This is a genomic window from Marinococcus halophilus (assembly GCF_002265875.1).
GTDB classification, from domain to species: Bacteria; Bacillota; Bacilli; order Bacillales; family Marinococcaceae; genus Marinococcus; species Marinococcus halophilus.
The window spans coordinates 1-419713 of record NZ_NPFA01000001.1 but is presented as its reverse complement, the minus strand read 5'-3'; the positions used below and the strand labels follow the sequence as shown (position 1 = coordinate 419713).

408 protein-coding genes, 12 tRNA genes, 1 pseudogene and 6 riboswitches are annotated in these 419713 nt (G+C 48.8%); of the genes and pseudogenes, 324 read left to right on the top strand and 97 right to left on the bottom strand.

The genetic code is table 11. The annotated features are described in order from the left end of the window. The first annotated feature begins 236 nt into the window (after nt 1-236). The 7 genes from CHL76_RS02075 (at nt 237) to CHL76_RS02045 (ending at nt 5362) form a co-directional block, all read left to right on the top strand. Nucleotides 237-1097, top strand: coding sequence for a GAF domain-containing protein (locus CHL76_RS02075; RefSeq protein WP_079474640.1), 861 nt, complete (start codon nt 237-239; stop codon nt 1095-1097). Between the two features lie 49 nt (nt 1098-1146). Further along, nucleotides 1147-1773 (top strand): hypothetical protein, encoded by a 627-nt coding sequence (locus CHL76_RS02070; protein ID WP_079474641.1) that lies wholly within the window; start codon nt 1147-1149, stop codon nt 1771-1773. A gap of 131 nt (nt 1774-1904) precedes the next feature. After that, on the top strand, nt 1905-2261 hold the full coding sequence (locus CHL76_RS02065) for a lmo0954 family membrane protein (protein WP_079474642.1): 357 nt from the start codon (nt 1905-1907) through the stop codon (nt 2259-2261). A gap of 16 nt (nt 2262-2277) precedes the next feature. Continuing rightward, nucleotides 2278-2916: a PspA/IM30 family protein gene (locus CHL76_RS02060; protein WP_094907708.1), complete on the top strand. Its 639-nt coding sequence runs from the start codon at nt 2278-2280 to the stop codon at nt 2914-2916. Between the two features lie 66 nt (nt 2917-2982). Beyond that, complete coding sequence (gene liaF, locus CHL76_RS02055; protein ID WP_079474644.1) at nt 2983-3705, top strand: cell wall-active antibiotics response protein LiaF; 723 nt, start codon at nt 2983-2985, stop codon at nt 3703-3705. Beyond that, nucleotides 3702-4736 carry a sensor histidine kinase gene (locus tag CHL76_RS02050; protein WP_094907707.1) on the top strand — a complete coding sequence of 345 codons (1035 nt, stop codon included), beginning with the start codon at nt 3702-3704 and terminating at the stop codon, nt 4734-4736. The genes liaF and CHL76_RS02050 overlap by 4 nt, the downstream gene beginning before the upstream one ends. Beyond that, nucleotides 4733-5362, top strand: a complete 630-nt coding sequence (locus CHL76_RS02045; RefSeq protein WP_079474646.1) for a response regulator — start codon at nt 4733-4735, stop codon at nt 5360-5362. The genes CHL76_RS02050 and CHL76_RS02045 overlap by 4 nt, the downstream gene beginning before the upstream one ends. A gap of 46 nt (nt 5363-5408) precedes the next feature. Here the strand turns inward: CHL76_RS02045 and CHL76_RS02040 are convergent, their stop codons facing one another. The 6 genes from CHL76_RS02040 to CHL76_RS02015 all read right to left on the bottom strand — a co-directional run bounded on the left by CHL76_RS02040 (nt 5409) and on the right by CHL76_RS02015 (nt 11989). Beyond that, nucleotides 5409-6377, bottom strand: coding sequence for a sugar phosphate isomerase/epimerase family protein (locus tag CHL76_RS02040; RefSeq protein ID WP_079474647.1), 969 nt, complete (start codon nt 6375-6377; stop codon nt 5409-5411). Next, complete coding sequence (locus CHL76_RS02035) at nt 6377-7420, bottom strand: Gfo/Idh/MocA family protein (RefSeq protein ID WP_079474648.1); 1044 nt, start codon at nt 7418-7420, stop codon at nt 6377-6379. The genes CHL76_RS02040 and CHL76_RS02035 overlap by 1 nt, the downstream gene beginning before the upstream one ends. Nucleotides 7421-7451: 31 nt before the next feature. Continuing rightward, on the bottom strand, nt 7452-8273 hold the full coding sequence (locus CHL76_RS02030; RefSeq protein ID WP_079474649.1) for a carbohydrate ABC transporter permease: 822 nt from the start codon (nt 8271-8273) through the stop codon (nt 7452-7454). A 19-nt stretch (nt 8274-8292) separates the two neighbouring features. Further along, nucleotides 8293-9618: a carbohydrate ABC transporter permease gene (locus CHL76_RS02025; RefSeq protein ID WP_079474650.1), complete on the bottom strand. Its 1326-nt coding sequence runs from the start codon at nt 9616-9618 to the stop codon at nt 8293-8295. Between the two features lie 24 nt (nt 9619-9642). Further along, complete coding sequence (locus tag CHL76_RS02020) at nt 9643-10902, bottom strand: ABC transporter substrate-binding protein (RefSeq protein WP_079474651.1); 1260 nt, start codon at nt 10900-10902, stop codon at nt 9643-9645. Between the two features lie 76 nt (nt 10903-10978). Next, on the bottom strand, nt 10979-11989 hold the full coding sequence (locus CHL76_RS02015; protein ID WP_094907706.1) for a LacI family DNA-binding transcriptional regulator: 1011 nt from the start codon (nt 11987-11989) through the stop codon (nt 10979-10981). A 182-nt stretch (nt 11990-12171) separates the two neighbouring features. Here CHL76_RS02015 and CHL76_RS02010 point away from each other — a divergent pair, with 182 nt between their 5' ends. The 4 genes from CHL76_RS02010 to CHL76_RS16905 all read left to right on the top strand — a co-directional run bounded on the left by CHL76_RS02010 (nt 12172) and on the right by CHL76_RS16905 (nt 15680). Next, complete coding sequence (locus CHL76_RS02010) at nt 12172-12474, top strand: metal-sensitive transcriptional regulator (RefSeq protein ID WP_371862273.1); 303 nt, start codon at nt 12172-12174, stop codon at nt 12472-12474. Nucleotides 12475-12532: 58 nt separating this feature from the next. Further along, nucleotides 12533-12745 (top strand): copper chaperone CopZ, encoded by a 213-nt coding sequence (gene copZ / locus CHL76_RS02005; protein ID WP_022793956.1) that lies wholly within the window; start codon nt 12533-12535, stop codon nt 12743-12745. Nucleotides 12746-12861: 116 nt separating this feature from the next. Beyond that, nucleotides 12862-15279 carry a heavy metal translocating P-type ATPase gene (locus CHL76_RS02000; protein ID WP_269845142.1) on the top strand — a complete coding sequence of 806 codons (2418 nt, stop codon included), beginning with the start codon at nt 12862-12864 and terminating at the stop codon, nt 15277-15279. A 218-nt stretch (nt 15280-15497) separates the two neighbouring features. After that, nucleotides 15498-15680, top strand: coding sequence for a hypothetical protein (locus CHL76_RS16905; RefSeq protein WP_079474654.1), 183 nt, complete (start codon nt 15498-15500; stop codon nt 15678-15680). 76 nt (nt 15681-15756) lie between these two features. Here the strand turns inward: CHL76_RS16905 and CHL76_RS01990 are convergent, their stop codons facing one another. Continuing rightward, a complete protein-coding gene (locus CHL76_RS01990) occupies nt 15757-16023 on the bottom strand; it encodes a hypothetical protein (RefSeq protein ID WP_079474655.1) in 267 nt (88 codons plus the stop codon). Nucleotides 16024-16192: 169 nt separating this feature from the next. Between CHL76_RS01990 and CHL76_RS01985 the strand changes: the two genes are divergently transcribed. Then, on the top strand, nt 16193-16615 hold the full coding sequence (locus tag CHL76_RS01985; protein WP_079474656.1) for a hypothetical protein: 423 nt from the start codon (nt 16193-16195) through the stop codon (nt 16613-16615). A gap of 120 nt (nt 16616-16735) precedes the next feature. Beyond that, nucleotides 16736-17122, top strand: a complete 387-nt coding sequence (locus CHL76_RS01980; RefSeq protein ID WP_079474657.1) for a DoxX family protein — start codon at nt 16736-16738, stop codon at nt 17120-17122. A 48-nt stretch (nt 17123-17170) separates the two neighbouring features. On the opposite strand, the gene CHL76_RS01975 is transcribed toward CHL76_RS01980, so the two are convergent. Both CHL76_RS01975 and CHL76_RS01970 read right to left on the bottom strand, forming a co-directional pair. Beyond that, complete coding sequence (locus tag CHL76_RS01975; protein ID WP_079474658.1) at nt 17171-18217, bottom strand: SEC-C metal-binding domain-containing protein; 1047 nt, start codon at nt 18215-18217, stop codon at nt 17171-17173. Nucleotides 18218-18381: 164 nt separating this feature from the next. Then, a complete protein-coding gene (locus tag CHL76_RS01970; RefSeq protein ID WP_079474659.1) occupies nt 18382-19344 on the bottom strand; it encodes an L-lactate dehydrogenase in 963 nt (320 codons plus the stop codon). A 183-nt stretch (nt 19345-19527) separates the two neighbouring features. Here CHL76_RS01970 and CHL76_RS01965 point away from each other — a divergent pair, with 183 nt between their 5' ends. The 3 genes from CHL76_RS01965 (at nt 19528) to CHL76_RS01955 (ending at nt 22148) form a co-directional block, all read left to right on the top strand. Continuing rightward, the gene (locus CHL76_RS01965) at nt 19528-19710 is read left to right on the top strand and encodes a hypothetical protein (RefSeq protein WP_079474660.1); all 183 of its coding nucleotides are present in this window, start codon (nt 19528-19530) and stop codon (nt 19708-19710) included. 64 nt (nt 19711-19774) lie between these two features. After that, nucleotides 19775-21211, top strand: coding sequence for an NAD-dependent epimerase/dehydratase family protein (locus CHL76_RS01960; protein WP_094907705.1), 1437 nt, complete (start codon nt 19775-19777; stop codon nt 21209-21211). An 82-nt stretch (nt 21212-21293) separates the two neighbouring features. Next, on the top strand, nt 21294-22148 hold the full coding sequence (locus CHL76_RS01955; protein WP_158219031.1) for an STAS domain-containing protein: 855 nt from the start codon (nt 21294-21296) through the stop codon (nt 22146-22148). A gap of 45 nt (nt 22149-22193) precedes the next feature. On the opposite strand, the gene CHL76_RS01950 is transcribed toward CHL76_RS01955, so the two are convergent. Then, nucleotides 22194-22433 (bottom strand): hypothetical protein, encoded by a 240-nt coding sequence (locus CHL76_RS01950; RefSeq protein WP_022794616.1) that lies wholly within the window; start codon nt 22431-22433, stop codon nt 22194-22196. A 75-nt stretch (nt 22434-22508) separates the two neighbouring features. Next, the gene (locus CHL76_RS01945; RefSeq protein ID WP_079474663.1) at nt 22509-23492 is read right to left on the bottom strand and encodes an aldo/keto reductase; all 984 of its coding nucleotides are present in this window, start codon (nt 23490-23492) and stop codon (nt 22509-22511) included. Nucleotides 23493-23632: 140 nt separating this feature from the next. Here CHL76_RS01945 and CHL76_RS01940 point away from each other — a divergent pair, with 140 nt between their 5' ends. From CHL76_RS01940 to argS, 9 genes are all read left to right on the top strand, one after another. Next, on the top strand, nt 23633-24619 hold the full coding sequence (locus CHL76_RS01940; RefSeq protein WP_079474664.1) for a cyclodeaminase: 987 nt from the start codon (nt 23633-23635) through the stop codon (nt 24617-24619). A gap of 126 nt (nt 24620-24745) precedes the next feature. Continuing rightward, nucleotides 24746-25735: a substrate-binding domain-containing protein gene (locus CHL76_RS01935; protein WP_079474665.1), complete on the top strand. Its 990-nt coding sequence runs from the start codon at nt 24746-24748 to the stop codon at nt 25733-25735. Then, nucleotides 25732-27177: a sensor histidine kinase gene (locus CHL76_RS01930; RefSeq protein ID WP_079474666.1), complete on the top strand. Its 1446-nt coding sequence runs from the start codon at nt 25732-25734 to the stop codon at nt 27175-27177. The genes CHL76_RS01935 and CHL76_RS01930 overlap by 4 nt, the downstream gene beginning before the upstream one ends. Beyond that, the gene (locus CHL76_RS01925; RefSeq protein WP_158219030.1) at nt 27174-28550 is read left to right on the top strand and encodes a response regulator; all 1377 of its coding nucleotides are present in this window, start codon (nt 27174-27176) and stop codon (nt 28548-28550) included. Before CHL76_RS01930 ends, CHL76_RS01925 begins: the two co-directional genes overlap by 4 nt. Before the next feature lie 141 nt (nt 28551-28691). Further along, nucleotides 28692-30008: an ABC transporter substrate-binding protein gene (locus tag CHL76_RS01920; RefSeq protein WP_079474668.1), complete on the top strand. Its 1317-nt coding sequence runs from the start codon at nt 28692-28694 to the stop codon at nt 30006-30008. Between the two features lie 74 nt (nt 30009-30082). Further along, a complete protein-coding gene (locus CHL76_RS01915) occupies nt 30083-31042 on the top strand; it encodes a carbohydrate ABC transporter permease (RefSeq protein ID WP_079474669.1) in 960 nt (319 codons plus the stop codon). Continuing rightward, nucleotides 31042-31860, top strand: coding sequence for a carbohydrate ABC transporter permease (locus CHL76_RS01910; RefSeq protein WP_079474670.1), 819 nt, complete (start codon nt 31042-31044; stop codon nt 31858-31860). The genes CHL76_RS01915 and CHL76_RS01910 overlap by 1 nt, the downstream gene beginning before the upstream one ends. A 159-nt stretch (nt 31861-32019) precedes the next feature. Beyond that, nucleotides 32020-32457, top strand: a complete 438-nt coding sequence (locus tag CHL76_RS01905; RefSeq protein ID WP_079474671.1) for a YwiB family protein — start codon at nt 32020-32022, stop codon at nt 32455-32457. 4 nt (nt 32458-32461) lie between these two features. After that, a complete protein-coding gene (argS, locus tag CHL76_RS01900) occupies nt 32462-34132 on the top strand; it encodes an arginine--tRNA ligase (RefSeq protein ID WP_079474672.1) in 1671 nt (556 codons plus the stop codon). 37 nt (nt 34133-34169) lie between these two features. Here argS and CHL76_RS01895 read toward each other — a convergent pair whose 3' ends face one another. Further along, nucleotides 34170-35630: a carbon starvation CstA family protein gene (locus CHL76_RS01895; protein ID WP_094907703.1), complete on the bottom strand. Its 1461-nt coding sequence runs from the start codon at nt 35628-35630 to the stop codon at nt 34170-34172. Nucleotides 35631-35811: 181 nt separating this feature from the next. On the opposite strand from CHL76_RS01895, the gene CHL76_RS01890 reads away from it, so the two are divergent. Both CHL76_RS01890 and CHL76_RS01885 read left to right on the top strand, forming a co-directional pair. Continuing rightward, nucleotides 35812-36297 (top strand): GNAT family N-acetyltransferase, encoded by a 486-nt coding sequence (locus CHL76_RS01890; protein ID WP_079474674.1) that lies wholly within the window; start codon nt 35812-35814, stop codon nt 36295-36297. 54 nt (nt 36298-36351) lie between these two features. After that, nucleotides 36352-37578 carry a cation:proton antiporter gene (locus CHL76_RS01885; protein WP_233133190.1) on the top strand — a complete coding sequence of 409 codons (1227 nt, stop codon included), beginning with the start codon at nt 36352-36354 and terminating at the stop codon, nt 37576-37578. Nucleotides 37579-37781: 203 nt separating this feature from the next. Here CHL76_RS01885 and CHL76_RS01880 read toward each other — a convergent pair whose 3' ends face one another. Then, nucleotides 37782-37973, bottom strand: a complete 192-nt coding sequence (locus CHL76_RS01880; RefSeq protein ID WP_022794603.1) for a hypothetical protein — start codon at nt 37971-37973, stop codon at nt 37782-37784. 191 nt (nt 37974-38164) lie between these two features. Here CHL76_RS01880 and CHL76_RS01875 point away from each other — a divergent pair, with 191 nt between their 5' ends. The 5 genes from CHL76_RS01875 to CHL76_RS01860 all read left to right on the top strand — a co-directional run bounded on the left by CHL76_RS01875 (nt 38165) and on the right by CHL76_RS01860 (nt 42554). Beyond that, the gene (locus CHL76_RS01875; protein WP_233133189.1) at nt 38165-38440 is read left to right on the top strand and encodes a YhdT family protein; all 276 of its coding nucleotides are present in this window, start codon (nt 38165-38167) and stop codon (nt 38438-38440) included. Beyond that, nucleotides 38437-39888, top strand: a complete 1452-nt coding sequence (gene panF / locus CHL76_RS01870; protein WP_079474675.1) for a sodium/pantothenate symporter — start codon at nt 38437-38439, stop codon at nt 39886-39888. Before CHL76_RS01875 ends, panF begins: the two co-directional genes overlap by 4 nt. After that, on the top strand, nt 39881-40018 hold the full coding sequence (locus CHL76_RS16900) for a hypothetical protein (RefSeq protein ID WP_158219029.1): 138 nt from the start codon (nt 39881-39883) through the stop codon (nt 40016-40018). Before panF ends, CHL76_RS16900 begins: the two co-directional genes overlap by 8 nt. Before the next feature lie 31 nt (nt 40019-40049). Further along, nucleotides 40050-40583, top strand: a complete 534-nt coding sequence (gene rpoE, locus CHL76_RS01865; protein ID WP_158219028.1) for a DNA-directed RNA polymerase subunit delta — start codon at nt 40050-40052, stop codon at nt 40581-40583. 369 nt (nt 40584-40952) lie between these two features. Next, nucleotides 40953-42554, top strand: a complete 1602-nt coding sequence (locus tag CHL76_RS01860) for a CTP synthase (RefSeq protein ID WP_079474677.1) — start codon at nt 40953-40955, stop codon at nt 42552-42554. Between the two features lie 63 nt (nt 42555-42617). Here the strand turns inward: CHL76_RS01860 and CHL76_RS01855 are convergent, their stop codons facing one another. Beyond that, nucleotides 42618-43139: a DUF2529 family protein gene (locus tag CHL76_RS01855; protein WP_094907701.1), complete on the bottom strand. Its 522-nt coding sequence runs from the start codon at nt 43137-43139 to the stop codon at nt 42618-42620. Nucleotides 43140-43253: 114 nt separating this feature from the next. Between CHL76_RS01855 and CHL76_RS01850 the strand changes: the two genes are divergently transcribed. From CHL76_RS01850 to CHL76_RS01815, 8 genes are all read left to right on the top strand, one after another. After that, nucleotides 43254-43622, top strand: coding sequence for a response regulator (locus CHL76_RS01850; protein ID WP_094907700.1), 369 nt, complete (start codon nt 43254-43256; stop codon nt 43620-43622). Nucleotides 43623-43871: 249 nt separating this feature from the next. Beyond that, the gene (gene fba, locus CHL76_RS01845) at nt 43872-44735 is read left to right on the top strand and encodes a class II fructose-1,6-bisphosphate aldolase (RefSeq protein WP_079474680.1); all 864 of its coding nucleotides are present in this window, start codon (nt 43872-43874) and stop codon (nt 44733-44735) included. Between the two features lie 143 nt (nt 44736-44878). After that, on the top strand, nt 44879-45523 hold the full coding sequence (gene fsa / locus CHL76_RS01840) for a fructose-6-phosphate aldolase (RefSeq protein ID WP_079474681.1): 645 nt from the start codon (nt 44879-44881) through the stop codon (nt 45521-45523). 249 nt (nt 45524-45772) lie between these two features. Then, nucleotides 45773-47059, top strand: coding sequence for a UDP-N-acetylglucosamine 1-carboxyvinyltransferase (locus CHL76_RS01835; protein WP_079474682.1), 1287 nt, complete (start codon nt 45773-45775; stop codon nt 47057-47059). A gap of 18 nt (nt 47060-47077) precedes the next feature. Then, entirely contained in the window at nt 47078-48049 is a 972-nt protein-coding gene (glpX, locus tag CHL76_RS01830) for a class II fructose-bisphosphatase (RefSeq protein ID WP_094907699.1), read from the top strand. A gap of 384 nt (nt 48050-48433) precedes the next feature. Next, nucleotides 48434-49711 carry a transcription termination factor Rho gene (gene rho / locus CHL76_RS01825; RefSeq protein WP_079474684.1) on the top strand — a complete coding sequence of 426 codons (1278 nt, stop codon included), beginning with the start codon at nt 48434-48436 and terminating at the stop codon, nt 49709-49711. Nucleotides 49712-49799: 88 nt separating this feature from the next. Then, the gene (locus CHL76_RS01820) at nt 49800-50042 is read left to right on the top strand and encodes a type B 50S ribosomal protein L31 (protein ID WP_022794589.1); all 243 of its coding nucleotides are present in this window, start codon (nt 49800-49802) and stop codon (nt 50040-50042) included. An 84-nt stretch (nt 50043-50126) separates the two neighbouring features. Then, complete coding sequence (locus CHL76_RS01815) at nt 50127-50705, top strand: thymidine kinase (protein WP_079474685.1); 579 nt, start codon at nt 50127-50129, stop codon at nt 50703-50705. 59 nt (nt 50706-50764) lie between these two features. On the opposite strand, the gene CHL76_RS01810 is transcribed toward CHL76_RS01815, so the two are convergent. Further along, nucleotides 50765-52093: an FAD-dependent oxidoreductase gene (locus CHL76_RS01810; RefSeq protein ID WP_079474686.1), complete on the bottom strand. Its 1329-nt coding sequence runs from the start codon at nt 52091-52093 to the stop codon at nt 50765-50767. Between the two features lie 209 nt (nt 52094-52302). Here CHL76_RS01810 and prfA point away from each other — a divergent pair, with 209 nt between their 5' ends. The 26 genes from prfA to CHL76_RS01680 all read left to right on the top strand — a co-directional run bounded on the left by prfA (nt 52303) and on the right by CHL76_RS01680 (nt 73983). Continuing rightward, nucleotides 52303-53376 (top strand): peptide chain release factor 1, encoded by a 1074-nt coding sequence (prfA, locus tag CHL76_RS01805; RefSeq protein ID WP_079474687.1) that lies wholly within the window; start codon nt 52303-52305, stop codon nt 53374-53376. After that, nucleotides 53376-54242, top strand: coding sequence for a peptide chain release factor N(5)-glutamine methyltransferase (gene prmC, locus CHL76_RS01800; RefSeq protein WP_079474688.1), 867 nt, complete (start codon nt 53376-53378; stop codon nt 54240-54242). Before prfA ends, prmC begins: the two co-directional genes overlap by 1 nt. A 223-nt stretch (nt 54243-54465) precedes the next feature. Beyond that, the gene (locus tag CHL76_RS01795) at nt 54466-55518 is read left to right on the top strand and encodes an L-threonylcarbamoyladenylate synthase (protein ID WP_094907697.1); all 1053 of its coding nucleotides are present in this window, start codon (nt 54466-54468) and stop codon (nt 55516-55518) included. A 25-nt stretch (nt 55519-55543) separates the two neighbouring features. After that, nucleotides 55544-55999, top strand: coding sequence for a low molecular weight protein arginine phosphatase (locus CHL76_RS01790; RefSeq protein ID WP_094907696.1), 456 nt, complete (start codon nt 55544-55546; stop codon nt 55997-55999). Nucleotides 56000-56071: 72 nt separating this feature from the next. Next, nucleotides 56072-56509, top strand: a complete 438-nt coding sequence (gene rpiB / locus CHL76_RS01785; protein WP_079474691.1) for a ribose 5-phosphate isomerase B — start codon at nt 56072-56074, stop codon at nt 56507-56509. A gap of 24 nt (nt 56510-56533) precedes the next feature. After that, nucleotides 56534-57079, top strand: coding sequence for a TIGR01440 family protein (locus CHL76_RS01780; RefSeq protein ID WP_094907695.1), 546 nt, complete (start codon nt 56534-56536; stop codon nt 57077-57079). 236 nt (nt 57080-57315) lie between these two features. Beyond that, complete coding sequence (gene glyA, locus CHL76_RS01775) at nt 57316-58575, top strand: serine hydroxymethyltransferase (protein WP_079474693.1); 1260 nt, start codon at nt 57316-57318, stop codon at nt 58573-58575. Between the two features lie 157 nt (nt 58576-58732). After that, on the top strand, nt 58733-59227 hold the full coding sequence (locus CHL76_RS01770) for a peroxiredoxin family protein (protein WP_079474694.1): 495 nt from the start codon (nt 58733-58735) through the stop codon (nt 59225-59227). Nucleotides 59228-59419: 192 nt separating this feature from the next. Further along, nucleotides 59420-60049, top strand: a complete 630-nt coding sequence (gene upp / locus CHL76_RS01765) for a uracil phosphoribosyltransferase (RefSeq protein ID WP_079474695.1) — start codon at nt 59420-59422, stop codon at nt 60047-60049. A gap of 473 nt (nt 60050-60522) precedes the next feature. Further along, entirely contained in the window at nt 60523-60891 is a 369-nt protein-coding gene (locus CHL76_RS01760; RefSeq protein WP_079474696.1) for an ATP synthase subunit I, read from the top strand. 57 nt (nt 60892-60948) lie between these two features. After that, entirely contained in the window at nt 60949-61677 is a 729-nt protein-coding gene (gene atpB, locus CHL76_RS01755) for a F0F1 ATP synthase subunit A (RefSeq protein ID WP_079475056.1), read from the top strand. A gap of 69 nt (nt 61678-61746) precedes the next feature. Then, nucleotides 61747-61959 carry a F0F1 ATP synthase subunit C gene (gene atpE, locus CHL76_RS01750; RefSeq protein WP_022794575.1) on the top strand — a complete coding sequence of 71 codons (213 nt, stop codon included), beginning with the start codon at nt 61747-61749 and terminating at the stop codon, nt 61957-61959. Nucleotides 61960-62050: 91 nt separating this feature from the next. Further along, nucleotides 62051-62542 (top strand): F0F1 ATP synthase subunit B, encoded by a 492-nt coding sequence (gene atpF, locus CHL76_RS01745; RefSeq protein ID WP_094907694.1) that lies wholly within the window; start codon nt 62051-62053, stop codon nt 62540-62542. After that, complete coding sequence (locus CHL76_RS01740) at nt 62539-63087, top strand: F0F1 ATP synthase subunit delta (RefSeq protein ID WP_094907693.1); 549 nt, start codon at nt 62539-62541, stop codon at nt 63085-63087. Before atpF ends, CHL76_RS01740 begins: the two co-directional genes overlap by 4 nt. 15 nt (nt 63088-63102) lie before the next feature. Next, nucleotides 63103-64611 carry a F0F1 ATP synthase subunit alpha gene (gene atpA, locus CHL76_RS01735; RefSeq protein WP_079474699.1) on the top strand — a complete coding sequence of 503 codons (1509 nt, stop codon included), beginning with the start codon at nt 63103-63105 and terminating at the stop codon, nt 64609-64611. A gap of 40 nt (nt 64612-64651) precedes the next feature. Next, complete coding sequence (gene atpG / locus CHL76_RS01730; RefSeq protein WP_079474700.1) at nt 64652-65518, top strand: ATP synthase F1 subunit gamma; 867 nt, start codon at nt 64652-64654, stop codon at nt 65516-65518. 50 nt (nt 65519-65568) lie between these two features. Beyond that, nucleotides 65569-66984 carry a F0F1 ATP synthase subunit beta gene (gene atpD / locus CHL76_RS01725; RefSeq protein WP_094907692.1) on the top strand — a complete coding sequence of 472 codons (1416 nt, stop codon included), beginning with the start codon at nt 65569-65571 and terminating at the stop codon, nt 66982-66984. A 27-nt stretch (nt 66985-67011) separates the two neighbouring features. Further along, nucleotides 67012-67416, top strand: coding sequence for a F0F1 ATP synthase subunit epsilon (locus CHL76_RS01720; RefSeq protein WP_079474702.1), 405 nt, complete (start codon nt 67012-67014; stop codon nt 67414-67416). Nucleotides 67417-67741: 325 nt separating this feature from the next. After that, nucleotides 67742-68008, top strand: a complete 267-nt coding sequence (locus CHL76_RS01715; protein WP_233133188.1) for a DUF1146 family protein — start codon at nt 67742-67744, stop codon at nt 68006-68008. 220 nt (nt 68009-68228) lie between these two features. After that, nucleotides 68229-69530 (top strand): UDP-N-acetylglucosamine 1-carboxyvinyltransferase, encoded by a 1302-nt coding sequence (murA, locus tag CHL76_RS01710; RefSeq protein WP_079474703.1) that lies wholly within the window; start codon nt 68229-68231, stop codon nt 69528-69530. Between the two features lie 229 nt (nt 69531-69759). Next, complete coding sequence (locus CHL76_RS01705) at nt 69760-70548, top strand: flagellar hook-basal body protein (RefSeq protein WP_094907691.1); 789 nt, start codon at nt 69760-69762, stop codon at nt 70546-70548. A gap of 40 nt (nt 70549-70588) precedes the next feature. Continuing rightward, on the top strand, nt 70589-71413 hold the full coding sequence (locus tag CHL76_RS01700; RefSeq protein ID WP_094907690.1) for a flagellar hook-basal body protein: 825 nt from the start codon (nt 70589-70591) through the stop codon (nt 71411-71413). Between the two features lie 33 nt (nt 71414-71446). Then, the gene (locus CHL76_RS01695) at nt 71447-71701 is read left to right on the top strand and encodes a DNA-directed RNA polymerase subunit beta (protein WP_079474706.1); all 255 of its coding nucleotides are present in this window, start codon (nt 71447-71449) and stop codon (nt 71699-71701) included. A gap of 21 nt (nt 71702-71722) precedes the next feature. After that, the gene (fabZ, locus tag CHL76_RS01690; RefSeq protein ID WP_027847263.1) at nt 71723-72145 is read left to right on the top strand and encodes a 3-hydroxyacyl-ACP dehydratase FabZ; all 423 of its coding nucleotides are present in this window, start codon (nt 71723-71725) and stop codon (nt 72143-72145) included. Nucleotides 72146-72541: 396 nt separating this feature from the next. Beyond that, the gene (locus CHL76_RS01685) at nt 72542-73624 is read left to right on the top strand and encodes a glycosyltransferase family 4 protein (protein ID WP_094907689.1); all 1083 of its coding nucleotides are present in this window, start codon (nt 72542-72544) and stop codon (nt 73622-73624) included. 113 nt (nt 73625-73737) lie between these two features. Further along, nucleotides 73738-73983 (top strand): GlsB/YeaQ/YmgE family stress response membrane protein, encoded by a 246-nt coding sequence (locus CHL76_RS01680; RefSeq protein WP_079474714.1) that lies wholly within the window; start codon nt 73738-73740, stop codon nt 73981-73983. A gap of 43 nt (nt 73984-74026) precedes the next feature. Here CHL76_RS01680 and CHL76_RS01675 read toward each other — a convergent pair whose 3' ends face one another. The 3 genes from CHL76_RS01675 to CHL76_RS01665 form a co-directional block, all read right to left on the bottom strand. Then, nucleotides 74027-74884 (bottom strand): alpha/beta fold hydrolase, encoded by an 858-nt coding sequence (locus tag CHL76_RS01675; RefSeq protein WP_094907688.1) that lies wholly within the window; start codon nt 74882-74884, stop codon nt 74027-74029. A gap of 137 nt (nt 74885-75021) precedes the next feature. Then, the gene (locus tag CHL76_RS01670) at nt 75022-76095 is read right to left on the bottom strand and encodes a branched-chain amino acid aminotransferase (RefSeq protein ID WP_079474716.1); all 1074 of its coding nucleotides are present in this window, start codon (nt 76093-76095) and stop codon (nt 75022-75024) included. Between the two features lie 235 nt (nt 76096-76330). Beyond that, a complete protein-coding gene (locus CHL76_RS01665; protein WP_094907687.1) occupies nt 76331-76828 on the bottom strand; it encodes a sigma-70 family RNA polymerase sigma factor in 498 nt (165 codons plus the stop codon). 230 nt (nt 76829-77058) lie between these two features. Here CHL76_RS01665 and CHL76_RS01660 point away from each other — a divergent pair, with 230 nt between their 5' ends. From CHL76_RS01660 to CHL76_RS01635, 6 genes are all read left to right on the top strand, one after another. Beyond that, a complete protein-coding gene (locus tag CHL76_RS01660) occupies nt 77059-77451 on the top strand; it encodes an ArsR/SmtB family transcription factor (protein ID WP_094907686.1) in 393 nt (130 codons plus the stop codon). 260 nt (nt 77452-77711) lie between these two features. After that, entirely contained in the window at nt 77712-78629 is a 918-nt protein-coding gene (locus CHL76_RS01655; protein ID WP_094907726.1) for a thiamine pyrophosphate-dependent dehydrogenase E1 component subunit alpha, read from the top strand. 21 nt (nt 78630-78650) lie between these two features. Further along, on the top strand, nt 78651-79676 hold the full coding sequence (locus CHL76_RS01650) for an alpha-ketoacid dehydrogenase subunit beta (protein WP_094907685.1): 1026 nt from the start codon (nt 78651-78653) through the stop codon (nt 79674-79676). A 15-nt stretch (nt 79677-79691) separates the two neighbouring features. Then, entirely contained in the window at nt 79692-80996 is a 1305-nt protein-coding gene (locus CHL76_RS01645) for a dihydrolipoamide acetyltransferase family protein (RefSeq protein WP_094907684.1), read from the top strand. 14 nt (nt 80997-81010) lie between these two features. After that, on the top strand, nt 81011-82396 hold the full coding sequence (lpdA, locus tag CHL76_RS01640) for a dihydrolipoyl dehydrogenase (protein WP_094907683.1): 1386 nt from the start codon (nt 81011-81013) through the stop codon (nt 82394-82396). Nucleotides 82397-82476: 80 nt separating this feature from the next. Then, complete coding sequence (locus CHL76_RS01635) at nt 82477-83418, top strand: sugar-binding transcriptional regulator (protein WP_094907682.1); 942 nt, start codon at nt 82477-82479, stop codon at nt 83416-83418. Here CHL76_RS01635 and CHL76_RS01630 read toward each other — a convergent pair. After that, entirely contained in the window at nt 83407-84882 is a 1476-nt protein-coding gene (locus tag CHL76_RS01630; protein WP_233133187.1) for an IS1182 family transposase, read from the bottom strand. The genes CHL76_RS01635 and CHL76_RS01630 overlap by 12 nt on opposite strands. A 308-nt stretch (nt 84883-85190) precedes the next feature. Between CHL76_RS01630 and CHL76_RS01625 the strand changes: the two genes are divergently transcribed. The 6 genes from CHL76_RS01625 (at nt 85191) to CHL76_RS01600 (ending at nt 89420) form a co-directional block, all read left to right on the top strand. Continuing rightward, the gene (locus CHL76_RS01625) at nt 85191-85613 is read left to right on the top strand and encodes a transcriptional regulator GutM (RefSeq protein WP_094907681.1); all 423 of its coding nucleotides are present in this window, start codon (nt 85191-85193) and stop codon (nt 85611-85613) included. Further along, on the top strand, nt 85601-86161 hold the full coding sequence (gene srlA, locus CHL76_RS01620; RefSeq protein WP_094907680.1) for a PTS glucitol/sorbitol transporter subunit IIC: 561 nt from the start codon (nt 85601-85603) through the stop codon (nt 86159-86161). The genes CHL76_RS01625 and srlA overlap by 13 nt, the downstream gene beginning before the upstream one ends. A 34-nt stretch (nt 86162-86195) precedes the next feature. Then, nucleotides 86196-87230: a PTS glucitol/sorbitol transporter subunit IIB gene (srlE, locus tag CHL76_RS01615; RefSeq protein ID WP_094907679.1), complete on the top strand. Its 1035-nt coding sequence runs from the start codon at nt 86196-86198 to the stop codon at nt 87228-87230. 54 nt (nt 87231-87284) lie between these two features. Beyond that, nucleotides 87285-87659, top strand: coding sequence for a PTS glucitol/sorbitol transporter subunit IIA (locus tag CHL76_RS01610; protein ID WP_079474726.1), 375 nt, complete (start codon nt 87285-87287; stop codon nt 87657-87659). Nucleotides 87660-87681: 22 nt separating this feature from the next. After that, nucleotides 87682-88974, top strand: coding sequence for an NAD(P)H-dependent oxidoreductase (locus tag CHL76_RS01605; protein ID WP_079474727.1), 1293 nt, complete (start codon nt 87682-87684; stop codon nt 88972-88974). A 98-nt stretch (nt 88975-89072) separates the two neighbouring features. Further along, on the top strand, nt 89073-89420 hold the full coding sequence (locus CHL76_RS01600) for a hypothetical protein (protein WP_094907678.1): 348 nt from the start codon (nt 89073-89075) through the stop codon (nt 89418-89420). 43 nt (nt 89421-89463) lie between these two features. On the opposite strand, the gene CHL76_RS16795 is transcribed toward CHL76_RS01600, so the two are convergent. Further along, nucleotides 89464-89676, bottom strand: a complete 213-nt coding sequence (locus tag CHL76_RS16795) for a hypothetical protein (RefSeq protein WP_079474729.1) — start codon at nt 89674-89676, stop codon at nt 89464-89466. A 273-nt stretch (nt 89677-89949) separates the two neighbouring features. On the opposite strand from CHL76_RS16795, the gene CHL76_RS01595 reads away from it, so the two are divergent. Further along, nucleotides 89950-90132, top strand: coding sequence for a hypothetical protein (locus tag CHL76_RS01595; RefSeq protein ID WP_079474730.1), 183 nt, complete (start codon nt 89950-89952; stop codon nt 90130-90132). Between the two features lie 53 nt (nt 90133-90185). On the opposite strand, the gene CHL76_RS01590 is transcribed toward CHL76_RS01595, so the two are convergent. Together CHL76_RS01590 and lhgO are read right to left on the bottom strand one after the other, a co-directional pair. After that, nucleotides 90186-90548: a VOC family protein gene (locus tag CHL76_RS01590; RefSeq protein WP_079474731.1), complete on the bottom strand. Its 363-nt coding sequence runs from the start codon at nt 90546-90548 to the stop codon at nt 90186-90188. Nucleotides 90549-90555: 7 nt separating this feature from the next. Then, nucleotides 90556-91740: an L-2-hydroxyglutarate oxidase gene (gene lhgO, locus CHL76_RS01585; RefSeq protein WP_094907677.1), complete on the bottom strand. Its 1185-nt coding sequence runs from the start codon at nt 91738-91740 to the stop codon at nt 90556-90558. 228 nt (nt 91741-91968) lie between these two features. Between lhgO and ytvA the strand changes: the two genes are divergently transcribed. Then, the gene (gene ytvA, locus CHL76_RS01580) at nt 91969-92748 is read left to right on the top strand and encodes a YtvA family blue-light photoreceptor (RefSeq protein ID WP_094907676.1); all 780 of its coding nucleotides are present in this window, start codon (nt 91969-91971) and stop codon (nt 92746-92748) included. A 57-nt stretch (nt 92749-92805) separates the two neighbouring features. Here ytvA and CHL76_RS01575 read toward each other — a convergent pair whose 3' ends face one another. Continuing rightward, entirely contained in the window at nt 92806-92973 is a 168-nt protein-coding gene (locus tag CHL76_RS01575) for a CsbD family protein (RefSeq protein WP_094907675.1), read from the bottom strand. 105 nt (nt 92974-93078) lie between these two features. Here CHL76_RS01575 and CHL76_RS01570 point away from each other — a divergent pair, with 105 nt between their 5' ends. From CHL76_RS01570 to CHL76_RS01535, 8 genes are all read left to right on the top strand, one after another. Beyond that, nucleotides 93079-94071, top strand: coding sequence for a 2-hydroxyacid dehydrogenase (locus CHL76_RS01570; RefSeq protein ID WP_094907674.1), 993 nt, complete (start codon nt 93079-93081; stop codon nt 94069-94071). A gap of 537 nt (nt 94072-94608) precedes the next feature. After that, complete coding sequence (locus CHL76_RS01565) at nt 94609-95568, top strand: 2-hydroxyacid dehydrogenase (protein ID WP_079474736.1); 960 nt, start codon at nt 94609-94611, stop codon at nt 95566-95568. 89 nt (nt 95569-95657) lie between these two features. After that, nucleotides 95658-96869, top strand: coding sequence for an N-acetylglucosamine-6-phosphate deacetylase (nagA, locus tag CHL76_RS01560; RefSeq protein ID WP_094907673.1), 1212 nt, complete (start codon nt 95658-95660; stop codon nt 96867-96869). Continuing rightward, a complete protein-coding gene (gene nagB / locus CHL76_RS01555) occupies nt 96866-97621 on the top strand; it encodes a glucosamine-6-phosphate deaminase (protein ID WP_094907672.1) in 756 nt (251 codons plus the stop codon). Before nagA ends, nagB begins: the two co-directional genes overlap by 4 nt. 26 nt (nt 97622-97647) lie before the next feature. Then, nucleotides 97648-98376 (top strand): GntR family transcriptional regulator, encoded by a 729-nt coding sequence (locus CHL76_RS01550; RefSeq protein ID WP_094907671.1) that lies wholly within the window; start codon nt 97648-97650, stop codon nt 98374-98376. Nucleotides 98377-98469: 93 nt separating this feature from the next. Further along, nucleotides 98470-98928 (top strand): flavin reductase family protein, encoded by a 459-nt coding sequence (locus tag CHL76_RS01545; protein WP_079474739.1) that lies wholly within the window; start codon nt 98470-98472, stop codon nt 98926-98928. A 230-nt stretch (nt 98929-99158) separates the two neighbouring features. After that, a complete protein-coding gene (locus tag CHL76_RS01540) occupies nt 99159-99647 on the top strand; it encodes a VOC family protein (protein ID WP_094907670.1) in 489 nt (162 codons plus the stop codon). A gap of 94 nt (nt 99648-99741) precedes the next feature. Further along, nucleotides 99742-101106, top strand: a complete 1365-nt coding sequence (locus tag CHL76_RS01535) for an MATE family efflux transporter (protein WP_094907669.1) — start codon at nt 99742-99744, stop codon at nt 101104-101106. 12 nt (nt 101107-101118) lie between these two features. Here the strand turns inward: CHL76_RS01535 and CHL76_RS01530 are convergent, their stop codons facing one another. Next, a complete protein-coding gene (locus CHL76_RS01530; protein WP_094907668.1) occupies nt 101119-101847 on the bottom strand; it encodes an SIS domain-containing protein in 729 nt (242 codons plus the stop codon). Between the two features lie 85 nt (nt 101848-101932). Next, a complete protein-coding gene (gene nagE, locus CHL76_RS01525) occupies nt 101933-103315 on the bottom strand; it encodes an N-acetylglucosamine-specific PTS transporter subunit IIBC (RefSeq protein WP_094907725.1) in 1383 nt (460 codons plus the stop codon). A gap of 250 nt (nt 103316-103565) precedes the next feature. Between nagE and CHL76_RS01520 the strand changes: the two genes are divergently transcribed. The 8 genes from CHL76_RS01520 (at nt 103566) to CHL76_RS01485 (ending at nt 113374) form a co-directional block, all read left to right on the top strand. After that, entirely contained in the window at nt 103566-104372 is an 807-nt protein-coding gene (locus tag CHL76_RS01520) for a histidinol-phosphatase (protein WP_094907667.1), read from the top strand. A 304-nt stretch (nt 104373-104676) separates the two neighbouring features. Further along, nucleotides 104677-106005: an ABC transporter substrate-binding protein gene (locus tag CHL76_RS01515; RefSeq protein ID WP_094907666.1), complete on the top strand. Its 1329-nt coding sequence runs from the start codon at nt 104677-104679 to the stop codon at nt 106003-106005. A gap of 154 nt (nt 106006-106159) precedes the next feature. After that, complete coding sequence (locus CHL76_RS01510; protein WP_371862239.1) at nt 106160-106999, top strand: carbohydrate ABC transporter permease; 840 nt, start codon at nt 106160-106162, stop codon at nt 106997-106999. Beyond that, nucleotides 106999-107829, top strand: a complete 831-nt coding sequence (locus CHL76_RS01505; RefSeq protein ID WP_094907664.1) for a carbohydrate ABC transporter permease — start codon at nt 106999-107001, stop codon at nt 107827-107829. The genes CHL76_RS01510 and CHL76_RS01505 overlap by 1 nt, the downstream gene beginning before the upstream one ends. 23 nt (nt 107830-107852) lie before the next feature. Beyond that, on the top strand, nt 107853-110057 hold the full coding sequence (locus CHL76_RS01500; protein WP_094907663.1) for an alpha-galactosidase: 2205 nt from the start codon (nt 107853-107855) through the stop codon (nt 110055-110057). A 329-nt stretch (nt 110058-110386) separates the two neighbouring features. Beyond that, nucleotides 110387-111025, top strand: coding sequence for a hypothetical protein (locus CHL76_RS01495; RefSeq protein WP_094907662.1), 639 nt, complete (start codon nt 110387-110389; stop codon nt 111023-111025). Between the two features lie 390 nt (nt 111026-111415). Further along, entirely contained in the window at nt 111416-112387 is a 972-nt protein-coding gene (locus tag CHL76_RS01490) for a C40 family peptidase (RefSeq protein ID WP_094907661.1), read from the top strand. A 204-nt stretch (nt 112388-112591) separates the two neighbouring features. Beyond that, nucleotides 112592-113374, top strand: coding sequence for a CpsB/CapC family capsule biosynthesis tyrosine phosphatase (locus CHL76_RS01485; RefSeq protein ID WP_094907660.1), 783 nt, complete (start codon nt 112592-112594; stop codon nt 113372-113374). A 37-nt stretch (nt 113375-113411) separates the two neighbouring features. Here CHL76_RS01485 and CHL76_RS01480 read toward each other — a convergent pair whose 3' ends face one another. The 4 genes from CHL76_RS01480 to CHL76_RS01465 form a co-directional block, all read right to left on the bottom strand. Beyond that, nucleotides 113412-114350 carry an LCP family glycopolymer transferase gene (locus CHL76_RS01480; protein ID WP_079474750.1) on the bottom strand — a complete coding sequence of 313 codons (939 nt, stop codon included), beginning with the start codon at nt 114348-114350 and terminating at the stop codon, nt 113412-113414. Nucleotides 114351-114523: 173 nt separating this feature from the next. After that, entirely contained in the window at nt 114524-114889 is a 366-nt protein-coding gene (locus CHL76_RS01475) for a hypothetical protein (protein ID WP_079474751.1), read from the bottom strand. Continuing rightward, on the bottom strand, nt 114873-115424 hold the full coding sequence (locus CHL76_RS01470) for an acyl-CoA thioesterase (protein ID WP_079474752.1): 552 nt from the start codon (nt 115422-115424) through the stop codon (nt 114873-114875). Before CHL76_RS01470 ends, CHL76_RS01475 begins: the two co-directional genes overlap by 17 nt. Nucleotides 115425-115523: 99 nt before the next feature. Then, a complete protein-coding gene (locus tag CHL76_RS01465; RefSeq protein WP_094907659.1) occupies nt 115524-116420 on the bottom strand; it encodes a LysR family transcriptional regulator in 897 nt (298 codons plus the stop codon). Nucleotides 116421-116553: 133 nt separating this feature from the next. Between CHL76_RS01465 and CHL76_RS01460 the strand changes: the two genes are divergently transcribed. The 11 genes from CHL76_RS01460 to CHL76_RS01410 all read left to right on the top strand — a co-directional run bounded on the left by CHL76_RS01460 (nt 116554) and on the right by CHL76_RS01410 (nt 131635). Continuing rightward, the gene (locus CHL76_RS01460) at nt 116554-117723 is read left to right on the top strand and encodes an ROK family transcriptional regulator (protein WP_094907658.1); all 1170 of its coding nucleotides are present in this window, start codon (nt 116554-116556) and stop codon (nt 117721-117723) included. A gap of 93 nt (nt 117724-117816) precedes the next feature. Further along, on the top strand, nt 117817-119121 hold the full coding sequence (locus CHL76_RS01455; RefSeq protein ID WP_094907657.1) for an extracellular solute-binding protein: 1305 nt from the start codon (nt 117817-117819) through the stop codon (nt 119119-119121). Nucleotides 119122-119291: 170 nt separating this feature from the next. Then, on the top strand, nt 119292-120053 hold the full coding sequence (locus CHL76_RS01450) for a carbohydrate ABC transporter permease (RefSeq protein ID WP_233133185.1): 762 nt from the start codon (nt 119292-119294) through the stop codon (nt 120051-120053). After that, complete coding sequence (locus tag CHL76_RS01445) at nt 120054-120899, top strand: carbohydrate ABC transporter permease (protein WP_233133184.1); 846 nt, start codon at nt 120054-120056, stop codon at nt 120897-120899. It abuts the gene before it with no gap. Nucleotides 120900-120929: 30 nt separating this feature from the next. After that, complete coding sequence (locus CHL76_RS01440) at nt 120930-124037, top strand: alpha-mannosidase (RefSeq protein WP_094907656.1); 3108 nt, start codon at nt 120930-120932, stop codon at nt 124035-124037. A 148-nt stretch (nt 124038-124185) separates the two neighbouring features. Further along, nucleotides 124186-124953: a tyrosine-protein phosphatase gene (locus tag CHL76_RS01435; protein WP_094907655.1), complete on the top strand. Its 768-nt coding sequence runs from the start codon at nt 124186-124188 to the stop codon at nt 124951-124953. An 89-nt stretch (nt 124954-125042) separates the two neighbouring features. Beyond that, complete coding sequence (locus tag CHL76_RS01430; protein ID WP_094907654.1) at nt 125043-125963, top strand: glycosyltransferase family 8 protein; 921 nt, start codon at nt 125043-125045, stop codon at nt 125961-125963. A gap of 196 nt (nt 125964-126159) precedes the next feature. After that, nucleotides 126160-127197: an O-antigen ligase family protein gene (locus tag CHL76_RS01425; protein WP_143747430.1), complete on the top strand. Its 1038-nt coding sequence runs from the start codon at nt 126160-126162 to the stop codon at nt 127195-127197. A 62-nt stretch (nt 127198-127259) separates the two neighbouring features. Then, a complete protein-coding gene (locus tag CHL76_RS01420; RefSeq protein WP_158219027.1) occupies nt 127260-128582 on the top strand; it encodes a flippase in 1323 nt (440 codons plus the stop codon). A gap of 43 nt (nt 128583-128625) precedes the next feature. Then, entirely contained in the window at nt 128626-129807 is a 1182-nt protein-coding gene (locus tag CHL76_RS01415; protein ID WP_094907651.1) for a glycosyltransferase family 4 protein, read from the top strand. 37 nt (nt 129808-129844) lie between these two features. Continuing rightward, nucleotides 129845-131635, top strand: a complete 1791-nt coding sequence (locus CHL76_RS01410) for an asparagine synthetase B family protein (RefSeq protein ID WP_094907650.1) — start codon at nt 129845-129847, stop codon at nt 131633-131635. 59 nt (nt 131636-131694) lie between these two features. Here CHL76_RS01410 and CHL76_RS01405 read toward each other — a convergent pair whose 3' ends face one another. Then, on the bottom strand, nt 131695-132591 hold the full coding sequence (locus CHL76_RS01405; protein ID WP_094907649.1) for a glycosyltransferase family 2 protein: 897 nt from the start codon (nt 132589-132591) through the stop codon (nt 131695-131697). A 214-nt stretch (nt 132592-132805) separates the two neighbouring features. Here CHL76_RS01405 and CHL76_RS01400 point away from each other — a divergent pair, with 214 nt between their 5' ends. The 3 genes from CHL76_RS01400 (at nt 132806) to CHL76_RS01390 (ending at nt 136735) form a co-directional block, all read left to right on the top strand. Next, on the top strand, nt 132806-134092 hold the full coding sequence (locus CHL76_RS01400) for a TolB family protein (protein ID WP_094907648.1): 1287 nt from the start codon (nt 132806-132808) through the stop codon (nt 134090-134092). Nucleotides 134093-134158: 66 nt separating this feature from the next. Beyond that, nucleotides 134159-135208, top strand: a complete 1050-nt coding sequence (locus tag CHL76_RS01395) for an NAD-dependent epimerase (protein ID WP_094907647.1) — start codon at nt 134159-134161, stop codon at nt 135206-135208. 168 nt (nt 135209-135376) lie between these two features. After that, nucleotides 135377-136735 (top strand): UDP-N-acetylglucosamine 1-carboxyvinyltransferase, encoded by a 1359-nt coding sequence (locus CHL76_RS01390; protein ID WP_094907646.1) that lies wholly within the window; start codon nt 135377-135379, stop codon nt 136733-136735. Nucleotides 136736-136813: 78 nt separating this feature from the next. On the opposite strand, the gene CHL76_RS01385 is transcribed toward CHL76_RS01390, so the two are convergent. Next, nucleotides 136814-140968: a peptidoglycan-binding protein gene (locus tag CHL76_RS01385; protein WP_094907645.1), complete on the bottom strand. Its 4155-nt coding sequence runs from the start codon at nt 140966-140968 to the stop codon at nt 136814-136816. Between the two features lie 348 nt (nt 140969-141316). On the opposite strand from CHL76_RS01385, the gene CHL76_RS01380 reads away from it, so the two are divergent. From CHL76_RS01380 to CHL76_RS01350, 8 genes are all read left to right on the top strand, one after another. Further along, entirely contained in the window at nt 141317-143995 is a 2679-nt protein-coding gene (locus tag CHL76_RS01380) for an N-acetylmuramoyl-L-alanine amidase (protein ID WP_094907644.1), read from the top strand. Nucleotides 143996-144199: 204 nt separating this feature from the next. Next, on the top strand, nt 144200-145006 hold the full coding sequence (cysQ, locus tag CHL76_RS01375) for a 3'(2'),5'-bisphosphate nucleotidase CysQ (RefSeq protein ID WP_094907643.1): 807 nt from the start codon (nt 144200-144202) through the stop codon (nt 145004-145006). Nucleotides 145007-145117: 111 nt separating this feature from the next. After that, nucleotides 145118-146896: an SLC13 family permease gene (locus tag CHL76_RS01370; RefSeq protein WP_094907642.1), complete on the top strand. Its 1779-nt coding sequence runs from the start codon at nt 145118-145120 to the stop codon at nt 146894-146896. A 128-nt stretch (nt 146897-147024) separates the two neighbouring features. Beyond that, the gene (locus tag CHL76_RS01365) at nt 147025-147855 is read left to right on the top strand and encodes a glycosyltransferase (RefSeq protein WP_094907641.1); all 831 of its coding nucleotides are present in this window, start codon (nt 147025-147027) and stop codon (nt 147853-147855) included. Nucleotides 147856-148073: 218 nt separating this feature from the next. Then, nucleotides 148074-150086 (top strand): acyltransferase family protein, encoded by a 2013-nt coding sequence (locus CHL76_RS01360; protein WP_094907640.1) that lies wholly within the window; start codon nt 148074-148076, stop codon nt 150084-150086. A 185-nt stretch (nt 150087-150271) separates the two neighbouring features. Next, nucleotides 150272-151048 carry a hypothetical protein gene (locus CHL76_RS01355; RefSeq protein WP_094907639.1) on the top strand — a complete coding sequence of 259 codons (777 nt, stop codon included), beginning with the start codon at nt 150272-150274 and terminating at the stop codon, nt 151046-151048. Continuing rightward, nucleotides 151027-151242, top strand: a complete 216-nt coding sequence (locus CHL76_RS16895; RefSeq protein ID WP_158219026.1) for a hypothetical protein — start codon at nt 151027-151029, stop codon at nt 151240-151242. Before CHL76_RS01355 ends, CHL76_RS16895 begins: the two co-directional genes overlap by 22 nt. Further along, nucleotides 151175-151870 (top strand): CpsD/CapB family tyrosine-protein kinase, encoded by a 696-nt coding sequence (locus CHL76_RS01350; RefSeq protein WP_094907638.1) that lies wholly within the window; start codon nt 151175-151177, stop codon nt 151868-151870. Before CHL76_RS16895 ends, CHL76_RS01350 begins: the two co-directional genes overlap by 68 nt. Before the next feature lie 24 nt (nt 151871-151894). On the opposite strand, the gene CHL76_RS01345 is transcribed toward CHL76_RS01350, so the two are convergent. Further along, nucleotides 151895-152566, bottom strand: a complete 672-nt coding sequence (locus CHL76_RS01345) for a response regulator (RefSeq protein WP_094907637.1) — start codon at nt 152564-152566, stop codon at nt 151895-151897. A gap of 67 nt (nt 152567-152633) precedes the next feature. Continuing rightward, complete coding sequence (locus CHL76_RS01340; protein ID WP_094907636.1) at nt 152634-153803, bottom strand: sensor histidine kinase; 1170 nt, start codon at nt 153801-153803, stop codon at nt 152634-152636. Nucleotides 153804-154020: 217 nt separating this feature from the next. Between CHL76_RS01340 and CHL76_RS01335 the strand changes: the two genes are divergently transcribed. The 16 genes from CHL76_RS01335 (at nt 154021) to CHL76_RS01255 (ending at nt 169995) form a co-directional block, all read left to right on the top strand. Further along, nucleotides 154021-154755, top strand: coding sequence for a tyrosine-protein phosphatase (locus CHL76_RS01335; protein WP_094907635.1), 735 nt, complete (start codon nt 154021-154023; stop codon nt 154753-154755). Between the two features lie 57 nt (nt 154756-154812). Further along, nucleotides 154813-155307, top strand: coding sequence for a winged helix-turn-helix domain-containing protein (locus CHL76_RS01330; RefSeq protein ID WP_094907634.1), 495 nt, complete (start codon nt 154813-154815; stop codon nt 155305-155307). A 15-nt stretch (nt 155308-155322) separates the two neighbouring features. Then, on the top strand, nt 155323-156246 hold the full coding sequence (locus CHL76_RS01325; protein WP_094907633.1) for an NAD-dependent epimerase/dehydratase family protein: 924 nt from the start codon (nt 155323-155325) through the stop codon (nt 156244-156246). 43 nt (nt 156247-156289) lie between these two features. Next, entirely contained in the window at nt 156290-157048 is a 759-nt protein-coding gene (locus tag CHL76_RS01320; protein ID WP_094907632.1) for a tyrosine-protein phosphatase, read from the top strand. 42 nt (nt 157049-157090) lie between these two features. Next, the gene (locus CHL76_RS01315; protein ID WP_094907631.1) at nt 157091-158479 is read left to right on the top strand and encodes a sugar phosphate nucleotidyltransferase; all 1389 of its coding nucleotides are present in this window, start codon (nt 157091-157093) and stop codon (nt 158477-158479) included. Between the two features lie 272 nt (nt 158480-158751). Further along, entirely contained in the window at nt 158752-159708 is a 957-nt protein-coding gene (locus CHL76_RS01310; RefSeq protein ID WP_094907630.1) for a GDP-L-fucose synthase family protein, read from the top strand. Next, a complete protein-coding gene (gene gmd / locus CHL76_RS01305) occupies nt 159705-160703 on the top strand; it encodes a GDP-mannose 4,6-dehydratase (protein WP_094907629.1) in 999 nt (332 codons plus the stop codon). Before CHL76_RS01310 ends, gmd begins: the two co-directional genes overlap by 4 nt. Then, nucleotides 160690-161958 carry a lipopolysaccharide biosynthesis protein gene (locus CHL76_RS01300; protein WP_094907628.1) on the top strand — a complete coding sequence of 423 codons (1269 nt, stop codon included), beginning with the start codon at nt 160690-160692 and terminating at the stop codon, nt 161956-161958. The genes gmd and CHL76_RS01300 overlap by 14 nt, the downstream gene beginning before the upstream one ends. Then, entirely contained in the window at nt 161959-162864 is a 906-nt protein-coding gene (locus CHL76_RS01295; protein WP_094907627.1) for a glycosyltransferase family 2 protein, read from the top strand. A 13-nt stretch (nt 162865-162877) separates the two neighbouring features. After that, on the top strand, nt 162878-164314 hold the full coding sequence (locus CHL76_RS01290) for a hypothetical protein (protein WP_094907626.1): 1437 nt from the start codon (nt 162878-162880) through the stop codon (nt 164312-164314). Next, on the top strand, nt 164214-165320 hold the full coding sequence (locus CHL76_RS01285) for a glycosyltransferase family 4 protein (protein WP_094907625.1): 1107 nt from the start codon (nt 164214-164216) through the stop codon (nt 165318-165320). The genes CHL76_RS01290 and CHL76_RS01285 overlap by 101 nt, the downstream gene beginning before the upstream one ends. Then, nucleotides 165317-166600: a glycosyltransferase family 4 protein gene (locus tag CHL76_RS01280; RefSeq protein WP_094907624.1), complete on the top strand. Its 1284-nt coding sequence runs from the start codon at nt 165317-165319 to the stop codon at nt 166598-166600. The genes CHL76_RS01285 and CHL76_RS01280 overlap by 4 nt, the downstream gene beginning before the upstream one ends. A gap of 27 nt (nt 166601-166627) precedes the next feature. Continuing rightward, complete coding sequence (locus CHL76_RS01275) at nt 166628-167305, top strand: sugar transferase (protein ID WP_094907623.1); 678 nt, start codon at nt 166628-166630, stop codon at nt 167303-167305. A 30-nt stretch (nt 167306-167335) separates the two neighbouring features. Next, nucleotides 167336-168502: a glycosyltransferase family 4 protein gene (locus tag CHL76_RS01270; protein WP_094907622.1), complete on the top strand. Its 1167-nt coding sequence runs from the start codon at nt 167336-167338 to the stop codon at nt 168500-168502. After that, the gene (locus tag CHL76_RS01265; RefSeq protein ID WP_094907621.1) at nt 168487-169239 is read left to right on the top strand and encodes a YveK family protein; all 753 of its coding nucleotides are present in this window, start codon (nt 168487-168489) and stop codon (nt 169237-169239) included. Before CHL76_RS01270 ends, CHL76_RS01265 begins: the two co-directional genes overlap by 16 nt. Before the next feature lie 237 nt (nt 169240-169476). After that, on the top strand, nt 169477-169995 hold the full coding sequence (locus tag CHL76_RS01255; protein ID WP_094907619.1) for a winged helix-turn-helix domain-containing protein: 519 nt from the start codon (nt 169477-169479) through the stop codon (nt 169993-169995). 58 nt (nt 169996-170053) lie between these two features. On the opposite strand, the gene CHL76_RS01250 is transcribed toward CHL76_RS01255, so the two are convergent. After that, entirely contained in the window at nt 170054-171100 is a 1047-nt protein-coding gene (locus CHL76_RS01250) for an NAD-dependent epimerase (RefSeq protein ID WP_094907618.1), read from the bottom strand. 241 nt (nt 171101-171341) lie between these two features. Here CHL76_RS01250 and CHL76_RS01245 point away from each other — a divergent pair, with 241 nt between their 5' ends. The 23 genes from CHL76_RS01245 (at nt 171342) to CHL76_RS01140 (ending at nt 200248) form a co-directional block, all read left to right on the top strand. Further along, nucleotides 171342-172424 (top strand): sugar-transfer associated ATP-grasp domain-containing protein, encoded by a 1083-nt coding sequence (locus CHL76_RS01245; RefSeq protein ID WP_158219025.1) that lies wholly within the window; start codon nt 171342-171344, stop codon nt 172422-172424. A 410-nt stretch (nt 172425-172834) separates the two neighbouring features. Continuing rightward, entirely contained in the window at nt 172835-174676 is a 1842-nt protein-coding gene (locus tag CHL76_RS01240; protein WP_094907616.1) for a polysaccharide biosynthesis protein, read from the top strand. A gap of 44 nt (nt 174677-174720) precedes the next feature. Next, nucleotides 174721-175317, top strand: a complete 597-nt coding sequence (locus CHL76_RS01235) for a sugar transferase (protein ID WP_094907723.1) — start codon at nt 174721-174723, stop codon at nt 175315-175317. A gap of 15 nt (nt 175318-175332) precedes the next feature. Beyond that, nucleotides 175333-176202, top strand: a complete 870-nt coding sequence (locus CHL76_RS01230) for an NAD-dependent epimerase/dehydratase family protein (protein WP_094907615.1) — start codon at nt 175333-175335, stop codon at nt 176200-176202. Then, complete coding sequence (locus tag CHL76_RS01225; RefSeq protein ID WP_094907614.1) at nt 176199-177290, top strand: glycosyltransferase family 4 protein; 1092 nt, start codon at nt 176199-176201, stop codon at nt 177288-177290. Before CHL76_RS01230 ends, CHL76_RS01225 begins: the two co-directional genes overlap by 4 nt. Before the next feature lie 5 nt (nt 177291-177295). After that, entirely contained in the window at nt 177296-178192 is an 897-nt protein-coding gene (locus tag CHL76_RS01220; protein ID WP_233133183.1) for an ATP-grasp fold amidoligase family protein, read from the top strand. 16 nt (nt 178193-178208) lie between these two features. Continuing rightward, complete coding sequence (locus CHL76_RS01215; RefSeq protein ID WP_094907613.1) at nt 178209-179324, top strand: glycosyltransferase family 1 protein; 1116 nt, start codon at nt 178209-178211, stop codon at nt 179322-179324. 90 nt (nt 179325-179414) lie between these two features. After that, nucleotides 179415-180761: an ArnT family glycosyltransferase gene (locus CHL76_RS01210; RefSeq protein WP_094907612.1), complete on the top strand. Its 1347-nt coding sequence runs from the start codon at nt 179415-179417 to the stop codon at nt 180759-180761. Between the two features lie 48 nt (nt 180762-180809). Then, complete coding sequence (locus CHL76_RS01205) at nt 180810-182249, top strand: lipopolysaccharide biosynthesis protein (protein WP_094907611.1); 1440 nt, start codon at nt 180810-180812, stop codon at nt 182247-182249. A 40-nt stretch (nt 182250-182289) separates the two neighbouring features. Continuing rightward, nucleotides 182290-183297, top strand: coding sequence for an ATP-grasp domain-containing protein (locus tag CHL76_RS01200; protein WP_094907610.1), 1008 nt, complete (start codon nt 182290-182292; stop codon nt 183295-183297). Between the two features lie 202 nt (nt 183298-183499). Then, on the top strand, nt 183500-184252 hold the full coding sequence (locus CHL76_RS01195) for a YveK family protein (protein WP_233133182.1): 753 nt from the start codon (nt 183500-183502) through the stop codon (nt 184250-184252). A 241-nt stretch (nt 184253-184493) separates the two neighbouring features. Continuing rightward, nucleotides 184494-185825 (top strand): ABC transporter substrate-binding protein, encoded by a 1332-nt coding sequence (locus CHL76_RS01190; protein WP_094907609.1) that lies wholly within the window; start codon nt 184494-184496, stop codon nt 185823-185825. A gap of 59 nt (nt 185826-185884) precedes the next feature. After that, complete coding sequence (locus CHL76_RS01185; RefSeq protein ID WP_094907720.1) at nt 185885-186796, top strand: carbohydrate ABC transporter permease; 912 nt, start codon at nt 185885-185887, stop codon at nt 186794-186796. Next, nucleotides 186793-187641 (top strand): carbohydrate ABC transporter permease, encoded by an 849-nt coding sequence (locus tag CHL76_RS01180; RefSeq protein ID WP_233133181.1) that lies wholly within the window; start codon nt 186793-186795, stop codon nt 187639-187641. Before CHL76_RS01185 ends, CHL76_RS01180 begins: the two co-directional genes overlap by 4 nt. A 46-nt stretch (nt 187642-187687) precedes the next feature. Beyond that, nucleotides 187688-189748 (top strand): beta-galactosidase, encoded by a 2061-nt coding sequence (locus CHL76_RS01175; RefSeq protein WP_233133180.1) that lies wholly within the window; start codon nt 187688-187690, stop codon nt 189746-189748. A gap of 11 nt (nt 189749-189759) precedes the next feature. Further along, on the top strand, nt 189760-192804 hold the full coding sequence (locus tag CHL76_RS01170) for a glycoside hydrolase family 2 TIM barrel-domain containing protein (protein ID WP_094907607.1): 3045 nt from the start codon (nt 189760-189762) through the stop codon (nt 192802-192804). Nucleotides 192805-192889: 85 nt separating this feature from the next. Then, a complete protein-coding gene (locus tag CHL76_RS01165) occupies nt 192890-194089 on the top strand; it encodes an ROK family transcriptional regulator (protein ID WP_094907606.1) in 1200 nt (399 codons plus the stop codon). 85 nt (nt 194090-194174) lie between these two features. Further along, nucleotides 194175-194528: a hypothetical protein gene (locus CHL76_RS01160; RefSeq protein WP_094907605.1), complete on the top strand. Its 354-nt coding sequence runs from the start codon at nt 194175-194177 to the stop codon at nt 194526-194528. A gap of 148 nt (nt 194529-194676) precedes the next feature. Next, on the top strand, nt 194677-195840 hold the full coding sequence (locus CHL76_RS01155; protein ID WP_094907604.1) for an MFS transporter: 1164 nt from the start codon (nt 194677-194679) through the stop codon (nt 195838-195840). Then, entirely contained in the window at nt 195824-195952 is a 129-nt protein-coding gene (locus CHL76_RS17340) for a hypothetical protein (RefSeq protein ID WP_269845141.1), read from the top strand. Before CHL76_RS01155 ends, CHL76_RS17340 begins: the two co-directional genes overlap by 17 nt. Nucleotides 195953-196093: 141 nt before the next feature. After that, nucleotides 196094-197347, top strand: a complete 1254-nt coding sequence (locus CHL76_RS01150; protein WP_094907603.1) for an L-lactate MFS transporter — start codon at nt 196094-196096, stop codon at nt 197345-197347. Nucleotides 197348-197404: 57 nt separating this feature from the next. Next, nucleotides 197405-197761, top strand: coding sequence for a Na-translocating system protein MpsC family protein (locus CHL76_RS01145; protein WP_094907602.1), 357 nt, complete (start codon nt 197405-197407; stop codon nt 197759-197761). A gap of 126 nt (nt 197762-197887) precedes the next feature. Continuing rightward, the gene (locus tag CHL76_RS01140) at nt 197888-200248 is read left to right on the top strand and encodes an FdhF/YdeP family oxidoreductase (protein ID WP_094907601.1); all 2361 of its coding nucleotides are present in this window, start codon (nt 197888-197890) and stop codon (nt 200246-200248) included. A gap of 60 nt (nt 200249-200308) precedes the next feature. Here the strand turns inward: CHL76_RS01140 and CHL76_RS01135 are convergent, their stop codons facing one another. Beyond that, nucleotides 200309-201442 carry a GGDEF domain-containing protein gene (locus tag CHL76_RS01135; RefSeq protein ID WP_094907600.1) on the bottom strand — a complete coding sequence of 378 codons (1134 nt, stop codon included), beginning with the start codon at nt 201440-201442 and terminating at the stop codon, nt 200309-200311. 280 nt (nt 201443-201722) lie between these two features. Here CHL76_RS01135 and CHL76_RS01130 point away from each other — a divergent pair, with 280 nt between their 5' ends. Both CHL76_RS01130 and CHL76_RS01125 read left to right on the top strand, forming a co-directional pair. Further along, nucleotides 201723-204152: a bifunctional diguanylate cyclase/phosphodiesterase gene (locus CHL76_RS01130; protein ID WP_094907599.1), complete on the top strand. Its 2430-nt coding sequence runs from the start codon at nt 201723-201725 to the stop codon at nt 204150-204152. 119 nt (nt 204153-204271) lie between these two features. Further along, entirely contained in the window at nt 204272-205306 is a 1035-nt protein-coding gene (locus tag CHL76_RS01125) for a hypothetical protein (protein WP_094907598.1), read from the top strand. A gap of 73 nt (nt 205307-205379) precedes the next feature. Here CHL76_RS01125 and CHL76_RS01120 read toward each other — a convergent pair whose 3' ends face one another. Further along, nucleotides 205380-205865, bottom strand: coding sequence for a cupin domain-containing protein (locus CHL76_RS01120; protein ID WP_094907597.1), 486 nt, complete (start codon nt 205863-205865; stop codon nt 205380-205382). Between the two features lie 118 nt (nt 205866-205983). Here CHL76_RS01120 and CHL76_RS01115 point away from each other — a divergent pair, with 118 nt between their 5' ends. Together CHL76_RS01115 and CHL76_RS01110 are read left to right on the top strand one after the other, a co-directional pair. After that, entirely contained in the window at nt 205984-207240 is a 1257-nt protein-coding gene (locus CHL76_RS01115) for a cytochrome P450 (protein WP_094907596.1), read from the top strand. A gap of 18 nt (nt 207241-207258) precedes the next feature. Beyond that, a complete protein-coding gene (locus CHL76_RS01110) occupies nt 207259-208419 on the top strand; it encodes a lactate 2-monooxygenase (RefSeq protein WP_094907595.1) in 1161 nt (386 codons plus the stop codon). A gap of 51 nt (nt 208420-208470) precedes the next feature. On the opposite strand, the gene CHL76_RS01105 is transcribed toward CHL76_RS01110, so the two are convergent. Beyond that, nucleotides 208471-210003 carry a DUF2254 domain-containing protein gene (locus CHL76_RS01105; protein ID WP_094907594.1) on the bottom strand — a complete coding sequence of 511 codons (1533 nt, stop codon included), beginning with the start codon at nt 210001-210003 and terminating at the stop codon, nt 208471-208473. A gap of 74 nt (nt 210004-210077) precedes the next feature. On the opposite strand from CHL76_RS01105, the gene CHL76_RS01100 reads away from it, so the two are divergent. The 4 genes from CHL76_RS01100 (at nt 210078) to CHL76_RS01085 (ending at nt 213526) form a co-directional block, all read left to right on the top strand. Next, nucleotides 210078-210866 carry a carbon-nitrogen family hydrolase gene (locus CHL76_RS01100; RefSeq protein ID WP_094907593.1) on the top strand — a complete coding sequence of 263 codons (789 nt, stop codon included), beginning with the start codon at nt 210078-210080 and terminating at the stop codon, nt 210864-210866. A 30-nt stretch (nt 210867-210896) separates the two neighbouring features. Next, nucleotides 210897-211586, top strand: coding sequence for a DUF2848 domain-containing protein (locus tag CHL76_RS01095; protein ID WP_094907592.1), 690 nt, complete (start codon nt 210897-210899; stop codon nt 211584-211586). Nucleotides 211587-211608: 22 nt separating this feature from the next. Beyond that, nucleotides 211609-212826, top strand: a complete 1218-nt coding sequence (locus tag CHL76_RS01090) for an NRAMP family divalent metal transporter (protein ID WP_094907591.1) — start codon at nt 211609-211611, stop codon at nt 212824-212826. 319 nt (nt 212827-213145) lie between these two features. Beyond that, complete coding sequence (locus CHL76_RS01085; protein ID WP_158219023.1) at nt 213146-213526, top strand: DUF488 domain-containing protein; 381 nt, start codon at nt 213146-213148, stop codon at nt 213524-213526. 13 nt (nt 213527-213539) lie between these two features. Here CHL76_RS01085 and CHL76_RS01080 read toward each other — a convergent pair whose 3' ends face one another. The 5 genes from CHL76_RS01080 to CHL76_RS01060 form a co-directional block, all read right to left on the bottom strand. Then, entirely contained in the window at nt 213540-214430 is an 891-nt protein-coding gene (locus CHL76_RS01080) for an alpha/beta hydrolase (RefSeq protein WP_094907589.1), read from the bottom strand. 121 nt (nt 214431-214551) lie between these two features. Further along, the gene (locus CHL76_RS01075; RefSeq protein WP_094907588.1) at nt 214552-215022 is read right to left on the bottom strand and encodes a thioesterase family protein; all 471 of its coding nucleotides are present in this window, start codon (nt 215020-215022) and stop codon (nt 214552-214554) included. After that, a complete protein-coding gene (locus tag CHL76_RS01070; RefSeq protein WP_094907587.1) occupies nt 215012-215983 on the bottom strand; it encodes a 3-hydroxyacyl-CoA dehydrogenase NAD-binding domain-containing protein in 972 nt (323 codons plus the stop codon). The genes CHL76_RS01075 and CHL76_RS01070 overlap by 11 nt, the downstream gene beginning before the upstream one ends. A 17-nt stretch (nt 215984-216000) precedes the next feature. Continuing rightward, on the bottom strand, nt 216001-216882 hold the full coding sequence (locus tag CHL76_RS01065) for a beta-keto acid cleavage family enzyme (RefSeq protein ID WP_094907586.1): 882 nt from the start codon (nt 216880-216882) through the stop codon (nt 216001-216003). Next, on the bottom strand, nt 216882-217457 hold the full coding sequence (locus CHL76_RS01060; protein ID WP_233133179.1) for a GbsR/MarR family transcriptional regulator: 576 nt from the start codon (nt 217455-217457) through the stop codon (nt 216882-216884). Before CHL76_RS01060 ends, CHL76_RS01065 begins: the two co-directional genes overlap by 1 nt. Nucleotides 217458-217730: 273 nt before the next feature. On the opposite strand from CHL76_RS01060, the gene CHL76_RS01055 reads away from it, so the two are divergent. The 5 genes from CHL76_RS01055 to CHL76_RS01035 all read left to right on the top strand — a co-directional run bounded on the left by CHL76_RS01055 (nt 217731) and on the right by CHL76_RS01035 (nt 223283). Continuing rightward, the gene (locus tag CHL76_RS01055; protein WP_094907585.1) at nt 217731-219212 is read left to right on the top strand and encodes a BCCT family transporter; all 1482 of its coding nucleotides are present in this window, start codon (nt 217731-217733) and stop codon (nt 219210-219212) included. A gap of 91 nt (nt 219213-219303) precedes the next feature. After that, nucleotides 219304-220143 carry a YitT family protein gene (locus CHL76_RS01050; protein ID WP_079474844.1) on the top strand — a complete coding sequence of 280 codons (840 nt, stop codon included), beginning with the start codon at nt 219304-219306 and terminating at the stop codon, nt 220141-220143. A gap of 12 nt (nt 220144-220155) precedes the next feature. Then, on the top strand, nt 220156-221712 hold the full coding sequence (locus tag CHL76_RS01045) for a CocE/NonD family hydrolase (RefSeq protein ID WP_094907584.1): 1557 nt from the start codon (nt 220156-220158) through the stop codon (nt 221710-221712). A 73-nt stretch (nt 221713-221785) separates the two neighbouring features. Then, nucleotides 221786-222238, top strand: a complete 453-nt coding sequence (locus tag CHL76_RS01040; RefSeq protein ID WP_079474846.1) for a universal stress protein — start codon at nt 221786-221788, stop codon at nt 222236-222238. Between the two features lie 367 nt (nt 222239-222605). Then, a complete protein-coding gene (locus tag CHL76_RS01035; protein ID WP_186807332.1) occupies nt 222606-223283 on the top strand; it encodes a peptidoglycan-binding protein in 678 nt (225 codons plus the stop codon). A 97-nt stretch (nt 223284-223380) separates the two neighbouring features. On the opposite strand, the gene CHL76_RS01030 is transcribed toward CHL76_RS01035, so the two are convergent. Both CHL76_RS01030 and CHL76_RS01025 read right to left on the bottom strand, forming a co-directional pair. Continuing rightward, the gene (locus CHL76_RS01030; protein ID WP_079474848.1) at nt 223381-223593 is read right to left on the bottom strand and encodes a KTSC domain-containing protein; all 213 of its coding nucleotides are present in this window, start codon (nt 223591-223593) and stop codon (nt 223381-223383) included. A gap of 232 nt (nt 223594-223825) precedes the next feature. Then, entirely contained in the window at nt 223826-224206 is a 381-nt protein-coding gene (locus CHL76_RS01025) for a hypothetical protein (protein ID WP_094907583.1), read from the bottom strand. 211 nt (nt 224207-224417) lie between these two features. On the opposite strand from CHL76_RS01025, the gene CHL76_RS01020 reads away from it, so the two are divergent. Next, nucleotides 224418-225509: a M24 family metallopeptidase gene (locus CHL76_RS01020; protein WP_094907582.1), complete on the top strand. Its 1092-nt coding sequence runs from the start codon at nt 224418-224420 to the stop codon at nt 225507-225509. A gap of 57 nt (nt 225510-225566) precedes the next feature. On the opposite strand, the gene CHL76_RS01015 is transcribed toward CHL76_RS01020, so the two are convergent. Continuing rightward, a complete protein-coding gene (locus CHL76_RS01015) occupies nt 225567-226559 on the bottom strand; it encodes an alpha/beta hydrolase (protein ID WP_158219022.1) in 993 nt (330 codons plus the stop codon). A gap of 184 nt (nt 226560-226743) precedes the next feature. Between CHL76_RS01015 and CHL76_RS01010 the strand changes: the two genes are divergently transcribed. Next, the gene (locus CHL76_RS01010) at nt 226744-227646 is read left to right on the top strand and encodes a cation diffusion facilitator family transporter (protein WP_094907580.1); all 903 of its coding nucleotides are present in this window, start codon (nt 226744-226746) and stop codon (nt 227644-227646) included. 30 nt (nt 227647-227676) lie between these two features. Here CHL76_RS01010 and CHL76_RS01005 read toward each other — a convergent pair whose 3' ends face one another. Together CHL76_RS01005 and CHL76_RS01000 are read right to left on the bottom strand one after the other, a co-directional pair. Beyond that, nucleotides 227677-228567 carry an alpha/beta hydrolase gene (locus tag CHL76_RS01005; RefSeq protein WP_094907579.1) on the bottom strand — a complete coding sequence of 297 codons (891 nt, stop codon included), beginning with the start codon at nt 228565-228567 and terminating at the stop codon, nt 227677-227679. A gap of 94 nt (nt 228568-228661) precedes the next feature. Further along, nucleotides 228662-228964 carry a hypothetical protein gene (locus CHL76_RS01000; protein WP_079474854.1) on the bottom strand — a complete coding sequence of 101 codons (303 nt, stop codon included), beginning with the start codon at nt 228962-228964 and terminating at the stop codon, nt 228662-228664. 322 nt (nt 228965-229286) lie between these two features. Between CHL76_RS01000 and CHL76_RS00995 the strand changes: the two genes are divergently transcribed. The 4 genes from CHL76_RS00995 (at nt 229287) to melA (ending at nt 234501) form a co-directional block, all read left to right on the top strand. Next, nucleotides 229287-230783 (top strand): potassium/proton antiporter, encoded by a 1497-nt coding sequence (locus CHL76_RS00995; RefSeq protein ID WP_094907578.1) that lies wholly within the window; start codon nt 229287-229289, stop codon nt 230781-230783. A gap of 169 nt (nt 230784-230952) precedes the next feature. Next, entirely contained in the window at nt 230953-231906 is a 954-nt protein-coding gene (locus CHL76_RS00990; protein WP_079474856.1) for an AEC family transporter, read from the top strand. Nucleotides 231907-232100: 194 nt separating this feature from the next. After that, the gene (locus CHL76_RS00985; RefSeq protein WP_094907577.1) at nt 232101-233132 is read left to right on the top strand and encodes a LacI family DNA-binding transcriptional regulator; all 1032 of its coding nucleotides are present in this window, start codon (nt 232101-232103) and stop codon (nt 233130-233132) included. Between the two features lie 67 nt (nt 233133-233199). Continuing rightward, the gene (melA, locus tag CHL76_RS00980) at nt 233200-234501 is read left to right on the top strand and encodes an alpha-glucosidase/alpha-galactosidase (protein WP_094907576.1); all 1302 of its coding nucleotides are present in this window, start codon (nt 233200-233202) and stop codon (nt 234499-234501) included. A gap of 50 nt (nt 234502-234551) precedes the next feature. On the opposite strand, the gene CHL76_RS00975 is transcribed toward melA, so the two are convergent. Then, nucleotides 234552-236114, bottom strand: coding sequence for a solute symporter family protein (locus CHL76_RS00975; RefSeq protein ID WP_079474859.1), 1563 nt, complete (start codon nt 236112-236114; stop codon nt 234552-234554). Continuing rightward, nucleotides 236111-236479, bottom strand: a complete 369-nt coding sequence (locus CHL76_RS00970; RefSeq protein WP_079474860.1) for a DUF485 domain-containing protein — start codon at nt 236477-236479, stop codon at nt 236111-236113. Before CHL76_RS00970 ends, CHL76_RS00975 begins: the two co-directional genes overlap by 4 nt. Nucleotides 236480-236772: 293 nt before the next feature. Between CHL76_RS00970 and CHL76_RS00965 the strand changes: the two genes are divergently transcribed. The 6 genes from CHL76_RS00965 to CHL76_RS00940 all read left to right on the top strand — a co-directional run bounded on the left by CHL76_RS00965 (nt 236773) and on the right by CHL76_RS00940 (nt 242537). Beyond that, complete coding sequence (locus CHL76_RS00965; RefSeq protein WP_094907575.1) at nt 236773-237132, top strand: Na-translocating system protein MpsC family protein; 360 nt, start codon at nt 236773-236775, stop codon at nt 237130-237132. Between the two features lie 210 nt (nt 237133-237342). Beyond that, nucleotides 237343-238344: an XdhC family protein gene (locus CHL76_RS00960; RefSeq protein ID WP_158219021.1), complete on the top strand. Its 1002-nt coding sequence runs from the start codon at nt 237343-237345 to the stop codon at nt 238342-238344. Next, on the top strand, nt 238341-238943 hold the full coding sequence (locus CHL76_RS00955) for a nucleotidyltransferase family protein (protein WP_079474863.1): 603 nt from the start codon (nt 238341-238343) through the stop codon (nt 238941-238943). Before CHL76_RS00960 ends, CHL76_RS00955 begins: the two co-directional genes overlap by 4 nt. Next, nucleotides 238919-239785: an FAD binding domain-containing protein gene (locus CHL76_RS00950; RefSeq protein WP_094907573.1), complete on the top strand. Its 867-nt coding sequence runs from the start codon at nt 238919-238921 to the stop codon at nt 239783-239785. Before CHL76_RS00955 ends, CHL76_RS00950 begins: the two co-directional genes overlap by 25 nt. Continuing rightward, complete coding sequence (pucD, locus tag CHL76_RS00945; protein ID WP_094907572.1) at nt 239782-242058, top strand: xanthine dehydrogenase subunit D; 2277 nt, start codon at nt 239782-239784, stop codon at nt 242056-242058. The genes CHL76_RS00950 and pucD overlap by 4 nt, the downstream gene beginning before the upstream one ends. 44 nt (nt 242059-242102) lie before the next feature. Beyond that, entirely contained in the window at nt 242103-242537 is a 435-nt protein-coding gene (locus tag CHL76_RS00940) for a (2Fe-2S)-binding protein (RefSeq protein WP_094907716.1), read from the top strand. Nucleotides 242538-242642: 105 nt separating this feature from the next. On the opposite strand, the gene CHL76_RS00935 is transcribed toward CHL76_RS00940, so the two are convergent. Continuing rightward, nucleotides 242643-242849: a hypothetical protein gene (locus CHL76_RS00935; protein WP_143747429.1), complete on the bottom strand. Its 207-nt coding sequence runs from the start codon at nt 242847-242849 to the stop codon at nt 242643-242645. A 747-nt stretch (nt 242850-243596) separates the two neighbouring features. On the opposite strand from CHL76_RS00935, the gene CHL76_RS00930 reads away from it, so the two are divergent. After that, a complete protein-coding gene (locus tag CHL76_RS00930) occupies nt 243597-244025 on the top strand; it encodes a small multi-drug export protein (RefSeq protein WP_079474867.1) in 429 nt (142 codons plus the stop codon). 58 nt (nt 244026-244083) lie between these two features. On the opposite strand, the gene CHL76_RS00925 is transcribed toward CHL76_RS00930, so the two are convergent. The 3 genes from CHL76_RS00925 to CHL76_RS00915 form a co-directional block, all read right to left on the bottom strand. Further along, the gene (locus tag CHL76_RS00925) at nt 244084-245190 is read right to left on the bottom strand and encodes an AI-2E family transporter (protein ID WP_079474868.1); all 1107 of its coding nucleotides are present in this window, start codon (nt 245188-245190) and stop codon (nt 244084-244086) included. A 170-nt stretch (nt 245191-245360) separates the two neighbouring features. Then, nucleotides 245361-246485, bottom strand: coding sequence for an ABC transporter ATP-binding protein (locus CHL76_RS00920; protein WP_079474869.1), 1125 nt, complete (start codon nt 246483-246485; stop codon nt 245361-245363). 578 nt (nt 246486-247063) lie between these two features. Continuing rightward, the gene (locus CHL76_RS00915) at nt 247064-247798 is read right to left on the bottom strand and encodes an SDR family oxidoreductase (protein WP_079474870.1); all 735 of its coding nucleotides are present in this window, start codon (nt 247796-247798) and stop codon (nt 247064-247066) included. A gap of 143 nt (nt 247799-247941) precedes the next feature. On the opposite strand from CHL76_RS00915, the gene CHL76_RS00910 reads away from it, so the two are divergent. From CHL76_RS00910 to CHL76_RS00890, 5 genes are read left to right on the top strand one after another with little or no spacing between them, the layout of a single operon-like run. Continuing rightward, nucleotides 247942-248616, top strand: coding sequence for a GntR family transcriptional regulator (locus CHL76_RS00910; RefSeq protein WP_158219020.1), 675 nt, complete (start codon nt 247942-247944; stop codon nt 248614-248616). Then, on the top strand, nt 248609-249793 hold the full coding sequence (locus CHL76_RS00905; RefSeq protein WP_158219019.1) for an amidase: 1185 nt from the start codon (nt 248609-248611) through the stop codon (nt 249791-249793). The genes CHL76_RS00910 and CHL76_RS00905 overlap by 8 nt, the downstream gene beginning before the upstream one ends. Before the next feature lie 15 nt (nt 249794-249808). After that, nucleotides 249809-251422: a gamma-glutamyltransferase gene (gene ggt, locus CHL76_RS00900; RefSeq protein ID WP_233133178.1), complete on the top strand. Its 1614-nt coding sequence runs from the start codon at nt 249809-249811 to the stop codon at nt 251420-251422. A gap of 24 nt (nt 251423-251446) precedes the next feature. After that, on the top strand, nt 251447-252004 hold the full coding sequence (locus CHL76_RS00895; RefSeq protein ID WP_094907568.1) for a chromate transporter: 558 nt from the start codon (nt 251447-251449) through the stop codon (nt 252002-252004). Further along, nucleotides 252001-252531, top strand: coding sequence for a chromate transporter (locus tag CHL76_RS00890; RefSeq protein ID WP_079474874.1), 531 nt, complete (start codon nt 252001-252003; stop codon nt 252529-252531). Before CHL76_RS00895 ends, CHL76_RS00890 begins: the two co-directional genes overlap by 4 nt. Here the strand turns inward: CHL76_RS00890 and CHL76_RS00885 are convergent. Both CHL76_RS00885 and manA read right to left on the bottom strand, forming a co-directional pair. Then, nucleotides 252523-253155 (bottom strand): class I SAM-dependent methyltransferase, encoded by a 633-nt coding sequence (locus CHL76_RS00885; RefSeq protein ID WP_094907567.1) that lies wholly within the window; start codon nt 253153-253155, stop codon nt 252523-252525. The two genes, CHL76_RS00890 and CHL76_RS00885, sit on opposite strands and share 9 nt — an antisense overlap. A gap of 48 nt (nt 253156-253203) precedes the next feature. Beyond that, nucleotides 253204-254169 carry a mannose-6-phosphate isomerase, class I gene (gene manA, locus CHL76_RS00880; protein WP_079474876.1) on the bottom strand — a complete coding sequence of 322 codons (966 nt, stop codon included), beginning with the start codon at nt 254167-254169 and terminating at the stop codon, nt 253204-253206. A 373-nt stretch (nt 254170-254542) separates the two neighbouring features. On the opposite strand from manA, the gene CHL76_RS00875 reads away from it, so the two are divergent. From CHL76_RS00875 to CHL76_RS00855, 5 genes are all read left to right on the top strand, one after another. After that, the gene (locus CHL76_RS00875) at nt 254543-255526 is read left to right on the top strand and encodes an ATP-binding cassette domain-containing protein (protein ID WP_186807331.1); all 984 of its coding nucleotides are present in this window, start codon (nt 254543-254545) and stop codon (nt 255524-255526) included. Next, nucleotides 255523-256353, top strand: coding sequence for an ABC transporter permease (locus CHL76_RS00870; RefSeq protein WP_094907566.1), 831 nt, complete (start codon nt 255523-255525; stop codon nt 256351-256353). Before CHL76_RS00875 ends, CHL76_RS00870 begins: the two co-directional genes overlap by 4 nt. 917 nt (nt 256354-257270) lie before the next feature. Further along, nucleotides 257271-257969 (top strand): response regulator transcription factor, encoded by a 699-nt coding sequence (locus CHL76_RS00865; protein WP_079474879.1) that lies wholly within the window; start codon nt 257271-257273, stop codon nt 257967-257969. Beyond that, a complete protein-coding gene (locus CHL76_RS00860) occupies nt 257953-259428 on the top strand; it encodes a HAMP domain-containing sensor histidine kinase (RefSeq protein ID WP_094907565.1) in 1476 nt (491 codons plus the stop codon). The genes CHL76_RS00865 and CHL76_RS00860 overlap by 17 nt, the downstream gene beginning before the upstream one ends. Nucleotides 259429-259513: 85 nt before the next feature. Further along, nucleotides 259514-259942, top strand: a complete 429-nt coding sequence (locus CHL76_RS00855) for a hypothetical protein (RefSeq protein WP_094907564.1) — start codon at nt 259514-259516, stop codon at nt 259940-259942. 43 nt (nt 259943-259985) lie between these two features. Here the strand turns inward: CHL76_RS00855 and CHL76_RS00850 are convergent, their stop codons facing one another. Together CHL76_RS00850 and CHL76_RS00845 are read right to left on the bottom strand one after the other, a co-directional pair. Continuing rightward, entirely contained in the window at nt 259986-260276 is a 291-nt protein-coding gene (locus tag CHL76_RS00850; RefSeq protein WP_094907563.1) for a DUF3892 domain-containing protein, read from the bottom strand. Between the two features lie 191 nt (nt 260277-260467). Further along, nucleotides 260468-261961, bottom strand: a complete 1494-nt coding sequence (locus CHL76_RS00845) for a UDP-N-acetylmuramoyl-L-alanyl-D-glutamate--2,6-diaminopimelate ligase (RefSeq protein WP_094907562.1) — start codon at nt 261959-261961, stop codon at nt 260468-260470. A 175-nt stretch (nt 261962-262136) separates the two neighbouring features. Between CHL76_RS00845 and CHL76_RS00840 the strand changes: the two genes are divergently transcribed. The 6 genes from CHL76_RS00840 to CHL76_RS00815 all read left to right on the top strand — a co-directional run bounded on the left by CHL76_RS00840 (nt 262137) and on the right by CHL76_RS00815 (nt 268417). Beyond that, nucleotides 262137-263738 (top strand): sensor histidine kinase, encoded by a 1602-nt coding sequence (locus CHL76_RS00840; RefSeq protein ID WP_094907561.1) that lies wholly within the window; start codon nt 262137-262139, stop codon nt 263736-263738. Next, a complete protein-coding gene (locus CHL76_RS00835) occupies nt 263731-264411 on the top strand; it encodes a response regulator (protein ID WP_079474885.1) in 681 nt (226 codons plus the stop codon). The genes CHL76_RS00840 and CHL76_RS00835 overlap by 8 nt, the downstream gene beginning before the upstream one ends. Nucleotides 264412-264563: 152 nt before the next feature. Further along, nucleotides 264564-265541 carry a tripartite tricarboxylate transporter substrate binding protein gene (locus CHL76_RS00830; RefSeq protein WP_079474886.1) on the top strand — a complete coding sequence of 326 codons (978 nt, stop codon included), beginning with the start codon at nt 264564-264566 and terminating at the stop codon, nt 265539-265541. Nucleotides 265542-265556: 15 nt separating this feature from the next. After that, nucleotides 265557-266015, top strand: coding sequence for a tripartite tricarboxylate transporter TctB family protein (locus CHL76_RS00825; protein WP_079474887.1), 459 nt, complete (start codon nt 265557-265559; stop codon nt 266013-266015). Between the two features lie 18 nt (nt 266016-266033). Continuing rightward, on the top strand, nt 266034-267527 hold the full coding sequence (locus CHL76_RS00820) for a tripartite tricarboxylate transporter permease (protein ID WP_079474888.1): 1494 nt from the start codon (nt 266034-266036) through the stop codon (nt 267525-267527). 95 nt (nt 267528-267622) lie between these two features. Further along, nucleotides 267623-268417 (top strand): PhzF family phenazine biosynthesis protein, encoded by a 795-nt coding sequence (locus tag CHL76_RS00815; protein WP_094907560.1) that lies wholly within the window; start codon nt 267623-267625, stop codon nt 268415-268417. A 63-nt stretch (nt 268418-268480) separates the two neighbouring features. Here the strand turns inward: CHL76_RS00815 and CHL76_RS00810 are convergent, their stop codons facing one another. Beyond that, nucleotides 268481-269056 carry a non-oxidative hydroxyarylic acid decarboxylases subunit B gene (locus tag CHL76_RS00810; RefSeq protein WP_094907559.1) on the bottom strand — a complete coding sequence of 192 codons (576 nt, stop codon included), beginning with the start codon at nt 269054-269056 and terminating at the stop codon, nt 268481-268483. A 332-nt stretch (nt 269057-269388) separates the two neighbouring features. Here CHL76_RS00810 and CHL76_RS00805 point away from each other — a divergent pair, with 332 nt between their 5' ends. The 8 genes from CHL76_RS00805 (at nt 269389) to CHL76_RS00770 (ending at nt 279164) form a co-directional block, all read left to right on the top strand. Continuing rightward, on the top strand, nt 269389-270783 hold the full coding sequence (locus tag CHL76_RS00805) for an NCS1 family transporter (protein ID WP_094907558.1): 1395 nt from the start codon (nt 269389-269391) through the stop codon (nt 270781-270783). An 89-nt stretch (nt 270784-270872) separates the two neighbouring features. Further along, the gene (locus tag CHL76_RS00800) at nt 270873-271469 is read left to right on the top strand and encodes a transglutaminase-like domain-containing protein (protein WP_094907557.1); all 597 of its coding nucleotides are present in this window, start codon (nt 270873-270875) and stop codon (nt 271467-271469) included. A gap of 148 nt (nt 271470-271617) precedes the next feature. Further along, nucleotides 271618-272895, top strand: coding sequence for a PrsW family glutamic-type intramembrane protease (locus CHL76_RS00795; protein WP_094907556.1), 1278 nt, complete (start codon nt 271618-271620; stop codon nt 272893-272895). Nucleotides 272896-272909: 14 nt separating this feature from the next. Further along, a complete protein-coding gene (nei, locus tag CHL76_RS00790) occupies nt 272910-273731 on the top strand; it encodes an endonuclease VIII (protein WP_094907555.1) in 822 nt (273 codons plus the stop codon). Nucleotides 273732-273857: 126 nt separating this feature from the next. Next, nucleotides 273858-275432, top strand: coding sequence for a DcuS/MalK family sensor histidine kinase (gene dcuS, locus CHL76_RS00785; RefSeq protein WP_233133177.1), 1575 nt, complete (start codon nt 273858-273860; stop codon nt 275430-275432). A gap of 1 nt (nt 275433) precedes the next feature. Further along, nucleotides 275434-276144, top strand: a complete 711-nt coding sequence (locus CHL76_RS00780) for a response regulator (protein WP_079474897.1) — start codon at nt 275434-275436, stop codon at nt 276142-276144. A gap of 134 nt (nt 276145-276278) precedes the next feature. Beyond that, on the top strand, nt 276279-277985 hold the full coding sequence (locus CHL76_RS00775) for an SLC13 family permease (RefSeq protein ID WP_094907553.1): 1707 nt from the start codon (nt 276279-276281) through the stop codon (nt 277983-277985). 12 nt (nt 277986-277997) lie between these two features. Then, entirely contained in the window at nt 277998-279164 is a 1167-nt protein-coding gene (locus CHL76_RS00770) for a mandelate racemase/muconate lactonizing enzyme family protein (protein ID WP_094907552.1), read from the top strand. A 44-nt stretch (nt 279165-279208) separates the two neighbouring features. On the opposite strand, the gene CHL76_RS00765 is transcribed toward CHL76_RS00770, so the two are convergent. From CHL76_RS00765 to CHL76_RS00750, 4 genes are read right to left on the bottom strand one after another with little or no spacing between them, the layout of a single operon-like run. Further along, a complete protein-coding gene (locus tag CHL76_RS00765) occupies nt 279209-280354 on the bottom strand; it encodes a thiolase family protein (protein ID WP_079474900.1) in 1146 nt (381 codons plus the stop codon). A gap of 2 nt (nt 280355-280356) precedes the next feature. Beyond that, a complete protein-coding gene (locus CHL76_RS00760; protein WP_094907551.1) occupies nt 280357-281766 on the bottom strand; it encodes an AMP-binding protein in 1410 nt (469 codons plus the stop codon). Between the two features lie 19 nt (nt 281767-281785). Further along, a complete protein-coding gene (locus CHL76_RS00755; protein WP_094907550.1) occupies nt 281786-282322 on the bottom strand; it encodes a biotin transporter BioY in 537 nt (178 codons plus the stop codon). Nucleotides 282323-282360: 38 nt separating this feature from the next. Next, on the bottom strand, nt 282361-282831 hold the full coding sequence (locus tag CHL76_RS00750; RefSeq protein WP_094907549.1) for a hypothetical protein: 471 nt from the start codon (nt 282829-282831) through the stop codon (nt 282361-282363). Nucleotides 282832-282978: 147 nt separating this feature from the next. Between CHL76_RS00750 and CHL76_RS00745 the strand changes: the two genes are divergently transcribed. The 4 genes from CHL76_RS00745 to CHL76_RS00730 all read left to right on the top strand — a co-directional run bounded on the left by CHL76_RS00745 (nt 282979) and on the right by CHL76_RS00730 (nt 288479). Further along, entirely contained in the window at nt 282979-283974 is a 996-nt protein-coding gene (locus tag CHL76_RS00745; protein ID WP_094907548.1) for a zinc-dependent alcohol dehydrogenase family protein, read from the top strand. 76 nt (nt 283975-284050) lie between these two features. Beyond that, on the top strand, nt 284051-286276 hold the full coding sequence (locus tag CHL76_RS00740; protein ID WP_094907547.1) for an ATP-dependent helicase: 2226 nt from the start codon (nt 284051-284053) through the stop codon (nt 286274-286276). A 116-nt stretch (nt 286277-286392) separates the two neighbouring features. After that, entirely contained in the window at nt 286393-287871 is a 1479-nt protein-coding gene (locus tag CHL76_RS00735; protein WP_094907546.1) for an aldehyde dehydrogenase family protein, read from the top strand. Between the two features lie 89 nt (nt 287872-287960). Continuing rightward, nucleotides 287961-288479, top strand: a complete 519-nt coding sequence (locus CHL76_RS00730; protein ID WP_158219018.1) for a GrpB family protein — start codon at nt 287961-287963, stop codon at nt 288477-288479. A gap of 299 nt (nt 288480-288778) precedes the next feature. Here CHL76_RS00730 and CHL76_RS00725 read toward each other — a convergent pair whose 3' ends face one another. Then, complete coding sequence (locus CHL76_RS00725; RefSeq protein ID WP_158219017.1) at nt 288779-290389, bottom strand: FAD-dependent monooxygenase; 1611 nt, start codon at nt 290387-290389, stop codon at nt 288779-288781. A gap of 109 nt (nt 290390-290498) precedes the next feature. Next, a riboswitch (TPP riboswitch) is annotated at nt 290499-290601 on the top strand. Between the two features lie 69 nt (nt 290602-290670). On the opposite strand from CHL76_RS00725, the gene CHL76_RS00720 reads away from it, so the two are divergent. Next, nucleotides 290671-291939 (top strand): acetylornithine deacetylase, encoded by a 1269-nt coding sequence (locus tag CHL76_RS00720; RefSeq protein WP_094907543.1) that lies wholly within the window; start codon nt 290671-290673, stop codon nt 291937-291939. A gap of 14 nt (nt 291940-291953) precedes the next feature. Further along, the gene (gene tenA / locus CHL76_RS00715) at nt 291954-292625 is read left to right on the top strand and encodes a thiaminase II (protein ID WP_079474910.1); all 672 of its coding nucleotides are present in this window, start codon (nt 291954-291956) and stop codon (nt 292623-292625) included. A gap of 30 nt (nt 292626-292655) precedes the next feature. Here the strand turns inward: tenA and egtD are convergent, their stop codons facing one another. The 4 genes from egtD to CHL76_RS00695 all read right to left on the bottom strand — a co-directional run bounded on the left by egtD (nt 292656) and on the right by CHL76_RS00695 (nt 297935). Further along, nucleotides 292656-293612 carry an L-histidine N(alpha)-methyltransferase gene (egtD, locus tag CHL76_RS00710; RefSeq protein ID WP_094907542.1) on the bottom strand — a complete coding sequence of 319 codons (957 nt, stop codon included), beginning with the start codon at nt 293610-293612 and terminating at the stop codon, nt 292656-292658. A gap of 2 nt (nt 293613-293614) precedes the next feature. Beyond that, entirely contained in the window at nt 293615-294880 is a 1266-nt protein-coding gene (gene egtB, locus CHL76_RS00705) for an ergothioneine biosynthesis protein EgtB (protein WP_261763912.1), read from the bottom strand. 150 nt (nt 294881-295030) lie between these two features. Then, complete coding sequence (locus tag CHL76_RS00700) at nt 295031-295915, bottom strand: SDR family NAD(P)-dependent oxidoreductase (RefSeq protein WP_094907540.1); 885 nt, start codon at nt 295913-295915, stop codon at nt 295031-295033. Nucleotides 295916-295991: 76 nt separating this feature from the next. After that, nucleotides 295992-297935, bottom strand: a complete 1944-nt coding sequence (locus CHL76_RS00695) for an aconitate hydratase (protein WP_079474914.1) — start codon at nt 297933-297935, stop codon at nt 295992-295994. A gap of 224 nt (nt 297936-298159) precedes the next feature. On the opposite strand from CHL76_RS00695, the gene htpX reads away from it, so the two are divergent. From htpX to modB, 6 genes are all read left to right on the top strand, one after another. Further along, nucleotides 298160-299059 (top strand): protease HtpX, encoded by a 900-nt coding sequence (htpX, locus tag CHL76_RS00690; RefSeq protein WP_094907539.1) that lies wholly within the window; start codon nt 298160-298162, stop codon nt 299057-299059. A gap of 185 nt (nt 299060-299244) precedes the next feature. Next, entirely contained in the window at nt 299245-299814 is a 570-nt protein-coding gene (locus CHL76_RS00685; RefSeq protein ID WP_094907538.1) for a copper resistance CopC family protein, read from the top strand. Nucleotides 299815-299936: 122 nt separating this feature from the next. Beyond that, nucleotides 299937-300845 carry an EamA family transporter RarD gene (gene rarD / locus CHL76_RS00680; protein ID WP_094907537.1) on the top strand — a complete coding sequence of 303 codons (909 nt, stop codon included), beginning with the start codon at nt 299937-299939 and terminating at the stop codon, nt 300843-300845. A 17-nt stretch (nt 300846-300862) separates the two neighbouring features. Then, on the top strand, nt 300863-301882 hold the full coding sequence (locus CHL76_RS00675; RefSeq protein WP_094907536.1) for a ThiF family adenylyltransferase: 1020 nt from the start codon (nt 300863-300865) through the stop codon (nt 301880-301882). 36 nt (nt 301883-301918) lie between these two features. Continuing rightward, nucleotides 301919-302692, top strand: a complete 774-nt coding sequence (gene modA / locus CHL76_RS00670; protein ID WP_158219016.1) for a molybdate ABC transporter substrate-binding protein — start codon at nt 301919-301921, stop codon at nt 302690-302692. Nucleotides 302693-302710: 18 nt separating this feature from the next. Then, nucleotides 302711-303364, top strand: coding sequence for a molybdate ABC transporter permease subunit (modB, locus tag CHL76_RS00665; RefSeq protein WP_094907534.1), 654 nt, complete (start codon nt 302711-302713; stop codon nt 303362-303364). A 3-nt stretch (nt 303365-303367) separates the two neighbouring features. Here the strand turns inward: modB and moaC are convergent, their stop codons facing one another. Further along, a complete protein-coding gene (gene moaC, locus CHL76_RS00660; protein WP_079474921.1) occupies nt 303368-303856 on the bottom strand; it encodes a cyclic pyranopterin monophosphate synthase MoaC in 489 nt (162 codons plus the stop codon). Nucleotides 303857-303935: 79 nt separating this feature from the next. Between moaC and CHL76_RS00655 the strand changes: the two genes are divergently transcribed. The 15 genes from CHL76_RS00655 to qoxD all read left to right on the top strand — a co-directional run bounded on the left by CHL76_RS00655 (nt 303936) and on the right by qoxD (nt 315436). Then, nucleotides 303936-305204 (top strand): molybdopterin molybdotransferase MoeA, encoded by a 1269-nt coding sequence (locus tag CHL76_RS00655; protein WP_079474922.1) that lies wholly within the window; start codon nt 303936-303938, stop codon nt 305202-305204. Then, complete coding sequence (gene mobB / locus CHL76_RS00650) at nt 305201-305704, top strand: molybdopterin-guanine dinucleotide biosynthesis protein B (protein ID WP_094907533.1); 504 nt, start codon at nt 305201-305203, stop codon at nt 305702-305704. The genes CHL76_RS00655 and mobB overlap by 4 nt, the downstream gene beginning before the upstream one ends. Then, nucleotides 305683-306147, top strand: coding sequence for a molybdenum cofactor biosynthesis protein MoaE (locus CHL76_RS00645; protein ID WP_079474924.1), 465 nt, complete (start codon nt 305683-305685; stop codon nt 306145-306147). Before mobB ends, CHL76_RS00645 begins: the two co-directional genes overlap by 22 nt. After that, complete coding sequence (locus tag CHL76_RS00640) at nt 306144-306377, top strand: MoaD/ThiS family protein (protein ID WP_079474925.1); 234 nt, start codon at nt 306144-306146, stop codon at nt 306375-306377. The genes CHL76_RS00645 and CHL76_RS00640 overlap by 4 nt, the downstream gene beginning before the upstream one ends. Before the next feature lie 4 nt (nt 306378-306381). After that, nucleotides 306382-306969 (top strand): molybdenum cofactor guanylyltransferase, encoded by a 588-nt coding sequence (locus CHL76_RS00635; protein WP_079474926.1) that lies wholly within the window; start codon nt 306382-306384, stop codon nt 306967-306969. A gap of 14 nt (nt 306970-306983) precedes the next feature. Beyond that, the gene (moaA, locus tag CHL76_RS00630; protein WP_079474927.1) at nt 306984-307994 is read left to right on the top strand and encodes a GTP 3',8-cyclase MoaA; all 1011 of its coding nucleotides are present in this window, start codon (nt 306984-306986) and stop codon (nt 307992-307994) included. Between the two features lie 66 nt (nt 307995-308060). Then, on the top strand, nt 308061-308579 hold the full coding sequence (locus CHL76_RS00625; RefSeq protein WP_094907532.1) for a MogA/MoaB family molybdenum cofactor biosynthesis protein: 519 nt from the start codon (nt 308061-308063) through the stop codon (nt 308577-308579). A gap of 29 nt (nt 308580-308608) precedes the next feature. Next, nucleotides 308609-309325, top strand: a complete 717-nt coding sequence (locus CHL76_RS00620) for a class I SAM-dependent methyltransferase (RefSeq protein WP_079474929.1) — start codon at nt 308609-308611, stop codon at nt 309323-309325. 113 nt (nt 309326-309438) lie between these two features. After that, nucleotides 309439-310566 (top strand): solute:sodium symporter family transporter, encoded by a 1128-nt coding sequence (locus CHL76_RS17420; RefSeq protein WP_307725187.1) that lies wholly within the window; start codon nt 309439-309441, stop codon nt 310564-310566. Nucleotides 310567-310631: 65 nt separating this feature from the next. Then, entirely contained in the window at nt 310632-311228 is a 597-nt protein-coding gene (locus CHL76_RS17415; protein WP_307725186.1) for an SLC5/6 family protein, read from the top strand. Nucleotides 311229-311243: 15 nt separating this feature from the next. Beyond that, entirely contained in the window at nt 311244-311405 is a 162-nt protein-coding gene (locus tag CHL76_RS16890) for a hypothetical protein (protein WP_158219015.1), read from the top strand. A gap of 126 nt (nt 311406-311531) precedes the next feature. Continuing rightward, nucleotides 311532-312470, top strand: coding sequence for a cytochrome aa3 quinol oxidase subunit II (gene qoxA / locus CHL76_RS00610; protein ID WP_371862234.1), 939 nt, complete (start codon nt 311532-311534; stop codon nt 312468-312470). 99 nt (nt 312471-312569) lie between these two features. Continuing rightward, complete coding sequence (gene qoxB, locus CHL76_RS00605) at nt 312570-314459, top strand: cytochrome aa3 quinol oxidase subunit I (protein ID WP_233133191.1); 1890 nt, start codon at nt 312570-312572, stop codon at nt 314457-314459. After that, on the top strand, nt 314456-315064 hold the full coding sequence (gene qoxC, locus CHL76_RS00600) for a cytochrome aa3 quinol oxidase subunit III (protein ID WP_079474931.1): 609 nt from the start codon (nt 314456-314458) through the stop codon (nt 315062-315064). Before qoxB ends, qoxC begins: the two co-directional genes overlap by 4 nt. Next, entirely contained in the window at nt 315065-315436 is a 372-nt protein-coding gene (gene qoxD / locus CHL76_RS00595) for a cytochrome aa3 quinol oxidase subunit IV (protein WP_079474932.1), read from the top strand. 67 nt (nt 315437-315503) lie between these two features. On the opposite strand, the gene CHL76_RS00590 is transcribed toward qoxD, so the two are convergent. After that, the gene (locus CHL76_RS00590; protein WP_079474933.1) at nt 315504-316304 is read right to left on the bottom strand and encodes an SDR family NAD(P)-dependent oxidoreductase; all 801 of its coding nucleotides are present in this window, start codon (nt 316302-316304) and stop codon (nt 315504-315506) included. Nucleotides 316305-316447: 143 nt separating this feature from the next. Here CHL76_RS00590 and CHL76_RS00585 point away from each other — a divergent pair, with 143 nt between their 5' ends. Then, nucleotides 316448-317059, top strand: coding sequence for a flavodoxin family protein (locus CHL76_RS00585; RefSeq protein WP_079474934.1), 612 nt, complete (start codon nt 316448-316450; stop codon nt 317057-317059). A gap of 57 nt (nt 317060-317116) precedes the next feature. Here the strand turns inward: CHL76_RS00585 and rpsN are convergent, their stop codons facing one another. Next, nucleotides 317117-317386, bottom strand: coding sequence for a 30S ribosomal protein S14 (gene rpsN / locus CHL76_RS00580; protein ID WP_022792513.1), 270 nt, complete (start codon nt 317384-317386; stop codon nt 317117-317119). 176 nt (nt 317387-317562) lie between these two features. Here rpsN and CHL76_RS00575 point away from each other — a divergent pair, with 176 nt between their 5' ends. Then, the gene (locus CHL76_RS00575; protein WP_079474935.1) at nt 317563-317838 is read left to right on the top strand and encodes a GNAT family N-acetyltransferase; all 276 of its coding nucleotides are present in this window, start codon (nt 317563-317565) and stop codon (nt 317836-317838) included. A 210-nt stretch (nt 317839-318048) separates the two neighbouring features. Here the strand turns inward: CHL76_RS00575 and CHL76_RS00570 are convergent, their stop codons facing one another. Then, the gene (locus CHL76_RS00570; RefSeq protein ID WP_079474936.1) at nt 318049-319014 is read right to left on the bottom strand and encodes a ring-cleaving dioxygenase; all 966 of its coding nucleotides are present in this window, start codon (nt 319012-319014) and stop codon (nt 318049-318051) included. Further along, nucleotides 319014-319445: a MarR family winged helix-turn-helix transcriptional regulator gene (locus tag CHL76_RS00565; protein ID WP_094907531.1), complete on the bottom strand. Its 432-nt coding sequence runs from the start codon at nt 319443-319445 to the stop codon at nt 319014-319016. The genes CHL76_RS00570 and CHL76_RS00565 overlap by 1 nt, the downstream gene beginning before the upstream one ends. Before the next feature lie 134 nt (nt 319446-319579). Here CHL76_RS00565 and CHL76_RS00560 point away from each other — a divergent pair, with 134 nt between their 5' ends. Then, entirely contained in the window at nt 319580-320449 is an 870-nt protein-coding gene (locus CHL76_RS00560; RefSeq protein WP_094907530.1) for an SMP-30/gluconolactonase/LRE family protein, read from the top strand. A gap of 17 nt (nt 320450-320466) precedes the next feature. Next, complete coding sequence (locus tag CHL76_RS00555; protein ID WP_079474939.1) at nt 320467-321531, top strand: sulfite oxidase; 1065 nt, start codon at nt 320467-320469, stop codon at nt 321529-321531. A gap of 47 nt (nt 321532-321578) precedes the next feature. Here the strand turns inward: CHL76_RS00555 and CHL76_RS00550 are convergent, their stop codons facing one another. Together CHL76_RS00550 and CHL76_RS00545 are read right to left on the bottom strand one after the other, a co-directional pair. Continuing rightward, nucleotides 321579-322445: an SDR family oxidoreductase gene (locus CHL76_RS00550; RefSeq protein WP_079474940.1), complete on the bottom strand. Its 867-nt coding sequence runs from the start codon at nt 322443-322445 to the stop codon at nt 321579-321581. A gap of 135 nt (nt 322446-322580) precedes the next feature. Further along, nucleotides 322581-323744, bottom strand: coding sequence for an acyl-CoA dehydrogenase family protein (locus tag CHL76_RS00545; protein WP_079474941.1), 1164 nt, complete (start codon nt 323742-323744; stop codon nt 322581-322583). A gap of 395 nt (nt 323745-324139) precedes the next feature. On the opposite strand from CHL76_RS00545, the gene CHL76_RS00540 reads away from it, so the two are divergent. From CHL76_RS00540 to CHL76_RS00530, 3 genes are all read left to right on the top strand, one after another. Next, a complete protein-coding gene (locus tag CHL76_RS00540; protein WP_261763910.1) occupies nt 324140-325672 on the top strand; it encodes a BCCT family transporter in 1533 nt (510 codons plus the stop codon). 168 nt (nt 325673-325840) lie between these two features. Then, nucleotides 325841-326464: a cell wall hydrolase gene (locus CHL76_RS00535; protein WP_233133175.1), complete on the top strand. Its 624-nt coding sequence runs from the start codon at nt 325841-325843 to the stop codon at nt 326462-326464. Nucleotides 326465-326578: 114 nt separating this feature from the next. Continuing rightward, on the top strand, nt 326579-327049 hold the full coding sequence (locus tag CHL76_RS00530) for a GNAT family N-acetyltransferase (protein ID WP_158219014.1): 471 nt from the start codon (nt 326579-326581) through the stop codon (nt 327047-327049). Nucleotides 327050-327205: 156 nt separating this feature from the next. Here the strand turns inward: CHL76_RS00530 and CHL76_RS00525 are convergent, their stop codons facing one another. The 8 genes from CHL76_RS00525 to CHL76_RS00490 all read right to left on the bottom strand — a co-directional run bounded on the left by CHL76_RS00525 (nt 327206) and on the right by CHL76_RS00490 (nt 333181). Then, nucleotides 327206-328615 (bottom strand): MBL fold metallo-hydrolase, encoded by a 1410-nt coding sequence (locus CHL76_RS00525; protein WP_079474944.1) that lies wholly within the window; start codon nt 328613-328615, stop codon nt 327206-327208. A 31-nt stretch (nt 328616-328646) separates the two neighbouring features. Further along, nucleotides 328647-328961 carry a rhodanese-like domain-containing protein gene (locus CHL76_RS00520; RefSeq protein WP_079474945.1) on the bottom strand — a complete coding sequence of 105 codons (315 nt, stop codon included), beginning with the start codon at nt 328959-328961 and terminating at the stop codon, nt 328647-328649. 108 nt (nt 328962-329069) lie between these two features. Then, nucleotides 329070-329453 carry a DUF302 domain-containing protein gene (locus tag CHL76_RS00515; protein WP_079474946.1) on the bottom strand — a complete coding sequence of 128 codons (384 nt, stop codon included), beginning with the start codon at nt 329451-329453 and terminating at the stop codon, nt 329070-329072. 63 nt (nt 329454-329516) lie between these two features. Further along, nucleotides 329517-330335 (bottom strand): sulfite exporter TauE/SafE family protein, encoded by an 819-nt coding sequence (locus tag CHL76_RS00510; RefSeq protein ID WP_079474947.1) that lies wholly within the window; start codon nt 330333-330335, stop codon nt 329517-329519. Between the two features lie 27 nt (nt 330336-330362). Further along, nucleotides 330363-330590 carry a sulfurtransferase TusA family protein gene (locus CHL76_RS00505; RefSeq protein WP_079474948.1) on the bottom strand — a complete coding sequence of 76 codons (228 nt, stop codon included), beginning with the start codon at nt 330588-330590 and terminating at the stop codon, nt 330363-330365. A 90-nt stretch (nt 330591-330680) separates the two neighbouring features. After that, on the bottom strand, nt 330681-331160 hold the full coding sequence (locus tag CHL76_RS00500; RefSeq protein WP_079474949.1) for a DsrE/DsrF/DrsH-like family protein: 480 nt from the start codon (nt 331158-331160) through the stop codon (nt 330681-330683). A 263-nt stretch (nt 331161-331423) separates the two neighbouring features. After that, nucleotides 331424-331624 carry a hypothetical protein gene (locus CHL76_RS00495; protein WP_079474950.1) on the bottom strand — a complete coding sequence of 67 codons (201 nt, stop codon included), beginning with the start codon at nt 331622-331624 and terminating at the stop codon, nt 331424-331426. Between the two features lie 105 nt (nt 331625-331729). Beyond that, nucleotides 331730-333181 carry an aldehyde dehydrogenase family protein gene (locus CHL76_RS00490; protein ID WP_094907529.1) on the bottom strand — a complete coding sequence of 484 codons (1452 nt, stop codon included), beginning with the start codon at nt 333179-333181 and terminating at the stop codon, nt 331730-331732. A 199-nt stretch (nt 333182-333380) separates the two neighbouring features. On the opposite strand from CHL76_RS00490, the gene CHL76_RS00485 reads away from it, so the two are divergent. Further along, on the top strand, nt 333381-334334 hold the full coding sequence (locus CHL76_RS00485; RefSeq protein ID WP_079474952.1) for a DMT family transporter: 954 nt from the start codon (nt 333381-333383) through the stop codon (nt 334332-334334). Between the two features lie 43 nt (nt 334335-334377). Next, entirely contained in the window at nt 334378-335016 is a 639-nt protein-coding gene (locus CHL76_RS00480; RefSeq protein ID WP_079474953.1) for an SDR family oxidoreductase, read from the top strand. Nucleotides 335017-335061: 45 nt separating this feature from the next. On the opposite strand, the gene CHL76_RS00475 is transcribed toward CHL76_RS00480, so the two are convergent. Continuing rightward, entirely contained in the window at nt 335062-335487 is a 426-nt protein-coding gene (locus CHL76_RS00475) for a pyridoxamine 5'-phosphate oxidase family protein (protein WP_079474954.1), read from the bottom strand. Nucleotides 335488-335722: 235 nt separating this feature from the next. On the opposite strand from CHL76_RS00475, the gene CHL76_RS00470 reads away from it, so the two are divergent. The 4 genes and pseudogenes from CHL76_RS00470 to CHL76_RS00455 form a co-directional block, all read left to right on the top strand. Next, nucleotides 335723-336643 carry a manganese catalase family protein gene (locus CHL76_RS00470; RefSeq protein ID WP_342351580.1) on the top strand — a complete coding sequence of 307 codons (921 nt, stop codon included), beginning with the start codon at nt 335723-335725 and terminating at the stop codon, nt 336641-336643. Between the two features lie 90 nt (nt 336644-336733). After that, entirely contained in the window at nt 336734-337651 is a 918-nt protein-coding gene (locus CHL76_RS00465) for a nucleoside hydrolase (protein WP_079474956.1), read from the top strand. Nucleotides 337652-337708: 57 nt separating this feature from the next. Continuing rightward, the gene (locus CHL76_RS00460; protein WP_079474957.1) at nt 337709-337951 is read left to right on the top strand and encodes a DUF2584 family protein; all 243 of its coding nucleotides are present in this window, start codon (nt 337709-337711) and stop codon (nt 337949-337951) included. A gap of 257 nt (nt 337952-338208) precedes the next feature. After that, nucleotides 338209-339264: pseudogene (locus CHL76_RS00455) on the top strand (sodium/glutamate symporter); the annotation flags it as partial. A 458-nt stretch (nt 339265-339722) separates the two neighbouring features. On the opposite strand, the gene CHL76_RS00450 reads toward CHL76_RS00455, so the two are convergent. Further along, nucleotides 339723-340529 carry a 2OG-Fe dioxygenase family protein gene (locus tag CHL76_RS00450; RefSeq protein WP_094907528.1) on the bottom strand — a complete coding sequence of 269 codons (807 nt, stop codon included), beginning with the start codon at nt 340527-340529 and terminating at the stop codon, nt 339723-339725. A 202-nt stretch (nt 340530-340731) separates the two neighbouring features. On the opposite strand from CHL76_RS00450, the gene CHL76_RS00445 reads away from it, so the two are divergent. The 17 genes from CHL76_RS00445 (at nt 340732) to CHL76_RS00365 (ending at nt 356541) form a co-directional block, all read left to right on the top strand. Continuing rightward, nucleotides 340732-342888, top strand: a complete 2157-nt coding sequence (locus tag CHL76_RS00445) for a type IA DNA topoisomerase (protein WP_094907527.1) — start codon at nt 340732-340734, stop codon at nt 342886-342888. Between the two features lie 31 nt (nt 342889-342919). Next, nucleotides 342920-343018, top strand: a riboswitch (guanidine-I (ykkC/yxkD leader). Between the two features lie 101 nt (nt 343019-343119). Further along, the gene (locus CHL76_RS00440; RefSeq protein WP_094907526.1) at nt 343120-343461 is read left to right on the top strand and encodes a DMT family transporter; all 342 of its coding nucleotides are present in this window, start codon (nt 343120-343122) and stop codon (nt 343459-343461) included. After that, on the top strand, nt 343461-343778 hold the full coding sequence (locus CHL76_RS00435; RefSeq protein ID WP_079474962.1) for a DMT family transporter: 318 nt from the start codon (nt 343461-343463) through the stop codon (nt 343776-343778). Before CHL76_RS00440 ends, CHL76_RS00435 begins: the two co-directional genes overlap by 1 nt. A gap of 118 nt (nt 343779-343896) precedes the next feature. Beyond that, entirely contained in the window at nt 343897-344235 is a 339-nt protein-coding gene (locus CHL76_RS00430; protein WP_094907525.1) for a DUF1516 family protein, read from the top strand. 177 nt (nt 344236-344412) lie between these two features. Then, nucleotides 344413-345885 (top strand): potassium/proton antiporter, encoded by a 1473-nt coding sequence (locus CHL76_RS00425; protein WP_094907524.1) that lies wholly within the window; start codon nt 344413-344415, stop codon nt 345883-345885. A 57-nt stretch (nt 345886-345942) separates the two neighbouring features. Continuing rightward, on the top strand, nt 345943-346842 hold the full coding sequence (locus CHL76_RS00420) for an AEC family transporter (protein ID WP_094907523.1): 900 nt from the start codon (nt 345943-345945) through the stop codon (nt 346840-346842). A gap of 53 nt (nt 346843-346895) precedes the next feature. Then, a riboswitch (TPP riboswitch) is annotated at nt 346896-346995 on the top strand. 56 nt (nt 346996-347051) lie between these two features. After that, nucleotides 347052-347154: riboswitch (TPP riboswitch) on the top strand. A 42-nt stretch (nt 347155-347196) separates the two neighbouring features. Beyond that, on the top strand, nt 347197-347808 hold the full coding sequence (locus CHL76_RS00415) for a thiamine phosphate synthase (protein WP_094907522.1): 612 nt from the start codon (nt 347197-347199) through the stop codon (nt 347806-347808). Continuing rightward, entirely contained in the window at nt 347798-348922 is a 1125-nt protein-coding gene (thiO, locus tag CHL76_RS00410) for a glycine oxidase ThiO (protein WP_094907521.1), read from the top strand. The genes CHL76_RS00415 and thiO overlap by 11 nt, the downstream gene beginning before the upstream one ends. After that, nucleotides 348906-349106 (top strand): sulfur carrier protein ThiS, encoded by a 201-nt coding sequence (thiS, locus tag CHL76_RS00405; protein ID WP_079474968.1) that lies wholly within the window; start codon nt 348906-348908, stop codon nt 349104-349106. The genes thiO and thiS overlap by 17 nt, the downstream gene beginning before the upstream one ends. A gap of 4 nt (nt 349107-349110) precedes the next feature. After that, the gene (locus CHL76_RS00400) at nt 349111-349875 is read left to right on the top strand and encodes a thiazole synthase (protein ID WP_079474969.1); all 765 of its coding nucleotides are present in this window, start codon (nt 349111-349113) and stop codon (nt 349873-349875) included. Continuing rightward, complete coding sequence (locus tag CHL76_RS00395) at nt 349872-350891, top strand: ThiF family adenylyltransferase (RefSeq protein WP_094907520.1); 1020 nt, start codon at nt 349872-349874, stop codon at nt 350889-350891. Before CHL76_RS00400 ends, CHL76_RS00395 begins: the two co-directional genes overlap by 4 nt. Nucleotides 350892-350951: 60 nt before the next feature. Continuing rightward, entirely contained in the window at nt 350952-351293 is a 342-nt protein-coding gene (locus CHL76_RS00390) for a general stress protein (RefSeq protein WP_158219013.1), read from the top strand. 701 nt (nt 351294-351994) lie between these two features. Continuing rightward, on the top strand, nt 351995-353143 hold the full coding sequence (locus tag CHL76_RS00385) for an NAD-dependent epimerase/dehydratase family protein (protein ID WP_094907519.1): 1149 nt from the start codon (nt 351995-351997) through the stop codon (nt 353141-353143). 19 nt (nt 353144-353162) lie between these two features. Beyond that, nucleotides 353163-354323: a glycosyltransferase family 4 protein gene (locus tag CHL76_RS00380; RefSeq protein ID WP_094907518.1), complete on the top strand. Its 1161-nt coding sequence runs from the start codon at nt 353163-353165 to the stop codon at nt 354321-354323. 31 nt (nt 354324-354354) lie between these two features. Further along, the gene (locus tag CHL76_RS00375; RefSeq protein WP_079474974.1) at nt 354355-354837 is read left to right on the top strand and encodes a GtrA family protein; all 483 of its coding nucleotides are present in this window, start codon (nt 354355-354357) and stop codon (nt 354835-354837) included. 93 nt (nt 354838-354930) lie between these two features. Then, on the top strand, nt 354931-355380 hold the full coding sequence (locus tag CHL76_RS00370) for a hypothetical protein (RefSeq protein WP_079474975.1): 450 nt from the start codon (nt 354931-354933) through the stop codon (nt 355378-355380). A 21-nt stretch (nt 355381-355401) separates the two neighbouring features. Then, nucleotides 355402-356541, top strand: coding sequence for a glycerate kinase (locus CHL76_RS00365; protein ID WP_079474976.1), 1140 nt, complete (start codon nt 355402-355404; stop codon nt 356539-356541). Nucleotides 356542-356588: 47 nt separating this feature from the next. Here CHL76_RS00365 and cls read toward each other — a convergent pair whose 3' ends face one another. Beyond that, nucleotides 356589-358046 carry a cardiolipin synthase gene (cls, locus tag CHL76_RS00360; protein ID WP_094907517.1) on the bottom strand — a complete coding sequence of 486 codons (1458 nt, stop codon included), beginning with the start codon at nt 358044-358046 and terminating at the stop codon, nt 356589-356591. A gap of 244 nt (nt 358047-358290) precedes the next feature. Here cls and coaW point away from each other — a divergent pair, with 244 nt between their 5' ends. The 6 genes from coaW to thiE all read left to right on the top strand — a co-directional run bounded on the left by coaW (nt 358291) and on the right by thiE (nt 365654). After that, nucleotides 358291-359151 carry a type II pantothenate kinase gene (gene coaW, locus CHL76_RS00355; protein ID WP_094907516.1) on the top strand — a complete coding sequence of 287 codons (861 nt, stop codon included), beginning with the start codon at nt 358291-358293 and terminating at the stop codon, nt 359149-359151. Beyond that, complete coding sequence (locus CHL76_RS00350; protein WP_079474979.1) at nt 359148-359615, top strand: MarR family winged helix-turn-helix transcriptional regulator; 468 nt, start codon at nt 359148-359150, stop codon at nt 359613-359615. The genes coaW and CHL76_RS00350 overlap by 4 nt, the downstream gene beginning before the upstream one ends. 131 nt (nt 359616-359746) lie before the next feature. Further along, the gene (locus tag CHL76_RS00345; protein WP_094907515.1) at nt 359747-363121 is read left to right on the top strand and encodes an efflux RND transporter permease subunit; all 3375 of its coding nucleotides are present in this window, start codon (nt 359747-359749) and stop codon (nt 363119-363121) included. Between the two features lie 41 nt (nt 363122-363162). Further along, nucleotides 363163-363262, top strand: a riboswitch (TPP riboswitch). Nucleotides 363263-363358: 96 nt separating this feature from the next. Continuing rightward, the gene (gene thiD / locus CHL76_RS00340; protein ID WP_094907514.1) at nt 363359-364171 is read left to right on the top strand and encodes a bifunctional hydroxymethylpyrimidine kinase/phosphomethylpyrimidine kinase; all 813 of its coding nucleotides are present in this window, start codon (nt 363359-363361) and stop codon (nt 364169-364171) included. 16 nt (nt 364172-364187) lie between these two features. Next, nucleotides 364188-364991 (top strand): hydroxyethylthiazole kinase, encoded by an 804-nt coding sequence (gene thiM / locus CHL76_RS00335; RefSeq protein WP_079474982.1) that lies wholly within the window; start codon nt 364188-364190, stop codon nt 364989-364991. 12 nt (nt 364992-365003) lie between these two features. Then, nucleotides 365004-365654 (top strand): thiamine phosphate synthase, encoded by a 651-nt coding sequence (gene thiE / locus CHL76_RS00330; protein WP_094907513.1) that lies wholly within the window; start codon nt 365004-365006, stop codon nt 365652-365654. A 48-nt stretch (nt 365655-365702) separates the two neighbouring features. Here the strand turns inward: thiE and CHL76_RS00325 are convergent, their stop codons facing one another. After that, nucleotides 365703-367130 carry a four-carbon acid sugar kinase family protein gene (locus CHL76_RS00325; RefSeq protein ID WP_233133172.1) on the bottom strand — a complete coding sequence of 476 codons (1428 nt, stop codon included), beginning with the start codon at nt 367128-367130 and terminating at the stop codon, nt 365703-365705. After that, nucleotides 367127-368020 carry an NAD(P)-binding domain-containing protein gene (locus CHL76_RS00320; RefSeq protein WP_094907512.1) on the bottom strand — a complete coding sequence of 298 codons (894 nt, stop codon included), beginning with the start codon at nt 368018-368020 and terminating at the stop codon, nt 367127-367129. The genes CHL76_RS00325 and CHL76_RS00320 overlap by 4 nt, the downstream gene beginning before the upstream one ends. Before the next feature lie 180 nt (nt 368021-368200). Here CHL76_RS00320 and CHL76_RS00315 point away from each other — a divergent pair, with 180 nt between their 5' ends. Further along, complete coding sequence (locus CHL76_RS00315; protein ID WP_094907511.1) at nt 368201-368803, top strand: GntR family transcriptional regulator; 603 nt, start codon at nt 368201-368203, stop codon at nt 368801-368803. A gap of 42 nt (nt 368804-368845) precedes the next feature. Here the strand turns inward: CHL76_RS00315 and CHL76_RS00310 are convergent, their stop codons facing one another. The 3 genes from CHL76_RS00310 to thiT form a co-directional block, all read right to left on the bottom strand. After that, nucleotides 368846-369325: an alpha/beta hydrolase gene (locus CHL76_RS00310; protein WP_233133171.1), complete on the bottom strand. Its 480-nt coding sequence runs from the start codon at nt 369323-369325 to the stop codon at nt 368846-368848. Between the two features lie 181 nt (nt 369326-369506). Beyond that, nucleotides 369507-370550 (bottom strand): oxidoreductase, encoded by a 1044-nt coding sequence (locus tag CHL76_RS00305; RefSeq protein ID WP_094907509.1) that lies wholly within the window; start codon nt 370548-370550, stop codon nt 369507-369509. Between the two features lie 120 nt (nt 370551-370670). Beyond that, nucleotides 370671-371231 carry an energy-coupled thiamine transporter ThiT gene (thiT, locus tag CHL76_RS00300; RefSeq protein ID WP_233133170.1) on the bottom strand — a complete coding sequence of 187 codons (561 nt, stop codon included), beginning with the start codon at nt 371229-371231 and terminating at the stop codon, nt 370671-370673. A gap of 122 nt (nt 371232-371353) precedes the next feature. Here thiT and CHL76_RS00295 point away from each other — a divergent pair, with 122 nt between their 5' ends. The 7 genes from CHL76_RS00295 to CHL76_RS00265 all read left to right on the top strand — a co-directional run bounded on the left by CHL76_RS00295 (nt 371354) and on the right by CHL76_RS00265 (nt 379019). Then, the gene (locus CHL76_RS00295; protein ID WP_079474988.1) at nt 371354-371809 is read left to right on the top strand and encodes a hypothetical protein; all 456 of its coding nucleotides are present in this window, start codon (nt 371354-371356) and stop codon (nt 371807-371809) included. 13 nt (nt 371810-371822) lie between these two features. Continuing rightward, nucleotides 371823-372173 (top strand): n-acetylglutamate synthase, encoded by a 351-nt coding sequence (locus CHL76_RS00290; protein WP_079474989.1) that lies wholly within the window; start codon nt 371823-371825, stop codon nt 372171-372173. A gap of 60 nt (nt 372174-372233) precedes the next feature. Continuing rightward, a complete protein-coding gene (locus CHL76_RS00285; RefSeq protein ID WP_094907508.1) occupies nt 372234-373220 on the top strand; it encodes an aldo/keto reductase in 987 nt (328 codons plus the stop codon). Between the two features lie 303 nt (nt 373221-373523). Further along, on the top strand, nt 373524-375311 hold the full coding sequence (locus CHL76_RS00280) for a PTS mannitol-specific transporter subunit IIBC (protein ID WP_094907507.1): 1788 nt from the start codon (nt 373524-373526) through the stop codon (nt 375309-375311). 12 nt (nt 375312-375323) lie between these two features. Further along, nucleotides 375324-377417, top strand: a complete 2094-nt coding sequence (locus CHL76_RS00275; protein WP_094907506.1) for a BglG family transcription antiterminator — start codon at nt 375324-375326, stop codon at nt 377415-377417. A gap of 19 nt (nt 377418-377436) precedes the next feature. Continuing rightward, the gene (locus tag CHL76_RS00270; protein WP_094907505.1) at nt 377437-377877 is read left to right on the top strand and encodes a PTS sugar transporter subunit IIA; all 441 of its coding nucleotides are present in this window, start codon (nt 377437-377439) and stop codon (nt 377875-377877) included. After that, a complete protein-coding gene (locus CHL76_RS00265) occupies nt 377874-379019 on the top strand; it encodes a mannitol-1-phosphate 5-dehydrogenase (protein ID WP_094907504.1) in 1146 nt (381 codons plus the stop codon). The genes CHL76_RS00270 and CHL76_RS00265 overlap by 4 nt, the downstream gene beginning before the upstream one ends. Nucleotides 379020-379225: 206 nt before the next feature. Here the strand turns inward: CHL76_RS00265 and CHL76_RS00260 are convergent, their stop codons facing one another. Then, entirely contained in the window at nt 379226-382459 is a 3234-nt protein-coding gene (locus CHL76_RS00260) for a DEAD/DEAH box helicase (protein ID WP_094907503.1), read from the bottom strand. Nucleotides 382460-382619: 160 nt separating this feature from the next. Between CHL76_RS00260 and CHL76_RS00255 the strand changes: the two genes are divergently transcribed. Then, nucleotides 382620-383240: an HD domain-containing protein gene (locus CHL76_RS00255; RefSeq protein ID WP_079474996.1), complete on the top strand. Its 621-nt coding sequence runs from the start codon at nt 382620-382622 to the stop codon at nt 383238-383240. 40 nt (nt 383241-383280) lie between these two features. Here CHL76_RS00255 and CHL76_RS00250 read toward each other — a convergent pair whose 3' ends face one another. Beyond that, nucleotides 383281-383922, bottom strand: coding sequence for an HAD family hydrolase (locus CHL76_RS00250; RefSeq protein WP_079474997.1), 642 nt, complete (start codon nt 383920-383922; stop codon nt 383281-383283). A 275-nt stretch (nt 383923-384197) separates the two neighbouring features. Here CHL76_RS00250 and CHL76_RS00245 point away from each other — a divergent pair, with 275 nt between their 5' ends. Beyond that, nucleotides 384198-385649, top strand: a complete 1452-nt coding sequence (locus CHL76_RS00245) for a SulP family inorganic anion transporter (protein ID WP_233133169.1) — start codon at nt 384198-384200, stop codon at nt 385647-385649. 42 nt (nt 385650-385691) lie between these two features. After that, nucleotides 385692-386111: a universal stress protein gene (locus CHL76_RS00240; protein ID WP_094907502.1), complete on the top strand. Its 420-nt coding sequence runs from the start codon at nt 385692-385694 to the stop codon at nt 386109-386111. Between the two features lie 53 nt (nt 386112-386164). On the opposite strand, the gene CHL76_RS00235 is transcribed toward CHL76_RS00240, so the two are convergent. Next, nucleotides 386165-387055 (bottom strand): Cof-type HAD-IIB family hydrolase, encoded by an 891-nt coding sequence (locus CHL76_RS00235; protein WP_094907501.1) that lies wholly within the window; start codon nt 387053-387055, stop codon nt 386165-386167. A gap of 129 nt (nt 387056-387184) precedes the next feature. Then, a riboswitch (purine riboswitch) is annotated at nt 387185-387282 on the top strand. 60 nt (nt 387283-387342) lie between these two features. On the opposite strand from CHL76_RS00235, the gene CHL76_RS00230 reads away from it, so the two are divergent. From CHL76_RS00230 to CHL76_RS16790, 12 genes are all read left to right on the top strand, one after another. Continuing rightward, on the top strand, nt 387343-388620 hold the full coding sequence (locus CHL76_RS00230; RefSeq protein ID WP_094907500.1) for an NCS2 family permease: 1278 nt from the start codon (nt 387343-387345) through the stop codon (nt 388618-388620). A gap of 188 nt (nt 388621-388808) precedes the next feature. Further along, nucleotides 388809-389372 (top strand): RNA polymerase sigma factor, encoded by a 564-nt coding sequence (locus tag CHL76_RS00225; protein WP_079475001.1) that lies wholly within the window; start codon nt 388809-388811, stop codon nt 389370-389372. Beyond that, the gene (locus CHL76_RS00220; RefSeq protein WP_094907499.1) at nt 389362-390132 is read left to right on the top strand and encodes an anti-sigma factor; all 771 of its coding nucleotides are present in this window, start codon (nt 389362-389364) and stop codon (nt 390130-390132) included. Before CHL76_RS00225 ends, CHL76_RS00220 begins: the two co-directional genes overlap by 11 nt. Before the next feature lie 247 nt (nt 390133-390379). Continuing rightward, nucleotides 390380-390505 carry a hypothetical protein gene (locus tag CHL76_RS17335; RefSeq protein ID WP_269845138.1) on the top strand — a complete coding sequence of 42 codons (126 nt, stop codon included), beginning with the start codon at nt 390380-390382 and terminating at the stop codon, nt 390503-390505. A gap of 162 nt (nt 390506-390667) precedes the next feature. Then, nucleotides 390668-391894 (top strand): ABC transporter substrate-binding protein, encoded by a 1227-nt coding sequence (locus CHL76_RS00215; protein WP_094907709.1) that lies wholly within the window; start codon nt 390668-390670, stop codon nt 391892-391894. Further along, on the top strand, nt 391875-392729 hold the full coding sequence (locus tag CHL76_RS00210; RefSeq protein WP_158219012.1) for an ABC transporter permease: 855 nt from the start codon (nt 391875-391877) through the stop codon (nt 392727-392729). The genes CHL76_RS00215 and CHL76_RS00210 overlap by 20 nt, the downstream gene beginning before the upstream one ends. A 1-nt stretch (nt 392730) precedes the next feature. After that, nucleotides 392731-393519, top strand: coding sequence for an ABC transporter permease (locus tag CHL76_RS00205; protein WP_079475004.1), 789 nt, complete (start codon nt 392731-392733; stop codon nt 393517-393519). Nucleotides 393520-393531: 12 nt separating this feature from the next. After that, complete coding sequence (locus CHL76_RS00200) at nt 393532-394452, top strand: ABC transporter ATP-binding protein (RefSeq protein WP_094907497.1); 921 nt, start codon at nt 393532-393534, stop codon at nt 394450-394452. A gap of 98 nt (nt 394453-394550) precedes the next feature. Beyond that, nucleotides 394551-395156 carry a CDP-alcohol phosphatidyltransferase family protein gene (locus CHL76_RS00195; protein WP_094907496.1) on the top strand — a complete coding sequence of 202 codons (606 nt, stop codon included), beginning with the start codon at nt 394551-394553 and terminating at the stop codon, nt 395154-395156. Then, complete coding sequence (locus tag CHL76_RS00190; RefSeq protein ID WP_158219011.1) at nt 395143-396576, top strand: dihydrolipoyl dehydrogenase family protein; 1434 nt, start codon at nt 395143-395145, stop codon at nt 396574-396576. Before CHL76_RS00195 ends, CHL76_RS00190 begins: the two co-directional genes overlap by 14 nt. A gap of 24 nt (nt 396577-396600) precedes the next feature. Beyond that, nucleotides 396601-397698: an NAD(P)/FAD-dependent oxidoreductase gene (locus CHL76_RS00185; protein WP_158219010.1), complete on the top strand. Its 1098-nt coding sequence runs from the start codon at nt 396601-396603 to the stop codon at nt 397696-397698. Between the two features lie 182 nt (nt 397699-397880). Next, a complete protein-coding gene (locus tag CHL76_RS16790) occupies nt 397881-398258 on the top strand; it encodes a hypothetical protein (RefSeq protein WP_143747428.1) in 378 nt (125 codons plus the stop codon). On the opposite strand, the gene CHL76_RS00180 is transcribed toward CHL76_RS16790, so the two are convergent. After that, nucleotides 398191-399789 (bottom strand): peptide chain release factor 3, encoded by a 1599-nt coding sequence (locus CHL76_RS00180; RefSeq protein WP_094907493.1) that lies wholly within the window; start codon nt 399787-399789, stop codon nt 398191-398193. The two genes, CHL76_RS16790 and CHL76_RS00180, sit on opposite strands and share 68 nt — an antisense overlap. A gap of 293 nt (nt 399790-400082) precedes the next feature. Here CHL76_RS00180 and CHL76_RS00175 point away from each other — a divergent pair, with 293 nt between their 5' ends. Continuing rightward, the gene (locus CHL76_RS00175; RefSeq protein ID WP_079475011.1) at nt 400083-400754 is read left to right on the top strand and encodes a CAP domain-containing protein; all 672 of its coding nucleotides are present in this window, start codon (nt 400083-400085) and stop codon (nt 400752-400754) included. A 98-nt stretch (nt 400755-400852) separates the two neighbouring features. On the opposite strand, the gene CHL76_RS00170 is transcribed toward CHL76_RS00175, so the two are convergent. Beyond that, complete coding sequence (locus CHL76_RS00170; protein WP_079475012.1) at nt 400853-401161, bottom strand: winged helix-turn-helix transcriptional regulator; 309 nt, start codon at nt 401159-401161, stop codon at nt 400853-400855. Between the two features lie 157 nt (nt 401162-401318). Between CHL76_RS00170 and wrbA the strand changes: the two genes are divergently transcribed. Further along, nucleotides 401319-401936, top strand: coding sequence for an NAD(P)H:quinone oxidoreductase (wrbA, locus tag CHL76_RS00165; protein ID WP_079475013.1), 618 nt, complete (start codon nt 401319-401321; stop codon nt 401934-401936). 53 nt (nt 401937-401989) lie between these two features. On the opposite strand, the gene CHL76_RS00160 is transcribed toward wrbA, so the two are convergent. Beyond that, entirely contained in the window at nt 401990-402886 is an 897-nt protein-coding gene (locus CHL76_RS00160; RefSeq protein WP_094907492.1) for a GerMN domain-containing protein, read from the bottom strand. Nucleotides 402887-403249: 363 nt separating this feature from the next. On the opposite strand from CHL76_RS00160, the gene CHL76_RS00155 reads away from it, so the two are divergent. The 3 genes from CHL76_RS00155 to CHL76_RS00145 all read left to right on the top strand — a co-directional run bounded on the left by CHL76_RS00155 (nt 403250) and on the right by CHL76_RS00145 (nt 405391). After that, a complete protein-coding gene (locus tag CHL76_RS00155) occupies nt 403250-403789 on the top strand; it encodes an RNA polymerase sigma factor SigX (RefSeq protein ID WP_079475015.1) in 540 nt (179 codons plus the stop codon). Next, on the top strand, nt 403786-405039 hold the full coding sequence (locus tag CHL76_RS00150) for a hypothetical protein (protein ID WP_079475016.1): 1254 nt from the start codon (nt 403786-403788) through the stop codon (nt 405037-405039). The genes CHL76_RS00155 and CHL76_RS00150 overlap by 4 nt, the downstream gene beginning before the upstream one ends. A 91-nt stretch (nt 405040-405130) precedes the next feature. Beyond that, nucleotides 405131-405391, top strand: a complete 261-nt coding sequence (locus CHL76_RS00145) for a metal-sensitive transcriptional regulator (protein ID WP_079475017.1) — start codon at nt 405131-405133, stop codon at nt 405389-405391. Nucleotides 405392-405745: 354 nt separating this feature from the next. On the opposite strand, the gene CHL76_RS00135 is transcribed toward CHL76_RS00145, so the two are convergent. Next, nucleotides 405746-406528, bottom strand: a complete 783-nt coding sequence (locus tag CHL76_RS00135; protein WP_094907491.1) for a rhomboid family intramembrane serine protease — start codon at nt 406526-406528, stop codon at nt 405746-405748. A gap of 114 nt (nt 406529-406642) precedes the next feature. On the opposite strand from CHL76_RS00135, the gene acpS reads away from it, so the two are divergent. From acpS to CHL76_RS00005, 26 genes are all read left to right on the top strand, one after another. Continuing rightward, a complete protein-coding gene (gene acpS, locus CHL76_RS00130; RefSeq protein WP_094907490.1) occupies nt 406643-407026 on the top strand; it encodes a holo-ACP synthase in 384 nt (127 codons plus the stop codon). Beyond that, nucleotides 407007-408545 carry an NAD(P)H-hydrate dehydratase gene (locus CHL76_RS00125; RefSeq protein WP_158219009.1) on the top strand — a complete coding sequence of 513 codons (1539 nt, stop codon included), beginning with the start codon at nt 407007-407009 and terminating at the stop codon, nt 408543-408545. Before acpS ends, CHL76_RS00125 begins: the two co-directional genes overlap by 20 nt. An 18-nt stretch (nt 408546-408563) precedes the next feature. Beyond that, entirely contained in the window at nt 408564-409715 is a 1152-nt protein-coding gene (gene alr / locus CHL76_RS00120) for an alanine racemase (protein ID WP_079475022.1), read from the top strand. 105 nt (nt 409716-409820) lie between these two features. Next, the gene (locus CHL76_RS00115) at nt 409821-410108 is read left to right on the top strand and encodes a CopG family ribbon-helix-helix protein (protein WP_079475023.1); all 288 of its coding nucleotides are present in this window, start codon (nt 409821-409823) and stop codon (nt 410106-410108) included. Between the two features lie 303 nt (nt 410109-410411). Next, nucleotides 410412-411257: an STAS domain-containing protein gene (locus CHL76_RS00110; protein ID WP_079475024.1), complete on the top strand. Its 846-nt coding sequence runs from the start codon at nt 410412-410414 to the stop codon at nt 411255-411257. Nucleotides 411258-411261: 4 nt separating this feature from the next. Further along, a complete protein-coding gene (locus CHL76_RS00105; RefSeq protein ID WP_022792604.1) occupies nt 411262-411618 on the top strand; it encodes an STAS domain-containing protein in 357 nt (118 codons plus the stop codon). Between the two features lie 2 nt (nt 411619-411620). Beyond that, nucleotides 411621-412034, top strand: a complete 414-nt coding sequence (locus CHL76_RS00100; protein ID WP_094907488.1) for an anti-sigma regulatory factor — start codon at nt 411621-411623, stop codon at nt 412032-412034. A gap of 12 nt (nt 412035-412046) precedes the next feature. Beyond that, a complete protein-coding gene (locus tag CHL76_RS00095; RefSeq protein ID WP_079475025.1) occupies nt 412047-413060 on the top strand; it encodes a PP2C family protein-serine/threonine phosphatase in 1014 nt (337 codons plus the stop codon). Between the two features lie 90 nt (nt 413061-413150). Beyond that, complete coding sequence (locus CHL76_RS00090) at nt 413151-413486, top strand: STAS domain-containing protein (RefSeq protein ID WP_079475026.1); 336 nt, start codon at nt 413151-413153, stop codon at nt 413484-413486. Next, nucleotides 413486-413977: an anti-sigma B factor RsbW gene (gene rsbW / locus CHL76_RS00085; protein WP_079475027.1), complete on the top strand. Its 492-nt coding sequence runs from the start codon at nt 413486-413488 to the stop codon at nt 413975-413977. Before CHL76_RS00090 ends, rsbW begins: the two co-directional genes overlap by 1 nt. After that, nucleotides 413931-414737 (top strand): RNA polymerase sigma factor SigB, encoded by an 807-nt coding sequence (sigB, locus tag CHL76_RS00080; protein ID WP_079475028.1) that lies wholly within the window; start codon nt 413931-413933, stop codon nt 414735-414737. The genes rsbW and sigB overlap by 47 nt, the downstream gene beginning before the upstream one ends. Next, nucleotides 414737-415339 carry a PP2C family serine/threonine-protein phosphatase gene (locus CHL76_RS00075; RefSeq protein WP_094907487.1) on the top strand — a complete coding sequence of 201 codons (603 nt, stop codon included), beginning with the start codon at nt 414737-414739 and terminating at the stop codon, nt 415337-415339. The genes sigB and CHL76_RS00075 overlap by 1 nt, the downstream gene beginning before the upstream one ends. A gap of 167 nt (nt 415340-415506) precedes the next feature. Then, nucleotides 415507-417666, top strand: a complete 2160-nt coding sequence (locus tag CHL76_RS00070; RefSeq protein WP_233133167.1) for a Tex family protein — start codon at nt 415507-415509, stop codon at nt 417664-417666. Between the two features lie 57 nt (nt 417667-417723). Further along, a complete protein-coding gene (locus CHL76_RS00065; RefSeq protein WP_079475031.1) occupies nt 417724-418173 on the top strand; it encodes a SprT family protein in 450 nt (149 codons plus the stop codon). Nucleotides 418174-418342: 169 nt separating this feature from the next. Further along, nucleotides 418343-418417: transfer RNA gene (locus CHL76_RS00060), tRNA-Asn, on the top strand. A 2-nt stretch (nt 418418-418419) separates the two neighbouring features. Next, nucleotides 418420-418510, top strand: a tRNA-Ser gene (locus CHL76_RS00055). An 8-nt stretch (nt 418511-418518) separates the two neighbouring features. Next, nucleotides 418519-418593: transfer RNA gene (locus CHL76_RS00050), tRNA-Glu, on the top strand. 5 nt (nt 418594-418598) lie between these two features. After that, nucleotides 418599-418674 (top strand) — tRNA-Val (locus tag CHL76_RS00045). A gap of 18 nt (nt 418675-418692) precedes the next feature. Continuing rightward, nucleotides 418693-418768: transfer RNA gene (locus CHL76_RS00040), tRNA-Asp, on the top strand. Between the two features lie 16 nt (nt 418769-418784). Then, nucleotides 418785-418859 (top strand) — tRNA-Gln (locus CHL76_RS00035). Between the two features lie 7 nt (nt 418860-418866). Then, a tRNA-Leu gene (locus CHL76_RS00030) sits at nt 418867-418952 on the top strand. A 21-nt stretch (nt 418953-418973) separates the two neighbouring features. Beyond that, nucleotides 418974-419061: transfer RNA gene (locus CHL76_RS00025), tRNA-Leu, on the top strand. A gap of 6 nt (nt 419062-419067) precedes the next feature. Further along, nucleotides 419068-419144: transfer RNA gene (locus CHL76_RS00020), tRNA-Arg, on the top strand. A 27-nt stretch (nt 419145-419171) separates the two neighbouring features. Continuing rightward, nucleotides 419172-419248: transfer RNA gene (locus CHL76_RS00015), tRNA-Pro, on the top strand. Nucleotides 419249-419255: 7 nt separating this feature from the next. Beyond that, nucleotides 419256-419329: transfer RNA gene (locus CHL76_RS00010), tRNA-Gly, on the top strand. Between the two features lie 46 nt (nt 419330-419375). Then, a tRNA-Ile gene (locus tag CHL76_RS00005) sits at nt 419376-419452 on the top strand. Nucleotides 419453-419713: the final 261 nt, after the last annotated feature.

Here is a 419713-nt window from a genome sequence, read left to right as displayed (position 1 = left end):
TTTTGATGCCTACAATCAAAAGTTTTCCACCCGCTGCCACCTGGGCTTCGCCCAGGCCCAACATCAATTGGAAGATATGTTTCAACGGCAGGGTTAACTTCAAGGCTGGAAAAGGACAGCCGTTTACACAAAATTATTGACGGTCCCTTGGTGGCATAATGTGTTTACAAAAAGATTATTCAAAAACAGAAAAGGGAACAAGTAAATATTAGCTTTGTGTAACAGGAGGGGAAAAAGTGAATTTAACATCAGGGCCGTCAAGCAGATACACTTTCTCCATTGAAGAGATGGCTGAAGAAATCATGAGCGTGATCGCTGAGTCCCTTCACGTGGACTCCGTTTATATTGCAAAAAGAGAAGCTGCTTATATGGACGTGTTGAGTGCTTACAATAACCGCGGGGAGGAGCTTGTGTCCCCGGGGATGAAAGTAGAGCATGAAGCCTCGTTTTGCCAGTATGTGTTGAGAAATGACAAACAGGAATACTTTCATTTTTCCGACGCAGTGAATGATGAAGAAACGAAAGAGCTTTTGATGCCGAAAAATTTTAATGTTCATACCTTTTTGGGCGTATACATCAAGAACCAGGAAGGCGGCCCGTTTGGCACGCTCTGCGTATTAAACCGCGAGCCCCGTGAATTTAAGAAAGAAGAAATTTCGTTGATGCAGACGTTCGGTAATTTACTTAGCTATTTGATCCGTGTAGACCAAATGAATGAAAAGATAGATGTGCTCGGGTACCCGATTGTACCGATAGGCGAAGGCATTGCGGTGCTCCCGCTTGTCGGGGCGATGGATGAAAACAGATCGAACCGTTTAATGGAGACAGTACTGCAGGAAGTGTACGGTGGAAAATACGATTATTTTATGATCGATGTCTCGGGTGTCTCAGCCTTTAACGAAACATTTACAATGTATCTTTCCCAGGTTATTCAGGCATTGAAGCTAATGGGCATTGACCCTATTTTAACCGGCGTCCGACCGGATATGGCGGTACAGGACGTCCGCAAGGATATACTTGGAGAAAATATTATAATTGAAAAAAGCCTGGAGACAGCGCTCAAATCGATTGGCTTCCGACTGGTAAGGGACGAATAACAGAAAGCGGTGGATGAATTACATATCAAGTTGGAAAAGGGAGCCTGGTATGCTTACAAAAGCGGAACAAATGGATGAAAGAATAAAAAGTGAAAAAAGAGTCACCGTATCCTCGGTGGAACACATTGTTTTTGACATTTTTGGCATTTCGCTGCGAAGTATAGCAGCCGACCCAAAAGCTCCCGGCGCGCAGAGAACGCACCCTCTTTTCAAGGAATGGGCCGGAGATGAGGGGGGAAAGGCAGGTAAAGAAGAGCTGCTAGCATACGCTTTTGCCCGCTTGCCCGCCGGGTTCTCCGGAGAGATGGTGCGAGAGGTAATTAACGACGTGTACCGGGTGAATCTCAGCGGCATTTCGGCTCTCGAGGCCTCCCTGTTTTCCCTTTTTTCTAAAGGGAAGTGGGTCAAGCAGGACGAGTATGATTTGTTTGTGCTGAACACTGGATCCACAGATACAGAAGTCACCGTTTCGGTCACGGACCACTTTATCCGGCAAACAGGCTCCAGCGTTCTTCCCGCCGGACTTTACAAAGACTTGGAAGCTCTAGGGTATTTTTATGTGCCGGAAAAAAACCAGTTGAAATACTTGAGCCCGTCCGGCTGTCCGGTCGGCGATGCATTTAAAAAACAGACCATCGAAGCTCTTGAAAAAGCAGGGCAGCAAATCCAGATGTAAACACCCATTTCTTCGGAAAGGGTGTTTTTTCATGATAAATACGCCTGGAGGCGTAGGAAAGATAGACCCCGGGCTGCTCCCGGCCGCTGGGTAACCGGCGTAAGATAGAGGTACAGGAAGGGGGAAACACCATGTGGAAAAAAATCGGACTAGCAGCAGTGATTACCGTCGCAGCCATCGTAGTTTTATCTAACCTAGGGTCGCTGCTCTTACTCGCAGCCGGAGTGGCGCTGGCCTATATCGTCTACCGCCAGTTTCAGGAAAGCACGACCACTGCGGCACGGGTTTTCTGGGTAATTACAGGTATTGCCGCGATATCGCTTGCGCTCACTAACATCTATGCAGTGGTTGCACTTCTCGGCCTCTATGCAATGTACTGGAGCGTGAAAAAATGGAATGGGGACGAGGTAGACATCGACCGCCGCGCCAGAACAAAAGATCCGTTCACAGGCTTTGAAGAAGAATGGAAAAAACTAAAGCGCAGATAAAAAGGAGGAATGCATGATGGCAGGCATTTGGCAGCAGTTCAAGCAGGATGTCGAACACGAATGGGAGCGGTGGAATATGAAAAAGGAGCCAGACAATCCGATCACTTCACTGAACCGCTATATTAGGGAAGCAGAGCGTGAAACGGAAAAGGTGCACAGGCTCACAGAGCGCCAGCGCCGGCTGGCCGAAGAATTTCAGTACGAACTGGACGAAGCAGAAAGCATGCTCGATAAACGCAAGCAGCAGGCTGCGGTAGTGAAGCATTACGAGGAAAACGAACTGTATGAGGTTGCCTTAAGAGAGATTGAACAATACGGCGACCGGGCACAAAAGCTTGCTGCGATGAAAAAGGAAGCTGAAGAACAGCTGCAGACAATAGAAGAGCGGCACGAGGAAATGGTCTACAAGCTGAAGGATATGCGTTTGAAACGTATGGAGTGGATGGGGCGGGAAAATATAGCCCGGGCAAACTACAATATTTCCAAGCTGTATCAGAAGGACGGATGCGAGCCCGAAGCCCGTTTCAGGGAAGTGGAGCATCATATAGAAAGCATGGAGCAGTATCATGAGAAGCAGTACGAGCATTCCACCTTCGATGAACGGGTAGCGCGTCTGGAAAAGCGGAAGACAGAGGCGGGACAGGAAAAAGCGTGATAAAATAGAGACGCTGACAGCGGCGTCTCTATTTTAACCTACATAAAACAACAAAGGAGGGTTCCTATGTTTTCCCACATATCAACGAAAATGATCCAATTCGTGTTTTTTACGGGAATCCTTCTGTTCATACTGGAATTTTTTTCGGACGGAGCGGGCCTGCTGCCCGTACTCTTTTTCTTCACCCTGTTTATTTTTATCGGAAAGCGGACGAAAAGGCGGACGCTCGCCACCATTTTCTGGTGGACCGGATGGATCGGCCTGGGCCTTACAGCGGTCACTCTCTGGGCCGTCCAGTTCTGGGTGATTGCCTTTTTTGTACTGCTGCTTCTGCAGATGCGCCGCTCGGGCCGGGAGCCCGTCGAAGAACAGGCAGAGGTGGAGGAGCTGAGCGGCAGAATTGAGAATTACGAACGGGACGAACTGCTTGGCAACCGCCTGTGGGGACGGGAGAAGGTCGGACGGAAGCCATTTCACTGGAAGGATATTAACGTAATCGGCGGCGTTGGCGATAAAATGGTTGATGTGACCAATACGGTGCTGCCGCAGCAAGCGGTGATTATTATCCGCCACGGTTTGGGATCAGTGACTGTCTACGTACCGTACGAAGTGCACGTGGTCATTCGTCACAGCACGCTGTACGGGCGTGTGCGCCTGTTTGGGAAAGAAGAAGCAAAGCGCTGGAACCAGACGGTTACCTTACGTGTTCCAGCGGCAGATAAAGATGTTCCCACGCTTTACATTTTCACCTCGCTGCTCAGTGGGGATCTGGAGGTGGAGCGGCGATGAACAGCTTTATGAAAGCAGCGGGATGGGGGATTGGAGCAGCCTTTCTCATCAGCAGTGCCGCTGTCGTTCCGCTGCTGTTGCTGCTTCCTTTTGATATGTGGGATGTGCTCACAGGACAGACAGCGAGCGGTCTGCCATATGTGTTTTTGCTTGTTGTCCTGATTGTTCTTCTTGGCACCGCCCTTGGTTTATTGGTGCAGCGGGCCTGGAGTGCCCGCTGGCAGCAGATGCAGGCTGTGCTGGAGCGGTTGGGCAGGGGAAGCTCTAAAACAATCTGGCCGGCGGATATGTACCGGGAAGTAGAAGAGCTGCGCACGGAGATTGAAATGGTGGAGCGCCAGCTGCAGGGGCAGGCGGAGCGGGGGCAGAAGCTAGCTAAGGAACGGGCCGAAGACCGGGAGAAAAGCCTGCAGGAAGTGATTTCGCAGGAACGAAACCGGATTGCCCGCGAACTCCACGACTCGGTCAGCCAGCAGCTGTTTGCAGCTTCTATGATGATATCTGCGGTGAATGAAAAATCCGGTGCCAGGGAAGCGTCACGGGAATGGCAGACCATTGAGCGGATGATCAATCAATCCCAGCTTGAAATGCGGGCCCTGCTGCTTCATCTTCGGCCGGCTGCGTTGAATAAACAAACCCTTCAGGAAGGGATAACCGAGCTGCTGAATGACCTGACGACGAAAGTGCCTCTGCAGATTAAACACGTGATCGAGCCTTTTCCTATTGAAAAGGGAGTAGAGGATCAGCTATTCCGGATCAGCCAGGAATCTATCTCCAACACGCTGCGCCACGCAAAGGCAACCGAGCTGAAGGTGTCACTGCTGCAGCGCGAAGAATTTATTATCCTGCGCGTCCAGGATAACGGGGTTGGATTTTATATAGAGGAAGAAAAACCGGACAGCTACGGGTTAAGCACGATGAAGGAACGGGCGGAGGAAATCGGTGGGCATTTTCATTTGGTGAGCCTGCCGGGAGAAGGCAGCCGCATCGATGTCAAAGTACCCTGGTTGTCCAAGGGGGGAGAAAATTGATTACCGTCCTGTTTGCAGATGATCATGAAATGGTACGGATTGGCGTAACGTCATATTTGTCGACACAGCCGGATATGGAGGTGGCTGCGGAAGCTTCAAGCGGCCGGGAAGCGGTTAAATTAGCTCTCGAGCTCAGGCCGGACATCATTCTGATGGATCTTGTGATGGACGATATGAATGGAATTGAAGCGACGGAAAACATTATGGAGGCGTGGCCGGAAGCTAAAATTATTATTGTCACGAGCTTTATCGATGATGAAAAGGTGTATCCGGCACTTGAGGCAGGAGCGGTAAGCTATATTTTAAAGACCTCCCGGGCCGGAGAAATCGCAGCGGCCATCCGGAAAACGCACGAGGGGCAGTCGATCCTGGAACCCGAAGTGGCCGGGAAGCTGATGGTGAATATGAAACGGCGGGACCGGAGGGAGCTGCATGAGGAACTGACCGCGCGCGAGTTTGAGGTGCTGCGGCTGCTTGCGGAAGGAAAAACCAACACCGAAATTGCGGAAGAGCTGTTTATCGCTTTGAAAACGGCGAAAGTACATGTAAGCAGCGTCCTCCATAAGCTGCAGGTCCAGGACCGGACCCAGGCAGTCGTTTATGCGTATAAGCATCATCTATTTTAAAAAGCTGCCCCCTGAATAAGGGAAGCAGCTTTTTTGATACGGAGAGCTATGCCCACCACATGTCGACCGGGCGCTCGGAAATGTTGACTGAGTTTAGGTTTTGCACGGCCCGCTCGAAGCCTTCATCAAGCGACATGATTGGGTCTTCGTGCTCGATGCTGACTACATGGTCATAGCCGAATGTCCGAAGGGCACTGATCATGTCGCTCCATTCCTTCATGCCGTGGCCGAAGCCGACCGAACGGAAGCTCCAGGCCCGGGTCTGAACGCTGCTGTATGGCTGCATGTCGGTGAGGCCGTACATGTTGACGTTATCCTGGTCAATGTACGTATCCTTGGCGTGAAAGTGGTGGATTGCTCCTTCTTTCCCAAGGATTTTAATCGCGGCCACCGGATCAATTCCCTGCCACCACATGTGGCTCGGATCAAGGTTGGCGCCTACGGCTTCATTAGTTGCCTCCCGCAGCTTTAAAACCGTGTACGGCGTATGGACCAAAAACCCGCCGTGCGGCTCGATGCCAACCTTGATGCCGTGCTCTTTAGCATAGCTGCCGACTTCCTTCCAATATGGAATGAGCTTTTGCTCCCACTGCCAGCTGTAAATATCTGAGTATGCACTCGGCCACGGGGCGACCGGCCAGTTTGGATGCCTGGCGCTTTCGTCGCTGCCGGCAACTCCCGAGAACGTATTGACAACCGGGATGTCCAGGAGACTGGCAAGCTGCACGGTTTTTTTGAACGTTTCGTCCGCATCCCTGGCTTCCGCTGGATCTGGGGAAATTGGGTTGGCATGGCAGCTGAGCGCGCTGACGGTTAACTCCCGGGCATCGAGCGCTTCCTGAAACTGCTTGCGAGCGTCTTCACTGTTTAAAAGCTTGTCCACATCTGCGTGGGCGCTGCCGGGGTTGCCGCCGGTACCAAGCTCTACCGCCTGCACTCCGGCACGCTTCACTTTGTCGAGCATGTCTGTAAAAGCCAAATCAGCATAAAGGACGGTAAAAACGCCAATTTTCATTATTCAACACCTTCTTTTCCGATAGTAATAAACTGGCCGCGTTCGCTGGAGGCAAGGGCTGCCAGAATGACAGCAAGAGCCCGCTTTCCATCATTTCCGGATACTGGAGCTTCTGTATTTAAAACAATGCTCTCGGTAAAAGCGTCAATCACCCCGGAGCTCTCCTGGCCGCCGGCATCGTTTGTTTGAATGCCGCCCAGCTCGTAGCGGACCGTGTGGCCGTTTGTATAGTGGGCAGTCAGCGAATGGACCGGGTCATCCTCAAGCCGGAGCGTGCCTTTCTCCCCGTAAATGATCGTGGAGTTATCTTCCTCGGGTACATACGCCCAGCTTGCCGTGAGAGTGCCAATTAAGCCTCCTGCTGTTTTGAGCAGGCAGATAGCGTTATCATCCACCGTAATATTTTCCTTCGCGTTGTTTTCCACGAAAGCCGCCACCTGGGTTACCGGCTCATCGAGCAAAAACTGGATCAGGTCGGATTTGTGTACGCCAAGGTCGCCCATGGCGCCGATAAAGGCTTCTTCCTTGCGGAAAAACCAGCTGTCCTTGCCGTCAATGCTCCACCCTTCCGGCCCTCCGTGGCCAAATGTCGTCCGGAAGCTGAAGATCCTGCCAAGATCGCCGTTTGCAATCAGCTCTCTTGCTTTCACATGGGAAGGAACGAAGCGCTGGTTGTGGGCAATCATTAATTTTTTGCCGCTGCGTTTTTCAGCCTCTATCATTTCTTCGGCTTCCTGTTCGCTTGTTGCCATTGGTTTTTCGCAGAGCACGTGCTTGCCGGCAGCGAGGGCGTCGATGCTGATCCGGGCGTGCATATGGTTGGACGTGCAGACGCTGACGGCATCGATTGAGTCATCCTTTAACAGTTCAAGGTAATCCGTGTAGGCCGCAGCCCCGAGAGGAGCGGCCGTTTCCTCGGCGCGTTCCTTTACGAGGTCGCAGACCGCCCGGATAATAGTATGTGGATTTGCTTCGTATTCGGGAATGTGGCGGTTTCTTGCGATGCTCCCGCATCCAATGACGCCAATGTTTACTGTTTTCATATGAGTCCCACTCCTTTTTGTATATGGTTGACTATTCTTTTACTGACCCGCTCGTTAGCCCGGAAACAATCCGGCGCTGGAAAATCAAAACGAGAATGACAATCGGGATGGTAACGATAACGGTAGCGGCGGAAATGTCTCCCCACGGTACTGTGTATTCACTCTGGTAAAAAGAGATTCCGACTGGAATCGTCCGCCAGGCATCGGCGGTGTTAATCGCCAGGGCGAAAAGGTATTCGTTCCAGGCTGCGATAAAAACGAGAATCGCTGTTGTAAAAATGCCCGGTGTAGCGAGCGGCAGGATGATCTGGCGGTATGTCTGGAACGGCGTAGCGCCGTCCAGCTTGGCCGATTCTTCGAGCTCCCACGGGATTTTTTGAAAGAAGGTAGCCAGAATCCAGATGGCTAGCGGCAGGCTGATGGTAATGTACGGGATCACGAGACCGATGTAGCTGTTGCGAAGTCCCGTGTCGGTCACAAAGTTAAAGATCGGGGACAAAATCGCAATCGGCGGAAACATTGATGAAGCCAGTACCAGGCCTAAAATTAAAGTCTTGCCGCGGATGGGGAGCCTCGTCACCGCATAGGCCGTGAAAGAAGCAATCAAGAGCGATAAAATCGTAGTCAGGCCGGAAACGACGAAGCTGTTGAGCATGTAGCGGAACAGCGGCCGTGTCGTAATCGCCGACGCATAGGAGTCGAGTGTGGCATTGGTCGTGAACCAGGCGAACGATGTCAGCTCATCCTGAGGCTTCAGGGAAGTTAAAAACACCCAGATGAACGGAAACATGACGAGAAACACGAAGATAACCAGGAAGATGTAAAATCGGATGCCGGCTTGTTTTTTAAACATGTGCAGTCACTCCTTCCACTTATTTTTTCACCTTTTCCGGAAACAGGTCCGAGCCGAGCAGCTTAACGAAAATAAAGCTGATGATGGCTACGCAGACAAACACAATGACGGAAAGCGCAGAGCCGGCACCGAAGTTTTGCTGTTCAAACAGGATTTTATAGGCAAAAACAGAAATCGATTCCGTAGCGTTTGCAGGCCCGCCGCCGGTCAGTACGTAAATCAGGTCAAACACGCGGAAGGCATCAAGGGTACGGAACAGCAGTGCAACGAGAATCGCTGATTTTAACAGCGGCAGAGTCACAAAGAAAAATTTCTGTATACTTCCTGCTCCGTCAACTTCAGCCGCTTCATACTGGGTATTTGGTATAGTCTGCAGCCCGGCCAGCAGAAGCAGGGCCATGTAAGGCGTCGTTTTCCAGACGTCTGCGAAAATAATGGAAAACATGGATCCTGACGCCGTCGTTAGAAGCGTACCCGGATCGGAAATCAATCCGATGGCAGCCATGTAGTGGGCGACAATCCCGGATTGGCCGTCGAACAAATAGCTCCACATCATGGCAGCCACTGCTGTTGGAATAGCCCACGGCACAAGGACCGATGCCCGCACAATTCCGCGTCCTTTAAAGGCCCGGTTAATTAACAGGGCAACGCCCAGGCCGATGATCAGTTCGGCACCAACGGAAACAATCGTAAAGAATGTCGTATTCGCTAAAGCGGTCCAGGTCCTGCCATTAAACAGGTAATCGGTATAATTCTGCAGGCCAACAAAATTCGAAGACAGCACCGATCCCTGCAGATTGTCGAGCTGGGCGGCCAGGTAGCCGATTTCTACTGCGATGTCACCTTCCGCCTGCTGCTGTACGGAATTCACGGCTTCAATCTGCTCTCCCATCGCGGCCTCAAACTCACTGCCCCACGACCCGTCGATTGATTGAATGCGCAGGTTATCGTCCTGAATCGGCTCGTAGTTATTGAGCATACTGTTGACTTCCTGATAGCTTGAAGCCATTCCCTCATCAGCTACGAGCTCCTCGTGATGCTCCTGGACGACAGCCCAGGTTTCGTTAAACGTTTCCTCTCCTTCTGGATAGGCTTCGCTTAATTCGTTTATGTTTTGTTCGATAAGGTACCGGTTATCGGCATACTCTTCGAGGTTCAAGCTTTCGGTCATAATACGTTCTGATTTACTGGGATCATTCAGCCGGTAATCAAACAGGCTGTTCCAGCCTGAAAGCAGCACCGGCCATATCACGACCAGAAGAATCAGAATGAGCGCCGGGGCGACCATTGCGTAGCCTAATTGTTTTTCATTTAATTGAAATTTACCTCCAGGTTTTTTAGCCATGCGGGTTCCTCCTTTGAATCCGTATTATTCTTCATTCAAAACGGCGCTCAATTTGCGGTCCATATTAGCGGCTGCTTCTTCAGCCGTAATTTCTCCCGCTGCTGCCCGTGAAAGTTCAATCTGCATAATATCTGATACTTCCGGATAATTTGCTGTTACTGGACGCGGCACAGCATTTTGCAGCGTTTCGACGAACGCTTCGTCCGCAAACAAAGCATTTGCCTCCTGGATTTCTTCATCCTCGTACAAAGATTCAATGGTAGGAGCCCGGCTGCCTTCGAGAGCGCCAATCTTCTGTCCCTGCTTACTGGACATAAACTTCACAAATTCCCATGAAGCTTCGACTTCTTCAGAGTTTTTGTTGATCATGGTAGTCCATCCGCCCAGCGCGGAGGCACTTCCCTCGCTTCCTTCCGGAAGGGTAGTAAAGCTGACGTTGTCAGGAATACTGGAGATTTCCGGGTCGGTTGATGTGGATAGCATATAAGGCCAGTTTCTGGCGAAAACGGTGTTGCCGGTATTGAAAGCATTCTCTGTCTCAATTTCCTGGAAATTTAAAATATTATTAGGCACAAAATCAGACTGGGTGATATCAATCATTTGTTGAATTCCTGCCACAGCTTCAGGGGAATCGACGACCACCTCTTGATTTTCGTTAATGATCTGGCCGCCGTAGGCTCCTATAAACTCAATGGCATTCGTAACGAGGCCTTCATACTGGGAGGCCTGCATGGTGTAGCCGAAGGAAGTGCCTTCTTCGCCCTGAAGACTGGAAGCCTGGGTTTCGAGCTCCTCCCATGTTTCCGGAGGCTCATCTACAATATCCTCCCGGTAAAATAGCAGGCCGGCATCTGTATAAACTGGCATGGCATACTGTCTGCCATTATAAGAAGTAGCTTCAATAGGCGCGGGGAAATGGGCATCTATATCGACATTGTCTCTTTCGATCAGGCGATCGAGCGGGAGGGCATAGCCGGCCTGCGCAAATTCTGCCGGCCAGACGACGTCGGCTGCAAACACGTCAATTTCATCACTGCCGCTGCTCAAAATCGTGACGTACTGATTATGCTGCTCACTGCTGCTTGGTGGCATCTCTCGAACCTCCACATTGATATTTGGATGTTCTTCTTCAAATGCCTTAATCGTTGCGTTCGTCGCGTTGGTCGTATCTACACCGCGGGCGTACGTAATCGTTACTTCGTCCTCAGCGGTGGGGGAGATATCCGCATTGGAACATCCGGCGAGCAGTATAAACGCGCCTGTAACGGCTGCAGCTTTTTTCATACAAATTCCTCCTTATATGAAATCGATTTCAAAAAGTCCGAAACGTTTCGGATAGCAAAGAGAAGAGAGAAGCTTACTAGCTTCCTGGAGGCCCGGTGGATTCCCGCACAGTCAGCGACGCAGGAATTACCAGGCTGGCAGGCGTTTCTTTTCCTTCAATCTTCTCAATAAGTAATTCACAGGCTTTGCGGCCCAGCGTGTACCTGTCCTGATGGACAGTCGTAAGCGGAGGGGAAAAGTACTCCGCCAGCACGAGGTCGTCGAAGCCGATAATCGACAGATCCCGGGGAAGGGTGTAGCCGAGCTGATGAGCTGCCCGCATGACACCATGAGCCATCAAATCACTTACGCAAAAGACGGCCGTAATATGCGGCTGAGCCTGTAGCAGCTCAAGAGCTTCCTGCTCTGCAAGCTTTTCCTCGAAGGCTGCTTCCCGGACGTACTCCTCCCGGAAAGGCAGGCCGAACTCATGGAGCGTTTCTTCATAACCTTTTCGTCGTTCCTTGGAGACGTAGGCGTAGTGGTGGCCGTTGATAAAAGCGATATGTTCATGCCCAAGTTCAATCAAATGCACAATCGCCTGGCGGGCACCGTCTGCGTTATCGGTGGTGACGAAGCTTGCAGACCCGCTTCCCACCGGATTATCAATAAACACGCCCGGAAGCCCGGTAGCTGCAAGCTCTTCAGTGGCGGAGTGGTCGTGGGGAAGGTTCTGGGTGATTACTCCTTCGAGCTGCCGTTCCCGGCACATTTGATAGTACGTGCGACCGCCGGCAGGTCGGGATTGAAACAGAATAAGGTCATAACCGCGCTCACTGGCATATTCATTTACTCCGGCCAGAATATCAAGGGTGAACGTATCCTTTGGATTGGACGGAAAAGATTGGGAGGTTAATAGCCCAATCGTCTTCGAACGATTCATAACGAGGCCGCGGGCGATGTGATTTGGCGTATAGTCGAGCTGTTCAGCGATCTCCTGGATACGTTGGCGGGTCTGTTCATTGACGTCGCTGTATCCATTCAGAGCTCTTGAAACAGTAGTGACAGAAACGCCGGCTGCTTTAGCGATATCTTTTATGGTATTCATGATCAGCCTCCGAAACGTTTTGGAAGAATGATTTCATTATAGAAAACGCTTTCAATTAACGCAACCCTTAATTTGTGTTTTTTCAAAATTAGAACAAAAAAACAGGGCTTTTCTATGAATCATTAAAATTGATTAACGCCGCTCAACCTAGTAAACTAGCGGTAAATAAGCGATAAGAAGGAGTGGACAGTATGGAGCATGCTTCAGGCAACAAAAGGACCGTCCAACCTAACAAACAACAAATGCTGAATAGATTAAAGCGCATTGAAGGACAGGTGCGCGGCGTTCACGATATGGTGGAAAATGACCGTTACTGTGTGGATATTTTAAACCAGATTGCAGCCATTCAGTCTGCGACTAATAAAGTGTCGCTGGCGTTAATGGAAGACCACACCTCGCATTGCGTAGCAAATGCAATTAAAGACGGGGAAGGCGAAGAATCCATTGAAGAGCTGATGGCCGTTATGAGACGGATGATGAAGTGATTTTTGACAATACCCCATAGGTGTATTATACAATGAGGGTACAGAAAGGATGGTTGAGATGAAAAAAGAAACGATCCAGGTTGAAGGCATGAGCTGCGGCCACTGTGTCTCTGCAGTAGAAGGCGGCGTTGGTGAACTGCAGGGCGTTTCTAATGTGAAAGTAAATCTTGATACTGGAGCCGTAGATGTAGAATATGATCCAGAAGTAACCTCGCGAAAAGATATTGATGAAGCGATAGATGATCAGGGATACGATGTGGTATCCGCGTAAATAATAAAGAGGAGCGGATCGTGGCTGCACGGTCCGCTTTTCTATGCAATTTTTATTTGCAAAATACTATACGGGGGTATAATATTAGAAGAAAGCTTGTAAGAAAGTGAGGTGCCATGATGGAAAAGCAGACAGCCAATAACCTTGCTCATTGGAACGCATCCATAGAGGGCATGACCTGCGCAGCCTGCTCCCGAAGGATTGAAAAGCAGGTGGGGAAAATGGAGGGTGTGTCGGAAGCCTCTGTTAATTTAACGACCGAAAAGCTTTCAGTGCAATACGATCCAGACGAAGTATCGCCGCATGACATGGAAGAAAAAGTAGAACGGACCGGATACAGCGTCCGCCGCAGCGAAGCGGTGTTTGACGTTACCGGAATGACCTGTGCGGCCTGTGCCAACCGGGTGGAAAAGAAGCTGAATAAACTGCCCGGAGTGTCAGAAGCTTCTGTCAACCTGGCGATGGAGCGTGCAACGGTGCACTACCTGGACGGGGAAGTTTCTGTAGAAGATATGGAACAGGCAGTAGATAAATTAGGGTACGGGTTAACCGAACGAACCGGGGAAGAGACCGTAGATCCGAGAGAAAAGGAGCAGCGGAAAAAAGGATGGCAGCTGCTGATTTCTGCGCTTTTGACCCTGCCGCTTGTATGGACAATGGTATCCCATTTTGGATTTTTGTCCTTTCTCTGGTCTCCGGAAGTACTGATGAACCCATGGGTTCAGTTAGGCATTGCAACGCCGGTTCAGTTTATCATCGGTTCCACGTTTTACCGGAGCGCCTATAAATCTCTGCGAAGCGGCAGTGCCAATATGGATGTGCTGGTCGCATTGGGAACCTCGGCTGCTTATTTTTACAGTCTGTATTTTGTGCTCACTGGCAACACGTCTGAGGGCCTGTATTTTGAAACATCAGCTGTGATCATTACACTTATTCTTCTTGGCAAATGGTTCGAAGCGAAAGCGAAAGGACGTACTTCGCGCGCCATTAAATCGCTGCTTTCCTTAAAGGCGGAAACCGCACTGGTTGAACGCGGCGGGGAAGTAACAGAAATAAAAAGTGAAGAGGTTCAGGTGGGCGACGTTGTCCATGTGAAACCGGGCGCGAGAGTGCCGGTTGACGGGGAAGTTATGGACGGCCGGTCGTCTGTGGATGAATCAATGCTTACGGGTGAAAGCATTCCGGTGGAAAAAGACAAGGGAGATCCGGTGATTGGTGCAACGGTAAATGGAAATGGACGTATCCGCATGCGCGCCACCCGGGTCGGCAAGGATACGGCGCTGTCGCAAATAGTCCGGGTCGTCGAAGAAGCCCAGGGCGGAAAGGCAGAGATTCAGCGCCTTGCGGACCGCGTGTCCGGAGTGTTTGTACCGATTGTGATTGGCATCGCACTTTTGACCTTTCTCGCCTGGATCATTTTTGTGGAGCCGGGAGCGCTTGAAGCAGCACTTCTGCCTACCATTGCTATCCTCGTTATTGCCTGCCCGTGTGCGCTCGGCCTGGCCACGCCGACGTCCATCATGGCAGGGTCCGGCAGAGCTGCTGAAAACGGTGTGCTTTTTAAAGGCGGCCAGTATTTGGAAAGCACCGGGGCAGTGGAAACGATTCTTCTTGATAAAACCGGCACAATTACGAAAGGAGAGCCGGCAGTGACTGATATTGTACCGGCACTGGACTGGACAGAGCAGGAGCTGCTAAAGCACGCCGCCGGAGCGGAGCAGTCCTCCGAGCACGCGCTGGCTCAGGCGATTGTCCAGGAGGCAGTACAGAAAAATATTACGCTGCAGCGTGCATCTTCGTTTGAAGCAATTCCCGGCAAAGGAGTGCTCGCAGTCACAGGCGCCGGTACCGTAGCAGTTGGAACAAATGCCTGGCTGGCGGAGCGCCGCGTGGAGGGCATTCCCGAAGGATCTGAAAGCGAAAAGATGGAAGCCGAGGGCAAAACAGTTATGGGTGTAGCAGTAAACGACCGCTTTGCCGGCTGGATTGCCGTCGCTGATACTGTGAAGGAGACGTCCAGGCGGGCAGTAGAACGCATGCAGGCAGCGGGGCTTGAAGTCGTCATGATCACTGGTGATAATGAGAAGACTGCCCACGCCATTGCAGCAGAAGTAGGGATCGACCGCGTGATTGCGCGCGTGCTTCCTGAGCAGAAAAGCAGCGAAGTAACGCGTCTGCAGCGTGAAGGGCGGCGCGTCGCCATGGTCGGGGACGGCATCAATGACGCTCCAGCGCTTGCGACAGCGGATATCGGCATGGCTGTAGGCACAGGCACGGATATCGCCATGGAGGCAGCCGATATTACGCTCATGCGCGGGGATCTGAACAGCGCAGCAGACGCCGTACTCATGAGCCGAGCAACGATGAAAAACATTAAAGAAAATTTATTCTTTGCGTTTGTGTATAATTCTGTCGGCATTCCTATTGCCGCTATCGGCCTGCTCGCTCCCTGGGTGGCCGGGGCAGCCATGGCGTTCAGTTCAGTTTCCGTTGTACTGAACGCCCTGCGCCTCCAGCGGATGAAAATTTCATAATACAAACAGGCAGGGCCAGGCGGCTCTGCCTTTTGTAATCGGGCTGGGTGGAAAGTATTATGAATCCTGTTCATTACTATATGACTATTAATTTTCTTTTTTTTAAGCTATAATAAGCAGGTAATCTTAGGTCTAATATAACGGTTTGGGTTTCGTGCACAACATTTTCTTAATGAAAAAGTAACTCAAGGAGGCTGTTTAAAATAGCTGCAAACTGTATGTCCCCGTCTATAGTAAACGCTAAAATTACCAATTCTGACTCTATCGATAAAATCACAAAATGCCTGTATCAAAGCGCTACCACTGAGCTTGGCCGGTTAACTGCTTCTATTAACAGTGCTCAGGCAGAGCTAAATTTATTAATGCAGGAGCTTCAAAAATTTAAAAATAAATCCGTTTGATGGCCGAGCTTTAGCACATCTGACAGAAGGCTTATCTATACAAAAAACAGACAGTGGCGCCTGGCCCTGTCTGTTTTTAGTCTGCCCCCATTTTTTTATCCAGGAGGGCGGCTATAACGAACATAAAAATCATACCGATGCTTACGACGAATAAGTCGGGACCGATCCAGCGGGTGAATACCATGCTTAAAATTAATACAGAGAAAAAGGCGATAAAGGTTACATTCGCCGCTGCGAACCGGTGCCTCCGGCCGTGCTGTTTAATGCGTGCAATGACGTAAATAACGGCATTTAACGCCAGGCCGATAAATAACAGGTAGTACAGGTTTAAGGTCAACTCCATAACTCATCGATCTCCTCAATTACATTCTGGTATGTATGCGCGCCCGGGCGTTTTTCATATCACTTTATATGGTAACATGAACTTGAAACAGGCGGTAGAAAAGATAAACTGTGCTTTCGTATGCTACACTGGCTGTAGAAGTTAGTGAGGGAAGGAAGGAACAACGACAATGCAGATAGAAAAATACGAAGGCATGCCTCCAAGCGAAGTGCTTCAGGGCATCTTATATTTACACGCTCAGCTTTTTGAAAAAATGGAACCGATGCACCAGACCCTTGAGCAGGCGGAAGCGTCTCTTGTGCAGGTAGCCAGAGAGGAAGGGAAAATCCTCGGCTACGATATCAGCTACGCAAAAGACGAGGGCGTATGGTACAGCTGGCTGAACGGCATGGAAGAAGCGTTTGAAGATGATGGATGGAGAAGCCGTCTCGTCGGCAATGTGCTTATTCATGCCCGCGAGCAGGGGTACCAGGTTGTACAGACGAAGCTCGCCCACCAGTACCCGGAATTCATTGACATGCTTCAGGCAGCAGGATTTCAGGTGAAAGAGGAGCTGCCGGATGAACGTATCTGGCTCGAAAAGAAACTGTAGTAAACTAAAAGAGGCCGGCCCGGCCTCTTTTTTCATAGGAAGAAATCACGTTTCTTCTCCCGTTGCTTTTCAAACTCGAAGGTATTCGGCATACTGGTGAGAAAGAAAGGGGGCCAAGGCATGAAAAATATGGAAGTGGGGCTGCTGATCCTTCGGGTGGTGACGGGCATAATATTTTTAGCGCACGGAGCAGATAAATTAATGAATGGGATGAGTGCTTCTGCTGCTTCGTTTGGCAGCATGGGTATGCCGGATGGTACAGCGCCTACTGTGGCAGTCATCGAAGCCGTGGGCGGCGTTTTACTTATTCTGGGAGTGCTGACACGGGTGGTCGCCGGCCTGTTTGCGATAATCATGCTCGGAGCAATCGTGACGGTTAAATGGCAGCAGGGGCTGGTTGGAGGCTTTGAGCTCGACCTGATACTTATGGCTGCTTCTATCCATCTGGTGCTTGCCGGAAGCAGGATGCTTGCCTTAAAGAAACGGAAAAAGAAAAAGGTTTTCTAAAACAGTAAACGACCAGCGGAACGTCACCCCCGCTGGTCGTTTATTTCTTTACGCTTTCTCGTTGGAGGTATAAGGCTCCATCTTTTTCCACTGCGTGCGGATTGTCGACGAAGCGACACCATACCGTTCCGCTATTTCTTTTTGCGTGCCGCCGCCTACGGCGTATTCAAGAGCAGCTGCCTGGGCTTCCGGTTTGCGGATCACTGGATTTTCCTGTTCGCAGAACTGAATCCACAAATCCGAAGCTGCAGCTGCTGCATCCGTGGACAGCCGGGAAGAGCTTTCAAGCGTCTCAATCACTTTCTGCTGATCCTCGTTTAAAGCACCAGTCGATGCCGAAGCGGCTTCTTTTGTTTCGGTTTCGGCACCGTCCTCTGTTTCAGCGGAAGGGGAGGCGCTATCTGCTTCCTGGTATTTATCCTGCAGGTCATCCTTGAGCGTGCGGAGCACGTCCGGCAGATGATGAGTAATCCAGCCTGCTTTATCCGCTTCATCGTCCGGCACAGAGCCGGTAACGCTTTTGATGACATCATCGGCGAAGTCGGGATGGAACGGCAGCAGACCAAGCATCGGGTACCACTTATCCTCTACAGGAACTAAAAAGGCAAGGAATACAATGTTTTCCTGCAGATCGCGGAAAAAGGACAAAGGTTCAATATGGTGAACTTCTTCGCTCAGCAGGTCAGTGACTTCGTACCAGTCGTCGGTCATTTTATTCAGGCGGAACAATGACAGGTTATGTCCGGTCCAGTTGGAATAAAGCCGCTGGAGCCGGGGATGCTGATTATTTTGCTCGATCTGCTGGTGAATATTCATCCATTTCCGGCGTTCGTTGCCGTGCAGTAAAAAGTCGGCAAGCGCCAGGTTTTGGACAAATTTATGCCAGGCGTAAGGAAAATAATTCGGCCGGTAGACGCGGCGGTAATAATGGCTGAAATCCCTCCGGCTGTCTTTGTTGGCAGCGGCGGCAAGATCCAGCTGTATGTTGGTTACTTCTTCGGTCGTATAAGCTGGCTGGTTGGCGGGATCGCCGCAGCATTTTTTGTATTTTTTTCCGCTGCCGCAAGGGCACGGGTCATTTCGTGAAATACTCATACATTCAAGCTCCTTCTCACTAGTATGTTGCTATTCCTTCAAATTCTAACATACATTGCCCCAAAATGGGGAATCACTGCGCTTTAAGGGCCTGCGGACAGAGAAAAACCCTCCACAGCGGAAGGGCTATTCAGGCTTTAAGTTTGTTTTAATAAAGGGATCGCTTAGTTTGTTGTCTGCCCGTTCGCGTTTTCCCATACACGGCGGAGCGTATCTGCGCTGTGACGGAAATTATCCGTTTCTTCTTCGTCCAGCGGTAGTTCGATTACTTCCCGTATACCCTCGCGGTTAATTACAGCCGGAACGCCAATGCACAGATTGTGTTCTCCGTACTGTCCCTCGAGATAGGCACTGACGGTCAGAACGCTGTTTTCGTTCTTTAAGATGGCGTTTGTGATGCGGGTAAGGCCCATAGCAATGCCGTGACTCGTAGCGCCTTTACGTTCAATGATTTCATAAGCAGCTCCGCGCACGTCTTTAATCATCTTTTTTACTTCATCTACGCTTTTCCTTTCCTGCTTCTCTGCTAAATCCAGAACGTTCCGGCCGCCCACGTTAGCCTGGCTCCAGACGGCAAGTGAGGTATCCCCGTGTTCACCAATGATATAGGCGTGAGCATTCTGGGCGGCAGTGTCGAAGTAATCACTCAGCATAAACCGCAGGCGGGCAGTATCAAGAATGGTGCCGCTCCCGATGACTCTTTCACTCGAAAGCCCGCTGAACTGCTGCGTGGCATACGTAAGGATATCCACAGGGTTAGTAGCGATAAGAAATATCCCGTCAAAGCCGCTGCCCATTACCTGTCCGACAATATTTTTAAAAATTGCTGTATTTTTGCCAACAAGGTCGAGACGGCTCTCGCCGGGTTTTTGGTTGGCACCGGCTGTAATACATACAATATCGGCATCCCGGCAGTCTTCATACGTGCCAACCCACGTTTTGGTAGGATGGGGCGCAAAGGCTTTGCCGTGGTTCAGGTCCATCACGTCACCTTCGGCTTTGCGTTCATCCAGATCGATGATCACGAGCTCCTCAACGACAGCCTGATTAATTAACGAAAATGCATATCCGCTGCCGACAGCTCCGGCTCCGACAACAACAACCCGGTGGACGTGATTTCTTTTCATGTATAAAATCCCCTTTCGAATTTAAATCATGTGAATACCTGAGCAATATTTATCTACTTGTATTGTGCACTATTTCACAAAAGGATGCAAGCAGGAAGATTATATAATTGTGAACAAATAATGAAATTAAGTATTGGTTAGGTTTTGCAAAGGGAAGAGTCAGAAAAGAGGAGGAATGTTTCAATGGAAAATACATTAAAATACGCCCTCCCGGCAGCATTGACATGGGCGGTTATTGGACTGCTTGCCGGCCTTAATCTGGAGCGGGGATGGCTGTGGGTGCTAGCTTTTGTAGTTTTTGGTTTCCTTGTCAGCTTTGTTACGATGATAATTGCGCAATGGATTATTTCAAAAATAAATATGTAATTAACTCCGGAATAATTAGGGAAAGGTATACGTAACGATTCTAGACAAAAAGGAGCGTGTGGAGATGGAGAGAACAAACAGCCGGCGGCCAGTCATAGCTATAACTGGAGCGAGCGGTTACATCGGAAGAAATCTGATGACGGAGCTGAAGAAGCATGCAGATATTATTGCCCTGTCGAGAAATATAAGCACAAAAGAAAACGAAGAGCACGTAACGTGGCGCTCGTGTGACTTGTTTTCACTAAAGGACGCAGAGAAAGCACTTGAAGGCGCAGATTACGCGCTGTACTTAGTTCATTCTATGATGCCGACGTCCAAATTAACCCAGGGCCGGTTTGAGGATATGGATGTCATTCTGGCGGATAATTTCGCGCGCGCTGCCGAGCAGCAGCAGGTAAAGCAGGTCGTTTATTTGAGTGGCATCATTCCTAAGGCCGACCGGTTGTCCCGTCATTTAAGCAGCCGCCTGGAAGTCGAAAATATCCTAAAGTCGTACCGTACCCCGGTAACTGCCATACGGGCTGGATTAATCGTAGGTCCGCAGGGATCGTCATTCCCTATTCTGGCAAAGCTGGTGAAACGGCTGCCGGTGATGATTCTTCCGAAATGGACACAAACAAAGACCCATCCGATCGCCCTCTCCGATGTATTGAACAGCCTGCAGAAGAGCATCGGGGAAGAGTCACTCTACAACCGCTCCATTGATGTTGGAGGCCCGGATGTCATGACGTACCGGAAAATGATGGGGGTCACATCACAGGTGATGGGGAAAAAGCGGTACGCAGTTACTGTTCCGTTTTTCACCGTGCGTCTTTCCAGACTGTGGGTAAGTGTGACGACTGGAACGCCGAAAAGCCTTGTCTACCCCTTAATTGAAAGCCTGATCCATCCGATGGTGGCCGATCCAGCCAAAAGTGTAAAAGGGATTAGTGATGGAAAAGTTTCATTCCGGGAGGCGGCAGAAAATTCCCTGCGTGAGAACAGGAAAGATCAGTCCTCCATCCTGGCACGCCTGAAGCCGGCGCCGGTGGAACGGAATGTGCGCTCCGTCCAGCGCGTGACGATTCCAAATGGCAGAGACGCAGACTGGACGGCACGCTACTATATAAAATGGCTGCCGAAGCTTCTGCGCCCGTTTGTAAAAGTGGAAACGACCGACCGTTATCAGTATGGGCTCCGGCCTGCTTTTATGAAAAGAACATTTCTTGAGCTTTCTTATTCCAAGGAGCGCAGTGAAGAAGACCGCGCGCTGTATTATATTACCGGGGGGCTCCTGGCTCAGGTAAACGAAGGAGAGCGGGGCCGGTTGGAATTCCGTAAAATTCCTCATACCAATCAGTGCATTGTAGCGGTCCATGACTACGTCCCGGCTATGCCATGGTATTTTTATCAGTACACCCAGGCATTTATTCACCTTTGGATCATGAACCGCTTTAAAGCCCATCTTGAAAAAGACCAGTGGACGCTAAGAGAATCCTATCCGCTCCAACCGGAGTCATAAATTTTCTTGTTTAATTATAATTTTTTAAAGGAACATGAAACATGATATAAGTAGTTTCCACACAGAAGGGAGACGGTGCCGTATGAGCACCAACCAGTTGATCCGTGATTATTTTGTCAATCACGCAGCGGAGATGGCGAAATCATGGTACGAAACGTTAGAGGAATCAGATAGAGAATCTGTTTACGCAACCACGGATCCAAAAGAAGTCGAGGAGCTGAAGGCCCAGACCTACGAATTTCATTTACACTTTTCAAGCATTTTTGTTGAAGACTGGAATACGTGGGAGAATACCTTAGCAGTATGGATAGATGGCATTATAAGCGATCCTAAGTACTTCCGTACGAAGGACGCGCGGGTTGTCCGGGAAATGATGAGGCACCGGGAGCAGTATACAGCCTATTTGAAGCGTTTTTACGCTGAAGAGCATACCGAGCTTTCCGCCAATATGAAAGAACAGCTTCGGGAGGTCGTCACAAACGGCGTGGACCAGATTATTCTTTCGTATGTGGAAAAATCCAACCGGCTGCTCCTGCAGAAGCTGGAAGCTAAAGAAAGCATCATCAATGAACTGAGTGCACCAATCATTTCGCTGAATAAATCCTCTGCCCTTCTTCCGTTAATAGGAGAAATTGATGAAGAAAGGGCCGCAGTAATACTCGAACACTCGCTTGAGGCGTGTGCGAAAAAACAGGTGTCCGAACTTTTTATTGATCTATCCGGCGTAGCCGGTATTGATACCCATGTTGCCCATCAGATTTTCGGCCTGATCCGTTCGCTGAAGCTGATTGGCGTGAAGCCTGTCCTGGCAGGGATGCGTCCTGAAATTGCCCAGACCTCCGTCAATCTCGGCATTAGCTTTAAAGATGTGCCGATCGCTTCGTCGCTTGCCCAGGCTATGGATCAGGAACACTACAAAGGCCGGCACCCTTTTTAAGGGGCGCCGGCCTTTCTGTGTTTTCAAAACAAATGGACGCTGTTTTTAGACTTTTTCTACAACGTACGTTGGTTTTTCAACGAATTCTTTTCCGCCAAGTTCCTTCGAATGATCGAAATAGCCGCCGAATTTATAGACGACTTTGTACTCGCGGTCAGGTTCTGTAAACAGTTGATTTTCGTTGTTAGAAATAACCGTGACATGATTGTTTTCTACAAAGCTGTCGATTTCACTCGCTTTATAGTTCGTACCTGCGGTTAGTTCGGAAACGGATTGGCTTCCCATATATAATCGCTCCTTTGTTTAATAATTTGTCCACTAGTACAATTACCCGGGATGAAACTGTGTTAATCATACGATTTAATATCCGCCCCGGATGCTTGGCTCCACGTCCTCTAAATAAAACTTCGTCAGCTTCTCCTGCTCCTCCCTGGAGAAGGAAGGCACACTGACTGCTTCGAGGCTGTCAGACACTTGTTTTTCATTCCGGAATCCTGGTATGACGCAGGTAACATCGTCATTATCCAGAATCCAGCGAAGAGCAGCCTGCGCCATCGTACCCCGTTCCTCTTTAATCCACTGGAGGGAGGAACTGAGCTCCACGCCTTTTTGAAACGTAAGGCCGGCAAAAGTTTCCCCGACGTTGAAGGCTTCCCCGTCCCGATTGAAATTGCGGTGGTCATCTTCAGCGAAAGTCGTTTCCTGCGTGTATTTCCCCGTTAATAGTCCGCTGGCAAGCGGTACACGGGTCAGGATGCCGACACCCTGCTTTTTCGCCTGTGGAAACAGTCGTTCTGCCGGCTTTTGGCGGAAAATATTGTAGATCACCTGAAGGGCCTTCACATTCGGATAACGCAGGCATTCCAATCCCTCTTCCACTGTCTCCACGCTGACCCCGTAATGACGGATTTTTCCTTCTTTCTGCAGATCATCAAGCACCTGAAACACCGAGCCGTCTTTTAAAATATCAATCGGCGGGCAGTGAATCTGATAAAGATCCAGGCGTTCGCGTCCAAGATGCTTCAGCGTAGCGTCGAGATAAGCAGTGACGCTTTCCTTCGAATAAGTATTTGGGTCATTGATATCGCCGCCGCGGGCAAACTTGCTGGCAACATGTACTTCCTCTTCCTTCCCTTTCGTTGCTTTTCCGATCAATTCCTCGCTGTGTCCGTCCCCATACACGTCAGCGGTGTCGAAAAAATTCACGCCGGCGTCCATGGCGGCCTCGAGGCCCTTCAGTGCTTCGGTATCATTTGTTGCTCCCCAGGCTCCGCCAATGGCCCACGTGCCAAAACTCAGTTCACTTACGTTCAAATCAGTATCTCCCAATTGCCGATATTTCATATCGTCCACCTGCCTTTTAATCAAAGTATGATACGCTATTCCCGTTCTGCAAATATTTAAGCGTTCTCATGATTGATGGTTTTGATTTGATGCAATGTTTCCTATAATAAAAATAGCTCACTTTAAAGGAGGCGGAGTCCGTGTATTTATTTAAAGAAAAACCGATCAGAAATACGATTGACGTTAATCAACAGGCCCTTGCTCTCATTGAAGACGGCTTCCGGCGCCTGCAGGCAGGAGAGGTAACCATGCCCCCGGTTCTTAGTATGCCAATTGCTGACAAAAACGGTGAAATGGACGCAAAAACGGCGTATGTCAAAGGCATGGATCAGTTTGCCCTGAAAATTTCGACCGGTTTTTTCGACAATCCGGACAAAGGACTTCCAAGCCTTAGCGGCATGATGCTGTTATTTCATTCGGATACCGGCTTCCCGGCAGCGGTACTTCAGGACAACGGATATTTAACCGATGTGCGTACAGGCATCGCCGGTGCTGCAGCAGCAAAGTATCTGGCTAAGGATGAGGCGAAAATTGCAGGTATTGTCGGCACCGGTACGCAGGCGCGCTTTCAGCTTCGGGCGCTGAAAATGGTGCGGCCTTCAATTGAGAAAGTCTACGTGTACGGACGCAAAAAAGAACGGATCGAAGCGTATCAGCGCGAGATGGAGCACGAGCTTGGCGTTACGACAGAAGCAGCCGATCTGGAAACGGTAGTACGAAATTGCGACGTGCTCGTAACAACGACACCGGCGACGGAGCCGTTTATTAAAAAAGAATGGCTGCACCCGGGACTCCACATTACTGCTATGGGCTCGGATGCCGCAGAAAAAAATGAAATCGAGCCGGAGGTGCTGGGGGCGGTGGACATTCTTGCCTGTGATGCTGCTTCGCAGGTGTTTTCCATCGGAGAACACCGGACGGCCAAAGAAGCGGGAGCCATTGATGAAAGCAGCACGGTGGAAATTGGGGCGATCATCAGCGGAGACACGCCCGCCCGGGAAACGATGGAGCAGATAACCTTTTGCGATCTTACGGGCACCGGGGTGCAAGACACAGCTATTGCTGTCTACACGTATGAGCAGCTCAAAGCGGCTGGAGAAGGACTTGAAATAACAGAAGACGAATAAACAGAGAGCGCCGGGGGCCATAGACCCGGCGTCTTTTTTATGCCCTTTGCAGCGGAGGGGGGGTGGCGATTTTTGGGAAAAGTTATATAATTATTTGTAAGCGATTTCAAAAAGGGGGCTGCAGTTATGGGCAAACGGCGAAAGCATTGGATGTTTGCGGTTTTCTTTTTCGCGTGTCTGGCCAGCCTGGTGGCTACCGTTTATTTTGGAACAAAGGCTTTTTACGTGGAACCGGTAAATTCAGAGGAGAACGAAACATACCAGACGAGAGTAGCGCTCATTATGGAAGAGGCGGGAAACCCCTACTGGGAGCAGATTAAAGAGGGAGCCGTCGAAGCCGGCAAGGAATCGGGAATTTACGTTGAAACGCATGGCCCTGCCAAGGCGGATAAAAATGAACAGCTTGAAACGATGAACCGGATGATTGAAAGCAACGTGGATGCCATTATCACCCAGGGCATCGATGATCCGGTTTTTCAGGAGCTGGTGCAGAAGGCGCTCGAAAAAGGCGTGCCGGTTCTTACAGTAGACAGTGATGTACCCGGCAGCGGGCGGCGCGCCTATATCGGCACAGATAATTATGAAGCCGGCATTTTAGCAGGCGAGGAGCTTCTGCAGAAGACAGAAGGAACACAGCAGGTCGGCATTGTTTCGGGAAGTGCGCAGGCAGTTAATCAACAGGAGCGGGTGAAGGGTTTCCGGGACACGGTGGAAGCAAGCGGGCGTGTGGAAATTAAAGATATCGGTTATTCCGGGATATCTGAGATCGGGGCCGCCCAGGCCACGTACAGTTTATTAAAGGAGCATCCTTCCATCACGGCAATGTACGGCACAAGTGCCCTGGATGCTATCGGCATTTCCCAGGGGATTGAAGAGATTGAAGGTGCCGGTGATCTGTATGTGATCGGGTTCGATACGCTGCCTGAAACAGTACAGCTGCTTGAAGAAGGAAAAATTGACGCCGCGGTCCGTCAGCATCCCGGGCGGATGGGAGAGCAGGCAATCTATGACGTGGCCCGGCTGCATCAGCAGCAGCACGTACCGGCAGTGCAGCATACAGAGACAATTATCTGGCGGGCTTCTGAAGCTGCCCGGGAAGGAGAGCTGGAGCAGTGATACGGTCTATTCGCTCGAAAATGGTGTTCTTTTCCTTTGCATTTATTGTGCTCTTTAACGCAGTAGCAATCGGTATCTACTGGAGTTCGGAGCGTATTACCAATGAATACAGCTCAAGCTTTGACCGTTTTGTATTACTTAATTCCATTTCCCGCCAGGCTGAAGAATGGACGGCTGCGACTCAGCAGGTCGCCACCAATCCTTCTCAGGAAACGTGGGCTGCTTATTATCAAGCATCCGGGGAAATGAAAGCTCTGACGAAAAAAATCGCAGAAGAGGAAAATCAGCCGGGATCGGTAGAGATGCAGAGCTACATGCAGCTGCTTGAGTCGCTCGAACAAAACAGCGAAACGACTGCCGGATTCGTGCTCCAGGGAGATATTGAAAAATACGGGGACAAGCTTGCGGAAACCGAGCAGTCGAATACGTATATCCAGGAAAGTACGCTAACCCTCATCGACCAGTCCCTGACAGATTATCAGCAGCTCTATGCCCAGCTGCAGGAGCGAAATACCGCATTCGGCTATTTTATCATTTGCTTGTTTGCCACATCGCTGTTGATTGCGGCTTTTATCGCATTCAAGTTTTCTTCAAGCATTACAAAGCCCGTGCACGAATTGTCCCAGGCGGCAGGGGAGGTCTCACGCGGCCATTTTCAGGGGGAGCCGCTCCGTATTCGTTCTGGAGATGAACTGGAGCTTCTCGGCCACACGTTCAACCGCATGCGTACAGATCTTCATACGTACGTGGGCGAAATGGAAAAAAAGGCCGAGATGGACCAGCTCATGAAGCAGCTCGAGCTGAAGCATCTGCAGAATCAAATCAATCCGCATTTTTTATTCAATACGCTGAATACCATTTCGAAAATGGCTTATTTAGAAGATGCAGAGGAAACGTCGGAATTAATAGGGTCGGTTTCTTCTCTGCTCCGCTACAGTTTGGGGAATATCGAAAAAGAAGTAACGCTTCGGGAGGAAATTGAGGTGATCCAGAGCTATTTTCACATACAGGAAACAAGGTTTCGGAACCGCTTATCTACGCATATTGATATCGAAACATCGGAGCTCGATCTTCCAATCCCGAGGCTAACGCTGCAGCCGGTGATTGAGAATGCCTTTATCCACGGGGTGGAAGGCATGGAGGAAAATGCCGAAGTACGGGTACAGGTGCGCATGGAAGACAACCAGATCGTCGTCCGGATAACAGATAATGGAAAAGGGATGAACGAGCGGCAGCGTCAGCAGCTTCTCGGTGCCGGTAAAGAACCGGAAGCGCATATTGGCCATTCGACCGGCCTCGGCATGCAGAACGTCCGCAGGCGCCTGGAATTGTTTTTTCACGCTGAAGCGCTGGTGGATGTGGCCTCTGTGCCGTCACGCGGCACCACAGTAACACTTCGTATGCCTTTCAGAGAATGGCAGACAGGGGGGCAGGCAGGATGATACGACTACTGATGGCAGAAGACGAATGGCTTGAACGAAAAGCGATGAAAAAACTGATAGCGGCACACTTACCGGAAATAGAAGTGATAGGAGAAGCGGAGAACGGCCTCGAGGCGGTAGAGCAGGCCACCCGGAGCAGGCCGGATATTATGCTGATGGATATTAAAATGCCGGGATGTAACGGCCTTGAAGCCATCCAGCATATCCAGCAGAAAGTTCCTGGTATTCACTTTATTATGGTCACCGCCTATGATTCCTTTGATTACGCCAGGGAGGCACTTAAACTGGGCGTGAAAGAATATCTACTGAAGCCCGGCAAAAAAGATGAGACTATCCAGACACTCGAACGCGTACAGACGGCTGTGCTCCGCAGCAGGCAGGAGCAGAAGCAGTACAGCCACAGACTGCAAAAGCTCCTTTTTCAAAGTGTCTGCCACGGAGAACCGCATGAAAATTATGCAGAGCTCCTGGCGGAAGCAGTGCCCCGTGCTTCGTACGGTTTTGCGGCAGTGATGCGTGAAGAGGAAGCGCCGGAAGATATAGAAGAACGACTGGCGCAGTGGACGAGTGATGTCTTTCTCACAGACCGTCAGCCGAACGGCTGGTTTCGGGCATTTTTCTTCCACACGGGGAAAAGCAGAGGGTCCGAAGAGATTGAACGCCTTCGGCGCCGCATGCATTTTGAGCTCGGGAAAAAAGCAGCGGTCGGCGTCTCTCATAAAGAATACGAAATGAAGCTGCTGTTTCAGGCCTACGTGGAAGCTTTATCCGGACTTGAAAAAAACCAGGCGGCCATGCCGGAGCAGAGCAGCCAGTGGGTTTCCTCCATTGTAAATGCACTGCGGACAGGCGAAGAAAAATCCGCCGTCTACTATTGGAGTGAATGGTGGCACACCCATCCCCAAAAATCATCCCGGAGGCATTTGTGGCTTCAGCTTGAGGAGCTGGTCAAAGAAATGAACGGAACGCTTGAAGAAGATATGCCGTCTGACGCTGCCGAATGGAAACGGCTTCTTCATCTTGTAGGAGCTTACAGAGGTCTTCATTTCCAGGAGCATCACCAGATTGAAAAAGTGAAAGCTTACGTGAAAGAGCACTACGCGAAATCACTTCAGCTCGAGGACATGGCAGGATACGTGCAGTGGAGCCCGGCCTATTTTTCCCATCAGTTTAAGGAAGTCACCGGTGTCTCGTTTGTTGATTATGTCGCGCGTATACGGATGCAGGAAGCCAAAAGGATGCTTCAGGACCGCGAACGGCCATTAAAGGAAATCAGCATCAGCATCGGGTACAAAGACCCGAACTATTTCAGCCGGGTGTTTAAAAAACAGGTGGGGTGCTCTCCAAAACAGTACCAGCAGGGCAGAAAGTAATAGGATAAAGTAACCTAAAGATAATGCAGAAAATCAAAAGATTGTATAGAAAATAATTCCATACAAACATTGCAAGCTAACTTATAATCAAATTTGTAAGCGTTATCATAAAATATATTATTCCTGCAAGGGGGAGGGTTTATGTTGAAAAAAAGTGTTGGTCTGGTAGGGAGTTCACTGCTGTTGTTCGGTTTAGCAGCCTGTGGGGGAGGCGGCTCGGATTCCGGATCCGGTTCGGAAAATGAAGGAAGCTCCGGAGGATCCGGGGAAGGCGGAAGCGACGCTGAAGTTGAAATCTTCAGCTGGTGGACAGGCGCAGGCGAGGAAGACGGCCTGATGGCTTTAATCGACATGTTTGAAGAGGAGCATCCGGATATTTCGGTGGAAAACGCAGCTGTAGCCGGCGGAGCCGGCACAAATGCTAAAGCAGTGCTCGCAACAAGAATGCAGGGCGACGATCCGCCATCCACGTTCCAGGTGCACGGCGGTGCTGAGCTGAATGACAGCTGGGTTGCAGCTGACAAGATGGAGCCGCTCAATGATTTCTACGAAGAAGAGGAGTTAAATGACAAGTTCCCGGAAGAACTGGTCGATATGGTCAGCTCTGACGGCGATATCTATTCGGTCCCGGTTAATATCCACCGCGGCAACGTCATGTTTTACAACATGGAAGTGTTTGAAGAGAACGACATTGAGCCCCCAAGTGATATCGACGAATTTTTTGAAGTCGCAGAAGAGCTTGAAGCAGCAGGGGTGACCCCGCTTGCGATGGGCGATAAAGAATCATGGCCGGCTACACAGATTTACGAAAACCTGCTCCTTGCTAATCTTGGTCCAGAGGACTATGAAGCTCTTTGGGAAGGAGAAGTCGGCTTTGATGATGAGCGCGTAGCAACAGCTACCGAGCAGTTCGGGCAGATGCTTGAATATGTCAACGAAGATCATGCTTCGAGAAACTGGCAGGATTCAGCGCAAATGGTTGCAGATGGCGAAGCTGCCATGATTAATATGGGCGACTGGGCAAAAGGCTACTTTGTGAATGACCTTGGACTCGAAGTAAATGAAGGCTTCGGCTACACGCCGTTCCCTGGCACTTCAGAAGAATTCATGGTTATCACTGATACGTTCGGCCTGCCAAAAGGAGTTGAAAATCCGGAGCAAGTAAAAGAATTCCTGAGTGTCCTCGGTTCGAAGGAAGGCCAGGACACGTTCAATCCGTTAAAAGGGTCGATCCCGGCACGAGTGGACGCGGACGAATCTAAATATGACGAATACGGACAGGACACAATGGAAGATTTCCAGGAAACCTCGCTTACGCCAAGTCTTGCGCACGGTTCAGCTGCCTCTGAGGGCTTTGTGACTAAAGCGAACCAGGCAGTAAATATCTTCGTTACCCAGGGCGATGAAGAAAAACTGATGGAATCGATGCAGACAGCACTGGATGAAGAACAACAATAGGATGGTTAACAGAAAGAAGCCCCGTGCCGGTACAAGCGGTGCCGGGTTTCTTTTGTTCAAAGGAGGGATGGAAGATGGCCGACGAAGTAATAGACAAAGCAGCAGCAAAAGATCGGGTGAAACGTAAAAAGGCAGTCAAGGACCGCTGGTGGGCCGTGGCGTTTATCGCTCCCTCGTTTTTACTGGTCGCTGTATTTGTATACGGATTTATCGGCTGGACGGGGTACGTATCACTTAGTAACTGGAACAGCCTGACGCCCGATTTTTCGTTTGCCGGGCTTGCAAACTATATTTATTTATTCCAGGACTTCCGTTTTCAAGCGGATTTAAGAAACACATTGTTTTTCACTCTATTATTTATCGGATTTGTGATCGTGAGCGGTTTGGGACTGGCCGTGCTTATTGACCAGAAATTAAAAGCAGAAACGCTTTTCCGCAATATTTTTCTTTTTCCAATGGCGCTGTCCTTTGTTGTAACGGGCGTTGTATGGCAGTGGCTGTTAAACCCGTCTACGGGCTACAATACGTTTCTGGCGTTTTTTGGCATACAGCCGCTCTGGTACACCGATACAACGATTCTGGGGGGCTTTCAGTGGGGCAGTATTGAGTTTGGCCTCCCGGTCGCCATCATCGCGCTGGTTATTGCGGCTGTCTGGCAGATGACCGGTTTTTCCCTGGCGATGTATCTGGCCGGCCTGCGGGGCATTCCGGAGGAGCTCCGGGAAGCCGCCCGGGTCGACGGGGCGTCGGAGTGGAAAGTATACATGAAGGTAGTCATTCCGCTGCTTCTGCCGATTACCGTAAGTGTCGTTATCATTATGGCCCACATTTCGTTGAAAATCTTTGACCTTGTGTACGCCATGACTGGTTCGGGTGCGAACTTTGTGACCGATGTTCCGGGTGTGTATATGTTCGAAACAACATTCCGGGCTAACTACTATGCAAACGGGGCGGCCATTGCAATGGTTATGCTCATCCTGGTCGCCGTATTCATCGTACCGTACTTACTCGCCAATCGAAGGAGGGAGGGCTGATGGCCATTCGATTAACGCCGGTGTTCAAATACGCACTCGCCATTTTCATGTCGCTTCTGTTTTTATCGCCTATCTACGTTATCGTAGTAACCAGCCTGAAGCCGCTCGATGAAGTGAGTCTCGCTACGATGTGGGCGTTCCCGACAGCGATTGACTTTTCAAGCTACGCAGAAGCCTTTAGTGCTTTGGCTCCGAATCTGGCCAACAGCCTGTATCTGGTTATTCCAGCAACGATTTTATCCGCGCTGCTCGGGGCAATGAACGGGTACGTATTGTCCAAATGGAAGTTTAAAGGGTCGGAAATTCTCTTTACCGTCCTGCTGTTTGGGATGTTTATTCCGTATCAGAGTATCCTGATTCCACTGATTCAGTTTCTCAGAACCATCGAATTGTACAACTCGATTCCGGGGCTGATTCTCACCCATGTTGTATACGGTCTGCCGATCACCACCCTGATGTTTAGAAACTTCTACGCCAACATTCCCGATACAATGATCGAGGCAGCGAAAATTGATGGTGCTGGTTTTCTGCAGATATTTCGGCGCGTTATCATTCCGCTGTCCATTACAGGGTTTGTAGTGGTAGCCATCTGGCAGTTTACAAACATCTGGAACGAATTTTTGTTTGCAGTAACGATTACAAACGCAGACAGTCAACCGGTTATGGTGGCGCTGCAGAATTTATCCGGCAGCCAGATCGTGCAGTGGAACGTGCAGATGGCTGGTGCTATGCTTGCGGCCCTGCCAACGCTGATTGTCTATATTGTACTCGGAAGATACTTTGTCCGCGGGCTGCTTGCAGGCTCGGTAAAAGGGTAATCAAAGCTTCTCTGCTCCGGCAGGGGAGCTTTTTCGTGCCCGGGCTTTTCAATTGATCAATTTTCCCTTCTCAATGCGCGAAGACGTGTTAAAATAAGACAGTGATTAACCGGAACGTTAAAAGCGAGTACATGCAGGCATAGAGAAAGGTGGCTCATCGTGGCAGACACAGCGAAGACCCCGGTAAAAGTCGCTATGACGACCAACATGCAGCAGGAAGACGAACGTGAAACCATTCAGCTGAACGCAGATGGTGAAATGTATGAAAAACAGGAATGGACGTATGTCCGTTTTGAAGAAGAGCTCGAAGGCATAGGGAAAGTACAGACCACACTGAAAATCGGAAATGCGGAGGTTATGGTACTCCGAAGCGGGGCCGTGGCCATGCGACAGGTATACGCGTACGGTGAACGTACCGAAGGCACCTACGATATGGGCTACGGCCGTCTTCATACAGAAGCGGTAACAGATCATCTGGCTATAACGAAAGCCAATCTCGGCTGGATGATGCATATTGATTTTCATTACCGGCTAGTGTTGCAGGGAACGCCGGTAGGGCGTTACGAAATTTCGATCGTTATTGAGGAGGACGCATGAGCATATGAATATAATGGATCAGGTGAAAGAACAGCTAAAAACAGAAATTGCGGCGGCAATTGAAGCAGCAGGGCTTGCCCGGGAAGAGGAGGTCCCGGAAATTGTACTCGAAACCCCGAAGGAAAAAAGCCACGGGGACTTTGCGTCCAATGCAGCAATGAAGCTCGCAAGCGTGGCAAAAAAAGCGCCAAAGGCCATTGCCGAAGACATCGTAAACCACTTGAACACGGATAAAGCCTCTGTTAAAGAAATTGAAATTGCAGGGCCCGGCTTTATTAACTTTTTCATGGATAACCGTTATTTGATCGATGTAATTCCGGAAGTGCTTAATCAGGGAGCGGACTATGGCCGTTCTGACGTTGGAAATCAGAAGAAGGTTCAGGTGGAATTTGTATCGGCGAACCCGACCGGCAATCTCCATCTTGGCCACGCCCGCGGCGCGGCTGTGGGGGACTCACTCTGCAATATTCTGGACTTCGCCGGCTATGATGTGACGCGTGAATATTACATTAACGATGCCGGCAATCAGATCGTAAATCTGGCAAGATCAGTCGAAAGTCGGTATTTCGAAGCCCTTGGCATGGAAATGGAAATGCCTGAAGGCGGCTATCAGGGGGCAGATGTGCGCCAGTTTGGCGAAGAACTGGCCAGTGAGCAGGGTGACCGGTTCATCCGCGTCGAGGAAGAAGAACGGCTTGAATTTTTCCGTGAGTACGGCCTGAAGCGCGAAATTGAAAAGCTGAAGCAGGACCTTGAAAAATTCAGAGTCCGTTTTGACGTATGGTATTCGGAAACCTCCCTTTACACAAACGGCAATGTTGAAGAAACCCTGCAGTATCTGCACGACCAGGGCGAGACGTACGAAGAGGAGGGGGCGGTATGGTTCCGCTCGAGCCGGTACGGAGACGATAAAGACCGGGTGCTCGTGAAAAACGACGGTACCTACACGTACCTGCTGCCGGATATTTCGTATCACCGGGACAAATTTGATCGCGGGTTTGAAAAAGTTATTAATATCTGGGGAGCGGACCACCACGGCTATATTCCGCGGATGGAGGCAGCAGTGCAGGCGCTCGGTCATGATAAAGAACAGCTTGAAACGCAGATCATTCAGATGGTAAATCTGTTTGAGAACGGCGAGCGCGTGAAAATGAGCAAGCGGACTGGCAAGGCCGTAACGCTGAAGGACCTGATGGAGGAAGTCGGCATCGATGCTACCCGGTATTTCTTTGCAATGAGAAGCCCGGACACACATATGGACTTTGATTTGAGTTTGGCCAAATCGCAGTCGAACGAAAACCCAGTATACTATGTACAGTACGCCCATGCCCGTCTTTGCAGCATTTTCCGTCAGGCGGAGGAGCGCGGCATTATCTTTGACCCCCGGGCAGATTTGACGCCAATTCACAGTGAAAAGGAACTGGACGTGCTGAAGAAAATCGGGGAATTCCCGGAAGAAGTGGCAATTGCAGCGGATAAATACGCTCCGCACCGCATGACCACCTACCTCCATGAGCTGGCTTCTGCTTTTCACAGCTTCTACAACGCAGACCGCGTCATGGACGCGGAAGACGAGCCTAAAACCCAGGCAAGACTCGTGCTGGCGAAGGCAGTCCAGACGACGGTTCAGAACGGCCTGGATCTTATCGGCGTAAATGCGCCGGAAACGATGTAATAAAAAGGCACCACCTGGGGCGGGAGGTGCCTTTTTATTATGCTTTGGCAGGTGCTTTGTCATATGTCGATTCGATCTGCTCGTCGACTGGGAATTTGGTTCCCATGTAGGCGCGGGCCCGTTTAACAAATAGGGCGATCACAACGAGCGTTCCTATGGCTGCAATCATATAGCTTAATTCCATTGGCAGCCCGAAGCCGATGGGGGCGTTTAAAATGTAGGTGAACGTTGCCATAGTCATAAAGGTGGCTGGAATGGAAGCGACCCAGTGATTTTTGCCGGCAAGTACGAGATACATGGCTCCCACCCACAGGGCGATCATAGCGGTCGACTGGTTAGCCCAGGAAAAATACCGCCATAAAATGGTAAAGTCCATGTTTGTTAAAGCAAACGAAGCAACAAACAACGGAAGCGCGATCCACAGCCGGTTTGGCATTTTCTTTTGGTTGATCCGAAAGTAATCGGCAATAATCATCCGGGCACTTCTGAACGAGGTATCACCGGATGTGATTGGAAGCACTATAACCCCGATGACGGCGAGCGTACCGCCGACAGCGCCAAGCATCGTCATCGAAACCTCGCTTACGACCGCTCCCGGTCCACCGGCAGCGATAATTTCATTCAGGTTTACCCCATTGAAAATGCTCATGGCAGCAGCGGCCCAAATCATGGCGATGATGCCTTCGGCAATCATCATGCCATAGAAAATTTTTCTCCCACTGCCTTCATTTTCGGTGGTCCGGGAAATGATTGGCGTCTGGGTGGCATGGAAGCCTGAAATAGCCCCGCAGGAAATTGTTAGAAAGAGCAGCGGGAAAATAGGTGCCTGGTCAGGGTGCATGTTCTGGAACGAAAGCTCCGGAATCGGCTGCCCCTGGACAATGAGCCCGCCACCGATACCGACAGCGCTGAGTAGAAGCAGCGCCCCAAGAATCGGGTAAATTTTCCCGATGATTTTATCTACTGGAAGGATTGTTGCGAGAGTATAATAGGCGAAAATAACTGTAATAATAACAGCAAGGCCGATGCCTGCAGGAAGTATTCCGCTCAGGAGCTCCGCAGGAGCAGTGACGAAAACGGTTCCAACTAACAATAAAAGAAGAACAGAAAATCCATTTACAATATGCTTCATCGACTTTCCAAGAAATTTTCCGGCAAGCTGTGGAAGGTGGGCTCCGCCGTTGCGGATGGAAATCATGCCGGTTAAATAATCATGCACTGCGCCAGCGAAAATAGCGCCAAACACAATCCATAAAAAAGCAACAGGGCCGTAAAGAGCACCCATAATCGGGCCGAAGATTGGGCCGACGCCAGCGATGTTCAGCAGCTGAATCATAGAGTTCCGCTTCGTTCCCATGGGAAGGTAGTCGACGTTGTCCTGTTTAGTGAAGGCGGGGGTCGCCCGCTTATCGTTGGCGGTAAATAATTTTTCAATAAAAGCGCCGTATGTAAAATAGCCGATAATCAGTAACGCTACTGCGATGATAAAAGTAATCATGATGTCATCCTCTCAAAAGTGTTGAATACGCTTACACAATAGTTATACAACTGGTAATGACAAACGTCAAGCAAAAAACGGGGGAGGTCTGTACGGTTTTTATTGTACACAGGAAGGGTAAATAGTGGTAGAACGAGAAGACTACAGGAAGACGTGCTACTATGCAAAAGGAGGAAGCGATATGGCTGTTATTATCCGTCCGATGGAATACAAAGATTTGGACCGAATCCGTGAAGTAGCAAGAGACTGTTGGCATGATGCTTATGAAGGTATTATTCCGCTGCCGGCCCAGGAGATGTATTTAAGCCAGGCTTATAACGATGAGATGTTAATGCGCCGGATCTCGGGGCATACGTCCAAAGTAGCTGAAGTGGATGGGGAAGTCGTAGGATTTTCTGATTTAGGACCGATCGATGATAAACGAAGTTGTAAAATGTCTGCGATGTATTTGCTTCCTGATTATCAAAGCCGGGGAATTGGAAAACAGCTGTTTGACGAGACGCTGATGGAAGAGCCGAATGCTAAAAAGATCCGCGTCTATATAGAAGAAAAAAACACGCGCGGGCAGAAGTTTTACGAAGCGCAGGGATTTGAGAAAAAAGAAAAGCTGCAGGGGGAATTCGGCGGCTATCAGATACCAATGCTGATTATGGAGAAGGAGATGTAATGATGTTCGACTAAAACCGCTACGTCCTGTAGCAACGTCGAACTGACCCGCATCGTGCGGGATCGAAAAGCGGGGGAGGTGTCTTCCATCGAATTGATAACTTTAGGGATTTCGCTAGTATTATTGATTGGTATGATTGCCCAATGGCTTTCATGGAGGTGGGGGATACCTGCTATCGTAGGGATGACCCTGATGGGGTTATTTATTGGCCCGGGAATAAACTTGATTCATCCGGAACAATTGTTTGGGGATTTGCTTGAGCCGATTATTTCTTTAGCCGTTGCGATCATTCTGTTCGAAGGAAGTCTAAGCTTGGATCGAAGGGAAATTTTTCATTTTAAAGGACCGGTCAGGCGGATGTACACGTTAGTGCCGTTAATATCCTGGCTTTTAACAGCGGTCATTGCCAACGTGATAGTTGGCCTGTCCTGGGTGACCGCTTTTGTCATAGGCGGATTGTTTATTGTTACGGGCCCTACGGTTATTACTCCGTTATTAAAGAACGCCAATTTAAAAGAAAGACCTGATAGGATGCTCCGTTGGGAAGGGATTATTGTCGATCCCATGGGCGCCCTGGCGGCTTTATTTGCTCTTCAAATTGGCCTTGCGGCAAGCGGAGTCATAGATTCTGCTGCTCTCGGAGTCTACATTTTGGGAGCATTTACAGCTCTCGTTTTAGGAATAGGGGCTGGGCTTGGGACCAGCTATGCCTTCCGGCGATCTATAATCCCCGTCGATATGCAGGCGCCTATGATGTTTGCACTGGTTATTTTTATCTTTGCGGTCTCGGATTTGATCATGGAAGAGAGTGGATTACTGGCTGTGACAGCCATGGGTATTACCCTGGCCAACAGGGGGTTGAATGTTCCTATCTTAAATAACATACGCCATTTTAAAGAGAACATATCAACGTTGTTTATCAGTGCTGTATTTGTTTTGTTAACTTCTTCTCTTACGCGAACAGAATTAATGGAGCTATGGGATATCCGGATCATCGGGTTCGTACTTCTAATGATGTTGGTTGTGCGGCCATTGTCAGTCTGGATAGGCTTAGCGAACACGAAAGTGAGCCTGGGGGAAAAAGCCTTTATTGGCTGGATCGCCCCGCGTGGTGTTGTTGCTTTGACTGTCAGCGGCTATTTTCAGACAATATTGGTGGAAGCAGGTTTTACGGATGCGGAGCGGATACTCCCAATGACGCTGGCACTTGTGTTTATTACGGTAGTCATCCATGGTTACACATTGACACCCCTGGCAAAAAGGTTGAAATTGACCAAATAACAATTAAAGAAATATAAGTAATGCCCAAAAGCAAGACCGGCTCTGATAGTGAAGGTTATCGTCCTTTAGAGCTTTGAGCCGCCTTTTTATTTTGAGGTCATAAACAAAGACCTCCGAAAATAGATTCCCGGAGACCTTTGGCCAAATTTTAAAGCTGCTCCTCTATTGTGAGAAAGCAGCTTTGCACTTAATAAATGATTATTTTAATGGGTTACTTCATTTTTTAAGAGGACGATGCGGTGGTAAGGAAACTCTTCTTCTTTTCCTACAATTGGGTAATCACTGAATTCCACAATAACTGTGCGTTCAAATTCAGAAATGACTTTCATTTCATACCCCTCGTAATGAACTACCTCTCCGGGTTCGAATTGGTCGAATTGTTTTTCGCCAGCCATTTACATCAACACCTTTAACTTTATTAAAATATAATACCCTTTTTTATAGTAATTAAACGTTGTTTGAAAATACAGGCATATTACGTATATTTTCGTGAAAGAGGAACGATTTGTCAATAAGGTTGCAGCATACTGGTAAATCAGCTAAACTAATTGAAGTTTTTGATAGAACGAAAAAATGGAGGATGGTCATGAGCCTGGAAGAAAAAGAGAGGAAGCTGCAGGAGCTCACAGCGAGGGAAGCGCTTCTTGGTGTTGCTATTGCTGTCGGCCATTTTATCTGGTGGTTTGGTTTTGCATACGGGCTTGGAGGCAGAGACCCGCAGAATTATCAATACATACTTGGCATGCCTGACTGGCTTTTTTACAGCTGTGTGCTTGGACCGGTTCTTTTACTCCTCACTCTATGGTTTGTCGTAAAATATGTACTGCGTGATATTCCTCTTGACCAGGAGGAAGACAAATGAATATAGAAGTGATTATCCCATTAGTCGTATTTTTACTATTTACATTTTTAATCGGTATTTGGTCGGCCAAAAAAAGGTCGGGAGCCGCTTCTTTTCTTCATGACTATTACTTAGGAAGCCGTGAACTCGGCGGCCTGGTGCTTGCGATGACGATGGTCGCGACATATGGCAGTGCTAGCAGCTTTGTCGGGGGCCCCGGAATTGCTTATGACCGCGGGCTTGGCTGGGTGCTTTTATCCATGGCCCAGGTGGTTACCGGCTATTTCACGCTGATGATCCTTGGCAAGCGTTTTGCCGTCATGGCCCGCCGGTACAAGGCTGTGACCCTTGTGGATTTCCTCCGCTCCCGCTACAACAACGGGCTGGTCGTTATTTTAGGGGCGTTCAGCATTGTGATCTTTTTATTTTCTGCCATGGCTGCCCAGTGGGTCGGCGGAGCCAGGCTCATCGAATCGGTGACAGGCATGAGCTATCAGGCGTCCCTGTTCCTTTTTGCTGCGGCCGTGCTGTTTTATGTCATTATTGGAGGCTTCCGGGCGGTGGTAGTCACTGACGCAGTCCAGGGTATTATTATGGTAGTTGGAACATTAATTATTTTCACCGCGACGCTGATAGCCGGCGGTGGCATGAACAATATTATGACTTCCCTGTACCAGGAAAATCCGAATCTCGTTACCCCATTCGGGGCGGACGGGGACTTAACCGCGCTTTACGTTTCTTCCTTCTGGATTTTAGTCGGTGTGGGGGTCGTCGGGCTGCCTCAGGTGGCTGTCCGCGCGATGTCGTATAAAAGCTCGGCTGCTATGCACCGTGCGCTTCTGATCGGAACGGCGGTAGTTGCTTTTATGATGTTTGGCATGCATATGGCCGGAGTTATGGGACGTGTCGTCGTCCCGGGCATTGAAGTTGCTGATACCGTTATGCCGGAGCTTACGATGACCGTCCTTCCCGGATGGCTGGCGGGCATCGTACTAGCAGCGCCAATGGCTGCCATCATGAGCACCGTGGATTCTCTGCTTTTGATGATCAGCTCCTCGGTAGTAAAAGATGTGTACATCAACTACGTAAAACCTGATGCCCGGGAACACAGAATACGTCTGCTGAGCCTGATTGTTACGGCCGCAGTTGGCATTATTGTCGTAGCTATTTCATGGAGTCCGCCGGAATTTTTAATCTGGCTGAATCTGTTTGCTTTTGGAGGGCTTGAAGCAGCGTTTATATGGCCAATCGTTTTAGGGTTATACTGGAAAAAAGCAAACGGCTGGGGAGCGCTGTCTGCAATGGTTACCGGCATTGCCTCTTACATGGTTATTTCGATCTGGCTTCCGGGGTGGCTTGGGATGCATGAAGTAGTGATGCCCGTTCTTTTTTCCCTGGCAGCGTTTGTACTTGTTTCCCTTATCACAAATCAGCGGCAGAACGGCTGGGCTCCGTTGGAGAATGATTAAGCAGGCAGGAAGGAAATTCTGTCAGGAAGAATTGAATAATAATTATGGAATTTTCCTTCAAAATATGTTTATAATTTTAGGTATGAATTTTCGTAGCGATGAAGCGATTAATATAAAGATAGTAGTATAAGGGCATGTTCGTGAAAAGGAGCGATGAAGCTGTGAAAATAAATGAGTTAAGCGAAGAAAAAGTACGGGAAATGTCTTCGATGGAACTGGCGTATATGATTCTTGAAGAAGAGGGCGGAGCATCAGGCTACACAAGAGTCATGGATCGTCTGACAGAGCTAAAAGGGTACACGGAGGAAGAAAGAAAAAGCCGGATGATCAAGTTGTTTACCTCCATGAATCTGGATGGACGGTTTGTGCATCTGGGTGAAAACCACTGGGGACTTCGCGGATGGTATCCTCTTGATCAGTCAGATGAAGAACTGAGCCATACTGTGCAGGGCTCAGATGAACTTGCCGATGAGATCGATCCGGAAGAAGAAACGTATGATGACGACCTGGTAGACATCTCCGATGATCTGGACGCCATCTCTAAAAAAGATGATGCCGATGAAGACACTTTTGATGACAATGATCTCGAAGGCTTCGAGCCAGGCAATGCCGGTGCAGGATACGACGAGGACGAAGAGGAAGACGAAGAAGAAAGTGAAAGCGACAATACAGAAGAAAGTGAAGAAGAGCGGTAATTTTATCGTGGGCATATCTTGACTTTCGAAACACGTATAGGTACAATCATTTTTGGGCTGTGACGTAAAGGTGAAAATGATACCTATATAAGCATGAACGACAAACAAAAGTGTGCCCCCTCCATATGGTGGCAGGGCACCACTTTTGTTTTTTTTATGAATAAAGAAAAGCGAAGGAGCCTTGCTCAACCGCGACAGGTACTTCCCAGACGTGCAGGACAGCCTGCTGCCCGAAACCGGCTGGAAAGTAACCTCGAGTGGTTAGGCTCCGAAGCTGGACATCGAAAAGCGCAGGAAGCCTGTTCAGCAGCGCGGACCCTGGAAACACTATTTTAAAGGACATTTATATAAAGAGAGGCAGATAGGTATATGGCGAGTAAATATATTTTCGTTACTGGCGGCGTTGTATCTTCGTTAGGTAAAGGCATTACAGCAGCTTCCCTTGGAAGACTGCTTAAAAACAGAGGACTTAGTGTTACTATCCAAAAGTTTGACCCGTATATCAACGTGGATCCGGGAACAATGAGCCCGTACCAGCACGGGGAGGTTTTTGTTACAGATGACGGAGCGGAAACTGATCTGGATCTCGGACACTATGAGCGCTTTATCGATATTAACCTCAGCAAAAACAGCAATGTCACCACCGGAAAAGTATACTCATCCGTTATTCGCAAAGAACGGCGCGGTGACTATCTCGGGGGCACCGTGCAGGTGATCCCGCACGTCACAAATGAAATCAAAGAGCGCGTGTACCGCGCCGGGAGAGAAACAGGAGCCGATGTAGTAATTACAGAAATCGGCGGCACGGTCGGGGATATTGAAAGTCTGCCGTTCCTCGAGGCCATTCGCCAGATTAAAAGCGATGTCGGACGCGATAATGTCATGTATGTACACTGTACATTAATTCCTTACTTATCCGCGGCGGGGGAAATGAAATCCAAACCGACGCAGCACAGTGTCAAAGAACTTCGCGGCATCGGTATCCAGCCGAACATCATTGTGCTTCGGACAGAAAAACCGGTACCGGAAAACATGAAAGAAAAAATTGCTTCGTTTTGTGATGTCCCATCAGAATCGGTCATTGAGGCAGGAGACGCAGAAGTGCTGTACCAGATCCCGCTGGAACTGCAGCGCCAGCATATGGATCAGATCGTTTGTGATCACTTGAAGCTCACAGCGCCACCGGCGGAAATGACTGAATGGACTGCGCTTGTCGACCGGGTAAAGAACTTAAGTAAAACCATACGTATCGCGCTTGTCGGGAAATACGTTGCTCTTCCGGATGCGTACCTGTCGGTAGCAGAGTCGCTGAAACATGCCGGCTACCACTTTGATGCAGATATTGAAATCGACTGGGTGCAGTCGGAGGATCTCGATAAAGACAACGTGGCAGAACGCCTGAAGGATGCTGATGGAATTCTCGTGCCTGGAGGCTTTGGAGACCGGGGCATTCAAGGTAAGATTGAAGCCATTACCTACGCCCGGGAGCAGAAAATTCCGTTTCTCGGAATTTGCCTCGGCATGCAGCTTGCAAGCGTGGAGTTTGCAAGAAACGTGGCCGGCATCAACGACGCCGGTTCAGCAGAATTCCATCCTGATGCCAAGAACGCAGTCATTGATCTGCTTCCGGAGCAGAAGGACGTAGAAGACCTTGGCGGCACGCTTCGGCTCGGTCTGTACCCTTGTAAATTAAAAGAAGGGTCCCGGGCAAAAGAAGCTTATGATGATGCAGAGATCGTTTACGAACGTCACCGCCACCGCTATGAATTCAGCAACGCTTACAGAGAGCAGCTTGAAAATAACGGATTTATCTTCAGTGGCACGAGCCCCGACGGCCGTCTGGCGGAAATTATTGAAGTAGCAGACCACCCTTACTTTGTTGCTTCGCAGTTCCACCCGGAATTTGTATCCCGCCCGACCCGCCCGCAGCCTTTGTTCCGCGAATTTATTCGTCACTCTGCAGGGGAATAACACGAAAGCAAGCCTGGATGGTGCATACCATCCAGGCTTTTTTGGGCCGGAAAAACAACTGCGTTATTCGAGTTCATCCGATAATTCTTTAATGTATAAATAGAAAAGCTGGCCGGCGAAAAAGGCTGATAAAGCAAATGGGTTCCCGTAGCGCTCTCCCTTTTCATCGGGAATCACCGGCTCGGTCGAAGGCGCAGAAATATGGCAGTTTAACGGCCCGAGCAGTTCATTTATCCGGGCGTCATCCTGTGAATAAATAATGAGAGGTGTTTCGCTGGCTTCGCACGTTTGGATAAACGAAAGCATTTCCTCCCCCTCATCGGGATGAACGATTAGAAACAGGCGGTCGACCTCGGACAGCGCTTCTGTATCAGGAGACGGCACAATAGCTGTCGTTCCTTCGGGGGCGTCAGGGTGGTCCGCAAGCGCCAGGGCAATCGAATGGGCAGACGGGGAGCCCGCGATCCAGAGCCTGCCCAGTCCCCGTACAGCCTGTACGGCTAAACGCGCTGCATCCTCAAATTCCTCCTCCTGGTCCATGATGCTTTGAAATTTCCCCTGTAGCTGAGTAGAAAAAATTTTCATAAAAATCCTCTTTTCTGCTTTGGAATTGATGCCTGGCTGAAACTTACGTGGTCATAAACCTCATAGTAATATATACTGCAGGGAGAAGAAAGTGGAGAAGGAGGGAATTGTGTCATGGAACGGGTGTTAATTGTAGATGATCAAATGGGGATCCGGCTTCTTTTGAAAGAGGTGCTCGAAGAAGAAGGCTATACCGTCAAAGAAGCCCATAACGGCGAACTTGCTTTACATATGGTGGAGGAGTGGACGCCTGACATTTTTATCATTGATATGAAACTCCCGGGCATCAACGGACTCACTCTGCTTAAAGAGCTCCAAAGTTCTTCGCGTCTTGACGATGCCTATGTAATTATAATGACTGCCTTTGGCGAAAAGGAGCAGGTGGAAGCGGCCAGGCAAAACGGAGCGGACTACTATATCGCCAAGCCTTTTGATATCGAAAACTTAAAGAGCGTCATCGGCAAACTTTCGGAAGAAGGGTGACAACCAGCCTTGATATGCTATAATGAATAAAGAATTTGAGTAAGATCTACATAGCATAGTTGGTTTGTTTTTAAGCAGAAGTATTTGTCAGTAAGAAAGCCCTGATTATACTATTTTCGCGCTTTTATATCCACTATTCGATGCAGCCTGCATAAAAGCTGCAGATACTTTCGTGTGCTTATATATATTTACTATGTATGGGAAGATGCTCAAACATTTTGCTTGAAACGAAGAGGGAGGATATTTTTTATGCCATTGGTATCAATGACGGAAATGCTGAAAACAGCACAAAAAAATCAGTATGCCGTAGGACAGTTCAACTTGAACAACATGGAATTCACCCAGGCCATTCTTCAGGCGGCTGAAGAGGAAAAATCTCCAGTAATCTGCGGCGTTTCTGAAGGCGCGGCCCGCTACATGGGCGGTTTTGAAACAGTCGTTACGCTGGTAAAGGCGTTAATGAAAGAATACAACGTAACAGTGCCTGTAGCCATTCACCTCGACCACGGTTCGAGCTTTGAGAACTGCATGAAAGCCATGAAAGCGGGATTCACTTCTGTGATGATCGACGGATCCCACCACCCGCTCGAATACAACATCGAAATGACTAAGCGCGTCGTAGACGCAGCCCACGCGATCGGCGTATCTGTAGAGGCTGAGCTTGGCCGTGTTGGCGGCCAGGAAGACGACCTGATCGTTTCTGAAGCGGAAGAAGCTTACGCTATTCCGGCAGAGTGTAAAGAGCTTGTAGAACAGACAGGCGTCGACTGCTTTGCAGCAGCGCTTGGTTCCGTGCACGGCCCTTATAAAGGGGAGCCGAATCTCAGCTTCACACGCATGGAAGAAATCCAGCAGCTCGTGGAGGTGCCATTTGTCCTGCACGGCGGCACAGGCATTCCGACCGAAGACGTGAAAAAAGCGATTCGCTACGGTCACGCAAAAGTGAATGTAAACACGGAAAGCCAGATGTCTTCTGCGGCAAAGGTACGTGAAGTATTGGCAGAGCAGCCGGATCAGTATGATCCTCGTAAATACCTCGGCCCGGCACGTGATGCTATTAAAGAAACAGTGAAGTTCAAAATGCAGGAATTTGGTTCTTCCAACCAGGCATAACTAATAAGCATAAAAGCGAAGAAAAGGGGCCCGCTACCGGGCCGCCTTGTTCTCCGCCTTACTTTCTTCTTTTCATAGTAAAATAGTTTGCAAGCGTTTGCTTAGTCCGGATAAAGAGTATCAAATAATAGGAGGGAACATGTATGCAGTTTTTTGTAGATACAGCGAATGTCGATGAAATTAAAGAGGCGAATGCCCTCGGGATTCTTGCGGGCGTTACGACAAACCCGAGCCTGGTCGCTAAAGAAGGCGTCGATTTTCACGAACGGTTAAAGGAAATTACTGCGATTGTCGACGGCTCTGTCAGCGCTGAAGTTATTTCAACTGAAGCGGAAGGCATGATTACGGAAGGCCGGGAGCTAGCAAAAATCGCTCCGAATATTACAGTCAAAGTTCCGATGACGCTTGAAGGCATGAAGGCCGTAAAGGTCTTTACAGAAGAAAATATCCAAACAAACGTTACGCTCGTCTTTTCTTCCGTGCAGGCTCTGATTGCAGCGAGAGCGGGCGCGACATATGTGTCACCTTTCCTTGGACGTCTCGATGATATCGGGCATAACGGACTGGATTTGATCAGTGAGATTTCCGAAATCTTTAACGTTCACGGCATCGAGACGAAAATTATTGCTGCTTCTGTGCGCCATTCCACTCACGTAGCAGAAGCAGCGGCCCGCGGTGCCCATATCGCGACGATTCCGTTTAAAGTGGTTCCTGGCCTTCTGAAGCATCCATTAACAGATCAGGGCATTGAAAAATTCCTGAACGACTGGGAAAACCGCAAGCAGTAAAAACAATAGCACAGGCTTCTGCAGGGTTTCTGCAGAAGCTTTTTTTGTATGAAAATTCAGCCAAATTCTCTTGCTAATAAGTGGAAAAACATCTATGCTAAAAAAAGAAAACACTTTTGTTAATTAGTAGGTCACAAATAGCCGAAAAGAAGCAGCATCTGGCAAGCACTGCTGCAGGATGCAGCTTTTACATACCGGTTCATATAAACTAGCTGTGGATTCCGGAAAATGACTGTAGAGGATGATTACATGCAGAAAATGATCATTGAAGGCGGCAGGCCTTTGGAAGGAAGGGTGTCGATCAGCGGGGCAAAAAACAGTGCGGTGGCCTTAGTGCCGGCTGCTTTAATGGCAAATGGCCACGTCACCCTGGAAAACCTTCCGGACATTGATGACATAGATACCCTGGCAGAGATTTTGCAGGGCGTTGGAGCGAATGTAAAAACAGAAAATCACCGAATGAAAATCAATGCGAAAAACGTTCGTCCGCTGCCGATGCCAAATGGCAAAGTAAAAAAGCTGCGTGCTTCCTACTATCTGATGGGAGCGATGCTCGGCCGGTTCAAAAAAGCGGTCATCGGCATGCCTGGTGGATGCTACCTGGGCCCGCGGCCGATTGATCAGCACATTAAAGGCTTTGAAGCTTTAGGTGCCACGGTCGAAAATGAACACGGTTCGCTCCATATTTACGCTAAAGAGCTGAAAGGGGCCCGTATTTATCTAGACGTAGTGAGTGTCGGCGCGACCATTAATATTATGATGGCAGCGGTGATGGCCAAGGGGCAGACAGTCATCGAAAATGCCGCGAAAGAGCCGGAAATCATCGATGTAGCCACGCTTCTGACGAATATGGGGGCAAATATTAAAGGCGCAGGAACAAACGTGATCCGCATTGACGGTGTAGAAGAATTAAACGGATGCACTCATTCGATTATTCCCGACCGGATCGAGGCAGGAACGTATATGATTGCCGGTGCGGCTATGGGAAGTGAAGTAGTGATAGACAACGTCATCCCGGATCATTTAGAAGCGTTAACGGCAAAACTCCGGGAAACAGGAACGGGCGTTGAATGGTTTGACAATTCAGTCCGGGTTACCGGGGTAGACCGCCTGCAGGCAGTCCAGTTAAAAACACTCGTCTACCCCGGCTTTCCGACCGATCTGCAGCAGCCGTTTACGGCACTTATGACGAGAGCTGAAGGAAAAACAATCGTTCACGACACCATCTATCCGTCCCGGTTCAAGCATGTGGATGAGCTTGCACGAATGGGAGCAGAGGTAACCACAAGTGAAGGAACGGCAATTGTGCGGGGTCCGGCGGACCTTCAGGGCGTTCAGGTAACGGCGAGCGATCTGAGAGCAGGCGCCGCATTAATCGTGGCCGGGTTGATGGCCGACGGCAGGACCGTTATCACCGGGTTTGAACATGTGGCCCGGGGATATGAAAAAATCGAACATAAATTGCGTTATTTAGGCGCTGAGGTCCGTTTGGAAACCATCAGCGAACAGGAAATGCAGGAAATTCAAAATTCATAAGCCTGGGGGAATGTAACAATGGAAAGAAGTTTATCGATGGAGCTGGTACGAGTTACGGAAGCAGCAGCGCAAGCCTCTGCCCGCTGGATGGGCCGGGGCAAGAAGGACGAGGCTGACGACGCTGCAACCAGCGCCATGCGTGACGTATTTGACACAATTCCAATGAAGGGCACCGTCGTAATCGGTGAAGGGGAGATGGATGAAGCCCCGATGCTCTACATTGGAGAAAAACTCGGCACAGGCTTCGGCCCGAGAGTTGATGTAGCGGTAGATCCGCTTGAAGGCACAGAAATTGTTGCCAGCGGCTCATGGAACGCCCTGGCAGTGCTTGCTATTGCTGACCATGGACGGCTTCTTCATGCGCCCGATATGTACATGGATAAAATTGCAGTAGGCCCTGAAGCGATCGGGCAAATAGATATCGATGCACCGGTCGCAGATAACCTGCATGCTGTAGCAAAGGCAAAAGGCAAGGATATCGAAGATGTAGTTGTCACTATTTTAGACAGAGAGCGTCATGCCAAGCTGATTCAGGAGGTCCGCGACACCGGCGCCCGCATTAAACTGATCCCGGCCGGGGACGTGGCCGGGGCGATTAATACGGCCTTTGATGAAACAGGTGTAGACATACTGCTGGGCTCCGGAGGAGCGCCGGAGGGAGTAATCGCCGCTGTCGGTCTCAAGTGCCTGGGCGGGGAAATGCAGGGCAAGCTTCTTCCCCAGAACGACGATGAGCTGGCCCGGTGCACAGAAATGGGCATTGATGATGTCAACCGGCCGCTTCTCATGTCGGACCTGGTGGGCGGAGAGGACTGCATTTTCGCCGCTACCGGGGTAACAGAGGGCGAACTGCTGAAAGGCGTGAATTTCAAAAGCTCCAAGGCTACAACTCAGTCTCTCGTTATGCGGGCAAAATCAGGGACGGTCCGCTTTGTTGACGGCAAGCACAACGTGCAGAAAAAGCCGGATTTTGTCATTAGAGACGAATAGCACGGGGAGAGGCCGGAGAGATCTGGCCTCTTCTTATTTGATGCAGGAAGCATGTTAAACTGATAATTTTGCTTGCAGACAGAGGCATTCAAAGTTAAAATAATGAAGTACAATCTGTATTTATAATATATGTACGGCCATTCAACAGTTCTCCTCTCCTTTATGCAGAGTGAAGGCATATCTGCTTCAACGCTTCATGAACGCAGGGCACCCATTCCTTTTCTTATCTTTCATTTATCCCAACACGCTGTGCAGGAAAACCATAACAGAAATAAAAAAGACAGCTTACATTCGCAAAGTGTAAGTGTTTCTTCACGTTAATAAAACTAATATACACGATTAATTTGTCCGCATTCAGAATAGAAAAAGAAAGTGGTGACGGCATTGGCAGTCAACATCGCAGAGCTCGAAACAATGACGCTGAAAGAATTGTACCGGCTCGCCAAAGAATACAAGGTATCGTATTACAGCAAATTAAACAAACGGGAGCTTGTGTTTGCGATCTTAAAGGGGCAGGCAGAAAAAGACGGCCTGATGTTTATGGAAGGCGTGCTCGAAATTATCCAGACAGAAGGCTATGGTTTTTTGCGCCCAATCAACTACCTGCCCAGTACGGAAGATATTTACATCTCTGCGTCCCAGATCCGCCGTTTTGATCTAAGAAACGGGGATAAGGTTTCCGGCAAAGTACGGCCGCCGAAGGATTCAGAGCGCTACCACGGCCTCCTGCAGGTGGAGGCGGTCAACGGGGAAGATCCGGACTCTTCGAAGGAGCGACCACATTTTCCTGCTTTGACCCCGCTGTACCCGGAGGAGCGTATGCAGATGGAAACCCATCCAAATCGTGCTTCTTCCCGGATTATCGACCTGATTACCCCGGTCGGCTTCGGCCAGCGCGGACTTATTGTAGCTCCACCCAAAGCCGGTAAGACGTCGCTGCTGAAAGAAATAGCCAACAGCATCACCGAAAACCATCCGGAAACCGAACTGATTGTGCTGCTTGTGGACGAGCGCCCGGAGGAAGTAACAGACATTGAGCGTTCTGTCGACGGGGACGTGGCTAGTTCGACGTTTGACGAAGTGCCGGAAAATCATATTAAGGTTTCGGAGCTTGTACTCGAACGGGCAATGCGCCTTGTGGAGCATAAAAAGGATGTCGTCATTCTGCTCGACAGCATTACCCGTCTTGCAAGAGCATATAACCTTGTACTGCCACCGAGCGGACGTACGCTCTCCGGTGGTATTGACCCGGCGGCGCTTCACCGTCCGAAGCGTTTTTTCGGAGCAGCGCGCAATATTGAAGAAGGCGGAAGCCTGACCATTCTAGCGACAGCTCTTGTAGAAACCGGATCGCGGATGGATGATGTGATTTATGAAGAATTTAAAGGCACCGGCAACATGGAACTCCACCTTGACCGCCGATTGGCCGAGCGTCGTATCTTCCCGTCAATCGACATCCGCCGCTCGAGTACCCGGAAGGAAGAACTGCTCGTTTCTAAGGAGCACCTGGATAATTTATGGGCGATCCGCAAAACCATGAACGATTCCCCGGACTTTGTGGATCACTTTATCCGGCGCATCAAACAGACCAAGACGAACGAAGAATTTTTTGAAGAACTTCAAAAAGATAAACAGGGAAAAGTAACGACCGGAAAGAAATAACCGAAATGAACGATTGATAAATTTCGGGGAAGTTGTTATAATCTCGTTATGTGTGAAAAAGAGAAGAATCGAAAGGAAGTGACCAGCTATGAAACAACAGGTGCATCCGGAATATCATAAAGTTGTGTTTATGGATACAAGTACGGGATTCAAGTTCTTGAGCGGTTCGACAGAAAGCTCGTCGGAAACCATCGAATGGGAAGACGGAAACACGTACCCAGTAATCAAAATTGAGGTAAGCTCCGACTCCCACCCGTTCTATACCGGTAAGCAGAAGCAGAATACTGCCGGCGGCCGTGTGGACAAGTTCAAAAGAAAATACAACCGCTAAGCACAATGGTTGGGTAAAGGCGGAAGCTGCGGCTTCCGCCTTTTTTATGTAACAAACAGATGTTGATAAGCAGGGGAGACTAATATGGCGCAATTATTTTTTAAATACGGCACAATGAACAGCGGCAAGTCCATCGAAATTTTAAAGGTGGCCCATAATTATGAAGAGCAGAATAAACCGGTGCTGATCTTCACTTCTGGTCTTGATGACCGGCGCGGTGTCGGGTTTGTAGCGAGCAGAATCGGAGTGGAGCGCGAAGCCGTTCCAATTTTTGAAGAAACAAACATTTACGATATCGTGCGAAAAGAAGCGGAGCGTCCGTTCTGTATTCTCGTGGATGAGGCACAGTTTCTTTCCCAGGAGCACATCATTCAACTGGCAGAAATTGTAGACAACCTCGATATTCCAGTGATGAGCTTTGGGCTGAAAAACGATTTTCAAAATGAGCTGTTTGAAGGCAGCAAGCATTTGCTGCTGTACGCGGACAAAATTGAGGAAATGAAAACCATCTGCTGGTTCTGCCATAAAAAAGCAGTCATGAATTTAAGGCTCGACGGCGAGGGGCGCCCGATTTATACAGGTGAGCAGATTCATATCGGCGGCAATGATTCCTATTATCCAGTATGCCGAAGATGCCATGCCAATCCGCCTATTGCTCTGTAAAAAGAGAACAAGCCAACCGGTGCAATGCTGGTTGGCTTGTTTTGTTCAGTACAATGAAGTTATTTCGCACGCCGGATCACCTGTTGCAGTGGATCCCATACCTTGTTGTACGGAGGGGCATAGCTTAAATCCAGGTCTTCAAATTCAGCGATGGTCATACGGTGAAAGAGAGCGGTTGCTAGAACGTCGAGCCGTTTATCGGTGCCGTCCCCGCCGATAAGCTGGCCTCCGAGGATAATGCCGGTGTCCGGACAGTACGTCACTTTAATATGAAGCTTGCTATTTCCCGGGAAATAGCCGGCATGGCTCGATGTAGTAAGTGTTTGGCTGCGGTAAGGAAAACGCATGTCGGCAGCTTCCGCTTCAGAAATACCGGTTTTGCCGAGCGTTAAACTAAAAAAGCGGAGAATAGACGTCCCGGTCACGCCTTTAAAGGACTTTACGCTTCCGGCCATGTTGAGCCCGGCAACCCGTCCTTGTTTATTGGCATGCGTTCCGAGCGGAAGATAATCATCGATTTCCTTAATCCGGTGGAACTGGGTAGCACAGTCTCCAGCGGCATAAATGCCGGGGACATTGGTCTCCATATAGCGATTCACCTGGAGAGCACCGTTGCCGTGCCGGAACAGACCGCATTTGGACACCATCTCCGTATTCGGGCGAAGGCCAACGCCGACAATTACCGCGTCAGTTTTAACCACCCGCTGCTCCGTATGGACGGCTTCCACCCGGCTGCTGCCTGACAGACGCTGAATGTTTTCCCCGAAAAGCAGTTCAATGCCGTTTGCTTCCGCTTCTTCGGCAATATGCGCTGCCATGTCAGGGTCGAATATGCCCGCAAGCTGGTCGCCGCGCTGCACGAGCGTCACTTTTTTCCCGGCATGAATACAGTTTTCTGCCACTTCAAGGCCGATGTAGCCGCCTCCTACAACAGTAACATGGTCCACGTTAACGAGCTCCGCTTTGATCGTTTCGGCGTCCGGAATCGTTTTTAACGTATGGACGCCCTCGAGCTCCCGGCCCGGCCAGTTGGGCAGGAGCGGACGCCCGCCGGAAGCGATCAGCAGTTTATCATACGAAATTTGAAACGATTCCTCCGTGTCGGTGCGTGTGCCCATCACTTCTTTTTTATCCGCATTGACACCGGTAACCTCGTGATTCACCCGGGCATCGATGCCGTACTTTTCCCGAAACGTATCAACATCGCGGGCAATTAAATTCGAGCTGTCTTCGACTTCACCCCCGAGTATGTATGGAAGTCCGCACTGGGCGTAGGAATACACTTCCCCGGCTTCAAGCGTAACAATCTCTGCGTTCTCATCCTGCCGGTAGATCTGCATGGCTGCACTCATGCCGGCGGCATCTCCGCCAATAATGACGTATTTCATCTTTTTTCCCCCTTCTGCTGGAACAATAGGCACTTACAGAGCGGTTCCCCGCGCCCGGCCTGATCAAACGAAATTTATAGAAGCGACGGTATTTTGACGCCCCTATGCCCCTGTATTATAATTAGTATACTGTAAAAGAGAGCGAGAAACGTGTAAACGTAACGATATGCCCTTGAAACGGATAAAATTTAAAAATAGAGGTGAACGGTGTGTTAGAGCGACTGCAGACGGTAGAAGACCGTTATGAATATTTAAACGAACAGCTGAGCGACCCGGAAATCGCGAACGATCCGAATAAAATTAAGGAGCTGTCCAAAGAACAGGCCCAGATGGAGCGGACAGTAGAGGTTTACCGGGAATATAAAGAAGCCCGGCAGCAGCTTGATGAGGCAAAATCAATGCTTGAAGACGAGCTCGATGCAGAAATGAAAGACATGGTGAAGTCGGAAGTGGAAGAATTGAGTGAGCGTATTGAAAACCAGGAGGAAGAGCTTCGGCGGCTGCTTCTTCCGAAGGATCCAAACGACGACAAAAACGTCATTATTGAAATACGGGGAGCCGCAGGCGGCGAAGAAGCGGCGCTGTTTGCCGCTGATTTATATAAGATGTATTCCCGCTATGCGGAAAAACAAGGATGGAAAGCAGAAATCGTGGAATCGACTGCAAGCGACCTCGGCGGCTTCCGGGAAATCATTTTTATGATAAACGGTGATTCGGCCTATTCGAAAATGAAATACGAGAACGGAGCCCACCGGGTTCAGCGGGTGCCGAGCACAGAGTCGGGTGGACGGGTGCATACGTCCACAGCCACAGTGGCTGTGCTTCCGGAAGCTGAGGAAGTCGAGGTAGATATTCACGATAAGGACATTCGTGTGGATACATTCGCAGCAAGCGGTCCCGGCGGCCAGAGCGTTAACACTACCATGTCGGCGGTGCGGCTCACTCACGTGCCGACAGGCATTGTCGCTTCTTGCCAGGACGGCAAATCCCAGATTAAAAATAAAGAAAAAGCAATGACAATTCTCCGCGCCCGCGTATATGATAAATTCCAGCAGGAGGCCCAGGCAGAGTACGATGAAACCCGGAAATCAGCGGTAGGGACCGGGGACCGTTCCGAACGGATCCGGACATACAATTTTCCGCAGACGCGTGTCACGGACCACCGTATCGGACTGACGCTGCAGAAGCTCGACCAGATTCTCCAGGGAGAGCTGGATCAGGTTATTGAGCCGCTCGTGATGGAAGAGCAGGCCGAACTGATGGAAAAAGCAGGCGAAGCGTAATGAAAGAGGAACCATTTGTATTTGAAGCCCGAAAATGGGCTTCTTCTTTTTTAAGTGAACACGGAAGAGAAGAAACGGCGGCGGATTGGCTTTTGGAGCATCACCTGCAGCTCTCCCGCTCCCAGCTGCTGGCTGCTTCGGGGGAGCCGGTAGCTCGACAGACGTGGGAGCAGTTCCAGCAGGACGTACGTATCCACGCAGCGGGAACCCCGGTTCAGCATTTAACCGGGAGAAGCTCCTTTTATGATCGTGAGTTTCACGTCAACGCCAATGTGCTGATCCCGCGGATGGAAACCGAGGAGCTTGTCTGGTACGTGATTGACTGGGTACAAAAAAATAAAGATCTGAAGGCTCCGCGCATTGTCGATGTAGGTACAGGCAGCGGAATTATCGCCGTTACGCTTGCACTGGAAATTCCGCCGGCCCGGGTGCAGGCTGTGGATATTGATAGCCGGGCGCTTGAAATGGCTAAACAGAACGCGGCACGACTCCAGGCACCGGTCACCTTTCATCAGGAATCATTTCTTGAAGGCATGGTGCTCCGGAAAGAGAAGGCTGATGTGGTTGTATCCAATCCGCCGTATATTCCAAAGAAGGAATGGGAACAGCTTGACCCGCTTGTCCGGGACAAGGAGCCTGCGGTGGCATTGATTGGTGAGGGCGAAGAAGGCATTCACAGCTATGAAGAAATTGTTAAACATGCTGTTGATATTCTCGCTCCCGGTGGCCTGCTCGCTTTTGAAATTGGCTGGCAGCAGGGACACTCCGTGAAGAAAGCGATTGAAAAAGCGTTTCCGGGAAAAATGGTCCAAGTAATAAAAGACTTGAATGGAAATGACCGAATCGTTACAGTTGTGAATAAGTAGGGACGTTATCCCCGAGATGTGGATAAAAAAAGATAAATCATCCTTATATGTGGAAAACATTAATTTTTCGTAAAAAATGTAAATTCAAAGGCTGGATTAACAGGAAAACCCAAAGTTATCCACAGAAAATTAGAGCTTGTTGATAGTGTGAAAAAACAAAAATAAACCAAACTGGACCTTGGTTATGAAAGCATTTTAACTTTTTGGAAGGAAAGAAAGCTGCATGAGTTATAAACAGACAGTTATAAGAAATGTGGATAATATTAGCGGGGAAATTCCAGAGAAGTCGGTATTAAAGGAAATGGGGCTGTGGATAAAGCAGGGTAAGACAGTGGCTCTCCCTACGGAGACCGTATACGGACTGGGGGCAAGCGCCGTATGCACGGAAGCCGTCCGGGCTATTTTTAAAGCCAAAAACCGGCCGCCGGACAATCCGTTGATTGCCCATATCGCTGACCGTGCGCAGCTTGACGCACTCGGGGTTACGTGGACAGAGAACATGAAAAAGCTGATGGACACGTTCTGGCCTGGCCCTTTAACGCTTATATTTCCACTGACGAAAGAAACCCCTCTCTCCTCTCTTGTCACCGCCGGGTTACCTACGGTGGCAGTCCGTATTCCGGAGCATGAGGTGGCGAGAGCACTGCTAACTTACGCTGGGGTTCCAGTAGCGGCACCAAGCGCCAATCGTTCCGGCTCTCCGAGTCCGACAACCGCAGAGCATGTTTACAATGACCTGAGCGGAAAAATTGATGCGGTAATTGACGGCGGCGCGTGCGGCTACGGAGTAGAATCCACCGTCGTGGATTGCACCACAGAGGTTTGCTGGATTCTGCGTCCGGGTGGAGTAACGAAGGAACAGCTCGAGCGGGTGCTCGGCCCGGGGACAGTCCGCTATTCCCACAGCGCGTCCTCCGAAGAATCTCCTGCAGCGCCAGGAATGAAATACCGCCACTATTCCCCCGCAACGCCTCTCTATTTAATGGAAGGACCGGAAGAGATGTGGCAGAACAGGCTGAGGGCATACCAACAGGAAGGGAAAAAAGTTGCGGTGCTTGCTGTGGAGGAAAACAAACCTGCATGGAAGCAGGCGGATGCTTTCTTTAGTTTAGGTTCACGCCGGGCCCCTGAAGAAACGGCAGCAAAATTATACGCAGTACTCCGCGAATTAGATACAATAGATGCAGACGCAGCCTTCTGCGAAGTTTTTGCAAAAGAAGGCATTGGGGCCGCGCTCATGAACCGCCTGGAAAAAGCAGCATCTTCAGAAGCATGAAAATTTCTGCAAGGAGTCGATGACAATGAGTTATCATGTATTGTTTATTTGTACAGGAAACACATGCCGGAGTCCGATGGCAGCTGCGCTGATGAAGCACCACTATCCAGAGGTGGAAGTGGCTTCTGCCGGCGTGATGGCTGCAGGCGGAGAACCGGCAGCGGCCGAAGCCATCCATGCAATGGATGAAAGACAGGTGGAGATTGACCACGAATCCCAGCCGCTCACAAAGGAATTAATCGACTGGGCGGACGTTATCTTTGCAATGACCCAGGGGCATAAAGATATCATGCAGAGGATGTTTCCGGGTGCGGAACAGAAAACCGTGCTGCTGAAGGAATACGCGGGCGCCAGGGGAGACAGGGATATTGGAGACCCTATCGGCGGCGGATCGAAAGTGTACCAGGAAACGGCTGAGGAAATGGAAAAGGCTCTGCAGGCGGCGTGGGAACGGTATACAAAAGAAAAATCGCCGGACTGAGCCTGAAGATTTACAGGCTGCCGAATACGTGAGAAACTAAAAACAGTATAATCAAACGGAGGAGAGGTCGAAATGAAAGTAGCGTTGGGTGCCGATCACGGCGGATATGAATTAAAAGAGGAAATTAAATCTGTACTGGATGAAGCAGGAGTGGAATACGAAGATCTGGGCTGTGACTGCAGTGATTCCGTGGATTACCCGGACTACGCTGTTCCGGTGGCTGAAAAAGTCACGGCCGGAGAAGCTGACCGTGGTATTCTTGTCTGCGGCACAGGTATTGGCATGTCGATTGCTGCAAACAAAGTAAACGGTATCCGCTGCGCGCTTGTCCATGATGTATTCAGCGCGAAAATGACCCGGGCGCATAACGACAGCAATGTGCTGGCCATGGGCGCAAGGGTTATCGGCTCCGGCCTGGCCGGCGAAATCGTCAAGGCATGGCTCAGTACGGAACACGAAGGCGGCCGGCATGCAGACCGTATCCAAAAAGTCGCGGCTATTGAACAATAAGGAACGAAGAAAGGACGGGTTGTCATGGTAAACAAAACAGAATGGCAGCAGCCTTTACGGGAATTGTTGACTTCATTAAAAGACCAGGCACCGCTTCGTTGCGGCCAGGTGCTCGTGATTGGGACGAGTACGAGTGAAGTGCTCGGTGAGCATATTGGCAAGGCCGGCTCCGAGGAAGTCGCTGAAGCACTGTTTGATGTCTTTCAGGAATTTCGCGAAGAAACCGGTGTGCGCCTTGCATTTCAGGGATGTGAGCATATTAACCGCGCCTTGACCGTAGAGAGGGAAACGGCAGATGCTTATGGCCTCGAAGCAGTGAGTGTAGTGCCTCACCCACGGGCAGGCGGTTCAATGAGTTCATATGCATATAAACACATGAGTGAGCCGGTCGTTATCGAATCAGTAAAAGCAGATGCAGGCATCGATATCGGATCCACCCTGATCGGTATGCATTTGAAACCGGTCGCGGTTCCGGTGCGCGGCCCAAAGAAGCAGATCGGTTCTGCTTACGTGACGATGGCAAAAACACGGCCGAAGCTGATCGGCGGCGAGCGTGCACGCTACGAATAGCCCTTCGGTGTACGGAGATGAGCCAGAAAAAGAATCGCATGCCGCGGTTCTTTTTTCTTCACGTCCAGGCGAAGAAAAAAGAAAGAAATCCGAAAAAATTTCGAAAGGTACGGAAATTCGTAAAAAATACGTGTTACAATGAAAAACATGGTGACAAGAGGAGAAAAATAACGAACGAAATATTTTCATTAAAGTCAATCGTTCGTTGTTGTACCGAAGGGAAGGGAGATTTACAGATGGAAACAAAGGTAAATGCAGAAAGTGTACAAACGCAGGATCCGGCCATATTTGAGGCAATGCAGAAGGAACTGGGACGTCAACGCGATAAGATTGAGCTAATCGCTTCGGAAAACTTTACGAGTCGTGCAGTAATGGAAGCGCAAGGTTCCGTTCTTACTAATAAATATGCGGAAGGCTATCCAAACCGCCGCTATTACGGCGGTTGTGAGCACGTGGATACGGTTGAACAGCTCGCGATTGACCGGGCTAAGGAATTATTCGCCGCAGAATATGCAAACGTGCAGCCCCACTCCGGCGCCCAGGCAAACATGGCTGTTTACTATACGGTCTTAAATCACGGTGACACCGTGCTTGGCATGAATCTCTCCCACGGGGGCCACTTAACACACGGCAGTCCCGTTAACTTCAGCGGTGTGCAGTACAATTTCGTGGAATACGGTGTGACCAAAGAAGATCAGGTAATTGATTATGATGAAGTGCTTCGTGTAGCTAAAGAAACACAGCCAAAATTAATCGTTGCCGGCGCAAGTGCTTATCCACGTGAAATCGATTTTAAAAAATTCCGCGAAATCGCCGATGAAGTAGATGCATACTTAATGGTTGATATGGCGCATATTGCCGGACTTGTAGCAGCTGGCGTTCATCAGAATCCGGTCCCTCATTCGCATTTTGTTACGACCACAACCCATAAAACGCTGCGTGGACCGCGCGGAGGGCTGGTGCTGTGTAAGGAAGAATTTGGCAAAAAGATTGATAAAGCAGTATTTCCGGGCCTGCAGGGCGGACCGCTCATGCACGTAATCGCTGCGAAAGCCGTGGCCTTCGGAGAAGCGCTGCAGCAGGATTTCGTAGCGTATTCCGAAAATGTTGTGAAAAACGCCCGCAGCCTAAGCGACTCCTTGCAGAATGAAGGCATTACTGTTGTTTCAGGCGGTACGGACAACCATCTCGTGCTGATGGATACCCGCAGCCTGGAACTGACAGGGAAAATAGCGGAAAAGGCTTTGGATGAAGTTGGCCTTACGGCGAATAAAAACGCCATCCCGTATGACCCGGAAAAGCCATTTGTCACAAGCGGTATCCGTCTTGGCTCTGCAGCTGTTACATCCCGCGGCTTTGGCGAAGAAGAAATGAAAGAAATCGGCTCCATTATCGCCTATACGTTGAAAAACCATGAAGACGCGGAAGCGTTAAAAGAAGCGGCCGGACGTGTAAAAACTTTAACGGGCCGGTTTCCAATTTACGAATATCTGTAATATCCCCAGCTTGCGGTAACAAACGAGCATGCTGAAACAGCTGTTCTCCTATTTAAAGGAGGCAGCTGTTTTTTGGCTTTCAGGAGAGACCTGTATTTTTCGGGGGTGAACACAAGTGTGTTAGGGTATATATAGATTGGGAAAAGGAGGAGTTCAAATGGTTTTTGCAATAAATGAGAAGGCACCAATGTTCACGCTTGCTGACGTTCATGGCGAAGAATTTAAACTCGAAGAAAAAATAGGTAAAGGCTGGCAGCTGCTCGTTTTTTTCCGGGGGTCATGGTGCCCAGTATGTAAAGAAGAGCTTCAAGCCTGGGAAGAGCACCGCAGCTTTTTTGAAAAAAATAACGTAAACATCACCGCTATTTCTACCGATAACCCCGAAGACTTGCGGACCATGGCAGAAGAATACGGGCTCACCTTTCCAGTGCTCGTCGATGAAGCCCTGAAAGTACTCGATGATTACGGCGTCTTTTACCACAGCTCGGAAGCTCCTTATGAAGACCACGGAGCGCACGGGGAACCGGCATACTTTCTGCTCGATGAAGAAGGCAGATTTTTATACCAGCACCGCCAGACAAATCCATTCGGCCGTCCGGGCCCGAAAGAGCTTCGCAAAACCGTAAAGTATATTGAAGACAATTTAAAATAAACGTTCGCAGCAGTGCATGCCGGCGCTGCTGTTATTTATAACCGGGCCTTGGAATTGCGGCATATTTCTGTCATTTCATATTACCTTGAATCCACCACGCTTTTTAGGTAGAATTTTTAAAGAATATGTTCGATAGGGACATGGGTTAATAAGCACCGGCTGGCGCCGGGGAAAAAGGAGCCGACTATACTTATGGGAAATGTACATGTATTGGATCATCCGCTCATTCAACATAAACTTACATTCATCCGGGACGTCTCAACAGGAACGAAGGAATTCCGGGAGCTTGTCGACGAAGTGTCTACCCTAATGGCATTTGAAATCACAAGAAATCTACAGCTGCAGGAAGTAACCGTGGAAACACCGGTAGGGCCGGCAAAATCCTATACGCTTGCAGGCAAAAAACTGGGAGTAGTGCCGATACTGCGTGCAGGGCTTGGCATGACCGACGGTATTATCAAACTGATCCCGGCCGCGAAAGTAGGGCACGTCGGGCTGTACCGGGATCCGGAAACACTGCAGCCGGTCGAGTATTACGTAAAGCTGCCAAGTGATGTCGAGGAGCGGGAATTTATTGTGATTGATCCGATGCTTGCAACAGGCGGTTCTGCTATTGAAGCGTTGACCAGCCTGAAAAAACGCGGAGCCCAGAACCTTAAGCTCATGTGTTTAATTGCTGCGCCTGAAGGAGTGGAGCTCGTACAGGAAGCGCATCCGGATGTGGACATTTACCTGGCTTCAATGGATGAGAAACTAAACGAAAAGGGCTATATTGTCCCGGGACTCGGAGATGCCGGCGACCGTTTATTCGGCACAAAATAAAAGGTGACAAGGGCTTTGTCCGCATGCACGGAGAAGCCCTTTGGTTTGTAAAGGATGTATACATCCCAAACAGTCAGGCAGGGAGATGACGTATATGCATATGAGAAATAACGAATATGCATATGCTTCATTTAGTCTTTTCTTGACGTAAGGATATGAAAATGTCACTTAATAGACACAAAATAAAAAATGCCTGAAACGTGCGCCAATACAGGGTTTTGTTAATTTTCGTCCATTGACATCAAGGGGCGGCTATTGTACGATGATGAAGAACGTATGATAAGGTTTACATATGGGAGAAATTTGGAATTCCTTCATGAACGGCATGATTCACGCATTTGTTTCTTTTTTTTTGCCTAAAACATGTAGGAGGCAGCTATTGTTACGAAAAGTTGTGTAAAAATTTTCTCAATGGATTTCGTAGTGTATTAACGGACTAATCAGTCTGTTTCGGAGGAAAAGGTGGACCGCGCATGAATGATACAAGCTTGTATCTCCGCTCATTATTTATAGGATTGGCTGGAATGCTTGTATTGTACATAGCTCCGGCGCTGATTCCAGCGTTCCGGCAGGAAGCAGTGAGCTTATTTGCAGGAGCATGCGGAGGAGCCTTTAACATCTGGCACGCCCACCGGGAAACAAAACGAATCCAGAAGGCGGTACTCGCGGAAAAAAAGATTTTTCCGTTTGGCATGGCCACGAGGCTCGCAGTAGGAGTAGTCATTGCCATGCTCTATGTCCGGTTTCCGGAACAATTCCGTCTGCTTTACCTGGTGATTGGATTGTTCAGTCCTTATCTGCTGCTTTACGCTTTATCCGTTCACTTCAGCAAAGAAAAATAATTTTTAGCTGCAGCGCACAATTGACTAACATAGTAAAGGGGTGACTGAGACTTGAATATAGAGCACGAATCGCCGTATGTTTATGATTTGTTTGGTATACCCGGCTTCCACATTAATCTTTCCAATGTCATGATGCTGACTATTGCAGCAGTTATTGTGTTCATCATTGGACTGATAAGTGCGCGGACTCTTTCGATGAGACCAACCGGCATGCAGAACGTGTTTGAAATGGTGATTGAATTCGTCCGCAATATGATTGGAAGCACCATGGACTGGAAAACCGGAGAGCGCTTCTTCGGCCTGGGAATTACGATCTTCCTGTTCATTCTGGTAGCGAATCTGCTCGGGATTCCGTTCATGCTGATTAATGATGAAACCCACGTGCTTTGGTGGAAATCACCGACGGCTGATCCGGTGGTGACGATGACGCTGGCTGTAATGGTCATTGTGCTTTCGCACTTCTATGGTATTAAGCTTCGCGGGGCAAAAGAGTACGGAAAGAACTACTTCCGTCCAAAGAAATTTCTCTTTCCGATCAACATTCTTGAAGAGTTCACCAACACACTGACACTCGGGGCACGGCTTTTCGGCAACCTTTATGCCAAGGAGATACTTCTGACGCTTCTGGCGACAGTGGGTACGACTTTTCCAATCGGTACCGCTCTTGGCATTATTCCAATGGTTGCCTGGCAGGGATACAGCCTGTTCATCGGTTTTATCCAGGCGTTTATCTTCCTGGTACTGACCATGGTCTACATTTCGCACAAAGTGGAAACGGATCATTAATTACAGCAGCATCTGCAGAAACAACGAAATAACAATATAGTTTTAAACTAATTTAAGGAGGATTTGCACATGGGTCTTTTAGCAGCTGCAATCGCAGCAGGTTTAGCAGCAATTGGTGCAGGTATTGGCAACGCAATCGTAATCAAAGGGGCGATCGACGGTACTTCCCGTCAGCCGGAGCTTGGCGGCAGATTGCAGACACTTATGTTCATTGGTATCGGTCTTGTTGAGGCAGTTCCGATCATCGCAGTCGTTGTTGGTTTTATCACGCTTTTCCAATAAACATACAGTTTTGGAAAGGGAAGCAAAATGGCGGAGTGGGGGAACTGGCTTCGCCATTCCTTTTGTATATCTAAGAAAGGAGTGAAATCTTTTGCCATCTACATTTGCGTTCGGAGATGTGCTTTTCTCACTTTTTACGTTTTTCATTTTACTGCTGTTGCTTCGCCGGTTCGCCTGGGGTCCAATTGTTAAACAGATGAAAAAACGTGAAAATCACATTTCCAATGAAATAGAGACAGCGGAAAATCACCGTCAGGAAGCGGAAAAATATTTAGAAGAGCAGCGGGTGGAAATGGAGAAAGCGCGCGAAGAAGCGCAATCTATCATTGAAACGTCCCGCAAGACAGCTCAGGAACAGTCCAAGGAAATTATCCGGGAGTCCCACGAAGAAGCCAACCGTATGAAAGACAACGCCCTCGCTGATATTACGAGAGAGCGGGAGCAGGCAGTTGAAGCACTTCGTGCCCAGGTCGGCCAGCTTTCTGTGCTGATTGCTACGAAAATTATTGAAAAAGAATTAGATGAAGAAGAACAGGAAAAACTGATTCAGGAATACGTACAGGAAAGCGGCGGTCGCTTATGAGTAATCCAACCCTCGCGAAACGCTATGCCCGTGCGCTTTTAAAAAGTGCGGAAGAGCACGGGACTCTTGAAGAAACGAAGCAGGAATGGGAAGCTATGCTCGAAGTGTTCCACGCGCATCCGGAGATGTACCAGATTTTTAGATATCCGTCGATCAGCCGTGAAAGAAAGCAGTCTTTCATTGCGAGTACATTCGGCTCCTGGAGCGAACGCAGCCGTTCAATGATGAGTGTGCTGCTTGACCGCAAACGGCTTCATCTGATTGATGAAGTGGCAAAGGAAACAATTGCGCTTATCAATGAACGACTTGGCGTGGCCAATGCAGTTGTTTATACGGTGAAACCATTATCGGATGAAGAAAAACAGGCAGTTTCCCGCAAGTTTGCCCAGCAGGTCGGCAAGCACGAGCTTTATATTGAAAACAGAGTGGACTCTTCTCTCATTGGCGGTATGAAGGTACACATTGGACATACGATTTTTGACGGAAGCATTCAAGGTCAGCTAGACCGCTTGCAGCGTAATATAACGCAAACGAATTTATCATGAATGGGGTGAATCCTGGTGAGTATCAAACCCGATGAAATTAGTTCTTTAATTAAACAGCAGATTGAACAGTTTGAAGCGGAGACAGAGTCCAAAGAAGTCGGCATCGTCATTCAGGTAGGGGACGGTATCGCCCGTGCCTACGGCCTGGACAACGCGATGGCTGGTGAGCTTCTGGAATTCGAAAACGGCGTCATGGGCATGGCTCAAAATCTTGAAGAAGGAAACGTCGGTATTATCATTCTCGGCGCTTACGAAGAAATCCGTGAAGGTGACCAGGTTAAACGGACCGGCCGCATCATGGAAGTGCCGGTCGGCGAAGAGCTGCTCGGACGTGTAGTTAACGCTCTCGGCCAGCCTGTGGATGGACTTGGCTCCACAAACACAACCAAATCCCGCCCAATTGAAAGCGGTGCGCCGGGCATTATGGACCGGCAGTCGGTATCTGAGCCGCTCCAGACCGGTATTAAAGCCGTGGATACGATGATTCCTATTGGGCGCGGCCAGCGTGAGCTTATTATCGGCGACCGCCAGACCGGTAAAACGGCAGTGGCGATCGATACAATTTTGAATCAGAAAGATGAGGACGTTATCTGCATTTATGTAGCCATTGGCCAGAAAGACTCGACCGTGGCAGAGGTTGTGGATACATTCCGCCAGAAAGGCGCGCTTGATTACACGATTGTCGTAAACGCAGGGGCTTCCGAGCCGGCACCAATGCTTTATCTGGCGCCGTATGCCGGAGCTTCCATGGGCGAAGAGTTTATGTACAACGGCAAGCATGTGCTTATTGTATATGATGACTTAACCAAACAGGCAAACGCCTATCGTGAACTTTCTCTCCTTCTTCGCCGCCCGCCGGGCCGTGAAGCCTTCCCAGGGGACGTCTTTTACCTTCACTCCCGCCTGCTCGAACGGGCAGCGAAATTGAGTGACGACAAAGGCGCTGGTTCACTGACAGCTCTTCCAATCATTGAAACCCAGGCAGGGGACGTAGGTGCCTATATTCCAACAAACGTGATTTCCATCACCGACGGCCAGATCTTCCTCCAGGCGAACCTTTTCAACTCCGGCGTCCGTCCGGCCATCAACCCGGGTATTTCCGTATCCCGTGTCGGCGGCTCGGCCCAGACAAAGGCAATGAAAAAAGTATCCGGTACGCTCCGTCTCGACCTGGCCTCGTTCCGTGAACTTGAAGCCTTCTCCCAGTTCGGGTCCGATCTGGACAAATCCACGCAGGATAAACTGGCCCGCGGGGGGAGAACCGTGGAAGTGCTCAAACAGGGGCTGCACCAGCCGCTTCGTATGGAGCTTCAGGTAGCGATTGTGTTTGCCCTGACAAGAGGATTTCTGGACGACATTCCGACAGAAGACATCCGCCGTTACGAAAAGGAACTGCTTGCGTACCTTGAATCAAGCCATTCGGAGTTGCTCGCAGGAATTCGTGACACTGGAAAACTCCCGGACGAAGAAGAGTTCAAACAGGCGATTCAATCGTTTGAGAAGTCATTTAACCCTTCAAAATAAAGCTTGCCGTACGTAAAAAGGTTCAAAAGGTGGTGAACAGATGGCTTCCTTAAAAGAAATTAAAGGCCGTATCCAGTCGACGAAAAAAACGAAGCAGATTACAAGTGCCATGGAAATGGTGTCTGCGTCAAAGTTGAATAAGGCCCAGCAAAATGCTCAGCGATACGAGCCGTACACGAAAAAAATCAAAGACGTTGTCTCCGGCATCGCTGCCGGAAGCAGCGGTATATCTCACCCGATGCTTGAAGAACGGCCTGTAAAGAAGACCGGCTATATTGCCATATTTACAGACCAGGGGCTTGCAGGGGCCTACAACTCGAACATTCTCCGGGACTTAATGCAAACGCTGCGGGAGCGCCACCAGTCAAAGGACGAATACAGCGTCATTGTAATCGGCCGGACCGGGCGGGACCTGTTAAAGCGTTATGGCATTCCGATGTTCGATGAAATCACGGGTCTGCCGGACCAGCCGTCCTTTAACGATATTAAAAACGTCACGCGTCTTGCGGTGGACTTGTACGCAAACGAAGATGTGGACGAATTATATATCTGGTACAACCACTTTATTAACCCGATTCAGCAAAAGGTAACAGAAAAGAAACTGCTGCCGCTGACGGAGGAAGTAAGTGAAGAGAACAGCAAAGGCACGGCGCAGTATGAATACGAGCCTTCGCCTGAGGCAATTTTAAAACAGCTTCTCCCGCAGTATGCAGAAAGCTTAATCTACGGGGCTCTGCTTGATGCCAAAGCAAGTGAGTTCGGGGCCCGGATGACAGCGATGAGTGCAGCAACCGATAACGCAAACAATATGGTCGATGATTTAACCCTTTCCTACAACCGCGCCCGCCAGGCAGCTGTTACGCAGGAAATCACAGAAATCGTCGGCGGTGCAGCTGCGCTTGAATAGAAGAATCATTTCGTCCGGCCCTGCCGGACAGTAAGGAGGGAACGATTACAATGAGTGAAGAAAACGGTCGAATTACCCAGATTACGGGACCGGTTATTGATGTTCAGTTCCCAAGCGGCCAGCTTCCGGAACTAAACAACGCGCTCCGCGTATCACAGCCGGCAACTGAAAATAAAGAAGCCATAGACGTCACCCTGGAAGTTGCCCAGCATTTGGGCGACAATTCTGTGCGTACGATCGCGATGTCTTCGACAGACGGCCTCATTCGCGGAACGGAAGTAACAAACACAGGAGGATCTATTTCGGTACCGGTCGGAAACGATACGCTCAGCCGCGTATTTAACGTTCTCGGGGAGCCGATTGACATGAAAGAGCAGGTGGCAGACAGCATTGAACGTAAGCCGATCCACCGCAAACCTCCGAAGTTTGACGAGCTCGCTGTGGAAACACAGGTGCTTGAAACAGGCATCAAAGTCGTAGATCTGCTCGCCCCTTACGTAAAAGGTGGAAAAATCGGCCTATTTGGCGGTGCAGGCGTAGGGAAAACAGTACTTATTCAGGAGCTCATTAACAACATTGCCCAGGAACACGGTGGGATTTCCGTGTTCGCAGGCGTAGGGGAGCGTACCCGTGAAGGGAACGACCTGTACTTTGAGATGAGCGATTCCGGAGTTATTAACAAAGCAGCCATGGTGTTCGGCCAGATGAACGAGCCGCCGGGTGCCCGGATGCGCGTAGCCCTGACCGGCCTGACCATGGCAGAGCATTTCCGTGATGAAGAAGGGGCCGACGTGCTTCTCTTTATCGATAACATTTACCGTTTCACGCAGGCAGGCTCTGAAGTGTCCGCCCTTCTCGGCCGGATGCCTTCCGCCGTTGGGTATCAGCCGACACTTGCAACAGAAATGGGTCAGTTGCAGGAACGTATTACTTCCACGAAAAAAGGATCGGTTACGTCGATTCAGGCAGTATACGTGCCGGCCGATGACTACACCGACCCGGCACCGGCAACCACGTTTGCCCACCTGGATGCAACAACGAACCTTGAGCGCCGGTTAACGGAAATGGGGATTTATCCAGCAGTGGATCCGCTCGCTTCCACGTCCCGCGCTCTTGCACCAGAGGTTGTTGGGGAAGAGCATTACGATGTCGCCCAGCAGGTAAAACAAACGATTCAGAAATACAATGAACTTCAGGATATTATCGCGATCCTCGGGATGGAAGAGCTTTCCGAAGAAGACAAGCTCACGGTAAACCGTGCCCGCCGTATTCAGTTCTTCCTTTCGCAGAATTTCCACGTGGCAGAACAATTTACCGGCCAGAAAGGCACGTACGTGCCCGTGAAGGAAACGGTCCGTGGGTTCAGGGAAATTCTTGACGGGCAGCATGATGACATTCCGGAAGATGCCTTCCGCCTTGTCGGCCCAATTGAAGATGTAGTGGAAAAAGCAAAAACTATGTCCTAAGGACGACACGGAGGAGGGAGAACACAGATGGCAACGATGCATCTCAGCGTAGTGACTCCGGACGGGTCCGTCTTTGATGGAGAAGTAGAGATGGTCAGTGTTCGTGCGGAAAGTGGCGAAATGGGAATTCTTCCAGGCCACGTTCCGACCGTGGCTCCTCTTAAAATTGATGCAGTCCGCATTAAGCATGAAAACAAAGAGAAATTATTGGCGGTGAGTGAAGGATTCATAGAGGTCCGCTCCGATGCTGTCAATATTTTGGCGGAAGCTGCAGAAACTCCAGGAGAGATCGATCCGGAACGGGCCCGCATTGCCAAAGAGCGTGCGGAAGAACGGCTGGCCCGGATAAATGAAGAGGAAATTGATGTCATGCGGGCACGTCTTGCCTTAAAACGGGCCGACACCCGTCTAAAGGTTTCAGAAGGCGCGTAAAGGCACACGTAAAGAACCGTTTTCCAAAAGGGAAAACGGTTCTTTTTTACATACTCAGCCGACTCCGGGGGAAGGCGGTAGGGAAGGACAGAAAGCTCTGCCTTTTCTAAAGAAGATAGAACTATAGATGTTTGGTTACGAATCCTTTATAATGAAATATGCTTATAGTTATATAAATCATTAAAAAAGAGTAAAAGAATCCTTAATCCCAATTATCTTCGCACATAGTAGCAGAACCTTTGACTCTTGTTTTCCCTGGTACATTTAATTATTCTGAAACGTAGCTTAAAATTTGCAAAGACATTGTACGGCAACAAAGAAAGGCATGAAAGAAAGGCATGATGGCATGAATCCGGACGGTCAGGAAGCACTAATACATATTCTGCTTCATCTCTCTTTTTTTATCTTGACCTGGTGGTGTCTGCAGGCGTTTCGGTTTGACGTTTTTATCCGAAGGCCGGAAAGCCTGAAGGGAAGACTTTTGATTATATTGTTCGCTATTGCAATCAGCTACTCTGTAAGCAGCTTCTTTATTGACTATTTTGATTTTTCTTTGTATCTTCGTTACCTGTTTTTCACACTTTTGGCATAAAAGATTATGAAAATGCGGGAGCGGGTAAAGAATTCTGTATGAAACTCATCGATGGTGCCGGATCTGACAAGGAAAAAAAGGTCTCTTTACCGCTGTAACATTTCAAGACGGGAAGCGACTAATGAAAAGGCTAGACAAAAGGACGAAAACAGTACAGCTTTGCAGGTAAAGCACGCAGCACAAAAAGATAATATGCATAAGTATAGCGGAGGGAATTAAATTGGATAAAATTATTGTACAGGGAGGCAGACGCCTAAAGGGGTCCGTCAAAGCAGAAGGAGCAAAAAATGCGGTTCTGCCTGTTATTGCAGCTACTCTTTTGGCAGAAGAAGGGCAAAGCACGCTTTATGATGTGCCGCCGCTTGCAGATGTAGACACGATTTCTAATGTTCTTCGCCACGTCGGAACAGAAGTCACTTATGAAGATCACCGCTGGATTGCTGACGCTACCGGGGATCTTTCCACAGAAGCCCCGTTTGAATATGTCAGTAAAATGCGGGCATCGTTTCTTGTCATGGGGCCGCTTCTGGCAAGAAAAGGTATTGCCCACATTGCACTTCCGGGGGGATGTGCAATTGGTTCCCGGCCGATTGACCAGCATTTGAAAGGCTTTGAAGCCATGGGCGCGCACGTTGAAATCGGCAATGGCTATATCGAAGCAAAAGTAGAAGAGCGTCTGCAGGGGGCTCGTATCTATCTGGATTTTCCAAGCGTTGGTGCCACCGAAAATATTATGATGGCCGCGGCGCTTGCAGAAGGCACCACAACGCTTGAAAACGTAGCAGAGGAACCGGAAATTGTAGACCTTGCCAACTTTATTAACGCCATGGGAGGCAAAGTGCGCGGCGCCGGCACCGGCACGATTCGTATTGAAGGCGTGGACAAACTAACTGGAGCGGAACACACTATCATTCCGGACCGGATTGAAGCTGGTACCTTCATGATTGCTGCAGCAATCACTGGAGGCGAAGTATTTGTGGAAGGCGCGATGCATGAGCATTTACGTCCTCTTGTAGCGAAGATGCGGGAAATGGGCGTCAAGATTGAAGAAAGCGACGGAGGTATGCTTGTCACCGGCCCGGACATTTTAAAGCCGGTAGATATTAAAACAATGCCGCATCCCGGTTTTCCAACGGATATGCAGGCACAGTTCATGGCGCTCCTTACCCAGGCAAAGGGGACGGGCCTCATCACAGAAACAGTTTTTGAGAACCGCTTTATGCACGTAGAAGAATTCCAGCGCATGAATGCAAGCATCAAAATTGAAGGACGTACGGCGGTTATCAGCGGGCCGAAAAAGCTGCAGGGCGCCGAAGTATCGGCCACGGACCTCCGCGCAGGAGCAGCATTAATTGTTGCCGGTCTCGTAGCCGAAGGAGAAACGACAGTAACAGAGCTCCGTCACCTTGACCGTGGATATGTGGATTTTCATAAAAAGCTGCAGAGTCTCGGCGCGAACGTAAAGCGCGTGAATGCAGACGAAGCTGCAGATACTTCCTTAAAAACAGCTGAGCGCTCCTAAACTTTACTAACGCAAGCCATCACTACACAGTGGTGGCTTTTTTAATACTTTAAAACTAGGTATATAACAATTGTTAAAATAGGATATACATCACTAAATGCCGAATTCCGCTCCTTGAAGCGTGCTCGTGTGGTAAAATAGAACTAATTATCAATAAACAATTCATACGGAAAAGCATGCCCGCTGAGTTGATACTGGGACTACATGCACGGAAACGGGGAATAGGATTATGCTGAGAGGTTTTTATAATGCTGCTTCTGGTATGGCAGCCCAGCAGAGAAAGACAGATATGCTGAATAATAATATTGCCAATGCCAATACCCCGGGATATAAATCCGATCAAAGCGCGATCCGGACGTTCCCGGAACAGCTGCTTCATGCGGAGAATGCAGGGAGGGGGCCGCGCACAATCGGTGCACTCGGTACAGGCGTTTACATGCAGGACCAGGCTCCGTCATTTACTCCGGGAGAGCTGCAGGAAACGAACGCGCCAGCCGACGCCGCTCTGCTTCAGGCAGAGGTGCCGGATGAAAACGGGGCGGTGCTGTTTATGGTCCAGGGAGAAGAAGGAACGGCCTACACCCGGAACGGCAACTGGACAGTGGATGCAGAAGGGTTTTTAACGACGGCAGATGGGCAGTACATACTGAATAACGAAGGCGCCCCTGTGGAAACTGGAAATGAAAGCTTTCAAATCACCGGAAACGGCACCGTGCTACTTGAAAATGGCGGGGAAGCCGGGCAGCTGGGTGTGGCGTACGCTCCCGATACTAATGATTTAGTTAAAACTGAAGCAGGCATGTTCGAAGCAGAGGAAGAGCTCGGTGCTGCGGCGGATAATGAAAACATCCGCTACCAGATCAAGCAGGGCTTTCTCGAACAATCCAATACCGATTCCACTCAGGCGATGACGGAGCTGATGGAAGCATACCGGATGTTTGAATCCAACCAGAAGGTCATGCAGACGTATGACCGCAGCATGGAAAAGGCGGTAAATGAAGTGGGGCGGCTCGGCTAATCTATTAAAAACGTAAAATAGAATTCAGGAGGAAAACAGCATGTATTCGGGATTACGCATACCATTTCAATCCATGGGGGCCGTTCAGCAGCAGATGGATACCATCAGTAACAATCTGTCCAATGCAGAAACGGCAGGGTTTAAATCAAGACAGGCGACCTTCAGCGAAATGATGTATCAGCAGGAAGACAACATGCCAATGCCGGAAAATGGAACGGGTCGGCTTACTCCGCCCGGGATCCGGACAGGCGGGGGGGCAGCAATCGGACAGACCGCGCTTCGCATGGAGCAGGGGGCGCTGAAAGAGAGCGAACGGGAGCTCGATTTTGCTCTTGAAGATAAGGATACTTTTTTTCAAATAGAGGCAGAAGATGGGACGACTGAATATACCAGAGACGGGCAGCTGTATCTTTCAGAAAATCCGGCAGCGCCCGGCAGCTATACGCTCGTTGATCAAAATGGCGGCTTTGTATTAAACGAAGCTGGAGGAAGATTCGATATTCCTGCAGGGACTTCGGAGTTTTCGATGCAGGAAAACGGGGAGCTGACAGGAGTAACGGCAGCCGGAGAGACTGTGAATATTGGTTCATTTGGCATCGTGCAGGTGGAGCGTCCGCAGGCGCTGACGTCTGTCGGGGGCAATCGGTACCGTTTTGAGGATTTAGATGGACTCGGGGCAGCGGAAAATGATATGGTTATAGAAGCTGACCCGTCCAGCGTAAAGCAGGGAATGGTCGAGCAGTCTAATGTGGATTTATCGAACGAATTAGTAAATATGATGAATGCCCAAAGACAATACTCGTTTAATTCCCGTGCGCTGACGCAGGGGGACCAGATGCTTGGATTGATTAACAGCATTCGATAAGTCTTTGTGGTTAAGGGAGCATAGATAGTACATATGAGCAATCAGAATAACCGTACAAGGACTTCGAAGCCGAATAGAAAAGAACAGCTGAAAAGAGGCACACAGAAGGTGCGTGCACGTCTTCAGCAGCTGCTCTGGTGGCATTGGCTGATTATTATTGTAATTCTGGCCTTTATTTGTGCGATTATAGGCCTGATGATCGGCTATGCGGTCGGAGGTGGCAATCCTTTTCAGGCCCTGAACCCATCGACCTGGTGGGAAATTTATCAGTTGATTCGAGGAAACTAGCTTAAAAGCGAGGGAAAGAAGATGCTTTCGATTGAACAAATTAAAGAAATTATCCCCCACCGCTACCCATTTCTGCTCGTCGATAAAATTATTGAGGTAGAACCCGGAGAGCGGGCCGTAGGCATTAAAAATGTCAGCGCCAATGAAGAATTTTTCAATGGGCATTTCCCTGACTATCCGGTAATGCCAGGGGTGCTTATTATTGAAGCGATCGCCCAGGCCGGCGGCGTCGCGCTGATGCAGCAGGAGGACATGAAGGGAAAGCTCGCCTTATTTGCAGGCATTGATGAATGCCGCTTTAAAGGCCAGGTGAAGCCGGGAGACCAGCTCCGCCTCGAAATGGAAGTTACCAAACAGAGACGCTCTATCGTCAAAGGAAAAGGGACGGCTTCCGTGGACGGCAAGGTCGTCGCAGAAGCAGACCTGATGTTTGCGATTCAATAGAAAGGACTGCAGCTCAATCTGGCTGCAGTCCTTTTTTAGGTGCTTTTATTAAAATAATTTACTTTTACCTTTTAATAAAACCAAAATGAATTCTAAAGTGCTAAGATTTCTGTCTTTAAGTTAATTAGAGCTTACTTGAATCTTCTAAAATTTTAATTATATTGTGTTATAATAAATGAAGTAACTTCTAAGGTTAGTATTTATATAGACGGTGTTTAATATATTTTTCATACTATTTAATTTGGTGAAACTATTTATTTTAATTTACGTCTTATTTATTAGAGAGATTATATGGAGTTTTACCTAATTTTAAGAAAAGGTATTGTAAGTTAAGAAAGATAAGCCTACAATAAGATAGGTTTATAAAAGAGCAGACTAAAGTGGGTGAATGATTTAATGAACCTTTGGGAGTACGCGATAGCTTTTGTAATAGCTTTTACTGTCGCATTGCTGACGAATCCCCTTATCATTCGTTACGCTGGTAAATTTGGATTTGTAGATAAACCCGAAGAAAGAAAAGTCCACTTAAAGTCAATGCCCCGAGTAGGGGGACTCTCCATTATTCTTGGAACAATAGCTGGATGTATCTATTTGCAGGTAGACAGTGCGTATCTTCCCCAAATTGGTATTGGTGCAGCTATGATCATAATAATGGGGCTGTTGGATGACCGTTTTACATTAAATGCTAAATTAAAATTTCTGATTCAATTAATAGCTGCGGTAGTCGTAGTTACCTCAGGTTTAACCATTGAATTCATAGAAATCCCATTAATTGGCCGAATAGAAATGGGCTTTTTAAGTTCTGTAATGGCGGTACTCTGGATTATTGGTGTTATGAATTCCATTAATTTGATTGATGGCCTGGATGGGTTAGCTGGAGGAGTAGCCACAATTGCTATCTCAACCATATTAGTAATGGCTATCATAGACCCATTGGCACATGTAGCAGTCATTTCAATCGCTGTAGTATTAATTGCGAGTACATTGGCTTTTCTAATATTTAATTTTCATCCAGCTAAACTTTTTATGGGTGATACAGGGTCATTATTTCTTGGATACTCTATAGCAATAATCTCGCTGATGGGCTTTTTCAAAAGTGTAACATTATTTAGTCTTATCGCTCCTGTATTAATACTTGCAGTGCCAATATTCGATACGCTTTTCGCGATTGTAAGAAGGTTTTTAAACAAGCAAGGTATTATGTCTCCAGACAAAGGTCACTTACACCATTGCTTGTTAGCAATGGGCTTTAGCCATAGAGCAACAGTTTTGATAATTTACACTATAGGAATCTTTTTTGGTGCTTCAGCTTTGTTATTTTCCAATGTTACATTATGGAACTCTGTAGTCATATTTGTCTTCCTGCTTCTTTTAATACAATTGAGTGCAGAAGTAGTAGGTTTAATTGGAGCTAAGAGACAGCCCCTTCTCAATATGATGCGTCGATGCACTGGTGGTTCGCAGGAAATAAAAAAATAACTTTGCCGGCTTTCGAAAAAGAAATGTCGGTTTTTTGCATAAAAAGAGATTGGATTTAAATCATTAAGGGAAGAAAGAGGATTGGACGAGATAACGAAAGGAGAGTCAATGTAATGGGATTTATACTATTTCTTATCGTCGGCGGCCTGATTGGCTGGCTTGCCGGTTTAATTCTCGGCAAGGATATTCCAGGCGGCATTTTGGGTAACATTATTGCAGGCATTATCGGTGCCTGGATCGGTGGCTTGATTTTTGGTTCCTGGGGACCGGTGATCGGCAGTATTGCGATCTTCCCAGCGTTAATCGGCGCAATTATTTTCGTCGTCATTTTAAGCTTTATTTTAAAAGCAATCCGCTAAATACAAAAACGAAGCCGTCCTATTTTTAGGGGCGGCTTCGCTTTTATGAAAGGGCGCGGTTTTTGCTGATCTGCTGCAGGGCTTTGTTGATGCCGAGCACTTCTGTGGCGGTATGGCCCATGCCGGGAAACGTTTCGAGTACAGCCCCGGTAATGTGATTGGCAAGGTAAACGGCATGCCGAAGGGGAATCATCTCATCTTCTTCCCCCGCCCATACATACGCGGGAGTATCGATGTTCTCCAGGTGATAGGCCCATGGCGTCGTGAGCGTCTGAAGGTCACGAAGAAATCCTTCAGCAGAGTGGGCGGATTCCTGAACCGCAAACCTCCATTTATCCAGCACAAACGGGGTCACGTACTGCTGCTCCTCTTTGGAAAGCTGTTCGTAATCTGTCTGGAAAATGTTATCCTCCATATTCGTCTGTTCCCAGCGGCTGCGCAAAAGCTCCGGTGCTTCCTGAATCGTTTGCAGCGGAGCTTTTAAAGAAGTGTCGAGCAGGCGAAACAACTCAGGATCCTCCGTAGGACCGATAGAGCCCACCAAATGAAGCTCGCTGATGCGTCCCTTTAAAAGACTGGTGCTTGTCACTGCATAGGGGCCGCTGCAGCCGACACCAATTAAGGAGCAGCGCTGTATCTCAAAATGATTCATTACTTCGTCGATATCTTTGGAAAATTGGAGAAAAGTGCCGTGAGGATCGGGGATGGACAAGCCGTAGCCCGGGCGGTCAACAGAAATAATACGAAGGGAGTTGGAAGCGGCAGCTTCTTCTCCGATCGCTGCTTCAAGCCGGGAGCTTCCGACCCCATGAACATACAGGACCGGTGTTCCGTCCGGGTCTCCGAACATGGAAATACTCAGCATGCGGCCGTCGCGTAAAGAAAGCGCTAATTGCTTCAATTGTCCCCTCCTCCTCCCGTTTCGTTGTCACTTGTAAAGGACGTGTAGGTATATTCTAGCATACAATGGGAAAAACGGAAGAATTTCATTCAGAAATAAAACGGCCCTCCGTGAAGGAGAGCCGCTGTTGATTCATTTTATACGGTGCGGGTCCAGTGAAGTACATCTTCCTTGTCCCCGGTCTGAATGCCGGTGATCGTGTCATACAGCTGCTTGGCGAGGGGGCCGGTTTCTTCGTCATTGATTTTATAGGTTTGGGCGTCCCACCGCAGCTTGCCTACAGGAGAAATGACTGCCGCTGTCCCGGTACCGAAAATTTCTTCGAGTGTACCTGCTTCATATGCAGTGCGTATTTCTTCCATATCAATTCGGCGTTCCTCCACAGGAATGTCCCAATAATGCAGGAGTTCAATGACAGAGTCGCGGGTAATTCCTTCAAGAATGCTCCCATTCAGAGCAGGCGTTACGACTTTTCCACTGATTTTGAAGAAAATATTCATGCTGCCGACCTCTTCGATATAGCGCTGCTCCACCCCGTCGAGCCAAAGGACCTGATCATACCCGGCACTCCCGGCCTGCTCCTGGGCTTTCAGGCTGGCCGCATAGTTTCCCGCTGTCTTAGTGAAGCCGACGCCGCCGCGGACGCTGCGGACGAATTCGTTCTCTACATAGATGCTGACCGGTTTCATGGCGTCGCCACCGCTTCCGTAATAAGAACCCACAGGAGTTAAAATAATGAGCAGCTTGTAAGAGGAGGACGGCTTCACGCTAAGGCTTGCTTCCGTAGCGATCACAAACGGGCGGATGTACAGTGATTGCCCTTCCCCGCGGGGAATCCAGTCACGCTCAAGTGAAACGAGCTCCTTTAACGAATCAATCAATAGCTGCTCGTCGATCTCCGGAATGCTCATCCGGCGGTTGGACTGGTTCAGCCGTTCAAAGTTTTTTTCCGGGCGGAAAAGCATAATATCGCCGCCGGAATAATAAGCCTTCATTCCTTCAAATACAGCCTGGCCGTAGTGAAACACAAGGCTCGAAGGATCCATGGTAAGCGGCTGGTACGGTACGATTCTTGGATCGATCCAGCCTTCTCCTTCTACATAATCTACAACAAACATATGATCGGTAAAGTTTTTTCCGAAAGCGAGCTGAGAGAAATCCGGCTTCGGTTTCGGGGATTTTGTACGCTCAATGGTCAATGATTCAGCCACAGTAACATCACTCCTATGTATTTATCGTGCCATCCATCTCTCTTTTAATAACAACATTCAAATTGTATCATATATAGAAAAGTTCCATCCACTTGAAAGCCGGCGACAAGCGCTGTCCGCCTTCCGAAAAATAGCTCTTTCATTTTGCAGGAAGGAGACAGCGACCTCGAGCCGGCAGTGGATGGAACTGGACAAATAGAAAAGATTTCTCCACCTGCACATCAGCGGCAAAAGGTTAATCCAGCTTTAGTTCGCTGGTGTGTGCGCGCAGCTTGCGCAATGCGGATTTCCGCCATGATTTAACCGTGGAAGCTGCTACTCCGTGTTTCGCTGCAATGTCGCGTATGGGCAGGGCATGCACGGCGAAATCGGTGAGCCAGGTTCGTTCCCGTTCTGACAGAAGAGGAAAATAGGCCTCGAGCTCAAAGCGGTCCTCCATCTCTGATGGCTGCTCAAAAGGCTGGTGGTCATCAAACAGCTGATGCCGCTCGGAGAACCGCACTTCTTTTCGGAGCATCATTAGCATTTCACCTCGCACGAGGGTAAAAGCATAAGCGGAAAAAGTGCCTTTTTCGGGAGAAAAGGTACTGTAAGCCTTCCATAATCCTACATAGCCGGCCTGCATATATTCTTCCTGTTCCTGATAAATCCGGAGACGGGTAATCATTCGTTTAACGAGCGGAGTATATTGTTCGTATGTTTCTTCAAATGAAGCAGGAATTGTACTGGTCAATGGTCTCTCCTGGCGAAGCCGCGCGGTTCTGATTTATTCCATGGTAGGATCAGCATATACAAAGAGTAAGAATGCCGCCGGAGCACTATGTGCTGATAAATAGGGAGCGCTCTGTTGTATCATAGAAAGGGAAGGGACTGCCAAAGTATAGAAAAAGAAACTCATGCCCAGAGAAAAAATAAAGCAGATCGGTTGAAAGCAAATAAAGATAGCGTACAATTAAAATAGGAATGATTACGATCAGGCAGGTGAATAAAATGCCAAACGAAAACGAAAGCGCGCAGGCAAATGTAGAATGGATCCAGCAGCAAATACAGGAACGCTCGCTCGGCATTATGACGGATATGCTGAAGGGGCTCGCAGACGGCAAGCGGATGCAGATTGCCCAGGCGCTCGCCCTGACACCGGAATTGAGTGTACATAGTATTGCAGAAATCATCGAATCTTCCATTGCTACAGCATCCCATCATCTCAGGTATATGCATAAGCTGGGATTGACGAAGTTTCGAAAGGAAGGAAGAACCGTTTACTATTCTCTTGATGATGAGCATGTCCGGCAGGTGGTGGAACTTGTCGTCAGCCACCAGGCAGAAATTAAAGAGCGGCAGGAAAATGAGGCGTAGCGGCGTCTCTTTTTTTATGCTCAGTAAACAAATGTTTCTGAAAGTTACAATTGAAAAATTCAGCTGAAATTATGAAAACGGAAACAATATTTTGAAATCAAAGATAATTTACAAACGTTTAGTTGACGAACGTATGAAATAAGGCTATTATATTTACAAAGGTCATAATATTGAACAAATGTAAAGGGGGCGTTATTGTGACGCAGGCTGATTGGATTTGGAAAGAACCGAAGGAAAAGCTGGTCGACTGGCTCGAGCAGATGTGGACGGTGCGCTGGTTCGATGAAAAAGTAGACGAGTTTTTTGCCAAAGGCATGATTCACGGCACCACCCACCTGTGTGTAGGGCAGGAAGCTTCAGCTGTGGGTGTCTGTGCAATGCTTGAGGGTAAAGATAAAATTACGAGCACCCACCGCGGCCATGGCCACTGCATTGCTAAAGGAGCGGATCCTGACCGGATGATGGCGGAGCTGTTTGGGCGGGAAACCGGTTATTGCAAAGGCAAAGGCGGCTCCATGCATATCGCGGACGTCGAGAAAGGCAATCTCGGTGCCAACGGGATCGTTGGAGGCGGCATTCCTTTAGCTGTAGGCGCGGCACTCACGTCGAAGATGCGCCAGGAAGGTTATATTACGGTTTGTTTCTTCGGGGACGGAGCTGCAAATGAAGGGAGCTTCCATGAAGCCGTAAACCTTGCCGCTATTTGGGATCTCCCGGTTATCTTTGTCTGCGAGAACAACCAGTACGGCATGTCCGGCCCAGTAAAGGATATGGTGAAAATCGAAAATATTGCCGACCGTGCTTCAGGCTACGGCATCCCGGGGCATGTAGTGGACGGCAACAGTCTTCCGGAAGTGATGACTGTGATGAAAGAAGCCGTGGAGTATACAAGAAACGGCCATGGGCCGGTACTCATAGAGGCGAAAACGTATCGGTGGAAGGGCCACTCCAAAAGCGACGCCAAAAAATACCGGACGAGAGAAGAAGAGAAGGAATGGAAGGACAAGGATCCGATCCGTTTCTTTCAGGACGCTTTAATCGAGCGTGGCATTATCACCCAGGAGGAAGCAGAAACGGTAAAAAAAGAAACGAAAGCCCAGATTGAGCGATCGGTGGAATTTGCAGAGCAAAGCCCCGAGCCTTCCGAGGATACGCTGCTTGAGGATGTATATGCTTAATATAGAAAGGAGTGCCTGACGATGCAGTCGAGCGCAGTAAATTCTTCAAACGATAAAGAAACAGCACGGAGCATTACCTTTGCCGAAGCCGTCCGTGAAGCGCTGTCGCAGGAAATGAGGGAGGACCAGGACGTTTTCATTCTCGGAGAGGATATTGGCGTCTACGGCGGAGCTTTCGGCGTCACCCGCGGAATGATTGAAGAGTTCGGCCCGGAAAGGATAAGAAACACCCCGATTTCTGAAGCGGCTATTACAGGGGCTGCCATTGGATCGGCGCTGACAGGCATGAAGCCGGTTGTGGAGCTGCAATTTTCAGATTTTATCACCATTGCAATGGACCAGCTGGCCAACCAGGCAGCAAAGCTGAGATATATGTACGGCGGAAAAGGCAACGTACCGATGGTGCTTCGTACTCCTTCAGGCTCCGGAACAGGGGCTGCGGCCCAGCATTCGCAGAGCCTGGAAGCATGGGTGGCCCATATCCCTGGATTAAAGGTGGTGCAGCCATCGACCGCCTCAGATGCTAAAGGTTTGTTAAAAGCAGCTATTGCTGATCCGAATCCGGTTATTTTTTACGAGCATAAACTACTGTATAAAACTGAAGGGCATGTACCGGAGGAAGCGTATACCATCCCTCTGGGGCAGGCAGATATAAAGCGTGAGGGCACAGATGTGACGATTGTTGCGACCGCTGTAATGGTGCATAAAGCGCTTGAGGCAGCCGAAAAGCTCGCAGAAGAAGGCATCAATGTGGAAGTAATCGACCCGCGGACACTTGTGCCTCTCGATGAGCAGACGATCGTGGATTCCGTTAAAAAGACCGGAAAGGTGATCGTTGTGCATGAAGCTGTCAAAAGAGGCGGATACGGCGGAGAAATCGCCAGCATGATCGCAGAAAGCGAAGCATTCGACTATCTGGATGCTCCGGTCCGCCGGCTTGGGGCGCTGCCGGTCCCTGTGCCATACAATCCGACACTTGAAAAAGCAACGGTCCCGCAGGTTGATGATATTATGCAGGCGGCGCGCGACAGCGTTCACCGCCGGTAAGGGAGGGCAGAATTCATGGCGAAAGAAGTATTTATGCCCAAATTGAGCAGCACGATGGAAACCGGCACGCTCCTGCAGTGGTTTAAGCAAGAGGGAGAGCCGGTGGAGGTTGGAGAACCGCTGCTCGAAGTGATGACTGATAAAATAAATATTGAAGTGGAAGCATATGAAGAAGGCATCCTGCTGAAGCGCTACTATGATGAAGACGAAGAAGTACCGGTAAATGGTATTGTTGGCTACATTGGCGAGGAGGGCGAGCAGGTGCCGGAGGAAAAACCCGGAGCCGGAAATGACTCGCCAGCACCAGAAAGTACGCCGAAAGCCCCGGTTCCAGAGCCGGCAGGGCAGGAAATAGAAGCTGAGAAAGCAGGAGGCGTGCGTGCCACGCCGGCGGCACGGAAGCTGTCGCGGGAGCATAGTGCAAATCTGTCCCTAATACAGGGCAGCGGAGCGAAAGGGCGTATTCACGCTGCTGATGTTCATGCCGCTGTGGACGGCCAGCAGGTGCGCAGCACGCCGCTGGCAAAAAAAGAAGCAGAAGCAAATAATGTGGATCTGTCCGCTGTGAAAGGAAGCGGCAGCTACGGGAAAATTACGCGCTCAGACGTTTCTGCGCCTCGGGCAGTAGAGGAGCTTCAGTCCGAGCCGCTTCAGGGCGTACGAAAAGTAGTGGCAGAGCGTATGCAAAAAAGCGCGAATGAAGTGCCGCACGTGACGCTTCATACTGAAATTGATATGGAGGTGGCGATGGAGTTACGCACACAGCTTCTGCCGGTGATTGAAAAACAGACCGGCCAGCGGCTGTCGGTGACGGAGCTTTTAATGTTTGTTGGCAGTCGGGCGCTTCGAAAGCATCCGGACGTGCACGCCTCCATGACAGATGACCGGATCACGAAGCAGGCAGCTGTGCATATGGGACTCGCCGTAGCTACAGACCGGGGGCTGCTGGTTCCGGTCATCCGCCATACAGAAGATAAAGGACTCGCAGAATTAGCTGCTGAAACCAAACAGACAGCGGCTGCGGCCCGAAACGGTACGCTTCCCGGCAAAGAGCTTTCAGGCAGCACATTTACGATCAGCAATTTAGGAATGTATGCTGTTGACCACTTCACCCCGATTATCAACCAGCCGGAAGCAGCTATTCTTGGCGTCGGGCGCATACAGGAGAAGCCGGTAGTAAAAAACGGGGAAATCACTGTGGGCCGGATGATGGCTATCAGCCTTTCCTTTGACCACCGTATTATTGACGGCGCACCGGCAGCTGCATTTTTAACAGATTTCAAACAAATGCTTGAACAGCCATATCAGCTGTTTGTCTAGAAGGAGATGGATCGATGGAAACGTTTGATCAGGTGATTGTCGGCGGGGGGCCGGCAGGCTATGTAGCTGCTCTTCGGGCGTCCGGACTCGGGCAGTCCACCGCCCTTGTAGAGAATCGTGAACTCGGGGGTACGTGCTTAAACCGGGGATGCATACCTTCCAAAACGCTTCTCCAGAACGCTGAAGCAGTGAACTATGTGCGAAACGCTTCAAAATACGGTATCCAAGTGGAAGGATTTTACCTGCGTTATAAAGATATGCTTGAACGAAAGGACCGGGTGATTCGGCAGCTCCGGCAGGGAGTAGAGTCACTAATGAAGAAGGGAGACATCGAGGTGTTTGCAGGAAGGGGAAAGGTCCATCCCAACAAAGAGGTTACTGTTATCAGTAAAGACGGGGAGGAAACCGTGCTGGCCGGGAGAGCAGTTATCATTGCATCGGGATCCGTGCCGGCAGTGCCTCCCATTCCAGGGCTTGAGGAGACCGGGTATTACACGAGTGACACCATTTATGAACGCCATTCACTCCCTGAAACGATGACGATCGTTGGCGGAGGTTTTATTGGCTGCGAATATGCCTGCTTGTATCAATCGCTCGGCGTCCGGGTGACGATTGTCGAATCAGCCGGACGGCTGGTTCCCCAGGAGGACGAGGATGCCGCGAACATGCTGGCTGGAGCGCTTGAAGAGGCGGGAGTGGTCATACTTACCAGCGCCACGGTTACTTCTGCAAAGCAGCAGGGAGAAAAGGCGGTCATTGACATGCAGAACGCTTCTGGCAGCCACCAGCAGCTCACTACAGACCTCCTGCTGATTTCCACTGGCCGGACGCCTGTCATCGCGGCGGCTGAAGATCTTCAATTGCGCATGGATGGCCGGTTTGTAGCGGTGGATGGTTCGATGCAGACATCGGTGCCGGGGATTTATGCCGCTGGGGACATTGTCGGCGGATGGCAGCTTGCCCATGCGGCAAGCGCCGAGGGCATTATTGCAGCAGAGCACGCTGCGGGTGCTGCGCTTTCTATGGATCTCTCGCTCGTGCCGCGGTGTGTTTATACTTTTCCGGAAATCGCGTCTGTCGGTCTGTCCGAGCAGGAAGCAAAACAAATGTACAGCGACGTTCAAATAAAGACAGTGCCTCTTAGAGGAAACGCTAAGGCAATGACGATGGGAGAATCCCGGGGCTTCATTAAAGTTATTTCCCGGGAAATGTTCGGCGAAATTCTCGGGGTTGTAATGGCCGGCCCGCATGTCACGGAGATGATCGGGGAGTCTGCTGCCTACATTCATCTCGAAGGCACGACCGAAGAATGGAGCAGCCAGATTCATGCCCACCCGTCGCTTTCGGAGATGCTTTTCGAAGGAGTATCTGCGCTCTCCGGACGTCCAGTGCATCAATAAAAAGCCATGTAAGCGTATATAGTTTCAGCAGGGAGTGATATACTGAGAACAGATGAATTTATGGAATAGAGGGAAGAATTATGCTCAACTGGGAAGAGAAACGAGAAACGGTAAAAGTAGCGAAGCTGTATCATTTTGACGGATGGACCCAGGCCCAGATTGCTAAAAAACAGGGCGTCTCCCGGCCTGTCATTTCTAAAATGCTGCAGCGGGCCCGGGATGAAGGCATCGTTGAAATATATATTAAAGATGAAAGCGTGCATACGGTGGATCTGGAACAGAAGCTTGAAAAAAAATATGGATTAAAGGAAGCGGTCGTCGTTTCAACCACAGGCTTTACTCCCGATCTGGGCAAACGATTGATCGGGAAAGCAGCGGCTTCTTACGTGGCCAAGCGCTCGGAGCAGGTGAAGCGGATCGGCATCTCATGGGGGACAACGCTTCGTTCACTAATTGAAGAATATCCGTATGTGGAACATCGAGACATTCAAATTACACCGCTTATCGGAGGAATGGGCAACAAATACGTGCATCTGCATTCCAATCAGCTGGCCTTTCATTTTGCGCAGAAAATGAATGCTTCCTGTTCGTATTTGTACGCCCCGGCAATGGTCGAAACAGATGACCTGAAGGAGAGACTCGTAGAGTCCAAGGATATTGCCCAGGTACTCGAGGAAGGAAGGAACGTGGAACTCGCCCTCGTTGGCCTCGGCAATCCGCTCCAGCATTCCACCATGGAAACAATGGGCTACCTCCAGGAAGAAGACATCGTGACGCTCCGGAAAGCCGGAGCAGTCGGAGATATCAGCTCGAAATTTTTCGACGCGCTTGGCCAGGGTGTGGACCACCCGATCAACAACAGGGTCATTGGCCTGACCCTGGGGGAAATTAAAAGCATTCCCGAAGTTGTCGGTGTAGCCCAGGGTTCCCATAAGGTGCTCGGCATTGAAGCTGCCCTCAAGGGTGGATACCTGGACGTGCTGATCGTCGACAACCAGATTGCAGAAGCGTTAACCGAATAAGCGAACGTACGGCTCCTTATGAAGGAGCCACAGATTGTAGACAAAGGCCTCCGAAAATGGACTTCGGAGGCCTTTGTTATGCCATCGAGATACAAAAGAAGCCCCCGCGGGGCAAGCACACGTCTGTCGCCACCGCCAGGTGGCGAGTTTTTTGAGATTCATCGCCGCATAAACAAGCATCGCCTGCGCGGTGTTTCGTGCTCCTCCGGCGAGGAGGGTCCAGCGCAAGCCATGCTTTTGTTTGAGATCTGCAAAAACCCGTTCGATGGTTTCTTTTCGTTCCGCATAGGTCTTCCGGTTCCACGGGGTGTGCCGAAGGTGTTCAGCTTCGTCCAGATCTTCCTGCCAGACGTGGCGGAGGATCACCTTCCGGTGATCCCGGCTTTGGGTGCAGGTCTCGAGCAGCGGGCAGGACTGACAAATGACGGGATCCGAGGCATACTCCTGATAGCCCTCCCGATTCGTGGTGCGGTAGCGCAAGGCTTGATGTTCGGGACAAAGATACGCGTCCAGATAGGCATCATACACAAATTCCTGTTTGCGCAAACGCCCCGGCGGGCCCTTGGGCCGGGTATAAGGCATCACCGGGCGAATAGCCTGCTCGCGAAGCAGGTGAGCAATCGCCGGGGTTTTATAGCCGGCATCCACCGCGACGGCGTATGGTCGGCCCGCTCGGGCCGTCACCTGGGCCAATAACTCATGAAAGATCCGGCTGTCATGAACGTTGGCCCCGGTCACGATGGCTCCGAGGATAAACCCGTGCCGATCACATGCGGTGTGCCAGCTGTAGGCAAACATCTTCTCGCGTTCATCTTTCACGTAATAGCCGCTGTCAGGATCCGTCGTGCTTTGTTTGACCTCCCGTCCGCCCGGTTCGCGGCGGGCGGGAGGCAGGGGCTTTTTTCCGTGGACCTCGCGGTCCCGGTGAATTTCGGCATCCAGTTGGGCCTGGTAGGCCCGGGCTTCGGCCGCCAACTGAACCCGATCAAATTTTTTCTTGTTAGCGTTCGCTTTCACGTGGGTGGCATCGATATAAAAGACGGACGGATCCACAAAACCGGCGGCCACTGCTTCCCCCAGCACTCGTTCAAACATCGCTTCGAACAACCCACTGTCCCGAAACCGGCGTGTGTAGTTTTTGCCGAAGGTGGAGAAATGCGGCACGGGCTCCAGGAGGTCCAAACCGAGGAACCATCGGTAGGCCACATTCGTTTCGATCTCCCGAACGGTCTGACGCATGGAGCGAATGCCGAACAAATACTGGAGCAGCACCATTTTCACTAGCCGGACCGGGTCAATACTCGGCCGKCCGATGGGGGCATAGAGGGAYGCRACTTCRTCGTAAATRAAGGAAAAATCCAGCGCKGCCTCRATCTGGCGGACCARGTGGTCCGCRGGCACTAACTGATCCAACTGAATGGTSGCTTCCCGATAACGAGCTTCTTCCGTATCCCGCCTCATCATGCGCCATAACCCCTTTCCAGGTTATTTCTTTTTATCATAGCATAAAAAAACTGCCGACACGCTCTAAAATGAGAGCCATTGTCGACAGTCTGCGGCTCCTTATGAAGGAGCCATTTTTTTATATTTATATGAACAAATGTGTTATTTAAAACAAATGTAAAATAAAAGAAATAATTTACAAATGATCTGGTGACTCTGTGGGAAATTAATTTTTAAAATATCTGAAAAATATATTGACGGCTATGTGAAAACGCTTTAATATAGTTACAAAGGTTACAAGTTGTTACAAATGTAAAGGAGGAGTAATAATGTGGGGTTATTTTATTGCCGCATTCGTCGTAATATGGCTGGCACAATTTTACCTGACATTTCGCCAGATGAAATATTATAACGGCATGATTGCTTCGATGAGCAGCCGGCCGTCAGGATACCTTGGCACAGGCATTGATAAACGCCTGCTTGGTATTGGAACCGTGCTTTTGCTCGTAACCAATGAGGCAGGCACAGTGATTGATGCCAAGATCATGAGAGGAGTGACGGTGTTCGCCAAATTTACTGAAGCGCCGGAACTGATGGATAAAAATATTTACGAATTGAAAAAACAGTGGGAAGCAGAAGGCGCTTCCGGGAAAAAAAAGCATCCAAAGCGGGCTCATCTAATGGCAGCCCAGCAGATTCTCGCAGAACAAAAGCGCAAAAACAAAAAGGGGGATAACAAATGGATTTCTTAGTAACGCTCGCAGAAGGCTTTATCGGAATGTTCCAGGCAGGCGGCGAAACATTTGTCGGACTCGTTACAGGTATTATTCCGACACTTATATGTTTAATTCTCGCTGTAAACGCTATCATTAAATTTATTGGGGAAGAACGAATTTACTCGCTGGCCCAGAAAAGCACAAAATATTTCTTTCTGCGCTATACACTGTTTCCGCTGCTGGCCGTATTTTTCTTAACGAACCCAATGTGCTATACCTTCGGACGCTTCCTGCCGGAACGGCAGAAGCCGGCATTCTATGATTCCGCTGTATCGTTTGTACATCCGATCACCGGACTGTTTCCTCACGCGAATCCGGCAGAACTTTTCGTCTACACTGGTATATCGGCCGGCATTACTACGCTTGGCTTGTCTGCAGGCCCGCTCGCGATTCGCTTTTTCATCGTTGGTCTGATTGTTATTTTGATCCGCGGCATTGTAACCGAATGGATTACCGCTATTATGCTCAGGCGTCAGGCATCTAATGCAGAGAGTGATTCAGGTGAAAAAAGCGCCAGTGCATAAATGAAAATTTAAAAGAAAAAGCGAGGGAAGAATAATGGCTGAATATAAACCGGTAGAGGTAACGAAGGGAAGAGGCGGATGGGGAGGCCCGCTCGTCATTCATCCAGATGACCAGAAAAGGTACATTATGTCGGTAACCGGAGGCGGTATTCATCCGGTTGCCGAACGCCTGGCAGAACTGACAGGCGGAGAGGCGGTTGATGGGTTTAAAGCCTCCTATGATAAAGAAAACATTGCCGTGGCAGTTATTGACTGCGGGGGCACCGCACGCTGCGGAGTCTACCCGAAAATGGGCGTGCTGACGGTCAATATTCACGGTACGTCACCGGCTGGCCCGCTTGCGCAGTATATTAACGAAGAGAATTTTGTCTCGGGTGTAGCTGAAAGAGACATAAAAGCGATCAGCGCGGATGAGGTGCCGGCGGCTGAAGCGGAAGCAGAGGACAAAGCTTCCCCGTATAATTCCCTGATGGACCGGGATGTGGCCAAGCAGGTTAAAGAAGATGCAAAGCTGAAGGCCAAAGGATCCGGGCCGAAAAAAGCAAATATTATCGAACGCATAGGCCGCGCCGTCGGCAACGTTGTAAGCGTATTCTTCCAGGCAGGGCGTGAAACGATTGATACAGTCATCCGGAACATCCTCCCATTCATGGCTTTTGTCAGTACGATTATCGGGATTATCACCTTCACCGGTATTGGGGACCTGATCGCAAATTTTGTATCGCCGCTCGCGAGTAATATTTTCGGACTGCTGCTTTTATCCTTTATATGTGCGATTCCAATTTTATCTCCGCTGCTCGGGCCTGGCGCTGTTATTGCCCAGGTGGTCGGTGTGCTTATCGGAACCCAGATTGGCATGGGAAACATTCCGCCGGCAATGGCGCTTCCAGCTCTTTTTGCCATTAACCCGCAGGTAGGGGCAGACTTTGTGCCGGTTGGTTTGACGCTCGGGGAAGCAAAGCCGGAGACCATTTCCGTCGGGGTACCGGCCGTTCTGTTTTCGAGGGTCATTACTGGCCCGCTTGCCGTTGTGATTGCCTATCTCTTCAGCTTTGGCCTATATTCATAAAAATAAAACAGCGGGCGTATCCTGCCCGCAAAGTATTTCTCAGGAGGAGTGACCATGCAAATGAATACAGAAATATTCACAGCCACTGTAGTCGGTATTGGAGAGGACGCCCAAATGCTGATGGATGATGGCATGATGATTTTATTCAATGAAACAGCACCAAAGGATTTATATGACATCAGCTTTGTGCATAACGCTGAAGGATTGAACGAAGATCTGGCGGCCGGGGACGAATTGGTTATTGACGGTGAAGCATTCTCCCTGACATTCGTTGGCGCTAAAGCAAACGAAACGCTGCGGGATCTCGGGCATGCCACCTTTCAATTTAACGGGGAAACAAGTTCGGACCTTCCGGGCACGGTCTGTGTAGAAGCAAAGCCCCTGCCTGCCATACAGGTGGGAAGCACCATTACATTTCGTAAACAATAAAGCTGGATAGGAGTGGAGACAAATGATAGGGATTAATCGAAAGCTGCAGGCGCTGGAAAAAGAGGGCCGCTATATTAAAGTGGGTCTCATCGGCGCTGGCCAGATGGGGCGCGGCATGATTGCACAGATTGAAAACATGAAAGGCATGCGGGTGGTCGTCACGGCTGACATAAACGAAGATAACGTCATCAATGCTTACAGGCATGCCGGTATCGAGCGGGGAAATATTGTTTCTACTAACAATAAAGAAGAAGCCTCGCAGGCTATTGAGCTGAATAAAGTAGTAGCCTCCACAAAGGCGCTGCTCGTATGTGCGCTCGATGAAGTAGACGTGGTCGTGGATGCGACCGGGGTGCCGAATATCGGCGCAGAGATTGCCTGGAATGCTATTTTGAACCGGAAGCATATTGTTATGCTGAACGTGGAGGCGGACGTGACCGTCGGCCCGCTTTTGAAACGGATGGCAGACGCAAGCGGTGTCGTATACACCGGATCGGCAGGAGATGAGCCGGGAGCGATCATGGAGCTGTATGATTTCGCCGATGCGATTGGCTTTGAAGTAGTCGCTCTCGGTAAAGGGAAAAATAATCCGTTAAATGTGGAAGCAAATCCTGATACTGCGGCAAAAGAAGCGGAGGAAAAAGGATCAAGCCCGAAAATGCTTGCTTCCTTCCAGGATGGAACGAAAACGATGGTAGAGATGAATGCCGTAGCGAACGCCACCGGATTTGTACCGGAAAAACCGGGGATGAATGGCTTTGAAGCCGGAGTTGCTGATCTTCCTGAACTCTTCCAGCTGAGGGACCAGGGAGGCCGGATCGGGAAAAAGCACGTGGTGGAATACATTAACGGTATCGCCCCAGGTGTGTTTGCGATCGTTGCTTCGGACATGGAAGAAGTAAACGCGGAAATGAAATATTTAAAAATGGGAGATGGGCCGAATTACGTACTGTATCGCCCTTACCATTTAACAAGCCTGGAAACTCCCCTTTCAGTAGCCCGGGCGTATCTGGACGGCCAGGCAACTATCGCCCCGGATGCCGGGCATATCGCTGAAACTGCAGCGGTAGCGAAGCGTGATCTCGAAGTGGGCGAGTATCTGGATTCTATTGGCGGCTTTACCATTTACGGAACCGTGATGGAAGCTTCAGAAGCAAAAGATAAAGGAGCGCTCCCGATCGGCCTGGTAGATAAAAACGTAAAAATGTCCCGGACGGTAAAGAAAGGAGAAATCATTACGTATCAGGACGTGGAGCAGACAGTGGAATCCACGATCTGGCGTCTGCGGAAAATGCAGGATCACGACTGGAAATAAAATGAGGAGGAAGCGCTGCTGAATGAGCAGCCGCTTCTTTTTCCGTATCTAAATCGTGGTATAATGAAAGAAGAATCATTAAAGGAGGGGCTGAAGCGATGAAAAAACGTAAGGAGCTTATTTACTTACAGTGTTCTCATTGTAAGGAAGACACGCCCCATAACGTAGAGTATATTAATGGGGACGTGTACAGCATGGAATGCCGGAGGTGCGGCCGGGAGCTGACGTTAAACCGCGATATTATGAAAGAATGGTACAGCGAAGTGTATGACCGTGTAACCACTAAACCGACACGTTTAACAGAAGAATACAGGGAAAGCAGGAAGCCGTTTGTCATAAGAATGCCGTTCCGGATGGCGAGCAAGCCGTACCGGCTGATGCGGGATTTCAATGATACCCAGAAAACCCTGCGTTATTATAAAAATAAACAAAAGAAATCTTCCTGACCACGCGTGAGCGGGGGAGGAAGATTTTTTATGAATGAGTATATTATCCACTGGCCAGCTGCCTGCGGGGGGAGGGGGCAGCCTCGGACACCCGGTTAAACTCCAACAGGGGACAATTTGTGCAGGCTTCTGATACTCCGGTGCATGTAGCGACGGAGTCAAGCACGCCATCTGTATATACGTAGGATAATTCGTGAAGGACCGTCTGTCTCGTTATTGAGCAATAAATGACCTGACGCGACATGGAGTAATCCATCGTATTTCACTCCTTCGGCGTATAATAAATAACATGAATAAGAGCAGTATATATCTATTTACTTAATGACTATGTACCCGGAACTGCCTTGAAGAAAACCATGGGTTGTAAGAAGATAGTCTCAAGCAGCTGATGTTTACACCGGGAGGTATGCGGGGAAATAGTATTTTTGACAGCCAATCAAATCTTAAAACAATTGACTCTGCACTAATGCTAATGAAGCTCGAAGGCATCACGGCTGAATAAGAAAGGAAAGAAAAAGGGGGAGCAGCCATGACACAGAAATACATGCTGATTGCAGTGGACCAGGACGGCCATGAAATTTCGCTGAAGAATTATAAGGGCCGTGAAGCGAAAGAAGAATTGATTTTAGAAGGAAAAGAGTGCGCAACTACAATGTATGAGCAGCTAAAGGAAGAACTTCATCCGAATTCGGTGAAAATGCTCAGCCTGTAAAATGAATATCAGAACCCCCCCCCCCCCCCGGCAGTCGCTGCTGGGGGGTTCTTCTATCTCTCGATCAGCTCGATCCGGTTGCCGAACGGGTCCTCTGTATAAAAGCGCGCAGCTCCATTCAGCGGCTGTTCAGGCTTTACAGGCCAATTGAACTCCTGGAGGCGTTCTCTGGCCAGCTCAAGGCTATGTACGCGAAGCGCGGGATGCGCTTTTAAGGCCGGAGAAAACGGCTCTTCTACGCCGATATGAACCTCAAGTCCGCCGCAGTCAAACCACACGCCGCCGCGGCTGGCTAAATCGTCAGGCTTTTGTATTTCTGGCATACCGAGAATGGTGTGGAAAAAATGCCGGGCTTTTTCTTCACTACCCGGTGGCGCAGCAAGCTGCACATGGTCGATGCCATTAAATAAAGTCATCAGAAAGTCATCCTTTCACTTTTTGGGCTATCGTTTTACCGATTTCAAGAGAAGCTGTTGCTGCGGGAGATGGAGCGTTTAATACATGCAGGCTGCGGCTGCCTGTAATGAAAAAGAAATCATCCAGAAGCGTCCCGTCTTCCTGGATTGCCTGCGCCCGTATGCCTGGTTCTCCAGCCATTAGCTCCTCCGGGAGAAGAGAAGGAATCAACTGCTGCAGCTCTTTGGTGAACGCCTGCTTGGAAAACGAACGTACGTATTCCTGCGCTCCTTTCCTCCAGTACCGGGAAGCCAGTTTCATTAGTCCGGGAGAGCGGAAATGCTCCCAGGCATCGGCCGGATTCATATCCAATTTTCCGTAGCCTTCCCGTCCGAAGCTTAAGACCGCGTTCGGACCAGCCTCTACGCCTCCCCGGCTCATCCGTGTGAAATGAACGCCGAGAAATGGAAAAGCTGGGTCCGGGACCGGATAGATTAGCGAGGAGACCTTATGTTCAGCCTCCGGAGTAAGCGTATAGTATTCGCCGCGGAAAGGCACGATACGGACGTCTGTATGATAGCCGGCTATCCGGGCGATTTTATCGCTGTGAAGCCCGCCGCAGTTAATAAACTTCCGGCCGGTGAACGTCTGATGCCTGGTAGTGACGCTGACAGTCTGGGCTTCTTCCTGAATATGCTGAGCCTGTTGGCCAATTAATATATCGCCGCCGCGCCTGCGGATCTCCCTGGCGAGAGCATCGGCTACCTCTGCGTAGTCGACGATCCCGGTTTCCGGCACTAACAGGGCATGCTGGGCGCTTACATAAGGTTCGCGTTCTGCAAGCTCGTCGAGCGAAAGGTAGCGCGGCTGCAGGCCATTTTGTCTGCCGCGTTCGTAGAGCCTGCGCAGCTGCAGCAGCTCATCTTCGTCCCTGGCTGCGATAATCTTCCCGCAAATAGTGTAATCCACCCCGTGCTGATCGCAAAAAGCTGTGAGTGACTTCCGCCCCTTCTCTGTAAGAACAGCCTTCAGGCTGCCGGGCTGATAATAGATGCCGGAATGAATCACTCCGCTGTTCCGGCCTGTCTGGTGCGAAGCCAGGTGCGATTCTTTTTCTAAAACGACTACCCCGGCGCCGGGTTCTTCCTCGAGCAGTGCGTAGGCCGTAGCGAGCCCAAGGATGCCGCCGCCGATGATGACATAATCGTACATATCGATGCTCCTTTAAACGACAATTTTTTGGCAGAAACTGCTTATGCAAAGCATACCCGTTTTTTTGAAACTTACAACGACAGTAATTTCTTTTAAATGATGTTTTTATTATAATAGATGAGTACACCCGTTAAAGAAAAATAGGAAGTTTACCGCAGAGTGGGAAAAAGGAATAAAAAGAACGAGGTACATAACAACTATTCATATTAGGAAAGGATTGCACGCGCCATGGATGAGTTTAACGATGAGATTTTGACGGATTCGTTAATTTTAAAAGCGCTCGACCATTCAAAGGTGGGGCTGGTTATCACAGACCCCAACAAGGATGACAACCCCATCGTCTATGTAAACCGGGGCTTTACTGATGTGACCGGCTATACGTACGAAGAAAGCGTAGGGTATAACTGCCGGTTTCTCCAGGGGGAAAACAGAGATGAGCAGGCAATAGAAAACATGAAGCGCGCGGTGGCGGCCCGGGAAGAATACGTCCTGGAGCTCGAAAATTTTAAAAAGGACGGCACGCCCTTCTGGAACGAAATTTATATCGAACCTATTTATCTGGAAAACCGCCTTTATTATCTTGGTGTCCAGCGTGATATCACCCGGCAGAAAAAATACGAAGACGATCTAAACAAAAGTGAAAATCAGGTGCACCGGCTATCTACGCCAATTGTGCCGATTACAGAAAAAATATCTGTGCTCCCGGTCGTCGGGGATTTATCATACGAACGGTTCGAAATGATATCTCATAAAATTTCCGAAGCATACGGAAGTGTCCACTACGAAAAACTGATTCTCGATCTTTCCGGAATGGATGAATACGATGAGCAGGTAGCCGACGGGATTATGAATCTGCATCACCTGCTCCGACTGCTCGGTTCAGAGCTGATTGTAACCGGCATCAGACCCGAGCTTTCCATGGCTTTTACGTCGCAAAATATTTCGCTTTCCTATCTGCGAACTGCTGCCACGGTAAAAGAAATGCTGTTGGAGCTCGGGCTGACGTAAAAGCAGCATAAAAATAAAAAGCCGGAATGCACAAGATTCCGGCTTTGAAAGTAGCGCTTATTTTTCCTCGTCCTGCCGTTTGGCGTCGCCGGTTTTGTTCTGCACTTCACCTTTTACTTTGTCTTTCTTGGCATCACGCTGCATTTTTGGGTCATCCTTTGCATTGCCTGCCTGGTCTTTTGCTTCGCCTTTTACTTTATCACTGAGGCCTTTTTTATCCGCCATAAATGAATACCTCCTGTGTTGAATTCTTATCTGGGGTATTCCCGGCGTGGTACGTGGTAAAACAAATGATTCATCTAAAAATACGAATAAAAGGAGCTTGCCTTTATGTCTGTCATTATTGCCTATACGAACCCCCCGGAGCACGTCCGGGAATACCTGGAGGCGGAAGCAGAGATTCATGTAGTCCGTCCGAATAAAGAACGGGATAAATTCATGGAGCTGCTTCCGAAAGCGGACGCGCTGATTGGAGCCGGTCTTCCGGTGGAGCGGGAACTGCTGGATAATGCACCCGGACTCCGGGTAGTGAGCAATGCTTCCGCGGGAGTGGACAACCTTGACCTTGATCTGCTGACAGAGCGGGGCATCACGGTCACAAATACTCCGGCTGCGGTCGTTGATACGATGGCAGACACGATGTTTGGCCTGATGATCGGCGCCTCGAGGCGTCTGATGGAGATGCATGAGCTCGTCAAAAGCGGACAATGGGACCGGAATGCCCCGAAGGAATGGTTCGGGTTGAACGTACATCATAAAAAGCTTGGCATTATTGGAATGGGCGGTATAGGAAAAGAAATCGCACGCCGGGCTAAGGAAGGCTTCCGGATGGAGGTCAGCTACTACAACCGCTCGAGGCATGAAGAAGCGGAAAGGGAAACCGGTGCTGTGTATGAGCAGCTGGACGACCTTCTCGCTTCATCAGATGTGGTCATGGTGCTTTTGCCGCTGACAGAGCAGACGAAGCATATGCTCGGAACAGAGGCCTTCCGGAAAATGAAATCAACAGCGGTCTTTTTAAACGGCGGACGCGGCTCGGTCGTAGATGAGCAGGCACTGATTACGGCTCTTCAGGAAAAAGAGATTTTTGCGGCCGGACTTGATGTGTTTGAAGAAGAACCCCTGCCCGCAGATCATCCGTTTCTTGCTATGCCGGAGGTAACGGTGCTTCCCCATATCGGAACTGGCACCACGGAAACCCGGGAAGCAATGTATATGGAGGCGGCCGCACAGTGCGTAAAGGCTCTGCGGGGAGAAAAGCCCGAAGCGCTCGTCAATAAAAAGGTATGGAATGAAGGCAGCCGGCAGCAGTTTAAGAAATGAAGAAAAGGCGGTTTTAGGCATAAGAAAAACCGCCCTCTGCATACGAGAACGGCTGTCTTTTTCCAGCGTGTATATGAGCGCTCCGTGATTTCAGCGCTTTTGTTTACGGCTTCTCCACCATTTTCTCACATAGGGATAAACAAAAGGTCCAACTTTGACAGCCATTTTAATTAGTTTTCTCATAGTAGATAACGTCCTCCATCTTCAAGTTCTTATTTACCGGATACCCTGTTGAAGGACGTGGTAATCATGAAGTTCAGCTTCAGCTGCTTTTCTGTTTGCGGAATTTCCGCTTGGAGGCCTGCTGTGGTTTTTTAACCTGCTGTTCTCCGTTTTTAATTGCGTCTTCCTGCATACGTTTGCGGGCTTCAATAAATAGCATGAAAATGCCCCTTTCCTTTAATAATGATTGTACAAGGACTATTCCCAGGATAAAACGAAGATAAAACATCGTTTTTAAAGAAAATGAGCGTATAGAGAAGCTATCAGCAAACAAACAGTGAAAATCGCTGAAAATGAGAAGAAAGGAGACTAAGTATGGGTAAACCATTAGTTGTAGCCTACAACCGGGTCAGCAGGGAGGCCCGTGAAAAATTAGCAGAAACGTGCGAGGTCCGTTATTTCGAACAAAGTGAAACACTCGAGGACCCGGAGTTCCGTGAAGCGGTAGCTGGGGCCTCGGCCATTATCGGTGTGGAATATGAAGTCGATGAAGCATTTCTGGAACAGGCCCCCTGCCTCCGCATTGCTGCTAACGTTTCTGTCGGCTACGACAATCTGGATCTGGAAGCTTTAAGCACCCGGGGCGTGTATGCTTCCAATACGCCGGAAGTATTAAACGACACGACCGCAGACGCGATTTTTGGGCTGCTGCTGGCGGCGGCGAGACGCATTCCCGAAACCGACCGCTACGTGAAAGACGGAAAGTGGCAAAACACGCTTCCAGATGATTATTTCGGCGTCGATGTGCATCACCGGACGCTTGGTATTATCGGCATGGGGCGGATAGGGGAAGCAATCGCCAAGCGGGCCCGCTTTGGCTTTGACATGAACATTTTGTATTACAACCGCTCACGAAAACCTGAAGCGGAGGATAAATACGGAGCGTCGTGGACGGAACTTGAGCCGCTGCTTGAACAATCGGATTTTGTCTGTACGATGACGCCGCTTACGAAAGATACCTATCATCTAATGGACGAAGCAGCATTCCGCCGGATGAAAGCCTCTGCTGTATTTATAAACGGGTCCCGGGGAGGCGTAGTAGATGAAGAGGCGCTCGTGAAAGCGATCCAGGAGCGCTGGATATGGAATGCCGGGGTAGATGTATTTTCGGAGGAGCCGGTTCCTTCCGGTCATCCGCTGTTGAAGTTTCCACACGTAGTGACGCTTCCGCATATCGGCTCTTTTACCGAGGAAAATGAGAACAATATGTCGTTGCGGGCAGCGGAAAACGTGCTTCAAGTATTAGATGGAAAGGAGCCTCAGGACCAGCTGTGAAGCAGGAGGGGTCTCCTGTTTTTTTAACAATATTGGTATAGACAACTATATTTTATACTGGTACGATGTAGAAAAGGAGGGGACTCGTAGTGGAAGATATTATTATACACTCAGCAACAATTGTAAACGCGGACCGTACGTCGCCTAATCAGTTTATCTGGATTCGCGGCGGGGCCATTCGCCGGACAGGAAGCATGGACCTCCTGAAGCAGAACGTGCCGGAAGAAATACGCCTTCGGGCGGTCATGGTGGACGGCTCCCGGGGCTTCTTTATACCGGGAATGATTGATATGCATATTCACGGTGTCCAGGGGGCAGATGCGATGGACGGCACGGCGGAGGCGCTGGAGACAATGGCCCGGGTGCTGCCGGCTGAAGGCACGACTGCGTTTCTTCCAACTACGATTACCCAAAAGAGCGAAAACATCACACGGGCGCTGGAGAAGATGGCTGAATACCGGGCGGCGGCGCCGGAGAACGGAACGGCGGAAATTGCTGGAGCGCATGTCGAAGGGCCATTTTTTGAGCCTTCCAAGGCTGGAGCGCAGCCGGCCGAGTTTATAGTCAAGGCTTCTGTTGATTTGTTTGAACGATGGCGCCAGGCTTCGGGAAATGCGGTCCGGATCGTTTCGCTGGCTCCGGAGCATGATCCGGGCTTCGCGCTGACGGCGCACCTGCAGCGTATCGGTGTAACCGCCTCCGCTGCGCATTCCAACGCCTCTAAAGCGCTCGTAGACGAAGCAGTGAAAAAAGGACTTTCCCACGTTACCCATTTGTACAATGGAATGAGCGGACTGCACCACCGGGAGCCGGGCATCGCTGCGGCAGCTCTGTTAAATCCCGCACTTACCGTTGAAATTATCGCAGACGGCGTGCACAGCCACCCGGACATGGTGCAGCTTGCCTATCAGGCGGCAGGGGCCAATCGGCTCTGTGTCATTACCGATTCCCTGCGGGCCAAAAACCTGCCGGACGGGGTGTACGATCTTGGCGGCCAGCAGGTGACGGTGGCAGGAGACAAGCCGTATCTGCCGGACGGAACAATTGCCGGAAGCATGCTTGCCATGGACAAAGGATTTCGTAACATCCAGGCGTTCACAGGCTGCAGCCGCGAAGAAGCAGTGCGTATGACCTCCTTGAACGCCGCGCATGAAATAGGGATTGCGGAGCGAAAAGGGAGCATCGAGGCCGGCAAGGATGCCGATATTGTTTGGATGGATGAAAGTGAGCATGTGCAGAAAGTCTGGTGCCGTGGGCGCCTCGCCGCTACAGCCGAACAGAAAGGAGGAGTGCAGCCATGAAGCTTATTCCTGTTACTGACAGAGAAGCACTGAGCATACGGGCAGCAGAGATGGTCGCGGAAAAAGTACAGGAACAGCCGGACAGTGTGCTCGGTCTTGCCACCGGCGGCACCCCGGAGGGTACGTATCAGCAGCTGAAAAAAATTTACGATCACGGGGAGGCAGATTTCTCCCGAATTACTACATTTAATCTCGATGAATATGCCGGTATGCCAAAAGACCATCCGCAGAGCTACCACACGTACATGCAGCACAAAGTTTTTCAGCCGCTGCAGCTGAAGCCGGAGCAGGTGCATCTGCCTGATGGCAGCGCAGCTGACCTGGAGCAGGAATGCACGCGGTATGAAAAGCGTATTGCGGAAACCGGCGGCATTGACATGCAGCTTCTCGGCCTTGGCGAAAATGGCCATATTGGGTTTAACGAACCCGGTACTTCCTTTTCGAGCCGGACGCATGTGGTACAATTGAAGCCGTCAACGAGAGAAGCCAACGCCAGGTATTTTGACAGTATCGAAGAGGTCCCGCAGCAGGCAGTAACCATGGGGATCGAAACGATTACAGACAGCCGTGCCATTCTGCTGCTCGTATTTGGCAGGCGCAAAAAAGAAGCACTTCTCCGCCTGCTGGAGGGAGAAGTGGATGAGGGCTTTCCAGCCTCCGTGCTGAAAAAGCATTCGAACGTAACGGTGATTGCCGATGAAGAGGCGCTGACAGACGTATCCGCAGAGGTGATGCGGCACTTTACCGGGTGAAAATGTAAAACGGGAGGACGCCGTGAATGAAAATTAATAAAAAATCCCCGCTTCCTATTTATTATCAAATACAAGAAATGATTCGTGAAAAGCTTGAGAACGGCGAATGGCCTCCGGGCTATATGCTCCCGTCCGAGCGCATTTTCGCGGAGGAATTTGATGTGAGCCGCATGACCGTCCGCCAGGCAGTAACAGAGCTTGTAAGCGAACAGCTTCTGACAAGGGAAAAGGGGAAAGGCACATTTGTAGCTGAACCTAAGCTTGAACAGACGCTTCAGGGACTTACGAGCTTTACTGAGGATATGAAAGCCCGGGGCATGAAAGCAAGCAGCGAGCTGCAGCTGTTTCAAATGGAAGAAGCAGATACGGCAACGGCGAGACTGCTCCAGCTGGAGGGCAGGTCCGTTTACCGGATGGAGCGGTTGCGGCTTGCCGATCATAAGCCGATGGCGCTTGAAAATTCCTACCTGAACGCGGATATGTTTCCAGGACTCGGCGAGGAAGCGGCGTCAGGATCTATTTATAACCGGCTTGAACAGGAGTACGGCATTACCATCGGCTCTGCGGATCAGTCCCTGGAGGCATCCCTTGCCTCAGAGCGTGAAGCGGAGCTTCTCGGCATCGTGCCGGGAGCGCCGGTGCTTTTAATATCCCGGACCACCTATACCGCGGCCGGGGCTCCGTTTGAACACGTTATCTCCTCTTATCGCGGAGACCGGTATAAATTCCGTATTCATATGCCCCGGCAGGGCTGACCGGCCGGGAGCGGCTTTCCTGGTTTTCTTGGCTGATTTACGTTAAAATGCTCGCAGGATAACGATTAGCCGATAATGAGGGAGGCCGCAAAAATGGATGATCGATTGTTTAAAGCAGCAATGGGCAAATTTACGACCGGGGTGACGGTGCTTACAACAGAGCTTGAAGGGGAAATCCACGGCATGACGGCGAATGCGTTCATGTCTGTGTCGCTCGAGCCGAAGCTGATCCTGATCTCTGTCGCAAAAACAGCCTCGATGCACGAATACATGCAGCAGACAGACCAGTTCGCTATCAGCGTCCTCGGCAACAACCAGGAAGCAGTGTCACGCTACTTCGCCCGCCAGTCGGAGGACGACGCGGGGGTGAACTTTGAACGGTTTGAAGACCGTCCGGTTATTGAAGGAGCCATCACACAGCTTGCCTGCACGAAATACAATGAAGCCGATGCCGGAGACCATACGCTGTTTATCGGTTCGGTGGAGAATGTGACTGTCCAGGACGAAGCACCGCTCGTTTATTTTGAAGGCAAATACCGCTACATGGAATAATTCATCCGGCTTCTGGCCGGATGTTTTTTTATGCCCTGGCTCTTTTTTCCCGGGAAGGACCGTGCTACATTATATTTAAGATAACGCTTTCAAAAGGAGAGGTGTGAATCTTGAATAAAGCGGAATGGAACCGGTGAGCGCAGACGGGTATACTAGATCGGTTTTAACCCATATAGGATTAAGCCGTTCCCATAATGGGAACGGCTTTTGTATGAAAAAGGAGTGAGATTATGACTGGAATCACCCACATCGGTTTAACCGTTCCGGATATTGACGCTGCTGTCGAATGGTACACACGGGTGCTGGATTTTGAGCTTCTGGCTGGTCCTTTTACGGCGAAAGCTGAGGGGACGGACGACGCCTCCACGAATATGACGATGGATCTTCTCGGCGAAGAAGTAAAAGAGATGCGCAACGCGCATCTGACCACAGGCAATCAGGTAGGTCTCGAGCTGTTTGAATTTGTTGATCCCAAGCCTGAACTGAAGGAAGGCCCGCCGTGGCAGCAACGTTTTTTTCATCTGTGCCTGCTCGTCTCTGGCATTGAAGAAACCGCCGCACGCATAGAAGCGGAGGGAGGAAAAAAGCGGAGCCGGATATGGGCACCAAGAGAGGGAAAACCGTACCGGCTTGTATATATGGAGGATCCATTCGGCAATATAATCGAACTGTATTCTCATAGCACTGAAGTAACCTACGGAAACATGGACAGCCCATAAGCTGTCTGCGTGAATGCAGTGCTTTTTCCTGCTGATCAATGTTATTCTATACAGATGAGTAAGCACGGACGGGAATGTCAGCAGGAGGCAGAGTATGTATCACGCAGAAACAATTAAAGAAAAACTGCGGTTGTTTATGGTTATTTTAGTGCCCATTCTGATTACGCAGCTAAGCTATTTTGGCATGAATTTAATAGATACGATCATGTCCGGGCGGGCCGGCACCGATGACCTGGCTGGCGTTGCGATCGGGGCGAACCTGTGGATGCCGGTGTTTACAGCGGTGAACGGCATCCTGCTCGCCATCACCCCGATTGTTTCGCAGCAGCTTGGAGCCGGGGAAGGAAGGAAAATCGCCGGCACAATTACGCAGGGTCTGTACCTGGGCGTGCTTTTCGGGTTGCTTGTTATGGCGCTCGGAGCAGCGGCTTTAAGCCCGGCTCTTTCTTTTATGTCACTTGAGCCGGGCGTTGAACGGATTGCGGCCCATTATTTGATCGGCCTTGCTTTTGGAATTATTCCGTTCTTCCTGTCGATTGTGCTCCGGAACTTTTTTGATGCCCAGGGACATACACGGATTACGATGGTTATTATGCTTGGCACGCTTCCGTTTAATGCATTTTTTAATTACGTATTAATTTTTGGCAAATTTGGCTTTCCGGAGCTTGGCGGCATCGGGGCGGGCTATGCCACGGCAATTTCCTACTGGATCATTTTTGCGTTCAGCATTATAATGACGTTTCGTATCCCGGCAATGAGACGGTTCCGCATCTTTTTAGATTGGTACAGGCCCTCCTGGCAGGCGTGGAAAGAGCAGCTGCGGATCGGCGTGCCGATGGGCATGTCACTGTTTTTTGAATCAAGTATTTTTTCGGCAGTGAGCCTTCTGATGGCGTCGCTGTTCAGCACTGTGACGGTCGCTGCCCACCAGGTGGCGCTCAGCTTCACGTCCCTGGTATTTATGGTGCCCCTGAGCATCTCTATCGCGCTGACGATAGTGGTTGCCTTTGAAGTTGGCGGCGGTTACCTGGAGGGGGCCAAAGCGTATACGCGCCTCGGGGTAACGGCAGCCATGGGCATATTAGGCGTGGCGTCCATAGGAATATTTCTATTGCGCGAACCGATTGCCTATATTTACACGGCCAATGGAGAAGTAGTGCAGCTGGCGGCTCAGTTTTTCCTGTTTGCGATTGTCTATCAGATTTCAGACGCTGCGCAGGCCTCGCTTCAGGGTGTGCTCCGGGGCTATAAAGACGTAACGGTGCCTTTTTTCACCGCCCTTGTATCCTACTGGGCCCTCGGACTGCCGGCCGGCTATTTGCTTGCTGTTGCGACGCCGCTTGGCCCTTTTGGTCTCTGGCTCGGTATTACTGTCGGACTGACAAGCGCCGCGATCGGTTTTTTCGTACGGTTAAAGATTGTAGTGAAAAGGAAGGAAAAAGTTTACAGCCTCTCTTAATCTTTCTTACTGTTAAAGCCCCAGCCGGTCCCGGTACTTCTCCAGCCACTGTTCGTTTTGGTCGTCCCCGCCATCAGCATTGCCACTCGCAAAGATAGGGGGCATGTTTCCGCGGTCTGTCGTGATCTCAATGGCCCGGGCAATAATTGCCTGCAGCATAGCCGTTCCTATCGCCGTAGAGCTTGAAGCAAAGGGGGCAGTGAGTGCTGGATGCGTAAGCAGGGCATCGCCGGAAGGGGCATGGTTATCGAGAACGATATCAACCACATGCATCAGTTTTAATCCATCCTTATGGCGGGAGGGCTGGGCCGAAGAATAAGCAACCGATGTCAGGCCGGCAACCTTAGCGCCGGCTTTTTTGGCATGAAGGGCGACGTCAACCGGAACAGGATTTCTTCCCGACGTAGAGATAACAATCACCGTGTCCTCCGGCTGAATATGCTCGTCCGCTAAAAACGTTTGGGCGTAATCGTTTGTCCGCTCAAGCTCTGAGGACCGGAGAGCTCCTTCATGGAGCATTAGCGGTTCATGAAGAATGGGATGGATCGGCACGAGCCCGCCGGCCCGGTAGTAGACTTCGAGCGAAAGAAGGTGGGAGTGCCCGCATCCAAACAAATGCACAAGGCCGTCCTGCTCAAGCGTTTTGGCAATGGCTTCTGCGCATGCTTCCATCGGCGCGCTTTCTTTTTCTTCCACAGCATTCAGCTGCTGGTGGATTCGGGAGAAATATTTTTCTATCATAATATATATCATCCTTTCTGCACGGTAAAAGTATACCTGTTTTTTGGCAGAGAAAAAGCCCCCGCCTTTAAAACGGGGGCAATTGTTATTCCACCTTGGAGTCAGGATCCTGGGTACGCATTGCGTCAGCGACAAATTCAACCTCTGTACCAATAATGACTTGCAGATTGGTTTTATCTACCTTCACCACACCCCGTGCTCCGTTCTGCTTCAGTTGGTCTTCATCAACTTCGTCCATATCGTTCATCTGAAGACGCAGTCTCGTTACGCAGTTATCAATCGACTGGATGTTGGAGTAGCCCCCGAGAGCAGCTACATAGTTTTTAGCGAGCGACTCATATTTATCATCGCCGCTGAACGTATTAGCTGTGGTGACCGTTTCTTCATCCTCGCGGCCCGGTGTTTTAATGTTCAGCAGCCGGATCAGCACTGAGAAAACCACGAAGTAAAGAACACCGAATACTAATCCTACCCCTAGCAGCAGCACAGGCTTGGTCGCAATGCCGAAGTTGAGCAAGTAGTCTATAAAGCCGGCGGAAAAACCAAAGGCGTCCAATATTCCCAGCTGGAATGTTACCACCATCGCAAGCCCGGTCATGAGCGCGTGCACGACGTAAAGCAGCGGGGAAAGGAACATAAATGTAAATTCAATCGGTTCCGTAATACCGGTCAGGAAAGAAGTGAGTGCCAGGCTGCCGAGCATACCGGCAACTTCTTTGCGACGCTCCGGCTTTGCAGCCAGAATCATGGCGAGACACGCGCCCGGAAGGCCGAACATCATGATTGGAAAGAATCCGGCAGTATAGGCGCCAGCATCCGGGTCACCATTTAAGAAACGAGTGATCTCACCGTTATAGCCCTGAAAAGAACCAAAATCAAACCAAATGTACACATTAATTATATGATGCAGGCCGGTTGGAATCAGGAGTCGGTTTAAAAATCCGTACAGCCCGGCTCCGGCAGCTCCAGTTCCTGTAATTACATTGGTAACCTGGTCAATACCAGTCTGTACCGGCGGCCACACATAGCCGAAAATAAACGCAAATACGAGCATCGTAACGGCCGTAATAATAGGCACAAACCGCCTGCCCCCGAAGAAGCCGAGGAACTGCGGCAGCTGAATGTTATAAAAGCGGTTATATAATAGTCCGGCCGTAATACCTGCGATTATGCCGCCAAACACTCCCATGTTAATATCTTCGTTTATGCCTTCTAATCCTCCAGTTAAAATTAAATAACCGACAACGCCCGCGAGTGCGGCGGCGCCACTGCCGTCCCTGGAAAAACCAATCGCCAGTCCTACCGCAAACAGCAGTGCCAGGTTATCGAAAATAAACTGGCCGGCGTTGGCGACAAAGGCAATATCGAGCAGATCCTCCTGCCCGAAGCGCAGAATAAGAGCGGCAGCCGGCAGGACTGCGATCGGAAGCATCAATGAACGTCCGAGCTTTTGGAACTTGCCCATGATTTGAATGTTTCCAAGCATAAGTAGATCCCCCTCTAATAGAATGTATGATGAAAATGTACCTTATTTTAGTTATAGATGTCTATACCAATTTTCTTAAAAATTTAAAAACTCTGTCAGAGAATCTGGCAACATCTATAAGGTAACGCTTACAAACATAGTAACACATTATATATAGATGTCTATACCATTTTTAAAATAGATTTTTATGACGGACATGATACGATAAAAAGAAAAAGGAAAGGTGAGAAAAATGAAATTTGATCTTCACAACCATCATGATCGTTGCGGACATGCAGAAGGAACCATTGAGGATTATATCCAGGCAGCGATCCGGGAAAAGCTGGACGTGATCGGTATTTCCGACCATTCCCCGTTCTTTGCAAGTAGCGAAGAACATCCTTATCCCCGCATTACGATGGCTAAAGGAGAATTTCCGGTCTATATTGAAGAAATTCGTCAGCTGAAAGAAAAATACATAAATGATATTGAAGTGCTGATCGGAGTGGAATCCGATTATTTTCCGAACCAGGAGAAGCCGTATCGTCTGCAGTATGACAACTATCCGATGGATTACGTGATCGGTTCGGTCCATTTTGTAAACGGCATAAATATTTTCGACACTTCAAGATGGGACGGTATGGATGATGCAGATATCCGTCAGGTAAAGGAAGAGTATTACCGCCAGATTATGCTCTCTGCCAAAAGCGGAATGTTTGATATTTTAGGCCATATTGATGCCCTGAAGGGTTATTTTCCCTACGCAGCAGAGATCGATACTCCGAAGGTGGACGAAGCTCTCCGGGTGATTGGGCAGGAAGGGACGGCCATTGAGATTAACACATCGGGTAAAACTAAATACTGCGGGGGCTGGTATCCGTCGGACGATCTGCTTGAACGCGCCCTGTACTACAGCGTTCCCGTAACTTTTGGTTCTGATGCCCATGTACCCGAAAGGATTGGGGAAGACCTGGAAGAAGTACAAAAGCGTTTGAAGCAGATTGGCTATCGTTCCTGGAGATTTTTTCGGCAGAGACGCCCGGTGGATGTTTATTTATAAGTGTACAAAAGCTAGCTGTATTGCCTTTTTAAGAAGGAATACAGCTTTTTCATCAATAAATTTACTAAAATATAACTAAAAGCTAATGGTGAATGATTACATTATTAACAGCAGAGAAAGATAAAATAGTTTGGTATATCTTTGTTAATTCATTAAACAAAGGCATTTATCAATAGAATCAGACGAAGCGAAACATAATTAAATTAATTTTCAAACTTTTATTGAAAGCGTTTGCTCAATGTGTTAACTTAATAAAAACGAATAAAAATTTACTAAATAAAAATTCAGGGAAGGATGTTATTTTATGAAAAAAAGGTTGTTGCTTTCGATGCCTGTCGTTACAGCGGTAGTATTGAGCGGATGCGGGGGCGGAGGGGGAGACTCTTCAGGGGAAGATTCTGGCGAAACATTAACACTATATTCTTCTGTAACGAATGAATCGGAAAAAGAAACGTTTGAAGAACTCGTTGCCGACTTTGAAGAAGAGAGCGGCATCCAGGTGAATGTGAACCTCCCAGGAGCGGATTATGAAAGCCAACTCCGCGTGCAGATGGCCTCCAATGAAATGCCGGACGTTTTCGATACCCACGGCTGGGCACAGAATCGGTACGGTGATTATACTGAAGATCTTTCCGGGGAAGAGTGGGCCAGCGATTTAAACGATAACATGAGCTCGCTGTTGTCGGACGAAAACGGAAAACTATATGCATATCCAATCAACGAAGCGCTGGATGGGATCAGCTACAACAAAACGCTTCTTGATGAGCACGGTATTGAAGCGCCGGAAACATACGATGAGCTGCTTGCAGCGATGAGGCAGCTCGAAAAAGAAGCTGGAGATGAAGTGACGCCGATGTTTATGGCTCAGGAAGGTGCCGGAGCAATCGCCCAGTATTTCGATCAGATGGCTACGCCGCTTTTGACCTCTGCTGAAGGTGAAAACAATTATGAAGAAGAATTGAAAGAAGGTACGTTTGACTGGAGTAATTATACATTCCTGCCGGAACAGCTGCAGACTATGCACGAGGAAGGTTTAGTTAACGAAGACGCGGTCAATGCTAACGGTGCCCAGGCTGTAAATCTCATGGCCCAAAACCAGATTGCTTTCATCTTTGCCGGTGGTTCATTCGGCGCTGACGTCACAGAGTTAAATCCGGATGTGGAAGTGGGAATGGTGCCGGTGCCTTCCATTCATGAAGGGGACGACCCGAGCTGGATCGGCGGCGAACGCCATACGCTGGCTGTCTGGAATGATTCTGACATGAAGGAAGAAGCGAAAGAGTTCATCTCCTTTATGGCTGAAGAAGAAAATGCAAAAACAATGGCTGAAGCTACCGCCCTCCCGTCCCCGCTCGAAAGCGTAGATTCGGAGAGCTACTATGAAGATTCCTACGCCAAATATGAGGATATTGAAATTGAGCCATATTTTGACCGGGAATACCTGCCGAGCGGTATGTGGGACGTAATTGGAAGCACTGGTGAAGAGCTTTTGGCCGGTTCAATGACGCCGGAACAGGTGTCCGAGGAAATGGCTACAGAATTCGAGCGTCTCCGCAAAGAGGTCGGCGTCGAAGAAGGCGAAGATATTGAAGAAGCGGAAGAGCCGGCAGTAGACGAAGAAGCGGAAGAGTAATCAGGAGGATTAAATGAAAGGGACTTCTTTCCGGTCAGTCCCTTTCCCTTTATAGGAGTGAGAAAAAATGGAAAAAACCGAAAAATATGAATCAGCAGATTCCGGTGCTAAGAAAAACAAAATCAAAAGCTCAAAAACATCCTCGCTCTGGATTATGTACGTTCCCGCGCTTGCCTTTGTCATTATTTTCATCGTTTATCCGTTTATCAACGGCCTGCGCATTTCTTTTACAGATTGGGATGGTTTCTCGCAGACAAGGAACTTTGTCGGCTTCGAACAGTACACCCGGATGCTTACAGACCCTACTACGTGGCTCGTAGTGCGCAATACGCTGCTTTATGGTGTCGGCAGTACGTTTTTGCAGATGACAGTAGGCCTGCTGTATGCACTGCTGCTCATGCAAAGCCTGAAAATGCGTGCCATTACCAGAACAATCGTATATATGCCGGTTATTATCAGCCCGCTTATTATGGGGTATATCTGGTACTTTATGTTTGCTTACAGTAATGGAGCGTTAAACGATGTTGTCATGCTTTTTGGGCTTGATCGTATTAACTGGCTGAACAATCCTAGCCTGAATCCGTTTTTAATCGTACTGGTCAACACATACCAGTTTGTAGGCATTTCGATGATTGTATTTATTGCCGGACTGCAAAGCGTATCCAAAGAGTATTACGAAGCAGCACGCATCGACGGGGCTTCGCTGTTCCAGCAGTTCAAAAATATCACGATTCCGCTTTTAATGCCGGCAATTACCATCAACGTTGTGCTAAATATTATAGGAGGGTTAAAGCTGTTTGACGTGATTGTTTCCTTGACCGGAGGCGGACCGGGAGATGCCTCGCAGTCCATGTCGACATTCATGTATTCGCTGTACTTTGACCGCCAGGACGCAGGCTACGCAGCCACGCAGGGCGTGCTGATGGTTATCATTATTCTCGTTATTACGCTGGCCTCGGTCATTTACCTGCGCCGCAAGGAGGTAGAAGCATAATGAATCGCTTTACAGGAAAACAGCGTTTAGGATTGAATCTTTTGTGCCTGCTCATATGTCTTTTGCATATTGTTCCCTTTTATATTTTGATTACTACCTCGCTGAAAGCATTGGGCGACTTTAGTTCCATGTGGGTACTGCCGCAGCAGGAATGGAGCTTTGAAAATTTTACTGTGGCCTGGGAACAGGCGCAGCTCGGGACAGCAATGTTTAATTCCGGCTTCATTACGTTTTTCTCCGCCGCCTGCCTGATTCTTGCCGGTTCGCTGGCTGCTTACCCGCTCGCAAGGAGACAGACGAAGCTAAACAAATTTGTATACTTGTTTTTTATCGGTGTTATGATTGTGCCGCCACTGACGGTCCTCGTGCCACTTTACCAGATGGTCGTGGACTGGGGGCTGTTAAATACTCGCGCCGTGGCTATATTTAATAACGTTGCAGCATTTCTTTCAATGACGATTTTTTTGTATGCCGGATTTATTCGCTCTACTGTGCCGAAAGAGCTTGAAGAAGCGGCAAAAATTGACGGTGCAAGTACGATGACCATTTTCTTCCGGATCGTGTTTCCGCTGCTTAAGCCTATTACAGCCACGGTATTAATCATTGCCTGCGTCTATATCTGGAACGACTTCCAGTTTGCGATTTTCTTCCTTCAGGAAGCAAGCGTTCAGACGCTGCCGGTGGCAGTGAACAGCTTCTTCGGAGAAAACTCGGCCAATCTGAACCTGGTGGCTGCCGCTTCTCTTGTAGCGCTGCTGCCGATGACCTTGTTGTTCTTATTTTTACAGCGCTTCTTTATCGAAGGCCTTGCGCAGGGATCGATCAAATAAAATAAAAAGTGGGGAAAAGCGGAATGCCTATTCATTACAGCAGTGCCACTAAAACATTTCATTTGCAGGCAGCAGATACGAGCTACGTATTCGATGTGCTTTCAAATAATCAGCTCGGGCATATCTATTACGGAAAACGCCTGCCGCATCGTGAGGATTTTTCTCATCTGCGCCGGTTTGAAGAACGTTCGAATACGACTTCTGTATTTGAAGAAAATCCTTCATTTTCACTCGAAAGCATACAGCAGGAATATCCGGTTTACGGCACGACTGATTTCCGTGAGCCGGCACTGCACATTCAGCAGCAGGATGGCAGCCGTATTACTAATTTCCAATACGAAAGTCATGCTTTCCTTGAAAACAAGCCTGAGCTTCCAGGGCTGCCGGCCACATACACAGAGCACGGAGATGAAGCTTCTACGCTCGTTGTTACTCTGAAAGACTACCATCTGAACGCGGAATTAACTCTGCAGTATACGCTTTTTGAAGCATCCGGGGTCATTACTCGGAGTGCGGCTGTTTATAACGGCGGAAGTGAATCGTTTCGTCTGCTTGGCATTAAAAGCATGAATGTCGATTTTCCGGACGCAGAGTTTGAGATGCTGCATTTATCCGGTGCCTGGGCGAGAGAGCGTCACGTGAAAACACGAAAGCTTGAAGAGGGAGTACAGCAGATTGCAAGCACCCGAGGCGTCAGTAGTGCCCAGCACAACCCGTTTCTGGCGTTGAAGCGGCCGGGAACAGATGAAAGCCGGGGCGAAGTATTTGGTTTCAGCTTTGTTTACAGCGGTAATTTCGAGGGCCAGGTAGAGGTTGACCACTTTGGGGTTTCGAGAGTGTCGATGGGGCTTCCGGGTTTTGATTTTTCCTGGAAGATGGAGCCTGGCGAAACTTTCCAGACTCCCGAGGTAGTGATGGTGCATTCTACAGAAGGCTTAAACGGCATGAGCCAAAAATTCCACGATCTATACCGCAGCCGCCTTGTTCGTGGACCCTGGAGAGATGAAACACGGCCGGTGCTTTTAAACAACTGGGAAGGCACTTATTTTGATTTCAATGAAGAAAAGATTGTTTCCATGGCGGAAACAGCCAGTCAGTGTGGTATCGAATTGTTCGTCCTGGATGATGGGTGGTTCGGTCGCAGGAACGATGACACGACATCGCTCGGGGACTGGTTTGAAGATGAAAGTAAGCTTCCAAACGGCATCCGGGGGCTGGCGGAAAAAATCACAGGCATGGATATGCGTTTTGGCCTGTGGTTTGAACCGGAAATGATATCAAAACAAAGCGAACTGTTTCAAAAGCATCCGGACTGGATACTTGAAACACCGGGGAGACAGCCCTCACAGGGAAGGAATCAATTTGTGCTGGACTTTTCAAGGCCGGAGGTAGTTGATGAGCTCTACCGTCAGATGTCCCGGCTGCTAAAGGATGCTGCCATCACTTATGTAAAGTGGGACATGAACAGGCCGCTTACAGAAGTTTACTCTAAGGTGTATCCGCCGGACCGGCAGCAGGAAATCATGCACCGTTACGTGCTCGGTGTCTATGATTTGTATGAGCGGCTGACGACAGAATTTCCGCATGTATTGTTTGAGTCCTGTGCAAGCGGGGGGTGCCGGTTTGATCCCGGCATGCTGTACTACGCGCCGCAGACATGGACGAGCGACAATACCGATGCTGTGGAAAGACTCCGTATCCAGTACGGTACGTCGATGGTGTATCCGCTGAAGACAATGGGTGCCCATGTATCTGACGTACCCAATCATCAGGTGCACCGGACTACGAGTCTGCAGACACGGGCGGACGTTTCCTATTTTGGAAATTTTGGCTACGAGCTTGATATTACGAAGGAGCCGGATCTATCAGTGCTGCAAAAGCAGGTGGAATTTTACAAACACTACCGGGAGCTTCTCCAGGAAGGTGACTTTTACCGGATTACGAGCCCGTTTGAGGGTGATGGAAACGTGACTTCCTGGAGCGTGGTTTCGAAGGATAAGAAAACGGCAGTCATTGGCAGGTACCAGGTGCTCGAAGAACCAAATGATGGGTTCAGCCGGGTTTATGGGGTCGGACTCGCTGAAGAGCTGCTTTATGCAGTGGAAGGAACAGACTGGCAACTGTATGGTGCTGAACTAATGTATGCAGGGCTTCCGGTGAATACAGAGGGGGTGAAAAAGCCTGTAGGAGATTATGCCTCCACCGTTATAGTACTGCGGGCAGTATAGAGAACCAGTAAGCCGGAAAAAGCGATATTCGCTTTTTCCGGCTTTTTTCACGTCAGTATAAAAATACTAATAAAGACCGCTATAATTATCGAGAATGAAGACCGATGAAAGTAGTAAAAGAATAACGTACGATAAAAGAATATGTGTGTAATTTATAATTATACAACAAGAAAGTATAGACGCCGGCAGGACAATATGAAAAAATATATTAAGTATAATTCAAATGGCTGCTTATTTTTGCATAAAAACAATTGTTAAATTAATTCTTACACAAGCGCAAAAAATTAATAATATGAAGACCGTCACTGAAGAAAGGAGATTCACCCTTAATGTCAGCAAAATATGAAGAACAGTTACAGGAAATACTGCATGAGGCGGTGCAGGACCATAACTATGACCGCGCCGAACAGGCCGTACATTATATGCGCAGCCTCGAACGAATGAAGGCTTTTATCGCGGGAGAGGATGCCAGTTACCCGGAACGGAATAACGCGGAGGCGGTGCCCTTTGGAGAAAACGGGTTGGTCGACCTGTCCGCTCCTACAGTTCCCTTCAGAGATCCCCATCTGAACGTTACCAGCGCTTCTTCAGCCCAAAACCGGGACACGCTTCTTTTATACTACATTGAAGAAGAGGGGCTGCTGAAATTCAAAAAAGCACCACAGACATACGCTGTAAGCGTTGAATTTTTCAGGACGTTCTTACAGAACCTGGTTTCCTGGGAGAATAAATCTCCTTTCTCTTCAAAGGATTACTTTGAAGCCTTTGGGGATTCACTGAAGGAAAAATCCACCTATCAGGCCTCTACGCTTCGCCAGTTTATCACTCTGCTGTTCCGCTACTGCGTGAAGCTGAATATTCTTGAAAAACCGGAAGTGCATCAGCGCAGCAGGTATATTCTGGCAGAGGATATCAGCGTGGAAGAGGTCATCGACTACATTAAAGAACATAGAATATTACAGATGTGAAAATAACGCATAACTTCTTCCGCCTTTTCGCAGGTGGAGGAAGTTTTTTTATGTTTACTGGGCATATTATACCGTGTGCAAAGTTTTAATTAGGTCTAAAATCACTAATAAAGTTACGAATTTGTGTGCTAAATTACAGTTATGTAACAAAAGTTCCACTTCTATTGAATTAGTTGTGCCTCCAACATATACTACGAGTAGTTAATAAATACGGAAAAAACATACTTAATCACTTAAAAATAAAATAACAGGAGGTGTAATCGTCTTAAACTCTTAATAATAAAAAATATCCCTTTTATTACATATATTTCTATCAGATGAGCTGTTCTGAAACTTTAGATTCACAACATACACACTCCGGATATTAAGAGACCTTACAGACGAAAACATATGAAAAAATTCTTATTCAGCGCTGCGCTTGCAGCAGGACTTTTAGCCACACCCAGCGTTGCAGACGCAGCTCTTGGAGACCAGACATTAAAAGTAGGCCACCGGAACTCTGACGTAAAAGAGCTGCAGGAGTACTTAAAAAGCGAAGGATATCACAGTGGTGCCATTGACGGGGTGTTTGGACCGGTAACAGCGAGCTCCCTGAAATCATTTCAGCGTGCAAAAAGCATTGGAGTGGATGGCGTAGCCGGCCCAATCACATTCAGTAAAATGAATCTTGGCAGCAACAGCTCTTCCTCCAGTGTTTCTTCGAATTCCTCAGGTTCTTCCAGCTCGAGCGTGTCTTCGAGTCTCCGCCGGGGGGACCGCGGAAGCGAAGTGAGCAGTTTGCAGAGCACGCTGAAAAGCAAAGGATTTTATAACAGCTATGTGGACGGCGTATTCGGCCCTGTAACAGATGCAGCAGTAAAAGATTTTCAGCGCGCTGCGGGTATCGGGGTGGACGGCGTCGTCGGTCCGGTTACCAGAAAAGCATTGAGCAGTAATGTGACGGCTTCTTCCGGAAATTCCAGCTCCTCTTCGAGTTCCAATTCCAGTACAGTAGCAGGTGTATCGACCGGCTCGTCCTCAGCGGTAGTGGAAACAGGCAAGCAGTATATGGGGACTCCTTATGTATGGGGGGGCACTACACCGAGCGGCTTTGACTGCAGTGGCTTCGTCCAGTATGTTATGAATCAGCACGGCGTAAAAACGAAGCGTACAGTAGCGCAAATGTGGACCCAGGTATCGAAGGTGTCGAATCCGAGCGTAGGCGATGTCGTATTTTATGAAACAAGAACAGGTCCTTCCCATATGGGATTTTACGTTGGAAACGGCAAGTTTCTCCATGCCGGCGCCTCGACCGGCGTCACCATTTCCGACATGAAAAGCTCCTATTGGAAATCCCGTTACATTGGCGCAGGACGTTTCTAAACATAATAAATAACCGAGAGGCTGAAAAGCAGAGTCATTGCTTTCAGCCTCTTTTTCGTGACAAAAGTTTTACGCGAAAGATGCTGGCAGGCTGAGATATAGTTACTTTGGCGGGGGAGGTTATGTGCTATACTTAAACTGCTTAATCGTTTCCATGCCGAAGGAATAATAAAGGCTGAGGGCCGAACCAAAGGAGTGGAAGAGTTGATTGACATTAACAGCTGCATCTTAAGTGATGAAGACGATACTGCGGAGAAAAAGAATAATGTCAGGCAATGGCTCACAGAATGCCAGGAAACAGGAGTTACAGATATTATTGCTGCCCCAGTGCAGTGGCATGAAAACGATAAACGTCCAGGAGATACAATTCCATTTTTAATAGAGCAGTTTCAAAAGCAGTGGCACAGTGAATTAGGCAACATTCGTATTTATCCCGGCCAGTGCGTTCGGCTGACAGATACACTGATCAATGAATTAAAGACGGAAGAAGCACTAACGCTAAACGGCAGCCGGTACGTTCTTGTAGAGTGGAGCGAAGAGCTTTCCTATCACAACATGCATGCGAATTTACATGAACTGCGTATGGAAGGGTACATGCCCATCCTTGCAGAACCAGAAAAGGCGCCGGGCTTCCAGCAACATCCGGAAGAGCTGTACCGGCTGATTAAAGACGGATCGCTCGCACAGGTGAGTGCAGAAAGCTTCAGCAAAGCCGCTCCGAAGCCGCAAAGGCATCTGGCAGAAAAAATGATTCAGCACCGGTGGGCTAACATGACAGCGAGTATGACCATCGATCCCTCTGAAGAGGGAGCTTCCCTGGAAGGGGCCTTCAACAGTATCGAAAAGCTGGCTGGAAAAGACTATGCAGAAATGCTGAAGGAGAACGCAGCATGCGTGCTGAATAATCGTTATGTGAGTACCGAGGAGCCGCTTCCGTTAAAAGAAAAAAGAAAATGGTTTATGCCAAACCGTTCCAAAGCCAAATAAAAAACGGCGTCCTCGCTGAGGACACCGTTTTTTTTATTTATTCTGCGGGAGCTTCTTCGCCGTTTTCAAGCTCGAGATGCTCACGGAGCGTGTTCGAGATTTCCTGCACCTCGGCCGGATCTTGCTCCATGTAGTAAATTCCATCAATTGTGCGGTCCTGGCCGTTTTCAAAGCTAATGTTTTCAATATCATTCCGGGCGCTGAAGTAATTCGAGCGCAGATCCTTCATGTCATCGAAGGTCATGTTCGTGCGCACATTTTCCTCTACCACATCGAGATAGTCGCCAATGCGAGTGATGGATGTCACGCTCTGTCCTTTATTCGCAATAGCTTCAAGTACCTGACGCTGGCGCTCGTTACGTCCGAGATCCCCGCGTGGATCTTCTTTTCTCATACGAACATAGGTAAGTGCTTTTTCCCCGTCCATTTCGATTTCACCTTCTGGAAAATCATAGCCGTTGTCGCTGAAAGCAAAAGTATTGTTGACGGTTATTCCACCTACCGCATCTACCATATCCTCGAATCCTTCAAAGTTAATAGTAGCGTAATAGTCAATCGGTACGTTCAGGAAGTTTTCCACGGTATTCATTGCCATGTCAGCCCCGCCAAACGCATTTGCATGTGTGATTTTGTCTTTTCCTTCATCTCCCCGTCCGATCATTTCCGTATACGTATCTCTTGGAATACTGACCATTTTGGTTGATTCAGTTTCAGGATTTACAGTAGCCACAATCATGGTGTCGGTCCGGCCTGAGGTGCTTCCATTCCGGGCATCAACGCCCATGAGCAGAATGGAAATCGGCTCGCTTGCATCCATGTCTACATCGGCTTCCCGAAGGTTGCTCTGGCGATCGTTGCCCTCGTTAATATTTTCCGCCGTATCCGCAACCGAGTCGTAAAGGTACCAGGCATAGATGCCGACTGCTATAAGGAGCGCCAAAAACAGCCCGCCAATAATTAATAATGCTTTTTTCATATGTCTCCATTTCTCCTGTCTGCCTGGTTATGTAGTATTGCTTCATTTTATAGTTAATTCAGCAATAGTTCAATAGGCTGTAATTATATGATATCTGCTACAAATAATAGTCGCCTAAACTGCCGGGAAGTTACAAAAAAATCCAGACAATAAAATTGCCTGGATACGTTTAGTTATTTACTTACCCCTTTAATGGATTCCGGGGTGGCGCCGGCGGTCATGGCGCAGAAAGCTTCCTGTTCTTCAGAGGAAAGTGTTTGAATGAGCTGCTGCAGCTGGGCGTCGTCTGTCTGCCTGCGCAGCTTCTGGACTTCTTCTATATAAAGGCTTCGTACAGAAGCCGGCAGCGCCTGAACGTCATCCGGAAGATTCTCTGTCTGTTCGAGCAGCTTGCAGAGGCTCTGATAGCGAAGCTGAAGCTTCCGGGTGAGCTGGACGGCATGCGCCCAGAGCGTATAGAGCTCTTCGTTGTTTTTCATCAGCGTGCTGCGTTCTTCCTCGACGCTTCGAAGTGTTTGAATACTAGTTAATGTGATCATACTGTGCGCCCTCCTCGTGTTCATCCCAAGGTTTTTCCAGTGTTATAAATTTCGCTAGCTCCTTGCTTTTCTGCCGGTGGTGCTTGCGGTCAATTTCGCGGTCTTTGCCGGTTTCAAATAGCGTTTTTTCTTCATCCGTTTCTGGAATAATGCCTGGAACCGGTACCGGTTTGCCGTGATCGCCGAGAGCGACGAACGTTAAAAAAGCGGTAGCTGCTATCCGGCGTTCTCCGCTCATCATGTCTTCAGCGATCACCTTGCAGAAAATTTCCATCGAGCTTGTGCCGGTATAGGATACAAAGGATTCAATGCAGACTGAATCTGTCTGGAAAATCGAACAGAGAAAATCAATGGAATCGGTCGAAGCGGTCACGCACTCCTTCGCCCGGGAGTGCCGGCGGGCCGACAGCGTGGCGCAGCTGTCGAGTTTTTTCATCAAAACGCCGCCAAATAGAGAATTATAATTATTTAAATCGTTCAGCAGTACCTGGTCAGTGTTGACGATACGGCTTTCACGCATTTTCCGTGCCTGCATAGTGAAGTCTCCTTTCATTTATAAGGATACTCTATACAAAATCATAATGAAAATGAATGATTAACATATTTAACATAACCTTTGTCTATGATAAAGACGTTAATGCTCCTGCCCCATTTGGGAAAGCACCGGAATGGAAAAATCGAGCCATTCTTTAGCGATAAAGGAGAGGTAATGCTCGCGATGCCAGATAAGGCCAAGCCTCCAGCGGAGCGTTTCGCCGGAAAGCGGACGAATAATTACCTGCCCGCCCAGCTCCCGGCAAATACTTTCGGGAAGAAGGGTAATGCCGAGACCGCTCGCCACCATTTTCTCAATAAAATCCCATTGTGAGCTTTCTGAAAGAATGTTGGGCATAAACCCGATATCCCGGCAGGCGGCAATTATCTGCTGGCGCAGGGAAAAGTCCTGGTTGAACAGCAGGAATCGCTCCCGGTTCAGCTCGGCAAGCCCGACAGACGACTGCACAGCAAGGGCGTGTCGGGAGGGAAGCACGACCTGAAGCGGCTCATCAATAAAGGGATGGATATGAAAAAACGATTCCTCTGTTGGCAAAACGACGGCGCCGACATCAAGGTCGCCGTGCAGCAGAGCCTCTTCGATTTTTTTTGACCCGTTTTCTTCGAGGTGGAGGGTGATTTCGGGATATTTTTCGTGAAAAGGGGCGATCACGCGAGTGAAAAAGGAAGAACTTAAAATAGGCGGAAGCCCGATGCGGAGCTGTCCTCGCTTTAAGCCGCGGAGAGCGTCAAGCTCGTGCTCAAGGCCATGATAAGCGTGGCGTATCTTTTTGGCCTGCTCAAGCATGACTGCTCCGGCATCTGTAAGGGTCAGCTTCTTGCGAGAGCGGTCAAACAGCGTTACGCTCCATTCCTCCTCAAGCTGGCGCAGCATTTTACTAATCGTCGGCTGGGTAACGTACAGATGTTCAGCGGCGCGGGTAATGCTTTCAAGCCGGGCGGCTTCCATAAAATAAATGAGCTGGCGGTAGTCCATGCGATCACTCCAATAATTAGATGATACCATTGTAATAAATCCATAATAAAAAAGAAAATATTGACACTTCTTTATGAAAGCGTTATCATTTAATTACTTATTAAAACAATTTTAAGAAGTATAGGTGGCTATCATGACGGTAACGAACGCAAACATGTTAAAAACAGCAAACCGACGGCGTGTATTTGAATTGCTGCACCGCAGTGAAGAGCCAATGACCCAGCAGGAAATGGCTAAAACGACAGGCTTAACAGTAGCCTCCGTAGGAAATATTCTGGTTGATCTGGAAAAAGCACGGCTGCTGCAGGAGGCGGGGCAGGCACTGTCCAATGGAGGCAGAAAACCTACGCTGTATACCCTGGATTCCGAGTGGCACTATTTAGTCGGCGTAAGCATTTCCGTAGAAGAAGTGGTGCTTGTGATTACTACGTTAAAGGGGGAGATAATTTACCGGGAAACAGAATCTTTTTCTCTAGCGGAAGAGCCTGAAGCGGTAATAGGGAGAGTGATAAATAGAGTTAAAAAAATTGTAAATGCGCCCAAGTTCCAGTTAAAAAAGATGGTAGGTATCGGTATTAGTTCACCCGGCCCGGTTAATGCGGATAAAGGCACCATTTTATCCCCGCCGCACCTGCCTCTATGGCGAAACATCCAAGTCGTTACATTATTTGAAAAAGCGTTTGATACAGCTGTCTGTCTTGAAAAAGACGCAAACTGCATGCTGCTCGGAGAATGGCATTACGGTCATGCACGGGAGGCAGAAAACGTGCTTTATTTTATGATCGATTTTGGTATAGGGAGCAGTTATATCATCAATGGCCAACTCTTCCGGGGCACGACTCACCTGGCGGGGGAGGTAGGATTCGAAAGCAGGCGGCTGCGTCCGAAAAACAATGTAACAGGAAAGGCTTTATACTCTATTCTTCCCATTTTAGAAGAAACAAAGGGCCGGATACATCGAGGTGATTCAACATCACTGCCAAAAAATTTACATTCCATAGAAGAATTCATCGAAGGCCTGGCAAAAGGGGACCCGCTGGCGCAGGAGATTATTCAGGAAAGCATGGAGGACGTCGGCAGTGCCATTGCCGATAAAGTGAATTTTCTTAATCCGGAATTAGTCGTCATTGGCGGCAGGTTGATTACAGCTGTCCCGGAGTTTCCTGAAGAAGCAGAAAAAATAGTTAGAGAATGTGTTTATCCTGAAACAGCAGGCGCAATGGAGTTTATTTCGTCGAAGTTCGGGCAGGAAGCGGAGGCTATGGGAGCGGCTTCCCTGATTCTAAAACGAGCGCTGCACTAAGAAATTTCTGCAGCCTTTAGCTTTTAAAGACTTATTAAAACTGTTTTAAGAAGTGAAAGGTTAGAAAATAATGCAGATCGGAGGCGGAGCCTCATGAAAAAATCAATATCGATTGGAATGTCTATGCTGGTAATAGCAGGACTGGCAGGCTGCAGTGGTGACAACCCGAGCGCAGAAGAAAAAGAGACGCTCACCTGGTACACGACAGCAGGCTATTCACCTGAAGCCCCATCAGCCGCAACATCAGATTATATTTCAGAAAACATAGAATCCTTTGAAAAAGAACATCCGGATATGAACATTCAACTTAGTCTGCAATCGAGCAACATTGATGAAGCGATGGCCAGACTGCTTGAACAGGCAAATACCGGCCGGGCGCCGGATATGGCTGCGATTGACGGCTATATGCTGGATCGTTACAAGGAATATTTGCAGCCCCTGGATGAACTGATGGAAGAGCGGGGTCTCGATCCAGATGATTACCTTCCTTTTGCGGAGAAGGTATTACGGGGCGATGACGGAAAGATCTATGGCCTGTACATGAGCACGGATACGAGAATGCTTTATTATAACAAGGAAGTCATTGAAGAACCGCCGTCGACCTGGGAGGAAGTGATTGAAGTATCCAATGAGGTACAAAAAGAAGGCTATGAAGGCCTGGTACTTCCGCTGGGCATTGGAGAGGGTACATCGGTGACATCCTTATGGCCGTTATTCTGGTCGCAGGGCGGCAAGCTGGTGGATAAGGAAGGCAACCCGGTTTTCGGCAAAGGAGAGAATAGAGAAGCCATGATTCGTACGTTTGAAACGCTCGACCGTGCCCAGGAGGAAGGAGCTGTTTCCAAGCGCATGGCGAGTTCGGGCCGGGAAAATGATGCAAATGGGGAAGTTGCAGCCGGTGATACGGCCATGTTTTTAGGCGGAAGCTGGCAGGCGGTCACGATAGAAGAAATACTTGGCGACGATTTTGAGAACTGGGAAGTAGCTTCACTTCCGACAATTGAGGAAGACGATCCAACCGTATCAAGCGCTGGCGGCTGGGCCTGGGGGATTTTTACAGATGACCCGGAGAAGAAGGAAGCCGCCTTTGATTTTCTTATGGATTCCTTTATCAGTGAAGAAGGGATGGGCGAATTCACCTCGATTCAGGGCTCGCTGCCGGCCCGGACGTCTGTATATGAATCCGATTCTTACAATCCCGGCGCTTTCAATGACGAGTTTCTGACATCTTTGGAAACAGAGGCCGAAGCCCGTCCGGGGGCTTCAAAATATAACGAAATTTCGGTACAGCTGCAAACGGCTATTTCCCAGGTAATATCCGGGAGCAAGGAGCCGGAACAGGCGGTTGATGATGCATGGGAAATTGTCACCTTCGGAGAAAGCGGTGAGAGCGAATGAGCACATACGATAAAGCATTTCCCCCTCAGCAAACGGAACAAAAGCGGAGGCCGAGAAAAACAATGTGGGACACCCCGTATCCCTGGCTAATCCCTCTTTTGCTGGTATTGGCCGCAGTATTCCTCTACCCAATTCTCCAAATAGTGCGGCTTAGCTTCACAGATGCAAATATGATTCAGGTAGGGTACGACTATACGCTGGAATCATATCTTCGCATGTTTACACTTCCAGGCTTTTTGCCGATGATCGGAACAACAGCGTTCTTCGTATTTTTCAGTGTTGTTTTTCAGCTCTTTGCTGGATTTATCGTTGCACTTCTCATTGTACAGGGGGAGAAAATGAACCTACGGGGCACAGTCGTCGTGCGTACCTCTGTCCTCGTGGCCTGGGCCATTCCAGGTGTTGTCATTGGGGTTATATGGGGCATGCTGTACAACGAAACAGACGCAGGCATTATCAATTATGCTCTGAGTACCATAGGCCTCGGGCCCGTTTCCTTTCTCTCAGACCCGACCATGGCGCTGTTGTCCGTGACGCTCGCCAATATATGGCGCGGCACAGCATTCAGCATGATTTTAATGTATGCAGGATTGAAAACGGTTTCGAAGGATGTGCTCGAAGCAGCGGTTATTGACGGAGCAAGTGCGCTCCAGCGCATGAAAAATGTTATTCTTCCTGCGATCGCTCCTATTATACTGGTGAACCTGATTATTATTTCTATTGATACCTTCAATACGTTCGATATGGTGATGGCTCTTACAGGAGGCGGGCCGGGTAACAGCACAGAAGTTATCGCTTTAAGTATTTATACAGCTATTTTCAGGGAGTTTAACCTCGGAGAAGGTGCTGCGACTGCCGTAGTGCTGTTGGTGGTGAACGTAGTAATGACGCTTGTTTACTTAAAGGTACTCGGCCGAAGGGGGGAAGAATAAATGATGGTAGGTGCGAAAAAACAGCGGTGGATAAAGGTTGGACTTTATATAAGCTACGTGCTTGTTGTACTCAGCTTTTTATTTCCGCTTCTTTGGGTGCTTTCCCTGTCCCTGCAGACAAGGTTTGAAGTGCTTCAGGTGCCCCCAAGTATCATTCCGACAAGCTTTGCGATCGGGAACTACCGGGAAGTGCTGGATTCAGCCCCGGTGCTCCAGTATTTATGGAACTCGTTTCGAATTGTGGCTTCCACAGTTGTATTAACACTGCTCATTGCAATCCCGGCAGCGTTTGCCTTATCAAGGTACCGGATGAAGTTTAAAAGCCAGCTGATGGTCGCTGTGTTAATGACCCAGATGATTTCAGCAGTAGTTATTACCATTCCGCTGTACCGGCTGTTTGCAAGCTGGGGGCTTTTGAACCAGCTGTGGCTGGTCGTTCTTGTATACGTCGCCGTAGTGCTTCCGTTTACCACGTGGTTTTTGAAAAACTACATTGATACCGTGCCGGTGGATATGGATGAAGCGGCAATTATTGACGGGTGCAACAAATGGCAGATGCTGAGTCGCGTTTTGTTTCCGGTCAGCATACCTGGTATCGTTTCCGTAGTAATTATTGTTGCTGTGCAGAGCTGGTCGCAGTTTGTTATTCCATTCATCCTGATCGATGATGCGTCGCTGTACCCGGTTTCGGTCGGCGTGGTAAACCTTCAGTCCACCCAGACCCAGATTACGACCCACCTGCTTGCTGCAGGAAGCATTATGTCCATTATTCCAGTAGTCATTTTATTTGTCCTGCTGCAGCGCTATATTGTTGGAGCATTGACGAGCGGAGCTGTTAAAGGATAGCAGGGATTTACTTCAGAGAGGATGAAAAATATGTTTTGGACAGAGGAAAAATTAGGGCAGCGAATAAGTGAGCTACAGAAATATCGTTATACCAACAAACAGCCGATCGAGCATTTTCAAACGGTGGAAGAACAAACAGGAGAAGAAATCATACAGGCTATGCCGAAGCAGGAAACGACCAAAATGAACATTGGCGACCGCTGGGAAGGGAGGGACCGCTATCTCTGGCTGAAAACAGAAGTAGAGCTGCCGGCACAGTGGCAGGGAGAAAAGGTCGTCGGCGTGTTCGATTTCGGAAAAACAGGCGGCGGCCACAATTCCGGATTTGAATCACTGCTGTACGTCAACGGTGAACCGATGCAGGCCGTCGATGGGAATCACAAAGAGGTATTTTTTCCTGACCGGTTAATCGGGCAGAGAATCACGCTTAAATTCCGGCTCTGGTCGGGTCTCGAAGGAATTAAGGGGAACCGGGAAGTTCAGGAGCATCGGCTGCAGGAGGCTTTTATTTCTTGCCTGCATGAGGCGGCAGATGATCTGTATTACACGGCAGGGGCAGCTTTAGACACGGTCGCCGTACTTGGCGGGCGGGACGCAAAAAGAGCCCTGCTGCTGCAGGCACTGGACCGGGCGTTTAAGCAGATCGACTGGCGCGTGCCGGGGAACGAAGCATTTTACGAGTCGGTGGAAGAAGCGAACGACAAGCTTCATAACGAACTGAAGCCGTTGCAGGAAGAGCATCCGCTGACTGTGCGCGCCGTAGGCCACACCCATATTGACGTTGCCTGGCTCTGGCGCCTCAAGCATACGAGGGAAAAAGCAGGACGTTCCTTTTCCACTGTCCTGAAATTAATGGACCAGTACCCGGAATACCAGTTTCTGCAAACGCAGCCACAGCTGTATGAATATATCAAAGATGACTACCCGGAGATTTACGAACAAATCAAGCAGCGCATAGCTGAAGGCCGCTGGGAGGCCGGGGGCGCCATGTGGCTTGAAGCCGACTGCAATATCCCTTCCGGTGAATCTCTCAGCCGGCAGCTTTTATACGGCCAGCGCTTCCTCGAACACGAGCTTGGCGTGAAGCGGTGCCGGTATCTGTGGCTTCCGGACGTTTTCGGCTACTCGTGGGCGCTGCCGCAAATTTTAAAGCAGGCGGGCATCGATACGTTTATCACCACCAAAATCAGCTGGAACCAGTACAACCGTATGCCGCATGATACATTCACCTGGCGTGGCATCGATGGCACAGAGATTGCTGCTCATTTTATTACGACGCCGGACGGCTCAAGCAAATACACATACAATGGTGAAATTGAAGCGGAAAGCATTCAGGGTATATGGGATCAGTACCGGGACCGCTCCTTTAACAATGAGCTGCTTTTATCCTATGGATACGGAGACGGCGGCGGCGGGGTCAACCGGGATATGCTGGAAAAAATACGCCGGTTCGACGAGATGCCGGGGCTCCCGAATGTGAAAACAGGGAGGGTAGACCAGTATCTCGACGGGCTTCATGAACGCATGGAACAAACCGACCAGTACGTGCACACGTGGGACGGGGAGCTGTATCTGGAGTACCACCGTGGCACCTACACAAGCCAGGCCTACAATAAAAAAATGAACCGCACCGCAGAGCTTCGCTACCGCCGGGCGGAATGGCTCGACACCCTGGCGTATCTCCAGAACGGTTCGTGGCACAGGGGCCGGCAGGAAAAGCTGCAGCAGGGATGGAAAATCATTCTGCGCAACCAGTTTCATGATATTATTCCGGGTTCTTCAATTCGGGAAGTGTATGAAGACAGCACAAAGGAATATGCAAAAGCGCTGGAGCTCGTTGAAGCAAACGAACAGGAAACAAAGACGGAACTGCTGAAGCATGAACAGGCCGGACAGGAACAGACTGTTTTCAACCCGGCCTCCCATTCGCGCGGGGCACTGATCCAGGTGCCGGATGGAGAGACCGGATGGACCAGCCATACGGGTGAGCAGCTGCAGATGCAGACAGAAGAGTCTGGAGAGGTGTTCGTGCACGTGCCGGATCTCCCGGCGCTCGGGTACAAGGTGATTTACGCCGGCGGGGCAGCACAGAAAAAAGAGGAAAAGCTGTTTCAGTACGAGAGCAGGCGCCTGGAAACTCCTTTTTATACGATCGATTTTAATGATCGCGGCCAGCTCGTGAGTGTGTATGATAAAGAGTCCGGACGTGAAGCATTGGACGGGCCGGCGAACGTTCTCGAGGTGTTTGAGGACAAGCCGCTTTCGTACGACGCCTGGGACATCGATATTTTTTACAAAGAGAAACAGTATGCCGTTTCTGATTTGAAAAAAATTCACCTGGCCGAAACCGGGCCGCTTCGTGCGGTCATTGAATTGGAATGGAGCTACCAGTCTTCTTCGGTGTACCAGAAAGTTATTGTGTACAGCCATTCAAGAAGAATCGATTTTAAAACGACGGTCGACTGGCATGAGCACCAGCAGCTGCTGAAAGCAGCGTTTCCAGTAAAGATCCGTGCCACCGAAGCTACCTATGATATTCAATACGGCAATGTCACGCGCCCAACCCACTGGAATACAAGCTGGGATATGGCCATGTTTGAAACCGTCGGCCACCAGTGGGCGGATCTTTCGGAGCGCGACTACGGCATCAGCCTGCTTAATGACTGCAAGTACGGCTATGACATCAAAGACAATGTAATGAAGCTGACGCTGTTAAAATCCGCAATAGAACCGGATCCGACCCAGGACCAGGGCGAACATATTTTCACGTACAGCCTGTTTCCTCATAAGGGAGGCTGGTTTGATGGCGGCACTGTACAGGAAGCAACGGAGCTCAATATTCCGGCGGAAAGCGTGGATGGAGCGATGGAAGCACACGAATACAGTTTTCTGCAGACTGAGGCGGCTAATATTACCGTGGACGCCGTCAAGCAGGCGGAGGATGATGACGGCATTATTGTGCGTTTGCATGAGCACGGAGGCGTGCGCGGGGAAGTAACGTTTGCAAGCGCCCATGCCTTTTCCACCTGCATGGAATGCAGCCTGCTGGAGGAGCCGGTGAAAAAGCTCGAAGCCGGCTCCAGCCTGACGCTCCACTTTAAACCGTATGAACTCAAAACGATCAAGCTGACGATTTGAACAGCACGGAATTACAGTCCGGAAGACTTCGGCTAACGACGTCTTCCGGGCTTTTTTATTGTGGAGTATTCTCCGTAGGTCTTCTGCATAAAATTGCGAAAATATGGTAAGCTGTTGGTGTGGAAAAAATGTAAAGGAGCAAATAATTATGATCGATTTGCATTCACATATACTCCCCGGCATTGATGACGGGGCCGCAACAATTCAGGACAGCATCGAAATGGGAAGAGCCGCACAGGTGAACGGCATACACACCGTGGTTGCCACACCGCATCATAAAAATGGTGCCTGGGACAACAGCGGGCAGGATATTCCCCATCTGGTGGACTACGTGAACGAGTCGCTGAAAAGCGCCCGTATCGACGTGAAGGTGCTGCCGGGCCAGGAGAACCGGATTAACGGGGAACTACTTAACGATTTGAACAAAGGCATCTCCATCGGCCTCAATCACAGCCGCTATGTGTTTGTTGAATTTTCGAGTGCGCAGGTGCCAAGATACGCGAAGCAGCTGATGTTTGAGCTGCAGGTGGAAGGCTACGTGCCGGTCATTGTGCATCCGGAACGGACAAAAGCGTTCCGCGAGCAGCCGGACCTTTTGCATGAATTTGTGAAAAACGGGGCGCTCACCCAGGTCACCGCCCACTGCTTTACCGGTAAAATGAATAAGAGCATCAAGCAGTTTGCTGAAGACATGGTGACCCACAGCTTAACCCATGTCGTGTCGACCGATGCTCATAACATCGATATGCGCCCGTTCGACCTGCGGGAAGCCTATGATTACATTGACCATCATCTGGGAGCAGAATATGTAGACACCTTTTTGGAGAACGCCGAGCGCATTATTGAAAATAAAGACCCGCTGCTTGATGAGCCGCTCAAAATTAAAAATAAGAAAAGATTTCTAGGGTTGTTTTAACTAATATTCCCCATTTACTTTAAGAAGATTTATTATTAGTATGTGTTTGTGTGTGATGAATAATATCAAAGATTCTGAGGAGTATTAGTATGGTGACCATGAATGTAATAACAGTATCGGATGATAATTACGCTCAGCATTTAGGGGTTATGCTTTATTCGTTGTTCGAACATGCTTCGGTTCCTGGTGATATAGAAGTAACAGTATTAGACGGGGGGATATCTGACGAAAACAGAAGAAACCTTAAAGCTGTGGCAAAGGCATGGGGGGGGAATGTTGCATTTATGCATACTGATGCTTCTCTCTATTCGAAATTAGCCACTAAGAGACATATCAGCCATGCTGCTTATTTCAAGCTCTCTATACCTGATCTATTCGCAGAAAAGGCGGAGCGGATACTATTTCTGGACTGCGATATGATCATTAAAGGAGATATCACTGAACTTTGGAATATTGACCTTAACGGATTCTGCCTTGCGGCAGTACACAACCCACTTTTTGAAAGACATGACCAGTTAAAGCTGTCAAAAAGCACAATGACTTTTAATTCAGGCCTTATGCTGATAAATATTCCTCAATGGCGTAAGGAAAATATTTCTGAACAAGCTATGGAATTCTTACAAGAGAATTCTCATAAAATCAAACTGCATGACCAGGATGGCCTGAATGCGGTATTAGCAGGTAATTGTTTATTTCTCCATCCTAAATGGAATCAACAGACGAAGTATTTTGAACTGACTCATCATTTTACTTCTTTTACAAAAAGAGAGTTTGAGTCCGCCAAAAGTAATCCATATGTGATCCATTATACGACTTCTTCAAAGCCATGGCAGCTGGATAATGTACATCCATACAAAGAAGATTACAGGAGCAGGTTGTTAAAGACACCTTGGAAAGAGTATGAATACAACTATACATCGAAATTCAGATTGTATAGAAGTTACTTATACCAAGTATTGCCGAATAAATTAATCGGTTTATTGAAGTATTTCTTGAAGCCGGCTTCTTGAAGGCTTATTGAGAGAAGTCTAGAAAGGACACATAATTAATATGCGAGGGAAAAAAAACAACTTGTTAAATCTTGTGCTCCCATTCTTTTTGTTTTTAACATTTAGCATACCAAGCTTGAAGATCGTTTTTATAAGCAGTGAACTTGTAAATGTTGTTAGTATATTAGGTTTATTTTTTATAGGAGCATTGAGAGCCTTGGATAATAAAAAGCTGCCATTTCTTATAGGTGAAGGGCGGAAGCGTTTACTGTCATTACTATTGTTTTTTTGGCTTGTACTCATCTTGTCAGGACTTATCAGCAGTCACATAGCATTAAGTGTGATAGAACTCTCTCAGTATTTAAGTATTATCATAGCTTTTTCTGCTGTTTTACTATTCGTTGAAGGGAAAGATATAAAAAAATTATTCTTTTTCCAATTTGGCTGGGGAGTTTTTCTTTCAATTTTGTCGATATTAGACTTGATAACTCTAGATAGAAGTGACGGCCAAAATTATTTAGTACTGGGAGTGCCGCTTGCTATTGCGTTACTGTTATCAGTAGCTTTGTTTTTCACAAAAGATTGGTGGCTGTATAGAGCTGCAGGCATTCTTGGGGTCATAATAACGGTGGGAGCATTGTCGCAGTTAGATGGAAGAGCTCCATTACTTTTTCCAATGATTCTAATCGTGGCTTACGTGATTTATTATAACTGGAAAAATGGTAATTTTTATTGGATATTTGGTACTGTGGGAGCTTTTGTCGTATTTGTAGCGGGAGCCTTCTTAATGGCTCCCGAATCAAGGATTGATAGAATGATGAGACTGTTTACAAATATTGATGAAGAGCCAAGAGTCGAAATTTATGCTTATTATCTGAAAAAGTCGTTTGATAACGTCTTGGGATACGGGTTAAAAGCTTGGAGTAATGAATCCGCCGGCGGTTATCCCCATAATTTCTTTTTAGAAGTAATGTTCAGCGCAGGTCTGCTCGGTCTTCTGCTTTCTATTATAATAACCGTACTATTTCTCACTTTTTCCTGGTTTCTCATTCGTAATTGGGGAGATCAATTTTTAGCAGTCGGGAGCGTCTTTTTGGTATTATACCTGTTTATGACCTGGAATGTTTCCTTTGAACTTTCGGGTACTTACATGTTGTTCAGCGCCATTGCGGTAGTAGGAGTTGTTTATTTTGAATTTAAAAATAAACGCCTGAACCACGCTGATTCTTATAATACTATCAACCGTTTAAAGTGACCTGGCTATTACAATGAAACACCTCATCTTATAAATAAGTTCATGAAATGGAAGGAATCCTCATGGGGAAAAAGCAACGCAGTACTCTGTTTGATATAATCACTTCTTTTGGTACTAGAATAGCAGTATTATTTGGCACATTCTTATCCTCTGTCTTAATTGCCCGGATTTTGGGGCCGGAAGGGCAGGGAATCATTGCAGCTGTTTTTGTGCTTCCTAATATGCTTTACTCACTTGCGGATCTGGGCATTCGTCAATCGGCAGCCTATTTCACCGGGCAGAAATTGTACCCAATAGACACCATTCACTCAGCGATTTTAACACTATGGGTTATTTCTTCATCATTAGCAGTGCTTGTGGTAGGTACATATTTTTATTTTTCAATGGGGAATGACTACAGCTGGCTTGTGCTGTTATTTGCCCTGGCTTCGCTGCCTTTGAAGCTTTTCCATGGTTATTATAAAGGTATCTTACACGGTAAAAATCAAATTGGAGCTATTAACATAAGTGAACTGTTAAAGGCAGGCATCTACTTCTTTGGCGTAGTCATTGTAGTGTGGGCGCTGGGATTGGGAGTGCCGGGAGGAGCTTTTGTACAATTTCTGATCCCTCTGGGAATTGCTATTTATTATTTAATAAGAGTAAACCCTTATGTAAACTGGAAGTACGAATTTGATAAAAGCGTAGCTGTGAAGATGCTAATGAAAGGTTTTCCCTATGCGTTAGCATTATTTTTATTGACATTAAACTATAAAATCGACATTATAATTCTTCGTTATTTTGTCCCTGAAGCTCAAATCGGTCTTTATTCAGTTGGCAGTAATATCGCGGAGTTGGTATGGCAGCTGCCGATGGCTATCGGTCTGGTGCTGTTTGCCAAAGGGGCCACCAGCAGAAATTCTCAAGCTACAGTACGGCGTGCTGTGAAAGTGCTCAGAGTTTCTTTTCCAATAATTATAATTATATGTTTGTTTATTATAGCTTTTGCACCAATCTTAATAAGACTGTTGTATGGTGAAGCTTATCTTGGATCGGCTACTGTACTTCAGTTATTAATGGTGGGGGTCATTGCTATATGTATATCAAAGGTTTTACACCCTGATCTGGCCGGTCGCGGTTATCCATTGTACGCTATTAAAGCTTTTATTGTTCCTTTATTTATTAATATAGGGCTTAACTTTATCTTTATTCCGGCGTGGGGGATCAATGGAGCGGCGGCGGCTTCGACTATTAGCTATGTTATTGGTGGTATTACATTTGCGATTTTATATGCTCGAAGAGAGAACTTAATGTTGAAAGATGTTTTATTCATAAACAAAGAAGATTTTGAAGAAATTAAAGCAATAATCGTAAAGAAATACCGCAATTTCAGAAAAAAATCATAAAAAGTGAATAGTAACTTCACGTTAAAGGAGGATATGGACTTTTATGAAAATTGTATTTAAAAATAGACTGTTTAACGGAGGCTCTTCGTATTCGCTGCTCGAGTACGTAAAGCATGCTAAGCGTGCAGGGCACGAAGTGGAAGTTTGGGGGACTTTGACGAAAGAAAAAGCAAGGTATGAAAAAGCAGGTATTAATCAATTAGTTCATTTCCCTCCGTTTGACTATAAGAAGCCATGGAAAAATTTAAAAATTCTTATCAGTTATATTAATAGAATACAAAAAACAAAGCCCGATTTAATAATTGATATTACGTTCCAGAACTCTATATTTACTAAGCTTGCTTCGAAAATGACCGGTGTACCGAGTCTCCATCTCATTCCGGGCATGGCTGTCCCAGGTTTTTATGCAGACGTTATGAGCCCTGACGAATTAATTGTTTTCAGCGAGGAAAACAAAAAAGAACTTACGGCACAGGGCTATAATTCTTCGGTGATTCACGTGTTCCCAAATAGAATTGATTTCTCTTTGTATCCAGAGCCGGATTCCTACGAGCCGCCAAAGGAAAAAAAGCGTTTTTTACTAGTAACCCGCATGGATAATGAAAAAATTAATTCGATCTGGACTACTTTCAGATTAGTGAAGGAAACACAGGAAGCTGCGGGCCAAGAGGTTGAATTGACGATTGCAGGAGCAGGGGCTCTATGGGAAGAAGTAAAGCGTGAAGCCGAAAAGCTTCAGGAAAATCAAAAAATAAAAGTAAATATGCTCGGGTTTATCCGGGATGTGCCGGTAGAAGTGAAAAAGCATGATTTTATTGCAGGTAAAGGCCGAAGCGTCATTGATGGTATGTATTTAAAAAAACCTAGCATTGTGGTGAATGAATCGGATCATTATGCGCTCGTAACAGAGGAAAACGTGCAGGCATTGGCGGATTATAATTTTGCGGGCAGAAATTTATCATCCTCTGACGAAGCCCATGTTTTTTCGGGCGGTGAAGAAATCAATCCCCAGGCTTTAACGAACATAAGAGAATTTATTAAAGATAATTACAGCATTGAACAAATTCACGATAAGTTAAATCAAATAATTGAAAAAAAAGGAAAGCCAAATAATGGTGTGAAATTAAATTACCCCGCCGGTATTGTGTTTTTTATAACTATTTACGGCAAAATCATTAAATACTATGCTTCGAGAAGCCTCAAAGACAAACTAAAACGAAAATAAAAGCCTTTCTTCATTAAACAGGCAAAAGGAGTATTCTATGGCTGATTTTCTGTATTCTTCCTCTCTGGCTGACAAAGAAAAAGTGGAACAGCAGCTGCAAAAGATTGATGTAGAAAACAATAAAACTCTGATCAGTCTTTCTGGAAAATGGGGAGCACTGGCTTTTTTTGAAAATCACTATCCTTACACCAGGCATGTGGAAGATAAAGACTTTGTATTAGTCCTTTTAGGCGGTCCGATTATTAAAAATACGCACATGCCCAGTGCAGGTGAAAATAAATGTCATGTTATTCTGCATGAGTGGTTTTCGAAAAAAAATACTCAGTTTGATCAATATGTTCATGGTCCCTTCTGTATAATCTGTATAGACAAAAGAAATCAACATGTACATATCGTTACAGATTTAATGAACTTTATACCTGTTTACTCCTCCTTGCACAAAAACAGTGCATCTGTGATTGCAGGGACCCACGTAGATAGCGTGGCCCGTCTTTCGGCACGGGGAAAAGATATAGATGAAGTATCGATAGCGGATTCTATATTAAACAAAGCTGTCACCTTTCCTTATACTTCCTACAAGCTGGTCAGCCAGATGAATCCTGCTACTGAGTACATAATTAAAGCTGAAGAAAAATCTATGAAAGCGGGAAGCTTTTATTGGCTGCCCACAGAAGAACCGGAGACAGATTTTGAAGAAGCTGCTCTAAATTTGCGAAAGAACTTTCATACAGTCATAGAGGACCTGAAGCTTGAAAAGCAGGAGGCAGCCGTATTAATGAGTGGAGGAGAAGATTCCAGAGTGCTTCTGAATGCTCTCCCTTTAGAAACAAAAAAGAACGGATTTATATTTCTTGATGCGCCAAATAAGGAACTATCAATTGCCAGGCGCATTGCAAAATTGTATGGAGTGGATCTTCGTGCTGGGTTTCGCAGCCCCACGTATTATCTGGATGCCTTGTATAGCGTATCAGAGATGCTCGGAAGTGATCACAAGTTTTTTCATGCCCATGCCTATGGGTGCCACCGGATTTTCCGCCTCAAAGAGTACACAGCGGTTTTAGGGGGGCTGGGAGCAGATGCATATTACAAGGGAAGAAGAATTAAAAATTTGTATAAGCATAAAGTTAAAGGGATCAAATACAAGCTGGATACGTTAGATAAAGACGAGCAGTCGACGAATAAATATTTATCGAGCTACAGCAAGCAGTATGATTTTGTGAAAAAAGAAATTTATTCTGCTATTTATGACAGACGCAAAGCGCATAAAGAATTTATTAAAACATTCCGTCCCGGCAGTGCGAGTGAATGGATAGAGCTTTGGCCGGCAGCGATGAATCATAACATGGCTAATTTCTTCAGTCACCGCCGTTTATTCAGAAACTATGAGCCGTATTTACACAATGAAGTATTAAAAATAGCTGCAAATGTGCCGCAGGAGTTTAAAATGAACAGGCGTTTGTTTCATGCAGCTTTTCAGCCGGATTTCCGTAAATCAAAGTTCATCTCTCATGCCAATGGGTCTTTTCCTTATTTCAATGCCAAAATTAATTTTCCAATTATGGCAGGAGCGCTTTTGGGTGGGAAGTTAATTAACTACGTTCGTTCCTCAAAGGTAAAGCAGGAATCATGGCCGGATTGGGAAGAAACAACTCAGGCACATAGAGGCTGGATAGCGAAGGAACTGGACGACAATAAAGCAGAAAATATAATGAATTTAATAAGCAGCCGGAATTTATCACTGGAAGAAATTTTAAACGGCTTGGATGGACGAGAGCAGGTTTCGCTTCTTCAGCTGGCGCATAATCTTCATCGGGAAGATCAAAAGTAAGTAATAAAATCATGAAGTAAAAAACACCCATTTTAGGGTGTTTTTTACTGCTGAAAATTTTAAGCCAATCTCCCGATTAATTTGTTTAAAACTGCGGGAGGCAGAAGCAAAGCGAAGAGCTTGACGCGCGGATATTGAATCAGACCTTTGATCGCCCAGGCTATCGCAGTCTTATAGCTCACTCCGTGTGTTTTCCTTGCTACGTAATGGTACCAGTCACTTTTAAGACGCCTTTTCTCGAGCGAAGAAAACGACTCGATTTCCTTATTGTATTTATTAAGAAGATAATGAATGGCTTTTCCGTGCAGGTCGCTGCGGCTGCTTATCTGTCTGCCTTTTTGTTTAGATACTGTGTACCGAACATTGCAGCCTATATCATAGTCAACCTCAGTAACCCGTACAAGCCTTATCCAAAGGTCATAGTCCTGCCTCGCAACTGCAGAAGTATCAAAGCCGCCCACCCGTTCAAACAGGTTTTTTCTGACAGCTACTCCGGATGTAACACCAATGAAATTGTTAAAGAGAATATCCGGCCAGCCGTTACCCCGTTTTTTGGGTTCGATTCTACGCAGTACTGTATCGCGGTCCTCAGCATCAACCACCTTCCGTCCGGTATAAACCAGACCTACCTCCTGATGATGGTCGAAAATAGTTAATTGATCTTCAATTTTTTGAGGCTCCCACGTATCGTCATCATCCAAAAACATGAGTATATCCCCGGTGGCCTTGGCCGCTCCTTCATTTCTTCTTGCAGCTCCGCCAAGGCTTTCTTCGTGATAAAAGTATTGTACAGAAGACAAAAATCCGCTGTCTGATGTTTGGGACAGATCATAGGAGGAGCCGTCATCCATCACGATAATTTCAGCCGCCTGGCGGCTCTGGGCCAGAACGCTTTGAATTGCGGCCTGAAGCTCTTTTTGTCTGTTTTTTGTAGTAATAATTACAGAGGCTTTCACATAGACACCGCCTTAAAATTAATATGTATTATCTGCCATAGTATAACATGGGAAATGAAAAGTAAGGCAGGTGAAAATTAGAAAGCAAAGCTGGAACATCCAATAGGGCTAATTCATCTATCTATCTGGAAGAAAATTCGTTAAAATAATATTTATATCAAAGTTTTTATTTTTTCATTGCTCTTCTAAAATAAACGAAAAGAAAGGAAGAATTATGGCCCAATATAGTTTTATTGAAAAGCGATTAGCAAGATTGATCGAATCCAACCCGAAAATTAAAAAAACTGCTAAATTTCTATACCAACGTGTGCAATATGCTCTTCACCGAAAGAAGAATTTTACATATAAAACGCATCCAGAAGTAAAGCTCGAGAATCCTTATGAACATTTTGGTCTAAAACCCTCCAGTGCTTCATTATTTTTTGGGTATTATGACAGAAAGCCCTGGAATCCTCTGCAGACACGTCTTGCTTATCATCGCTTAAACGAAGCATCCGAGTGGGAAATTGTAGCGATCGACAGAGAAAAGCAGCAGGAAGTTACCGCAGAAACAACAACAGCTTTTAATTTTCAGCAGGGCTCCATGACCTGCTGGCTCGATGAAGACCGTCTTCTATACAATAATTTTGCGGCAGGAAAGCTTGTGGCCCGGCAGTTTAATGTAAAATCCGAACAAGTGGAAGCTACGTACTCCATGCCTCTTCAAACACTTCACCCAGGCGAAAATACCTTTTTGTCTATTAATTTTAAAAACTTAACCCGGCTGAACCCTGAATACGGCTATGAAGGGGAGTCCATGAATCTTCATCCATTTCTTCCAAGGGAGGAAGACGGAATATGGAAAGTGAACATGGCTACGCAGAAAACCGAACTCCTTATTACTATCAAACAATTAATTGAACATAAATTCAGACCAGAGATGGAAGGGGCTGAGCATAAAGTCAATCATGTGATGTACTCTCCTTCCGGGAAACAGTTTATCTTCATGCACCGCTGGATCGGAAAGCAGGGACGATACACAAGGCTATATGCTGCAGCGGCAGACGGGAGCAGCCTGCGTCTGCTTCTGGACGACCGCATGGTCTCTCATTGCTGCTGGTATAACGACGACGAAATCATCGCCTGGGCACGGACAGAAGCTCGCGGAGACCATTACTACTGGTTGAATACAAACACTTCGGATGCTTCTATTTTAGGGGAAGGGGTGCTGGATCAGTTCGGGGACGGACATCCTTCGATATCGCCGGATCAGAACTGGCTGGTCACAGATACGTATCCAGATAAATCGCGGATTCGCCATCTTTTCCTATACAATTTGAACTCCGGGAAACTTGTGGAGGCAGGACAATTTTTCGCCCCATGGGCCTTTGATTTGAGTAAACGAGCGGATCTGCATCCAAGATGGAGTCCGGATGGAAAATACATTTCGATCGACTCTTCACATGAAGGACTAAGAAAATCATATATACTCGACGTGTCTTCGCTTATTGGTAAAAAATGAAAAGAGACTGAATGGAACAATACTACCAGGCAAGCGGGTCTTGCTGATGAATAACGGAGGAGTGTAATGATACTAGTAACCGGAAGCAGTGGTTTTATAGGAATGTATGCAGCAGAAAGGCTGCTTCAGGAAGGAAAAGAAGTCGTTGGTATCGATAACCACAACGACTATTACGATATTAATTTAAAAAAGACAAGGCAGGAGCGGCTGGCTTTATATGAAAATTTCCACTTTCACGAGATTGATTTAGCCGATGCTTCTGCTTTGGAAAAAGTATTTTCTGAGTATGAAATAGAAGTGGTCATTAATTTAGGTGCTCAGGCAGGTGTCCGCTACAGTCTGGATCGTCCCGATAAATACATTCAGTCCAATATTGTCGGCTTCTCCAACATTTTGGAAATGTGCCGGCGCCATCAGGTAAAACATCTGATTTATGCATCTTCAAGCTCCGTGTACGGGGCAAACAAAAAAATGCCGTTCTCCCCGGAGGACGGCGTGAATCATCCCGTCAGCCTTTATGCGGCAACGAAAAAGTCTAACGAGCTGCTTGCACATACGTACAGTCACCTGTACAGTCTTCCTACCACAGGTCTCAGATTTTTCACGGTATATGGGCCGCTTGGCCGTCCGGACATGGCTTATTTTAAATTCGCCAATAAAATCGTGAACGACGAGCCGATCCAGGTGTATAATAACGGGGACATGATGCGGGACTTTACGTATATCGATGATATTGTGGAGGGCATTGTGCGCTTGATCCCGGAGACGCCAGCCGGTGATCCTGAATGGGACGCAGGGAATCCTGACCCCTCGACGAGCTATGCTCCTTATAGAGTATACAATATCGGGAATAATCAGCCGGTGGTTCTGATGGAATTCATCGAAACGCTGGAAAAGCACCTGGGCATGGAAGCCCGGAAGGAATATATGCCGATGCAGCCGGGAGATGTGCAGGCAACTTACGCAAACATTGACAGCCTGCAGCAGGCCGTCGGATTTAAGCCGGTCACTACGCTTGATCAGGGCATTAAAAAATTTGTGGATTGGTACAAAGCCTTTTACCCGGAACACTTTTCTGAGCGCTCTGCCCCTCGTGATGTTGAAAATAAAAGATAGTTTTCGTTTATTATGTAAAACAAAAGTAATAAGTGGAGTATGCAGCGTTCGTTATTAATGTATTAGAAGTTTAAAAATTGCATTTATTTTTCTGTTATAGTTCGGGTATGCTAAGCTAAATGCAATTAATTTTTCTTGTTTTTACTTGTAAAAGGGGTATCGATATATATGAAATCATCAAATTATACAGATGGATTGAAGCAGGAAAAAAGGAGCTCTTCTCCATACTATGAAGTGAATGGCGGGAAGCCGCTCAAAGGTTCTGTTGAAGTGCCAGGGGCTAAGAATGCGGCTCTCCCGGCCCTGGTTGCCGCTTCCCTGACAGAAGAAAAAGTGACCTTGCATCAAGTTCCTACTCATTTGAATGACGTGAAGCTGTTAACTTCTCTTCTTGAAGATATAGGAGTAGAAATCGTGTCACAGGGGGAGGGTACTATTACAGTTCAAAAAAAGGCTTGGAAGGATGCCGGATTGAATCGTGAAAAAGCAAGTAAAATTCGGCACTCCCTGCTGCTTCTTGGAGGAAGTGCCCGCTGGGAGGAGCCTCTTTTTCTCCCAGTACCAGGGGGCTGTAATATAGGAAGCAGAAAACATGATCTTCATACGCTTGCTTTAGGTACGTTAGGGCACCAAGCAGAAGAAACAGATGAAGGAATTGTATTCACACCTTCACCGTCTAAACAAGATGAAGAAATTTCTTTTCATTACCCGACTTTTGGTGGTACGCTTAACGTTATGTTTGCAGCAGCTGTACGTAGTGGTACTCGTACTGTGCTTAAGAACGCGGCTGTTAACCCGGAAGTTATCGATGTCATGAAGTTGATGAATAAGATGGGGGCTAAAATTTCATGGGCTGAAGATGACTTAAATACAATGATCATTGATGGAGTGCAGGACCTTCACGGAGCGTCCCATGACGTTATTGGCGATAGGATCATTGTATCCACGTTGATTTCGGCTGTAGGAGCTGCAAAAGGGAAGGTTAGAATTTACAACGCGAGCACTCAGTTTCTCCAAAATGAAGTCCGTGTATGGCGCGAAGCCGGTTTAAGTATTGAAGACTCTGAAGAGAATTATTTGGATGTAGAGTGGAAGCAGCCGCTAAAAGCTATTTCTATTGAAACTTCCGCTTATCCTGGTTTTCATACAGATATTCAGCCATTGCATGGTGTGATGATGGCCAGAGCAGATGGGGAAACCTCTATCAAAGAAACAATTTTGGATGGTCGTTTTCAATACGTATGGGAACTAAATAAACTAGGAGCCAGTGGTTCGGTAAAAGACGGAGGCTTTCTGTGCGTAAATGGAGCAAAAGGACAGATTGCTTCTTTCATGGGCACTAAAGAATGGCGAGGGTCGGAAGATCTTGTGGCCCGTGATATTCGAGGGGGGGCTGCCGTGGTGATTGGTGCCCTGGCAGCAGAAGGTAAAAGCATTATTACTAACGTCTATCAGGTTGAGCGTGGGTACCAGGATCTCGCGCAGCTTTTCCAGAAAATTGGTGGAGACATTGAAAGAAAAGCATAAGTTCAAAGGTTTTCCCGATATATTACAGTAAAAAAAGGCTGCAGTCCACGTTCGGACTGCAGCCTTTTTTTACTGTATTTAGTTAATTTCTTCGATACTTAAAATATTCGATTTCATCGCGTTTGAATCAACTGCACTCCGGAACTGGTCACCGGTAAGAGTAATTGTTCCTTTTTCCATGATTACCTTGATGCTTTGAAGACGTTCGTTTTTCATCGTTGGCTGAAGGGCAAGAACCTCGCCTTTACTTTCATTTTTGAAATAATCAACAGCTGAGAGCTCTTTTAGTGAAAAGGATTCGGTCCAGCTCACCTGGTTGTACCGGGATGGGTCGTAAGGGTCCGGGACGCCGATCAGGTAGCCGACATTATTTCCCCATACGTCTGCAGCATCCACGGTGTGGCCGCTTGCAGAAGCGGAATAGACACCTTCCACCAGCCGGCCGTTATAGTGAATGGCCTGGCCGCTCGTGGACTGAATGGCATTTAGAATGGTCGGACTGTTATGAGAACCGGTAGGAACACCGTGATAAACCTGTGAACGAGTATCGTTATACACATCGAAGGTGCCGGAGGTTTTCATTTTTGTCATCGCATATGAGCGTGCGGCAACTGCCTGGGCTTTGTATGCATCCGGTTCATTCCAGCTAGTATACATTTCGTATGGAACGACGCCTTCAAGATACGTATCGATACTCACGTGGTTAACAACGTCCATCACCCAGCTGCTTGTATACTTACCTTCTACGAGGCTTTTGGGAAAATGAATTTCACCCTTGTAGGTGACGTCGTTGTATTCGATGGTACCGCTGGTTGAACTTACTGCGTAAATCGGATCGGTGGTCGTTTTTTCCGACCCGTTATTTGTGACGGTATACGTCCCGTTTCCGCCCGAGCCGTATGTGATTGTAGTGGAGCCGGAAACATTTTCGAACAGCGTGTCTCCATTCGTTGTCACAATGCTGTAAGCAGAGGAGCTTTCGATATCAGCAGAGTTTTTCTGAGTGTCTCCGAGAAGTACACGCATCGTTTTATTTTTGTAGCTGTCGCTGTTCACTACATCGATGCCGGTATAATAATGCTTTAGTATTTTCTCATAGCCGTATCCCTGCTGGGCCATGCCGTAGGCACCCCACTGAGTCATGCCGACACCGTGGCCGAATCGCTGTTTGCCAGAGAACACGTAGGTGGTGCCCCGCTTTTCAACGAGCGAGCTCAAGGTCTGGGCGTTCGCCGCTCCACTTGCAGAAAGGCCATTGGCAGACTGATAGGCTTTGACCTGATCAGCAGTCAACTGATCATACGTGCTTGAGGTGTTAGTGCTGTAGCCAGCAGCTTCAAGATACTGTTTCAGCGTGATGACACTGTCTCCGCTGTCTCCTTGACCCAATACGGAAGTGAATGGTGATGGAATAGATGCATTCATTTCACCCTCCAAAGCTTCTTTTAATTTTGAAAGTGTTGCAGGATCCGCTACCCCATTGACGGTTAGCCCATAATCGCGCTGGAAGGCCTTAACGGCCGCTTCCGTTTTTGGGCCGAAGTGTTCATTCGGCTCGGCGATGTCAAGATAGCCCAGGGTGTACAGGTCCTGCTTCACCGCTTTTGCTTCAGGGCTGCGTACACCGTCCTTAAGAACGGTGCTGGAACTATCTTCCGAACTGCTGTCATCGCTGGCGTCGTCCGCCGGCGGGTTCTGCATCACCTCGCGGAGTTTTGCGAGCGTTTTTGGTCCCGCTATCCCGTCGACATACAGGTTATGCTCACGCTGGAAGGCTTTGACGGCGGCTTCCGTTTGCGGGCCGAAATGTTCATTCGGCTCGTCGATGTCAAGATAGCCCAGGGTGTACAGGTCCTGCTTCATCGCTTTTGCTTCGGCGCTGCGTACACCGTCCTTAAGAACGGTGCTGGAACTATCCTCCGAACTGCTGTCATCGCTGGCGTCGTCCGCCGGCGGGTTCTTCATCACCTCGCGGAGTTTTGCGAGCGTTTTTGGTCCCGCTATCCCGTCGACATACAGGTTATGCTCACGCTGGAAGGCTTTGACCGCGGCTTCCGTTTTTGGGCCGAAGTGTTCATTCGGCTCGTCGATGTCAAGGTAGCCCAGGGTGTATAGATCTTCCTTCACGGCTTTCGCTTCAGGGCTGCGTACGCCGTCCTTTAGGACCGTAGCGGTACTGATTGGCTTTTCGTCCGTTTTGTCGGCGGTGTTATTTTGATTCAGTACTTTGGTGATTTCAGCAAGCGTGTTCGGTCCGGCGACGCCGTCCACCACAAGGCCCTGGTCGCGCTGGAACGCTTTAACCGCGGCTTCCGTTTTCGGGCCGAAGCGCTCGTTCGGGTCAGCAATGTCAAGGTAGCCGAGCGTATACAGGTCTGCTTTCATCGCCTGCGCTGCCGGGCTCGTGACGCCGTCCTTGAGGACACGGCTGGAGCTGTCATCCCTGCTGGCGTCGTCTGCCGGCGGGTTCTGCATCACCTCGCGGAGTTTTGCGAGCGTTTTTGGTCCCGCTATCCCGTCGACATACAGGTTATGCTCGCGCTGAAAGGCTTTGACGGCGGCTTCCGTTTTCGGGCCGAAGTGTTCATTCGGCTCGGCGATGTCGAGGTAGCCGAGGGTGTACAGGTCCTGCTTCACCGCTTTCGCTGCGGGACTGCGCACGCCGTCCTTCAGAACCGTATTGGTACTGACTGGCTTCTCGTCTTTATCGACGGCGGTGTTGTTTTGCTTCAGTACTTCATTCAGCTTCGCCAGCGTGTTCGGTCCGGCGACACCGTCCACGACAAGGCCCTGGTCGCGCTGGAAGGCTTTAACGGCGGCTTCCGTTTTCGGGCCGAAGCGCTCGTTCGGGTCAGCAATGTCGAGGTAGCCGAGCGTGTACAGGTTCTGTTTCATCACCTGGGCTGCGGGACTGGTGACGCCGTCCTTCAAGACGGTCTCCGTGCTAACTTTATCAGTCTCCTTCTTGTCGGAGGTATCGTTTTTCTTCAACACTTCACTCAGCTTCGCCAGCGTGTTTGGCCCGGCGACACCGTCCACGACAAGGCCCTGGTCGCGCTGGAAGGCTTTAACGGCGGCTTCTGTCTGCGGGCCGAAGCGCTCGTTCGGGTCAGCAATGTCGAGGTAGCCGAGCGTGTACAGGTTCTGTTTCATCACCTGGGCTGCGGGACTGTTGACACCGTCCTTCAGAACTGTATCGGTACTTATTGGCTTATCGTTCTTTTTGGCAGTGGTGTCGTTTTGCTTCAGCACCTCGTTCAGCTTCGCCAGCGTGTTCGGTCCGGCGACCCCATCCACAACAAGGCCCTGGTCGCGCTGGAAGGCTTTAACGGCGGCTTCCGTCTGCGGACCGAAGCGCTCGTTCGGATCAGCAATGTCGAGGTAGCCCAGGGTATACAGATTTTCTTTCATCGCCTGCGCCGCCGGGCTAGTGACGCCGTCCTTCAGAATTGTGCTGCTGGTTTCTTTCATAATATTTGCCGAAGAAAAGGTTCTAGCCGATAATACAAAAGTTCTTTCTTTTTGTGGCTCAGCCTTATCCTGCTTTTCTGTATCTTTATTTTCACTGCCAGAGTTCTCATCCGCAGAAGTGGAGGTGTTCTCTTGGATTGTATCTTCAGTTGACTGCTTTTCCTGAGTGGTTTCTTCCTCTTTATTATCAGAGCCAGACTGATCTTTAATTTCTGTTTTTTGTGAATCCTCTTCGGAATTTTCCACTGCAGACTCTTCCTCTAATTCCTGATTTTCTCCCTCTTCTGAGGAGCTCTCAATGGAAGATTCATCTATATCATCCTTTAGCTCACTATTTTCCTCTTCAGAAGTATCACCCGAACTGGAGTGGTCAGTGGAGGTGTCTTCCGGCACATCTTCTTCTGAATCTGTGTTAATAGAAGCTTCATTCTCTTCTATGCTTTTCACGTCATCGAGAATACTTTCAAGCAATTCCCGATCAGCTTCTCCGGTCACTTCAAAGCTGTTTTGTTCCTGGTAATCTGAAATATGTATAGACGTATCGCTATCGAATAAAGTGTCTGCTTCTTGAAGGGGATAGCCTAAAACAATCAAAGCTTCTTCGAGTTCCTTTACTTCAGAAGCTTCTGTTCCCTCCGCCATGTATAATTCATTGCTGTTATTTTCTTCATTGGCCTGGGCCGTGTCAGCGGTGGCGAAACTACCTAAAGAAATAGAAACGATAAACGAACTGAAAAATATAATTTTTTTAGATGAAACCATACTCAGCCTCCTAATTAAGTTGTACGTATATATTATCGTCCTAACTAAAAAAAATTACATACAAAAGCATAGTTCAAAAGATTTACATAATTTAAAATGTAAATACGATAAGAAAAAATAATTCTTTAGGACTAATTATAACAAGATGAAAATGAAATTTAGTGTATAAGAATAAAATTAAAAAATAACGATAAAAACAGACTATATTGGGTTTTTTATGAGGGGGGTATATAATCACGATAAATTTTTTTGCATAATAATTACCTATTGATTGATTCTTAAGTCCTAATTAGAATAAATACATGCACAAAATCAATTTATAAAAAGAGGAGTGAGGAAGTAATCAAGATGTCTAAAAACTTCATATGTGTCTTAGCTGGCGTTTTGCTCGCTATTTCGTTTGTATTGTCTACGTCAACTCCAGCCAATGCAGCTTCCAATATCGTTAAATACGGAGACAACAGTTCGCAGGCACAGGAACTGAAAGAGGATCTGTATGAACTTGGTTATTTGGATATAGCGAACCCGACTAAATACTTCGGTAGGCAAACAGAACGAGCGGTGGAAAATTTCCAAAAAGACCATTCGCTGACTGTGGACGGAGTTGCTGGACCAAATACATTCTCCAAGATAAACGAAATCATACATAGCAAATCTTCTGGAGGCAGCAATACAGACAGTAGCGTGCTGAAAGACGGCGTCACCAGCCCGGCGGCGAAGGCAATGAAAAAGGACCTGTATACACTCGGGTACCTCGACATTGCTGAGCCGAATGAACGCTTCGGCCCGCAGACGGAAGCCGCGGTCAAAGCCTTTCAGCGCGACCAGGGTCTTGTGGTGGACGGCGTGGCCGGTCCGAACACGCTGGCTGAAATCGCCAAAGTGCTGAAAGCTTCGTCGAACGACGACAAAAATGACAGTGCAGACAGTGACAGCAGTGTCCTCAAGGACGGCGTGCGCAGCCCTGAAGCGAAAGCGGTGAAGCAGGATCTGTACACGCTCGGATACCTCGACATTGCCGAGCCGAATGAACACTTCGGCCCGCAGACGGAAGCTGCTGTTAAAGCCTTCCAGCGTGAGCATAACCTGTATGTCGACGGTGTAGCGGGACCAAAAACACTCGCGAAACTCCGTGACGTTATGAAGAACCCGCCGGCAGACGACGCCAGCAGTGCAGACAGTGACAGCGGTGTCCTCAAGAACGGCGTCACGAGCCCGGCAGCACAGGCCATGAAAGCAGACCTGTATACACTCGGATATCTCGACATTGCTGACCCGAATGAACGCTTCGGCCCGCAGACGGAAGCCGCGGTCAAAGCCTTCCAGCGCGACCAAGGCCTCGTGGTGGACGGCGTCGCCGGTCCAAACACGCTTGCTGAAATCGCCAAAGTGCTAAAAGCTTCGTCGGGTGACAGCAAGAGTGAAGACGACAGCGCAGACAGCGACAGCAGCACGCTCCTCAAGGACGGCGTAACAAGCCCGGCGGCGCAGGCGATGAAAGCAGACCTGTATACGCTCGGATATCTCGACATTGCTGAGCCAAATGAGCGCTTCGGTCCGCAGACGGAAGCCGCTGTTAAAGCCTTTCAGCGCGACCAGGGCCTCGTGGTGGACGGCGTCGCCGGACCAAACACGCTGGCGAAAATCAGCGAAGTTTTAAAGGATGCATCGAAGGATGACAGTAACGGTGACGCAAGTAAGGACAGCGACAGCACGCTTCTGAAAAACGGAGTGAGCAGCAAAGCAGCCCAATTACTGAAAACCGACCTTTATACACTGGGCTATCTGGACATTTCCGAACCGAATGAACGCTTCGGTCCTCAGACAGAAGCAGCGGTGAAGGATTTCCAGCGTGATCACAGCTTGACTGTCGACGGTGTGGCGGGTCCAAATACTCTGTCTAAGCTTCGGGAAGTACTGAAGACCCCGCCGGCAGAAGACGACAGCAATGACAGTCAACCTGAAAGTGGCTCTGATTCACTTCTGAAAGATGGAGTAACGAGCCCGGCGGCAAAAGCGATGAAAGAAGATCTTTATACACTCGGCTATTTGGATATAGCGAACCCAAACGAGCGCTTTGGCCCTCAGACAGAAGCGGCGGTTAAAGAATTCCAGCGTGACCATGGTTTATACGTAGATGGTGTAGCTGGTCCGAAGACACTCTCGAAAATCAGCGAAGTTCTCAGTACCAAAGGGAGCGACAATGAAGAAAGCGACGTAGGCGATCCAGGAAACTACGGATCGATTTCGATTATGAAGATAGGCACCACTTACGACGGTGTAATTCAGCTGAAGCTTGACCTTGAAGCACTTGGTTTCATGAGTGTAAGCAATCCCTCCAATCAATTCGATTCTGCCACGGATAAGGCTGTAAAAGATTTTCAACGTTCTAAAAATCTTGCAGTCGACGGGGTAGCCGGACCGAATACGATGAAAGCTCTGCGTGCAGCATTAAACGTAGAAGAAACGTATCCATCTGAATCCGCCGTATCCGGCAAAACAATTGTTTTGGACGCCGGGCACGGAGGCAGTGATCCAGGAGCGGTTGCGAATGGATTAAGAGAAAAAGATATTAATCTCGAAACAACAAAATACCTTGCAAGTAAATTGCGTGCAGCTGGTGCCAATGTAGTGATGACACGCGAATCCGATAAGTACTTGACGCTTTCCCAACGCTCTTCTATCGGAAACAGAGCCAATGCAGACGCCTTTATCAGCGTTCACACAAACGCAGGCGGCGGTAATGGTATCGAGACTTACTGGTACAGCAAGTACGAACGTGCTGAAAGTAAAGAACTCGCTGAAGAAATTCAGGCTGGAATGATCCGGGCAACCTCTGGTCGTGATCGTGGTGTGAAACAAGGTAATTTCCACGTGATCCGGGAAACAAAAGTACCATCCGTGTTGGTGGAACTTGGTTTCATCGATAATTCCACAGAAGCTTCCTACCTAAAGCAGAGCTCCTACAGAGAAAAGCTCGCGGAAGGAATCTATCAGGGAACAAATTCTTACTTCAGTAAAAATTAATAGCAAAGAGCTGCCCATGGGGGCGGCTTTTTTTCTTGATAATAAGTAAAAAATTTCTATCCGCACTATCATAAGAGGAAAGCACCTTTTCACTTAATTAGAAGAAGTGTACAATAGAGCAAGTGAAACAAAGTAATTAAATTTAACAACGAATTATAACTGAAATGAACAGCATAAACACATAATTAAAAAGGGAGCATGCATATGCAGGCGGTTATTACCAGCGCACTCATTTCAATTGCAGTGGAAGCAGGCCAGGAAATCATGGAAGTGTACAAGCGGGATTTCACAGTCGAGCATAAAGAGGACGATTCCCCGCTGACAGAAGCGGACAAGCGCGCCCATAATGTAATCGCCAAAGGACTCCACGAAGCAGACCCGGAAACGCCGGTCATCAGTGAAGAGGGAAATACGGTGGAATATGAACAGCGTAGAGACTGGAAGTCGTTTTGGCTCGTGGATCCGCTCGACGGAACGAAAGAGTTTGTGAAGAAAAACGATGAATTCACGGTGAATATCGCAAAAATTGAAGATCAGTATCCAGTTATGGGCGTTATTTACGTGCCAGCGCGTGATGTGCTTTATATTGGCGGAAAATCCTTCGGGGCGTACAAGGTCACCGATGTCAGCTCCAGGCTGCCGCTCAGCGAAGAGCTGCTCCAACAGCATGGCGAAAGGCTGTCGGTTTCCGGGCCTGAAGCGGAAGTGAATGTTGTCGCCAGTCGTTCACATATGTCAGTGGAGACCGAAGCATTTATTAATGAATTAAAAGAAACTTATAATGAAGTCGATGTAGTATCCGCCGGAAGCTCGCTGAAATTCTGTCTGGTGGCAGAAGGAAAAGCACACTTTTACCCCCGCTACGCTCCAACGATGGAATGGGATACAGGCGCCGGCCAGGCACTTGTCGAAGCGGCCGGAGGTACGGTGGCCAGGTATGAAGACAATGAAAGATTCTATTATAATAGAAAAGATCAGACCAACGGCTGGTTTATTGTAAAATCGTTTTAATCATAACTTTATTTTTAAAATACAAACTAACCAAAGGAGACTCGTGTAAAGAGTCTCTTTTGTTGTATAATTAATCAGATAAGGTTACTTGGAAATTGAGGGGATACATAAATGACCATCGAGATGGTTTTTGTCATGATATTAATTGTTGGGATGCTTTTGGCTCTTTTTTTTGAACTGGCCCGGCCGGACATGGTCGTTTTTTCTGTGCTGGTCGTACTGATGCTGACAGGCATACTCTCGACAGAACAGGCATTAAGTGGGTTTTCAAACGAAGGTATGCTGACAATCGCTTTATTATTTATTGTCGCCGGGGCTGTGCAGAAAAGTGGAATTGTCGAGAGGTTCATGACCAGATGGCTGCAGAAAAGCCACGGTCCTGTTTCCTCTATGGTGAGGACCTTTATTCCCATTGCAGGAATGTCGGCTTTTTTAAACAACACACCAATTGTGGTGGCGTTCACTCCAGTTATCAAAAAATGGTGCGAGGAACGGGGATATGCGCCCTCCAAATTTTTAATCCCTCTGTCTTACGCTACGATTATGGGAGGCACGATTACGCTTATCGGAACGTCTACCAACCTGGTGGTCCACGGGATGCTGCTCGATTACGGTGAATCAGGGTTCAGCATGTTCCAGCTTGCAGCGGTAGGTCTGCCCTTAACAGCAGTAGGGCTGTTGTACTTGTTCACAATTGGCTACCGGCTGCTTCCTGCATACGAAAACGGAAAAAAGCAAATGGAAGAAGAAGCGAAGGAATACTTATGTGAAATGAAGGTGGAGCCTGCCTTTCCTTATGTACGGAAAACAGTACAGGAGGCGGGGCTGCGTGATTTGCAGGGCATGTTTTTGATTGAAATTATCCGCAAGGATGAACGTATCTCTCCTGTAAGCTCAAATACTATTGTACAGGCAGGGGACCGTTTAATATTTACCGGCGTACTGGAAAAAATGGCTGACCTGCAGCGATCCCCGGGTCTGACGTTAAAGACTGGGACAGAACTGACACTTGATGACCTCCGGGACAATACGAACCAACTAGTGGAAGCAGTAGTTTCTCACCAGTCCTCCCTGCAGTCTAAGTCCATTAAACAGGCTCAGTTCCGCTCAACTTATGATGCCGGGGTGGTGGCGGTGCATAGAAACAATGAACGAATCCAGAGTAAAATAGGCGATATTCGTCTTCGGCCCGGGGATTCTCTTCTACTGCTGGCGGGTTCAGATTTTTTACAGAAGTATCGCAGTTCTACAGATTTTTATGTCGTTTCTGCACTGAATACTCCTGATACGATCAAGGAACCGCCTGCGAAAGGATGGTTCTCTCTGGCTGTACTGATGGTAATGATTGCAGTAGTAACCATCGGATGGCTCAGTATGTTTCAGGCAATGGCGCTGGCAGTACTTATTTTTTTTATAGGGCGAATTATTACGCCTGAAGAAGCGAAGCGGAATGTCCAGTTTCAGGTGCTGCTGCTTATTGCGAGTGCGTTTGGTGTGGGGAACGCAATGACGGAAACAGGGCTTGCTGCCTGGATGGCCGGGGGACTGCTTTCCTTTGGAGAGCCTCTTGGAATGGTTGCTGTACTGTTTCTTATTTACGCGTTAACCAATATATTCACCGAGCTGATTACTAACAGTGCGGCCGCGGTGCTGATGATCCCTATCGGTTTAAGTATCGCGGACAGCTTAAATGTGGAACCGATGGCCTTTGCGGTAACCATTGCCATTGCGGCTTCAGCAAGCTTTATTACTCCTATCGGCTACCAGACAAATTTAATTGTCTACGGACCGGGAGGCTATAAGTTTTCCGATTATTTGAAAGTCGGCATGCCGCTTACGGTCATTTCAATGCTTGTAACGGTCGGAGTCGTTTCGTATCTTTATTTTTAACTGCTGTATATGAAAGCGGTTTGGAATAGGCTCTCCAAACCGCCAGGCGGTTATGATACACTGAAAAAGGCTGTATTATGGATCGACAGGCATATATAAATGAAAACATATAGTTAGGAGCATAAAAGATGAATCCTTTAGTAACGATTATCATGTCTACTCATAATGCCGAAGGGTACATTGATGAATGCCTGCAAAGTATCGCTGCTCAGAGTTATTCGGATTTTACAGTTTATATGATTGATGATGCTTCGACCGATAGTACTGCGGAGAAAGTAAAAGAATTCATCAAAAACGATGAACGATTTCAGTTAATTGACATACATAAACAAAACCGGGGGCTGACTCCTACACTGAACGAGCTGTGGAAAATGGCAGAAACAAAATATGTGGCGCGAATGGATGCAGACGATGTGATGCATGAAGAACGTCTGGAAAAACAGGTGCAGCTTCTCGAGAAGCACAAGGGCCTTGATGTAGTAGGGTCGTATGCCATGAATATTAATAAAGACAGCGAACCAATAGATATACGGAAGGTGCCTGTTTATCATAAAGATGTTAAAAAGACGCTTCCGCTGGCAAGCCCGGTTATTCATCCTTCGGCGATGATCAGGCGCAGCGCTTTAGAGACAGTAGGCGGCTATAATGAAACGTATCCTGTGGCCCAGGACTATGATTTATGGTTCCGGCTTATGGGTAACGGCAGCGGCTTTCACAATATTCCGGAAACGCTGCTGTACTACCGTATGGAAGCGCATCATGTAAAAAAAAGAAATATACGACACCGGTGGCTTGATGCTAAAACAAGATGGAGAGGCACGAAGCTTATTGGAAGCACAGGGCGAACAAAACTGGTTTCTTTAACCGTGTCTGCAGTGATGCTTGGGATGCCTTCTTTTTTAAAACCGACAATGATGAAGCTGAAAGAACATATCGATCCGAGGTATTCTAAATTTTAAATGAAACAAGTGCAGGCCTCTTTAAAAAAATACCGGTATGCTTCGAGCTGAAAGAATCCTCCCGACAACCAAAGATTGTGCCTGAAATGCTGGTTTTAACTAGCATGCACATTAATGTTACCAAACTGCTGAAGGCCGGATCGATTTTTCGACTACATACAAGCGGAATCAACTTATAATAATTATATATTACTATCGGGAAAAGTAAGGTGAATTACATGGAAAGTGAGCAAAATAATCTCACTCAAAGAAGGTTCCGTCCAGAGATTGAAGGGTTGCGTGCAGTAGCAGCCCTTTTGGTAGCAATATATCATATATGGGTAGGACAGGTTTCTGGCGGAGTGGATGTATTTTTTGTCGTTTCGGGTTTTTTAATTACTACTTCCCTAGTCAATCGCTTAGAAAAAAATGGTTCGATTGATTTTTTTTCGTTTATTTTACGTTTAATGAAACGACTGTTTCCTATGGCATTTCTTGTTTTGCTGGTGACATCTTTGGCATCGATCCTATGGCTCCCTCAAGTTCGTTGGAGCCAAACAATCCAGGAGGTATTTGCTTCAGCATTTTATTATCAAAATTGGCAGCTTGCTATTAATTCAGTTGATTACTTAGCACAAAACAATGAAGCCAGTCCGTTTCAACACTTTTGGGCAATGTCGATACAAGGACAATTTTATTTGCTATGGCCACTGGTTCTGTTTATAGCCTACTTAGCAGCAAAATATATTTTCAAAATTTCAACACGTGTAGCATTGACTGGAGTATTAACAGGATTATTTGCTGTTTCCTTTTCGTATTCCATTTATCGTACAGCGGTAGACCAGCCGTGGGCCTATTTTGATACATTAGCGCGCGTATGGGAATTCAGTCTCGGCGGTCTTTTAGCTATAATGATATCAAAAATAATATTAAATAAATTACTGAGTGCGTTTTTGGGTTGGGCGGGTCTATTCGCTATTATTGTAACAGGAGCAGCCCTTGAAGTATCAACAGAATTTCCGGGTTATGCGGCACTCTGGCCGGTTGTTGGAGGTATTCTTATAGTAGCTACTGGTAATCAAGGAGGGGCGTTAGGAGTCCATCGGTTGCTGAGTTGGGGGCCGTTAACCAAATTCGGGAGCATTTCCTATGCTTTTTATTTATGGCACTGGCCACTGTTAATATTTTATTATATTCTTACTGATACAAAACAAGTACCATTTTTTGATGGCCTGCTGTTGATGGTAGGTGCGGCTTTAATTTCATATGTAAGTACTGTACTTATCGAAAAGCCCATCCGTACAATGAAACTGCCTGCAAAACACTGGCTTTCCTGGGGTACAGTAGTAATTTGTATGCTTCCAACACTTATTGTTGCGTCATGGTGGGCTTACGATGTAGACCAATCGAACGAGGAGCTCGCAAATGCCGTGGAAGATGAAAATTACCCGGGAGCTTTAGCTTTGGCACCTGAAAATGAAAACATGGAGTATAATCAGGATCTTGAAGTGCTGCCGAACCCAGTACAAGCCAGAGAGGATCTTCCCAAAGTATATGATGATGACTGTCATCAATCACAACAGAATGCAGAAGTAATTCAATGTGATTATGGGCAGACGGATGAGTCAAAATACACGGTGGCACTGGTGGGTGGCTCTCATTCTGCACATTGGCTTCCGGCACTCGAACAGGTTGCTGAAAATGAAAGTATCAAAATTGAGAGTTACACAAAAAGCTCTTGTCGTTTTAACGCAGACGGGGGAGAGTACGATTCCTGTGAAACCTGGAATCAGAATTTAGTCGAAGAGTTGGTTGAGGAAAAACCGGATGTAGTATTTACAACGGCAAACACAAGCGATATTGAGCAAAGTAAAGATATCCCTAAAGGTTTCGTAGCTCAGTGGGAGAGGCTGGAGGAAGCAGAAGTGGAGGTTGTGGCTCTTCGGGACAATCCGTGGTTCAGCAAAGATATTCCGTCTTGTGTTGAGGAAAATAAAAACAACCTAGACGAATGTGGAGGCACCAAGGAAGAATTACTGGGAGAACAGGCCCCGTGGGAAGACATGGAAAAAGAGATGCCTGAAAATGTCACATTCACAGATTTTAACGATTATATTTGTGATGACGGTCAATGTGCTCCAGTAGAAGGAAATGTTCTCATTTACCGTGACGCTCATCATCTAACAGCTACTTATTCTCGGACACTTGGACCTTTTGTGCGCAAAAAATTAATGCCGATTTTAGAATCGTGAGATATTCAAAGATAGAATAGAAGAAAAAACTTTAATACAAAGTCTGTTTTTTCATGATTAAACAATATTAAAGATTTTCTGATTAAAAAGCAGTAGAAATAAATTGAATTTTTTGGATTCCTTCTTTACAACCTGGAAGATTTTCGTAATACTTAAGAATGGAATAATGAACGAGGGGAGATCTCATGAAGCGATCAATTGGGTTATTTATCCTCGTCCTGATTACGGCTGTGGTGCTGATCGCAGGATGGCTGTATTACCAGGACCGCATCGATAACACTGGTGGAGCTGATGAAAGCAGCGGCGGCAATGCCTCTTCGGAAGGCGGGTCCGGAAGCGGGATTAATGCCGAAGGGTTGAACGGCGGCCTGCAGAGCCAACTGGAAGAAGCTGAGCAGTCCGGCGGTCCGTTGCGGCTTGTCGTGGCCGGGCCCGGTGCGATAACGTCGGAAGGTGACAACAGCTTTCCGCAGCAGCTGGCTGATCGGATCGAGGAGAACTGGAACGGAGTCAGTACAGAAGTAGAAACGATTACATATGAAGACAGCACGTCGCTTGAGGTGCTAAATAACGGCGGCGTGGAGGAAATGGCCGGGGCTGAGGCAGATCTGTTTATCTTCGTGCCGTTTGCGGTCAGCGATAACGGAACGGTTAGCAGCGATGACACAATTTATGCTATCCGGGAAGTAACAGAAGCGGTGCAGGAAAACGATAGCGCTTATTATATCAGCGCCCCGCAGCCGTGGTACGAAGCGCAGTATTACTTAGAACAGCTTGATGCCGTCGAAGGCTACGCAGACGAGGCCGGCGTCACTTATTTGAATCACTGGAGCGCCTGGCCGGCAGTGGACGACGAAGCATTAATCGATTATGTCGGTGAAGATACACCGGTACCGACCGAGCAGGGACACACGGCCTGGACAGACGGCATCTGGCAGCAGTGGACAGAAAACGGGTCATAAAAAGGTCCTTTATCCTGAAAAAACGAACCGGGATCTGGGCGGATATGCTATACTACGCCTATAATCCACTAAGCACCCAGCCGATACAAGGAGTAGCAGGAAAGAAATCAAAAGGAGTGTGCGCGTTTGGCACGAAAAAAGAAGCAAGAGATGAACACGAATCAGAGGAAGCTCATTACCTGGCTGAACAGTAAATCCCCGGTTTCCGAGCAGTATCGTACGATTCGTACTAATATTCAATATTCATCAGTGGATAAAGAGATGCAGACGATGGTGGTTACATCAGCAGGTCCCGGGGAAGGGAAGTCCACCACGGTGGCGAATCTGGCAGTAACGATGGCCCAGCAGGAAAAAAAGGTGCTTCTCGTAGACGCTGACCTGCGTAAGCCGACCGTGCACTACACGTTTCGCCGCATGAATACCCATGGGCTGATTAACGCCCTCACAAATCACGGTGAATATGCAGCATACGTGCAGGAAACCGAAGTGCCGAATCTCGATATTCTGCCGAGCGGCCCGATTCCGCCGAATCCGTCCGAGATACTCGGAAGCCGTTCGATGGCACATCTGGTGGAGCTTGCCCGCGAGCAGTATGACGTGATTTTGTTTGATGCGCCGCCGGTGCTTGCCGTGACGGACGTCCAGGTCATTTCCCGCCATTGCGATGGAAGCATTCTCGTCGTAAAGGCTGGAGAAACTGAAAACGATGCTGCCCGGAAGGCCAAAGACCTGCTGGAAGTAAGCGGTGTGCCAATCCTCGGCTGCATCCTGAACCAGAAAAAAGGTATGGATCAAAGCTACTACTACTATTACGGTGGATAAATAAAACGAACCGGCTCCTGGCCTTCAGGAGCCGGTTTCTTTATGTCGCTGCTGGAAGTAGGCCATCGCTTCGCGGCGGTTGCGGACGCCGATTTTCCGGTAGATGGCAGTCAGGTAGTTTTTCACCGTGCCGAGCGTTAAAAACAGTGTGTCCGCGATTTCCTGATTGGAGTAGCCGGCAAGAAGCAGATCCACGATCCGGCGGTCCTGCAGAGACAGCGTAGCCGTGTCTTCCGTTTCCTGAAAATGCGGCGCTCCGTCCTTGCGGTCCCTCGCAGCGAGCTGGTCGCTCAGCGTTTCCGACACGGAGGTCGGAAGCACCATCTGCCCGCGGGCGACCTGGCGCACACATCGCACGAGCTCCTCACTTTCCCAATCCTTCAAAAGAAATCCCTTCGCGCCGTTAGTCAGTGCCTGAATGACATTTTCCGCGTCCACATAAGAGCTCAGCATGATGAACTTTGTTTTGGGGGATGTCAGCTGAAAATCGGGCAGCCATTCGATGCCGTTATTGCCTTCAAGATATACATCAAGCATGACCACGTCCGGCTGCTCGTTGGTGAGCATTATTTCTGCCTCGGCGCCGTTTCTCGCAATCCCCGCCACTTCCAGGTCCTCTTCCAGTTCCATAATCATGGCCAGTCCGTCCCGGACAATGGCATGATCATCCACAATCCCTATCCGAACGGTTTCCATCTATGAATCCTCCTTTTCAAGCTTTTCCTGTTGCCGGTGCTGAGTGTTTAAAAAATCACCTCTCTCTTTAAGGGGCGTATGGGCTGGGGTCCCTGACCGGCAGGCGGAGCTCGAGCGCCATGCCGTTTTTTCCTCCCGGAAGAGCTTCAAAGCGAAGCAGGCCGCCGAGCTCTTCCGCCCGGGCGGAAAGCCCGCGGAGGCCAAAGCCGAAGCTGATGTTTTTCGTAACGGTACGCCCGTTGTCCTCGAGGCGGGCGACAAGCTGGCCGGGCACCTGGGTGGACAAGGTGTAGGAAAAATACGTGCATCCCCCGTGACGGAGACCGTTAGTGAGCCCCTCCTGAAGCATCCGGTACAAAAGCATTTCCTGCTCTGCCCGAAGTACGGGAAGCGGCTTGTCAAAGTGCCATTCGATCCGTACATCTGAGGTGTCACGGGTTGAGACGAGAAGCCCTTCAAGCGCTGCTGCCAGGTCAATAAACCCGTCGGTGTGTGCCATGGAATGTGCCGTTTTCCGTATTTCCTTCATCGTCTCCTGCACCTGATGCTTGGACGTCTGCAGCTGGGTACGGGCTTTTTCGACTTCGCCCTTTTCAAGCAGCCGCTTAGCCGTTTCCAGCGCCATCATGGAGGTGGTTAAGTAATGCCCCGCGCTGTCATGAATATCCCTGGAGAGCTTGAGCCGCTCCTGCATGATGGATTTATCCTCTATTTCCCGGTGGTACAGGCGCAGGCGGTCATAGGCCCGCTGCAGCTCGTTTCGCTGCTGGGTGGAGCGCTGGGCCAGGTAGCTGAAGCCCCAGAATAGAATGTATTCAATAAAGCGGGGCAGGACAAAGCTGATACCGGCAAGCCCTGGAAAGCCCTCATGGTAAGCCGTGGCACCCACAAAGGCCGCGTAGGACAAAAGCATAAACGGGAAGCTGAACCGGCGCGGCGCCCGGTAGCCAAGCTCGGCGATCAGGACGAAAAAAAGCGTCTGGGGTACAAAGCCCCCAGCGATTACCTGCACCACACAGGCGGTCAAAAACTGGAGGCCGATCACCGCCACGGAGGAAAAACGGGCGAGCGGCACGGCGAGAAGCACAAGCCGGATAACCTGGATCATACCAAACAACCAGCACAGGGCTGCGGCAAGCCAACGCTCGTCCGGCGACTCCATGTACACGAATAGTCCGGCTGCGATGATGGCGATGAATTGGATCGTATACATGAAGATTCGCTGGCGGCGGTTCATGCAATCCCGCTCCCTTCCGCTCCGTCATCCTTCGTAAAGTTCCTTCGTCCCAGAAAAAGTCATATGACTATTAACATTTGTGTGATTATTAATGACTAGGTAATTACTATTAATAATTATACTGGACTATTAATATAAAAGAAACGGCAACAGGCAAAATATTCTAAAAAATCTAACGTAGGCCATATTTCTTACTTCAAATGAAAGAGGTGAGTACATGATTGAAATGCATGCCCATATCCTTCCCGGATTTGACCATGGGCCAAATACGTTAAAAGAAAGCCTGGATATGGCCAGGCAGGCAGCAGAGGCCGGGGTGAGCATTATTTATGCAACGCCGAGATACCGGTATCCGTCATATGATTTCGGCGCTGTTTTCGTCACGGAAGCAGTAAAATTCCTGAATTTTCAGCTGCTGAAAGCCCGCATCCCGGTCCGTGTCCGATCCGGCCAGGAGGTCACTCTGTACGACGGAATGGAAAGAGATCTGGAGAAAAAGCGAATTCTGCCGCTCGAGCATACCAATTATGTACTCGTTCATATGAATGAGACCCACAGTTTTTTATACGTCCGGCAGATGCTTAAAAAACTGTACAGTTCGGGGTTTATTCCCATTCTTTCATCGCCGGAGCGGCTGCAGATGTTCCACCAGAGGCGCGGCGGTATCGAGACGCTCGTAAACGAAGGAGCAGCCGTGCAGATCAGCGCCGGGGCGCTGCTTGGCCGGGACGGGAGAAGCGACAGGCGCTGGGCAAAATATTTTTTAAAAAAGAAGCTCGTGCATTTTATCGCCTCCAACGCCTGCAGTGCGTACGACCAGCCGTTCTGCCTCGACCAGGTGTACCGGCAGTTCGCAAAAATGCAGCGGCTGGATGAATGGCAACGAATGCAGAAAAACGCGCATCTGCTGCTGAACGGGGTAAGGGTCACACCGCCGGCACTTATATTATAGACAGGCCGGCGCAGCACCAATTTTGTACAGCTGAAAGGAATGGAGGGGGAGATGATCTTGCATCAACTGGTCACATCCAAAACAAGACTGCGTCTCGTAATGAAGTTTTATTTAACCGAGGAGGAAACGTATCTGCGCGAGCTCGTACGCGAATGCAAGGAATCGACGAACGCGATCCGCCTCGAACTGCGGAGACTGTACGACATGAATTTAATTACCGACCGCTGGGTCAAGAACCGCCGCTACTACAAAGTAAATAAAGATTACTATCTGCACGGCCAGATGGAATCGCTGATCAAGCAGTACTTATACTGGGATGAGCTGCATGAGCAGCTGAAAAGAATTCACTGGAAAACGATCTATATTACTCCTGACCCGAAGCGGAGCTCCCCGGTGGAATACGTCATTGAAGTGGAAGAGAACTCGCCGCACTGGGGGAAGCAGTTTTATCTCGGGGAAGGAACGACCGTCACGTTTGCGACGACGTCCATGTTAAACCATATTGAGCAGGTGCTGATCAGCGTGGGCAGAGAGAAAGAAAAAGTATCATAAAAGGAGGGCGCCGGCGTGGATAAACAGGCGAGGATTTACGTAACCAATCATAAGGAACGGGCAGGCAGCGCGATTTATCACTATCTTCTAAAGCATGGATATGAAAACGTGGCCGTACTCGAAAGCACGAGCTCCGGAACAGAAAGCATCCGGGCCGTTAACATGTTCTTCGCGGAGGAAAACATTGATTATGTGTTCATGACCGATGGCTATGAATATGCAGAATCCAGCAGCAGTAAAGGGCTTCTGGAAAGGCGCCGCCAGCAGGCGAACGTGCTTGAAGCCGCTGCCCGCTACAACGTGAAAAAGCTGCTGTACCTCGGTGATATCCATGTGTACCCCAAGTACACTCCGCAGCCGCTGAAGGAAACGTTTCTCCAGCGGGGGATTGTTGACGAGGTGTATGCTGAAAAAACGCAGGTGACGCGGGAGGGCATCGCGCTCTGCCGGGCGTATAACCGGGCTTCCAATACGAATTTTCACGTTGCTGTGGCTCCGCAAATGTACGCGGAACAGGATATGGAAACGTCCACCGGCATTGTGGCTGAGGCAGTCCGGCGATGTATCGAGGCCCGTGACCAGTGGCTGCCGAAGGTGGAAATACCAGAGAAGGAGCCCGCCTTTCAGGAATTTATTTACGGGGAAGACCTGGCGTCCGGCTGTGTGTTTGTCATGAACGACTACCATGAAAAAGGGCCAATCAACATTGGCACGGAGCGGGAAATTACTTCCAAGGAGCTCGTCATGCTGATTAAGCGGGTGACTGGCTATAAGGGCGCTGTATTTTTTACGAGTGCCGGGGCCGGCGGAATACGAAAAAAAACGCTCGACACGTCAAAAATCAACCGGTACGGCTGGTATCCGGAAGTATCGCTTGATAAGGGGCTGCAGGCGCTGTGCCGGTGGGAGGAAGAAAAAAACCGTGCCGGCCGGGCGTGAGGACCCTTCCTTCTTAAAACAATAGAAACCTGGGAGGCGCCGGATGATCGATATACACACGCATATACTACCTGCACTTGACCACGGGCCGGAGGAAATCAACGAAAGCATCATCATCGCCAGGGAGGCCGTGGAAAATAATATCCAGACGGTTTTTGCCACGCCGCATTTCCGGCCCGGCGTGTACGAAAACGAAGGCCTGACCGTTAAAGAAGCCGTGCTGGACTTTAACGTGCGGCTCCGGAATGAAAGCATTCCACTTCACGTCAAAAGCGGCCATGAAATGACGCTCTACCCCGGTATGGTGGAGGACCTGCTTTCCGGCCGGCTCCTGCCGCTTGAAGACACCAACTACGTACTCGTGGAAATCCAGTCCGACGATTCCTTCGCCTTAATCAAAACGCTGTTTTATTCAATGCAGATGGAAGGCTATATCCCGATCATTACGCATCCTGAGCGGCTGGGGGCATACCCTGAAACAGAAGAACCGTTGTATTATTTTGTCTCTCACGGCGCCCTGGCCCAGATGAGTGCTGCAGCGGTGGCCGGGAGAAACGGCCGGAAACGACAACGCTTCGCCCTGAAGCTGCTGCGGAAAAACCTGGCTCATTTTATCGCGTCGCAGGCAGACAGCATCCCTTTTCGCTTAAAGCCTGCCTACGAGCAGACCGCTGCAGTGCTCGGGCTGAAAAAGTCCCGGGACATGCAGGAAAACACCAAACGCCTGCTGGTCGGATCCCCGGCACTCGTGGACCCGCCGGAACCCCTGCACAAGAAACGTGCTTTTTTTAAACGAACGTAAGGTAATTCTGTCCAACATTTCAATAAACAAGGAGGAAGGAACATGCGCTTAGTCCTGTTGTCCGGAGGTTCGGGAAAACGATTGTGGCCGCTGTCGAATGACACGAGATCCAAACAATTTCTCAAGGTGCTCGACGGGCCGGACGGGGAAAAAGAATCCATGGTCCAGCGGGTATGGAGACAGCTTGAAGCCTGCGGGCTTGCTTCCTCGGCGGTGATCGCCACCTCGGAGTCGCAGAAGGACCTGATCAAACGCCAGCTCGGCGAAAATGTTCCGCTTGTTATGGAGCCGGAGCGCCGGGACACATTTGCCGCTGTCGCGCTTGCGGCCAGCTACTTGTTTTCCGTAGAAAAAGCGTCCCCGGAGGAAGTAATTGTAATGCTGCCGGTCGACGCCTTCGTAGACACCAGTTTTTTTGAAAATTTTGAACTTTTGGAGCGGTTGATTCAGGAAGGAACGAGTGATATGGCCCTTATCGGAGTGAAGCCTGTGTATCCGTCCACCAAATACGGCTATATTGTACCCGGAAGCCGGAGAAAGGGCACGAATGCTTTTGCCGTCGAGGCCTTCACGGAAAAGCCCGGGGAAGACAGGGCCCGGGAGCTCATCGAATGCCAGGCGCTCTGGAACTGCGGCGTATTTGGTTTTACGATGGCTTATCTGCTCAGCATTCTCGAAGAGGAGGGGCTGCCGTTTGAATACGAGCTGCTGAAAAGCCAGTACCATACCGTGCCGAAGACAAGCTTTGACTACCGGGTCGTGGAAAAGGCCGAAAAGGTCACTGTTTTACAATACGAAGGCGACTGGAAGGACCTTGGCACGTGGAATACGCTCACCGAAGAGATGGCCGCAAACCAGACCGGGAAAGGCGTCATTTCCGAAAGCTCGGTCAACACGCACCTCGTGAACGAACTCGACATTCCGGTCGCGGTCATCGATGCCAGCGATATGGTGATTGTCTCGAGTCCTGACGGCATCATCGTTGCCAGCAAAGAATCAAGCTCGCAGATTAAAGAGCTGATCAAGGACTTCCGCTACCCGCAAATGTACGAGGAGCGGCTGTGGGGATGGTCACGGGTGCTCGACTACGCCAAGTATCCGGACGGCCAGATGATGATCACAAAGCGCATCCTGCTGGAAAGAGGGAAAAACTCGACGCTTCATTACCACCATAACCGCGATGAGGTATGGACGGTGGTGCGCGGGGAAGGCGAAATTGCAGTCGACAACCATATGTACCGCATCAAAGCGGGCGACGTTGTCCACCTGCCGGCCGGCACCAAGCATGCGCTCCGGGCCACCAGTGATCTGGAAATTGTGGAGGTGCAGACCGGCATGGACATCAGTAACGACGACATTATCCGGATCCATGACACATGGGACGATGTGCTGCGCGCCCACAACGGCTCCGCCGCCAAGTTTATTAAATAGCTTTCCTGAAAATTTTCGGTCATGTCTCCTGCACCGGTATCACGCGGAGGCACTCGGCAGTGCCAAGGGCTTCTGGAAAAGCCTTAGACGTTGATCGTCAACAGCGCTGCGTGAGGGGAGGTTCAATGCCTCCGGTTTACCTGCGGCGGCCGCGCATACAACGCTGCTGCAGATGGAAGAATAAACCATTGGCATTCAGTCTTCAGTCATCTGTTTTGAATAGATGCAGGTATTACAAAACGCCAAAATTTTATTGGAAAAGAGGATCCTAAGTGGAAAAACATGCGTGTATATACGTGGCCGGGCACCGGGGACTGGCAGGCTCTGCGATTGTGCGGAAGCTGCAGAGCGAGGGCTATACGAACCTGGTGTGCCGGACGAGCAGCGAGCTCGACTTACGAAACCAAACCGAGGTAGACGCTTTTTTTCAATCCTCTTCAATAGATTACGTGTTTTTAGCAGCCGCGAAGGTTGGCGGCATTACCGCGAATAATGAGTATCCGGCGGATTTTATCCGCGATAACTTATATATTCAGACAAATGTAATCGATGCGGCCTACAGATACAACGTGAAAAAACTGTTGTTTTTAGGCAGTACGTGTATTTATCCAAAACACGCCCCGCAGCCGATTAAAGAGGATGCGCTTTTAACCGGGGCGCTTGAGGCGACGAACGAACCGTACGCCATCGCAAAGATTGCCGGCCTGAAGATGTGCGAGTCCTACAACCGCCAGTACGGGACCCGTTTTATCGCCGCGATGCCGACGAACCTGTACGGGAAAAATGACAATTTTGACCTGGAAACGTCGCACGTGCTGCCGGCGCTGATGCGAAAGTGTCACGAAGCGAAAGTAAACGGCGTCCCCACAGTCGAAATATGGGGCACGGGCGAGCCGCGCCGGGAATTTATGTACGCGGACGACCTGGCTGATGCGTGCGTCTTTTTGATGAATGAGTACGACGGCACGGACGTGGTGAATGTCGGTACCGGCCAGGACCTTTCCATCCGGGAGCTCGCCGACGCGCTCAAAGCGGTAACCGGCTTCGAGGGCGAATTTGTATTTAATACTAGTAAGCCCGACGGCACGTTCCGAAAGCGCACGGACGTCACCAGACTGAGCAATCTCGGCTGGCAGGCCGGGACACCGCTTGCGGACGGCCTGCAGAAAACGTACGACTGGTACACTGGCCACGCGGCACAACCAAACAAAGGAGCTGCTTCCCTATGACAAAATCAGCACTTATTACCGGCGTGACCGGGCAGGACGGCTCGTACCTGGCGGAATTTCTGCTCGGTAAAGGCTATACCGTCTACGGGCTCCGGCGCCGGACGAGCACCCCAAACTTTGAAAACATCGAACACGTCAAAGATCAGATTGAATGGATCGACGGCGACCTGACCGACCTGTCTTCCTTAATTACCGCCGTGCAGCAGGCGCAGCCGGACGAGGTGTACAACCTGGCGGCTCAGTCGTTTGTGGCCACTTCGTGGCCACAGCCGATCGCCACCAGCCAGATCACCGCCGTCGGCGTCGTCAACATGCTCGAAGCAGTCCGCATCGTGAAGCCGGACGCCCGCTTTTATCAGGCATCAAGCTCCGAGATGTTCGGCAAGGTGCTCGAGACGCCGCAGACCGAAACGACGCCGTTCTGGCCGCGCAGCCCGTACGGAGTGGCAAAAACGTACGGCCACTGGATCACCGTCAATTACCGGGAAAGCTTTGATATGTTTGCCTGCGCCGGCATTTTGTTCAACCATGAGTCGCCGCGGCGCGGCATGGAATTTGTCACCCGGAAGGTAACCGACGCTGCCGCCCGCATCAAGCTCGGGCTCCAGAGCGAGCTGCGGATGGGCAACCTCGACGCTAAACGCGACTGGGGCTTTGCCGGCGATTACGTGAAGGCAATGTGGCTCATGCTGCAGAGCGACGAGCCGGATGACTACGTGATTTCGACCGGCGAGACGCATACGGTCGAAGAGCTGGTGGACATTGCCTTTCAATACGTCGGCCTCAACTGGCGCGACTACGTCGTGACTGATTCGAAATTTGTCCGCCCGGCCGAAGTGGATCTTCTGCTCGGCGACTGCACGAAGGCGAAGGAAAAGCTCGGATGGGAGCTTGAGGTCGGCTTCCGGGAGCTGGTGGAAATGATGGTGGAGAGCGATTTGGACCATTACGGAAGCCATCAGAAAGTACGGACTATCTACCGTGAAACTTCTTAAGAAAGTGCTTGCCGGCAACATTTCCGGCAAAGCGTTCTACACCGTGCTGGACCAGGCGGCGCTGAGCGGCGTGAACTTTACGATCGGCCTCGCGTTTGTATATTTCAGCTCTCCGGAAAATTACGGGTTTTATACGATGTTTATGGGCGTATTCTTTTTATTTTTAAGCGTGCAGAACGCGCTGATTAACACGCCGATGATTGTGCTTTCCCCGAAGCTGGAAGACGGGGAGGCCGTCCTGCTCCGGCGCAGCCTGTTTGCGGTACTGCTGTTGTTTTTAGTTATGGTATTTCTTTCGATGATGATCATCACTTTTTTCAGCGGGGTCACAGGCATCGACAGAGCGTCTCTCTGGGTGCTGCCGCTCGCGGTCTGCCTGCTTCTGCTGCGGGAGTACTTCCGCACGGAAGAGTACGCACAGCTGCTCCCCCAGAAAGCACTTAAGCGGGACAGCATCTATGCCGTAGCGGCGCTTTTGGCAATTGGAGCAGCAGTGTATACCGATATTGTGTACGTTTCGCTTATGTTTTTGATCACCGGCGCGGCGTCGCTGCTCGTGTCAGTCAGGAAAATGCATCAGTTTACAGTGCACCTGCCGCCGAAGCACGTGATCCGGCAGAAGTTCAGCGACACATGGAAGCTGTCGCAGTGGAGCCTGTTCGGGGCAACAAGCAGCTGGCTACAGGGAAACGCCTATCTGCTTCTGCTTTTTCTGATGCTCGGTGTCACCGAAGTTGCCTATATTGCGGCCGCCAAGCTGTTAATGACGCCGATCGTGCTCATTATCACCAGCTGGAGCAACGTGATGCGCCCGCTTCTCAGTAAAGCGATGGTGCGCGAGCAGCCGGGCCGGGCCGAGACATTAATGTATCAGGGGATGGCTGCCTCTGTCGCCATTCTGCTCGTGTATACGCTCGTGCTGATGGCTGCGCTTGCCGTAGTACCTTCCGGAGCGTTTCCGGAAGCGTACCAGGGCATTCAGGAGTACGTGCTTTTATGGATGCTCGTGTTTTTGTTTCAGCTCGTCCGCGTGAACTATTCCAATTATTTTCAGTCGGCGCTGTTTTTTAAAATGCTCGCCAAATCGGGCATGGCCGTTGCCGTCATCACGGTTGGCATGACCGCTGTGACGGTGCAGGTATTCGGCGAAGCGGGAGCGCTCATCGGGCTCATGCTGAGTGAGCTATTGTTCAGCATTATCCTGCTGCTGAAAATGAAAGCAGACATCCCCGTCGTGGAAAAGAGGGAGGAATAAATGAAGCTTGCGGTATGTATTATTACGTATCAACGTCCGGAAGGACTGCAGACGCTTTTAGAGGGCATTGCCGCACAGAAATGGAGCCAGCACCATCCTGAATTAACCGTGGTCGTCGTTGATAACGACGCTGAAGGAAGCGCCGCTGCAACGCTTCCAATAAAATACCCGTACCCCCTCCTCTATGAGGTGGAGGCCAAAAGGGGCATCCCGTCGGCGCGTAACACATCGGTCCGCCTGGCCGGGGACGTAGATTTTGTCGTATTCGTTGATGACGATGAAACGCCGGCGCCCGACTGGCTCGAGCAGCTGCTCGCGGCCCGTGATATGTACGGTGCAGACGTTGTCGAGGGCAAAGTCGTAAGCGTGTTTGAACAAAAGGCCCCCGAGTGGGTCACCCGCGGCGGTTTTTTTGACAGCCTGCAGCGGCGTACCGGCGATCCGATCCGGCGGGCGGCGACCAACAACCTGCTGATGCGGAAAAGCATTTTTCACCGCTACCGGTTTAACGAAGCACTTGCTCTGACCGGCGGCTCCGACACGTTTTTATTTACCGAGCTGGAGCAGGAGGCATACACGATGATCTGCTCCGAAGAAGCGATCGTTTACGACCGGATCCCGGCGACGCGCACGACTAGGCAGTGGGTGCTGCAGCGGGCCTACCGCTCGGGCAACACGCTCGCACTCTGCACCGGCGCAAAAGCGAATGCACGAAGGGCGAAGGCAAGCCGGGCGATCGTCGGAAGCGGGCGCATCGCCCAGGGGCTTTTCCTGTACGTGCCGGCGCTGTTCCGATGGGAGCACGAGCGGGTTAAAGCACTGCAGTACGTGTATATGGGCGCCGGCAATCTGGCCGGCCTGCTCGGGGTCAAGTATTTGGAGTACCAGAAAACCCATGGCAGATAAGTGAGGTACGCCGATGTTTACGAAATATGTTCTCGTATGTGTGCAGATCATCGCGCTGCTGCTTTTGATAAACGGCAATCCGGCAGTCGCGGTGGCATCCAACCTGTTGATTATCGTTCATTTTATTTATCATCTGCGAAGGTTCAAGGCCGTCATGCTCTTAGTGGTATTTATGAGCACGTACTACATGAACTTCGCCTACGTGTACTACGGCGGCTATAAAACGACGTACTACGACGATTACTTTTATCCGATGTATTACGTCAAAACGCTTTTGATTATGTCCCTGTTTCTGCTCGTGCTTTATTTATTTACCCGGAGGCCGGAGGCGCCGGTCTATATCGCTGACCGGCTGGAGCGGAAGTCCAACTGGGCACTGTATCTCGTGAGCCTGGCCGCGATTACGGTCATAATCATGCTCGGGAAATCGGGTGAAAACATTTTGGAGTCGGGTGGGTATGGAATGAATTCCACCGCCACGTTTGGCAGCCTGGCGATTTCGGAATACGTGGTGCTGTTTATTATTCTCGGCTACTACTATTCCAGAAGCATTCAGTACGCGAGTGTCCTGCTGCTCGGGCTGTCGTTTTTGTATATCGCCAAAATGGTACTGTTCGGCGGCCGCATTGAAGCGCTGCAGGTCGGGATGCTGCTGTTTATTCTGTTCTGGGAAAAACGGCTTTCGCTTATGACGATGCTTGCCGGGGGCGGCGTTATTTATTACGTGTTTATGGTGTTTGGCCGCATCCGGGCGGACATTTCGTTTTACCTGCAGAATCCGGAAAATATTAACTTCGGCCTCACCAGCTACTCGGAGGGCAGCTACATGCCGAGTAACGCCGGCGAAGTGCTGTACAATTCCACCCTTTTTTCGGGGCTGCTGCAGGACGGGCTGCTTGGTGCCGGCGACCGGATGGCCGCGGCTGCCGCGTTTGTGATGCGGATCTTTTTGCCCACGGGCCGCATTCCGTTTGAACAGGCCGAGCTCAGCAATTACCTGTCGGATATATCACCGGCCGGGGGCGGAGGATTTATCGCCAGCTACTTTTTCTACTTTTTCGGCTTTGCCGGAGTGGCGGTCATCGCCATGGTGATCGCCGTGCTGTTGAACAAGCTGGCCCGCGCCAGCCACCCGCTGTTTATTTTCACAGGAATCATCATTCTCACGACATTCCCGCGCTGGCTCGCATATGACCCGATTACCATGTTTAAAATGTCGTTTTACATGCTCATTACTGCTGTGCTGTACGCGGTGGTTCATGCATTGATGGCTGAAAGACCCGGAAGGCCGGCCCAACAACGTCCATTTCTTCGTCTGTCATTGGTAAATTCCAGGGAGGTGAGGGCACATGCGCCCAAAAGCAGCGCTCGTCGGCCAGTTTCCCCCGCCGGTGCACGGCTTGTCAAAGGCTCTCTTCAAGATAGCCGACGCAAAAGAGCTTCAGGCTGATTATGAGATGGAAACGATCAACCTAACTGACAACAAGCGAATTGTTTCGACGATCCGGAAGCTTGTTACATCCAACTGCGATTTTTTCTACTTTACGATTGCCCACTCGAAGGGCGGCAACGCCCGGGACCTGCTGCTGCTTGCGATCATGCTCGGGAAAAGGCGCCCGGTTATTATTCATTATCACGGCGGCTACTTTAAACAGCTGCTGAGTAAAATGAATCCGCTGCAGCGAAAACTGAACGAACAGCTGCTTCCGAAAGCAGCCTGCGTGGTCGTACTGAGCGAGAGCTTGAAAGCATTGTTTCAGCCGGTCGTCCCCGACGAAAAGCTCGTGATCTGCGAAAACTTCGTGGAAAAAGAAGCACTGCTCACCGAGGAGGAGCTCGAGACGAAAATACAGAGAATGGATGGCAAGCACGTGCTGTTTTTGAGTAACTTTATCGCTTCCAAGGGCTACCTGGACGTGCTGAAGGCAGCGAGCCTGTCGAAGGGCCATCCGGAAATGACGTTTCATTTTGCGGGTGCTTTTTTTGACCCGAAAGAAGAAAAGCGGTTCAAGGCGATGGTGGATGAGCACGGGTTAACCAACGTCGTGTTTCACGGCGTGGTTGGCGGCGAAGCCAAAAAGGAACTGCTGCGCACGTGCAACGTGTTTATCCTGCCGACCTACTACCCGAATGAAGGCCAGCCGATTTCGGTCATCGAAGCGATGGCGAACGGACTCACGGTCGTTACGACAAAGCACGCCGGCATCCCGGATATTGTCAAAGAAGAGAACGGCTATTTTGTTCCCAAGCAGGCGCCGCACGCCATTGCCCGGCAGCTCCAGGACATCAGCGTCCGGGGCCTGCAGAAAACAGCCCGGGTCAACCGGACGTACGCCCTGCGCTCGTTTAAAGAAACAGACTATACCGAACGGATCGACAAGATATTCCAGAGGGCCGTCCCGGCAGAAACGCCGCCGGAAGCAGCCGAATCTTCAGCAAAGGAGAAGCTTGGATGAAAAAACTGGTGTTTGTGATCAACTACTTTTACCCCGACCTTGCTTCCACCGGCCAGCTGATGACCGAGCTGTGTGAAGAGTTGGCGGATGACTTTGCGATTACCGTCATCGCCGCCCAGCCCGGCTATGCGGGAACGGAGGCCGAAGAAACGACTCCGCCCGCTTCAGGCTATCATGGTTCCATCAAGGTGGTGCGTGTGCCGCTCCCGCCGGTCAATAAAAATTCGAAGGTGAGCCGGGCCAAATACGTGGCTCTTTACTTTACGCGGGCCCTGCATGCCCTGCAGAAGGAAAAGAACGTGGATCTTGTGTACACCATCTCGCAGCCGCCGGTGCTCGGCGGCCTGCTCGGCACGATCGGCAAAGTCATCAAGCGGGCGAGGCACGTATACAACATTCAGGACTTTAACCCGGAGCAGGCCGAAGCGGCCGGCTACGTGAAAAACCAGACGGTGCTCCGGCTGGCAAAGGCCGTCGATACCGTTAATTGCGCCTTGGCCGACCACGTGGTCGTTGTCGGAGAAGACATGCGAACGACGCTCCGCCGCCGGTTTGGTAAACGAAGAGTGCCGATGCACAGCGTCATCAACAACTGGACGAATGAAAAAACCATCGTGCCGCTTGACAAAACGAATCCGGAGGTTCAAAAGTTTCTGCATGCTCACGGCCTGGAGAACAAATTTATCGTTATGTATTCCGGCAACCTTGGCCTTTATTACGATCTGGAAAACCTGATCCGGCTCACTGAAAAGTTCCAGAGCTATCCGGATGTGAGGTTCGTATTTATCGGCGAAGGGGCGAAAAAAGCGGAAATACAGGAGTTCGTAACCAAGCACGATCTCGCGAACGTGCTGTTTCTGCCCTACCAGCCGCTGGAGTTCATCAAGTATTCGTTAAATGCTGCAGACGTTCATCTGGTGGTGAACCAGAAAGGCATCAAGGGCGTGTCGGTGCCGAGTAAAATCTACGGCGTCATGGCTGCCGGGAAGCCTGCGATTGGCGTGCTTGAAGCGGGCAGTGAAGCGGAAAAGCTGCTGCGGGTGAGCTGCTCGGGTCTCTTAGCAGAGCCGAAGGATTACGCCGCGGTGGAGGAAGCGATCACGGCCATGTATCATATGGACGCCGCAGACCGACAGGCGATGGGGCGTGCCGGACGGGCGTATTTGGATCAGCATTTAACGAGAGAGGTCTCGATCGGAAAGTACCGCACGCTGTTTGAGGATTTGACGCGCGAGAAACACTCAGCCGTGGTATCGGGGACAAAGGCGAAACCTTCATAAAAATCCAACCGGAAGGGGATCATGCTGATGGAAACAAAACGACAGGCTGATGGCATTGTGAAGGAAGTTCACCAGTCGCTGGAACCCGTACAAATGAAGCCGTATTATGAAGCAGTAAAGCGGCTGGCCGATCTTGTTTTCGCCGCTCTCGGAATCATTCTGCTCGGCTGGCTGTTTGCATTCATCGCGCTGTTGATTAAGCTTGAAGACCCGAAAGGCCCGGTGTTTTTTAAACAGACCCGCTGCGGGAAAAACGGCACGCCGTTTACGATGTACAAGTTTCGTTCCATGGCAACAGACGCTGAAGCCCGGTGGGAGGCGCTGCAGGATCAAAACGAAGTAAGCGGCCTGATGTTTAAGATAGCCGAGGATCCGCGCGTCACGAGGGTTGGCCGGTGGATCCGCAAAACGAGCATCGACGAGCTGCCGCAGCTGTGGAACGTAGTAAAGGGCGACATGAGTCTGGTCGGCCCGCGTCCGCCGCTACCGCGTGAGGTGAAATACTACAGCGAGTATCATATGCAGCGCCTGAACGTAAAGCCGGGATGCAGCGGCCTTTGGCAGGCAACCGCCCGCAACAGCGTCGGTTTTGAAGAAATGGTGCAGCTCGATCTCCTGTACATTCAAACGCGCAGCACGGTGCTTGATATGAAAATCATCGTCTGGACCTGCCTGAACATGGTATTAAAAAGGGACGCAAGCTGAAGCGGGAGACTGATAGAAAGGAGCATCCAGATGAAAATTGCCTTTGTCACAAATTTGCGTGCACCGTACCGGACGCTGCAGTGGAACGAATTTGCCCGTATTCCCGATACCCAGGTCACGGTTTATTACACCGACCGGCCCAGCGAAAACCGGGCCTGGAGGGTAACGACAGCCGAAGAATATAAAGAAATCGATCTTCCCGGCGTCCAGCTCGGCAAAGCGGGCCGAATGAATGCCGGCCTGCACCATATCGTGAGCACCCATGACCTCGTAGTGATCGGCGGGTATGAAAAACCGGCGTATATTGCCCTCAGCCTCCTGTGCCGAATGTACCGGAAACCATACGTGCTTTTGTATGACGGAATCAGTGCCCCCAGGCTGCAGGATGCACCCAGCGGCTACAAGCATAAGCTGAAGGCAACGGTGATCGATCACGCCGCCGCGGTGTTTGGCAACGGGGAAGTGAGCCGGCGCTACTTTGCCGATGTGTTTGGCTATCCGGACGCGCGCATCTACAACCAGTACCTGGCGGTGGATGGCCGTGCCATCCAGGAACTCGCCCATCACCGCGATTATTACCGGGAAAAGCTGAGAACCAAATACGGGCTCGCGCCGGGGGAGCCAGTGCTCGTATATTCGGGACGGCTGATTGCCATTAAAAATATGGCAACGGTGATTGAAGCGGTCAGCACGATGAAAAATCCGGTGACAGTATTTGTTATTGGGGGCGGCGAACAGGAGGAGGAGCTGCAGCAACAGGCCGGGGAGGCCGGAGTAAAGCTTATCATTACCGGATTTCTGTCCCGGCAGGAGGACGTGTTCGAGCATTATATGCTCGGGGATGCGTTTATTCTTCCCTCTCTCATAGAACCGTGGGGGCTGGTCGTGAACGAAGCGCTGGCCGCCGGCCTTCCGGTTATAGTGTCAGAGCGCTGCGGGTGCTCGCTGGATTTAGTGAAAGAGGGCGTGAACGGCTACACCGTCGATCCAAACGACAGCAGACAGATGGCGATTGTAATAAAAAAAGCATTTACGGAGCTGGACCGTAAAAAAGCTGCCGGAGAGGCCCGGCGACTGACGGAGCAGTGGAGTTTCGCGGGTTCAAAGGCTTCTTTCACAGAACTGCTTGAATATGTCCAAAAAATGCACCTGGCCCAAAGTCAAACGTCCAGGAGGGTCGTATGGAAAAAACCATGAGCGCAAAAAAGGTGCTGACTGTCCTGAAAAAATACGCTCTGGTAATCGCGGCCTTTGCGATAATCGCCGGAGCGGCCGGGGCGGCGTACACGTACCTGTTCATGACCCCGGTGTACGAAGCCCGGGCGCAGATTCTTGTGAACCAGGAGCCGGAGGAGGATGCAGCCCCCGGCACCGGACTGGAAGCAAACCTCGCGTATATTAACACGTACAATGTCATTATTACGAGTGCGCCAATTCTTGAACAGGTCATCGAGGAAGCAAGCCTGACCCAGAGCGTGGAAGAGCTGCAGGAACAGATTACCGTAGCCGGAGAAAATGAATCGCAGGTGGCCTCAATTACGGCAGAGGACACAGATGCGAAAACGGCGGTTGCCATCGCGAATACGACCGCCCTGGTGTTTGAGCGCGAAGTGCCAAATATTATGAGCGTGGATAATGTCAGCGTGCTCGCACCGGCGAAGGCTTCAGAAACGGAGGAACCAGTGTCCCCGCAGCCGCTGTTTAATATCGCGCTTGCTCTCTTGATTGGCGCTATGATCGGCATCGGGTTCGCGTTCGTACGAGAATATCTTGACCGGTCGATCAAGGAGGAAGAGGATATTGAAAACGGACTGGGGCTGTCGGTGTTGGGCACCATCTCGTTCATCTCCGACCAGGCACGGGGACAGCCCGAAGAAGTCATTGAGTTAGAAGACGTTACACGGCCCGAGGCCTCCAAGCAGAAAACTTCTTAAACAACGCTTCAAAACGAACAGCCGCTTCACGCGAGGGACGCGAAGCGGCTATTTCGCATGAAAATAAAGGAACAATGAAAGGGAAAGTGGAATATTATTGAAATTGCCTTTCAGATTACCTTCAGAATACGGACAGAGCAGCCGATGAAATAAAAGAGAAATAAAAACATATGCAAGTGTTTTCCAGCTCATTTGAAGATGCCTGTTAAAACCATCGCCGCCGGAGGAGGAAAAGCATTGCTGCATCAATTAGTCACATCGAAAACGAGATTACGGTTAATCGTGAAGTTTTTTTTATGCGAGGAAGAAACGTACCTGCGGAAAATTGTACGCGAGTTCAATGATTCGGCCAACGCGGTGCGCGTGGAGCTGAAGCGCCTGAGTGACATGGATCTGATTATCGGTCGTCCCGTTCAGAACCGCCGCTACTACCAGGTGAATAAAGAGCATTACATGTACGAGGACATGAACCGGCTGGTGCGGAGTTACGTGCAGTGGGAGCAGCTGCAGGAGGTGCTTGAAGAAACCGAATGGCAGTACGTCTACATGGCTTCGGAGGAACAGCCGCCGCACGGGCTGGAATACATTGTCGAAGTAGGAGAGAACTCCCTGGACGCGGGCAAGCAGCTTTTGATCGGGGGATGCATGAAAGTCACTTTTGTTACAGCGGACACGATATGCCAAATGGAGCAGACGCTGATCATGGTCCACAGCCTGGATCTGGAAAAGTCGGGCGCCAGCCCGCAGCCGTCATAAAATTACATAGAAGATAAAACCATCCTGCCGAGATTCATCGGCAGAATGGTTTTTGTGTTTAATGATTGGATTTGTTTTTAGAAACCGATCGCACAGAAAAGTACTCTGGATAATAATCCTTATACCATTCCACGAATTTTCCGATACCTTCATCAAGCGAGGTAACCGGCTTGAATCCGACAGCCTTCTGCAGGCTGTCAATATTTGCATACGTCGCCTGCACGTCTCCCGGCTGCATCGGCAGGTATTCCTTCCGCGCTTCCATGCCTAGATGCTTTTCCAGCGTTTCGATAAATTTCATCAAAGCGACCGGTTGGTTGTTGCCAATGTTAAAGACCTGGTAAGGCGCATAGCTTGTCGACGGATCCGGATTTTCGGCATCCCAATCGCTGTCGCCGGCAGGAACAGCCGGAATCAGGCGCACAATGCCCTCCACGATATCATCGATATACGTGAAGTCCCGCATCATGTCTCCGTTGTTGTACACCTGGATCGGCTCCCCGTTCACGATTTTATTTGCAAACTTAAAGTAGGCCATGTCCGGCCGCCCGAGTGTTCCGTACACGGTAAAGAACCGCAGGCCGGTCGTCGGCAGATCATATAGGTGGCTGTACGTGTGCGCAAGCAATTCATTGGACTTTTTCGTTGCCGCGTACAGGCTGACCGGATGATTCACGCCGTCCTCCGGCGAGAATGGCATTTTTTTGTTTGCACCGTACACAGAACTTGAAGATGCATAAATCAAATGCTCCACCTGATGATGCCGGCACATTTCCAGAATGTTCGAGAAGCCGACAATGTTGGATTGGATATACTTATCCGGGCGCTCCAGGCTGTAACGCACTCCCGCCTGCGCAGCCAGGTTGATAACCGCCGTGATCGTATATGTATTGAAAATCTCCTGAAGAGCAGCAGTATCAGCCAGGTCTATTTCATGAAAGTGAAAATCGTCGTGTTTTTCCAGCCGCTCCTGTCTGCTATACTTTAAGTTCACGTCATAATAATCGTTATTGTTATCAACCCCGACGACTTCATAGCCCTCTTTCAATAAACGTTCCGCTGTATGCATGCCTACAAAGCCATTACTTCCTGTAACTAAAATCATATTGTGTACCTCCATTATTATTTAATAATTTTTACTTAATATTTTTATTATGTTAATTGTTGCTCCAAGTTAAGAAAACACATCTATCATATAACAAATTTAACTAGTTGTGAATCAAATAAATGGAAATGTTTAAGCACTTACATTTTAAAATGATAATATATAGCGTGTTTAATTCGGTTGATTTTTCTGTAAGATAAAGTAAAATGAGGACGTCGAAAATAATAAGGAGATGATAATAATGAAAACAATGTTAAAAAATATTTATAAAAAGGTCCCGCTTATAAGTCAAAAATTAAAGTGGAAAAAAAAGATAAAAATCATACTGAAAAAAAATCAAATAACAAAACGAGTGCCTAATGAGTATAGAAATGTAATCAATAATTTTTGGATGGAAAACGCAAATACCAATATAAGAAAGGATTGGCATCTCGCCTACAGTAACCTGAACGGAATTAGAGACGAGCGTTATGTGCCAGAAGATATATTTTATACACGGATAGAACCGGCTTTAAACAGACAAGACCTTGTGCCCGCGTATACGGATAAAAATAATTATAAAACTTTCTTGGGTAATTATCCAGAACCTACAATTTTAATAAAAAATAAACATGGGAAATTCTATACAAATAGCGAGGAAAAATTAAATATAAATGAAGCGAAGGAACTTCTCTTAAACAAAGAAGGAGAATTTTTTATTAAACCCAGTATTGATAGCGGAGGAGGAAAAGCAGTAAGTTTAATTCAGGTAGAGAATAAAAAAATTTCGTTAAAAAATAATCCAATTTCTTTTGAAAAATTAGATAAACTGTATGGTCCAGACTACCTGATTCAAAAGAAAATAATGCAGCATAAAAGCTTAAGGGAAGTTCATCCCGATTCTTTAAATACTCTAAGAATAACAACATTAAAGTTAGATAATGAGATAGTGGTTATATCGACAGTGGCGAGATTTGGTAATAAAGGAGAATCTGTAGACAACCAAGCTTCAGGCGGAGTTTCGTGTGGTGTTGACGATAAAGGATTCTTAAAAAAATATGCGGTCGATAAATTAGGCTCAAAATTTAGCGTTCATCCATATACTAATGTGAAATTCGAAGGTATCAAAGTACCTAATTATAAATCAGCTACGGAACTTGTTAAAGATCTGCATTATAAATTGCATTATTTTAACATGGTTTCATGGGACGTGGCGGTAGATTTGAACGCTGAATTAAAATTATTAGAGTTAAATTTACAAGGTCAAGAAATTAACTTTCATCAATTTAATAACGGACCGCTATTTGGGGAATACACTAAAAAAGTTTTTGAAATGATTAAGTAAGAACAAAATAGTGGTTAAATTATTTGCTAATAAATAGGAACAACATTAAGTGTTTAGTAAAGTGAGAAGTGTTGATATACTTACAGTTGGTCTGAAGATGTCTTTCTGTCCATATAACATTGTTTTTTACGAATCTTCGATAGTTAAAACATTGGGGAGCTTTGAAAAGTGTGATACGGTAAATATGAAAAACTTTTATTTACAGTGCTATGTTCAATTTCAATTCGCCATATTTGCATTTTTCTTATTTATAAATTAAATATTTAATAATTTTTTGTTTCAACGAAATAATAATTATAGTAACGACATTCTTTCACTAATATATGACAAAATATACTCCTTAATTTAAGAAGTATTAAATCAAATTAAGAGAATTAATTACTATATTACATAAAGGAGTAAAGAATGCCATGGGTTTAAAGCAAAGACTATTAGCTTTAGTTTTTTTAGATTCAGCTATCGTTATTTTTTCTATATTTATTTGTAATTTTATATTATCGGCGGATATACGTCCTATTAATAGTGTATTGGTCACCAGTGCATTTATTTTATTGATCGTACACCATATTTGTGCTTATTATTTCAAATTGTATAAAAAAGCATGGGAGTACGCGAGCGCAAAAGAAATTAAATCTATTGTTTACGCTGTTACCATTTCTATAGCTCTTACAGGATTAATGCAGATAGTTGTATTTCAGGAATTTTATTTACGCACACTAATAATGACCTGGATGGCGCATGTTATTTTGATTGGCGGTTCTAGAATGGCGTGGCGACTTTACCGGGATGCTTATGGTTCTAGTAATCAAGGTGGAAAGAAGACACTGATAGTGGGCGCAGGTTCAGCAGGTACAATGGTGGCCAGACAGTTAGCGCAGGAAACAAGTTCAGGGCTTTTGCCTGTAGCTTTTCTGGATGACAACTCGTCCAAACTGGGCCTTGAAATTATGGATCTTCCTGTTTATGGAGCAATAAGAGATGTAAAGAAAGCAGTAGAGAAATTTTCGATTGAACACATTATTATTGCGGTACCCTCACTCGAAAGTGAAGAATTAAACCAGGTCGTCAATGTATGTGCAGAAACAAAAGTAAGGACTCAGACATTGCCGCGCATGGAAGACATTATGCTCGGTAAAGTTGAAGTTACACAGTTTAAAGATGTGGACGTAGAAGATCTGCTGGGGCGGGAGCCGGTGAAGTTGGATGTAGAAGGTATAGCTGATTCCATTACTAACAAACGAGTATTGGTAACAGGAGCCGGCGGATCCATTGGTTCAGAAATCTGCCGCCAGATTGCCCGCTTTTCTCCGGAAGAAATTGTGCTGCTTGGGCACGGGGAGAACAGCATTTATTCCATCGAGATGGAGCTTAGAAACAGTCTTCCTGAGTTGAATATCTCTACAGAGATAGCTGATATTCAGGATAAAAGCAAGTTGATGCAGATTTTCGAAGATAGAAAGCCGCACGTGGTATTTCATGCTGCAGCACATAAGCATGTACCGCTCATGGAACGTAATCCTGAAGAAGCGGTGAAAAATAATGCACTGGGAACAAAAAATACAGCCGAAGCTTCAGACCACGCCAGTGTTAACACGTTTGTAATGGTATCTTCCGATAAAGCAGTAAATCCAACCAGCGTGATGGGAGCGACTAAACGCTTAGCTGAAATGATCGTGCAGCATATGGACACGGTAAGCAAAACTAAGTTTGTAGCAGTGCGCTTTGGCAATGTACTTGGCAGTCGTGGCAGCGTTATTCCTTTATTTAAAAAGCAGATACAAAACGGAGGCCCTGTCACCGTTACTGACCCTGAAATGGTCCGTTATTTCATGACGATTCCTGAGGCTTCGAGACTGGTTATTCAAGCCGGAGCTCTTGCGAAGGGCGGAGAAATCTTTGTACTTGATATGGGTGAGCCGGTGAAAATCGTTGATCTTGCGAAAAACTTAATTAAACTTTCTGGTTATACGGTGGACGAAATTGGTATTAAATTCAGCGGTATTCGTCCAGGTGAAAAAATGTATGAAGAGCTTCTTAGTAAAGAAGAAGTCCATGAAAATCAGGTGTACCCAAAAATTTATGTAGGTAAATCAAGTGAAATAAATATCAATGAAGTTATTAATTTCACGAAAAAATGTGAAATGCTCGAGAAAGACGAAATAAAAAAACGAGTGCTTGAAATTGCGAGAGGAGAACATATAGAGCAGAATCATCTTTCAGCAGTCAATAAAAAGGTGAATGCAAATAACTAGAATGACTGGAATTGCTTCGCAAAGAAAAAATAAAGGGTGTTATCATGAAGAAGTATTCAAAATTAAAAAAGATAATAGATTTTGACATAACTTTGATAGCTACAATTGCATTAAGTCCTTTAATTGTGCTGTTGTCGCTACTGATTAAAATGGATTCTAAGGGACCAGTTTTGTTTAAACAAAAGCGTATTGGAAAAAATAAAGTTCCTTTTTATATTTTCAAATTCAGAACGATGAAAATCGAAACCCCCAAAGATACACCAACGCATATGCTCGAAAATCCAGAAAGCTATATCACGAACATGGGTGCATTTTTAAGAAAAACCAGCCTAGATGAACTCCCTCAGCTGTTTAATATTCTAAAAAGCGACATGAGTTTGGTTGGTCCTAGGCCAGCTCTTTGGAACCAATACGATTTAATTGAAGAACGGGATAAGTATAAAGCAAACGCTATAGAACCTGGCCTTACAGGATGGGCCCAAGTGAATGGAAGAGATGAACTGCCCATAGAGATTAAAGCCCGACTAGACGGTGAATACGTAAGTAAACAAAGTTTAACTTTTGATCTTAAAATACTAATTAAAACATTTCTTGGAGTTCTTAAAAGTGATGGTGTTAAAGAAGGAAAAGCTGACTCATAAAAGGAGTATGTGTAAATGAAAAGGCTGCTAATTACTGGGAGCAATAGCTATATAGGAAATAGCTTAATTGAATGGTTAAAACAATATTCTAGTGAATACATAGTAGAAACAATTAGTCTGCGCAATGAGTCTTGGGAAAATACAAATTTCTCCCAATACGATACAGTTTTGCACCTAGCCGGCATTGCCCACGTATCTTCAGATCCAAAGCAAAAAGAACTGTATTATAAAGTGAATCGTGACTTAACTATTGAAACTGCTGAAAAAGCCAAGCAGGATGGTGTGAAGCAGTTTATTTTTATGAGTAGCATTATTGTTTATGGAGGCAGTGTTTTAAATAACGGTATGATCGACAAATCTACAGTGCCCCGCCCTAGAGATTTTTATGGTGATAGTAAATTACAGGCTGAACAAGGTATTGTTTCGTTAGAAAGTGAAAATTTTAAGGTCGCTATAGTTCGCCCGCCGATGATTTATGGTAAGGGTTCAAAAGGGAACTATCCAAAATTATCTAAATTAGCTAAAGCAACTCCTTTTTTCCCAAATATAGAAAACAAAAGAAGTATGTTACATATAGACAATCTTTGCGAATTCATTAGGTTACTAATTGAAAATGAAGAAAAAGGGTTATACTTTCCGCAAAATAAAGAGTATGTAAGAACAAGCGAAATAGTTAAATTAATTTCCCATGTACATAGAAAAAAAATGATCTTAACTAAAATTTTTAATCCTTTAATATTATTGTTAAGAAAAAAAGTCAATTTTTTAAATAAAATATTTGGAGATTTAGTGTATGAGAAAAATATGAGTAATTATAAACAAGAATATAGAATTAGGAATTTAAAAGAAACTATAACAGTTACAGAGTTGGGGCATACCAAATGAAAAAAATTTTAATAACAGTTAATCATGATGTAGTTATTTATAATTTCCGCCTAGAAATTGTAGAAAAATTTTTGTATGAAGGACATCGAGTCATTATCTCCAGTCCCTATGGTGAACGTATAGATGAATTAATTGAGTTGGGCTGTGAATATATAGACGCAACTATTTCTAGACACGGTACAAATATCATGGAAGATTTAAACTTATTTAACTATTATTTAAAAACTATTAGGGAGGTTAAACCCGATGTAGTTTTATCTTTTACCATTAAACCTAATATCTATGGAGGTATTGTTTGCCGGCTATTGAACATACCTTATATTGCAAATATTACTGGACTTGGGACGGCAGTTGAAGAAAAAGGCATAGTCCAAAAAATATCTATATTATTATATAAAATTGCTTTTAAGAAAGTAAACTGTGTATTTTTTCAGAATGAAGAAAATAAAAAATTCTTCATAGATAATAAAATAGCAATCGGTAAACATAAATTACTTCCAGGTTCTGGAGTCAATTTAAAGCGTTTTGATATATTAGAATATCCTAATAAAAATGAAATCCATTTTGTGTTCATTTCTAGAATAATGCAAGCGAAAGGAATAGATCAATATTTAGAGGCAGCAGAATATATTTCAAATAAATATTCAAATGTGAAATTTCATGTATGCGGTTTTTGTGAAGAGAATTACGAAGAAAAATTAGATTCATTAGATAATAAAGGTATTATCAATTACCACGGAATGGTAAGAAAAGTGAAAGATATATTAGCAATAACTCATTGCACCGTTCACCCTACATATTACCCAGAGGGTTTATCAAATGTACTTCTTGAAAGTGCCGCTTCCGGAAGACCTATTATTTCCACGGATAGAAGTGGTTGTAGAGAAGTAATAGATGATAGCATTAATGGATACATTGTTATGGAAAAAAACAGTAATGATCTTATAGCTAAGATAGAAAAATTTATCAATTTAAGATATAGTGACAAAAAAAATATGGGATTAGCAGGAAGAAAAAAAGTGGAAGCTGAATTTGACAGACAAATCGTGGTTAACGCTTACTTGAGCGAAATTGAGAATGTGAGGTGAATAAGTTGAAATATAAAGAACTTATTAAAAATCAAGAAACTAGGATAAAATTGTTAGGTTTATTAGATTTTTTACCGGATAGGTTAATGATTCATTTGCAATATTTCATTAAAATGGGAAAAAAATTAAACTTGAAGTCTCCTAAAAGATTCAATGAGAAAATTCAATGGTATAAATTGTATTATCGTGATCCATTAATGACTAAATGCGCAGATAAATATAGTGTAAGAGAATATGTATCAGCAAAAGGCTACGATTCTATTTTGATCCCATTATATGGTTTATATAGTCGTGGGGAAGAAATCAATTTTCAATCACTTCCCAAGAAATTCGTATTAAAAACAACGAACGGAAGTCATACAAATATAATATGTAAAGACAAAGAAAAATTAGACAAAAATAAAACCATAATGACTTTGAATCAATGGGTGAAAAAAAGAACTGCAAAATTAGGTAGGGAGTGGGCGTATTATAATATTGAGCCTAAAATTATTTGTGAAATGTTACTAGAAGATAACGACAATGAATTCGAGGGTATCAATGATTATAAATTTGTTTGTATAAATGGAAAAGCCGAAATAGTTTGGATTGATATTGATCGATATGAAGACCATAAAAGAAACTTTTACGATTTAGAATGGAAATATTTAAATATTAAAAGCGATGTTCAAAATTATAATGGAGTTATTAAAAAACCTAATAAATTACAGGAAATGAAAGAAATCGCTGAAGATTTAGCTGAAGATTTTCCTCAAGTAAGAGTCGATTTATATTTAATAAACGATAAGATTTACTTTGGAGAGTTAACATTTTATTTGTTAAGTGGCTACGAAAAGTTTTATCCGGATTATTTCGACTACCAATTAGGCGAGAAATTTATTCTGCCGGAAAAAATTAAATAATTTGGAAGGATATTCAATGGGACCTATTAGAGTATTACATGTATTTGGTAATTTAGACACTGGTGGTGCTGAAAGTAGAACGATGGATATATATCGACAAATAGATCGAAGCAAAGTGCAATTTGATTTTTTAGTTCATACTGAAAAAAAAGGATACTTTGAAGATGAAATCAATGATTTAGGCGGCAAAGTATACAGAGTGCCGAGTTTCAGTCCTAGAAACTTTTTTGAATATTTTAAGCAAGTCAACAATTTTTTTAAATTAATATCTAATCATCGAGTAGTACATGGGCATATGTTAACTACGGCATTTATATATCAATTTTTAGCTAGAAAGAATGGAGTGGTTACTAGAGTAGCACATGCTAGAGCTGGAACTAGAGGAGAATTATCTTTTATCAATTTGGTAAAAGAAATACTAGAAAAATTAAGCCGCTTTCAAGTAACTGATATGTTTGCAGTTTCTAAAATTGCTGGCAATAGTAAATTCGGTAAAAGGAAAGTAAGTTCAGGTGAAGTAAAAGTAGTGCCCAATGCTATAAAAGCTGATAAATTTAAATTTAATCAAACTATTAGAGAAAGTATGCGAGAGAAATTCAATGTCGAAAGAGAGTTATTAGTAGGCCATATTGGACGTTTTCAACCTCAAAAAAATCATTTGTTTTTATTAGATATATTTAACGAAATACGTAAAATATATCCCGAATCTTTACTAATATTAATAGGCGACGGTCCATATAAAGAAAAAATAGAAACAAAGATTAAAAAATTAGAGATGAGCAAAAACGTAATTTTGTTAGGAATTCGTTCAGATATTCAAGATTTGCTACAAGCTATCGATGTTTTAGTTTTCCCTTCAACACATGAAGGTTTCCCAGGGGTAGTTTTAGAATCACAAGCTGCAGGGATTCCCTGCATAATTTCTGATCAAATAACTGAAGAAGTAAATGTGACAAACCAAGTGAAATATGTTCCATTGAATGAAGATTCGCATTACTGGGCTGAACAAGTAGTTAACACGTTAAATGAATTTGACAGAAAGGATGGTTATGATCTAATTAAAAATTCAGATTATGATATAAATTCTACCGCTAGATGGTATGAAGAATTTTATTTAAAACGTAGTCATTAATAAGTCTTAAAGCGATTGTTTAAACTAATTAAGTTTTTTAATTCAAATTTAATCAATTTATTTGCTTCACAGAGAATAAGGTGGTAAGTAATGAAAAATATATCAATGCTTGGATTGAAAGTAAGTAAAACAGAAAAATTCTTGATATTTTTCACGGGTTCAACAATAGGTTTAATTGTTTCTTTATTAGCATCTAATGGGCCATTTACACATTTTTCAGAAAACCATGTTTTTGCTTTGATCAAAGTTATTCTATGTATTTTGATTAGTAGTTCAATATTGTATTTTATTGCTAGTACTGTATCTCAAAAATTAATGAATATTGTTTTTCTTGCATTTTTTTTAAGAATTATAACAGTGTTTTTTATGAGTATATTTGGAATTTTACCTTATCAATATGATAACAATTGGGATTTAACGGCTTCTCAGTTACTTCCCAGTTGGCATGCTGGAAATTTTTATTTTGATGTTGGGAATGGGTTTGAACCTTATAGTATATTGACAACTATCATTTATTTTTTATTAGGAGAAAATCCAATTTATATGCAATTATTAAATGCATTTTTTGGCGCCCTAACCATTTATGTTATATTTTTAATTTGTTTGAAGTTGTTCAATAAAAGAGTTGCTTACCTAACATCAATTATTATAGCTTTATGGCCTACCTATATTTTTTTCATTTCGATGCAAATGCGGGAATCTTTAGCTATTTTTTTCATCACATTACTTATATATTTTTTTATAAATTGGCTCAATGATTTCAAAATTAAAAACCTCATTGGGGTATTAATCGCGCTTATTTTCAGTGCTTTAATAAGAGAACAAAATGCAGTATTGGTTACATTAATACTATTTCCATTTGTTATAGTTCATTTTTGGAAGAATTCAAATAAATATCTCAAGATTTTTTCAGTTATTTTTTCTTTTGTCGGTTTAATTATTGCTTTTCTTATCTTGAATGTTTCAGGTTACTTAAGTTATTTAAATTTGAATTACATATCAGAAGAGATGAATTACCGTACAGATGGAGAGACGGCGTATTTAGCGTGGATGAATTACTCTAGTATTTTCGATTTAATCATTTACTCCCCTATTAGATTGATATATTTCGTATATACTCCTTTTCCTTGGCAAATAACAGATTTTCAACAAGCGATAAGTTTTTTAGAAAGCATTGTATTAATAATAATGACTTTTTACATTTTAAAAAATATTAAAAAAATAATAAATTATTCTTTATATAAAAAAGGTTTCTTTTTTTTGATAGCTTTTTGTCTTTTAGGATTAATCGCTAATGGTTTAATTGATTCTAATGTAGGTACAGCTATAAGGCATAAACTACAATATTTATACCTTTTTATTATCTTGTTCGTTGCTGCCTGGGATTATAACAAAACTAAAGTACTGAATGAAAAAACGAGATATAATAGTGATTGAGAACTTAGTTTGATTTAAGTTCTACGTTAGGTAAAAGAGAGTGGTAAATTGTTAATTAAACATTCGATAATATACTTTATAGGGAAATTAATTCCAGCTATTTTAAGTGTTTTAGGAGTCGTAATTTATACTAGACTAGCTTCCCCAGACAGTTATGGCTTGTTTTCCCTAATTACTGTAATAGTTAGTTTAGTAAATATTTTGTTTTTTCAATGGTTAAGATCTAGCTTTTTAAAATTCTATAATAATAAAGACCAAATAGAAAAATTTAATAATACTTTTTTTCAATCACATATAAAGGTGTTATTAATAGTTGGTTCGATAGCCATGATATTAAGTATAATTTTTGAATATTATTTTTCAATTGGTGTTTACTTCTTTTTCGGTTTCCTAATGATGGTTTTGTTATCTGTTTATGAGATGTTTATTATATACTATCGTTCCAGGTTACAACCTAAGATCATTTCTCAAGTTCAAACTTTAAATAAATTTTTGACAATAATTGTTACAACAATTTTGCTTTTTTATGGAGCTGGGGTGGCGGGCTTATTAATTGGAGTCGCTAGTGGGAATTTATTAAGCATATTGATATTTTATTTTAAGTCAAATTTAGAAATAAGAAAATTTTCTAGAGATGTGAATCAAGATACTAAAAAAGAGATACTAAAATATGGCTTACCAATTACTTTTTCTTTTGCACTTGGAGTAGCTATGCAAAATATAGATAAATTAATGATTTCTGCTATATTAGGTTTAAATGCCAATGGGAATTATGCAGTAAGTTATGATTTGCTACATAATTTGCTTTACATGATAATGACCTCTATTTCTTTGGCCGGACTTCCATTAATTTTCCGTAAAATCAGTGAGAAAGGAGAAAAAGAAGGTAAAAAGCAATTTTATAATTATTCAAACATGCTATTTTTTATATCTATCCCTTCTGTAATTGGTATGATTGCTATAATAGAAGAATTTAAAAATGTTATGATAGGCAGTGAATACAATATACCTAGTGAATTACTTATACTGATAGTATTTGCTACTTTGTTTCAAGGATTGAAAAGCTATTATTTTGATATTGGTTTGCAAATATCTGGAAAAGCTAAATACTTTTTTCTGCCTTCTTTAATAGCAATAACTATAAACATTGTTTTAAATTATTTTTTACTTAATAGTTATGGGATCAATGGTGCTGCATTTGCTACAACTGCTTCATTTTTTATAGCTATGTTGCTAAGCTTTTTTTACCAAAATAAAGTTTATAAGGTGAAAAAACCATGGATGAATTTAATGAAAATAACTATTTCCTCAGGAATAATGTATTTATGCATATATTTTGTGGGAATAAATAACTTAATAATTTCGTTACTTGTGAAAATTATCTTAGGTGCAATAATTTACTTGTTAGTAAGCTTGTTATTGAATTCTGTGAATACAAAAGAGCTGTTGAAAAATCAATTAAGAAAACAATTAAAAACAAACAATTAATAATTTAAAAGTTAATTTGATTGGATAAGGGGATTTTATCATGAAAACTATTGTAATAATTAAAGACTACGCGGGATTTGTTAGACAAGATTTGTCACCAAAAATAAGCATAGATTTAAATAAAGTTAAAGCTATTTTAAAAAATAATGGATTCGAAATAGAAGAGTACCAGTACGATGAAATCATAAATAAAAATGTTGACATTAAAGGGAAATACATAATATATTCTAGTTCCCAAAAATTAGAGTACAAAGAATATATAGATGACTTATTATTAGAATTAGCTGAAGAAAATATATTAATACCAAAATATGAAATATTCAAAGCTCATGAAAACAAAGGTTATCAAGAATTACTAAAAAAGAAAAAAAATATATCTTCATTGAATGCTATCTATTTAGCAACAGAAAAAGAATTTGAAAAATATTCAAATAAAATAAAATACCCTGCCGTATTTAAAAGATTATCTGGCGCAGGTGGTATAAACGTTTTTAAAGTTAATAATTCAAAAGATGTGAAAAAATTATTAAAAAAATATAATAAGCCACAGAACTTTTTAAGTTTTAAATTTAAAAAATTTTTAAAATCGTATATATTTAGAAAGTATTCCGAGTTCAAAAAAGAAAGCACTTATATTGGAAGATACGTTCTTCAAGAATGGGTGCCTAATCTTGAAGAAGACTGGAAAGTGCTAGTTTTTAACGAAAAATATTATGTATTGAATAGAAAAGTAAAAAAAAATGATTTTCGTGCAAGTGGGAGTGGGAAATTAGGCTTTATAGATCCCCCTGAAGGTCTTTTAGATTATTCAAAGGAAATCTATGAGAAACTAGACGTTCCCTTTGTATCTTTAGATATTTGTTATGACGGTGAAAAGTTTTATTTAGTGGAATTTCAAGGCACACATTTTGGGCCATATACTATTGTGAAATCTCCCTATTATTTTACTATGAAAAATAAAAAATGGGAAAAAATTGGTGGGAGCTCTGATTTAGCTGAAGAATACACTAATAGTATTATTAGTTATTTAAATAAAACAGTAAATTAAGTTGGAATTTTGCACGCTATTAAACACATTAGTATAAATAAAATATAAATGTGTCTTTTGTTAGATGATATTACTAGTATAAATAAGGATAATGCATTAATTACCAGTCAATGGTATAGTTTAATTTAGAAAGAAGTTATTAAATATCTTGGGCGTGAAGATAGTTTAAAATTATTAATTATGTTTAAGTATGGAGGAAATCATGGAAGAAAATATTAGTATTCAAGAATTGTATCAAGTGTTAAAAAAAAGAATAGTTTTTATCCTGTCTATTACGTTAATTGCCGTAATTATAAGTGCTATTGTTACGTTTTTTATTTTGACACCGAAATACGAAGCCTCCACCCAAATTTTAGTTAATCAATCTCAAAATGGAAACGAAGAAATATCTTCTACAGACTTGCAATCAAGTAGAGAACTTGTGAGTACATATAACATTATTATGACTAGTCCAGCTATTTTAGAGCCAGTAATAGAAGAAACCAATTTTGATGGCTCTACTTCGGATTTACAAGCTAAAATTAATGTCGAATCTGAAGAAGAATCTCAAGTAGCTACTGTTACGGTTAATGATACAAACCCGCAAAAAGCAGTGTTATTAGCAAATACTTTAGCCCAAACTTTTGAAAATGAGATCCCGAACATAATGGATGTAGACAATGTAAGTGTTCTATCTGAAGCTTTAAGCGAAGATACTAACGCCCCGGTATCACCTCAACCTATATTAAATTTAGGAATAGCATTAATAATAGGTTTAATAGTCGCGGTAAGTCTGGCTTTTGTACTAGAATTCCTCGATAAGTCGATCAAAAGTGAACAAGATATAGAGAAAAATTTAAAACTTCCTATTCTTGGTACTGTTCCAATTATGCCTGAGAATGAAGTTAATAATTCGTTAAACAATAAAACAAATTCCAGGTCTAATATCCGTGAAAAAGATCGCAAAACTTCATAACTATAAACTTTAATTAAATATGTTGGAGCAAAAAGGGTTATTCTTAAAAATAAGATAATCCTTTTTAATTTTCAATTTTATTTATTAAAATGAGTCAAAATATAAATTGACACCGCTTTCAAAATACTGTTTAATAAATACTAAGTTAATTAATTTACTTTACTAACTTTTGAAAACGCTTTAATATATTCTACATACACGACTTTCAAAAGCTGGTAATACACTTGAGGGGGATGGGTTCATGAAAACATCATATTGGAAATTGGCAGTAGCGGGGGCAGCGTCGGTAGGTCTGTTAACGGCATGCAGCGGAAACAGCGGGGGCGGAAGCGGGGACAGCGGCGGTGATGGCGGAGGCGGCGACGGTGAACTGAGTGGCGAAGTGGAAGTATGGTCGTGGAACGTGGCAGCGTCGTCCCTGGAGCAGGCGGCTGAGCAGTTTATGGAAGAGCATCCGGACGTGGAAATTACAGTCCAGGACAGCTCGACCGATGACGTGTACGAGCGGCTGACGGTTGGTCTTGGCTCCGGCGGATCCGGCCTTCCGGACGTGGTTTCGCTTGAATCGTCCCAGCTGGAAAACTACAAATCCCAATTTCCGGATGGATTCATGAACCTCTCGGAAAACGGCTTTGACGAGCACGCGGACAAATTCACCGAATTTAAAGTGGATGCCGCGCAGGATGAAAACGGCGACTTTGTTTCGATGCCGTGGGACATCGGCCCGGCCGGTGTATTTTACCGGGTGGATCTGTTTGAAGAAGTCGGGGTGAATCCGGACGATATTGAAACGTGGGATGATTACGTGGCCGCCGGTGAAAAGGTCGTGGAAGAGACGGACGCGTTCATGCTGCCGGTGCAGGTGACCTCCGATGATTCCCCGTACCGCGTGTTTTTGAACCAGCAGGGGGTCAACTACTTTAACGAGGACGGCGAAATCCAGCTCGATACGGACGAAGCTCAGGCAGCGATGGACCTGATGGCGGAAATGAGCGAGAAGGAATTAATCTATAACGCTAACACCTGGGATGCAATGGTCGGGGCAACTGTAAACGGCGATGTGGCTTCGGTTCCGACAGGCGCCTGGTACAGCGGAACCATTATGGATCAGGCTCCGGACATGAGCGGGCAGTGGGGCGTCATGGAGCTGCCGACGTTTGAAGAGGGCACGCCGCAGGCAGCCAACTCCGGCGGATCCAACCTGGCGGTACTGGAATCCTCGGAAAACCAGGACGCGGCCTATGCGTTCGCCGAATACTTTACAACCAATGAAGACGTACAAATTCAGGCCTTTGAAGAGTACGGACTGTTCCCGTCGCTCACAAGCACGTATGAGGATCCAATCTTTGAAGAGCCGGTGGAATACTTTAACAATGAACCGGTTTACGGCCTGCTTGCTGATACGACCGAAAACATTGAACCTCCGGTCTACAACTCCGACATCCCGCGGGCGGAAGATGTGATCATGGACGCGCAGTCCTCGGTCATTCTCGAGGGCAATGATCCTAGCAAGGTCATGAGCAACGCGGTCGAACGGCTGGCCAGTGAAACCGGCCGGGAAACATCACAATAATGAATGAAGGGGAGAGCGCCTGCTCTCCCATTTTTATAAGGAGGTCCAATATGTCGAACATGGAAAACGTCAATTCGGAGCACGCCCAAGAAAAGACGAAAACCAAAAAGAAATGGATTACCCCGAAAACCTTTCCGTACATTCTCGTTTTCCCGGCCGTGCTGCTGTTTGTTGTCTTTACGGTGTATCCGGTCATTTCCTCGTTTCTATTGAGCTTTCAGGCGAGTGAAGGGGGCGTAATGAGCTTTGTCGGCTTCCAGAACTACATACGGCTCTTTAACGACGGGCTGTTTTACCAGTCGCTCATTAATACGTTTACCATTCTGATCATTCAGGTGCCGATCATGATTACGCTCGCGATTCTGCTTGCGGTCATGCTTAATTCAGCACTCATACGCTTTAACGGCTTTTTTCGGGTATCCTTTTTCCTTCCGTCCGTGACGGCGCTTGTTACAGCTTCGATCGTATTTATTATTCTTCTGGACGGCAACTACGGGATCGTCAACTACGTGCTTTCCACGATCGGCCTGGAAAAGGTGTCCTGGCTGAATGACCCATTCTGGGCGAAGGTGTCGATCATGCTCGTCGTTACGTGGCGCTGGACAGGCTACAATATGGTTATCCTGCTCGCCGGCCTTCAGAACGTCTCCCAGGATCTGTACGAGTCCGCTAGCATTGACGGCGCCGGCAAGGTGCGCCAGTTTTTCTACATTACCCTGCCGCAGCTGAAGCCGGTTATCCTGTTTACAGTCGTGCTTTCGACCATCGGTACGCTCCAGCTGTTTGACGAGCCGTATATTTTGACGAACGGCGGACCGAACAACAGCACCCTGACGGTTATTATGTACCTGTATGACCAGGGCTTCCGCTACTTTGACTTCGGCTACGCTTCGGCGATTGCTTATGTGCTCGTAATTATTATCGCTGTATTGTCCTGGATACAGCTGAGACTTGGGAGTGATCGGGATTGAGTACTTCAACAGCCAATACGCCAAAAAAACATCTGTCGAAAAAAATCGTGCTGTATGTCCTGCTTGCAGTAGGCGTCATTATCTCCATTTTTCCGTTCTACTGGATGGTGATCGGGGCAACCAATCCGTCGGGCGAGATCTTCGGGATTCCGCCGTCGCTGCTTCCCGGCACGTACCTGATCGAGAACTTTATCAACTTAAATGAATCCATCGGCATTCTGCGCGTCGTATTTAACTCGCTGTTTATTGCCATTTCGTTTACCGTGCTCAGCCTGCTCATATGCAGCGCGGCGGGCTACGCGTTTGCGAAGTTTAAGTTTAAAGGCCGCGACGTCATTTTCTTCGTGCTGCTGCTGTCGATGATGATTCCGTATCACGTAACATTAATTCCATTGTTCCGGATCTTCGTGGAGCTCAACTGGCTGAACACGTACCAGGCGGTCATTCTGCCACAGCTCGCGTATCCGTTCGCGATTTTCCTTATGCGCCAGAACATGCAGGCAATCCCGACGACGCTTCTGGAGGCTGCGCGGGTGGACGGCGCCGGGGAGTTCCGGATCTTCTTTAAAATTGTGCTGCCGACGATGCGTCCGGCACTAGCGGCTGTCGCGATCTTTTTGTTTATGTTCCAGTGGAACAACTTTATCTGGCCGCTCGTCGTGTTAAACTCCGGCGAAATGTACACGCTGCCGGTGGCGCTGTCGAGTCTGGTTGGCCTGTCAGACATTGATTACGGGCAGATTATGCTCGGGGCAGCCATTTCCGTCGTACCAATCATGGTCTTCTTCCTGGTTCTGCAGAAGCAGTTTATTGCCGGGATTCTCGGTGGTTCGGTCAAGGAATAGGTTTCTGAAAAGCAAAAATACTACAGCGGTGAAAGGATGATTCCTGTTGGCACGCGACTACCAATCCATTTTCCCCAAGCCGGGAACGCTTCTGCACGGGGCGGACTACAACCCCGAGCAGTGGCTCGATTATCCCGACAAGCTTGAAGATGATATCCGGCTGATGAAGGAAGCCAAATGCAACGTTATGTCGGTCGGCATCTTTTCCTGGGCGAGCCTGGAGCCGGAGGAAGGGACGTTTACGTTCGGCTGGCTTGACCAGATTCTCGATCAGTTCCAGGCGAACGGCATCTACGCCTTTCTGGCATCGCCGAGTGGTGCCCGGCCCGCGTGGATGTCGGAAAAGTACCCGGAGGTGCTGCGGGTAAACGAGCACCGGCAGCGCAACCTGCACGGGCTGCGCCATAATCACTGCTATACGTCGCCGGTCTACCGGGAAAAGACAGAACAGATGAACACCCGCCTCGCCGAACGCTACGCCCATCACCCGGCGGTGATCGGGCTACATATTTCAAACGAATACGGCGGCGAGTGCCACTGTCCGCTCTGCCAGGCAGCGTTTCGCAAGTGGCTGAAAAACAAATACGGTACGCTCCAGCAGCTGAACCATGACTGGTGGACGACGTTCTGGAGTCACACGTATTCGTCCTGGGAACAGATTGAATCCCCGGCGCCGCACGGCGAAACGATGGTGCACGGGCTGAACCTGGACTGGAAACGGTTTGTTACCGACCAGACGATTGATTTTTATGAGCACGAGCTCCGTCCGTTCCGCGAAGCCAACCCGAAGCTGCCGGCAACCGCCAACTTTATGGAGGCCTTCGACGAACTGGATTATGCCAAATTCGCTAAAGTCGTCGATTTTATTTCCTGGGATTCGTACCCGACGTGGCATTACGCGGCTGATGACACGGATCTTGCTGCCTGGGTAGGCATGAACCATGACTGGTTCCGGGCAATGAAGGACGGCGAGCCGTTCTTTCTAATGGAAAGCACGCCGAGCACGACCAACTGGCAGCCACTCAGCAAGCTGAAAAAGCCGGGGGTGCATATGCTCTCATCCCTGCAGGCAGTCGCCCACGGCTCCGACTCGGTGCAGTATTTTCAGTGGCGGAAAAGCCGGGGCTCGAGCGAAAAGTTTCACGGCTCGGTGGTGGATCACGCCGGCCATAGCGAGACGAGGGTGTTCCGGGAAGTCGCTGAGCTTGGCCAGGCGCTCGAAGCCGCGGGAGAGCTAGCGGGAACGACGGTGCAGCCGGAAGTGGCGGTGATTTTTGATACCGAAAACCGCTGGGCAGTCAAGGACGCCCAGGGGCCGCGAAACAGCGGCATTCATTACGAAGCCACTGTGAAGGATCACTATAAGGCGTTCTGGAAGCAGGGTGTGCCGGTGGATGTGATTGGTATGGACAAAGACCTGTCGCCATACAAAGTGCTTGTTGCCCCGATGCTGTATATGGTGCGAGAAGGCGTGGGCGAAAAAATTGCCGAGTTTGTGAAAAACGGCGGCACGCTGATCACCACGTACTGGTCCGGCATTGTGGATGGACACGACCTGTGTTTTCTGGACGGGTTTCCGGGACCGCTCCGCGAGGTGCTCGGCATTTGGTCCGAGGAAATCGACAGCCTCGGCGACGGCGAAGAAAATACCATGATTAAGCGGGCAGACGTGCCGGAGCTCGGGGGCGAATACACGCTCACCGAGCTGTGCGACCTGATTCACACGGAAGGGGCGGAGGTGCTGGCTGCGTACCGGGACGATTTTTATGCCGGGCGGCCGGCACTTACCCGAAACCGTTACGGGGGCGGGCAGGCGTATTATATAGCCGCCCGCCCGGAGGAATCATTTTACGATGATTTCTACGCCTCCGTCCTGAGGGAGAGCGGGGTCGAACGTCTGGTGGACGTGCCGCTTCCGCATGGTATGACTGTCCAAAAACGCGAAAACAACAGCCATCAATACCTGTTTGTCTCCAACTTCAGCGAGCAAAAGCAGAGCCTGACGTCCAAGAAACTGACCGGAACGAACCTGGTGAGCGGGGAAGCAGTTCATGAAACGCTCACGCTCCCACCGCGCGGCATCACGATTATTAAACAGTCCAAGTAGGAGGCATTGTTATGCAAAGAGATTGGGAAGACTTAACCACGCTGCAGCGGAACCGCCGGGCGGCCCGGGCCTCATTCGTATCACAGAGCGAAGCGGGAGGCGCGCGGAACGTCACGCTGCTGAACGGTGACTGGAAATTTCACTATGCACCGTCGCCGGAGGAGGCACCGGAAGGCTTTCATGCACCGGACTTTTCCGATGCAAACTGGGATACGCTCGCCGTGCCGTCGCACTGGCAGCTGCACGGCTACGGGCGTCCGCATTACACAAACGTGATTTATCCGTTTCCGGTGGACCCGCCAAACATTCCGTCCGAAAATCCTACCGGAAGCTACCGGCGGACCTTTGAACTGGCGGAGGTGCCGGAGGGCCACACGGTGCTTTTGGCCTTTGAAGGCGTCGACAGCGCCTTTCACGTCTGGGTGAACGGCCAGTTAGCCGGCTACAGCCAGGGCAGCCGGGTGCCAGGTGAATTTGATGTGACGGAGCTTGTGAATGCCGGCACCAATCATATCGCCGTGCGGGTGTACCAGTGGTCGGACGGCAGCTACATCGAAGACCAGGATATGTGGTGGATGAGCGGCATTTTCCGCGACGTGTCCGTGCAGGTGAAGCCGCCCGTCTATGTGAATGACTTTTTCGTTCGTACTCTGCTCGACGAGGAGTACCGGGACGCGGTCTGCCGGATAGACGTGCACACAAACCGGGCGGAGGAAGCCTATACGGTCGACGCCTATCTGTATGACGGGGCAGAAGAAATCGGTACGGCGCAGCTGCCGGCGGACAGCTCGGGAACAAGCGCGGATATGCACGTAGCGAATCCAAACAAATGGTCGGCGGAGTCGCCGTATCTATATCAGCTCGTGCTCGTGGTACGAGACGACAGCGGGGAAGAAGTGGACCGGGTTGTCCACGACATTGGCTTCCGATCTGTCGAACTGAAGGGCGGTGTCTTTCTCGTGAACGGCGTGCCGATTACGCTGAAGGGTGTAAACCGCCACGACCACGATCCGGAAACCGGACGGGCGGTGAGTGCGGCACGCATGGAAGAAGACGTGCTGTTAATGAAGCAGAACAATATTAACGCCGTGCGCACCGCGCATTATCCGAACGCGCCGGCCTTTTACGACCTGTGTAACCGTTACGGACTGTATGTGATCGATGAAGCAGACCTGGAGTGCCACGGCTTTGATGTGATAAACGACTGGAGCCAGCTCAGCCAGGATCCGGAATGGAAAGAGGCCTATCTGGACCGGATGGTGCGGATGGTGGAACGCGACAAAAACCACCCGTCGATCATCATGTGGTCGCTTGGCAATGAGTCCGGCTTCGGCCCGAATCACCAGGCAATGGCCGACTGGGCGAAGGATCGTGACCCGGGGCGTCTCGTGCACTATGAAGGCGAAACACGCCAGCTGATGAATGAAGCAGCGGTACGGAATCAGCCGGATCAGGACCCGACCGCCTCCGACGTGTTTACGACCATGTACACAAGTGTCGAAGTGATGGACCGGCTCGGGGCACGCACGGATTATGAAAAACCGCACATTCTGTGTGAATACGCGCACGCGATGGGTAACGGTCCGGGCGGGCTGAAGGAATACTGGGAAGCGATCCGCCGCCACGACCGGCTTCAGGGCGGGTTCGTCTGGGAATGGATCGACCAGGGCATTTTAAGTACGACGGATGATGGTAAGAAGTATTTCGCTTACGGCGGCGACTTCGGGGAATATCCGCACGACGGCAACTTCGTCATTGACGGTCTGTTGATGCCGGACCGCACACCTTCCCCGGCGCTCCGGGAATACAAAAAAATCATCCAGCCGATCTGGATGGAAGCGGATAATGAGGGGAATTACCGGATCGTGAATGAGTATGATTTTCTCGGCACGGAACACCTCGCGTGGCACTGGCAGGTGAAAATCGACGGCACCACTGTTCAGGCAGGCGAGCTCCGCGGTATTGAAGTACCGGCGCGCACGTCGCAGCTGCTCAGTATTCCGTATGAAACCGTGGAAGCTGAAGCCGGCGAAGAGGTAGTGCTGTCGGTGGAATGCTCGCTGAAGGAAGACACACCGTGGGCACCGGCGGGCCACGAAATTGCCTGGAGCGAGCACGTGCTGCAGGAGGCAGTGCTTCCGGGTGACATGCCGGTCGAAAGCGACAGTGCATCTGCGCTCACGGTGACAAGGACGCCCACGGAATGGATTATTTCCGGGGAAATAACGCACCTCGCGTTCTGCAGGCAGACGGGCAGAATGAACGCATGGACGCACAACGGGGAGCCGCTGATCGAGCACGGGCCGAAGCTGAATCTGTGGCGGGCGCCGATTGATAATGACCGCTGGGGGCAGAAGGAATGGAAGCCAGTACCATCGGAGACCACGTGGAAATTGTCCGGGCTCCATTATCTGCTTACGCGGACAAAAAAAGTCGAAGTGACCGAACACGGCGAAGTGGTGTATGTGGCCGTTCAGGAAAGCGTCGCGCCCCCGGGGCTTGCGTGGGGGATGGATGTCGATTGGACATATATTATTGCGCCCTCGGGGACGGTGGATATAGATGTTTCTGTGGTGCCGCACGGCGATTATCCGGAAACACTGCCCCGGATCGGCATGGAATGGACGGTGCCTAAGTCGATGCAGCAGGTGGACTGGCTCGGCCTGGGGCCGGGAGAGGCTTATCGCGATAGCCGGCAGTCGGTGCGCCGCGGCTCCTGGTCGTCCCCGGTGCCGGAGCTGATGACGCCGTACATTTTTCCGCAGGAAAATGGAAACCGCCACAACGTACGCGAAGTAACCATCAAAGGAGGAGCTGTATCGCTAACGGCGGAGGCCCGCGGCGAGCGCTTTGACTTTACAATTCAGGAGTATACCCGGGAAAATATGGAACAGGCCCGTCACCGTCATGAACTGGTGAAAGCGGACTATGTGACGGTGCAGCTCGACCACCAGCAGCACGGGCTGGGTTCAGCCAGCTGCGGCCCGGATGTGCTGGAGCCGTACCGGCTGTACACCGAGCCTTTCCATTTTCAGCTGCGTCTGTGTGGGGAATAGGACATAGAAAATCCGCGCAGGTTCTATGCATTGCATCAGGGCACGTGGAAGAAGAACCAGGGGCCGCGAAACGGGGGAAACAGTTATGCAAACCGGCAGTTTTCAATGGATGAAGTCCATTAATAAATCGATTGTCTTAAATAAAATCCGTAGCGAGGGCCCGATCTCACGTGCTCAGATTGCGAAAGAAACAAATCTGACGCCGCCGACGGTAAGCGCGAATGTGCGTGAGCTGATCGAGCAGGGCATCGTCAAAGAAAGCCGTCTCGGCGATTCCCAGGGCGGCCGGAAACCGACGATGCTTGTGATCAACAGCAGCGATTTTTATATTATCGGCCTCGACGCCGGTCCGACAGAAGTGGAATTCGGCCTTGCCGACCTGTCCGGCACAGTCATTCATCACCTGAGAGCAAACATTAACCTGATGGAGGAAACGGCGTTTTTGAATGTCGTGAAAAAAGGGATCCATGATTTACTGAATGAAATACCGCTCATGCGGGATAAAGTGATCGGTATCGGTGTGGCCATGCACGGAGTCGTCGATATTTCGACAGGAACCTCGTTGTTTGCGCCGAACCTGCATCTTCGAAACATACCGATTAAAGAAGAACTGGAAAAGGAATTTGGCTTTCTCGTTAAAGTGGAAAACGATGCGCGCGCCATGGCGCTCGGTGAAGCCTGGTTTGGGAGCGGTGAAAATGTTACGAGCATGGTCGCGGTGAACGTTGGCCGCGGAATCGGCTCGGGCGTCGTGATCAATGGGGAGCTCTACCACGGGGAATACGACATCGCCGGGGAGCTTGGGCATATGGCAATTGACGTGCACGGCCGCCGCTGTGCGTGCGGAAGCAACGGCTGTCTGCAGACAGTCGCTTCCGGCCCGGCGGTTGCGGAGCGGGCTGTGGAAAGCTTAAAAAATCATTCCGAGAGCAAGATATGGGAATTAATCGAGGGCGACCTGGGGCGTGTGAGCGGAGAAATCATATTTACCGCCGCTGAGGCGGGGGATCCGCTCGCAGCCGACATTCTCCGCCAGACCGGCGAATATCTCGGCATCGGGCTCACTAATCTGATTCATATTATCAACCCGACCAAAATCATTATCGGCGGCGGGGTCTCAGCCTCCGGGAAGTACGTGCTCGACCAGATCCGGCAGACCATTCAGGAGCGTGCTCTCACCCAGCAGGCCAAGCAGACGAAAGTCGTCATTACCGAATTCGGTAGCCAGGCAACGATGCTGGGCGCGGTGGCGCTGCTGCTCGTGGAACTGTTTCAGCCGCAGTGAAGTAAGCTTTTCTCATAAAACATTCACCATTCATGTCTAAATTTCCTTTCTTCTGGGAATAGATGGAGGAAAGGAGTTGTCACTGATGAGAAACACATTCATTGCTGCTCAGATACGTTCGGATCGTTGGGAAGACATCGGATCTCTTTTTCGTGATAGTGCAATTGTTAACTTTGAACAGGCGAAGGAGCGAAAGGAAGGATTACTTATTCCTTTTTTCTACGATGAATATATGATGTGGAAGCCGGAAACGTACGAGCTGCTGGAAGAACTGCAGGGACGTCCGGTACACATAGAGGAGCTTGCCTCCTGCCGTTTGACCGGTTTTCGGCACGAATTGGTTCTTTCGATCACCGATTGGGAAATCACCCCGGAAGGCATTATGGCCAGGCAGTACCAGAACCACGAAAAAACGACACCAAATGTGCAGCTGATATAAATGAGAGAAGGCAGGACCCGGTTCGGGTGCTGCTTTTTTCGTGCAGGCCGCATATCGTTTTCAATGTCAGGTTCATGTTAGACTGAAATAGAATATTTTAGGATAGAAAGGGACGGAAGACGCAACAGTCTTTCGAGGTCATTGCTTTATGAATTCACGTGTTTACTTACTGGCGGTGTCGGCGTTTATCGTCGGCATGGTCGAGCTGATTATCAGCGGCATTCTTCCGCTCATTTCGGACGATTTAGGGGTTTCTATTGCGATTGCGGGCCAGCTGATTACAATTTTTGCCCTCGTGTTTGCGGTGGCAGGGCCGCTACTTTTGTCATTTACGTCCAACGTGGAGAGAAAAACCGTCTACATGTGGGCGCTTGCGGTGTTTGCCATCGCGAATATCGGTGCAAGCTTTGCTCCGACGTTTGCGGTGCTGATGGCCGCCCGGTTTGTGACAGCGGCCAGCGCCGCTCTCATTATCGTGCTCGCACTCACGATGGCACCGAAGCTTGTGGAAGCCAAATACCGCTCCCGCAGCATCGGACTCGTCACGATGGGCGTGAGCTCGGCGCTCGTGCTCGGGGTGCCGCTCGGCGTGCTTATCGGCGAGGCGTTCGGCTGGCGGATCATCTTTGTCATGATCGCAGTGCTGACGGTGCTGATCGGTGCGCTCATGGTCCGCTTTCTGCCGCGCATGCAGCCGGAGCAGGTGGTCACGGTCGGCCAGCAGATCCGCTCGCTCAAAGATATCAAGATCGTCGGCATTCACAGCGTGACGCTGCTCGTGCTTGCGGGCCACTACACGCTGTACGGCTACTTTAATCCGTTCATGCAGGAAACGATGGGGCTGAACTCGTTCTGGATCAGCGCCATGTTCTTCATCTTCGGTGCCGCTGCGGTCTCCGGCGGAGGCGTCGGCGGCTGGCTGACCGACCAGTTCGGATCCAAAAAAATGTCGCTTACGTTCATCGCATCGTTTGCGGTGATCCTATTCATCCTGCCGTTTGCGACAAACTCGATGGCTCTCTTTATCGCAGCTGTCATCATCTGGGGTATTCTCAGCTGGTCGATCGCCCCGGCGCAGCAGAGTTATTTGATTGCAGTCGCCCCGGAAACGTCGGACATCCAGCAGAGCGTCAACACATCGGCGCTCCAGGTTGGTATTGCGATTGGTTCCATTCTCGGCGGCATCGTCGTGGAACAATCCGTCGTCGCAGCCACCTCCTGGGCCGGAAGTGCACTCGTCGTAGTCGCCATGGGAATTGCGCTGATGGCGTACCGGGCGCCGCGCGTGCGGGGGAGTGAAGCGAAAACGTAAACGATCAGAAAAAACAATTGAAATTCAGCCCAAAAACAGCTATGATAAAGATGTTCATAAAGCTGTAACATTTAAACATCGCGGCAGCGGTCCTGTTGGCGGTTTTAAATGAGTATAATCTTGGAAACGATTACATTGGTATTTCGGCAGAGGTCCTGCCTGAAGCTAAGCGTCGTTCTGTTTTCGTCTGGGGATTTTTCTCCCGGCGGCACAGGCGGCGCTTTTTTTTATTACATATTGGGGAGTGAGAAAGATGAGTAAAACAAAAAACCGCTGGCTGATTGCGCTCGCGGCTGTCGGGATTCATATTTCCATCGGCTCGGTCTACGCCTGGAGTGTCTTCACCAATCCGCTCATTAACACGTATGGCTGGAATTTAAGCGCGGTGTCGCTGACGTTTAGTATTGCGATTCTGTTTCTGGGGCTTTCGGCCGCCTTTATGGGCCATTTCGTTGAAAAGCACGGGCCGCGGGTGTCGGGAATGGTGGCCGCGAGCTTTTTCGGCTTCGGCATGATCGGATCCGGGGCGGCGACGATGCTGGAGTCCCTGTGGCTGTTGTACATAACGTACGGAATACTTGGCGGGATTGGCCTTGGCATCGGCTACATTACCCCGGTGTCGACGCTTGTGAAATGGTTCCCGGACCGCCGGGGGCTCGCGACCGGCCTTGCCATTATGGGATTTGGCTTTGCGGCCATGATCGCAAGCCCGGTGATGGCGTCTCTCATTGAAGGCGTCGGTATTCCATGGACGTTTTTCATTTTGGGGGCCGTGTATTTCACGGTGATGATGAGCTCGGCGCTGTATCTCGAGCGTCCGCCGGAGGGCTACATGAAGGAATACGCAGCTGCTGGAAAACAGAAACCGGACATGGCGCAGCTGACGGCGAATGAAGCAGTCAAGACGCGCCGCTTCTGGTACCTGTGGGTGATGCTGTTCATTAACGTGACGTGCGGAATTGCGATTTTATCGGTCGCTTCCCCGATGGCTCAGGAAATTGCCGGGCTGTCGGCGGCCGCCGCGGCAACGACAGTTGGTCTGATGGGCTTTTTCAACGGCGCGGGCCGGATTGCCTGGGCGAGCATTTCCGACTATCTCGGTCGCCCGAATGTTTACACGGCATTTTTCCTGATCCAGATTGTCACTTTCTTTGCGCTGCCGAACCTGACCGTGGCACTCTTGTTCCAGCTGGCACTGTTTTTGATCATGACGTGCTACGGCGGAGGCTTTGCTTCCATCCCGGCCTATATCGGCGATATCTTTGGCACCAAGCAGCTGGGCGCCATTCACGGCTACGTGCTGACTGCCTGGGCGGCTGCCGGGCTTGCCGGACCGCTGCTGGCCTCCTGGATCCGCAGCGTCACCGAGAGCTACGCGCTCACGCTTTCGATTTTTGGCAGCATGTTTATCGTCGCACTTCTCGTATCCCTGCTGATCCGGGTCGACATCCGCCAGCTGAAGCAGGCAAACGCTGAGCCGGCCAAAAAAGAGAGACTTTCGAGTTGATTTTTCCGGCCGCCGGGCATAAAATTTAGAGAGCTTAATATAGTAAAGGTGAAAAAAATGAGCAAATACGAAGCTGAGTTCAGCAACCTGGTCAAAGCATTTCGCAAACGGCATATGGGCAAGGGCCCGGGCAAAATCAGCACGACCTTCTGCAAGCACTGGGCCATCTGTGAGATGGAGGGCAATCTGTCGCCGGTGGAAAAGTTTATTGCCGCCGCGGACAACGGGGAACAGATGCTGCGGGCGGCCCGGACCGAGATGGTCAAGGACATGTACAAAAAGAACCATCCGGTGGAGATGGAGGAATTCCTCGGCAGCACGTTCGTCGATTTGTATGTGGATATTGATATCGAAAAGGACTTTGGCATGTCGATCTTTGTATTCAGTGACAACATTCAGGAGAAATTTACTTAAACATACAGCCGGTTAGGCACTTCGCAGCGACCCTGCAAAAGACTCAACCGCTTTGCGCTCCGGGCGATTCAGGCTCCGGGGCGTGAAGTGGTTTTTTTATTATTACATATAGAGGAGTGGTCAGTTATGGGAGAGACAAAGCATCAGGGACCAATGAAAAAAGCAAAAATGCCGGCACCGGAGCACTGGGTAAGCCCGATTCCGTTCGGGCTCGGCAAAGTAAAGCCAAAGCATATCCGGGATACGATGAAGATTGCCTGGAATAATAAGGACAACCTCGGCTACGCCAAAAATATTATTACAAAGGGCGTCTGTGACGGCTGCGCGCTCGGGGTCTCCGGGCTGTATGACCAGACGCTCAGCGGGCCGCACATCTGTACGACACGGCTGAACGTCCTGCGGCTGAATACGATGCCCGCAGTGGAGGACGAGATTTTAAATAAGGATATTGATGAGCTGCGTGAATACTCGAGCACTGAGCTGCGCGAGCTTGGCCGCGTGCCTTATCCAATGATCCGCCGCAAGGGGGAGCGCAAATTTTCCCGGCTCAGCTGGGATGAGGCCATGGACACGATTGCGGATAAAATGAAAGCACTGGATCCGAAGCAGTATGCGTTTTACCTGACATCTCGCGGTATTACGAACGAATCCTATTACGTGGCTGCCAAGGTTTCACGGTTTCTCGGAGCGAATCATATCGACAACGCGTCGAGAATCTGCCACTCGCCGAGCAAGACGGCGCTCAAGCGCTCCGTCGGCGTCGGAGCATCGACAGCCAACTATCAGGACTGGATCGGCACCGACGTGCTGATGTTCTGGGGGAGCGTGGCGTCCAACAGCTCCCCGGTCTCCACTAAGTACATGCTGGAAGCGAAGAAAAAGGGGACAAAAATAATCGTCATCAATCCGTACCGCGAGCCGTCGATGGATGAGTACTGGATTCCGTCGAATCCGGAGTCGGCACTTTTCGGAACCAAGGTGGCGGATGATTTTTACCAGATTAATATCGGCGGCGACATTGCGTTTATGCACGGCATCATGAAGCACTGGTTCGATATGGAGGAAGAGGCACCGGGTTCCGCGATCAATCATTCCTTCGTCGAGGAGCACGTGAATGGCTATGAGGAGCTGAAGCAGCAGGTTGCTGCTCAGTCCTGGGAGGAAATTACGGCGTCCTCCGGGGTAACGCAGGAGCGGATTATTGAGCTGTCCGATCTGCTCGCCCGCAGCAAAAATGCGGTGTTCGCCTGGGCCCTCGGGCTGACGATGCATTCCTTTGCGACCGACAACATTTCGCAGGTGGCTAATCTCGCGCTTTTGCGAGGTTTTCTCGGACGCCAGTACAGCGGCCTGATGCCGTTTCGCGGCCACTCGAGCGTGCAGGGAAGCGGGGAAATGGGTGCCGACCCGTTTGTGCTTCCGGGCGGTGACTTTAAGGGCGGTAACATCGAACGGATTGAGAAGCTATGGGGTTTTGAGGTGCCGAAATGGCAGGGCGATGTGGTCGGCGTGACGCTTGAAAACATTATGCTCCCACAAGATCACGAACGTAAAATCAAAATGTACTACCTGTCCGGCGGGAATTTCCTTGAGACGATGCCGGATCCGGCCTTTGTAGAACAGGCGCTCTCGGAGCTTGACGTCCGCGTTCATCAGGACATTATCCTGAATACGTCGACGCTTGTGGACGCGAAAGAAGCGGTGATTGTATTGCCGGCTAAAACCCGCTACGAGCAGGAGGACGGCGGAACATCAACGTCGACCGAGCGGATGGTTTACTTTTCCCCGGAAATTGAAGGCAACAAAAATAAAATCGAAGAAGCACGCGCGGAATGGAAGATCTACATTGACCTCGCCAAACGCGTGAAGCCGGAAACCGCCCACCTGGTTGATTTCAAGGACGGCTACGAGGTGCGCGAGGAAATGGCGAAGGCAAACCCGAACTACGACGGTGTCCAGCATTTGAAAAAGCAGGGTGACGTGTTCCAGTGGGGTGGTGCGTGGCTGTGCGAAGGCGGCGTCTGCCCGACACCGGACGGCCGCGGCAATCTGATCCCGGTCGAAATCCCGGATTTAAACCGGCAGCCGGGAGACTTTTACCTCACGACCCGGCGGGGCAAGCAGTTTAATTCAATGGTGTACAAAACGACCGATCCGATCAACGGCGCAGAGCGGTACGATGTGCTGATGAATGAAGCGGATGCCAGAGCCAACCGGCTCACGGACGGCGAAGCGGTGGTGCTGTACAACCGGTACGGTGTGTTCCAGGGCCGGGTACGCATGGCTGATATGGCTCCGGGCAACCTGGGCGTCCATTTTCCAGAAGGTAACTTCCTGCTGCCAAAAGGACGCTACGAGCAGTTTGCAAAGATCCCGGATTACAATATCAGCGTAAAAGTGGAAAAAGCCGAAAAATTCAACGCCCGCAAGGATACCGAGTATCTGGAGAAACGGGTAGATGACCTCGAGGATACGCCGGGCGCGTAATGAAAGACTAATAGTATAAATGAAGAGCTGTCTATTGAACGAGCAGCTCTTTTGGCTTAACTAACTTACTGATTCTGGTGAACAGACGCAGTTGCGTCCCTGCCGTTTGGCCTGATACAGTGCTTGGTCTGCCAGCTCATACAAAGCATGGACGTTTTTTTCGGGCGCCGGGTAGGATCCAACCCCAATGGACACGGTAATGAATTGGGGAGCGGGTTGCCCGGAAAGGATAAACGGAGTGCGGGCGACATCAGTGCGGATACGCTCGGCAATGGTTAACGCGTGGGTTTCGTCGCAGTCATACAAAATCATGCCGAATTCCTCTCCACCGATGCGAAAAGCCACATCATCCGGCCGGATAGAAGCAACAATTACATGGCTGAGCTGCTTTAAAACCATATCGCCCTCAAGATGCCCGTATGTATCATTGATTTGTTTAAAGTAATCGATATCAAGAACCAACAGCGACAGGGGGCGGTTGCTTGCCGGATATTCCTCGGCGGCCTGCCCGAGCAGCTCCTGAAAGGCGCGCTGGTTGTAGAGCGTGGTTAAATTATCCCGGTAGGCCTGGTACTGGTAGCGGTTAAACATCTGGTTCACCTGCGTGAGATGGACAAACATATAAACCGCAATGGCCGTGCCCAAAAGAGAGGCGAAAGAATAAAAAAGAGCCGCAGCTGCCCATTTGTCGAAAGGCAGCAGCTGGGAAAGCAGCAGGGTCATGTACACATTGGTCACAAGCACCATCCAGCCCGCCCGCTGCCAGACGTTTTGAACAAGGGCGTGAATGAGAGCCCCTGAACCAACGCTCAGGCCGAGCAGCAGGATCGCGGGCACGGAAGACATGCTGAAATCCATCAGCAGCCGGCCGAACGCAAGAATACCTCCGGTAATCAGAGTCGGCATCCATCCGCCAAAAACCGCCATCAATGTGACCGGTACAAGGCGTAGATCAATGATGGTCGTTTCGTTCAGTGGAATTGTATATACGAGCAGGACAAGGCCAAGAAAGCCGCTGGCAATGCCGGCGGCCAATTTTTGTTTTACCGGGGAAGACGTGCTTAAAGGCGTCTTATACAATAAACGGTGAAACAAATAGATAAAGGATATGAGAATAGTAATGTTTATAAAAAATCCCGATAGCATAAAATCCTCCACGACTTCATGTTTTCCTGCCCGCAGAAAGGAATGCATCTTTCCGCCTGCGTGCCTGTACAGGCTTTCTTCTCAATCATATCATCTTTATTGCACAAAACCGCTTTTATCAAAAGAAATAGCATAAATGAGTAAAAAGGACATTTTATCAAAAGCCTGCCAGCTGATTATTTAGTACTAACGCGTCCTGATAAATCCAGAACCGAAAATAAAAAAAGCAGGGGTTATTTAAATGCGTTGACTTTCCAACCGATAAATAGTATAGGTTAATCAAGTCTAAATACCTAAAATATGTGGTGGATCACCAGAGGTGAACGTGATGGATATTACTTATGAATCGTACAGCCCCGGACTGGTTGTATTGTCTTTAATAATTGCCGCACTGGCCTCTTATACTGCTTTTCATGCGGCAGGGAGGCTGAAAACGTCGGGGACGAAGCATAAAGCCCTCTGGGCCATGAGCGGGGGCGTCTGTCTGGGCGGGGGCATCTGGTCGATGCATTTTATCGCCATGCTTGCCATCGACATGGGCATGCCTGTAACATACGACCCGCTTTTGCTCGCGCTGAGTATTGTATTTGCGGTAGCAGCAAGCTGGCTCGCTTTTCTGATTCTTCGATTTTTTCAGCCCCGTCTGCTCGTTCATCTTCTGGGAGCCATTTTAATTGGAAGCGGGATTGTATCGATGCACTATGTTGGCATGGCGGCCATGCAGATGGAAGCCGGGATGACGTACAATTCATTTTTAGTGGCGCTGTCTGTAGTGATTGCATTTTTTGCTTCGTTTACAGCTCTGCGTCTGCTTTCGCTCATCCCCCGGGTCCGGAACCGCCTGCGCCAGGAGGCCGGTTTTATTGGCAGCTCACTGCTGATGGGAGCGGCTATTGCGGGCATGCATTACACCGGCATGGCTGCTGCTTCCTTTGAACACAGCAGCGCCGGCATGGCTGTGGCCGGCCCGGAGGCGGTAAATGCCGATCTGCTGTCCATTTTCATCGGCATCGGAATTATGGGCATTTTGATCATTACGACAATCGTTGCGGTTTTTGACCGGCAGATGGAATTTAAAAAAGAACAGCTGCATTACATTGACAGCCTGTATCAGACTATTATTCATTCGGCGAACGACGCGATTATCACGTCGAATATGGATATGTTTATTATTTCCTGGAACCAGGCCGCCGAGCGGATTTTCGGGCACCGGGCAGCAGATATCGTCGGTCAATCGCTTTCGATTATTGTACCGGACGCTTACCGTAAACGAGTGGAATACTTTCATAAAAACGGTGAAGAAGTACAAAGCGGCTCACTCGTGGAGCTGGAGGGGGTTCACCGGGACGGCTACACGTTTCCGCTTGAGCTCTCTTTTTCCCGGCAGGAGAGCGGCGGCGAAAATATATATATTGGCATTATCCGGGACATTTCGGAGCGTGCCCGGCAGAATGAGCGTATCCAGGAGCTGATCTACCGGGATGATTTAACCCGGCTGCCGAACCGGCGCATGCTGAACGAGCAGCTGGCTGCCACCATTGACCGGCAGCCGGACAAGAAGCTTGCGGTGCTGTTTATAGACCTGGACCGATTTAAAAATGTCAACGACGTTTACGGACACCGCATCGGCGACGAACTGCTGGTTACCGCCTCTGCACGAATGGCTCAACTGCTGCGGGAGACTGATGTTCTTGCCCGCCAGAGCGGTGATGAGTTTGTTGTAGTGATGCCGGATGTAACAGGCTATCAGGCCGGGAACACGGCCCAGGCCATCCTGCAGACGCTGAACCAGGTGCTTTTGATCGAAGAAAACGAGCTGTTTATTTCCGGCTCCATCGGCATAAGTATGTATCCAGATGACGGGGAAACAGCCGAGGAACTGCTGAAGCACGCTGATACAGCCATGTATAAATCGAAAAACAACGGAGCAGGCCAGTACCGCTTTTTCACTTCGGATATGAACGACGAGGTATCCAAAAAGCTGATGCTCGAATCCGGTCTGCGCAAAGGCATGATCAGCGAAGAATTTCTGCTGTATTACCAGCCGCAGGTGGACGTGCTGACGGGGGAAGTGAAGGGATACGAAGCGCTGGTGCGGTGGGAGCACCCGGAGCTCGGCATGGTACCGCCGGCCGAATTCATCCCGCTTGCCGAGGAAACTGGACTGATCGTGCCGCTTGGGCGCTGGATTCTCCAGGAAGCGTGCCGGCAGATGGCGGCATGGAAAGAGGAGGGAAGCACCGTAACCCGGATGTCAGTGAATATTTCTACGCTGCAGTTCCAGCAGCCCGACTTTCTGAAAATGGTAACAGAGATTTTGGAAACCACCGGCCTGCCGCCAGAGTACCTGGAGCTTGAGCTGACCGAAAGCATCGTGCAGGATCTGGAGCATTCTGTTCCTTTAATGAAAAGCATCCGTGCCAAAGGCATTCGTATTTCTCTCGATGATTTTGGCACTGGCTACTCATCGCTCAGCTACCTGAAGGACTTTCCGATTAATACCCTGAAGATTGATAAAACCTTTATGGACAGCATCGAGGACGGCCAGCGCGAAGAAGCCATCGTGGAAAGCATTATCCATATGGCGCAGCGTCTCGGATTCAACGTGATCGCAGAAGGCATCGAAAAATGCTCGCAGCTGCGCCTGCTCTCAGAGAAAGCCTGCCAGGAGTACCAGGGATACTATTTTAGCCCGCCGCTCCCGGCCGAAGCCATCCGTGTATATAAAGGACAAAAAGACGAAGAACGGACGTCTTGATGGATGAAATGACCTGTGCAGGTGTGACCTGCGCGGGTTTTTTATATGGAAATTAAAATACAGATAGTGTAAATTAATCATTAAGACTTAGAACAAAAAGCTTAATTACGGGGGTCATTATGTCTCAGGTTCATTATTTTCCAAGGTATTCTCAAAAAGAAAACATGGTTACAAACAATACACTCCTGCTGTTTAATCGCTTATATAATTACAGCGCAGATACGTTTAATCAGTTTTTAAATAATTTAATTGAAAAAGAAGATCACGAGATCGATACAAGACTGGCATTTGAACAGCAGGTAAAAGCAAAAGAAAGCGTGCCGGACGGAGTAATACACCAGCAGAGTTTTAAAATCATTATTGAAACAAAGCTGTATGGCCAGGAGCACATTCAGCAGTTAATAAAACATCATAATTCTTTTAATAATGAAGATCAGCAGCTGCTTCTCTGGGTGAATAAGTCTCCTATTGATGAGGCTTATAAAGCAAAAATTATTAAAGAGTTAACAGCTATCAATGAACAGCAGGAAAATAAAATTATGTTCATCCCGGTGACGTTTAAAGAAATTTGCGATAAAACAGCGGAAGTTGTACAAAACCAATATTTCGGATTGGGAGAAGTAGTAGAGGATTACGCAGCGTTTTGTAATGAAGCAGGGTTAATTGATAACTCACATACTAAAATGAGAGTAGTATTGGCCAGTAAATCCCTGGAGCAGAACATAGAGCACGGAGTGTACTACGCTCCTTCTTCCCGTGGCTATCAGCAGCATAAGTACTTAGGTTTATACGGAAACAAGGCAGTACGTGGCATCGGTCAAATCACAAATAGTGCCGATATTGAGTACAACGAAGAAAGTGATGAATTTTCGGTAATTGCGACACAAATCGGGAATATTACTGAGAAACAAAAAAATACTATTAAACAAGTTATTCAGGAAGCAAAAGAAGAACAGGGCTTCTTAATTGCCAAAGGCCATCGTTTTTTCTTCGTGGATAAATTCGAAAAAACGGAGTATAAAAAGCCAACTCCCGGCGGATTAATGGGCCAGCGTTATTTTGATTTAGCAGATGTCCCAGGCTTCACTTCTATTTTAAGCACAAAAGAGATCGCTGAATTGCTGAATCATAGAGAGTGGGAAACGAAAACCTAGAACCTTCCAAATTCAGATTATTAGAGAAAAAAGCCCGTGCAGGCCGTATTTGCACGGGCTTTTTTCTATGGACTCATGTCAGCCGCTCAATTATTTCCTTATGTTCAGGGTAGGCCGCGGTGAGCTCGTCGCGAGCGAGCAGTTCGAAATCAGCAAACTCGAATCCGGGGACGACGACACAGCTGACCAGTGCGAATTGTTCGGGCTTGCGGACTTCGGCACCGAAAATGGCGCCCCCTGGCACAACGCCCTGAAGCACTTCACCGTTGGCTGGGTTCGGTCCAAGCGTCATTATTTCATGGCGGCCGCTCTCCGGGTGAATCATATGAACGTCGAGCGGAGCACCGGTATGAAAATACCACATTTCATCCGACTCTAGCTGATGCAGCCGGGACGGTTCGCCGGAGCGGACGAGAAAATGAATGCTCGTGTACTGCGCGCGGTTCCTTCCCTTAGCGGTAGTAATATTTTTCTCCGATTTCATCGTTTGCCGGAAAAAGCCGCCCTCCGGGTGCGGCTCCAGACGCAGCTGCGTGATCCAATCATCAGCGATGGACATAGATAAGCCTCCTTTAAGATATAATTCTTAGTATAATAAAAGGCTTCCGGTTTGAACATGCTGGATACTGGAAACATATAACTATAAATCTGAATTCCAATGGAGGGCGGCAATTATTATGCCAGAATCAAAGCAGATACCGCGCGAAGAGGGCATTGAGCATACGCTGGATTTTTTGAAGGAAGGGTATTTGTTTGTTTCAAACCGCAGCCACGGATTTCAATCCAACATTTTTGAAACAAGGCTGCTTGGCGAGCCCGTGATCTGCATGCGCGGCGAAGAAGAAGGGCAGCTGTTTTACGATGAAAGCAAGTTCCGCCGCGACGGTGCAGCTCCGAAACGAATATTGAAAACGCTGTTCGGGGAAGGAGGCGTACAGACGCTTGACGGCGAGGCCCATAAACACCGGAAAGCAGCGTTTATGTCCTTGATGAGCGGGGACCGCCTGGAAGAGATGCGCCGGCTGGCCCGGGAGCGCTGGGAAGAAGCGCTCACACGCTGGGAACGGCGTGAGGAGATCGTATTGTATGACGAAGCGTTGACGCTGCTGTTTAAGGCCGCCTGCGACTGGGCCGGGGTGCCGTTTCGCCAGAATGAGGCCGAGGAAAAGGCACAGATGATCCGGCTGATGATTGAGTCGACATCCTCGATCAGCCCGAACCATTGGAAAGGACGAAGAGCCCGCACGCAGGCAGAGGAATGGATCAAGGAGCTTATTACGGATGTACGGGAAGGCAAGCTCCATCCGCGAGAGCAGACGGCGCTTTACGTATTTGCCTGGCACCGGGACCTGGACGGGGAGCTGCTGGATACGCATACGGCAGCGGTAGAAGTACTGAACATCGTCCGGCCGATTGTGGCAGTAGCGATCTATGTGGATTTCACCGCCCTTGCCGTACACCAGCACTCCTCCGCGCGGGAAAGGCTGGCTTCTAAGGACGAACAGGAGCTGAAAATGTTTGTGCAGGAGGTGCGTCGCTTTTACCCGTTTTTCCCATTTGTGCCTGCGCGGGTCCGGGACGGTTTTACCTGGAACGATTACACCTTTCCGAAAAACCGGCTCGTGCTGCTGGATTTGTATGGAACCAATCACCATCCGGACCTCTGGGACAATCCGGAGAAATTTGATCCAACCCGTTTTCAGGGCTGGAAGGAGAGCCCATTCAGCTTTATTCCCCAGGGCGGCGGTGACTATGACTACGGCCACCGCTGTGCCGGGGAGTGGATTACGGTAGAAATTATGAAGGAGGGCCTCGATTACCTGGCCAACCGGATGACGTACGGAATCCCGGAGCAGGACGTAAGCTACAGCTTTAACGACATGCCGGCGCTTCCGCACAGTAAAATGATAATGAAGCACGTGACCCGGAAGTAAAAAGAAAGGGAGGATGCTATGACCGGCTACGGCAACGATGTTCAGTTTAAAATGTACCATCCGGACAAGAAAAAACAGGAGCTGCCCGTATCGTTTGAGGACTGGGAGCAGCAGGCGCGGGAACGACTTGCGGATGGCCCGTATCACTACATTGCCGACGGGGCCGGGAGCGGGAACACCGCCGGCGAAAACCGGCGGGCGCTCGACAACTGGCGGCTGCTGCCGCGGATGATGGTGGATACGGAGAACCGGGATTTGAGTATCCAGTTACTTGGGGAACACCTCCCGTTCCCGGTGCTGATGGCGCCGATTGGCGTACAGACGATAGCGCATGAAGAAGGAGAGCTCGCGGCCGCACGGGCAGCAAAGCAGACCGGCGTGCCCTATGTGGCGAGTACCGCCTCGTCGTTTACGATGGAGCGCATTGCAGAAGAGCTTGACGATGCGCCGAAATGGTTCCAGCTTTACTGGGGCAAGGACAAAAACGTAACGGCAAGCTTTCTGCAGCGGGCCGAGGAGGCCGGCTATTCGGCGATTGTCGCAACGCTTGATACCCAGATGCTCAGCTGGCGGGAGAAGGACCTGGAAAACGGCTATCTGCCGTTTTTGCAGGCGGAGGGCATTGCCAATTACCTGTCGGATCCGGCCTTCCGTGCGAAACTGGAACGGCCGCCCGAAGAGGATATAGCGGCCGCGGTGCAGCAGTTTGTGGAAATCTTTACGAATGCCGCCCTTTCCTGGGAGGATCTGGCCTTTCTGCGCCGGCAGACGAATCTGCCGATTGTTCTAAAAGGTGTGCTGGACCCGGAGGACGTAAAAAAAGCCCTGGAATACGATATTAACGGATTCATCGTGTCCAACCACGGCGGCCGACAGGTGGACGGGACGGTGGCTGCGATTGATATGCTGCCCGAAATGGTGGAAGCAGCCGGTGGCCGGGTCCCGGTGCTAATGGATAGCGGCATCCGCCGCGGAGCGGATGTAATCAAAGCGCTGGCGCTCGGTGCCGAAGCGGTGCTGGTCGGCCGTCCATATATTTATGGCCTGGCCGTGGACGGGGAAAATGGTGCCTATGAAGTACTGCGGAACCTGCTGGCTGATACCGATTTAACGATGGGACTGACCGGGCGTGCCCGTATGAAGGATATCGACCGGTCACTGGTCCGTCGGCAAAAATAAAAAGATAAACCAAACTCCCGGCAAGAGTTGTTGTCCGGGAGTTTTTTCTGTTTATGAGCCTCTTTTCTCACCGTACGAGGCGGGGAGCGTTCCTTTTTCAATAAATTCCTGCACAAGTTTTTGGAACGTCTTCGGGTCGCGGGCCTCCACCGAAAGCGTGTGCAGATGGGTATAAAAGGAGCGCTGCTCAAATTCATAGGCGAATTTTTCTGCGAACGACTGGGCGACGACCTGGCCGTAATGCCAGCAGATCGACTTTTTATCCTCCGGCAGCGAACGGGCAAGAAGCACAAGTGTCTCAAGCAGCATGTTGGTGAGAACGGGGTCGTTTTTCACATACACACTGATGTGGCCGAACGCGGTGTACAGATAATCGGAAAAATACTCCTGCTTCATGACGATACGCAGCGTATTTTCCCCGTCGGATAGATACGGTGTAAAGGAGGTGACTTTGGCGATGGAAAGAAGCAGGTCAATCAGCTGGTACAGCGTGTCCTTGAGCGTGCCGGGCTCGTCGTTTGCGACCGCCTTCACGGCGATGTCCTTCAGCTTCTGCACGCCGAAGCTGAGATCCTGGATTTCGTTCTGGCGGTCGCCGAGAAACAGCATGCGCCGGTATTTCTGCTCATCTACTTGATCCACTGAAGTCTCCTCGGTCGTCCAGTAGGAAAAGAGCGTCAGGTCGGGAAGCAGAAAATCACCGATGTGGCAGTGAAGCTGGAGCACGATGCCATCCTTCTGCGCTTCCTGGATCAGCTTGCCAAAATCAATAATCTGCAGGTACCCGGACGTTTCGCAGGCCACCTTGTGCGCTCTATCCTGCTCCTTTTGCGGAAGGTAGGAGAGACGGAGGTGATTCGGGTTGTCGGCCCGGTACTTTTCGAGATCATAATGGAGCGTATTTAAAATCCGCTCTTCGGACTGTTTTTTCATATCCGTCGTAATGCTCGGGGCCTGCATCCATTTGGTGGCGTGGTTAATAAAAAGAATAAAATTCAGCACCGAAAGCGCAGTCATAAGTATACCGGCAATCGGGAAGATCGTATACTGGCTGATCGATGAATCCAAAAAGAAAAATACGATCAGCAGGTAGAAAAAACATAGATTAAAAATGCCGATGGCGTGCTGGGTGCGGCGGTTGGAAATAAAGTTAATCAGCACCCGGGGCGTGAACTGGTTCGACATATTCGTAAGTACCATCAGCATGGAGTTGAATGTGAACGCGTTAAGGGTTAACACCCCGGAAAGCATCGTGCTGTACATCGTCTGCGTAAGCGAATATTCGGTCGTAAACGCTGAAAGCAATGTCCAGCCGGGCCGGAGACTGAATTCGATCCAGAAGGAAACAATCGACAGAAGGGAAGCAATAATAATATAAATCGCCGGCAGCACCCAAAGGCTGGCGCGCGTTTCATGCCAGCGCTGGCGGGAAGACATGCTGAGCAGTCGCTTGACGGGCGCCGGCATCATGCGAAACAGCATATGCAGCATCGTTTCACCTGCTTTCTTATCAAGGATTTGGAGTGTCTCTGCTACAGTTAAGCATAAACGTTTGCGGCGGGAAATGAAATGAGTACCGGGCAATCGATGCTGTTTCTCCTGCGCCGCCGGGTGGTATATTGGAACAAACAGGATGCGTAAGCATGAGGAGGAAAACGATGAATATTGCCGTTTATCAAATGGATATTATCGCCGGAGATCCGGAAGCAAACCGGAAAAAAGTACGCCGGTGGCTCGGGGAGCAGGAGCTCGGCGAGGTGGATGTAGTGATGCTTCCGGAAATGTGGACAACAGCGTATACGCTGCCGGAGCTCGGGGAGATCGCAGAAGATCCTGGGGACAGTGAAACGATCCGCTTTTTACAGGAGGCGGCGAAACGCCATCACGTGCACATCATGGGAGGGTCCATCGCGGTCAAAAGAAACGGCCGGGTGTATAACCGGGCCCTTGTCATAGATAACACGGGAGCGCTTGTGTATGAATACGACAAAATGCACCTCGTGCCGATGCTGAACGAGCCGGCGTATTTAAGCGGCGGGCGCGAGCCGGTGAAGGTCTTTGAACTCGGCGGGATCAAAATGGGAGTCGTGATCTGCTATGACCTCCGTTTTCCGGAGATCATCCGGAGCCTCGCCCTGCAGGGATGCGAGCTGCTGTTTATCCCGGCAGAATGGCCGGACAGCCGCCGGAATCACTGGGACGTGCTGAGTATAGCGCGGGCGGTGGAAAATCAGATGTATGTCGTCACATGCAACCGCCCGGGTGAATACGACAACATCACGTTCGCCGGATCCTCGGCATTTATTGATCCGTGGGGCAACGTGCTGCAGAAGGGAAGCGTGGAGCACGAGGAAACGCTCCGGGAAATCCTGGACTTGTCCAATGTCGCTGACGTCCGTAAAAATGTACCCGTTTTCGACAGCCGGGTACCGGACTTGTACGAATAACGATAGTTATAGAAAGGAGCGGAACGGTCTATGAAAAATCATCTGACGTTACGCGAGCAGCCCTCGGGAAAAGAGATCGGCGTGGATGTGAACCGGGTGTTTAATGCCGGGTACGCCGGGAGCGATCAGGAAAAGGTACAGGAGCACATCGATGAACTCGCCAAGCTTGGGGTGCCGACGCCCCAAACGACGCCGACGCTATATCCAATCGCCAACAACAACCCAACCACAGACGACACGATCCAGGTTCAGCACGAAGAAACAAGTGGGGAAATCGAGTACGTACTAATCTGGGCAGAAGGCGAGCTGTACGTCACCGTAGGGAGCGACCACACGGACCGCAGGCTGGAAACGTTCAGTGTGCCGATGTCCAAGCAGGCGTATCCCAACATTATTGCCAGCGACATCTGGAAGTACTCCGATGTGAAAGATCACTGGGACCAGATTACCTTTGCCTGCTGGGCGTCCTCGGGAGACGAAAAAGAGCTTTATCAGCAGGGGAAGGTGACCGATTTAATGACGCCGGAGGAGTGGGCTCCGCAGTTTGAATCAATGCAGGTACACACAGAGGGGAATTTCTTTTTTTCAGCGACGATCAACACAGTAGCTAAATCGCTGGCGTTTGCCGATTATTATGAATTTGAACTGCACGACCCGGTCCGGAATCAGACGATTCGCCATGCGTATAGAGTAGAACAGCTGCAGCAGCCGGTCGAATGATAGAAGAAAGGCGGCGGTGAACATGGAGCAGAACCGGAGCGATCTTGTGAACAAAGGTATACAGCGGCGGGTGCTGTGGGGAGCCATTTTCTTAATGGCCACCTCTTCCATCGGCCCGGCATTCCTGACACAGACGACCCAATTCACTTCCCAGTTTCTGGCGAGCTTTGCTTTTGCCATTTTAGCATCGATTATTATTGATATAGGAGCCCAGTTAAATATCTGGCGGGTGCTGGTGGTCTCGGGTAAGCGGGGGCAGGACGTGGCCAACATGGTGTTTCCGGGACTGGGCTTTCTGGTTGCGGCACTCATCGTACTCGGCGGCATTGCCTTTAACATTGGCAATGTGGCGGGGGCAGGCCTTGGCATTAACGTGCTGTTTGGCATTTCTCCGAAGATGGGGGCGGTAATCACCGGGATCCTGGCGATTATTATTTTTACTGTAAAAAGTGCGGAGAAAGTCATTGATATTCTAATACCGATTTTAGGCGTCGTAATGATCGTCATGGTAGGCTACGTTATGATCACGACGAACCCGCCGGTGGGGGAAGCTGTGGTCCGGAGCGTGTTCCCTGAGGATTATGCGGCACTGGTGCTTCCGGTCGTGACGCTGGTCGGTGGAACCGTGGGCGGCTATATTACCTTTGCCGGTGCACACCGGCTGATCGACCGGGGGTTCGAGGGGAAGGAGGCCCTGCCGCTTGTGACAAAGGCCGCGAACTTCGGAATACTGACGACCGGCGTAATGAGAGTCCTATTATTTCTTGCCGTGCTGGGCGTGGTGTCTGCAGGGTATATGCTTGATGAAGGAAATCCGGCGGCCTCCGTATTCCAGATCGCTCTCGGTAATGTAGGGTATAAAATTTTTGGTGTCGTGCTCTGGTCGGCTGCAATCAGCTCGGTGATCGGTTCGGCGTATACGAGCGTTTCATTTATCCGTTCCTTTCACCCGCAGCTTGAAAAATACTATAAATGGCTGATCGTCGGCTTTATTGCTTTTTCCACGATTGTCTTCGCTATTGTCGGCGAACCAGTCACGCTATTGATTGTTGCGGGTGCTTTAAACGGGTTAATCCTTCCACTGACTCTTGGATCAGTGCTTATTGCCTCCAGGAAAAAATCCATCGTCGGAGACTACAGGCACCCGGCCTGGATGCTCATCTTCGGGATAGTGGCAGTGCTGGTAACACTGGTGGCAGGGTTTTTGTCGCTGCAGGGGATTGCGGATCTGTGGCAGTAGAATGCTAAAAGGCAGCACGCTGCAGGCTGGGGCCGGAGGAGCTTGAATAGCTTCGCCCGCCTGTAGTATAATTTATCCAACAATAATAGTTTGTGCGCGAACAAGGACTGAAAGCAGCAGTACTTGACACTTCAAAGAGGTCGGCCTAGAGGAAAATAAACCACATGAGCCGGGTAAACTCAAAGGTGGTTTATTTTTTATGCTTAAAATCGTCGGCTAATTTGAATAAGGTTTTTTCTTTTACACGTTTGCCCTTCTTCTGGGAAAGGAAAGAGCCGGGAAGAGAGAATCCATATTATATAGAAGAAGGATGATACCAATGCCAATATACTGCAAGCGGCTTCATAAGAAAGCAGATACGGACGACGGCTACCGGATTTTCGTCGAGAAGGAATGGCCGAACGAAGTGGAAGAAGTGCGCGCCGATATTCATGAATGGGTAGACGGCGTTGCGCCGTCAAAGGAGCTGCAGAAGGCGCTTGATGAGGAGCCGAAAAAGTTCGATAGCTTCAAGGAAGCGTATAAGGCAGAGCTTGAGCAGGATGAGCTCAAACGTGAAGAATTGCAGCGCCTGAAAGAAATTGTGCGGATGCAGGACAAGGACGTGACGCTCGTGTTCTCGTCAGAAGACGTGAAACGAAATCATGCCTGGGTGCTGAAGGAGATTCTCGACCAGCAGCCGGCTCACCCGAAAGAATAATATAAAAACCCGCCTATAAGAGGCGGGCCTGAAGCGTGGAAACGACAAGTTCCCACGCTTTTTTTGCGGTGCTTTTTCGGCCAACATGGGTGAATGCATGAATCGTATTCGGAAACATGCGGTACTCCGCCGGCACGCCCTCCCGTTTCAGGCGTCCCGCGTACCGGAATGCTTCCTGGGCGAGGGAATCGTGTTCGGGCGTGAACACAAGTGTCGGCGGCAGCCCGGCGAGCGATTCAGCACGAAGCGGGGAAATATACGGATGAGCGGCGCTCTGGCTCGTTTCCAGGTAGCTGGCTGTAAATAAATCCGCCACGAAAATCGGAATGGCTCCGGGAAATACCGGTTTTTCCCGCGGGTCGGTCGCAAGGTCAAGAATCGGGGAGTCCAGAATTTGAGCTGCCGGCATCGGCGCCCCGGTGTCGCGCAAAAGCAGCAGCGTCGCGGCTGCGATGTTGCCGCCGGCACTGTGCCCGCCAAGCGCAAAGCGTTCCATATTCAGCCCGAGCCAATCTTCGTGAACGTGCAGCCAGGCGAGCACATCCCGTACTTCAAAAATCGAAAACGGAAACCGGCTGCGTGGAGCCAGATGGTAATCAATATTTACCACCACGCAGGGCGTAAGCTCGGCGACGTGCCGGCCCCAGCCTTCGTCATCAGCGTAGCTGCCCATGAAAAAGCCGCCGCCGTGCAGGTTCACAAATACTGGAAGGGCTGTCCCACCGGCCTTTTCGGGGTAATAAATGTGTACGGGCGTCGCGCCGGCAGCCGTTTCTACGATATAAGAATCCGTGCGCACCGTATTCGCGGACGGCGGTGTAATGTGGGTCGGTGAATAGCGGCGCAGCCGTATTTGAAACGCGCGCAACAGGGACGTATACAGATAGGTTTTCCATACAGGCATCGGCGCCACTCCTTTCTTCCTTCTACGTCCCTATTCCTGCCAATGCCTGTTGTTAAGCTGAAAATTGCTCAGTTGAAAAAATCAGCCGGTGTTCTTCCGAAGAGTGCCGGCTGATGCCTTGTTATTTTCGTTTGATTCCAATCGAGCGGCCGGCTTTGGACGGCCACTCCTCCGGAGAAAGAACCGGAACACGGGCAAAGCCCCGCTGAAGCGCTTCGGGAAACGGGGCGGGGCGTCCGGCGGCCTGATCCATTCCCATAACCATCTGTTCGCTTGTAGCGATGGTCTCGTTCTGGTCGTTCAGCATTTCGAACCACAGGTGCAGCCGCTTGGCGTCCTGGTCGAGGAGCACCGCTGACACGGCGAGCAGTTGGTCCTGGCGAGCTTCTGCCAGGTACATCAGGTGCGTTTCAAGAGTGAATACAGTGTACTGCTCCTGCTCGATAAAGCGGGCGGTCAGGCCGGCCTCCTCTAACATGGTATCCAGTGCGCGGCTGAAAATAAGAGCGTAAGCCGCATCATTCATGTGCCCGTTGTAGTCCACCCATTCCTGTTCCACGTGCCCGTTCCATACGGTATGATTATTTGTCATGGCTCTCTACCTTTTCTGCCGGCCAGTAGCTGCCTTCGTGCAGCAGATTCATCAGCTTTAAAAGAAACTCATCGCGGCGCTCTTCAAGCTCAGCAACGCTTTTGTCCCCGGACTGCTCCTTTGTTCCTTCGATAACTTTTTCGCTCAGCCCGGGGGTGAGCTCCGGTGCTTCAAGCTTGGTCCACGGCGCTTTCAGAGCCGGCCCGAACTGCTCGAGCATGTGGGCCATTCCCTTGTCGCCGCCGGCCAGGTGGAAGGTCAAAAACGGTCCCATGAGCGCCCAGCGGAGACCGGCGCCGTAGACGATCGCTTTGTCGACTTCTTCGGTGGTAGCGTGGCCGTCGTTCACAATATGAAGGGCTTCCCGCCAGAGGGCTTCCATTAGGCGGTCGGCAATATGGCCGTCCACTTCGCCCTTCATAACGAGCGGCTTCATGCCGGCAAGTTCATATATCGCCTGCGCGCGCTCCATTTCGGCACTCGTTGTCTGCTCGCCACCGGAGAGCTCCACAAGCGGAAGCAGGTAAACGGGGTGAAACGGGTGGGCAACGATAACGCGCTCTGGATGGCGGATGCAATCAGACTGAAGCGTTGTCGGCTTGTAGCCCGACGTACTCGAAGCGATAATGCTTTCGGCCGGCGCGTGTTCATCAATCTGGGCGAGCACGTTTCGTTTGATGTCTTCACGCTCCGGCACGTTTTCCTGCACAAGGGCAGCATCCGAGACAGCATCTTTGATGTCTGTCGTAAAGGCAAGCTTATCGATGGAAGCATCGCTGTGCATGCCGTTTTCCTTCAGCTTCGTCCATAGCGACGCGACGGTGCTTCGGGTTTTTTCTTCGGCGCCGTCCGCCGGGTCACAGGCGGTAACGTGAAAGCCATGCGCGAGGAAACGGGCGATCCAGCCATTTCCGATCACGCCGGTTCCGATGACGGCAATAGTAGTTGTGATGGGATTCATGAGGTCCTCCTAAAAATTTAAGATTGTTTCGTCAGGCCGAGCGTCTCGCGTGCTTCCTGCGGCGTCATTGGTTCAATGTTCAGCGTCTGCAGCAGCTGCACGGCTTTGTCGACGAGCTGGGCGTTCGTGCCGAGGACGCCTTTTTCAAGATATAGATTGTCCTCGAGGCCAACGCGGACGTTGCCGCCAAGAAGGGCTGCCTGGGCGACCATCGGAATCTGCATGCGGCCGATGCCAAACGCCGACCAGTTGGCGCCCTCCGGCAGGTGATGCTTCATGTGAAGCATCGTTTCCGCATCTGCTTCTGCGCCCCATGGAATGCCGAGGCAGAACTGATAGAGCGGATCGCCGTCCACGAGGCCTTCGCGCACGAGCTGGTTGGCAAAGCGCACGTGGCCGGTATCAAAGCACTCCATTTCCGCCTTCACACCGCTCTGCTGAATCAGCGATGCCTGCTCACGCAGCCAGCCGGCCGGGCCGAGATACACCTGGTCGCCAAAGTTCAGGCTGCCGCAGTCGAGCGTGCATATTTCCGGAAGGAGTTTTCCCACCGGGAGATGGCGCTCCTCCGGCGTCTGCACGAACGTGCCTTCGCCGCCGGCAGCCGGGTGCTTCTGGTCAGGAACAAAGTCGCCGCCGCCTCCGGCTGTGAGGTTCAGCACCACGTCGGTTTCGCTTTCACGGACGCGTTCCACGACCTCCTGGAAGAGGGCGGGGTCAAAGCTGTACGCGCCTGTTTTTGGGTCGCGCACGTGAATGTGGGCGACTGCGGCTCCCGCTTTGGCCGCTTCGATGGCGTCACGGGCGATAGCTTCCGGTGTGACCGGCACGTGCCGGCTTTTGTCTGTCGTTTCTCCGGCGCCGGTGACGGCGCTTGTAACAATTGTTTTCTGACCCATTAGGTATCTTCTCCTTTATCGCTTCTCTCTATTGGAACAGCGCTAAAAATATCTCCGCTTTCGAAAAATTCCACGAGGCGGCTGATCCAGTTATAGTAAGCAACCCATTCGTCGAGCTCTTTGCGGAGCTCGGCAATTTTCTGGTCCACCTCAACTGAACCATCGCTCGCAGCAGCGACTTCGTCGATTTCGCGCTGCAGCTTATTGGCAAACTGGCGGTTTTTGCTGATCACTTCCCGCCAGTTTGTCGTAAACAGGGACACAAACGTCTGCACATAATCGTTTTCCACATTGTAATGCTCTTTGCGGCTGCCTTTAACATGTTCTTTTTCCGCAATGTTCAATGAAATCATCTGGCGCATCACCTGGCTCATCCGGGTCTTGCTCATTCCGGTGGCCTCGGCCAGATCATCCAGCGTCATCGGCTCACGGTTCATGTAAATAATGCCGAGCAGCCGGCCGACTGTCGATGACACTCCGAATGTATTCATATTGTCGGAAATGCGGTCGGCAATCTGCCGTTCGGTTTCATTCAATTGTTCAAGCAGCTGTTTTTTATCCCGTGAGGCACTCATGGCGCTCCCCCTTTATCAAGCGTTCTCTGTTTTCCATGCGTCTAACTGTATCATGTTTCAAAATAAAGACAAAAAAGCAGGTTGGGGTCACTGAGAGCGAAAAAGAAAGGAAACATAAGATAATGAATCATAAACTCTGTGCAATAAAAATTGCATAGATTTTACGTTGATTTTTGCGGGCTTACGCGTTTTTTCTTTTCAGAAGGCTTTCTCTATAATGAAGAACGTTGTGAACGAGTGCAGCGGAAAGACTATGGAGGAGGTTCATACATAATGAAAAAAATGACAACTGTTTTAAAAGTGTCGATTGTTCTTATCTTATTATTCTTAGCATTTGGCGTATTTTTTACATCGCAGCTTGAAGCAGCAATGACTGCTGCCCAGGCATTTGTGTTTGCGCATTTTGGCTGGTATTTTCAGATTTTAGTGACGCTTCTGTTAATTTTTGCGGTCTATCTCGGATTCAGTAAATATGGAAACGTGAGGCTGGGGAAGCCGGACGAAAAGCCGGAATTTAACCGGCTCACCTGGTTTACGATGCTGTTTTCCGCAGGTATTGGGATTGGGCTTTTGTTTTACGGCGTGTCCGAGCCGATCGGGCACTTTTCGAGTCCGCCAAACGGCGAGGGCGGTGCGGAAAGTGATGCCATTCGCGGCGTTTCCTCGACCTGGCTTCACTGGGGGCTGCACGCCTGGGCTATCTATGCGCTGGTGGCACTGGCGCTTGCCCTTCAGCAGTTCCGCTATCAGGCGCCGGGGCTGATGAGCACCACGCTCCGGCCGGTGCTCGGGAAATATGCGTACGGACCGGTTGCCAATGTCGTTGACACTATTGCCGTATTCGCTACATTGTTCGGGGTCGCCGCTTCGCTTGGGCTCGGGTCCCAGCAGATTAACGCCGGCCTGCAGTTTATTTTCGGCGTGCCGTACAATCTCGGCGTGCAGTTCATTATTATGACGATTGTGACGATTATTTTCGTGACGTCAGCAAGCACAGGAATTCAGCGAGGCATCAAGTATTTAAGTAACATCAACCTGAGCCTGACCGGCATCCTACTGTTGTTTATGCTGATCGCCGGACCAACACTCTTTTTAATTAATATGTTTGCTTCCGGCCTGTCGGATTACGTGCAGAACTTCCTCGGATGGGGACTGCGCATGGATCCAATTGATGAGCAGGAAGCATCCTGGACCCAGAACTGGACCGTCTTCTACTGGGCCTGGTGGATTTCATGGACACCGTTTGTCGGAATGTTTGTGGCCCGGATCTCGAGAGGCCGGACAATTCGTGAATTTATGGCGGGCGTGCTGCTCGTCCCGTCGATCGTTTCGTTTTTCTGGTTCAGCACACTCGGCGGAAGCGCAATTTTTCTCGAGCTGTTCGAAGGACGCGAGGTATCATCACAGTCGCTTGAGACGGCACTGTTTTACGTGCTTGAAACGTATCCGCTCGGGGGCGTTATGTCCGTGTTTGCCATTATAGTGGTGACGATTTTCTTTGTGACGACCGCGGACTCTGCGACATTTGTGCTCGGAATGCAGACAACCGGGGGCAGCCTGAACCCGCCAGTGTCGATCAAAATTATGTGGGGCATTTTCTTCGTTTCGGTAACTGCAATTCTGTTGGTAGTTGGAGGCTTGAGCGCTTTCCAGACTGCGATTGTGGTCAGCGCGCTGCCGCTGTCAGTCATTGTTATTTTAATGTGCATTGGCATTGTCAAGACGTTAAACCTCGACCAGAAACGCGGAAAATAAGCGCGGGCAGGAACGCAGGCTGCGTTCCTGCTCTTTTTTGCGTTATAATATAGTTTTGTCTGAAAATATATATGTGGGGGGAAAAGAACGTATGAAAAATATAATGTACATTATTATCGGCACGCTGCTGTTTGCGCTCGCAGTGACACAGCTTGCGATGCCAAACTCTATTGCCGAAGGCGGCATTGTCGGGATGTCTCTGTTGATCTATTACGGGATCGGCATTTCACCCAGTATTTCTACACCGATCATTTTTATTCTGCTGCTCGGCGTCGGAATTCGTTATCTGCCGCGCCATATGGTGTATAAAACCATTTTTAACGTGGCGTTATTTTCGGTGTTCATCTGGATTTTTGAAGGCCTGTACGCGCGTCCAATGGAGGATCCGCTGCTTGCTGCTATTTTTGCCGGGGCGATTACCGGTGTCGGCTTTGGTTTTATCTATCAGGCCGGGAGCTCCGTCGGAGGGACGTCCATTATCGCCCGCGCCTTTAACCAGCAGCTCGGCTGGGACCTCACCGGCATGACGCTCGTGCTTGATGCGCTCGTTGTTATCGCGGGCATTTTTATTATCGGGCCGGTGTCCACCATGTATACCTTGATCACTCTTTATATTGGAAAGGTCGTGACCGACTTTGTGCTCGGCGGCTTTGATTCCAAAAAAGCGCTTAACGTAGTATCACCGTACTCCGAGCAGATATCAGAGCGTATTACAAAGGAACTGGCTTCAAGTGCGACCGTTTTTGACGGCCGGGGGGAATATATGAAGGAGCAGCGCCGAGTGCTGTATATTGTTATTCACTCGCACCGCCTGCTGCGTTTGAAACGGGTTATTAAAGAAGTGGATCCGAATGCGTTTATTGTTGTCCACAACGTCAAAGACGTCTCAGGCGGCACGTTCTCGATTGGCCATGAGGAAGTGCGCTCGTAAAGGAGGAAGGCTATGCGGATCGAAGAACAGGTGGAAAGCCGGATGCGTGACGGTACCGTGCTGCGAACGGATGTGTACCGCCCTGATAAAACCGGGAGCTGGCCGGCACTGCTGCTCCGGCTACCGTACGATAAGTCGAGCCGGCATTACCGGGAAACGTTTGTTGATGTCTGGCGCCTGACCGCCGCTGGTTATGTCGTTGTGATCCAGGATGTGCGCGGCCGGTTTGCCTCTGGCGGGGTATTTTATCCATTTATATATGAAGCTGCAGACGGCTATGACGCTGTAGAATGGGCGGCTCGTCTTCCGGAAGTGAACGGGAAAGTCGGCATGATTGGCATGTCGTATCACGGCTTTACCCAGGTGGCTGCAGCCGCTGAACAGCCGCCATCGCTGCAGGCAATTGCGCCGATGATGGCGTTTGCGGACGGCTGGATCACCATGCGGGGCGGCCAGGGCGTGTTTGAGCTCGGCAAATGGCAGACGTGGGTCGCTGAATCAATGCTGCCGGATCACCTGGAGCGGACGCAAGGAGCTGAGGGTCTGGCACGCATCAGCCACTATCTTGAGCATTTGCCGTATTGGCTTGGAAAAGGGGATCCGCTTGTGTGGCCTCCAATCACCACTGCTGGCATGCCGGCGTACTACTCGGATTTTCTGCTTGGCAGTGTTTCTGAAGCCACCAGAGAGCGGATGCAGATAAAACCGGAGCGGATTAAAGTGCCGGCGCTGTTTCTGGCTGGGTGGTACGACTGCTTCCTGGAGGAAACGATCGATTTATATCAAAGCACGGCCGGCCCGGCAGAACTCTGGATCGGTCCCTGGACGCATGAGGATCAGAGCGGCCGGGCGGGGGATGTGTTTTTCCCGGATGCCCGGATCGACCGGACCGCGTTATTTCTTCAGTGGTTTGACCGCTGGCTGAAGGGGAAAAAGGCCGCACCCGACAATCCCGTGCACTACTATGTGATGCACACCGGCGAATGGCGGGGCAGCTGGGAAATACCCCGCGGGCAGACAGAGGCAGTGTTTTACCTGTGCCAGGACGGCCGGTTGGTTGTGAAAGCGCCGGGGCAGGCTTTTGGGCACCGAGTGGAACATGATCCGAAGGATCCCGTGCCGACAAACGGCGGAAGTATTTTAATGAGCGGGTTTCCAGCGGGAAGCTTTGACCAGCAGCATGTACAAAAGCGAAGCGACGTGCTGGTTTATACGAGCGGTCCGCTGGCTGAAAACTGGGAAGTGTCCGGTAACGTGCAGGCGTGCCTGCAGGTGAATGCGAGCTGCCCACAGCTCCCGATTGGCCTTCGGGTGAGTGAGGTAAAACCTGACGGGACCTCCTGGAATGTAGTGGATACCGTGCAGGCCCAGCCGCATGCAGACGGGGAGCTGACCATTAATATTGGCAGAACAGCGTATCGTTTTTCAGCGGGAAACCGCCTGCGCCTGGAAATATATTTAAGCAGTTTTCCGCGTATTCAGAGCGGCGCCACTCCTTCGTGGACAGAGGTGCGCAGTGCTTCGCAGTTAAGAATAACTGCTGAGAATTCTCCCCGTTTTTACAATTAATGCATAGATTTACGGGTGGATGGGAATAAGCATAACACGCATTCCATATACTTAATAAGGAGGCGTGTAAATAATGGAACTATACAAAAACATTCTAATCGGCGTACATCCAACGGCAGGCGTGCCGGAGCATGTAGTGCACAGAGGCTGTGCTTTAGCTGAGCTCCACGGGGCAGATCTACACCTGGCTGCGATGGTGGAGGAAAAAGGCTACGGCCCGTTTGCCCGCTATGAACCAGACGTGTTGAAAAAAGCAGAGGATGAAGCAACCGAAACGCTGCAGGAAGTTAAACGGAAAGCAGAATCCCAGACTCACGGGAAACTCAATGCAAAGCTGATTGTCGAGCACGGGGCACCGACGCAGACCCTCATGCAGAAGGTGGTGCCGGACTACCAGATTGATCTGGTGCTGCTTCCGCAGACGAGCAAAAACAAGATGGACCGCACGCTGATGGGAAGCTTCTCGGAGGCCGTCATCCGTTCGGCTAACTGCGATATATTGATCGTAGACAGCAAAGGAGAATAGCCTGGGCCGGAAGCAAAGTGCTTCCGGTTTTTTTACAGGTTAATTTATACCTACTTGCATACTGCTTTCTTGAAAAAAGCAGAATTGCCGTAACGGAAACAAAAAGCTTTTGTAATAGAAGAAAAGCATGTCGCTGTTCATGATGACAAAGAAGATTTACGAGATTCATTTGTAAGGCGCGAGTCACAGGGTATAAATATATTAAGTAAAAAACAGAGGAATTGTTACGGGAATTTATCAGCCATTAGTAATAATTACATAGAAATTACAATGTAATTACAATTAACTAATAAGCTTGAAGTCCCCCTCCCCCGTCCGTTATAGTTCTTGCTGTGAGAGAAATTCAAACAGTTGGGGGTATTCACATATGTTTTCTGTACGTCAATCGATGAAATGGGCCGGCGGACTTGCACTTGGAACAGGCTTGCTTACAGCAGCGCCGGCCGTGTCGGACGCAGCAGACTTATTAAATAAAGGGGACCGCGGGGACGATGTATCCGAAGCCCAGGCCGTGCTTGAGGATGAAGGCTATTACGATTACGCGGTAGACGGCATTTACGGTCCGATTACGGACAGCGCCGTACGCAGCTTCCAGAGCGACCATGGTCTTGTGGTGGACGGCATTATCGGACCAAACACCCGCGCAGCACTTGACGACATGGACAGCGGGGAAGCGGTGGAAGGAGCTTCCACATCCGAATCGTCTGACAGCAGCTCTTCGGAAGAATCCACAAGCAGCAGTGCAGACAGCGGCGGCGAAACCATGACTATGGAAGCTACTGCTTACACAGCTGAATGTGCTGGATGCAGCGGTATTACTGCCACAGGCGTTAACCTGAATAAAGACCGCGGGGCTGACGTTATTGCTGTAGACCCGGACGTAATTCCGCTTGGATCTACCGTAAAGGTTGAAGGCATGGGCACATATGAAGCGGCGGACACCGGCGGCGCCATCAACAACGACCGCATCGACATTCACGTACCGACAAAATCTGATGCTTATGCATTTGGACGCCAGGATGTAGAAGTAACAGTGCTGGACTAATCAATAAACGACCGAACCCGTCTTTCCAAACAGGAAGGCGGGTTTTTTTATCTGTTGAAAGCCGTAAAAAGAGCAGCGGCCACCGGCCCTGCTCCTGTCACCCGACTTTCGTATACGGATAAACGTCACGTATGCGCCGGTAGTGGTATTCGCCGGCAGAATCCGAAGCCATTAAGCCGCGGAAAATATGCTCGGGCACGCCGCGGTAGTCATAGACGTTGCCATCGGTAAACTCAACACGAAGAAGCTCGCTGAATGGATCATAGCCGGCCTGTGCTAAATGACTCGATTGAATGCGGTACATATCCATCAATCTATGCTCCCTTCAGTTAAGAATCAAGGAACTTCTGCTGGAGATTGTACTTACAGAGTTTTTATATCGGAGGATTCAAAGTCGTTTAGGCGGAACATACAGTAGGCAAGCGTGAGAAATTCGGGAGTAGTCACGCACGAATCCTGGTTTTTTTTGACGGCGGCGGAAACTTTCCAGCCGGAATTCTTAAACGTTATCGTGGCCACAGTCGTTTTTTCACACCTTACGATCAGCTGCTCGTGGCGGTTCTGGAAAATTTCGAGCTGTTCATCGTCAATACGCCCTTTAGCGTGAAAGCGAAAATATGGAAAAAATATTTGATCCCGCAGCTCAATTTCTGCTGCTCCGCTGCAAGGCTGAAACATGTAATGATAGCGGAGGCGGCGGTGCATCTTGCTTTTTTTACGCCCATGGCCATTCTCGTGCGGCCATGGGTATCCTTAAACCGGTACGCGTCCCCGGTACGCATATGATCGGTATTAACATCAATGGATTTGGCGTCGGCCCGCTCGAGCAGACCGACTGCTTCCCCGCCATGGTTATAGACTGGAACTGAATTGTGGGAGGAAAAGAAAAGTATATCGTTAAAGACCCATTCCTGATTCTGCATAGATGCTGCCCCCCTTTATGGTTTGCGCGGTATGCGCCCAAACCACCCCGCTGGTTATCTATGTATATATACGCATCCAAAAAGGGCATAGTTTCACTTGTCGTTGTCATTATTTCCCGTTTTTGCTGTTGGACAAACTTTCAAGGAAAGAAGGGACAACTGGAAAGCACATAAAAAATTATGCGATACTAAAGGTAAAGGAGGCAAAATAATGACGACGGTAATCGAATTATGGAGACAGGCGCTGCTGGAACGGGAGGAGGATGCAGCCATTCTCACGGATCCGGCTAACATATACTATGCGAGCGGTTTTTACTCGGACCCGCACGAGCGGCTTTTAATGCTTATGATTTTTCAGGAAGGAGAGCCGGTGCTTGTGTGCCCGGAAATGGAAAAGAGCCTGGTAATAAACAGCGGATGGCAGGGAGGCATAGTCACCTACAGGGACAGCGAAGATCCGTGGGACAGCGTTAAAAAGATGTTTCATAAACAACTGCCCAATCCTTTCCGGATCGCGGTGGAAAAAGCTCATTTATCCGTGGCCCGGTTTGAAAAGCTGCAGCTTATCTATCCTGGCGTGCGTTATACCGATTTTGAACGTGTGGTGGTGGAGAGCCGCCAGGTTAAATCACGAGAGGAGCTGACACACATTCAGCAGGCAGTGGATATTGCCGAACAGGCTCTCAAAGCTGTCGCAGCCGGACTTCAGGAAGGAGTGACAGAACGGCAGGTGGTCCATCAGCTCGAAGATGCGATGAAGCGGGCAGGCGCAGACGGAGCGGCATTCGATACGATTGTTTTGTTTGGAGAAAAAAGTGCCTATCCGCACGGTGTGCCATCAGAAAATCCGCTTCAAAAGGGCGATTTGATTTTAGTCGATCTTGGCGCCCGGTACGGACGCTTCTGCTCCGATATCACGCGCACCTGGGTGTTTGGAGGAGCGGATGAAACATCGCAGCAGCGCCTTAACCTTGTATCTCAAGCAAAAGCGGCGGCAATTAAGGCGTGCCGTCACGGCGGACGAATAGGGGACGTGGATAAAGCGGCTCGGGACGTGCTCACCAAAGCAGGGCATGGGGATCATTTTATTACCCGCGTTGGTCACGGCATGGGCATGGACGTGCATGAGGCGCCCTCAATTCATGGGAATAACGATGATCTGCTTGAAGCCGGAATGGTGCTTACGATCGAGCCGGGTGTCTATATCGAAGGGTGGGGAGGCATCCGGCTGGAAGATGACGTGGTTGTTGGTGAACACGGTGGGAAGATTATGAACCGGCTGGAGACACTTTTGGATATGTAATAAGCACATGGGAAAAGGGCCTACGCACGTTTAAAATGCGCAGGCCCTTTTTGTTTTTTACGCACGGCTGTACGTATCAATAAAAGCGGTCAGGGAACGGAACGTCTGCCGGGCGGCAGGCTTATCCATCATAAATTGGTATTCGTGCTCCACCGGTAATTCATCTTTGTCGTAGAAAATGTCCCGGACGGGCACACGGCGGCTTAGCAGGGCAGCAAGCTTTCTCCCCTGGGCGTCAAACGAGTTTTTGTTGCCGTCAGTAATAAACGTTGGCGCAAACTTTTCCGGCGGGCGCTGCAGCATGGATATTTCTGTAAGGGCCGGAGCCTCCTCCCAGTTATAGGTGCCGATGTAGGCCCAGCCAATACGCTTAAATAGGAAGCGGTTGAACCAGCCGAGCGGAGCTCCCGCAATCTGGCGAAGATCATACGGCCCGCAGAACAGCAGCACTCCTTTAATATAAAGCGGGTCAATATGCCGCCTTACCGGCACCCACGGGGAATATCCCTCGTTCAGCTGGATGGCTGCATACTGAGAAGCAATCTGGGCTCCCGCAGAGTCGCCGGCGAAAAAAATATTGGTTAAGTCGATGTTGTAGTCTTCGGCGTGCTTTTTGATGTAACGATACGCCTCATCAAGCTGAATTAATGGAGCAGGATAAGCGGCAGTCGGGGCGAGAGCGTAGTTAATATTAATCACATTGTAGCCGGAGGCCGCCAGGTAAGTAGCATACTTGGAAGTGTCCTGCTTGTCGCCTCCCACGTAAGCCCCGCCGTGCATCCAAAAAATGACTGGCGTTTTTTCTTCTTTTTTTGTGGTCAGGATAATATCGAGCCGGCCGTTGCGGTATTGGGATTCATAATCAATATCCTGATACTGTACCGTTTGCTCTGCTGCTTCAGCAAAATCGGGGGCTTCGGTTTCAAGCCCTCCTTTAAAAGCCCGCTTGACGTACCAGGCAGCAGGCCGCGGCGAAAAGAATGCATAGGCAGCTGCTGCAGCGATCAGCCCGCAGGCGCTGAGTCCTGCTTGTTTGGCGAGTTTATGCATAAACATCTTCTCCTTGTATAGGTTTTGTAAACGTTAACTTCTACGTCCATTAACATATTCCCTTCAAAGGAAAAATTTAGACATTATTTTATTCAAAAGAAAGTTTGAATGAAAAGGAAGAAGTGGTATAATATACTCAAAGGAATATTTGAATATAAAAGATAAAGAAACAGGAGGAGACAATATGGCACATGGAGGGCACAGCCACGACCATGGAACAACAAACCAGACCGCCCTGAAATGGTCGTTTATTTTAATTACTGTATTTATGGTTGTTGAAGTGATCGGCGGCCTGTGGACAAACAGCCTGGCGCTCTTATCCGATGCGGGGCATATGCTGAGTGACTCGGCGGCTCTTGGGCTCAGCTTTGCGGCAATATGGTACGGCAGCCGCAGCGCGACTTCGTCGAAGACTTACGGCTACCGCCGGTTTGAAGTGCTGGCCGCATTTATCAACGGCCTCGCGCTTCTTGTCATTGCGGTATATATTATGTACGAAGGCATTCAGCGCCTCATGGATCCGCCGTCAGTTATCAGTACAGGGATGCTTATCGTGGCCGCCATCGGCCTGATCGTCAATATCATCGTTGCCCGCATTCTTCACAGCGGGCATAACCATGAAAATTTAAACGTGCGGAGTGCGTTTTTGCACGTGCTGGGAGACCTGCTCGGCTCGGTCGGTGCCATTACAGCGGCAATTTTAATCATGCTGTTTGGATGGAGTCTTGCTGACCCGATTGCAAGCATGCTCGTGGCAGTGCTTGTTTTTATTAGCGGCCTTCGGGTGCTGCGGGACTCGGTGCACGTATTAATGGAAGGCACGCCGGAAGACATCAATACGAAGCAGGTGAAAGAGGACCTGCTGACTATCGAGCATGTCAAGGATATTCACGATCTGCACGTTTGGTCGATTACGTCGGATTTCCCTGCGCTCAGCTGCCACCTGGTCGTGGAGGAAGGGACGAGCCAGCAGGAGGCACTAAAAAATGCCAACGAGCTGCTGCACCGGGAATACGGCATTCATCATACGACAATTCAAATCGACATGGAAAACCGCGATATTTGCGAAGATACGATCTGTAATTAAAAAAACCGCCTTTTGTAAGGGCGGTTCATTTTATTTAAAGGCACGTTTTAACGCGTGAATGATCGTGGTCCATGCTTCGAGCGCGGTTTCTTCATTTCCCATGTGCGTAAATCCGTGACTGGTCGCAGAAAATGGGTAATGCTGCACAGCAACGCCGGCTTTTTCCAGGCGGTTCACATATTGCGTCGCCTCTCTGGCGAGCGAATCGTATTCAGCAGTAATAACGAGTGCCGGAGGCAGGTCTTCGAGCTCTTCAGCATACAAAGGGGATGCGTAGGGATGACGGGCATCCTGCGGCGTCTGCAGGTAGCTGTCGTTAAAGATTTGGGCGATATACGGCGGGATGGCGGTCGAATAGGCCGGCTTCTCGTAGGGATCGGTCTGCAGGTCGAGTACGGGATAGTCGAGAACCTGGAGCTTTGGAAGCTTATGACTGGTATCGCGCAGCATTAAGCTTGCCGTAGCTGCAAGGTTGCCCCCCGCACTGTGTCCGCCGAGCACATAGTTATTCATCTGCAGCGAAAGGCGGCCGGCATGGGCCATAAGCCATTCAATTATCTCAAACACTTCAAGTACGGTTGCCGGGAAGCGGGTCTTCGGAGCCAGATGGTAATCTACGTTCACTACCACACACGGAGTCTCAGCGGCAATGTGTTTGCACCAGCCCTCGTCTTCATAAGCGCTGCCCATCACAAACCCGCCGCCGTGCAGATTAATGTATACCGGATGTTTTTTGGAAACATCTGCCATCGGGTAATAAATATGTACCGGGGTTACGCCGGGAGTTGTTTCGACCAGGTAAGAGGTAGTGCTGACCGTGTCCGCTGCCGGCGGGGTGATGTATGACTGGGACTGCTGGCTGACCCGTTTTTGAAAAGAACGCAGCATCGCTGCCTGTGTAGCCGTTTTCCATTTGGTCATAGGTACCTGCTTCCTTTCCTGAAGGGGTTAAAAATCGTATTCCTGTTTTTATGTAAAAATAAACAGGACACGCCTGCGTAAGGCGCGTCCTGCTTTAAATTTCTTTTTCATTCTGCTGGCTGAAGGCTTCTACAATCAGCCAGATGCCGGTGAGGATGTGCATAAACATACCCACAACCGGGATATAGCCGACGACGGAGGTGATAATGCCAAGAATGTTGCCGCTTTTCTTTTGTTTGTCATAAATCGATGCGATAAGAGCGATGATATGGACTACTAGCATAATCTGCAGTGGCAGATAGCCTGTGCCGAAAATAATAAGCCCGCCGATGATCGGAATGCCAAGAAATAGTTCGATCCCGCCGGTGACCCATTTGAGTATCCGGGACGTCTCCATGGACGGATGCCTCCTTATTAATATGCGTATACCACTATACGTCTTTTCCCCGGGAAAGGTTTCATTACGCATGCAGACGACGGAGGGCCGATTACTATGGAGAATAAAAAATCAATGTTAAAATAAAAAGAGTATATTATTATGTACCAATTTTCCCCGTTTCACGCAGGAAGTAAACTGCGTTCTTCTGTACCAATTCCAGACAAGCATTTTGGCGCGGCCGCCGTTTTCCTGCTTTGGCCGTGTGATTTTTCCTTACCAGGATACCGGATAACTATAAAACATAACGTATGAAGTGTATGCGTCATGAAAGGAACGAAACATATTGGATTTTTTAGAAGCAAATAATGGGGTGGTGCTGCTTGTCGGTTTGCTGCTGGTAGCCGGCATTATTGTTGCTAAATTCTCGAACCGGCTTGGGCTGCCCGCTCTGGTACTGTTTATTCTGATCGGTATGCTTATCGGCAGCGATGGTTTGGAAATCATTTATTTTGATAACGCGGAAGTAGCCCAGTTGGTTGGTATATTTGCCCTTGTCATCATCCTCTTTGAAGGGGGGCTGCAGACAAAATGGGCGACGGTGCGACGGGTGGCGGCGCCTTCAATTTCACTTGCCACTGCGGGTGTATTGATTACATCCGTATGTATTGGAGGAGTGGCGTATCTGCTGCTCGACTTTACCTGGTACGAAGCACTGCTTCTCGGGTCGATTGTCGGCTCCACTGATGCGGCTGCCGTTTTTGCTGCTTTAAAAGAAAGAAATATTAAAGCCAAGCTTGGGGCCACGCTGGAAGCAGAATCGGGCACAAACGATCCAATGGCTGTTTTTTTAACTATTTCTTTTATTGAACTGCTGACCAATGCGGATGCCAACATATGGATGCTCATTCCTTCATTTTTCTGGCAGATCGGTGCGGGGATCATTTTCGGGCTGTTGGTCGGACGCTTCGCGTCGTTTGCGATTAACCATATCGGCCTTGAATCGAGTGGCCTGTACCCGATTTTTTCAGTGGCATTTGCGCTTCTGGCCTACAGTGTGACAGCAGCCATTGGTGCAAGCGGCTTTTTGGCGGTATACGTAGCCGCGCTTGTGATTGGCAATTCCGAGCTTACATTCCGCTACTCGATCTTTCAATTCAATGAAGGGTTCGCCTGGATGAGTCAGATACTTATGTTTATTATTCTTGGCCTGCTCGCCTTTCCAGGACAGGTGTTTACGGCAGACATCATGCTTGCCGGTATTGCGCTGTCCTTTATCCTGATGTTTATTGCAAGGCCGCTCGCTGTCTTTATATCTACGGCATTTCTCGGCTATACGCTGAAAGAAAGAACATTCTTATCATGGGCAGGGCTGCGCGGAGCAGTGCCGATCGTTCTCGCGACGTTTCCCGTGGTCGCCGGACTCGACAATGCCCAGCTGATTTTTAACCTCGTATTCTTTATCGTATTGACCTCAGCGCTGATTCAGGGGTCAAGCATCTCCTATGTGGCAAAGCTTCTGCATCTGGTAGGGCCGAAAAAAGAAATTCCCTACCATTCTATCGAGCTTGTAAGCATGGGCTCAGCGAATGCGGAAATGGTACAGTTTGAAGCGAGCGAAGAATCAGCGATTGTCGGTAAACAGCTGTATGAAATTAATTTTCCCAATGATGCCACTGTGAGCGCGATGGTGCGAAACGATGAACTTGTGACGCCCGGAGGCAATACAGAGATCCAGGAGGGAGACTTTCTGTACATTCTCGTTTCCAGGCAGCAAAAAGATGACCTGCGGCGGCTGCTGAACCGAAAGAAGCATCCTGAGCCAAAAACGACGCCATAACGGCCCGCTGTTCTCCTGCAGGAGAACAGCTTTTTTCATGCAGGGGAAGCGCTTGCATGAAATTTATTGATGCATCAAGCTTTCATTTGTTTTCAATCAGCTGTGATTTATATTAAGATGAAGGACGTGTACTACTAGGGAAAATAATGTAAGAACTGAGGCGAGAAAAATGTCCATTATTGATATAATTACACCGGTGTTTATGATGACTGTGTTGATCGCAATCGGTGTGATCACCTCTAAAACGATTGATGTATCGGTGGAAACGCGCCGTTTTATTTCCTTTACAGCTATTAATTTTGCGCTGCCAGCCGTGATTATGTACAGCATCTTTCAGCTCGACTTCAACAGCTCCACCTGGTCGTCGTTTGCCATGATCTACTTATGTGCACTCGGGCTCACGTGGACAGGCATGGCTGTTGGCTACGGGGTTGGCCGTTCCTTTCATTATACAGACATAGAAGCACGGCAGCTGGCAATTGTTGCAGGCTGCAGCAATTCGGGATTTATCGGCATTCCGCTCATTACCATTTTGTTTGGTCCCGAAGCGGGGTCTTATGCGGCCGTCTATGATGCCGGCACGACGACAAGCGTATTTACGATTGGTATTCTGCTTTTGAAGCCGGGGCGGTTTTCGTTCAAGCAGCTTACATCAATTCTGAACACGCCGTTCTTAACACTTGTATGCTCTGTACTGCTTGCATCTGCAGGGCTCGTTATTCCAATGTTTTTCCTCGAAACAGTAAATACAATATCCGGGCTCGCGGCTCCGCTTGCGATGATTTTGATCGGTCTGCTTATACCTACCATTACCTCCGCTAATTGGAAGATGGTGAAAACAGGGTACAAGCGTTTCATTGGCTCTGCCGTAGTCGTAAAGGTGCTTGCCGTGCCAGCTATTGCCTGTCTGTTAGTATGGCTGCTTCCGATTCCGGAGCTTCTAGGTAAAATTATTATTGTCCAATCCTCCATGCCGACCATCACGCTGGCGGCGGTATTATTTGAACGCTACGTGCACGGAAGGTCTAACCAGCTCGGAATTGTTGCGTTGATCGCAACGACCGTATTCAGCCTGCTTATGCTGCCTTTGACCGTCTTTGTAGCGCAGCATATTGCCGGTTAAACCGAAGCGCCCGGGGCTTCGGTTTTTTGAAAGGAAATTAGTTAAACTTTTAGTTAATATATTTTATATTTTTAAACTCACCAGCGATTTATTTCTAAGAGAAAAGAAAAAATGATTGTAAGCGGTTAATAATTTTGATAAAGTAAAGTAAATAAAAATATGAAGTAAATTTTTACTGAAAGGAAAGGGTTGTGATGGCTACTATTAAAGATATTGCTGCCAGGGCTCAAGTGTCTGCGGCGACGGTGTCCCGGGTGCTGAACCACGACGAAACACTCTCGGTTTCCAGGGACACGAAGGAAAGAATTCGCCAGATTGCCCAGGAGCTTGCCTACGTACCAGTGAAGGCCCGAAAGAAAAATGACAGGAAAAGAAAAATGAGAATCGGGATCGTTCTAAACCAGCCAAGCGACCTGGAAAAAGATGACCCGTACTTTTATCCAATCCGTCAGGAAATTGAAGAGGAATGTATGCGCCAGGGGGTGGAGCAGGCACGAATTTTTTATTTGCCGACCATTCAAAATGACCCAGCCGTGCAGGAAGTCGATGCCTTCATTTTGATTGGGCGCATTCATGAGGAAGTGGCAGATTTTCTACAGCGTAATCAAAAACAGGTCGTATTTATCAGCCATTCGCCAAACGATGAATATTTTTCATCAGTAAGCATTGATTTTTCTCAGGCAGCCGGGAAAGTGATGCGCCACCTGATTAATCAAGGCTATAAAAAAATCGGTTATATTGGAGGACAGGAGAGAGAGAATGGTTTCCGGAAGAGAGTGGCGATTGAAGATAAGCGAGAGACCGTATTTAAAGAGCTGATGGATGCTGCCGGCTATTCCTACAAAAATAATATACACATTGCCGATTTTACAATGGACGACGGCTACCGGATGGGAAAAAAAGCAATTGATCAGGGCAGCCTGCCGGAGGCATTTTTTATTGCCAGTGACCGGATGGCCATGGGGGCGCTCCGGGCTTTCCAGGAGCATGGCATCCGCGTGCCGGAAGACGTGGCAATCGGAAGCTTTGACGGCACGGAGCTTGCCCAGTATGCGAGTACTCCGCTCACAACGGTTAGCATCCCAACAAAAGAGATGGGCCGGATGGGAGTGCGCAAGCTGTTGACGACAGAAGAGGGCGATCTCCCGATGAGATGGGTACTGCCGTCCAGGCTTATTGTACGAGAAAGCTGTGGGAGCCGAATAAACAAGCTTCTGGAGTCATAGGAAAAGGGATAAGCCCTTTTTCTACTTATATTTGAATGCGCTTACAAAAATTAAAGGAGGAAGACAAATGTCAAAGTTAACGTTTATTGGAGCCGGGAGTACTGTTTTTGCTAAAAATATCCTTGGAGACTGTATCGTTTCCCCGAAGCTGCAGCATCTCGAGGTTGCCCTCTATGATATTGATGCAGAGCGGCTGAGTGACTCCGAGCAGATGCTGAACCATTTGATTAATACTTATGAAAGCAGCATCCGGGTTACAGCACATAATGACAGAAGAGAAGCCCTGCGCGGAGCTTCCTACGTCGTTAATGCCATTCAGGTGGGAGGCTATGAGCCCTCTACTGTTATTGATTTTGAGGTGCCAAGAAAATACGGACTTGAACAGACAATTGGCGATACAAACGGAATTGGCGGTCTTTTCAGAAATCTGAGAACTATTCCTGTCATGCTCGGAATTGCTGAAGATATGCGGGATGTGTGTCCGGATGCGCTGTTTATGAACTATACGAATCCGATGTCAGCACTGACAAAGGCTATGACAGAACATGGAGGCATCCGCACTGTCGGTCTCTGTCACAGTGTGCAGGTGTGCGTGCCGGAGCTGTTTGAACTGCTCGGCATGGATGATGAAGGCGTCAGTGCTAAAATTGCTGGCATTAACCATATGGCCTGGCTGCTTGAAGTGAAAAAAAATAGAACTGACCTTTATCCTGAAATTAAGCGGCGCGCCAGGGAAAAACAAAAGGAAACGCACGGGGATATGGTGCGCCTCGACATGATGGAGAAGTTCGGCTACTATATTACCGAATCTTCGGAGCATAATGCAGAGTATTATCCATATTATATCAAGAGGAACTATCCCGAACTGATTAACAAATTTAATATTCCGCTCGATGAATATCCGCGCCGTTGTGTGCAGCAAATCGAAGAATGGAAGCAGCAGCGCGATCAATTTGTCGAAAACGAGCAGCTGACGCACGAGCGCTCGAAGGAGTACGCCTCGTATATGATCGAGGCAATAGAATACAACGAACCGATTGTGATTGGCGGTAACGTCATGAACACGGGTGGATTGATTTCCAACCTGCCTGAGGAAGCGTGTGTGGAGGTGCCGTGTGTTGTAGATGCAAACGGAGTTACTCCAACTTACGTAGGCAAGCTGCCGGAACAGCTCGCAGCGCTGAACCGCAATGTCATCAACACGCAGATCATGAGCGTGGAAGCAGCTGTTTCCGGTAAAAAAGAGCACGTCTACCAGGCTGCGCTGCTTGATCCTCATACAGCTGCAGAGCTTTCGCCGGATGACATTATCGCTATGTGCGATGAACTGCTTGAGCGTCACGGAAACTGGGTGCCGGTCCTGCAGTAACAAATATATGTAAAAAAGCACCGGAGCGCTCCGGTGCTTTTTGTATGGGACTATTCGTCTTTTTTGATGGCCCGGCCCTGCAGATCGTATTCGCGGTAACCGGTATTGGCTTTGAATAGTACTTTGTCGTAGCGTCCGGACTGCGCTTCTTTGGAAACAAGCGTCCCAATCCAGCCGCCGAGAAAGCCAAGCGGCACGGATACGATGGCCGGGTTCGTGAGCGGAAAAATTGCCTGGGCGGCGATAAATGCGCTGCCGTCCGGGTTCATAACGTTCGGGCTGATAATTACCAGGCCGACCGAGCTGACCAGGCCGACCGCAATCGCGGTGATGGCGCCGTTTGTATTAAAGCGTCTCCAGTAAATCGTATACACAATTACCGGCAGGTTCGCACTGGCGGCTACACAGAAGGCGAGTGCTACGAGAAAGGCTACGTTTAAATTCTGGGCAAAAATTGCCAGCGCAATGGAAAGAACAGCAACTGTCAGGGAAGCGGTACGGGCTGCGACTACCTGCTCGCGCTCGGTCACTTTCCCTTTTTTAATAATTTGTCCGTACAGATCGTGGGCGAAGGCGCTGGCTCCGGAAAGCACGAGCCCTGCCACAACGGCGAGAATCGTTGCGAAGGCTACAGCACAGACAAAGGAGAACAACAGATCACCGCCAAGGGCCTGGGCGAGAAGCGGTGCGGCCATGTTGCCGGCCGGGTTGGCAGCGATAATGTCCGAACGGCCAACAAAAATTGCAGCGCCAAAGCCTAAGCAGACTGTAAGGATGTAAAAGATACCAACAATCCATGTAGCAGTAACAACTGAGCTGCGGGCTGTTTTCGCGTCTTTAACAGTAAAGAAGCGCATCAGAATATGTGGAAGGCCGGCTGTACCGAGGACAAGCGCCACCATCAGGGATAGCGAATCCAGCGGCAGTTTATCCTGCTGGCCCGGATTCAGGAAGTTCGTGCCGGCCGGTGTCGCCTGGCCTGCTTCCCGGAACATGGCAATGACGTTAAAGTTAAACTGCCACAGCACCATGATGGAAATAATCAATGTACCAATCATGAGTAGTACAGCTTTCGTAATCTGGACCCAGCTGGTAGCAGTCATGCCGCCAAACAGTACATAGGTAGTCATCATCACACCTACTAAAATAACGGCCCAAAGGTATGGGATGCCAAACAGCAGCTGAATTAATGCACCAGCCCCTACAAGCTGGGCAATCATGTAAAAAATGACGATGGTGATCGTACTGAAAGCCGCCGCGCCGCGTATTTTTTTCGCATCAAAGCGCGCATTCAGCATGTCCGCAAGCGTGTACTGGCCAAGGTTACGGAGCGGTTCAGCGACCACAAACATAACGACGAGGTAGGCTACCAGATAGCCGATACTGAAAAGGAAGCCGTCAAAGCCGTATAGCGCAATGGCACCGGCAATCCCAAGAAAGGAAGCGGCTGATAAGTAGTCCCCGGAAATCGCGAGGCCGTTCTGCCAGCCGGTCAGTCCGCCGCCGGCTGTATAAAAATCACTGGCCGAGCTCGTTTTTTTCGCTGAATAGTATGTTATTACGAGGGTAAGGCTGACTATTGCAAGAAATAGAATAATGACCGTGGCATTCATGAATGATCCCCCTTAGCTTTGCGTTCTTCTTCCTCGATGATAGCTTCGGCATCTTTATCAAATTTTGCAGATTTGCGTACGTAGAGAATACAGAGCGTCCAGGTCATGGCAAACTGGGCAAACGCAAGTATCCAGGCCCAGGTAATCGGTCCGATCGCCGAATTATTGAGTACGTCTGAGGTGATTATTAAAACAGGAAGAGATAAGTAAAATAGCAGAAAGAACACCGTTAAGGGAGCAATGAATTTTCTCTTTTTCGACATGAGTTTTTTGAACGCAGGGTTTTCGACGGCTTCAGAGTATTTCACTCCGCCTCCGGAAGTAAAGGTTTCGTCGGTTGCTCCAGACTCTTTTTTAACAGCCATATTTTTTCCTCCTTTTTCAAATAAAATGCAGTTAGCGTAAATGGGATCAAAGAATCGACAGCAACGAAATACAACAGAAAGGAAGGAGACAAATTAAACTTATAATATGAAAGCGCTTCCGTCAATCAAAAATGTCAGAAAAAATCCAAAATTGTTGCATAACAGTAGGTGCAGGACATAAAATAGTTCAAAACTACTAGACATTAACTCGTTTGTTAAAAAATTTTTCATGAAAATAGGCTGGAAACACATGATCCGTTATAATTAAGCGTGAGTGAAAGGAAGGGTTAAACGTGTGGGAAAAGCAGTTTGAAAGTGAAAAATGGATAAAACAGCAAATTGCTCAGTTGTACAACAGGGTGAACCAGGAGATGTACGAGGTTGGAGTAAAAACGTTAAAGGTGGAACTGTTACAAAACAAGTGTATTATTTTCGCGGAACACAAGCGTGTGCCCGCCCTTCGTGCGCTCGAACAGGGCAACAGGGCACTGGCAGAACAGGTGGACGCAGCGCTCGTGGACGAATTCAAAAAACGGCTGCACCATCTGCTGGTAAAGGAGCTGGAGCTGCCGGTACGCACTGTATTAAAGGATTTTGACCCAGCTTCAGGCGCCGCATCGACAGTGATCTATCTAAATGAAAAAGAGCGTTAGATTATATGACATCTTTCCTTACAGACGGTCGGGATAGAAGTAGAATAAATACAAACAGTTAAGAAGAAGGCCTGCTGTAGACCGGCGGTTCTTCTCTTTCTATCCAGACGGAAGCTTGATTCCTGTTAGACGGGGATGAAGAGGCCGGAGAAACACAGGAACAGCCGCCTGTGCCTTTCTCCGGCTTTTTTTATAAAAGGAGTGAAAGATATGGACCACTTGCATGATATTATTCCGGAGCTCTCTGCAGAAGAAAAGCAAGTGCTGGCCACGATCAGGAATGTGGAGGGGTCGGCATACCGGAAAGAAGGCACGACTATGTTGTTAAAGGCAGATGGCAGCTCTGTCGGCATGCTGAGTTCGGGTTGCCTTGAAGGGGATTTGCAATGCCGCATCGAAGACGTGCATGCCAAGGGCCCCCAGGCGGTTTCATATGATATGCGGGGATACAGGGAGCTGTCCTGGGGAGAGGGCACTGGATGCAACGGAGTGATTGAAGTGCTGCTTGAACCGGTAACGAAAGCACTTGCTACTTCGATGCGCCGTATGCACGCTGCCGTGAATCAGGGAAAAACGGTGCTTAGGTGGACTGCGGCCGCCGGCGGCGGCTGGTTCGTTTGCGGGGAAGAGCCGGACGAGCAGGCAAAACAGCTGGCTGCACAGGCCGCCGGTATGAAACGCGGGAGTGGCCGAAGCTCTATTTCAGATGGGCAAGGCGAAAAAATATATGTCCAGACGATCCGCCCGAAGCCAAGGCTGTTTATTTTCGGAAGCGGCCCGGATGCACGTCCGCTTGTACAAATGGCTATGCGGTGCGGGTACGAGGTTACGGTGCTTGACTGGCGTCCGGCCTATCTGGACGCTGTGAAAAACGAAGTGCCGGAGGCCCGGCAGATACCTGGTTTCCCCGATGAATGGTGGAGGAGCACAGCGTTCCGCAATGGGGACATGGCAGTAGTCATGACCCATCACTTTGAAAGGGACAGAGAAGCACTGGTCCATCTTTTGCAGGAGCCGATGGCCTATATTGGGGTGCTCGGTTCAAAGACGAGAACGAAACGCTTGCTGCAGACAGAGGTGCTGCCGGAGATTATTACAACTCCCATCGGTTTATCTATCGGGGCGGAAGGACCTGAAGAAATTGCGGTGAGCGTGGTCGGACAGCTGATTGCCCTTCAGAATAGCGCAACAGCTAACGAGGTGATGGCATGAAAACAGCAGTCATTTATTTAGCTGCGGGGAAGAGCTCCCGCATGGGACATAATAAACTGGAAAAGCCGTGGAAGGGCACAACGCTTGGAAGCAGTGCGCTGCAGCAGGTGTTAACAAGCAGCGTGGACGAAGTGATTGTCGTAACAAATCAGTCTTTATGGATAGATGACAGAATATTCGGACGATGCAAAAGTCCTGTGCGTATAGCAGCCAGCCCGCAGGCAAGGAAAGGACAGGCGTATTCTCTTCGTGCTGGCATGAATGAAGCGGTGCGCCTCGGAGCAGAGGCGGTTCTGGTGGTGCTTGCTGATCAGCCCGGTTTGAAAGCTGAAACGATCGACCGGTTGATCGCGCAGGCCCAGACGCACAGTTGCGATTTTACAGGCATGTGGACCGGCCGGCATTACCAGCCGCCTATGCTGTTCAAACAACAGATGTTTGCTGCACTGCAGAGTGTGGAGGGCGACCGCGGGGCTGCTTCAATTCTACGGGAAGCGTATGTATGGAAGGGGCATCCGTATGGGGGCTTTCGTTACCTGGAACAGTTCGACGTCGACACTGAGGAGGAATACAGATGGCTGCTGCAAATCAATCAGTAATGCCGGTTGTATGGATGCCGGCAACAGTGCAGGAAGCTTTTGCATTGTACGAGGAATATTTTCCTGACGTGGAATGGATCGCCGGAGGCACGTGGCGGCAGATCGAGCGGGAAAAAGGGACGGCATTTGCTGGAAATATAATTGCACTTGAACAGGTTTCGGAGCTAACGTCTGTGCACGAGGAAGAAAACTACATGCGGATCGGCGCCTGTATGACGCTCGAAGAGTTAATACAGGAACCTTACATTTCCCGGGAAATACTCGGAGAAGCGCTGCGGCAGATCGCTGCTCCGGCTGTACGCACGCGTGGCACCATAGGCGGCAATATTATGTATGGTCATGGAGATGCGCTGCCGGCACTAATGGCGCTGCAGGCAGAGCTCGAAGTTTGGAATGGCAGGTCGTATGCCCGCCTTCCAGTGGAAGAAGCGGCTTCCTATGAAGGGACATTCCTATTAACGGCTGTTCTGCTGCCAAAAACGCCAGAAGCCAGTGCGGGCGATGTTCATTTTTTTGAAAAAATCGGCCGCCGGGAAGCATTTACCGCTTCGCTTCTTGCTGTAAGCGGCTGCGCCCGCAGGCAGGCAGGCGGAAGCTGGAAAGCAAGGCTGGCGCTAGTGGGTGGAAAAGACGCTCCGGTGAGGCTTCGCCGTGCAGAAGCATGTGTGGCCGAGTCCGGGTGGACGCCGGAAGCGTTTTTTAAGGCGCTTGAAGCTGATTATCAACCGGGGGATGAACCATTTTCTTCAGGGAGCTACCGCCTGCAGGCAGCTGCCCATTTATTTTTATCCCGCCTGTGGCTCGAAGATAATGCAGAAAAAGGAGGGGTGCATAACGTATGAAGCAGCCAGAATACCAGCGCCGGCCGGACGCTGAGCCCAAAGTAACCGGCTCGTTGAAATATTTAACCGACCGCTTTGAAGACCATATGCTGATTGGCAAGGTGATGAGAAGCAAGCACCCGCACGCCCGTATTAAAAATATTGATACGTCAGCGGCCGAAGCAATCCCGGGGGTTTATGCAGTGCTGACTCATAAAGACGTGCCGGGGTTAAACCGCTTTGGTATCGTTATGCCGGACCAGCCCGTTTTTTGTGAAGACAGAGTGCGCTATACGGGCGATGCGGTAGCCGCTGCAGCAGCAGAGTCAGCCGAAGCAGCAGAGAAAGCTCTGGCGGCTGTCGTAGTGGAATACGAGCCGCTGCCTGTACTTGATTCTGTCGAAAAAGCCCTGAGTCCCGGAGCGGAACAGCTGCACGAAATGGGAAACATTCTGCATGAAGCTTTCTATACACGCGGCGATCTGCAGCAGGGCTTTGCCGACTGTACCTGTATTGTTGAAGAAACGTATCAGCTGCCCCGCCAGATGCACGGCTATATGGAAACGGAAGGCGGAGTGGTAGTCCCAGGACAGGACGGCGGCATTTCCGTGTACATGGCTACTCAGCACGGATTCAAAGATCGTTTTCAGCTGTCAAGAATTCTGGACACTCCGGAAGAGAAAATACGCATCATTTCGAGTCCGATCGGAGGCTCGTTCGGCGGCAAGGATGAGCTGAACCTGCAGCCGTACGGAGCACTGCTGGCCCTGAAAACCGGCCGGCCGGTCCAAGTGCATAACACCCGGAAAGAATCGGTACGGGCGGGACTAAAGCGCCACCCAATGGCGATTACGATGCGGACTGGGGCAGATGAAAGCGGACGCGTACTCGCGCACGAAACGACAATTTATGCTGATACCGGGGCGTATGCCACGCTCGGTCCGGCCATTCTGGAATTTGCTGTCGAACATGCCAGCGGGCTGTATCCAATCCCAAATATTAAGACGACCGGCGTTTCCGTGTTTACGAATAACGGCGTAGCTGGAGAGTTCCGGGGATTTGGCGGCAACCAGGTGACGTTTGCGCTTGAGGGACAGATGGACCGGCTGGCCGAAAAACTTGGAATGGAAGGCGGACAGCTGCGTTTTATAAATATGAGGAAACCTTCAGATGCCGGGCCGCTTGGGCAGGAAATCGCCCCGACGGATGGCGGAAAGATGGTGCTTGATGACGTTGCCGCCTGGCAGCAGCTGCCGCTGAGTAATACGGGAGAACCCCCGTGGTTAAAAAACGGCCGGGGAGGCGCTGTTTCCATGCATGGAGGCGGTCTTGGCTACGGACGGCTGGACCCTTCTGGTGGACGGCTCGCGCTTACGAAGGAGGGCAAGCTCGAGGCTGCTTTTGGTTTTGAGGAATGCGGACAGGGCATTGTAGCCGTGATTGAAACGGTGATGAAAGAGGCTTTTTCCTGTAATGACGAAGATATTGAAATCACGATCGGTGATACAAGCAAAGTACCGGTTTCCGGTTCAACGACTGCTTCACGAGGCACGGGGATGATCTGGACAGCGGTGGAAAACATGAAGGCCTTATTTAGCAGGCAGCTGCTGACTGAAGCATCCAGGGTAACCGGGACCGCAGCGGCGGATTTGTACCTGGGTGCAGGGGGCATCCATAAAAGCGGCACAGAGTCTTCGCTCTTTTTAAGCTACAAAGCGCTGGCGGAGTATGTACAGGCCGGAGATATTGAGACGCATACCTCGTTTGATTTTCCAGTGACGCCGGATGAAATTGACTCCGGTCATTATTTGTATTCCTTCGGCGGCGTGAGTGCAGAGGTAGAAGTGAACCTTTTGACCGGCGCCGTACGGGTACTTGACCTGAAACAGTCGGTGTCCGCCGGGCCGGTTGTGTATCCGCAGGGGTACAGGGGACAGATTGAAGGCGGCGGCATCATGGCGCTGGGGTACACGCTGATGGAGGACGCCGTGATGGAAGAAGGACGCTATCAGACAGAAAATTTCGATACGTATTTAATGCCGGGAGTAAAGGATCTGCCGGATAACGTGACAGTAAAGCCGCGTGAAGAAGTAATGGAAGGGGACACATACGGACCTAGAGGCGTAGGAGAAATAGGAACAATTGCCGTGGCGCCGGCCATCGCTGAAGCTATTTACCAGGCAATTGGCGCCCGGCCAAAAAAGCTTCCCGTCTCAAGAGAGTGGATACTACATCAGATTCAGCAAAGGGGGCTTCTGCCTTGGAACAAACCAGAAAAGATGCTCGGGGGATAGAACACCGGCAGGGAGTAAATGTGTGTACTTTTTACCTTAACGGGATGCAGGCGAGTGTTAATGCTTCTCCTCTGGCCCGGGTCGTTGATATGTTAAGGGATCAGCTGCACGAAACAGGTACGAAAATTTCCTGTGGTATCGGAAGGTGCGGTGCGTGTTCAATCTGGGTGAACGGCCAGCTCACCAGTTCATGTCTGCTGCTTGCCTATCAGGTGGAAGGAAAGGAAGTAACAACTATTGAAGGTATAGGCACAGAGGAGCGCTGTAGTATCGTGCAGGAGGCATTTATTAACGAAGGAGGCTTTCAGTGCGGCTACTGTACACCGGGAATGATCATGGCCACAGAGGCCCTGCTGAAACAAACCCCGGACCCGAGCGATGAAGAGATACGGGACGGCCTGTCGGGAAACATCTGCAGGTGTACGGGCTACAGCGGCATCATCCGGGCAGTAAAAGCAGCCGCAGCCAGACTTGCATAATAACAAGGGCCAAACGTTTCAACCCTGCAAGTACGGATTTGCTAAAACAGATAAACAAAAGCCGGCATCCCCAAGTATGCCGGCTTCCCCCTGTTATATCTCTATTTATGTTACTTTACGGAGCGGTATGACGGTTTTGTACCTGCGCGATACTTTGTCATAAGCCTGCAGAAGTCTTCGCATCACTTCCACTTTTTTCTCCGAATCGACGCCCTGATCGAGGATCGTACGGGACAGATCCATGAAGCTCTGATGCGGATCATCAGAAGATTCAAGCAATTCCACATAAAGCGTCTCATTTTTTACCGGCACTGCCATTCGCCTCCCTTAACACTTTTTACACCATTGTCGAAAGGAAAAGTTTGTTACGTATACCGTACCACGATCCAAAAACGGAAGAAATGCTAAATAAGTAACAATTCTAATTACAGATGACTGGACGCAAGAAATCTCTGGTCCAGTAAAAAAACAACAAATGTGAAGAAAGTTTGTAATATTGTTCTAAAATAAGGGCTGCAAATGCTTTAATATCAACCCTTCACTGTTTTGGAATAAAAAGAAAGACGCTAGCCATAAAATGTGTGACCGGGAAGGATGTCCTTTTTTCAAGAATAAAGGCCTATCTTTTTAGCTGAATATACAGAGGCTTTCTAGTGCATAAACAAAAAAGAAAAATACTGCCATATAAGTGATATTAAGCCATAGGAATAGTGAGAACATTAGAAAAGTATTGAATATGCATGTGAAAGGACTATTTACCTGTTTTTACTTCTTTTTCCTTGAAAAATCGTTAAAAAATAGACAATCAAAACGTTTTTTCACAAGCGATTAATCGAAAAAAGCTCTGCTGGCTAAAGTGTGTAATAAAATTACAAGTAGTTGTATATAGTAAAAGGCTTTGCAATTTTTCCGGTATCTCAAGTTATAGTTAGTTAAAAGCACATATAATGACATACAAAGAGTTAAATTGTTCTTGATAGGTTTTTTCGCTTCCCAACCGAAATAACGCGTGCTAAAATAATTTTTGTGTGAAATTTCGGTAAGGAAGGGGGAGAAATAATGGAATATATTTTGATGGCTTCATTGGCTTGGTTTATGGGGTTTTTTCCACTTTTTGAAATTTATATTGCCGTACCTGTAGCAATGGGGGCAGGCTTTGACCCGGTATCAGCTGTCCTGTGGGCGGCCGTAGGAAACTTCATGGCGGTGCCGACTGTGACGTTTTTTTACAGCCAGTTGAAACGAATCAGATTCTTTTCCAATTGGATGGAGAAGTTAGCTGCCAATCGATTCCGGGGAAATATTGAGCAGTACGGAGGATGGGTTATCCTGCTGCTGGCGCCTATTGCAGGCGTCTGGGCCATTTCCGTTATTGCCAAAGCCATCGGCATGTCAAAGCGGACATTGTTTCTCTCCACCGGTACGAGTATTGTAATCTACGGGGTTGCTATTGCGGGTTCAATGCAGCTTGGACTCGGCTGGTTTTAAAAATTACGGCGCAAAAAGCCGGCAGTTCGCAAAATAATGCGGCTGCCGGCTTTTTCAGTTAAATCATTTCTTCGCCGCGATGCTTTTTTCCGCGCCGATTTATTTTCCAAATCCAGTACAGGTTTGTTACGACCACTTTTAGGAGAGCATAAGCGGGGATGGCCAAAATTAATCCGAGAAGTCCGAACATGCTGCTTGCGAACAGCAGGACAAAAATGACGGTAACCGGATGGACTTTTAAGGCTCGGCCCATCACCTGCGGCGATATCAGGTTAGACTCAAGTTGCTGGACCACTATGACACCAAGAATAACGATAAGAGCTGTAAGAGGCGACTGGAAAAAACCAACGACCACGGCTGGTATAGTGCCGATGAAAGGACCGACGAACGGAACCAGGTTGGTCAGCATGCAGATGATACCCAGGATAAGCACGTAATCGAGGCCGATAATCCAGAAAAGAATCATGGAGAGGATCCCGACAATGAAACTGACAGTAATCTGTCCCTGAATATAGTTGGCAAGCGCCCGGTCCATGTCCTGCATAATTTTGTGAATTTCCGGACGGTGGTCGCGATCCACAAATTTCAGCATAAAGCCCGGGAGCTTGTGCCCTTCGCGCAAAATATAGAAAAGCACAAACGGAATAACAAATAGTACGACAAAAAAGCTGACAATAGCGCTTCCTACCGTCACAATGGTAGAAACTAGGGAATCGGTAATAGTGCTGGCTGAATTCTGAAGCTGAGAGCTGATTGAATCCATAGAAATATTATTTCCTTGCATAATAGGCTGGACAGCCGGATGGTTCTGGTTGTTCATAATAAAGGATTGCACTTGCTGGAAATAAACAGGGATCTGATTAATCAGCTGGTTAAACTGGCTGGCAATAATCGGTCCGATTAAATTAACTACCAGCACAATCAGGCCGATAAGCACAGCATACAAGAGCAGTATAGAGAGAGAACGGGGTATGTACTTGGAAAGAAGCACGACAAATGGACGGAACAAGTAGCTCAATATACCAGAAATAATGACAGGAGCTGCCAGCGTTCCAATCAAAACAAACAGCGGATGAAAAATATACTCTACCTGCCTGGCCATAAAAGCAATAGCTAAAACGACTAATATTCCTAAACAGACACGAAACCATTTGTATTGGTACATGTTTTACGATCACCACTCTTTTCTTAATAAGGAATAAACGAAAATCAAGACATTTGTACAGGTTCCCTTCATTATACAGCCGGAAACATAAAACTGGAGCCTGAATTTAAAAAAAGTATAAAAACATAAAAAAACACCTGCCCTAAATAGGACAGGTGCTGAATTTTGCTTTACTGAGTAGCGGATAGTTCTTTTAGTTCTGGCGTCAGCACTTCTTCAGTATCCGGATTAAAGAAGTGACAGCGGTCCATGTTGAAGAAAAGGTCGAGTTTATCGCCGGCCTGAATACTGCTGTTGGCGTCCACGCGGGCAATAACCTGCTTGCCGTTAACGCTTGTGTAAAGAATCGATTCAGCCCCGTTCATTTCAGACACTTCGATATCAAGGTTCAGTTTGTTTTTCGACGATGTCGTTCCGCCCATCACGTGGTGGATGTCTTCCGGGCGAATGCCGAAGGTTACTTTTTCATTTTCAAAGCCCTGGTCCCGCAGAATCTGCATTTTGCTTTCTGGAATTTCGAGCTTGTGTTCTCCGAGCTCAAGAATGGTACCATTAATTTTTCCTTCCAGGAAATTCATTGCCGGTGAGCCGATGAAACCGCCTACAAAAACGTTCGCAGGATGGTCGTATACTTCTTTAGGAGAGCCGACCTGCTGCACAACGCCGTCTTTCATAATAACGATACGGGTTGCCATCGTCATGGCTTCTGTCTGGTCGTGTGTTACATAAACTGTCGTACTGTTTAAGCGGCGGTGAAGTTTAATAATTTCTGTACGCATCTGCACACGCAGCTTTGCATCGAGGTTGGAAAGCGGCTCATCCATCAAGAATACTTTAGGGTCACGGACAATGGCACGGCCAAGAGCTACACGCTGACGCTGACCGCCGGAGAGTGCTTTTGGCTTACGGTCAAGGTATTCAGTCAGCCCAAGGATATCGGCTGCATTTTTCACACGCTGATCAATGTCATCTTTTTTGAATTTACGGAGCTTCAAGCCAAAGGCCATATTGTTGTATACGTTCATGTGCGGATACAGGGCGTAGTTCTGGAATACCATTGCAATGTCGCGGTCTTTAGGAGAAACGTCGTTCACGCGTTCATCCCCGATGTATAAATCGCCGTCCGTAATATCTTCAAGCCCGGCAATCATGCGTAGGGTCGTGGATTTCCCGCACCCGGAAGGACCGACAAAAACGATAAATTCCTTGTCCTCGACATCAAGATTAAAATCGTCTACTGCTGTAACGTCACCATCGTATTTTTTCGTAATGTGATTCATGCGGATACCAGCCATAATATGTTCGCTCCTTTTGAAGAAGTTTATGTTATCTGGTGTTTATATTAAAGAAAACGCTTTCAAATTAATATAGACAACCTGAACAAAGTTAACAAACGAAACATTGTGCAAGGTGAATAGAAAAGCGTAGGGTGTTTTGGTCACCATCTCCGACGGCTCGTCGGTTTCAGGCGGATTGAGACGAAGTCGCAAACGCTCTGAAATCACGAACGGACGGAGATGGTAACACCCGGAGCTGGACAGAAAGAAAAGCGTAGGAAGCCGTTCAGCGGCGCAGGCTCTGGAGGAGCTTTGGATAAAGGGGGCTTTTTCCCTTTGCCAAAGGTCTGAAGAGACCCGCCGCCGCTGGCTTCCGGAGCTGGACAGAGAAAAGCGTAGGAGCCTTGCTCAACCGCGAAAGGTACTCCCCGGACTTGCAGGGTAGCCTGCTGCCCGAAACCGGCTGGAAAGTAACCCCGAGCGGTTAGGCTCCGGAGCTAGACAGAAAGAAAAATGCAGGGTGTTTATTTAGATGATGTTCGATTAAGATCGCTGCATTCTGCAGGCAACACCGAGCCTCCTCCCTCGTGCGGCTCCTAGCTGCGCAGGAAGCCGCCTTCAGAATGAATGACCTGGCCGACGATCCAGTCCGCTTCGTCTGACAGCAGAAAGGCAATTGCTTTGGCTGCGTCCTCCGGCTGTCCGATTCGTCCTTTGCTGAATTTTTTCGACAGCTCTTTTTCCATGGCGGGGTCCATCCATCCGGTATTGGTCGGGCCCGGGTTAACAGCATTCACATTAATCTCATGCGGGGCAAGCTCGGCAGCCAGTGATTCGGTAAAGGCCCGCACTGCTGCTTTTGTAGAAACGTAGGCGATTTCGTTTACCATCGGGCCAAGGTCCTGGCCGGAGGTCAGGTTTACGACTTTTCCGCTGATGCCAAAATCAATCCACCGCTGGGCAATTTTTGTAGTAAGCAGAAACGGAGTGCGCATATTGACGTAATAATGCTGATCAAGCGACTCCCCGTCCAGGCGTTCGTAGTTGTCATTAGCAGAATAGGCGGCATTATTCACAAGCGCCGTCGGAAATAGCGGCAGTTCGTTCAGCTGGTCGATGAGCTCGTCCGGCGCTTCCGGGTTGGAGAAATCGGCTTCAATATAATAAATTTCGATGCCGAGCGTTTCGAGAGAAAGCTTGAATTCCGCCGCCCAGTCGATGTCTGAGCCCCAGGTCGTGAAAATAATATTTTCCCCGCGTTCAGCAAGCAGGCGGCAAACGGCAGCGCCGATCCCCCGGTCATGGCTTACTCCGGTTACTAGTGTTGTCATGGTATCGTCCTCCTTGAGCTTCTGTTTTTAATATGAAGGACAAGCGCGGTGAAAGTAAACCAAAAACTAGTTTGCAGAAAATGATTTTTCTGCTAAAATTATAAAAAATGTTTGTGATCACAGATCACAAAGGAGCGATTGCCGTGAATTTATCGTCCTTGCACGTGTCTACATTACGTACAGAAGTATATAAGCTGTTAAAGCAGCAGATTATTCAGGGTGAGCGAAAACCCGGACAAAAGGTAACCATCCGCCAGATCGCCCAGGATTTCGGAGTGAGTACAATGCCAGTGCGCGAGGCAATTACGACGCTGAAAACAGAGGGCTTTCTGTTTGAAGAAAAACGAAGCTTTTATGTAAGTCGTCTGTCTGCCAATGAAGTCCGGGAGCTGTTTGCTATCCGTAACAAACTCGAGGAACTGGCCATCGGCTGGGCCTTTGAGCAGGCAGATGAAGCCGTTCTGCACAGCCTGCAGGAACGAATTGATGAAATGGACCGGTATGCCCTGGAGCCGGTGAAGTGGCGGAAGCAGAATCGTTTGTTTCATCAGGTATGGTACGAAGCGTCCCGCTCCGAACCGCTGATGAAATCTCTCGAATACGTATGGAGCCGGATTGAGGCATATATGAACATCTATACAAACATCGAGTCGGACGTGCGTTCCATTCATACATCTCAAAAGGAACACAAGCAGATGCTGACCCTGCTGCAGGAAAATAAACGTGATGAGCTCCTGGAGCTAAACGGGAAGCACGCTAAAAAAACAGCTGAAGCCATCATTCAGGCTATCACCGAGGAGGATGCGGCAAATGAATAACAAGGAAGCATTTATGAACAAGGAGCTTCGGCTCGAGCCCGCCATGGACGGAACTCTTTCCGGATATACATTTGCAGTTAAAGACGTATTCGCGATTTACAGACAGAAAACATCCGCGGGCCATCCAGAATGGCTTCAGAGCCATCCGGAGAATCCTTTTACTGCACCAGCAATTGAACGACTGCTACGGAACGGAGCGGCTCTTGCCGGCACAACGGTCAGCGACGAATTAATGTACAGCCTGCACGGTGACAATGTCCATTACGGCATGCCGGTCAATCCGGCAGACCCGGAGGCAATTCCGGGCGGTTCCTCGAGCGGATCGGCTTCAGCGGCAGCGGCCGGCAGCGTTGATTTTGCGGTTGGAACCGATACTGGAGGATCAGTGCGCGTCCCCTCGTCCTACTGCGGCCTTTACGGCATCCGTCCGACGCATGGAGCCGTATCGATGGAGGGCGTCGTGCCGCTCGCTCCAAGCTTTGATACGATCGGCTGGATGAGCAGGGACGCTGATGCTTTACAGCAGGTTGGAAACGCGCTGCTGCCATCAGGGGACACAGAAACGCCGTACCGGACTGTCTGGTGGGAGGAAGAAGCGTGGGCAGAATACGCTGATGAATACAAGCAGGCGCTTGGAAAAGTATTTTCCGCAGTGCAGGCCCAGGCAGAAACGTTGAATGAAAACAAGCTGGCTGAAGATTCGCTCGCCGAATGGGCTGAGGTATTCCGGCTGCAGCAGGCAGTAGAGGTTGGGGAAACGCACCGGGAGTGGATCCATAAGCACCAGCCGGCCTTTGGGCCCGGTGTGCGGGAGCGTTTCGCGTTTGCCGCTGGCACCCGGCGGGAGGACTATCTCCATATATTTGCAAAACGGCAGGAACTGCAGAACGAAGTACAGCAGCGGCTCGGGCAGGACACTGTGATGGTCATCCCGACTGTCCCCGGGCCGGCACCGAAAATTCAGGCCGGGGAGGACGAGATCCAGGAAGTGCGAAAGCGCACAATGCAGCTGACTTGTATTGCCGGTATTGGCAGGCTTCCGCAGGTTACGATTCCAGTAGAACGGCCGGGAAAAGCCCCTATCTCCATTTCGATTGTAGCCAACCAGCACGATGACCGCCGGCTGCTGTCATTTGTCCAGCGAGTCGCCCGTCATCTTCAAAACATTGATTCATAAAAGGGAGCGATTACTATGATTTCATTTGATCCGCACCATCATCCTTACGCATCCTATCGCACACCAACGTACGGCAAAAAAGGCATGATTGCCACCTCGCAGCCGCTCGCTTCCCAGGTGGGACTCGACATTCTAAAAAAAGGAGGCAATGCTGTGGATGCGGCCGTTGCTGTGGCAGCTAGCCTGACCGTGCTCGAGCCAACATCCAACGGCATCGGCGGCGACGCTTTCGCGCTTGTCTGGATGGATGGTGAGCTTCACGGCCTGAATGCCAGCGGCTATGCGCCGGAGGCACTTTCCATCGAGGGAATGTATAAAGACGGCTACGATGAAATGCCAAAACGGGGCCCGGTGCCTATTACCGTGCCAGGGGCGCCGGCCGCATGGGCGGAGCTGTCACGGGCATTTGGCAGGCTTCCCTTTTCTGAGTTAATCGCCCCGGCTGTTGCTTACGCTGAGGAAGGCTACCCGGTGGCTTCTACACTCGCCACGCTGTGGAATTCTGCCTTTCAAACGCTGGAAGAGGAGCTTGATCCAACTGTATTTGCCGACTGGAGCCGGATATTCGCCCCGGAAGGACGCACTCCAAAGGCAGGGGAGCTGTGGAGCTCCAGTAAGCATGCATCCACGTTAAAGGAAATTGCTGACACAAAGGCAGAATCTTTTTACCGCGGGGACCTGGCGAAAAAAATGGACGCTTACCTGAAAGAGCAGGGCGGCTATCTGCGCTCCAAGGACCTGGCGTTGTACAAGCCGGAATGGGTGGAGCCGATTTCGGTGCATTATAAAGGCTATGACGTCTGGGAAATGCCGCCGAACGGCCAGGGCATTGTTGCTTTAATGGCCTTGAACATCTTAAAAGGATATAACTTTCAGGAGCGCGACAGCATCGATACTTTTCACCATCAGATGGAGGCGATGAAGCTTGCGTTTGTCGATGGAAAGAAATACGTTGCCCAGCCGGAGGCCATGTCCCGGACTACCAAAGAGCTGCTTGCAGATACTTACGGAGAAGCCCGGCGAAGTGAAATTGGAGACGAAGCGAAGGTTCCTGAAGCAGGGGACCCATACAGCGGTGGGACGGTGTACCTCGCGACCGCAGATGGGGAAGGCAATATGGTATCGTTTATCCAAAGCAATTACATGGGGTTCGGCTCGGGGATGGTCGTGCCGGGGACCGGTATCGCCCTGCACAACCGGGCGCATAATTTTTCCATGGATGAAAAGCATGCCAATGGGCTGATGCCCGGCAAGCGGCCGTATCATACCATCATTCCCGGCTTTTTGACGAAAGGAAACGAAGCTGTTGGCCCGTTTGGAGTCATGGGGGAATTCATGCAGCCCCAGGGCCACATGCAGATGATCATGAATACCATTGATTTCGGTCTTCATCCGCAGGCTGCCCTGGACGCTCCGCGGTGGCAGTGGAAGCGGGAAACCCTGATCACCGTGGAGCCTGAGTTTTCTGCGGCGACCGCCCAGGCGCTGAGCCGGAAAGGCCATACGGTAAAAATAGAAACAGAGTCTTCAAGCTTTGGCCGCGGCCAGATTATTTGGAGAGACCCGGAAACCGGAGTCCTCTGTGGGGGCAGTGAATCACGCACAGACGGCAGCATAGCTGCCTGGTAATAAAGAGAGAAGAGGTGGAAAGAGATGCAGTGGAAAATTTTTCTGGCTTTTTTCCGGGTCGGTATTTTTGGCTACGGAGGGGGACCGGCGTCGATTCCGCTTGTACAAAAAGAAGTGGTGGAGCACTACGGATGGATGAGTGCTGAAGAATTCGGCGATACGCTTGCGATTGCCAATACGCTCCCGGGGCCGATCGTCACCAAGCTTGCCGGTTATATCGGTTACAGCCGGGGCGGCGTTCTCGGGGCGCTGAACGGAGCGACAGCAATCGTTGCTCCCACCGCGCTGTTAATGATTTTGTTTTTCAGCATTTTGTCGCAGTACCGCGATTCCTCGTGGGTAAACGGACTCGCCAACGGAGTGCTCCCGGTGGTGACGGTGCTGATGGGAGTACTGACGTGGGGATTTATTAAAAAATCCGGAAGTGACCTGGGCTGGGGAAAAACGATTCTTTTTATTATCGGAGCCGCTGTAGTACTGGGAGTCTTCGGTGTGCATCCGGCGATCATCATCGCCGTGCTTCTGATTGCCGCGCTCATGCAGAAGGATGCTGCTAAACGAGAGGAGGACGCCTCCGCATGATTTACTTAGAGGTTTTTATGGCATTTTTTATTCCAGGCATTCTTGGCTACGGGGGCGGACCGGCGTCTATTCCACTTATTCAGCACGAGGTGGTGAATCGGTACGAATGGATGAGTGTGAGTGAATTCAGTGAAGTACTGGCTATCAGTAACGCCCTGCCCGGGCCGATTGCCACAAAAATGGCCGGCTACATCGGGTATGAAGTCGCGGGGTGGCCGGGGCTCGCTGCCGGCCTGTTCGCCACTGTCGCCCCCTCGCTAATTTTAATGGTGGTGCTTATGGGCTTTTTGTACAAATACCGGAACTCGCCAAAGGTAAAACGGCTCACTGCCTATGTCCGCCCGGTCATCGGTGTGCTGCTGGGTATTTTAACGCTGCAGTTTTTCACCAGCGCCTGGGATGGTGCTGGCGGCTGGCAGACAGCCGGGATGCTTGTGGCAAGCTACCTGCTGCTTGAAAAAACGAAGCTGCACCCCGCATTGGTTATTGTTTTTGCTATCATATACGGCATGTTGTTTTTAGGATGACGGTCCTGAAGGGAGGCCGGCCTGCATGGAAAGCAGGAACCCTTGCAAATAAGCCTCCGTGTGGGTAATGCTCCATCCAGCCTGTTCAATATACGAATGCGTGGGACGATCAAGATGGCAGCCGTCGCAAAAATGCTTCCATACCGGTGTTATACTGCGTTGCAGCCGGGCTGCGGCAGGGTGGGCCATCTGGACGTGTTCAAGAAAGTAGGCTGTGGCACCGGGTTTACATACTCGCTTCAATTCCTGCAGCACCCGGACCGGATCTTCCACAGAGCAGAGCACGAGTGTACAGACGACGCTGTCAAAGGTGTTTTCCTCGAAGGGCAGTCGTTCAGCCGAAGCGCCGAGCGTGCGAATCGGGACGTGCGCGCGCAGCTGCGCAGGCAGAGACAGCAGGCGCATCCGGTCATTTGGCTCGATGGCCGTTACTTTGGTGGCAGCCCGGTAGTAAGGAAAACTTGCGCCGGGACCGGATCCAATTTCGAGTACGTGGCCGTTCAGGGACGGAAGATGCTTCTGCCGGAGCGCATGGAGGAAATGCTTTTCCACCGGCTGCATGATCGGAGTATACAGTAGAGGGAATACGTTCATTGTATCGCCGCCAATCTTTGTTTTTTCCATTATAACAAAACCACCTTCCGGCACGCAGAAGGTGGTTTTTTGTACTTATCAGGATTGAAGCGAAGCATTCGGATGGGAGACGATGCAGGTTACGTTGCCGTCAATCGTAAAGTCGGTCACGTGATTCGGGACGAGAAAATGATCGCCTTTTTGGATGGGCGCGTTGTCGACCAGGTTATCGACTGTACCGCTGCCCTCAATAACGCTGCAGAGCAGAAACGGTGCTTCGCACGTGAACGAAGCTGTACCGTGTACATCCCATTTGTAAACGGAAAAGTAGTCTTCTTCCACAAATGTGGTGACTTCTGCCTCGCCGTCAGATTCCATGGAAGGCTCCACCTTGGCATCTTCGTGAGGAAACTGCGTAACGTCGAGCGCCTGCTGCAGATGAAGATCCCGCTTGTTTCCTTCACTGTCGGTCCGGTCATAGTCATAGACGCGGTAAGTGACATCTGAGTTCTGCTGGGTTTCCAGAATTAGCACGCTTTCGCCAATGGCATGCATCGTGCCACTTGGTACATAAACAAAATCACCGGGTTTTACCGGGACCTTCCGTAAAAAAGCGTCCCATTCGCCGGCGGCGATGAGTTCGGTGGCCTCCGAGCGGCTGTCGGCATTGTGGCCGAGTATAAGCTCGGCATCTTCATTGCAGTCAATCACGTACCAGCACTCGGTCTTTCCGTATTCGCCGTTTTCGTTAGCGGCGGCGTACTGGTTATCAGGATGCACCTGCACCGAGAGATCCGTAGCCGCATCAAGAATTTTTGTTAGCAACGGGAAACGGTCGCCTTTAAGCGAACCGAACCACTCCCTTTTGTCCTGCCAGAGATCCATGAGTGTTTTACCCGCATAGGAGCCGTTTGCTACGACACTTGAACCATTTTGATGGGCGGCAAATACCCAGGCTTCGCCGGTCGAAGATGAGGGGATATCGTAGTGAAACTGGGTATGTAGTTTATCTCCGCCCCAGATACGTTCCTGAAAAATTGGTTGAAAAAAGATAAATTGATCCATAGTCAGCCTCCGTTTGTAGTTATGTCTCTCTTGTTTAATATGACAAAGAGACGGGTGCTTTGCAATTCCTGCGTAATTGTTTCATGAAAATCCCTGTGTAAACTTTTGCCGGCTTCAGCGGAAATGCCTGCGGCAGCCTATTTTATTATAAGATATAGTGAAGATCCAGAAAACGGGAGGGTGCCTGGTTTGGGTTGGCACTAAGGCAGAAAGCAGGAACAAAGCCGTAGGAACGTTTTTGGGAAAACATCCATGACAAAAAAATGCGAACATATGTTTTTATAGCAATCGAAAAGAAGTCCGGGCAGGGGGGCAGTGCTATGATAATAAGAAAGGAGAGAACCTGCAGATAACCAATAAGGAGGAGACAGTAATGGATAATAAAGCCGGTGAGCCCCGAATGGCTGTAGTAGTCAAAGGCTTGGAGAAAACGTTTGGAACCACGCGGGCATTAGACGGTGTCGATTTGAAGGTGCCGGCTGGAACAGTGTACGGCGTACTCGGTCCGAACGGAGCAGGGAAAACGACAGTCATCCGGGTGCTTGCAACGCTTCTTCAGCCAAGCGGGGGCCGGGCAGAGGTATTCGGTTACGACGTAGTGGGAGGGGCAGCGCACATTCGCAAGCGAATCAGTATGACCGGACAGTTTGCTTCCGTGGATAAGGATTTATCCGGTATGGAAAACCTTCATTTAATCGGGCGGCTGATGGGTTTTACACGAGCGCAGGCAAAAGCAAGGGCGTACGAGCTGCTCCGGGCTTTCGGGCTTGAAGAAGCAGCGAAAAAGCAGGTAAAGCAATATTCCGGCGGGATGCAGCGCCGCATAGACATTGCTGCAAGTATTGTCGTAACGCCGGATCTGCTATTTTTAGACGAGCCAACGACAGGCCTTGATCCAAGAAGCCGCAATCAGGTTTGGGATATTATACGGATGCTTGTGGACACAGGCACCACGGTACTTTTAACGACCCAGTATTTAGATGAAGCAGACCAGCTGGCAGACCGGATCGCAGTAGTTGATCAGGGGAAGGTAATTGCAGAGGGCACAAGCGGCGAACTAAAGGCGTCAGTAGGGGTGGGTAAGCTGCATGTCCGTCTTCAGGATCCCGGGCAGCGGTCGCTCGCTGCTCAACTGTTGCAGCAGAAGCTTGGGACAGCTGTGGATTATTCCTTTAACGGATCGGGATTGACGGCCCAGGTTGCAGAGAACAGCCTGGCAGTACAAATACTCGATGAATTAAATAAAGCCGGTGTCGCTGTTTCGGATTTTTCCGTAGGCAAACCGAGCCTGGATGAAGTATTTCTTACGCTGACTGGACGCTCAGCCGAAGAGGAAGAAGTGGAGGCGGAAGGATGAATAAAAAACAGGTTCCTTTTAACCAGCAGGATGCTCTCCGTGCCGCAGTTTCGACCAGTGAACGTCCAAAAAACGCAGGCCCGGTCTCGGCGTCACTGACCTTTGGCGGCAGAATGCTTCTGAAAATCAAATATGTGCCCGAGCAGCTGTTTGATATTACTGCTTTTCCAATTATCTTCCTGCTTATGTTCACCTATTTATTTGGCGGGGCCCTTGCCGGATCGACGGAAGCCTATCTGCAGTTTGTGCTGCCGGGAGTGCTGGTATTGACCGTCGTTAGCATTACGATGTACACAGGCATCGAATTAAACAACGATATTACCAAAGGTATATTCGACCGTTTCCGGACCCTGCCGGTCTGGAGGCCATCCGTTCTTGTCGGGGCGCTGCTCGTGGATCTTGTGAGGTATTCGATTGCGTCTGCGATTATGCTTACGCTCGGCTTTATCCTTGGCTTCCGGCCGGAGGGCGGGCTGGTCGGTGTTCTGCTGGGCGTAGGCATACTGCTCGTATTTGCTTTCAGCATTTCCTGGATTTGGACGACGCTTGGCCTCGTGATGAGGTCGGAAAAATCACTGATGGGAGCAAGCATGATGGTTTTGTTTCCGTTAACTTTTATCAGTAATGTGTTTGTAGATCCCGATACAATGCCGAGCTGGCTTCAGCCGATTGTGGAGAACAACCCGGTATCGTTTCTTGTCGTGGCTGTCCGCGGATTTATGGGCGGAGACCCCGCCTTTGCCGAGGTCGGTTGGGTGTTCGTAGGTTCATTTCTATTAGTGCTTGTGTTTGCCCCTCTGACTATGTATTTGTACTATAAAAAGTAGAAGGACTAGGTTCTCCGAAGGAGAGTGAGTTCGGCGAAGATGCCTGAGCCGGACTTCCATAAAGCATGCCTCCACTTTTTTAACTGTCCAGCTTCGAATGTTACCGACTGTGGTCCGTTCAGCGTTATGACTGGTGGTCATAAGAATAATCGTTTTTCGAATCCAGTTTCGGCATGCAGCCGTTCAAGCCGTTGGCTTCATCCTGATGTCATCGTCTGGCGACGACTTCCCTCAGGCTTACGCCAGCCGGTTGGGGCTCTCCGAAGGAGAGTCAGTTCGGCGAAGATGCCTGAGCCGGACTTCCATAAAGCATGCCTCCACTTTTTTTATAAAAATTTTCTTTTGACATTTTGCTGACACACAAACCACTTATAGTAATAAATGTAGAGGCCGCCACGGCTTAAAACACTTCCGCGCCGCACCATGACCAACTTCCTTAGAAAGCGGAGTGAAAGCCGGCTTCTGATACAGTTGCCACGTAAACGGCATCGAATCACCGTTTTCTTCCGCCCTGTATTTGCTGCATTGTCGAAAGGAAAAGTGCAACAGATAACTGGCACGCATGAAGAAAAGATGAGGATATGCAGTTTGCTGGTTGCCAGGACTTTAAATATGTTGACCCCCCTAGAACAACGATTGATCGTCCTGTAACTGGGGAAGAAGCCGAAAGCTATGTGGATACGAAGGCTCTACGCAAACCATCCAATTGTGTTTTAGCTGGGTTTTATTACTCGGCTTAAGAGCTGCACTCACTCGGGTAGTGCACTCTTCATGGAATTACCCCCTAGATTCATATAGCTGTACGCCCTCGTTCCCCCGCGAGGGCTTTTTTTTATACTGGCCTGCAGGGGATACTCGTTTTTTCCTGTGGCTCGTTGATTTATAATGAAAGTACATAGAGAAAGGAGAGAGCGTGTATGAGCTCGATTCTTGTCATTGAAGATGAAACATCGATTAGCCAGGTGCTTCGGGCCTACCTTCAGAAGGCGGGCTTTGAAGTGACTCAAATATATGAAGGAAATGAAGCTGTAGAAGCGTTCGACCAGGGGGCGTTTGACTTGGCCTTAATTGACGTCATGCTGCCGGGCCGGGACGGATGGGCGGTGCTTGAACATATCCGGAACACGAGTGACTGTCCGTGTATTATGCTGACCGCGCTCGGGGACGTGGACTACCGCTTAAAGGGTTTTGACGGCGGGGCAGATGACTACATTCCAAAGCCGTTTGAAGGCGACGAGGTTGTCGCCCGTGTGCAGGCGGTGCTCCGTCGCAGCGGCAGAACTGCTTCCCCTTCCGAGGAAGAACAGTATCTTAAACGGTTCGGGAGCCTGGTCATTGATGAAAAAGCGTATTCCGTGACGCTGAATGGCCTGCAGCTGGATCTGACCCCGCGGGACCTGTCGCTGCTTATTTTTCTGAGCAATCACCCGAATCAGTTTTTTGACCGGGAGCAGTTGATCTCTCACGTATGGGGCATTGATTACGAAGGGAGTGACCGCGCGGTGGATTTGGCCATTAAACGGATCCGCCGGTCATTGAAAAACTGGCCGACCGAAGAAGGAGAGATCAGGACGCTCCGGGGAGTGGGGTATCAGCTCAGTGTTAAAGAGGAATAAAGACAAAAAAGTATCGCTGCTCCGCTACTGGACAACGCGTTATTTTATCACCCTTTGTATTGGCTTAATTATCATTGGTTTAATTTCATTTTTCTGGCTCCGCTCCTACAACCTTGAACGGGGATTGAATGTTACCTCCTTTCTGGCAGATGAAATTTCGGAGGATCTGGCCGGTGCGGAAGATAATTCAATTGGCTTGAACGCCGATCTTGCCGCCTACGTGCGCGAGCGCCAGCAGGCTTTTGATATTGAAACAGAGCCGCTTGTTTATGTCGTGGATAACAACGGAAACATCGTCTCCAACTCGTTGTTTGGGAATTCTCTCTATCAGGATCCCGTCGTATTTCCGGATTCATTTCTCGAGTCCGGTCCCCAGACGGTGAAAGTGCAGCAGGGGAGTCTGGAACAGTACCTGGTGAAATCACGTATCCAGAACGATAACGGTTCGTTTGAAGGGTGGGTGGTCATTGTCCAGCCGGCTGATTCATTAATCAAAGTGGGCGGACAGTATCAGCTAGTCGGCATCCTGCTTGTGAGCCTAGCGATATTGGGATGGCTTACGATTTACATTCTTTCCAAACGGATGCTGCGTCCGATCAAGCAGATTGCCGAAGCCTTTCAACGCGTGAAGGAAGAAAAATACGCCATACGCATCGATACTGAAGCAAAGGAACGGGAAGTCGATGAACTGGTTACTGGCTTTAATGATATGACTACGAGACTGGGGCAGCTCGAGAGCATGCGGACTGAGCTGCTTGCTGGTGTCACACACGAGTTAAAAACACCGGTTACGTCCATCAGCGGGATGGTCCAGGCAGTCAAAGATGACGTAGTGACGGGCGATGAGGCAAAGGAATTCTTAAGCGTGACGCTGGCTGAAACGGGCAGAATGCGCAACATGATCGCTGACCTGCTGGAATTTAACACCTTTTCCTCCCAGGGCGTGCCGACAGACATGCAGCCGCTGACGCTGGAGTCGCTGTTAAATGAAGTTATTCACCAATGGTCGATTTCAAATGACACGGACCGGCTGGTTATTCAAAAGCTTTACGGAGAGCAGACGCATGCGGTTTATACCGATCCGATGCGCTTTCAGCAGATTATGGTTAATCTTTTAAATAACGCAAATCAAGCAATGAATAAAGAAGGGACCTTAACGATTCAATGCAGAGAAAAAGATGAGCATATGGTAGCCATTGAAGTCATAGACAGCGGGATTGGCATTGATGAGGAGGAGCAGCTGCTGGTGTTCGAGCGCTTCTACCGGGGCGAAAACAAAAAATACAGCGTGCACGGTCTGGGGCTCGGGCTTCCTTTCAGCAAATTAATCGCCCAGGGGCTCGGCGGTGATCTGTATCTGCAGTCGAGCCGCCCGGAAGAAACAGTGTTTGTATTTGAGCTGCCGCAGGACGCATCAGACAAAGACGGTGGTCACGAAAAACAAACGGATGCGATGTAAAACTTCTGTTTGACTTTTTCCTGACATCTTCTCTTTATACGATATAGAAAGATTACACTCTATGTATAAAAAAGAGGTTGAATTGATGAAAAAATGGATGTACGCCATAATCACCGCTTGCATATTGTCGAGTGTGGTATTGCCGGCCAATGTATCGGCACAAAAAAGTGAAATGGGAATCGAACGGCTGGGCACAGATATTCGGGAAAACAATTTAATGAAAAAAGCAGAGCATTACGGCATCGCTACCAAAAATAAAGATGAACAGACGATTATTGATGAAGTGCTTCTGTCGGAATGGAAAGAAAAAGCCGCTGCTTACCGTGTAGAGGTAACGGAGGATGTAGCGCAGATGATGGCTGATGTGCGGGTAAAAGAAATTATGCATGCTGCTGAAGTGCTCGGCATTGATGTGGCAGGAAAAGATAGGGAAGATGTGCTTGAAGAAATTTTAGACAACTACGCTGCTGAAGCTGAAGCAGAGGGGCTTTATCCATTTAAGCAGGAATTATAAAAAGCAGCGTACCTTCCGCAGAAGGTACGCTGCTTTACTGCTTTTACGGGGTATAAGTTGGTTCAAATGTCGGGAGCTTTAATAGATTGTCAGTCGTTGATTGATCTGGATGAGTCCGCAGATAAGCCGGTGAGTTTGGGTCTTCCGGATGGACCGTATCCACACGCACCTTGTCTCCGCCATCTACGCGGTAATAATAATCTTTGCCTTCATCAATGCTTGCGATCGCTTTTTCGATCGTTTCTTCGGTGCCATCGACCAGCTGTATATGCGTAATATGCTCTTCTTTTTCCCGGCTGCCGCCTATATGGACAGCAGTAATTTGATAATCCATGAAAAGCCTCCTTTACATATTCATATTACGGGTGTTCCCCGAAAGATAAAATTTTAATCCGGGGAAGTCTTTCGAGAACATTATTAACGAAATGTTTGGGAAGATACGAATGCTTTTCTCTTAATTTTATAATATAGCGAAAAGCCCAGGAGAACGATAAGCTCTCCTGGGCCGGGCCTTTTTAAAAATATTTATGATAGCTGCCGGTTTTCCTGAAAAAAAGAATCGATTACTTCGAGTTCATCATAGGGCACATGCTGGTCTTTGATCACCTGGTAGCCGCCAAACCCGAGGCCGGTAATGACCACCAGGTCACCGGATTCAGCCAGGGAGAGTGCTGTATAAATGCCGTCCTCCCGGTGCTTTCTTTTGTATACATTTTCTGCTCTGGGGTTCTGGAAGCCTGAAGCAACGTCATCAACGATCCGCTGTCGGTTATACGGACCGGGGTGATCGACGGAAACGATGATATGGTCCGCTTTTCCTTCTACCACCGCCGCCATTTTCGGCCGCTTAGCCGGATCGCGGAGACCAATGCCGGTGATCATCAGGATCAGCCGATTGTGCGGAAGATTTTTAACCGTGTCTACGACCAGTTCTAATGCGTCAGGCGTGTGGGCGTAATCGAGAATGATCTGCTTTCCTGGATACTCAGACACTATCTGAAAGCGTCCTTCGGCACCCTGAATATCCGGGAGAGAGTATAGAATTTCAGAAATTGGGTAGCCGGCAGCAAGACACGAGCCTACTGCAGCAAGAATGTTGGAGATATTATATTCGCCAAATACCGGCGCTCTTGCTAAGTAAGAGCGTCCCTGCACGGTCAGCAGGAAACTCGAGCCTCTTGCATCCGTGCGGATGTTGCTTGCCATAATGTCTGCGGAGCACCGGATGCCGTATGTCCAGACTGGCCCGTCGAACATGTCCAGAATGTCCCGTGCCATGCCGTCATCATCAAGATTTACTACAGCCTGGCGGGACTGCTCAAACAATTTTAATTTTGCCCGTTTATAATTTTCCATTGTGCCGTGAAATTCCATATGCTCAGACACGAGATTGGTATGCACGCCTACCTCAAATTCAAGTCCATGCAGGCGCTTTAAATCGATGGCAATAGAAGTAGCCTCCATTGCTACCGTTCTTGTTCCTTCATCGTAAAAGGAAGCAAAAATATCATGAAGGTCTGCCGCTTCCGGCGTAGTCGGGGTGGTAGGCTTAAACGGGTATTTATCGCTTTTAGACCATACTCCAGCTGTACCTATAATGCCCGAAGGCTCTCCTAAATTATTCAGCATTGACCGTATATAAGCGGTAACAGTAGTTTTTCCGTTGGTCCCTGTTACCCCGAAAAGGTTCATTTTTTTGTGAACGTGATGATGCAGATGCGCTGCATAGTCAGCCATCGCTGTTTTGCTGTCTTCAACCAGCACAAATGTGACAGCCGGAAACAAAGCAGCGTAGCGGGTTAATGTTTCGTGGTCGCTTCCTACGATGGTGGATGCGCCATTACGAACAGCATCCGGAATGAAGGTGTGTCCATCCATATTTTTGCCCGGTATTGAGACAAAGCAGCCGTTTTCCTGGACTTTTCGGGAATCATAAGTCATATGCGTGATAGTCGATTCAACCGGGCCGAAAACGTCCTGAAAAGGCAGAGAATTATTTTTTTTCCACGTCCATTTCATCTACTTGTTCTCTCCTTTCTGCTTCTAGTCACAACTACCGGGGCAGGAAGTATGTGTGATACCCCATTCCCTATGAAAAGGGAAAGTAATCCTTGTTTCCTAAATACATGTTTTTCTATGATAGGATAAAAGATATTCTAAGCTTGGAGAAACTAATTATGAAAGAAGGGGCACGTTGAACCGGAAAAAATATAAGCTGCAGACAAAAATTGGAGTTCTGGTCTTTTTGCTTTTGCTGCTGGTAATTGTTCTGGCGAACAGCGTCTATGCATGGAATGAGCTTCGCCAGGAAACAAATGACGCAAGACAGCTGGCTCTGCAAACAAGCCGTTCCGTGGCGGGATTTCCTGCAGTAGAAGAGGCCTTTGAAAACGGGGAAGGGCAGGAAGCGGATGTTATCAGTGAGCAGATACGCACGCAGGTAAATGCTGACCGTGTGTACATAATTAACAGGAACAGCGAAATTATTGCAGGTGGTGGAGAAGATCTGAATCCTGATGCCCGGGACGCCTATACGGCCCTGGTATTCGGAGGGAGCTATGTAAGGGAAGCGGATAAAGGTCAGGAAGGAATAATACGGAGCCATGCGCCTGTTTCGGTTGATTACGGGGATTATACCTCCGTGGAAGGGGCGGCAGTTGTTGAATATTCCAAAGCTGCTATCCGGGCAGATGTATGGCGGCAAACAGGCCGGACAGCTGTGATCTCCCTGATTGTTCTGATGATTGGAGCGGCAGGCACCGTCTGGCTTTCACGGAGTATCCGTTCAGATACACTTGGGCTCGAGCCTTACCAGATTGCTGAACTGTACCGTGACCGGGCGGCTATTATCAGCTCCGTGCAGGAAGGAATTATTGCTGTAGACAATAGCGGCCGGATAACGATGGTTAATCGGGCTGCCGAAGAGCTTCTTCAGCTCCCAAAAAATCAGGAAGGACTTTTGATTGACGAAGTGTTTTCATCACCCCGGAAAAAGAAGCTGCTGGAGGGGGATGAAGTGATTCGAAACGAGGAAATAATAACTGCCTCGAAAACCTTAATTGTAAACGAAAGCCCAATAGCCCAATATGGAAACAGAATCGGAAGGGTATTTACCTTTAGGGACAAAACGGACATGAAGCAGATGATAGAGGCGTTCTCTGATGTGAAAACGTATTCTGATGACCTGCGTGCCCAGTCCCATGAATTTACGAATAAGCTCTATGCGTTAATGGGTCTTTTGCAGCTGGGTTATTACACTGAAGCTGAGCAAATGCTTAGAGAAGAGTCTAAAATACAGCAAAAACACACGAAAATGGTAGTAGACCAAATAAAGGATGAAAAGCTTCAGGCTGTGCTCCTTGGAAAAGCTGCCGCGGCCTCGGAAAAGAAAACCGGTTTTACCGTTGATCCCGAATCTTCTTTGGAAGCAATGCCTGAGCACGTGACGCTGACTTCATTAATTATTATTGCCGGGAATTTAATTGATAATGCGATGGAGGCTGTAAATGGTCAGACCACACGGGAAGTAAGTTTTTTTGTCACCGATATTGGAAAGGATATTGTGATGGAGGTAAAGGATAACGGGCCGGGAATGCCCGGGCACCTGCAGACAGAGCTTTTTCAACAGGGCACATCTTCGAAAGGAGAGGACCGCGGTTATGGTATGACAAACGTCAAAAATGAAGTCGATGAACTGGGCGGGATGATTGAAGTGTATTCAAATCTGGAGGAAGGCACTGTGATAAGTGTGTTTATTCCAAAAGAAATAAAAAAGGAGGAGTCACGCGATGCGTAAGGCATTAATTGTAGAGGATGATTACCGTATTGGTATGCTGCATGAAAAATACTTGGAAAGTATCGACGGCCTCGAATCCGCCGGTCATGCCCTCAATGCGAAGGAGATGTGGGCACTGCTCCGGGATAGAGCGGCTGACGTGCTGTTGCTGGACATATATCTGCCGGATAGTATGGGAATACATTTGCTTGAAGATATCCGCCATTATTATCCAGAAATGGACATTATCATTATTACTGCAGCCACAGACCGGGAATACTTGGAGAAGTCTCTGCGCGGGGGCATCGTGAATTATTTAATCAAGCCGGTAACCATCGAAAAATTTGAACAGACCATGAAGGAATACTTATCGAAAAGAGCGGTGCTGGATTCCGTAGAAAATGTGGATCAGCAGTTCATCGATGATTACATGGCGCAATCTTCTGCAATGAAACCCGCGGCAGATAAACGAAAACTTCCCACCGGTATTGATTATTTAACACTGGAAAGAATTGAAAAGGTTTTACACGAGGCTGGAGGAGGACTTACTGCAGAACAGGCGGCCAACAGAATAGGTGCTTCGAGAACCACGGCGAGAAGATACCTGGAATTTATGATTTCTGAAGGAGACGCAGAAGCACGATTGGAATATGGCATAGTGGGGCGTCCGGAACGGCATTATTATGAAGTTTAAAAAGAGTTCATAGACGAACTCTTTTTTTGTGCACAAAATAAACAAAATACACGAAAAAAATTAAAAACGAATAATTTTGAAAACGATTACAATTTACAGAAAAATCTTTAAGATGATGAATAATATAAACAAAAGTGTGAGGAGGGGACTCATTGAAACGAATAATACTGTTGTTATTATCCATTGCTTTTATTGGCGGCTGTTCCGCAGAGCAGTCTCAGGGAGAAGAGAGCGACTATCCGCCGGATTTGATTGAATTTGTGGCTCCAGCCACTCCCGGAGGGGGATGGGACCTAACTGCGAGATCGATGCAGAGAGCGCTGAACAATAATGAACTGGTGGAATCTGATATTAATGTTGTGAACAAACCCGGTGGCGGTGGCGAAGTAGGATTTCAATATTTAAAAAACAGGGATAGCAACACTCTTGCGGTCAATTCAAGCCTCCTATTTACAAACAATGAACTCGGATTAAGTGAATTGTCCCACGAAGATTTTACCCCGCTTGCGATTTTAGCCACCGAATGGCAGTCCATCGCGGTTGGGCCGGACTCAGACTATGACAACTTAGAAGCTGTCATGGAACAGCTGAAAAAAGATCCGGAATCGCTAAAAATAGGCGTGGCGCCGGGACTCGGCAATGATGACCATCTTTCATTTATTCAGGCAGCACAGGAATACGGAATCGATCCATCCAAGCTTGATTTTCTCGTTTATGAAAGCGGTGGCGAAGTGGTCACAGCCCTGCTTGGCGGGCATATTGACGTTGCCACGATGTCTGTATCGGAAGCAAGTGAGCAGTACAAGGCCGACCGGCTGGACATTGTAGGAGTCTCTTCGGAGGAGCGCCTGGAGGAGCTGCCGGAGGTGCCGACTTTCAAAGAGCAGGGCGTGGACCTGGTCTTCCCTCACTGGCGCGGCGTGATGGGGCCGCCTGATATGACTGAGGAGGAGATTGCCTATTGGGACGAGCGTCTCCAGCAAATGGTCGAGACGGAGGAATGGCAGACTATTCTTGAAAACAACCAGTGGGACGATTACTACATGAACGCGGAAGAAACAGAACAATTTATGGACGAACAGGAACAAACTTATCAAGAACTGCTGACGAATGCTGGTCTGACAGAGTAGAAAGGGGTGCTTCCTATGACAGTGGTTAAATTATCGCTGCCGGCAGTATTTATACTAACGGCGGTAGGATTTATCATCGCAACATTTAATTTACCCCAGGCCAGCCTGGGAAATGCTTTCGGACCACATTATTTTCCGATGGGTGCATCTGCATTGCTTCTTCTATTGAGTGTTTTTTATTTCATCCGCTCCTACCGGGAACGCCATGAGGAGCATAAAGAGGATGAAGACATCAGGGCAGTCGCTAAAGGACGGACTCCGTATATTATTGGCGGGACACTTATATTTGGAGTAGTGTATGCGCTTATATTCGATTTTGTTGGTTACATCATCGCTACGTTACTGTATTTGGGTGTACTGATGTTCATTATTAACGGCAAATCCAAGTGGCTGATCAACGTATTAACGACAATTATTTTCACGTTTATGTCCTGGTACATTTTTGCTGAATTGCTGAATATCAGCCTGCCATAACAACTAGGGGGAATAAATATGGATTATGGATATTTTATAGATGGCTTAATGAATGCAATAACCCCCCTTAACTTACTTTTTGTTTTTTTAGGAGGGCTTCTTGGCACGATTGTAGGGATGCTCCCCGGATTGGGGCCTGCCACAGGGGTAGCTGTCCTGATACCGGTGACGTTTGGCATGGAGCCAATCAGCGCCATGATTTTATTAATAGCCATTTATTACGGAGCAATGTACGGGGGATCGAGAAGCTCCATTCTGTTGAACACGCCCGGCGACGCATCGGCAATTGCTGCTTCATTTGACGGCTATCCGATGGCAAAAAAAGGCCAGGCTGGACAGGCGTTAGCCATAGCTACGATAGCCTCCCTGGTTGGAGGCACTGTAGCGGTCATAGGCTTTACGTTCCTGGCAGGGCCTCTGGCTGATTTTGCCATACGCTTTGGCCCGGCAGAATACTTTTTACTAATGCTTTTCACACTTTCAGCGATTGTGTCTTTGTCCCGTGGAGATATGCTGAAAGGGTTTATTTCCATGCTGTTCGGACTGGTGCTGAGTACGATCGGTGTGGATGCCCAAAGCAGTGTTTACCGGTTTACGATGGGGCTGCCGCAATTGGCAGAAGGCATTGATTTTTTGATCGTTATCATCGGAATCTATGCGGTGGGAGAAGTATTGTATAATTTTATCGCGATAAACCGTCCGCCGGAAAAGAAAAACAAAGTCGAAAGCTTATGGTTTACAAGAGAGCAATGGAACGCATCGAAGCTGCCTATTTTCCGCAGCGCGCCGCTAGGCTTTATAGTTGGGGTGCTGCCTGGCGCCGGAGGCTCTATTGCCTCGATGCTCGGCTATACTACGGAGCGTCAGCTGTCCCGGACCCCGGAACGGTTTGGCCAAGGAACAGCGGAAGGAGTAGCTGCGCCGGAATCAGCGAACAACAGTGCTTCTGTCGGGGCCTTGATTCCACTGCTGAGTATGGGTATCCCCGGCTCCGGCACAACAGCGGTATTGCTGGGGGCTCTAGTGATGCTTGGCATTCAACCGGGGCCGCTGCTGTTTGAAAGTGAGCCGACCACTATTTGGACGCTGATCAACAGTATGTTTATCGGAAACTTGTTTTTAGTCGTCATTAACATTTTATTAGTAGGACTTTTAATTAAAGTGCTTGATACACCGTCTAACATTTTATATCCATTAATATTAATGCTTGGCTTTATTGGTGCCTATACACTCAGCTACAGCACGATCGATTTTTACATCCTGCTGGCCTTCGGCGTGCTCGGACTGGCGTTTAAACTACTTCGCTTTCCAATCGCTCCTTTAATTCTGGCATTGATTGTCGGACACGATATGGAACAGAATTTCCGCAAAAGTTTAATTGTCTCCGACGGCAGTGCTTCTGTATTTTTTTCTTCGCCGATTAGTGTTGTGCTGATTATTATGATTATTTTATCGATCAGCGTACCTTTCATCCTTAGCGCAGTAAAAAACAAAAAAGCAAAGCAGGCATAATTTATTGGACAGGCACGGACTCTGGCGAGTTCAGTGCCTCTTTTATTAGGCTGTGCTACAATGCAGGCAGAATAACAGAGACAAGGAGAAAAAATATGAAGATATACACAGTGGACGCTTTTACGAGTGAGGCTTTTTATGGAAATCCGGCAGGCGTTTGCCTGTTGGAAGAACCAGATCAGAAATCCGCGGCATGGATGCAGCAGACAGCCGCAGAAATGAATTTGTCTGAGACAGCCTTTTTGATGAAAAAGAGAGAGCAGGAATATGAAATACGCTGGTTTACCCCATCCGCGGAAGTAGATTTATGCGGCCATGCGACACTGGCTTCGGCGCATGTGCTGTGGGAAGAGATGAAAGTGCCGGACGCTGAAACCGTTACTTTCCATAGTGCAAGCGGGCCGCTGACGGCGTTTAAAAAGGAAAAAACGATCTGGCTCGACTTTCCATCAGAGCCTCCCGAACCTGCGCCTTTACAGGAAGGACTGCTCGAGGCCCTTGGGGTGGAAGCGCCTTCGGTGGAGCAAAACCGCATGGATGTTATCGTAGAGGTGGATTCCGAGCAGACGCTTCGAAGCCTCGTGCCGGACATGAAAGCATTGGCGCAGCATACCACGCGCGGATGCATAGTTACTTCTTTATCGGAAGAGGAAGGCATCGATTTTGTGTCACGTTGTTTCTTTCCGGCAATTGGCGTGGATGAAGATCCTGTCACGGGTTCGGCGCACTGCGCCCTGGGGCCTTACTGGGCGAAGCGGATGGCGAAGCAGCACTTTACTGCCAGACAGGCGAGTACACGGGAGGGCGTGGTAAAGGTGGAAATGCACCGCAGTCGCTGCCACATAGGGGGCCGGGCTGTGACTGTGATGAAAGGGGAGTGGCTGGTCTGATAATGTCCAAAGAGAAACGAATTCAGAAGAAGAAGCGGGCGCCTGTTGACCGGGCGTCCGCTTCTATTTGTGTTTCGAAGAAGACATGCCTTCCCATCGTTCAGCTTCGTCCATATGAATGCCAAATTGATCGAGCGTACGGTAGGCAATATGGTCGACAAGCTCGTCAATGTCTGCTGGATGATTGTAAAAAGCAGGCATCGGCGGGGCAATGGTCACCCCAAGCCTGGAAAGGGCCAGCATATTCTCAAGGTGAATAGTATTAAGCGGTGTTTCTCTCGTCATTAGAAGCAGCTGCTTTCGCTCTTTTAAAACGACATCGGCAGCGCGGGCAATAAGGTTATCCGCGAGTCCGTGACGGATGGAGGCGGTCGTTTTCATGCTGCACGGCGCGATGATCATGCCTTCCGTACGGAAAGAGCCGCTGGATATACGGGCTGCCTGGTCCTTCGAGGAATACGAAACGTCCGCCAGCTCTTCCACCTGGGCTGACGTGTACGCTGTTTCAAGTGGAATAGTGGCCTTGGCCCAGGAAGATAAAATTAGATGGGTTTCAATGTCGGTGGATTTTAGTATTTCGAGCAGCCGGATGCCGAAAATGGCGCCCGTAGCACCGGTCATGCCGATAATTAATTTCAAAAAAAGAACCTCCTTCATGCAGGCCGGTGGAAGGCCTAGTTCGCTCGTTTGATTGTATCATGAGTTAGAGCAAACACGCATGAAAGAGGGTGGCGGGAGAGATATTTAGGATTCCTGCAATTGCATTTTTATTTTGGTAGTGTAAGAAAATATACATATTAAATGATATAAATAATCTATTTTTAGCGATGATGCACAGAGAAAATAATAAATTTGTGTGATAATGAACAATGATTCAGAATGTTTCCCTCCGATACAATATAATTAATCATTTAACGAATGAACTAATGAAACAAATAATAAATGTTCGTTTTTAATTAGGAGGGAAAACAATGCAGGCACGACAGGATTTGCGGCCAATTACCAATGAAAAGGAAAGAATTCTCGGTCCAAAAGCATATGTTGCAATGTGGTGGGGCGATACAATCATGATCGGAACGTTTATGCTCGGGTCGAGCCTGATCCCGCCCTTTGGTGATCTCAACCTTTACCAGGCGGGAGCGGCGCTGCTTCTCGCAAATATTATGGCTGCTCTGCTATTTTCATTAAATGGATATGTAGGCTGGAAGCACGGTATTCCGATGGTTGTTCAGCTTCGTTCGTCCTTCGGACCGATAGGCTCAAGAATTCCTGCGCTTTTACGGAGCATTCCGGCTTTGTTCTGGTTCGGTATACAGACTTGGCTTGGGGCGCAGGCGTTAAATCAAATTGCCTCGAGCTTTATAGGATTTGAAAATGTATGGGTATGGTTTTTCGGCTTTCAGGCCCTGCAGATTTTTCTTTCGGCTAAAGGGATTGAATCCATTAAATGGGTGGAGATCGTTGGCTCTGTGATTATTATGGGAGGTATCATCTACTTAATTTTTCTGTTTTTAACGACGTTTGGGTTCGAGGTGCAGGCAGCCGCAAACGTGGACGGATCCTGGGGCATTCCGCTCTGGCTTGCGATGACTGTGCTGGTTGGCCAATTTGCGGCGCTTTTAATCAATGTGTCGGATTATACGAGGTATGTGCCAAAAAGAACGAAGACATCTACCTATATTAATGCCCATATTATTGGTATGGTGCCGCCGAGTATTCTGCTTCCGTTTATCGGTATGCTCGGAGCGGCAGCGGTTGGCATCTGGAACCCGATTGATGTCATTTCTGAGTACATCCCTTCTACTGCTGCAAGCATTATCGTATTGGTCTTCATTGCGATTGCCCAGGTGACGACGAATTTGATGGCCAACATTATGCCACCCGCGCTTGTGGCCATGGACCTATTCAAAATTTCATGGGCAAAGTCATGCATCATTATCGGTATATTAGCTACCTTTACATGCCCGTGGTGGCTGATGAATGCTGCTTATTTCACCACGTTTATTGCGATCGTTTCCGCATTTTTGGGACCGGTGTTCGGTGTGATGATTGCAGACTTCTTTTTCGTGCATAAAAGGAATTACAATGTGGCGGCGCTTTACGAGAAGAATAAACTTTTCCAGGCGTTTAAAGGATGGAATCCGGCTGCAATTATTTCCATCGGTGTTGGTACCGCCGTTTCCTTTATTAATATTGACGGCTCCTGGTTTATCGGCGGGCTGCCGGCGCTGCTGCTTTATACTGTCCTGATGAAATACTGGATAGCTAGGCATGAGCCATATGTGCAGGAAGGCATGAAGCAGAGCTTCACCGAAGAAGAAGCGATAAACGAAAAGCCGGTGCCACAGTGGACAAAAGATTTATAAAGTATAGAGAAGAGCAGGCAAATGCCTGTTCTTTTTGTATTTTAATAACAAATAAAGTATAATTATACAAAAAAGAGAGAGGCGGTCTAATGAAAATTTTTTTGCGGGAAACGCACGATATCGATTATGAATCAGAAATAGCTCAACAGACCAGAGAAAAACTGTTCTTGCCGAAGATGAATGAAGAAGAGAAGGTGAAAGCGGCTTTTACATTCGTTCGGGATAGCATTGGGCACTCCTGGGATATTCGGGGGAAAACAGTGACCCGGAGAGCTTCTGAAGTTCTGGAGCATCAGGAAGGGATCTGTTGGGCAAAATCTCATCTTCTGGCAGCCCTTCTACGGCCGGAAGGAATCCCATGTGGTTTTTGCTATCAGCGGTTGATGCTTTTTGAAAAACCCGAAGACGGATATTGCATTCATGCATTAAATGCGGTCTGGCTTGTGGGCTGGGACAAATGGGTACGGCTGGATGCAAGAGGTAACAAGGCGGGCATCAATGCTCAATTTTTCACCGCTAAAGAACAGCTGGCTTTTGAAGTGAACGACGAGAAAGGAGAAATTGACTATCCGGGAATTTACGCGGACCCGCCGTCAGGGCTGCTGGACGTACTGGATCGTCATGAGGACCCGGTATATATGTACAGGTATGCGCTTCCGGAGTCGCTACCTAATAAAATGGTGTAGAGATAAGCTGGCGCTGTAAAAAAACAGGCTGGCTTTTTTTAATCTAGTGGTGGGCTGCGATACCTGGTTTGTGATAGACAGGGCTTATGATTGCTATCATTCGGGTAAAATGAAAGTAGCTGGAGAAGGAAAAGCAGGAGGGGAGTCTATGGATTACTGGTACTACAGACAGGAAGAAAAAGAGCATGGCCCGCTGTCGAGTGCGCAGATGCGGGCGTTAATTGATGAAAGACAGATTGGGGCTAAAACGCTTGTGTGGTCAGAAGCTACCGGCGGCCGTTGGCTTCCGCTCAGCCGTACTATACTCGTCGAAGCGCTTATAGAAGATGAAGATCACCCGGGCGACCAGGCGAGAAGTGCTTTCATCCGGGCTTCAACCCGGATTAATCAATACGTGGGGGAAGAAGGGGCGGCTGATTTTCATTTAAAAAACCTGTTTTCCAGCGTTTTTAAACGGCACACGAGGGACGAAGCAGAGCTGGTATTTATTTCCGGCACATCTCTGACGACACCGAATGAGCAGGAAATTCCGCTTTCGTGGCCAAAACCATGGCTGTTTTCGCGTGTATTCCTGGTGCTAGTGATAACATACCTGATTCTTTATGCATGTACGCTGTTTTTCGGCAATGTTTTGACGATTCCGGGCATGGTCGCGATTGGTTCATTCGCTGCCCCGTTTGCGCTCGTTGTATTTTTTTATGAACTGAATGCCCCGAGAAACATCAGCATGCTTCGCGTGCTGCAGATGTTTTTCGTCGGCGGGGTAGCGTCAATCTTCGTCACGCTGATTTTGTATTCGTTTATTCCCATCGGTGAAATTGGGTTCTTCAGCGCCATCGTTATTGGCGTTGTGGAAGAGATAGGGAAACTGATTATTATCGCGTATCTAATAAAAAAAACACAGGTAATATATATTCTGAATGGCTTGCTGATCGGTGCAGCTGTCGGAGCTGGCTTCGCTGCCTTTGAATCCGCCGGCTATGCGCTTAATTTCGGCCTGCAGTACGGAACCGGCGTAATGATTGACGTCATTTTTGAACGCGGATGGCTGTCGATTGGCGGGCATGTGGTGTGGGGAGCTATTATCGGCGCAGCTTTGCTGCTCGTGAAGCGGGATGCCCCGCTCCGGAGAGAGCATGTGACGGACAGACAGTTTTTAAAAATCTTTATTATACCGGTGCTTCTTCATGCAGTATGGGACATGCCGCTCGCTTTCTTTCCGGACAGCCGACTGGTACAGCTGGTTTTGATCGCAGTGGCCTGGTATTTGATTTTAACGATGATCCAGGCGGGCCTCCGCCAGATTGCAGGTCTGCACACGAGTGGCTTGAAGCCGGAACTGGCGGGCGGCGGGGAGCCGGAAGCCGAATCACAGTCCCGCGGCCAGACGATGTCGCGCATGGGACGTAAAGATAAAAAAGAATAGGAGAGAAGAGCGATATGCCCGAAGGACCAGAGATACGGCGGGAAGCCGATAAAGTGGAAAAAGCCCTGCAGAAGGGGTCGGTTATCGAAATGTATACGACGTTTGACCGGTTGAAAGCCTATGAAAACCTGCTGTCTGGGTCAAAAGTAAATAAAGTGGCCACAAAAGGAAAGGCGATGCTCATTCATTTGAGCAGCGGCTATACCATTTATTCCCACAATCAGCTGTACGGACGATGGTATGTTAAAAACAGCTACACCTACCCGAAAACAAACCGCAAGCTCCGGCTGGCCCTGCATAATGAGAAGCAGTCCGCTCTGTTATACAGCGCTTCGGATGTGGAAATCATGCCGACAGAAGAAATTGAAGATCATCCGTTCGTCTCCCGGGTCGGCCCGGATCCGCTCAGCGAGCAGGTAACGGTGGATATGATTGCAGCACGCAGCCTGGATAAAAAGTTTCGAAACCGGCGCTTCACGTCGCTTTTACTCGATCAGCACTTTATCGGCGGCATTGGTAATTACCTGCGCAGTGAAATACTGTTTGCTGCCGGCATTTATCCAGAGCAGCGGCCGGCGGATTTAAGTGAGGGACAGGTCCGCCAGGTGGCAGAAGCACTTCTTTTATTAATGAACCGCTCCTATAAATACAAAGGAGTAACGACCGATGAGACAGTTGTTGAAGGGGCAAAGGCCGAAGGGAAAACATACAGCGAGTACCGGCACTGGGTCTTTAACCGCGGCGGCCAGCCATGCCGGGTGGACGGCTCAGAAATCATCCGCTTTACTGCTGGCTCGAGGCGCTGTTACTATTGCCCGACCTGCCAGCGAAAATAAAGGCCAAACCGGCTTCTAGCTTCGTTTGAAAAAACCGTCAGCTCCCTGCATAATAAAACATGTTACCAGACATAAGTATTTGCAGCAGTGATGGGGGATATGGTGGGGGACAAGAGAAAAAAACCGTTGAAGCTCGTAACTTGGATTACCTTGTTGATTTCTGCAGTTATGCTGATTGCGCTTTGTATAACCGGTATCATTGTTGCTGTGGACACGGCTGACGATGTCCGGGATCAGCAGGCAGAGAAGGCATTAAATATTGCCCAGGCGGTCAGCCGCTCGCCGGAAGCAGCCGAAGCCCTACGTGCCGGTGAGCAGGGAGCAAGCCTGCAGGAATATACCAGGGAAGTTCAGCAGGCGACGAATATGGAATACATTGTTGTGATGGACATGAACAGCGTACGGTATACGCATCCACGCGAGGACCGGATCGGAAAGAAATTCGCCGGGGGAGACGAGACAGAGGCGTTGAATGGCCGGACGTATGTATCCACGGCTGAAGGAACGCTCGGTGTTTCCATGCGGGCTTTTGTGCCGGTAACGGCTGGGGGAGAGCAGATAGGTGTTACCTCAGTGGGCATTCTGACTGACAGCATCCAGGAGGACATCTGGGCAGACCAGAAAACGCTGGTGCTCGGGAGTGGTATTGGACTGGCAGCTGGTGTCCTTGGCGCCTTCTGGCTAGCCCGCCGTATTAAAAAAACCATGCATGGGCTCGAGCCGCTGGAAATATCGCAGGTGCTTGAGCAGCGGGAGGCGATTATGTCTTCCGTGCGGGAAGGTGTGCTTGCTGTGGACAGCAGCGGCAAGGTAATTCTGGCCAATGAGGCGGCCAGGGAACTGTTTGCAGAAGCCGGTGCTGATGAGGATCCGATGGGAAAAGACATATCGTATTTCTTTTCTGATTCTCTTCTAAAAAAAGTGCTGCAGACGAAAGAGCGGGAGCTTGACCAGATCCAGCAGCTGGATGAGGTAGAAATTATTGTTAGCTGTATGCCGGTGGTTTCCGATACGACGCTGCTTGGGGCGGTGGCTACCTTCCGAAACAAAGACGAACTGACGCGCCTCGTCGAACAGCTTTCCGGCGCCCGCACGTATGCAGAAACGCTGCGGGCCCAGTCCCATGAATTTATGAATAAGCTCCACGTGATATCAGCAATGATCCAGACAGAATCGTATGAAGAGCTCGACGACTATGTCATGAGTATTTCGAGCAACTATCGCCAGGAGGTCGGGTGGGTAACTGCATACGTAAAAGATCCGGTGCTTGCAGGATATTTAATGAATAAAATTTCCAACCTGCAGGAAAACGGCATTGAAGTGGAACTCTCGGGAAGCGGAATGTGGCCGGCGATGGCTGATCCTGAATGGACCGACCATATGATCACCATTATCGGCAACCTGATCGATAACGCCCGCGATGCCATGAACCACACTCCGTCCCCTCATTTATTTATGCATATTTACGAGGAGAACAGCTATCTTGGCTTTCAGATCGAGGATAATGGACGGGGGATGGACGAGAAGACGCAGGCAGAACTATTTGAACGGGGATATTCGACGAAAGGGGAAGGCCGCGGCTTTGGGATGTACAATACAAAGCGTTCGCTCGATACTTTGAAAGCAGAAGTGTTTATTAATTCCCAGCCAGGCGAGGGCACAGCCTTTGACGTACAGATACCCATGAAGAAGGAGAACTGAAATGAAAGTATTAATGGTTGAAGACGATCCAATGGTAGCTAAATTTAACCGCATGTATGTCGAGCGTGTTCCCGGGTTTGACGTAGCCGGCCATGCGGAAAACCTGACGAAAGCAAAAGAGATGCTTCAGGCAGAAGCGATTGATATTGTGCTTTTGGACGTATATTTAAGTAAAGAAAACGGCCTTGATCTTTTGGAGGAACTGCGAAAAGAACGGATCCCGGTGGATGTCATTGCAATTACATCCGCCAACGACACGTCGTCGCTCCAGCGAGCCAAAAGACTTGGCTGTACGGATTACTTAATCAAGCCGTTTCATTTTGAACGTTTTCGGGAAGCATTGTTAAATGTAAAGGAATGGCAGAAGGCCTCCGGGGCAAAAAAGGAATGGGGCCAGGACGACGTCGATCAGTTGTTTTTAGCCAACAAGGGGACCCGGGAGGAGCACGAACTGCCTAAAGGACTGACGACGGAAACCTTCCGGAATGTCGGCGAAGAGATTCTAAAGTATGCCGACAGCACCTTCACTACACAGGGACTTGCAGAAAGCACAGGTATTTCAAGAGTTTCTGTGCGAAAGTATCTCGCCTTTTTAGAAGGCGAAGGGGTGCTTAAAATAACAATGAATTATGCGGGAAGCGGCAGACCGCTCCAACAATATACGATGCCACCGGAGCAGGTGGAAATACTTAAGGACTGGATGGAAAAGTAAGAGAAAAGGCTGTTAGTTTTGATTATTTTGTTTACAAAAGTATGTGCTTACTTACAAAATGTATACAAAGAATCAAAACTTTATTATATTAGTCAGCAAGCGCTTTCAATAATCTGAAAATAGAGGTGAGAAGGATGAAGAATACGGTTGCGTCCGGGTGGAAATCATTATGGAACTCCCATCGGCAGACAAAAAAACTGCTGAATGTGTTTCAGACGGACCGGTCACCAACACGTCATAAGGAAGAAGAAATACAGGATCCTTCTACTGCAGGCCGCAATACCAGCCGCGGCGGTGATGATGGAGGAGGAAATGACGGGGGAGACAGCGGAGGGCACGGCCCTTCTTACAAACGTCCACAGCTCGTAGGACTTATTTTAGGGCCATTATTATTTCTGATTACCATGTTATTTTTAGATCCTTCCGGGCTGAGTTATGAAGGAAAAGCAGTTCTTGCCACCACGCTCTGGATTGCCACCTGGTGGATTACAGAAGCAATTCCGATCCCGGCAACTTCATTATTGCCGATTGTTCTGCTGCCGATCACCGGGGCACTTGATGGGGATACGGTTGTTTCTTCCTACGGTAATGATATTATCTTTTTATTCTTAGGTGGTTTCTTCATTGCTTACGCAATGGAAAAATGGAATCTACATAAGAGAATCGCGCTGTTTATCATCGCGGTTATCGGTACAAGCACCAACCGGATTATTCTGGGCTTTATGGTGGCTACAGGCTTCTTGTCCATGTGGGTGTCCAACACAGCCTCCACGATGATGATGCTTCCAATTGCGCTTGCAATCACGTATCAGGTGTCGGAAGCTCTTAAAGGAGAACAGGATTCCGAAAAAGAAGTGAAAAAATTCGAAAAAGCGCTTATTTTCGGTGTTGGTTACGCTGGAACGGTCGGCGGGCTCGGTACACTGATTGGAACGCCGCCGCTCAGTATTCTGGCTGCGCAGTCAGAAGAGCTGTTTGGCCAGCAGATTTCCTTTGCACAGTGGATTATGTTCGGCGCGCCGATCGTAGCCGTCTTCTTACTGATGGTGTGGTTCTATCTGACGCGTTTTGTTTACAATATCGGCTTTTCGAATATTCCGGGCGGCCGCGATATGATTCAGGCTGAAAGAACAAAGCTTGGAGCAATGAAGTACGAAGAAAAAATTGTTATGGCCGTGTTCGTATTTGCCGCGGTAATGTGGATTACACGTTCATTCTTCTGGCAGGAAGTAGTCGGAGTCGCCGGCCTCAGTGATGGCGGTATTGCCATGATCGCTACGGTGCTTTTGTTTTTGGTGCCTGCCACAAAAGAACAAGAAGACCCGCGGGTGCTTGTCTGGAAAGATTCCAGAGAGATTCCATGGGGCATTCTTCTCCTGTTCGGCGGTGGGCTGGCAATTGCTGCCGGCTTTAGTAACACGGATCTTGCCGAATGGATTGGTAACAGCTTAACTATTCTTGAAGGCGTAAATATTATTCTCGTTATCCTTGTATCTGCCACGCTCGTATTGTTCTTAACAGAAATTACGTCCAACACAGCAACAGGCACGATGATTATTCCACTGGTGGCTTCCCTTGCGATTGCCATTCAAGTGCATCCGTTTGCGCTGATGGTGCCATGTGCGATGGCTGCGAACTGTGCGTTTATGCTGCCGGTTGGTACGCCGCCAAACGCCATCATCTTCGGGAGCGGAAAAATACGAATCATCGACATGGTGAAAAACGGTTTCTTCCTGAATATATTTGCGATAATACTGATTACGACATTAGTTTATCTGGTTCTGCCGACGCTTTGGGGCATAGACTTAACCACTGTACCGGAAGCTTTTCTCAATAACTAAGGAGGCCCCGTCATGAAAATTACTCAAGTAGAAGAGCGGGCGGTGCCGATCAAATCGGATATCCGTAATGCGTTTATTGATTTCAGTAAAATGAATGTTTCCGTCGTAGCGGTCAAAACCGATGTCATAAAAAACGGCAAATCGGTCGTAGGCTACGGGTTTAACTCCAACGGCCGGTACGCGCCGAGCGGGCTTTTACGCGAGCGGTTTATCCCGCGCCTGCTTGAAGCCTCTGAACAGGAGATTACAGACGACGACGGGGCCAACCTGGATCCCTTTAAAATTTGGAACGTATTAATGACCGGTGAAAAGCCCGGCGGCCACGGGGAACGCTCGGTGGCTGTCGGCGTCATCGATATGGCCATTTGGGATGCGGTAGCTAAAATTGAAGAAAAGCCGCTGCATCAGCTGCTTGCCGAACGGTATAGAAGAGGAAAAGCAGACAGTAGTGTATTCGTGTATGCGGCCGGCGGCTACTATCAGCCTGGCAAAGGAAACGAGGCACTGCAGCAGGAGATGCGTACGTATTTGGAAGCCGGCTATTCGGTGGTGAAAATGAAAATAGGCGGCGTGCCACTTGAAGAGGATATCCGGCGCATCGAAGCTGTGATTGATGTCACCGGCGATGCAGGAAAGCTTGCAGTAGACGCAAACGGACGCTTCGATTTGGATGAAGCCATTGCCTATGCTAAAGCGCTCGAGCCATACGGTCTGTTCTGGTACGAAGAAGCGGGAGACCCGCTCGATTACGCTCTGCAAAACACGTTGGGCCGCTACTATTCTCATCCGATGGCCACGGGAGAGAACCTGTTTTCCATGCAGGACGCCCGGAATCTGATCAGCTACGGCGGTATGCGGCCAGACCGCGACTATCTGCAGTTTGACTGTGCTCTCAGCTACGGCCTGGTGGAATATATGCGCACGCTCGATATGCTGGAAGCGAATGGCTGGTCATCGAGAAGATGTATCCCTCATGGCGGCCATCAAATGTCACTTAATATTGCAGCCGGCCTGGGACTTGGCGGTAATGAATCCTATCCTGGTGTTTTTGAACCATTTGGCGGCTTTGCCGATGACTATCCGGTGGAAAATGGCTATGTGCAGCTGCCTGAGGTGCCCGGCGTCGGCTTTGAAGCGAAAAATAACCTTTATACGCTGCTGCGTTCTGTGCTGCAGTAAAAGAAAGCCTGCAATCATTCAAAGATGATTGCAGGCTTTTTCCCTTATATAAGCCGGTACAGGCTGGCGAGCCCGAGCCCGCCGCCTATGCCAATCATAGCTACGCCGAACGGGAGGCCGCTGTTCTGCATCAGCCGGAGCAGGCGTGTAACGAGAATTGCTCCCGAAGCACCGTATGGATGCCCCTGGGCGATGGCGCCGCCGGCTATATTCAGCCGCTCCGGCGGAAGGCCAAGCTGCAAAGCGGAAGCGAGAACCTGGGAGGCAAATGCTTCGTTGCATTCCCATACAGAAATGTCTTCTACAGACATCCGGTTTTGCTTAAGCAGCCGCTCTACAGCAGGCACCGGGCCGATGCCCGGCATGTTTGGGTCAACACCGGCCGCCACGGCATCGATGAGTTCGAGCACGGGCTTCAGTCCGTACTGCCGGCAGGACGACCGGGTTGCCATCAGCGTGAGCGCTGCTCCGTCACTGATACGGGAGGAATTGGCGGCGGTAACCGTACCGCTTTCCCGGAAAACAGCGGGCGCACGGCGGATGAGTTTATTCATTTTATCTGGAACACGAAGCGAAGCATCTGCTTGAATGGTGCTTACCGGAATGATTTCCCGGGAAATGTCCGGCTTTGCTGCCTCCTCCCATGCCAGCCTATAGCTGCGTTCGGCAAAGGCATCCTGATCTGCTCGGGATATGCCGTAAGCTTCCGCTGTCGTTTCCGCAGCTTCTCCCATATCAGGATCTCCGATAAACTTTGGGGAAAAGCGGGCTCGTTCCTGCGTGGAGGAAACCGGGTAGGCATCTGAAGCGAAAAAGGAGCGTTTCGGGGCCCGGCTTGCGCTTTCCACCCCGCCGGCAAGGACCGTATCTGCCGCACCGGCCTGCAGGTGCCGGAAGCCCTGGTGTACTGCTTCAAGCCCGGAGCCGCACTGGCGATCAACGGTTACCCCGGGAACAGAAGTGTCATAGCCGGCTTCAAGAAGGCTGAGACGGGCGAGATTACCCCCGGGCCCGACGGCGTTTCCCATGAAAACTTCATCTGCCGGTACGTGTTTATTTATCCCGAACTGGTTTTGAAAATGTGCATATAGCGGCGCCGTCAGCTGTTCAGGCTCCAGCTTTGAAAACGCACCCTGTATGTGATGTACAGGTGTCCGTTTGGCATCGATAATATAGACAGGCTCGGCCATGATTACCGTTCTCCTTTAGATAAAGCTTTATAATATTTCTTTGCTTCCAGCCGGTTTGTTTTTCCGCTCGCAAGCATAGGCAGGCCTTCCGCCTGCAGGCATGCGGGTATCTTATAAGCGGGCAGCCGCTGCCGGCAGTATGCGAGCAATTCACTTACAGCAGGACTGCCTGTATAAAGAGCAGCGATTTTTTCTCCCTGGAAAGGGTCGTGTACACCAAAAACGACTGCCTGCTTCACCTTTGGATGACTTGTGAGCACCTGCTCGATTTCCTCGGCATAAACATTGCGTCCCCGGCTGACAATTTTTTCGCTCTGGCGGCCAGTAATATAAAGAAAGCCTTCTTCATCGACGGAGCCAATGTCTCCGGTGGCTACTGCGCGGGGGGAGTGAAAGGAGGCTTCTCCGGCATAGCCGCTGAATAAAAATGGGCTTTTCACTACCAGCTCCCCAGAAGACGGGCAGGATGAGGCTTCGACCATAGGAAACAGACGGCCGGTACAGGAAGAGGAGGCTTGTTCCTCGCGGTGGTTTAAGGCGCTGATAAAACTAGTTTCTGCACTGCCGTAAAATTCATACAGGGCGGCCGAAGGAAAACGGAGAAACGCTTTCGGATTGTCAGCGGGAAACCATTTCTCTCCGCCTGTAATAATCAGCCTGACTGAGGGAGAAGGAGAAAATGAGTGACTGAGCAGCCAGCGGAGCATCGTAGGCACAGCGTATAGTACTGTGACCTGTTTCTCCTCAACCATCCGGGAAATCCCCCGGGGCGAGTGCCGGACAGGAAGAACAACGGTGTGGCCGTACTCGAGCATGCGGACGGTTCCGTATAAAAAAAGAGAGTGGGACAATTTTCCGGTAATCAGGACACGTTCGTGATCCCGAAACGGGAAAAGCTGCTTTTCTGCTTCAAAGCTTTTCAGCCAGGAACGATGGCTTCGCAGGCATATTTTCGGCCTGCCGGAAGAGCCTGAAGTGCACGCGCCATAAAACAAATCCGTTTCTCCGAAAAGCGCAGCGGGAGCAGACGGCTGCCCTTCAGCGCGAGTAACTTCTTCAAGCGTCAGGGAAGGGACCGGCGACCCGGGCGCTTCACTATCTGCGACGAAAAGGCTGGGCCTGGAAGAGGAAAGAAGGACAGCTGTGGCGTTGCTGTTCAGCATTTCATCCACTGGGACAGCGATGCCGCCCCCAGACACGATCGCAAAAAACATATACAGCTGCTCGAGAGGGTCCTGAAGCGCAAAAGCAACTTGTTTTTGAAAAAGCGTACCGGCAGCTGCGCAGAGCTGCTCCTGCCGGTGAATAATGGTTTCATGCAGCTCCCGCCAGCTGATCGAATAATCCGAATATTCGACCGCCGTTTGGGCAGGCACATAAGCAGCATAGCGGGCAATGGACTGGCCGATCATAGAAGCTCTCCTTTAGGCGTTACAGCCTGATTTTGTGCTGCTTGTTCAGCCTGACCGCAACAAAACTGGCAACCACTGCTTTAAAAATATCTCCCGGCAGAAAAGCCAGGGCCTGGATAGCGGCAGTGGTCCACGGAATGTTTATTAAAAACGATAAATAGGTAACGCCTCCGGCATAAATGACGAAAATCCCTCCAATAATATTAGCAGACAGATACTTTGGAAATGACGGTTTCTTAAAGGAATGGGCAATCCAGCCAATGATAAACGCCCCGAGCGGCCAGCTCAAAATGTAGCCTCCGCCTGGGCCAAATAATATACCGGCCCCGCCACGCCCGCCTGCGAGCAGGGGAAGGCCTATCATCACGAGCACCACAAACAAGAGTATGCTGAGACCGCCGTATCTCGCGCCGAGCAGAGAGCCGGCCAGCATAACGCCGAGAGTCTGCAGGGTAATCGGCACTGGGCTGAACGGCAGCGGAATCGGCGGAACGATGCCTAAAGCTGCGATAATTGCTGCAAATAAAGCCGTATAAATAATTTTTTGTATACGCATTTATGTTCACCTCACTGATTTCTAAGGATAGAAAGAAATCAGCCATTTGTCAACTTAATTTTCAAAATGGTTAACGAAATGAACCCCTGCGGTAAACATGAAAAACTGCCACAAGGAGTAAATAATGGATAAAATGCAAAAATGACACAAAAAAACCCGGGGGCTCCGGGTTTTTTCATGCTGAAGTTGTTTTTTTCTGGCGAATGATTGGCACAAGAAAGGAAAGAAGAGCGACAATCATCATGCCGAGGGAAATCGGCCGGGTGAAAAAGACCGTTAAGTCGTCGTTGGCGATAGTCATGGCCTGGCTGAAGCACCGAGCTTGGGTCCTCGGAGGCGTATGCCCCCTGGACAACCGGTGAGCTTGCTATGTAGGTGGCTGTACTTAAGGCTTTATCTTCAAGCTCTTCTTCGATATCATTATATTCTAAATAAGCAAATACGCCGAAGGAGCTTATTGTAATAAAAGCGACCAGCCCGACAACGAGAGACATGATTTTAGTCTGCATCTTCACATTTTTTCTTATAAGTGGCCCCTCCTTTAAAAAGAACGCTTTCAAAAAATTAGTGACAGTATTTTTATAATTGGAAATACAGGTTATGCAAAGAGTAGCACCTCGCAGGTGCCACGGCAATTACGTGAAAGGAGGGAAAAAATGACTCCAATCAGCATGAAAGCATACGTGGAAGCTTTCGGGAATCCTTCCGAACAGTTGGGTATAAGGCTTGAAGAGAAAAAGGAATTAAAGACGGATGAAGTGGAGGTACGGATGCAGTTGTCTCCAGTGAACCCCTCGGATCTTATCCCCATTTACGGGCGGTATGCCCACCGGGTGACGCTTCCGCTGGTGCCGGGCTATGAAGGAGTCGGTGTCGTCGAACGGGTGGGAAAAGGAGTGAGCCGGCGGGTGCTGGGGCAACGGGTACTGCCGCTGCGGGGAGAAGGTACATGGCAGACGGTGGTCCATGCGCCGGCAGCCTTGGCCGTGCCGGTGCCGGACAGCCTTTCTGATGAAACGGCTGCCCAGATGTATATTAATCCGGTAACGGCGTACGTGCTTTTAACCGAAAAGCTGAAGATTCCTTCCGGTGGAATGCTTGTTATCAATGCGGCTAATTCTGTAATGAGACGGCTATTGATTCAGCTGGCTGCAGGTATGAATATTCGAGTGGTGGGACTTGTGCGCCGCAGAGCGGTAATAAACGAGCTGATGCAGCTTGGGGCCCATAAAATTATAGCGGCTAAGGAAGGAGAAGAAGCGCTCCAGTTGGAGAGCGTCTTGCAGGGAGAAAAAGCGGATGCGGCCGTTGATATGGTGGGAGGGGCCTCTGGTACAGCCCTTGCCCGGAGCGTTAAACCTGGGAAAACATTACTGGCGCTGGGGCTGCTCTCGGGCCGGCCGCTTGACTGGGAGTATACAACGGAGACGCTGGGCGTGAAAGGGAAGATGTTTCATTTGAGGCACTGGAATGCGGCAGTTTCCGGTGAACGTTTTCAGCAGGTATTTCAGACTCTGTTTCATATGATGGAAAGCGGGAGGCTTCTGCTTCCACCGGTGCAGCACACCTATCCGCTCGGACAAGCCAGAGAGGCACTGCAATTTTATGAAAATGGAAAGAACAGCGGAAAAATAATATTCAGCAGGCCGTGACTGCCTGCTCTATACAAGAGCGGCTGTCCCGATTTATAATAAACATACTCAATCCAACAGAAACGGTGAGAAACTTATGCGGGAATTTTCTTTTTATTCAACTCCCTTCGGCGTAAGCGGGGAAGAAGTACCATATGCAGCAATCGCAAAAGCCAGGACAAGCAAAGAACTCGTATCAGACCAGGAAACTGACGCCTTTTATTTTCGTTCGCTTGAAGCGGACGGTATTTTTTTGAATGAAGCCCAGATCGAAGCTGTGCGTTTCGGAAACGGGCCGCTGCTCGCGCTTGCAGGTGCGGGCTCGGGAAAGACGTCGGTGCTTGTCTGCCGGGCCGGCTATTTAATGGCCGTCAAGCAGGTGCCGGCAGAATCCGTTCTGCTGATTACATTCACCAAAAAAGCAGCGGAAGAAATGAAAACGAGAGTGATGAACCTGCCGGGTGTCGGTGAAACAGCCAGCAATCTGCAGGTGCGTACGTTTCATGCCTTTTTCCTGCTTCTGCTCAGGCGTCACGGCATTCGACAGGAAATTGTTTCAAGCGAGCGGAAAAAGCAGCTGGCCGTCAAGCTTTTGATGAAGGACATGGGCCTTGAGGATGTCTATCAGCCTGAAGCGGTCTTATCCTTTCTGTCCTATCACAAAATGAACGATACCGCCGTCGCGGATCTTCCTGAAAAAGAAACAAGCCAAAAGCAGTTAAAGCGCATCTGCCAGGCGTATGAAGACTGGAAGCTCGAGCGCAATTATATTGATTTTGATGATATTTTAATGAAGGCCAAAACGATGATGGACGAGGACCCGGCTTTTTTGCAGCAGCTGCAGGACCGGTTTGAGTACGTGATGGTCGACGAATTCCAGGACACCAACTATCTTCAGTACCAACTCGTGCAGATGATCGTGGAAAAGCACCGCAATTTGTTCGTAGTGGGGGACGATGACCAGACGATTTATTCGTTTAACGGGGCCCGGCACGAATTTATTCTGGAGTTTGACCAGAAATACCCGGAAGCACAGACCATTGTGCTCGACGTCAACTACCGCTCCCATAAGGCAATTGCCGGTCTTGGGAACGAAGTAGTGCGCCACAATAAACAGCGGAAAACCAAAACCCTCCAGGTCATGAATGCGGAAGCGTCGTCTCCGTTTTATTTCCGGGCGGCTTCCACTGATGAGGAGGCGGAGCAGGTGGTGGCGGACATGAAGCGGGCGGTGGCAGAGGGAGAATGCGAATGGCGCGATATGGCCGTGCTGCACCGGACAATCAGTGTCAGCCGTGCGATTTTTGAGCAGCTGACAGCCCAGGATGTTCCGTTTGTGCACCATTCCCTCGGCAACCAGATGTTTTATGAGCAGTGGCCGGTGAAAGCTATGATGGACTATCTGCGGCTGAGCCTGAATCCGACGCTGATAGAGGCGATGCCCGAGGTCGTGCCGACGTTATTTATTTCCCGGGAACGCGGCATGCGCCACATTAAAGAGCAGGAGATATTTTCTCCCCGCAGCGAACCGCTTCTTCATTTAACAGAGATGCCAGGCATCCGCCCGTTTCAGCGTAAAAAGGTGGAGGAGCGGCAGAGCATGATCCAGAAACTGAAGGAAAAACGCCCGGAAACGGCGATCCGGCAAATGCGCCGCCAGTTTTACGACGGCTACCTGGAGGCGGATGAGCAGCAGGTGAGCATGAAAAAGGAAACGTTAAAAGAAACGCTCGACGAGCTGGAGTCCTCAGCCAAGCGGTTTGAGAGCGTGTCGTCGTTTGTATATTTTGTCGACGACATGCTACGGACGTTCCGCGAAATGAAAGAGAGGGAGAAGGACCCCGACGCGAACCATGTGTCGCTGATGACAATTCACCGGGCCAAAGGCATGGAGTTTCCGGTCGTATATGTTATCGGCGCGTCAGAAACGATCATGCCGCACGATTCTGCGTTAAAGGCTGACCGGATGAAGGATCTTTTATATGGCGAAAAGGCGGAAAACAAACAGACACAGGCCCTTGAGGAAGAGCGCCGTCTCGCCTATGTAGCGATTACGCGGGCGAAGCAGAAGCTGTGCATCAGCTCACCGGCCTTCTACCGTGGCAAGGAAGTCGAAGTGTCACGCTTTCTGCTCGAAGCCTTTCCGGGGGAAACACATACCGGAGAAAAGCAGGAAACGGAAACAATTGATGCGCTTGTCTGTGAAGAAGCGATGTGCCCGGCATGGATACGTCTGTCCGAAGCCTCTAATGAAAACGAAAAGGAATGCCCGATGTGCAAAGGGAAAATGGTGCCCGGTACCAAGCAAATTATAAAAAAATAGTAGTTGGAACTGCCTTTGCGACAGTTGTCGCCGGCCTGCATTAAATAGTTGAATAATCAGGGCATGCAGGCTACGATGAAGTGACAGGTAAAATTGTTTTTAAGGGGGAACTGGGAATGGCAGACGAATCAGTGACATTATATGCATGGATTAACGGAAAACGAGTGGACGCCGACGAATATATGGAAAGAGAGAATCCGGCCGATCCGCAAAAAATCGTGGCCTACGTGCCGAAAACAACAGTAGAACAGGCGGCAGAAGCCATTGAAGCAGCCCGTGCTGCTTTTCCTGCGTGGAAGGAAGTGCCGGTGGAAGAGCGCATCGAGCGGATGGAGCGCGTAATTCAAATGCTAAAAGACCGTACGCCGGAGCTCGCTGAGGTATTAGCGGAGGAACACGGCAAGCCAGTTTATGACGCCCACGGGGAAATGGCGGTTTCAATCATGTGGATGGAGTATGCCTGCCAGACGGTCAAAGAAACGATAGCTGACCAGGTGGATGAAGGCGAAGGCGGCAAGACAATTGTCCGCCAGGAACCGCTTGGCGTTGTGTCGGCGATCAGCCCGTGGAACTACCCGATCGCCCTGTCTACGATCAAAATAGCTCCAGCGATTCTAACTGGAAATACGGTTATTTCAAAGCCGAGTCCATTTGCGCCGCATGCGGTCAGCCTGGTGGTTGAATTGATTGCCAAAGAATTTCCGGACGGGGTGCTAAACCTCGTGCACGGCGAAGCGGAAGTCGGCGTAGAGCTTACTTCCAATAAACATGTGGATAAAATAGCTTTTACCGGTGGCACGGAAACAGCGAAGAAAATTATGAAATCAGCGGCGGATACGATCAAGGATATGACACTCGAGCTTGGCGGCAATGACGCCGCTGTAGTGCTGCCGGACTTTGACGTAAACGATGAACGCGCAATGCGCCGCATGGTCATCTCCAATTTCCTGACCGCCGGCCAAATCTGCATGATTACCAAACGTATTTATGTGCCACGCTCCCTGTACAAGGAGTTCGTGGAAAAGTATCAGGAGGCAGCCAATAAATGGGTGAAAATTGGCAGTCCGTTTGATGAGCAGGTCACGACCGGGCCGCTCAACAACAAACAGCAGCTGGATTTTGTGAAAAACCTTGTGGATAAAGCGGCTGAAAAGGGCGCCGATGTCATTCCGTTAGGCCATGTTGTGGATAACGAACTGTTTGAACAGGGCTACTTTCTGCAGCCAACCCTGGTGCTCGGCGCTGACCAGCAGGACGACATTGTGAAAGAAGAACAGTTCGGGCCGACAGTGCCTATTGTGCCATATGACACGGTGGAGGAAGCGGTGGAAATGGCGAACGACAGCATTTACGGCCTCACAAGCTCGGTATGGGGAGAAGAAGACCATGCCATCGAAGTGGCAGCCCGCATTGAAGCAGGCACAACGATGATCAATACCGCCGCTGTGCAGGGGCTCGATGTCCGCTATCCATTTGGCGGATTCAAGCAATCCGGTATCGGCCGCGAATACGGAAAGGAAGGTCTTCTCGGCTACGTGACGCCGCATGTCATCAACGTACCGAAAACAAAGGACCTGCCATACATTCCCGAATAGTAAGAACAAGCAGCTGTCCTGGAGGAATCCAGGGCAGTTTTTTTATGCTATTGTTTATACAGAGCAAAGATTTTTTAAGGAGTGATCCAATGCGAACGATACAAATCGTCCCGTGGAAAAGCGAGTGGCGGGACTATTTTCTCCATGAGCAAAAGCTGTTGGAGCTCGAAACCGGTGAAGCAGAAAATAATATTTTTCATATAGGGAGCACAAGTGTGCCGGGACTTGCGGCAAAACCGATTATCGATATTTTAATTGAAACCTCTGATCTTTCGTGGTGGATTATGGATCGTCTTGAAGGACTCGGATATACGGGAAAAGGAGAGCACGGTATCGCGGGGAGGGCTTTTTATTATAAAGGGAAACAAGTTCGCCGATTTCACGTGCACGTGTTTGAAAAGAAAAGCGATGGGAGTGGGCGTCACCTAGCCCTCCGGGATTATTTACGTTCTTTCCCGACAAAGGCGAAGGAATATGAATGCATTAAAAAACAGGCGGCTGCCCAGTATCCGCACAGTCCGTCAGAATATATGAATGAAAAGCAAATCGTTGTGCAGAAGCTCGAACAAGAGGCTCTCTGCTGGAAACGGGCAGAAGAAGAAAACTGACGAAACCGTCCACAGACATATACACAATGGGGATGGTTTTCAGCTTAAATCAGAAAGTAAAGAGGTCAGGAGCAGATTCATCCACAGGGTTCGGTACCGCCTAAAAATTATCATCTTATTTCAGCAGCATAAACGGGGACTTACGAAAGATAAACATAAAAAATCGAAGCACCTGCTTCGATTGAAGGTATTGCTCATAAATAATTTACTAAATGGAAGAACCGGCTTGTGGACATCTATTGGTATGCGTTCGAAAATTATCCACAGCCGGCTGGAAAACAGAATTAGAGTGGAGGAAGCTATTGGTATAAAGCGGTGTGAATTTTTCTCATCAACCGTCCCGTGCGTACCGGTTGCTCGGCAAAAGCAACATAGCCGTCCGGGCGTATGAGCACAGCTGAAAACGTCGGGAGTTTCCATTTGACAGCAAGGTCGCGGCGGTAATCAAACAGGTGGTGGATATTCGGCTTTGAGGCCCGGAGTATGCCCTTGCGCTGAACAACGAGAATGAGAATGGAAGGTCCGTACTGCCGGCGCACCTCCTGAATGCTTTCGTCGAGCTGATGGAGCTCCTGCTCGTCTTCGATATAAAACAGGCAGGTAAACTGCTGGATGTGCAGAAAATCCATTACGTCTGCGTGTTCTCCCTCCGTGGTAAGAACACGTGCCGGAGCAGCCCGGGAGCCGGCCGGAATCATTTCTCCCTGGTGCTGGAATTTCGCAAGTGAGGCCCTGTTCTGATAGCTGATGTCAATATTGGCTAGGCGCTGGGTCAGCTGGCGCTGCAGCGAGTTGCTTTTGCTGAGAATGCTTACAGGGTTTGCCAGGAGGCGTGGAATAAGGGTATGGGAGCGGGTCATCACCTGCATTGCCGTATTTGTCATTCGGATAGTCCTGCGTCCGACTACGTATCGTTCTTCTTCATACGTATCGAGCAGGGCAGGGTGGGAATGGCCGCGCAGCACCCACGCCAATTTCCAGCAGAGGTTGACCGCGTCCTGCATGCCGAGATTCATTCCCTGGCCGCCAAATGGGCTGTGCAGGTGGGCAGCGTCCCCGGCGAGAAACAGCCGATGGTCACGATAGGCGTCTGCCTGATGATGCGACGTTCCGAATTGAGACAGCCAGGAAGCATGGGGGAAATGCACCGGCTGCTGGGTAATACGCCGCACGCTTTTTTCAAGATCCTCAAGAGGGAGATCATCCCGGTGTTCACGGTTCTGTTCGGCATGGTCGATAGTGATTACCCGGTACTTTTCATCGCGGAAGGGAAAGAAAGCAGCTACGCCGCGCTCGGTAATGAATGTAGAAATATCGTTGGAAAGTGAAAGTCCTTCCACCGTGACGTCTCCCAGAAAATAGATTGTTTCATGCTTGCCGCCCGGAAAGGAGACGTTCATGTTCTCACGGACTGTACTGTGAGGCCCGTCACATCCGATCACATAGGAAGCGCGGATTAGTTCGTGTCCATTTTCGGTGGCGCATTCCACCTCTGCGTGGTCACTGTACTGGGTAATCCGTTTGCAGTGGGTGTTCCAGTCAATAAACTGGCCGACCTCCCGGAGCTGTTTCTTTAAAATATGCTCCGTATCTGACTGCGGAAGCATCAGCATAAAGGGAAACGGGGTATCGAGCGAAGCAAAGGAGGCATTGGAAGGTCTTTTGCCTTCCGGCTGAACAGCCGCATCAGTAATGGGGAAGCCTTCCTTCAAAAAGGGACGGAGCGCTCCGATCAGATTGAGCATTTCAAGAGTTCGCGCCTGGATGCCGAACGCTTTGGAAAAGGGAGAAATAGAGCTTTTTCTGTCTAAAATCCGGACGCGGATGCCGAGTGCTCTTAAGGTATTGGCAGCAGTCAAGCCTACGGGGCCTGCCCCAACAATGCATACGTCGGTATTTGTGGTTTTCATGGATTCATCACGCTCCCTTCGTATACTTGTATTATACCCTCTGGAGGGCTGCTTCACGCTCCTGCTTATTTGCAGCATTTTGCAAAATATGTTTGAATAATAAGAAATTAATGCTTTCTAGGGGAGCCTGATGGCTGAGAAAGGTTTAAGTACCTTGACCCTTGGCACCTGATCCAGGTCGTACTGGCGGAGGGAAGAAAGAAGGAACACCCCGGTTATTTATGCCGCTTCTTCTCTAAAAGAAGCGGCTTTTTATATAGGTTAAAAACTAGGAGGGGCTTATGGAAGAACCAAATTGGGAAAGATTGGTGGAAGAACGCAGGCAGAAATTAACCGACTTAGCCAAAAACTTAATACGATTTAATACGATGGCGCCCCCGGCCCGTAATACAGCGAATGCTCAACAATTTATAGCGGATTATCTGCAGCAGCGTCAGTGGGACGTTGATAAATGGGAAGTTTTTAGCGGAGATCCCAACGTAGTAGGCACAAAAACCGGAAAAGAGGGGAACCGGTATAACAGCTTAATTCTGAATGGACACATAGATGTAGCGGAGGTATCACATAAGGAGTGGAGCTTTGATCCTTTCGATCCGGCAGTGAAAAACGGATGGCTCTACGGAAGAGGAGCAGCTGACATGAAAGGCGGGCTTGCAGGCATACTTTTAGCTGTTGATATTTTACATGAACTAAAAATTGATTTGCCTGGCGACGTTATTGTGCAATCGGTAGTGGGTGAAGAAGTAGGTGAGGCCGGTACACTTCAATGCTGCCGAAGGGGATATACTGCTGATTATGCACTCGTAGGAGATACGAGCAATCTTAATATTCAGGGCCAGGGAGGCGTTATTACAGGCTGGGTCACTGTGAAAAGCCAGCAGATACATCATGACGCCATGCGCCGGAATCTGATTCATGCCGGAGGTGGAAAATTCGGGGCAAGTGCTATTGAAAAAATGATGATACTTATCGAGGGTTTGCAGAGTTTAGAAAGAGATTGGGCCGTACGAAAAACTTATCCGGGGTTTCAGCCTGGGACGAATACCATTAACCCGGCAGTCATTGAGGGAGGAAGAAATGCTGCATTTATAGCTGATGAATGCAGTCTTTGGATTACGGTCCATTTTTATCCGGATGAGACCCATGAAACAGCGGCTGAAGAAGTCGAAAATCATCTCCGTAAAGTGGCTGAGGCTGACCCGTGGCTTCGGGAGAATCCTCCAACATTTATTTGGGGAGGAGAATCGATGATAGAAGACAGAGGCGAAATATTCCCTTCCCTGGAAGTTCAGAGCAACCACCCGGGCAGTCTGCAGCTGCTGGAATCCTTTAAAGAAATCACCCATGAAGCAGGAGAAATTAATACTTCTCCTACTGTCACAGACGGAGGGTGGCTGGCGGATGCAGGCATTCCCTCTGCCATTTTTGGTCCGGGGACGCTTGAAGAAGCACACGCAGTCGATGAAAAAGTAGAGGTGGAACAGCTGGTTACATTCACAAAAATAGTATTGTCCTTTGTTTATAAATGGTCACATACTCTAAAAGAATAGAAAGGACGAGGTTAATGTCATTCACTCACGATTTAAAGGAAAAGCTGCTTCCGGTATGGCAGCAGAATCACACACATCCATTTGTGGAAGAGCTTGGCCAGGGGACCCTTGATAAGGAAAAATTTCGCTATTTCATGGTTCAGGATTATCTTTATCTCGTGCAATATGCGAAATTGTTTGCGGTTGGCGCTGTTAAAGCCGAAGACGTTGAAACAATGGGGGCTTTTGCGAAGGTGATGGATGTGACCATGAATGAGGAAATGAGCCTGCACCGCCAGTACGCAAAAAAGTTCGGGATCACTGAACAGGAGCTTGAACAGGCAGAGCCGGCCCCGACAACCCTTGCATACACCAGGTATATGCTGCACGAAGGACAAAATGGCGGCCTGGCTGAGCTGCTTGCGGCTGTGCTTCCGTGCATGTGGAGCTACGCAGAAATTGGAAGAAAGCTCAGTACGTGGCCGGGAGCATTGGAGCATGAACTGTACGGTGAATGGGTACAGATGTACAGCGATGACGAATTTCAGCAGCTCGCGGACTGGGGCATCAGTATGCTCGACCGCACGGCAGAAAACAAACCCGAGGCAGAAAAAAGAAAGATTGAAAATATATTCTTAACGACCACCCGGTTTGAGTATTTATTCTGGGACATGGCGTACCGGCTGGAAGGCTGGCCGCAGACATGAAAAAGCCCCCGGCAGACCGGGGGCTTTTACTTATGGTCGAGGGGAAAGCGTAAATACGCCAAACCATTCGTTTTCATCGGTCCACCAGTCATTGGCTTCCCAGGAGGACTGGCGGGCCAGGTGCGTGAATTCCTCCGGAGTGAATTTCCGGCTGTTTTCTGTATGGATAGTCTCGCCGGCACGCATCGTAAATGTTTCCCCGCCAATCGAGAACAGGGAAGGCTTTTCAGCGCGCAAATGCATTTCGATCCGTCCGAGCCGTTCATTGTAAAAAGCTTCATGTTCAAAATGACCGGTGGTAATACCAGCGTCAAGCTCTCGGTTCAGGCGGTGGAGCAAGTTCTTGTTAAAGGAAGCAGTAATTCCTGCACTATCGTTGTACGCCCGGTGCAGCACCACCGGGTCCTTCTTCAAATCGACCCCGACCACAAGGCTATCCTCCGGCTTCATATGGGAAGCGAGCTTCTTTAAAAATTCCGAAGCTTCCTTCGGATCCAGGTTTCCAATCGTAGAGCCGAGAAAAAAGACAGCTGCAGGCTGTTCTCTGCTGCTGTTTAAAAAAGAAATTGTTTTTGTATAGTCTGCACATACGCCGGAGACCTGCATGGCAGGCACGGCCTCTTTCACACGGGCTGCGGTATCATGCAGGGCACTAATCGAAATGTCGACGGGGGTATAGCTCACGGACTCCGAAAGGAAAGGAAGCAGGCAACGGATTTTATCAAAGCTTCCGCTTCCAAGCTCAATTAGGGAGGAAGCTCCAATACTTTCAGCAATTTCTTTCCCATAGTCGGACAAAACAGATGCTTCGGTCCGGCTGACGTAATATTCCGGCAGCCGGGTAATTTCATTAAACAGCATGCTCCCTCGTTCATCGTAGAAATGTTTGGGGGGGATGCTTTTCGGTTCAGCAGCCAGTCCGGTGCGGACGTCTTCAGCCAGGGAGGACAGCGAAGGTTTTAAATCCAATACAGTATAATCAGCCATGGCTATTTCTGCACCCCGTCCTTGGCAAGCCGGAGTCCGCTGAACTGCCACCGTTTTTCCGGAGGGAAAAAATTACGGTAGGTGGAGCGGATGTGCGACTTCGGTGTCGCGCATGAACCGCCGCGCAGCACCATCTGGTTACTCATAAATTTGGCATTGTATTCTCCCATGGCACCCTCCGGCGGACGGTTGCCCGGATACGGGGAATAAGGACTGCGTGTCCACTCCCATACGTCCCCGTACGCATTGGGAAACGACTGAAGGGGTCTTGGGTGATAGCTTTCAGACTCTAGAAACGTACCGTCTGCTTCGGCGCCGCGAAAAGCATATTCCCATTCCTGTTCCGTAGGAAGGCGGGCTCCGGCCCAGCGGGCATAGGCATCTGCTTCGTAATAGCTTATATGGGCAATAGGTTCATGAAGGCGCACTTCTTTCAAGCCGTTCATCGTAAAGTAAAACCAGATACCGCCCTGCTTCTGCCAGTAAAGTGGTGCTTTCCAGTCCTGCTCCTGGACAATGCCCCAGCCTTCGGAAAGCCACAGCTCAGGGTCTTCGTAGCCGCCGTCTTCAATAAAACGAATATATTCTTCGTTGGTCACCGGCCTTGAGGCGATAGAGAAGGCGTGCAGGTAAAATTTATGCTCCGGGCGTTCATTATCAAAAGAAAAATGCAGGTTATCTGTCCCGATAGTCGTCAGCTCGTCTTCATAGGCGTGCCATTCAAGCTTGGATGTTTCTCCCTGTTCTTCAAAAGATTCATTTTCCAGGTAGGCAGGGTTAAGTGGATTCATTGAAAAGTTGAATTTTGTGTCGGTTACTAACAGTTCCTGGTGCTGCTGCTCGTGCTGCAGGCCGGTTTCCATTAATTCAGCGATCTCTTCATTCCAGGGGCCTTCTTTGAGAAAATGTTCCATGGCTTCTTCTACATGACGCCGGTATTCCATGGTGTCTTCGGTGGTCGGCCGGGAAATCAGCCCGCGGTACTGCTTCGGAAATGGCTTTCCCTGCGTTTCATAATAAGAATTATATAAGCCGTTAGAGAATTTCGAAAACTCTTCATAATTGTCATCATATGGCTTAAGAATGAACTGCTCAAAAAACCAGGTCGTATGAGCTAGATGCCATTTTGCAGGGCTTACGTCGGGGTGGGCCTGAATCATAAAATCTTCCGTATACAACGGTGCGGTCAGCTTCATCGTCTGCTTCCGCAAAGCGGTAAAACGTGCCGTGAAATCAGCTCTAGTGGCAGATTCCTTTGTTTGTACGATACTTCATTCCTCCTCAGGTAAATAAAATGGTGCACACATATATGCACATGAGAGTTAAATACCCGCTTCAAAACGGGGCAAAACAACACAGGATCGCAGAAAAACAAAAAAAGAATGCCCGTTAAGGCATTCGGTCAGGCAGATTTATATTTAAGCTTCTTTTTGAATCTCTCGTCCGGTGTAATGATACACAAGCTCTTCGCTAATTTCCCGTAGTTTTCTTTGATTGGTTGTAGAGTAGGAGTCACTCGATGAACTGGTGATCCCTTTTTTCGTAAAATATTTGCCGGTTACCTGGGAGCCGCGTGCGCCTGAAGCAAGCGATACCTCCAGATCGGCTCCTTCTTCCGGGGAGTCACCGAACTTACTAGTAAATTTGTTTAGTCCCCGGTAAAAGGCATTTTTATTGTTCAGGCCAAACCCGGTGGAAATGTTGCCGGGATGGAGCGCGTTCACTTTAATATTTTCTTGGCGGAGTCTTTGGGCCAAGTCATACGTGTACAGCAGCAAGGAAAGCTTTGCAAGCCCGTATTGCTTTAGGCCATTATACTTTTGCTCGCCCTGCAGGTTTTGAAAGTTCATTTTGGATAAGGCATGCGCAGCAGAGGACACATTCACTACCCGTCCATCAGAGCTCTTACGCAGAAGTGGAAGAAGAAGCTCCGTAAGGTAAAATACCCCGAGGTAATTCAGGGCAAAGGTGCGCTCCAAATGCTCCTCGGTCCAGACGCGGGAAGAGTATACGGCGCCGGCGTTGTTAATCAGAGCATCAATCCGTCCGTAATCCCGTGCGATATCTTTGGCGAGTATTTCTATTTCCTGGAGAAGGGAGAGGTCCGTTTGATAAAAATGGAGGTCCGTGTTTCCGGTTTTTTGCTCCAATTCGGCAATCAGTTCCTCACATTTCCATTCTTTGCGTCCCACCAGCAATAAGGTATGCCCTTCAGCCGCCAGTTTTTCCGCTGTGATTCTGCCAATACCGTTTGTGGCCCCGGTAAGTACGATAGTGCGTGGGTTCTCTACTGTATTTTCCATCGATGAAGGCCTCCCTTAATCGTCAAACTAAAGGAGCAGCGCTCCTCAAAAAGAAGCGTCTGCTCCGCCGGAATTTTTATTGTCTTGCGCGTACCCAGTTAATCAAGCCGCCGCGAAGCATCATATCAATTTGACGCCTCGACATTTCATGGCGCACTGTGATGGTTTCATTTTTATTCTTGATAGCAGCTTCGAACGTATTGTGGTTTTGGATATTTTCACGCAGGTTCTCAAGTACAATAGTATCACCGACGTCGATTTTCATATAGTCTTCGGTATCCTCAAATGTAATCGGAAGCACGCCGAAGTTCACCAGGTTCTGCCAGTGAATACGGGCGAAGTCCTGGACGAGCGCAACACGCAGGCCAAGGTAGCGAGGTGCGAGCGCTGCGTGCTCACGGCTTGACCCCTGGCCGTAGTTGGATCCGCCGATAATGGCGTGCCCAGTATCGTCTTTAATTTCCATGGCCCGGTTGTAATAATCTTCATCCGTAATTTCAAACGAGAACTTGCTGATTTCCGGAAGGTTACTGCGGTATGGAAGCACGCGGGCACCGCCGGCAAGAATCTCGTCTGTGGAGAAGTTATCGCCGAGCTTCAGGAGTACCGGCACTTCAATGCGGTCCGGCAGTTCTTCCATTTCCGGAAGGGTAGCAATGTTCGGCCCTTTTTCAATTTTTATATTTTTAGCCTCTTCATAAGGAATCGGCTCCTGAAGCAAACGGAAATCGACCGTTGGTTCGTCTGGTTCGCCAACTTTTGGATAATCCATATCGAGCGTCCGCGGATCGGTGATTTCACCATACAGCGCAGAAGCCGCAGCAATTTCAGGACTGCAAAGGAAAACACGGTCTTCTTTTGTGCCGGAGCGTCCCGGGAAGTTCCGCGGGGTCGTCCGCAGGCTGTTTTTATGGGTGGCGGGTGCCTGTCCCATCCCGATACAGCCGTTACAGCCTGCCTGGTGAAGCCGGCCGCCGGCGCTCAGGAGATTGGCAATGTGGCCGTTGGAAACGAGGTCTGTCAGCATCTGCCGTGAAGATGGGTTAATATCAAAGCTGACATTTTCATGCACGTTTTTTCCTTTCACGATTTCAGAAGCAATCGCAAAGTCCCGGTAGCCCGGATTGGCGGACGAACCGATATATGCCTGAAAAATTGGCTCACCGGCAATTTCACGGACAGGGACAACGTTGCCCGGGCTCGATGGCTTGGCAATCAGAGGCTCGAGAGAGGACAAATCGATTTCTTCATCGATGTCGTATTGGGCGCCGCGGTCAGCTTTCAGCTCCTGCCATTCGTCCTCGCGGTCCTGGCTGGCCATAAAACGCTTCACTTCTTCGTCCGAAGGAAATACGCTGGCGGTGGCTCCGAGTTCCGCTCCCATGTTTGCAATAACGTGGCGATCCATGGCGCTCAAGTCTTCCAGGCCGGGGCCGTAGTATTCAATAACTTTGTTGGCACCGGCTTTTACGTCATGGCGGCGGAGAAGCTCAAGAATAACATCCTTGGCGCTGACCCAGTCCGGGAGTTTGCCGGTAAGCTTTACTCCCCATACCTGGGGCATTTTTACAAAGAATGGTTCTCCGGCTATAGCCATGGTTACTTCGATACCGCCTGCCCCCATGGCAAGCATCCCCATACAGCCGTTGGCACAGGTATGTGAGTCCGATCCGAGAAGCGTGCGGCCGGGGCGTGCCAGGCGCTGCATATGCACCGGGTGGCTTACGCCGTTACCCGGGCGGCTAAAATACATGCCAAAGCGTTTTGCTGCTGTCTGAAGAAACAGGTGATCATCCGGGTTTTTATTGTCTTCCTGAATAATATTGTGGTCTACGTATTGGGCGGAAGCTTCTGTTTGAGCTCTCTCCACCCCCATGGCTTCAAGCTCAAGCATCACCATTGTGCCTGTAGCGTCCTGGGTGAGTGTCTGGTCGATCTTCATTCCAATCTCTTCGCCCGGAGTCATATCCCCGGACACGAGGTGTTCTTCAATTAATTTCTGGGTTACGTTTCGTGCCATAAATGGTGTCCTCCTTCGTCAAAATTCCAATTGTGTTAATTTTTCTGAATGAAAACATGCTCTCTATATTTATACCTGTTAAGAAAAACTCGTAAACAAGAAATCTTTCTTTTCGTGTAAATTTTGATGTGTGATATTATTAAGAAGGATGAAACCATTCTTGCGACTTTTGCGTATAAACAATTGTATAGAAGAAAACGAACCGTTAAAAAGGAGAGAAAGCCATGGGTAAAAGAATCATGCTGTTTTTATTAACAAACATGATGGTATTGTTAACGATTGTCATTGTGTTCTCAATACTGAGTTTGTTTGGTGTTAACCTGGGTGCTTATAACTACGGTGCCGGTACGTTGAATCTGGTGCCGCTGTTAATTATTAGCGCCGTTATCGGCTTTGCTGGTTCATTTATTTCACTAGCAATGTCGAGATTCATTGCGAAAAAAGCAATGAATGTCAAAGTGATTGACCCGGACAATCCGGGAAGCCAGGCTGAAAAAATGGTAGTGGAGAAGGTCCACCGTCTCTCCCGGCGGGCAGGGCTCACTCATATGCCGGAGGTAGGAATTTATCAATCCGCTGAAGTAAACGCATTTGCCACAGGGCCGACTAAAAAACGGTCGCTTGTATCCGTGTCCACCGGCCTGCTTCAATCGATGGATGATGATGCCGTCGAAGGCGTTATTGCCCACGAGGTAGCCCACGTTGCAAACGGGGATATGATTACCATGACCCTTCTGCAGGGAATTGTGAATACATTCGTTGTGTTCCTGGCGCGTGTCGTAGCCTTTGCGGTATCAAGGTTTGTAAATGAAAATATGCGGCCGATTATTCACTTTCTGGCGATTATCGTATTTCAAATTCTTTTTTCGATTCTCGGAAGCATAGTCGTCGCCGCCTACTCCCGGTACCGGGAATATCACGCTGACCGTGGCGGGGCGGATCTTGCTGGAAAAGACAAAATGGCTCATGCTCTGCGCTCTCTGCAGAATTATGTGGACCGGGTGGACACAGAGCAGTCCTCGATGCAGACGCTGAAAATTAACAACAAGCCGTCGGCTGCTGCGATGCTCTTTTCGTCGCACCCGCCGCTTGAAGACCGTATCCGTCGTTTAGAACAAGGCTGAATAGTAAGTACTTCCCCGGATGCAAGCCCTGCGTCCGGGTTTTTTGTATAGAGTAAAAGACAGGAAAGCGAAAATTTCCCAGGAAATATGAAAATGACACAAAAACGTAAATGATATCGTTCGAATTTGGCTTTATATCATGATATAAAGAATAGAGTGATTTATTTATTGAAAGGAGAAGTCCTATGAAATATAGATTTTTCGGCCTTCTCGCGGTTTTATTTTTCATTACTTCACCTTACCAAGCGTTTGCAGCACCTATGCTGGAATCCTCAAGCCCTGAAGATGGAGATTCTGTTTTAGAAGTGCCCGAACGCCTCGAGCTTACTTTCGATACAGAAATTGACCGTGTGGAAGATGTATATCTGCTTGTAGAAACTGGGGACGAGATTGAAATGTCGGATCCCGAAATTAGTGATGACGGCCTTACTGTAATTTCAAATGTAGAAACTGTATTGGAAAATGGTAACTATGTATTAAATTACAGTGTTACTGGCGAAGATGGGGAAACTGTACAGGGAGCTACGAATTTCAGTTTGAACAGCAATAAACCTTTCGAAGAAAGGCAGCAGGAATTAGAAGCACGAACGGGAGAAAGCTCCCTTTCTGAAGCTGAAACACAGGCTGCGGCTGAAGCAGAAGAAGCAGGGCCGAATATTCCGGGAATGGTGTTTATGGGGACTCTCGGTTTAGCTATCGTTACCGCGTTTACAATCATATTATGGAAAAATAGAGAGCGTAAAAATGACAGCTGACAGCTTCGACATCCTCGAAGCTGTTTTTTATAGGAAAAAATTTTTAACGGCTTCAACCGTTCCTGTTTGCCAGAGGGGCACCGTTGTCCGCTATAATAGGTGAAGAGAGGACGGAGATTTAGATGAGAGAGCAGCAGACAGGCATTTTAGCAGGAGTGGCGGCTTATGTACTTTGGGGTTTTCTTCCGCTTTACTGGAAGCTTTTTAACGATGTCCCGGCGATCGATGTACTCGCCCACCGGATTATTTGGTCTTTTTTATTTATGGCTGTACTTATCGTGTTGGTCGGGCGTGCTAAAGGAGTATGGAAGGAAATCAGCCGTTCATTTTACTCGGTGAAAACGACAGTGTCTATTACAGGAGCCGCTTTATTGATTACCATTAACTGGTTTACCTTTATCTTTGCGGTGAATGGAGATCATGTGATCCAGGCAAGCCTGGGCTATTACATCAATCCCCTTGTGAACGTTGCCCTGGCCACGGTGTTTTTAAAAGAAAGACTCGCCCGCATAGAAATAGCCGCTGTACTTCTGGCGTTTATTGGGGTGTTTGTACTTACCATTTCTTACGGACAGTTTCCATGGGCCTCAATTATTCTGGCGTTATCATTTGGGTGTTATGGTATTATAAAAAAAACTGTGGCACTTGGCGCATGGGCAGGCTTAACTCTGGAATCATTTCTGGCAGCCCCGTTGGCACTGATTTTTTTAATGTTTTTTTCAGGCGAAACAGCTTCGGCCTATGATTCAGGCACATGGACGCTGCTCTTCGGGGCCGGCGCCGCCACAGCTATTCCATTACTGCTGTTTGCCTCGGGGGCACGAAAAATCAGCTACTCCCTGCTTGGATTTCTACAGTATATTGCGCCGACGATTATGCTGATACTGGGTGTTTTTTTATTTAGGGAGCCTTTTTCCTTCCAGCAGTTTACGGCGTTTTTAATCGTTTGGGCAGGACTTACCCTATTTACCTATTCCCGTACACGTATCCATATGCAGCGCAGAAAAACTGAAGCAGCTATAAATAATTAAAGTAAAGGAGAAAAAGCATGGACGAGCGCTATTCAAGGCAGCAGCTGTTTTCCCCAATAGGTGAAATGGGCCAGAAAAAAATAAGCGAAAGCTCTGTGACGATTGTGGGCGCCGGGGCGCTCGGCGCTTCGGCAGCGGAGATGCTTGTTCGCGCCGGAGTAGGGACGGTGACGGTTGCAGACCGTGATTATGTAGAGCGCAGCAACCTGCAGCGCCAGCAGCTGTACACGGAAAAGGATGCCGCAGCGCAGATGCCTAAAGCGGCAGCGGCAGAAAAACGGCTACGTGAGATTAACTCCGGGATTCATGTGCACGGGGAAGTGGTGGATGTGGATTTCACCTGGATGGAAGCAAAAGCGGCAGAGACAGACCTTATCATTGACGGTACGGATAATTTTGATACACGGCTGCTCATTAACGATGCGGCGAGAAAATACGGTAAGCCCTGGATTTACGGAGCGTGCGTTGGAAGCATTGGCATGGTCCACCCGTTTCTACCGGGAGAGCGCCCCTGCTTTCGCTGTGTATGGAAGAAAATCCCTTCACAGGGGCAGACGTGCGATACAGTAGGAGTGATCGCGCCGGCGGTACAGTCAGTAGCGGCAAAGCAGACGGCCGCAGCTTTGAAAATACTGGTCGGGGACGGAGAAAGCCTCCCGGTAACCCTGGATTATTTTGATCTTTGGAACCAGCATCAGTTTTCCATTGGACTGCAGAGCAGTAAAGACCTGGGATGCGACTCATGCGGTGAAAAAGCGACGTACCCGGCATTAACATATGAGCATTCAAATAAAACGAGTGTACTGTGCGGCAGAGACACGGTACAGATTCGGCCGGGAGAAAGCAAACAGCTGAACTTTGAGCGGTTGGAGCGAGATTGGGAAAGCCGGAACTGGAGCGTGCGTAAAAATCCTTATCTTTTGTCAGTACAGACCGAAACGCGGCGCATTGTTTTATTCCAGGACGGCCGGGCACTCATTCACGGCACGAGCGACGTGCAGGAAGCCAAGCGGTGGTACGCCCAGCTGCTCGGATAGACTGAGAAAATCCATCGACGGGAGATGAGGCACAATATGAACTGGAAACCTTTCGTGGCAGCAGGGGCCGGGATTTTTCTTCTTCAAGGCTGCAGCGGCGATCCGCAGGCAGAACAAAATGAAGAGCAGGCCGAGCTGACTGTTTCAGCAGCAGCTAGTCTTCAGGACGCCCTTACAGAGGTTCAGAAGAGCTTTGCGAATGAGCATCCCGATATCTCGCTTGCCTTTAACTACGGAGGATCCGGCACGCTGAAGCAGCAGATTGAGCGCGGCAGCCCGGCAGACATTTTTTTGTCAGCCTCCGCCGCGCACTATAACGATCTTGAAGAAGAAAACAAAATGGTGGAAACAGAGGATCCTGTCTTCGCGGAAAATACGCTGGTGGCAGTGGTGCCCAGAGATAGTAAGGCAGAAGAATTGCAGGAGGTGCTGGAGGGAAGCGGACGCATAGCAGTGGCCACGCCAGAAGCGGCGCCCGCTGGAAGGTACGCACAGGAAGCACTTACCTCCATGCAGGAATGGAAGCGGGTGCAGGAACGGGTGGTTTTTGCCAAAGACGTACGTCACGCGCTGACGCTCGTGGAAAGAAACAATGCAGCGCTGGGCTTTGTGTATGCCTCGGATGCCCGCGGGGCTGACGTGCAGGTTCTTGAAGAGCTTGACCCATCCCTGTATTCTGCTATTCATTATTACGGCGGGGCCGTAGCGGGAAACGGTAATGAAAAAGAAAGCCGGGAGTTTATGGAATACCTGCAAAGCAGCGAAGCTCAGGACATTTTGCGCTCGTACGGTTTTTCAGATCCGGAATAAAAGGAGCGTGCGTGCCTGATGTTTTGGTTTCCAATACAGTTATCCCTTTTGACAGCAAGTGTTGCAGCTGTCCTTGTTTTTATTGCCGGCGCGGTCCTTGGAAGAATTTTTGCGGTCAGGAATTTTCGGGGAAAGCTGGCAGCGGAAACGTGCCTGATGCTTCCGCTTGTACTGCCGCCGTCGGTTACCGGTTTTTTGCTTATTATTGCTTTTGGTACAAACAGCTGGATCGGCAGCGTATATGAGAAAGTGTTTCAGAATTCGATTATCTTCACCCCGGTGGCGGCCGTTGTGGCCGCAGCGGTCGTTGCGTTTCCTTTGATGTTTCAGTCGGCAAAAACCGGCTATGGTTCAATTGACCCCAATATTGAAGCCGCTGCAAGAGTTGAGGGGGCAGGAGAGTGGCGGGTGTTTACAAATATTGCTCTCCCTCTCGCCGGCCGGGCCCTTATGACAGGGTTTGTGCTCAGTTTTACAAGAGCTCTGGGAGAATTTGGGGCCACCCTGATGTTTGCGGGGAATATCCCCGGCGTTACGCAAACGATGCCGACAGCCATATACGTGGCCATTGAGTCGAACCAAATGAACCTTGCGTACACATACGTCGGCATCAGTATATTTATTTCCTTCCTGCTGCTCGGTTTAACATACCTTCTGAATAGGGAAGATTAAGTACTAATCATGTGTTTCGCGGTAGTAATCACCGCTTTTTCCACCGGTTTTTTCCAACAGATATGTCGGTCCGATAACCATCCCTTTATCAAGGGCTTTACACATATCGTAGACGGTCAATGCAGCGGCAGAGGCTGCGGTTAATGCTTCCATTTCCACGCCCGTGCTTCCCTTCGTCTTAACAAAGGCTTCGATAAAAAGCTCGTACGCTTCTTCTGTTTTCCAGTAAAAGCTGATGTCTACGTTACTCAAAGGAAGCGGATGGCACATGGGGATTAGGGTAGATGTCTGTTTGGCACCGGTAATTCCTGCAATTTGGGCGACGGCGAGCACATCGCCTTTTTTAATATCGCCCTGCGTAACCGCCAGGTAAACGTCTTCGGGAACTCGTATGCTTGAGCCTGCCAGGGCGCTTCTGCTCGTCACCGGTTTATCGGAGACGTCTACCATCCTGGCGCGGCCCTGCTCGTTAAAGTGCGTGAATTCTGACATGGGCATGTCCCTCCTGGATATAGTATTGACCGATTATAGCATGGATACATACATTCACATACAGTAAAGGAGCATCGATATGGTTGAAAAACGTACGCCTGTCCCCGTGAAAGAAGCAATCGAACGAGTGATGGAGAATATCGGAAAAGGGGAGGTGGAGGAAGTATCGATCCATAATTCCTACGGCCGCCGCCTGGCAGAGACAATCACGGCCGCTCATCCGGTTCCACCCTTTGACCGTTCTCCGTATGACGGGTTTGCGATCCGTTCGGTTGACTCCACGGGGGCTTCCCGGGAGCAGCCGGTAACTTTTCAGGTAGTGGAGGAAATCGGCGCTGGTTTTGTGTCAGAAAAAGACCTGGAACCTTTTCAGGCAGTACGTATAATGACCGGGGCAAAAATCCCGGAGCAGTGCGACGCTGTCGTGATGCTCGAGCTTGCCCAGGAGGATCATGATGGTACGTATCCGCTCATGACGATTAAGCGCGAGTTTGAAAAGAATCAAAACATTTCCTTTGAAGGTGAAGATACGAAGGCAGGGAGCGAGCTCGTGCCGGCAGGAACTTGGATCGACCCGGGCGTAACAGCTCTGCTTGCTACCTTTGGCTACGCTACGGTGAAAGTGGCTAAAAGACCTGTCGTTGGCGTATTTGCGACAGGCACCGAGCTGCTCGATGTCTCTGATGAACTGGAGCCGGGAAAAATACGGAACAGCAATGCCTATATGATGATTGCCCAGCTGCAGCGGGCGGGGGCAGAGCCTGTATACTACGGTAAGCTGAAAGACGAACTTGAACCCTGCTACGAAGCGGTACGCCAGGCGGCAAAGGAGACAGACATGGTTATTACGACCGGAGGAGTATCGGTCGGGGACTACGATCTGCTGCCGGATGTTTACGAACGTCTCGGAGCGGAGGTGTTCTTTAATAAAGTAGCGATGCGTCCCGGCAGCGTAACGACCGTCGCCAGTTGGGGAGGTACGCTGCTGTTCGGTCTCTCGGGGAACCCTTCCGCCTGCTACATGGGCTTTGAGTTGTTTGTGCGGCCAGTTATTCAGGCAATGATGCATTCTGAGCGTCCACATCATACGATGGTGAAGGCAGAGCTTGCAGCAGATTTCTCCAAGCCGAATCCGTTCACCCGGTTTGTGCGCGGAAGCTGCCGTGCGGAAGGTGACCGTTTATATGCAGAGCCGGGCGGGTTCAATAAATCGAGTGCAGTAACCTCCCTGGCTGGTGCGAACGCGTGCATTGTTCTCCCTGGAGGAAGCCGCGGGTATCAGCAGGGGGACGTGGTCGACGTTATGCTGCTTGAAGATAACGAAGGCCAGAAAGAGCCGCTGTCATGACAATTCCTGTGCTGCAGGTAATAGGGTTCAAAGAAAGCGGAAAAACGACCCTGCTTAAACGCTGGACGGCGCTTGCCAGGGCCAACGGCTGGAGAGTGGGCGTGTTAAAGCATCACGGCCACCAGCACGAACCGCTCCAGCCGGAGGGAGTCGACAGCATGGAGCTGAAGGAGGCAGGAGCTATGGTTTCGGGCGTTGAAGGCGCCGGGGTCTTTCAGTTCCTGGCAGATTTAGAGGCTCCGGAGCTTTCCACGCTGCTGAATATTTATCAACAGCTCCCCCTTGATGTTATTCTTATAGAAGGATACAAAAAAGCACCGCACCCAAAAGTATTTCTGCTTCGAAGCACAAATGATAAAGCCACCCTTGAGGATCTTGATAACATTCAAACAGCGTTTGGCCCTGGAGAAGAAGTGAATCATTTTCAGGACACTGAGAAAGCAGATGCATGGTTTGAACAATATATGAGGAGTATACTATGGAAAAACGATTTTTCGTGACATCAGAACCGTTGTCTGTGGAAGAGCTTGCTGCTGAGGTCACGCGTCCGGAAGCAGGAGCTGTTGTGCAGTTTATCGGCACGGTCCGGGAATTTACTAAAGGCCGGCGCACCGTTTACCTGGAATACGAAGCTTATCATTCGATGGCGGAAAAGCAGCTTGAGGCCATCGGCCGGGAAGTGAAGGAGCGCTGGCCGGATGCTGAATCAGCCGTGGGCCATCGCACCGGTGAACTGCAGATATCGGATGCGGCAGTCATTATTGCTGTTTCAACGCCGCACCGGAAAGACGCCTATGAAGCGAATGAATATATTATTGAGCGCATCAAACAGATTGTGCCAATCTGGAAAAAGGAACACTGGGAAGACGGTGAACAGTGGGTCGGAGACCAGCTTGAACAAACGCGGTACCCGGACGGGGCCCCAGGAGGTGGAAACAAATGATTAATGTGTTATGCTTTGCCCACATGAAAGATATTTTTGGCGGCGAGAGGCTTGCCATTAACAGCGGAGGCATAGCGACCGTAAAGGATGTGCTTGAGCATTTGAAATCAGCATATGATGCAGATGTAAGCGGCATTATGACTGCGGTAAACGAAGAGTTTGCCGAAGAAAGCACGCCGGTGAGCCAGGGGGATACTGTAGCTCTGATCCCGCCGGTCAGCGGAGGGTAATGCCGTGGCAGATGGAATCATTCTTACTGGAGGCATGTCGGAGCGGTTTGGTTCTCCGAAGGCCTTTGCTGTCTGGAAAGAAAGCTACTTTTATGAACGAGCCGTCCAGGCTCTTCAATCCGAAGTGAAGACCATCTGGATTATTTCACATCCGTCGTTTGCGGGGAGAATAGAAGCGGGAGAGCAGGTGAAGGTGAGAGAAGATCTTCCTCCTCATCAGGAAAAAGGACCGCTCGCCGGACTTTTTACCGGGCTTTCTTATACAGAGGAAGAATGGGTCTTTATGCTTCCGGTGGATATGCCGCTTATTACCAAAGCGGAAATCCGTTTTCTGGCTTCTTATATTTCTCCGGAGACGGAGGCGGTTATCCCGGAGGCTGCGGGAAGAATCGCGCCCGCATGCGGATGGTTCCACGCGGATCTGCTTTCGAAGGCAGAAGCCCAGCTCGAATCCGGAGATTATCGCATGAAGAAGGTATTCAGCGGTAAGGAAAAAGTAATAGATGTTAATCAGATGTACTGGCGCCCTGAAGCATTTGAAAATATTAATACCGCCTGGCAGCTCGAAGAGTTAAATAGAAAGGTAAAATAGAGAGGGGGAATACCATGAGCAATGTAACTGACCAGTTAAACCGTCCCCTTCGTGACCTGCGTATTTCCGTTATAGATCAATGCAATTTCCGGTGCACCTACTGCATGCCGGCTGAAATTTTCGGCCCGGATTTTGAATTTATGGGCCAGGACGAGAGGCTCTCCTTTGATGAAATCGTACGGGTTTCTCGTCTGTTCGCCGGGCTTGGCGTCGAGAAGCTCCGATTAACCGGCGGAGAACCGCTGCTTCGCAAAAACATGCCGGAGCTGATCCGCCGCCTGACAGAAATTGAAGGCATTAAAGATATCGCCCTTACCACAAACGGCGTGATGCTGCCAGCCCAGGCTGAAAAATTAAAAGCAGCCGGGCTGCAGCGGGTGAACATCAGCCTCGATGCACTCGATGATGAAGTATTCGCAAGCATTAATGGCAGAAAAACCGGGTCGAAGCCAGTACTAAAAGGCATTGAAGCAGCAAAAAAAGCAGGTCTAACTGTAAAGGTGAATACCGTAGTTAAAAAAGGGATGAATGAAGAGCAGATTCTTCCCATGGCGATGTATTTTAAACAGCGCGGGGTCAATCTGCGCTTTATCGAGTTTATGGACGTGGGGAGCACTAACGGCTGGAACTTCAGCTCAGTGGTGACGAAAAAGGATATTATCGACACGATTCACCAGACGTTTCCGATTGAGCCCGTGGATCCGGGCTATTACGGTGAAGTGGCTGACCGTTACCGTTACAGGGACGGCAGCGGCGAAGTCGGCGTGATTTCGTCTGTCACGGAGTCATTCTGCTCTACGTGCACACGGGCCAGAATCTCTGCGGACGGCAAGCTGTTTACGTGCCTGTTTGCCACCGAAGGGTATGATTTACGAAATCAACTCCGTTCCGGGGACTCAGATGAAAAGATATTTAATAGTATTGCCGGTATATGGGGGAGACGGACCGACCGTTACTCGGAAGAGCGGACCGAAGAAACAGCGCGCAACCGTAAGCGGATTGAAATGTCCTATATTGGGGGATAATAGTACAAAAGAGGAAGCCTGAAAAAGGGCTTCTTTTTTTAAGAAAAAATAAAGGAGGGAATTTTTATGGCGACAGAAAAACATAAAGAGCAGGCAGAGAAAAAGATCCAATGCGCTGTCATTACCGTAAGTGATACGAGAACGGAAGAAACGGATAAAAGCGGCAGACGTATTCATGAGCTGCTCGAATCCCACGGCCACGAAGCGTGCTTTTATTCTATTGTCACGGATGAACAGGCGTCGATCACCAATCGTTTGAACGAAGCGCTCGCCCACCCGGAGGCAGAAGCAGTGCTGATTAACGGCGGTACTGGAATTGCCGACCGGGATATTACGATTGAAACTGTGACACCCAGATTTGATAAAGCAATCGTCGGGTTTGGCGAGCTGTTCCGCTATTTGAGTTATGTAGAAGACATTGGCTCTTCCGCAATTTTATCAAGAGCTGAGGCTGGTATTATTGACCATAAACCGGTGTTTACTATGCCAGGCTCCTCTGGTGCCGTAAAGCTTGCGATGGAGAAACTGATCATCCCTGAGCTCCCGCATGTGGTCTGGGAAGCTACAAAGCAGCGCGATCTGTAGGGGAAATTAATAATAAAAGAGGTGCTTGTATGAAAGAACCAAGTTTAGAGGAAATCAGGGCCTCGGAAAAAGATTATCACCGCCGGTACTACCAGCAGCATGATTTGTTTGAAAAAGGCACCTGGATGAAAAAACCCGCTTCTCGCATTATCGGCGCCCTGGAACGCATCCGAAAAGGAGAGGACGTGCGGCTGCTTGATCTCGGCTGCGGCATCGGCCGTAACAGCATACCGGCCGCCAAGCAGTTTCAGGAGCAAGGCTGTGAAGTGGTATGTGTCGATTTCTTAGATGAAGCCATCAGCCAATTAACGGAATATGCCAGTGAATACGGCGTGGAAAAAGAAATTAAACCGGTAAAAAAAGCAATAGAAGACTACACGCCAAAGGAAGCGTATTTTGATGGCGTCATCGCAGTATCAAGCATTGAGCATGTGCCTGATGAAAAAACCTTTTGGAGGCTGATTGATAAACTTCAGAAAGGCACAGCTGAGGGCGGTGTGCACGCGTTCTTAATAAACACTGGTATCCATGAAACAGATACCGAAACAAAGGAAGAACTTCCGGCAAAAATGGAAGTGAATTTTGATACAGGCGATATTATTCAACAGCTTTCCCGGCAGTACGCAGACTGGACGGTTCATAAGCTTGAGAGCGAAGCGCAGTCGTTTACGACCTACCGGGGGGAACGAAAGGTGCTTATTAATTCAAATATGCTGCTGCTTGAAGCAGTTAAAGAACGGGCCTGACGGCTCGTTCTTTTATATCTGCTGCATCGCAGGCTTAACGAATGGAAAAAGCGGGAAAGCAAAAATAAGCTTTTTGTATGTCGGTTTTACCATGAGGAAGGGGGGCAATCCTGATGACAGAAAATATATTTATGCTTATTTCCTGTATCTTTTTTATGCTGCTGGTAGCTTTTATTTCTTATATGAAAACAAGGAATCGTATTAACAATTCCGACGGCTATTTTCTCGCAGGCAGGAGCCTGACCGGCGGGTTTATTGCGGGAGCGCTTCTTCTTACTAATTTGTCGGCCGAGCAGCTGATCGGTTTAAACGGCCAGGCGTATGGGGCGAATATGTCGAATATGGCCTGGGAAGTAACGGCAGCTTTCTCGGTAATTATTTTAGCGCTGCTGCTTCTTCCAAGGTATTTGAGCGGGGCGTTCAGCACTCTTCCTGAATTCCTGGGAGAGCGTTTTGACCAGGGTGTCCGCAGGTATGTAGTCGTATTATTCATGCTGGGCTACGTTTTCGTAACCATACCTTCTGTATTATATTCAGGGGCACTCGCTGTTCTGCAATTGTTTAATATTCCCGATTTATTCGGTATTACGTATGAGCAGTCTGTGTGGGCGATGGTCTGGACCGTGGGATTGATTGGCGCAGCTTACGCCATTTTTGGCGGCCTGCGTGCAGTAGCAGTGTCTGATACGTTAAATGGCATCGGCCTGCTCATTGTCGGGCTCATCGTTCCAATTCTTGGCTTTATCGAACTCGGGGGAGGGAATTTGCTGCAAGGAATGGAAACGATGGCGGTAACTGAGCCCGAAAAGCTGAATGCTATAGGGTCAAGTGAGGATGCGGTGCCTATTGGTACAGTATTCTCTGGCATGATAATGATGAATTCATTCTACTGGGCAACGAATCAATACGTTATTCAGCGGACGCTCGGGGCGAAAAACCTGGCGGAAGGGCAGAAGGGGGTATTGTTTTCAGGATTTTACAAAATGCTTGTACCACTTTTTATGATGGTACCCGGGGTAATTGCCTATCATTTATACGGAGATGGGCTGAGAAGTATCGACCTTGCTTATCCGGAATTGATTAATAATCTGCTGCCGGGCTTTTTGAGCGGATTTTTTCTCACGGTCTTAATGGGAGCGGTGTTATCAAGCTTTAATTCGCTTTTAAACAGTGCTTCTACCATGTTTGCACTGGATGTTTATAAAGCTAACGCCCGAAAAAAATTTCCGACCAGCATCTGATTACGGTCAGTAAATGGTTTGGAAGTGTTCTCGCGCTTGTTTCTTTTTTTATTGCTCCTTTGCTGATGTTTGCTCCAGAAGGCCTGTGGACCATTATCCGGGAATTCACTGGTTTTTTTAACATTCCAATTATAACGATCGTTTTATTCGGAGTATTTACCAGGCGGGTGCCTCCGCTTGCCGCCAAAATTGTCATTATTTTTCACGTGGTTTCCTATTACATTGCGCTATGGGGACTGCCTCAGTTTACAGGCGTAGAAATACCGATTAATTTTATTTATGTGTCGTTTGTTCTCTTTCTGATAGAAGCAGGCATTATGATGTTATTAGGTTGGTACAGGCCAATGAAAGGGGCAGCAAGACGGAACGCCCCAAAGGTATCGATGGTGCCATGGAAGCATGCTTTAAGTGTCTCATGCGTCCTTATTGGAGGGGTGGCTTTCTTGTTCCTGCTGTTCTCACGTGCGGGACTCGCATACGCCGATGGAATAGTTTCACCGTGGTTTTGGCCGCTCACAGCACTGATTGCAGGAGTGACCGCTGTGCTTGCAGCGTTTTCCTATCGACATTGGAACGAAAAGTATACAAATTACCTGCTTCAGTATAAATCAGGAAAAAATGAAAGTTCCCGGGTTCATATGGAACCGAAGAATAAGGCGTAAAAAAGCTCTGGGAACTTGAGTGATTTGTCCCAAAACCCTCTTTCACAGGTTGAAAATTGGCAGGCGTTAGGATACGATGATAAAGGTTCTAAGCAACAGGCGCATAGAAGTGAACGTTTTATGACATATTTGTGTTTAAAAATCGTCAATTTTGAAATTTTGCCAGAGAAAAAATGACGAGAGGCATAAAAATTTGCTACGATAATGGTGCGCTCTGCATATGAACGGAATGAACCGTGGCTGATGGAGAGAGGGGTTATTCATCACAGAAGTCGGTAATAAAAAGGAAGGAGCGTGAAGCGCTTGAAAAACTTAGTTTCCTGGTTCAAAAGGCTATTTATGGTACCGGGGTTGTTTGCTTTGCTGCTTGTCGCCAGCGGCTGCAGCGGTATTACAGTTTTGGATCCTAAAGGGCCGGTGGCCAGAACCCAGCAGGAACTCATTATTTTTTCTATTACACTGATGTCCGTCATTGTCATTGTTGTTTTTGTGCTATTTTTCTACATGATTATCCGGTTTAGGGAACGCCCGAACTGGACAGACAAAGACTATGACCCTCACCAGCACGGAAACACTACGCTCGAGATAATTTGGACAGTTATTCCGTTTATCATTGTAGCAGCTCTTTCAGTTCCTACGGTAACTTCCCTTTATGCATTGGAAAAACCGCCGGAAGAGACGAATGACCAGGAGCCGCTGGTAATACATGCCGATACCTCCAACTGGAAATGGTATTTCAGTTATCCGGAGCAAAACATTGAAACGGTTAACTACTTACACATACCGGAAAATCGCCCGGTCGAATTTAAGCTGGCGTCTGCCGATTCGATGACAGCCCTCTGGATACCGGCGCTTGGCGGCCAGAAATATAACATGGCCGGAATGCAGAATACACTGTATCTTCAGGCGGACGAAGAAGGCGAATTTGCAGGACGCAATGCGAACTACAACGGTTCTGGCTTTGCTGAGCATACATTTACGGTTACTTCTGAGAGCGAAGAAGAGTTCAATCAGTGGGTAAGCGATGTTCAAAACAATGCCCCGGAAATGACTAAGGACCGCTTTGATGAGTACCTTGAGCCAGGCCTTGCCCAGGAAGCAGAATACTCCAGCACACATTTAGAGTATGTAGACTTTGGCATGAACTCAGGCAGAAGCTACATCACTGATCTTTACAGTGGCAATCTTGGTGAACAGCTTCACCTTGAAGGCGGCGAAGGCGGCCCTTGGGAAGAGGAATAAATTACGATATTTATAATTAAAGAAAGCAGGTGACATCCTTTGTGGGATTTTATATGGAATGACTTTCTTGTCACCGGAGAACCTATTATTTACGGGGCAATGGCCTCCATCGTCCTCGCTACAGTAGGTATTGTGTTTGTCCTGACGTATTTCAAGCTATGGAAATGGCTGTGGGATGAATATCTGACAACGGTAGACCACAAGAAAATTGGTATCATGTATATTATCGCAGCGCTTGCTATGCTGTTCCGCGGCGGGGTCGATGCCCTAATGATGAGAACGCAGCTTGCACTTCCCAATATGAATTTCCTGAATTCCGTGCACTATAATGAAATTTTCACTACGCATGGAACAGTCATGATCCTGTTTATGGCGATGCCGTTTATTATCGGGCTGATGAACGTTGCGGTTCCGCTTCAAATAGGCGCCCGGGACGTAGCTTTTCCGTTTTTGAACGCCTTCAGCTTTTGGACATTTTTCTTTGGGGCAATGCTGTTTAACATTTCCTTTGTTATCGGTGGTTCTCCGAGCGCCGGATGGACAAGCTATGTGCCGATGGCCGGGCCGGAATTGAGTCCGGAAATTAACCAGAATTACTATTTACTGGGACTTCAGCTGTCAGGGATTGGTACACTGGCCACGGGCATCAACTTCCTGGTGACCATTCTTCGCATGCGTGCACCAGGCATGACGCTGATGAAGATGCCTATCTTCACATGGTCTGCATTGATTACATCCATTATCATCATCTTTGCTTTTCCAATTTTGACGATTGCACTGGCTCTGATGACGTTGGACCGCATTTTTGGCACCCACTTCTTTACATTAGCCGGTGAAGGTATGCCGATGATGTGGGCTAACCTTTTCTGGCTGTGGGGACACCCAGAAGTATATATCGTTATCCTTCCGGCGTTCGGGGTCTTTTCTGAAGTTATCTCGACATTCGCCAGAAAGCAGCTGTTTGGTTACAAAGCGATGGTTTACGCCATGTGTGTTATCGCAGGGCTGAGCTTTATCGTCTGGGTCCACCACTTCTTTACGATGGGCGCCGGAGCAGGAGTTAACTCTCTATTCTCCATCACAACGATGCTTATTGCCGTTCCGACCGGGATCAAGATATTTAACTGGCTTGGGACAATGTATAAGGGACGTATCAGGTTTAACGTGCCGATGCTGTGGGCGCTTGCCTTTATACCGAACTTTACCATTGGCGGCGTCACCGGGGTTATGCTCGGTATGGCTTCCGCTGACTACCAGTATCACAACACGTATTTCCTGATTGCCCACTTCCACTACGTGCTGATTGCCGGCACATTGTTCGGAATGTTTGCAGGGCTTACGTACTGGTACCCGAAAATGTTTGGCCATAAGATGAATGAAAAATTAGGTAAAATCAGCTTCTGGTTTACGGTTATCGGGTTCAATATTACGTTCCTTCCGCAGTTTTTCCTTGGCCTTATGGGAATGCCGCGCCGGACATATACGATTGAACCGGAATGGATGCCGCTTAACCTGCTGTCTACTGCCGGAGCTTTTGTTCTGGCAGCAGGATTTGTCATCTTTACGTTCAATATTTATTACAGCGCCCGTTATGAGCCGCGGGAAAAAACAGGGGACGCCTGGGACGGCCGTTCGCTCGAGTGGGCTACAACAACCCCGGTTCCGCACTACAATTTCGCGACTGTGCCTTACGTCAACAGTCATGAAGCGTATTGGGACATGAAAGAAACAGGAGCTACAACGTACGATGAATCCAAGCTCGAGCCGATCCACATGCCTAGCTACAAAGGGCTGCCGATCATTATGTCAGCTATTATGTTCATCGCAAGTTTTGGTCTGGTATGGCACTGGTTCTGGCTTGCAATTCCAGGGCTCCTCGGGGTGATTATCTGCATGGTTATTCGCTCCTTCGACTTTGATGAAGGGTACCACGTCCCTATTGAGGAAATTAAACGTACTGAGGAGCAGGCAAGGGGGCGTAAAGAATGAGTGAACACGCAGAATTGAAAACAGGACCATTAGAGTACCGTAGAGAAGACGGCCCCTTAACTATTCTCGGTTTCTGGATCTTCCTGGCAGCCGAGGTGGTGCTTTTCTCTACATTGTTTGCCACCTACGCTGTTCTATTCGGCCGCTACGGCGAAGCCACTCCGGCTCACGAACTGTTTGAAATGCCAATGGCGCTTACAATGACCTTTCTGCTGTTAGTCAGTAGTTTTACGTGCGGCATTGCCGTGCACATGATGAGAAAAGAATCGTTGAAAGGCCTGGTAATATGGTTGATCATTACTTTGGCACTGGGCCTTGGCTTTTTGGGTTTTGAAATTTACGAGTTTGTGCATTACGTGCATGAAGGCGCCACAATTCAGTCGAGTGCCTTCTGGTCGGCCTTCTTTACCCTTACTGGTACACACGGCCTCCACGTAACGCTCGGTGTCTTCTGGTGTACGGCGATTATTATTCAATTAATACGCTTCGGTTTGACGCCCGTCATAGCCAGAAAAACGTTTGTTATCGGTCTGTACTGGCACTTTTTGGACGTTGTATGGATTTTCATCTTTACAGCTGTCTATCTGATAGGGATGGTGGTTTAAATGAGTGAACACACAGAACACAGTGAGTCAGGCATCCCCGTCAAACACGTAATTGGCTTTATTGCTTCAATTGTTTTGACCCTGGTTGCTGCTTATACGACCGTAATGTCCGGACTTCCAGTTCCATGGATTATTGCAATCATTATGATACTTGCAGTAATCCAGGCTGTGCTTCAGCTTGTCATGTTCATGCACATTGCTGAGAAAAACCCTATACCGCAGTATGGAAACATCCTGTTTGGGTTTTTCATCGCGGCGGTAGTGATTGCAGGTTCCATCTGGGTCATGTCCTTTGGCATGAGCGACATGGATATGGACAGCGGCGGTGGATCCGGCGGCGGTTCAGAGGAAATGGATCATTCAGAGCATTAAATAGCAAAAGCCTGTCCCAATTTATGAGGACAGGCTTTTTTGTATTCAAAGAATGACATGAAAGCATTTAGTGGACGACACTTCCGCCAGAAATTTTTACAGCTTCTCCAACAATATTGGAGGCAGCATCTGTTAATAGATAAGCAATGGTATTGGCCACTTCCTCCGGCCGGGTCATCCGCCCGGACGGAAGGCTTTCGGCGGATACCTGCATTTGTTCCTCGAGACTTCTGCCGTTTTCTTCTGCCTTCATCTGCATGAGCTGCTCTACCATTTCTGTCTGCACATAGCCAGGACAGACGGCATTCACCCGGATGCCGTGTTCAATGGCTTCGAGTGCAAGAGACTGGGTAAAACCGGTGAGCGCAAACTTGGAAGCGGAATAAGCGCTATTTCCCGGGGTACCACGCAGGCCAGAAAGGGAAGAAACATTTACGATCGCACCCTTTTTCTGCGCCTGCATGCGCTTATACACAAGCTGAGTTAAAAGCACGGTAGACGTATAGTTTACCTCCATCATTTCCTGGAGGTCCGCCTCTTCGAGCTCTTCCACAAATTTTCGTTTCAGCACGCCTGCCGAATTCACGAGAAGGCTCAACGGTCCATGCGCCCCTTCCGCTGCTGTTACAAGCTCACTGCGCGCTGAAGCATCTGTGATGTCTGCCGGGCATATAAATACACGAGCCTGCGGTTTCGCTTCGAGTATCAATTGTTTAGTTTCTTCAAGCTTGTCTTTGTTCCGGCCGGTAACTGTTACATCAGCACCCATGCAGGCAAGCTTAACAGCTGTTTCTCTTCCGATCCCCCGGGTGCTTCCGGTCACGAGGGCATGTTCATTTTGCAGTGCGTTTTCAGCAAATGGCATCATTATGTATTCCTCCATATTTAAAGTAATTGATTTCTATTTACCCGGGAGAAAAAGAATACAAACGAATTGGAGCATAAGGGAAGATTATATCGGAAAAATTCGGGGTACATAGAGAAGCAGCTACTATAAAAAGAGGTGAAACTATGAAAGCAGTATTTTTAAACGGATCGTTAAAGGATTCTTCTCATACGTCGAATACAGATGCATTGGCAGATGAAATTATGCAAATCTGGGAAGAAGAAGGAGTACAGGTGGAGAAAATCCGTCTGGCAGATTACAATATCCCGTACGGAGTCGCAGACGACCTCGGGGAAGGAGATGACTGGCCGGCCATCCAGGCGAAGATTGAAGAAGCAGAGATGGTGCTGCTCGGCACACCGGTATGGCTGGGTGAAAAAAGCAGCATGATTACCAAGGCAATAGAACGGTTGAACGGCTCAGCCAGCCATACAAACGAAAAAGGACAGGGCGTTTATTATGATAAAGTAGCCGGCGTAGTAGCCACAGGCAACGAAGACGGAGCAAAACACGCCATTCAGTCGATCGTATTTGGCCTTTCTCATTTAGGCTTTACGCTTCCGCCGCGTCCCAACTGCTACTGGGTCGGTGAAGCCGGACCGGGACCTTCGTTTATTGAGGCAGAAGGCATTAAAAGCGAGTTTGTCCAAAAGCACATTCCCAAATTGGCGTACAATATGCTTCATGTGGGCACTATTTTAAAAGAAAATCCGATTCCGACAAAAGGCAATACGTAACAAATAAAAGCATACAAAAAAAGCAGCCGAGTGGCTGCTTTTTTTAGTAAGAACGGCTTACCAGCTTGCTTTTTTCACGCCTGGCACCTGGCCTTTATGGGCCAAGTCACGGAAAGCGATACGGGACATGCCGAATTTACGCATATAGCCGTGTGGACGACCGGAAATCGAACATCTATTGTGAAGGCGTGTTGGAGAAGCGTCACGAGGAAGCTTCTGCAGTGCCTCATAATCGCCTTTTTCTTTTAACTCACGGCGGAGTTCAGCGTATTTTGCTACCGTTTCTTCGCGCTTACGCTCTTTTGCGAGTTTAGATTGTTTAGCCAAAGTTCTCACTCCTTTTCATAATATTCGTGGCATTCATATTTTTAAGCACATACTTCATCATAACAGCTGCTTCGGTATGTGTAAAGGTTTGTTCTGGTTGTTTCTGATGTTTATGATTTGCCGGAAACGGTAATGAATTATCTAGTAACAACGTTTAAACGAAGGGAGTTTCTTTCATGGAAATAAAACATTACGATAACAGATTTACCGCTGAACGGGATGGCAAGGTTATTGGCGACATCTCATTTTTTGAAGAAGGCGAACAAAGCATTGTCATCGATAGTACCAAAGTAATTGAGGAAGAGCAAGGAAAAGGCGTTGGCAAAGAATTAGTCCGCAATGTGGTGGAAAAAGCAAAAGCGGAAAACAAAACGATCGTTCCCCGCTGTCCTTATGCGGAAGAAAAAATCAAAGAAAATGACGATTTCAAGCAGATGCTTGAAACGCAGTAACAGTAGTACTGCCTCCTTAAATAAAAAGGGAGGCAGTCTTTTTTATGGTGCTCTGTTTATTCCTGTATAGTGCAGTATACTATGCCGCCCCGGCTTCTGCTTCCTCTGAGGTAAGCTGATGGCCTTCATGCGCCCGGTACAGTTCTGCGGAAGCCCCTGCTTCTTCAAAAAGATGATATAGAATTTCTGGCTTCTCCGTCCCATCGTTACTTAATCAATTGGTTTTAAGCGTGCTTCAATTTCCGGACGCTGAGATTCGAGAAAAGGGGGCAGGGCAAGGGACTCCCCTAAGTGTTCAAACGGTTCATCTCCTTCAAATCCTGGACCATCAGTGGCCAGTTCGAAAAGAATCCCATTTGGTTCGCGGAAGTACAGCGATTGAAAATAGTAGCGTTCCACAAAGCCGGAATTTGGAAGCCGTGCGTTTTTAATGCGTTCAATCCACAGCTGCAGCTCTTCAGCATCTTCCACCCGGAAAGCTACATGGTGCACGGCTCCCCGCCCCTGGCGTTCAGCCGGCAAATCACTGCGCGTCTCTATATGAATTTCGGCGCCGGTTCCGCCTTTTCCTGTTTCAAATACACGAATATCCGGGAGAGTGGCATCGTCTGGATGAGGGTAGGAATCAATTTCGGAAAAACCCATTATATTCTGCAGTACAGCAGCTGTCGGTTCAGCTGATTTAACAGTTAAACGGACTGGCCCGAGCCCAGTGGCGCCATTTGCTGGCGATGCTTTTGAATTTTCCCACGGGACGCCGGGACTCACGCCTTTATTGTGTTCATCAGACACAAATTGCATCCGGTGGCCCTCGGGATCTTCAAATGGAAGGACGAGCCGCCCCGCTTGTTGCTGGATATCGGTATGCTGTACAGCGTGCTCTTCAAACCGTTGTTTCCAGTATTCGAGTGCGCTGTCGCCGTGCACCCGAAGAGAAACGTTTGTAATGCTGTTGGTGCCGCGCTTGTTGGAAGCGGCCATGGGGATTTCGAAAAACGTGACTTCGGTGCCGGGATTGCCCCGTTCGTCCCCGTAAAATAAATGGTAGACAGAAGTATCATCCTGATTAACTGTCTTTTTGACAAGACGCATCCCAAGTACATTAGTATAAAAATCAACATTGCGCGGTGCATTTGCTGTTAATGAAGAAACGTGATGAATTCCTTTCAATTGCATTATGTTTCCTCCTGTTCGGTTGTTTTCTGCAGTTTGCGGAGCAGCCGGAGCAGCTCTCTCTTTTCTGCAGCTGTCAGACTGTCAAACTGTGCGGCCTGAAAATGTTCCTGGCCGGGAGCGACTTCTTCAAGAGTTCTGCTCCCTTTTGGGGTAAGAGAAATATGCTTTTCTTTCCATGTCTGCCTGCGCGTGACAAGATTTTCGTCTTCGAGCTTTTTCAAGAGGTAGGTGACGCTGCCTTTTGTGACAAACAATTTACCCGCCAGCTCCTTTTGGGTAATTGGCTGGTGAGCGCGCACCTGGGCAAGAATATCGAACTGCGAAGGGCTGAGGTTCGCCTGCTTTAAATGGGCGGCTGAACGGCTGAGGTTTTGTTCATACACCCGGGCAAGCCGGAACCAGAGCAAAAGGCCTAACCTGGTTTGATTCATGGGCATTCGCTCCTTTATAACTATCATCAGTTTAAAATTAAACTGATGAAAAGTAAAGAAAATTGTTTTCGTCGCATTAAACATAGGGAGGAGAGGGAAGAAGAGCATTAGACCACTAAAAAGGAGGAGACAGGATGAGAGAGGCATCGCTTGTCATAGACCAGAAGGCAGAGCTTGGGGAGGGCCCGAGCTGGGATGCCCGGCGCGGCGTATTATACTGGGTGGACATTGACGGATTTAAATTAATGGAATATCATCCTTCGTCGGGGCGGCACTACGAACGTAAGCTCGATCAGCACGTCTGTGCTGCTGTGCCGAGGGAAAAAGGAGGTATGATGCTTGCGTTAAGAGATGGTTTCTATACCTACGACCTCGTGTCCGGTGAAAAAGAGGCCCTCATAGACCCGGAAGAAGACAAGCCGGGCAATCGTTTTAATGACGGTAAATGTGATCCTCTGGGCCGTTTTTGGGCTGGAACTATGGCCGTAGAGCGTGGCACTGGAGAAGCGGCTTTGTACCGTTTGAATAAGGACATGAGTCTCGATACGATATTTGACAACGTCACAATTTCAAATGGACTGGCCTGGACGGAAGATGGAAGCATGATGTATTACATCGACACACCAACGAAGAAAGTCATGGCGTACGATTTAGATGCCGGCTCCGGAGAGATTACCGGCAAGCGAACAGCCATTACGTTCCAGGAAGGGTCCCCCGATGGTATGTGCATGGATCAGGAAGGCATGCTCTGGATCGCGTTGCACCGGCTTGGAAAGGTGGAGCGCTGGAACCCGCAGACGAGTGAACGCCTGGAAACAGTGACCGTTCCAGCCCAAAGGACTACCTCCTGCGTGTTTGGCGGGGAAGATTTGAAAGATCTGTACATTACGACAGCAAGAGGAGAATTATCCGAGGAAGATCTTCGCAAAGAACCACATGCAGGCGGACTTTTTCACATCCGTACTGACGTGCCGGGCACGCCAACTTATACGTTCGGCGGATAACCCAGAAGGGAGAAATTATGTGCTCAAAAGCAACCCCGGAAGAACTGTATTTGAAAACATTAAGCCAGGAGCCGGAAAACCAGGAAACGCCAATTCCGTTTATAGGAATGGAGCACGTGCATCCTTCCTTGTTTTACCGGCGAAATCATTTCACATATCCGGAGGCACCAGCGGAGGGGATTACAGTCGACGGCCTGGTGGAGAGTCCGGGATTTTTTTCTCTCGCAGATATACATGCTCTGCCTTCGCGGACAGTAGAGACAGTACTTGAGTGTGCGGGTAATAAAAGAAGTTTATTTGAGCCTAAAGCCTTCGGCGAGCCGTGGGGCAAAGGTGCTGTTAGCCAGGGAAAATGGAAGGGAGTCCCGCTGAAAGTTTTTCTCGAAGCAGCCGGTTGGAATAAAGAAGCAGCCGTGGAAGTCATTACTGTAGCGGGAGATAAAGGGGAACGACCTGATAAGAAGGATATTTACGCCTATGCCCGGAGCCTTCCCGTAGAAAAAGCAGCCGACCCGGACACCATTATCGCCTATGAATACAACGGGCGCCCGCTTTCTTTTAAGCACGGAGCGCCGCTGCGGTTAATCGTGCCGGGGTGGTATGCAATGGCTTCCATGAAATGGATGGAGCGGATTACAGTGAGCAAAGATGCGTTCGACGGACCTTTTCAGTCAATTGATTATGTTTATTATCCGCACAAAAACAGCCGGAAGGACGCCTTTCCGGTAACTACGATGAATGTAAACAGCATTATCCAGTCACCGGCCGACATGGAAATTAAAAAAGAAGGAACGCAGGTAATAGAAGGCATTGCCTGGTCCGGAGAAGCTGTGATTGAGCAGGTAGAGGTAAGTACGGACGGCGGCCAGACGTGGGGGGAGGCACGGCTTGAGCATCAAAGTGGCACGGCTTACACGTGGACGAAGTGGGCATTCGAATGGCAGGAAGCTGAGGCGGGGGAATACACAGTAATGGCGAGAGCCTGTGACGCCCAGGGCCGCCAGCAGCCGATGCAGGCCTTCTGGAATCAAAAGGGATACGGCTACAATGCAGTAGAAGAGATTCAGGTGAAGCTAAAATAAAAGACTTCGAATCCCAGGCCTGGGATTCGAAGTCTTTTTCGTGTCTGTTAAGAAGAGGTATAGGCGCCGCCGTTAATATGAATTGTCTGCCCGGTCATATAGGAGGCTTCATCCGAAGCGAGCATCACGTAAGGCCATGCATGCTCCGACGGCTGGCCGGGACGGTTCATCAATGTGTCCTGCCCGAAATCCTCCACGCCGTCTTCTTGAAATGAAGAAGGGATGAGAGGTGTCCACACAGGCCCTGGGGCTACGCTGTTTACCCGGATTCCTTTCGAAGCGAGACTCTGGGCAATGCTTCGCATAAATGCGGTGATTGCTCCTTTTGTAGCGGAATAATCCATAAGGATTGGATTGCCGCGGAAAGCGTTAATTGAAGAAGTGGAAATGATTGAGTCGCCTTCAGTCAAATAATCCATCGCTGCTTTGGTTAAATAAAACTGAGAGAAGAAATTGGTGCGGAATACGTCCTCAAATTCGTCAGACGGAATATCCTCAACATTTTCATGAACATGCTGGATAGCTGCGTTGTTAACTAAAATGTTTAATCCGCCAAACTCTTCTGCCGTCTGTTTCACGAGGTTGATACAGTGGGATTCCTCTTTGATATCTCCTGGAAGCAGCAGGCATTTGCCTCCCTCTGCTTCAACCATGCGCTTTGTTTCTTCGGCGTCTTCATGTTCGTCCAAATAGGAAATAGCGACATTAGCTCCTTCTTTGGCATACAAAAGAGCTACGGAGCGGCCGATGCCGCTGTCGCCTCCGGTGATCAGGGCAGCTTTTCCTTTCAGCTTTCCGGTGCCCTGATAATCGGTGGGATGGGCCGGGAGCGGGTCCATTTTCGATTCAATACCGGGCTGTTTGTCCTGGCGCTGTCTTGGAGTGCTTCCGTTCTGCATATCTCTAGGATCCATGTGTAACATCCTTTCTCATATTGAAATCATGCGTACAGTGTTATTTATACCATTAGTATGCATATTGCAAACGTACAATGAATCAGGAAGCTGTATAGAATGTTATAAAAAAGAAACCACACTGGAGACTGTTTCTTAAACGGAAGGCGGTTGATACCCCAGAAGCCGGCCGGCGAGCTGGTCAATCACCATGTCATCCATCGGCGGGTTATGAAGCCCGGCCCGTATGTCACGGTAATGCCGCTGCAGCGGATTGGAGGCGGAAAGGCTTCTGGCTCCTGCAACACGCATCGCGAGGTCCACCACCTCGACAGCTTCGTTTACAATGCTCGTCTTAACGGCTCCCAGTTCACCTTTCATCTGCTGTCTGGCCTCTGCATCGGACTCATCCCATTTTGATGCCACAGAATGGAGAAAGTGCCTGCTTTGCAGCAGCTTAAGTTCTATCCGGCCGAGTTTTTCCCGGACGTTTGGAAGCTCCGATATAGTTCCGTTAATGCTATTCGGGGAGTACGACGCAGCAAAGCGGGCAGCTTCGTCGGCTGCTGTTTGTGCAATTCCCAGATAACAGGCTGGAATGTGCAGGAGCCATCCGGCTGCTGGTTTATTGCCTGGAACGATATACTGGGCCAGGTGGTTTTTTGACACCCGGACGTTTTCGAGCACAACGTCGTGGCTTCCGGTCGCGCGCATGGCGATCGAATCCCACGTGTCAACAATGGATATTCCCGCAGCTTCTTTAGGCACAACAAAGTAAGCCGTAGCTTCTTCTTTTGGAATATGGGCCGTTACGATATAATAATCGAGCACGGGGGACATGGTGGCGAATGTTTTTCGTCCGTTCAGCACCCATTCGCTGTTGCTGTATTCAGCGACAGTGCCGGGAGTGCCGCCGCGAGTCGGACTTCCGGTCGCAGCTTCTGTTGCGATGTTGTTCAATACGGCCCCGTTTTCAACAATATCACTCATGACGCGGCTGTACAGGCTTTCCTCCCAAGGCCGCGTTTCGTTTAAATTTTTAGTGATACCGACATGCCAACCAATAGCAAGCGATGTGGAGCCATCGTAGCGGGCAATGAGCTCCTGGGACTCCACGAGTTCCAGCAGGCCGGCATCTATGCCGCCATAAACAGAAGGAACCGTCAATGCCGGATAGCCAATGCTTTTCAGAGCATCAATGTTTTCGGTTGGAAAGGTGCCGTTCTGGTCATGTTCTTCCGTTCGTTCTGCGAACTCCCGGGCCGTGTCTTCGAGCTGCCGCAGCCGCTCAGCTTTTGTGGAAAATGTAGTTAACGTCATATTGTTTCCTCCAAAGTGATGGAATTTTATTTGAATAATGGACCGGACTTTTATACGCATATACATGAAATCATATTCCCTATGTGGAAGCAAAAAAACGGCTTGTGTAAGGAAAATAAAGGTTAATACAGCCTGGACTCAATTTTATACGTTCTGAAAAATGAAAAATAGTGTGAGAAAAGCTGTCAATAATTAGTTATTTCGTTGTAAATAGCAGTTAAAATGCGCTATAAACGGTGATAAGATTATATAGCGAGTTTATCCCGTATAAATCTAAAATATCGCGATTTACGGGAAAATCTATGCAATTAGTGTGTTTGTTATTTTTCGCTTAATTCTGCATAATGCAAAAGTTCCATAATTTTCAGCATACATAAATAGGAAGGGGTCCCATCGTGGATAATCAAAAACCAAGAGTAGGCTTTGTGTTTTACGGAGCTTTAGTAATACTACTTATTATGGCGGTTGTCGGAATGGCAGTCCCGGAATCGTTTTTTAACGCTACCTCCGCTGTACAGACCTTCGTGTCGAATCGGTTTGGATGGTATTATCTTTTAATTGTGTCAGCATTTGTGCTTTTATGTATTTATTTCATTTTCAGCCGGTATGGCAACATTCGGCTCGGCAAGCCGGATGATCGGCCGGAATACAGTTATCCGACCTGGTTTGCCATGCTGTTTAGCGCTGGCATGGGGGTTGGCCTTGTATTTTGGAGCGGGGCGGAAACGGTCTCGCACTACGCAACGAACGCTCCCGAAGCAGAAGTGGGAACAGATCAGGCGCTCGTGGATTCGATGCGCTACATGTTTTTGCACTGGGGTATACACCCATGGGCGATTTACGGTATTACAGCCATTTGTTTTGCTTATTTTACATTTCGGCGTGGAGCCCCGGGCATGGTAAGCTCGATGCTCAGCCCGATTATGAATGAAAAAGGCATAGGCGGGAAAGTGGTCGACATTATTGCCCTGGTGGCGACGGTCTCAGGTATCGCGACTACCCTTGGCATCGGAGCAGCCCAGGTTTCGGGCGGCATGTCCTATTTGTTTGATACACCCAACACCTACACGGTACAGCTGATTGTTATTATCGTTATTACCATTTTGTTTTTGGTATCAGCCTATACCGGCCTGAATAAGGGCATCAAATTTTTGAGTAACGCGAACATATACTTAACGATTCTCCTCTTTATCTTAATGCTTTTCGTCGGCCCGACATTATTCTCCATGAATTTGTTCACGAATACGATCGGAACGTATCTGCAGTCGCTTCCGAGCATGAGCTTCCGGATCGCTCCGACATCCGATAGTGCCAGGGAGTGGATTAATGCATGGACCATTTTCTACTGGGCCTGGTGGATTTCCTGGTCTCCATTTGTAGGGATATTTATCGCCCGTGTTTCAAAAGGGCGTACCCTGAAGGAGTTTACAATCGGTGTTATTTTGGTGCCGTCGATTGTCAGCTTCATCTGGTTCTCACTGTTTGGAGGCGCTACATTAAATGTTCAGAGCACCGGCATGGCGGACATTGCCTCACTGGCTGCGGAAGAAGCTATTTTCGGCGTGTTTGATAATTATGCGCTTAGTACCATATTGTCTGTTATTACGCTTCTGTTGATCGTCTCTTTCTTTATCACGTCGGCAGACTCCGCTACATTCGTGCTTGGTATGCAGACGTCCAACGGGGCATTAAATCCTTCAGCTGTCGTAAAACTCATCTGGGGGATTATGCTTTCTGCTACAGCGGCCGTATTGCTGTACTCGGGAGGAATAGATGCGCTGCAGAACGTCATGATCATCTCAGCCCTTCCATTTTCCATTGTCATGATCCTGATGGTGTATTCACTGTTTAAAGCACTGCGGGAAGAAAACGATATTGAAACAAAGGATAAGAGCAGAAATACCGGTAAACCGGATAAAGCTTCCTAAAAAGACTGCAAGGACTTCCAATTATTTATCGGGAGTCCTTTCTATATGGTAAAATTTGGAACTGGTTAGTACCAGCGCTTAGTACCTTGTTATATACTTTTCATGAAAAGCAGGAATGTTGTTTAGAAAATTGAATTTTTTGGATACAATATGTGTGGAGGTGAAAAAGTGAAAAATAAATTATTATTCAGTACTATTTTTGCAATTATGGCTACAATCTTTATTTTCGCTTCACCAGGCACCACCAAGGCTTCCATGCTGGAAATGGAGGCACAGGGGCCGGAAGTAACGGCGCTTCAGCAGGAATTAATACAGATGGGCTACTTACATACGAATGCGACCGGCTACTACGGACCAGCGACCACCCAGGCAGTGCGGCAGTTTCAAAGTGATTTCGGCTTAATCGTGGACGGTGCGGCAGGAATGCAGACCGACCATCGCATGAACGAAGTAACGTCGGTGGCTAAGGCGGTGTACGGCGAAGCCCGGGGAGAGTCATTTGAAGGGCAGATCGGCGTGGCAGCAGTTATTTTAAACCGTCTTGAATCTGCGGAGTTTCCCAATGAAGTAAATGGCGTCATCCAGCAGCAGAACGCTTTTACTGCAGTAGCTGACGGCCAGTACAACATGACGCCGGACCAGACAGCATACGAAGCGGTTAAGCAGGCTTGGAAGGGATACGATCCATCTTATGGGTCAATGTATTATTATAATCCAGAAGAAGTTACTTCTGACTGGATTTGGACCCGTACGCCGAATTTATCCATCGGCCAGCACGTGTTTGCAAGCTAAAAAGACAGGAAAGAATCTGCCAGAGTGCAGGTTCTTTTTTTGTCTGAAAAAAAGCCGGATGTGATAAGATAAATGCTCATAAGCATCGAAAAAGAAGCCGCCAGGAGGAAGAGGATGAAAGAAATAACAGAAGCAGGACCGGCAGAAGCGGCTCTGATTAATTCCATTATGTATGAAGCATTTTGGGAATATCGGAACGAACAGCCGCCATCCGGAGCCATTCAGGAAACGACAGAAGCAATTCAAGCTGGGCTGGAGCAGGGAGAGCGTGCTGCTGTCTGGTGGAAGGACGGGAAAGCAGCAGCAATGATCCGCTTCCGGGCAGAAGAGGAGTATATCTATTTTCACCGATTATCAGTTCGTCCTGCTTACCGGGGCAATGGAGCGGCCGCCGACCTTGTCAGCTGGGTAGAGGAAGCCGCAGCTGCAGAACAGTTCGAAGGCGTTTACTGTAAAGTGCGGGCGTCGACGCCGCAAAATGTGCTGATGTATCAGCGCATGGGGTACGAAACGGTGAGAGAATATACTGCAGAAAAAGAAGGGCTGCCGCCATTTGGCGTCGTTGTTATGGCTAAAAGACTATGATTATCCCGGGGATAACGGGGGAGCATCTAAAAGAAAAATCGCCCGAAGATAGGCGATTTTTTTATGACGCTGCGTCTTTCACTATAATTTTTTTCTCACAAATATAGGAATGAGCATCTGAGTTTTTAGCCCCCGGTGCTTTTTATATACAAACATTTAATCGGTTGCTTCAAGCTGTTCCTTTTTCCATTTCATGAAGCCGCCCTCCACGTTGATCACGTCAAAGCCGTGATTTTGGAGAATGCTGGCCGCGATCGCGGAGCGTTTCCCCGAGGCGCAGTGGACGGCCACCGTCTGCTCCGTGGAAAGTTCATCGGTACGGTTTGGCAGCTGTTGGAGGGAGACATGCACCGCGTCCGGCACGTGCGACTGGTCCCATTCGTCCTGGTAGCGGACATCGAGAATCTGCACGTCGTTGTGGCGACGGCGTTCCTCCACCTGTTTCGGGGTTTCCCGGGCATACGTGCGCAGGTTCGACGTGCTGGCCACCACCGACGTGGCATAGAAGCCTTTCAGGCGGTCCATGCCCATGCCGGTGAGAATCCGGCGCAGTTTATTGTATTGGAACGGCTCGGCGATCAGGTAAATATCCGCTTCATAGTCAGCGAGCCGGCCCATCCATTCGGCAAAAGCGCCGGGATACGGCAGGTTAATGGTGCCTGGAATGCTGCCGAGCGCGAACGCGGCCGCACTGCGGGTGTCCACGACCATCGTGTGGGACTGTTCCGCCAGTTGGGAAACCTCGTCGCCGGTGCCCTGCATTTCCACGGCAGCCGGAACGTCGGCGACCGGGGTCACGGCCTGCTTGTTTACTTCTTTCATTTTGGCAAAGTACGCTGGCGGCTCGCTCTGCCCGTCGAGAAGAAAGTCCACGAAGGCCTGCTCCCCGGTCGGCTGAAAGGCGGGGTTGTACATCCGCTCGTAGCCGACAGTACTTGTCGGCACGGCGCCGAGCGCTTTGCCGCAGGCGCTTCCGGCGCCGTGGCCCGGCCAGATCTGCATATAATCGCCGTATTCCTTGAACCGCTGGAGAGATTCGAACATCTGCCGGGCGCCTTGATCCGCGGCATCCTTCACGCCCACGGATTTTTCAAGCAGGTCGGGACGGCCGACATCGCCGACGAAGACGAAGTCACCGGTGAAAACACCCATCGGATGGTCGGCCGCGGCACCGTCGGTGAGTTCATAGGAGACATGCTCCGGGGTATGACCCGGCGTGTGCAGCGCTCTCAGCTTGACGTTACCAATATAAATGGCTTCACCATGCGTCACGCCGTGCAGCGGCAGGTTCTGGTCCCATTCATAGCCGCCGTTGTCAGCGCCTTCGGTGGAATAATAGATGGTGGCGCCGGTCCGGCGGGCAAGCTCGGTCACCCCGGAGACAAAGTCCGCGTGAATGTGCGTTTCGAACGCCCCGGTAATACGGAAGCCCTGTTCGCGGGCGATCTGCAGATAGTCTTCGATATTACGGGAGGGATCAATCACGGCTGCTTCGCCAGTAGCCTGGCAGCCGATCATATAGGAAGCTTGGGCTAACGACGTGTCATAAAAATATTTCAAGTACATGAATGATCGCTCCTTAAGATTAGAATAGATGTTACTCAGTCTTGCCGGTCCATGCGTTCATGCCGCCGGCCATGCTGCGGACGGTAAAGCCCTGGTCCTGGAGGGCTTCGGCTGCGCGGGAACTGCGTTTGCCGGAGCGGCATACGGTCACATAGGACTGCTTAGGATCGAGTTCGTTCATTCGCACAGAGATATCTCCCACAGGGATATGAACCGACTCGGGAATGCGTCCTTCGTCGAGTTCTTCGTCCTCGCGGACATCAATGACCTGGACGCCACTGTTATTTTCGAGTTCCTGCTGAACGTCTGCCGGCTGGACTTCTTCGATGCGCTTGTCTTCTGCCATGATAGTCACCTCATTATTGTTAGATCTTATTCTCTATAATTTTTGCAGCTATTTTCTCTCATTGTCTACCTACTACCTACGGGGTAGGGTATCAAAAGGAGAAAAGTGTTAAACGGTCTGATCGATGCCTTGGATTAAGCGGCGTTCAATATCTTCCGCAGTCGCGGTTAGTTCGGGTTCTTCGGCCAAGCCCATTAACACGGACGGGCGGGGCATGCTGATATACGTAGTTTCTGCTTCTTCGTACACGGTGATCTTACAAGGTAAAAAGTCACCCGCCAGTTTATTTTTATTTAAAATCTGTTCGGCTTCTTTCGGGTTGCATACTTCAAGCACTCGGTGCTGGTCCGGAAAGTCGATGCCCTTTTCCTGCAATTTACCGTGCAGGTCCAAATGCCAGAGCACGCCAAAATCAATGGCTTTCAGGTTGGCTTCGAGATCCTCGACAGTATGGCTGACCGATTTTGATGTAGCTACGGTGTAATGAAACATGAAAAGACCTCCTTTTTGCTTTCTACTTGTTGCTATGCCCGGGGGTGTATAGACTGAAACACGTTATCCGGTAACGATCTGGAGCCATATCTGAATGGCGGTTCCTAGAATGATGACCGCCAGGATGCTCTGCAGCAGCTTGGTGTTGACCTTCTGGCCGGCTTTAGCTCCGAGTGGTGCTGCGATCAGGCTGGCTATAATCATGATCAGGGCCGGGCCGTACAGCACCTGGCCGGTCGCCACCTTGCCCACCGTAGCTCCGATGGATGATATCAGGGTCACGGCGAGCGAAGTCGCGATCGTCATCCGGGTCGGAATTTTTAACACGACGAGCATGAGAGGCACCAGAATAAACGCGCCGGCGGCTCCGACAATGCCTGCCCCAATCCCGACCACGAAGGACAAGCCAGCGGCGAGCGGCTTATGAAACGTCATCCGGGTAAGATCCTGGTCGTCGAGGCCTTTTTTCGGCACAAACATCATCACGACGGCGATGGTTGCAAGCAGGGCATACACCATGTTGACGCCCGCTTCGCTGAAAAAATTCGAGGCATAGGCGCCGATAAAGCTGCCGATCAGAATGCTTGTGCCCATGTACAGAATCAGCTGGCCGTTCAGATAGCCGCCTCTGCGGTAGGCCCAGACCCCGCCGATAGTGGCGAAAAAGACCTGAACGGCACTGATCCCGGATACCTCATGCGCGGAAAAGGCGGCGACACCGAGCAGCGGAGGAATGTATAACAGCATGGGGTACTTGATGATCGAGCCGCCAATCCCGACCATGCCGGACACAAAGGAACCGGCAAACCCCAGCAGAAAAATCACGACGATCAACAGTAGTGTCAACGGAAAAACCTCCCTGGCAGTGGCAGGGAAGCACATCCATGACTTCCCCGGGTGCCGATATGGTTAGCCTTTTTGGATCCAGAATGTGTAGACGCCATTGTCTTCGGTGTGATCGAGCAGTTCATGGCCGCCAGCTTTGGCCCAGGCCGTGACGTCACTCTGCGCGCCTTTGTCGGTGGCGTGCAGTTCAAGCACCTCGCCGCTTTCCATGTCTTTAATGGCTTTTTTGGTTTTCAGGATCGGCTGCGGGCAGGCAAGCCCTTTGGCATCAATCGTTGTGTTTGGTTCCATCAAATATCTCTCCTTTAAATTAATGTTGATCATTCGTTTTAATCCACATTCGTCTACGTTCTGCTCTTTAGGTCTTTCAGTAAAAGCCCCTTAAATAAACAGATTCACGTTCCCCTCGGAAGCTTCGCCTAGATATGCGGCTACGCCGGCGTATTCAATATCGTCGCGCAGTTCTTTTTCATCCAGACCAAGCAAATCCATAGTCATGGTACAGCCAATTAACCGTACGTCCTGTTCCCGGGCCATGTCAATCAGCTCCGGCAGCGGCACAGCGTTGTGTTTTTTCATCACTTTTTTGATCAGCTTCGGGCCGAGACCGAGAAAATTCATGTTGGAAAGCCCCATCCGCTCGGCGCCTCGGGGCATTATTTTAGCGAACATCGCTTCAAGTTTTCCTTTGGCCACGCTTTGCTTTTCCGGTTTGCGGAGAGCATTCAACCCCCAGAAGGTATGGAAAATGGTTACTTCGTGATCATACGCGGCTGCGCCGTTGGCGATAATGTACGCTGCCATGGCTTTGTCGTAATCGCCGCTGAATAATACAATGGTCGTTTTTTTGGCTTCTGTCATTCAATCACTCCTTTAATAAATACTTTTACGGGTACGGGTATTATAAACGTTTAAAAATTTTTCCGACTGTTTACCAGTGTTCATTTTTTAATCTTAATTACCCTAAGGGGTATATAAGAAATATAAAATAAACAGGGGGAAGTGTCAATATATTTTGCTTAAAACATTTACTGAAAGTCGAAATTCGTAAAAAATAGCAAAAGAGGGACTGTCCTTCTCCAGGACAGTCCCTGCTTTGCTGATATTTAAAGCAAACTTTTCGTTTAGATAGCCGCGCGTTCGACTTCTCCCTTGCGGAGAATAACGCGGGGATAAGGAAATTCCTCTTCCTGGCCGGCGAACGGGTAATGGACATATTCCACACAAATTGTGCGTTCATATTCTGCGATCACCCGGCACTCTTTTCCATCAAAATACAAAAGTTCATCTTTATCGAATATTTTTACGTCTTTTTCTTGTTCCACTTCCAAACCTCCTTGCCCCTCTCTTTATAGAGTACCTAATTTTGAGACACCCCGCAAGGTAATAAAAGGAAACAGAACAATTTCAGCTGCATATTTACAGATGTGTTATAGCGGATAAGGACGGTCCTGAGCTTGTACACTGATCCACTGCTCGGTCGTAAATTCGTCTAATACCCATTCGCCGTTAAAGCGTCCAATACCGGACTGCTTCTCGCCGCCAAATGGCAGGTGAGCCTCATCGTTTACAGACTGGTCGTTTACATGGACCATGCCGGAATTAATACGGCGCGCTGCCTGCATGCCCCGGTAACGATCCTGAGTGAAGACTGATCCGCTCAAGCCGTAAGGAGAATCGTTGGCAATCCGGATAGCTTCATCCTCGCTCGAGGCCCGAATTAATGTTGCAACAGGGCCGAAAACTTCATCTTTTGCTGCCGGCATGTCGTTAGTTACCTCAGAAAGAACGACTGGCGGTATAACCTGGCCGTTGATTTCAAACTCTGTCTGAAGCTTACCTCCGGCGTCGATCGTGCCCTGTACCAGCTTTTCTATATTTTTGACCTGTTCTTCATTAATGATCGGGCCGACGATTACATTTTCATCCGAAGGGTCGCCAGCTTTTAACGTTTTCGCCACGCGGGTAAATTCTTCGACAAATTCATCGTAAATGTCATTATGAACAATTACGCGGTTCAATGCGAGGCAAATTTGTCCCTGGTGAAGGAATGAACCGAACACCGCTGCTTTGGCAGCTTTCTTCACCTCAGCGTCCGGAAGAACGACCATGGCATTGTTACCCCCAAGCTCAAGGGCAGTTTCTTTTAAGTTCTGCGCTGCGAGTTCAGCAATGTGTGTGCCGACTTCGGTGGAACCAGTGAATGATAACAGCGCCGGTACTTCATGAGTAACGAACGCATCGCCAATTTCAGAGCCGCGTCCGGCGGTAACGTGGAGCACGCCTGCCGGGAATCCGGCTTCTTCAAATAATGCTGCAATCAGCAGGCCGGATGTAACTGGTGTGTCGGAAGCCGGTTTAACTACCACGGTATTGCCTGTTGCCACTGCCGGCGCAATTGTTCTCATTGCAAGGTGGAACGGAAAGTTCCAAGGGCCGATGACGCCGATAACTCCTTTGCCCGAACGGAAGGTATAGTTTTCTTTCCCGGGCGTATTCGAAGGAGCAGTCGAGCCGTGGACACGGTTAGGAAATGAAGTGGATTCGAAAACAATGTTGGAAGCTGTATTGAATTCAGTTTCCGCTTTCAGCCTGCTGCTTCCAGATTCTTTAATCAGCCACTCTACAATGGTTTCCTTCTGGTTCTGCATTACATCATAAAGCCGGTGGAGATACTGCTGCTTTTCGGAAGGGCTGTGGGCGTCCCACGTTTTCTGATAATCATTGGCCGAGTGATAAGCTCGGTCAAGATCATTAGCGTCTGCAGAAGCTATTGTTCCGAGTGAATCGCCATTATAAGGGTTTGTATTTTCGATTGTTTTACTGGATGAGCCGCTCACCCAGGAGCCGTTAATATACTGCTTTGTAAAATCGGTATGCATAGCAACCATCCTTTCATAATTGCCGGATAGGATCCGACAGCAATGTATAATATACCTCATGATGTATTTTTTCAAACATTTAAGATCAGGAAAGATCAATACTATTTGAGAATAATTTAAAATATATAGAAAGCCGGTGTGGAAATTTGAGATGATAGCGTAGCTAGAGGAAAAAGATTTACACAAAGGGGGAGGAGCAATGAAACCATCCACTGCTTATCTATTTGCCGTCGCCGGCGCCTCGTTTTGGGGGTTTACAGGATTGTTCGTACAGAATATGTACCGGTACAATATCGAACCCGGCCAGGTAGTGGCGCTTCGCATGGCCGGGTCGGCCCTGATTCTATTTTTGGCTGTGGCCCTGGTCCGGCCGTATCTTTTGAAGGTCCGGTGGTATGATCTGCCGCATTTTATCGGGCTCGGCGTCGGAAGCATAGCTCTCTTCAACTGGTGTTATTTCACTGTCATGGATGAAGCCTCACTTTCCATTGCGGTCGTCCTTCTTTACACAAGCCCCGTGTTTGTAGCACTCATATCGCGGTTTGTATTTAAAGAAAAAATCACAATAAATAAGCTGGCAGCCATTGGGCTTACGATTGCCGGCTGTGTACTGGTGGCCGGGCTTTTTCCCGGCGGAGCCGGTGGGCTTTCGCTGGCGGCCCTTATGATTGGCCTGCTCTCCGGCTTGTGCTGCGGCCTGTACAGTATTCTCGGCAAATTTGTGACGCCGAAATACCACTCCATTACGATTACTGCCTACACGATGCTTACAGGCGGCCTCGTGATGGTTCCTTTCAGCGGCCTGCTGGCAAATGAAGAAGCCATTCAGGAGCCGATGATGTGGGCGTATGGGTTAGGAGGTATACTGCTTTCTACTATTGCTGCATATATATTATTTACCATCGGGTTGAAATATATTGAATCGGGCAAGGCAGCGATTTTGTCCACCGTGGAGCCGATGGTGGCTATTGTGATTGGCGTCGTCGCCTTCGGGGACAAGCTAAGCGGCTGGCAGGGAATCGGAATTGTTCTCATTTTCTCGGCGGTTGTTCTTTCCATTTATTCAAGACCGGGAAAATTCCGGAAAAAGCGTGGAAGCAGGCAGAAAAAACTACAAAACGAGTGGGAGAAGAAGCCTGGCGAAGACGTTTAAACTGCATATAGCAGGGAACAATTGTAAAAAAGGAGGCAATAACATGGATGTACTGGTTATAGGGGCGAATGGGCATACGGGGAGACTCTTGGTAGAACAGCTTGCAGCTCATCCGGAGCACACTCCGCACGCCATGATCCGCGAAGTTTCCCAGGCCGATGAGCTGAAAAAGATGGGAGCGGCATCCACGATTCTTGCAGACCTTGAAGAAAATACGGCGACCGCTTTAAAAGGAATGGACGCTGTAATGTTTGCCGCTGGTTCTGGTTCCTCCACCGGACCGGAAAAAACAGTCAGCGTGGACCAGCAGGGAGCGAAGAAAACAATTGATGCAGCAAGGGTACAGGATGTGAAGCATTACGTTATGCTGAGCGGCATCGGCGTCGACGACCCTCAGGGACCTATTAAACATTACGCGGAAGCAAAATTGAATGCAGATAAGCATTTGCAGAGCAGCGGGATTCCCTACACAATTGTGCGTCCGGGAAGGCTTACGTTTGAAAAAAGTACAGGGAAAGTAGAACTTGCAGAAAAACTTTCTAATCCTGAAGAAAGAGACATTTCCAGAGAAGACGTGGCCCGCACGATGATTGCAGCCCTCGACATTGAAAACGCCCGGGGGAAAACAGTCGAGCTGCTTGCAGGAGAACTGGATATCCAGGAGGCCTGGAAAAATTCATAAAATTAGCCCCCGCCGGAAAATGTTTCGGCGGGGGCTGTCTTTTGCTTAAGAAAAGTCGATTTCTTCCGGAGTGTCTCCTTTAGAGTTCATCAGGCGGATGGAATCCGGCTGAATTTCGAGGACAATGTATTCCGGGTTATCCGGAGAGCCGAGCCAGGATTGCACGCTGTCAGTCCAGACTTTTTCCTTCGTCTCCTGGTCATGGCGGATCACGGCTTTTCCGGAGATTTCGACAAAGGCATCTCCGTAACCTTCGCCGTCGTACCCGAGCAGAATATGCACGTTGGAATTTTTTTCGATTTCTTCTGCCTTATGGGTTTGACTGCTCGTCGGTGTCAGAAGGGTAAAATTTTCATTGTAGAATGTCATGTAACGGGAATGGGGTTTATTGCCCTCAATTGTCGCAAGTACGCCCACTTTGTTGTTGTCGATAATGTCAAATGCGTGTCTCTGTGCTTCGTTTTTATCCATGGGTAATCCTTCCTTTCGTAATGAAACTAGTTATCATTATTCCTGTCCCCCTGTACTTTTAAACATGAGTGCAAAGCCGTAAAAACAGGGGTTTTCATAATTGATACAAATTTTATAAAAAGAATGAATATTGTTAATATATCAAAATTTAGTGTTTGCTTAAAAGGAAGAACGGAAATAGGTAAGTGTATTTTGCTGGCGAAATACGAATTTAAACCTAATAGGAGGAATCATTGTGTTTAAGAGAATTGACAAACTGCAAATCGACCTCCCGACGCCCAGTAACCCAGACGCAAACTCAGCCAACGTCGTACAGGAGCTTTTAGGTGGAAAATTCGGTGAAATGTCAACGCTCAACAACTATTTATTCCAGTCGTTTAATTTCCGCAGCAAAAAACAGCTACGCCCATTTTATGATCTAGTCGCAAGCATCACAGCCGAAGAACTTGGACACGTAGAGCTGGTTGCCAATACAATAAATTTATGTCTGCAGGGGTCGACAAACCAGAGCGGCCAGGATCCGGCCAATCCGGACAGTACTCCGCTTAGTGAAGCTATGGATTCAAGGAATCCGCAAAGCTTTATTTTTGCCGGCCAGAACTCAGTGCCGAAAGATTCGATGGGGGCGCCGTGGACAGGAGATAACGTCTTTACAAGCGGTAACCTCGTCAACGATCTGCTTCACAATTTCTATCTCGAGTGCGGGGCCAGAACGCACAAGATGCGGGTATATCAAATGACTGACAACGAAACTGCCCGTGAACTATGCGGCTATCTGCTTGTGCGCGGCGGCGTGCACGTGGTGGCTTACGCCAAAGCACTGGAGAAATTAACAGGTGTGGACGTAACGAAAATGCTTCCAGTGCCGGACCTTGATAACAGTAAATATGACCACGCCCACAAATACGAAGCAAAGGGAGCGCACCGTAAGCTCTATCGTTTCAGTGACAATGATTACACAATGCTTGACCGGATCTGGAACGGGCCGTCCCCGGTTGGGCCGCCAGGCGAACTCGAGGTAGTTAGCGACATGCCAACGCCGGAAGGCGGGGAAATTCCGAACCTCGACCACATTCCGGAAGAATTTGCGCCGGGATTTGACGAGCAGCAGTTCCGGGAAATGTCGAAAAAATTGAACTACGAAGCAGGACTTTAAATATTAGTACCCGAAGCAGGAAAGCACCGCCGGCTGGCGGTGCTTTTGGTTTGAACAAACATATAGTTATAGAAAGAAAGGAAGCAGCAGATGAAAACGCCAGTAATTATGGATATGGACCCGGGACACGACGATGTCATTGCTTTATTTCTTGCAGCGGGGCATCCGGATATGGATATCCGGGCTGTGACGACCGTTTCAGGTAATGCAGATATTGGAAAGACAACAAGAAATGCTTTAGTGGCTGCTGATACCGCCGGCCTGGACAAAGTGCCGGTGGCCGAAGGAGCAGGAAGGCCTCTGGTCCGTATGCCGGAGCATGCACCTTCGATTCACGGCGAGTCGGGTCTTGACGGGCCTGCACTTCCAGTACCTGCACATATGGTGGAAGAGAGACATGCCGTAGACGTGATGGAGGAGGTTTTGCTTCATTCGGAGGAGGATATTACTGTTATTGCGACAGGCCCTCTCACAAACGTTGCTCTTTTATGCCGGAAAAACCCGAAGGCGGCCCGGAGGATCCGCCGTTTATCGATCATGGGCGGCGGAACGTTCGGTAATTGGACCCCGGCAGCAGAATTTAATATTTATGCGGATGCAGAAGCAGCAGAGATCGTATTTGCAAGCGGCATCCCGATAACGATGTGCGGCCTCGATGTCACCCATCAGGCGTTAGCATCCGAATCTGTGGTGGAGCGGATCAAAGAAATACCGACTATGGCTGCCCAGTTTACGTACGAATTGCTTGACCATTTCCAGCGTGCTTATGAAGAGCGTTTCCACCTGGCACTCCCGCCAGTTCATGATCCATGCGCGGTGGCAGTGTGCCTGGCCCCGTCCCTTTTTACATTTGAATCCGCCGATGTGAAAGTGGAAACAGCGGGAAAGCATACGTATGGGGAAACGGTCATCGATACTACTGCTGGAGGACCGGTGCAGATCGCAGTAGATATTGACAATGATAAATTTTGGGGTCTGATCGTACAATCGCTTAAAAATCTGCCATAATGGAGATAGAAAAGAAAGCGTTAAAATTATACAGTCAAGGGAGCAGGAGGGACGCATATGGGTTTTTCTGTAGAAATGAACTGGGAAATTATTACGAATAAGCAGGCTGAGCGCCTCGATGAAAGAAATTTTCGGTTGATCAAAGATAACTATCAAATGTTTCCGCTTGATCATCCGCTTCCAATTCATACGTTTGCTGAAAAAGTACCCTTTGGCAAGGCGGTGATTCACCGGGTGGAATGGGAGTCTCACCGCACAACGATTGAATACGAGCTGGTGTCATTAACGTCTGTAAATTAAGCAAAAAAGTAAGCGAACCGGAAACAAAATCTGCGAAAAACCGAATGGTCAGCTTTCTGCATTCGGTTTTTTTATGTTTTTATTTATGTTCATTTTCATCAAAATTGTACTTGTAACCCTTTAAGACGAACTGCGGGGAAGGGCCGCGTATGATAAAATGAGTTTTTGTCGCCTGGTAATGGTACATATGGATGTTGATCCGACATATTTATTTTAAATGAAAAGGGGCTGCGATTGTGTCGTTTGATGTCATTGGAATGGCTTTAGTTGTTATTAGTATGGTTCTTGCTCTTGGAAAGTGGGTCCGTCTTCGGATTCCTTTATTACAGCGTTTATTTTTGCCAAGTGCCCTCATCGGCGGATTTTTAGCTCTCCTGCTTGGGCCTGGGGTTTTAGGAAGGATTAACCAATCGCTGTTTGGATCCCGCTTTTTGGAAAACGGGCTATTCACAGCGGATATTCTTGAAGTTTGGGGTGCACTGCCAGGCCTCCTTATTAACGTTGTTTTCGCCTGTTTATTCATCGGGTTCCGTCTTCCGAACATGAAAGAAATGCTCAGGGTCGGCGGGCCGCAGATTGCTTTTGGGTACACCCTTTCCTGGGGGCAGTACGTAGTAGGCATCAGTCTTTGCCTGTTATTCTTGACGCCGGTCTTTGGCCTGCCGCCGGCTGCCGGGGCGCTGATTGAAATTGGTTTTGTGGGCGGCCACGGTACAGCCGCCGGGCTGGAAAGTACATTCACCCAGCTGGGCTTTGAGCAGGGTTATGATCTGGCGATCGGCCTTGCCACTGTGGGTGTACTTTCCGGAGTTATCGCTGGGGTCATTTTATTGAATTGGGGTGTGCGCCGTAACAAGTCAAACATACTCAAAAAACCAGAAGATGTTTCGGTGGACGCCCAGTTAGGCATTAATGAGCATGAGGCACGAGATGCTGCGGGCAAAATGACCACGTCTCCCACTTCAATCGATCCTCTTGCTTTTCACGTTGCTCTAGTAGCTATTGCTGTTTTTACCGGATATTTGCTTCTCGAAGCACTCGTGTGGCTGGAATCCGTAACATGGGGAGCATGGAGCGGAGTCTATATCTTTGAATACATTCCTTTATTTCCGCTAGCTATGATCGGCGGTATTCTGCTTCAACTGGTGTTTACGAAATGGGATCGCTTTGACATCATCGACCGTGGCCTGATCAACCGTATCCAGGGGTTGTCGCTTGACCTGCTGATCGTTAGTGCACTGGCAAGTTTGCAGTTATCAGTACTAGGCACTTATTTCCTGCCTTTTCTCATTTTAGCTGTTTCGGGTATTTTGCTGAATGTGCTCGGTTTTATCTATTTGGCGCCCCGTATGATTCCATCGTATTGGTTTGAGAGAGCTCTTGGCGATTTTGGGCAGTCTACTGGCGTGGCAGCGACTGGGCTTCTCTTAATGAGGGTGGCTGATCCTGAAAATAAGTCCCCTGCCTTTACTGCCTTCGGCTATAAGCAAATTTTATTTGAACCAATGGTGGGCGGCGGTCTCGTAACGGCTGCTTCTATCCCATTTATTTATCAATTCGGTGCATTACCTGTTCTCATTGTTGTAACTGCACTGATGATAGCCTTTATGCTGTTGGGCCTTTTATATTTTGGGCGTAAACGTGAAGCTTCTTCAGAAAAATGAAATCATTGAAAGAAGCATAAGTTTGTTCACCGGGGGCTTTTACAGCAGCCTCCGAAAAAGTTGCTCTCCATTTAAAACCCCCGGCGCCACAGACGCCGGGGGTCCTTTTATACATAATCCATGTTGTTGGTATCGCCGTGCATGCTGCGAATTTCATCCGGGTTGGCAACGACGGTTGGCTGGTAATCAATTAAAATGGCTGAGCGCTCCCCGGGCCCGTCCTCTGGCCCCTTGCGTACAGAGCCAACATAATGAGTGACCAGCGGATCATACACTCCGTAGGATTCGAGGGGACGGGTCATGTAAAAGGAGTCAGTGATTTTATCCTTTTCTACATCTTCCGGCATCCGCCCACGGACTTCCGGTACAGAAATAACGTTTCGGGCGCCTTCGATATTTCGCCGGCGGATCAGGTGGGCGAACGTAAACGGCTCTCCGTCCTGGTGCAAGGTATTCGGCGATGAAAATGCTTCGTCTTCTTTCGAGTCAACGTGAAGCTTCACAAAGTGGACTCCCGCATGAAAAGGCATGAGCGCATCTTCGCGCGTCCAGAATGTCTGGCGGAAGTTAAAAGCGATCAGTGCTTCAAGCAGCCGATTGTGCCTGATGTGCTCAGGGATGGCAGGAAAGCGGCGGCTCGCATCGGGATATTCCGGATTGAACGACCCCTGGAAATAATCGTAGTAGCTTTTACCGTCCCTAACCGTTTCCGGCAGCCATTCGATTCGGTGGGTGCCCGGGAAAATAACGGCACGTCCGTACTGGCGGTATCGATTCAGGTGCGGTGCATAATCGTCGGCCGGAAGATCGTCAAAGGCCGCAGTTAAGGCTGCCAGGTCTTCTTCGCTATAGCTTTCGTGCAGTATATCAGCTAAGTCGTAATATTCATAACCGTGCTGTTTTAAAGGTTTCATTTGTTTATTTCTCCTCCCGAATGGTGGTTTCTTCGAGTGGAAGCATCCTCCCATTGTTTTCACAAATGCTAGTGTATCACGCCGGGACGGAGTTGAGTATATGAAAGGCAGACTCCTTCTTTCGTTTTTGTGACAGATTCCTTATAATAAAGAACAAATGTTCTTGAAATTCAAAGAAATCAGCGAAGAGAGGAATTTCTTTATGCCAGTCATATTAGCGGAAAAACCGTCGCAGGCAAAAGCCTATGCGGCCGCGTTTCAGATACAGGAGAAAAAGGACGGGTACATGCGGCTGAAGCCGTGCAGTCTGTTTCCGGACGGGGCAGTGCTTACCTGGGGCTTCGGCCATTTGCTCGAGCTCCGGGCCCCGGCCGATTACGAGTCCTCCTGGAAAAAATGGTCGCTCGACACACTTCCGATGCTTCCTGCCCATTTCCGCTTCAAACCGAACCCGCGGGCGTTCAAGCAATTGAAGGTCGTTAAGCAGATGCTGCAGGAAGCCGACAGCATTATTATTGCGACCGACTGTGACCGTGAAGGCGAAAACATCGCACGAAGCGTCATTGATTATACGAAAACGTCCCATAAACCGATCCGGCGTCTTTGGATTAACAGCCTGGAAAAGGACGAGGTATACAAAGGCTTTGAACAGCTCCGGGAGGGGGCAGACTATTTTTCGCTATATGAGGAGGCACGGGCCCGCCAGTTTTCCGACTGGATCGTCGGCATGAACGCGAGCCGCCTGTATACGCTTTTGCTAAAACAAAAGGGCATCAATGAAGTGTTCAGTGTCGGCAGGGTCCAGACGCCAACGCTCAAGCTTATTTACGACAGACAGAAAGAAATTGAGGCGTTTGAGCCCGAACCCTATTGGGAGCTTGAAGGAACCTTCCGTGCGGAAGCAGGCGAGTATAAAGGAAAGTATAAAAAGCGCTTCGGCTCAAAGGAAGAAGTACTCCGGATTTGGAAGGAGCACGGCTTGAAAAAGGATACCGAAGGAACAATCAGCAGCATAAAAAAAGAAGAAAAACAGGAAAAGCCGCCGCTTCTTCATTCGCTGTCGAGCCTGCAGACAACGATGAACAGAAAATATAAAATGAGCCCGTCTGCTGTGCTGAAAACGGTCCAGAGCCTGTATGACGAGCCGCTAAAAGCTGTTTCCTACCCGAGAACAGACACCCGCCACATTACTTCGGGTGAATTTAACTACTTAAAAGGGAATCTGAACCGGATGCAGGACTGCATGAACGCTTCCTTCGAACCGGCATCCTTGACGCCTTCGAAACGGTTTGTAGACGGGGGTAAAGTCCAGGAGCACCATGCGATCATCCCAACGAAAAAAGTGTTGAGCGAGGGCCAGTTCGAAAAGCTGAACCGGGCCCAGCAGCAGGTATACAAAGAAATAATGAATAGCGTGCTCGCGATGTTTCACCGGAACTATGTGTACGAAGAAACAACGCTCGAAACGGACGTCCAGGGCCTCATCTTTGAAAGCAAGGGACGGGTGGACAGCCAACTGGGCTGGAAGGAGCTGTTTCCGGCACCTAAAAAGAAGAAGGAGCAGGAGGATAAAACACTGCCTCCAGTTACTGAAGGAGAGCAGGTTAAAGCGTATGTCCAGGCAGCTGAAAAGGAAACCCAGCCACCTAAGCCCTACACAGAAGGCCAGTTGATCAATATGATGAAGTCCTGCGGCAAATGGATTGAAGATGACGAAGCTTCCAAAAAAGTACTGCAGGAAACAGAAGGCCTTGGGACAGAAGCGACGCGAAGCACTATTATTCAGACGCTGCAGAAACAGGAATATATCCGGATTCAGAAAAACGTCGTGGAAGTCACCGCCAAAGGCCGCGCCCTCTGCGAGGTAGTAGAGGGAACGCTTTTATCCAAGCCGCTTTTGACCGCAAAATGGGAAGCCTTTTTAAAGCAAATCGGAAGCGGTGAAGCAGATAAAGAAGCTTTTTTAAAGCAGACCGAGGCTTTTACGAAAAAGCTGGTCGAAGAGGCGCCGGCAGGCATGACGAATATGCAGACCAATCCGGATCAGGTGGCCGCCTCCAAGAAACAGCCGCAGCGCGCAGAGCCGATCGCTCTTTGTCCCGTATGCCAAAAAGGGCAGCTGATGGAACGAAAATCCTTTTATGGCTGCAGCGAATATGCAAACGGCTGTAAATTCACCATACCAAAAACATTATTAAAGAAAAAAATCACCCAGGCTCAGGTTAAGAAGCTGTGTGAAAAAGGAGAGACGCAGGTGATCAAAGGATTTAAAGGCAAAAAGCCGTTTGACGCCAAATTAAAACGCAAAGAAAATGGCGTCGAGTTTGTGTTCCCCTCCAAAGACAATGCCTCGTCGTAGACAAAAGCCGTGAATTTGATATACTGAAAGGCATAATGTTTCCTAGGGTTCCGCGGCAGAGCCGGACTGGTCCGAGAGAAAACCCGTAAACGAAACGTTTGCGACACGGAGGGACAAAAACCCGGGAGATCTTCGCTGCGAAGAATTCCCGGGTTTTTTCGTGTGCAAAAGCTGGGGTGAAATAAATATTTCCGGGAAATAATAAGAAGAAATCGGTAAGGAGGACTCGTAGTGGGGTGGATAAACGTCGCGGCAGCAGCAACATTTGAAATTCTCTGGGTAATCGGTTTGAAGCACGCCTCGGCTGGATGGGAATGGGCGGGAACGCTCGTGGCTATTGTATTGAGCTTTCTCTTTTTGATACGGGCGGGCGAATATCTTCCGGTAGGCACTTCGTATGTAGCCTTTGTCGGCATCGGTACGATCGGGACAACAGTCCTTGATATGATATTTTTTGGCCAGCCGTTCCAATGGAGCAAGATGGCCTTTATTATCATGCTGATTGCCGGAATCTCCGGGCTTCACATGGCCTCCGGAAGGCCAAGGGCAAATGAAGGAGGGGAACAACAGTGATGACGTGGCTGTATTTGATCGGCGCCGGCATTTTTGAGATGATTGGTGTTTCTATGATCAATGAATGGATTCAAAAGCGGGTCATCTGGCCGCTGTTTATGATTGCAGGAGGTTTTGGAGCGAGTTTTTTTCTTCTTTCCCTTGCGATGCAGACCCTTCCGATGGGAACCGCCTACGCTGTCTGGACAGGAATAGGAGCGGCAGGGAGCGCGCTGTTCGGCATGCTTTGGTACAAAGAGCCGGCCAATGTTGGCAGGATAGTAAGCATTGCGGTCATTCTGTCCTCCGTCGTAGGCCTGAAGCTGATAGCGCCATAAAACGTTCAAGAACTAACGCTGTTTCTGGCTTGAGTCCAGGCTTTATTTTGATTATAGTTACAAGCAGGTGAAATATCTGGAAAAGAAACAAATTGAAGAGTGAAAAGGAGGAAAGCATATGGATCTTCAGAGCATTTTGTATGAAGCACATTCCGGTTCGTGGGCATTTTTGATCATCTTCTTTTTGATCAGCTACCTGTTTCCGAAACAAAAAGTAACGATGATGATTGAACGGCTGTTTGTAGTCATTATGGTTCTTTCTGGCGCGGGCATGGTGGCGTTGTATGGCTTCCCGCTCCTGTCCATTGTAAAAGGTGTTTTGGCCCTTGTTTTTATCGGAGTAATGGAAATGATGTTCGTTCGTCGCCGGGCAGGCAGAAAACACGCCATGTTCTGGATTTTATGGATCATTTTGTTCGCAATTATCTTATCCATCGGCTATGATGTGATTGGGTGAGGCAGAAAGCATGCTGTTTTTGCAGCATGCTTTTTGTATGCTCCCATTTTCGGGTATAGCATTCTTATAAAAATGTCTGTGTGCGGGTTTTTTACACAAAAATTATATGTATCATGCAAGTAATACATAGAAAAGCCGAAGTAGAAAGCTGCGGCAGGTGGAGGGAGGAAACCGTGAGTGTTTGAAGGGAATGCGAATGTGGATTCGTTTATATTATTAGGAGCACTTCTGCTTATTTTAGGCGTCGTCGTAACAAAATTTTCGACACGCCTCGGGGTGCCTTCGCTTATTTTATTCATTATTCTGGGTTTGCTCATGGGAAACGATGGTTTTGGCATCATTGACTTCGAAAATGTCCAGCTTGCCCAGACTGTTGGAATTATAGCCCTAATTATTATTTTATTTGAAGGCGGGACCCAGACAAAGTGGCGTGATATCAAGCCGGTCGTCGGGCCTTCTGTAACGCTTGCCACGTTCGGCGTGCTGTTTACGGCTGCCTTGATGGGAGTCGTAGCGAAGCAGCTGCTCGACCTCACCTGGCTTGAAGCGATGCTCCTCGGAGCTACGGTTGGTTCGACAGATGCCGCAGCTGTTTTTGCTGCTTTGAAGGGGCGCAGCATTGATAAAAAAATGGGCTCCACCCTTGAAGCGGAATCAGGCAGTAACGACCCAATGGCTGTGTTTTTAACGCTGTTTTTTATCGAATTAATTCTGGCCGATTCGCCCAACGTATGGCTTTTGTCCGGTGCTTTTTTCTGGCAGATGGGCGTCGGTCTTGCGATGGGCGGTCTGTTCGGGTGGGCAGCCTCCTGGACGATTAACCGCATTAATCTGGATTCGAGTGGCTTGTACCCCTTATTTGCGATCGCGTTTGCGCTGTTAACCTACAGCGTGACCTCTAGCATGAGTGCGAGCGGATTTTTGGCAGTGTATGTAGCGGCACTTTTGATAGGAAACTCCGATTTGATCTACCGCCAGCCGATTTACCGGTTCAATGAAGGAATGGCGTGGATGTCTCAGATCAGCATGTTTATCATTCTGGGCCTGCTTGCCTTTCCAAGAGATATCCTGACGTGGTCGAACATCACTATGGGGCTCATTTTATCAGCGGTGTTAATGTTTTTGGCGCGTCCGCTTGCCACGTTTTTGTCGACCTCTTTTTTCGGCTACAAGCCGAAGCAGAATATATTTCTGTCCTGGGCGGGACTGCGCGGGGCGGTGCCGATTATTTTGGCTACCTATCCGATTGTTGCCGGCGTGGAATCGGGCACCCAAATTTTCAACGTCGTCTTTTTTATTGTGCTCACATCCGCGCTGATCCAGGGGGCGACCATCGCTCCGCTGGCAAAATGGCTTCATTTGTCCGGGCCGCTCCGGGAAGCCCCGACTCATTCCTTGGAGCTTGTCTCACTCGGAAAAGCGAACGCAGAAATTATGGAATTTCAAACGAATGAAGCGACGCCGATCGTCGGCCAGACGCTTCAAAGCATTGAATTTCCCGCCTCTGCGCTTATTAGCGCAATTGTCCGGGATGATGAGCTGGTCACGCCGATTGGTGAGACAGTAATCCAGGCTGGTGATTATTTGTATATTCTTGTATCACGTAAAGAGAAGCGTGTTTTAAAGCAGATGCTCCGGCACGATTACTGACAGAAAAGGGCCGGCGTTAAAGTGTATTAAATTTAAAGAAAGAAGGGAGGGCTCTGCATGGGTGTGCTGATCAATGTATTGGTCCCGATCATTTTAATATTTACGATTGGCTATTTGCTGCAGAAAAGGCAGGCAGTGGACATTCGGCCGGTGTCAGCTGTCGCTCTCTATGTATTAACGCCCGCGCTTGTTTTCCGGACGTTTTATGAAAGGGAATTGAACAGCGACATGCTGTCGATGGCTCTGTTTTCCGTGGTGTTTTTAGCGGTAATGACCGGCGTGATCAAACTGGTGGCTTACTTGCGCAAATGGCCAAAAGCAAATGAAACCGGCATGATGCTTTCCACCGTATTTATGAATGCGGGCAATTACGGTGCTCCCTTGATTTCTTTTGCTTTCGGTGATACAGCCTTTGCCTATTCGATTGTTTTTATGGTCATCCAGACGATGCTGATGAACACTGTCGGCGTCTATATTGCAAACAGCACCAATATGGATGCGGCCGATGCGTTTCGCACAGTACTGCGGATGCCGGTATTTTACGCCCTGCTCGCAGGCGTCCTTTTTCAGCTGACCGGGATACCGATCGGGGCGACCTACTATGAAGCCCTTGATATGCTTGCCAGTGCAGCGATTCCGGTGGTTATGATTATTCTGGGTATGCAGCTTGCACGTATATCTGTAAAAAGCATGGATTGGAAGCTCGTGAGCGCTGGAACGTTTTTACGACTCGTATTCGCTCCGGCGCTTGCTTATTTGATTGCGTTATTGCTTCAGACTAATGACACGCTTACTACTGTGCTTGTTGTTTCTACAGCGATGCCGAGTGCAGCAACTATGGCGATGATTTCGGTACAGTTTGATTCCAACCCCCAGCTCGTTTCAGGTATTACGCTGGTAACGACTATTTTAAGCGTCCCTTCTTTATGGGTAGTACTGTCGATTTTTCAGGTTTAAAGATTGGGGATAAATTGACGGCAGCGAAGCAGCGCGTTATGATATAAGTAATATCGAACCACTAGGGGTGCCTGTTGGCTGAGACGGCGTAAAGCTGATCCCTTTGAACCTGATCTGGATTATACCAGCGGAGGGAAGTGGGGAAGAGATGCTGATACGACTATCTCCCCCCGCTTTCTAACGAAGGCGGGGTTTTTTGTGGGGAAATATATATTTGCTGGGGGTGCCTGCTGAGGCTGAGACCGGAGAAAGATCCGGAACCCTTTGAACCTGATCTGGAGAGCCAGCGGAGGGAAGCAGCCATGTTGAACCTTTTAACAGGCAGCCTCCTTCCTTCTGGAAGGAGGCTTTTTTATGGATAAAAAGACGAAGCCATGCATTCACGCAGTGTCGCCGCCGGATATCCCGGTGGCTGAGTGGTGGGGGAAGACGAGGGAGCTGGCAGACGTCGTTGATTATGTGCATATACGGGCACCGGAGTGGACGAAGCAGGAAAAAGAAACAGCTGTGAAGCTGGCGTTGGAAGAAGGAGTAAGTCCCGGGAAGCTTATAATAAATGACGAGCCGGAGCTTGCTGCTGCTTATCAGCTGGCCGGCGCTCATCTGCCCGAGCGCCGTACAGACTTCCCGGCTGACGGGCGCTGGGGCCAGTCTGTGCACTCCGCAGAGGTAGCGAAAAGAAGTGAGCGACAGGAAGCATCCTGGCTTTATTTTGGCCATGTTTTTGCTTCAGGCAGCAAGCCCGGAAAGGCTCCGCGCGGGCTCGGGGCGCTGAAAGCAGCCGTAACAAGCGTTCGTATTCCCGTAATTGCTATTGGGGGCATCACTTCTGAAAACGCGGAGGAGTGCATAGAAAACGGGGCCTCCGGGATAGCGGCCATCGCAGCTTTGTACGAAAGAGATTGTCCCGGGGAGGCAGCAGAGCAGCTTCGGGCCAGGGTAAGGAGTGATAGTAATGAAAGTTGATACTGAAGTTCTTATTATTGGGGCGGGGGTCCAGGGATGTTCCCTTGCATACCAGTTAAGCAGACGCGGCCGCCGCGTTATGATAATCGAAAAAGCTTCCATAGCTGCCGGTGCTTCGAAAGCGGCTGCCGGAATGCTTGGGGCGCAGTCCGAGTGGGAGGGTTCAGATCTTTTTCAGGAATTTGCGCTCGAAAGCAGGGCTATGTTTGCTGAACTGGTCCCGGAGGTGGAAGCGCTCAGTGGAATGGACGTTTCTTACGTAAATAATGGCATGCTGAAGCCGGTATGGAACAAAACGGAAGCAGAAAAGTATCAACGGTTATCAGGCCACAGCTATGGCGCGAAATGGCTTTCAGCACGGGAGACGCGAAGCAAAGAGCCAGCGCTTTCTGAGCACATCCACGGGGCCTGGTCTATACCGAAAGACGGGCAGCTCCGGGCCTATGAATGGACATTGGCCCTTGCCAGGGCAGCGGAGGCCAACGGAACGGTGATTCGGGAAAATACCGCAGTCGATCAACTCTTAGAAGCTGACGGCCGGGTCTGTGGAGTGAAAACAAGCGAAGGCAGCATCAAAGCAGATGAAGTTGTTTTTACGGGAGGAAGTGCCGGAGCCCGTCTGTTGGATGAGAGGGAATTCAGCCTCTATCCGGTGAAAGGCGAATGCTTGTCTGTACGCTTACCGGACGCTGCTTTGGAGCATACCCTGCACACTCCGGAAGTGTATATTGTTCCTAAAAAGGACGGAGAAATTTTTATCGGAGCTACAGAGAAGCCCGGAGACGCGAGTACGGAAGTCACGGTAGCCTCAATGCAGAAGCTCATGAAAGCAGCCGTGCATTTAGTGCCGGGGTTAAAGCATGCAGGGATTGAAAGATTCTGGAGCGGTGTCCGGCCGCAGACAGGCGACGGGCTGCCGTATATGGGAAGAACAAGCAAAGGCCTGTGGGTGATGACCGGGCATTATAGAAACGGTATCCTTCTTTCAGCACGGAGTGGGAGCTGGATGGCTGCCCGGATTGAAGGGGAAAGCGTTCGCGAAGACTGGAAGCAGCTGTTCGCCGTGGATCCGAAAATACGAAAAGGAGGAGTCATTCATGCAAATCACGCTTAACGGTCAAATACAGAATATTGAGAACAGTCAAACCGTAGCCGAGTTACTGGAAGAGCTTCAAGTAGCCCATAAGAAGACGGTGGTGGAGCGAAACGGGATTATTGTGATGGAAGAACTGCACAAGGAAGAAGGTTTGAAGGACGGGGACAGAATCGAAATCATTCATTTTGTAGGAGGCGGATGAACGAATGCTTAACATTGGCAGTATGACATTTAACTCACATCTATTTCTCGGTACGGGAAAGTATAAAGACGCAAAAACCCAGCTGCAGGCGGTAGAAGCATCAGAAACTGAAGTATTGACCTTTGCTGTCCGTAGAATGAACTTATTTGACAGCAGTCAGCCGGACCCATTTGAGCAGATGGATGTTTCAAAGTACAGGCTTCTCCCAAATACTGCCGGAGCCAAAACAGCGGAAGAGGCGGTCCGGACAGCTAAGCTGGCGGAAGCAGCCAATATGTGTGACATGATCAAAGTAGAAGTAATTGGCTGTGACAAAACACTTCTACCGGACCCGGTGGAAACGCTCCGGGCTTCAGAACAGCTTCTTAACGAAGGGTTTACGGTTCTCGCCTATACGTCCGATGACGTAGTGCTTGCAAGAAAGCTTCAGGAAACCGGGGTTCATGCAGTTATGCCAGGAGCCTCTCCTATAGGAACGGGGCTCGGGATCATCAACCCATACAATCTTTCGCATATTATCGAACAGGCAAAGGTGCCGGTTATTGTGGACGCAGGCATAGGGAGCCCGAAGGACGCATCTTACGCCATGGAGCTTGGGGCTGACGGTATCCTTTTAAACACAGCGGTTTCAGGAGCAGGCGACCCTGTAAAAATGGCTGAAGCGATGAAACTGGCCATAAGAGCCGGTACTCTTGGTGCAGAGGCAGGAAGAATTGATAAGAAATTTTATGCACAGGCAAGCAGCCCTCTAGGAGGCCTCAGCATTTGAATACAGAAGAACGTTTCTCCCGGCAGCGGTTATTTCATGGAATCGGGCGGAGTGGACAGAAAAAGCTGGAGGAGTCCCATGTAATAGTGATAGGGGCCGGAGCTCTAGGGAGTTTAACAGCTGAAAGCCTCGTGCGTGCGGGGATCGGGAGATTAACGCTAATCGACCGGGATTATGTAGAGGTAAGCAACCTGCAGCGCCAGCAGTTGTATACAGAAGCGGACGCAGCAGCGTATACACCGAAAGCGGAGGCAGCGAAAAGACGGCTGCTCGATATCCGGAGTAACGCAGTCATTGATATAATTGTCGGCGAAGCAGATCCGGCCGTGCTTGAAAACTGTCTGCCTGCAGACCTTATTATTGACGGACTCGATAATATGGAGACGAGGCTGATGATTAATGATACAGCGTTGAAGCACCGGATTCCCTGGATTTACGGAGCCTGTGTGGGGGCATACGGACTAAGCTATACAGTGACACCGGAAGAAGGGCCGTGCCTGCGCTGCCTGATGAAGGGCATTCCGATGGAAGGTGAAACGTGTGACACGATGGGAATTATTGCCCCGGCTGTCCAATTTGTGAGCGCCACGCAGGTGACCGAAGCGATGAAGCTGCTTACTCATTCCTTTAAACAGCTACGCGGAACGCTGTGGTCGTTTGATGTATGGTCGAACGAGAGTTCTTCCATTCGTGTAGACTCGCTTCAGGATGTTCATTGTCCCTCCTGCGGAGAATCGCCAACGTATCCAGCGCTCGCATGGAGTGGGAGAAGCAAGGCAGAGACGTTGTGCGGCAGGGATGCCGTACAAGTGAAGCCTCTTCCGGACATGCAGGTGTCACTCGAGCGTACAGCGGACGCTCATAAAAAGCACCTTTCCAAAGCGAATCAGCATCTGCTGGTGTTAAATATTGAAAACAAGCGGCTGGTGCTCTTTAAAGATGGAAGGGCCATCATTCACGGGGTCTCCGGGGAAGTGGAAGCTAGATCGTTGTATCAGAGATACATTGGAGGATAAATATTCCTTGTTTCATTTTACGGGCGGAGTGGTAATATTCCTTGCAAGGAGGGGGAACTATTGCCTACCGCTCGTATTTTTTCGACTGTAGAAGAAGCACAGAAGGCTGTAGATAAATTGAAAATGCAGGGTGTTCAAAGAGAACAGATTTATGCTTTAGCTCTTGAAGCGGAAAAGGCGACTGCGAAAGAACTAAAAGTAAGTGATACAGAAGCAGACGCTACAAGTCCGGTGGAATTCGTAAAACAGTTTTTCCGCCACGGGGCCTCCGATATTTATGAACGCTTAACAAAGCTGGGCTATAGCGATAAAGAAGCGCGTGACCTGAGCGAACAGCTGGAGGAACATAATATACTAATTGCAGTGGCTGAAGATCCGGAAAAATTCTCTTTTGAAAAGTGAATCTTTTCCGGATTTTGTTCAGTCTCAGGCGTTCGGAGGAGGGGCGGTTCGATTAACATCTATTCTCCGCTTTTCTCTGTCCAGCTCCGAAGCCTAACCGCTCGGGGTTACTTTCCAGCCGGTTTCGGGCAGCAGGCTGCCCTGCACGTCTGGGAAGTACCTGTCGCGGTTGAGCAAGGCTCCTCTGCTTTTCTATCTGTCCAGCTCCGGAAGCCAGCGGCGGGGTGTCCCTTCAGATCTTTGGTAAAGAGAAAAGGCCTCTTTATCCAAAGCTCTTCCAGGGCCCGTGCCGCTGAACAGGCTTCCTACGCTTTTCTATCTGTCCAGCTCCGGGTGTTACCAGCTTAATCCATTCGTGATTTCAGATCGTTTGCGACTTCGTCTCAAGCCGACTGAAACCGACGAGCTGTTTAAGCTGGTGCCCAAACACCCTTCGCTTTTCTATAAATTTTATGTAATTTTTATGAATTATGGCTGTGACAGCTGCAATGATTAGTTAGTATGATAGAATAACGGTGGTATATAGACTAATAGTTGCGTTAATATAAGGAGAGTGGTATTGTTTCGATGGGAATTCTACTCGGATGTACATATACAACGGCAACTTGCACTCTACGAGGTAGAAATTACCTTTTAGATACCCATAGAATTACGCTTGTTTGAACTATTAGATTGTATTAAATGATGTGGAGGTAACTGACGTGAAAATTATTGTTGCAGGTGGAGATGGATTTTGTGGTTGGCCGACCGCGCTTTACTTATCAAAGCAGGGTCATGACGTATCAATTATCGACAGCATGGTGCGTAGAAAAATTGATGAGGAGCTTCATTCCAACTCGATCACCCCGATCGCGAGCCTTGAAGACCGGGTGGCAAAGTGGAAAGAGCTGACAGGAAAAGAAATACGTACATACGAAGGAGACCTTCAGCATTACGATTTCCTTCAGCAGGTTATGGAGCAGGAAAAGCCGGAGGCCTTCGTGCACTTTGCTGAACAGCGCTCCGCTCCTTATTCGATGATTGACCGGGAGCATGCGGTTTATACGCAGGTGAATAACGTAGTAGGAAATTTAAACGTGCTTTATGCTATTAAAGAAATGGCACCGGACTGTCACCTGATAAAGCTTGGTACAATGGGAGAGTATGGCACTCCTAATATTCCAATTGAAGAAGGCTATCTGGAAGTGGAGCATAAAGGCCGCAAAGACCGCCTTCCGTTTCCGAAACAGCCGGGGTCCTTTTACCACCTATCAAAAGTGCATGACAGCCATAACATTATGTTTGCCTGCCGTGTGTGGGGCATCCGTGCTACGGATTTAAACCAGGGCATTGTTTACGGCCTGGATACGAATGAAACCAACATGGATCCGGTGCTCACCAACCGCCTGGACTATGACGGCGTTTTTGGCACAGCGCTGAATCGCTTTATCATTCAGTCTGCGATTGGCCGGAATTTAACAGTCTACGGAAAGGGTGGGCAGACTCGTGGCTTCCTGAACCTCGAAGATACCGTCCGCTGTGTGGAAATTGCAGCAGAAAAGCCGGCTGAGCCGGGAGAATTCCGTGTGTTCAACCAGTTTACCGAAGAATTCTCCGTGCTTGAACTTGCAGAAAGAGTGAAAAAGGTGGCTGAAGAAGAAGGCTACCAGGTAGATGTTGACCACCTGGAGAACCCTCGCGTAGAACTTGAAGAGCATTTTCTTGAAGCAGTAAACACCAATCTTTTAGACTTAGGGTTGGAACCTCACTTTTTAACAGACGACGTTATCCGTCACATCTTAAAAGCGGTGATCGAACATAAAGAGCGGGTGATCGAAGGAAACGTGCTGCCAAGTGTGAGCTGGAAATAAAAACGGGGAGTTGTCTTCTATGAAGATAATGATCATCACCGAGACTTTTCTGCCTTCTACAGACGGAATCGTTACACGATTGACAGCCTGCATACGCTGGCTGCATCGTGATGGTCATGAAGTACAGATTGTAGCCCCGGATCTGGGTGTGTATGAATTTGATGGAGCAGAAGTGAAAGGGGTGCCGGCGCGCGCCCTCCCTTTTTATCGTTCAAAGAAGTTCGCTCTCCCAAACCGGGTAGTAAAAAAATATATACAGGATTTCGGACCTGACGTTATACACGTCGTGAACCCGGCGGTGGTGGGGTATTCGGGCATTAACTACGCGAAAAAGCTTGAGGTGCCGCTGGTGGCCTCTTATCATACAAATCTAACCCAGTACATGTCCTACTATAATCTGGGCATGCTGAAATGGCTGATGTGGTGGTATGTCCGGCGTCTCCACAACAAAGCGGACGTAAATTTGTGTACGTCACAAACTGTGCAGACAGAGCTTCAGGAAAAAAGGTTTGAACGTATGCATTTATGGAAACGTGGAGTAGATACCGAACAATTTCATCCCAGACATCACAGCAGAAAAATGCGGGAGCGGCTTTCCGGCGGAAAAACGGACAGAACACTGCTTCTGTATGTGGGCCGGCTGGCGGCTGAAAAAGAAATTGAAAAAATCCGGGATGTCCTTGAGGAATCAGATCATTTCTGTCTGGCTATTGTGGGGGACGGCCCTCATCGTGAAGAGCTGGAAAAGCATTTCGAAGGCACAGACACCGTATTTACAGGATTTATGCATGGGGACGAGCTGGCTTCTACGTTCGCTTCCTCTGACGTATTTGTGTTTCCTTCTACAACGGAGACGCTGGGTCTGGTGATTATGGAAGCGATGGCCTCCGGCCTGCCTCTGGTTGCTGCAGAAAGCGGGCCGACAAAGGAACAGCTTACATCAGAACGTAACGGCCTTTTATACGATCCGCATATGAAAGACGACTTCAAAAACACTGTTTGCCGTTTTGAGGATGAAACCCTCCGTAAACGTCTGGCCGACCAGGCCTTTACAGATGTCGCATCATTTGGGTGGGAAGCGGCAGCAGAGCAAATCAGGGATTTGTATAAAGAAGCAGCCGGCGTAAAGGATTCTAAAACGCTGGAAAATCGTGAAACAGTTTCAGAAGAACGCCGGTAAGGGGAGATTTCATCAGGAACAGAGGGGTTCTATGGGTAAGAATCAAAAGCGGCGTGGTCCTCTTCAAGCGCTTCAGTTTAGTGCGATTGGTGTAACGAATGCTGTAGTTGATATAGGAGCATTGAACCTGCTTCTATTTCTTTTTCCAAGTGAAGAGCGGGTAACTTTGACGCTTTTTAATACGATCGCTTATGCGCTGGCAGTAACAAACAGCTACATTTGGAACGTGTTTATTACGTTTCGGGATTCAGCGAAAGGAAGCACCCGCCAGCGGCTAGTGTTTATTATTCAGGGGCTGATCAGCCTCGGTATTAATAATGCTGTATTTTTAGGGTTTAATGCTTTATTTCAGGCACTCGGAGTGCCCACGTGGATCCGCCAGAACCTGGCTAAGGGGCTGGCAATGCTGGCTTCATTCACGGCTAGTTTCTTTATGATGAAATACTTTGTGTTTAAAGATTTTAACCGACGGTACCCAGGCCGCGAACAATCTTCGCGGAAGGAAAACCAGTAGATGAACATCTCAGTGCCGCTGTGGCGGAGTGGGGTGTTCTTTTATTATTTCACAGGCATACTCATGCTATACTGAAACAAAGGGGGGAGCTAATTGGAACCTATTCACTTATATTTATCGAGGTACCAGGAGCATATAAACTACCTGCGTGAGACAGGCCAGGAGACCCCGTCCTTCCGTGAGCTTCGGGAAAATGAAATTCCCCGGCTGCTCGAAGTGGCGGATTCCTATGTGCAGATGGCGGCTGCAGACGGAGAAAAAGGACAGAAGGCGTACAAGCTATTGGCTTCAGTACAGTTAACCGATGGAACTGGCTGGAACATGAGCGGCGAATTTGTGCCCTCCGAAAACGATTGGTTTCCGGATGAGCAGCCGTTGACTCATCAAACGTCCTATTGCGGCTTTTGCCAAGGGACGCTTGGCTTTTTTAAAAACGAAGACATGAAGCATTTTGACTGTATGCTGCCGCTGCCGGAAAAGAAGTGGCTGTTTGAAAAAATGCTGAAGCAGCATGCTTCTTCTATTTACCCCAGCCAGTCATAAAGCGTTAAGGAGGAGACAGAAATGAAAGTAGTGATTGCGCCAGATTCATTCAAGGAAAGCATGACAGCCATGGAAGCTGCACAGGCAATTGAAAGAGGGTTTCGCCAGGGGATGGGAAACCCCGGAGCCCTTGTTACAGAGTTAATCCCCATGGCAGACGGCGGAGAAGGGACCACGCAGTCGCTTCGGGACGGCCTTGGCGGGGAAGTTCATGCAGTGGATGTGAGCGGGCCAGATGGAAGTGCTGTAAAGGCGGAATTTGTGTACATCCAGAAATCCCGCACCGCGGTTATTGAGATGGCAGAAGCCTCGGGTATCGGTCTGGTAACCAAAAAAAACAGGGAGCCTTTAACGGCCAGTTCTTATGGTACAGGGCAGATGATTTTGAAAGCGCTGTATGAAGGAGCGGAACGTATTATTTTAGGTCTTGGGGGAAGCGCCACCAACGATGGAGGGGCCGGGATGGCTGCTGCGTTAGGCGTTCGTTTTCTGGATCAAAATGGAGAAGACATCGCCCCTGGTGGAGCAGCATTAAAACATCTGCACCGCATTGATGTGAGCGGCATCGACAAAAGAATTCATGAAGTAACCGTGCGTGCTGCCTGTGATGTTACAAATCCGCTGACAGGGCCGGAGGGAGCAAGTGCCGTCTATGGTCCGCAGAAGGGAGCGGAGCCGGAAGATGTTCAGGAGCTTGACGAAGCGCTTCGTATGTTTGGGGAAGTGATTGAACGGGATCTACATAAACCAGTGCTGCAGGAAAAAGGAGCCGGAGCTGCGGGAGGGCTTGGAGCCGGTGCGATAGCTTTTTTAAATGCTGCGCTTGAGCCCGGTATCGATATCGTGCTTGAAGAAAGCCGCTTTTCTGAGCGGAGTGCCGGAGCCTCTCTTGTAATTACCGGCGAAGGAAAAATCGATGCCCAGACGGTATTTGGCAAAACGCCTGTAGGCGTCGCGAAAGCGTCTCCGCCTGGAAGCACGGTGGTCGCTGTCGCAGGCCAGCTTGGCGATGGTTATGAAAAAGTCTATGAAGCTGGTATTGATGCTGCTTTCAGCATGGTGCCCGGCATTGTTTCACTGGACCAGGCAATGGAGGAAAGCATCCTTTATATGGAAAATTGGGCCCGGAGTCTCGGAGGCCTGTGGAAAACAAAAGCATAAGAAAGTCCGCTGCTTCTTTTTAGCGAGGCAGCGGACTTTTGCATTGTTTATAAAATTGGGGATAAGAGGTGGGACACTGCTTCTTTGATACGGATCCAGAGGGAGCGCTGCCGGTACGCCTCGAGAGTGAGCTCGGAGGAGTGTGTATCCATATCGTACAAAAAGGTATCGGTCAACTGCTTCGTCGTTTGCGCATGATAGATGAAAGCATTCACTTCAAAATTCAGCCGGAAGCTGCGCACATCGATATTGGCCGTACCAACCGAGCTGATTTCGTCGTCCACCATGATGGTCTTGGCGTGGATAAAACCATTGTTGTAAATATACACTCGTGCGCCGGCGCGGAGAACGATCCCGATGTGGGAATAGGTGGCCCAATACACAAAGGGATGGTCAGGCATGCTCGGAATCATAATACGCACATCGACTCCGGATAAAGAAGCAATCCGTATAGCATCCATCAGGCTCTCGTCTGGAATAAAATAAGGAGTCTGGATGTATACCGAGTGCTTGGCAGAGTTAATCATTTTGATATAGCCGTTTTTAATCTGCTCCCATTCCGAATCGGGTCCGCTGGATACAATCTGCATGCTGCACTCCCCAGGTTCTGCAAGGGTTGGAAAATACCGCTCTTCGTAATGGACTGGATTTCTGGAATTGGCCTGGTTCCAGTCCAGAATGAACCTGGTCTGTGCCGTTTTGACAGATTGCCCTTCCAGGCGCAAGTGAGTATCCCGCCAGTAGCCGAATTTTTTACTGAGCCCCAGGTATTCATCGCCGATATTGAAGCCGCCGACATAGGAGGTTTTCCCGTCAATCACTACAATTTTCCGGTGGTTGCGGTAGTTGAGGCGTAAATTAATGATTGGCAGGCGCTTCGGAAAGAAAACAGCTACTTCCCCGCCGGCTGCTTCAAGCCCCGAGAGCTCTTTTTTCCGCATCTTTCTCGAGCCCATGTCGTCATAAAGAAGCCTGACGACCACCCCCTCTTCTGCCTTTTTTCTCAAAGCTTCAATAACACGGCGTCCCAGATGGTCACTTCGAAGAATGTAGTACTGCAGGTGGATATGATCCCGGGCCTTCTCAATATCCTTAATGAGGTTATCGAACTTCTCGTGGCCGTCAGTATACACCCGGACATCGTTTTCCTTCGTAAGTACAGAGCCGTCGTTTGCGAGCTGCATATAAATAAGGTCCCGGTGCTTTGAGGAAACGGAATCCGAAAATTGGAACGTTCCGTTGCGCAGGGTATGCATCTGCTCCTGAATCAGTTCTTCAATTCCGATCTTTTCAATGTCCGCCCAGTCAAACAGCCTTTTTCTGGTCAGGTTCTGCCCAAAGATTAAATAGAGCACAAACCCTAAAAAAGGGATGAAAAACAAAACCATAATCCAGGCCCAAATGGCGGTGGCATTCCGTTTTTCGATAAAGATAATAACGAAGGCGAAAAATAAATTAAAAATCGATAGTATTGCTAAAAAAATGGATATGATTTCGAACCCCATCTGCTTTCTCCATTCTTCCTCTATATAAAAAAGGAGGACCTTGTTAAATTTATGGATAGCTGCGTATTAGGCAGTACTACAATTTTAACAAAATTAGCGGCGCTGCGAAGCAGGAAACTGAGAATTTTGAGAAAAACAGGAAAGAGCGGTATGCTGCATCGTTTTCAATTCGCATAGAAGTAGGATAAAATACGAAGAGACGACAGAAGATATAACTATTTGAGTGCGGGACAGGGGGAGAAGAATGAAAAATGAAGTGGTTGGTATTGATGCAGGAGGTACGCTGATTAAAATTGCGTACCGTGTGAACGATGAGTGGGAACTGCAGAAAATCCCCTTGGCCGATATGGGGAAAGTGCGGACGTGGATTGAAGAACGGGTCGACAATCCGGTCATTCATATAACGGGAGGAAAAGCGGAAACGCTGCGAAAGTCTCTGCCCTGGCCTACGGAGCCTATCAGTGAGTTTGAAGCTACCTGTAAAGGAGTTTCTTATCTGCGGAAGCGGTTCAATGAAAATGACCGTCACGAGGACACATATATTATCACAAACGTCGGGACGGGCACATCGATACATTTTGCCGGGCCGGAAGAATACGAACGTGTTGGTGGAAGTGGAATGGGAGGAGGCACACTTATCGGCCTCTCCTACCTTCTCACTGGTATTGATGCGTATGAAGACATACTGCGGCTTGGAAAAGAAGGAGACGGCCGCTCACTGAATGTGAAGGTGAAGGATATTTACACTGATGAAGAGCCGCCGATTTCCGGCGACCTTACGGCAAGCAATTTCGGAAATATTATGAACATGAGAAATAATAAATACGAAGATAAAGATTATATCGCCGCTGTCGTTCGTATGATTGGTGAGACGATTACGACGATGAGTGTGCAGATGGCTGACCGGCTGAACACTGATTCTATAGTGTATATTGGCTCCACCTTTGATAAACATGACCATTTAAAAGAAATTATCGGCGGCTATACGGAACTTCGCGGAAAAGCGCCATGCTTTCTTCCGTACGGAGAATTCAGTGGAGCGGTAGGTGCCTACATGCATGAACAGCCGCAGGCTGCCTCAGAGAAAGCTGAAAGAAAAGGATGAATAAAATGAGCGAAATGGAAGCATGCACACACAGGGAGCTGTTTGAACAGGCAGTAAATACGCTTGAGAACATCAGCACACTGCTGCAGCCCGAGGTTCCGATGCTCGGAGAGCTGCATTTAACTACCCGCCAGGAGGCACTATTTTTTATGAATCTGCGGCACGAAGGCCTGACGCTGACAGAGATGGCCCATCGTCTGCGTATCTCAAAAAGCGCAGTAAGCCAGGCAATGAAACGTCTTGAAGAAGAAGACCTTCTGTACCGCGCTGCCAATAAAGAAAACAAAAGAGAAACCCAGCTCGTTTACGGGGCAAAAGGGCGGAAATTGAAGGAAGAATTGACAAATTTCCAACATTATATTGTGGACCAGTATATTTCGAAAATACCGCTTGAGGAATTAAAGCAGGCAAATCAGGTGATACACCGACTCGAGAAAGAAATTAACAACTCTTATAAGAAATAAAGGTAGCAGGCCGTTCATGCATCTTCATTGACGGAAGTCATCCAGTCGTTTAAGGTTATTCGTGTAGTTAAGTTACTTAACAGTTTAGGCACTGAACCATCGAAATATACATACCAATGGAGGAACGATGCATGAAAATTACCCGCACATCTATCCGGCGGCCGAAACTGACCATTGTCGGCATGATTTTATTTATCATGATGGGTTTCGTATCGCTGACGAATCTGCCCCTGCAGCTATTTCCGGAGATTGAACCGCCGGTCGCAGCTGTAGCGACAAACTATGAGGGAGCCGGACCGGAAGAAATTGAAAGCAGCGTTACGGAACCAATGGAAGAACAGCTCTCTACTATTGAAGGACTGGACCGGATGACCTCGCAGTCAGAGGAAGGCACAAGTCTTGTGCTGCTTGAATTATCTTGGAGCACGTCGGTGGAGGAAGTAGAGCAGGATATCAATAACGCCATGAATAATGCCAACCTGCCGGACGATGCCGGGGACCCTTCCTTTATCGAATTTGATCCCGACGCCCAGGGCATGATCCAAATGGCCGCTTATTCGGAAGGCAGTGGGCTGGCTGAAACGCAGAGCCAGGTAGAGGACATGGTAACCGAGCTTGAGCGGACGGAAGGGGTTGCAAGTGTTGACACAAGCGGCGGATTAAGCGAAGAATTTGAAATTTCGCTCGATCAGGGCTCACTGGAAGACAACAATGTAACCCAGTCTGACGTTGCCAGCGCTTTACAGGCAAATAATATCACGCAGCCAGGGGGCACTATAACCTCTGGAGACCGCACACTAACGACCCGCACCGTCAATGAATTGGGCGGGGTCGAAGATTTAGAGGAAGTGGCCGTCGGGCAGAATGAATCCGGTGATACGGTCACTGTGAGTGATGTAGGGGAAGTTGAACGGACCACTGAAGAGCAGACAGCCTACACCGAGGTGAATCAGGAAGACGGAATTCAGATGACGGTGCTGAAAGAGTCGGATGCCAATACGGCGCAGGTGTCTTCCGATTTTAACGAAACCCTCGACGATTTGCTTGAGGAAGACCAGTACAGCGACCTTGAAACGACGATTATTTACGACGAAGGTGAATACGTCCAGCAGTCCATAAACAGCGTAGCCCTGGCGTTAATTGCCGGTGGCGTGTTTGCCATGGTTGTGCTTTTCTTCTTCTTGAGAAACTTAACTACCCCGCTCATTATCGGTATTGCAATACCGTTTTCGGTAATTGTGACATTTGCATTTCTTTACTTTACCGATGTGAGCCTGAACTTAATGACAATGGGCGGCCTCGCCCTTGGAATTGGGATGCTTGTCGACAATGCGATTGTCGTTATTGAAAATATCTACAGGCATCTGTCAATGAAAAAACTCCCTAAACGGGCTGCTCTCGACGGTACAAAAGAAGTGGCCGGGGCGATTACGGCTTCGACACTGACAACAGTTGCCGTGTTTTTACCGATTGTCTTTATTTCCGGTATTGTTGGTGAGATATTTCAGGCCTTTGCCCTGTCAGTAGCCTTCAGTTTACTTGCGTCCCTTCTTGTAGCTGTAACGGTCGTTCCGATGATTGCAAGCCGGGTGCTGAAGCCCCTGCCGGAAGACCGGGAGCAAAAACGTGAAAAGTCCCGGCCAATGAGATTTCTGGACCGCTCGATCCGCTGGGTGCTCGGTCACCGGGCTGTCGCTCTGATCCTGACAATTCTCCTGCTTATTGGCGGCGCCGGAGGCATTGCCCAGACCGGGGTCAACTTTATTCCGACTACGGACCAGGGCTTTTTCACAATTGATGTTGAAAAAGAGAACGGCACCAATCTGGAGACCACGGGAGAGACAGTAGACGAAATTGAAAGTGTACTTGAAAATCAGGACGAGATCGCAAGCTATATGGCGGTTGTCGGTTCGGGCGGCAGCGGAGTTGCAGCCGGAGGCGGCGGCAGCTCCGGATCCAATGAAGCTTCTATTACAGTTACAATGGAAGACTTGGAAGACCGTGATATATCAACAGAAGAAATGATTGAAGAAATTGAATCCGATGTGGAAAATACGGACGAACAGGCTGACATTTCGCTTTCCTCTTCTGCGGCTATCGGCGGTGGGGAAGCAAATTCTGTAGAGTTTACGCTCTCCAATGAAAATGAAGAGAGGCTGGCTGAGGACGTAGAGGCTGTGCAGTCGGAGCTGGAGAGCGAGAACACCATTCGGAACGTAGAAACGTCGGATGAAGAAACTGCTCCGGAGATTCAGGTGCAGATCAATGAGGACGAAGCCCAGGACAATGGACTGACGCCTGCTGAAATAGCTCAGACAGTGAACAGCACAACAAGCGGTGAAGTGGCGACGACGATTCAGACGGATAATGAAGGGCCACTAAACGTCAACGTGCAGTATGCGGAGGATTCCCTGGAAAATCAGGAAGATCTTGAAAACCTGCAGCTTTCTACCCCGCAGGGGGACTATATTAGTTTAAGCGATGTGGCCACGATTGAAGAAGGTCAGGGGCCGGCAGTCATTAACCGGCTCGATCAGGAGCGGAGTACGGAATTTACCGTTACGTATGGCACTGGAACGAGCTTGAATGAAACCTCGACGCTCATTGAAGATACGATTGACGACGTTGATACCGGTGCAGCGACGAGCTTAAATTTCTCCGGCGAACAGGAACTGCTCAATGATAGTATTCAGAGTCTTGTGTTTGCCTTCCTGCTGGCCGTTGTGTTCATTTATCTCGTGATGGCCGGTCAGTTTGAGTCATTTAAATATCCATTTGTGGTAATGTTCAGCGTACCACTGGTTGTCATCGGGGTAATGCTTGGCCTGTTTGCCACTCAGACACCGCTTAGTATTACCGTGTTCATCGGTTTGATTGTGCTTGCAGGTATCGTTGTAAACAACGCTATCGTGCTCGTGGATTATACGAATCAACTCGTGGAACGGGGCATGCCGGTAAGAGAGGCAGTAATTGAATCCGTGAAAAAACGGTCACGCCCAATCTTAATGACGGCCTTTACGACGATTCTTGGTGTGCTTCCGCTTGCCCTTGGATTTGGAGAAGGTTCGGAAATCCAACAGCCGATGGGTATTGCGGTCATCGGTGGTTTGATCAGCAGTACATTCCTTACTCTCTTTATCATTCCGACGATTTATACGCTGTTTACAAAAGAAACTCGAAGTATGAATAAGAAATTCGCCATGCCGGACGGAGGTTATATGTACGGCTGGGAAGTAGAAGAACGGCGTAAGGAACGGGAGAAGAGAGAGCAGGAAGAGCGAGACGCTGAAAAACAACATGCTGAAGAAGAACCACCAAAGGATGAAAATACAGAAGATAGCCGGGAACCGGAGAAAGTAGAAGATAAAAAGCGTGAGGATTTGTCGCGGGATGAAATTCTTCATCTTCTCGAACGTATTGTCGGTAACTCGGATAAACAGGAACGAAGTCGTTCCTCCAATGATCAGGACCACAACAAAAATACCAGCGATGATGAAAAAAATTGACATTAGGACTAGGTGTCACGTACGATTAAGAAAAATAGTAAGGAATCCGCTAGGGGCGCTTGCGCTGAGACAAGAACGATTCTTGGTCCCTTTGAACCTGATCTGGGTAGTACCAGCGTAGGGAAGTGGAGCTTCGTTTTATACTACACGTACGTATATGCCAAAGCTCACTCCCTCTTCAAGGGAGTGAGCTTTTTTTGAACCTGGGCAGGATTCCTGTAAAGGAGGATGTAACGTATGCCACAAGTACCGAAAGTATTAACAATTGCCGGCACAGACCCTACCGGCGGGGCTGGCATTCAGGCTGACCTGAAAACATTCCAGGAGTGCGAGGCTTATGGGATGTCTGCTATAACGAGCGTACTTGCACAGAATACGACCGGCGTTCAGCAGGTGGAACACATGAGCCTTGAGCTGCTTCAGGCCCAGCTGGATTCCGTATTTGATGACATCATGCCGGACGCGATCAAAACCGGTATGATTGCAACACCGGCAATGATTCGGACCACGGTGAATATGCTGAAAAAACACGAACTGCCCGTAGTCATCGACCCCGTGATGGTTGCCACAAGCGGAGACTCCCTGGCTGAGGAAGAAACACTCGAAGTGATGAAGCGTGAATTCCTCCCTACGGCGGCGGTCGTTACGCCGAATATGGCGGAAGCAGCAAATCTGACAGATCTTCCGGTGCACACCCTTGAAGACATGGAAGCAGCAGCAAAGAAAATCGTCGATGAGTTAGGGGCCCGGGCAGCACTTGTTAAAGGCGGCCATATGAAAGAAGACGCAGTCGATATTTTGTATGTTGATGGAGATATTCATTATTTTCGCTCCCCCCGGACGGATACGAAGCACACGCACGGGACCGGCTGTACTTTATCAGCCGCGATTGCAGCGAAGCTTGCAAGAGGCAAGTCTATTTATTTAGCCGTGCAGGAAAGCAAAGAATATATTACAAATGCAATTTCGAATCCCCTTGAAATCGGTAAAGGCAACGGCCCCGTTAATCACTGGGGCGCGCGTGTGCCACTCGATCAATTATTAAAATAAAAAGTGAGGGACCGGCATGAAAGCAAAAGAAGTTATACAACTGCTCGAGGAAGTAAGGAAAACGCGCCCGCTGATTCATAATATTACGAACACGGTAGTAACCAATTTCACTGCAAACGGGCTGCTCTCCATGGGAGTCTCCCCGGTAATGGCAAACGCACCGGAAGAAGCAGCAGAAATGGCCAAGGCGGCGAATGCCCTCGTGATCAATATTGGCACACTGAACCGTGAACAGGTGAAGGCAATGCGGATGGCCGGCATAGCGGCAAATGAAAAAGGCATTCCCGTTGTTCTGGACCCAGTAGGAGCAGGAGCTACTGCTTACCGGACAGAAACGGCACTTGCTCTTCTCGAAGAGCTGGATGTGGCACTGATCCGGGCTAATGCGGGAGAAATGGCTGCATTGCTTGGTGAAAGTGGAACTGTCCAGGGTGTGGATGCCTCGGGGGAAGCAGATAATTCGAAGATTGCCAAAGAAGCTTCAAGAAGATTTGAAGCAATAGCAGCCGTTACCGGCGTAGAGGACGCGGTGGCCCATCAGGGAGAGGTATTTATCGTACAGAATGGGCATACGCTGCTCACGAAAGTTACCGGTACCGGCTGCCTTCTCAGCTCCGTCGCAGCTTCATTTTTAACCGTGCAGCATTCTGCTGGAGCGGTGGCAGCAGCGCTTGCCTATTACGGTGCGGCAGCGGAAATCGCAGGCAGTTTAACGACAAGAGAAGGCCCGGGCTCGTTTCAAATTGAATTATTAAACGCTCTTCACGCAACGCAGGAAATGGATCTGCGCCACTATATTCGCGTCAAACAGGAATCGTAGGAGGACGGAATGATGGAGAAGCAGATGCTGAAGCTGTACTTTATTATGGGAAGCAACAATACGGGCGGCCGGGAGCCGGAACAGGTACTGCAGGAAGCTCTTCAGGGCGGCATTACCTGCTTTCAGTTTCGTGAAAAGGGAAAGGGCGCCCTGCCTGAAGAAGAAAAATGGAAGCTCGGTCGAAAATTGAAGGCGAAGTGTGCCGAATTTCATGTGCCATTTATTGTTAACGATGATGTGGACATGGCGATCCGGCTCGAAGCGGACGGGATCCATATCGGACAGGAGGATGATCCGGCTTCCAAAGTCAAGGAACGCTGTCCCTCGCGGATGGTGATCGGAGTATCCGTGCGCACTATTGAAGAAGCGCACCAGGCCGCAGCGGACGGTGCGGATTATCTTGGGGTAGGACCGATGTTTGCGACGGACACTAAAGAAGACGCCAAAGCCCCGGTGGGCCTTGAAGGCATCCGCCGGCTCCGGGCGGAAGGAATTACGCTCCCGATTGTAGGAATCGGCGGCATCGATGTCTCAAATGCTGCTGAGATTGTGGAAGCGGGGGCTGACGGAGTATCACTGATTTCTGCCATCAGCCTGGCAGACGCACCGGAGGAGGCGGCGAGAAATCTGCGGAGCCGATTGGACGGAGTTTCTGGAAGATAAATCAAATAAAGCACCGGCGGGCCTGTCTAAACTCCCGCCGGTGCTTTTTTATATTCGCCCCTGTAAGGTTTGTACCACATGCTTTAGCGTAGCCTGCTCCCCTACGTTTCCCGGGAAGATTACATACGGAATGTCCGGAAACCGGCTTTTGTCGTCTGTCTGCCAGACGGGCACGCCAGGGGCGATCTGCCCGAGAACTTCTGCTTTTTTTACAAGCAGGCCCTTCGTTCCCACGTCGCTTGACGTAATGCCGCCTTTGGCGACCACAAACGCCGGCTGATGAGCAGCATTTTTTACAAAATTTGTGACAGCATCGGATATTTTTACGGACAGTGCCAGTTCTTCCTCTTTTCTGTGCTCCCCTAAATCAAGGCGTTCCCGGGAAGTGTAGACGCAAATCGTAGTTCCCTGTGTGATAGAGTCATCCACTATTTGTTGAACACGGCGGGTTTCCGCCTGAAACGATTCCTCGTCCAGCACTGAAGAGCATTGAAATTCCACAAATTGTATATTAGTTAATTGCTGCAGGACTTCGAGCTGTTCTGTGGATTTTTTAACATGGGAACCAATAATAATCAGGCCGCCATTGTCACTCTCCTCACGAAAAAGACCATTCGCGTCTAAATAAGGTTTGCGGGTGATTCCGCCAATTTCTTTTGTAAACGTGGCGGCTGTCCGGAATAAAAAGCTTTTCCTGTTTTGAACGGCACGAAACAGGGCAGTGCAGAAGACTTTAACATCCGTTTCACTGACAGCGTTCACGACAATCTTCTGGAATGCAGATGCCTCTTCGAGTTTAGCCTCGATCGCTTCGAAGTCCAGAGCCCGGAGCTCATCGATAGAAATAGAAATAACGTCTTCCTTTTTGTACTTTCCATTCGTTTTTTCTTCGATATACTCGCCTAAGTGGCTCGAAACAAATCCAAACATCCGGTCTTTGGCAAATTCTGTGTCTGCCACGGGTACAAATGCTTCTCCCTGCTGAATATAGTGCACGTCGCTCACAGTACGGCGATTGCCCTGTTCAAAAAAGGGAAGAAGGACTTCTCCGTCGACCGTATTTCCTGTCTGTGCTTCAAGGGTGTCTTTTAATACCTCTGTTTCGAGTGGATAGTGCCCCCGAAGAGTGGAATCGCCCCGGCTGATCAGCAGAAACGGATGGTTTTTTTCTTCAGAGACACGCGCTATACGCTCTGCGATGTCCGTGTGCACTTTAATAGTTTCGGCTTCAGAGAAAGAGCGTGAATTTGTAAGAATGAACACCAGCTGTCGTTCGTCATCAAACGCTTCACGGATAGTTGATTCCTCCCAGTCTGTATACACTGGCACGCCGTGAACTGTCTGCACACCTGTCGGATCATCGTCGAGGGAAATAATTTTGTGAGGCATATTTCTGGCCGCTTCCGTAAAGAAAGCATCGACATTATTTTCATCATACGCAGGCAAAGAGTTAATATAATTACTTATCTGTGTCACCTGTGTTTACCTCCTTGTGGTACAGTGTAGTTCGCAAGCATTTCGTAGTGCTGGAGTACGCCGCTGTGATCGTCGGACTTTTTGCCATGAGCAACCATGGATTCATACATTTCAGCCACGTCGGAGGCAAGCGGCAGCGGAACCCCCAGCGATTTGCCTGTTTGAAGTACATTGGACAGGTCCTTTAAATTAATATCAATTCGTCCGCCTGCGGTAAAGTCCCGTTCAAGAATCTTCGGTATTTTTGCGTCAAGGACACTGCTTCCGGCTAAACCATTGCGGATAGCTTCGTATACTTTATCAATATCCGCCCCTGCTTTAGAAGCGAGGAGCACTGCCTCCGACATGGCAGCCATCGTCACATTTACTAATATTTGATTAGCAAGCTTCGTTGTCGATCCGGAGCCGACTTCGCCAACATGGGTGACATCTGTTCCCACAGCACGCAGAACCGGGTAAGCAGCAGCAAAGGAGTGATCATCCCCGCCGGCCATGATGGAGAGCGTCCCATCTATCGCTTTTGGTTCGCCGCCGCTTACCGGGGCATCCAGAAAGGCTGCTTCTTTTTCCGCAAGCTTCTCCGCCCAACGTTTGGAATCCACTGGAGATACGGAGCTCATATCAATAACTATTGCCCCTTTTTTTATGACTGGGAGGATATCCTTTATTATTACTTCATCGAGTATGGCTGTTGTCGGAAGCATCGTAATAATAATGTCGCTGTCTTTGGCTGCTTCCCCGGCAGCATCGACGGATTCCCCTCCTGCTTCTGTCACCCGTTTTCTGGCTGAAGGCTGAATATCAAAAGCTTTCAGCGCGAACCCAGCCTTCAAAAGGTTTTCGGCCATTGGTGCTCCCATAATACCTAAACCAATTTGTCCAATATTCATATAATGTCGCTCCTTCGATTAGATAATTGGGTGAAAACTTATTTTTAAATGATAGGCTTTCAATAAATATTATTGTACACATTATTTATATTTATGTATACATCAACTAATTAGCTGTTTTATTTATCAGGAAATAGGTATAATAATGACAGAGATTTTCGAAGAAAGAGGGACGACACAATGAAGCAGTACACCGCCTCGAATGCAGCATATGAAAAAATCAGGGATGCCATATTTGAGGAAAAATATGAACGTGGGGAAAAATTAACAGAGGTAAAGCTTGCGGACGAACTGGGGGTCAGCCGGACGCCGGTGAGAGACGCCATGCGCAAGCTTGAAGAGGAAGGATTAATTAAAGATAAACGCGTCATCAATCCAACCATTAAAGATTTGATGAACACGTTTGATGTGAGGATGTTACTTGAAGGTTATGCTGTTCGCCAGGCTGCCCGTTATATGGGCCCTGATCAGATTGAAGATCTGCAGCAATGCGTGGAGGCTGCTAAAAGGGGAAAAACTGAGGAAATTATGGACGCAAACAAAGAATTCCATGACATTATTGTCAAAGCAAGTAACAATGATGTCTTAATCGACACGATCGACCGGATGCAGTCGGTTATTTTTCTTTTTCGCCGAACAGTGGTGTATCATCAGAGGCCGCGCCTGATTGAAGAACACGAGGCAATACTGGAAGCGATCCGAAATCACGAAGAAGAACAGGCAGAGTGGTTAATGAAGAGTCACTTGAAGAAGGACCTGGATTTTTCCATTCACTCATGGTGATGCTAAGATTTTAAAACCTGGAAGACAAAGGGATTAAAAAAGCTAAAGCTGCAGGCTTCTAACGTCTTTCACAAGTATCGGAAGCCCCTTCGAAAATAAATGCTCCTCGCCCGGAAGAATACGCTGTATGCTTTGGGGAAGCTTTCGTGCATAAGCCTGGTGATGGGAGAAGGGGACCACGTTTTCCCTAAAGCTGTGATAAAGAAAAATATAGGGAAGGGCAGGAAGAGCCTTTTCAAAATCTGCATGAAGTGTGTAATTCTCCAGCTGCCACTCCGGACTCCGGCCCCAAAAAGGAGAGGCAATAATAAACAATCCTGAAACTGTACAAGATAACGATTCTTCTGAAAGATATTTCAATAACGCAGATCCTCCGAGAGAGTGTCCGATTAACAGTACCTCACCGCTGAGTCTCTGCAGCGCTAAGCTGATCTGTTTTTTCCACAGGACATATTGTGGGTTTTCCGGAGCAGGCATAGACGGGTGAAAGAAATGAACATCTTTGCTAAGCTCTTTCTGCAAATAAAAAGAAAGGCCGCTGCTTCCCTGATCTGGCCCCTGTGGCCCTGCACTGTGAATGAACAAAGCATGTTTTTTTACCGTAATTACTCCTTTATTTGTTATTTTTTCGCCAAGAATAAAAATCTCTCCTTCGATCAGGCGGGGGCTGCAGGGCGATCGAAAGAGAGATTACGAATATATTTTAATTGTTAAATGAAACCGAAAGCACGCGTTTTTCCCAATTGCTTTTTTCGGCAAGTTCAAGCAGGCGGATGACTCTGCTCGCTTCAATAGCTGGAACGGGATTTTTGCGGTCTTTTGTAATGGCTTGTGCCAGTTTTTCATAATAGGTTTCATAAGAACCCGCATGCGTAGGTATTTTTTCCGTTCCGCCATAGGCATCGGTAAACGTACCGTAATAAGCTTCTTCATCAAGAGCCCACCCCGGGTCTCCAGGCTTTTTGCCATTCATCAGCATTTCCTCCTGAGGGTCGGCCCCGTATTTCACGAAGCTGCCTTTTGTGCCGTGTACAATATACCGCGGCACTTCTCCGGCTGCCAGAAAACTGGACTGTAGAATAACCCGTTGGTTGGGGTAACCGAGAATGGCATGAAAATAATCGGTATTATTCATGTTCGGCCGCTGCGTTTCCAAATCCGCAAATATAGTTTCCGGCATACCAAACAGTTCAAGCGCCTGATCAATAAAATGGGCGCCTAAATCAAACCAGGTCCCTGATCCAGGGAGATCCTGTTCGCGCCAGAGGCCTTCCACTTCCGGGGCATAATCGTTCCAGGTGCCCTGAAAAGTATGGACGTCGCCGAGTGCTCCTGCCTCCATTAAAGAGCGGATCGTTAGGAAATCGCCGTCCCAGCGGCGGTTATGGTAAACACTCAAAACAACATCATTTGCTTCGGCAAGTTTAGTAAGCTCTACGGCTTCCTCATATGTAGGTACGAAGGGCTTTTCGAGTACAACGTGCTTGCCGTTTTCAATCGCCGCTTTAGCCAAGGGGAAATGTGTCGTGTTTGGGCTTGTAATGATAACAAGATCAATATCCTCCCGGCGGCAGGCTTCCTCAGCTTCTGAGGTAACTTCAACATCGGGAAGCCGTTCATGTACTTTTTCTGCGCTGGAGGATGATACAAGACGAATATCAAAATGATCGCTTTTTTCGATAATAGGTGTGTGAAATACTGAGCCTGAAAAACCAAAAGCGATAATTGCCGTATTGATTGCCTTCATGAATGACGACCTCCTCAAAAGTTATTAATAAACTTTTCCCTTCCGTCCTGAAAAGGAAACGTCGCCGTATAGAAAAAGCGGCAGTTCGCCTGCCGCTTTAAAATAGTTCGTATAAGCATGTTATTTCCATTTTGGCTGATCGAAAAATTTCGGACGGTATTTTGCGATAACAAACAGAATAATAACCGTAATGATAGTCTGTGGAATCAAATATGAAGCGTTGTAAAGTGCTGAGTACGCCACGACAGGCGTTCCCTCCGGTGCATAGCTTCCAAACCAAATAACGCCCGATACAAAATGGTCAATGTACCGCAGCAGGGCTCCAGAAACAATGCCGATAAGCATCAGAAGATACGGGATGCGCTCCCGGAATACAGCGTGGGTCGTAAAAATTGCAGCAAAGCCGAGCACCGTATAGGCGATCGGATATTCAAGTACAAGCTGAACGGGATGAACGATGGTCGCTCCCTGCAAAAGCTGAAGCATTCCAGCCAGAAAACCGGTGGCAAGCCCCGCTTTCCAGCCACGGCGAAAAGCCATCAAAAAAATAGGAACCATAATAAAAGAAATCGAACCGCCAGCGAGCCACGGTCCGCCGAATTCAAGAAATCCTAAAATAAAAGAGAGCGCGGCCATGAATGCTGTTTCTATCATAATTGCTAAACGTTTACCCCTCTCCAACAATGAACACCTCCCTAGAAATTACCGATACTATCTTAGCATAATAGGAAAAAGAAAGAAACGCCAAGCGAGGGGGTTGTCTGATATAATATGAAACAAGGAAAAAACAGGGAGAGGGTTGCATGGACACATCGACAGATATGCTGAAGGAGTATTTGAAGGGAAGCGGCGCGGCATGTACAGTGACCCTTCTGTTGTTCATTTTTTATACTATTATATTGGGAGAGGTACAGCTGTTTCCCAATCTGGCCTTTTTACTGGCGGTATGTACGTACCTTGGTTCCACGGTTGGGGTTTTGCTGCTGAAGCTCGTGGAGTCGTACCAGTATCATATTCTGTATCCAATTCTGGGTACGTTTTTTTTCGGTTTTCTTGGCATTTTTTACGGAGTGTCGATTATTTACGCATACCAGCTGGACGGCTTTTTTGTGGTTGTGACAATGGCGTCGTCCATGTCATTTTTCGTATCCCAGTTTGTCCAGGCACAGACGCTTGCCTGGATCATGGCAGGCTCAGGTCCATTCTTTTTGGCGGTCATTATGTTTTCAAATCAGTTGGCCCGTTCGCTTGGGCAGTAGAGGAGGAAAAACAGTGAACTATCATGGCAGAAAGTTTGCAGGTGTAGAGAACAGCAGTGGCGGGGAAGTATCGGGGCAGACCGTGTTTCATTACGAGCAGGAAGGATCAGTGCTGCGGGCACATTATTCTGGAGGCGAAGTCGTATCCGGTGTTTTAATTGGAAAAGTGTACGACAATGGCGATCTGGAATTTCGCTATAACCATGTTAACGATGACTGGAGCATCCGGGGCGGAAAATGTTACTCAAGGCCGGAAATGCTGGAAGACGGACGAATCCGCCTGCACGAACAGTGGCAGTGGCAGGATGAAAGCAGCGAAAAAGGCACGTCTATCGTAGAGGAAGTAACAAACGAAACGGTTTAAAGTGTTTGCCCAGGAGGAAAAGGAAGTCTGACTACACAGCATATAAAGGAGACTTTCAATATGGAACATACTTCCATTGGCGGTACGAGCCTGCAACCTTCCCGGATAGGGCTCGGCACTTGGGCGATTGGCGGCACTCAGTGGGGTGGAACGGATGAACAGCAGTCAATTGAAACAATACATGCAGCGCTTGATAAAGGCATCACCCTTGTAGATACGGCTCCTGCTTACGGGTTCGGGGAATCAGAGAAAATTGTCGGAAAAGCGTTAAAGCAGGATAATAAACGTCAAAACGTCGTACTGTCAAGCAAGTGCGCGATGAACTGGAATGATGAGGGCATGTTCCGGGACGGCACAGCCGCCCGGATCCAACGCGAAATTGATGATTCCCTGCAGCGGCTGCAGACAGATCATATTGATATTTACCATGTGCACTGGCCGGACCCCAAAGCAGATATGTCTGAAACGGCAGGGACGATGAAAGAAATACTCAACGCCGGGAAAATTCGGGCAATAGCGGTCAGTAATTTCACTGTTGCCCAGCTTGAAGAATTTCAAAAAACAGCGCCGGTTCATGTTATCCAGCCGCCGTATAACATTTTTGAACGGGGCATTGAAGAAGATCTTCTTCCATATGCTGAAAAACAGGATATTTCCACGCTTTTGTATGGATCACTGTGTCGCGGGTTATTAAGCGGGAAAATGTCGGAAAACACTACTTTTGAAGGCGATGACCTCCGCAACGGGGACCCGAAATTCCAGGAGGACCGTTTTCCGCAGTACATTGCGGCGGTAAATGAACTCGATCAATACGTTCAGAACAAATACGACAAGCGTGTGATTCATTTAGCTGTCCGCTGGGTGCTCGATCAGCCTGGAACAAGTACAGCCCTGTGGGGAGGCCGTCGTCCGGACCAGATGAACGGCATTGAGGAAATTATGAACTGGCAGCTCGACCAGACGGATATGAAAGCCGTGAACGAAATCGTGGATAAGCATGTAAAAGACCCGGTAGGGCCGGAATTTATGGCCCCGCCGACTAGATAAAAAATGAAAATGCTGCGCTTAGGCGCGGTATTTTTTATGAAATTAAAGAACTATGAGAAGAAGACGGCGCCAAGTACCCAAATAAAACAGAAAATTTTGGGTGACGGAGGCTGGCAGGCTTGCTTGTTTAATCATGTCAACATTGATTCTGTCGTATTTGTGTTTTCCTTTAATTGTGTTTCGGTAGCAATTCCCATAAAATAAGGATGTAAGCGAATACTAAAATCAAATGGTCCATATTTCATCCAGAATTTATTTCATTATTGTCATTAATATATTTGGGCCTGAAAAGGGGGAAACACAATGAGTGCATCAACAGAAAGTGCACCGCAGAAAAAAAGCATCCGCTCAAGGATTCAAAAGTTCGGCAGCTTTTTAAGCAGCATGATCATGCCGAACATCGGTGCTTTTATTGCATGGGGGCTGATCACGGCTTTCTTTATTGAATCGGGGTGGACGCCCAACGAAAATTTAGCTGTACTCGTCGATCCAATGATTGTTTATATGCTACCATTGCTAATTGGTTATACCGGCGGGAAAATTGTTCATGATGTACGTGGAGGAGTTGTAGGAGCTGTTGCCACCATTGGTGTCATAGCTGGTGCTGATATTCCTATGTTCCTAGGGGCGATGGCGATGGGCCCTCTTGGCGGTATTACTATTAAAGGATTCGATAAGCTGGTCGAAGGAAAAATCCGCCAGGGATTTGAAATGTTAGTGAATAATTTTTCAGCAGGTATTATAGGCTTTGGACTTTCTATTTTAGGATTACTTGCTGTTAGCCCTATCGTTCAAGGATTGACCACAATTTTAAATGGTGCAGTAGATTTTTTAATTAACACAGGCCTTCTGCCATTAACCAGTATTATTATTGAGCCGGCGAAGGTGTTGTTTTTGAACAATGCTATCAACCACGGAGTGCTAAGTCCTATCGCGGCAGAACAGGTTGCTTCTACTGGAAAATCAATCTTATATCTGCTTGAACCGAATCCGGGCCCTGGTTTAGGTATTTTGCTTGCGTTTGCAATATTTGGGGCTGGAGTATCGAAGGCTTCTGCGCCAGGTGCCATAATTATCCAATTCTTTGGCGGTATTCATGAAATTTATTTCCCGTACGTCCTGTCGAAACCTTTAACTATCCTTGCAGTTATAGCTGGAGGAATGACTGGAGTATTTACATTTTCACTATTTAATGTAGGGCTTACAAGTGTTCCGTCACCAGGAAGTATTTTTCTAGTGGCTGGCTTTGCGGCTCCCGGCGATCTTGTTGGGGTTTTAAGCGGGGTTTTTCTTTCAGCATTGGTTTCATTTGTAGTAGCTTCAATTATTCTTAAGTTCAGCTCCAATACAGGAGAAACACTTGAAGAATCCACAGCGAAAATGGAAAGCATGAAAGGCAAGAAAAGCTCGGCAGCGTCCGCACTTCATTCCAATGCGGAAACAGCTGAAGCTTCTGAAGCTGGAACCGGCGCTTATTTAAACAAAGATGTTAACAAAATTGTCTTTGCCTGCGATGCCGGCATGGGCTCGAGCGCCATGGGAGCCTCGGTCATGAAGGATAAGGTGAAAAAGGCCGGGCTTGATATCGGCGTAACGAACACGTCGATCTCAAACATTCCGGACGACGCTGACCTGATCATTACGCACAAGGATTTGACCGAACGGGCGCGGCAGAAACGGCCGGACGCTGAACACGTATCGGTGGAAAACTTCCTTGGAAGCGACAAGTATGATGAAGTAGTCGAAGACCTGAAGCAGAAAAAAGGCGTGGAGGAAAGCTCCTCGGCTGGAGCGGCGACAGCGAAAGCTCCAGTTAACAAAATTATCTTTGCCTGCGACGCGGGTATGGGTTCGAGCGCCATGGGGGCTTCGGTCATGAAGGACAAGGTGAAAAAAGCAGGACTCGACATTAGTGTATCGAACACCTCGATTTCCAACATTCCAGACGATGCGGATCTGATTATCACGCACAAGGATTTGACCGAACGGGCGCGGCAGAAACGGCCGGACGCTGAACACGTATCGGTGGAAAATTTCCTTGGAAGCGACAAGTACGATGAAGTAGTCGAAGATCTGAAAACAAGAGAATAAGGAGGGAAACCGATGGAATATCTCACCGGCCGGGAACGTGAATTGCTGCTGCATCTTCTGCAGCATCAGGAACTGAAGCCAGTGGCTGAAATAGCTGAAGAGATGAATGTAAGCTCCCGGACGATCCATCGGGACCTTGATAAGCTGGGGGGCTGGCTTGCCGGCGAACAGGTTGAACTCGAAAGACGGACGGGAAGCGGTGTGCGGCTTAAGGGGGCGGAGGAGGATCTTGAAGAAATCAGGCTCCGCCTCCAGCGTCCTGCCGTTATTGAATATACGCCGGATGAACGCCGTACCCTGCTGATCTGTCTCGTTTTGGAGTCAGATGGGCCTGTGAAATTGACAGCGCTTGGTGCAGAATTAAAAGTAACTATAGCAACAATCAGCCAGGATTTGGATAAACTCAAAGACTGGCTTGAGCTATTTTCACTCACGCTTGTAAGGCGCCGGGGCTACGGAGTAGAGGTGCAGGGATCAGAAGCAGCCAAACGCCGGGCAATGAGCAGTTTGATTGCTGAAAACGTGGAAGAAAAAGAACTGCTCAGCTCAATCAGGCACCACATCTACGAACGAAATGTCCAGACGGAACAGGGCCGCGTGGCGGAACGCCTGCTCGGGATGGTGGGAGAAAATCACTGGTCGACGGTCGAGCAGGTGCTGTCCAACATGCAGGACCAGCTTCCGCAGAATTTTGCCGACAGTGCGTATATCGGTCTGATTGTTCATTTGACCCTGGCGATTGAGCGCATCTCTGTAGGAGAAAGCATTGATATCAATGCCGACTATATGGAGAATCTGCGCGAAACAAAAGAATTTGCTATTGCAGAAGCTATTATTCAGAAGCTTGAGCGTGTACTCAAGCTGTCTATTCCCGAGGCGGAAATCGGCTACATTACGATGCATCTGCGGGGAGCCAAGCTTCGGACGCCGGTGGAAAACCAGCTGGAAGTAGATCATCTGCCCGTGGCGATAAAAGCAAAAGCGTTGATTCAGGAGATGGAAAAACGAACTGGAGAGTCGCTGAGGAAGAATCGTTCCCTGTACGAAGGATTGGTCGCTCATCTTGAGCCGGCGCTGTACCGGCTAAGCGAAAATATGAGAATTCATAATCCATTGATGGAATCTATTAAAGAGAATTATGCCGATTTGTTTGCGAAGCTTCGTCAGGCAGCGGATATCGTATTTACGGAGAGCTACCTTCCGGATGCCGAGGTCGGTTTTCTGGTGCTTCATTTCGGAACAGCAATGGAGCGTGAAGAAGCTGTCGCTCCTCTGCATGCGCTTGTCGTATGCTCGAGCGGCATCGGCTCTTCAAAGCTGCTTGAAAGCCGGCTGCGAAAAGAGGTACCCGTACTCGGAGACCTTGAGAATGTGAGCCTGCTGGACCTTGAGGAAATGAACATGGCCGGCTATGACTTAATTATCTCTACGATTCCATTGGAGCCACAGTCGCTTCCTCATTTAGTCGTTCATCCGTTTTTAAATGAAGATGATACAAGAGCAGTCCTTCAGGCAGCGGACTCCGTCTACCGTCAGCAGAGCAGAGCTGCAGTAGCAGTAAAACAGAAGGAAGCATATGAGACATCATCGCTTAATTTATACGAAATACAGTTTTGTGTAGATTTGTCTGTCCAGATGTACCATGGTTTTTATATGCGAGAAGTGGCCGGCGGCAAAAATGCGGAGCAGGCGGTTCATTGGATCATGAATGAAATAAAAAAAGAAAATATCGTTCAGCATGCCGGGAGCATCGCAGAAGAAATCTGGGAGAAGCAGGCGAAGGGATTTGCGATCCCGGAAACTAACGTGGCGCTGTTCCATACACGAAGCAGCCAGGTAAATGAACCATCACTGACGCTGTGGCAGCTCGAAACGCCTCGGGAGCTGACAGCTATGGATGGCAGGTCAACAATGGTCGACCGCATTCTCGTTATGCTCGCCCCGGAACAGGGCCGAAAAGAAGTGTTTGAACTTATGAGTACTATCAGTGAAGAGATGCTGATGAATCCGGATCGGCTGCATGTCCTCAGGAGTGGGACAGAAGATGATATTCAAAAGCATATCGATGACGTTTTTCGGGAATGGTTGAAACGGAAAATAAATTAAGGTGAAGGAGAGAAATCATATGACTAAACCAGTACTGCAGCAGGAAAATGTGAAAATGAATGTATCACTTTCAGGAAAAGAGGAAGCCATTCGTGAAGCAGGAGGCGTTCTTGTCGACAATGGCTACGTGCAGCAGAAATATATTGATAGTATGCTTGAGCGTGAGAAAGTAACGTCCACCTTCATGGGAAACGGTGTTGCTATTCCGCACGGCACAGAAGATTCGCGTGAATGGGTGGATCATTCCGGACTGTCCGTAGTTCAAGTCCCGGACGGAGTGGATTTTGACGGCAATGAAGTGCGAATTCTGATTGGGATTGCCGGCAAAGGGGATGAACACCTAAACATCTTATCGAAAATTGCCATTGTATGCTCTGATGAGGAAAACATCGAAAAAATGGTCCAGGCTTCATCAAAAGAAGAGCTGCTTGAGGTGATCGGAGAGGTAGAAATCTCATGATCGCGGTACAGATAGGTGGTGGCAATATCGGTCGTGGGTTTATCGGACAGGTGCTTTCTGATGCAGGATATGAGCTGTATTTTGCTGATGTAAATGACTCTCTGATCGAACAGCTGAAGGACAAAGGTGAATATGTGGTGGAGCTCGCGGAAGACGGGGCATCCGCCCAGACTATTTCAGGGGTCCAGGCTTTTCACAGCGCAAGAGAGGAAGAGGCTCTTGTACAAAAGCTGGCAGAAGCTGACTTGATCACAACGGCAGTAGGTCCGCCTGTATTGAAGCACGTAGCTCCTGTGATAGCGAAAGCATTAAAACAAAAAATTGCTGATGGAAGCCCCGCCCCAGTGAATGTCATTGCCTGCGAGAACATGGTGGCTGGCACAGCAGAATTGAAAAAATTTGTGTGGGAACAGCTTTCGGAGGAAGAGAAAACGGAAGTCGAGCGTTTTGCCGGCTTTGCCAACGCCGCTGTGGACCGTATTGTGCCGAATCAGCCTGAGGGACAGGGACTGAAGGTAGTCGTTGAGCCATTTTTGGAATGGGCAGTGGAAGCACCGTCGCTTAAAGGGAAAACTCCGGATATCCCGGCCGTAACGTATGTGGACGATCTGACTCCGTATATTGAGCGCAAATTGTTTACGGTCAATACCGGACACGCAGCGCTTGCATACGTAGGCTTCCTGTACGGGTGTGAAACGACGAAAGAAGCGATGGACCACCCTGAGGTTTCGGGAGCTTTTGAATCGGCTATCCGTGAGACGGGGCGCCTGCTTCAAATTAAACACGGGTTCAAAGAGAAAGAGCAGAACGAATACCAGGCAAAAATCAAAGGACGGTTTTCCAATGAATACTTCTCCGACCCGGTAACCCGCGTCGGTCGTGGTCCTATCCGGAAACTCGGGCCAAAGGACCGTTTGGTTCGCCCTGCGGTAGAGCTGCAGGAGGCTGGGGAACGACCGGAGGCACTGGCGTTTGTGATCGCCGCGGCTCTTCAGTTTAACGTACCTGAAGACGGAGAGGCTGTTGAACTGCAGAACACAATTGACCGGAAAGGATACAAGGAAGCTTTAAGCCATTACGCGGAGCTTCCCGTCCACCACCCACTGGTGGAATTGGTAGCCGGGCACCTTCCGGCCGAGTAGAAACAAATAAAGAAGCGGATCGTCCATTTGGGCGGTCCGCTTCTTTTATATGTCCAGACAAACCTTTTACAGAATCCGTGCTGTTGGTCAGGTTTCCTGCGCTTTTCGCTGTCCAGCTCCGGAAACCAACGGCGGCAGTCTCTTCAGAGTCCCCCAAGAGGGAAAAGCCCCTTTGGGGAAGCCTCTTCCAGATCCCGCGCCGTTGGTCAGGTTTCCTGCGCTTTTCCGGTTAAAAGCAGGCGGAGGTCTTCTGCACTTAGGGTGTGCAGACCAGCTTGTTCGTCGGTGATGACCTGATCATACAGGTGACGTTTTTGCTCCTGCATGTGCTGAATTTTTTCTTCGATGGTTTCATGGGTAATGAGGCGGATCACCTGTACTGTTTTTGTCTGGCCGAGCCGGTGGGCGCGGTCTGCGGCCTGCATTTCGACCGCTGGGTTCCACCATAAATCATACAATACTACAGTATCTGCTCCCGTAAGGTTAAGACCAGTGCCGCCGGCTCTTAATGAAATTAAGAAGACGTCCGGGCCCTCTTCTTTGTTGAAGGATTCAGCTAGGCGTACCCGTTCCTCTCCAGGCGTGCTGCCGTCAAGATAATAATAATCAATGTCTTCTTCTGCCAGCCGGTCTCTTATAAGAGCGAGCATAGAAGTGAACTGCGAAAAAACAAGCACCCGCTGGCCATTGGCCGTCCCTTCATGAAGAATTCGCACGAGTTCTTCAAGCTTACCTGAGGAGCTTTGGTAATCGGGTTGCACGAGCGCAGGATGGCAGCAGATCTGCCGGAGACGTGTCAAAAGCGATAAAAGGTGCATCCGGTTGGCTTCCGCACCTTCTTCAAGCAGAGTCCCAGCTTCCTGCTGCACGTTCTGCAGCGTTTTTTTGTACATATCCGCCTGGTTGGTTAACAGATCGCAGTACGTTGTGGTCTCTACTTTTTCTGGAAGCTCCTGAAGCACTTCTTTTTTCGTGCGCCGCATAATAAAAGGCGCTGCTCTGTCCCTTACTTCTTCCGGACTCCATGAAGAGAACAGCTTTTTGCTCGGAAACAGTCCGGGCATAACCACGCTAAAAATGGCCCGCAGTTCATCGAGTCTGTTTTCTACCGGTGTGCCGCTCAGGGCAAAGCAGTATTTTCCGCGGAGCTGCGTGATGGCTTTCGCCGTTTTTGAGCTGGTATTCTTGACTGCCTGGGCTTCATCAAGCAGAATGCCGCGGAAAAACGTTTTTCCGTACCATTCCACGTCCCGGCGAATCAAAGGATAAGATGTAATGAAAATATCGCTCTGCTGATAAATCTGCTGCTCGCGTTCTTTTTTGCTGCCGGAAACGACAGTGGCTTTTAAGGATGGAAAGAAGCGCTCCGTTTCTCTTTTCCAATTATATAAAAGCGAGGAGGGAGCAATAATAACGAACGGTGCTTCACCGGGAGCCTCCATGCACTCCGTGGCGATAAAGCAAAGCGCCTGAAGCGTTTTGCCAAGACCCATATCATCTGCCAGAATACCGCCAAATCGGTAAGAAGCGAGTTGCTTCATCCACTGGACGCCTTCGTGCTGATATGCCCGAAGTTCCACGTCCACTGGTTCCGCAAGTGCTGTATTGTTTTCCGCAGCGCGCCGGATGTTTTGAATCATATCCTCAACATCAAGAGAAGTCTGCCAGCGATCAGCACCGGATAGATGTTTGTCCAAATTGAACGCCTGGTGGGCCGGGTAGCGAACCGATCCATTCACTGCGGTCTGGTCCGGCTTTGGCATCTGCTGCAGGGCGCGGGCAAGGCGCTGCAGCAAGTCATCATCGAGAGGAAGGAACCGGTCGTCCTCTGTTTTATAAAATTCCCGGCCCTCCTGGAGAGCCTTCCAGATTCCTGGCGTTTCTAAAGCATCTGTTACGGAGGAAGTGAGGGACAGCTCCATCCATTTTTCCTCGACATTAATATCGGAAAATAGCGACAGGCTTTGTCCGGGAATAAGCATACGTTCGACTTCTTCACTCATGAAAATATCCATATACGGACGCAAGGCAGCCAGATCCTTCGATAGAAAATCGATGATGTTTTTAGGGGACGAAAGCAGAAGCCGGTCATTCTCCTGGATAAAGCCTTTTTTTTGCAGGCGGCGGAGCTGTATATGTTCCTGCTGCCGGTCTCTTGGTACAACGTCCGGGTCTTCGAAAGATGGAACAGTACCTGGGCGAAAAGCGCTGTATTCTTTCATCCCGTAACGGTAGATTAAATCACCGGCGATTTTGCCCCCTCGGCCCTTCGAAAGATATAACATTGTCTGCAGCGACTCCAGCTGCAGGCGGCCCTGCAGCTCACCGTCTATTTCCAGGCAGCAATGGTTCATTAACGGAGCGCCCCAGTGTAAAAAGGTGTCAAGAAATTCCTGCTGCGAAAAAATGAGGCGCTTCTCTGGTGCCTGTATAAGCATCCGCTGGGAGGCAGCCGCCGTTCGCGCCAGTTCTTTTTCGGGGGAATACAAATTCCCGGCCCATAAGCAAAAACTACTGTCGCTGACAAAAAAAGGCATTTCATTTTGGGATGTGGAGAAAATCAATACATCTGAATTCTTTTCGCAGTTCAAATAAAATGAATACGGCCAGTTTTCGGTTACAGTCCATGGCCTTTCTCCGTATGCATCGGTAATATAAGCGTTCGGGCAGTCGTTAAGCAGGCTGAAAAGCGTTTCGACTGCATAAGGGGGGACCGCCATCTCTTTTTTCGATCCGCTTCTGGCTGTCCATTGCTCCTGATAAGAAGACCCCCATTCTTCCTGACGAAGTATAGAAGCTAGCAGATGAAGAACATGAAGATTTTCTTCTGAAAAGTAGTGGTACATAGGATCGAAGGTCAAAGAAGGAGCAAGACGGTACGGAGCGTCATTTTTCATCGCTTCGATAAATTGGTGGATGTTTTTTACTACGTAGCGCTGATTCTCTCCGATTTTTACTTGGACAACAGGAAACAAAACCTCGGGCCTCCGGTTATCAATAGGAAAAGAAACCAGAAAGTCAGCGTGAATCTGAGTCCCAACGTCTTCGACGCGTGACTGAAAAGGCGAAAAGTATTCTAAAAACTGGTCTTTCACGGTATCGTTTCCGTCTGGCACAGCGGGAATGGGTGAAGCCGGAGCCCCTGTGGAAGCAGGGGCCTCAAGCAGCAGGGCAATAAGATGGCGGCAAGGGGCAGAAGAGGAATGATAAAACCGGTCGCAGGAACAGTACATTTCCTGAATGGTATAGCTGGCGTCCACAGCAACAAAAACGTCCTCTGGAAAAGGAGTATCCTTTACGACTGCTTCTATATGGCGAGTATGCATCAAGGTTTCTTCTGCCATGTGGGCAATTTTATATAAATCATACAGGCGTTTGCCTTCTAAATATGTAGTTTCATCGGTCATCTGGCGTATAGCGTCCGGGGCAAATAAAGCCAATCTTCATCCTCCTTGCAACGCTGGAAATACTATCTTCCGTACGTTTTTCCTTGTCCGTATTTTAGCATATTACTACTTGAAAAAGGGAATAAAAGTACATACAACAACGGTCGCAGCAGGTATAATGTAAAGAAAGAGATCGTCGGAAGGAGAGGTTCTTATGGATATCAGGCAGCTGATTTATGAAGCGAAACAGGAAGCGTGGGCGTTTTTTGCCCATACAGACCCTGCACATGATTATTGGCATACTGAGCGGGTGGCGGCGCTTGCGGGGGACATCGCTGAAAAAGAAGGGGCAGACCCTGATATATGCATCCTGGCAGCCTGGCTTCATGACATAGGGGATGAAAAACTTCTCAAGGAAGGGGAAGACGGAGAAGAAAAAATCATGCGCTGGCTTGAGGAGAATGAAGCCGGGGAAGAATTAAAGCAGCACATTATGCAGATTGTTTCTTCTATTTCCTTCCGGCATCACCATGAACGGGCGCCAGAAACTCTTGAAGGAAGAGTGGTGCAGGATGCAGACCGCCTCGATGCACTCGGGGCTATCGGAATCGCCCGGGCCTTTGCCTACACCGGGCACACCCATCAGCCGCTGCATGACCCTCGGCCGGAGTACCGAAACGAGAGAAACAGCGCCATTCAGCATTTTTTCGATAAGCTGCTGCGGCTTAAAGGGATGATGAATACAGACACAGGCCTTTCCATCGCTACGAAGCGCCAGCGGTTTATGGTCAGTTATTTAGAGGAGTTTTACAGTGAATGGGAAAGAAAGGCATAAAAAGCGGGCTGTCCGAATGTTCGGACAGCCCTTTTTACATTTAGGATGACGGGGCGTTTGTGACATATTCCAAAATTTCCTCAGGGCGTTCGAACCGCAGCGTCGGCGAGGTGTTTTCCGGATGTACGGCGCCCCAGCCGGCTAAACCAAAAGCAGTGCCCGCTTTTTCGGCACTATCGCTGTCGTGCTGGGTGTCGCCGATATAGATAGTATTGGAAGCCTCTGTCCCGCTTTTTTCCATAAATGCCCGGAGCGGTTCCGGGGAAGGCTTGTGATGGGTAGTGTCTTCGGCGCTAATAATGTAGGAAGCAAACTGCTGCAGCCCGAAGGGTTTCATTTCATGGTCAAAGGCTTCCCGTGTTTTGGAAGTAACGATGCCAACCTGGTATCCTTGAATATTCAGTCCCTCAAGCAGCTCCTGGATGCCGGGGAAAATATCAATCAAAAAACGATTTTCTTCAAGGTAAGCGGCCCACTTATCCTGGACCGTGCGTCGCTCGTCACCCTGCAGGCCCAGCCGGTTTAAAACTTCCACCTCGGGAATACCGAGAAGCGGCCGCAGGTTTTCGTTTTCAATAATTTCCCCCGTGGTTTCCTCTACAGCGCGCCTAAGTGATTTGATAAGGGCGTCCTCTGTATTAATCAGCGTTCCATCAACATCAAAAACAAATGTACCGTACATAATTACTCCTCCTAACAAATATCTCGCTATTTGGTTTTCCCGAGTTTTCCTATTTTCAATCAGCGGAAAAAGCCTGTTGCGAGAGAGCGTTTACATAAAAAACTTTTATGCGATCTATTGAAAATTCGAGGTGATATGCTACACTTTGATGGTTCGTGACGTTGGCTTTCATACAGATGAGAGCCTGAAAAAGAAAGCACGTGAGGCGCGAAACAGGCCGGAATGCCCGCGTGTACTATTGATAAAGAGTACAAAAAAAGAAAGGAGAAAAAAGTTTGAATTTTTCACAACTTAAAATGGAGTGGCTCGGAAACATTAAAGGAGATGTACTGGCAGGAATTGTCGTTGCGCTCGCTTTAATACCGGAGGCAATCGCCTTTTCAATTATTGCCGGCGTAGACCCGCAGGTTGGGCTTTATGCTTCTTTCAGTATGGCGGTAATGATTTCAATTGTAGGCGGGAGACCCGGGATGATCTCAGCAGCAACGGGGGCTATGGCTCTTGTGATGGTCACGCTTGTTGCTGATCATGGCCTGCAGTATCTGCTTGCGACCACCGTATTAACTGGGATCATTCAGCTCCTGATTGGTTTCAGTGGACTGGCCCGCTGGATGAAATTCATTCCAAGGTCAGTGATGGTAGGTTTTGTGAATGCTCTCGCTATTTTGATTTTCCTTGCCCAAATAGAGCATTTCCGGGGAAATAGTTTTTGGCCGTTTGTTTTGGCAGGTATGGCCCTTGCAATTATTTATCTCTTTCCTAAACTTACCGGGGCCGTGCCTTCCACGCTCGTAGCCATCATTGTCGTCAGTATGGTAACCGTGTTTGGAGGTATTAATGCCAGTACAGTAGGGGATATGGGGACGCTTCCGAGGTCTTTCCCTGTCTTTCTTCTTCCGGATATACCTTTGACGCTTGAAACATTGATGATCATTTTGCCGTACGCACTGTCATTGTCTGTCGTTGGCTTGCTGGAATCGCTGCTGACTGCCACTATCGTAGACGATATGACAGATTCAGAAAGCAACAAGAACCAGGAAGCGCGCGGCCAGGGAATTTCCAATGTTGTTACTGGTTTTTTCGGCGGCATGGCCTCCTGCGCTATGATCGGCCAGTCGGTGATTAACGTAAAATCAGGAGGGAGAGGCCGGCTTTCTGCATTTGTTGCCGGTGTGTTCCTGCTTTTCCTAATTCTCGTGCTTCAGGGATTTGTAGTTCAGATTCCAATGGCAGCACTTGCGGGCGTCATGATTATGGTATCGATCAGCACATTCGACTGGGGCTCGCTTCCTATGCTCGCGAAGGCACCTAAAACAGACTCGATTGTCATGGTCGTTGTGGTTGCTACAGTCGTTTACACGCACAACCTTGCAATAGGCGTGGTTGCTGGAGTTATTTTGAGTGCTGTTTTCTTTGCGGCTAAAATTTCAAAGGTTCATGTGAGTACAACCATTAAAGATGAAATGACGCGTGTCTATTACGTGGACGGGCCGCTGTTTTTCGCTTCAGTAACGGACTTTGTGAAGAGCTTTGATTACAAAGAGAATTTCGATAGAGTGGAAATTGATTTATCACGAACCCATCTCTGGGATGACTCTGCGGTCGAAGCGATTGAAAAAGTCAGACTGAAGTTTAAACAGGAAGGCACTAAAGTTCGTTTTACAGGTATTAACGAAGAAAGCTCGGAATTAATGCGCAAGCTGGAAGGAATGTCTTCTGGTCACTAAGAAATAAGTGAAGGATACAGAACTGTTAATGGGGGGATGTCTGTGTACCAAAAAGTATTGCTCGCAGCAGATGGGTCCGACCACGCCCGCCGTGCTTCAGGGCATGCGGTAAAGCTATTAAAGAATGTACCGGACGGCCATTTGGACGTTATTTATATTATTGATAAAGATCAATCCAAATCGGACGTGCTGCATTACGGAAACAAAGAAATTATTCAGATGAAGCGCCGGGAGCAGCTTGAAGATCTCGAGAATGACCTGAAAGAAGCAGGGATTTCTTATGAGGTTCATATCGAGCACGGGGAGCCGGGACCGACGATTGTTTCTTTTGCGAACGACGGAGCCTATGACTGTCTCGTGATCGGGAGCCGTGGACTTAACCAGCTGCAGACCATGGTACTTGGCAGTGTCAGCCATAAAGTTGTGAAACGCGTACACTGTCCGGTGCTTGTCGTAAAATAAAACCGTCTGTTGCGGCTTTTTTGCCGCAGCAGACGGTTTTTTATTGAATGTTTTTAGCGGGGTTCTGCTTTTCGCCTCGTAGAAGAAAGCACGTAGTCATATACAGCCTGAGCGACTCCGTGATCATCATTATGGCTCGTTTGTTCATCAGCAAGCAGTTTTACTTCCTGTTCGGAATTTTCCATGGCGATGGCTGTATCAGCATAGCGAAACATGGATACGTCGTTAAAGTTGTCACCGATCGCAAACGTGAAGGCTTCTTCCCATCCCGCCTGAATGCGCAGGTGATGGAGGCCCGCGCCTTTCTCGGTATTGGGGTGCATAAACTCAAGGTTGTCCCTGCCTGAAGACGTAATGGAAACGTCCTGGCGGGTTTTCCACGCGCTTCGGACGGCAGCAAGCTTATCCTCAAGCGGAGAGAGCATCAGAAATTTATAAACGTGTACATCCTCGCCCTCGATGTCTTCGAGTGAGCGGAGCTGATGCATATGGAACCGTCCGGTATTGTATTCTTCTTTGCGTTTAAATTCTGCCATGCGGTCCTCATAGTCGTCTTCTTCTTTTACGAGCTCATGAGCGTCTTCCATAAAATACTGCCAGCCCTTTGGCATGTAAAACATGCCTTTATTCGTGTAAACATGAAAATAAACGCCAAAGTCTTCAAGTGACTGTACGACGCGGAGCGCTGTTTCCTTTTCCATCACGTTTTCATATACGACAGCGCGGCCGCGGTTGACGATGGCCCCGTTTAACGAGACAATGCCATCTGCTTCAATCCCAGCATCTTCAAGCAGGTGCTCGACGTCTTCAATGCCTCTGCCGGTCGCAATGACGAGCTTGTGCCCTTCGGAGCGCAGGCGGTTTAATGCCCGGGCGTTTTGCTTGGAGATATATTTTTTTGAATGCAAAAGAGTGCCATCCATATCAATTGCTACTACATTCATTTTAGTCACCTCTTATGTAACGCCTGGGGCGTCCAAATTATAATTTCAGAATAACACGAAATCACGGGGGGAAGTTAATAATAGTTGACGAAATGAACAGAACAAGCTATACTTCCTAATTGGAAGAAAATTTGACAAACAAAAACGACTCGTATAATCGAACGAACTGGGTTCGATGTTTCTACCGGGAGCCGATTTTCCCGACTACGTGTCTCTGTGTGATTGTTCACGCAGGGGCACTTTTTTATGGTTAAAATCATATACGGGAAGCTAAAGGAGAATGAAAAATGCTAAAAAAACTATTTCAGCTGGAGGACCATCAGACGACCGTAAAAAAAGAATGGACGGCCGGAGTTACCTCCTTCTTTACTATTGCCTATATATTAATCGTCAACCCGGCTATTTTATCGGATACTGGAATGCCTTATGAATTTGCCCTTCTGGCTACGGCACTCGTGACGGCCGTCGGGTGCCTGCTTATTGGGCTGTGGGGCAATGCCCCGATTATTTTAACCCCCGGCATGGGCGTGAATGCTTTTTTTGCGTACACGCTCGTGATCGGCATGGGCTGGACGTGGCAGCAGGGGCTTGCAATTGTGCTCCTTTCGGGCGTGCTGTTTTTAATTACGGCTCTGACGCCGATTGCCGGCAGGCTGGCGCAGGCGGTGCCGCTGTCACTTAAACAGGGCATCACAGTCGGTATTGGCGTGTTTTTAACCTTCATCGGTCTGCAAAAGGGCGGGCTCGTCCAGGGAGACGAAGAAACATTCGTGGCTCTTGGCAATCTGGCAGACCCGGCTGCCATGCTGACAATTGCCGGGCTGGTAATTATGCTGATGCTTGTCGTCCGTAAAGTAAAAGGTGCTTTTTTGATCGGAATTGCTGTTATTTCTCTGGTCGCGGGGCTGTTTGGCATCAGCAGCGGTGGTGCTGGGGAGGCAGTAACAGCAACTGGTGCCTATACCACGGTATTTACGGCGGCTGATTTTTCTGCCTGGTCGTCTATTGCGTTTTGGACGGCAGTTTTTTCATTGACGATGATCGTTGTATTTGAAAGCATGGGGCTTTTGCACGGACTGCTCGAACGAAAAGAAAAATTTGGGCGTTCCTATCAGGCAACAGCGGTTACGGCATTTGGCAGCGGGTTTCTCGGAACCTCACCGACCATACCGGCAGCGGAAAGTGCTGCAGGTGTGGCAGAAGGAGGAAAAACAGGATTAACGGCGGTTGTGACTGGCCTGCTGTTTTTAGTGGCACTTCTGTTCACACCGCTTTTAGGCTTTATTCCTGAAAGCGCGATCGCCCCGGTTCTGATTATTGTAGGGGGGATGATGGTACAGGAGATCCGCCATATTTCCTTTGACGATGCCTCGGAATGGTTCCCGGCCTATTTGGTCATAGGAATTATTCCGCTCACGTATTCGATTGCCGACGGCATTGCCTTTGGCTTTATAGCCTATCCGCTGCTGAAGATGGCGCTTGGAAGTCCAAAAGCTGTTTCTCCGGTAATGTACGCTATTTCGTTTCTCTTTTTCCTGCATTATGTATTTACCTACATGGTTTAACCCCGCCTTCCTGGCGGGATTTTTTTATTGGCAGAATTGGTTAAAACGCTTACGATAGATAAAGGATATGAATACATCATAGAATTACACATATTTTTTCTGGGGAAAAGAGATCCAATACGGGGGTATGCTGCGTAAGCTTATTACATACTGCTTTTCCCGAGCATTTTGAAAAAAGGAGAAGGCCTATGTCGAAGTTATCGGATAACGATCTGTATGAGCGCATACGCGAGCGCGACAGAGAAGCGCTTGAACTTCTGTATGACCGTTATGAGCGGCTGCTTTATTCATTTGCCTACAGGATGACTAAAGACCAGCAAATAGCCGAAGAGATCATGCAGGATGTTTTTATGAAAATATGGCAGGGCAAGGGAAGTGCCGTCTATCAGAAAGATAAAGGCTCTCTTTCGTCCTGGCTGCTTACAATTACACGCAACGCCTCGATTGATGCCCTCCGCAGAAGAAAACCGGAAGTGGAATGGGATCCGAGGGATTCGAAAGAAGAAACGACAGGGGTGGAGGAGCAGGTGGAACTGAAAGAAAATAATGAAGAGCTTGAACGGGCAATAGCACTTCTTTCAGAGGAACAACAAAAGATTGTCCGCCTGTTTTATTTTCAAGGGCTGTCCCAGCGTAAAATTGCAGAATCCTGTGATATACCGCTTGGAACTGTAAAGGGCCGGATCAGGCTTGCCTTAAAGAAATTAAAAGAACACCTCTCCAGGGAACGGAGGGTTGATTATGGTGAATAACAAACAGGACTGGTTGTTTGATTATATAAATGGTCTTTTAACCAAGGAAGAAGAACAGGAATTTGAAGCCTGGCTTGAAACGGATGATGAAGCGAAGCAGGAGCTTGAAGAAATGCAGGCTATCATGGGGGAATTTCCGCAGCATATCGAGCCTCAGGACCCGCCGGCCGGCATGAAAAACCGGGTAATGGAGCATGTCATTGGCAAGGAGCCGGAGGAGAAGGTGACGGTGACGAAACCAAAAAGAAAATGGAGTGCTGTAGCCGGAGCACTTGCTGCTGTTCTGCTGGCTTCCATAGGAACCAATGTCTATCTTGGCACGCAGTGGCAGCAGGCTTCAGAAGAACGGGAAGAACTGGCCTCGGACCTCGGAGAAATGCAGACCGCGCTGTCAGAACTTGAAAATTCTTCTCAGGAAACGGGAGAAGTGATTGCTTCCCAGGAATTTGCAGCAACAGAAAATTCCCAGGGAAGTGGAACGGTCACGCTTCTTAATACAGAGCAGCAGGGCGAAATGGCTGTCCACGTAGAAGGGCTTGAAGATTTGGAGAATAGTGAAGTATATCAGGTGTGGATGGTTGGAGGCGATCAGACGGTCCCTGCTGGATCCTTTACTACAAATGAAAGTGGTATTGGCTCCGTAGTTGTGCCTTCAGATGCCGTCAATGAAGACTGGGACGCTGTAGCGATCACAAAAGAACCCCAGCCAAACAATGAAGCTCCGCAGGGAGAAGTGGTGCTCGAAGCTCCACTATCCTAAAGGATTGCGAAAAGACCGGAAAAATTTTCCGGTCTTTTTTGTATGGTCAGAAGCGCTCATGGCAGGGGGTTAAGCTTAAAAAATAATGATTCACAAAACATTCATAAATTATGATCTAATCGTATATTTGTTTCGTTAGCTGAATGAAATTAAATATGAGGGAGAATCATTTATGTCATCAACTGGAAGCTCGCCGCCATAGCTTTGCTATCATCTGCTGCAATCATTACTCCGGCAGCATCGGGAATTGCTTTTGCACACTCGCGAAGGCCACGACGATATGGGAATGTTAGAGGAAATGATGGCGTCTGTGGCCACTCCGGCCGGCGGCCTCAGATGGAGCACTATCTTCCGGGACACGTTTATCTTTTGAGGAGTCCGCCGCCGCGAAGAAGCGTAATATTGATTATTGGGCAGGCTGCTCCGCAGAGGGCAGTCTTTTTGTGTGCGGGCGCTAAAAATGGTATGTATGAGATATTGGTAAACGGGAAAAGGGACAGGGTATAGATGTACAGGAGGGGAGAACGTGAAGCGGATGAATTGGAAAGTGATTGCAGCTGTAGGAGCAGTGCTGATAATTTCAGGGTGCGCAGGGGACACGGAGAAGAGCAGGACGTCCTGGGAGGAAGAGAACTGGGGGGATATTGAGGAAGAAGCCGCTGGAACCACTGTGGAATTACATATGTGGGGCGGGGATCAGGGGACTAATGAATACATAGACGAATGGGTGGCTCCGCGTTTAAAGGAGCAGTATGACATTACACTGAACCGGAACCCAATTGAAACCGAAGACGCGCTGCAAAATCTTTATTCTGAAAAAGAAGCCGGGACTGAGGACGGAACGATGGATATTATCTGGCTGAATGGGGAGAATTTCCGTAACGCAAAAGAAAATGACCTTTTATACGGTTCTTTTGCAGATGCTCTACCGAATGTAAACGATCATATTGATATGGATGCCGATACAAACGCATATGATTTCGGGACCCCGGTTGAAGGAATGGAAGTACCATGGGGATCGGTGCAGTTTACGTTTATGTATGACACTGAAAAAGTCGATGCTCCGCCAAACAGTATTGAAGAGCTGGCCGCCTGGGTGGAGGATAATCCGGGTGAATTCACGTATCCGGAAGCGACAGACTTTACGGGAAACGCATTTCTGCGTCATTTTATATATAATAATGTCGACGTTGAAGAAGTCGTTGAACGGGGATATGACGAAGAATGGATTAATGAACAAAGCAGCAGTATGTGGGAAACGCTTAAAGAAATGGAGCCGAATTTGTGGAGAAACGGAGAAACGTATCCCTCCTCGCTCAGTCAGCTGGACCGTCTTTACCGGGACGGCGAAGTGTCTATGACTATGGGTTACAACGAAGCGAGAGCAGAGAGCCTGGTCCAGAATGGCACTTTCCCGGAAACAACGGACACTTTCGTATTTGAAAACAATTCGATCGGCAACACCCATTATCTATCTATTCCATTTAACAGTACCAATGTGCCCGGGGCAATGGCAGCAATCAATTATTTAGTTTCCCCGGAAGCGCAGCTGCAGAAGCAGGCACCATCGATGTGGGGGGACAGCACCGTGCTTGATCTTGATACGCTCTCCGAGGACATGCGCCAAAAATTCGTTGAACAGGACCGCGGCAGCTCTGTGCTTGATGCTGAAGTGTTAAATGAAGCCTATCAGCCAGAAATGGATGCAGGCTACGTGGAGTGGGCCGAAGACCGTTGGGAAGATGAAATTGTTCAAAGATAAAAGCACACTCATTATGCTTTTGCCAGCGCTTCTTATTACAGCGGGACTTTCTATCTACGCGGTTACAGTACTCTGGATGCGTTTAGGCAAAGAGAATAGTCCCGCAGGCATTCTCCGTGAAATAGTTTCTCTGCCTTCATTCTGGGAAAGCCTTGGCTTCAGCCTTGGAGTGACCGCTGTTTCCGCTGTGCTTTCACTGGGAATTGGCGTTGCGGCGTCCAAATTACTGTTCGGAAAAAAGCGCAGTACGGGCGCAGGTGCACTGTTCTGGGTGCCGATGGCTGTACCTCACTTTGTCGGTGCTTATCTGGTTATCTGGTTTTTTTCGCAAAGCGGGTGGGCAGCGTCGCTTACGCAGCAGCTGGGCCTGATCGATCAACGAACAGAATTTCCAATACTGACGAATGACAGAGGTGGAATTGGGATCATTTTATCCTACGTATGGAAAGAGATTCCCTTTGTCATACTGATGACAGCCCCGGTATATCTTGAAATGAACAATACGGCGAGACAGGCTGTAGCGACGCTTGGCGGCGGCGTGTTCCGTAAATTTAAAGACGCAGAGTGGCCCTATTTAAAAGCGGTCACCCTGGAGACAGGAGTAATCCTGTTTGCATTTGTATTCGGTGCCTTTGAAGTACCTGAATTAGTTGGAGCCACCCGCCCGGAAATGATCGGTGTCACTATTTTCGAATGGTACAGCGGAGGAAACTGGGAGGAAAGACCTTACGCCTACGCGGTATCTGCCTGCATTGGAATCATATTCATCGCTCTTAGTGCCCTTCTAATGTGGTATACCCGCCGTCTGCGGATACGGATATGGAGGAGGGAGTAGCATGAAAGGAAAAAGAAAAATAACCGCGGGGATTTTTGCGTTTTGCTTTGCAGCTCCTTTGCTTGCGCTTGTCCTCCAAAGCTTCGCTGCCGATTGGCCATTTGGCGAGCTCTGGCCGGTGTCCTGGACGCTCGACGGGTGGGGTGTGCCCTTTGGGGATCCTCTGCTTGCAGGGGCCTGGCGGCAAACCATTCTCATCGCCCTATGTGTGGCAGCTTTAAACCTGGTCATTGGAGTGCCGGCAGCTAAAGCTCTTGTTGTCCGGGAATTCAGGGGGAAGGAACTGGTCGATGCCATGCTTTTAATTCCCGTCCTTTTACCAATTACTGCACTTGCTGTCGGCCTGCATATCTTTGCTCTGCAAAGCGGTACTGCAAACACGTGGTACGGGGTCGCTTTTTTTCATCTGCTTCCGACGCTCCCTTACACCATTCGCATTATCCGTGCCGGCTATGAACGGATGGGGAGAAGCCAGTATGAACAATCGCGGAGCCTTGGAGGCACGGCTTGGTCCAGGTTTTTGCTGATTGAGCTCCCTCAGATGACTGCCTCTATGCGTGCAGCTGTCTTTTTTGCAGTGGTTATTTCAGTCAGCCAGTTTGCCCTGACTGTTATTATTGGGGGTGGGACCGTTACGACAATGGCAGTATTGTATTATCCGTATACAGACAGTGCGGCCCCGTCAGCCGTCAGCGCCTTTTCCTTAATGACAGCCGCTCTTCCGGCAGCCGCAGCTCTGATTGCTGACGGAGCGCTCAGGCTTAGTACAAAAATTTTAAAATCGTGGTAGGGGTATGGAAATATGGCATATGTATCCGTTCAGAACGGGAGCAAGGTTTATCAGGAAAAGCAGGTGCTCCGAAATATCAATATCGAGCTCGAAGAAGGAGAAAACAGAAGCCTGGTCGGTAAATCCGGCACGGGGAAATCGACGCTTTTACGCTGCATTGCCGGCATTGATACGTTTTCGGGTGGAGTGGTGACCATTGAAGGCACAAAAGTCAATGAAATGCCGGCGGAAAAGCGTCCCATCGTCTTAATGTTTCAGCAGCCGCTGCTGTTTCCTCATTTAACGATTCTGCAAAACGTTACATACGGGCTGAAAATGAAACGAATACCTAAAAAAGAGCGTGTGAAAGCCGGGAGGGGACTGCTCAAAAAAATGGAAATAGCAGAGCTCGAAGGGCTGTATCCGTACCAATGCTCCGGTGGCCAGCAGCAACGGGTGGCTCTTGCACGGGCATTGGCGGTGAAGCCGAAGGTGCTGCTGCTTGATGAACCGTTCTCAAGCTTGGACAGTTATTTGCGCAAAACAATGCGCCGCTGGGTGAAAAAAATACTTGAAGAAGAAAACATCACCTCCATGTTTGTAACCCATGACCGGGAAGAAGCCTTCGATATGGGGGAGAACGTTAGCGTAATGGATGGGGGCGAAGTGATAGAAACAGGGAACAGAGAACAACTGATGCGTGAGCCTGCACGCCGGGAGACCGCTTCGCTGCTGGCAGATGGCTGGTGGTTTTCGGGTAGAGGCTTTGTGCCGGCTGAATCCTTACGGATTACAAAGGAAGCCGGAAACAATTCCTTTGAAGTTGAACCGGGACCTGTAAAGAAACAGTATGGCCTTTGGATCCAGACGTTTTACGAAGCCGGGGGGAGGCAGGCCGTTACGCTTGCTGTGAATGAACCGTTCCACGGAAGGGCATTTGTAACTCCGGCTTGAAAAAAGAGCATTAAAACCATTTATAAAACTGGTTTTGGTTGTCGATTTACGAAAAAAGGGTATGGACACGATATGAATAATATAAATGGGGACCTGCAATGATTGATACACACGCCCGAAAATGGGCAGACCCGGTTATAGACAAAACAGCTGAGTGGTTTCTGCGCCGGCACTGGACAGCCAACCAGGTAACTGTGCTCGCCTTCGGGATCGGCGTTCTTACGGGGCCGCTCATTTATTTTAACGCAGGATGGGCAGCTTTTATTTGTTTGTGGATTTCTGGGTTTTTGGATACTGTAGATGGGGCGATGGCAAGAAAAACCAGGCCCTCTGCATTTGGGACAGTGCTTGATATTACGTTCGACCGTCTCGTGGAAGCGAGCGTGCTGCTCGGCCTTGCCTTTCGGTATCCGGATTTAATGTGGCTGCTGCTTCTATTAAGCGTCTCAATTTTATTTTCAATTACTGTGTTTCTCACGGTCGGAAATATGTCGGAACGCAGCGGGGTCAAATCATTTTACTACCAGGCAGGGCTCGCCGAACGAACAGAGGGATTTATTTTATTTTCCATCATGATGCTTTTTCCATCTTTTTTACTATATTCCACTGCTTTATTTCTATTTGTCGAAACATTTACCGCTCTGCAGAGACTGTTGGAAGCAAAACGATTATTAAAGGAGCAGGATGAGAATGCCACAGATTGACTACGATTTAATTGTACTGGGAGGCGGATCCGGCGGACTGACCGTGGCGTCCGGAGCAGCACAGTTTGGTATGAAGACTGCTCTGGTTGATGATCGAAAAAACTTGGGCGGGGAGTGCCTGCACGCCGGATGTATACCTTCGAAAGCCTTTGTAACCGTCGGAAGAGAAATGCAGAACGCCCGAAGAGCGGCAGAAGAATTTGGCCTGAAAATGAGCGGGGACGCTGATTTCGATCATGTAAAAGAAAGAGTGAGAAACGCGGTAGCCGATGTGCAGGAGCTTGATGACATAAGCGAATTCGAAGCGCTTGGGATTGACGTATACATGCGGCGCGGGGAATTCATGGACCCGCATCACCTGTATCTTGAAGACGGGAGCGTTATCGGCGGAAAAAGAATCGTTATTGCCACCGGTTCAAGTCCGAACGTTCCTCCTATTGAAAATCTGAAGCTTCTGCCTTACTACACAAACGAAACGATTTTCGAAGCAGAGAAGCTTCCGAAAAAATTAGTATGTGTCGGTGGAGGACCGGTAGGCATGGAGCTTGCCCAGACGCTTGCGCGCATCGGTTCTTCTGTGACGACGGTAGACTCGGGCGATCGTATTTTTTCAAAAGAAGAAAAGGAAATTGCCGAGCGGGCGCAGAAAGAATTAGAGAAGGAAATCCATTTTATTCCTAACAGCCGGGTGGTAAGGCTCGAAGAGGACAACGGGCGCATTTACGCAGTCACAGAAGGAGAAACCGAACGGAGAATAGAGGCGGATGCTCTTTTGCTTGCAGCGGGACGTGTGCCAAACACGAACAACATAGGATTAGAAAAAGCAGGTGTGAGGGTAAGGAAAGATAGGAGTATCGATGTCTCAAGCACATTACAGACGTCTGTCCCTCACATCTATGCGGTTGGCGACGCAAGCGGCGGCTATATGTTTACGCATGCTGCTGGCATGGAAGGCCAAACCGTCGTTTCAAATGCTGTTTTCGGACTGCGCCGGAAAATTAATTATAATGCGCTTCCCTGGGCGTATTATACGGAGCCGGAAATTTTTCATCTTGGCGTTACCGAAGAAGAAGCAAAGCGTCTTGAAGGCGTGGACGCCCGTATTTACCGCATTGAAGGAAAACAGGTGGACCGCTTTCTGGCTGAAGGAGACCCGGCGCCTTTAGTGAAAATCATAACGGACCAAAAAGGGAACATTATCGGGGCGCATGCGGTCGGGCGCCATGCCGCTGACTGGATGCAGCAGGTCACTGCTGCAAAAACGTGGAAGAAGAAGCTGCGGTCCTTTTCAAGTATCGTGTATCCGTATCCGGCTCACGGAGATATTGTGAAAAAAGCAGCCGATGAATACTGGCGGGAAGCTTTGTTTAACAGCCCGGTTAACAAGGTACTTAAAAAGTATGTAGCATGGTTTCGGTAATTGAAGAAACAAGGAGGAAATATAGTGACTAAACGAGTAATATTCGTAGGAGCAGGCCATACCCACCTTTCTGTAATAAAAGAATGGAAAAAAAAGAAAAAAGACGTAGAGTGGATTCTTATTTCCCCAGGACAGTACCAGTACTACTCCGGCATGTATTCAGGATACATGGAGGGACGTTACGCCATTGAGGACATTCGTGTTCCGCTCCGCTCATTCTGTAATGAAAATGGCGGCACGTTTGTTTCGGCCAAGGTTACTTCCATAGATCCCGAGCAGAATATCGTTTTGACCAATGCAGGTAAGGTAATGCATTTTGATTATCTTTCTGTAGACATTGGAGCACAGCCGAAAGGGCTTGAGATTCCACATGTGAAAAAGCATGCGGAGGTTTTAAAGGCAAATGAAAACTTCTCGGAAGCAGTGGAAAGCGTTCGTACAAGCCATCATCCAGTTATTGTCGGAGGCGGCTATGCAGGGGTCGAAATGGCGTTTACCACGCAGGCATGGAGAAACAAAAACAAGTTCCAATCCCCGGTAAAAATCATTTCGGGCAGTAAGCTGCTCCCTGAAGATACAGACGAAACGCGCCAGCAGGTGTACGATCTTCTTGATAAAAGAGGGATTGAGTACTTCGAGAACGAAGAAGTGCACCAGGTGACAGACCGCACGGTGGAAACCGATTCCCTGTCCTTTCCATATGAAGATTTATTATGGATGACCGGTCCAAAAGCACCTGCCTGGTTTGAAGCATCCCGTCTTCCGGTGGACAGCGAAGGCTATCTGCTCGTCAACGAACATCTGCAGTCAGTAGCATACCCGCAAATATTCGGGGTTGGAGACTGTGTCACAATTGCCGGCCATGAAGATATCCCAAAAAACGGAATATCAGCTGTCAAAGAAGCCCCTGTGCTTCTCGAAAACGTTAAGCGTTCCCTAAAAGGAAAAAAGCTGACGAAGTATTCACCACAGAAAAATTATATGGCTATTCTGAACCTTGGACGCAAGCAGGGGCTGATGATTTACGGTGATAAAACCCGCCTGGGCAGAGCACCTTTTAAAATCAAGCACCGGATCGATAAAAAATTCATCAAAGAACTACAGCCATCAAGAAAAGCGTAGTCCCGCGTTTCAGGAGACTTATCCGGCTGGCCTGTTCCCTGGCTGGACTTGGCCAGAGCCAAGGAAACCAGGGCGGCCAACGGAATAAGCGACTGCGGGACGAAGCTGGACAGGAAGAAAAGCGTAAGAAGCCGGGGAGTGGCGCGGGATCTGGAAGCTCTTTTGCCAAGTGGTACTTTCACTTGGAAAGAAGAGCTGAAGAGACCTGCCGCCACTGGCTTCTGAAGCTGGACAGAGAAAAGCGTAGATGCCCGTTCAGCCGCGACAGGCACTTCCCGGCCGTGCAGAGCAGCCTGCTGCTCGGAATCGGACGGAAAGTGATCCCGAGCGGTTGGGCATCGAAGCTGGCCAAAAAGAAAAGCGTAGATGCCCGTTCAGCCGCGTCAGAGAAAAGCGTACGTTCCTATTGCAAGTACGTGCATGATGAAATTAAAAATGAATTGGATAACAAAAGCGGACTGCCAGTTAAAAAGGCAATCCGCTTTTTCATTCTTACGTTGTTTGGCTGGAAACAAAATAGGAATTTTCATGGAATGAAATATCAGGATATTTGTCTTTAGCCATGTTTAACTGAAATTCATTTTCAAACAAGGCAACCAGGCGATCGTTTCGGTCGAGAGCGAGATTTTTTTGTTTCCTGGTAAAGGTATTAAGTGCCTCGGCAGGCCCGTCTACCCACCTGGCGACCGACAAAGGAAGATTTTCCATTTTAATATGGGCATTATACTCATTATTCAGCCGGTGCTCGAGTACTTCGAACTGAAGCACGCCGACAACGCCGACAATCTGCTGCTCCGGCACCCGCTGATACGTTTTGAACAGCTGAATGGCGCCTTCCTCGGTTAACTGCTGGAGGCCTTTTTCAAATGATTTATGCTTCATTGCGTCTTTCACAGAAATGGAAGCAAAATGTTCTGGTGAAAAGTGAGGCATCTCTTCAAAAGAAAATGTGCCTGCTTCTGCAAGTGTGTCGCCAATCCGGAAGGTGCCCGGATCATACAGGCCGATAATATCACCGGCATAGGCCTCCTGGACAATGCTGCGGTCCTTGGCGAGAAACTGGGTCGGCTGGTGCAGCTTCATGTTTTTGCCTATGCGGACGTGATTCACCTGCATGCCCGGGGAATACTTACCGGATGTGATTCTCATAAATGCGATCCGGTCGCGGTGTTTCGGATTCATATTTGCCTGGATTTTAAAAATAAAGCCGGAAAAATTGTCACTAATAGGGGAAACGAACCCCTGATCGCTTTCCCTTCCTACGGGAGCTGGCGCCCATTCCATGAAATACTCGAGGAAATTCTGCACACCGAAGTTCGAAACGGCACTTCCGAAGAAAACAGGAGTCAGTTCGCCGCTTTTGATCCGCTCTTCGTCATACTCATCCCCGGCCACATCGAGAAGCTCGATTTCCTCCTGAAAAGCAGACAACAGCTGCGGATCAATGCGCTCTTTTAATATAGGATCGTCAGTACCGTTCACGTAAACAACTTCCGTCTGGGAAGGCGAGTCTGGATTGAACCATTCCACTTTTTTGGCGTGGCGATCGTAGATGCCGTGAAAGTCCTGGCCCATGCCGATCGGCCAGTTCACAGGGTAGGAGCGGATGCCGAGAATGTCTTCCATCTCTTCCATCAGCTCGAATGGGTCCCGTCCCTGACGGTCGAGCTTATTGATAAATGTGAAAATCGGAATACCTCTCATGCTGCAGACTTTAAACAGTTTTTTCGTCTGCGCCTCGACGCCTTTCGCTGCATCAATAAGCATGGTCGCCGAATCGGCAGCAGTCAGCGTACGGTACGTATCCTCGCTAAAATCTTCGTGGCCGGGGGTGTCGAGGATGTTGATACGGTGGCCTTCGTAGTTAAATTCCATCACAGAGCTTGTAACGGAGATACCGCGCTGCTTTTCGATTTCCATCCAGTCACTAGTCGCATGACGCTGGTTTTTCTTTCCTTTAACGCTTCCTGCTTCGCGGATGGCGCCCCCAAAGTACAGGAGTTTTTCCGTTAAGGTTGTTTTCCCGGCGTCCGGGTGCGAAATAATGGCAAACGTCTTTCGGGATTCGATTTCGTTTTTCCATGTAGCCATTCGTTATATCCATCCTTCGTTTAAATTTGCTGATCGTCTAGCCGCGTTCGTAAGCACTCTTCCTATCTTAATAGATAAGCTTAGTTTTCGGCAACAATGAGCAGGGTAAAAGAAAAGTGGTGAGTACGTTATGTCAGGGAAGTTTTTAATTTAATTAATGTAAAATGTAGGACAATAGCCGCAATAATTTGTAAAATTCGTTGGAAATGTTTATTTTCAAGAAATTAATGGTAAAATTTTAATATAACGCTATCATTTATTTAGTTATCTATCATTTATAAGAGGTGAATGACATGAGATTTAAAAGAACAGCCGTCGTCGGTGCTCTGTCAGCAACACTTATTTTCCCATTGACCGCTCTCGGGCAGGATACATACATTGTAGAGTCCGGAGATACGTTAAATACGATTGCACAGGAGCACGGGGTGAGCGTAGAGGCGCTTATGGAAGAAAACAGCAACATTCAGAACCCTAATGTGATTAATGTAGGCCAGAGCATTGCTATTCCTGGCAGCGAAAGCAGTTCTTCATCAGAAAGCAGTTCAGCTGAAACCTCAGAGGCTGTTTCCTCCCAAAGTGAATCTGAGTTTGAACAGGAAGTGGTCCGTCTGACAAACGAAGTACGTGCAGAAAATGGACTTGAACCGGTAGAAGCGGACAGCTCCCTGCAAAGTGTAGCGGACGCGAAGTCCCAGGACATGATTGAGAATGATTATTTTGCTCATGAAAGTCCGACATACGGCAGCCCTTTCGAAATGATGCAGGAGTTCGGCGTAAGCTATGATGGTGCTGGTGAAAACATTGCAGCCGGACAGGATACGCCACAGGACGTTGTAGATGCATGGATGGATTCTCCGGGACACCGCGACAACATTCTAAACCCTGATTTCACTCATATCGCCATAGGCTATGAGGAAGGCGGCGAATACGGACAGTATTGGACGCAGATGTTTTTGGAAAAATAAAGAATAAAGGTGAAGCGGCTGCCGGCGGGCGGCCGCTTTTTGTGGTGCGCGTCATGACAAAAAGCAGGCTTTTCTGTTTGAAAAGAGCCTGCTTTTTATTAAACCCATACCTCAGCCCAGTTCTGGATCGCATTAATGACCGGCTCGAGATTTTTTCCTTTATTCGTTAGCTGGTATTGGACGCGCACGGGTTTTTCCGGGAAAACGCTGCGCTCTACAATTCCCTTTTCTTCGAGCTCCTTCAACCGCTCTGTAATCAATCGGTCGCTCATATCGGGAATTTCTTTTTTAATATCCTTAAAGCGGAGCGGTCCCTGAAGAAGCACCAGGATCAACAGGCCCATCCATTTTTTACCGAGCAGTTCCGCTGCAAATTCGTATTTAGGGCAGATGGAAGTCTTCTGCATAATAGTTCACCTCTTTATGAACATAGTACCACAAAATCGTTGTTTCGTAGAGGAGGGGGAGGGGTATAGCCTGTAGGGTGAGTTGACAGTACGAATATTTTCATGTACTTTCGAAAAGTAAGTAACTTTACAAATACAAGTAATAGAGGTGTTGTCAGTGAGCAAAGTATTGGTACCATTTTACAGTGCGTACGGGCATATACATGAAATGGCAAAGGCAGTAGCAAAAGGCGCGGAAGAAACCGGAGCCGAAGTACGGGTCGTAAGAATTCCCGAATCGCAGATGGCTAAAGAGGGCATGTCCACACAGGAGGCCTACGTAGAGGCACAAAATAAACAGGCGGACATTCCTGAAGCTACAACAGATGATCTCGTATGGGCCGACGGCGTTGTTTGGGGTATTCCGACACGCTTTGGCAACATGCCGGCCCAGGTGAAGCAGTTTATGGACGCAGCTGGAGGCCTTTGGGCGAATGGGTCCCTTGAAGGCAAGGTAGCCGGAATCTTTACGAGCACAAATACGGCTCATGGCGGCCAGGAAACGACAATTATTACATCGATCGTTCCGCTTCTTCATTTCGGCTTCATTTTCGTCGGTCTTCCTTATGGAGAGAATCCGGAAATGACTGAGCGCGAATTTGTAGGTGGAACGCCGTACGGTGCTTCTACGCTTGCCGGCCCCGATGGAACCCGGATGCCAAGCGAAGGCGAATTGACAATGGGCGGCCGTTTAGGCGCCCGGGTGGCAAAAGTGGCAGAGAAGCTGAGCACTTAACAGAGATCAAAAAAAGCGTCCGCATATGCGGGCGCTTTTTTATATACATGGCGTTAGTTACTGCCGTAAAGGTCAGACGGGTCTTTTGCTTCAATAGGCTGGTCAATTTCCCGGTGACCGTAAAAGTCTGTAACGACTTCGCCATCAATGAGAATCTGCGTTTGGCCGTATCCGAACTGGTCCATCAAAGCTGACAGTTGTTCTACAAAAGCAAGCTCAAGCGTACTTCCAACTGTAGTAGCCTCAAGCACAGAGGGTTCAAAGGAAACATAGGCGGTATTGCCTTTAAATTCAACAAACTGCACTTCTGTTTCCACTGGAAGCGGGCTCACCGCGTTTTCTGTTTCAGGGCCGTCGAGCCATGCCTGCACAGCTTCAAACGGCAGGTCGTTTTCCGTTGCTGCTTCGAGGCTGCGGGTTTCAGAAATCGTCTCCATTAAATCGCTGTCGAGGTAATAAACAGTCACTTCCTCTGTTACTCCCTCTTCTTCGTCAGAAGCTGGAGCGCTGTTTGTTTCCGCATTAGCATCTTCGGAAGCCTCAGCAGACTCTTCAATGGCTTCCTCTTCGCTCTTGGCTGTGTCGTCAGAAGCACTTTCTTCTGTCGCGTTATCTTCAGGCGAGGCATTTTCTAATGAAGCCTCTTCGTTGGAGGTATCTGAAGAATCTACGCTTTCCTTTTCATTTTCTGTGGCGTTTTCTTCTGTAGAGGAGCTATCTTCAGTGGAATTGTCGGATTCTGTCTCTTCATCAGCTTCGGAAGCTGTTTCTTTGTCTGCCTGTTCTTTATTTTCTTGGCTTTCTTTTTCCTCTTCTTTTCCATTGGCTTCAACAGAAGCCGTCTCGGATGTGTTTTCATTGTTTTCCGTGTTTTCATTGTTTGCGGTTCCGCAGGCGCTGAGAGTAATAATGGCTGTGGCAGCAACTGCTAAAAATGAGAATTTTTTCATATAATCCCCCCCAGGTCAAATATTAAATTTAGTTTACAAATAATACAATGTTGTTACATAATTATACCATGTTTTGAAATAAAGAAAGATTCAAATCCTTTAATGGAAGATAAACAGGACTTTACTAATGTTAAATCCGAATGCGTCAGCATCAGAGAGTTTTTCAGAAAAAGCCGTGAAAATGCTATAATAGTGCGAAGTATTTTGCTAATATCTTATGAAGTATCAGCAGAAGAATTAAATTTTGAATATACATAAAAAGAAAACGAGTGGAAACGTAATCCCTTTTTCCACTATCTATTAATAAAATTACCGGTGTAACTAATACAGACAGGGAACGTCTACATTAAGGAAGTGTTCATCATGCATGATGAGTTTGAAAGGCTATATGAACAATATCATCACTCCCTTTTCCAATACTTATTTTATATGGTCCGGGATCGTGAAACGGCAGAAGAACTGGTCCAGGAAGTTTATATTAAAGTTCTGCATTCCTTTGATACGTTTGAAGGTAAAAGCAGTGAAAAAACATGGCTTTATTCTATCGCCAGGCATGTTGGCATAGACTGGATCCGCAAGCAGAATAGAAAAAAGCGGAAATGGCTGGGCGTGCTTGGCCCTCTGTCAAAAGAAGAAATGCGGGACCCGGCGCCGCTTCCAGACGAAATTCTAACTGCCAAAGACGATGTGCGTGAAATTTACGAATGCATGAAAGCATGCTCGGCGGATCAGCGGCAGGTGCTTATGCTTCGTTACGTGGAATCGCTTTCGATCAAAGAAGCAGCCGAAGTGCTCGGATGGTCGGAAAGTAAGGTGAAAACGACACAGCACCGGGCCGTGAAAAAGATACAGGACTTAATGGAAAACAGGGAAAACTTAGAAGAAAGGAGGGCAGGAGATTGAAGAAGCATAATCGTTCCAGGGAACGGATTGAACATTCATTAAAGCAAATGCCCCGGGTGCAGGATAAACGGTCCAAAAATGAAATCTATCATAATATTCAGGATCGGCTGGATTCGAAAAAGAGACACCGCACGCACCGGCGATGGCCGGCTCCAGTTTTCACCTCGGCGGCAATCCTCTTACTCGCGATACTTATCGTTCCGGGAATATGGTGGACTTCGAATCAGACAGCTTCCCCTTCTCAGGAAGAAAACGCTGAAGACGAGAATGAAACTGGAGATTCAGAGTCAACCGAACGTCAGGAATCGGAAAATACAGATGAAGATGCTTCAGACAGCACCGGCGATGAAGAATCTGTGCCTGCAGAAAGCAACACCGAAGAAGAAGGATCTCCAGAGATCCAGGAAAACACGGAGGAGAGCGGAGAAGTGCCGGCCGGATATGTATCGGCGCTTACAAAGGAAGAAAGCAGCAGCGGTGTAAATGCTGTAACTATTCCTTTCGAAAGTATGGAGGGGTCAGTCATTGTCCCTTTGACGTTTGTGGCGGAAACAGATCTGAAGAATCTTTTGAGTTACATTACTGAAGAAATCGATGGTAATGACTTTGGGCTCGGGCCTGCGGTGACAGAAAAAGTTTCGTGGAAAGATACTGATAATGGCAGGCTCGAAGCAGCAGTGTCCTCTGAAACTACAAATGTGGAAGCCGGCCAGATTGAGCGGGGTATTGAAGAGCTTGCCCGTTATTTAGGAGAAGAAGGTATAGCGGTATCAAATATATCCACTGAAGACAATGAAGATGAAGAAATAGAGGCGGGGGACATCGAGCAGAATCGCGGCTACTATTTATATGATGTAAACGAATCCTCTTACTTGGTAACCGGTGAAGGGGCCGGCGTTTCTACGACGAATGGGAACGGTTCTCTTCTTTCCCTGGAGGAAACACTGGTAAAGATGAATGAAGGGCCTGAAATCTCCGAAGTGAGGGCCCCCATTCCCGCTTCTCTTACTGTGGGGAATGTAGAAGAGGAGGGTGAATCAGTCACTATCAGCCTGGCAGGGTCTCTTGAAGATACGTCTGCGGAAGTACAGCAGGCGATGATGGATGCGGTTGGGCTTGCGGCTGCTGATTTTGGATATGATTCTATAGAGTTTATTTCTGAGAGCAGTGAACCAATCGGGGAGGTGCCGCTCAATCAGAGATGGGAAGTTCCTTCGGCTCCTAATACGATGAATTGGAAAGCCGGCTGACTCTAAATTTGTTATAAGGTATAGGAAACTTCTAATTATTTCATGTATAATGACGAGGGATATTTTGAATACATTGGAGGCTGCTTAAATCATGGAATATGATTCAAATATTAAAAATAGACTTCGCCGCGTTGAAGGGCAGGTGCGGGGTGTCCTTCGGATGATGGAAGAGGGCGAAGACTGCCGGAGCACTGTAGGGCAGATGTCAGCGGCACGTTCAGCGATGGATCGTGCGATCGGTGTAATCGTCAGTGAAAACCTGGAACAGTGCATGCGGGAGCAAATGGAACGTGGAGAAGACACGAACGAATCTGTACAGGAAGCCATCAATCTGCTCGTAAAGAGCAGGTGACGAAAAAGAGGCCACTTCACTGCGGGAAGGGCCTCTTTTCTATCTGGCGCAGGCGCTGATACATAGGTGGAAATATGGTTTCCCGCGTTACTGTTCGGCTTCTTCTGCTTTTCTATGTCCAGCTTCAGAAGCCAGTGACGGCAGGTCTCTTCAGCTCTTCTTTTCAAGTGAAAGAGCCACTTGTCAAAAGAGCTTCCAGATCCCGTGTCACTGTTCAGCCTCTTCCGCTTTTCTTCTTGTCCAGCTCCAATGCCCCCCTCTCGGGATTACTTTCCGTCCGACTTCGAGCAGCAGGCTGCTCTGCGCGGCCGGGAAGTACCCTTCGCGGCTACCAGGGCATTTCCGCTTTTCTTTCTACATCAAAGCTGTGATGACGAGCTGAAGCACACGAAGAAATACGGCTCCTACTATAATGTAGGCGATAATCAGGGCAATCCGTTTCCCTGCTTTCTGGGCAGTTACTGCCCGGATCTTCCGTCGCGGCCTGCGTATATCGGAAGAAGGCCCGTAGCCGTGAGAAAAATAAAAAGGAACAACGTTTTTTAAAAAGAGAGGGATCAGCCCGAACCCGGCAACAAATCCAAACAAGTGCGCCCATATGTTGACCCCGGAATTTAACAGAGTGAACACCATGCCTATCACAAGCAGGACAACAACTATCTGGGCACTTGAAGGGTCAATTAGGTGCCGGCGGTTCATCATAATAAATACATACGCACCAAACAGTCCGTAAATGGCGCCCGAGGCACCAAGGTGTGACAAATAGAGCCCGCCAAAAAACAGCGTGGCAATATTTCCAATGACCCCGGCTGTTAAGTAAAATGCCAGAAATTTGAGGCGGCCGAGCATGAATTCGAGAGGCGGCCCGAAAAGCAGCAGGGCAAAAGAGTTGAAAATCACATGACCGAATGACGTATGTAAAAACACCGGAGTAAGAAGACGCCAGTACTCTCCGCTCTGAATAGCGAAGTTGTTGCCTACCATCAAATAATAAATCACTTCTCCGAAAGGAATAAGGCCGTTTGTCAGGGCAGAAAGATTCACCCAGCAAAATAACAGCAGATGGATCACCAGTATAATAGAGATTACAGGGTAGCGCCTTAAAAAAGTAGAAAAAGTCTCATGGCGGATAAACAAGTGGGTTAATCCCCTTTCTGGTAACGGGTATACCAAGGTGTATAAGTATATACGGCCAGTGTAGCACGAATAAATAAAGGAATACACGAAAAGCGTTGCGGGAAGGGGAAGTGTATGATTAAGGGAATCGGCATAGACATTATTGAATTAGAGCGGATCGAACGCTCTCTAAAACAGAAAAAATTTTTGCCGCGAATTTTAAATGAGCAAGAATTAATAGCCTCCGAGCGGCTTTCCGGCAAACGACTGGTAGCATTCACAGCGGGAAGGTTTGCCGCTAAGGAAGCATTTGTCAAAGCAGCGGGAACTGGTATTTCTGCAGAGACAGGATTTCACGATATTACGGTGAGTAACGGAAAGAAAGGAGAGCCGCTGCTCCGCTGCAGGGGCTATGAAGCGTATACGATACACGTATCCATCAGCCATTCGCGGGACAGTGCAGTTGCACAGGTTATTATTGAAGAAAGGAGTGAAGGATATGCAGATCGTAACGAGTAAAGAGATGCAGCAGCTCGACCAATACACGATTGAAACAATTGGAATGAAAGAAGAGCTATTAATGGAAAACGCTGGACGTGCAGCAGCAGATGAGATTCATAAGATGCACTCTGAAGCGCATACGGCCGTTATTTTTGCCGGGAAGGGAAACAACGGTGGTGATGGCTTCGTTATCGGGAGAAATCTTTCGTCCCTTGGCTGGAACGTCAGCGTGTATTTGCTGGCCGCAGAGGACGCCCTTTCTGGAGGCGCACTGTACCATAAAAATTTATACTGTGCCTGTGGTCTTCCGATGACGGCAGGTACCGGCATCCCTGAACCAGATTCGCCGGAAGAAGGGGTCATTTATATTGATGCCATGCTCGGTACGGGAATTCATGGAGAGCTGAAGGAGCCTTTTTATTCTACAGCCAGATGGCTGAACAGCGTAAAAGCACCAGTTACAGCGGTGGATATTCCTACCGGCGTGCCGGCAAATGAGGAAGAATTGCCCGAAACAGCTGTAATGGCAGATACCACGGTAGTTCTTGAAGCTCCTACGTTGAGCACGTACCTGTATCCGGCGAGGCATTATTACGGAGAGATCCGGACTGTGTCGATAGGCGTGCCGAGAATCTCATGGGAAACATTGAACCAGAAAAGACAGACGTGGGAGGCAGGCGACGCAGCTAAAAGTTTGCCGGAACGGACGCAGGAGTCCCATAAGGGCGATAACGGCAAAGGGCTGCTTATAGCAGGGGCTTATAATATGCCCGGCGCGCCGGCCATCGCTTCGAATGCCTGCCTGCGTTCGGGTATCGGGCTTCTGACCACCAGTGTACCGGAGTCTGCGTTGACAGCGGTCGCTTCTCACGTGCTCGAGGCAACATATTTTCCGCTGGCTGAAACGAAAAACGGGCAGGTGGCTGACCTGCAGCATACCCCATTCCCGTGGGCCAGCATGGACGGCGTTGCAGCCGGTTCAGGGCTGGGAAGGACGGACAGCACAAAAGTATTAACGAGAAGGCTGTTGACTGAGACACAAATCCCGCTTGTACTAGATGCAGACGGTCTTTATTTTCTCCCGGAGCTTGAAGAGGAAATGACCAACAGAGAGTCTCCGTTGATTTTGACGCCCCACCCCGGTGAAATGGGCCGGCTGACTGGCCTTTCCCCAAAAGAAATCAATGCGGAGCGGTTTACAGTTTCGCGCAATTACGCACGTGAATTTGGCTGCTACGTCGTGCTTAAAGGGCCAAATACGATTATTACTACACCTGAAGGCAGACAATACGTGAGTACGAGTGGCAGTAGTGCTCTTGCCAAGGGAGGCTCTGGCGATGCACTGACCGGAATTGTGCTTGCTATGATGCTTCAGGCCCCCACGGTGGAACAGGGCGTCTGTAATGCAGTTTATATTCACGGTTTAGCTGCAGAAATGGCGACAGCAGAAGGGGCATCGGATTATTCTTTTACTGCATCCAATTTGATCGATTATCTGCCGAAAGCAATTGCTTTCATCCAGTCACAAAAGAAATGATAGAAAAGAGGAATCATCATGGCTTTTTCCAGCGAATCCTACCGGGATACTTGGGCAGAGATTAATACAGAAAATATTAAATACAACGTCCGTGAAATACGGAAGCTCCATGCAGTGGACGTAGCCGTAATGGCCGTAGTTAAAGCAGATGGATACGGGCACGGCGCAGCAGCGACCGCTTTGGCCGCAGCAGAGGCAGGGGCTTCTTATTTTGGCGTAGCCCTTCTCGAAGAAGCACTCGAACTGCGGGAGGCTGGTATAGAGCTGCCGATTCTCGTACTCGGAAGAACGCGTCCGCAGGATGCCCCAGTGGCTGCCCGCAATGGTATCCGGCTCACGGTCTTTCAGGAAGAGTGGCTTAAAGAAGCTTCCAAGTATGCTTCCGGGGAATCGCTTTTAATTCATATGAAGGTGGATACTGGCATGGGACGTTTAGGATTGAGGGAAGATAGCGAAATTGCTTCTTTTCTGGACGCTGCAGCCCAGAATCCTTCTGTAGAGCTGGAGGGGATGTATACGCATTTTGCTACTGCTGATGAGCTCGAAACCACTTATTTTGAACAGCAGTACGCCCGATTTTCCCGGGTCGTCGACCTGGTACAGCATCTTGGACGTTCTCCCAGGCTGATTCATTGTGGCAACAGTGCGGCAGCTATGCGTTTTCCCGAGCATTGCTTTAACATGATACGCTTCGGTATTTCCATGTATGGATTGACCCCAGCGGAGAACATTACTGAACATCTTCCTTTTACGCTTAAAGAAGCATTCACACTTCACAGCCGCCTGACTCAGGTGAAAGAAGTGCCGCCGGGCACAAGTATCAGCTATGGGGCAACCTATACCTCCGTGGAAAATGAATGGATTGGCACGGTGCCTATCGGTTATGCCGATGGCTGGCTACGGGCGCATGCTGAAAATCAAGGCGAGGTACTGGTAGATGGATACCGCGTGCCTATTGTCGGCCGTATCTGCATGGATCAGATGATGGTACGGCTGCCGCATGAAGTTCCAGTGGATACGGAAGTAACGCTGATTGGCAGTCAGAGAGAGGAAACGATCAGCGTCACGGAAGTAGCCAGTCGTCTCGGTACCATTACATACGAAGTTCCCTGCATCATCAGTAAACGTGTCCCCCGGGTATATCCTCCTGATAACAGGCCCGGAGCTTGATTTTATAAAAAACGCGCTTTGCAAACAGCATATAGAAATGCTATGATGAGTTAAGTAATGATTAAGGGATGGTAATCTAAAAGGGTCAACCTGGAGGTGTGTGGAGTGCATCAGAAAAGCACTAAGCAGATTAAGGTCAGCCTGCCTGACTATCTTCTTGACGAACTTGATGGAATGATTGAAGAGGGGCAGCAGAGCTCAAACCGCAACGAGTTTATTCATCAAGCTACGGAGATGTATCTAAAAGAACGCCAACGTCTGGAGTTTCAAGAAGCGATGAAGCAAGGGTACGAAGAAATGAGCAGTATCAATTTAAATATTGCTGCTGAATCATTTCAGGCAGAAACAGAAGTGGATCACTCTTTGAATCGCCGGTTGCTTAGCGGAATCTAAAACACTCGAAATTATATTTCTTTTTTAAGAAACAAAAATTAATAAAAAGCTGCTTGCCTGTCTGTGAAAGGCGGGCAGCTTTTTTATTGTAATAAAGTTTCTTCAGGAGTATATATGAATGTAGCTATAATTGTTTGCGCTAAAGTACTATACATGGAATAATACTAAATAGAGTATGATAGTGTACAGGTGTATCCTTAACAAGCGTCACAATACAAAGTATGCACCAGTCCGGGCAGTAATATATATAACATACCCCGCCTATAAAACGGAAAATGGACAGACTAGATGGAGGAATTTACGATGCATTCATCTGTAGTGCAGGCCATCAATGACCATCAGGAACAGCTGGTCTCCAATTGGAAAAAAGAGATGGCCCGGGTCCAGGAAGAGTATTTTAAAAACTCCCTTCCTGATGATTTAGTATTCACAAACAACGAAGAATTTATTGATGTGCTGTACAGCTCAGTCCGTTTAGAGCGGTCGGAAGCCGAGGGCAAGATTAAGCATTTTGCGGAGCGGCTTATCCAGACCGATTGGCCATTGAGTTATTTTACGCAGGGGATGCAGGCGTTCCGGCGCATCGTTACAGCTTACATTGTTCCATATATTAATAACGCAGAAGAAGACAGCATGAACTTGATTGTAGAAGTGGAAGAATGGGTGGATGCGATCGTGAACCAGCTGGTTGATGATTATTCCGATTCATGGGTGAAAACACTTGAACTGCAGCAGATGGCTTTAAATGAACTTTCTGCTCCTCTTATTCCTGTCTTCGAAAAAGTTAGTGTCATGCCTTTGATAGGAGCGATTGACACCGAGCGGGCAAAGCTCATTATGGAGAATTTGCTCGACGGGATTATTCAGCATCGTTCCCAGGTGGTTTTGATTGATATAACCGGCGTGCCGGTAGTGGATACGATGGTAGCAAACCATATTATTCAAGCCTCTAAAGCGGTAAGGCTGGTAGGAGCGGAGTGTATTTTGGTCGGTATTCGTCCGGAGATTGCCCAGACAATTGTAAACCTGGGCATTGACCTGAGTACCTTTCCGACAAAGAGCAGCCTGCGCAAGGGTATTGAATCAGCGCTTGAATTAACGCAGCGCAAAATGGTCCGAATAGAGCATGGAGCAGAATGGAGGGCATAAGACGATGCGGATTCCAATCTTAAAACTAAGTCACTATTTATTAATTTCAGTGCAGGTAGATTTAGATGATCAAACGGCTCTTCAATTTCAGGAAGATCTGTTAAGCAAAATCCATGAAGAAGGCTCTACAGGGGTAGTAATTGATTTGACCTCTGTGGATATGATCGACTCATTTATCGCTAAAGTGCTGGGCGATGTCGTGGAAATGTCCAACTTAATGGGAGCGAAAGTCGTTTTGACGGGGATTCAGCCGGCAGTAGCGATTACTCTGATAGATATGGGCATTATGCTCGAAGAAGTACCAACAGCGCTAGATCTTGAGCAGGGACTTGAGAAACTTCAACAGGAATTGGAGGGGTAAATATGAGTATCCAATCCAGTGTTGAAGTGCAGACCGAATGGGGAATTGTGTCGGCCAGGCAGGCCGGACGGAATTTAGCCAAGGAAATAGGATTTGGCGGGGTGGACCAGGCGCGAATAACGACAGCCATTTCAGAACTGGCGAGAAACATCTACCTGTATGCTGAAAAAGGGGAAATCGTTATTGAGGCAGTGGAAGAAACCCGGGGGGCCCAGAAAAAGAAGGGTATAAAGATTACGGCTAAAGACCGTGGTCCCGGCATTAAGAACATAAGAGAAGTAATGGAAGACGGGTATACTACTTCGGGTGGTTTAGGAGCCGGGCTTCCAGGAGTTAGAAGATTAATGGATGATTTTGACGTTGACTCGGTGATGGAAGAGGGTACAACGATAACGGCAATCAAATGGCTCCGTTAAGGAGGAAAAACATTGGCTGAGTCGAAGGAATTGTTGCATGACCAATATGCAAATATTTTAAGAGCGTATTTAGAGGAACAGAGTGAACAGGGGCTCTATTATGCCCAACAGTTCAGTAAGAGAGTACTTGAGGAACAGATTTCCCCGGAGGAAGTCGTCAGCCTTCACCTGGAGGTACTGGAAGAATTTTTCCCGGAGCTTCCTAAGGGAGCCCATGAATCATTTGAGCTTCTTCTCGAAGTGATGATGGGATACGGCCTTGCCTATCGCGAACATCAGAGCCTTCGTGATAAAACAAAGGAGCTCGAAGCGGAGATCAACGTAGCTGCGAACATGCAGCAGACGTTTCTTCCGGATGAAATCCCGCACGTGAACGGGTTGGATGTAGGGGTTCTAAGTGTACCGGCTTCAAAGATGAGCGGCGACTACTATCATTTTGTTAAAGACGACCATGACTGTGTCGGTCTTGCGATCGCTGACATTATTGGAAAGGGCATACCGGCTGCTTTATGTATGTCTATGATCAAGTACACGATGGACAGCTATCCGGAACAGCGCCTGCAGCCTGGAGCTTTGCTTGAAAACGTAAACCGGGTAGTGGAACAGAACATTGCTTCGAATATGTTTATTACGATGATGTATGGCTCATATGATTCGCGTTCCCATCAGTTTAACTACGCGGGAGCAGGGCACGAGCCCGGTTTCTATTACAAGGCAGCGGAGGATACATTTGAAGAGCTGCATGCCAAAGGCATCGTTCTCGGGATTAAAAGAAATACTAACTATAAGGAATACCAGCTCACGGTGGACCCGGGAGATTTTGTTGTGCTCTTGTCAGACGGCGTAACCGAATGCCGGACCGATGATGGCTTTATTGAACGCGAAGCTATCACACGCCTTATTCGTACGTATCAGCATCTCCCGGCCCAGGAAATTGTAAATCACGTATTTTATGAACTGGAGAGAGCTCAGGGGTTCCAGCTCCGCGACGACTTTACATTGATTATTCTGCGAAGAAATGTTTAAACCGGTTATGATTTGGGAAGAATGAGAAAGATGCACAAGTAAAAAATCGTAATTTATATATAGCAGCATGGTTATGAGGAGGTTTACTAAATGAATTTATCGACAGAAGTGATAGAGAAAGCAGATAAAAAGAAAATTTTAAGAGTGGCTGGAGAAGTTGATGCTTATACGGCTCCGGAGCTGAAAGCAAACCTGAACCCGCTGACGGAAGAAGAGGGCGTAGAAGTGATCGTGGACCTGACAGACGTAAGTTATATCGACAGTACGGGGCTTGGTATATTTATCGGCGCTTTAAAGTCAGCTGAAAACCACGGCGCCACACTGCGCCTGACAGGTTTGAATGAACGGGTGAAGCGCCTGTTTACCATTACCGGACTTGATGAAGTGATTACTATTGATGATGAAAATACAGAGGAGGCCAAATAATGGAACGTCAGTCAGATTATTTGGAAATGACCCTTCCGGCCAAGCCTCAATACGTGGGAATCGCCCGGCTGACAGTTTCTGGACTCGCAAACCGCCTCGGTTTTTCTTACGATGACATTGAGGACATTAAAATTGCAGTAGCGGAAGCATGCACGAATGTGGTGAACCATGCATACGAAGAAACCGGCAATATGAATCTGTCCTGTAATGTATTTGAAGACCGGGTGGAGATGGTGGTAGCAGACACCGGCCAAAGCTTTGTTCTTGAAGAACTGGATCAAAATCTGGGTCCCGTAGACAGCAAGAAGCCGATCGATGAATTAAAAGAGGGGGGACTTGGACTGTTCCTCATAGACACATTGATGGATAAAGTAGAAATCAGCGGCGAAAATGGAGTGGCTATTTCTATGACAAAGTTTCTGCAAAGAGACGAGGTGGAAAACAATGTCGACGGAGTCTCAACCGAAACAAACGCGCAAGAACAAAAATAATGGCACGAGTGAAGAAGTTTATGAATGGATCCGCCAGTTCCAGGAAGATCCCACAGAAGAAATTCAAACAAAACTTGTAGAGCATTATGAACCGCTTGTGCAGTCTTTATCGAGAAAGTTTTCCCGGGGACAGGATCACGATGACGACCTATATCAAGTAGGAATGATTGGGCTTCTAGCAGCGCTGCGCCGTTTTGACGATTCTTTTAAGAGAAGCTTTGAATCGTTCGCGGTTCCAACCATTGTAGGGGAAATCAAACGGTTTATCCGTGACAAAACGTGGAGTGTGCACGTCCCGCGCCGTATTAAAGAACTCGGGCCAAGAATTAAAAAAGCAGTGGAAGAGCTTACTACTCGCCTGCAGCGTTCTCCGTATGTGGACGAAATTGCCGAGTACCTTGAAGTAAGCGAAGAAGAAGTTCTTGAAACGATGGAAATGGGCAAAAGCTATCAGGCCTTATCTGTGGACCGTTCCATTGAAGCAGATCAGGAAGGCAGTGCCGTCACCCTGCTAGACCTCGTCGGTGCCAACGAAGAAGGGTATGAAAAAACAGATCAGCAGCTGCTGCTTCAAAAAGCTTTTGCTGTTTTAACAGACAGAGAAAAAGAAATTCTAAGATGCACGTATTTTGAAAACTTAAGCCAAAAAGAAACAGGAGAGCAGCTGGGAATTTCCCAAATGCATGTTTCAAGGCTGCAGCGAAGGGCTCTGCAAAAACTGCGTGAATCTATAAGAGTGGAGCCTTCGGAGTGCCTGTAATGACGGACTCTACCTCGAATACACAAGTGAATACCGCGGTCTTTCAAAAAACGAAGCCGGGCAACCGTGTTTGCGGGGACAGCTATCTCATAGTAGAAACAGAAGACTTCTTTCTCTGTTCTGTGACGGATGGCCTGGGAAGCGGTGAAGGTGCCAGGCAGTCCGCGGAGATTGCAATGAATATCATCAGAGCGCATAAACATGAGGCCATTCCTATGCTGTTAGAGCGCTGTAACCGTGCGCTCGTTTCTGAACGGGGAGTGGTTCTTGCGATAATTAAAGTCTGCTATAAAGAGCAGGAACTGATTTATGGAAGCATTGGCAACATTACTTGCTATATCAGCGCTGACAATGAAGACATTTTTCGTCCCATTCCGACAAAGGGATATCTTTCGGGGAGGAAATTTCAGTACCGGCTCGAATACGTTCCTTTTGAAAAGGGCATCTCTTTTGTGCTTCACTCGGACGGAATGACTGTTTCTTCTGAAGACCAGCGTAGTTTGCTTTATATGCAATCGGCAGAAGAATACAAAAATAAACTCGCTGAAAAAGCTGAAAATGAAAACGATGATGTTACTTTAATGGTCGGTTCATTAGGTTAAACCTCTTTCATCACTGCCGGTGGTGAAGGGGTTTTTTGTACATAAAGGAAAAAGCAGGGTATGCGTTTTGATGTTATGATGAAGTTGTGTTTTATACATGCAGGCGTGCGTCATAATACAAGTAGGCATAAATTTTAATGGATGGTGCGCTAGACAGGAGGAAGCAAATGGAAAAAGAAATAAATAGTGTTACGACCCGGATAGCTTCTAATCTTCAAATACGGGAAAAACATGTCACAAACATTATACATATGATTGAAGAGGGTAACACGGTACCTTTCATTGCCCGTTATCGTAAAGAACAGACAGGCGCCTCGGACGAAACAGTCATTCGGGACGTTCAGCAGGCCTGGAATTATGCGAATCAGTTAGCAGAGCGTAAAGAAGAAGTACTGCGGCTGATTGATAAACAGGAAAAGTTAACGCCGGAGTTAAAAAAATCTATCAACGAAGCCGTGCAGCTTCAAGAAGTGGAAGACTTATACCGCCCCTACAAACAGAAAAGAAGAACGAAAGCAACAACAGCAAAAGAGAAAGGGCTTGCCCCGTTAGCGGAATGGCTTATGGACCAGCCGAAAGAAGGCATGCCGGAGGAAAAAGCGCAGGCTTATGTTAATGAAGAGGCGGGAGTAGTGGACGAAGCAGCAGCACTTGAAGGTGCAAGACATATTATTTCTGAACAGATTGCCGACGATGCTGATATTCGCCGCAGCGTCCGCGAGCTCAGCTATAAACAAGGCAGGCTTCATTCAGCAGCCAAAGATGAAAAGAAAGATGAACGCGGCATTTACAGCATGTATTACGATCATGAAGAAGCGCTGGCCAAGGCCCCGTCTCACCGGGTGTTGGCCATGAACCGCGGGGAAAGTGAAGGTATCCTGAAGATCTCCCTTCAAGCGCCGGAAGAAAGAATTTTATCCGCTATAGAGAAAAAGGTAGTAAAGCGCTTTGGCTCACCTGTTGTTCCTCAGCTGAACGAAGCGATCGAAGACAGCTATAAACGTTTGATCGGACCGGCAGTGGAACGGGAGCTGAGAAAAGCTAAAACAGAGGAAGCAGAAACTCAGGCCATATCCGTATTTTCCGAAAATCTTCGTAATCTCCTGCTGCAGCCTCCGATGAAGGGGAAAATCGTACTGGGCGTAGATCCAGCTTACCGTACCGGCTGCAAGCTGTCAGTCGTAGACGGAAATGGAAGACTGCTTGAGGTGGGAGTGATCTATCCGGTTCCGCCAAGAAATAAAGTAACTGAAGCAAAGGAAACGGTGTTCGCCTTAATTGAAAAGCACGAAATACAGGTGATAGCTATTGGCAATGGGACAGCTTCGAGGGAAACGGAAGAGTTTATCGCCGGAGTCGTTGAGGAGACGAAGGCGGATGTTTCATATATTATTGTAAACGAGGCTGGAGCGAGTGTTTATTCTGCTTCAGAGGTCGCGCGTGAAGAATTTCCGGAACTGCAGGTAGAAGAGCGCAGTGCTGCTTCTATTGCCCGCAGGCTTCAGGATCCTCTGGCAGAACTCGTGAAAATAGATCCGAAGTCCATCGGGGTCGGCCAGTACCAGCATGACGTTTCGCAGGCTAAATTAAATGAGTCGCTGACATTTGTGGTGGAAACGGCAGTGAACCAGGTAGGAGTAGATGTTAACAGTGCTTCGGGCAGCCTGCTTCAATACGTGGCGGGTCTTTCCAAGGCAGTCGCAAACAATGTGATCAAGCAGCGAGAGGAGCTTAAAGGATTTACGAGCCGGAAGGAGCTGCAGAAGGTTCCGAGACTTGGGGCGAAAACATACGAACAGGCAGCAGGCTTTTTGCGGGTACCGGAGTCGGCAAACCCATTCGATCGTACGGCCATTCATCCGGAGAGCTATCAGACAGCAGAGCGTCTGCTCAGCTACCTGAAGCTTGAAGCAGTGCAGGCGGGCACAAAAGAAATGAAAGAGGCTCTGGAAAACCAACAGGTATCTCAGTTGGCTGAAGCACTTGAAGTAGGCGTTCCTACACTGCAGGATATTATTGAGGATTTAAAGAGACCGAACCGGGACCCTCGTGATACATTTTCGAAACCGCTTCTGAAAAAAGGCATTATGACCCTTGATGATCTGGAAAAGGGCATGGAGCTTCAGGGGACGGTCCGTAACGTAGTAGATTTTGGGGCATTCATTGATGTAGGTGTCAAAGAAGATGGGCTTGTGCATATTTCCAAGCTTGCCAATCGTTTCATCAAACATCCGATGGAGGTGGTGTCGGTAGGAGAAATAGTTACGGTTTGGGTGGAAGATATTGATCAGAAGCGGGGACGGGTAGCATTAACGATGGTAAACTAAGTCTAGACTGGAGAAGCAGAGGGCCGCGTGCCTTCTGTTTTTTAAAGGAGGCAGACAATGTCTGATGAAGAACTGACAGCTTTAACGAAGCGAATATCACTAGAAGAATTTAAAAAGCCTTTTAAGCATAGTGCATCGTTTAACCGAAGGCTGCGGACTACGGGAGGGAGGTATGTGCTTGCTACAGGAAATATTGAAGTGAACCCAAAGTCGATGGAAAGTTATGGCTTGCAGGAAGTAATTAATATTGTAAAACATGAATTATGCCATTATCATTTACACTTGGAAGGGAGAGGGTATAAGCATAAAGACAACGACTTCCGGACACTGCTGAAGTATGTGGGGGGAGTTAGGCACTGCCGCTCTTTGGAACAATACCGGGTAAAGCAGAAAAAACGTTATCGGTACGCCTGCAGAAATTGCCAAATTTCATTTGAAAGAGCGAGGCAATTGGACACGCGAAGATACGTTTGCGCAGCCTGCAAAGGAACATTAAAAAAAATATAGAAAAACCTTGACCAGCGTTTTTTCGATGTGATACATTATAAAAGTCGCTTGAGAGAGGGCGCTTCAAAAAGCGGCAAAAAAAGCTTTAAATTCCCTTTCAAAAGCGTATTGACATTACATAATAGATCTTGTAGAATTTTCTTTGTCTCAAAAAAAGAAATGCTCACATTCCGCAGTAGCTCAGTGGTAGAGCAATCGGCTGTTAACCGATTGGTCGCAGGTTCGAATCCTGCCTGCGGAGCCATTGGAGAAGTACCCAAGTGGCTGAAGGGACTCCCCTGCTAAGGGAGTAGGTCGTGTAAACGGCGCGAGGGTTCAAATCCCTCCTTCTCCGCCATTTACTCTGGCCCGTTGGTCAAGTGGTTAAGACACCGCCCTTTCACGGCGGTAACACGGGTTCGAATCCCGTACGGGTCACCATTTACGGAGGATTAGCTCAGCTGGGAGAGCACCTGCCTTACAAGCAGGGGGTCGGCAGTTCGATCCTGTCATCCTCCACCATTTTCATTATATACTTTAGGGCCTGTGGTGTAGTGGTTAACATGCCTGCCTGTCACGCAGGAGATCGCGGGTTCAAATCCCGTCAGGCCCGCCATTTTTACCCAATACATTGGGCCATAGCCAAGCGGTAAGGCATCGGGTTTTGGTCCCGTGATGCGCTGGTTCGAATCCAGCTGGCCCAGCCAACAACACGCGGGTGTGGCGGAATCGGCAGACGCGCTAGATTTAGGATCTAGTGTCCTTGTGACGTGGGGGTTCAAGTCCCTTCACCCGCACCATTATATAAATTATCGGTGTACGCGGTCGTGGCGGAATCGGCAGACGCGCTAGGTTGAGGGCCTAGTGGGAGTTTATCCCGTGGAGGTTCAAGTCCTCTCGACCGCACCATAATATGCGCCTGTAGCTCAGTTGGATAGAGCGTCTGACTACGGATCAGAAGGCCAGGGGTTCAAGTCCTCTCAGGCGCACCATTTACTTATATTTTTCAGCAGCATCTGCGGGAAGTAGCTCAGCTTGGTAGAGCACTTGGTTTGGGACCAAGGGGTCGCAGGTTCGAATCCTGTCTTCCCGACCATGTATTTGCGGGTGTAGTTTAGTGGTAAAACCTCAGCCTTCCAAGCTGATGTCGTGGGTTCGATTCCCATCACCCGCTCCATTACTACAAAAAAATAAATAATTCTAAGTTATTTTTTTGTGCCTGTGGGCCTGTAGCTCAGTTGGTCAGAGCGCACGCCTGATAAGCGTGAGGTCGGTGGTTCAAGTCCACTCAGGCCCACCATTATTTCCATTGACATTTAGTTGTTTAAAGGTTATAATATATTTGTCACTTTAAAAAGTGTTGACAGTTAAAACACACCGTGTTAAATTGTTTAAGTTGCTTTTTTTGAGCGACAGATCGTTCTTTGAAAAGGAAAGACAAGCCAGAGCCCCAATCAAAAGCAACACTTTTTTAGGGCATCACTGATGCCACAGCATCAAACTTTTTACGGAGAGTTTGATCCTGGCTCAGGACGAACGCTGGCGGCGTGCCTAATACATG

Bases quoted from the DNA above. Each gene is read 5' to 3' on its own strand.
- nei (WP_094907555.1), top strand. From the start codon at position 272,910: ATGCCCGAAGGACCAGAGATACGGCGGGAAGCCGATAAAGTGGAAAAA.
- CHL76_RS01815 (WP_079474685.1), top strand. From the start codon at position 50,127: ATGGCGCAATTATTTTTTAAATACGGCACAATGAACAGCGGCAAGTCC.
- CHL76_RS00755 (WP_094907550.1), bottom strand. From the start codon at position 282,322: ATGCGTATACAAAAAATTATTTATACGGCTTTATTTGCAGCAATTATC.
- CHL76_RS01385 (WP_094907645.1), bottom strand. From the start codon at position 140,968: ATGGTTTCATCTAAAAAAATTATATTTTTCAGTTCGTTTATCGTTTCT.
- CHL76_RS00270 (WP_094907505.1), top strand. From the start codon at position 377,437: ATGACTAAACCAGTACTGCAGCAGGAAAATGTGAAAATGAATGTATCA.
- CHL76_RS02035 (WP_079474648.1), bottom strand. From the start codon at position 7,420: ATGAAAACAGTAAACATTGGCGTCATTGGATGCGGGAGCATCGCAAGA.
- CHL76_RS01660 (WP_094907686.1), top strand. From the start codon at position 77,059: ATGATTACGATCAGGCAGGTGAATAAAATGCCAAACGAAAACGAAAGC.
- CHL76_RS00305 (WP_094907509.1), bottom strand. From the start codon at position 370,550: ATGAAGGCAATCAATACGGCAATTATCGCTTTTGGTTTTTCAGGCTCA.
- CHL76_RS01370 (WP_094907642.1), top strand. From the start codon at position 145,118: ATGACCATCGAGATGGTTTTTGTCATGATATTAATTGTTGGGATGCTT.
- CHL76_RS01130 (WP_094907599.1), top strand. From the start codon at position 201,723: ATGGATATTACTTATGAATCGTACAGCCCCGGACTGGTTGTATTGTCT.
- CHL76_RS01695 (WP_079474706.1), top strand. From the start codon at position 71,447: ATGAGCAATCAGAATAACCGTACAAGGACTTCGAAGCCGAATAGAAAA.
- CHL76_RS00445 (WP_094907527.1), top strand. From the start codon at position 340,732: ATGCCAGTCATATTAGCGGAAAAACCGTCGCAGGCAAAAGCCTATGCG.
- CHL76_RS01435 (WP_094907655.1), top strand. From the start codon at position 124,186: ATGATCGATTTGCATTCACATATACTCCCCGGCATTGATGACGGGGCC.
- CHL76_RS01790 (WP_094907696.1), top strand. From the start codon at position 55,544: ATGAGTTATCATGTATTGTTTATTTGTACAGGAAACACATGCCGGAGT.
- CHL76_RS00850 (WP_094907563.1), bottom strand. From the start codon at position 260,276: ATGGATTATCAAATTACTGCTGTCCATATAGGCGGCAGCCGGGAAAAA.
- CHL76_RS01470 (WP_079474752.1), bottom strand. From the start codon at position 115,424: ATGCAGGCACGGAAAATGCGTGAAAGCCGTATCGTCAACACTGACCAG.
- CHL76_RS00435 (WP_079474962.1), top strand. From the start codon at position 343,461: ATGACGTGGCTGTATTTGATCGGCGCCGGCATTTTTGAGATGATTGGT.
- CHL76_RS01430 (WP_094907654.1), top strand. From the start codon at position 125,043: ATGGTGACCATGAATGTAATAACAGTATCGGATGATAATTACGCTCAG.
- rsbW (WP_079475027.1), top strand. From the start codon at position 413,486: ATGGAACGTCAGTCAGATTATTTGGAAATGACCCTTCCGGCCAAGCCT.
- CHL76_RS01115 (WP_094907596.1), top strand. From the start codon at position 205,984: ATGCCAGAATCAAAGCAGATACCGCGCGAAGAGGGCATTGAGCATACG.
- CHL76_RS02030 (WP_079474649.1), bottom strand. From the start codon at position 8,273: ATGTTTAAAAAACAAGCCGGCATCCGATTTTACATCTTCCTGGTTATC.
- CHL76_RS01315 (WP_094907631.1), top strand. From the start codon at position 157,091: ATGCGCTTAGTCCTGTTGTCCGGAGGTTCGGGAAAACGATTGTGGCCG.
- gmd (WP_094907629.1), top strand. From the start codon at position 159,705: ATGACAAAATCAGCACTTATTACCGGCGTGACCGGGCAGGACGGCTCG.
- CHL76_RS01610 (WP_079474726.1), top strand. From the start codon at position 87,285: ATGCAAATGAATACAGAAATATTCACAGCCACTGTAGTCGGTATTGGA.
- CHL76_RS01980 (WP_079474657.1), top strand. From the start codon at position 16,736: ATGAAAAATATGGAAGTGGGGCTGCTGATCCTTCGGGTGGTGACGGGC.
- CHL76_RS01570 (WP_094907674.1), top strand. From the start codon at position 93,079: ATGTCTGTCATTATTGCCTATACGAACCCCCCGGAGCACGTCCGGGAA.
- CHL76_RS01010 (WP_094907580.1), top strand. From the start codon at position 226,744: ATGGCACATGGAGGGCACAGCCACGACCATGGAACAACAAACCAGACC.
- coaW (WP_094907516.1), top strand. From the start codon at position 358,291: ATGAAAAATGAAGTGGTTGGTATTGATGCAGGAGGTACGCTGATTAAA.
- CHL76_RS01280 (WP_094907624.1), top strand. From the start codon at position 165,317: ATGAAAAAACTGGTGTTTGTGATCAACTACTTTTACCCCGACCTTGCT.
- CHL76_RS00295 (WP_079474988.1), top strand. From the start codon at position 371,354: ATGGACACATCGACAGATATGCTGAAGGAGTATTTGAAGGGAAGCGGC.
- CHL76_RS01705 (WP_094907691.1), top strand. From the start codon at position 69,760: ATGCTGAGAGGTTTTTATAATGCTGCTTCTGGTATGGCAGCCCAGCAG.
- htpX (WP_094907539.1), top strand. From the start codon at position 298,160: ATGGGTAAAAGAATCATGCTGTTTTTATTAACAAACATGATGGTATTG.
- CHL76_RS00420 (WP_094907523.1), top strand. From the start codon at position 345,943: ATGGGTGTGCTGATCAATGTATTGGTCCCGATCATTTTAATATTTACG.
- CHL76_RS00865 (WP_079474879.1), top strand. From the start codon at position 257,271: ATGAGCTCGATTCTTGTCATTGAAGATGAAACATCGATTAGCCAGGTG.
- CHL76_RS00375 (WP_079474974.1), top strand. From the start codon at position 354,355: ATGGGTAAGAATCAAAAGCGGCGTGGTCCTCTTCAAGCGCTTCAGTTT.
- CHL76_RS01285 (WP_094907625.1), top strand. From the start codon at position 164,214: ATGCGCCCAAAAGCAGCGCTCGTCGGCCAGTTTCCCCCGCCGGTGCAC.
- CHL76_RS00685 (WP_094907538.1), top strand. From the start codon at position 299,245: ATGAAATATAGATTTTTCGGCCTTCTCGCGGTTTTATTTTTCATTACT.
- CHL76_RS00870 (WP_094907566.1), top strand. From the start codon at position 255,523: ATGAATAAAAAACAGGTTCCTTTTAACCAGCAGGATGCTCTCCGTGCC.
- argS (WP_079474672.1), top strand. From the start codon at position 32,462: ATGAATATAATGGATCAGGTGAAAGAACAGCTAAAAACAGAAATTGCG.
- CHL76_RS01515 (WP_094907666.1), top strand. From the start codon at position 104,677: ATGAAAAAAAGGTTGTTGCTTTCGATGCCTGTCGTTACAGCGGTAGTA.
- panF (WP_079474675.1), top strand. From the start codon at position 38,437: ATGAATATAGAAGTGATTATCCCATTAGTCGTATTTTTACTATTTACA.
- CHL76_RS01625 (WP_094907681.1), top strand. From the start codon at position 85,191: ATGTGGGGTTATTTTATTGCCGCATTCGTCGTAATATGGCTGGCACAA.
- CHL76_RS01085 (WP_158219023.1), top strand. From the start codon at position 213,146: ATGCCAATATACTGCAAGCGGCTTCATAAGAAAGCAGATACGGACGAC.
- CHL76_RS01055 (WP_094907585.1), top strand. From the start codon at position 217,731: ATGAAAAAAATGACAACTGTTTTAAAAGTGTCGATTGTTCTTATCTTA.
- rarD (WP_094907537.1), top strand. From the start codon at position 299,937: ATGAGAGAGCAGCAGACAGGCATTTTAGCAGGAGTGGCGGCTTATGTA.
- CHL76_RS00505 (WP_079474948.1), bottom strand. From the start codon at position 330,590: ATGGAACCAAACACAACGATTGATGCCAAAGGGCTTGCCTGCCCGCAG.
- CHL76_RS01565 (WP_079474736.1), top strand. From the start codon at position 94,609: ATGGGTAAACCATTAGTTGTAGCCTACAACCGGGTCAGCAGGGAGGCC.
- CHL76_RS01095 (WP_094907592.1), top strand. From the start codon at position 210,897: ATGAAAAATCATCTGACGTTACGCGAGCAGCCCTCGGGAAAAGAGATC.
- CHL76_RS01230 (WP_094907615.1), top strand. From the start codon at position 175,333: ATGAAAAGGCTGCTAATTACTGGGAGCAATAGCTATATAGGAAATAGC.
- CHL76_RS00090 (WP_079475026.1), top strand. From the start codon at position 413,151: ATGAATTTATCGACAGAAGTGATAGAGAAAGCAGATAAAAAGAAAATT.
- glyA (WP_079474693.1), top strand. From the start codon at position 57,316: ATGGAAACAAAGGTAAATGCAGAAAGTGTACAAACGCAGGATCCGGCC.
- CHL76_RS00510 (WP_079474947.1), bottom strand. From the start codon at position 330,335: ATGTGCTTCCCTGCCACTGCCAGGGAGGTTTTTCCGTTGACACTACTG.
- CHL76_RS01395 (WP_094907647.1), top strand. From the start codon at position 134,159: ATGATACTAGTAACCGGAAGCAGTGGTTTTATAGGAATGTATGCAGCA.
- CHL76_RS00745 (WP_094907548.1), top strand. From the start codon at position 282,979: ATGACTCCAATCAGCATGAAAGCATACGTGGAAGCTTTCGGGAATCCT.
- CHL76_RS02015 (WP_094907706.1), bottom strand. From the start codon at position 11,989: ATGAATACCATAAAAGATATCGCTAAAGCAGCCGGCGTTTCTGTCACT.
- CHL76_RS01575 (WP_094907675.1), bottom strand. From the start codon at position 92,973: ATGGCGGATAAAAAAGGCCTCAGTGATAAAGTAAAAGGCGAAGCAAAA.
- CHL76_RS17415 (WP_307725186.1), top strand. From the start codon at position 310,632: ATGTTTGCTCCAGAAGGCCTGTGGACCATTATCCGGGAATTCACTGGT.
- moaA (WP_079474927.1), top strand. From the start codon at position 306,984: ATGAGCAATGTAACTGACCAGTTAAACCGTCCCCTTCGTGACCTGCGT.
- CHL76_RS00815 (WP_094907560.1), top strand. From the start codon at position 267,623: ATGAAGATATACACAGTGGACGCTTTTACGAGTGAGGCTTTTTATGGA.
- CHL76_RS00620 (WP_079474929.1), top strand. From the start codon at position 308,609: ATGAAAGAACCAAGTTTAGAGGAAATCAGGGCCTCGGAAAAAGATTAT.
- CHL76_RS16900 (WP_158219029.1), top strand. From the start codon at position 39,881: ATGATTAAGCAGGCAGGAAGGAAATTCTGTCAGGAAGAATTGAATAAT.
- CHL76_RS01655 (WP_094907726.1), top strand. From the start codon at position 77,712: ATGTGGACGGTGCGCTGGTTCGATGAAAAAGTAGACGAGTTTTTTGCC.
- CHL76_RS01245 (WP_158219025.1), top strand. From the start codon at position 171,342: ATGAAAACAATGTTAAAAAATATTTATAAAAAGGTCCCGCTTATAAGT.
- CHL76_RS00215 (WP_094907709.1), top strand. From the start codon at position 390,668: ATGAATTGGAAAGTGATTGCAGCTGTAGGAGCAGTGCTGATAATTTCA.
- CHL76_RS01970 (WP_079474659.1), bottom strand. From the start codon at position 19,344: ATGAAAAGAAATCACGTCCACCGGGTTGTTGTTGTCGGAGCCGGAGCT.
- CHL76_RS01335 (WP_094907635.1), top strand. From the start codon at position 154,021: ATGATTGAAATGCATGCCCATATCCTTCCCGGATTTGACCATGGGCCA.
- CHL76_RS01985 (WP_079474656.1), top strand. From the start codon at position 16,193: ATGCAGATAGAAAAATACGAAGGCATGCCTCCAAGCGAAGTGCTTCAG.
- CHL76_RS01780 (WP_094907695.1), top strand. From the start codon at position 56,534: ATGGTAAACAAAACAGAATGGCAGCAGCCTTTACGGGAATTGTTGACT.
- CHL76_RS01965 (WP_079474660.1), top strand. From the start codon at position 19,528: ATGGAAAATACATTAAAATACGCCCTCCCGGCAGCATTGACATGGGCG.
- CHL76_RS00400 (WP_079474969.1), top strand. From the start codon at position 349,111: ATGCTTAACATTGGCAGTATGACATTTAACTCACATCTATTTCTCGGT.
- CHL76_RS01455 (WP_094907657.1), top strand. From the start codon at position 117,817: ATGAAAAAATCAATATCGATTGGAATGTCTATGCTGGTAATAGCAGGA.
- CHL76_RS00145 (WP_079475017.1), top strand. From the start codon at position 405,131: ATGGAATATGATTCAAATATTAAAAATAGACTTCGCCGCGTTGAAGGG.
- CHL76_RS00155 (WP_079475015.1), top strand. From the start codon at position 403,250: ATGCATGATGAGTTTGAAAGGCTATATGAACAATATCATCACTCCCTT.
- CHL76_RS00825 (WP_079474887.1), top strand. From the start codon at position 265,557: ATGACAGTGGTTAAATTATCGCTGCCGGCAGTATTTATACTAACGGCG.
- CHL76_RS01950 (WP_022794616.1), bottom strand. From the start codon at position 22,433: ATGGGAAGCCAATCCGTTTCCGAACTAACCGCAGGTACGAACTATAAA.
- CHL76_RS01360 (WP_094907640.1), top strand. From the start codon at position 148,074: ATGGAAAGTGAGCAAAATAATCTCACTCAAAGAAGGTTCCGTCCAGAG.
- acpS (WP_094907490.1), top strand. From the start codon at position 406,643: ATGATTAAGGGAATCGGCATAGACATTATTGAATTAGAGCGGATCGAA.
- CHL76_RS00100 (WP_094907488.1), top strand. From the start codon at position 411,621: ATGAGTATCCAATCCAGTGTTGAAGTGCAGACCGAATGGGGAATTGTG.
- prmC (WP_079474688.1), top strand. From the start codon at position 53,376: ATGAAAGAGGAACCATTTGTATTTGAAGCCCGAAAATGGGCTTCTTCT.
- CHL76_RS00720 (WP_094907543.1), top strand. From the start codon at position 290,671: ATGGAAGAACCAAATTGGGAAAGATTGGTGGAAGAACGCAGGCAGAAA.
- thiE (WP_094907513.1), top strand. From the start codon at position 365,004: ATGGAGAAGCAGATGCTGAAGCTGTACTTTATTATGGGAAGCAACAAT.
- CHL76_RS01645 (WP_094907684.1), top strand. From the start codon at position 79,692: ATGGCGAAAGAAGTATTTATGCCCAAATTGAGCAGCACGATGGAAACC.
- CHL76_RS00565 (WP_094907531.1), bottom strand. From the start codon at position 319,445: ATGAATCAAACCAGGTTAGGCCTTTTGCTCTGGTTCCGGCTTGCCCGG.
- thiD (WP_094907514.1), top strand. From the start codon at position 363,359: ATGCCACAAGTACCGAAAGTATTAACAATTGCCGGCACAGACCCTACC.
- CHL76_RS01025 (WP_094907583.1), bottom strand. From the start codon at position 224,206: ATGCAGAATCAGGAATGGGTCTTTAACGATATACTTTTCTTTTCCTCC.
- pucD (WP_094907572.1), top strand. From the start codon at position 239,782: ATGAAGCAGCCAGAATACCAGCGCCGGCCGGACGCTGAGCCCAAAGTA.
- CHL76_RS00350 (WP_079474979.1), top strand. From the start codon at position 359,148: ATGAATAAAATGAGCGAAATGGAAGCATGCACACACAGGGAGCTGTTT.
- CHL76_RS01490 (WP_094907661.1), top strand. From the start codon at position 111,416: ATGAAAAAATTCTTATTCAGCGCTGCGCTTGCAGCAGGACTTTTAGCC.
- CHL76_RS00770 (WP_094907552.1), top strand. From the start codon at position 277,998: ATGAAAATTACTCAAGTAGAAGAGCGGGCGGTGCCGATCAAATCGGAT.
- CHL76_RS01190 (WP_094907609.1), top strand. From the start codon at position 184,494: ATGAAAACATCATATTGGAAATTGGCAGTAGCGGGGGCAGCGTCGGTA.
- CHL76_RS00800 (WP_094907557.1), top strand. From the start codon at position 270,873: ATGAAAATTTTTTTGCGGGAAACGCACGATATCGATTATGAATCAGAA.
- CHL76_RS00225 (WP_079475001.1), top strand. From the start codon at position 388,809: ATGTCGAAGTTATCGGATAACGATCTGTATGAGCGCATACGCGAGCGC.
- CHL76_RS00275 (WP_094907506.1), top strand. From the start codon at position 375,324: ATGGAATATCTCACCGGCCGGGAACGTGAATTGCTGCTGCATCTTCTG.
- CHL76_RS01000 (WP_079474854.1), bottom strand. From the start codon at position 228,964: ATGGAGACGTCCCGGATACTCAAATGGGTCACCGGCGGGATCGAACTA.
- CHL76_RS00985 (WP_094907577.1), top strand. From the start codon at position 232,101: ATGGCTACTATTAAAGATATTGCTGCCAGGGCTCAAGTGTCTGCGGCG.
- CHL76_RS00855 (WP_094907564.1), top strand. From the start codon at position 259,514: ATGAAAAAATGGATGTACGCCATAATCACCGCTTGCATATTGTCGAGT.
- CHL76_RS00625 (WP_094907532.1), top strand. From the start codon at position 308,061: ATGGCGACAGAAAAACATAAAGAGCAGGCAGAGAAAAAGATCCAATGC.
- CHL76_RS00065 (WP_079475031.1), top strand. From the start codon at position 417,724: ATGTCTGATGAAGAACTGACAGCTTTAACGAAGCGAATATCACTAGAA.
- liaF (WP_079474644.1), top strand. From the start codon at position 2,983: ATGTTTTCCCACATATCAACGAAAATGATCCAATTCGTGTTTTTTACG.
- CHL76_RS00480 (WP_079474953.1), top strand. From the start codon at position 334,378: ATGGATGTACTGGTTATAGGGGCGAATGGGCATACGGGGAGACTCTTG.
- CHL76_RS01080 (WP_094907589.1), bottom strand. From the start codon at position 214,430: ATGCCTGTATGGAAAACCTATCTGTATACGTCCCTGTTGCGCGCGTTT.
- srlA (WP_094907680.1), top strand. From the start codon at position 85,601: ATGGATTTCTTAGTAACGCTCGCAGAAGGCTTTATCGGAATGTTCCAG.
- CHL76_RS01005 (WP_094907579.1), bottom strand. From the start codon at position 228,567: ATGACCAAATGGAAAACGGCTACACAGGCAGCGATGCTGCGTTCTTTT.
- CHL76_RS00235 (WP_094907501.1), bottom strand. From the start codon at position 387,055: ATGAATGTAGTAGCAATTGATATGGATGGCACTCTTTTGCATTCAAAA.
- CHL76_RS01150 (WP_094907603.1), top strand. From the start codon at position 196,094: ATGAGTAAAACAAAAAACCGCTGGCTGATTGCGCTCGCGGCTGTCGGG.
- CHL76_RS00250 (WP_079474997.1), bottom strand. From the start codon at position 383,922: ATGTACGGTACATTTGTTTTTGATGTTGATGGAACGCTGATTAATACA.
- CHL76_RS00950 (WP_094907573.1), top strand. From the start codon at position 238,919: ATGGCTGCTGCAAATCAATCAGTAATGCCGGTTGTATGGATGCCGGCA.
- CHL76_RS01400 (WP_094907648.1), top strand. From the start codon at position 132,806: ATGGCCCAATATAGTTTTATTGAAAAGCGATTAGCAAGATTGATCGAA.
- CHL76_RS01715 (WP_233133188.1), top strand. From the start codon at position 67,742: ATGAAAGAAAGGCATGATGGCATGAATCCGGACGGTCAGGAAGCACTA.
- CHL76_RS02060 (WP_094907708.1), top strand. From the start codon at position 2,278: ATGGCAGGCATTTGGCAGCAGTTCAAGCAGGATGTCGAACACGAATGG.
- CHL76_RS01875 (WP_233133189.1), top strand. From the start codon at position 38,165: ATGAGCCTGGAAGAAAAAGAGAGGAAGCTGCAGGAGCTCACAGCGAGG.
- CHL76_RS00460 (WP_079474957.1), top strand. From the start codon at position 337,709: ATGGGTTTTTCTGTAGAAATGAACTGGGAAATTATTACGAATAAGCAG.
- CHL76_RS00520 (WP_079474945.1), bottom strand. From the start codon at position 328,961: ATGGCAGAAGACAAGCGCATCGAAGAAGTCCAGCCGGCAGACGTTCAG.
- CHL76_RS00750 (WP_094907549.1), bottom strand. From the start codon at position 282,831: ATGCAGACTAAAATCATGTCTCTCGTTGTCGGGCTGGTCGCTTTTATT.
- CHL76_RS00105 (WP_022792604.1), top strand. From the start codon at position 411,262: ATGCGGATTCCAATCTTAAAACTAAGTCACTATTTATTAATTTCAGTG.
- CHL76_RS00280 (WP_094907507.1), top strand. From the start codon at position 373,524: ATGAGTGCATCAACAGAAAGTGCACCGCAGAAAAAAAGCATCCGCTCA.
- CHL76_RS01215 (WP_094907613.1), top strand. From the start codon at position 178,209: ATGGGACCTATTAGAGTATTACATGTATTTGGTAATTTAGACACTGGT.
- CHL76_RS00805 (WP_094907558.1), top strand. From the start codon at position 269,389: ATGCAGGCACGACAGGATTTGCGGCCAATTACCAATGAAAAGGAAAGA.
- CHL76_RS00430 (WP_094907525.1), top strand. From the start codon at position 343,897: ATGGATCTTCAGAGCATTTTGTATGAAGCACATTCCGGTTCGTGGGCA.
- CHL76_RS00170 (WP_079475012.1), bottom strand. From the start codon at position 401,161: ATGCAGAAGACTTCCATCTGCCCTAAATACGAATTTGCAGCGGAACTG.
- CHL76_RS00700 (WP_094907540.1), bottom strand. From the start codon at position 295,915: ATGGAAAATACAGTAGAGAACCCACGCACTATCGTACTTACCGGGGCC.
- CHL76_RS00500 (WP_079474949.1), bottom strand. From the start codon at position 331,160: ATGACAGAAGCCAAAAAAACGACCATTGTATTATTCAGCGGCGATTAC.
- CHL76_RS00210 (WP_158219012.1), top strand. From the start codon at position 391,875: ATGAAATTGTTCAAAGATAAAAGCACACTCATTATGCTTTTGCCAGCG.
- fsa (WP_079474681.1), top strand. From the start codon at position 44,879: ATGCAGTTTTTTGTAGATACAGCGAATGTCGATGAAATTAAAGAGGCG.
- CHL76_RS01240 (WP_094907616.1), top strand. From the start codon at position 172,835: ATGGGTTTAAAGCAAAGACTATTAGCTTTAGTTTTTTTAGATTCAGCT.
- thiO (WP_094907521.1), top strand. From the start codon at position 347,798: ATGAAAGTTGATACTGAAGTTCTTATTATTGGGGCGGGGGTCCAGGGA.
- CHL76_RS01155 (WP_094907604.1), top strand. From the start codon at position 194,677: ATGAATTCACGTGTTTACTTACTGGCGGTGTCGGCGTTTATCGTCGGC.
- CHL76_RS00575 (WP_079474935.1), top strand. From the start codon at position 317,563: ATGGAAATAAAACATTACGATAACAGATTTACCGCTGAACGGGATGGC.
- CHL76_RS00550 (WP_079474940.1), bottom strand. From the start codon at position 322,445: ATGGATCCTAGAGATATGCAGAACGGAAGCACTCCAAGACAGCGCCAG.
- CHL76_RS01070 (WP_094907587.1), bottom strand. From the start codon at position 215,983: ATGAATCCCATCACAACTACTATTGCCGTCATCGGAACCGGCGTGATC.
- CHL76_RS00285 (WP_094907508.1), top strand. From the start codon at position 372,234: ATGGAACATACTTCCATTGGCGGTACGAGCCTGCAACCTTCCCGGATA.
- CHL76_RS01450 (WP_233133185.1), top strand. From the start codon at position 119,292: ATGATTCAGGTAGGGTACGACTATACGCTGGAATCATATCTTCGCATG.
- CHL76_RS01295 (WP_094907627.1), top strand. From the start codon at position 161,959: ATGAAGCTTGCGGTATGTATTATTACGTATCAACGTCCGGAAGGACTG.
- melA (WP_094907576.1), top strand. From the start codon at position 233,200: ATGTCAAAGTTAACGTTTATTGGAGCCGGGAGTACTGTTTTTGCTAAA.
- CHL76_RS00895 (WP_094907568.1), top strand. From the start codon at position 251,447: ATGCAGTGGAAAATTTTTCTGGCTTTTTTCCGGGTCGGTATTTTTGGC.
- CHL76_RS01290 (WP_094907626.1), top strand. From the start codon at position 162,878: ATGTTTACGAAATATGTTCTCGTATGTGTGCAGATCATCGCGCTGCTG.
- CHL76_RS01520 (WP_094907667.1), top strand. From the start codon at position 103,566: ATGAAATTTGATCTTCACAACCATCATGATCGTTGCGGACATGCAGAA.
- CHL76_RS01275 (WP_094907623.1), top strand. From the start codon at position 166,628: ATGGAAACAAAACGACAGGCTGATGGCATTGTGAAGGAAGTTCACCAG.
- CHL76_RS01210 (WP_094907612.1), top strand. From the start codon at position 179,415: ATGAAAAATATATCAATGCTTGGATTGAAAGTAAGTAAAACAGAAAAA.
- atpE (WP_022794575.1), top strand. From the start codon at position 61,747: ATGGGTCTTTTAGCAGCTGCAATCGCAGCAGGTTTAGCAGCAATTGGT.
- srlE (WP_094907679.1), top strand. From the start codon at position 86,196: ATGGCTGAATATAAACCGGTAGAGGTAACGAAGGGAAGAGGCGGATGG.
- manA (WP_079474876.1), bottom strand. From the start codon at position 254,169: ATGGATCAATTTATCTTTTTTCAACCAATTTTTCAGGAACGTATCTGG.
- CHL76_RS01065 (WP_094907586.1), bottom strand. From the start codon at position 216,882: ATGGGTCAGAAAACAATTGTTACAAGCGCCGTCACCGGCGCCGGAGAA.
- CHL76_RS00205 (WP_079475004.1), top strand. From the start codon at position 392,731: ATGAAAGGAAAAAGAAAAATAACCGCGGGGATTTTTGCGTTTTGCTTT.
- cls (WP_094907517.1), bottom strand. From the start codon at position 358,046: ATGGGGTTCGAAATCATATCCATTTTTTTAGCAATACTATCGATTTTT.
- CHL76_RS17420 (WP_307725187.1), top strand. From the start codon at position 309,439: ATGACAGAAAATATATTTATGCTTATTTCCTGTATCTTTTTTATGCTG.
- CHL76_RS00525 (WP_079474944.1), bottom strand. From the start codon at position 328,615: ATGTACTTGAAATATTTTTATGACACGTCGTTAGCCCAAGCTTCCTAT.
- CHL76_RS01530 (WP_094907668.1), bottom strand. From the start codon at position 101,847: ATGATAGAAAAATATTTCTCCCGAATCCACCAGCAGCTGAATGCTGTG.
- CHL76_RS01165 (WP_094907606.1), top strand. From the start codon at position 192,890: ATGCAAACCGGCAGTTTTCAATGGATGAAGTCCATTAATAAATCGATT.
- CHL76_RS01770 (WP_079474694.1), top strand. From the start codon at position 58,733: ATGGTTTTTGCAATAAATGAGAAGGCACCAATGTTCACGCTTGCTGAC.
- CHL76_RS00345 (WP_094907515.1), top strand. From the start codon at position 359,747: ATGAAAATTACCCGCACATCTATCCGGCGGCCGAAACTGACCATTGTC.
- CHL76_RS01590 (WP_079474731.1), bottom strand. From the start codon at position 90,548: ATGACTTTATTTAATGGCATCGACCATGTGCAGCTTGCTGCGCCACCG.
- CHL76_RS00845 (WP_094907562.1), bottom strand. From the start codon at position 261,961: ATGAAATGGACGTGGAAAAAAAATAATTCTCTGCCTTTTCAGGACGTT.
- CHL76_RS01160 (WP_094907605.1), top strand. From the start codon at position 194,175: ATGAGAAACACATTCATTGCTGCTCAGATACGTTCGGATCGTTGGGAA.
- CHL76_RS00930 (WP_079474867.1), top strand. From the start codon at position 243,597: ATGGAATATATTTTGATGGCTTCATTGGCTTGGTTTATGGGGTTTTTT.
- qoxD (WP_079474932.1), top strand. From the start codon at position 315,065: ATGAGTGAACACACAGAACACAGTGAGTCAGGCATCCCCGTCAAACAC.
- CHL76_RS01605 (WP_079474727.1), top strand. From the start codon at position 87,682: ATGATAGGGATTAATCGAAAGCTGCAGGCGCTGGAAAAAGAGGGCCGC.
- CHL76_RS01860 (WP_079474677.1), top strand. From the start codon at position 40,953: ATGGCGAGTAAATATATTTTCGTTACTGGCGGCGTTGTATCTTCGTTA.
- CHL76_RS02040 (WP_079474647.1), bottom strand. From the start codon at position 6,377: ATGAAAATTGGCGTTTTTACCGTCCTTTATGCTGATTTGGCTTTTACA.
- CHL76_RS00190 (WP_158219011.1), top strand. From the start codon at position 395,143: ATGCCACAGATTGACTACGATTTAATTGTACTGGGAGGCGGATCCGGC.
- CHL76_RS01320 (WP_094907632.1), top strand. From the start codon at position 156,290: ATGATCGATATACACACGCATATACTACCTGCACTTGACCACGGGCCG.
- CHL76_RS00365 (WP_079474976.1), top strand. From the start codon at position 355,402: ATGAAAGTAGTGATTGCGCCAGATTCATTCAAGGAAAGCATGACAGCC.
- CHL76_RS00380 (WP_094907518.1), top strand. From the start codon at position 353,163: ATGAAGATAATGATCATCACCGAGACTTTTCTGCCTTCTACAGACGGA.
- CHL76_RS01740 (WP_094907693.1), top strand. From the start codon at position 62,539: ATGAGTAATCCAACCCTCGCGAAACGCTATGCCCGTGCGCTTTTAAAA.
- CHL76_RS00465 (WP_079474956.1), top strand. From the start codon at position 336,734: ATGAAAACGCCAGTAATTATGGATATGGACCCGGGACACGACGATGTC.
- CHL76_RS00195 (WP_094907496.1), top strand. From the start codon at position 394,551: ATGATTGATACACACGCCCGAAAATGGGCAGACCCGGTTATAGACAAA.
- CHL76_RS01890 (WP_079474674.1), top strand. From the start codon at position 35,812: ATGGCTGTTATTATCCGTCCGATGGAATACAAAGATTTGGACCGAATC.
- fabZ (WP_027847263.1), top strand. From the start codon at position 71,723: ATGCTTTCGATTGAACAAATTAAAGAAATTATCCCCCACCGCTACCCA.
- CHL76_RS01820 (WP_022794589.1), top strand. From the start codon at position 49,800: ATGAAACAACAGGTGCATCCGGAATATCATAAAGTTGTGTTTATGGAT.
- CHL76_RS00975 (WP_079474859.1), bottom strand. From the start codon at position 236,114: ATGAATGCCACGGTCATTATTCTATTTCTTGCAATAGTCAGCCTTACC.
- CHL76_RS00160 (WP_094907492.1), bottom strand. From the start codon at position 402,886: ATGAAAAAATTCTCATTTTTAGCAGTTGCTGCCACAGCCATTATTACT.
- CHL76_RS01915 (WP_079474669.1), top strand. From the start codon at position 30,083: ATGGCCGACGAAGTAATAGACAAAGCAGCAGCAAAAGATCGGGTGAAA.
- CHL76_RS00640 (WP_079474925.1), top strand. From the start codon at position 306,144: ATGATTAATGTGTTATGCTTTGCCCACATGAAAGATATTTTTGGCGGC.
- sigB (WP_079475028.1), top strand. From the start codon at position 413,931: ATGTCGACGGAGTCTCAACCGAAACAAACGCGCAAGAACAAAAATAAT.
- CHL76_RS00990 (WP_079474856.1), top strand. From the start codon at position 230,953: ATGTCCATTATTGATATAATTACACCGGTGTTTATGATGACTGTGTTG.
- CHL76_RS01380 (WP_094907644.1), top strand. From the start codon at position 141,317: ATGTCTAAAAACTTCATATGTGTCTTAGCTGGCGTTTTGCTCGCTATT.
- rpiB (WP_079474691.1), top strand. From the start codon at position 56,072: ATGAAAGTAGCGTTGGGTGCCGATCACGGCGGATATGAATTAAAAGAG.
- CHL76_RS00545 (WP_079474941.1), bottom strand. From the start codon at position 323,744: ATGACGTTAACTACATTTTCCACAAAAGCTGAGCGGCTGCGGCAGCTC.
- CHL76_RS01050 (WP_079474844.1), top strand. From the start codon at position 219,304: ATGAAAAATATAATGTACATTATTATCGGCACGCTGCTGTTTGCGCTC.
- CHL76_RS00955 (WP_079474863.1), top strand. From the start codon at position 238,341: ATGAAAACAGCAGTCATTTATTTAGCTGCGGGGAAGAGCTCCCGCATG.
- CHL76_RS00885 (WP_094907567.1), bottom strand. From the start codon at position 253,155: ATGGAAAAAACAAAGATTGGCGGCGATACAATGAACGTATTCCCTCTA.
- CHL76_RS02065 (WP_079474642.1), top strand. From the start codon at position 1,905: ATGTGGAAAAAAATCGGACTAGCAGCAGTGATTACCGTCGCAGCCATC.
- CHL76_RS01990 (WP_079474655.1), bottom strand. From the start codon at position 16,023: ATGGAGTTGACCTTAAACCTGTACTACCTGTTATTTATCGGCCTGGCG.
- glpX (WP_094907699.1), top strand. From the start codon at position 47,078: ATGGAAAGAAGTTTATCGATGGAGCTGGTACGAGTTACGGAAGCAGCA.
- CHL76_RS01040 (WP_079474846.1), top strand. From the start codon at position 221,786: ATGGAACTATACAAAAACATTCTAATCGGCGTACATCCAACGGCAGGC.
- CHL76_RS01090 (WP_094907591.1), top strand. From the start codon at position 211,609: ATGGAGCAGAACCGGAGCGATCTTGTGAACAAAGGTATACAGCGGCGG.
- CHL76_RS01140 (WP_094907601.1), top strand. From the start codon at position 197,888: ATGGGAGAGACAAAGCATCAGGGACCAATGAAAAAAGCAAAAATGCCG.
- CHL76_RS01680 (WP_079474714.1), top strand. From the start codon at position 73,738: ATGGGATTTATACTATTTCTTATCGTCGGCGGCCTGATTGGCTGGCTT.
- CHL76_RS00725 (WP_158219017.1), bottom strand. From the start codon at position 290,389: ATGAAAACCACAAATACCGACGTATGCATTGTTGGGGCAGGCCCCGTA.
- CHL76_RS00075 (WP_094907487.1), top strand. From the start codon at position 414,737: ATGACGGACTCTACCTCGAATACACAAGTGAATACCGCGGTCTTTCAA.
- CHL76_RS01100 (WP_094907593.1), top strand. From the start codon at position 210,078: ATGAATATTGCCGTTTATCAAATGGATATTATCGCCGGAGATCCGGAA.
- CHL76_RS01810 (WP_079474686.1), bottom strand. From the start codon at position 52,093: ATGAAATACGTCATTATTGGCGGAGATGCCGCCGGCATGAGTGCAGCC.
- CHL76_RS00760 (WP_094907551.1), bottom strand. From the start codon at position 281,766: ATGATCGGCCAGTCCATTGCCCGCTATGCTGCTTATGTGCCTGCCCAA.
- CHL76_RS01535 (WP_094907669.1), top strand. From the start codon at position 99,742: ATGTATCACGCAGAAACAATTAAAGAAAAACTGCGGTTGTTTATGGTT.
- CHL76_RS00220 (WP_094907499.1), top strand. From the start codon at position 389,362: ATGGTGAATAACAAACAGGACTGGTTGTTTGATTATATAAATGGTCTT.
- CHL76_RS01075 (WP_094907588.1), bottom strand. From the start codon at position 215,022: ATGACAAATAATCATACCGTATGGAACGGGCACGTGGAACAGGAATGG.
- CHL76_RS00775 (WP_094907553.1), top strand. From the start codon at position 276,279: ATGAAGAATACGGTTGCGTCCGGGTGGAAATCATTATGGAACTCCCAT.
- CHL76_RS01185 (WP_094907720.1), top strand. From the start codon at position 185,885: ATGGAAAACGTCAATTCGGAGCACGCCCAAGAAAAGACGAAAACCAAA.
- CHL76_RS00835 (WP_079474885.1), top strand. From the start codon at position 263,731: ATGCGTAAGGCATTAATTGTAGAGGATGATTACCGTATTGGTATGCTG.
- CHL76_RS01235 (WP_094907723.1), top strand. From the start codon at position 174,721: ATGAAGAAGTATTCAAAATTAAAAAAGATAATAGATTTTGACATAACT.
- CHL76_RS01835 (WP_079474682.1), top strand. From the start codon at position 45,773: ATGCAGAAAATGATCATTGAAGGCGGCAGGCCTTTGGAAGGAAGGGTG.
- CHL76_RS01855 (WP_094907701.1), bottom strand. From the start codon at position 43,139: ATGAAAATTTTTTCTACTCAGCTACAGGGGAAATTTCAAAGCATCATG.
- CHL76_RS01935 (WP_079474665.1), top strand. From the start codon at position 24,746: ATGGGCAAACGGCGAAAGCATTGGATGTTTGCGGTTTTCTTTTTCGCG.
- CHL76_RS01550 (WP_094907671.1), top strand. From the start codon at position 97,648: ATGAAAATTAATAAAAAATCCCCGCTTCCTATTTATTATCAAATACAA.
- ytvA (WP_094907676.1), top strand. From the start codon at position 91,969: ATGGATGAGTTTAACGATGAGATTTTGACGGATTCGTTAATTTTAAAA.
- CHL76_RS01465 (WP_094907659.1), bottom strand. From the start codon at position 116,420: ATGGACTACCGCCAGCTCATTTATTTTATGGAAGCCGCCCGGCTTGAA.
- CHL76_RS00940 (WP_094907716.1), top strand. From the start codon at position 242,103: ATGCAGGCGAGTGTTAATGCTTCTCCTCTGGCCCGGGTCGTTGATATG.
- CHL76_RS00655 (WP_079474922.1), top strand. From the start codon at position 303,936: ATGGTTGAAAAACGTACGCCTGTCCCCGTGAAAGAAGCAATCGAACGA.
- copZ (WP_022793956.1), top strand. From the start codon at position 12,533: ATGAAAAAAGAAACGATCCAGGTTGAAGGCATGAGCTGCGGCCACTGT.
- CHL76_RS01345 (WP_094907637.1), bottom strand. From the start codon at position 152,566: ATGGAAACCGTTCGGATAGGGATTGTGGATGATCATGCCATTGTCCGG.
- CHL76_RS01045 (WP_094907584.1), top strand. From the start codon at position 220,156: ATGCGGATCGAAGAACAGGTGGAAAGCCGGATGCGTGACGGTACCGTG.
- CHL76_RS01540 (WP_094907670.1), top strand. From the start codon at position 99,159: ATGACTGGAATCACCCACATCGGTTTAACCGTTCCGGATATTGACGCT.
- qoxC (WP_079474931.1), top strand. From the start codon at position 314,456: ATGAGTGAACACGCAGAATTGAAAACAGGACCATTAGAGTACCGTAGA.
- modB (WP_094907534.1), top strand. From the start codon at position 302,711: ATGTTTTGGTTTCCAATACAGTTATCCCTTTTGACAGCAAGTGTTGCA.
- CHL76_RS00515 (WP_079474946.1), bottom strand. From the start codon at position 329,453: ATGTTTCATTACACCGTAGCTACATCAAAATCGGTCAGCCATACTGTC.
- CHL76_RS01265 (WP_094907621.1), top strand. From the start codon at position 168,487: ATGGAAAAAACCATGAGCGCAAAAAAGGTGCTGACTGTCCTGAAAAAA.
- CHL76_RS01975 (WP_079474658.1), bottom strand. From the start codon at position 18,217: ATGAGTATTTCACGAAATGACCCGTGCCCTTGCGGCAGCGGAAAAAAA.
- CHL76_RS00110 (WP_079475024.1), top strand. From the start codon at position 410,412: ATGCATTCATCTGTAGTGCAGGCCATCAATGACCATCAGGAACAGCTG.
- CHL76_RS01960 (WP_094907705.1), top strand. From the start codon at position 19,775: ATGGAGAGAACAAACAGCCGGCGGCCAGTCATAGCTATAACTGGAGCG.
- CHL76_RS00560 (WP_094907530.1), top strand. From the start codon at position 319,580: ATGAGAGAGGCATCGCTTGTCATAGACCAGAAGGCAGAGCTTGGGGAG.
- CHL76_RS00905 (WP_158219019.1), top strand. From the start codon at position 248,609: ATGAATAACAAGGAAGCATTTATGAACAAGGAGCTTCGGCTCGAGCCC.
- CHL76_RS00070 (WP_233133167.1), top strand. From the start codon at position 415,507: ATGGAAAAAGAAATAAATAGTGTTACGACCCGGATAGCTTCTAATCTT.
- CHL76_RS00490 (WP_094907529.1), bottom strand. From the start codon at position 333,181: ATGCATACCGATTTTACAAAGCAGTATATTAACGGCTCCTGGGTGAGC.
- CHL76_RS00570 (WP_079474936.1), bottom strand. From the start codon at position 319,014: ATGCAATTGAAAGGAATTCATCACGTTTCTTCATTAACAGCAAATGCA.
- thiS (WP_079474968.1), top strand. From the start codon at position 348,906: ATGCAAATCACGCTTAACGGTCAAATACAGAATATTGAGAACAGTCAA.
- CHL76_RS00175 (WP_079475011.1), top strand. From the start codon at position 400,083: ATGAGATTTAAAAGAACAGCCGTCGTCGGTGCTCTGTCAGCAACACTT.
- CHL76_RS00530 (WP_158219014.1), top strand. From the start codon at position 326,579: ATGAAAGAAATAACAGAAGCAGGACCGGCAGAAGCGGCTCTGATTAAT.
- CHL76_RS01410 (WP_094907650.1), top strand. From the start codon at position 129,845: ATGGCTGATTTTCTGTATTCTTCCTCTCTGGCTGACAAAGAAAAAGTG.
- CHL76_RS01500 (WP_094907663.1), top strand. From the start codon at position 107,853: ATGCCTATTCATTACAGCAGTGCCACTAAAACATTTCATTTGCAGGCA.
- CHL76_RS00820 (WP_079474888.1), top strand. From the start codon at position 266,034: ATGGATTATGGATATTTTATAGATGGCTTAATGAATGCAATAACCCCC.
- CHL76_RS00795 (WP_094907556.1), top strand. From the start codon at position 271,618: ATGGATTACTGGTACTACAGACAGGAAGAAAAAGAGCATGGCCCGCTG.
- CHL76_RS01480 (WP_079474750.1), bottom strand. From the start codon at position 114,350: ATGAAAAAAGCATTATTAATTATTGGCGGGCTGTTTTTGGCGCTCCTT.
- CHL76_RS01390 (WP_094907646.1), top strand. From the start codon at position 135,377: ATGAAATCATCAAATTATACAGATGGATTGAAGCAGGAAAAAAGGAGC.
- CHL76_RS00315 (WP_094907511.1), top strand. From the start codon at position 368,201: ATGAAGCAGTACACCGCCTCGAATGCAGCATATGAAAAAATCAGGGAT.
- nagB (WP_094907672.1), top strand. From the start codon at position 96,866: ATGAAGCTTATTCCTGTTACTGACAGAGAAGCACTGAGCATACGGGCA.
- CHL76_RS00920 (WP_079474869.1), bottom strand. From the start codon at position 246,485: ATGGCTGGTATCCGCATGAATCACATTACGAAAAAATACGATGGTGAC.
- CHL76_RS01270 (WP_094907622.1), top strand. From the start codon at position 167,336: ATGAAAATTGCCTTTGTCACAAATTTGCGTGCACCGTACCGGACGCTG.
- CHL76_RS01920 (WP_079474668.1), top strand. From the start codon at position 28,692: ATGTTGAAAAAAAGTGTTGGTCTGGTAGGGAGTTCACTGCTGTTGTTC.
- CHL76_RS01720 (WP_079474702.1), top strand. From the start codon at position 67,012: ATGGCAACGATGCATCTCAGCGTAGTGACTCCGGACGGGTCCGTCTTT.
- mobB (WP_094907533.1), top strand. From the start codon at position 305,201: ATGACAATTCCTGTGCTGCAGGTAATAGGGTTCAAAGAAAGCGGAAAA.
- CHL76_RS00890 (WP_079474874.1), top strand. From the start codon at position 252,001: ATGATTTACTTAGAGGTTTTTATGGCATTTTTTATTCCAGGCATTCTT.
- CHL76_RS00585 (WP_079474934.1), top strand. From the start codon at position 316,448: ATGAAAGCAGTATTTTTAAACGGATCGTTAAAGGATTCTTCTCATACG.
- CHL76_RS00450 (WP_094907528.1), bottom strand. From the start codon at position 340,529: ATGAAACCTTTAAAACAGCACGGTTATGAATATTACGACTTAGCTGAT.
- CHL76_RS00970 (WP_079474860.1), bottom strand. From the start codon at position 236,479: ATGGCTGTTAAAAAAGAGTCTGGAGCAACCGACGAAACCTTTACTTCC.
- CHL76_RS01110 (WP_094907595.1), top strand. From the start codon at position 207,259: ATGACCGGCTACGGCAACGATGTTCAGTTTAAAATGTACCATCCGGAC.
- CHL76_RS01355 (WP_094907639.1), top strand. From the start codon at position 150,272: ATGAAGCGATCAATTGGGTTATTTATCCTCGTCCTGATTACGGCTGTG.
- CHL76_RS00485 (WP_079474952.1), top strand. From the start codon at position 333,381: ATGAAACCATCCACTGCTTATCTATTTGCCGTCGCCGGCGCCTCGTTT.
- CHL76_RS16905 (WP_079474654.1), top strand. From the start codon at position 15,498: ATGTCCCCGTCTATAGTAAACGCTAAAATTACCAATTCTGACTCTATC.
- CHL76_RS00180 (WP_094907493.1), bottom strand. From the start codon at position 399,789: ATGGCTACATGGAAAAACGAAATCGAATCCCGAAAGACGTTTGCCATT.
- CHL76_RS00590 (WP_079474933.1), bottom strand. From the start codon at position 316,304: ATGATGCCATTTGCTGAAAACGCACTGCAAAATGAACATGCCCTCGTG.
- lpdA (WP_094907683.1), top strand. From the start codon at position 81,011: ATGGAAACGTTTGATCAGGTGATTGTCGGCGGGGGGCCGGCAGGCTAT.
- CHL76_RS00320 (WP_094907512.1), bottom strand. From the start codon at position 368,020: ATGAATATTGGACAAATTGGTTTAGGTATTATGGGAGCACCAATGGCC.
- CHL76_RS00765 (WP_079474900.1), bottom strand. From the start codon at position 280,354: ATGGCCGAGCCTGTCTATATTATCGATGCCAAACGGACACCTGTACAT.
- CHL76_RS02070 (WP_079474641.1), top strand. From the start codon at position 1,147: ATGCTTACAAAAGCGGAACAAATGGATGAAAGAATAAAAAGTGAAAAA.
- atpG (WP_079474700.1), top strand. From the start codon at position 64,652: ATGGCTTCCTTAAAAGAAATTAAAGGCCGTATCCAGTCGACGAAAAAA.
- CHL76_RS01060 (WP_233133179.1), bottom strand. From the start codon at position 217,457: ATGAGTGCCTCACGGGATAAAAAACAGCTGCTTGAACAATTGAATGAA.
- CHL76_RS00475 (WP_079474954.1), bottom strand. From the start codon at position 335,487: ATGGATAAAAACGAAGCACAGAGACACGCATTTGACATTATCGACAAC.
- fba (WP_079474680.1), top strand. From the start codon at position 43,872: ATGCCATTGGTATCAATGACGGAAATGCTGAAAACAGCACAAAAAAAT.
- CHL76_RS02050 (WP_094907707.1), top strand. From the start codon at position 3,702: ATGAACAGCTTTATGAAAGCAGCGGGATGGGGGATTGGAGCAGCCTTT.
- CHL76_RS00645 (WP_079474924.1), top strand. From the start codon at position 305,683: ATGGAAAAACGATTTTTCGTGACATCAGAACCGTTGTCTGTGGAAGAG.
- CHL76_RS02025 (WP_079474650.1), bottom strand. From the start codon at position 9,618: ATGGCTAAAAAACCTGGAGGTAAATTTCAATTAAATGAAAAACAATTA.
- CHL76_RS00415 (WP_094907522.1), top strand. From the start codon at position 347,197: ATGGATAAAAAGACGAAGCCATGCATTCACGCAGTGTCGCCGCCGGAT.
- ggt (WP_233133178.1), top strand. From the start codon at position 249,809: ATGATTTCATTTGATCCGCACCATCATCCTTACGCATCCTATCGCACA.
- CHL76_RS01020 (WP_094907582.1), top strand. From the start codon at position 224,418: ATGACGACGGTAATCGAATTATGGAGACAGGCGCTGCTGGAACGGGAG.
- CHL76_RS01030 (WP_079474848.1), bottom strand. From the start codon at position 223,593: ATGGATATGTACCGCATTCAATCGAGTCATTTAGCACAGGCCGGCTAT.
- CHL76_RS01795 (WP_094907697.1), top strand. From the start codon at position 54,466: ATGAGTTATAAACAGACAGTTATAAGAAATGTGGATAATATTAGCGGG.
- CHL76_RS16795 (WP_079474729.1), bottom strand. From the start codon at position 89,676: ATGGATTACTCCATGTCGCGTCAGGTCATTTATTGCTCAATAACGAGA.
- CHL76_RS01125 (WP_094907598.1), top strand. From the start codon at position 204,272: ATGTCTCAGGTTCATTATTTTCCAAGGTATTCTCAAAAAGAAAACATG.
- CHL76_RS01880 (WP_022794603.1), bottom strand. From the start codon at position 37,973: ATGGCTGGCGAAAAACAATTCGACCAATTCGAACCCGGAGAGGTAGTT.
- lhgO (WP_094907677.1), bottom strand. From the start codon at position 91,740: ATGTACGATTATGTCATCATCGGCGGCGGCATCCTTGGGCTCGCTACG.
- egtD (WP_094907542.1), bottom strand. From the start codon at position 293,612: ATGGCTGATTATACTGTATTGGATTTAAAACCTTCGCTGTCCTCCCTG.
- moaC (WP_079474921.1), bottom strand. From the start codon at position 303,856: ATGTCAGAATTCACGCACTTTAACGAGCAGGGCCGCGCCAGGATGGTA.
- CHL76_RS01595 (WP_079474730.1), top strand. From the start codon at position 89,950: ATGACACAGAAATACATGCTGATTGCAGTGGACCAGGACGGCCATGAA.
- CHL76_RS01895 (WP_094907703.1), bottom strand. From the start codon at position 35,630: ATGATTACTTTTATCATCGCAGTAGCGTTACTGATTATCGGCTATTTT.
- CHL76_RS01955 (WP_158219031.1), top strand. From the start codon at position 21,294: ATGAGCACCAACCAGTTGATCCGTGATTATTTTGTCAATCACGCAGCG.
- CHL76_RS00675 (WP_094907536.1), top strand. From the start codon at position 300,863: ATGGACGAGCGCTATTCAAGGCAGCAGCTGTTTTCCCCAATAGGTGAA.
- qoxB (WP_233133191.1), top strand. From the start codon at position 312,570: ATGGCCTCCATCGTCCTCGCTACAGTAGGTATTGTGTTTGTCCTGACG.
- CHL76_RS01225 (WP_094907614.1), top strand. From the start codon at position 176,199: ATGAAAAAAATTTTAATAACAGTTAATCATGATGTAGTTATTTATAAT.
- CHL76_RS00265 (WP_094907504.1), top strand. From the start codon at position 377,874: ATGATCGCGGTACAGATAGGTGGTGGCAATATCGGTCGTGGGTTTATC.
- atpD (WP_094907692.1), top strand. From the start codon at position 65,569: ATGAGTGAAGAAAACGGTCGAATTACCCAGATTACGGGACCGGTTATT.
- CHL76_RS01145 (WP_094907602.1), top strand. From the start codon at position 197,405: ATGAGCAAATACGAAGCTGAGTTCAGCAACCTGGTCAAAGCATTTCGC.
- CHL76_RS01925 (WP_158219030.1), top strand. From the start codon at position 27,174: ATGATACGACTACTGATGGCAGAAGACGAATGGCTTGAACGAAAAGCG.
- CHL76_RS01495 (WP_094907662.1), top strand. From the start codon at position 110,387: ATGTCAGCAAAATATGAAGAACAGTTACAGGAAATACTGCATGAGGCG.
- CHL76_RS01135 (WP_094907600.1), bottom strand. From the start codon at position 201,442: ATGCATTCCTTTCTGCGGGCAGGAAAACATGAAGTCGTGGAGGATTTT.
- thiM (WP_079474982.1), top strand. From the start codon at position 364,188: ATGAAAGCAAAAGAAGTTATACAACTGCTCGAGGAAGTAAGGAAAACG.
- CHL76_RS01545 (WP_079474739.1), top strand. From the start codon at position 98,470: ATGGATGATCGATTGTTTAAAGCAGCAATGGGCAAATTTACGACCGGG.
- CHL76_RS01635 (WP_094907682.1), top strand. From the start codon at position 82,477: ATGCTCAACTGGGAAGAGAAACGAGAAACGGTAAAAGTAGCGAAGCTG.
- CHL76_RS00960 (WP_158219021.1), top strand. From the start codon at position 237,343: ATGGACCACTTGCATGATATTATTCCGGAGCTCTCTGCAGAAGAAAAG.
- CHL76_RS01340 (WP_094907636.1), bottom strand. From the start codon at position 153,803: ATGAACCGCCGCCAGCGAATCTTCATGTATACGATCCAATTCATCGCC.
- CHL76_RS01170 (WP_094907607.1), top strand. From the start codon at position 189,760: ATGCAAAGAGATTGGGAAGACTTAACCACGCTGCAGCGGAACCGCCGG.
- CHL76_RS01910 (WP_079474670.1), top strand. From the start codon at position 31,042: ATGGCCATTCGATTAACGCCGGTGTTCAAATACGCACTCGCCATTTTC.
- alr (WP_079475022.1), top strand. From the start codon at position 408,564: ATGGCTTTTTCCAGCGAATCCTACCGGGATACTTGGGCAGAGATTAAT.
- CHL76_RS01505 (WP_094907664.1), top strand. From the start codon at position 106,999: ATGAATCGCTTTACAGGAAAACAGCGTTTAGGATTGAATCTTTTGTGC.
- CHL76_RS01120 (WP_094907597.1), bottom strand. From the start codon at position 205,865: ATGTCCATCGCTGATGATTGGATCACGCAGCTGCGTCTGGAGCCGCAC.
- CHL76_RS00915 (WP_079474870.1), bottom strand. From the start codon at position 247,798: ATGACAACACTAGTAACCGGAGTAAGCCATGACCGGGGGATCGGCGCT.
- CHL76_RS01365 (WP_094907641.1), top strand. From the start codon at position 147,025: ATGAATCCTTTAGTAACGATTATCATGTCTACTCATAATGCCGAAGGG.
- CHL76_RS00780 (WP_079474897.1), top strand. From the start codon at position 275,434: ATGAAAGTATTAATGGTTGAAGACGATCCAATGGTAGCTAAATTTAAC.
- modA (WP_158219016.1), top strand. From the start codon at position 301,919: ATGAACTGGAAACCTTTCGTGGCAGCAGGGGCCGGGATTTTTCTTCTT.
- CHL76_RS00735 (WP_094907546.1), top strand. From the start codon at position 286,393: ATGGCAGACGAATCAGTGACATTATATGCATGGATTAACGGAAAACGA.
- CHL76_RS01685 (WP_094907689.1), top strand. From the start codon at position 72,542: ATGAACCTTTGGGAGTACGCGATAGCTTTTGTAATAGCTTTTACTGTC.
- CHL76_RS01015 (WP_158219022.1), bottom strand. From the start codon at position 226,559: ATGCATAAACTCGCCAAACAAGCAGGACTCAGCGCCTGCGGGCTGATC.
- CHL76_RS01250 (WP_094907618.1), bottom strand. From the start codon at position 171,100: ATGATTTTAGTTACAGGAAGTAATGGCTTTGTAGGCATGCATACAGCG.
- CHL76_RS01700 (WP_094907690.1), top strand. From the start codon at position 70,589: ATGTATTCGGGATTACGCATACCATTTCAATCCATGGGGGCCGTTCAG.
- upp (WP_079474695.1), top strand. From the start codon at position 59,420: ATGGGAAATGTACATGTATTGGATCATCCGCTCATTCAACATAAACTT.
- CHL76_RS01945 (WP_079474663.1), bottom strand. From the start codon at position 23,492: ATGAAATATCGGCAATTGGGAGATACTGATTTGAACGTAAGTGAACTG.
- CHL76_RS01760 (WP_079474696.1), top strand. From the start codon at position 60,523: ATGAATGATACAAGCTTGTATCTCCGCTCATTATTTATAGGATTGGCT.
- CHL76_RS01510 (WP_371862239.1), top strand. From the start codon at position 106,160: ATGTACGTTCCCGCGCTTGCCTTTGTCATTATTTTCATCGTTTATCCG.
- CHL76_RS00125 (WP_158219009.1), top strand. From the start codon at position 407,007: ATGCAGATCGTAACGAGTAAAGAGATGCAGCAGCTCGACCAATACACG.
- CHL76_RS01415 (WP_094907651.1), top strand. From the start codon at position 128,626: ATGAAAATTGTATTTAAAAATAGACTGTTTAACGGAGGCTCTTCGTAT.
- CHL76_RS02000 (WP_269845142.1), top strand. From the start codon at position 12,862: ATGATGGAAAAGCAGACAGCCAATAACCTTGCTCATTGGAACGCATCC.
- CHL76_RS00230 (WP_094907500.1), top strand. From the start codon at position 387,343: ATGCTAAAAAAACTATTTCAGCTGGAGGACCATCAGACGACCGTAAAA.
- CHL76_RS02020 (WP_079474651.1), bottom strand. From the start codon at position 10,902: ATGAAAAAAGCTGCAGCCGTTACAGGCGCGTTTATACTGCTCGCCGGA.
- CHL76_RS00740 (WP_094907547.1), top strand. From the start codon at position 284,051: ATGCGGGAATTTTCTTTTTATTCAACTCCCTTCGGCGTAAGCGGGGAA.
- CHL76_RS00555 (WP_079474939.1), top strand. From the start codon at position 320,467: ATGTGCTCAAAAGCAACCCCGGAAGAACTGTATTTGAAAACATTAAGC.
- CHL76_RS00730 (WP_158219018.1), top strand. From the start codon at position 287,961: ATGCGAACGATACAAATCGTCCCGTGGAAAAGCGAGTGGCGGGACTAT.
- CHL76_RS00200 (WP_094907497.1), top strand. From the start codon at position 393,532: ATGGCATATGTATCCGTTCAGAACGGGAGCAAGGTTTATCAGGAAAAG.
- CHL76_RS01445 (WP_233133184.1), top strand. From the start codon at position 120,054: ATGATGGTAGGTGCGAAAAAACAGCGGTGGATAAAGGTTGGACTTTAT.
- CHL76_RS01475 (WP_079474751.1), bottom strand. From the start codon at position 114,889: ATGATCACATTAACTAGTATTCAAACACTTCGAAGCGTCGAGGAAGAA.
- CHL76_RS01650 (WP_094907685.1), top strand. From the start codon at position 78,651: ATGCAGTCGAGCGCAGTAAATTCTTCAAACGATAAAGAAACAGCACGG.
- CHL76_RS01600 (WP_094907678.1), top strand. From the start codon at position 89,073: ATGAAAAAACGTAAGGAGCTTATTTACTTACAGTGTTCTCATTGTAAG.
- CHL76_RS00695 (WP_079474914.1), bottom strand. From the start codon at position 297,935: ATGGCACGAAACGTAACCCAGAAATTAATTGAAGAACACCTCGTGTCC.
- CHL76_RS01850 (WP_094907700.1), top strand. From the start codon at position 43,254: ATGGAACGGGTGTTAATTGTAGATGATCAAATGGGGATCCGGCTTCTT.
- CHL76_RS00875 (WP_186807331.1), top strand. From the start codon at position 254,543: ATGGATAATAAAGCCGGTGAGCCCCGAATGGCTGTAGTAGTCAAAGGC.
- cysQ (WP_094907643.1), top strand. From the start codon at position 144,200: ATGCAGGCGGTTATTACCAGCGCACTCATTTCAATTGCAGTGGAAGCA.
- CHL76_RS01035 (WP_186807332.1), top strand. From the start codon at position 222,606: ATGTTTTCTGTACGTCAATCGATGAAATGGGCCGGCGGACTTGCACTT.
- CHL76_RS01440 (WP_094907656.1), top strand. From the start codon at position 120,930: ATGTTTTGGACAGAGGAAAAATTAGGGCAGCGAATAAGTGAGCTACAG.
- CHL76_RS00255 (WP_079474996.1), top strand. From the start codon at position 382,620: ATGGATATCAGGCAGCTGATTTATGAAGCGAAACAGGAAGCGTGGGCG.
- CHL76_RS01200 (WP_094907610.1), top strand. From the start codon at position 182,290: ATGAAAACTATTGTAATAATTAAAGACTACGCGGGATTTGTTAGACAA.
- tenA (WP_079474910.1), top strand. From the start codon at position 291,954: ATGTCATTCACTCACGATTTAAAGGAAAAGCTGCTTCCGGTATGGCAG.
- CHL76_RS01420 (WP_158219027.1), top strand. From the start codon at position 127,260: ATGGGGAAAAAGCAACGCAGTACTCTGTTTGATATAATCACTTCTTTT.
- CHL76_RS01195 (WP_233133182.1), top strand. From the start codon at position 183,500: ATGGAAGAAAATATTAGTATTCAAGAATTGTATCAAGTGTTAAAAAAA.
- CHL76_RS01460 (WP_094907658.1), top strand. From the start codon at position 116,554: ATGACGGTAACGAACGCAAACATGTTAAAAACAGCAAACCGACGGCGT.
- CHL76_RS00925 (WP_079474868.1), bottom strand. From the start codon at position 245,190: ATGTACCAATACAAATGGTTTCGTGTCTGTTTAGGAATATTAGTCGTT.